This is a genomic window from Microbacterium sp. WHRI 7836 (assembly GCF_040223885.2).
Lineage (GTDB): Bacteria > Actinomycetota > Actinomycetes > Actinomycetales > Microbacteriaceae > Microbacterium > Microbacterium oxydans.
The window spans coordinates 1,183,067-1,634,062 of the sequence record NZ_CP168171.1 but is presented as its reverse complement, the minus strand read 5'-3'; the positions used below and the strand labels follow the sequence as shown (position 1 = coordinate 1,634,062).

At 68.0% G+C, this 450,996-nt stretch carries 429 protein-coding genes, 7 tRNA genes, 3 rRNA genes, 1 pseudogene and 1 riboswitch (2 of these 441 only partly in view); of the genes and pseudogenes, 146 read left to right on the top strand and 294 right to left on the bottom strand.

What is annotated here, in order from left to right:
- Both ABRP18_RS07790 and ABRP18_RS07785 read left to right on the top strand, forming a co-directional pair.
- Nucleotides 1-144, top strand: the end of a protein-coding gene (locus ABRP18_RS07790; RefSeq protein ID WP_349884447.1) for a COX15/CtaA family protein. The gene continues 963 nt to the left of window position 1, outside the view; 144 of the gene's 1,107 nt are visible here — the last part of the coding sequence; its start codon lies beyond the left edge, outside the window; the stop codon is at nucleotides 142-144.
- Between the two features lie 67 nt (nucleotides 145-211).
- The gene (locus ABRP18_RS07785) at nucleotides 212-676 is read left to right on the top strand and encodes a hypothetical protein (protein ID WP_046749148.1); all 465 of its coding nucleotides are present in this window, start codon (nucleotides 212-214) and stop codon (nucleotides 674-676) included.
- Nucleotides 677-780: 104 nt separating this feature from the next.
- On the opposite strand, the gene ABRP18_RS07780 is transcribed toward ABRP18_RS07785, so the two are convergent.
- The gene (locus ABRP18_RS07780) at nucleotides 781-1,686 is read right to left on the bottom strand and encodes a heme o synthase (protein WP_046749149.1); all 906 of its coding nucleotides are present in this window, start codon (nucleotides 1,684-1,686) and stop codon (nucleotides 781-783) included.
- A 218-nt stretch (nucleotides 1,687-1,904) separates the two neighbouring features.
- On the opposite strand from ABRP18_RS07780, the gene tkt reads away from it, so the two are divergent.
- From tkt to pgl, 6 genes are read left to right on the top strand one after another with little or no spacing between them, the layout of a single operon-like run.
- Nucleotides 1,905-4,016 (top strand): transketolase, encoded by a 2,112-nt coding sequence (gene tkt, locus ABRP18_RS07775; protein WP_193762020.1) that lies wholly within the window; start codon nucleotides 1,905-1,907, stop codon nucleotides 4,014-4,016.
- Nucleotides 4,013-5,125 (top strand): transaldolase, encoded by a 1,113-nt coding sequence (gene tal / locus ABRP18_RS07770; RefSeq protein WP_113681601.1) that lies wholly within the window; start codon nucleotides 4,013-4,015, stop codon nucleotides 5,123-5,125. The genes tkt and tal overlap by 4 nt, the downstream gene beginning before the upstream one ends.
- The gene (locus ABRP18_RS07765) at nucleotides 5,122-6,729 is read left to right on the top strand and encodes a glucose-6-phosphate isomerase (protein ID WP_046749151.1); all 1,608 of its coding nucleotides are present in this window, start codon (nucleotides 5,122-5,124) and stop codon (nucleotides 6,727-6,729) included. The genes tal and ABRP18_RS07765 overlap by 4 nt, the downstream gene beginning before the upstream one ends.
- Nucleotides 6,730-6,750: 21 nt before the next feature.
- Nucleotides 6,751-8,301 (top strand): glucose-6-phosphate dehydrogenase, encoded by a 1,551-nt coding sequence (gene zwf / locus ABRP18_RS07760; protein ID WP_046749152.1) that lies wholly within the window; start codon nucleotides 6,751-6,753, stop codon nucleotides 8,299-8,301.
- Nucleotides 8,298-9,233, top strand: a complete 936-nt coding sequence (locus ABRP18_RS07755) for a glucose-6-phosphate dehydrogenase assembly protein OpcA (protein WP_046749153.1) — start codon at nucleotides 8,298-8,300, stop codon at nucleotides 9,231-9,233. The genes zwf and ABRP18_RS07755 overlap by 4 nt, the downstream gene beginning before the upstream one ends.
- Before the next feature lie 5 nt (nucleotides 9,234-9,238).
- On the top strand, nucleotides 9,239-10,018 hold the full coding sequence (gene pgl / locus ABRP18_RS07750; protein ID WP_058633218.1) for a 6-phosphogluconolactonase: 780 nt from the start codon (nucleotides 9,239-9,241) through the stop codon (nucleotides 10,016-10,018).
- Between the two features lie 33 nt (nucleotides 10,019-10,051).
- On the opposite strand, the gene ABRP18_RS07745 is transcribed toward pgl, so the two are convergent.
- Nucleotides 10,052-11,143, bottom strand: coding sequence for a DMT family transporter (locus ABRP18_RS07745; protein WP_058633217.1), 1,092 nt, complete (start codon nucleotides 11,141-11,143; stop codon nucleotides 10,052-10,054).
- 61 nt (nucleotides 11,144-11,204) lie between these two features.
- On the opposite strand from ABRP18_RS07745, the gene def (ABRP18_RS07740) reads away from it, so the two are divergent.
- Both def (ABRP18_RS07740) and ABRP18_RS07735 read left to right on the top strand, forming a co-directional pair.
- Entirely contained in the window at nucleotides 11,205-11,771 is a 567-nt protein-coding gene (def, locus tag ABRP18_RS07740) for a peptide deformylase (protein ID WP_082682753.1), read from the top strand.
- A gap of 120 nt (nucleotides 11,772-11,891) precedes the next feature.
- Complete coding sequence (locus ABRP18_RS07735; protein WP_061015334.1) at nucleotides 11,892-12,407, top strand: hypothetical protein; 516 nt, start codon at nucleotides 11,892-11,894, stop codon at nucleotides 12,405-12,407.
- A 61-nt stretch (nucleotides 12,408-12,468) separates the two neighbouring features.
- On the opposite strand, the gene ABRP18_RS07730 is transcribed toward ABRP18_RS07735, so the two are convergent.
- Complete coding sequence (locus ABRP18_RS07730; protein WP_058633212.1) at nucleotides 12,469-13,887, bottom strand: CdaR family transcriptional regulator; 1,419 nt, start codon at nucleotides 13,885-13,887, stop codon at nucleotides 12,469-12,471.
- A 113-nt stretch (nucleotides 13,888-14,000) separates the two neighbouring features.
- On the opposite strand from ABRP18_RS07730, the gene ABRP18_RS07725 reads away from it, so the two are divergent.
- A complete protein-coding gene (locus ABRP18_RS07725; RefSeq protein ID WP_058633211.1) occupies nucleotides 14,001-15,098 on the top strand; it encodes an alcohol dehydrogenase catalytic domain-containing protein in 1,098 nt (365 codons plus the stop codon).
- Nucleotides 15,099-15,159: 61 nt separating this feature from the next.
- Nucleotides 15,160-16,596, top strand: coding sequence for an APC family permease (locus ABRP18_RS07720; RefSeq protein WP_061015336.1), 1,437 nt, complete (start codon nucleotides 15,160-15,162; stop codon nucleotides 16,594-16,596).
- Nucleotides 16,597-16,724: 128 nt separating this feature from the next.
- On the opposite strand, the gene ABRP18_RS07715 is transcribed toward ABRP18_RS07720, so the two are convergent.
- The 5 genes from ABRP18_RS07715 to dusB all read right to left on the bottom strand — a co-directional run bounded on the left by ABRP18_RS07715 (nucleotide 16,725) and on the right by dusB (nucleotide 22,096).
- Nucleotides 16,725-16,800: transfer RNA gene (locus tag ABRP18_RS07715), tRNA-Asn, on the bottom strand.
- Between the two features lie 97 nt (nucleotides 16,801-16,897).
- Complete coding sequence (locus ABRP18_RS07710) at nucleotides 16,898-17,671, bottom strand: ATP-binding cassette domain-containing protein (protein WP_141369407.1); 774 nt, start codon at nucleotides 17,669-17,671, stop codon at nucleotides 16,898-16,900.
- 36 nt (nucleotides 17,672-17,707) lie between these two features.
- Nucleotides 17,708-19,567 (bottom strand): DNA primase, encoded by a 1,860-nt coding sequence (gene dnaG, locus ABRP18_RS07705; protein WP_193761892.1) that lies wholly within the window; start codon nucleotides 19,565-19,567, stop codon nucleotides 17,708-17,710.
- A complete protein-coding gene (locus tag ABRP18_RS07700) occupies nucleotides 19,567-20,952 on the bottom strand; it encodes a deoxyguanosinetriphosphate triphosphohydrolase (protein ID WP_193761893.1) in 1,386 nt (461 codons plus the stop codon). The genes dnaG and ABRP18_RS07700 overlap by 1 nt, the downstream gene beginning before the upstream one ends.
- Nucleotides 20,942-22,096, bottom strand: a complete 1,155-nt coding sequence (gene dusB, locus ABRP18_RS07695; RefSeq protein WP_349884446.1) for a tRNA dihydrouridine synthase DusB — start codon at nucleotides 22,094-22,096, stop codon at nucleotides 20,942-20,944. Before dusB ends, ABRP18_RS07700 begins: the two co-directional genes overlap by 11 nt.
- A gap of 59 nt (nucleotides 22,097-22,155) precedes the next feature.
- On the opposite strand from dusB, the gene ABRP18_RS07690 reads away from it, so the two are divergent.
- Nucleotides 22,156-22,650: a glutathione peroxidase gene (locus tag ABRP18_RS07690; RefSeq protein WP_046749183.1), complete on the top strand. Its 495-nt coding sequence runs from the start codon at nucleotides 22,156-22,158 to the stop codon at nucleotides 22,648-22,650.
- A 14-nt stretch (nucleotides 22,651-22,664) separates the two neighbouring features.
- Here ABRP18_RS07690 and ABRP18_RS07685 read toward each other — a convergent pair whose 3' ends face one another.
- Entirely contained in the window at nucleotides 22,665-23,351 is a 687-nt protein-coding gene (locus tag ABRP18_RS07685) for a DsbA family oxidoreductase (protein WP_349884445.1), read from the bottom strand.
- A 69-nt stretch (nucleotides 23,352-23,420) separates the two neighbouring features.
- On the opposite strand from ABRP18_RS07685, the gene ABRP18_RS07680 reads away from it, so the two are divergent.
- Nucleotides 23,421-24,032 (top strand): AAA family ATPase, encoded by a 612-nt coding sequence (locus tag ABRP18_RS07680; RefSeq protein WP_349884444.1) that lies wholly within the window; start codon nucleotides 23,421-23,423, stop codon nucleotides 24,030-24,032.
- Here the strand turns inward: ABRP18_RS07680 and ABRP18_RS07675 are convergent.
- Nucleotides 23,972-24,775 (bottom strand): isoprenyl transferase, encoded by an 804-nt coding sequence (locus tag ABRP18_RS07675; RefSeq protein WP_349884443.1) that lies wholly within the window; start codon nucleotides 24,773-24,775, stop codon nucleotides 23,972-23,974. The two genes, ABRP18_RS07680 and ABRP18_RS07675, sit on opposite strands and share 61 nt — an antisense overlap.
- On the bottom strand, nucleotides 24,772-25,515 hold the full coding sequence (recO, locus tag ABRP18_RS07670; RefSeq protein WP_046749187.1) for a DNA repair protein RecO: 744 nt from the start codon (nucleotides 25,513-25,515) through the stop codon (nucleotides 24,772-24,774). Before recO ends, ABRP18_RS07675 begins: the two co-directional genes overlap by 4 nt.
- A gap of 34 nt (nucleotides 25,516-25,549) precedes the next feature.
- Here recO and ABRP18_RS07665 point away from each other — a divergent pair, with 34 nt between their 5' ends.
- A complete protein-coding gene (locus ABRP18_RS07665) occupies nucleotides 25,550-26,242 on the top strand; it encodes a trimeric intracellular cation channel family protein (RefSeq protein ID WP_046749188.1) in 693 nt (230 codons plus the stop codon).
- A gap of 5 nt (nucleotides 26,243-26,247) precedes the next feature.
- On the opposite strand, the gene ABRP18_RS07660 is transcribed toward ABRP18_RS07665, so the two are convergent.
- Nucleotides 26,248-26,991 carry a TetR/AcrR family transcriptional regulator C-terminal domain-containing protein gene (locus tag ABRP18_RS07660; protein WP_349884442.1) on the bottom strand — a complete coding sequence of 248 codons (744 nt, stop codon included), beginning with the start codon at nucleotides 26,989-26,991 and terminating at the stop codon, nucleotides 26,248-26,250.
- A 66-nt stretch (nucleotides 26,992-27,057) separates the two neighbouring features.
- Between ABRP18_RS07660 and ABRP18_RS07655 the strand changes: the two genes are divergently transcribed.
- On the top strand, nucleotides 27,058-27,438 hold the full coding sequence (locus ABRP18_RS07655) for a VOC family protein (RefSeq protein ID WP_046749190.1): 381 nt from the start codon (nucleotides 27,058-27,060) through the stop codon (nucleotides 27,436-27,438).
- A 72-nt stretch (nucleotides 27,439-27,510) separates the two neighbouring features.
- Here ABRP18_RS07655 and leuA read toward each other — a convergent pair whose 3' ends face one another.
- Nucleotides 27,511-29,265 (bottom strand): 2-isopropylmalate synthase, encoded by a 1,755-nt coding sequence (gene leuA, locus ABRP18_RS07650; protein ID WP_046749191.1) that lies wholly within the window; start codon nucleotides 29,263-29,265, stop codon nucleotides 27,511-27,513.
- 193 nt (nucleotides 29,266-29,458) lie between these two features.
- On the opposite strand from leuA, the gene ABRP18_RS07645 reads away from it, so the two are divergent.
- The gene (locus ABRP18_RS07645; RefSeq protein ID WP_113681132.1) at nucleotides 29,459-30,106 is read left to right on the top strand and encodes a hypothetical protein; all 648 of its coding nucleotides are present in this window, start codon (nucleotides 29,459-29,461) and stop codon (nucleotides 30,104-30,106) included.
- Between the two features lies 1 nt (nucleotide 30,107).
- On the opposite strand, the gene ABRP18_RS07640 is transcribed toward ABRP18_RS07645, so the two are convergent.
- The 12 genes from ABRP18_RS07640 to hrcA all read right to left on the bottom strand — a co-directional run bounded on the left by ABRP18_RS07640 (nucleotide 30,108) and on the right by hrcA (nucleotide 40,172).
- Nucleotides 30,108-31,061, bottom strand: a complete 954-nt coding sequence (locus ABRP18_RS07640) for an NADP-dependent oxidoreductase (RefSeq protein WP_113681133.1) — start codon at nucleotides 31,059-31,061, stop codon at nucleotides 30,108-30,110.
- A gap of 13 nt (nucleotides 31,062-31,074) precedes the next feature.
- Entirely contained in the window at nucleotides 31,075-31,548 is a 474-nt protein-coding gene (locus ABRP18_RS07635) for a hypothetical protein (RefSeq protein WP_046749193.1), read from the bottom strand.
- On the bottom strand, nucleotides 31,545-32,525 hold the full coding sequence (locus ABRP18_RS07630) for a hypothetical protein (protein WP_058631378.1): 981 nt from the start codon (nucleotides 32,523-32,525) through the stop codon (nucleotides 31,545-31,547). Before ABRP18_RS07630 ends, ABRP18_RS07635 begins: the two co-directional genes overlap by 4 nt.
- Entirely contained in the window at nucleotides 32,518-33,045 is a 528-nt protein-coding gene (locus tag ABRP18_RS07625; protein WP_113681134.1) for an RNA polymerase sigma factor, read from the bottom strand. Before ABRP18_RS07625 ends, ABRP18_RS07630 begins: the two co-directional genes overlap by 8 nt.
- Before the next feature lie 54 nt (nucleotides 33,046-33,099).
- Nucleotides 33,100-33,996, bottom strand: a complete 897-nt coding sequence (gene era / locus ABRP18_RS07620) for a GTPase Era (protein ID WP_349884441.1) — start codon at nucleotides 33,994-33,996, stop codon at nucleotides 33,100-33,102.
- A complete protein-coding gene (locus tag ABRP18_RS07615) occupies nucleotides 33,989-35,284 on the bottom strand; it encodes a hemolysin family protein (protein ID WP_046749196.1) in 1,296 nt (431 codons plus the stop codon). The genes era and ABRP18_RS07615 overlap by 8 nt, the downstream gene beginning before the upstream one ends.
- Nucleotides 35,281-35,739 carry an rRNA maturation RNase YbeY gene (gene ybeY / locus ABRP18_RS07610; RefSeq protein WP_017202321.1) on the bottom strand — a complete coding sequence of 153 codons (459 nt, stop codon included), beginning with the start codon at nucleotides 35,737-35,739 and terminating at the stop codon, nucleotides 35,281-35,283. Before ybeY ends, ABRP18_RS07615 begins: the two co-directional genes overlap by 4 nt.
- Nucleotides 35,736-36,761, bottom strand: a complete 1,026-nt coding sequence (locus ABRP18_RS07605; RefSeq protein WP_227751189.1) for a PhoH family protein — start codon at nucleotides 36,759-36,761, stop codon at nucleotides 35,736-35,738. The genes ybeY and ABRP18_RS07605 overlap by 4 nt, the downstream gene beginning before the upstream one ends.
- Nucleotides 36,762-36,840: 79 nt before the next feature.
- Entirely contained in the window at nucleotides 36,841-37,191 is a 351-nt protein-coding gene (locus ABRP18_RS07600; protein ID WP_349884440.1) for an HIT domain-containing protein, read from the bottom strand.
- A 66-nt stretch (nucleotides 37,192-37,257) separates the two neighbouring features.
- Nucleotides 37,258-37,986, bottom strand: coding sequence for a 16S rRNA (uracil(1498)-N(3))-methyltransferase (locus ABRP18_RS07595; protein ID WP_349884439.1), 729 nt, complete (start codon nucleotides 37,984-37,986; stop codon nucleotides 37,258-37,260).
- A 2-nt stretch (nucleotides 37,987-37,988) separates the two neighbouring features.
- Nucleotides 37,989-39,104 carry a molecular chaperone DnaJ gene (gene dnaJ / locus ABRP18_RS07590; protein ID WP_061018470.1) on the bottom strand — a complete coding sequence of 372 codons (1,116 nt, stop codon included), beginning with the start codon at nucleotides 39,102-39,104 and terminating at the stop codon, nucleotides 37,989-37,991.
- A gap of 36 nt (nucleotides 39,105-39,140) precedes the next feature.
- Nucleotides 39,141-40,172 carry a heat-inducible transcriptional repressor HrcA gene (hrcA, locus tag ABRP18_RS07585; RefSeq protein ID WP_113681136.1) on the bottom strand — a complete coding sequence of 344 codons (1,032 nt, stop codon included), beginning with the start codon at nucleotides 40,170-40,172 and terminating at the stop codon, nucleotides 39,141-39,143.
- A gap of 103 nt (nucleotides 40,173-40,275) precedes the next feature.
- On the opposite strand from hrcA, the gene ABRP18_RS07580 reads away from it, so the two are divergent.
- Entirely contained in the window at nucleotides 40,276-41,694 is a 1,419-nt protein-coding gene (locus ABRP18_RS07580; RefSeq protein WP_349884438.1) for a carboxylesterase family protein, read from the top strand.
- Nucleotides 41,695-41,709: 15 nt separating this feature from the next.
- On the opposite strand, the gene hemW is transcribed toward ABRP18_RS07580, so the two are convergent.
- Genes hemW through lepA form a run of 4 tightly spaced genes read right to left on the bottom strand, consistent with a single transcriptional unit; the run spans nucleotide 41,710 to nucleotide 45,993 of the window.
- The gene (hemW, locus tag ABRP18_RS07575) at nucleotides 41,710-42,927 is read right to left on the bottom strand and encodes a radical SAM family heme chaperone HemW (protein ID WP_141369388.1); all 1,218 of its coding nucleotides are present in this window, start codon (nucleotides 42,925-42,927) and stop codon (nucleotides 41,710-41,712) included.
- Nucleotides 42,927-43,580: a DUF1990 family protein gene (locus ABRP18_RS07570; protein WP_046749203.1), complete on the bottom strand. Its 654-nt coding sequence runs from the start codon at nucleotides 43,578-43,580 to the stop codon at nucleotides 42,927-42,929. The genes hemW and ABRP18_RS07570 overlap by 1 nt, the downstream gene beginning before the upstream one ends.
- A gap of 55 nt (nucleotides 43,581-43,635) precedes the next feature.
- Nucleotides 43,636-44,109 (bottom strand): DUF1990 family protein, encoded by a 474-nt coding sequence (locus tag ABRP18_RS07565; RefSeq protein ID WP_113681138.1) that lies wholly within the window; start codon nucleotides 44,107-44,109, stop codon nucleotides 43,636-43,638.
- A gap of 30 nt (nucleotides 44,110-44,139) precedes the next feature.
- Nucleotides 44,140-45,993, bottom strand: coding sequence for a translation elongation factor 4 (gene lepA, locus ABRP18_RS07560; protein WP_058631387.1), 1,854 nt, complete (start codon nucleotides 45,991-45,993; stop codon nucleotides 44,140-44,142).
- 241 nt (nucleotides 45,994-46,234) lie between these two features.
- Between lepA and ABRP18_RS07555 the strand changes: the two genes are divergently transcribed.
- The 5 genes from ABRP18_RS07555 to ABRP18_RS07535 all read left to right on the top strand — a co-directional run bounded on the left by ABRP18_RS07555 (nucleotide 46,235) and on the right by ABRP18_RS07535 (nucleotide 52,803).
- Nucleotides 46,235-47,218 carry an ABC transporter permease gene (locus ABRP18_RS07555; protein ID WP_058631388.1) on the top strand — a complete coding sequence of 328 codons (984 nt, stop codon included), beginning with the start codon at nucleotides 46,235-46,237 and terminating at the stop codon, nucleotides 47,216-47,218.
- Between the two features lie 2 nt (nucleotides 47,219-47,220).
- Complete coding sequence (locus ABRP18_RS07550; protein WP_058631389.1) at nucleotides 47,221-48,150, top strand: ABC transporter permease; 930 nt, start codon at nucleotides 47,221-47,223, stop codon at nucleotides 48,148-48,150.
- On the top strand, nucleotides 48,147-50,075 hold the full coding sequence (locus ABRP18_RS07545) for an ABC transporter ATP-binding protein (RefSeq protein ID WP_179516052.1): 1,929 nt from the start codon (nucleotides 48,147-48,149) through the stop codon (nucleotides 50,073-50,075). Before ABRP18_RS07550 ends, ABRP18_RS07545 begins: the two co-directional genes overlap by 4 nt.
- A gap of 115 nt (nucleotides 50,076-50,190) precedes the next feature.
- Nucleotides 50,191-51,900, top strand: a complete 1,710-nt coding sequence (locus ABRP18_RS07540; protein WP_058631391.1) for an ABC transporter family substrate-binding protein — start codon at nucleotides 50,191-50,193, stop codon at nucleotides 51,898-51,900.
- 75 nt (nucleotides 51,901-51,975) lie between these two features.
- Nucleotides 51,976-52,803: an alpha/beta fold hydrolase gene (locus tag ABRP18_RS07535; protein WP_193761900.1), complete on the top strand. Its 828-nt coding sequence runs from the start codon at nucleotides 51,976-51,978 to the stop codon at nucleotides 52,801-52,803.
- Here the strand turns inward: ABRP18_RS07535 and ABRP18_RS07530 are convergent.
- Together ABRP18_RS07530 and ABRP18_RS07525 are read right to left on the bottom strand one after the other, a co-directional pair.
- Nucleotides 52,747-53,985 (bottom strand): MFS transporter, encoded by a 1,239-nt coding sequence (locus ABRP18_RS07530; RefSeq protein WP_349884437.1) that lies wholly within the window; start codon nucleotides 53,983-53,985, stop codon nucleotides 52,747-52,749. The two genes, ABRP18_RS07535 and ABRP18_RS07530, sit on opposite strands and share 57 nt — an antisense overlap.
- Nucleotides 53,982-55,316, bottom strand: a pseudogene (locus ABRP18_RS07525) (glycoside hydrolase family 1 protein). Before ABRP18_RS07525 ends, ABRP18_RS07530 begins: the two are co-directional and overlap by 4 nt.
- A gap of 249 nt (nucleotides 55,317-55,565) precedes the next feature.
- Between ABRP18_RS07525 and rpsT the strand changes: the two are divergent.
- Entirely contained in the window at nucleotides 55,566-55,826 is a 261-nt protein-coding gene (gene rpsT, locus ABRP18_RS07520) for a 30S ribosomal protein S20 (protein WP_017830351.1), read from the top strand.
- Between the two features lie 80 nt (nucleotides 55,827-55,906).
- Here rpsT and holA read toward each other — a convergent pair whose 3' ends face one another.
- The 5 genes from holA to ABRP18_RS07495 form a co-directional block, all read right to left on the bottom strand.
- Complete coding sequence (holA, locus tag ABRP18_RS07515) at nucleotides 55,907-56,944, bottom strand: DNA polymerase III subunit delta (RefSeq protein ID WP_046749211.1); 1,038 nt, start codon at nucleotides 56,942-56,944, stop codon at nucleotides 55,907-55,909.
- A gap of 39 nt (nucleotides 56,945-56,983) precedes the next feature.
- Entirely contained in the window at nucleotides 56,984-59,281 is a 2,298-nt protein-coding gene (locus ABRP18_RS07510; protein WP_349884436.1) for a ComEC/Rec2 family competence protein, read from the bottom strand.
- A gap of 26 nt (nucleotides 59,282-59,307) precedes the next feature.
- Nucleotides 59,308-59,940 carry a ComEA family DNA-binding protein gene (locus ABRP18_RS07505; protein WP_058631395.1) on the bottom strand — a complete coding sequence of 211 codons (633 nt, stop codon included), beginning with the start codon at nucleotides 59,938-59,940 and terminating at the stop codon, nucleotides 59,308-59,310.
- Nucleotides 59,941-60,035: 95 nt separating this feature from the next.
- Nucleotides 60,036-62,612 carry a leucine--tRNA ligase gene (leuS, locus tag ABRP18_RS07500; protein WP_058631417.1) on the bottom strand — a complete coding sequence of 859 codons (2,577 nt, stop codon included), beginning with the start codon at nucleotides 62,610-62,612 and terminating at the stop codon, nucleotides 60,036-60,038.
- 34 nt (nucleotides 62,613-62,646) lie between these two features.
- A complete protein-coding gene (locus tag ABRP18_RS07495) occupies nucleotides 62,647-63,972 on the bottom strand; it encodes an anthranilate synthase component I family protein (RefSeq protein WP_349884435.1) in 1,326 nt (441 codons plus the stop codon).
- A 41-nt stretch (nucleotides 63,973-64,013) separates the two neighbouring features.
- On the opposite strand from ABRP18_RS07495, the gene ABRP18_RS07490 reads away from it, so the two are divergent.
- Genes ABRP18_RS07490 through ABRP18_RS07480 form a run of 3 tightly spaced genes read left to right on the top strand, consistent with a single transcriptional unit; the run spans nucleotide 64,014 to nucleotide 66,580 of the window.
- On the top strand, nucleotides 64,014-64,685 hold the full coding sequence (locus tag ABRP18_RS07490) for a DedA family protein (protein ID WP_046749215.1): 672 nt from the start codon (nucleotides 64,014-64,016) through the stop codon (nucleotides 64,683-64,685).
- 4 nt (nucleotides 64,686-64,689) lie between these two features.
- A complete protein-coding gene (locus tag ABRP18_RS07485) occupies nucleotides 64,690-65,715 on the top strand; it encodes an App1 family protein (RefSeq protein WP_061015441.1) in 1,026 nt (341 codons plus the stop codon).
- 1 nt (nucleotide 65,716) lies between these two features.
- Nucleotides 65,717-66,580, top strand: coding sequence for a 3-methyladenine DNA glycosylase (locus tag ABRP18_RS07480; protein WP_193761904.1), 864 nt, complete (start codon nucleotides 65,717-65,719; stop codon nucleotides 66,578-66,580).
- A 3-nt stretch (nucleotides 66,581-66,583) separates the two neighbouring features.
- Here the strand turns inward: ABRP18_RS07480 and ABRP18_RS07475 are convergent, their stop codons facing one another.
- The 4 genes from ABRP18_RS07475 to ABRP18_RS07460 are packed head-to-tail and all read right to left on the bottom strand — an operon-like array spanning nucleotide 66,584 to nucleotide 69,820.
- The gene (locus tag ABRP18_RS07475; protein WP_349884434.1) at nucleotides 66,584-67,795 is read right to left on the bottom strand and encodes a glycoside hydrolase family 3 N-terminal domain-containing protein; all 1,212 of its coding nucleotides are present in this window, start codon (nucleotides 67,793-67,795) and stop codon (nucleotides 66,584-66,586) included.
- Nucleotides 67,796-67,819: 24 nt separating this feature from the next.
- The gene (locus ABRP18_RS07470) at nucleotides 67,820-68,476 is read right to left on the bottom strand and encodes an SDR family oxidoreductase (RefSeq protein ID WP_046749219.1); all 657 of its coding nucleotides are present in this window, start codon (nucleotides 68,474-68,476) and stop codon (nucleotides 67,820-67,822) included.
- Between the two features lie 28 nt (nucleotides 68,477-68,504).
- A complete protein-coding gene (locus ABRP18_RS07465; protein ID WP_349884433.1) occupies nucleotides 68,505-69,032 on the bottom strand; it encodes a hypothetical protein in 528 nt (175 codons plus the stop codon).
- On the bottom strand, nucleotides 69,029-69,820 hold the full coding sequence (locus ABRP18_RS07460) for a hypothetical protein (RefSeq protein ID WP_349884432.1): 792 nt from the start codon (nucleotides 69,818-69,820) through the stop codon (nucleotides 69,029-69,031). Before ABRP18_RS07460 ends, ABRP18_RS07465 begins: the two co-directional genes overlap by 4 nt.
- Before the next feature lie 124 nt (nucleotides 69,821-69,944).
- Between ABRP18_RS07460 and ABRP18_RS07455 the strand changes: the two genes are divergently transcribed.
- Nucleotides 69,945-70,967, top strand: coding sequence for a DUF2804 domain-containing protein (locus tag ABRP18_RS07455; protein WP_349884431.1), 1,023 nt, complete (start codon nucleotides 69,945-69,947; stop codon nucleotides 70,965-70,967).
- Here ABRP18_RS07455 and ABRP18_RS07450 read toward each other — a convergent pair.
- Nucleotides 70,954-72,024 (bottom strand): NAD(P)-binding domain-containing protein, encoded by a 1,071-nt coding sequence (locus ABRP18_RS07450; RefSeq protein ID WP_349884430.1) that lies wholly within the window; start codon nucleotides 72,022-72,024, stop codon nucleotides 70,954-70,956. The genes ABRP18_RS07455 and ABRP18_RS07450 overlap by 14 nt on opposite strands.
- Nucleotides 72,025-72,184: 160 nt before the next feature.
- Here ABRP18_RS07450 and ABRP18_RS07445 point away from each other — a divergent pair.
- The 5 genes from ABRP18_RS07445 (at nucleotide 72,185) to ABRP18_RS07425 (ending at nucleotide 74,751) form a co-directional block, all read left to right on the top strand.
- Nucleotides 72,185-72,257, top strand: a tRNA-Ala gene (locus ABRP18_RS07445).
- Between the two features lie 323 nt (nucleotides 72,258-72,580).
- Nucleotides 72,581-72,769 carry a hypothetical protein gene (locus ABRP18_RS07440; RefSeq protein ID WP_193761909.1) on the top strand — a complete coding sequence of 63 codons (189 nt, stop codon included), beginning with the start codon at nucleotides 72,581-72,583 and terminating at the stop codon, nucleotides 72,767-72,769.
- A 61-nt stretch (nucleotides 72,770-72,830) separates the two neighbouring features.
- Nucleotides 72,831-73,310 (top strand): DUF6153 family protein, encoded by a 480-nt coding sequence (locus tag ABRP18_RS07435; protein WP_349884429.1) that lies wholly within the window; start codon nucleotides 72,831-72,833, stop codon nucleotides 73,308-73,310.
- A 102-nt stretch (nucleotides 73,311-73,412) separates the two neighbouring features.
- Nucleotides 73,413-74,006: a DUF305 domain-containing protein gene (locus ABRP18_RS07430; protein ID WP_349884428.1), complete on the top strand. Its 594-nt coding sequence runs from the start codon at nucleotides 73,413-73,415 to the stop codon at nucleotides 74,004-74,006.
- 70 nt (nucleotides 74,007-74,076) lie between these two features.
- On the top strand, nucleotides 74,077-74,751 hold the full coding sequence (locus ABRP18_RS07425) for a CueP family metal-binding protein (RefSeq protein WP_227750952.1): 675 nt from the start codon (nucleotides 74,077-74,079) through the stop codon (nucleotides 74,749-74,751).
- A gap of 103 nt (nucleotides 74,752-74,854) precedes the next feature.
- Here ABRP18_RS07425 and ABRP18_RS07420 read toward each other — a convergent pair whose 3' ends face one another.
- The 8 genes from ABRP18_RS07420 to ABRP18_RS07385 form a co-directional block, all read right to left on the bottom strand.
- Nucleotides 74,855-75,139: a hypothetical protein gene (locus ABRP18_RS07420; protein WP_046749229.1), complete on the bottom strand. Its 285-nt coding sequence runs from the start codon at nucleotides 75,137-75,139 to the stop codon at nucleotides 74,855-74,857.
- 99 nt (nucleotides 75,140-75,238) lie between these two features.
- On the bottom strand, nucleotides 75,239-76,273 hold the full coding sequence (locus ABRP18_RS07415; RefSeq protein WP_058631419.1) for an Lrp/AsnC family transcriptional regulator: 1,035 nt from the start codon (nucleotides 76,271-76,273) through the stop codon (nucleotides 75,239-75,241).
- Nucleotides 76,270-77,169 carry an alpha/beta fold hydrolase gene (locus tag ABRP18_RS07410; RefSeq protein WP_061015862.1) on the bottom strand — a complete coding sequence of 300 codons (900 nt, stop codon included), beginning with the start codon at nucleotides 77,167-77,169 and terminating at the stop codon, nucleotides 76,270-76,272. Before ABRP18_RS07410 ends, ABRP18_RS07415 begins: the two co-directional genes overlap by 4 nt.
- A 28-nt stretch (nucleotides 77,170-77,197) precedes the next feature.
- On the bottom strand, nucleotides 77,198-78,376 hold the full coding sequence (locus ABRP18_RS07405) for a Xaa-Pro peptidase family protein (protein ID WP_046749231.1): 1,179 nt from the start codon (nucleotides 78,374-78,376) through the stop codon (nucleotides 77,198-77,200).
- A 9-nt stretch (nucleotides 78,377-78,385) separates the two neighbouring features.
- A complete protein-coding gene (locus ABRP18_RS07400) occupies nucleotides 78,386-79,285 on the bottom strand; it encodes an ABC transporter permease (protein WP_349884427.1) in 900 nt (299 codons plus the stop codon).
- Nucleotides 79,282-80,244, bottom strand: coding sequence for an ABC transporter permease (locus ABRP18_RS07395; RefSeq protein WP_046749232.1), 963 nt, complete (start codon nucleotides 80,242-80,244; stop codon nucleotides 79,282-79,284). The genes ABRP18_RS07400 and ABRP18_RS07395 overlap by 4 nt, the downstream gene beginning before the upstream one ends.
- Nucleotides 80,245-80,276: 32 nt before the next feature.
- Nucleotides 80,277-81,896 (bottom strand): ABC transporter substrate-binding protein, encoded by a 1,620-nt coding sequence (locus tag ABRP18_RS07390; protein WP_061015860.1) that lies wholly within the window; start codon nucleotides 81,894-81,896, stop codon nucleotides 80,277-80,279.
- Nucleotides 81,896-83,101, bottom strand: a complete 1,206-nt coding sequence (locus ABRP18_RS07385) for a dipeptidase (protein ID WP_046749234.1) — start codon at nucleotides 83,099-83,101, stop codon at nucleotides 81,896-81,898. Before ABRP18_RS07385 ends, ABRP18_RS07390 begins: the two co-directional genes overlap by 1 nt.
- Before the next feature lie 169 nt (nucleotides 83,102-83,270).
- On the opposite strand from ABRP18_RS07385, the gene ABRP18_RS07380 reads away from it, so the two are divergent.
- Entirely contained in the window at nucleotides 83,271-84,926 is a 1,656-nt protein-coding gene (locus ABRP18_RS07380) for an ABC transporter ATP-binding protein (protein WP_349884426.1), read from the top strand.
- Between the two features lie 18 nt (nucleotides 84,927-84,944).
- Here the strand turns inward: ABRP18_RS07380 and ABRP18_RS07375 are convergent, their stop codons facing one another.
- From ABRP18_RS07375 to rplU, 10 genes are all read right to left on the bottom strand, one after another.
- Nucleotides 84,945-85,634, bottom strand: coding sequence for an SDR family oxidoreductase (locus ABRP18_RS07375; RefSeq protein ID WP_349884425.1), 690 nt, complete (start codon nucleotides 85,632-85,634; stop codon nucleotides 84,945-84,947).
- Nucleotide 85,635: 1 nt separating this feature from the next.
- Nucleotides 85,636-86,019, bottom strand: a complete 384-nt coding sequence (rsfS, locus tag ABRP18_RS07370) for a ribosome silencing factor (protein WP_046749236.1) — start codon at nucleotides 86,017-86,019, stop codon at nucleotides 85,636-85,638.
- Entirely contained in the window at nucleotides 86,019-87,179 is a 1,161-nt protein-coding gene (locus ABRP18_RS07365; RefSeq protein ID WP_349884424.1) for a hypothetical protein, read from the bottom strand. Before ABRP18_RS07365 ends, rsfS begins: the two co-directional genes overlap by 1 nt.
- The gene (gene nadD / locus ABRP18_RS07360) at nucleotides 87,176-87,781 is read right to left on the bottom strand and encodes a nicotinate-nucleotide adenylyltransferase (protein ID WP_021198523.1); all 606 of its coding nucleotides are present in this window, start codon (nucleotides 87,779-87,781) and stop codon (nucleotides 87,176-87,178) included. Before nadD ends, ABRP18_RS07365 begins: the two co-directional genes overlap by 4 nt.
- 6 nt (nucleotides 87,782-87,787) lie before the next feature.
- Nucleotides 87,788-88,012 (bottom strand): hypothetical protein, encoded by a 225-nt coding sequence (locus tag ABRP18_RS07355; RefSeq protein ID WP_021198522.1) that lies wholly within the window; start codon nucleotides 88,010-88,012, stop codon nucleotides 87,788-87,790.
- 65 nt (nucleotides 88,013-88,077) lie between these two features.
- A complete protein-coding gene (locus ABRP18_RS07350) occupies nucleotides 88,078-89,331 on the bottom strand; it encodes a glutamate-5-semialdehyde dehydrogenase (RefSeq protein ID WP_141369354.1) in 1,254 nt (417 codons plus the stop codon).
- A gap of 9 nt (nucleotides 89,332-89,340) precedes the next feature.
- The gene (gene proB, locus ABRP18_RS07345; protein WP_046749239.1) at nucleotides 89,341-90,126 is read right to left on the bottom strand and encodes a glutamate 5-kinase; all 786 of its coding nucleotides are present in this window, start codon (nucleotides 90,124-90,126) and stop codon (nucleotides 89,341-89,343) included.
- A complete protein-coding gene (gene obgE, locus ABRP18_RS07340) occupies nucleotides 90,123-91,622 on the bottom strand; it encodes a GTPase ObgE (RefSeq protein WP_046749240.1) in 1,500 nt (499 codons plus the stop codon). Before obgE ends, proB begins: the two co-directional genes overlap by 4 nt.
- Before the next feature lie 101 nt (nucleotides 91,623-91,723).
- Nucleotides 91,724-91,981: a 50S ribosomal protein L27 gene (rpmA, locus tag ABRP18_RS07335; RefSeq protein WP_028501603.1), complete on the bottom strand. Its 258-nt coding sequence runs from the start codon at nucleotides 91,979-91,981 to the stop codon at nucleotides 91,724-91,726.
- Between the two features lie 18 nt (nucleotides 91,982-91,999).
- A complete protein-coding gene (rplU, locus tag ABRP18_RS07330) occupies nucleotides 92,000-92,308 on the bottom strand; it encodes a 50S ribosomal protein L21 (protein ID WP_028501602.1) in 309 nt (102 codons plus the stop codon).
- Between the two features lie 246 nt (nucleotides 92,309-92,554).
- Here rplU and ABRP18_RS07325 point away from each other — a divergent pair, with 246 nt between their 5' ends.
- Nucleotides 92,555-92,821, top strand: coding sequence for a DUF4031 domain-containing protein (locus ABRP18_RS07325; RefSeq protein ID WP_113681811.1), 267 nt, complete (start codon nucleotides 92,555-92,557; stop codon nucleotides 92,819-92,821).
- On the opposite strand, the gene ABRP18_RS07320 is transcribed toward ABRP18_RS07325, so the two are convergent.
- A complete protein-coding gene (locus ABRP18_RS07320) occupies nucleotides 92,786-95,392 on the bottom strand; it encodes an Rne/Rng family ribonuclease (RefSeq protein ID WP_349884423.1) in 2,607 nt (868 codons plus the stop codon). The genes ABRP18_RS07325 and ABRP18_RS07320 overlap by 36 nt on opposite strands.
- Nucleotides 95,393-95,675: 283 nt before the next feature.
- Between ABRP18_RS07320 and ABRP18_RS07315 the strand changes: the two genes are divergently transcribed.
- Entirely contained in the window at nucleotides 95,676-96,293 is a 618-nt protein-coding gene (locus ABRP18_RS07315; RefSeq protein WP_046749244.1) for a vitamin K epoxide reductase family protein, read from the top strand.
- A gap of 67 nt (nucleotides 96,294-96,360) precedes the next feature.
- Here the strand turns inward: ABRP18_RS07315 and ndk are convergent, their stop codons facing one another.
- From ndk to ileS, 4 genes are read right to left on the bottom strand one after another with little or no spacing between them, the layout of a single operon-like run.
- Nucleotides 96,361-96,777, bottom strand: coding sequence for a nucleoside-diphosphate kinase (gene ndk / locus ABRP18_RS07310; protein ID WP_017830321.1), 417 nt, complete (start codon nucleotides 96,775-96,777; stop codon nucleotides 96,361-96,363).
- Between the two features lies 1 nt (nucleotide 96,778).
- Nucleotides 96,779-97,210: a DUF4233 domain-containing protein gene (locus ABRP18_RS07305; protein WP_349884422.1), complete on the bottom strand. Its 432-nt coding sequence runs from the start codon at nucleotides 97,208-97,210 to the stop codon at nucleotides 96,779-96,781.
- Nucleotides 97,207-98,559 (bottom strand): folylpolyglutamate synthase/dihydrofolate synthase family protein, encoded by a 1,353-nt coding sequence (locus tag ABRP18_RS07300; protein ID WP_349884421.1) that lies wholly within the window; start codon nucleotides 98,557-98,559, stop codon nucleotides 97,207-97,209. Before ABRP18_RS07300 ends, ABRP18_RS07305 begins: the two co-directional genes overlap by 4 nt.
- Nucleotides 98,556-101,945, bottom strand: a complete 3,390-nt coding sequence (gene ileS / locus ABRP18_RS07295) for an isoleucine--tRNA ligase (protein ID WP_349884420.1) — start codon at nucleotides 101,943-101,945, stop codon at nucleotides 98,556-98,558. Before ileS ends, ABRP18_RS07300 begins: the two co-directional genes overlap by 4 nt.
- A gap of 300 nt (nucleotides 101,946-102,245) precedes the next feature.
- On the opposite strand from ileS, the gene ABRP18_RS07290 reads away from it, so the two are divergent.
- A complete protein-coding gene (locus ABRP18_RS07290; RefSeq protein ID WP_349884419.1) occupies nucleotides 102,246-102,896 on the top strand; it encodes a pentapeptide repeat-containing protein in 651 nt (216 codons plus the stop codon).
- On the opposite strand, the gene ABRP18_RS07285 is transcribed toward ABRP18_RS07290, so the two are convergent.
- Genes ABRP18_RS07285 through ABRP18_RS07270 form a run of 4 tightly spaced genes read right to left on the bottom strand, consistent with a single transcriptional unit; the run spans nucleotide 102,886 to nucleotide 107,783 of the window.
- Entirely contained in the window at nucleotides 102,886-104,394 is a 1,509-nt protein-coding gene (locus ABRP18_RS07285) for an ABC transporter ATP-binding protein (protein ID WP_349884418.1), read from the bottom strand. The two genes, ABRP18_RS07290 and ABRP18_RS07285, sit on opposite strands and share 11 nt — an antisense overlap.
- The gene (locus tag ABRP18_RS07280; protein ID WP_046749250.1) at nucleotides 104,391-105,203 is read right to left on the bottom strand and encodes an ABC transporter permease; all 813 of its coding nucleotides are present in this window, start codon (nucleotides 105,201-105,203) and stop codon (nucleotides 104,391-104,393) included. Before ABRP18_RS07280 ends, ABRP18_RS07285 begins: the two co-directional genes overlap by 4 nt.
- Nucleotides 105,200-106,147: an ABC transporter permease gene (locus ABRP18_RS07275; RefSeq protein ID WP_127012100.1), complete on the bottom strand. Its 948-nt coding sequence runs from the start codon at nucleotides 106,145-106,147 to the stop codon at nucleotides 105,200-105,202. The genes ABRP18_RS07280 and ABRP18_RS07275 overlap by 4 nt, the downstream gene beginning before the upstream one ends.
- A gap of 25 nt (nucleotides 106,148-106,172) precedes the next feature.
- Complete coding sequence (locus ABRP18_RS07270; protein WP_349884417.1) at nucleotides 106,173-107,783, bottom strand: ABC transporter substrate-binding protein; 1,611 nt, start codon at nucleotides 107,781-107,783, stop codon at nucleotides 106,173-106,175.
- Between the two features lie 170 nt (nucleotides 107,784-107,953).
- Between ABRP18_RS07270 and valS the strand changes: the two genes are divergently transcribed.
- Both valS and ABRP18_RS07260 read left to right on the top strand, forming a co-directional pair.
- Complete coding sequence (gene valS / locus ABRP18_RS07265; RefSeq protein WP_349884416.1) at nucleotides 107,954-110,569, top strand: valine--tRNA ligase; 2,616 nt, start codon at nucleotides 107,954-107,956, stop codon at nucleotides 110,567-110,569.
- Nucleotides 110,569-110,784, top strand: a complete 216-nt coding sequence (locus ABRP18_RS07260) for a hypothetical protein (RefSeq protein WP_046749254.1) — start codon at nucleotides 110,569-110,571, stop codon at nucleotides 110,782-110,784. The genes valS and ABRP18_RS07260 overlap by 1 nt, the downstream gene beginning before the upstream one ends.
- A gap of 83 nt (nucleotides 110,785-110,867) precedes the next feature.
- Here ABRP18_RS07260 and ABRP18_RS07255 read toward each other — a convergent pair whose 3' ends face one another.
- From ABRP18_RS07255 to tdh, 4 genes are read right to left on the bottom strand one after another with little or no spacing between them, the layout of a single operon-like run.
- Nucleotides 110,868-111,086 carry a hypothetical protein gene (locus tag ABRP18_RS07255; RefSeq protein WP_058632262.1) on the bottom strand — a complete coding sequence of 73 codons (219 nt, stop codon included), beginning with the start codon at nucleotides 111,084-111,086 and terminating at the stop codon, nucleotides 110,868-110,870.
- Nucleotides 111,083-111,700, bottom strand: coding sequence for a transcriptional regulator (locus ABRP18_RS07250; protein WP_046749256.1), 618 nt, complete (start codon nucleotides 111,698-111,700; stop codon nucleotides 111,083-111,085). Before ABRP18_RS07250 ends, ABRP18_RS07255 begins: the two co-directional genes overlap by 4 nt.
- 54 nt (nucleotides 111,701-111,754) lie before the next feature.
- Nucleotides 111,755-112,933: a glycine C-acetyltransferase gene (locus ABRP18_RS07245; protein ID WP_349884415.1), complete on the bottom strand. Its 1,179-nt coding sequence runs from the start codon at nucleotides 112,931-112,933 to the stop codon at nucleotides 111,755-111,757.
- Nucleotides 112,933-113,976: an L-threonine 3-dehydrogenase gene (gene tdh / locus ABRP18_RS07240; protein WP_349884414.1), complete on the bottom strand. Its 1,044-nt coding sequence runs from the start codon at nucleotides 113,974-113,976 to the stop codon at nucleotides 112,933-112,935. Before tdh ends, ABRP18_RS07245 begins: the two co-directional genes overlap by 1 nt.
- 99 nt (nucleotides 113,977-114,075) lie before the next feature.
- On the opposite strand from tdh, the gene ABRP18_RS07235 reads away from it, so the two are divergent.
- The 3 genes from ABRP18_RS07235 to ABRP18_RS07225 are packed head-to-tail and all read left to right on the top strand — an operon-like array spanning nucleotide 114,076 to nucleotide 117,593.
- Nucleotides 114,076-114,993, top strand: coding sequence for a LysR family transcriptional regulator (locus ABRP18_RS07235; RefSeq protein WP_046749259.1), 918 nt, complete (start codon nucleotides 114,076-114,078; stop codon nucleotides 114,991-114,993).
- A gap of 31 nt (nucleotides 114,994-115,024) precedes the next feature.
- Nucleotides 115,025-117,076 (top strand): M3 family metallopeptidase, encoded by a 2,052-nt coding sequence (locus tag ABRP18_RS07230; RefSeq protein WP_349884413.1) that lies wholly within the window; start codon nucleotides 115,025-115,027, stop codon nucleotides 117,074-117,076.
- Between the two features lie 19 nt (nucleotides 117,077-117,095).
- Nucleotides 117,096-117,593, top strand: coding sequence for a GyrI-like domain-containing protein (locus tag ABRP18_RS07225; RefSeq protein ID WP_058632258.1), 498 nt, complete (start codon nucleotides 117,096-117,098; stop codon nucleotides 117,591-117,593).
- 33 nt (nucleotides 117,594-117,626) lie between these two features.
- Here the strand turns inward: ABRP18_RS07225 and ABRP18_RS07220 are convergent, their stop codons facing one another.
- The 11 genes from ABRP18_RS07220 to ABRP18_RS07170 all read right to left on the bottom strand — a co-directional run bounded on the left by ABRP18_RS07220 (nucleotide 117,627) and on the right by ABRP18_RS07170 (nucleotide 127,541).
- Nucleotides 117,627-118,163: an NUDIX hydrolase gene (locus ABRP18_RS07220; protein ID WP_349884412.1), complete on the bottom strand. Its 537-nt coding sequence runs from the start codon at nucleotides 118,161-118,163 to the stop codon at nucleotides 117,627-117,629.
- Nucleotides 118,160-119,428: an ATP-dependent Clp protease ATP-binding subunit ClpX gene (gene clpX, locus ABRP18_RS07215; RefSeq protein WP_046749262.1), complete on the bottom strand. Its 1,269-nt coding sequence runs from the start codon at nucleotides 119,426-119,428 to the stop codon at nucleotides 118,160-118,162. The genes ABRP18_RS07220 and clpX overlap by 4 nt, the downstream gene beginning before the upstream one ends.
- A 177-nt stretch (nucleotides 119,429-119,605) precedes the next feature.
- Nucleotides 119,606-120,457: an aldehyde dehydrogenase family protein gene (locus tag ABRP18_RS07210; RefSeq protein ID WP_349884411.1), complete on the bottom strand. Its 852-nt coding sequence runs from the start codon at nucleotides 120,455-120,457 to the stop codon at nucleotides 119,606-119,608.
- Complete coding sequence (locus ABRP18_RS07205) at nucleotides 120,454-121,896, bottom strand: aldehyde dehydrogenase family protein (protein WP_113680967.1); 1,443 nt, start codon at nucleotides 121,894-121,896, stop codon at nucleotides 120,454-120,456. Before ABRP18_RS07205 ends, ABRP18_RS07210 begins: the two co-directional genes overlap by 4 nt.
- Before the next feature lie 13 nt (nucleotides 121,897-121,909).
- The gene (gene deoC / locus ABRP18_RS07200) at nucleotides 121,910-122,911 is read right to left on the bottom strand and encodes a deoxyribose-phosphate aldolase (protein WP_141369326.1); all 1,002 of its coding nucleotides are present in this window, start codon (nucleotides 122,909-122,911) and stop codon (nucleotides 121,910-121,912) included.
- Nucleotides 122,908-123,843 carry a sugar-binding transcriptional regulator gene (locus tag ABRP18_RS07195; protein WP_231728769.1) on the bottom strand — a complete coding sequence of 312 codons (936 nt, stop codon included), beginning with the start codon at nucleotides 123,841-123,843 and terminating at the stop codon, nucleotides 122,908-122,910. The genes deoC and ABRP18_RS07195 overlap by 4 nt, the downstream gene beginning before the upstream one ends.
- 148 nt (nucleotides 123,844-123,991) lie before the next feature.
- Nucleotides 123,992-124,633: an ATP-dependent Clp protease proteolytic subunit gene (locus tag ABRP18_RS07190; RefSeq protein WP_046749265.1), complete on the bottom strand. Its 642-nt coding sequence runs from the start codon at nucleotides 124,631-124,633 to the stop codon at nucleotides 123,992-123,994.
- 20 nt (nucleotides 124,634-124,653) lie between these two features.
- Nucleotides 124,654-125,250: an ATP-dependent Clp protease proteolytic subunit gene (locus ABRP18_RS07185; protein ID WP_017830295.1), complete on the bottom strand. Its 597-nt coding sequence runs from the start codon at nucleotides 125,248-125,250 to the stop codon at nucleotides 124,654-124,656.
- Nucleotides 125,251-125,331: 81 nt separating this feature from the next.
- A complete protein-coding gene (locus tag ABRP18_RS07180) occupies nucleotides 125,332-125,826 on the bottom strand; it encodes a tetratricopeptide repeat protein (RefSeq protein ID WP_058632255.1) in 495 nt (164 codons plus the stop codon).
- A 72-nt stretch (nucleotides 125,827-125,898) separates the two neighbouring features.
- The gene (gene tig, locus ABRP18_RS07175; RefSeq protein ID WP_349884410.1) at nucleotides 125,899-127,404 is read right to left on the bottom strand and encodes a trigger factor; all 1,506 of its coding nucleotides are present in this window, start codon (nucleotides 127,402-127,404) and stop codon (nucleotides 125,899-125,901) included.
- Between the two features lie 63 nt (nucleotides 127,405-127,467).
- A tRNA-Pro gene (locus tag ABRP18_RS07170) sits at nucleotides 127,468-127,541 on the bottom strand.
- 109 nt (nucleotides 127,542-127,650) lie between these two features.
- Between ABRP18_RS07170 and ABRP18_RS07165 the strand changes: the two genes are divergently transcribed.
- Both ABRP18_RS07165 and ABRP18_RS07160 read left to right on the top strand, forming a co-directional pair.
- Nucleotides 127,651-127,724 (top strand) — tRNA-Gly (locus tag ABRP18_RS07165).
- Nucleotides 127,725-127,833: 109 nt separating this feature from the next.
- Complete coding sequence (locus tag ABRP18_RS07160; RefSeq protein WP_113680970.1) at nucleotides 127,834-129,036, top strand: hypothetical protein; 1,203 nt, start codon at nucleotides 127,834-127,836, stop codon at nucleotides 129,034-129,036.
- A 67-nt stretch (nucleotides 129,037-129,103) separates the two neighbouring features.
- On the opposite strand, the gene ABRP18_RS07155 is transcribed toward ABRP18_RS07160, so the two are convergent.
- The 16 genes from ABRP18_RS07155 to ABRP18_RS07080 form a co-directional block, all read right to left on the bottom strand.
- Nucleotides 129,104-129,457, bottom strand: a complete 354-nt coding sequence (locus ABRP18_RS07155; RefSeq protein WP_017830291.1) for an RNA polymerase-binding protein RbpA — start codon at nucleotides 129,455-129,457, stop codon at nucleotides 129,104-129,106.
- A complete protein-coding gene (gene secG / locus ABRP18_RS07150) occupies nucleotides 129,457-129,705 on the bottom strand; it encodes a preprotein translocase subunit SecG (RefSeq protein ID WP_017202783.1) in 249 nt (82 codons plus the stop codon). The genes ABRP18_RS07155 and secG overlap by 1 nt, the downstream gene beginning before the upstream one ends.
- Nucleotides 129,706-129,786: 81 nt before the next feature.
- Nucleotides 129,787-130,578 carry a triose-phosphate isomerase gene (gene tpiA / locus ABRP18_RS07145; RefSeq protein WP_046749268.1) on the bottom strand — a complete coding sequence of 264 codons (792 nt, stop codon included), beginning with the start codon at nucleotides 130,576-130,578 and terminating at the stop codon, nucleotides 129,787-129,789.
- Entirely contained in the window at nucleotides 130,569-131,783 is a 1,215-nt protein-coding gene (pgk, locus tag ABRP18_RS07140; RefSeq protein WP_113680972.1) for a phosphoglycerate kinase, read from the bottom strand. Before pgk ends, tpiA begins: the two co-directional genes overlap by 10 nt.
- Nucleotides 131,784-131,793: 10 nt before the next feature.
- Nucleotides 131,794-132,804 (bottom strand): type I glyceraldehyde-3-phosphate dehydrogenase, encoded by a 1,011-nt coding sequence (gene gap / locus ABRP18_RS07135; protein ID WP_113680973.1) that lies wholly within the window; start codon nucleotides 132,802-132,804, stop codon nucleotides 131,794-131,796.
- A gap of 115 nt (nucleotides 132,805-132,919) precedes the next feature.
- Nucleotides 132,920-133,546 (bottom strand): superoxide dismutase, encoded by a 627-nt coding sequence (locus ABRP18_RS07130; protein ID WP_025105027.1) that lies wholly within the window; start codon nucleotides 133,544-133,546, stop codon nucleotides 132,920-132,922.
- Between the two features lie 185 nt (nucleotides 133,547-133,731).
- Nucleotides 133,732-134,709 carry a DNA-binding protein WhiA gene (whiA, locus tag ABRP18_RS07125; RefSeq protein ID WP_017830285.1) on the bottom strand — a complete coding sequence of 326 codons (978 nt, stop codon included), beginning with the start codon at nucleotides 134,707-134,709 and terminating at the stop codon, nucleotides 133,732-133,734.
- 67 nt (nucleotides 134,710-134,776) lie between these two features.
- On the bottom strand, nucleotides 134,777-135,649 hold the full coding sequence (rapZ, locus tag ABRP18_RS07120; RefSeq protein ID WP_046749271.1) for an RNase adapter RapZ: 873 nt from the start codon (nucleotides 135,647-135,649) through the stop codon (nucleotides 134,777-134,779).
- A 34-nt stretch (nucleotides 135,650-135,683) separates the two neighbouring features.
- Nucleotides 135,684-137,588, bottom strand: coding sequence for an excinuclease ABC subunit UvrC (gene uvrC / locus ABRP18_RS07115; protein WP_113680974.1), 1,905 nt, complete (start codon nucleotides 137,586-137,588; stop codon nucleotides 135,684-135,686).
- Complete coding sequence (gene uvrA / locus ABRP18_RS07110; protein WP_349884409.1) at nucleotides 137,588-140,476, bottom strand: excinuclease ABC subunit UvrA; 2,889 nt, start codon at nucleotides 140,474-140,476, stop codon at nucleotides 137,588-137,590. Before uvrA ends, uvrC begins: the two co-directional genes overlap by 1 nt.
- A 9-nt stretch (nucleotides 140,477-140,485) precedes the next feature.
- Nucleotides 140,486-141,082, bottom strand: a complete 597-nt coding sequence (locus ABRP18_RS07105) for a hypothetical protein (RefSeq protein ID WP_141369316.1) — start codon at nucleotides 141,080-141,082, stop codon at nucleotides 140,486-140,488.
- Entirely contained in the window at nucleotides 141,079-142,392 is a 1,314-nt protein-coding gene (locus tag ABRP18_RS07100; protein ID WP_349884408.1) for a DUF58 domain-containing protein, read from the bottom strand. Before ABRP18_RS07100 ends, ABRP18_RS07105 begins: the two co-directional genes overlap by 4 nt.
- Nucleotides 142,389-143,360: a MoxR family ATPase gene (locus ABRP18_RS07095; RefSeq protein ID WP_193761924.1), complete on the bottom strand. Its 972-nt coding sequence runs from the start codon at nucleotides 143,358-143,360 to the stop codon at nucleotides 142,389-142,391. Before ABRP18_RS07095 ends, ABRP18_RS07100 begins: the two co-directional genes overlap by 4 nt.
- Nucleotides 143,357-143,830: a hypothetical protein gene (locus ABRP18_RS07090; protein ID WP_349884407.1), complete on the bottom strand. Its 474-nt coding sequence runs from the start codon at nucleotides 143,828-143,830 to the stop codon at nucleotides 143,357-143,359. The genes ABRP18_RS07095 and ABRP18_RS07090 overlap by 4 nt, the downstream gene beginning before the upstream one ends.
- The gene (locus ABRP18_RS07085; protein ID WP_349884406.1) at nucleotides 143,827-144,582 is read right to left on the bottom strand and encodes a DUF4129 domain-containing protein; all 756 of its coding nucleotides are present in this window, start codon (nucleotides 144,580-144,582) and stop codon (nucleotides 143,827-143,829) included. The genes ABRP18_RS07090 and ABRP18_RS07085 overlap by 4 nt, the downstream gene beginning before the upstream one ends.
- Before the next feature lie 71 nt (nucleotides 144,583-144,653).
- The gene (locus ABRP18_RS07080; protein WP_058632243.1) at nucleotides 144,654-145,097 is read right to left on the bottom strand and encodes a MarR family winged helix-turn-helix transcriptional regulator; all 444 of its coding nucleotides are present in this window, start codon (nucleotides 145,095-145,097) and stop codon (nucleotides 144,654-144,656) included.
- A gap of 45 nt (nucleotides 145,098-145,142) precedes the next feature.
- Here ABRP18_RS07080 and ABRP18_RS07075 point away from each other — a divergent pair, with 45 nt between their 5' ends.
- The gene (locus ABRP18_RS07075; RefSeq protein ID WP_105724504.1) at nucleotides 145,143-145,385 is read left to right on the top strand and encodes a hypothetical protein; all 243 of its coding nucleotides are present in this window, start codon (nucleotides 145,143-145,145) and stop codon (nucleotides 145,383-145,385) included.
- Between the two features lie 55 nt (nucleotides 145,386-145,440).
- Here ABRP18_RS07075 and ABRP18_RS07070 read toward each other — a convergent pair whose 3' ends face one another.
- From ABRP18_RS07070 to rpsA, 12 genes are all read right to left on the bottom strand, one after another.
- On the bottom strand, nucleotides 145,441-145,791 hold the full coding sequence (locus ABRP18_RS07070; RefSeq protein ID WP_218867902.1) for a TfoX/Sxy family protein: 351 nt from the start codon (nucleotides 145,789-145,791) through the stop codon (nucleotides 145,441-145,443).
- A gap of 13 nt (nucleotides 145,792-145,804) precedes the next feature.
- Nucleotides 145,805-147,877 (bottom strand): excinuclease ABC subunit UvrB, encoded by a 2,073-nt coding sequence (gene uvrB / locus ABRP18_RS07065; RefSeq protein ID WP_046749425.1) that lies wholly within the window; start codon nucleotides 147,875-147,877, stop codon nucleotides 145,805-145,807.
- A 47-nt stretch (nucleotides 147,878-147,924) separates the two neighbouring features.
- Nucleotides 147,925-148,716 (bottom strand): GNAT family N-acetyltransferase, encoded by a 792-nt coding sequence (locus ABRP18_RS07060; RefSeq protein ID WP_349884405.1) that lies wholly within the window; start codon nucleotides 148,714-148,716, stop codon nucleotides 147,925-147,927.
- 12 nt (nucleotides 148,717-148,728) lie between these two features.
- The gene (locus ABRP18_RS07055; RefSeq protein WP_113680214.1) at nucleotides 148,729-149,946 is read right to left on the bottom strand and encodes an MFS transporter; all 1,218 of its coding nucleotides are present in this window, start codon (nucleotides 149,944-149,946) and stop codon (nucleotides 148,729-148,731) included.
- The gene (coaE, locus tag ABRP18_RS07050; RefSeq protein WP_349884404.1) at nucleotides 149,943-150,542 is read right to left on the bottom strand and encodes a dephospho-CoA kinase; all 600 of its coding nucleotides are present in this window, start codon (nucleotides 150,540-150,542) and stop codon (nucleotides 149,943-149,945) included. The genes ABRP18_RS07055 and coaE overlap by 4 nt, the downstream gene beginning before the upstream one ends.
- A 31-nt stretch (nucleotides 150,543-150,573) precedes the next feature.
- Nucleotides 150,574-151,161, bottom strand: a complete 588-nt coding sequence (locus tag ABRP18_RS07045; protein WP_141369304.1) for a CoA-binding protein — start codon at nucleotides 151,159-151,161, stop codon at nucleotides 150,574-150,576.
- Nucleotides 151,158-152,462, bottom strand: coding sequence for an O-acetylhomoserine aminocarboxypropyltransferase/cysteine synthase family protein (locus ABRP18_RS07040; RefSeq protein ID WP_058632239.1), 1,305 nt, complete (start codon nucleotides 152,460-152,462; stop codon nucleotides 151,158-151,160). The genes ABRP18_RS07045 and ABRP18_RS07040 overlap by 4 nt, the downstream gene beginning before the upstream one ends.
- A 25-nt stretch (nucleotides 152,463-152,487) precedes the next feature.
- Nucleotides 152,488-154,494, bottom strand: a complete 2,007-nt coding sequence (gene acs / locus ABRP18_RS07035; RefSeq protein WP_374168971.1) for an acetate--CoA ligase — start codon at nucleotides 154,492-154,494, stop codon at nucleotides 152,488-152,490.
- The gene (locus ABRP18_RS07030; protein ID WP_058632237.1) at nucleotides 154,485-155,345 is read right to left on the bottom strand and encodes an ABC transporter permease; all 861 of its coding nucleotides are present in this window, start codon (nucleotides 155,343-155,345) and stop codon (nucleotides 154,485-154,487) included. The genes acs and ABRP18_RS07030 overlap by 10 nt, the downstream gene beginning before the upstream one ends.
- A complete protein-coding gene (locus tag ABRP18_RS07025) occupies nucleotides 155,342-156,382 on the bottom strand; it encodes an aliphatic sulfonate ABC transporter substrate-binding protein (protein ID WP_141369298.1) in 1,041 nt (346 codons plus the stop codon). The genes ABRP18_RS07030 and ABRP18_RS07025 overlap by 4 nt, the downstream gene beginning before the upstream one ends.
- Entirely contained in the window at nucleotides 156,379-157,227 is an 849-nt protein-coding gene (locus ABRP18_RS07020) for an ABC transporter ATP-binding protein (RefSeq protein ID WP_046749288.1), read from the bottom strand. The genes ABRP18_RS07025 and ABRP18_RS07020 overlap by 4 nt, the downstream gene beginning before the upstream one ends.
- Nucleotides 157,228-157,369: 142 nt before the next feature.
- Entirely contained in the window at nucleotides 157,370-158,824 is a 1,455-nt protein-coding gene (gene rpsA, locus ABRP18_RS07015) for a 30S ribosomal protein S1 (RefSeq protein WP_046749289.1), read from the bottom strand.
- Between the two features lie 239 nt (nucleotides 158,825-159,063).
- On the opposite strand from rpsA, the gene ABRP18_RS07010 reads away from it, so the two are divergent.
- Together ABRP18_RS07010 and ABRP18_RS07005 are read left to right on the top strand one after the other, a co-directional pair.
- Nucleotides 159,064-159,621 carry a hypothetical protein gene (locus tag ABRP18_RS07010; protein ID WP_349884402.1) on the top strand — a complete coding sequence of 186 codons (558 nt, stop codon included), beginning with the start codon at nucleotides 159,064-159,066 and terminating at the stop codon, nucleotides 159,619-159,621.
- Nucleotides 159,622-159,818: 197 nt separating this feature from the next.
- Entirely contained in the window at nucleotides 159,819-160,418 is a 600-nt protein-coding gene (locus ABRP18_RS07005; protein ID WP_227750956.1) for a hypothetical protein, read from the top strand.
- An 18-nt stretch (nucleotides 160,419-160,436) separates the two neighbouring features.
- Here the strand turns inward: ABRP18_RS07005 and ABRP18_RS07000 are convergent, their stop codons facing one another.
- Nucleotides 160,437-161,162, bottom strand: a complete 726-nt coding sequence (locus tag ABRP18_RS07000; RefSeq protein ID WP_058632816.1) for a hypothetical protein — start codon at nucleotides 161,160-161,162, stop codon at nucleotides 160,437-160,439.
- Nucleotides 161,163-161,268: 106 nt separating this feature from the next.
- Here ABRP18_RS07000 and ABRP18_RS06995 point away from each other — a divergent pair, with 106 nt between their 5' ends.
- On the top strand, nucleotides 161,269-162,204 hold the full coding sequence (locus ABRP18_RS06995; RefSeq protein WP_058632820.1) for a 5'-3' exonuclease: 936 nt from the start codon (nucleotides 161,269-161,271) through the stop codon (nucleotides 162,202-162,204).
- Nucleotides 162,205-162,225: 21 nt separating this feature from the next.
- Here ABRP18_RS06995 and ABRP18_RS06990 read toward each other — a convergent pair whose 3' ends face one another.
- Both ABRP18_RS06990 and trpD read right to left on the bottom strand, forming a co-directional pair.
- Nucleotides 162,226-163,212, bottom strand: a complete 987-nt coding sequence (locus tag ABRP18_RS06990) for a PHP domain-containing protein (protein WP_349884401.1) — start codon at nucleotides 163,210-163,212, stop codon at nucleotides 162,226-162,228.
- A gap of 2 nt (nucleotides 163,213-163,214) precedes the next feature.
- Complete coding sequence (gene trpD / locus ABRP18_RS06985) at nucleotides 163,215-164,285, bottom strand: anthranilate phosphoribosyltransferase (protein WP_046749293.1); 1,071 nt, start codon at nucleotides 164,283-164,285, stop codon at nucleotides 163,215-163,217.
- A 288-nt stretch (nucleotides 164,286-164,573) separates the two neighbouring features.
- On the opposite strand from trpD, the gene ABRP18_RS06980 reads away from it, so the two are divergent.
- The 7 genes from ABRP18_RS06980 (at nucleotide 164,574) to ABRP18_RS06950 (ending at nucleotide 170,441) form a co-directional block, all read left to right on the top strand.
- Nucleotides 164,574-165,131, top strand: a complete 558-nt coding sequence (locus tag ABRP18_RS06980; protein WP_227751204.1) for a heme-copper oxidase subunit III — start codon at nucleotides 164,574-164,576, stop codon at nucleotides 165,129-165,131.
- A 20-nt stretch (nucleotides 165,132-165,151) separates the two neighbouring features.
- Nucleotides 165,152-165,955: a c-type cytochrome gene (locus tag ABRP18_RS06975; RefSeq protein WP_058632814.1), complete on the top strand. Its 804-nt coding sequence runs from the start codon at nucleotides 165,152-165,154 to the stop codon at nucleotides 165,953-165,955.
- A 36-nt stretch (nucleotides 165,956-165,991) separates the two neighbouring features.
- Entirely contained in the window at nucleotides 165,992-167,068 is a 1,077-nt protein-coding gene (locus tag ABRP18_RS06970; protein ID WP_046749295.1) for a ubiquinol-cytochrome c reductase iron-sulfur subunit, read from the top strand.
- Complete coding sequence (locus ABRP18_RS06965; protein ID WP_058632813.1) at nucleotides 167,065-168,876, top strand: cytochrome bc complex cytochrome b subunit; 1,812 nt, start codon at nucleotides 167,065-167,067, stop codon at nucleotides 168,874-168,876. The genes ABRP18_RS06970 and ABRP18_RS06965 overlap by 4 nt, the downstream gene beginning before the upstream one ends.
- Nucleotides 168,877-168,955: 79 nt before the next feature.
- Entirely contained in the window at nucleotides 168,956-169,360 is a 405-nt protein-coding gene (locus ABRP18_RS06960) for a RidA family protein (protein WP_046749297.1), read from the top strand.
- A 30-nt stretch (nucleotides 169,361-169,390) separates the two neighbouring features.
- Nucleotides 169,391-169,906 (top strand): GNAT family N-acetyltransferase, encoded by a 516-nt coding sequence (locus ABRP18_RS06955; protein WP_349885345.1) that lies wholly within the window; start codon nucleotides 169,391-169,393, stop codon nucleotides 169,904-169,906.
- A gap of 115 nt (nucleotides 169,907-170,021) precedes the next feature.
- A complete protein-coding gene (locus ABRP18_RS06950; protein ID WP_141369293.1) occupies nucleotides 170,022-170,441 on the top strand; it encodes a rhodanese-like domain-containing protein in 420 nt (139 codons plus the stop codon).
- 68 nt (nucleotides 170,442-170,509) lie between these two features.
- Here the strand turns inward: ABRP18_RS06950 and ABRP18_RS06945 are convergent, their stop codons facing one another.
- The 5 genes from ABRP18_RS06945 to ABRP18_RS06925 all read right to left on the bottom strand — a co-directional run bounded on the left by ABRP18_RS06945 (nucleotide 170,510) and on the right by ABRP18_RS06925 (nucleotide 175,563).
- Nucleotides 170,510-170,944: a cytochrome c oxidase subunit 4 gene (locus tag ABRP18_RS06945; protein WP_046749300.1), complete on the bottom strand. Its 435-nt coding sequence runs from the start codon at nucleotides 170,942-170,944 to the stop codon at nucleotides 170,510-170,512.
- A gap of 3 nt (nucleotides 170,945-170,947) precedes the next feature.
- Nucleotides 170,948-172,681 (bottom strand): cytochrome c oxidase subunit I, encoded by a 1,734-nt coding sequence (gene ctaD, locus ABRP18_RS06940; RefSeq protein WP_171011008.1) that lies wholly within the window; start codon nucleotides 172,679-172,681, stop codon nucleotides 170,948-170,950.
- 3 nt (nucleotides 172,682-172,684) lie between these two features.
- Nucleotides 172,685-173,587 (bottom strand): cytochrome c oxidase subunit II, encoded by a 903-nt coding sequence (gene coxB, locus ABRP18_RS06935; protein WP_046749301.1) that lies wholly within the window; start codon nucleotides 173,585-173,587, stop codon nucleotides 172,685-172,687.
- Between the two features lie 139 nt (nucleotides 173,588-173,726).
- Entirely contained in the window at nucleotides 173,727-174,089 is a 363-nt protein-coding gene (erpA, locus tag ABRP18_RS06930) for an iron-sulfur cluster insertion protein ErpA (protein WP_017830247.1), read from the bottom strand.
- A gap of 61 nt (nucleotides 174,090-174,150) precedes the next feature.
- A complete protein-coding gene (locus ABRP18_RS06925) occupies nucleotides 174,151-175,563 on the bottom strand; it encodes a dipeptidase (RefSeq protein ID WP_193761934.1) in 1,413 nt (470 codons plus the stop codon).
- 46 nt (nucleotides 175,564-175,609) lie between these two features.
- Here ABRP18_RS06925 and ABRP18_RS06920 point away from each other — a divergent pair, with 46 nt between their 5' ends.
- A complete protein-coding gene (locus ABRP18_RS06920; RefSeq protein ID WP_046749303.1) occupies nucleotides 175,610-176,182 on the top strand; it encodes a DUF3043 domain-containing protein in 573 nt (190 codons plus the stop codon).
- Here the strand turns inward: ABRP18_RS06920 and ABRP18_RS06915 are convergent.
- The 27 genes from ABRP18_RS06915 to ABRP18_RS06785 form a co-directional block, all read right to left on the bottom strand.
- Nucleotides 176,157-177,194: a quinone-dependent dihydroorotate dehydrogenase gene (locus tag ABRP18_RS06915; protein ID WP_127012075.1), complete on the bottom strand. Its 1,038-nt coding sequence runs from the start codon at nucleotides 177,192-177,194 to the stop codon at nucleotides 176,157-176,159. The two genes, ABRP18_RS06920 and ABRP18_RS06915, sit on opposite strands and share 26 nt — an antisense overlap.
- A 10-nt stretch (nucleotides 177,195-177,204) precedes the next feature.
- Complete coding sequence (nrdR, locus tag ABRP18_RS06910; RefSeq protein WP_046749305.1) at nucleotides 177,205-177,675, bottom strand: transcriptional regulator NrdR; 471 nt, start codon at nucleotides 177,673-177,675, stop codon at nucleotides 177,205-177,207.
- 10 nt (nucleotides 177,676-177,685) lie between these two features.
- A complete protein-coding gene (hisD, locus tag ABRP18_RS06905; protein WP_349884400.1) occupies nucleotides 177,686-178,990 on the bottom strand; it encodes a histidinol dehydrogenase in 1,305 nt (434 codons plus the stop codon).
- Between the two features lie 2 nt (nucleotides 178,991-178,992).
- Nucleotides 178,993-180,222 (bottom strand): hypothetical protein, encoded by a 1,230-nt coding sequence (locus tag ABRP18_RS06900; RefSeq protein ID WP_349884399.1) that lies wholly within the window; start codon nucleotides 180,220-180,222, stop codon nucleotides 178,993-178,995.
- 72 nt (nucleotides 180,223-180,294) lie between these two features.
- Complete coding sequence (gene dnaE / locus ABRP18_RS06895; RefSeq protein ID WP_058632806.1) at nucleotides 180,295-183,813, bottom strand: DNA polymerase III subunit alpha; 3,519 nt, start codon at nucleotides 183,811-183,813, stop codon at nucleotides 180,295-180,297.
- Nucleotides 183,814-183,876: 63 nt separating this feature from the next.
- The gene (locus ABRP18_RS06890; protein WP_058632805.1) at nucleotides 183,877-185,007 is read right to left on the bottom strand and encodes a hypothetical protein; all 1,131 of its coding nucleotides are present in this window, start codon (nucleotides 185,005-185,007) and stop codon (nucleotides 183,877-183,879) included.
- A complete protein-coding gene (locus ABRP18_RS06885; RefSeq protein WP_349884398.1) occupies nucleotides 185,000-185,587 on the bottom strand; it encodes a sigma-70 family RNA polymerase sigma factor in 588 nt (195 codons plus the stop codon). Before ABRP18_RS06885 ends, ABRP18_RS06890 begins: the two co-directional genes overlap by 8 nt.
- Nucleotides 185,588-185,618: 31 nt before the next feature.
- On the bottom strand, nucleotides 185,619-186,218 hold the full coding sequence (locus ABRP18_RS06880) for a GNAT family N-acetyltransferase (protein WP_349884397.1): 600 nt from the start codon (nucleotides 186,216-186,218) through the stop codon (nucleotides 185,619-185,621).
- A 50-nt stretch (nucleotides 186,219-186,268) separates the two neighbouring features.
- Nucleotides 186,269-187,189: an RluA family pseudouridine synthase gene (locus ABRP18_RS06875; protein WP_046749314.1), complete on the bottom strand. Its 921-nt coding sequence runs from the start codon at nucleotides 187,187-187,189 to the stop codon at nucleotides 186,269-186,271.
- Between the two features lie 2 nt (nucleotides 187,190-187,191).
- Complete coding sequence (gene lspA / locus ABRP18_RS06870) at nucleotides 187,192-187,866, bottom strand: signal peptidase II (RefSeq protein ID WP_082682713.1); 675 nt, start codon at nucleotides 187,864-187,866, stop codon at nucleotides 187,192-187,194.
- A 9-nt stretch (nucleotides 187,867-187,875) separates the two neighbouring features.
- Nucleotides 187,876-188,466 carry a DivIVA domain-containing protein gene (locus ABRP18_RS06865; protein WP_058632802.1) on the bottom strand — a complete coding sequence of 197 codons (591 nt, stop codon included), beginning with the start codon at nucleotides 188,464-188,466 and terminating at the stop codon, nucleotides 187,876-187,878.
- A gap of 181 nt (nucleotides 188,467-188,647) precedes the next feature.
- Nucleotides 188,648-188,947: a YggT family protein gene (locus ABRP18_RS06860; RefSeq protein WP_349884396.1), complete on the bottom strand. Its 300-nt coding sequence runs from the start codon at nucleotides 188,945-188,947 to the stop codon at nucleotides 188,648-188,650.
- A 3-nt stretch (nucleotides 188,948-188,950) separates the two neighbouring features.
- Nucleotides 188,951-189,424 (bottom strand): cell division protein SepF, encoded by a 474-nt coding sequence (locus tag ABRP18_RS06855; protein ID WP_046749318.1) that lies wholly within the window; start codon nucleotides 189,422-189,424, stop codon nucleotides 188,951-188,953.
- A 43-nt stretch (nucleotides 189,425-189,467) separates the two neighbouring features.
- A complete protein-coding gene (locus ABRP18_RS06850; RefSeq protein ID WP_193761940.1) occupies nucleotides 189,468-190,175 on the bottom strand; it encodes a YggS family pyridoxal phosphate-dependent enzyme in 708 nt (235 codons plus the stop codon).
- Nucleotides 190,172-191,314 (bottom strand): cell division protein FtsZ, encoded by a 1,143-nt coding sequence (gene ftsZ, locus ABRP18_RS06845; RefSeq protein ID WP_046749319.1) that lies wholly within the window; start codon nucleotides 191,312-191,314, stop codon nucleotides 190,172-190,174. Before ftsZ ends, ABRP18_RS06850 begins: the two co-directional genes overlap by 4 nt.
- Before the next feature lie 164 nt (nucleotides 191,315-191,478).
- Nucleotides 191,479-192,411 (bottom strand): FtsQ-type POTRA domain-containing protein, encoded by a 933-nt coding sequence (locus ABRP18_RS06840; RefSeq protein ID WP_349884395.1) that lies wholly within the window; start codon nucleotides 192,409-192,411, stop codon nucleotides 191,479-191,481.
- A 3-nt stretch (nucleotides 192,412-192,414) separates the two neighbouring features.
- The gene (gene murC / locus ABRP18_RS06835) at nucleotides 192,415-193,815 is read right to left on the bottom strand and encodes a UDP-N-acetylmuramate--L-alanine ligase (protein WP_058632800.1); all 1,401 of its coding nucleotides are present in this window, start codon (nucleotides 193,813-193,815) and stop codon (nucleotides 192,415-192,417) included.
- A gap of 39 nt (nucleotides 193,816-193,854) precedes the next feature.
- Nucleotides 193,855-194,931 carry a glycosyltransferase gene (locus ABRP18_RS06830; RefSeq protein WP_058632799.1) on the bottom strand — a complete coding sequence of 359 codons (1,077 nt, stop codon included), beginning with the start codon at nucleotides 194,929-194,931 and terminating at the stop codon, nucleotides 193,855-193,857.
- Entirely contained in the window at nucleotides 194,928-196,133 is a 1,206-nt protein-coding gene (gene ftsW / locus ABRP18_RS06825; RefSeq protein ID WP_046749429.1) for a putative lipid II flippase FtsW, read from the bottom strand. Before ftsW ends, ABRP18_RS06830 begins: the two co-directional genes overlap by 4 nt.
- A complete protein-coding gene (gene murD, locus ABRP18_RS06820; protein ID WP_193761942.1) occupies nucleotides 196,102-197,637 on the bottom strand; it encodes a UDP-N-acetylmuramoyl-L-alanine--D-glutamate ligase in 1,536 nt (511 codons plus the stop codon). The genes ftsW and murD overlap by 32 nt, the downstream gene beginning before the upstream one ends.
- On the bottom strand, nucleotides 197,627-198,733 hold the full coding sequence (mraY, locus tag ABRP18_RS06815) for a phospho-N-acetylmuramoyl-pentapeptide-transferase (protein WP_046749324.1): 1,107 nt from the start codon (nucleotides 198,731-198,733) through the stop codon (nucleotides 197,627-197,629). The genes murD and mraY overlap by 11 nt, the downstream gene beginning before the upstream one ends.
- Nucleotides 198,730-200,142: a UDP-N-acetylmuramoyl-tripeptide--D-alanyl-D-alanine ligase gene (murF, locus tag ABRP18_RS06810; protein ID WP_349884394.1), complete on the bottom strand. Its 1,413-nt coding sequence runs from the start codon at nucleotides 200,140-200,142 to the stop codon at nucleotides 198,730-198,732. Before murF ends, mraY begins: the two co-directional genes overlap by 4 nt.
- Nucleotides 200,143-200,169: 27 nt before the next feature.
- A complete protein-coding gene (locus ABRP18_RS06805) occupies nucleotides 200,170-201,939 on the bottom strand; it encodes a penicillin-binding protein 2 (protein WP_058632795.1) in 1,770 nt (589 codons plus the stop codon).
- 25 nt (nucleotides 201,940-201,964) lie between these two features.
- Nucleotides 201,965-202,531, bottom strand: a complete 567-nt coding sequence (locus ABRP18_RS06800; protein ID WP_046749327.1) for a hypothetical protein — start codon at nucleotides 202,529-202,531, stop codon at nucleotides 201,965-201,967.
- Nucleotides 202,528-203,466: a 16S rRNA (cytosine(1402)-N(4))-methyltransferase RsmH gene (rsmH, locus tag ABRP18_RS06795; RefSeq protein WP_349884393.1), complete on the bottom strand. Its 939-nt coding sequence runs from the start codon at nucleotides 203,464-203,466 to the stop codon at nucleotides 202,528-202,530. The genes ABRP18_RS06800 and rsmH overlap by 4 nt, the downstream gene beginning before the upstream one ends.
- Before the next feature lie 102 nt (nucleotides 203,467-203,568).
- Nucleotides 203,569-204,000, bottom strand: a complete 432-nt coding sequence (gene mraZ / locus ABRP18_RS06790) for a division/cell wall cluster transcriptional repressor MraZ (RefSeq protein WP_017830220.1) — start codon at nucleotides 203,998-204,000, stop codon at nucleotides 203,569-203,571.
- A gap of 265 nt (nucleotides 204,001-204,265) precedes the next feature.
- A complete protein-coding gene (locus tag ABRP18_RS06785; RefSeq protein ID WP_046749329.1) occupies nucleotides 204,266-204,640 on the bottom strand; it encodes a DUF3040 domain-containing protein in 375 nt (124 codons plus the stop codon).
- A 97-nt stretch (nucleotides 204,641-204,737) separates the two neighbouring features.
- Here ABRP18_RS06785 and ABRP18_RS06780 point away from each other — a divergent pair, with 97 nt between their 5' ends.
- Nucleotides 204,738-205,826, top strand: coding sequence for a polyprenyl synthetase family protein (locus tag ABRP18_RS06780; protein WP_349884392.1), 1,089 nt, complete (start codon nucleotides 204,738-204,740; stop codon nucleotides 205,824-205,826).
- Nucleotides 205,827-205,830: 4 nt separating this feature from the next.
- Here ABRP18_RS06780 and ABRP18_RS06775 read toward each other — a convergent pair whose 3' ends face one another.
- Nucleotides 205,831-206,193: an Rv2175c family DNA-binding protein gene (locus tag ABRP18_RS06775; protein ID WP_371861849.1), complete on the bottom strand. Its 363-nt coding sequence runs from the start codon at nucleotides 206,191-206,193 to the stop codon at nucleotides 205,831-205,833.
- A gap of 122 nt (nucleotides 206,194-206,315) precedes the next feature.
- Here ABRP18_RS06775 and ABRP18_RS06770 point away from each other — a divergent pair, with 122 nt between their 5' ends.
- Together ABRP18_RS06770 and pknB are read left to right on the top strand one after the other, a co-directional pair.
- Nucleotides 206,316-207,542, top strand: coding sequence for a LysM peptidoglycan-binding domain-containing protein (locus ABRP18_RS06770; protein ID WP_349884391.1), 1,227 nt, complete (start codon nucleotides 206,316-206,318; stop codon nucleotides 207,540-207,542).
- Nucleotides 207,543-207,620: 78 nt separating this feature from the next.
- Nucleotides 207,621-209,567 carry a Stk1 family PASTA domain-containing Ser/Thr kinase gene (gene pknB, locus ABRP18_RS06765; RefSeq protein ID WP_349884390.1) on the top strand — a complete coding sequence of 649 codons (1,947 nt, stop codon included), beginning with the start codon at nucleotides 207,621-207,623 and terminating at the stop codon, nucleotides 209,565-209,567.
- Between the two features lie 110 nt (nucleotides 209,568-209,677).
- Here pknB and ABRP18_RS06760 read toward each other — a convergent pair whose 3' ends face one another.
- Together ABRP18_RS06760 and ABRP18_RS06755 are read right to left on the bottom strand one after the other, a co-directional pair.
- Nucleotides 209,678-211,018 carry a class II 3-deoxy-7-phosphoheptulonate synthase gene (locus ABRP18_RS06760; protein ID WP_046749332.1) on the bottom strand — a complete coding sequence of 447 codons (1,341 nt, stop codon included), beginning with the start codon at nucleotides 211,016-211,018 and terminating at the stop codon, nucleotides 209,678-209,680.
- Nucleotides 211,019-211,065: 47 nt separating this feature from the next.
- On the bottom strand, nucleotides 211,066-211,755 hold the full coding sequence (locus ABRP18_RS06755; RefSeq protein WP_046749333.1) for a 1-acyl-sn-glycerol-3-phosphate acyltransferase: 690 nt from the start codon (nucleotides 211,753-211,755) through the stop codon (nucleotides 211,066-211,068).
- A gap of 151 nt (nucleotides 211,756-211,906) precedes the next feature.
- Here ABRP18_RS06755 and ABRP18_RS06750 point away from each other — a divergent pair, with 151 nt between their 5' ends.
- Entirely contained in the window at nucleotides 211,907-213,739 is a 1,833-nt protein-coding gene (locus tag ABRP18_RS06750) for a long-chain fatty acid--CoA ligase (RefSeq protein WP_349884389.1), read from the top strand.
- 54 nt (nucleotides 213,740-213,793) lie between these two features.
- Here ABRP18_RS06750 and def (ABRP18_RS06745) read toward each other — a convergent pair whose 3' ends face one another.
- The 3 genes from def (ABRP18_RS06745) to ABRP18_RS06735 form a co-directional block, all read right to left on the bottom strand.
- Complete coding sequence (def, locus tag ABRP18_RS06745; RefSeq protein ID WP_046749335.1) at nucleotides 213,794-214,285, bottom strand: peptide deformylase; 492 nt, start codon at nucleotides 214,283-214,285, stop codon at nucleotides 213,794-213,796.
- Nucleotides 214,285-215,961 (bottom strand): MinD/ParA family protein, encoded by a 1,677-nt coding sequence (locus ABRP18_RS06740; protein WP_193761945.1) that lies wholly within the window; start codon nucleotides 215,959-215,961, stop codon nucleotides 214,285-214,287. The genes def (ABRP18_RS06745) and ABRP18_RS06740 overlap by 1 nt, the downstream gene beginning before the upstream one ends.
- A gap of 65 nt (nucleotides 215,962-216,026) precedes the next feature.
- A complete protein-coding gene (locus tag ABRP18_RS06735; protein ID WP_349884388.1) occupies nucleotides 216,027-219,434 on the bottom strand; it encodes a pyruvate carboxylase in 3,408 nt (1,135 codons plus the stop codon).
- 93 nt (nucleotides 219,435-219,527) lie between these two features.
- Here ABRP18_RS06735 and ABRP18_RS06730 point away from each other — a divergent pair, with 93 nt between their 5' ends.
- Nucleotides 219,528-220,340 carry a ParA family protein gene (locus tag ABRP18_RS06730; RefSeq protein ID WP_046749338.1) on the top strand — a complete coding sequence of 271 codons (813 nt, stop codon included), beginning with the start codon at nucleotides 219,528-219,530 and terminating at the stop codon, nucleotides 220,338-220,340.
- Nucleotides 220,341-220,415: 75 nt separating this feature from the next.
- Here ABRP18_RS06730 and ABRP18_RS06725 read toward each other — a convergent pair whose 3' ends face one another.
- From ABRP18_RS06725 to ABRP18_RS06715, 3 genes are all read right to left on the bottom strand, one after another.
- The gene (locus ABRP18_RS06725; RefSeq protein ID WP_046749339.1) at nucleotides 220,416-220,961 is read right to left on the bottom strand and encodes a MerR family transcriptional regulator; all 546 of its coding nucleotides are present in this window, start codon (nucleotides 220,959-220,961) and stop codon (nucleotides 220,416-220,418) included.
- Between the two features lie 99 nt (nucleotides 220,962-221,060).
- Nucleotides 221,061-221,747, bottom strand: a complete 687-nt coding sequence (locus ABRP18_RS06720; RefSeq protein ID WP_046749340.1) for a MerR family transcriptional regulator — start codon at nucleotides 221,745-221,747, stop codon at nucleotides 221,061-221,063.
- Nucleotides 221,747-222,232, bottom strand: a complete 486-nt coding sequence (locus tag ABRP18_RS06715) for an FHA domain-containing protein (RefSeq protein ID WP_046749341.1) — start codon at nucleotides 222,230-222,232, stop codon at nucleotides 221,747-221,749. The genes ABRP18_RS06720 and ABRP18_RS06715 overlap by 1 nt, the downstream gene beginning before the upstream one ends.
- 100 nt (nucleotides 222,233-222,332) lie before the next feature.
- On the opposite strand from ABRP18_RS06715, the gene ABRP18_RS06710 reads away from it, so the two are divergent.
- Both ABRP18_RS06710 and lpdA read left to right on the top strand, forming a co-directional pair.
- Complete coding sequence (locus ABRP18_RS06710) at nucleotides 222,333-222,983, top strand: copper resistance CopC family protein (protein WP_349884387.1); 651 nt, start codon at nucleotides 222,333-222,335, stop codon at nucleotides 222,981-222,983.
- Between the two features lie 9 nt (nucleotides 222,984-222,992).
- Nucleotides 222,993-224,390 (top strand): dihydrolipoyl dehydrogenase, encoded by a 1,398-nt coding sequence (gene lpdA, locus ABRP18_RS06705; RefSeq protein WP_046749343.1) that lies wholly within the window; start codon nucleotides 222,993-222,995, stop codon nucleotides 224,388-224,390.
- Between the two features lie 66 nt (nucleotides 224,391-224,456).
- On the opposite strand, the gene ABRP18_RS06700 is transcribed toward lpdA, so the two are convergent.
- The 6 genes from ABRP18_RS06700 to ABRP18_RS06675 all read right to left on the bottom strand — a co-directional run bounded on the left by ABRP18_RS06700 (nucleotide 224,457) and on the right by ABRP18_RS06675 (nucleotide 228,858).
- A complete protein-coding gene (locus ABRP18_RS06700) occupies nucleotides 224,457-225,575 on the bottom strand; it encodes an NAD(P)/FAD-dependent oxidoreductase (RefSeq protein WP_113680239.1) in 1,119 nt (372 codons plus the stop codon).
- The gene (locus ABRP18_RS06695) at nucleotides 225,562-226,299 is read right to left on the bottom strand and encodes a methyltransferase domain-containing protein (protein ID WP_113680240.1); all 738 of its coding nucleotides are present in this window, start codon (nucleotides 226,297-226,299) and stop codon (nucleotides 225,562-225,564) included. The genes ABRP18_RS06700 and ABRP18_RS06695 overlap by 14 nt, the downstream gene beginning before the upstream one ends.
- Nucleotides 226,296-227,456 carry a type III polyketide synthase gene (locus tag ABRP18_RS06690; protein WP_046749346.1) on the bottom strand — a complete coding sequence of 387 codons (1,161 nt, stop codon included), beginning with the start codon at nucleotides 227,454-227,456 and terminating at the stop codon, nucleotides 226,296-226,298. The genes ABRP18_RS06695 and ABRP18_RS06690 overlap by 4 nt, the downstream gene beginning before the upstream one ends.
- 62 nt (nucleotides 227,457-227,518) lie before the next feature.
- Entirely contained in the window at nucleotides 227,519-228,133 is a 615-nt protein-coding gene (locus ABRP18_RS06685) for a CYTH domain-containing protein (protein ID WP_113680241.1), read from the bottom strand.
- Entirely contained in the window at nucleotides 228,126-228,338 is a 213-nt protein-coding gene (locus tag ABRP18_RS06680) for a hypothetical protein (protein ID WP_046749348.1), read from the bottom strand. The genes ABRP18_RS06685 and ABRP18_RS06680 overlap by 8 nt, the downstream gene beginning before the upstream one ends.
- Before the next feature lie 49 nt (nucleotides 228,339-228,387).
- Nucleotides 228,388-228,858: an A24 family peptidase gene (locus tag ABRP18_RS06675; protein WP_127012057.1), complete on the bottom strand. Its 471-nt coding sequence runs from the start codon at nucleotides 228,856-228,858 to the stop codon at nucleotides 228,388-228,390.
- 127 nt (nucleotides 228,859-228,985) lie between these two features.
- Between ABRP18_RS06675 and ABRP18_RS06670 the strand changes: the two genes are divergently transcribed.
- From ABRP18_RS06670 to ABRP18_RS06660, 3 genes are read left to right on the top strand one after another with little or no spacing between them, the layout of a single operon-like run.
- Entirely contained in the window at nucleotides 228,986-229,774 is a 789-nt protein-coding gene (locus ABRP18_RS06670) for a hypothetical protein (RefSeq protein WP_113680243.1), read from the top strand.
- Nucleotides 229,771-231,309 carry a DNA polymerase Y family protein gene (locus ABRP18_RS06665; protein WP_179516384.1) on the top strand — a complete coding sequence of 513 codons (1,539 nt, stop codon included), beginning with the start codon at nucleotides 229,771-229,773 and terminating at the stop codon, nucleotides 231,307-231,309. The genes ABRP18_RS06670 and ABRP18_RS06665 overlap by 4 nt, the downstream gene beginning before the upstream one ends.
- Nucleotides 231,309-234,767 (top strand): error-prone DNA polymerase, encoded by a 3,459-nt coding sequence (locus tag ABRP18_RS06660; protein ID WP_349884386.1) that lies wholly within the window; start codon nucleotides 231,309-231,311, stop codon nucleotides 234,765-234,767. The genes ABRP18_RS06665 and ABRP18_RS06660 overlap by 1 nt, the downstream gene beginning before the upstream one ends.
- Before the next feature lie 15 nt (nucleotides 234,768-234,782).
- Here the strand turns inward: ABRP18_RS06660 and ABRP18_RS06655 are convergent, their stop codons facing one another.
- Together ABRP18_RS06655 and ABRP18_RS06650 are read right to left on the bottom strand one after the other, a co-directional pair.
- Nucleotides 234,783-235,166 carry a hypothetical protein gene (locus ABRP18_RS06655; RefSeq protein ID WP_046749353.1) on the bottom strand — a complete coding sequence of 128 codons (384 nt, stop codon included), beginning with the start codon at nucleotides 235,164-235,166 and terminating at the stop codon, nucleotides 234,783-234,785.
- Nucleotides 235,167-235,500: 334 nt separating this feature from the next.
- Nucleotides 235,501-236,103, bottom strand: a complete 603-nt coding sequence (locus ABRP18_RS06650) for a TetR/AcrR family transcriptional regulator C-terminal domain-containing protein (RefSeq protein ID WP_061017096.1) — start codon at nucleotides 236,101-236,103, stop codon at nucleotides 235,501-235,503.
- 188 nt (nucleotides 236,104-236,291) lie between these two features.
- Between ABRP18_RS06650 and ABRP18_RS06645 the strand changes: the two genes are divergently transcribed.
- The 3 genes from ABRP18_RS06645 (at nucleotide 236,292) to helR (ending at nucleotide 241,383) form a co-directional block, all read left to right on the top strand.
- Complete coding sequence (locus ABRP18_RS06645) at nucleotides 236,292-237,527, top strand: MFS transporter (protein ID WP_349884385.1); 1,236 nt, start codon at nucleotides 236,292-236,294, stop codon at nucleotides 237,525-237,527.
- A complete protein-coding gene (locus ABRP18_RS06640) occupies nucleotides 237,524-239,113 on the top strand; it encodes an amidohydrolase (protein WP_061017094.1) in 1,590 nt (529 codons plus the stop codon). Before ABRP18_RS06645 ends, ABRP18_RS06640 begins: the two co-directional genes overlap by 4 nt.
- A gap of 125 nt (nucleotides 239,114-239,238) precedes the next feature.
- The gene (gene helR, locus ABRP18_RS06635) at nucleotides 239,239-241,383 is read left to right on the top strand and encodes an RNA polymerase recycling motor ATPase HelR (RefSeq protein WP_349884384.1); all 2,145 of its coding nucleotides are present in this window, start codon (nucleotides 239,239-239,241) and stop codon (nucleotides 241,381-241,383) included.
- 16 nt (nucleotides 241,384-241,399) lie between these two features.
- Here the strand turns inward: helR and ABRP18_RS06630 are convergent, their stop codons facing one another.
- Together ABRP18_RS06630 and ABRP18_RS06625 are read right to left on the bottom strand one after the other, a co-directional pair.
- A complete protein-coding gene (locus ABRP18_RS06630; RefSeq protein ID WP_061017089.1) occupies nucleotides 241,400-242,224 on the bottom strand; it encodes an ABC transporter ATP-binding protein in 825 nt (274 codons plus the stop codon).
- Nucleotides 242,224-242,892, bottom strand: coding sequence for a FadR/GntR family transcriptional regulator (locus ABRP18_RS06625; protein WP_058633197.1), 669 nt, complete (start codon nucleotides 242,890-242,892; stop codon nucleotides 242,224-242,226). The genes ABRP18_RS06630 and ABRP18_RS06625 overlap by 1 nt, the downstream gene beginning before the upstream one ends.
- Nucleotides 242,893-243,059: 167 nt before the next feature.
- Between ABRP18_RS06625 and ABRP18_RS06620 the strand changes: the two genes are divergently transcribed.
- Entirely contained in the window at nucleotides 243,060-244,832 is a 1,773-nt protein-coding gene (locus ABRP18_RS06620) for a 2-isopropylmalate synthase (RefSeq protein ID WP_374168970.1), read from the top strand.
- Between the two features lie 15 nt (nucleotides 244,833-244,847).
- Here the strand turns inward: ABRP18_RS06620 and ABRP18_RS06615 are convergent, their stop codons facing one another.
- The gene (locus ABRP18_RS06615) at nucleotides 244,848-245,432 is read right to left on the bottom strand and encodes an NADPH-dependent FMN reductase (protein WP_061017084.1); all 585 of its coding nucleotides are present in this window, start codon (nucleotides 245,430-245,432) and stop codon (nucleotides 244,848-244,850) included.
- A 213-nt stretch (nucleotides 245,433-245,645) separates the two neighbouring features.
- On the opposite strand from ABRP18_RS06615, the gene ABRP18_RS06610 reads away from it, so the two are divergent.
- The 3 genes from ABRP18_RS06610 to ABRP18_RS06600 all read left to right on the top strand — a co-directional run bounded on the left by ABRP18_RS06610 (nucleotide 245,646) and on the right by ABRP18_RS06600 (nucleotide 248,123).
- A complete protein-coding gene (locus ABRP18_RS06610; RefSeq protein ID WP_170224183.1) occupies nucleotides 245,646-246,140 on the top strand; it encodes a hypothetical protein in 495 nt (164 codons plus the stop codon).
- Nucleotides 246,141-246,244: 104 nt separating this feature from the next.
- On the top strand, nucleotides 246,245-247,153 hold the full coding sequence (locus ABRP18_RS06605; RefSeq protein ID WP_170224181.1) for a M23 family metallopeptidase: 909 nt from the start codon (nucleotides 246,245-246,247) through the stop codon (nucleotides 247,151-247,153).
- 232 nt (nucleotides 247,154-247,385) lie between these two features.
- Entirely contained in the window at nucleotides 247,386-248,123 is a 738-nt protein-coding gene (locus ABRP18_RS06600; RefSeq protein WP_349884383.1) for a M23 family metallopeptidase, read from the top strand.
- 122 nt (nucleotides 248,124-248,245) lie between these two features.
- On the opposite strand, the gene ABRP18_RS06595 is transcribed toward ABRP18_RS06600, so the two are convergent.
- Nucleotides 248,246-248,322 (bottom strand) — tRNA-Pro (locus tag ABRP18_RS06595).
- Between the two features lie 105 nt (nucleotides 248,323-248,427).
- Between ABRP18_RS06595 and ABRP18_RS06590 the strand changes: the two genes are divergently transcribed.
- From ABRP18_RS06590 to ABRP18_RS06570, 5 genes are all read left to right on the top strand, one after another.
- The gene (locus ABRP18_RS06590; RefSeq protein WP_349884382.1) at nucleotides 248,428-249,018 is read left to right on the top strand and encodes a GNAT family N-acetyltransferase; all 591 of its coding nucleotides are present in this window, start codon (nucleotides 248,428-248,430) and stop codon (nucleotides 249,016-249,018) included.
- Between the two features lie 33 nt (nucleotides 249,019-249,051).
- Nucleotides 249,052-249,507 carry a hypothetical protein gene (locus ABRP18_RS06585; RefSeq protein WP_058633023.1) on the top strand — a complete coding sequence of 152 codons (456 nt, stop codon included), beginning with the start codon at nucleotides 249,052-249,054 and terminating at the stop codon, nucleotides 249,505-249,507.
- A complete protein-coding gene (locus ABRP18_RS06580; RefSeq protein WP_349884381.1) occupies nucleotides 249,504-250,229 on the top strand; it encodes a lysoplasmalogenase in 726 nt (241 codons plus the stop codon). Before ABRP18_RS06585 ends, ABRP18_RS06580 begins: the two co-directional genes overlap by 4 nt.
- A complete protein-coding gene (locus tag ABRP18_RS06575; RefSeq protein ID WP_171011041.1) occupies nucleotides 250,229-250,600 on the top strand; it encodes an RNA-binding S4 domain-containing protein in 372 nt (123 codons plus the stop codon). The genes ABRP18_RS06580 and ABRP18_RS06575 overlap by 1 nt, the downstream gene beginning before the upstream one ends.
- A gap of 62 nt (nucleotides 250,601-250,662) precedes the next feature.
- Nucleotides 250,663-252,090: a DUF222 domain-containing protein gene (locus ABRP18_RS06570; RefSeq protein WP_349884380.1), complete on the top strand. Its 1,428-nt coding sequence runs from the start codon at nucleotides 250,663-250,665 to the stop codon at nucleotides 252,088-252,090.
- Nucleotides 252,091-252,141: 51 nt separating this feature from the next.
- Here ABRP18_RS06570 and ABRP18_RS06565 read toward each other — a convergent pair whose 3' ends face one another.
- The 17 genes from ABRP18_RS06565 to ABRP18_RS06485 form a co-directional block, all read right to left on the bottom strand.
- Nucleotides 252,142-253,047: an NUDIX hydrolase gene (locus ABRP18_RS06565; protein ID WP_349884379.1), complete on the bottom strand. Its 906-nt coding sequence runs from the start codon at nucleotides 253,045-253,047 to the stop codon at nucleotides 252,142-252,144.
- A gap of 61 nt (nucleotides 253,048-253,108) precedes the next feature.
- Nucleotides 253,109-254,581, bottom strand: a complete 1,473-nt coding sequence (gene der / locus ABRP18_RS06560; RefSeq protein WP_218867908.1) for a ribosome biogenesis GTPase Der — start codon at nucleotides 254,579-254,581, stop codon at nucleotides 253,109-253,111.
- A gap of 40 nt (nucleotides 254,582-254,621) precedes the next feature.
- A complete protein-coding gene (gene cmk, locus ABRP18_RS06555; protein ID WP_156172672.1) occupies nucleotides 254,622-255,341 on the bottom strand; it encodes a (d)CMP kinase in 720 nt (239 codons plus the stop codon).
- A complete protein-coding gene (locus ABRP18_RS06550) occupies nucleotides 255,334-256,470 on the bottom strand; it encodes a prephenate dehydrogenase (protein WP_349884378.1) in 1,137 nt (378 codons plus the stop codon). The genes cmk and ABRP18_RS06550 overlap by 8 nt, the downstream gene beginning before the upstream one ends.
- Nucleotides 256,467-257,279, bottom strand: a complete 813-nt coding sequence (locus tag ABRP18_RS06545; RefSeq protein WP_157543593.1) for a pseudouridine synthase — start codon at nucleotides 257,277-257,279, stop codon at nucleotides 256,467-256,469. The genes ABRP18_RS06550 and ABRP18_RS06545 overlap by 4 nt, the downstream gene beginning before the upstream one ends.
- Before the next feature lie 14 nt (nucleotides 257,280-257,293).
- Complete coding sequence (gene scpB / locus ABRP18_RS06540) at nucleotides 257,294-257,902, bottom strand: SMC-Scp complex subunit ScpB (protein WP_046749372.1); 609 nt, start codon at nucleotides 257,900-257,902, stop codon at nucleotides 257,294-257,296.
- Nucleotides 257,892-258,749: a ScpA family protein gene (locus ABRP18_RS06535; RefSeq protein WP_046749373.1), complete on the bottom strand. Its 858-nt coding sequence runs from the start codon at nucleotides 258,747-258,749 to the stop codon at nucleotides 257,892-257,894. The genes scpB and ABRP18_RS06535 overlap by 11 nt, the downstream gene beginning before the upstream one ends.
- The gene (locus tag ABRP18_RS06530) at nucleotides 258,733-259,566 is read right to left on the bottom strand and encodes a ParA family protein (RefSeq protein WP_168441067.1); all 834 of its coding nucleotides are present in this window, start codon (nucleotides 259,564-259,566) and stop codon (nucleotides 258,733-258,735) included. The genes ABRP18_RS06535 and ABRP18_RS06530 overlap by 17 nt, the downstream gene beginning before the upstream one ends.
- Before the next feature lie 194 nt (nucleotides 259,567-259,760).
- Nucleotides 259,761-260,663 (bottom strand): site-specific tyrosine recombinase XerD, encoded by a 903-nt coding sequence (xerD, locus tag ABRP18_RS06525; protein ID WP_179516379.1) that lies wholly within the window; start codon nucleotides 260,661-260,663, stop codon nucleotides 259,761-259,763.
- A gap of 2 nt (nucleotides 260,664-260,665) precedes the next feature.
- Nucleotides 260,666-261,247: an NUDIX hydrolase gene (locus ABRP18_RS06520; RefSeq protein WP_046749375.1), complete on the bottom strand. Its 582-nt coding sequence runs from the start codon at nucleotides 261,245-261,247 to the stop codon at nucleotides 260,666-260,668.
- Nucleotides 261,240-262,934: a CTP synthase gene (locus tag ABRP18_RS06515; RefSeq protein ID WP_349884377.1), complete on the bottom strand. Its 1,695-nt coding sequence runs from the start codon at nucleotides 262,932-262,934 to the stop codon at nucleotides 261,240-261,242. Before ABRP18_RS06515 ends, ABRP18_RS06520 begins: the two co-directional genes overlap by 8 nt.
- A gap of 17 nt (nucleotides 262,935-262,951) precedes the next feature.
- A complete protein-coding gene (gene recN / locus ABRP18_RS06510) occupies nucleotides 262,952-264,643 on the bottom strand; it encodes a DNA repair protein RecN (protein ID WP_058633031.1) in 1,692 nt (563 codons plus the stop codon).
- A gap of 13 nt (nucleotides 264,644-264,656) precedes the next feature.
- The gene (locus tag ABRP18_RS06505) at nucleotides 264,657-265,577 is read right to left on the bottom strand and encodes an NAD kinase (RefSeq protein WP_046749378.1); all 921 of its coding nucleotides are present in this window, start codon (nucleotides 265,575-265,577) and stop codon (nucleotides 264,657-264,659) included.
- On the bottom strand, nucleotides 265,574-266,371 hold the full coding sequence (locus ABRP18_RS06500; RefSeq protein ID WP_349884376.1) for a TlyA family RNA methyltransferase: 798 nt from the start codon (nucleotides 266,369-266,371) through the stop codon (nucleotides 265,574-265,576). Before ABRP18_RS06500 ends, ABRP18_RS06505 begins: the two co-directional genes overlap by 4 nt.
- Entirely contained in the window at nucleotides 266,368-266,544 is a 177-nt protein-coding gene (locus tag ABRP18_RS06495; protein WP_349884375.1) for a hypothetical protein, read from the bottom strand. The genes ABRP18_RS06500 and ABRP18_RS06495 overlap by 4 nt, the downstream gene beginning before the upstream one ends.
- 51 nt (nucleotides 266,545-266,595) lie before the next feature.
- Nucleotides 266,596-267,633 carry an HAD-IIA family hydrolase gene (locus ABRP18_RS06490; protein ID WP_193761965.1) on the bottom strand — a complete coding sequence of 346 codons (1,038 nt, stop codon included), beginning with the start codon at nucleotides 267,631-267,633 and terminating at the stop codon, nucleotides 266,596-266,598.
- Nucleotides 267,633-268,424: a hypothetical protein gene (locus ABRP18_RS06485; protein WP_193762034.1), complete on the bottom strand. Its 792-nt coding sequence runs from the start codon at nucleotides 268,422-268,424 to the stop codon at nucleotides 267,633-267,635. Before ABRP18_RS06485 ends, ABRP18_RS06490 begins: the two co-directional genes overlap by 1 nt.
- 102 nt (nucleotides 268,425-268,526) lie before the next feature.
- Between ABRP18_RS06485 and ABRP18_RS06480 the strand changes: the two genes are divergently transcribed.
- The gene (locus ABRP18_RS06480; RefSeq protein ID WP_374168969.1) at nucleotides 268,527-269,600 is read left to right on the top strand and encodes a hypothetical protein; all 1,074 of its coding nucleotides are present in this window, start codon (nucleotides 268,527-268,529) and stop codon (nucleotides 269,598-269,600) included.
- A gap of 9 nt (nucleotides 269,601-269,609) precedes the next feature.
- On the opposite strand, the gene rrf is transcribed toward ABRP18_RS06480, so the two are convergent.
- From rrf to ABRP18_RS06465, 3 genes are all read right to left on the bottom strand, one after another.
- Nucleotides 269,610-269,726 (bottom strand): 5S ribosomal RNA (gene rrf / locus ABRP18_RS06475).
- A 108-nt stretch (nucleotides 269,727-269,834) separates the two neighbouring features.
- A 23S ribosomal RNA gene (locus ABRP18_RS06470) occupies nucleotides 269,835-272,939 on the bottom strand.
- A 427-nt stretch (nucleotides 272,940-273,366) separates the two neighbouring features.
- A 16S ribosomal RNA gene (locus ABRP18_RS06465) occupies nucleotides 273,367-274,890 on the bottom strand.
- Together the 16S, 23S and 5S rRNA genes form the textbook arrangement of a ribosomal RNA operon.
- A 594-nt stretch (nucleotides 274,891-275,484) precedes the next feature.
- Between ABRP18_RS06465 and ABRP18_RS06460 the strand changes: the two genes are divergently transcribed.
- Complete coding sequence (locus tag ABRP18_RS06460; protein ID WP_349885747.1) at nucleotides 275,485-276,873, top strand: CoA transferase; 1,389 nt, start codon at nucleotides 275,485-275,487, stop codon at nucleotides 276,871-276,873.
- On the opposite strand, the gene ABRP18_RS06455 is transcribed toward ABRP18_RS06460, so the two are convergent.
- Genes ABRP18_RS06455 through ABRP18_RS06445 form a run of 3 tightly spaced genes read right to left on the bottom strand, consistent with a single transcriptional unit; the run spans nucleotide 276,858 to nucleotide 279,959 of the window.
- Nucleotides 276,858-277,652 (bottom strand): DUF4184 family protein, encoded by a 795-nt coding sequence (locus tag ABRP18_RS06455; protein ID WP_349885746.1) that lies wholly within the window; start codon nucleotides 277,650-277,652, stop codon nucleotides 276,858-276,860. The two genes, ABRP18_RS06460 and ABRP18_RS06455, sit on opposite strands and share 16 nt — an antisense overlap.
- 11 nt (nucleotides 277,653-277,663) lie before the next feature.
- Entirely contained in the window at nucleotides 277,664-278,965 is a 1,302-nt protein-coding gene (gene tyrS, locus ABRP18_RS06450; protein WP_174799785.1) for a tyrosine--tRNA ligase, read from the bottom strand.
- 40 nt (nucleotides 278,966-279,005) lie between these two features.
- Nucleotides 279,006-279,959, bottom strand: coding sequence for an aldo/keto reductase (locus tag ABRP18_RS06445; protein WP_349885745.1), 954 nt, complete (start codon nucleotides 279,957-279,959; stop codon nucleotides 279,006-279,008).
- A 53-nt stretch (nucleotides 279,960-280,012) separates the two neighbouring features.
- Between ABRP18_RS06445 and ABRP18_RS06440 the strand changes: the two genes are divergently transcribed.
- Nucleotides 280,013-280,369, top strand: coding sequence for a MerR family transcriptional regulator (locus tag ABRP18_RS06440; RefSeq protein ID WP_058632227.1), 357 nt, complete (start codon nucleotides 280,013-280,015; stop codon nucleotides 280,367-280,369).
- Between the two features lie 6 nt (nucleotides 280,370-280,375).
- Here the strand turns inward: ABRP18_RS06440 and ABRP18_RS06435 are convergent, their stop codons facing one another.
- The gene (locus ABRP18_RS06435; protein ID WP_349885744.1) at nucleotides 280,376-281,203 is read right to left on the bottom strand and encodes a hypothetical protein; all 828 of its coding nucleotides are present in this window, start codon (nucleotides 281,201-281,203) and stop codon (nucleotides 280,376-280,378) included.
- The gene (locus ABRP18_RS06430) at nucleotides 281,200-281,844 is read right to left on the bottom strand and encodes a SatD family protein (RefSeq protein WP_046749038.1); all 645 of its coding nucleotides are present in this window, start codon (nucleotides 281,842-281,844) and stop codon (nucleotides 281,200-281,202) included. Before ABRP18_RS06430 ends, ABRP18_RS06435 begins: the two co-directional genes overlap by 4 nt.
- 60 nt (nucleotides 281,845-281,904) lie before the next feature.
- On the opposite strand from ABRP18_RS06430, the gene ABRP18_RS06425 reads away from it, so the two are divergent.
- Complete coding sequence (locus tag ABRP18_RS06425; RefSeq protein WP_061016148.1) at nucleotides 281,905-282,501, top strand: DUF1349 domain-containing protein; 597 nt, start codon at nucleotides 281,905-281,907, stop codon at nucleotides 282,499-282,501.
- Nucleotides 282,502-282,548: 47 nt separating this feature from the next.
- Here the strand turns inward: ABRP18_RS06425 and argH are convergent, their stop codons facing one another.
- The 20 genes from argH to ABRP18_RS06325 form a co-directional block, all read right to left on the bottom strand.
- On the bottom strand, nucleotides 282,549-283,979 hold the full coding sequence (gene argH / locus ABRP18_RS06420) for an argininosuccinate lyase (protein WP_046749036.1): 1,431 nt from the start codon (nucleotides 283,977-283,979) through the stop codon (nucleotides 282,549-282,551).
- Entirely contained in the window at nucleotides 283,979-284,908 is a 930-nt protein-coding gene (argF, locus tag ABRP18_RS06415; protein WP_058632223.1) for an ornithine carbamoyltransferase, read from the bottom strand. The genes argH and argF overlap by 1 nt, the downstream gene beginning before the upstream one ends.
- Nucleotides 284,905-286,110 carry an acetylornithine transaminase gene (locus ABRP18_RS06410; protein ID WP_349885743.1) on the bottom strand — a complete coding sequence of 402 codons (1,206 nt, stop codon included), beginning with the start codon at nucleotides 286,108-286,110 and terminating at the stop codon, nucleotides 284,905-284,907. Before ABRP18_RS06410 ends, argF begins: the two co-directional genes overlap by 4 nt.
- Entirely contained in the window at nucleotides 286,107-287,024 is a 918-nt protein-coding gene (gene argB / locus ABRP18_RS06405) for an acetylglutamate kinase (RefSeq protein WP_045263191.1), read from the bottom strand. The genes ABRP18_RS06410 and argB overlap by 4 nt, the downstream gene beginning before the upstream one ends.
- On the bottom strand, nucleotides 287,021-288,178 hold the full coding sequence (gene argJ, locus ABRP18_RS06400; RefSeq protein ID WP_113681465.1) for a bifunctional glutamate N-acetyltransferase/amino-acid acetyltransferase ArgJ: 1,158 nt from the start codon (nucleotides 288,176-288,178) through the stop codon (nucleotides 287,021-287,023). The genes argB and argJ overlap by 4 nt, the downstream gene beginning before the upstream one ends.
- On the bottom strand, nucleotides 288,175-289,227 hold the full coding sequence (argC, locus tag ABRP18_RS06395) for an N-acetyl-gamma-glutamyl-phosphate reductase (RefSeq protein ID WP_058632221.1): 1,053 nt from the start codon (nucleotides 289,225-289,227) through the stop codon (nucleotides 288,175-288,177). Before argC ends, argJ begins: the two co-directional genes overlap by 4 nt.
- Before the next feature lie 239 nt (nucleotides 289,228-289,466).
- Nucleotides 289,467-291,617, bottom strand: coding sequence for a bifunctional hydroxymethylpyrimidine kinase/phosphomethylpyrimidine kinase (locus ABRP18_RS06390; RefSeq protein ID WP_349885742.1), 2,151 nt, complete (start codon nucleotides 291,615-291,617; stop codon nucleotides 289,467-289,469).
- The gene (gene thiM, locus ABRP18_RS06385) at nucleotides 291,614-292,462 is read right to left on the bottom strand and encodes a hydroxyethylthiazole kinase (protein ID WP_349885741.1); all 849 of its coding nucleotides are present in this window, start codon (nucleotides 292,460-292,462) and stop codon (nucleotides 291,614-291,616) included. The genes ABRP18_RS06390 and thiM overlap by 4 nt, the downstream gene beginning before the upstream one ends.
- A riboswitch (TPP riboswitch) is annotated at nucleotides 292,453-292,547 on the bottom strand. Its footprint overlaps the gene before it by 10 nt.
- A 6-nt stretch (nucleotides 292,548-292,553) precedes the next feature.
- Nucleotides 292,554-293,516 (bottom strand): NAD-dependent epimerase/dehydratase family protein, encoded by a 963-nt coding sequence (locus ABRP18_RS06380; RefSeq protein ID WP_349885740.1) that lies wholly within the window; start codon nucleotides 293,514-293,516, stop codon nucleotides 292,554-292,556.
- Entirely contained in the window at nucleotides 293,513-294,235 is a 723-nt protein-coding gene (locus tag ABRP18_RS06375) for a DUF402 domain-containing protein (RefSeq protein ID WP_349885739.1), read from the bottom strand. The genes ABRP18_RS06380 and ABRP18_RS06375 overlap by 4 nt, the downstream gene beginning before the upstream one ends.
- Before the next feature lie 75 nt (nucleotides 294,236-294,310).
- Nucleotides 294,311-296,830 carry a phenylalanine--tRNA ligase subunit beta gene (gene pheT, locus ABRP18_RS06370; protein WP_349885738.1) on the bottom strand — a complete coding sequence of 840 codons (2,520 nt, stop codon included), beginning with the start codon at nucleotides 296,828-296,830 and terminating at the stop codon, nucleotides 294,311-294,313.
- Nucleotides 296,830-297,870, bottom strand: a complete 1,041-nt coding sequence (gene pheS / locus ABRP18_RS06365) for a phenylalanine--tRNA ligase subunit alpha (protein WP_046749026.1) — start codon at nucleotides 297,868-297,870, stop codon at nucleotides 296,830-296,832. Before pheS ends, pheT begins: the two co-directional genes overlap by 1 nt.
- 42 nt (nucleotides 297,871-297,912) lie before the next feature.
- Entirely contained in the window at nucleotides 297,913-298,815 is a 903-nt protein-coding gene (locus tag ABRP18_RS06360; protein ID WP_113681500.1) for an amino acid ABC transporter permease, read from the bottom strand.
- Entirely contained in the window at nucleotides 298,812-299,459 is a 648-nt protein-coding gene (locus ABRP18_RS06355; RefSeq protein ID WP_046749025.1) for an amino acid ABC transporter permease, read from the bottom strand. The genes ABRP18_RS06360 and ABRP18_RS06355 overlap by 4 nt, the downstream gene beginning before the upstream one ends.
- 79 nt (nucleotides 299,460-299,538) lie before the next feature.
- Complete coding sequence (locus ABRP18_RS06350) at nucleotides 299,539-300,456, bottom strand: glutamate ABC transporter substrate-binding protein (RefSeq protein WP_046749024.1); 918 nt, start codon at nucleotides 300,454-300,456, stop codon at nucleotides 299,539-299,541.
- Nucleotides 300,457-300,520: 64 nt separating this feature from the next.
- A complete protein-coding gene (locus ABRP18_RS06345) occupies nucleotides 300,521-301,270 on the bottom strand; it encodes an amino acid ABC transporter ATP-binding protein (protein WP_082108708.1) in 750 nt (249 codons plus the stop codon).
- 251 nt (nucleotides 301,271-301,521) lie between these two features.
- Nucleotides 301,522-302,484 (bottom strand): TAXI family TRAP transporter solute-binding subunit, encoded by a 963-nt coding sequence (locus tag ABRP18_RS06340; protein WP_046749023.1) that lies wholly within the window; start codon nucleotides 302,482-302,484, stop codon nucleotides 301,522-301,524.
- On the bottom strand, nucleotides 302,481-303,857 hold the full coding sequence (locus ABRP18_RS06335) for a HAMP domain-containing sensor histidine kinase (RefSeq protein WP_349885736.1): 1,377 nt from the start codon (nucleotides 303,855-303,857) through the stop codon (nucleotides 302,481-302,483). The genes ABRP18_RS06340 and ABRP18_RS06335 overlap by 4 nt, the downstream gene beginning before the upstream one ends.
- 3 nt (nucleotides 303,858-303,860) lie before the next feature.
- Entirely contained in the window at nucleotides 303,861-304,532 is a 672-nt protein-coding gene (locus tag ABRP18_RS06330; protein ID WP_046749021.1) for a response regulator transcription factor, read from the bottom strand.
- Between the two features lie 36 nt (nucleotides 304,533-304,568).
- Complete coding sequence (locus ABRP18_RS06325) at nucleotides 304,569-305,381, bottom strand: RNA methyltransferase (RefSeq protein WP_349885735.1); 813 nt, start codon at nucleotides 305,379-305,381, stop codon at nucleotides 304,569-304,571.
- Nucleotides 305,382-305,438: 57 nt separating this feature from the next.
- Between ABRP18_RS06325 and ABRP18_RS06320 the strand changes: the two genes are divergently transcribed.
- Nucleotides 305,439-305,891: a DUF2809 domain-containing protein gene (locus tag ABRP18_RS06320; RefSeq protein WP_349885734.1), complete on the top strand. Its 453-nt coding sequence runs from the start codon at nucleotides 305,439-305,441 to the stop codon at nucleotides 305,889-305,891.
- Between the two features lie 8 nt (nucleotides 305,892-305,899).
- Here ABRP18_RS06320 and rplT read toward each other — a convergent pair whose 3' ends face one another.
- The 3 genes from rplT to infC all read right to left on the bottom strand — a co-directional run bounded on the left by rplT (nucleotide 305,900) and on the right by infC (nucleotide 307,229).
- Nucleotides 305,900-306,286: a 50S ribosomal protein L20 gene (gene rplT / locus ABRP18_RS06315; protein WP_017202428.1), complete on the bottom strand. Its 387-nt coding sequence runs from the start codon at nucleotides 306,284-306,286 to the stop codon at nucleotides 305,900-305,902.
- A gap of 34 nt (nucleotides 306,287-306,320) precedes the next feature.
- Nucleotides 306,321-306,515 carry a 50S ribosomal protein L35 gene (gene rpmI / locus ABRP18_RS06310; protein ID WP_017828564.1) on the bottom strand — a complete coding sequence of 65 codons (195 nt, stop codon included), beginning with the start codon at nucleotides 306,513-306,515 and terminating at the stop codon, nucleotides 306,321-306,323.
- 72 nt (nucleotides 306,516-306,587) lie between these two features.
- On the bottom strand, nucleotides 306,588-307,229 hold the full coding sequence (gene infC / locus ABRP18_RS06305) for a translation initiation factor IF-3 (RefSeq protein WP_082108707.1): 642 nt from the start codon (nucleotides 307,227-307,229) through the stop codon (nucleotides 306,588-306,590).
- Between the two features lie 231 nt (nucleotides 307,230-307,460).
- Here infC and ABRP18_RS06300 point away from each other — a divergent pair, with 231 nt between their 5' ends.
- A complete protein-coding gene (locus ABRP18_RS06300; protein ID WP_046749018.1) occupies nucleotides 307,461-307,859 on the top strand; it encodes a DUF1844 domain-containing protein in 399 nt (132 codons plus the stop codon).
- Here the strand turns inward: ABRP18_RS06300 and ABRP18_RS06295 are convergent.
- The 7 genes from ABRP18_RS06295 to ABRP18_RS06265 all read right to left on the bottom strand — a co-directional run bounded on the left by ABRP18_RS06295 (nucleotide 307,852) and on the right by ABRP18_RS06265 (nucleotide 312,716).
- Complete coding sequence (locus ABRP18_RS06295) at nucleotides 307,852-308,280, bottom strand: hypothetical protein (protein WP_058632210.1); 429 nt, start codon at nucleotides 308,278-308,280, stop codon at nucleotides 307,852-307,854. The two genes, ABRP18_RS06300 and ABRP18_RS06295, sit on opposite strands and share 8 nt — an antisense overlap.
- Nucleotides 308,281-308,303: 23 nt before the next feature.
- Nucleotides 308,304-309,101: an SseB family protein gene (locus ABRP18_RS06290; protein WP_349885733.1), complete on the bottom strand. Its 798-nt coding sequence runs from the start codon at nucleotides 309,099-309,101 to the stop codon at nucleotides 308,304-308,306.
- Nucleotides 309,085-309,831 (bottom strand): bifunctional 1-(5-phosphoribosyl)-5-((5-phosphoribosylamino)methylideneamino)imidazole-4-carboxamide isomerase/phosphoribosylanthranilate isomerase PriA, encoded by a 747-nt coding sequence (gene priA, locus ABRP18_RS06285; protein WP_046749015.1) that lies wholly within the window; start codon nucleotides 309,829-309,831, stop codon nucleotides 309,085-309,087. The genes ABRP18_RS06290 and priA overlap by 17 nt, the downstream gene beginning before the upstream one ends.
- A gap of 103 nt (nucleotides 309,832-309,934) precedes the next feature.
- Nucleotides 309,935-310,570 carry an imidazole glycerol phosphate synthase subunit HisH gene (hisH, locus tag ABRP18_RS06280; protein ID WP_349885732.1) on the bottom strand — a complete coding sequence of 212 codons (636 nt, stop codon included), beginning with the start codon at nucleotides 310,568-310,570 and terminating at the stop codon, nucleotides 309,935-309,937.
- Nucleotides 310,567-311,184, bottom strand: a complete 618-nt coding sequence (hisB, locus tag ABRP18_RS06275) for an imidazoleglycerol-phosphate dehydratase HisB (RefSeq protein WP_349885731.1) — start codon at nucleotides 311,182-311,184, stop codon at nucleotides 310,567-310,569. The genes hisH and hisB overlap by 4 nt, the downstream gene beginning before the upstream one ends.
- A complete protein-coding gene (locus ABRP18_RS06270; RefSeq protein ID WP_349885730.1) occupies nucleotides 311,181-312,266 on the bottom strand; it encodes a histidinol-phosphate transaminase in 1,086 nt (361 codons plus the stop codon). Before ABRP18_RS06270 ends, hisB begins: the two co-directional genes overlap by 4 nt.
- 81 nt (nucleotides 312,267-312,347) lie before the next feature.
- The gene (locus tag ABRP18_RS06265) at nucleotides 312,348-312,716 is read right to left on the bottom strand and encodes a LysM peptidoglycan-binding domain-containing protein (RefSeq protein WP_193762523.1); all 369 of its coding nucleotides are present in this window, start codon (nucleotides 312,714-312,716) and stop codon (nucleotides 312,348-312,350) included.
- Between the two features lie 290 nt (nucleotides 312,717-313,006).
- Between ABRP18_RS06265 and lexA the strand changes: the two genes are divergently transcribed.
- Together lexA and ABRP18_RS06255 are read left to right on the top strand one after the other, a co-directional pair.
- Complete coding sequence (gene lexA / locus ABRP18_RS06260) at nucleotides 313,007-313,693, top strand: transcriptional repressor LexA (protein ID WP_046749010.1); 687 nt, start codon at nucleotides 313,007-313,009, stop codon at nucleotides 313,691-313,693.
- 81 nt (nucleotides 313,694-313,774) lie between these two features.
- Nucleotides 313,775-315,655, top strand: a complete 1,881-nt coding sequence (locus tag ABRP18_RS06255) for a prolyl oligopeptidase family serine peptidase (protein WP_349885729.1) — start codon at nucleotides 313,775-313,777, stop codon at nucleotides 315,653-315,655.
- A 21-nt stretch (nucleotides 315,656-315,676) separates the two neighbouring features.
- Here the strand turns inward: ABRP18_RS06255 and smpB are convergent, their stop codons facing one another.
- The 3 genes from smpB to ftsE all read right to left on the bottom strand — a co-directional run bounded on the left by smpB (nucleotide 315,677) and on the right by ftsE (nucleotide 318,276).
- Nucleotides 315,677-316,153: an SsrA-binding protein SmpB gene (gene smpB / locus ABRP18_RS06250; RefSeq protein WP_046749008.1), complete on the bottom strand. Its 477-nt coding sequence runs from the start codon at nucleotides 316,151-316,153 to the stop codon at nucleotides 315,677-315,679.
- Between the two features lie 63 nt (nucleotides 316,154-316,216).
- Nucleotides 316,217-317,131: a permease-like cell division protein FtsX gene (ftsX, locus tag ABRP18_RS06245; RefSeq protein WP_046749007.1), complete on the bottom strand. Its 915-nt coding sequence runs from the start codon at nucleotides 317,129-317,131 to the stop codon at nucleotides 316,217-316,219.
- A complete protein-coding gene (gene ftsE, locus ABRP18_RS06240) occupies nucleotides 317,128-318,276 on the bottom strand; it encodes a cell division ATP-binding protein FtsE (protein ID WP_046749006.1) in 1,149 nt (382 codons plus the stop codon). Before ftsE ends, ftsX begins: the two co-directional genes overlap by 4 nt.
- A gap of 184 nt (nucleotides 318,277-318,460) precedes the next feature.
- Here ftsE and ABRP18_RS06235 point away from each other — a divergent pair, with 184 nt between their 5' ends.
- Together ABRP18_RS06235 and ABRP18_RS06230 are read left to right on the top strand one after the other, a co-directional pair.
- Nucleotides 318,461-319,522: a DUF2510 domain-containing protein gene (locus ABRP18_RS06235; protein WP_193762526.1), complete on the top strand. Its 1,062-nt coding sequence runs from the start codon at nucleotides 318,461-318,463 to the stop codon at nucleotides 319,520-319,522.
- 198 nt (nucleotides 319,523-319,720) lie between these two features.
- The gene (locus ABRP18_RS06230; RefSeq protein ID WP_193762527.1) at nucleotides 319,721-320,815 is read left to right on the top strand and encodes a DUF2510 domain-containing protein; all 1,095 of its coding nucleotides are present in this window, start codon (nucleotides 319,721-319,723) and stop codon (nucleotides 320,813-320,815) included.
- 52 nt (nucleotides 320,816-320,867) lie between these two features.
- On the opposite strand, the gene prfB is transcribed toward ABRP18_RS06230, so the two are convergent.
- Nucleotides 320,868-321,977: a peptide chain release factor 2 gene (gene prfB / locus ABRP18_RS06225; protein ID WP_046749003.1), complete on the bottom strand. Its 1,110-nt coding sequence runs from the start codon at nucleotides 321,975-321,977 to the stop codon at nucleotides 320,868-320,870.
- Between the two features lie 121 nt (nucleotides 321,978-322,098).
- Here prfB and ABRP18_RS06220 point away from each other — a divergent pair, with 121 nt between their 5' ends.
- Together ABRP18_RS06220 and ABRP18_RS06215 are read left to right on the top strand one after the other, a co-directional pair.
- Entirely contained in the window at nucleotides 322,099-323,358 is a 1,260-nt protein-coding gene (locus ABRP18_RS06220) for an MFS transporter (protein WP_349885754.1), read from the top strand.
- Nucleotides 323,355-323,915 (top strand): NUDIX domain-containing protein, encoded by a 561-nt coding sequence (locus ABRP18_RS06215; protein ID WP_349885728.1) that lies wholly within the window; start codon nucleotides 323,355-323,357, stop codon nucleotides 323,913-323,915. Before ABRP18_RS06220 ends, ABRP18_RS06215 begins: the two co-directional genes overlap by 4 nt.
- Before the next feature lie 9 nt (nucleotides 323,916-323,924).
- Here ABRP18_RS06215 and ABRP18_RS06210 read toward each other — a convergent pair whose 3' ends face one another.
- The 7 genes from ABRP18_RS06210 to ABRP18_RS06180 are packed head-to-tail and all read right to left on the bottom strand — an operon-like array spanning nucleotide 323,925 to nucleotide 328,403.
- On the bottom strand, nucleotides 323,925-324,308 hold the full coding sequence (locus tag ABRP18_RS06210; protein WP_349885727.1) for a hypothetical protein: 384 nt from the start codon (nucleotides 324,306-324,308) through the stop codon (nucleotides 323,925-323,927).
- A 50-nt stretch (nucleotides 324,309-324,358) separates the two neighbouring features.
- Nucleotides 324,359-324,817 carry a TadE family protein gene (locus ABRP18_RS06205; protein WP_349885726.1) on the bottom strand — a complete coding sequence of 153 codons (459 nt, stop codon included), beginning with the start codon at nucleotides 324,815-324,817 and terminating at the stop codon, nucleotides 324,359-324,361.
- On the bottom strand, nucleotides 324,786-325,187 hold the full coding sequence (locus ABRP18_RS06200; protein ID WP_046748999.1) for a TadE/TadG family type IV pilus assembly protein: 402 nt from the start codon (nucleotides 325,185-325,187) through the stop codon (nucleotides 324,786-324,788). Before ABRP18_RS06200 ends, ABRP18_RS06205 begins: the two co-directional genes overlap by 32 nt.
- Nucleotide 325,188: 1 nt before the next feature.
- On the bottom strand, nucleotides 325,189-325,401 hold the full coding sequence (locus ABRP18_RS06195) for a hypothetical protein (protein ID WP_193762529.1): 213 nt from the start codon (nucleotides 325,399-325,401) through the stop codon (nucleotides 325,189-325,191).
- Between the two features lie 22 nt (nucleotides 325,402-325,423).
- Nucleotides 325,424-326,362 (bottom strand): type II secretion system F family protein, encoded by a 939-nt coding sequence (locus ABRP18_RS06190; RefSeq protein ID WP_349885725.1) that lies wholly within the window; start codon nucleotides 326,360-326,362, stop codon nucleotides 325,424-325,426.
- The gene (locus tag ABRP18_RS06185; protein WP_058631823.1) at nucleotides 326,359-327,216 is read right to left on the bottom strand and encodes a type II secretion system F family protein; all 858 of its coding nucleotides are present in this window, start codon (nucleotides 327,214-327,216) and stop codon (nucleotides 326,359-326,361) included. The genes ABRP18_RS06190 and ABRP18_RS06185 overlap by 4 nt, the downstream gene beginning before the upstream one ends.
- On the bottom strand, nucleotides 327,213-328,403 hold the full coding sequence (locus ABRP18_RS06180; RefSeq protein ID WP_046748978.1) for a CpaF family protein: 1,191 nt from the start codon (nucleotides 328,401-328,403) through the stop codon (nucleotides 327,213-327,215). Before ABRP18_RS06180 ends, ABRP18_RS06185 begins: the two co-directional genes overlap by 4 nt.
- Nucleotides 328,404-328,556: 153 nt before the next feature.
- Between ABRP18_RS06180 and ABRP18_RS06175 the strand changes: the two genes are divergently transcribed.
- Both ABRP18_RS06175 and ABRP18_RS06170 read left to right on the top strand, forming a co-directional pair.
- Nucleotides 328,557-328,638 (top strand) — tRNA-Leu (locus ABRP18_RS06175).
- A 96-nt stretch (nucleotides 328,639-328,734) separates the two neighbouring features.
- Nucleotides 328,735-329,514 (top strand): DedA family protein, encoded by a 780-nt coding sequence (locus ABRP18_RS06170; protein WP_058631818.1) that lies wholly within the window; start codon nucleotides 328,735-328,737, stop codon nucleotides 329,512-329,514.
- Nucleotides 329,515-329,524: 10 nt separating this feature from the next.
- On the opposite strand, the gene ABRP18_RS06165 is transcribed toward ABRP18_RS06170, so the two are convergent.
- Entirely contained in the window at nucleotides 329,525-330,334 is an 810-nt protein-coding gene (locus tag ABRP18_RS06165; RefSeq protein WP_046748976.1) for a Ku protein, read from the bottom strand.
- A 57-nt stretch (nucleotides 330,335-330,391) separates the two neighbouring features.
- Between ABRP18_RS06165 and ligD the strand changes: the two genes are divergently transcribed.
- Complete coding sequence (gene ligD, locus ABRP18_RS06160) at nucleotides 330,392-332,410, top strand: non-homologous end-joining DNA ligase (RefSeq protein WP_349885724.1); 2,019 nt, start codon at nucleotides 330,392-330,394, stop codon at nucleotides 332,408-332,410.
- Nucleotides 332,411-332,430: 20 nt separating this feature from the next.
- Here ligD and ABRP18_RS06155 read toward each other — a convergent pair whose 3' ends face one another.
- The 4 genes from ABRP18_RS06155 to murI form a co-directional block, all read right to left on the bottom strand.
- The gene (locus ABRP18_RS06155) at nucleotides 332,431-333,351 is read right to left on the bottom strand and encodes a cation diffusion facilitator family transporter (RefSeq protein ID WP_046748974.1); all 921 of its coding nucleotides are present in this window, start codon (nucleotides 333,349-333,351) and stop codon (nucleotides 332,431-332,433) included.
- A gap of 102 nt (nucleotides 333,352-333,453) precedes the next feature.
- Nucleotides 333,454-334,047, bottom strand: a complete 594-nt coding sequence (rdgB, locus tag ABRP18_RS06150; protein WP_349885723.1) for an RdgB/HAM1 family non-canonical purine NTP pyrophosphatase — start codon at nucleotides 334,045-334,047, stop codon at nucleotides 333,454-333,456.
- 2 nt (nucleotides 334,048-334,049) lie between these two features.
- Nucleotides 334,050-334,787: a ribonuclease PH gene (gene rph, locus ABRP18_RS06145; protein ID WP_046748972.1), complete on the bottom strand. Its 738-nt coding sequence runs from the start codon at nucleotides 334,785-334,787 to the stop codon at nucleotides 334,050-334,052.
- A 52-nt stretch (nucleotides 334,788-334,839) separates the two neighbouring features.
- Complete coding sequence (gene murI, locus ABRP18_RS06140) at nucleotides 334,840-335,670, bottom strand: glutamate racemase (protein ID WP_046748971.1); 831 nt, start codon at nucleotides 335,668-335,670, stop codon at nucleotides 334,840-334,842.
- A gap of 63 nt (nucleotides 335,671-335,733) precedes the next feature.
- On the opposite strand from murI, the gene ABRP18_RS06135 reads away from it, so the two are divergent.
- Entirely contained in the window at nucleotides 335,734-337,059 is a 1,326-nt protein-coding gene (locus ABRP18_RS06135; protein ID WP_061018238.1) for a nicotinate phosphoribosyltransferase, read from the top strand.
- A 2-nt stretch (nucleotides 337,060-337,061) separates the two neighbouring features.
- Here the strand turns inward: ABRP18_RS06135 and ABRP18_RS06130 are convergent, their stop codons facing one another.
- From ABRP18_RS06130 to ABRP18_RS06120, 3 genes are read right to left on the bottom strand one after another with little or no spacing between them, the layout of a single operon-like run.
- Nucleotides 337,062-337,328 carry a DUF3039 domain-containing protein gene (locus ABRP18_RS06130; protein WP_026049764.1) on the bottom strand — a complete coding sequence of 89 codons (267 nt, stop codon included), beginning with the start codon at nucleotides 337,326-337,328 and terminating at the stop codon, nucleotides 337,062-337,064.
- A gap of 40 nt (nucleotides 337,329-337,368) precedes the next feature.
- A complete protein-coding gene (locus tag ABRP18_RS06125) occupies nucleotides 337,369-338,934 on the bottom strand; it encodes a hypothetical protein (RefSeq protein ID WP_113681220.1) in 1,566 nt (521 codons plus the stop codon).
- Nucleotides 338,910-339,983 carry an ATP-binding cassette domain-containing protein gene (locus ABRP18_RS06120; protein WP_349885722.1) on the bottom strand — a complete coding sequence of 358 codons (1,074 nt, stop codon included), beginning with the start codon at nucleotides 339,981-339,983 and terminating at the stop codon, nucleotides 338,910-338,912. The genes ABRP18_RS06125 and ABRP18_RS06120 overlap by 25 nt, the downstream gene beginning before the upstream one ends.
- Here ABRP18_RS06120 and ABRP18_RS06115 point away from each other — a divergent pair.
- From ABRP18_RS06115 to ABRP18_RS06095, 5 genes are all read left to right on the top strand, one after another.
- On the top strand, nucleotides 339,973-340,932 hold the full coding sequence (locus tag ABRP18_RS06115) for a hypothetical protein (protein ID WP_349885721.1): 960 nt from the start codon (nucleotides 339,973-339,975) through the stop codon (nucleotides 340,930-340,932). The two genes, ABRP18_RS06120 and ABRP18_RS06115, sit on opposite strands and share 11 nt — an antisense overlap.
- Before the next feature lie 179 nt (nucleotides 340,933-341,111).
- A complete protein-coding gene (locus ABRP18_RS06110; protein ID WP_046748968.1) occupies nucleotides 341,112-341,804 on the top strand; it encodes an NTP transferase domain-containing protein in 693 nt (230 codons plus the stop codon).
- A gap of 80 nt (nucleotides 341,805-341,884) precedes the next feature.
- Complete coding sequence (locus ABRP18_RS06105; RefSeq protein ID WP_113681218.1) at nucleotides 341,885-342,868, top strand: hypothetical protein; 984 nt, start codon at nucleotides 341,885-341,887, stop codon at nucleotides 342,866-342,868.
- Nucleotides 342,869-342,949: 81 nt separating this feature from the next.
- Nucleotides 342,950-344,539 carry an acyl-CoA carboxylase subunit beta gene (locus ABRP18_RS06100; protein ID WP_374168968.1) on the top strand — a complete coding sequence of 530 codons (1,590 nt, stop codon included), beginning with the start codon at nucleotides 342,950-342,952 and terminating at the stop codon, nucleotides 344,537-344,539.
- Entirely contained in the window at nucleotides 344,536-344,775 is a 240-nt protein-coding gene (locus ABRP18_RS06095) for an acyl-CoA carboxylase subunit epsilon (RefSeq protein ID WP_349885720.1), read from the top strand. Before ABRP18_RS06100 ends, ABRP18_RS06095 begins: the two co-directional genes overlap by 4 nt.
- A 313-nt stretch (nucleotides 344,776-345,088) precedes the next feature.
- Here ABRP18_RS06095 and ABRP18_RS06090 read toward each other — a convergent pair whose 3' ends face one another.
- The 5 genes from ABRP18_RS06090 to ABRP18_RS06070 all read right to left on the bottom strand — a co-directional run bounded on the left by ABRP18_RS06090 (nucleotide 345,089) and on the right by ABRP18_RS06070 (nucleotide 350,789).
- Nucleotides 345,089-346,288: an ROK family transcriptional regulator gene (locus ABRP18_RS06090; protein ID WP_061018229.1), complete on the bottom strand. Its 1,200-nt coding sequence runs from the start codon at nucleotides 346,286-346,288 to the stop codon at nucleotides 345,089-345,091.
- Between the two features lie 338 nt (nucleotides 346,289-346,626).
- On the bottom strand, nucleotides 346,627-347,619 hold the full coding sequence (locus ABRP18_RS06085; RefSeq protein WP_230977937.1) for a hypothetical protein: 993 nt from the start codon (nucleotides 347,617-347,619) through the stop codon (nucleotides 346,627-346,629).
- The gene (locus ABRP18_RS06080; RefSeq protein WP_058631808.1) at nucleotides 347,616-348,851 is read right to left on the bottom strand and encodes an ATP-binding protein; all 1,236 of its coding nucleotides are present in this window, start codon (nucleotides 348,849-348,851) and stop codon (nucleotides 347,616-347,618) included. Before ABRP18_RS06080 ends, ABRP18_RS06085 begins: the two co-directional genes overlap by 4 nt.
- Nucleotides 348,841-349,500: a response regulator transcription factor gene (locus tag ABRP18_RS06075; protein ID WP_046748963.1), complete on the bottom strand. Its 660-nt coding sequence runs from the start codon at nucleotides 349,498-349,500 to the stop codon at nucleotides 348,841-348,843. The genes ABRP18_RS06080 and ABRP18_RS06075 overlap by 11 nt, the downstream gene beginning before the upstream one ends.
- A gap of 41 nt (nucleotides 349,501-349,541) precedes the next feature.
- Entirely contained in the window at nucleotides 349,542-350,789 is a 1,248-nt protein-coding gene (locus tag ABRP18_RS06070) for a class I SAM-dependent RNA methyltransferase (RefSeq protein ID WP_141370134.1), read from the bottom strand.
- A 23-nt stretch (nucleotides 350,790-350,812) separates the two neighbouring features.
- Between ABRP18_RS06070 and ABRP18_RS06065 the strand changes: the two genes are divergently transcribed.
- Nucleotides 350,813-351,451: a nucleoside triphosphate pyrophosphatase gene (locus tag ABRP18_RS06065; protein ID WP_193762595.1), complete on the top strand. Its 639-nt coding sequence runs from the start codon at nucleotides 350,813-350,815 to the stop codon at nucleotides 351,449-351,451.
- Between the two features lie 78 nt (nucleotides 351,452-351,529).
- Nucleotides 351,530-353,296: a biotin carboxylase N-terminal domain-containing protein gene (locus ABRP18_RS06060; RefSeq protein ID WP_046748961.1), complete on the top strand. Its 1,767-nt coding sequence runs from the start codon at nucleotides 351,530-351,532 to the stop codon at nucleotides 353,294-353,296.
- A gap of 64 nt (nucleotides 353,297-353,360) precedes the next feature.
- On the opposite strand, the gene ABRP18_RS06055 is transcribed toward ABRP18_RS06060, so the two are convergent.
- On the bottom strand, nucleotides 353,361-354,809 hold the full coding sequence (locus ABRP18_RS06055) for an NAD(P)H-quinone dehydrogenase (RefSeq protein WP_046748960.1): 1,449 nt from the start codon (nucleotides 354,807-354,809) through the stop codon (nucleotides 353,361-353,363).
- A gap of 48 nt (nucleotides 354,810-354,857) precedes the next feature.
- Between ABRP18_RS06055 and ABRP18_RS06050 the strand changes: the two genes are divergently transcribed.
- From ABRP18_RS06050 to ABRP18_RS06040, 3 genes are read left to right on the top strand one after another with little or no spacing between them, the layout of a single operon-like run.
- Nucleotides 354,858-355,691 (top strand): purine-nucleoside phosphorylase, encoded by an 834-nt coding sequence (locus tag ABRP18_RS06050; protein ID WP_046748959.1) that lies wholly within the window; start codon nucleotides 354,858-354,860, stop codon nucleotides 355,689-355,691.
- The gene (locus ABRP18_RS06045) at nucleotides 355,688-357,373 is read left to right on the top strand and encodes a phospho-sugar mutase (RefSeq protein ID WP_061018811.1); all 1,686 of its coding nucleotides are present in this window, start codon (nucleotides 355,688-355,690) and stop codon (nucleotides 357,371-357,373) included. Before ABRP18_RS06050 ends, ABRP18_RS06045 begins: the two co-directional genes overlap by 4 nt.
- 2 nt (nucleotides 357,374-357,375) lie before the next feature.
- Nucleotides 357,376-357,639, top strand: coding sequence for an HPr family phosphocarrier protein (locus tag ABRP18_RS06040; protein ID WP_046748957.1), 264 nt, complete (start codon nucleotides 357,376-357,378; stop codon nucleotides 357,637-357,639).
- A gap of 9 nt (nucleotides 357,640-357,648) precedes the next feature.
- On the opposite strand, the gene ABRP18_RS06035 is transcribed toward ABRP18_RS06040, so the two are convergent.
- Nucleotides 357,649-359,571 carry a PRD domain-containing protein gene (locus tag ABRP18_RS06035; RefSeq protein WP_349885719.1) on the bottom strand — a complete coding sequence of 641 codons (1,923 nt, stop codon included), beginning with the start codon at nucleotides 359,569-359,571 and terminating at the stop codon, nucleotides 357,649-357,651.
- Nucleotides 359,572-359,739: 168 nt separating this feature from the next.
- Here ABRP18_RS06035 and ABRP18_RS06030 point away from each other — a divergent pair, with 168 nt between their 5' ends.
- The 8 genes from ABRP18_RS06030 (at nucleotide 359,740) to ABRP18_RS05995 (ending at nucleotide 367,443) form a co-directional block, all read left to right on the top strand.
- Nucleotides 359,740-360,054, top strand: coding sequence for a PTS sugar transporter subunit IIB (locus ABRP18_RS06030; RefSeq protein WP_061016628.1), 315 nt, complete (start codon nucleotides 359,740-359,742; stop codon nucleotides 360,052-360,054).
- On the top strand, nucleotides 360,051-360,332 hold the full coding sequence (locus ABRP18_RS06025) for an HPr family phosphocarrier protein (RefSeq protein WP_046748954.1): 282 nt from the start codon (nucleotides 360,051-360,053) through the stop codon (nucleotides 360,330-360,332). Before ABRP18_RS06030 ends, ABRP18_RS06025 begins: the two co-directional genes overlap by 4 nt.
- Nucleotides 360,329-362,014, top strand: a complete 1,686-nt coding sequence (gene ptsP / locus ABRP18_RS06020; RefSeq protein WP_349885718.1) for a phosphoenolpyruvate--protein phosphotransferase — start codon at nucleotides 360,329-360,331, stop codon at nucleotides 362,012-362,014. The genes ABRP18_RS06025 and ptsP overlap by 4 nt, the downstream gene beginning before the upstream one ends.
- Nucleotides 362,011-363,642: a PTS mannitol transporter subunit IICB gene (locus ABRP18_RS06015; RefSeq protein ID WP_349885717.1), complete on the top strand. Its 1,632-nt coding sequence runs from the start codon at nucleotides 362,011-362,013 to the stop codon at nucleotides 363,640-363,642. The genes ptsP and ABRP18_RS06015 overlap by 4 nt, the downstream gene beginning before the upstream one ends.
- Nucleotides 363,639-364,073 (top strand): PTS sugar transporter subunit IIA, encoded by a 435-nt coding sequence (locus ABRP18_RS06010; protein ID WP_046748951.1) that lies wholly within the window; start codon nucleotides 363,639-363,641, stop codon nucleotides 364,071-364,073. Before ABRP18_RS06015 ends, ABRP18_RS06010 begins: the two co-directional genes overlap by 4 nt.
- On the top strand, nucleotides 364,070-365,227 hold the full coding sequence (locus tag ABRP18_RS06005; protein ID WP_349885716.1) for a mannitol-1-phosphate 5-dehydrogenase: 1,158 nt from the start codon (nucleotides 364,070-364,072) through the stop codon (nucleotides 365,225-365,227). Before ABRP18_RS06010 ends, ABRP18_RS06005 begins: the two co-directional genes overlap by 4 nt.
- Nucleotides 365,228-365,327: 100 nt before the next feature.
- Nucleotides 365,328-366,620: an NAD(P)/FAD-dependent oxidoreductase gene (locus ABRP18_RS06000; protein ID WP_349885715.1), complete on the top strand. Its 1,293-nt coding sequence runs from the start codon at nucleotides 365,328-365,330 to the stop codon at nucleotides 366,618-366,620.
- 79 nt (nucleotides 366,621-366,699) lie between these two features.
- A complete protein-coding gene (locus tag ABRP18_RS05995) occupies nucleotides 366,700-367,443 on the top strand; it encodes an alpha/beta hydrolase (RefSeq protein WP_046748948.1) in 744 nt (247 codons plus the stop codon).
- A 3-nt stretch (nucleotides 367,444-367,446) separates the two neighbouring features.
- Here ABRP18_RS05995 and ABRP18_RS05990 read toward each other — a convergent pair whose 3' ends face one another.
- The 10 genes from ABRP18_RS05990 to ABRP18_RS05945 form a co-directional block, all read right to left on the bottom strand.
- Nucleotides 367,447-368,340 (bottom strand): PfkB family carbohydrate kinase, encoded by an 894-nt coding sequence (locus tag ABRP18_RS05990; RefSeq protein WP_349885714.1) that lies wholly within the window; start codon nucleotides 368,338-368,340, stop codon nucleotides 367,447-367,449.
- Nucleotides 368,341-368,367: 27 nt separating this feature from the next.
- On the bottom strand, nucleotides 368,368-369,477 hold the full coding sequence (locus tag ABRP18_RS05985) for a polysaccharide deacetylase family protein (RefSeq protein WP_193762539.1): 1,110 nt from the start codon (nucleotides 369,475-369,477) through the stop codon (nucleotides 368,368-368,370).
- Nucleotides 369,478-369,479: 2 nt separating this feature from the next.
- Nucleotides 369,480-370,595 (bottom strand): adenosine deaminase, encoded by a 1,116-nt coding sequence (locus tag ABRP18_RS05980; protein WP_046748945.1) that lies wholly within the window; start codon nucleotides 370,593-370,595, stop codon nucleotides 369,480-369,482.
- Nucleotides 370,596-370,645: 50 nt separating this feature from the next.
- On the bottom strand, nucleotides 370,646-371,959 hold the full coding sequence (locus tag ABRP18_RS05975; protein ID WP_046748944.1) for a thymidine phosphorylase: 1,314 nt from the start codon (nucleotides 371,957-371,959) through the stop codon (nucleotides 370,646-370,648).
- A complete protein-coding gene (locus ABRP18_RS05970) occupies nucleotides 371,956-372,354 on the bottom strand; it encodes a cytidine deaminase (protein ID WP_349885713.1) in 399 nt (132 codons plus the stop codon). Before ABRP18_RS05970 ends, ABRP18_RS05975 begins: the two co-directional genes overlap by 4 nt.
- Nucleotides 372,355-372,381: 27 nt before the next feature.
- A complete protein-coding gene (locus tag ABRP18_RS05965; protein WP_371861866.1) occupies nucleotides 372,382-373,665 on the bottom strand; it encodes an ABC transporter permease in 1,284 nt (427 codons plus the stop codon).
- The gene (locus tag ABRP18_RS05960) at nucleotides 373,665-374,984 is read right to left on the bottom strand and encodes an ABC transporter permease (RefSeq protein WP_046748942.1); all 1,320 of its coding nucleotides are present in this window, start codon (nucleotides 374,982-374,984) and stop codon (nucleotides 373,665-373,667) included. Before ABRP18_RS05960 ends, ABRP18_RS05965 begins: the two co-directional genes overlap by 1 nt.
- Nucleotides 374,981-376,495, bottom strand: coding sequence for an ABC transporter ATP-binding protein (locus ABRP18_RS05955; protein WP_046748941.1), 1,515 nt, complete (start codon nucleotides 376,493-376,495; stop codon nucleotides 374,981-374,983). Before ABRP18_RS05955 ends, ABRP18_RS05960 begins: the two co-directional genes overlap by 4 nt.
- 131 nt (nucleotides 376,496-376,626) lie before the next feature.
- Nucleotides 376,627-377,748 carry a BMP family protein gene (locus ABRP18_RS05950; RefSeq protein ID WP_058631796.1) on the bottom strand — a complete coding sequence of 374 codons (1,122 nt, stop codon included), beginning with the start codon at nucleotides 377,746-377,748 and terminating at the stop codon, nucleotides 376,627-376,629.
- A gap of 160 nt (nucleotides 377,749-377,908) precedes the next feature.
- Nucleotides 377,909-379,024, bottom strand: coding sequence for a mannose-1-phosphate guanylyltransferase (locus tag ABRP18_RS05945; RefSeq protein WP_113681701.1), 1,116 nt, complete (start codon nucleotides 379,022-379,024; stop codon nucleotides 377,909-377,911).
- Nucleotides 379,025-379,175: 151 nt separating this feature from the next.
- On the opposite strand from ABRP18_RS05945, the gene sdhC reads away from it, so the two are divergent.
- The 6 genes from sdhC (at nucleotide 379,176) to ABRP18_RS05915 (ending at nucleotide 384,883) form a co-directional block, all read left to right on the top strand.
- Nucleotides 379,176-379,610 (top strand): succinate dehydrogenase, cytochrome b556 subunit, encoded by a 435-nt coding sequence (gene sdhC / locus ABRP18_RS05940; protein WP_072591539.1) that lies wholly within the window; start codon nucleotides 379,176-379,178, stop codon nucleotides 379,608-379,610.
- Entirely contained in the window at nucleotides 379,610-380,059 is a 450-nt protein-coding gene (locus tag ABRP18_RS05935) for a succinate dehydrogenase hydrophobic membrane anchor subunit (RefSeq protein WP_046748938.1), read from the top strand. Before sdhC ends, ABRP18_RS05935 begins: the two co-directional genes overlap by 1 nt.
- Nucleotides 380,060-380,076: 17 nt before the next feature.
- Entirely contained in the window at nucleotides 380,077-381,903 is a 1,827-nt protein-coding gene (gene sdhA / locus ABRP18_RS05930; protein WP_046748937.1) for a succinate dehydrogenase flavoprotein subunit, read from the top strand.
- A 2-nt stretch (nucleotides 381,904-381,905) separates the two neighbouring features.
- Nucleotides 381,906-382,673 (top strand): succinate dehydrogenase iron-sulfur subunit, encoded by a 768-nt coding sequence (locus tag ABRP18_RS05925; protein WP_058631793.1) that lies wholly within the window; start codon nucleotides 381,906-381,908, stop codon nucleotides 382,671-382,673.
- A gap of 151 nt (nucleotides 382,674-382,824) precedes the next feature.
- The gene (locus tag ABRP18_RS05920; protein WP_058631792.1) at nucleotides 382,825-384,033 is read left to right on the top strand and encodes a YihY/virulence factor BrkB family protein; all 1,209 of its coding nucleotides are present in this window, start codon (nucleotides 382,825-382,827) and stop codon (nucleotides 384,031-384,033) included.
- A gap of 10 nt (nucleotides 384,034-384,043) precedes the next feature.
- Nucleotides 384,044-384,883, top strand: a complete 840-nt coding sequence (locus ABRP18_RS05915; protein WP_179516118.1) for an exodeoxyribonuclease III — start codon at nucleotides 384,044-384,046, stop codon at nucleotides 384,881-384,883.
- Here the strand turns inward: ABRP18_RS05915 and ABRP18_RS05910 are convergent.
- From ABRP18_RS05910 to ABRP18_RS05900, 3 genes are read right to left on the bottom strand one after another with little or no spacing between them, the layout of a single operon-like run.
- Entirely contained in the window at nucleotides 384,877-385,560 is a 684-nt protein-coding gene (locus tag ABRP18_RS05910) for a DUF4166 domain-containing protein (RefSeq protein WP_113681700.1), read from the bottom strand. The genes ABRP18_RS05915 and ABRP18_RS05910 overlap by 7 nt on opposite strands.
- Complete coding sequence (locus ABRP18_RS05905; RefSeq protein ID WP_113681699.1) at nucleotides 385,557-386,240, bottom strand: DUF4166 domain-containing protein; 684 nt, start codon at nucleotides 386,238-386,240, stop codon at nucleotides 385,557-385,559. The genes ABRP18_RS05910 and ABRP18_RS05905 overlap by 4 nt, the downstream gene beginning before the upstream one ends.
- The gene (locus ABRP18_RS05900) at nucleotides 386,237-386,881 is read right to left on the bottom strand and encodes an SRPBCC family protein (protein WP_141370146.1); all 645 of its coding nucleotides are present in this window, start codon (nucleotides 386,879-386,881) and stop codon (nucleotides 386,237-386,239) included. Before ABRP18_RS05900 ends, ABRP18_RS05905 begins: the two co-directional genes overlap by 4 nt.
- A 45-nt stretch (nucleotides 386,882-386,926) precedes the next feature.
- Here ABRP18_RS05900 and trpS point away from each other — a divergent pair, with 45 nt between their 5' ends.
- Both trpS and ABRP18_RS05890 read left to right on the top strand, forming a co-directional pair.
- Nucleotides 386,927-387,931: a tryptophan--tRNA ligase gene (gene trpS / locus ABRP18_RS05895; protein ID WP_082108702.1), complete on the top strand. Its 1,005-nt coding sequence runs from the start codon at nucleotides 386,927-386,929 to the stop codon at nucleotides 387,929-387,931.
- A 22-nt stretch (nucleotides 387,932-387,953) separates the two neighbouring features.
- Nucleotides 387,954-388,646: a hypothetical protein gene (locus ABRP18_RS05890; RefSeq protein ID WP_218867767.1), complete on the top strand. Its 693-nt coding sequence runs from the start codon at nucleotides 387,954-387,956 to the stop codon at nucleotides 388,644-388,646.
- A gap of 27 nt (nucleotides 388,647-388,673) precedes the next feature.
- On the opposite strand, the gene pth is transcribed toward ABRP18_RS05890, so the two are convergent.
- Together pth and ABRP18_RS05880 are read right to left on the bottom strand one after the other, a co-directional pair.
- The gene (pth, locus tag ABRP18_RS05885) at nucleotides 388,674-389,255 is read right to left on the bottom strand and encodes an aminoacyl-tRNA hydrolase (protein ID WP_046748930.1); all 582 of its coding nucleotides are present in this window, start codon (nucleotides 389,253-389,255) and stop codon (nucleotides 388,674-388,676) included.
- A 101-nt stretch (nucleotides 389,256-389,356) separates the two neighbouring features.
- Nucleotides 389,357-389,971: a 50S ribosomal protein L25/general stress protein Ctc gene (locus ABRP18_RS05880; protein ID WP_046748929.1), complete on the bottom strand. Its 615-nt coding sequence runs from the start codon at nucleotides 389,969-389,971 to the stop codon at nucleotides 389,357-389,359.
- A gap of 222 nt (nucleotides 389,972-390,193) precedes the next feature.
- Here ABRP18_RS05880 and ABRP18_RS05875 point away from each other — a divergent pair, with 222 nt between their 5' ends.
- Nucleotides 390,194-390,319, top strand: a complete 126-nt coding sequence (locus ABRP18_RS05875) for a hypothetical protein (RefSeq protein WP_349885712.1) — start codon at nucleotides 390,194-390,196, stop codon at nucleotides 390,317-390,319.
- A gap of 15 nt (nucleotides 390,320-390,334) precedes the next feature.
- Here the strand turns inward: ABRP18_RS05875 and ABRP18_RS05870 are convergent, their stop codons facing one another.
- The 7 genes from ABRP18_RS05870 to ABRP18_RS05840 all read right to left on the bottom strand — a co-directional run bounded on the left by ABRP18_RS05870 (nucleotide 390,335) and on the right by ABRP18_RS05840 (nucleotide 396,854).
- Complete coding sequence (locus ABRP18_RS05870; protein WP_046748928.1) at nucleotides 390,335-390,826, bottom strand: gluconokinase; 492 nt, start codon at nucleotides 390,824-390,826, stop codon at nucleotides 390,335-390,337.
- On the bottom strand, nucleotides 390,823-391,860 hold the full coding sequence (locus tag ABRP18_RS05865; protein WP_349885711.1) for an alcohol dehydrogenase catalytic domain-containing protein: 1,038 nt from the start codon (nucleotides 391,858-391,860) through the stop codon (nucleotides 390,823-390,825). The genes ABRP18_RS05870 and ABRP18_RS05865 overlap by 4 nt, the downstream gene beginning before the upstream one ends.
- A 16-nt stretch (nucleotides 391,861-391,876) precedes the next feature.
- Nucleotides 391,877-392,608: a fumarylacetoacetate hydrolase family protein gene (locus tag ABRP18_RS05860; RefSeq protein WP_349885710.1), complete on the bottom strand. Its 732-nt coding sequence runs from the start codon at nucleotides 392,606-392,608 to the stop codon at nucleotides 391,877-391,879.
- Entirely contained in the window at nucleotides 392,608-393,393 is a 786-nt protein-coding gene (locus tag ABRP18_RS05855) for an SDR family oxidoreductase (RefSeq protein WP_046748925.1), read from the bottom strand. The genes ABRP18_RS05860 and ABRP18_RS05855 overlap by 1 nt, the downstream gene beginning before the upstream one ends.
- The gene (locus tag ABRP18_RS05850; protein WP_349885709.1) at nucleotides 393,390-394,808 is read right to left on the bottom strand and encodes an MFS transporter; all 1,419 of its coding nucleotides are present in this window, start codon (nucleotides 394,806-394,808) and stop codon (nucleotides 393,390-393,392) included. Before ABRP18_RS05850 ends, ABRP18_RS05855 begins: the two co-directional genes overlap by 4 nt.
- Nucleotides 394,809-394,953: 145 nt before the next feature.
- The gene (locus ABRP18_RS05845; RefSeq protein ID WP_046748923.1) at nucleotides 394,954-395,742 is read right to left on the bottom strand and encodes an IclR family transcriptional regulator; all 789 of its coding nucleotides are present in this window, start codon (nucleotides 395,740-395,742) and stop codon (nucleotides 394,954-394,956) included.
- Between the two features lie 53 nt (nucleotides 395,743-395,795).
- Complete coding sequence (locus tag ABRP18_RS05840; RefSeq protein WP_058632435.1) at nucleotides 395,796-396,854, bottom strand: D-2-hydroxyacid dehydrogenase; 1,059 nt, start codon at nucleotides 396,852-396,854, stop codon at nucleotides 395,796-395,798.
- 98 nt (nucleotides 396,855-396,952) lie between these two features.
- Between ABRP18_RS05840 and ABRP18_RS05835 the strand changes: the two genes are divergently transcribed.
- Both ABRP18_RS05835 and gndA read left to right on the top strand, forming a co-directional pair.
- On the top strand, nucleotides 396,953-397,873 hold the full coding sequence (locus ABRP18_RS05835; protein ID WP_349885708.1) for an NAD(P)-dependent oxidoreductase: 921 nt from the start codon (nucleotides 396,953-396,955) through the stop codon (nucleotides 397,871-397,873).
- Between the two features lie 58 nt (nucleotides 397,874-397,931).
- Nucleotides 397,932-399,386 carry an NADP-dependent phosphogluconate dehydrogenase gene (gndA, locus tag ABRP18_RS05830; protein ID WP_349885706.1) on the top strand — a complete coding sequence of 485 codons (1,455 nt, stop codon included), beginning with the start codon at nucleotides 397,932-397,934 and terminating at the stop codon, nucleotides 399,384-399,386.
- Between the two features lie 84 nt (nucleotides 399,387-399,470).
- Here gndA and ABRP18_RS05825 read toward each other — a convergent pair whose 3' ends face one another.
- From ABRP18_RS05825 to ABRP18_RS05810, 4 genes are all read right to left on the bottom strand, one after another.
- Complete coding sequence (locus tag ABRP18_RS05825) at nucleotides 399,471-400,217, bottom strand: ABC transporter ATP-binding protein (RefSeq protein ID WP_349885705.1); 747 nt, start codon at nucleotides 400,215-400,217, stop codon at nucleotides 399,471-399,473.
- A 74-nt stretch (nucleotides 400,218-400,291) separates the two neighbouring features.
- A complete protein-coding gene (locus ABRP18_RS05820; RefSeq protein WP_349885704.1) occupies nucleotides 400,292-401,749 on the bottom strand; it encodes an ABC transporter permease in 1,458 nt (485 codons plus the stop codon).
- A 101-nt stretch (nucleotides 401,750-401,850) separates the two neighbouring features.
- Complete coding sequence (locus tag ABRP18_RS05815; RefSeq protein ID WP_206549501.1) at nucleotides 401,851-402,495, bottom strand: bifunctional 4-hydroxy-2-oxoglutarate aldolase/2-dehydro-3-deoxy-phosphogluconate aldolase; 645 nt, start codon at nucleotides 402,493-402,495, stop codon at nucleotides 401,851-401,853.
- A complete protein-coding gene (locus ABRP18_RS05810) occupies nucleotides 402,492-403,400 on the bottom strand; it encodes an SMP-30/gluconolactonase/LRE family protein (protein WP_141370160.1) in 909 nt (302 codons plus the stop codon). The genes ABRP18_RS05815 and ABRP18_RS05810 overlap by 4 nt, the downstream gene beginning before the upstream one ends.
- A 137-nt stretch (nucleotides 403,401-403,537) precedes the next feature.
- Between ABRP18_RS05810 and ABRP18_RS05805 the strand changes: the two genes are divergently transcribed.
- Together ABRP18_RS05805 and ABRP18_RS05800 are read left to right on the top strand one after the other, a co-directional pair.
- The gene (locus ABRP18_RS05805; protein WP_257022130.1) at nucleotides 403,538-404,431 is read left to right on the top strand and encodes a dihydrodipicolinate synthase family protein; all 894 of its coding nucleotides are present in this window, start codon (nucleotides 403,538-403,540) and stop codon (nucleotides 404,429-404,431) included.
- Entirely contained in the window at nucleotides 404,428-405,147 is a 720-nt protein-coding gene (locus ABRP18_RS05800) for an SDR family NAD(P)-dependent oxidoreductase (protein WP_113681405.1), read from the top strand. The genes ABRP18_RS05805 and ABRP18_RS05800 overlap by 4 nt, the downstream gene beginning before the upstream one ends.
- Nucleotides 405,148-405,222: 75 nt before the next feature.
- Here ABRP18_RS05800 and ABRP18_RS05795 read toward each other — a convergent pair whose 3' ends face one another.
- From ABRP18_RS05795 to ABRP18_RS05785, 3 genes are read right to left on the bottom strand one after another with little or no spacing between them, the layout of a single operon-like run.
- Entirely contained in the window at nucleotides 405,223-406,536 is a 1,314-nt protein-coding gene (locus ABRP18_RS05795; RefSeq protein ID WP_061015229.1) for an extracellular solute-binding protein, read from the bottom strand.
- Between the two features lie 51 nt (nucleotides 406,537-406,587).
- Complete coding sequence (locus ABRP18_RS05790) at nucleotides 406,588-407,445, bottom strand: carbohydrate ABC transporter permease (protein ID WP_052674532.1); 858 nt, start codon at nucleotides 407,443-407,445, stop codon at nucleotides 406,588-406,590.
- A complete protein-coding gene (locus ABRP18_RS05785; RefSeq protein WP_045262209.1) occupies nucleotides 407,445-408,383 on the bottom strand; it encodes a carbohydrate ABC transporter permease in 939 nt (312 codons plus the stop codon). The genes ABRP18_RS05790 and ABRP18_RS05785 overlap by 1 nt, the downstream gene beginning before the upstream one ends.
- 228 nt (nucleotides 408,384-408,611) lie before the next feature.
- Between ABRP18_RS05785 and ABRP18_RS05780 the strand changes: the two genes are divergently transcribed.
- Nucleotides 408,612-409,415: an IclR family transcriptional regulator gene (locus tag ABRP18_RS05780; protein WP_046748916.1), complete on the top strand. Its 804-nt coding sequence runs from the start codon at nucleotides 408,612-408,614 to the stop codon at nucleotides 409,413-409,415.
- 80 nt (nucleotides 409,416-409,495) lie between these two features.
- Entirely contained in the window at nucleotides 409,496-410,656 is a 1,161-nt protein-coding gene (locus ABRP18_RS05775; protein ID WP_046748915.1) for a mandelate racemase/muconate lactonizing enzyme family protein, read from the top strand.
- Nucleotides 410,657-410,737: 81 nt separating this feature from the next.
- Here the strand turns inward: ABRP18_RS05775 and ABRP18_RS05770 are convergent, their stop codons facing one another.
- On the bottom strand, nucleotides 410,738-414,748 hold the full coding sequence (locus ABRP18_RS05770; protein WP_349885703.1) for a hypothetical protein: 4,011 nt from the start codon (nucleotides 414,746-414,748) through the stop codon (nucleotides 410,738-410,740).
- A gap of 124 nt (nucleotides 414,749-414,872) precedes the next feature.
- Here ABRP18_RS05770 and ABRP18_RS05765 point away from each other — a divergent pair, with 124 nt between their 5' ends.
- The 3 genes from ABRP18_RS05765 (at nucleotide 414,873) to ABRP18_RS05755 (ending at nucleotide 418,187) form a co-directional block, all read left to right on the top strand.
- A complete protein-coding gene (locus ABRP18_RS05765) occupies nucleotides 414,873-415,850 on the top strand; it encodes an acetylxylan esterase (protein ID WP_349885701.1) in 978 nt (325 codons plus the stop codon).
- 79 nt (nucleotides 415,851-415,929) lie between these two features.
- Nucleotides 415,930-416,658 (top strand): response regulator transcription factor, encoded by a 729-nt coding sequence (locus ABRP18_RS05760; RefSeq protein WP_045262204.1) that lies wholly within the window; start codon nucleotides 415,930-415,932, stop codon nucleotides 416,656-416,658.
- Nucleotides 416,659-416,684: 26 nt separating this feature from the next.
- Nucleotides 416,685-418,187, top strand: a complete 1,503-nt coding sequence (locus ABRP18_RS05755) for a cell wall metabolism sensor histidine kinase WalK (RefSeq protein WP_113681294.1) — start codon at nucleotides 416,685-416,687, stop codon at nucleotides 418,185-418,187.
- A 132-nt stretch (nucleotides 418,188-418,319) separates the two neighbouring features.
- Here the strand turns inward: ABRP18_RS05755 and ABRP18_RS05750 are convergent, their stop codons facing one another.
- The 6 genes from ABRP18_RS05750 to ABRP18_RS05725 all read right to left on the bottom strand — a co-directional run bounded on the left by ABRP18_RS05750 (nucleotide 418,320) and on the right by ABRP18_RS05725 (nucleotide 423,891).
- Nucleotides 418,320-419,894, bottom strand: coding sequence for a flavodoxin reductase (locus ABRP18_RS05750; protein ID WP_061017227.1), 1,575 nt, complete (start codon nucleotides 419,892-419,894; stop codon nucleotides 418,320-418,322).
- Entirely contained in the window at nucleotides 419,891-420,769 is an 879-nt protein-coding gene (locus tag ABRP18_RS05745) for an FAD:protein FMN transferase (protein ID WP_349885700.1), read from the bottom strand. The genes ABRP18_RS05750 and ABRP18_RS05745 overlap by 4 nt, the downstream gene beginning before the upstream one ends.
- A 15-nt stretch (nucleotides 420,770-420,784) precedes the next feature.
- Complete coding sequence (locus ABRP18_RS05740; RefSeq protein WP_046748909.1) at nucleotides 420,785-421,258, bottom strand: FMN-binding protein; 474 nt, start codon at nucleotides 421,256-421,258, stop codon at nucleotides 420,785-420,787.
- 88 nt (nucleotides 421,259-421,346) lie between these two features.
- The gene (locus ABRP18_RS05735; RefSeq protein WP_046748908.1) at nucleotides 421,347-422,381 is read right to left on the bottom strand and encodes a ribose-phosphate diphosphokinase; all 1,035 of its coding nucleotides are present in this window, start codon (nucleotides 422,379-422,381) and stop codon (nucleotides 421,347-421,349) included.
- 6 nt (nucleotides 422,382-422,387) lie between these two features.
- Nucleotides 422,388-423,818, bottom strand: a complete 1,431-nt coding sequence (gene glmU / locus ABRP18_RS05730; RefSeq protein ID WP_046748907.1) for a bifunctional UDP-N-acetylglucosamine diphosphorylase/glucosamine-1-phosphate N-acetyltransferase GlmU — start codon at nucleotides 423,816-423,818, stop codon at nucleotides 422,388-422,390.
- Nucleotide 423,819: 1 nt separating this feature from the next.
- Nucleotides 423,820-423,891 (bottom strand) — tRNA-Gln (locus ABRP18_RS05725).
- A 112-nt stretch (nucleotides 423,892-424,003) separates the two neighbouring features.
- On the opposite strand from ABRP18_RS05725, the gene ABRP18_RS05720 reads away from it, so the two are divergent.
- The 3 genes from ABRP18_RS05720 to ABRP18_RS05710 are packed head-to-tail and all read left to right on the top strand — an operon-like array spanning nucleotide 424,004 to nucleotide 425,969.
- Entirely contained in the window at nucleotides 424,004-424,477 is a 474-nt protein-coding gene (locus ABRP18_RS05720; protein ID WP_058632447.1) for a GNAT family N-acetyltransferase, read from the top strand.
- 30 nt (nucleotides 424,478-424,507) lie between these two features.
- Nucleotides 424,508-425,002, top strand: a complete 495-nt coding sequence (locus ABRP18_RS05715) for a MarR family winged helix-turn-helix transcriptional regulator (protein WP_029260528.1) — start codon at nucleotides 424,508-424,510, stop codon at nucleotides 425,000-425,002.
- Between the two features lie 19 nt (nucleotides 425,003-425,021).
- Nucleotides 425,022-425,969, top strand: a complete 948-nt coding sequence (locus ABRP18_RS05710; RefSeq protein ID WP_349885699.1) for a pseudouridine synthase — start codon at nucleotides 425,022-425,024, stop codon at nucleotides 425,967-425,969.
- On the opposite strand, the gene ABRP18_RS05705 is transcribed toward ABRP18_RS05710, so the two are convergent.
- The 6 genes from ABRP18_RS05705 to ABRP18_RS05680 form a co-directional block, all read right to left on the bottom strand.
- A complete protein-coding gene (locus ABRP18_RS05705; RefSeq protein ID WP_046748904.1) occupies nucleotides 425,956-426,615 on the bottom strand; it encodes a methionine ABC transporter permease in 660 nt (219 codons plus the stop codon). The genes ABRP18_RS05710 and ABRP18_RS05705 overlap by 14 nt on opposite strands.
- Entirely contained in the window at nucleotides 426,615-427,658 is a 1,044-nt protein-coding gene (locus ABRP18_RS05700; RefSeq protein WP_127011937.1) for a methionine ABC transporter ATP-binding protein, read from the bottom strand. The genes ABRP18_RS05705 and ABRP18_RS05700 overlap by 1 nt, the downstream gene beginning before the upstream one ends.
- 95 nt (nucleotides 427,659-427,753) lie before the next feature.
- Nucleotides 427,754-428,665, bottom strand: coding sequence for a MetQ/NlpA family ABC transporter substrate-binding protein (locus ABRP18_RS05695; protein WP_046748902.1), 912 nt, complete (start codon nucleotides 428,663-428,665; stop codon nucleotides 427,754-427,756).
- A 96-nt stretch (nucleotides 428,666-428,761) separates the two neighbouring features.
- Nucleotides 428,762-429,727 (bottom strand): NADP-dependent oxidoreductase, encoded by a 966-nt coding sequence (locus ABRP18_RS05690; protein ID WP_349885698.1) that lies wholly within the window; start codon nucleotides 429,725-429,727, stop codon nucleotides 428,762-428,764.
- Between the two features lie 49 nt (nucleotides 429,728-429,776).
- Nucleotides 429,777-431,543 carry a Na+/H+ antiporter gene (locus tag ABRP18_RS05685; RefSeq protein WP_061017218.1) on the bottom strand — a complete coding sequence of 589 codons (1,767 nt, stop codon included), beginning with the start codon at nucleotides 431,541-431,543 and terminating at the stop codon, nucleotides 429,777-429,779.
- 40 nt (nucleotides 431,544-431,583) lie between these two features.
- Nucleotides 431,584-433,407 carry an ABC-F family ATP-binding cassette domain-containing protein gene (locus ABRP18_RS05680; protein WP_127011935.1) on the bottom strand — a complete coding sequence of 608 codons (1,824 nt, stop codon included), beginning with the start codon at nucleotides 433,405-433,407 and terminating at the stop codon, nucleotides 431,584-431,586.
- Nucleotides 433,408-433,514: 107 nt separating this feature from the next.
- Here ABRP18_RS05680 and ABRP18_RS05675 point away from each other — a divergent pair, with 107 nt between their 5' ends.
- Nucleotides 433,515-434,441 carry a spermine synthase gene (locus tag ABRP18_RS05675; RefSeq protein WP_349885697.1) on the top strand — a complete coding sequence of 309 codons (927 nt, stop codon included), beginning with the start codon at nucleotides 433,515-433,517 and terminating at the stop codon, nucleotides 434,439-434,441.
- Nucleotides 434,442-434,506: 65 nt separating this feature from the next.
- On the opposite strand, the gene ABRP18_RS05670 is transcribed toward ABRP18_RS05675, so the two are convergent.
- Nucleotides 434,507-435,628 carry a DUF998 domain-containing protein gene (locus ABRP18_RS05670; RefSeq protein WP_113681151.1) on the bottom strand — a complete coding sequence of 374 codons (1,122 nt, stop codon included), beginning with the start codon at nucleotides 435,626-435,628 and terminating at the stop codon, nucleotides 434,507-434,509.
- A 115-nt stretch (nucleotides 435,629-435,743) separates the two neighbouring features.
- Here ABRP18_RS05670 and ABRP18_RS05665 point away from each other — a divergent pair, with 115 nt between their 5' ends.
- The 8 genes from ABRP18_RS05665 (at nucleotide 435,744) to ABRP18_RS05630 (ending at nucleotide 443,470) form a co-directional block, all read left to right on the top strand.
- Nucleotides 435,744-436,700 carry a helix-turn-helix domain-containing protein gene (locus tag ABRP18_RS05665; RefSeq protein WP_046748897.1) on the top strand — a complete coding sequence of 319 codons (957 nt, stop codon included), beginning with the start codon at nucleotides 435,744-435,746 and terminating at the stop codon, nucleotides 436,698-436,700.
- Between the two features lie 220 nt (nucleotides 436,701-436,920).
- Nucleotides 436,921-437,709, top strand: coding sequence for a MoaF C-terminal domain-containing protein (locus ABRP18_RS05660; protein WP_349885696.1), 789 nt, complete (start codon nucleotides 436,921-436,923; stop codon nucleotides 437,707-437,709).
- A gap of 24 nt (nucleotides 437,710-437,733) precedes the next feature.
- Complete coding sequence (locus tag ABRP18_RS05655) at nucleotides 437,734-438,123, top strand: nuclear transport factor 2 family protein (RefSeq protein ID WP_058632455.1); 390 nt, start codon at nucleotides 437,734-437,736, stop codon at nucleotides 438,121-438,123.
- A gap of 73 nt (nucleotides 438,124-438,196) precedes the next feature.
- Complete coding sequence (locus tag ABRP18_RS05650; protein ID WP_046748894.1) at nucleotides 438,197-439,369, top strand: ABC transporter substrate-binding protein; 1,173 nt, start codon at nucleotides 438,197-438,199, stop codon at nucleotides 439,367-439,369.
- Between the two features lie 79 nt (nucleotides 439,370-439,448).
- Nucleotides 439,449-440,309, top strand: a complete 861-nt coding sequence (locus ABRP18_RS05645) for a branched-chain amino acid ABC transporter permease (protein ID WP_046748893.1) — start codon at nucleotides 439,449-439,451, stop codon at nucleotides 440,307-440,309.
- Nucleotides 440,296-442,068: an ATP-binding cassette domain-containing protein gene (locus ABRP18_RS05640; RefSeq protein WP_046748892.1), complete on the top strand. Its 1,773-nt coding sequence runs from the start codon at nucleotides 440,296-440,298 to the stop codon at nucleotides 442,066-442,068. The genes ABRP18_RS05645 and ABRP18_RS05640 overlap by 14 nt, the downstream gene beginning before the upstream one ends.
- A complete protein-coding gene (locus ABRP18_RS05635; RefSeq protein ID WP_061017206.1) occupies nucleotides 442,065-442,757 on the top strand; it encodes an ABC transporter ATP-binding protein in 693 nt (230 codons plus the stop codon). Before ABRP18_RS05640 ends, ABRP18_RS05635 begins: the two co-directional genes overlap by 4 nt.
- Nucleotides 442,758-442,819: 62 nt before the next feature.
- Nucleotides 442,820-443,470 (top strand): HAD-IA family hydrolase, encoded by a 651-nt coding sequence (locus tag ABRP18_RS05630; RefSeq protein WP_349885695.1) that lies wholly within the window; start codon nucleotides 442,820-442,822, stop codon nucleotides 443,468-443,470.
- 26 nt (nucleotides 443,471-443,496) lie between these two features.
- Here the strand turns inward: ABRP18_RS05630 and ABRP18_RS05625 are convergent, their stop codons facing one another.
- A complete protein-coding gene (locus ABRP18_RS05625; protein ID WP_349885694.1) occupies nucleotides 443,497-444,531 on the bottom strand; it encodes an aldo/keto reductase in 1,035 nt (344 codons plus the stop codon).
- A 118-nt stretch (nucleotides 444,532-444,649) separates the two neighbouring features.
- On the opposite strand from ABRP18_RS05625, the gene ABRP18_RS05620 reads away from it, so the two are divergent.
- A complete protein-coding gene (locus ABRP18_RS05620) occupies nucleotides 444,650-445,207 on the top strand; it encodes a TetR/AcrR family transcriptional regulator (protein WP_127011930.1) in 558 nt (185 codons plus the stop codon).
- Nucleotides 445,208-445,222: 15 nt separating this feature from the next.
- On the opposite strand, the gene ABRP18_RS05615 is transcribed toward ABRP18_RS05620, so the two are convergent.
- Nucleotides 445,223-446,038 carry an SDR family NAD(P)-dependent oxidoreductase gene (locus ABRP18_RS05615; protein ID WP_045262180.1) on the bottom strand — a complete coding sequence of 272 codons (816 nt, stop codon included), beginning with the start codon at nucleotides 446,036-446,038 and terminating at the stop codon, nucleotides 445,223-445,225.
- Between the two features lie 65 nt (nucleotides 446,039-446,103).
- On the bottom strand, nucleotides 446,104-446,997 hold the full coding sequence (locus ABRP18_RS05610; protein ID WP_349885693.1) for an SDR family oxidoreductase: 894 nt from the start codon (nucleotides 446,995-446,997) through the stop codon (nucleotides 446,104-446,106).
- A gap of 117 nt (nucleotides 446,998-447,114) precedes the next feature.
- On the opposite strand from ABRP18_RS05610, the gene ABRP18_RS05605 reads away from it, so the two are divergent.
- The 3 genes in view from ABRP18_RS05605 to ABRP18_RS05595 are tightly spaced (at most 31 nt apart) and all read left to right on the top strand, a layout consistent with a single transcriptional unit that may run on beyond the window.
- Nucleotides 447,115-448,569 (top strand): APC family permease, encoded by a 1,455-nt coding sequence (locus ABRP18_RS05605; protein WP_046748886.1) that lies wholly within the window; start codon nucleotides 447,115-447,117, stop codon nucleotides 448,567-448,569.
- Nucleotides 448,570-448,600: 31 nt separating this feature from the next.
- On the top strand, nucleotides 448,601-449,440 hold the full coding sequence (locus ABRP18_RS05600) for a molybdenum cofactor biosynthesis F family protein (protein ID WP_058632463.1): 840 nt from the start codon (nucleotides 448,601-448,603) through the stop codon (nucleotides 449,438-449,440).
- A gap of 1 nt (nucleotide 449,441) precedes the next feature.
- Nucleotides 449,442-450,996 carry the 5' portion of an amidohydrolase gene (locus tag ABRP18_RS05595; RefSeq protein WP_141370193.1) on the top strand. It continues 89 nt past the right edge of the window, so 1,555 of the gene's 1,644 nt are visible here — the first part of the coding sequence; its start codon is at nucleotides 449,442-449,444; its stop codon lies off the right edge, out of view.

Sequence of the window (450,996 nt, the reverse complement as noted above, 5' to 3'; positions counted from 1 at the left end):
CAGGTCGGTGTGGGCGTGTGGCAGGCACGAGAGGGCCTCCCCCCGCTCCTCGTCGGGATCCACATGGTGCTGGCCTCGCTCTCGGCAGCCACCTACACGGTCGTCGTGCTGCATCTGAAGCGCATGGCCGCCGTCGAGGACTGATCTCCGCACAGTCGACTCATAGCTCCCGCATCGCGGGCTCATCAGCGCATCCGCAAGGGTGGGTGTCATGAACAAGTCACTCACTCGAAGCATCGGATTCTGGCTGCTCCTGGTCGTCTCCCTCGCCACGACGGCCGTCGGCGCCTGGCTGATCTCCGGTCAGATCGCCACGATGACGACCACGCTGCTGGATGGCACCGCCACCGGCGTCGAGGTCTACGTCGGACAGTCGCTCGTCGTCGTGGGTGCCGGAGTGCTCGCCGCAGGGATCGTCGGCATCCTGCTCACGCTCGGACTCGTCGCCGCCCGCGCACTCGTCGCGTCCCCCGCTCCTGCAGTCGTCGAGGCGATCGACTGGACCGCCGCCCCCGACGAGACGCACGCTCCTGTCACGGACACCGCTTCGCCCGTCACGGACACTGCGGCGGACGCCGACGCGGGATCCGACGCCGCTGCGGCGCCGGCGGCCGCGCTCGATGACGCGCCGGCGAAGGACGCGAACTCAGACGACTCCCCGTCGATCACCCGCTGAGCGCCTGTGCGCAGGTGATCCCTGAGCACAGAACGACGGAGCGGCGCCGAGGACATCCTCGGCGCCGCTCCGTCGTTCTGGGAGACCAGCCTCCCTGCGTCAGGTCAGAAAGGAAGCAGCGGGTCGACCGCGACCGCGACGAAGATCAGCGTCAGGTATGTGATGGACGCGTGGAACACGCGCATCGGACGCGGCTCGGTCCCGTGGACGGCGCGGTTGTAGAGACGGTGCGATTCGTAGATGAACCATCCACCGAACACGGCGGCTGACACCGTGTACACGAGTCCCATGCCGGCGATCGGCACCAGGAGGAGCGAGCAGGCGACGGTGGCCCACGCGTAGAGGATCACCTGGAGGCCGACCTGGGAGGCGTTGCGCGTGACACCCAGCATGGGGACGTCGACGTCTTCGTAGTCGTCCTTGTACTTCATCGACAGCGGCCAGTAGTGCGGCGGCGTCCACAGGAAGACCAGGAGGAACAGGATGAAGGCGGGCCAGTCGAGCGAGCCGGTGACCGCCGACCACCCGATCAGCACGGGGAAGCAGCCGGCGATACCGCCCCAGATGATGTTCTGCTCGGTACGGCGCTTGAGGATCATCGTGTAGATCACGACGTAGAAGAAGATGGCCGTCGCCGACAGCGCAGCGGTGAGCCAGTTGGTCGTCAGCAGGAGCCAGCCCGTGGAGGCGACCGCCAGCGTCCAGGAGAAGATCAGCGCGCCACGCGGGCTGACCTCGCCCGTGACGAGCGGACGGTTCTCGGTGCGATGCATGTGCGCGTCGATGTCGCGATCGAGGTACATGTTGAAGGACGCCGCCGAACCGGCGCTCATCGAGCCGCCGATGACGGTGGCCAGCACGAGCCACAGGTTCGGCATTCCTCCCTGCGCAAGGAACATCACCGGCACGGTGGACACGAGCAGGAGCTCGAGGACACGCGGCTTGGTGAGGGTGATATAGGCCTTCACCGTGCGACCGACGGACGACTTCCTCACGGTCTGATCAGACATCGTCGAGATCTCGATCGCCTCCTCCGCACGTGTGACCGGACAACCTCTCCAGTGTATGACACGGGATGACGTGTTCCGGCTCCCGGTCCCGCGTAGTGCGACTCACGTCACCGCTATGCTGAAACCACTCGCGCGCCCGGCGATGTGCACCTCACCGTGAAGTCGCGGACCTGCCAGGGAATACGGGCGCCCTCGAAACTGTCGGAAAGGGCATGAACGTGTCGGAATTGCAGTGGGATGAGATCGATCGACGCGCGGTGGACACCGCACGGATCCTGGCGGCCGATGCCGTCGAGAAGGTCGGCAACGGTCACCCCGGCACCGCGATGAGCCTCGCTCCCGCCGCGTATCTCCTGTACCAGCGCGTTCTGCGCCACGACCCGACCGATGTCGACTGGCTGGGGCGCGACCGCTTCATCCTGTCGGCCGGCCACTCGTCGCTCACCCAGTACGTCGAGCTCTACCTCGGCGGCTTCGGGCTCGAGCTCGACGACCTCAAGGCCCTCCGTACGTGGGGTTCCCTCACGCCGGGCCACCCGGAGTACGGCCACACCAAGGGCGTCGAGATCACGACCGGTCCTCTCGGGCAGGGCCTGGCCTCCGCCGTGGGCTTCGCCTACGCCGCACGCTACGAGCGCGGCCTGTTCGATCCCGAGGCCGCTGCGGGCACGAGCCCGTTCGACCACTTCGTGTACGTGATCGCCGGCGACGGCGACCTGCAGGAGGGCGTGACCAGCGAGGCCTCGTCGCTCGCGGGCCACCAGCAGCTCGGCAACCTGATCGCGATCTACGACTCCAACCAGATCTCCATCGAGGACGACACGAACGTCGCCTTCACCGAGGACGTCGCCGCTCGCTACGAGGCCTACGGCTGGCAGGTGCAGGTCGTCGACTGGAAGAAGTCCGGCGAGTACGTCGAGGACGTCGCCGAGCTGTACGCGGCGATCGAGGCTGCGAAGGGTGAGACGTCGAAGCCGTCGCTGATCATCCTCAAGACGATCATCGGCTGGCCGTCGCCCGGCAAGCAGAACTCCGGGAAGATCCACGGTTCCGCGCTCGGTGCGGATGAGCTCGCCGCGACCAAGAAGGTCCTGGGCTTCGACCCCGAGGAGCACTTCGCGGTCGCCGACGACGTGATCGAGCGCACTCGCGGGCTCGCCGCCCGTGCGGCCGAGGTGCGTGCGTCCTGGCAGGAGTCGTTCGACGCGTGGGCCGCCGCCAACCCGGAGAAGAAGGCCCTTCTCGACCGCCTCGAAGCACGCGAACTGCCCACCGACATCGCTGCCGCGCTCCCCGTGTTCGAGGCCGGCAAGGAGGTCTCGACCCGCGCCGCGTCCGGTCAGGTCATCAACGCCCTCGCTGCGGAGCTTCCGGAGCTGTGGGGCGGTTCCGCCGACCTCGCCGAGTCGAACCTCACCACGATCAAGGGCGCCCCGTCGTTCATCCCCGCTGAGTGGTCGACGCATGAGTGGTCAGGAAACCCCTACGGTCGCGTGCTGCACTTCGGCATCCGTGAGCACGCTATGGGCGCGATCATCAACGGCATCGTCCTGCACGGCCCGACCCGGGCGTTCGGTGGTACGTTCCTGATCTTCAGCGACTACATGCGTCCGCCCGTCCGTCTGGCCGCCCTCATGAACGTGCCCAGCATCTTCGTCTGGACCCACGACTCCGTCGCCCTCGGCGAGGATGGCCCGACGCATCAGCCGATCGAGCAGCTCGCCACGCTTCGTGCGATCCCGAACTTCACGGTCGTGCGCCCGGCTGACGCGAACGAGACCGCTGCGACCTGGTTGGAGATCCTCCGTCGTCACGAAGGCCCCGCCGGCATCGCACTGACGCGTCAGAACATCCCGGTGTTCGAGCGCGGCGATGGTGCTGCCGAAGGCGACACCTTCGCCTCCGCCGACAACGCCGCAAAGGGCGCCTACGTTCTCGCCGAGGCGCCGAACGGCACGCCGGACGTCATCATCGTCGCCACCGGGTCCGAGGTGCAGCTGGCGGTCAACGCCCGTGAGGCTCTCGCCGCCGAGGGCGTGAACGTGCGCGTGGTCTCCGCTCCGTCGCTGGAGTGGTTCGACGAGCAGGACGCCGAGTACCGCGAGAGCGTGCTCCCGGCAGCAGTCACCGCCCGCGTGTCGGTCGAAGCGGGCTCCGTGCTCAGCTGGCGCGGCATCGTGGGCGACCGCGGCCGCTCGGTCGGCATCGACCACTTCGGCGCCTCCGCCGACTACAAGACCCTCTTCGAGAAGTTCGGCATCACCACCGAGGCCGTCATCGCGGCCGCCCGCGAGACCATCGCGGCCAACAGCACCAAGGAGAACGCATGAGCACCCCTACCGCGCAGCTCGCCGCCGCAGGCGTCAGCATCTGGCTCGACGACCTCTCCCGCACCCGCATCTCCTCCGGCAACCTGCAGAACCTCATCGACACGAAGAATGTCGTCGGCGTCACCACGAACCCGACGATCTTCGCCAACGCGATCACCGACAAGAACGACACGTCGTACGACGCGCAGGTCACTGAGCTCGCCGGCTCCGGTGCCACCGCGGAGGAAGCGGTCTTCGCTGCCACCACGCAGGACGTCGCCGCAGCCCTCGACGTGTTCCGCCCCGTGTGGGAGGCCTCCGACCACGTCGACGGCCGCGTCTCGATCGAGGTCTCCCCCGACCTCGCGCATGACACCGCGGGTACCGTCGCGCAGGCCAAGGAGCTGTGGGCCAAGATCGACCGCCCCAACCTGCTCGTCAAGATCCCCGCGACCAAGGCGGGGCTTCCGGCCATCGCCGAGGCCATCGGCGCCGGCATCAGCGTCAACGTGACGCTGATCTTCAGCCTGGAGCGCTACGCCGAGGTCATCGACGCATACCTGACAGGGCTCGAGACCGCGAAGGCGGCGGGCATCGACCTGTCGACCATCCACTCGGTCGCCTCGTTCTTCGTGTCGCGCGTCGACACCGAGACCGACAAGCGCCTCACCGCGATCGGCACTCCCGAGGCGGAAGCACTCAAGAGCAAGGCAGGCCTCGCCAACGCCCGCCTCGCGTACGAGCTGTTCGAGAAGACGTTCGCCGGAGATCGCGCCACGGCGCTGCTCGGCGCGGGGGCGAATCTGCAGCGCCCGCTGTGGGCGTCGACCGGCGTCAAGGACCCGGCTCTTCCCGACACCCTCTACGTCACCGAGCTCGTCGCCCAGGGCGTCGTCAACACCATGCCGGAGAAGACGCTCGACGCCACCTTCGACCACGGCGTCGTCACCGGTGACACCATCACCGGCGGCTACGACGACGCCCGCGCCGTGTTCGCGGGGATCGCCGAGCTCGGCATCGACTTCACCGACATCACACAGGTGCTCGAGGACGAGGGGGTCGCGAAGTTCATCGACTCCTGGCACGATCTGCTCGCGCAGGTCACCGAGGCTCTGGAGTCGCAGCGATGACCTTCTCGATCCACACGTCCGGCGCCGCGCGCGCCGCGATCGACGAGACGGTTCCCGCCCTCGTCCACGACCTCGTCGCCTCCCGCATCACCAGTGGCGACGCGACGCTCTGGGGTCCTGCGGCGGAGGCGGAAGCGTCTGTGCGACTCGGATGGGTGGAGGCCGTCTCCGTCTCGCGTCCCCTCGTCGCCGAGATCGTCGCGCTCCGCGCCGACCTCAACGCCAAGGGCGTCACCCGGGTCGTGCTGGCCGGCATGGGAGGCTCCTCGCTCGCGCCCGAGGTCATCGCGCAGACGGCCGGCGTGCCGCTGACGATCCTCGACTCGACCGCTCCCGGCCAGGTGCTCGCCGCCCTCGATGAAGGGCTCGCCGACACGGTGCTGGTCGTGTCGTCGAAGTCGGGCTCCACCGTCGAGACCGACTCCCAGCGCCGCACGTTCGAAGCCGCGTTCCGCGATCTCGGGATCGACCCCGTCGAGCGCATCGTGGTCGTCACCGATCCCGGCTCACCGCTCGACGCCTCCGCCCGCGAGGCCGGATACCGCGTCTTCAACGCGGACCCGAACGTCGGCGGCCGCTACTCGGCGCTCACCGCCTTCGGGCTGGTGCCGTCGGGACTCGCCGGCGTCGACATCGACGAGCTTCTGAACGAGGCCGAGGCTTCGCTGCTCGAGGTCGCCGTCGACTCGGCCGAGAACCCCGCTCTGCGACTGGGGGCGGCGATCGCGGCCACGAACCCGCGACGCGACAAGCTCGGTCTGATCACCGATGGCACGCACATCAAGGGCCTGCCGGACTGGATCGAGCAGCTCATCGCCGAGTCCACCGGCAAGGAGGGCACGGGGATCCTCCCGGTCGTGCTGCTCCCCGTCTCCCCCGAGCTCGATCCGGTCCCGGCCGACCTCCAGATCGTGCGACTGGTAGACGACGCCAACGAGTTCCACCTCCACGAGCGTCATGAGGGCGAGATCCTCGTCAGCGGGACGCTGGGCGCCCAGCTCATCGTGTGGGAGTACGCCACCGCGATCGCCGGACACCTGCTGCACATCAACCCGTTCGATCAGCCCGACGTCGAGTCGGCGAAGGTCGCCGCCCGCGGACTGCTCGACGCTCGCCCCGAGCCCACGGCACCGGCGTTCGTCGAGAACGGTGTGGAGGTCCGGGTGTCCGACCCCGCCCTCGCCGCCTCCGGCACGGTCGAAGGCGTGCTCGACGCCCTCTGGGCCCAGCTCCCCGCCGACGGCTACGTATCCATCCAGGCTTACGTCAACCGTCTCGAGGTTCCGCAGCTCCAGGGCCTGCGTGAGCTCGTCGCAGCAGACTCCGGGCGGCCGACCACGTTCGGGTGGGGACCCCGGTTCCTGCACTCGACCGGCCAGTACCACAAGGGCGGCCCCGCGCAGGGAGTGTTCCTGCAGATCCTGGAGCGCACCGAGGTCGACCTCGAGATCCCCGACCGGCCCTTCACCTTCGGGCAGCTCATCCAGGCGCAGGCCGCCGGTGATGCCGCCGTGCTCGCCGAGCACGGGCGTCCCGTCGTCACCCTGACGATCACCGAGTCCTCGGACGACGTGCTCGCCCTCTTCGAAGCCGCACAGAAGTAACAGCAGGAGAATCCCCCACCGATGTCTGTTCCCATCTCGCGCGGGCACAACCCGCTGCGTGACCCCGATGACCGCCGTCTCAACAGGATCGCGGGCCCCAGCGCCCTCGTGATCTTCGGCGTCACCGGAGATCTCTCACGCAAGAAGCTGATGCCAGCGGTCTACGACCTCGCGAACCGCGGTCTGCTCCCTCCCGGGTTCGCCCTGGTGGGATTCGCCCGACGCGACTGGGAGGACCAGGACTTCGCCCAGGTCGTCTACGACGCCGTGAAGGAGCACGCCCGCACGCCGTTCCGCGAAGAGACGTGGACCCAGCTGCTGCAGGGCATCCGCTTCGTCTCGGGTGAGTTCGACAACCCGGACTCCTTCCGCAAGCTGCGCGACACCATCGAGAAGCTCGACGTCGAACGGGGGACGATGGGCAACCACGCGTTCTACCTGTCGATCCCGCCGAAGGACTTCCCGCTGGTCGCGAAGCAGCTCAAGGAATCCGGTCTCGTCGGCGAGAACAGCGACGATGACGAGCGCTGGCGTCGTGTCGTGATCGAGAAGCCCTTCGGACACGATCTCGAGTCCGCGCGGGCTCTGAACGCCGCTCTCGAGGTGGCCTTCCCCGCGGACTCGATCTTCCGCATCGACCACTACCTCGGCAAGGAGACGGTTCAGAACATCCTGGCCCTGCGCTTCGCCAACGAGCTGTACGAGCCGATCTGGAACCGCAACTACGTCGACCACGTGCAGATCACGATGGCCGAGGACATCGGCGTCGGCGGGCGTGCCGGGTACTACGACGGTATCGGTGCCGCACGAGACGTGATCCAGAACCACCTGCTGCAGCTGCTGGCGCTGACAGCGATGGAGGAGCCGATCAGTCTCTCGGCCGAGCACCTGCGCGCCGAGAAGGAGAAGGTCCTCGCGGCCGTGCATGTGCCCGACGACCTGTCGCTCGCGACCGCCCGCGGGCAGTACGCGGGCGGATGGCAGGGTGGCGAGAAGGTCACCGGCTTCCTGGAAGAGGAGGGGATGAACCCCGAGTCGACCACGGAGACGTACGCCGCGATCAAGCTCGAGATCGACACCCGTCGCTGGGCGGATGTGCCCTTCTACCTGCGGACGGGGAAGCGTCTGGGCCGTCGTGTGACCGAGATCGCCGTGGTCTTCAAGCGCGCGCCTCAGCACCTGTTCGGCCGCGGCAACGCGTCCGAGCTCGGACAGAACGCGCTCGTCATCCGCGTGCAGCCGGACGAGGGCGTCACGATCCGCTTCGGCTCGAAGGTGCCTGGCAGTGGCTCCAACGTCCGCGACGTGACGATGGACTTCGGCTACGGCCACGCCTTCACGGAGGCGAGCCCTGAGGCGTACGAGCGTCTGATCCTCGATGTCCTGCTGGGCGATCCGCCGCTGTTCCCGCGGCACGAGGAGGTCGAGCTCTCCTGGAAGATCCTCGACCCGGTCGAGAAGTACTGGGCCGCCCAGGGCGGTCCGGTGGAGCAGTATGCGCCCGGCTCGTGGGGACCGGCATCCGCCGACGACCTGCTGGCCCGCGATGGACGAGTCTGGAGACGCCCGTGATCATCGACCTTCCCGACACGACCGTCAGCCAGGTCGCGAAGCAGCTGGTCAAGGTGCGCGAGGAGGGCGGAGCTGTCGCCCTCGGCCGCGTGCTGACCCTCGTCATCGCTGCCCGCAACGGAGTGGCGGAGGCGGCGATCGATGCCGCCAACGACGCTTCGCGGGAGCACCCGATGCGTGTGATCGTGATCACCACAGGTGAAGGCGAGTCCCGTCTCGACGCGCAGATCCGCGTCGGCGGCGACGCCGGCGCCAGCGAGGTCGTCGTCCTGCGCGCCTTCGGGGATGCCGCGAGCAACGAGGAGAGCCTCATCACGGGCCTCCTGCTGCCCGACGCCCCCGTGGTCGCCTGGTGGCCGGAGTCCGCGCCCGTCGCACCGGCGCAGTCCCCGCTCGGCAAGATCGCTCAGCGCCGCATCACCGACGCCGCGACGGCGCACGATGTCCGCGACCGGCTCGCGCTCCTCGGTGAGACTCATGCCCCCGGCGACACCGACCTGGCCTGGACGCGCCTGACCCACTGGCGCGAGCAGCTCGCGGCCGTGCTCGACCAGCCGCCGTACGAGCCGATCACCGGGGTCGAGGTGCGCGGAGCATCGGCATCCCCGTCCACCGCGCTGCTGGCCGCGTGGCTGCAGATGGCTCTCGATGTGCCGGTGCAGTGGTCGTACGAAGACCCCGACCAATGGGCTGAGGGCATCAAGTCGGTGCGCCTGACGCGTGATTCGGGAGACATCCTCCTCGAGCGCCCGACGCCGGGCGTCGCCGTGCTCACGCAGCCGGGCCAGCCGAACCACGACCTGCACCTTCCCCGACGCACACTTCGCGAATGCCTCGCAGAGGAGCTGCGTCGACTGGACCCCGACGTCCTGTACGGTCGGGTGATCACCGAGGGCTGGGAGAAGCTGGGTCCGCCCGAGACTGGAGAGTGACGTCGATGACGACATCGTCCGCAGAGAAGCGCGTGGTGGTGGAAGCCACCCCCGCTGCCCTCGCCACCCGTGTGGCCGACCGATTCCTGACGCGGGTGCGTGCGCGCACCCGCAACGGTCGGCTCGCACACATCGCCCTCACGGGAGGATCGATGGGTGGAGCGGTGCTGCGTGCCGCGTCCGAACACCCTCGTGCCGCCGAGATCGACTGGTCTCTGGTGCACTTCTGGTGGGGCGACGAACGCTTCGTCCCGCGCGACGATGTCGACCGCAACTCTCTGCAGTCGCGACAGGCGCTGCTCGACCACATCGCCGTGCCCGCGGAGAACGTGCATGAGGTCGCCGGCCCCGACAGCGGCCTGACCCTGGACGAATCCGCCGCGGCTTACGCCGAAGAGCTCGCACGGTTCGGCACCGACGAGCACCCGTGGCCCTCGTTCGCCGTGTGCTTCCTCGGTGTCGGCCCCGACGGCCACGTCGCCTCGCTCTTCCCTGATCGCGAGGAGGTCACGGTGACGGATGCCGCCGTTCTCGCCGTGCGGGACTCCCCCAAGCCTCCGCCGGAGCGCGTCACTCTGACCCGCCCCGTGCTCAACTCGTCCAAGCGCGTATGGCTCGTACTGACGGGGGCGGACAAGGCCTCCGCGCTGGGCCTCGCTCTTGCGGGCGCCAGCTACACGAGTGTCCCTGCAGCCGGGGCGAAGGGCCGCAAGCGGACGGTCTTCTTCGTGGACGAAGCTGCCGCCTCCGAGGTCTCCGCCGACCTCATCGACCAGGCCTACTGAGTCCTGCGAGCACAGCCCCTCCCGGGGACTGCGTCACGGGTGTTCCGAGGATCCATCGCCCCGCTGCGGCGCATCCGGCCCGACGGTGCCGTCGGCGCGCTCGGGAGCGCCCATCGCCGAGGGCGATGCCGTGGAGTCCTCCTGCCCGCTCCGCCCGGGGGCGCCCGGCGCACTGCCGCGCGGTATCCCCAGCTCCTGGCTGTCGCTGAGCACCTGGGGATGGTACCGGGCGAGCCCGACGACACCCCATACGGCGATCCCGCCGGCCACGGCGAAGATCACGAGCACCCACCACGGCGCGGCGGCTGCTTCGCCCAGCACGACCATTCCGATGAGCACCGCCACGAGCGGGTCGACGACGGTGAGTCCGGCGATCACGAGGTCGGGCGGACCCGAGCTGTACGCCGTCTGCACGAAGTAGGCACCGACAGCCGCAGCCGAGATGAGGGCGAGCACGCAGATGGCGGTGATCCACTCGAACTGGCCCGCCTCGATGCGCTTGATGACGACCTTGGCGAGCGTGGCCACGAATCCGTAGAGGATGCCGGCGCCGATCACGTAGAACAGCGCACGCATGCGGCGACGCAGGATCAGCCAGCATGCGCCGAGGACGATGATGACGGCGAGCAGGAGCGCCAGGATGGTGAAGAGCTCGCGGTCGGTCACCTCTTGCTCTGTCGCGTAGATCGCGGCGAAGAACACGAAGAGGAAGATCCCGCCGACGCAGCAGATGATGGCGGTCAACGATTGTCGTGTCGGCGAGTGGCCGGAGATCCGCGCATTGAGCAGCGTCGTGATCACGAGCGCGATCGCTCCGAGCGGCTGAACCACGATCAGCGGCGCCTGCACGAGCGCGGCGAGCTGACAGATGACGGCGAGCCCGAGCATGAGCGTGCCGATGAGCCACGACGGGCGGGTCAGGAGCCGCTTGAGCTGATCGAAGCTCAGTCCCGACGCACCGGTGGCACCGCTGAGACGCTCGACCTTCTCGACGCCGCGGTGCTGGTATTGCGCGCCGAGGGACATGAAGACGGCGCCGGCGAGGGCGAGCGGGATGCCGAGCAGCAGACCGGGGTTCTGGAACGCGCCGACGAGCTGATCGCCGACGTCCTCGACCGCATTCATCCACACCCCAGCACTCACAGTACGACCCTACCTGGCGCGCACCGCCGACTAGGGTTGTGACGTGGCTGTACTTCCGATTCGCATCATGGGCGATCCCGTCCTGCACTCCCCCGCCTCCCCCGTCGACGAGATCACCGACGACATCCGAAGCCTCGTCGCGGACATGTTCGAGACGATGGATGCCGCACCGGGAGTCGGCTTGGCCGCCCCGCAGGTCGGCGTGCCCCTGCGGATCTACACCTACGCATATGTCGATGACGACGACCAGCCGTGGCGTGGTGTCCTCATCAACCCCGAGCTCTGGATGGTTCCGCTCGAACCGGGCGAGCCCGATCCGGACCTCGAGTCAGAGGGCTGCCTCTCGTTCCCGGGCGAGCGATTCCCCCTGCGCCGGTCGGAGCGCGTGCACGTGACCGCGACGGACCTGGAGGGGCAGCCGGTCTCGATCGACGTGGACGGCTGGCGTGCCCGCATCATGCAGCACGAGTTCGATCACCTCGACGGCATCCTGTACGTCGACCGTCTCTCCGACGGGGACTGGAAGACCGTGCAGAAGATCGCCCGCAAGCGCGGCTGGGGGCGGCCAGGCGCGAGCTGGATGCCCGGCGTCGACGACCTCGAGGGGTGAGCCGCTCCCAGCAGAACCACAGCCTCCTCCGAGTTGCATCACAGACTCGGTGACGGCTAACGTGTTCGCGGCGGGGGCTTTCATCGTGCCTCCACATCACGCTTCGGAGGGGAAACAATCATGATGAAGATGCGCGATCGACGGGCTCTGATGCTCGCAGGATCGGCAGTGGCGCTCTCGGTCGCCCTGACCGGTTGCAGCGCCCTCAACGGTATTCTCGGCAGCGGTTCCGGCGACGCCAACCGCGATGAGGAGACCGGCCAGGTCACCGAGAGCTCGAACGTCGGCGTCTTCTCGGTGAAGCTGGGCGACTGCATGCTCGACACCGGAACCGGCATGCTCACGGATGCCAACGTCCTCCCCTGCACCGACCCGCACGACCAGGAGGTGTACTACGAGATCACGATGCCGGACGGCGAGTTCTCCGACACCGACATCGACGCGGCGACGCAGGAGTGCGTCGGAGACGCGTACACCTCGTTCGTCGGCGTCGCCTACGACGACTCCGCTCTCAACGTCACCACGCTCGTTCCCACCAAGGACTCCTGGGAGAAGAACAACGACCGCGTGATCCAGTGCATCATCTTCGACCCGGCCGGGCAGACCACCGGCTCGCTGGCCGGCGCCGCACGCTGACCCGCAGTCGCAGAGAAGGGCTCCGCCTCGTGGCGGGGCCCTTCTTCGTACCCGCGATGGTTCAGTCGTCCGAGGCGCGCAGAGCCAACCAGGCAGCCACGCGGTCGTCGGGGTCGGCCATGGACAGTCCCAGCAGATCCTCGATGCGTCGGATCCGCGCCGCCAGCGTCTGCCGATGGATTCGCAGTCGCGTCGCGCTCTCGCCCCAGGCGCTGTTCGTGGCGAGGAAGACACGCAGGGTCTCGATCAGCTCCGGGTGCTGTTCAGCACCCCTCAGCGGGTCGAGGAGCCTCCCGATGCGCTGCGTCTGATCCGGTCCCAGGTGCCCGAGCACCAGGGATACCGTGGGGATGGACTCGTACCTGACGACGCGCTCACCACCCGCCCGCGCGGTCTCGCTCGCCTGGCGGGCTTCGTCGACGCTGCGCGCGAGCGCGTCCGTCGCACTCGGACGACCGAGACCGAGGTAGAGCGTCGAGGCGAAGGTCCGCACACGATGCGCGATCTCCTCCGCGTGTTCCTCCCGGACGACACCGCGGATCAGTCCGCGCTGAGCGGCGAACACATGCTCGGCCCCGAGCTCGTCGAGCCACAGCGCGAGCAGATGCTCGGTATCGACGCCGCTCGTGCGCGAGACGAGGGCGAATCCCATGAGACTTCTCTCGTGCACACCCCAGCGGCGGAGGAGCCGGGCGGCCTCCTCCCCACCCTCGAGCACGGTCTCCAGCATCATCGAACGTCCGAGACGCTCGAGGTGGCTGCTGTCGCGCGTGCGCATCAGCAGGTCCAGCAGGGCCGCCGCTTGAGAGCTGAGCTCCCTTCCGCGCCCTGAGCTGTCGTTGCGCGGGGCGGTGACGAGCTGCGCGGTGATGTCTTGACCGGGGCCGACCGGATGCACCTGCAGGGCGCGATGGCGCACCCGGACGGGGCGACCGACGGCGACCGCGATCGCGTCGTCGATATGCAGGCTTCCCGCCCCGGCCGTCGTGATGACCTCGCCATGTCGGTCGAGAAGCACCGCCCAGCCGTCGATCCGGTGCGCGAGTTCGGCGATGACACCGGTGATCCCGCTTCGTCGAGCGGCGAGGGTCAGCACGCGCATCGCAGAGGTGATCGCCCTGGCTTCGGCTGCCTGGTCGACGGCGAGCAGCGCGGTCAGCGTCGGCGTCAACAGCTCGTCGGCGATACCCGCTCCGACGATCGACGTGATGCGTCGTTCCTCGAGCACCTGGTGCACCGCCGGCGTGTCCGCGGCGGTGACCACGACCGCGTCCTGGAGCAGTGCGAGCTTCTCCGGGTCGTCGACCAGTTCGCCGAGCTGAGCGACCTCGACGACGACCAGGGTGGTGAAGAGGTGCTCGGAAGGAGCACTGAAGGAGTCCAGACCGACGACGGAGTTCACGTGACGCGAGCTCGGCACCGCTCCGTCCAGAAGCCGTCCTTGGAGGTATCGCGCCACGGAGGCGACATCACGAGCCACCTGCCGATCATACAAAGTGTGACTCCCACGCAGTGAATCCACACATTCGTCGAATGCCTCCAGGTCGGCAGTCTCCTAGCATCGTCGGCATCCCCACTTACCCGAAGGATGTCATGAAAGCTGTTGTCTTCCGCGATCCGCAGTCTCCGATCGAGTTCGTCGACGTCGACCTCGCTCCGCCCCGCGCCGGCGAAGTGCGCGTCCGCATCGCCGCTGCGGGCGTCTGCCACTCCGACCTCCATGTGAAGCGCGGCGAGTGGGATGCTGCCGCGCCGCTGGTGATGGGGCACGAGGGCTCCGGTGTCGTGACCGAACTCGGCGAGGGCGTCACGACCCTGGCGGTCGGCGACCACGTGGTCCTGAGCTGGGTTCCGCCGTGCGGGGAATGTCGATACTGCCGCGCCGGCCATGAGGCGCGCTGCCAGAAGGTGGCGACGGTCGTCGCTCCCTTGGGCGTGCTCTTCGATGGCACATCGCGCCTGAGCCGCGATGGCGAGCAGCTCCACCACTACCTCGGCGTCTCCTCCTTCGCCGAAGAGGTCGTCGTGCCCGCGTCGGGTGCCGTCAAGGTCCGTGACGACGCCCCGCTCGATGTCGTCGCGGTCGTCGGTTGCGCCGTGGCCACCGGGGTGGGTGCGGTCCTCAACACGGCGGCGGTTGAACCGGGATCGACCGTGGTCGTGATCGGCTGTGGTGGCGTCGGCCTCAATGTGGTCCAGGGCGCGCGACTCGCCGGTGCGGAGCGCATCGTCGCGATCGACGTGCGTCCGGAGAAGACGCAGATGGCGTTGCAGTTCGGCGCCACGGACCGCATCGACGCCTCCCAGGGCGATGCCGTGGCGCAGCTGCGCGAACTCATCCCGGACGGTGTCGATTACGCGTTCGACGCGATCGGACGCACCTCCACCACCGAGCAGTCGATCCAGATGCTCGGCCTCGGTGGTGCGGCCGTGATCGTCGGGCTTCCCCCGACGGGCGCCCGCGCATCATTCGAGCCCCTCGTCCTCGCCGAGGCGGATCAGCGCATCCTCGGCTCGAACTACGGCTCGGTGCGCCCCTCCATCGATGTCCCGGCCCTCGTCGACCGCTACATGGACGGACAGCTCAAGATCGATCCGCTGATCTCGGGCCGCCGTCCTCTTGCCGAGGCCGCAGCAGCGCTCGACGACCTCGAGACCGGCTCGGCGCTGCGTACCCTGCTCATCCCCTGAGCACCCCATCCCCTGACCGCCCTTCACCCCCTCCACCCTGAAACCCGAATCCAGGAGAACCATGTCAGACACCGTCGTCGCCCCGCCTGGCGCACCCCGGGATGCCGGTCTTCGCACCGGCGTCATGAGCGGACCAGAGCTCGCCGCCCAGGCCATCGCCAACATCGCTCCCAGCGCCGTCATCGCCTTCACGGCGGCGGCCATCTTCCTCGGTGCGGGTAACGGCACCATCTACGCCTTCGCCCTCGCCACGATCGTGATCCTGTGCGTCGGGTACTGCGTGGTGGTGTTCGCCCGCAAGCACGCCTCCGCCGGGTCGCTGTACACCTACGTGTCCAAGGGCCTCGGCCCGTTCGGCGCGTTCCTCGCTGGTGTGACACTGCTGATCGGCTGCTTCGGCATCGCGGCGGCCTCCCTCAGCGGGTCCGTGAGCTACATGGCGCAGTTCCTCAGCATGCTGGGACTCCCCGCCCAGGGACTCGGCTGGGACATCGGCCTCGCGATCGTGCTCGGCGGCCTGGCGACGCTGTTCACCATCCGCGGCATCCGCCTGTCCGCGCGGGTGTCGCTCGTCCTCGAGCTCGTGTCCGTCGGCATCATCCTCGTGCTCCTGATCGCCGCGCTGGTCTGGGCCGGTCCCGCCGCCTGGGACCCCGCGCAGGTGCTCGCGACAGGATCGTCGTTCCAGGGAATCGCGTCCGGCATGGTGCTCGGCATCCTCGGCTTCGTGGGTTTCTCCTCCGCCGATGCCCTCGGGCGCGAGGCCAAGGAGCCGTACAAGGCGATCCCCCGCGCGATCATGTGGAGCGCTCTCGGCGTCGGCGTGCTCTACGTCTTCGCCGCCTACACGCAGATCACCGTGCTCGGTGACGATCTCGCCACCGCCTCCAGCCCGCTGGAGAGCATGTCGGCCCTGATCGGGATGCCCGGCTGGTTCGCCGCCGTGCTCACCTTCGGCGTCTCCGCGTCGTTCTTCGCCGTCGTGGTCGCACCCCTCAACGTGATCGGCCGCATCGTCTACGTGATGGGCAAGGAGGGCGTCGTCGCCGAGCGCTTCGGACGCACGCACGAGCAGCACCTCACACCCCACCGCGTCCTGATCATCGCCGGAGCGGCGGCCGTCGCAGTCGACATCGTGCTGCTGCTCTCGGGAGCGGCGACCGGCGAGATCCTCGTGTGGGTGAACACCTGGGGCACCTACGGCTACATGGTCGCCTACGCCCTCGTGGCGATCGCCTGCGTGGTCTACACGCAGCGGGCGAAGGTGCGCAACGGTCTCGTGAAGGTATGCGCGACCGTCGCGGTCGGCACCATGGGCTACGTCTTCTTCGCGAACGTGTGGCCGGTGCCGGCGTTCCCGTACAACGTGATCCCCTACGTGTTCCTGGTGACGGTCGCCCTGGCGCTCACCCGGTACGCCTATCTCGCCCGACGTCGTCCCGACGTCATCGCCCGCATCGGCAACACCGAGACGAGCGCGATGGAGGGCGTCGGCTGACCCGACACCGCCGATCGAAGGAGCCTCTCCCCACGGAGGGGCTCCTTCTGTCGAGTCTGGACTCGACAGGATCTCTCGGCCCGCCGGAGAACGAGAAAAGCCCCCTCCGTGGAGGGGGCTTTTCCGATTGGCTCCCCGGCTTGGACTCGAACCAAGAACCTGCCGGTTAACAGCCGGCTGCTCTGCCAATTGAGCTACCGAGGAATGTGCGCCGCTGAGCGGGCAACTCGTCAAGCTTAGCAAACTCCCGGAGGTGTTCACGACACGGCGGCACGGTTCCGGGATGCCGGGCGTGTCGGGGTCAGTGCCGTGAGTCCGACTCCGCGTTCGGCACCCAGAGCAGGTCCTTGCCGACTCCGCGGGCCACGACATGCCCGCTGCGGAGCATGAGGGTCTCGGCGTTCAGTTCGCGGATGAAGTCGGCGTCGTTGGTCACGAGGAGGGCCGCCATCGACTGCTCCCTGCGACGGCGGGTGATCGCGTCGAAGACCACCGGACGCACCTCGAGGTCGAGGTTCGCGAGCACCTCGTCGGCGATGAGCACCTTCGGCTCGAGCACGAACGACCGCGCGATGGCCACACGCTGGCGCATGCCGGCGCTGAGTTCGTAGGGGAACTTCGACGCGGTCCCGAGCGGCAGGTGCAGCTCGTCGAGCAGCATGGCCACGCGGATCGAGAGGGCCTTGGTGTTCACCCGGCGCTCCCGGATGAGGATCGGCTCCGCGATCACCTCGTTCACGGTGAGCCGAGGCGGCAGGTCTGCCCCGGCGCCCTGCGGAACGAAGCCGGTGCGATAGGTGAGGATGCGGTGTTTGCGACCGGGACGGCGCACATCGACGCCGCAGACCTGGGCGCTGCCTCCGACGACCTTGACCGAGGGGTCGGTGGAGCCGGCAAGGGCGGCGACCAACGTCGACTTTCCTGAGCCCGTGGGTCCGGCGACGCAGATGAGCCCACCGGGCGCCAGCGAGAACGTGACACCGTCGACCGCGCGCGTCGGCATCCCGTGGCCGATGCGGTCGATCACCAGATCGGAGCAGTCGATCGCGTTCGTTGATTCGGGCCTGCGGGACATGACTCCATCCTGCCGCCTGCCGGCCCCCGCTCCCCGTTACGACTCGGCGAAGCGCTGACGCTCTGCGTCGATGTCGCGCAGGCGCATCCGCAGCGCGCGACCACCATCGGAATCGGCAGGCACGCGTTGCACCGCACCGAGGAGCTCCTGCTTCTCGTGCTCGAGCTGCCGGAGCACGAGCCTGCGGGCGAGGTCGGCCACAGTGGCGACGGCCCGCTCCTCCGTCCGCTCGGGGAACGGCGTCATCAACAGCTCCCCCGCGAGGGAGCGGTAGGGTTCACGCACGCCGTTCACAGCCTCGGTCACCCAGCCGGCCCTGGTGCGGTCCGGAGCCGCCGCAACCGCCTCACGCACGGCGTCCAGCCCTGGAGTCCGGAAGGATGCCTCCAACGCCCGGTTGAGCAGCGCCTGATCGACCTGGTGTCCGTACTGGAGCGCACCCATCAGCGCGTCGCGTTCAACCGCGACGTCGGGGCTGCGCGGCAGACTCGCCAGCGTCACCGGGGCGACGAGGGGAGCCCCCGTGACCGAGTCGATCTGCGGGGCCTCCCGACGCGGCTGCTGCGGGGTCGAGGCTCCGCGAGCGGCGCGTTCGACCTCACTGCGCACTTCGGTGGGGTCCATCCCGAGCCGCCGCGCCAGTACGCGTTCGTACCCCGGGCGAAGAAGCTGATCGCGGATCTCCGCCACGATGGGAGCGGCCGCCCGCAGAGCACCGACGCGCCCTTCCACCGTGGAGAGGTCGAAGCCGCCGAGTTTGCGGTCGATCGCGAACTCGAACATCGGCTGCTTGGTGTCCATCAGCCCCCGAACCGCGGCATCTCCTCGCCGGAGTCGCAGGTCGCACGGATCCATACCGTCGGGCGCGACCGCGACGAAGGTCTGGGCGTTGAATCGGTCATCCTCCGTAAAGGCACGCAGGGCCGCCTTCTGACCGGCTTCATCACCGTCGAAGGTGAAGACCACCTCGCCTGAGGCGTTGTCGTCGCCCATCACGCGGCGCAGCACCTTGATGTGCTCGGTGCCGAACGCCGTACCGCATGTGGCGATCGCCGTCGTGAGTCCCGCGAGATGGCAGGCCATCACATCGGTGTAGCCCTCGACCACCACGACCCGGCGTGGGTCGCCTCTGGCGATGTCGCGCTTGGCGAGGTCGAGCCCGTACAACACCTGCGCCTTCTTGTAGATCGGCGTCTCCGGGGTGTTCAGGTACTTCGGCCCCTGGTCGTCGTCGAACAGCTTGCGGGCGCCGAAGCCGATCGTCTGCCCCGACACGTCCCTGATCGGCCACACGAGACGCCCGCGGAATCTGTCGTAGACACCGCGCTGTCCGGTCGAGACGAGGCCGGCATTGCTGAGCTCCTCGCGGGTGAACCCCTGCGCGGTGAGCGCCTTCAGCATGCCGTCCCAGCCACGCGGGGCGAAGCCGACTCCGAAATGCGCTGCAGCACCTGCATCGAACCCGCGCTCCCCGAGGAAGCGACGTCCTGCCTCGGCGTCCGGGGTGAGCAACTGCGCGCGGAAGAACTCCGCGGCTGCGGTGTTGGCTGCATACAGCCGACTCCGCCCGCTCGTCTCGGGGGCGGCTCCGCCGTCCTCGTAGTGCAGCGTGTACCCGATGCGGCCGGCGAGACGCTCCACCGCCTCCGTGAAGCTGACGTGGTCCATCTCCCGGAGGAAGGAGTACACGTCTCCGGACTCCCCGCATCCGAAGCAGTGGTAGTACCCCACCTGCTGCCGGACATGGAAACTCGGGCTCTTCTCGTCGTGGAACGGGCACAGGCCCTTGAGGGATCCGACTCCGGCGGGCTTCAGCGCCACGCGCTCGCCGATGATGTCGGCGATGTTCGTGCGCGCCTTCACCTCATCGACATCGGCCTGACGGATCCGCGGCATCAGTGCGCTCTTTCCGCGACGGGAACGCGCTCGGTGTGCGGCCGCGCACCGGGGCGGGCGTGACGGGGAGTCCAGATCCCCACCTCGGCCGGGTCGATCTCCCCGACGAGACGGTTGTGCCAGTCGATGGCGCTCTGATCGGTGAGGCTCGCGATCTGATCCACGACGACTCTGGCGCGCTGGGCGTCGGTCTCCGCCGCGATGAAGTCGGCGGCGAACGCGGGCTCGAGCACATCGGAACCCGCGGACCACAGCGCATCGGTCGACCAGAGGGCATCGGCGAGCCTCTTCAGCACGCGCCGCTGCTCCTTGTAGACGCCCTTGCGGGCTTCGATCGTGACGATGGCCTGGCCCATGATGCCCTTCAACACGGCGATCTCCACCTCGATCACCCGCGGGACGATGACATGGGCGTTGTACCGGACCAGCGCCTTCGTACCGTACACCTCCCTGGTGGCGGAGACCGAAGCACGGGCGAAACGTCCGATCAGGTCACTCGTGAGGTTCTTGAGCCGCGCGAGAGCCTGACGAGAACGATCGAACGAGGAGAGCCACATCGGCTGCGACGCCAGACGGTAGAGCGCGTCGGCGAGCTCGTCACGCGTGAAGTCGTACCCGACCCACTGCTGTATGCGCCCGACGAGTGCGTCGTGCTGAGCGGGGTCGGCGAGCTGGGCGACGTCGACGTAGCCGTTGACGATCGCATCCTCGAAGTCGTGGACGGAGTAGGCGATGTCGTCCGAGAGGTCCATGATCTCGGCCTCGATGCACCGGAGTCGACCAGGAGCGCCTTCGCGCATCCAACGGAACACGGCTTCATCCTCGGGGTACACGCCGAACTTCAGACGTCCACCGGGATCGGGGACCGGGCTGTCGACCGTCCACGGGTACTTGCACGTCGCGTCGAGGCTGGCGCGGGTCAGGTTCAGGCCGACCGAGCGGTCGCTGTCGTCGAGCACTTTCGCCTCGAGTCGGGACAGGATGCGCAGGGACTGGGCGTTCCCCTCGAACCCTCCGATGGGCTCTGCCCACTCGTTCAGTGCCCGCTCGCCGTTGTGACCGAAGGGAGGATGCCCCAGGTCGTGGCTGAGGCACGCGGTGTCGACGACATCGGCCGACACGTCCAGTGCGACAGCGAGCTCGCGCCCGACCTGAGCGACCTCGAGGGAATGAGTCAGACGGTTGCGGGCGAAATCCGCGGTACTGGCAGGGCTGAGCACCTGCGTCTTGGCGGCGAGTCGGCGCAGCGCCGCGGAGTGCAGGACGCGGGCACGATCACGAGCGAAGTCGTTGCGCTCGGATCGATGGGTCTCGGCGAAGAATCGTTCGGCATCTCGCGCGTCGTAGCCGTCGGCACGCAGGCCTGGCCGGGGGTCAACCGCCACTGTTCTCGATCTCCGCTCCACGCATCATCTCCGAGGTGTCGGATGCGATCTCCCGCGACTCCAACCACTTGTCCGGCAGGGCCGTGCGCTTCGGGTGTCCTGCCCGCCCGCGCTGCCCCTCGGCGTCCGCACCGGGATACGGTGCCGTGTGATCGAGCCGGCCGAGGAGGTCGTCGATCTCGGCGAGGCTGGACGCCGTGGCGAGTCCGGTGCGGATGTCGCCCCCGACCGGGTAGCCCTTGAAGTACCAGGAGACGTGCTTGCGGATGTCACGGCATCCGCGATCCTCATCCTCGAAGAACTCGACGAGGAGCTCGGCGTGGCGGCGGAAGGCGTCAGCGACGAAGCCGAGCGTCGCGTCGACCGTCTTCCCCTCCCCGCCGAACGCGGTCGCCAACTCGCCGAACAGCCAAGGGCGTCCGAGGCAGCCGCGCCCGACCACCACTCCGTCGCAGTCGGTCTGCGCCATCATGCGCACCGCATCGTCGGCCGACCAGATGTCGCCGTTCCCCAGCACCGGGATGCTCGTGACCGCCTGCTTCAGCTCGCCGATCGCGTTCCAGTCCGCGAACCCGGAGTAGTACTCGCCGGCAGTCCTGGCATGCAGCGCCACGGCGGCGGCCCCGGCGTCTTCGGCCGCACGCCCTGCATCGAGGAACGTGAGGTGATCCTTGTCGATGCCTTTGCGCATCTTCACGGTGAGAGGGATGTCGCCGGCGGCTTTCACCGCCTGGTCGACGATGTCGGCGAACAGCTTCGACTTCCACGGCAGCGCCGCTCCCCCGCCGCGACGGGTGACCTTCGGCACCGGGCACCCGAAGTTGAGGTCGATGTGGTCGGCGTGATCCTCGGCGACGATGATGCGCACGGCCTCCGCGATGGTCTTCGGGTCGACGCCGAAGAGCTGGATGGACCGCGGCGTCTCGGACTCGTGGTGCCGGATGAGTCGCATCGTGGTCTCGTTGCGTTCGACGAGCGCCCGCGAGGTGATCATCTCGCTCACGTAGAGCCCGGCGCCGTACTCGCGACACAGACGTCGGAAGGCGGTGTTGGTGATCCCCGCCATGGGTGCGAGGACGACCGGCACGTCGAGATCGATCGGGCCGATGCGAAGAGGGCGGGCGGGGGCGGTGGCGAGAGTCATGTCCTGTCCATTCTCCCAGACGCGGAGCCCGGAGGGATGCGGCGATCTAAGCTGTGCATATGACCGAATCCTCGCTCCGCACCATCCCGTTCACCGATGCGAAGGGCGAGGAGAAGACGCTCGACGATCTGGGCGCCGATGTGGTGCTCGTCGTAAACGTCGCGTCCAAGTGCGGGCTGACGCCGCAGTACGAGCAGCTGGAGGAACTGCAGCGTCTGTACGGCGATCGTGGGTTCACCGTCGTCGGCTTCCCCTGCAATCAGTTCTTCGGTCAGGAGCCCGGCTCTGTCGACGACATCCTCGAGTTCTGCTCGACGACCTACGGCGTCACCTTCCCCGTCAACGACAAGGTCAAGGTCAACGGCAAGAACGCCGCCGAGCTGTACAAGGCGCTCAAGGAGACTCCCGACGCCGGTGGCAAAGCCGGGCGCGTGGAATGGAACTTCGAGAAGTTCCTCGTGCTGCCGGACGGGGACGTCCTGCGCTTCCGGCCGAAGCAGAAGCCGGACGCCCCCGAGATCGTCAGTGCGATCGAAGCGGCGCTGACTCGCTAGAGCGCGCCGGCCCGTCAGACGGCCGCGGTCTCCGGCTCGGCCTCTCCGCGCTTGGACCAGAGGTCGCGGAGAACGTTCTCGAACGCCGCGGGCGGTTGCGCGCCGCTGATGCCGTACTGGCCGTCGACGACGAAGAACGGCACGCCCTGGATTCCGTAGGCGCGGGCCTGCGCCTGGTCCTGACGCACGGCGGGCAGGTACTGCTCGCTCTCGAGTGCTGCGCGGGCACGCTCTGCGTCGAGCCCGACCTCGACAGCCAGCTCGACGAGATCATCGATGCGACCGACGTGCTTGCCCTCGGTGAAGTAGGCGGACATGAGCCGCTCTTCCATCTCGTGCTGCAGCCCCTCTGCCTTGGCGAAGTGCAGCAGCTCGTGCGCCTTCACCGTGTTCGTGTGCTGCAGCAGATCGAACCGGTACTCGAGGCCGGCGTTCGCCGCCACACCCGTCACGTTCGAGAGCATCTGCTCGACCTGCTCGCGCGGCATGCCCTTGTGGCCTGCGAGGAAGTCGATCTCGTCACCGTCGAAGTCGACGGGGGTGTCGGGCGAGAGCTCGAACGAGTGGAAGGTGATGTTGACCTGCGGTGCGTCCTCGTCGGCCGCGACCGCTTCGAGACCCTTCTCGAGGTTGCGCTTGCCGATGTAGCACCAGGGGCAGGCGATGTCGGACCAGATGTCGATGGAGATGGGTTCAGTCACACTGCTATGCAACCGCATGCACCTACGGGCTATTCCGAACCCGATCCGAGCCGCGGATAGGATTCTCGGATGCTCTCCGCCGAAGACCCGCTGCCCTCCGTCCCCGAGCGCGTGCTCGTCGCCGGCGTCTCAGGGTCCGGCAAGACCACGCTCGCCCGACGGCTGGCCCGCCTGTGGAACCTGCGCCATGTGGAGATCGACGGCCTGTTCCACGGCCCCGAGTGGACGCCGCGCCCCGAGTTCCTCGACGACGTGCGGGCCTTCGCAGCGGAGGAGCACTGGATCACCGAGTGGCAGTACACGAGCAAGGGAACGGACGACATCCTCCCCCCGCGCGCACAGCTCGCGATCTGGCTCGACTACCCGTACCGCGTGGTGCGAGGCCGCCTGATCCGGCGCACGCTGGCTCGAGGCGTGCTGCGGCTCGAACTCTGGAACGGCAACCGCGAGAAGGGGCCGTGGACCATGTTCCGCCGTGATCCGGAGGAGAACATCCTCGCGTGGCAGGCAGCGACACTTCACAAGTGGACGGAGCGCTTCCCCGCGTTGCAGGAGCGCTTCCCGCACCTCACGATCGTCCGTCTCCGTCATCCGCGGGAGACGAGACAGTGGCTGCGTGCTCAGGCAGAGGCGTCGGGAACGTCGATCGCACCGCCGAACCGACGGTCGCGCGACAGGTAGATCCCGATCGCCCGCCACAGCTCCTCGCGCGAGAAATCGGGCCAGAGCGTGTCGAGGAAGACCATCTCGGCGTATGCCGACTGCCACAGCAGGAAGTTCGAGGTACGTTGTTCGCCCGAGCTGCGCAGGAACAGATCGACGTCCGGCATGTCGGGGACGTACAGATGGCGGCGGATCATCTTCTCGGTGATCGCATTGGGCTTCACGCGCCCTGCCGCGACATCGTCGGCGATCGCCCGCATGGCATCCACGAGTTCGACCCTGCCGCCGTAGTTGACGCACATCGTGAGCGTGAGCACGTCATTGTCGCGGGTCAGTCGCTCAGCGTGCTGCAACTCCTTGATGACGCTGCCCCACAGGCGCGGCTTGCGGCCGGCCCAGCGGATGCGCACACCCCATTCGTTGAGCTGATCGCGACGGCGGTGCAGGACGTCGCGGTTGTAACCCATGAGGAAGCGGACCTCTTCCGGCGAACGCGCCCAGTTCTCGGTCGAGAAGGCGTACACCGAGAGGTGCTTGACCCCCGCCTGGATCGCGCCGGCGACCACGTCGAGCAAGACCTCCTCCCCCGCCTTGTGCCCCTCGATGCGGTTGAGTCCCCGGCGGTTCGCCCACCGGCCGTTGCCGTCCATGACGATCGCCACGTGCTCGGGCACGGCTCGGAACGCGGGCGGGTACGAACCTGTCCAGTCCAGCGGTCGATAGGGGACGGCGTCCTTGTGCGTATAGGGCTTCGGGCTCACCGTGCTCCTTCTGAAGTGATGTCTGACACATGGGAGAGGGAGCGGATGCCGCGCTCCAGGTGCCATTGGGCGTACGCGGAGACAAGTCCCGAGGCTGCGGCGGTGTCGGCCGGCGCCGCTGCGTCGATCACGTCCCACTCCCCCGCGATGAGCGAACGGAGCAACGCCAGGGTCTTCTCTGCGACACGCGGGCTGCCTGCCGGGGCGCAGTTCTGGCAGACGAGCCCACCGAGCTGAGCGACGAATCGCGAGTGCGGCCCTGGGGTGCCGCAGCGGGCGCACTCGTCGAGCGATGGCGCCCAACCCGACAGCGACATCACCCGCAGCAGGTACGAGTCGAGGATGCTCCGTGCGACGTGCTCTCCCCGCGACAACGCCCGCAGCCCGCCGACGAGCAGCAGGTACTGATCGGGAGTGGCCTCCGCGTCGCTCAGACGGTCCGCCGTCTCCACCATGGCGTTGGCCGCGGTGAAGCGGTCGTAGTGTGCGGCGATGTCGGTGCCGTAAGAGCCGAGGGACTCGGCCTGCTGCACGATGTCGAGCGAGCGGCCCTGGTAAAGCTGCACGTCGGCGACCATGAACGGCTCGAGCCTGGCGCCGAACTTGGACGACGTCCGGCGCACTCCCTTCGCCACCGCGCGGACCTTGCCGTGCCGTCTCGACAGCATCGTGACGATGCGATCCGCCTCACCGAGTTTGTGGGTGCGCAGGATCACCGCTTCGTCTCGATAGGTGGGCACCCTTCGATTATCCTCCGTGCGCGAGAATGAACGGGTGACCGAACCGCTCTTCATCATTCCGCTCTGGGCGGACCTGCTCGGCGTCGGCCTCGGCGGAGTCCAGGGCGCGATGTTCGCATCGGGTTTCCAGGGTCAGAGACGGCTCGACTGGCTCGGGGTGGCCATCATCGGCATCATGATCGGGATGGGCGGTGGTCTGATCCGCGACATCCTGCTCGGGCAGACCCCCGCCACGCTGCAGAATCAGTGGTACCTGGTCACTGCGGCCGGCGCCGCGCTTCTGGGCATGCTGCTCGCCGGGCTCTTCACCCGCCTGAACACCGCCATCGTCGTCCTCGATGCCGTGGTGATCGGCATGTTCGGCGCCTTCGGCACGAGCAAGGCCCTCGCCTTCGGGATTCCCGAGGTGCCGGCGGTCTTCATCGGCGTCTGTGCCGCGGTCGGAGGAAGCGTGCTCCGCGACATGCTGATGGGCCTGCCGACCGCGATCATGCACGTCGGCTCGCTGTATGCGGTCGCTGCCGGAGCGGGGTGCACGTTCATCGTGATCGCCGTCGCACTCGGGATGCCGATTCCCCTCGCGGCGGTCATCGGCATCGTCGTGACGGCCGTGATCCGGATCCTCGCGGTGACGTTCGATGTCTCGCTCCCGGAGCAGCGCCGTCTCTACCGCCGTAAGGTCGCCGCGGAGACCGGCGCGATCGCGATCGTGAAGCCTCAGGACTGACCGGTTCAGGTGCCGCGGAGGCGGTCCGCGCCGCGTACCATGCCGGCGAGTCCGTCGATCACTCGCTCGAGACCGAAGTCCCACGCCGTTCGAGCGTCGTAGGGAACGCCCATGGCTTCCCCCGCAGACTGACCCACCGACCTGGCGAGGGGCATCTCCTCACCGAGGTAGGCCGCCAGACGCGGTGCGGCCTCTGCCCACGATGCCGCGAACGCCGCTGCGCGCTGCTCCTCGCGCATCCGAGCCGCCGCAGAGAGAGTGAAGTCCAGCACGAAGCTCAGCGCCGCGTCACGCTCCACGTCGCTGAGACCGAGGTCGTCGAAAGCATGGAGTTCCCAGTCGTACTTGGCGATGGTGCCAGGGCCGAATGCGACACGGGGATCGTGGATGTCGATGAGCCATGGATGAGCGCGGAGGAGGCGCAGGTTGTCCTCGGCGACCGCCCGGACCGCCGCACGCCAGCCCGAGGCCTCCGCGGGCTCACTGCGAAGACTGGCGTGCATCGCATCCGCCATCAGCACGAGCAAGTCGGCACGGCTGTTGACGTGCGTGTAGATCGACATCGGGGTGAGGTCGAGGGACTGCGCCAGCGAGCGGATCGTCACCGCGCCGAGGCCGTCGGCGTCAGCCAGTGCGACGGCACGATCCACGACGTCATCCGCCGAGTGACGTGCCTTCGGCCCGCGCTGGCGGGTCACGGGAGCCGCGGGGCTGTGCCGCCAGAGCAGATCGACGAGATTCTTGGCCATCGGGAATAGCCTAGACCGCTTCCGCCTTAACCTTGTACACTGTACAGACTTTTGGAATGGAGAACCGTGAACATCACTCAGACCGCCCTCTCGTTCAACGTCCCCGACGTGGCGGCCTCCGCCGCCTTCGCCACGACGCACTTCGGCTTCGAGGAGGCAATGTCCGCGGACGGCTTCGTCTCGTTGCAGCACCCGGGGCCCGTCCCGAACATGATCTTCCTCCAGACCGGGCTCTCGACGTTCCGCCCACAAGAGATCGCCGGCTCCGCCGGTCAGGGCACCCTGATCGTCTTCGTCGTCGACGATATCGACCGGGAGTTCACCCGCATCGCCGACGCAGGCGCTCGTGTGGTCACCCCTCCGGAGACTGAACCCTGGGGTGAGCGCTATGGTCAGTTCGCCGACCCCAACGGCCTCATCTGGCAGCTGGTGCAGTGGGTGGACTGACCTCTACCTCGAATCGCGCGATCGGTCCCCTCCTGTCGACGGACACGACCGATCGCGCGATTCGAACTGGGATCAGACGGTTGCCAGCTCCTGCTGACGCGTGCGGATCGAACGGTTCACACCCGAGACGATCGCCTTGAGCGATGCGGTGGAGATGTCTCCGTCGATGCCTACACCCCACAGGCGCTGGTCGCCGACCTGCAGCTCGACGTAGGCCGCGGCCTGCGCGTCTCCGCCGGCGCTGAGAGCGTGCTCGACGTAGTCGTAGACCGTGATGTCGAAGCCCTGTCCACGCAACACCTCGACGAACGCCGCGACCGGACCGTTGCCGTTGCCCGTGACGGACACTTGCTGATCGTCGTCGCGGAGCACCACGTCAAGTGCCACGTCGCCCGACATGTCGCTCCGGGTCTGGGTCGCGAGCAGTTCGAAGCGCCCCCACTTGGCTGCGGTGTCGGCGGCGGGGAGGTACTCGTCGTTGAAGATCGACCAGATCTGCTCGCTGGTGACCTCGCCGCCCTCGGCATCCGTCTTGGCCTGCACGACTCCGGAGAACTCGATCTGCAGCTTGCGGGGCAGATCGATCGCGTGGTCGGCCTTGAGCAGGTAGGCGACGCCACCCTTGCCGGACTGCGAGTTCACGCGGATCACGGCCTCATAGGAGCGACCGAGGTCCTTCGGGTCGATGGGCAGGTACGGCACCGCCCACTCGATCTCGTCCACCGTGACGCCCTGCGCCTCGGCCTTGGCCGCCATGGCCTCGAACCCCTTCTTGATCGCGTCCTGGTGGGAGCCGCTGAATGCCGTGAAGACGAGGTCACCCGCCCACGGGCTGCGCTCGGGCACCGGCAGCTGGTTGCAGTACTCGACCGTGCGCTTGACCTGGTCGATGTCGCTGAAGTCGATCTGCGGGTCGATGCCCTGCGTGAACATGTTGATCCCCAGCGCGACGAGGTCGACGTTGCCGGTGCGTTCACCGTTGCCGAACAGGCAGCCTTCGATACGGTCGGCTCCGGCCATGTATCCGAGCTCGGCGGCCGCGATCGCGGTGCCGCGGTCGTTGTGCGGGTGCAGCGACAGAATCACGTTCTCGCGGTGCGCGAGGTTGCGGCTCATCCACTCGATCGAGTCGGCATACACGTTCGGCGATGCCATCTCTACGGTCGCCGGGAGGTTGATGATGACCTTGCGGTCGGGCGTGGGCTCGAAGACCTCGATCACCTGGTTGCAGATGTCCACGGCGAACTCGAGCTCGGTCCCCGTGTAGCTCTCGGGCGAGTACTCGTAGTACACCTTCGTGTCGGGGATCGTCTTCTCGAACTCCCGGCACAGCCGGGCGCCCTCGAGTGCGATGTCGATGATGCCCTGCTTGTCGGTGCGGAAGACCACCTCGCGCTGCAGCACGCTCGTGGAGTTGTACAGGTGCACGATGGCCTGCTTCGCTCCCGCGATCGCCTCATAGGTGCGGGCGATCAGATGCTCGCGCGCCTGCGTCAGGACCTGGATCGTGACATCGTCGGGGATGAGGTTCTCCTCGATGAGCTGACGCACGAAGTCGAAGTCGGTCTGGCTCGCCGAGGGGAAGCCGACCTCGATCTCCTTGTACCCCATGCTGACGAGCAGCTCGAACATGACGCGCTTGCGCTCGGGCGACATCGGGTCGATGAGCGCCTGGTTGCCGTCGCGGAGGTCGACCGCGCACCAGCGGGGCGCCTCGGTGATGCGGGCATCGGGCCAGGTGCGGTCAGGCAGCTGGACGGTGATCTGCTCGTGGAACGGCCGGTACTTGTGGATCGGCATCGCGGACGGGCGCTGAGTGTTCTGCATGATGGGGCTTCTTCTCTTCGTCAGGGTAAACGGGCCAACACAAGCGCCGCGACGAGGAAGGCCCTAGCTTTAGGACTCGTCGCGGCAGCTAAGAAGAAGCAGACCGCCGAAAGGCATGTGGTCATGCTAGCAGGGTTGACTCCGCCGATTCGACGGGTGTGAGACGTTTCCTTCGCTGTCGACACTCCCCGATATGAGCACATCGCCGCGTCGCCTGACCCTCGCCGTCGCCTCCGTCTTCGGCCTCCTGCTCCTGAGCGCCTGCACCTCCGGGCCCGGAGGCTCCGCGGCGCCGACGAGCACGTCTGCACCATCAGGGCAGGGGCTCGAAGACGTCCGGCCTGACCTCCCGGAAGGGCGCGTGATCGGCGTGGGCACGGTGCTCGATGTGGCGGGCGAGGTACAGCTATGTCTGGGAGCGATCATGGAATCGCATCCGCCCCAGTGCAGCGGAGTGCCTCTCGCCGGCTGGTCCTGGGCCGGACTCGAGGGCAGCGAGTCCAGCGGAGAGACCACCTGGGGCGCGTACGCCGTCTACGCGACCTACGACGGTGAACGGCTCACCAACACCGATCCACCGATCATGCTCGCGTTGTTCGACCCGATCCCAACGGAGGATCCGACGGGCGGCGTCGACGGCACCACACCGGCCGACGAGCTCACGAGGATCCAGGACGACATCGCCACCCGTCTCGGTGGAGAGGCGCTCACCGTCAGCACGGACCGCGGCTACGTCCGGCTCAGCGTCACGTGGGATGACGGTGCCATCCAGGAGGCCGCTGACGCGGAGTACGGTGACGGCGTCGTGATCGTGACCTCAGCGCTTCGGGAGATCGACTGAGCTACGGGATCAACGCGAGCTTGCCTCCGGGGTGACCCGTGGCGAGAAGTCGGTGGGCCGCGCGTGCCTCGAAGAGCGGAAACGTGCGGGCCAGGGGAACGACGAGATCGCCGTTCTGCGCCAGAGCGATCAACTCGCTGCGGACCTCATCCCGGAAACGTGCGCTCTCGGGCATGGAGCCGGCGATGGCGAGGATGCCGTCGGCCGTCGCGCGGTCAGCCGCGGCGATAGTCACGATCCGCCGACGATCGCCTACCAGTTCGAGCGATGCATCCACCGCTTCGTGCGTCCCCACGGCGTCCAATGCCGCAGCGATCGGCCCGTCCGCCAGAGCGCGCACACGTGCGGCGAGCCCCGAGCCGTAGCGCACCGGGAGCCCTCCGAATCGTCGCACCTCGTCGAACCGGGACTCGCTCGCCGTTCCGATGACGCGTATGCCGCGCAGGCGTGCCTGCTGCAGCACGCTCGCACCGACAGCACCGGAGGCACCGTGGAGCAGGATCGTCTCCCCCGGCGCCGCACCGGTGACGGCGAGCATCTCCGCGGCAGTCGTACCCACGAGGAGCAGGTTCGCCGCCTCCGGATGCGTCAGGGTGGAGGGCTTCGCGAAGACCTTCTCAGCCGGGACGGTGACCGCGGTCGCATAGCCGCCTCGCACGCGGAAGGCGATGACCTCGTCGCCGATGTCGACAGCGCCCGAACCGATGCGGGTACCCTGGCCGATGGCCGCGACCTCTCCCGAGACCTCGTACCCGATCGGCACCGGCAGCTCGATGCCCGGTCGGGCAGCAGCGACATGTTTCGCATCAGCGGGGTTCACCCCGGCGGCGAGGACGCGAATGGTGACCATGCCGTGCTCCGGAGCCGGAATGTCGTGCTCGACGAACTCCCAGAGGTCGGGCGAACCCCACCCCGCGGCGACCCAGTGCCGCGCTCGAGAGACCACCGCCGTCATCGCTCGGACCTGCTCAGAGGACGCAGCGGAGGTTGTTGACCGTGCCTGCGAGGTTCGCCCAGCTTCCCGCGTTGACGGTGGTAACCGTGGTGCTGCCGTTTCGCGCCTGCACGTGGCCGGAGCTCCGCGCATTGGCGACCGACTTCGCGATGAACGTGGAGGGAATCGTGTTGACGCTGCACACGCTGAACGTGAGCTTGTTGCCGCCGAGCGACCCGGCGCTGTAGGCGCAGAACCGATCGGTCGCACAGCTCCCGACCGAACGCGCCGACCGGAGCGCGATGGTCCCGATCGCGAGTTCCATGCCGAGCGCGGGCCACGCCGCATGCGTCGAATCGATGATCACACCGCCGGGCACTTCCTCGAGCATCGCGATGATCTCGGGAGCGACAGCGTCGTCGCCCTCCAGAGCAGCCTGCGCCGGTGCCGCACTGAGAAGCAGTATTGCGCTCAGCATCGTCGCAGCGACGATAACCCTCGGCCTCATCTGATCTCCTCCTCATCGAGGTCCCACATCTGATACGAGATGATCGAACCGGCGGCGAAGACGTCGTCTGCGATCAACACGGTGCGTTCGACGCCCACGATCCTGCCGGTGTCACGGGAGACCAGGATCAGATCGCTGGCGGCGCCATCCGGCGATATGACCCTGACGCCGTTCACTTCCCGCCCCAGACGGTCCTTCGTCATCCCGAGCGCTTCCCCGCCCTGCGCCTCCTCGAGGAGCGCGAGCAGCTCGCGGTGCTGCGCGTTCGTCAGCGTCCACTGGTCGAGGACCGACGTGAAAGCCACCTCGACGTCGTACGCCGTCGGGTTCTCAGGCATGCCGAAGGCACGGAGGATGGCGATCATGTCCTGACGCGTCTCGCCCGGCACGTCCGTCCAGGGGGTGTAGAAATCGCCCGGCGCCATGACGAGGTCGGTGACGACCTCCCCACTGCTGGTCACCTCGGCGGCGTTGCTCGCCACCGCGTCCTCCGGATCGTAGGGGACGCCGGCGACGATCGTCATCCGGCCCGAGCCGTCCGGTTCCCACGTGAGCGTGGAGAGCTGCGGGACGACCTTGCTGACCTTCGCCTCGACCTCGACCGAGAACCCCCAGAAGGCGGTCCGCACGGCGCGCTCCGGCGCTGCGGGTCCGGTCGGACCGGCGAGAGCCGCGTCCGCGTCATCCACCGTCTGCGCGACCGTGGTCGAGCCTTCGAAGTCGAGAGGCGATGGCATCCCGGCCACCGCGGCGCCCTGGGGCGAGAAGACGGCGAAGGCCAGGGCGGTGGATGCGGCGACCGCCGTCAGCCCGGAGGCCCAGCCGATCGCCCGCCGACGTCTCCTGCGAGGCGCCGCACTCGTGCGGAGGATACGATCCCTGGTCGCGAGAGCCAGGGCATCCGGTGCCGCCTCACGCGGCGTCGGTGCGGGATCGGCGTCGATCAGCATCCGTTCGAGTACGGCATCGTCAATCATCACCCGTTATCAGCCCCTCCAGACCCAGCTCCGCACGCAGGCGTTCCCGCGCACGTCCCAGCGACTTCCGCACCCGGAACTCGGAAGTGCGCGACAACTCCGCGATCTCCCCCACCGTGAGTCCGTCCCAGTACGTGAGCATGATGATACGCCTCTGGCGGGGAGTGAGGACAGCCAAAGCCCGCATGACCGCCACCCTGCCGACAGGATCGGGTTCACCTTCCTCGCCGGAGACGCCGAGACGCACGGCATCGAACACACCGTGCGGTGCTGACGTACGACCGGAGCGGGCACCCAGTCGCCGATCAGCTGCCCGCAGAAGCCAGACCCGACTCGGCGGACGGGCAGGGCGCAGCTTCGTCCAGGCGAGCAGGAAGACCTCAGAGACGATCTCGGTGACCTCGGCCTCGGCGCCGACCACGCCCTCGATGTGGTGTCGAACGGCTGCCCAGTGTTCGTCGAACACCCGGCTGAAGACCTCGTCGCGCAGCGGATTCGGGTCTTCGCTGCGGCCGCTCATGTCGTCGGGGTCGGCGGCCTTCCCGCCGCCATCGACGTAGTGCCGGATGTCATCTCAGAACCCGAGTCTGCCGAGCTGTTTCGGGTCGCGCTGCCACTCCTTCGCGACCTTCACATGCAACCCGAGGAAGACGCGCGTCCCCAGCAGTTCCTCGATGCCCGCACGCGCTCGCGCGCCCACCTCGCTGAGACGCTTGCCCTTATGCCCGATGATGATCGCCTTCTGGCTGTCACGCTCCACGACGATGGATGCGTGCACGTCGGTGAGGTCGGTGCCCTCCCTCGGCGCGATGTCGTCGATGACGACGGCGATCGAATGCGGAAGCTCGTCGCGCACGCCCTCGAGAGCGGCCTCGCGGATCATCTCGGCGATCCGGTCCTCCTGCGACTCGTCGGTCGTGATGCCCTCCGGGTACAGCGCGGGCCCCTTCGGCATCAGCGTCAGGATCTCGTCCGACAGCACGTCGAGCTGCTCGCGGGTGAGGGCGGACAGCGGGACGACCGCGGCCCAGTCCTCGCGCAGCGAATCGACCTCCAGCAAACGCTCCGTGACCTCGTCACGGCCGGCCGCATCCATCTTGGTCACGATCGCGATCTTCTTCGCGCGCGGGTACCCGTCGAGGGCTGCCGCGATCCTCCTGTCCCCCGGGCCCACCTTCTCATTCGCAGGAACGCAGAATCCGATGACGTCGACGTCGCCCAGCACCTGCTCCACGAGGTCGTTCAGCCGCTCGCCGAGCAGCGTGCGCGGCTTGTGGATCCCCGGGGTGTCCACGATGACGAGCTGCCCCTCCGGGCGATTGACGATGCCGCGGATAGCGCGACGTGTCGTCTGCGGCTTCTCGCTCGTGATCGCGATCTTCTCGCCGACGAGGGCGTTCGTGAGCGTCGACTTCCCGACGTTGGGGCGGCCGACGAAGGTCACGAAACCGCTTCGGGTGTCGTCAGTCATCGTCTCGATCTCCTTCATCCTGCGAAGCGTCGGGTTCCCCCGCCGCACGTTCCACGAACACCGTCGCGATTCCTCGTCCACGCCCCCGCGATGCACCGCCGGTGAGCACCAGACCTTCCACGGTCGCCGTGGCGCCGGGCTGGGGAACCTGTCCCAGCGCCTTCCCGAGCAGACCGCCGATCGAATCCACGTCCTCGTCCTCGAGCTCGAGCCCGAACAGATCGCCGACGTCTTCGAGCGAGAGGCGAGCACTCACGCGATATCGTCCGTGACCGAGATCGACGAACTCCGCCGATACCTGATCGTACTCGTCGGAGATCTCGCCGACGAGTTCCTCGATGAGGTCCTCGAGAGTCACGAGACCCGAGATCCCGCCGTGCTCATCGATCACCAGACAGACGTGCACGGCATCGCGCTTCATCTGCTGCAGGAGGGTCTCCGCTCGCATCGATTCGGGGACGAAGGTCGCCGGCCTCGCGATCGGACGGATCGACGCCGCGCGCCACGCACTGTCGTCGCGGTAGGCGAACTGCACGAGATCCTTGAGGTACAGCACTCCCACCACGTCATCGGCCTCGTCGTCGACGACGGGCATCCGGGACACGCCGCGGTTCAGGAAGAGTGCCATCGCCTCGTCGGTGGTCGCCGTGGCATCGACCGTCACCATCTCGGTGCGCGGCACCATCACGGCGCGGACGAACTGGTCGGTGAAGTCGAAGACGGAGTGGATGAGGTCGCGGTCGTCCTCTTCGATGAGATCGTTCGACGCTGCCTCGTCGACCATGCTCAGCAGCTGATCCTCGCTGGTGAAGGAGCTGCGTCCCGTGCCGGGGGTGACCCGGTTTCCCAGCAGGACCAGGCCTTGCGCGAGGGGGCCGAGGATGATGCGGAGCCCGCGCACGATCGACGCGGTGCCGCGGATCATGCCCTCGGCGTGCTGACGCCCGAACGACCGCGGGCTCGCCCCCACGAGCACGAAGGTGATCGCCGTCATGAGCACCGCGGCGGCGAGCATCGCCCACCAGTTGTTCTCGATCAGGATGGTGAAGGCGACCGTCACGAGCACGGCTGCCGTCACCTCTGCGAGGACGCGGATGAACGCCACCGCGTTCACGTGGGCGTCGAGATCTGAGGCGATACGCTCCAGTGCCCTGGCCCTGCGGCCCTCGGTGGCCATGTCGGCGAGTCCGGCACGCGAGGTCACCCCGTACGCCGCATCGATCGCGGCCATGAGACCGCCGAACGCCACCAGCAGCACGGCGGCGATCAGGAGGAGAACAGCAGTCATCGTCGGCGTTCAGCAGCCGCGAAACCCTGGATCAGCTCCTTCTGCAGTCCGAACATCTCACGCTCCTCGTCGGGCTCGGCGTGATCGAAGCCGAGGAGGTGGAGCAGACCGTGGGTCGTGAGCAGGATGAGCTCATCCATCAGGGTGTGTCCTGCCGCCTGCGCCTGCGTCTCGGCCACCTGGGGGCAGAGCACGATGTCGCCGAGCAGGCCGGGGGCGGTCGGACGGTCCTCGGTACCGGGGCGCAGCTCATCCATCGGGAAGCTCAGTACGTCGGTGGGGCCGGGCTCGTCCATCCACTGCACGTGAAGCGCCTCCATGGCGCCCTCGTCGACGAGGACGATGGCCACCTCGGCGTCAGGGCTGACGTGCAGCTGCGCGAGGTTGAAATCGGTCAGTCGCTGCAGCACGGTCTCGTCGACGTCGATGGCCGACTCGTTGTTGATCTCGATCATGAGAGTCCTCGTTTCGGGGCGCGATCACGCGGTCCAGGTCGTTGTGCTCCCCGGCGATCGGCACGGTTGGCGAACTCCGCCGCCTGCTCGCGCTCGAATCGCGCTGCGGTGCGCTTCTCGTCGTACTCGCTGTACGCGTCGACGATGCGTCCGACCAGCGAGTGCCGTACCACGTCGTCGCTGGTGAGACGGGAGAAATGGATGTCGTCGATGCCGTCGAGCACTCGGGTCACCAGGCGGAGCCCCGACGACCCCTGCGGAAGGTCGACCTGCGTGATATCGCCCGTGACGACCATCCGCGTGCCGAAACCGAGACGCGTGAGGAACATCTTCATCTGTTCCGGCGTGGTGTTCTGAGCCTCGTCGAGGACGACGAACGAGTCGTTGAGGGTGCGCCCGCGCATGTAGGCGAGGGGTGCCACCTCGATCGTGCCGGTCGCCATCAGGCGAGGGACGATCTCGGGGTCCATCATCTCGTTGAGAGCGTCGTACAGCGGGCGGAGGTATGGATCGATCTTGTCGGTGAGCGTGCCGGGGAGGAAGCCGAGCCGCTCTCCCGCTTCGACCGCGGGGCGCGTGAGGATGATCCTGGTGACCTCCTTGCGCTGGAGCGCCTGGACGGCCTTGGCCATCGCGAGGTAGGTCTTGCCCGTACCGGCCGGACCGATGCCGAACACGATCGTGTTCTCCTCGATCGCGTCCACGTACTCCTTCTGCCCGAGGGTCTTCGGACGGATCACCTTGCCGCGCGTGGTCAGGATCGCCTCGCCGAGAACCTCGCTGGGGCGCGGTCCTCCTTCCTGGCGCAGCATCCGCGCGGAACTGGACACGTCGCTCGGTGCCAGGTCCTGCCCGGCCTTCGTCATGGCGAGCAGCTCCTCGACCAGCGCCCTCGCCTTCGCGACCGCATCGGTGCCACCGCTGAGTGTGATCTCGTTGCCACGGACGAGCACCTGCACATCGCGGTGCTCACGCTCCAGCATCCGCAGCAGCCGGTCCTGCGGTCCGAGCAGCTGCACCATGGCGACGCCGTCCGCGTAGATCTTCTCGACCGCCTCGGGAGGCCGGCCGCCCAGACTCCGCTCCTGGGGCTCGTGGTTCTCAGGCACCGACACTCTTCTCAGTCAATCCGCCGGCCAGCACGTGCGCGTGGACGTGGAAAACGGTCTGTCCGGCGTTCGCGCCGGTGTTGAAGACGAGGCGGAAGTCGCCGTCCTCCGTGTGCTCCGCCGCGAGCTCGCCCGCGAAAGCGACCATCTCGGCGAGCAGAGAGGGATCTGCGGCCGCGACCTCGACGACATCTCGATACTCTGCCGACTTCGGCACCACGAGCAGATGCACGGGCGCCTGCGGGGCGATGTCGCGCAGCGCGAACAGCCGGTGGGTCTCGCCGATGATGTCGGCAGGGATCTCCCCGTTCAGAATGCGCGTGAAGATCGAGGGTTCCGTCATACCGTCAAGTCTACTGACCGGAGCGTGACGACGACCTCGGGCCCGTCCCGTGCCGGTCGGGCGGGGTCACCATCGACCGAGTGCCACCGATAGCACGGCGATCGCGGCCGGGCCCGCCGTCGAGGTACGGAGCACCGTCTCGCCGAGGAGCACACGCTCTGCCCCCGCCTCCGTCAGGTGACGCAGCTCCTCGTCGGAGATCCCGCCTTCCGGTCCGACCACGATCACCACGTCGCGTCCGTCCGGCTCGATCTCCGACAGTCGCGTGGGCGCCGTCGGGTCGAGCAGCAGGAGGCGCTGCGAGGCCGCGCGCTCCCTGAGCTGAGCCGTCGAGACGGGTGATGCGACGGCGGGCACCCAGGCGCGGTGGGCTTGCTTGGCGGCCTCGCGGACGATCGTCGCCCAGCGCTCCCGTCCCTTCACCGCCTTCGGGCCCTCCCACCGCGAGACGCTACGACTCGCCTGCCAGGGGACGATCTCGTCGACGCCGAGTTCGCACGCCGCCTGCACGGCGAGCTCATCGCGGTCTCCTTTCGCGAGCGCCTGTACCAGAACGACCCGAGGCGTCGGAGCGGGGTGCTCGATGCGCTCCGCGACACGGACCTCCACTCGGGAGGGAGACACCTCCTCTGCCACACCGGTCAGCCACACGCCCGCGCCGTCGCCGACGGTGACAGCCTCGCCGACGCGAAGACGACGGACGACGGCCGCGTGCTTGGCTTCGGCTCCGGTCAACGACACCAGGTCGTCGACTCGGGCATCCGTCGACGATTCGACGAGGAAGTGCAGTGCCATGATCAGTGGCTGCGGAAGCGGTCGCGGAGCTTGGAGAAGAGTCCCTGCTGGAACTGGGCGAGCTGGGGCTCCGGGGACTTCGCCTTCTTCGCGAAGTCCTCGATCAGCGCACGCTGCGCGGAGTCCAGCCGAGTCGGGGTCAGCACCTGGACGCCGACCCGCAGATCGCCGCGCTGCGTGCCGCGGAGCGGGGTGATTCCCCGTCCCTTGATCGTGAGCACGTCACCGGACTGCACTCCGGGACGGATCTCGAGGTCGACCTCGCCGTCGAGTGCCTGGATCTTGGTCTCGGTACCGAGGATCGCGTCGGTCATCGACACCTCGAGGGTCGCGAGCAGGTCGTCTCCCTCGCGGCTGAACGCCGCGTGCGGGTTGACGGTCACCTCGACGTACAGGTCACCGTTCGGTCCGCCCGCCTTGCCGACCTCACCGGAACCGGGAAGCTGCAGGCGGAGCCCCGTCTCGACACCGGCGGGGATGTCGAGCGACACCGTTCTGCGCGAACGCACGCGACCCTGCCCCCCGCAGGTGCCGCAGGGATACGGGATGGTCGTGCCGTAGCCCTCGCAGGTGCCGCAGGGCTGAGAGGTGACCACGTTGCCGAGCAGGCTGCGCACCTGACGCTGCACGTGGCCGGAGCCGCCACAGATGTCGCACGTGACCGGCGAGGTGCCCTCCTGACAGCACGACCCCTGACACGTCTCGCACAGCACGGCGGTGTCGACCTCGATGTCCCGATGCGCCCCGAACACGACGTCGCCGAGGTCGAGCGTGACCCGGACGAGGGCGTCCTGGCCCCGCTCCCGACGCGACCGCGGACGCGCACCGCGCCCTCCCCCTTGAGAAGCACCGAAGAACGTCTCGAAGATGTCGCCGAAACCGCCGAAGCCGCCGAAGTTCCCCGCGGCGCCGTCTCCGCCGCCCATGTCGTAGCGCCGGCGTGACTCGTCGTCGCTGAGGACGTCGTACGCATGCGTGACGAGCTTGAACTTCTCCGCAGCGTCGTCCCCGGGGTTCACATCCGGGTGCAGCTGCCGGGCAAGGCGTCGGTACGCCTTCTTGATCTCATCGGTGGAAGCGTCCCGGGACACCCCGAGAACCTCATAGTGGTCCGCCACAATCGCCTTTCTGCGTGTGTTCTCGTGGCGACCGCGTCAGCGGCCGGCCTCGTCTTCGTCGAGCATCCGCGACAGGTAGCGGGCCACGGCCCGCGCTGCGGCGAGATTGCTCGGGTAGTCCATGCGCGTCGGCCCCATCACGCCGACTCGCGCCGTGCCGCTGGGGGCGGCGTAGTTGCTGGCCACGATCGACGCCTCACCGAGGCCGAAGGGGGCGTTCTCGGTGCCGATGCTGGCCGCGAGACCCTGCTCGTCGGTCACCATCTCGCTCATCAGTCGCAGCAGCGTCACCTGCTCCTCGATCGCCTCGAGAAGCGGATGGATGCTCCCGCGGAAGTCCTGTTCCCGACGCGCGAGGGTGGCCGCCCCCGCCATCACCAGACGTTCCTGACGGAAGCTGCCGAGCTCGTCGACGACGACGCCGGCGAGCGTGCGGAGCACCGCGTCCTGAGGCTTGTCCTCCGCCCCGAGCAGCAGCTGAAGACGGTCGGATGCCTCACCGATGCCCTGTCCGGTGATCAACGACGACAGGCGTGCACGCAGCACCGCGAGGTCGGACTCGTCGATGATCTCCGGCAGGGGGGCGATCCGCTGTGACACGCCGCCGGCATCGGTGACCAGCACGATCAGCAGCCGGTTCGGTGCCAGGGCCACCAGTTCGACATGCGTCACGTGCGCACGCGCGAACGACGGATACTGTGCGAGCGCGACCTGACCCGTCAGCTGCGTCAGCACCCGCACCGTGCGCACCATCAGGTCGTCGAGATCGGCCGGTTCGCCCAGGAACGACTCGATCGCCGAGCGCTGTGCCGAAGAGAGCGGGCGCAACTGGGCGAGATGATTCACGAAGACGCGGTAGCCCTTGTCTGTGGGAACCCTCCCCGACGAGGTGTGCGGAGCGGTGATCAGCTCTTCATCCTCGAGCAGCGCCATGTCGTTTCGGATCGTGGCGGCCGAGACGCCGAAGGAATGCCTGTCGACGATCGACCGGCTGCCGACGGGTTCGTGGGTCTCGACGTAGTCCTGCACGATCGCGCGGAGAACCTGCAGCCCTCGCTCTGTGACCATCGCCCTTCCCTTCCGCTGGCACTCGGACGTTCAGAGTGCCAATCCTACCCCGTGCAGCTGCGGGTTCTCCGTACCGCGGACCGACGACTCTAGGATGACGCTCATGACCTCCTCCCCGCATGCCACCCTGTCGACCGGCATCGTTCGTGGCGTCGAGGAGGCGGGGATCGTCCGCTACCTCGGCATCCCGTATGCCATGGCGCCGTTCGGCGAGCACAGGTTCCGCGAGCCGCAGCCTGTCGCGACCTGGGACGGCGTGCGCGACGCACTGGAGTTCGGCCCCACTCCGCCTCAGGTTCCGTATGCGGGCGCCATCGGCGAGCTGCTCGGCTCGGTGCGGATCGACGGAGACGACATCCTCACGGCGAACGTCTGGGCTCCGTCCGACGCCTCCGGCGCCCCCGTGCTGCTCTGGATCCACGGCGGCGCGCTCGAACGCGGCACGGCCGCTCTTCCGCTCTATGACGGCGCGGTCTTCGCGCAGGCGGGAGTCGTCTTCGTGTCGATCAACTACCGACTCGGCTCGGAGGGGTTCTCCGTCTTGGAGGGCGCCCCACGCAACCTCGGCCTGCGCGATGCGGCCGCGGCCCTCGAGTGGGTGCACCGTGAGGTCGCCGCTCTCGGCGGCGACCCGACACGGGTAACGGCGATGGGCGAGTCCGCCGGTGGAGCCATCGTCGCCGGACTCCTCGCTCGGGCGGATTCCCGCGCACTCATCAGTCGCGCCATCATCGAGTCCGGACCACTCCAGGCGCAGACTCCGAAGAAGGCCGGACGTGTGACGGCTCGACTCGCGAAGCGACTCGGAGTACGAGCCGACCGCGTCTCTTTCGCCGCTCTGACGCCCGAGAAGCTGTTGGACGCACGGAAAGCTCAATCCGCCGGATCGTCTCCCCTCGGCGGGGCTCCGGCGTTCCAGTTGGCGATCGACCCCGAGAGCCTTCCCCGGTCACCGCATGAGGTGCTTCGCGAGATCGACACGCCGCTACTCATCGGGAGCAACACCGACGAGTATCGGCTCTGGTTCCCACCGGAGGTGCTGGCAGGCATCGGAGAGTTCAAGCTGCAAGCCGCGCGACTGCTCTCCCGCGTCCCTCGACGTGCGGTGGCGGCCTATCGATCCGCGTTCCCCGACGCCGGCGCTGGAGAGATCCTGGGGCAGCTCGTCACGGACGTGATGCTGCGTGCTCCGTTGAGCCGGGTCGCAGCCGCGCGCCCGGGGAAGACGCACGTCTACGAGTTCGCCTGGCCGAGTCCCGTCCGCGATCTCCGCGCGGCACACGCGCTCGAGCTCGGGTTCGTGTTCGATCGCCTCGATGACGAGGAAGCCGCGCGTCTGGCAGGTCCCGACGCTCCGCGTGATCTCGCCGCCGAGATGAACGCGTCGTGGGTCGGGTTCGTGACGTCGGGCGATCCTGGCTGGCCGGCCTACGGTGACGATCGCCTCACGCGGGTGTTCGACGCCAGGAGCACGACGGTGCCCCAGAGGCGTGCGGCGGCGATGGATCTGCTCCCCGGGTGACGGACGCTTCAGCCTTCAGTCGGTCAGTTCGCGGACGACGGCATCGGCGAGCAGGCGACCGCGTAGCGTCAGCTGCACGCGCCCCTGAAGCGCTGCGAGTGGTTCGACGAGACCGTCGGCGATGAGTCCGGCGACCCTGCTCCTGTTCGCCCTCGGGACTTCGTCGATCGCGATCCCCTCGCGGATGCGGCTGAGCAGCAGGATCCGCTCGAGCGTGCGCGAGTCGTCGTCCGGACGCTCCGTGCCTGCTGCCGGCGACTCGGATGCGGCAAGGCGCTGGGCGTACGCCGCGGGGTGCTTCACGTTCCACCAGCGCAGACCGGCCACGTGGCTGTGCGCTCCGGGACCGAAGCCCCACCAGTCGTTCCCCCGCCAATACGCGAGGTTGTGTCGGGAGCGACGATCGGGCGTGCGCGCCCAGTTGCTCACCTCGTACCAGTCGAAGCCGCCGGCAGCGAGTCGGGCGTCGGCGAGCTCGTACATGTCGGCCTGGAGATCGTCGTCGGGGGTCGGCACCTCCCCGCGGCGGATCTGACGCGCGAGCTTGGTTCCGTCTTCGATGATGAGCGCGTAGGCCGAGATGTGGTCCGGCTCCAGCGCGAGTGCGGCATCGAGCGACGCCTGCCAGTCGGCGAGGGACTCCCCCGGTGCGCCGTAGATCAGGTCCACGCTCACGGCAAGGCCCGCATCCTTCGCGGCGGCGACGGCCGTGCGCACGTTCTCCGGGCGGTGCGTGCGATCGAGGGCGGCGAGCACGTGGGGAACGGCAGACTGCATGCCGACCGACATCCTCGTGACTCCTGCTCGTGCCAAGGTGTGCGCCACTTCGGGCGTCACCGTGTCGGGGTTCGCCTCGACCGTGACCTCCGCGCCCGCTGCCAGGCCGAACGCATCTGTCGCCGCTCCGAGCATGCGTGCGAGGTCGCCGGCGGGGAGAAGCGTGGGAGTACCGCCGCCGAAGAACACGGTGTCCATCGGCCGCAGCGCTCCCGCGTCATCCAGCACTCGACGAGCGAGGGCGATCTCCGCGATCAACGTCGACGCGTAGTCCTCCTGCTTCGCCCCGCGCAGCTCGGTCGAGGTGTACGTGTTGAAGTCGCAGTAGCCGCAGCGCACGGTGCAGAACGGGATGTGCAGGTAGGCGGAGAACGGCACATGCTCATCGATCCGAAGATCTGCGGGCAAGCGTCCGTCCGCCGGGGCGGGGTCTCCGAGAGGAAGTGGTCCCGCCATCAGACGGGAGTCGCGTACAGCGGGGAGATCGCCCGAAGATAGCGCGCGAAGAGCTCGCGGCGGCGACGCTTCACGAGAGCAGGGATCGTGCGGTAGAGCAGGCCGTTCGGCGCGTCGAAGGCGCGCACGGTGAACCACACCTCGTCGTTGTCTTCACGCCAGTCCACGTCGAACGACTCTTCTCCGCTGACCACCGATCCGCCGACGGTTCCGAGGACGAACCCGACACGACGGGTCTCCTCCGTGACGGAGATCACGCGGAGCTCGGAGTCGGCGCGCATGCCCGCGACGCGCCCGCGGAGGTGCAGGGTCATCCCCGCGCCGACGAACGGCATGCCCTCCGCGTCGTAGCGCTGCTCGACGTCGCGCTTGCTCGGAGCGATCGGGTTGCCCTCGGCGTCGAAGCTCACGCCCGCATAGGCAGGTCCCGGTGCGGGGCGCACGTCTTCGACCGTCAGGCCGGCAGCGCGCTGTGCCGTCCACGACAGAAGCGCTTCGCCGGCGGTCTGGAAGCGTTCGATCCCGCTGCCGATCCGCCAGGATTCCTCCGCCGGGATGCTGCGCTCCGGCGGGTACTGCATCAGATCCGGAGCATGGGTCGCACCCACGGCCGCATAGTCCACCGTGTCGTCTCGGAAAGTCCCGCGCCGCATGACTTCCACCCTACTTCGGGTTACCTGAGCGAACACCCCCACGCGCCGCGGAGCGTCACATCGTGGCTCGGCGCGAGACCGACGACGCCCCCGCCTCATCCTGAACGATGCGGACATACCGGTCGTGCGTGGCTCGCTGCAGCAGCAGGAGCGCCGGCGCCAGCAATCGCCAGAACCACGTCGAAGGACGCGAGACCGATCGCGCGACGAAAACGCCGTGCTCGTCGATCAGGAACGACTCCTCGCCGTAGATCGGATGCCCAGGACGGGTTTCGTAGCCGAAGCCGTTCTCATCCGCCCATACGACCCGTACGGGCTCCACGAATCGAATACCGAGCAGACGCTTCGCGAGCACGCCCTCGACGCCTGCGGCAGGCGCACCGACAGGGACTTCGAATCCCGCACGGCGCTTGAAATCCCACGAGCTCACCAGCGCGGCGACCGCAGTTCGCGCGGCAGGGCCGACGACCGTTGAACGCTCGGAGAGGCGCATCCCCTTCGGCACCGCGCGGATCGGGCCGCGCGTCATCCCCCGCTCATACGCCGGGAACGGCACCGGTTACTTCTTTTCCTTGCCTTCGACATCGCCGGAGAGCGCAGCGATGAACGCCTCCTGCGGCACCTCGACACGGCCCACCATCTTCATGCGCTTCTTGCCCTCCTTCTGCTTCTCGAGGAGCTTGCGCTTGCGGGTGATGTCACCGCCGTAGCACTTGGCCAGCACGTCCTTGCGGATCGCGCGGATCGTCTCGCGGGCGATGATGCGTGCGCCGATCGCGGCCTGGATCGGCACCTCGAACTGCTGGCGAGGGATGAGCTTGCGCAGCCGCTCCGCCATCATCGTGCCGTAGGCGTAGGCCTTGTCGCGGTGCACGATCGAACTGAAGGCATCGACCTTCTCCCCCTGCAGGAGGATGTCGACCTTCACCAGGTCGGCTTCCTGCTGCCCTGAGGGCTCGTAGTCGAGCGACGCATACCCCTGGGTCTTCGACTTCAGCTGATCGAAGAAGTCGAAGACGATCTCGCCGAGCGGCATGTTGTAGCGCAGCTCGACGCGCTCCTCGGAGAAGTACTCCATGCCGAGCAACGTGCCTCGACGCGACTGGCACAGCTCCATGACGGTGCCGACGTAGTCCTTGGGCAACAGGATGGCCGCCTTGACCATGGGCTCCGACACCGAGCCGATGCGCCCATCGGGGTACTCGCTCGGGTTCGTGACGGTGACGGTTTCGCCGGTGTCGCTCGTGAGCACCTCGTAGATCACGCTGGGCGCCGTGGTGATGAGATCGAGTCCGAACTCCCGCGCAAGACGCTCGGTCACGATCTCCAGGTGCAGGAGTCCGAGGAAGCCGCAGCGGAATCCGAACCCGAGGGCGACCGAGGTCTCCGGCTCGTACTGCAGGGAGGCATCGGAGAGCTTCAGCTTGTCCAGGGCCTCGCGGAGCTCCGCATAGTCGCTGCCGTCGATCGGGTAGATGCCCGAGAACACCATCGGTTTCGGGTCGGTGTATCCGGGGAGCGCTTCGGATGCGGGCTTGCGGGCGTTCGTGATCGTGTCGCCGACCTTGGAGAGACGGACGTCCTTCACGCCGGTGATGAGGTAGCCGACCTCACCGACCCCGAGCCCCTTGGTGGGAGTCGGTTCCGGGCTGGACACGCCGACCTCGAGAGCCTCGTGGTTCGCGCCTGTCGACATCATCTGGATGCGCTCGCGGGGTGACAGGCTGCCGTCGATCATGCGGACGTACGTGACGACGCCGCGGTACGCGTCATAGACCGAGTCGAAGATCATGGCGCGGGCCGGAGCATCCGCGTCACCCCTCGGCGCCGGGATCTCCTGGACGAGCCTGTCGAGCAGGTCCTCCACGCCGGCGCCGGTCTTACCGGAGACCCGCAGCACATCCTCCGGCTTCCCGCCGATGAGGGAGGCCAGCTCCTTCGCGTACTTCTCCGGGTCGGCCGCCGGGAGGTCGATCTTGTTCAGCACCGGGATGATGTGGAGATCGTTCTCGAGCGCGAGGTACAGGTTGGCGAGGGTCTGCGCTTCGATGCCCTGTGCGGCGTCGACGAGCAGGATCGCTCCCTCGCAGGCGGCGAGGGACCGGGACACCTCGTACGTGAAGTCGACGTGACCCGGGGTGTCGATCATGTTCAACGCGACGGTCTGCCCATCCAGCTCCCAGGGCATCCTGACCGCCTGGCTCTTGATGGTGATGCCGCGCTCACGCTCGATGTCCATACGGTCGAGGTACTGCGCGCGCATGTCGCGATCCGAGACGACGCCCGTGATCTGGAGCATGCGGTCGGCGAGCGTCGACTTGCCGTGGTCGATGTGGGCGATGATGCAGAAATTACGGATCTGCGCAGCCGGCGTCGCAGCAGGCTGAAGAGGAGTGAGAGCGCGTGGGGACATGTCCACTCGATTGTACGGTCAGGCGAGGCTAATCCCCGATTCGGCCATACCGGTGATAGTCTCCCGAAGTTGCCAGGGAAAATCCGTGACACCGGATCCCGCAAGCGATAAGACTCCGTCATACACCCCGTGATGGTCGTCGCGTCGCAGAGTTCGGTGGATGGCGATTGTGTATCCAACTGACTCAGCGTTGCGTCGGCAGATCCCGAGCGCGTCTGTAGAAGAGAAAGACTTACCCCCCTTGATCAAGTACCTCTTGCGCCGAGCACTCGGCTGGCTGCTCATGATCGTGGTCGCCACGAACCTCACGTTCTTCCTGGCGTGGGGCTTCCTCGATCCGCGCAGCAACTATGTCGGGCGCCGACCTCCGCTCACCCCGGAGCAGATCGACAACGTCCTGATCCCACGCAACCTCAGCGACAGCGTTCCGCTCATGGAGCGCTGGTGGAACTGGTTCAGCAGCATCCTGTTCCGGTGGGACTGGGGCCTGAGCCCCACGGGCCAGTCGGTCAACGAACAGGTGTCTTACCGCATGTGGGTCAGCGCCGAACTCGTGCTCGGTGCGACGATCATCGCCGCGCTGCTCGGTATCTGGCTCGGTGTCTACACGGCCTCACGCCAGTACAAGCTCGCCGACCGCATCGGGCAGGCGACATCGATCATCACGATGAACCTGAACATCATCGTGGCCGGTCTCGGCGTGGTCCTCCTCGCGATCTCGCTCAACGAGTGGACCGGGGTGCGGATCTTCTACGTCACCGGTTCATCGAGTCCCGGCGTGACCGGATTCTTCCCCGTCATCATCGACACCCTGCAGCACCTGACACTTCCCACGATCGCGCTCGTGATCGTCGGCTACGCCCAGTACCACTTCCTGCAGCGGTCGCTCCTGCTCGACAACATCAACGCCGACTACGTGCGCACCGCCCGCGCCAAGGGCCTCACGAAGGCGCAAGCCGTCCGCAAGCACGCGCTTCGCACCTCGCTCATCCCGGTCGCGACACAGGTCGCCTTCACGATCCCCACGATCTTCACCGGCGCGATCCTGACCGAGCAGATCTTCGCCTGGCAGGGCATGGGCCGGTACTTCCTCGACACCATCAACCAGAACGACATCAACGGCGTGGTGGCCGTCGCCGCCTTCGGCGCCGTGCTGACCGCGATCGGCGCAGTGCTCGCCGACATCGTCGTCGTCGTCCTCGACCCGCGAGTGAGGGTGAGCTGACCATGACCGCCGAAATGATCGATCCTCTCGTCGAGCCGCCAGCGGCCCCGCCGACCGCGGACCGCGCCACGGGGAAGTCGCTGTCCAAGTGGACGCTCTACACCCGACGCTTCATGCGCAACAAGGCCGCTGTGGGCGGTGTGGTCGTGCTCATCGTGCTGGTCCTCTTCTCGACACTGGGGCCTCTCCTGTCTCCGTACGCCGTCGACAGCATGGACTTCCTGGCGCTGAGCCAGCCGCCGTCCGCTGCGCACTGGTTCGGCACCAACGGCGCCGGCAACGACACATACACGCAGACGGCCGTGGGACTGCAGCGATCGCTCATGATCGCCATCACCGTGTCCGTCGGCACGACGGTGCTCTCCGCACTCGTGGGAACGGCGGCCGCCTACTTCGGTGGCTGGTTCGAGCGGTTCGCTCTGCTGTTCATCCACTTCATGATGGTGGTCCCCACCTTCCTGCTGCTGTCGATCATCTCGAACGACTCCGGTGGCGTGTGGTGGGTCATCGCGCTCGTGATGATCTTCGTCGGTTGGTTCTTCCCCGCCCGCATCATCTGGACCATGACGCTCTCGCTGCGTGAGCGCGAGTACGTGCAGGCGGCGCGCTACATGGGCGTGCGTGGCCTGCGCATCGTGACGCGTCACCTGATCCCGAACATCGGCTCGCTGCTGGTGATCAACTTCACCCTGGGCATCGTCGCCGCAGTGACGACCGAGACGGGCCTTTCGTTCATCGGGTTCGGCGTCAAGATCCCCGACGTCTCGCTCGGCTCCCTGATCGGCGAGGGAAGCACGACGATCACCAGCTCACCCTGGCTGTTCTACTTCCCCGCTCTGATCCTCACGTTGCTCACGGTCTCGATGGCGCTCATCGCCGACGGACTGCGCGACGCTCTCGATCCCACTTCGGCTGCAGGAGGCCGCGCATGAGCCCTGTACTCTCCGTCCGCGACCTCACGGTCAGCTTCGCCTCCGAGGCCGGCAGGGTCGACGCTGTCCGCGGCGTCTCGTTCGACCTCGAAGCCGGAAAGACCCTCGGGATCGTCGGCGAGTCGGGTTCTGGCAAGTCCGTCACCTCCCTCGCCGTGATGGGACTGCTCGACGAGAACGCCAAGGTCTCAGGGTCCATCGTGTTCGACGGTCAGGAACTCCTGGGAAAGACGGACTCGCAGCTCTCGGCCATCCGCGGCAACGGCATCGCCATGGTCTTCCAAGACCCGCTCACCTCGCTCACCCCCGTGTACACGATCGGCGCGCAGCTCATCGAAGCGCTGACGGTGCATCGCAGCCTCAGCATCAAGGAGGCGACAGCGCGTTCGATCGAGCTCCTGAAGCTCGTCGGGATCACCGAGCCCGAGAAGCGGATGAAGTCCTTCCCGCACGAGTTCTCCGGGGGCATGCGTCAGCGTGTCGTCATCGCCATCGCGATGGCCAACAACCCGAAGCTGATCATCGCCGACGAACCCACCACGGCTCTCGACGTCACGATCCAGGCGCAGATCCTCGACCTGATCGAGAAGGCCCAGGCCGAGACCGGCGCCGCCGTCATGATGATCACCCACGACATGGGCGTCGTCGCCCGCACCGCAGACGACGTGATGGTCATGTACGCAGGCAAGCCCGTCGAACAGGCACCGGTGCGCGAGCTCTTCCATCAGACGCGCATGCCCTATTCGATCGGCCTCCTCGGCGCGATCCCCCGCGTGGACAAGGCCGAGAAGGAGCCGCTCACTCCGATCAAGGGCAACCCGCCGCTGCTGATCAACCTCCCGGATGCGTGCCCGTTCGCCGACCGCTGCCCCATCGTGATGGACGCCTGCCGCACGCGTGAGCCCGAACTGCTGCCCGTGCTCACCGGCGGCGGTGAGGAGCACCGCGCCGCGTGCATCCGCGCGAACGAGATCGCCGATGGCGGCCTCCTCGGCGGCCTGCCGGTGTATCCGGTGCGCGAAGCGCCGGAGAGCGCGCTGACCCGCCTGCCCCGCGAGGAGCGACCCATCACGCTCGAGGTGAAGAACCTCACCAAGACCTTCCCCCTGCTCAAGGGCGCGTTCCTGAAGCGCAAGGTCGGCGAGGTGCACGCGATCAAGGGCATAAGCTTCGACGTGCGCGAAGGTGAGACCCTGGCCATCGTCGGCGAGTCCGGTTCCGGCAAGACGACGACACTGCTGCAGATCATGGACATGGTGAAGCAGACCGATGGCGACATCATCATCGCCGGAACGAGCGTCAACGACATCCACAGTCACAAGGTGGAGCGCGCGCTGCGTCGCGACATCCAGATCGTGTTCCAGGACCCGATGGGAGCGCTCGATCCCCGCATGACGGTTGCGGACATCATCTCGGAGCCGCTGTCAGCGATCGGCACGTCGAAGGTCGAGGCTCATCGACGGGTCAAGGAGCTGATGGATCTCGTCGGCCTTAACCCCGCACACAGCGACAGGTTCCCGCAGGCCTTCTCCGGCGGCCAGCGCCAGCGCATCGGCATCGCCAGGGCTCTGTCCACCAACCCGAAGATCCTCGTGCTCGACGAGCCGGTCTCCGCGCTCGACGTGTCCATCCAGGCCGGCGTGATCAACCTCCTTGACGACCTCAAGGTCGAACTCGGCATCTCGTATCTGTTCGTCGCGCACGATCTGTCCGTGGTCCGGCACATCGCCGACCGCGTCGCAGTCATGTACCTCGGCGACTTCGTCGAGCACGGCGACGTCGACGACGTCTTCGACAACCCCCAGCACCCGTATACGAAGGCGCTGCTGTCGGCGATCCCGGTTCCGGACCCCGATATCGAGCGCACGCGCGAGCGGATCGTGTTCGACCCGGCGACGGCGACGTCCCGCGCCGTCCCGTCCTGATCGGCCACGGTCACCGTCCGGTAACGGTTAGTCCGGATTCACTTGCCGCAGGCGCATTCGTGCACCCGGCGAACTATTCTCCCCTTATGACACGCCGCAAGGCGAAAGGAGCACCATGAAGCAGTACAAGCTGATGGGAGCGCTGGCACTCACCGGCGCTTTCGCACTCGCACTCAGCGGGTGCGCTGCCGGCAACACCGGCAGTGGCGACAAGAACGACGAGGGCGACGCCGCCGGGGTCGAGATGTCCAACTACAACCCGCAGCCGCGCGAGAACCTCAAGGAGGGCGGCGAGGTCAACTTCGCGCTCACCGAGATCCCCGCCCAGTTGAACGCCTTCAACAGCGATGCGAGCGCCAACACCACGCGCGTGGCCGCCTGGTACATGCCGCAGATCATCCTCATGAAGCCGGATGGCACGCAGTACAAGAACGACAACTACCTCTCCGAGTGGAAGAACGAGGTCAAGGACGGCAAGACCGTGCTGACCTTCACGTTCACCGACGAGGCGCACTGGAACGACGGCACCGACATGGACTGGACTGCCATCGACGCCACGTGGAAGGCCAACCGCTCGTACGACGAGGGCTTCAACCCCAACGCGACCGACGGCTACAAGGAGATCGAGTCCGTCGAGCAGGGCGACACCGCGAAGACTGCGATCGTCACGTTCAAGGGCGAGTTCGCCTGGCCGCAGATGCCGTTCAACGGCGGCGTCATCCACCCGGCCCTCGCCGACCCGACCGCGTTCAACGAGGCGATGAACGAGAACCCGCACCCTGAGTGGGGCGCAGGTCCGTACACGGTCGACGAGTACGACGCCACCAAGGGCTACATCTCGTTCAAGCCGAACCCCGAGTGGTGGGGCGACGCTCCGCTGCTCGACAAGGTCACGATGACGGGCATGGACTACCCCGCCGGCGTCAACGCCTTCAAGAACGGCGAGGTCGACATGACCGAGACCGGATCGCAGGAGCTCATCGATCAGGTGAAGGACGTCGATGGAGCCGTGATCTACCGCGCTCAGCAGACGGCCAACACCATCCTCCAGGTCGACTCGACCAAGCCGCAGTTCGAGGACGTCAAGGTCCGCGAGGCGTTCTTCAAGGCCATCAACATCGACCAGCAGAAGCAGATCGCCTGGAACGGCCTGGGCTACAAGGAGGACCCGGCCGGTTCGCTGACGCTGTTCTCGTTCCAGCCCGGCTACTCCGACTCCATGAAGGAGGCCGGTTGGAAGTTCGACGTCGAGGGCGCCAAGAAGCTCCTTGACGAGGCAGGCTGGGAGGAGGGCTCCGACGGCATCCGCGAAAAGGACGGCGTGAAGCTCTCCGTCGTCTACCCGATCTGGAGCGACTCCGCGACGCAGAAGGCTCTCGCGCAGTCGCTGCAGGCTCAGGAGAAGGCGGTCGGCATCGACGTCAAGGTCGAGGTTCGTCCTTCGAGCCAGTTCTCCGACGACTACACGTCGAAGAACTGGGACGTCTCGGGTCTCCGCTTCACGTCCTCCGACGCCTTCGGTGCTGCCTGGTTCTGCCAGCTGTACTGCTCGGACTCGGGTCTCAACCTGTCGGGTGTCGGTGACGCTGAGCTGGACGCCGAGATCAAGGACAAGGTCGAGTCGCAGAGCGACCCCGAGGCGCAGACCGCTGCCGCGATGAAGCTCGAGCCCGAGATCTACAAGCGCTGGGGCCTCATCCCGCTGTACAACGGACCGCAGATCTACACGGTCCGCGAGGGTCTCGCCAACCTGACGCCTGAGCCCTACCTGGGTCTGGATCTGTTCGGCATCAGCCCGGTCGAGAACGTCGGCTGGGAGAAGTAACACCCTCTGACACGAATCGTGTCGAAGCGGGGCCGGTGGTTCATCCACCGGCCCCGCTTTCCTTATGCTGAACCCGTGAGCGCACAGATCGTCTTCGTGCACGGCATCCGCACCTCGGCCACGATGTGGCGATCGCAGGCCGTCTATCTCGAGGAGCGGGGACACGCCTTCACCGCCGTCGACCTTCCCGGCCACGGATCACGGATGCAAGAGGATTTCACGCTGCACGAGGCGCTGCACACGATCGACGTCGCAGTGCGCGCGGCCGCTGACAAAGGACCCGTCGTCCTCGTCGGCCATTCCATGGGCGGACTGCTCTCGCTCGCCTACGCCGGCGGTGCCGAGGCTCCGCCGATCGCTGCCCTGGTCGCCGCCGCCTGCACGTCCCTGCCCCGCGGCACCGGTCTCGCCGCCTACCGCCTGTTCGCCCGCGCCGTCGACTCCCTCCCCGATCGCGGGATGTGGCTGACACGCCAGATGCTCGCCGCCACCATCCCTCTCGAGAACCGTTCGGACTTCGCCGCCGGCGGCTACGCGCTCGACACGCAGGACGCCGCACTGCGCAGCCTCGCCGCACTCGACATCGCCGCAGCCGTTCCCCGCATCACTGTTCCGCTGTGGTTCGTGAACGGGCAGTACGACCAGTTGCGGCTGAACGAGCCTCTGTTCCGGCAGCTCGCACCACATGCGGAGCTGATCGTCGTGCCGCGCACCACCCACCTGGTCACCGCGATGCGTCCGGAGATCTTCAACGCCGTGCTGCAGCTCGCCATCGCGACCGTCGAGCAGGCGGATGCAGCGCAGGCGGATGCAGAAGACGTGGACGTAGAGGAGCTCGCGGCGCGCTCACGCCGCCGTGGACGGCTGCCGAGCGAACGCCGTGAGGAGTCCGCCGACCAGTGACAGCACGGCGGCTGCGACGAACACGAGCCAGAACCCGCCCACGAGTGCGACCAGGCCGGCTCCCAGCACCGGACCGATGAGTTGTCCGAGGGCGGCCGTCACGTTGACGATTCCCAGATCCCTCGCGTGGTCCTGCGCATCCGGGAGGAGATCGGCGGCGAAAGCGAGGCCGACCGTCGAGAACGCCCCGTATCCGAGCCCCATGAGGGCCGCGGCCACCATGGTCATCTCGAACGTCGGGACGAGCGCGATCGCCACCCCGGACGCCGCTTGCACGACCGTCGCGGCGACCGTGAGCGTTCTCCTGTTCCCGGTGCGGTCGGACACGATGCCGGTGACCACCGAGGCGAGGACGACGAAGACCGTGTACACGACAATGAGCAGCAGCAGGTTGTCCTGGGCTGTCGCGCTGGGCTGCCCGAGGCCGTGCAACAGGAAGAACAGGAACAGCGCGGTGCCGAGGGCATTCCCCACGTTCGTCACCAGTCGACCGGAGAGCATCCACGCGAAGTCGCGGTCGCGGAGCGAGGCGAGCCGGCGCCCTCCGTTGCGCTTAGGCCGCAGCGCCTCCGTACTCGGCGGATCCGGCAGCAGGAGTGCGGTCGCCGTGCCGACGACCGCGATGATCCCGGCGAGCAGCCAGTACCCCTCGCGGATTCCGAGGCCGAGGAGTACCACGAGCCCCACTCCGACGACGATGCCGACGGCCTGGCTGGAACCGACCGCGGCAGATGCGGCACCTCGCTGCGTCGTCGGCAGCTGATCGGCGATGAGCGCGGTGAAGGCCGCCGATGACACGGCGACGCCGATCGACACGCCCACCCAACCTGCGCCCACGGTCCACGGACCGTCGGCGTAGCCCGTGAGCACGAGGCACACCGCCGTCAGCAGAACCCCGCCGACCGCCCAGGGGCGACGGCGGTGTCTGCCTGCAGCCGCACGGTCCGAGAGCGCACCGGCGGCGGGACCCGCGAGGATGCCTGCGAGCCCGCCGATGCCCAGAACCAAGCCCGAGGAGACGACCCCGCGAATCCAGTCGTCTTCCGGAGTGTCGAGCTGCAGCGGGAGGAGGAGCTGCACCGGAGTGAGCTGCACGGTCCAGATCGCCAGCCAGGCGAGCGTGCACAGCGACATCCATCGCGCGCCGGCTCGTATGGTGCGGGGGTGCTCGGAGGTGTTCATCGCTTTCCCCCCGCTGCACGCGAACTCCGGATGACCTCTCGGTACCAGTCGTACGAGGCTTTGGGCGTTCGCTCACCCGTCTCGAAGTCGACGTGGACGAGGCCGAATCGCTGGGTGTAGCCGTCGGCCCATTCCCAGTTGTCCAGCAATGACCACACCGTGTACTCCTCCACCGGCACTCCGGCCGAGATCGCATCGCCGACGGCCTGCAGATGCCCGGCGAGGTACGAGATGCGGTCGGTGTCCTCCACGCGGGTCGCGCGCTCGGGCTCGGGGAAGGAGGCGCCGTTCTCCCCGATGATCACGGGCGGCATGTCGGGATGGCGACCATGCAGGTCGATCAGCAGGTCGCGCAGCGCGCCGGGCATGATCGGCCATTCGGGACCGAATCCGGTGACCGGAACGCCGGGCGTCGGCACGATGTCGAAGGGGATCGGGCTTCCCTCTTCGGCGGTCGTGACCGTCGTCGGATTGTAGAAGTTGACGCCCTAGAAATCGATCGAGTGGCCGATGGCTTCGAGGTCGCCTTCCTGCACGGGCATCGAGGGCAGGCCGAGTGCTTCTAGGTCGGGGTAGGTGCCGGCGAGGAGCGGCTCGCTGAAGACCCTGTTGTGGATCAGGTCGTAGATCGCCGCGGCCTCATGGTCTTCGGCGGTGTCACCCAGCGGCAGGACCCAGGTGTGGTTGTTGACCAGACCCACCGCGACAGCACCGCGATCTCGGAGCACCGCCGCTGCGCGGGCGTGCGCCAGCAGTTGATGATGGGCGGTAGGCAGGGCACCGAACAGGAGTTGCTTGCCTGGCGCCAATGCGCCGACCGCATACCCCTGGAGGGTCGTCATCGCGGGTTCGTTGAGGGAGTACCAGTTCTGCACCCGATCGCCGAGGCGATCAGCCACAAGCGCCGCATAGTCGGCGAAGCGCTCGGCGGTGTCGCGCTCGAGCCACCCGCCGTCGGCTTCGACGCTGCTCGGCATCTCCCAGTGGTACAGGGTGGGGAACGGCTGGATCCCGGCGTCGAGAAGCATATCCACGACGCGCGAGTAGTGGTCGAGCGCTGTGGTGTCTCCCGGACCCAGGCCGTCGGGCTGGACGCGAGCCCAGGGGATGGAGAACCGGTATCGGTCGAGTCCGAGACCGGACGCGAGAGCGACGTCGCGTTCGGGGCGCCGGTAGCTGTCGCACGCGGGGTCGGCCATGGATCCGTCGAGGACGGCACCCGGCCTCTCGAGGAAGTCGTCCCAGATTGATCGCCCGGATGCACCGGTGGGCCGGGAGCCCTCGATCTGGAAGGCGGACGTCGCTGCGGACCAGCGGAGCCCGGAGGGCATGGGCGAACGGGAGGGCTCGAGGGTCATGTGGCTCCTAGACATCAGTGTCGGGATAATGATGATTCTGCACCCGGTACCGTCGAATCCGCGACTGAGTCTCGCGTTCTCGCCGCCGTTTCGCGTCAACGGCCCGTCTGCTGGTAGACTCGACTCTTGGCTTGCGTGTGGGTTCTTCCCTCACGACCGCTGTGCAGCAGCCCTCTTCTGCTGCCGGCAATCCGAACACTCCTGTACAGAAAGCGTCCACACGTGGCAAACATCAAGTCGCAGATCAAGCGCAACAAGACCAACGAGAAGGCTCGCGAGCGCAACAAGGCCGTGAAGAGCGAGCTCAAGACGGTCATCCGTACCACTCGTACGGCCGTCTCCGCCGGCGACAAGGCAGCCGCAGAGGCCGCCCTGAAGAAGGCCGCCGTCAAGCTCGACAAGGCCGTCAGCAAGGGTGTCCTGCACAAGAACCAGGCGTCGAACCGCAAGTCGGCTCTCGCCAAGCAGGTCGCTTCCCTCTGAACCGACGCTTCTGAGAAAGGCCCGTCCCGATATCGGGGCGGGCCTTCTTCGTGTTCGGGGTGAGCGCACCCGGCGATGAACTATTCGCCGAAAGGCTGTCGTGTGGCGATGACCGTCACCATGCGCTCCAAGGCGAAGATCGGATCGCGCGCGGCACCCTTCACCTCGCCGTCGGCTCTGGCCGTGGCCTGGATCGCCATCCCGAGCGAGCGCTCGTTCCAGCCCGCCAGATCGCGACGGGCACGGTCGACCTGCCAATCCTTCATCCCCAGGCGCTGCGCGAGTTGACGGCTCGGCTCGCGGTTGCCGGCCACGCGGGCCATGGTGCGCAGCTTCATCGCGAAGGCTGCGACCATCGGGACCGGGTCGGCCCCCGAGGAAAGTGCGTGGCGGAGGGCCATGAGCGCCTCGCCGTAGCGGCCGGCGATCGCGGTGTCGGCCACGACGAACGCCGAGACCTCGACTCGTCCGCCGTAGTACTTGGTGACGACCTCCTCGGTGATGTCGCCGTCGACATCGCCGATGAGCTGCTGGCAGGCTGCGGCCAGCTCTGTGAGGTCGTCGGCGAACGCCGAAACCAGGGCGCGCAAGGCCGGAGGAGCGATGCGCTTCTTCGCCGCGCGGAACTCACCGGCTGCGAAATCGACCCGATCGCCGTCGCGCTTGATCGCCGGGCAGGCGATCTCGATGCCGCCACCGGAACCACCGCGAAGAGCGTCGAGGAGCTTCTTGCCCCGCACGCTGGCTCCGGTGTGCCGGAGAATGACCGTCGCCCCCTCCTGCGGGTGGTCGAGGTACGACACCGCCTCCTGGATGAACGCATCCGAGCACTTCTCCACGCCGGAGACGCGCACCAGACGCGGTTCTCCGAACAGGGACGGCGACGTGAGCGACAGGAGCGTCCCTGGTGCGTAGTCGTCGGCGCGTACGTCACTGACTTCGAGCGCAGGGTCTTCGGCGCGGAGGTAGTCGCGCACACCGGCTATGGCCCGCTCGGCGCAGACCTCTTCCGGACCGGAGACCAGCACGACCGGGGCCGGGCGCGGCTCGCGCCAGGAGACCTGGGGGATCTTGGTGGGCTTCGCGCCGCCGCGGGAAGGGGTACGCGAAGCTGCCATGGAACCAGCCTACCGGCGGTCGCCGACATGGCTCCGCCGTCACGGTGGCGTCTTCTCGGTCCAGATCTGCAACTCCCCGTCATCGAGTGCGAGCAGGATGCGCCCGTGCACGTCGGTACGGAGCACGCGTGCACCGGCGTCGGTCAGAGCATCGATCGTCTCGGCGCGGGGGTGCCCGTAGTCGTTGTCCGCTCCGACGCTGAACAACGCCACGCGCGGCCGGATCCGCCCATACAGCTCTGGATCCTGATCCACGCTGCCGTGGTGAGCCACCTTCACGACCGCGTACGGAGCGAGTCCTCCTGTCCTCTGCAGCACGCGCTGTGGTGCGGCGGAGAGATCGCCGAGGTAGAGGGAGCGCGGCACACCTCCCCCGGCGACTTCCAGCACGACGCTCGCGTCGTTGCCGGAGGGGAACGCCGGTGACCGGGGTGGCGGCCAGAGCACGCGCCAGGCGGCATCGCCGAGCATGCCGCGCCGTCCCTCCGATGCCTGCTCGACCTCGGCTCCCTCATCGGCGAGGTCGTCGATGAGGCGTCGATCGGGCGGATCAGCCATCGGACCGTGAAGGACCGTCGACACCCGCGCCTGCACAGCTGCGGTCCCGCCGACGTGATCGAGGTCGAAGTGCGTGAGCACCAGAAGATCGATGTGCTCGATGCCGAGCGACCGCAGACAGGTGGACAGCAGATCCGGATCGGGCCCCGTGTCGATCAGCGCCACCCGGCCTGCCGAGCGCACGAGCACCGCGTCGCCCTGCCCGACGTCGCACACCGCGATCGCCCAGCCATCCGGAGCCGCCGCGGTCGCCAGCGGTCCATCGAGGAGTACACGTGATCCGGCGAGCGAGAGCACCACCACGAGCACCAGTGCCGCAACCCGCCTCAACCAGCGAGAGATCCGCCCGGCTGGAGTCGCCTCCGTCGAGCTCGGGGCGCGTATGAGGACTGCGGCGATGGCCGCGCTCAGCAGAGCCACCAGGAGCGCACTGCCGAGGCCCGCCGGCACGGTGACCTGCGCGCTCGGAAGCTCCGCCGTGGTGGTGGCGGTCGTCGCGATCCAGGCAGCGGGGAGCCACGCCGAGGCCGCAAGGAGATCGGCGATCATGGGCAGCGGTGCGGCCAGGCACGCGAGGAGTCCGATCACCGTCGCGACCGGCGCCGCGGGCGCGGCTATCAGATTCGCAGCGACTCCGACCAGGGACTGCTGCTCAGCGAACAGCGCGATGATGGGGCCGCACGCGAGCTGCGCGGCGAGCGGGACCGCCAGAGCCAACGCGACGGGTCCTGGCACGGCTCGTCTCAACCCGTGGGCGAGAGACGGGGCGAGCAGGATCAACGCCCCCGAGGCGACGGCCGACAGCGCGAATCCTGGCGTCGCCGCCAGCCACGGATCCGCGACGAGTATCCCCGTCGCGCACAGAGAGAGCACTCCCGCCCCGGCGCTCGGCCTCCCGCACAGGATGGTCAGCATCCCCGCCGCTGCCATCACCCCAGCCCGGACGACGCTCGGCTCCGGAGTCACCAGCACGACGAAACCCGCCAGGCCCGCAAGCGACAGCAGGGCGCGCAGCCAACGGCCGCCCCCGCAGAGGGCCGTGAGCCAGAAGATCGCGCCGACGACGATCGCGCAGTTCGCACCGCTGACGGCGGTGAGGTGGCTGAGCCCACTCGCGCGCATGTCGTCGTTCAAGGCCGTCGTCACCGCGCGGGTGTCGCCCACCGCAAGGCCGGGCAGGAGGCCTGCTCCGGGCTCCGGCAGGCGTAGCGCCCTCTCGACGAACGTGCTCTTGATCGCGGCTGCCGCGGCGAACACACCGGATGCGGGGTCGACGATCTCGGCCTCGCTCGCGAAGATCACGAGAGCCGAGCGCTCCCCGGCCTCCGTGATCGATGACTCGCCCACCACCCGTATCCGCGCACCGAGATCGAACCCGTCGGCGGGGTCCACTCCGACGCGGACCGGGACCGTGGAAGGGGCTGCCCGGCCAGGCGGCCCGAGTGTCGTAGCCGCCGCCTCGAACCACAGCCGCCCGTCCCGTCCGAGCGATGCCGAGGAGGTGACCTCGGCCGACGACTCGATGACGCGCCCGCCCCATGCGCGGGCCTCATCCCGCGCGGGAAGAGCGAACCCGACGGACACGGCCGCACCCGCCATCGCCGACAGCACGACGATCGTGACACCGGCCTCGGCGCGCTGAGTGTTCTTGGCTCGCAGCCCGGAGCGGCTGAACACCAGCACACCTGCCGCGGCTGCCGTACACGTGCCGGCACACACCCACGCGAGTTCAGGCAACAGCACGCACAGCAGCGCGGCACCCCATACGGCTGCCGCCACAGGGAGTAAGCGCAGATCGCGCGCTCTCACACCCTGACCCCGTCGCGCAGTCCCTCGAGGAGCTTCTCGCCGATGCCGGGCACGGCCAGAAGGTCGTCGATGGAGGCGAAGCGACCGTTCTCCTCTCGCCAGGCGACGATCCGCTCCGCCAGCGCGGGTCCGATACGCGGAAGCGTCTCGAGTGCAGTCTGATCCGCCGTGTTGAGATCTATCCGCGCGTCGCCCGGTGGCGCTGCCGCCCCGCCGGGTGCATCCGTCATCGCGCCTGTCGCCGGCACGACGATCTGCTCCCCGTCTTCGACCACCCGTGCGAGGTTTACGGCGCTCAGGTCCGCATCGGTGGTCGTTCCGCCGGCAGCGGCCACCGCATCGACGACTCGCGCGTCGAGATCGAGCACGTAGAGCCCCGGCCTCTCGACAGAGCCGAGCACGTGCACGTACAGCTCACCGGTCGACGAGGGCCCCGGGCTCGCACCTGCTCCGGCGCCGGTGTCCGTGCCGGTGTCCGTGAGTGACACGGTTTCGACAGGCGCAGACTGACCACGCAGAATGCCGACCCCGACGGCAGCCGACAGCACGACGAGTGCCAGCACCACCGCCGCTCCCACGCTCAGGCGCAGACGGCGCCGGTGCGGAAGAGGTGCCTGGGGAGAAGCCATCCGGCCACGCTAGGAGACAACGATCCCCCGGTGGTGCGCAGTAGACGCCCACAGTGGACAACCCGAGTGGATCCTCCTCAGTGGAGAAGAGACGATCAGCCCTTGACGACGAAGCTCACGATCTTCGGTGCGCGCACGACGACCTTGACGATCTCGCGGTCACCGATCGATCGGATCACACGCTCATCGGCCCGGGCCAAGGCCTCGAGCTCCGACTCGCCGATCCGAGCGGACACCTCGAGCTGCGCACGCACCTTGCCGCCCACCTGCACGACGGCGGTGATGGTGTCCTCGATCAGCAGTGCGGGATCGGCGGAGCGCCAGGTCACCAGCCCGACGGAAGGCTCATGGCCGAGGATCTCCCACATCTCCTCCGCGGTGTGCGGGGCGATGAGGTCGAGCATCACGGCGATCGTCTCCGCGGCCTCGCGCACGGCGGGGTCGCCGGCACCAGCGGCGCTGTCGATCGTCTTGCGCGTGACGTTCACCAGCTCCATCAGGCGCGCGACCAGCACGTTGAACTTCGTCTGCTCGACGAGCGCCGGCGCCTCGGAGAGGAGCTTGTGCGTCGCGCGGCGGAGAGCGGCGTCACCACCGTCGAAGACCACATCGACCGGGCTCGACACCTCCCCCGCGATGCGCATCGCACGCGCCAGGAACTTCTGGGCACCGGTCGTCGAGACGTCCGCCCAGTCCTTGTCGTCCTCCACAGGACCGGCGAAAGCGAGGCCGACACGCAGCGCGTCGGCACCGTGCGCGTCGAGCTCTTCCTGGAACAGCACCAGGTTGCCCTTGCTCTTGGACATCTTCTGTCCGTCGAGCAGGACCATGCCCTGGTTGATGAGATTCGAGAACGGCTCGGTGAAGTCGATCAGGCCCATGTCGAACAGGACCTTCGTGATGAAGCGCGCGTACAGCAGGTGCAGGATCGCGTGCTCCACGCCGCCGATGTACGAGTCGACCGGCGCCCAACGAGCCGCCTGAGCAGGGTCGAACGCGACGGTCTCGCTGTTCGGCGACAGGAAACGCAGGAAGTACCACGAGCTGTCGACGAACGTGTCCATCGTGTCGGGGTCGCGCAGCACGGGGTCGCCGGTCTCGGGATCGGTCGTGCGCACCCAGTTCTCCGCACCACCCAGCGGCGAGGTGCCCTTGGGCTTCAGGTCCAGCCCTTCGACACTCGGCAGCTTCACGGGGAGCTTGTCCTCGGGAACCGGGATGATCGTGCCGTCCTCGCCGTGCAGCATCGGGATCGGGGTACCCCAGAAACGCTGACGGGAGATGAGCCAATCACGCAGACGGTAGTTCTTCGCGGCACGACCGGTACCGGAAGCCTCCAGCTGCTCGATCGCACGCGCGATCGCATTGCGCTTGGAGAGCCCGTTCAGCGCACCGGAGTTGATCATCCGACCCTCACCCGTGAGCGCGATGCCGGTGGTGGCCGGACTCTGCTCCTCGAGCGCTGCACCGGTGTCGATCGGCACGCCCTCGTCATCGACCTCGATCACGGGCATCGCACCCGTGACAGGAGCCGTGGTGTCGACGACCACTTTGACCGGCAGGTCGAAGGCTCGGGCGAAATCGAGGTCACGCTGGTCGTGCGCCGGCACGGCCATGACCGCGCCATGGCCGTAGTCGGCCAGCACGTAGTCCGCCGCCCACACCGGCAACTTCTCGCCGTTGACGGGGTTGATCGCGTAGCGCTCCAGGAAGACACCCGTCTTCGGACGGTCCGTGGACTGCCGATCGATGTCGGTCTCCTTCTGCACCTGCTCCAGATACGTCTGGAAACGCTCACGCACCTCGTCAGGCGCTCCGGCCGCGAGCTCCGCCGCCAGGTCGGAATCCGGAGCGACCACGAAGAACGTGGCCCCGTGCAGGGTGTCGGGTCGCGTCGAGAACACCGTGACCGGCTCCTCGCGCCCCTCGATGAGGAAGTCGACATCGGCTCCCACCGAGCGACCGATCCAGTTGCGCTGCATCTGCAGCACCTTGTGCGGCCAGAAGCCCTCGAGCTGGTTCAGGTCGTCCAGCAGTCGATCCGCGTAATCCGTGATCCGGAAGTACCACTGCGTCAGCTTCTTCTTGACGACCTCGTAGCCGCAGCGCTCGCAGCGCCCGTCGACGACCTGCTCGTTCGCGAGCACCGTCTGATCGTTCGGGCACCAGTTGACGGGGCTCTTCTTGCGATACGCCAGGCCGCGCTCGTACAGCTTCAGGAACAGCCACTGGTTCCAGCGGTAGTACTCGGGGTCGGACGTGTGCAGTACGCGGCTCCAGTCGAACGAGACGCCGTACTGCTCGAATCCGACCTTCTGCTGCGCGATGTTCTGGTAGGTCCACTCACGCGGATCGGCACCCTGACGGATCGCCGCGTTCTCCGCCGGCAGACCGAAGGAGTCCCAGCCGATCGGGTTCAGCACGTTGTGTCCGCGGTGACGCCAGAACCGAGCCACGATGTCGGAGTAGAGGTAGTTCTCCGCGTGTCCCATGTGCAGGTCACCGGAGGGATACGGGAACATCGCGAGCACGTACCGACGCGGCCGGGTGTCGTCATCGCCACCCGTGAGGAACGTGCCGTTGTCCGCCCAGTACTTCTGCCACTTGTTCTGGATGGCGTGCGCCGACGGGGTCTCGTCGTCGGCAGGAGCGGTGGACAGGTTCTCAGACAACGAACGCACGACCAATCTGGTGGAAAAAGCGGGATCAGTTCAGGATATCGGAACGCCAGAGGGCAGGCATTCCGGCGCCGAGTGCGGCGAGCGGCGCCCGAGCCTTGGTCGCGACCTCGGCCACCTCGGATGTGGCGACGGACCCCCAGGTGATTCCTCCGCCGGCACCGACGACGGCCTGCTCCTCATCGATCAGGATGCTGCGGATCACCATCGCCAGGTCGAGGGCGCCGTCGACGCCGACGTATCCGAAGCACCCGGCGTACACGCCGCGTGGCCCGCCCTCCAGCTCGTGGAGGCGAGTCATCGCGGAGAGCTTCGGGGCTCCGGTCATGCTCCCCGCGGGGAAGGCCGCACCGAGCAGATCCCCGACTGTCGTCCCCTCGACCGCGACGCCGCTGACGGTGCTCACCAGCTGATGCACGGCGGGATAGCTCTCCACCACCCAGAGTCCCTCGACACGGATGCTCCCCGCCGCGCACACCTGTGAGAGGTCATTGCGCATCAGGTCGACGATCATCACGTTCTCGGCACGTTCCTTGGGATCTGTGGCCAGTTCTGCGGCGAGCGCGGCGTCTGCGACGGGCTCGGCGCCTCGGGGTCTGGTGCCCTTGATGGGTCTGGTGCGGATGATGCCGCCCGCTGCGTGGAGGAACTGCTCCGGGCTCGCACTCAAGAGGGTGCGTCCGCCGATCCGCACGAAGCCCCCGTGGTGCGCGGGGGTCGAGGTGCGGAGGCGGTCGTAGACCTCGACGGCATCATGCGTGCCGGACACAGTGAAGCGGGTGGTCAAGCACAGCTGGTAGGCGATGCCCTCGCGGATGAGCTCTCGGCAGCGTTCGATGAGTGCGATGTACTCGCGCGGGTCGTGCCGTGCTTCGGCGACGCGCGTCAGGGGCCCGGTCGCCGTGCGGAACCGATCCTGGTTCTGGCTCTCCCTCGTGTACGCGGTGACCGCCGCTTCCCAGCTCTCCAGTTCGCTCTCAGCGCTGAGCGCCCAGACCCGTCGGTGCGAATGGTCGAAGGCGATGAGTCGCTCGGCGCTCAGCCATGCCCCATCTGTCTCGTCGCCCGTAGGGGACACGGGTGCCCCCGCAGCCGCGGCGCCGCTCTCGTAGTCGAGCCAGCCCACCCAGCCCCCGGTGAACGGCGGCTGCCCCGGCGTCGGGGCTGCGACGTCGAGGCGGACGTCGCGCGGAAGCGTCGAACGCTCCCCTGTGCCGATGAAGCTCCATCCCGTCGTCGCATCCGCGCCCGCGTCGAGCCAGAAGACATCGGCGTTCCCCGTTTCGAGCATCGGGAACACCGACGACGGCTCCGTCCACTCGGGAAGGGGTCTGGCGCTCAGCAGTACAGGCACCTTGCCAGCCTAGGACCGGGCGGCTCCCGTATTCTCGTGGGGTGGACGACCTCCTGATCTGGCTCCTCGACACCGTGCAGTCGATCGACCCGGTCGCACGCACGCTCATCGCCGGGCTCGCCGTGATGCTGGAGACGAGCATCCTGATCGGTCTCATCGTCCCCGGTGACACGATCGTGATCATCGCCTCGATGGGTGTCGCCACTCCCCTGGAGGGCATCGCGATGGGCGTCGCCGTCGTGATCGGCGCCCTCATCGGCGAGAGCATCGGCTTCTGGCTGGGCCGCTGGCTCGGACCACGAATCCGCGTGTCCTGGTTGGGGCGCAAGATCGGCGAGCACAACTGGGTGCGCGCCGAGAACTACCTCGAGCGCCGAGGGGGCATCGCGATCTTCCTCTCCCGGTTCCTCCCCGTGCTGCACTCGCTCGTCCCCCTGACCGTCGGCATGAGCGAGTACCCGTACCGCAGGTTCCTGGCGTGGACGGCTCCCGCCTGCGCGCTCTGGGCAACCGCATACGTGAGCGTCACATCGCTCGCGGCCGGCAGCTTCCGCGAGCTCGTCGATCGCGTGCACTTCGCGGGCTACATCTTCGTCGGCGTCATCGCACTGTTCCTGCTCCTGGCGTTCCTCGGAAAGAAGCTGCTGCAGCGCCTCGAGGCCCGTCATCTGGAGGGGCCCGAAGCGGAGGCCGACGCCGACGTGAAAGACTGAGTCAATGGCATCGGCTCCCCCAGCCCCCCGGATCCACTGGTTCGCCCGACTCGAACACCGCCTCCATGTCTGGCGTGAAGGTCGTGCGCGCCGTCGTGGTCGTGTCGCGACGATCCTGCCCTTCCCCGGCTACGGCGGCCCCGGGTGGGTGCGCGTGGTCGGACGTGTGCTGATCGTGCCCCCGCAGCGCCGCACACGTCACGGCGAGCCGGCGAGTGTACGCGGGTGGCGCAGCTTCGTCGGCATCCCCGTGGGCTTCGCATCCGTCAGCGTGCATTTCGGTGACACCACCCATCAGGTGGCGGCCGACCGCGGTGGCGTGGTGGATGCCATGATCCGCGTCGACCTCGAACCCGGCTGGCAGACCTTCACCTTCTCCGTCGAGGGGCAAGCCCCCGTGGAGGCGAGAGCGTTCATCGTCGCCGAGGAGACCACGTTCGGTGTGGTCTCCGATGTCGACGACACCGTGATGGTGACGGCGCTGCCTCGTCCGTTCATCGCGTTCTGGAACTCCTTCGTACTCGACGAGCACGCCCGCCTCCCCGTACCCGGGATGGCCGTGCTCCTCGACCAGTTGCTGCGACAGCACCCCGGCGCCCCCATGGTGTATCTCTCCACCGGCGCCTGGAACGTCGCCCCCACGCTGTGGCGCTTCCTCGGTCGCCATCTCTTCCCCGCCGGCTCCATGCTCCTGACCGACTGGGGACCGACGCATGAACGCTGGTTCCGCAGCGGCCGCGAACACAAGCTGACCAACCTGCGGAGACTGGCGACCGAGTTCCCGCACGTGAAGTGGCTCCTGATCGGCGACGACGGGCAGCACGACGAGGCCATCTACAGTCAGTTCATGGACGAGTACCCCGACTCTGTCGCCGGTGTCGCCATCCGTCGCCTGCTTCCTGCCGAGGCCGTGCTCGCCGGTGGGCGCGCCGGACACGAGCCGCACTCCGAGGACACCGCCCCCTGGGTCAGCGCCGAGGACGGCGCGGGCCTCCGCGACCTGCTGGGCGAAGCCGGCATCCTGCACTGACATGCCCATCGCCCGCCAGGAGTGGCTCCTCCGCGAAGAGAAGCACCGTGAACGTGCCGACGAGCTCACCGCCGCGCACCGTGACAGGGCGACCAGGGCCGAGAAGCACCCGGTGTGGGACTTCCTCTTCACCTACTACTCGTACAAACCGGCTCAGCTGCGTCGCTGGCACCCCGGCGCCGGTGTCGAGCTCGCGGAGGCCGTCGAGCGACTCGAGTGGCGGTGGTACACGACAGGCAGCAGCGCGGACAGCGCAGTTCCCGATGCGGCGGCTTTCGGCACGGAGAAGGCAGAGCTGGCATCGCTCATCGAGAGGATGCTCCGCCGCACGGCGTCGCGTCCCGGACAGTTCGGGTGCTTCGGACTGCACGAGTGGGCCATGGTGTACCGCGCGGACGAGACCCGTCACTCGGTTCCGTTGCGCCTCGGGCGGGATGGAACCGACGCTGTGGTCGAGAACCACGACCTTCGCTGCACCCACTTCGACGCCTTCCGCTTCTTCACTCCCGAGGCCGTGCCCCGCAACCGCACCTCGTTGAGCAGGGACGAGCAGCCGCTGTTCGAGCAACCGGGCTGCCTGCACGCCGGCATGGATCTGTACAAGTGGGCCACCAAGCTGGGACCCCTCATCCCGGGTGAGCTGCTCCTCGATTCGTTCGAGCTGGCCCGAGACATCCGCCTCCTCGACATGGAGGCCGCGCCCTACGACCTCTCGCCCTGGGGCATCGTGCCCGTGCCCATCGAGACACCGGAGGGCAAGGCCGAGTACGTCCGCCGGCAGCGAGGATTCGCAGACCGTGGTGCGGCACTCCGGTCGGCCCTGCTGGATGCCTGGCTCGGCGAGGGAGCCCGCGAGGCGGCCTGAGCGTCAGCCGACGGGCTCGCAGTCGTCGCAGGTCGCCCATCGAGCCGTCGCGGCAGCCATCTGCATGCGCAGCGTCACCACCCGCGTCGCTGCTTCTTCGAGCCTCTCGGCCGGAAGCGCGCCCGCATCGACCGCCGCCCCGATGCCTGCCGCCATCGCCCCGGCAGTCTGCGCGTCGGAACCTGCGATCATCAGCACCAGGTCGTTCCCTGCGGCGATCGCCGCCACGCCGTTCGCGACCGGATCAGCATAGGCGGGGTCTCCCGACGACAGCAGCATCCCCAGGTCATCTGTCACCGCCACCCCCGTGAAGCCGAGCTCTTCTCTGGCGATGTCGTGCCAGACCGGCGAGAGCGACGCGGGAAGCGGGTCGATCTCGGTGTAGGCGAGGTGACCGTACATGAGCAGGGAGGCCCCGGCGTCGATGCCCGCCTCGAAAGGCACGGCTTCCGTGGCACGCCATTCCTCCCGACCCATCGTGGAACTCGGGATCGCCCGGTGCGAGTCGCCGGGCGCGGCGCCGTGGCCGGGGAAGTGCTTCAGCGTCGAGGCGACGAACTGCTCCTGTGCGGTGGTCGCCGCCGCGACGCGCTCGGCGGCGGACGCGGAGTCGATTCCGAGTGCCCGGCCGTGGATGAACGAAGCGGGATCGGACGTGTAGTCCGCCACCGTGCCGAAGTTCACCGTGATCCCGGCGCGTGCCACCAGGGCGCCCCGTGCGGAGAACGCCGCCGACGTCTCCGCGACCGGGAGCCCCTTCAGCGAGGTCGAAGCGGGGAAGCCGTCGCCGTGCAGTCGGGACACGAAGCCGCCTTCCTGGTCCACGGCGATGAGCGGCGGAAGGGCGGGATCGACGGTGAGCGCGGCCGTGAGAACCTGCAGCTCCGCTTCCGTCGCGGGGATGTTGGCGCCCATGAGGATGAATCCGCCCAGCCCCGATGCCATGTAGGCATGCAGGGCCGCCGGATCGGTTCCCGCGACGTGCCCCATGACCACCGTCGATGCCTGCTCCGCGACCGACATCTCCGCCACCCGCTCTTCAGCGCGTTCCACGAACTCCTCGGAGGAGACGCCAGACGAAGTCTCGGCCGCCGCCGCGCGTATTGGCGTGTCTGTGAAGGTGGAGGAGGCTGTGGCCGGCGTCGCTGCGCACAGCCCCGCCATCGCGGCGAGCGCCAGGGCACCCACCCCGTACCTGCTGACCCGAGACGTCATGCTCGTCGCGGTGATGCAGAGGCGTCAGCAGGACAGCGCATCGGCGATGGGGTCTGCCGAGTCGGCGTCGCCGTTGCCGAAGCGGATCGTCCGGCCGACCGTGCACGGTTCCTGCAGGGATGCCGCGATCACAGCTGCGACGTCGGCACGGGAAACGGCTCCCCGCCCCTCGGGATCGATCTGGATGCGTCCGGTCGGATCGTCGAACGTGAGAGTCCCCGGAGCGAGGATCGTGCCTTCGAGGCCGGTACCGCGCAGGTGCTCATCGGCAGCCCACTTGGCATCGGCGTAGGGGAAGAACGAGTCGTCCCGCGGGACACCGTGGTCGGCGGTGGAGCCGAGCCACGACACCATCACGTACCGCCGGACACCTGCGCGCTCCGCCGCGTCCATGGAGCGCTGCGCAGCGTCACGGTCGACGGCATAGGTGCGCTCGGGTGACCCCCCACCCGCGCCGGCCGACCAGACGACGGCATCGTGCCCGCGGATGATCTCGGCGAGCGCGTCGACGTCCATGCTCTCGACGTCGGCGACCAGGGCTCTCGCCCCACCGGCTTCGACCTCGGAGGAATGCTCCGGGTTCCGGATCACCCCCGTGACCTCGTCTCCCCGTGCGGCGAGGAGCGGCGCGAGCAGCAGGGCGATGCGGCCGTGGCCGCCGAAGACGATGATTCGCGACATACCTTCACCCTACGCGCCCTCTCCGACCTCAGCGCGGGGTCTGGTCGCTGTCGATGACGAATGCCTGCGGATGGTCGGGGAGGTAGCGCACCACGATCAGCTGGCCACCGGGGATGTAGGCGTCGCGGTCCGGGTACACGGCCGGGGTGAAGAAATTGCTCTCCAGCGTGTACTCGACGCCCTCGGCTGTCGTGAACGTCACCCAGTCGCCGTCGAGGGTCGCCGCCGTCGGCCGTCCGTTGTCGTAGATGTACGCGCGGGTCACCGGGACTCCGATGAGGCTGAGGATGCCGATCACCAGGCAGGCGAGCATGAGGAAAGCCAGGATCCGCGCCCCGATGCGTACGATCGCAGCCCCGGCCCGCCCGCGCGGACGCTGATCGGGGCGCAGTAGCCCTTCCCTCTGGCGGATCGCCCGCAACTCACCACCCGGCGTGGTTCCGCCGGCGGAGAGCGCGAACAGGCCGAGGATGGAGAAACCGGCGATGAACACCATCGCGTATCCGTGCGACGCCGGGAAGTTCACGAGCCAGATGAGGGTGTCCATCGGGTTCATCGTCCCGCCTCCTTCTCGATCGTCACCGCGACCGTATGCGGGTCCTCCCGCCGGTAGTACGCCCAGACCGGAGCGCCGACCTGCAGATGCGGGATGGCCTGCGGATACACGAACACGGTGGTGTCCGCCTCCCAGGTCGCCACGCCTTCCGGTGCCATCAGCACACGGAGCGCGAGCTCGCTCTGCCCTTCGCGACGTCGCCCCGTCGGACGGACCTCGAGCACGGAGGCCGTCACCGCGGTCCCGCTGGTGCGTGCGCGCACCTGTGACGGGTCGATCAGCCCCCGTTCGATCCTCCACTGGAGCATGGCGTCACGCACCGCGGGATCGGTGAGGTCTGCGAGCACCACGGTGTCCTGGTCGGTGAGGCTGTATCGCACCGGCACGGGAAGTCCGACCTGCAGGGCGGACATGTCTGAGGCGTCGACCAGCATCCGCATCTGGGCGACGAACTCTTCCCCGCTGTTCGGGGTCACGCGGATGAACAGGTCGTACTGCGGCACATCGTTGACGGTCAGACCGGTCCGGCTGACCTCGACGATCGTGCCGACACCGATCTGCGTCTCTCCGCGCACCGTCTTGCGACGCCCGAGGCCGGACAGCATGCCGCCGAAGGTCAGCAGCAGCCCCCAGGCGACGCCGATGAGGATCGGGGCGCCCAGGGAGTCCTCTCCGGCGAAGGGAAGGATCGAGTGTCGTTGATCGACTCCGAACAGGCCCTCGCCGACCCACACGACGAGCCAGGCGGAGAGCAGCAGCCAGACGACGAGGAACACGATGCGGAGCATGCTCTCAGCGTATCCAGAGTCCGATCCCCTCCCCGCCCGGAGGGTGTTCCTCGTGCGGAACACCGTCCTCTACACTCGGGGCAACGACACCGCCCCGAGGTGTCCTCCGGACAGCAGGACGAAGATGCCCACACCGCTGATCGAGCGCGAGATCACCGCGCCTGTGTCTCTCATCACCCCGGACGGGGAACTGAACCGGGATGCGGTGGGCTGGTCACGCACCCCTGTCCACGACACCTCCGGCATCCCCGGGCGCGGACATTGGGGCCGCAACAAGCGGTGGGAGTACTGGAACGTGATGACACCGTCCCACATCATCGCGTTCACGGTGTCGTGCGTCGACTACATGTCGCTCCACGAGGTGTGGGTGCTCGATCGCGCGACCGGGCATGACATCGGCGCCACGGTGATCTCACCCGGGAGCCGAAGTGCGACGCTGCCTGCGTCGATCGGCGATGGGCCCGCGAGGGCGCGCACCCGTCGGATCACGATAGACGTCGATGAGAGCTTCGACGGCACCCGCCTGCGCGGGAGTGCACCTCGCGTCTCGTTCGACCTGCTCGCCGGTCGTCCCGCCGGGCATGAGGCGCTGGGGGTCGTCGTGCCGTGGCGTCGGGGCGACGACATTCCCCGGTTCCAGTACACGGTGAAAGACGTCGCCCGTCCGGCCAGCGGCACGGTGACGGTGGACGGCATCGCGCACGACGTACCCACGGGAAGCTGGGCGGTGCTCGATCACGGTCGCGGACGCTGGCCGTACCGGGTGCAGTGGAACTGGGCAGCCGCGAGCGGGGTCGTCGACGGACGCGTGATCGGACTGCAACTCGGCGCGAAGTGGACCGACGGTTCCGGGGCGACCGAGAATGCGCTGCTCGTCGACGGGCGACTGTCGAAGATCAGCGAGGAACTCGTGTGGGACTACGACCCCGGACACTTCATGCGCCCGTGGCACGTGCACGGAGTGAAGGCCGATCTCACCTTCACACCGTTCTACGACAAGCGCTCTCGCACCAATGCCGTGGTGATCGCCAGCTCCACGGACCAGTTGTTCGGCGTCTGGTCGGGCTGGGTGCTCGACGACACCGCGACACGGGTGCGCGTGGACGGCATCGAGGGGTTCGCTGAAGAGGTGCTCAACCGCTGGTGACGCGCGATTCTGCGGACTTCAGCGCGCGCTGCACACCCTTCGCCGCGGAGCGACCGGCCCGATTCGCGCCGATCGTGCTCGCAGACGGCCCGTAGCCGACCAGCTGCACGCGAGGATCGCGGACGGCGGTCGTTCCGCGTCCGTTCCGGTCGAGCTGGATGCCTCCGGCAGCGCTGCGCAGATGCAATGGTGCCAGATGACCGATCGCGGGTCGGAAGCCGGTCGCCCACAGGATCACGTCGACCCGCTCGAAGCTGCCGTCGGACCAGCGCACACCGTCGGGTTCGATGCGCTCGAACAGCGGACGCCGGTCCGCGTAGGCGCCCAGACGCTCCGCTTCCCGCTCCTGCGCGCGGAGCATGAGTCCCGTGACGCTGACCACGCTCTGCGGAGGAAGCCCTGCGGCGACGCGCTGCTCGACGAGCGCAACCGCTGCGGCTCCCGCCTCCGGGGTGAAGTCGTCGTCGCGCCAGACCGGCTCACGGCGTGTGACCCACAGCGTCTCGGTGATCGGGGCCAGCGCGCCGAGGAACTGCACGGCTGAGGCGCCACCGCCCACGACCAGCACCCGCTTGCCGATGAAGTGCTCCGGTCCCGGATAGTCGACGGTGTGCAGCTGTTCTCCGACGAACGTCTCCATGCCGGGGAAATGCGGGAGGAACGGATGGGACCAGGTACCGGTCGCATTCACGATGGTGCGGGTCGTCCACTCCCCCTCCGCGGCTCGCACGGCCAGGAGACCGTCGCGGTCCTCCACCCGATCCACATGGACGGGGCGCAGCACGGGAAGTGCGTGCCTCCGCTCGTACGACGCGAAGTACGCCGGCACAGCCTCATTGGCGCGAGCACCGTCGCGGGCAGGAGGCGTGTCTCCCGGCAGCTCTGCAACGCCGTGCACGTCTCGCATCGTCAACGCGTCCCACCGATGCTGCCATGCGCCACCCGGGCGCTCGTCCGCATCGAGGACCACGTGCGAGATACCCAGCCGGGACAGGTGGAACGATGCCGAGAGACCGGCCTGTCCTGCGCCGATCACCAGACTGTCGAGGATGCTCACGCCGGATCCAACACGCGACGCCGCGTGCTTGTTCCTCCGCGCCTTCTCATCCGCGCCCTCATCCGTCGTGACGCGCCCGGGATGCCCCCACCGATTGGTGCTCCCGTCGATTCGTGTAGTACTCTTTTCAAGTTGCTCCGGCTGGTTCGGAACAGCGTCTGGGCCTGTGGCGCAGCTGGTAGCGCACCTGCATGGCATGCAGGGGGTCAGGGGTTCGAGTCCCCTCAGGTCCACAGAAAAAGCCCCCGGTTCTCCGGGGGCTTTCTTCGTCTCACGGGACGTGTACCGGGACGCCGACCCCGATCTGCCTGGCGCCGTTCTCAAGGGCCGAGGGGCGCGCCGCTCGGATCGTTCTGCGTCGCGGACAGGTCGTCAACGGCGACGGCGATTTCGCTGCGGCCGCTGTCGAGCGCCAGTCGGTCTATCACCCCGCCCCGACCGCTCGGTCGATGCAGAGCGCTGAGGCGCCTAGCGCGCCCCTTCCCGACCGTCAACCCGATGCAGCATCGTCGACGCGCGCCCTACCGTGAAGGCATCTCCACGAAAGGACGCGACCATGTCGAACCCCATCATTCCTCCCGTGCCTCCGATCCGCCCCGATGACGATGACGCCGCCGGTGTACCGACGCGAGATGTCGACGGCGAGCGTGTCCTCGATGCCGACGTCGACGATGCACTCGTCGACAGCGCCGAGGCCGACCGTATCGCCGCAGCAGCGGACGACGACGACACCCACGACGACTGAGCATTCGGAGGCATCCGCCCTGGACCCCGTCGACTCCCACCGCTCCGCCTAGACTTGCCTCATGGCACCGGTGGTGGCGACGTGGTCAGGAAGAGGCTCATCGAGCGTCTTCCGCGGTGTGCTGTCCGCCGTTCTCCTCGTAGCCGCGATCATCCTCGGACTCCTGGGGATGCACACCCTGAATCTGCACGGGACGCCATCCGCCGAGGCACCGGCAGCAGTCGCGATGCCGGTGAGCGACACCGCCACGACGCCCGCTCACCATGCGGCGGCTCCGCACGGCGCGGCGCAGGCTCACCCTTCCGGGAACTCGACGAACGCCGGCGACATGTCCTGTGCAGGTTGCGGCAGTGACGACCACGCCGGCATGGCGATGATGTGCGTACTCGCTCTGCTGCTCGCACTCGCGCTGGTCATCGCTCCCGGTGCGCTCCGGGCCTGGGCAACCACCGTCTTCCGGTCCTCTCCGACCGGGGCCCTCACCTCCCGCGCGCTCCCCCAAGCCCCTTCGCTTCACGTTCTCTGCATCAGTCGCACCTGAGCGGCCGTCGAGCCCGCACCCCTCGTGCCCGGCTCCACACCACTCACCTTGCGCGCGCCGTCATCGGCGTGCGCGCGACGACTATGCGTATTGGAGAACACCATGAAGAAGATTCGCGCTGCGGTCACGACCGCACTCGCCCTGTCCACGGTCCTGCTGCTGTCCGGCTGCGCGACCGGCGACACTGACGGCTCGATGCCGGGGATGGACCACGGCTCGTCGTCGGCACCCGCCGGCGTCGACGAGGCGGACATCATGTTCACCTCGATGATGATCGTCCACCACCAGCAGGCCATCGAGATGAGCGACATCGTGCTCGCGACTCCCGGGGTCGACCCGGCCGTCACCGCTCTCGCCCAGCGGATCAAGACCGCTCAGGGACCGGAGATCGAACAGCTCGAAGGCTGGCTCGACGAGTGGGGCGTCGGCCCCGACGATCGCGACGCGGGTGCGATGGATCACGGGAACGGGATGATGAGCGACGACGACCTCGCGGCGCTCCGCGAGGCCGACGGCGCCGAGGCCTCCCGACTGTTCCTCGAGCAGATGATCGCGCACCATGAGGGGGCCGTCGAGATGGCGCAGACCCAGGTCGACGAAGGAAGCGACCAGGAAGCGGTCGAGCTCGCCCAGACGATCATCGACGCGCAGACGGAGGAGATCCAGGAGATGAAGGACCTCCTCTCCTCTCTCTGACCCATCCCCGGGCCGGTGTCGGCGCCGCGCAGCGCGACACCGGCCCTTTTCCGCACGAAGGAACCACGCCATGAACCTCCCCACCATGCCCGCCGTCGTCCGCACGCTCCAGCGGCGTCGGCTGTCCGTCACGCTCGCCGCCCTCGCTGCCACAGGTATCGCCCTGACCGGATGCTCGGCCGGCGTGCAGACGACGCCCTCGCAGACCTCACCCTCGCAATCGGCCTCCACGCCATCGACGGACGCCGGCTCGGAGGCAGTGGCACAAGAGCTGCTCGCCGTACACGATCTGGCGGCGCTCGACGTCCGCGAGGTGATCGCGCGGCTCGAGGCGACGGCCCTCGTGGATCGTCCTGATGACCTCCTCGCCTCGGTGCAGCCCGACACGCTCGTGCTTCGAGACGCCAGGGGCAGAGAGGGCAGACTTCCCCTGCCCGACGACGCTGTCTACGTCTCGATCGCGCCGTTCCGCGATCAGACCCACGAGTGCCACTTCCACAGCCTCACGACGTGCGTGGGCGAGCTCGCCGACACGGAGGTCCGTGTCACCCTGACGACCGACGACGGGAGCATTGTCGTCGACGAGACCCGACGAACCCAGGACAACGGCTTCGTCGGCGTATGGGTGCCCCGCGGCCTCGAGGCGACGCTGACCGTCGAGAGCCAGGGGCTGATCGGCTCCGTGCCACTGTCGACGACCTCTCCCGACGACCGCACCTGCATCACGGATCTCCAGCTGCGGTGAGCCGATCGACGACGCTCTGAGCTCGTCCTGCCGCCGCGTGGCATGAAGAAGCGCACCCCTCCGTGTACGGAGGGGTGCGCTTCTGCTGTCGACGTGCGGCCTGCTAGGTCGCGAGCAGCGGCGGCACGTGCGAGATCGAGATCGGACGCGTGGCCCTGCTCGACCCGCGCATCCTCTCGACGTCCTCCAGCACTTCGAAGGCCGTACCGTATCGGGACGCGAGGGGAAGGTCGCGAAGCCACGTGACCTCGACCTCGGTCTCGGCCAGTTCGTACACGCACGCCACCACATGGCGCGGATCGTTCGGCGAGTAACGGAGGTCGTTGATCACCCACTCCGACGCCGTGATGCGATTCAGTATGAAACGTGGATCCGGAAGTTCAGACATGTGCGGGCCCTCCAGGACTCTCTCTTCCTCAAAGAGTGCGCCACGGTTCGGCTCGCGCAAAGCCCCTTGACACTGCTCGCGAAGGATGCCGCCGCGGGGTCAGGAGGCGTTGTCGGCGGCCTCGGCCGAGGCGACCTGCGCGCGCCACCAGGGTGTCTCGATGAATCCTCGCTTCATGAACACCAGTTCCATGGCTGCGTTCCATCCTCTGACTCCCTTGAGGTGCGCGATGGTCCCGGTGAGGAAGTCGTGGAGCGTCTCGGTGCTCGGCAGGATGATCTCGCAGTAGAGGGAGTTCTCCTCGAGCGCTGCGGCCAGGAAGCGCACCGAGACGTGCTGGGCGAGGGTGCGTGCCACCGAGGCGATCCGAGAGGGTTCCACCCGAAGGATGAGAAGTGTCTCGGCGCTCATGCCGAGTGCGGACGCCGGAACCATGGTCACGGTCGTCAAGCACCCGCCGTTGCGCATGCGTTCGTACCGGCGACGGACGCTGCTCTCGTTCATGTCCAGCTTGTCGCCGATCGACTGGAAGGAGGCACGACCGTTGTGTCGAAGCTCCTCGACGATCGCGCGGTCCGCGTCATCGAAGTGCGTGGGATCGCAGGTGTTCGGCGCGGGCATGTACGACTGCGGATCGCTCGCGGCTTCGGCGTGCGCGTCGTAGAGCTGCCTCCCCCAGTCGAAGCTCACCTTGTAGGTGTGCACGACCAGGTCGCTGCGCCAACGCTCGACACCCGGTATCGCCTGCAGGTCCGTGAGGACGTGCGCGTAGGTGGCGGAATCCCCCGGGATGACGACCTCGGCGAACACGTCGAACTTGCCGGTGACCAGCGTCACGAACCGCACGTAGGGCGAACCGATCAGAGCCTGCGCGACGCTCAGCTGGGAACCGGGCGTGCAGTTGATCCGGACGAAGAAGGTCTCTACATGGCCTTCACTGCCCAGCGTCGGAACGATCCCGACCCGCACCAGCCCCTCGGCGAGCAGCTGCTGTCCGCGTCGGGTGACCGTGGAGACGGCGGCTCCGGCGAACTCGGCGATCGACGTCCAACTCGCTCGGCCGTCCTGCTGCAGCGCGACGACGATCCGTCGGTCGAGGTCGCTCACTTCCCTCGTGAGATCGACGCTGCTCATCGGGTCGGCGGGTACACCCGGTGCAGGAACGTGCGCACGGTCTTCGTCCACGCCTCTGCCTCCTCGATCTGCGGGGAGTGCCCCGACTTCTCGAACACCACCATCTCGGAGTCCGGGATGAGATCGGCGATCGTCTGGCTACACGATACTGGCGTGATCCAGTCCGTCCGGCCCACGGTGATGAGTGTCGGCACACCGATCTCGGGCAGGCGCGGTTTGAGGTCGTAGTTCGGGAGGTTCACCGAGAAGGCGTAGTTGTGTGCGCGATAGCGGTACGGCGTCGCCTGCACCTTGCGCTCGGTCGCTTCCGGGTCGTACACGAAGTCGTACAGGGGCAGGATCTCGCGCCAGCAGTCCTTCAGGTCCTCGTCGTCGTGGACCTGTCCGACGTCGATGCGGTCGAACTTCTCCATGTCGATCGTGACACGGTCCGAGGCGAGGGCGTTCTCACGCGCCAGGTGAGCGTTGGAGTTGTCCGGAGAGGTGTCGCGCAGCACGATCGCCTGTACGTGCTCCGGGTATCGCAGTGCGTACTCCATGGCCATGAAACCGCCGTACGAACCACCGGCGATCACGATCCTCTCCGCACCGATCCACTCCCGCAGACCGTCGATGTCCGCCGCCCACTGCTCGTGGCTGTAGGTGCCGAGGCCCTCGCTCGCTCCGCTGCCGCGCGCATCGAACACCACGACGCGGTATTCGTCGGCGAGTCGACCGAAACTGGCTCGCGGTTCGGCGCGGGACCCGAGGCCGGGGGCTCCGTGATGGGTGATGATGACCGGAGCGCCCTCGGGACCGAGGACCTCGACGGCCAGGTGGTTCCCGTTGATCTCGACCCATTCGTGGTCACTGGTGGCTGCGGCGAACTCCGGGGATACCGGCGGGGTGGATGTCATGTTCTCTGCTTCTCTCGGATTCCGTGGGTCAGAGCGCGATCGTGCACTCGTCGAGGCTGCGCGGGAAGGTGGTCAGGGGTTCGGCGCCGGTGGCGGTCACGAGCATGCTGTCGCTGATCCGGTAGCCGGCGTGGCCCGGCACATAGATACCGGGTTCATTCGAGACGACCATTCCCGCCTCGAGCTGCGTGGCGTCTCCGTCTTCCAGCCATGGCGCCTCGTGCATGCCGAGACCGATGCCGTGCCCCTGCCGGTGCCGGATGTACTCTCCGAGTCCGGCGTCGCGGATCACATCGAGGCACAGGCGGTTGGCCTCACGGCACTCGAGCCCCGCACGGATGGTCTCGCGACCGCGCAGCTGTGCCGCGTGGATCGCGTCGTGGTACCGCCGCTGCTGCGCAGTGGGTTCGCCCAGCACGAAGGTGCGCTCCCCCTCGATGAACCGACCGCCGACCGCGCAGCCCAGGGAGAGCATGAAGGTGTCGCCGGCCTTGAGACGGTTCACCGAGGGGAGCCCGTGCGGGAAGGCGGAATTGGGCCCTGAATAGACCAGTCCCCCGGCCAGCAGTGACGCGACGACGACATTGCGGTGCTCGGCGTACATGATGCCGGTGCCGGTCGCGGTGACGTGTCGCTCGAGCTCGGCCTCGGTCGGAAGATCTCCCCCGGCCGCGACCGCCGCCTGCACCAGCTGCACGCCGGCGTCGAGCATCCGGTCGGTGACACGGGCCGCTTCACGGTGCAGCTCCACCTCCTCGGGGAACTTCACGTAGCGGGCGCGGGTGAGCAGCCCCGAGGCGACGAGATCGGCATCGGGCATCGCCTCCCTCGCCGCAGACAGGCGGGCGGACGGCATCGACGCCGCGAACCCGACCCGCCCGCGAGGTGAGACCGCACGGGCGAGCACTTCGAAGGGCGCGACGACGCCGGGATACTCGAAGAACGCGACCAGTTCCGCACGGGAAGACTGCGATTCGGCGTACTCGCGTTCCAGTTCGGGCAGCAGCATGACCACGCGGCCTCCCGCCTCGAGCCAGATCGCCACCGGACGCTCGGACGGGTGGTGGAAGAAACCGGTGAGGTACGCGATGTCCTCGGGGTGATCGGTGAGGAAGGCATCGAAACCCGCTTCGGCCATCCGCTCGCGCACCCTGGTCTGTACCCGGTCGAAGAACTCGGGCGCGAGACGCTGGTCGAACTCGGTCATCACGGACTCCTATCGGGCGAGGTGGCGCGGGTTGCGCGCGTCGTTGTAGGCGATCGAGAGCAGTGTCGCGGAGAGCACCAGGATGAGGATCGCGATCGAGGGGAAGAGCGTCAGCCACCAGGCGCTGACCATCGCACCGGCCTGCTGCGCCTCGTAGAGGATGCGCCCCCAGGACCAGGTCGTCGGGTCGCCGAGGCCGAGGAAGGCCAGTCCCGCGGCCGAGAGCACAGCCCGTGAGGCCGTCACCACCACGGAGACGACGACCACCGGGGTCACAGCGGGCAGCACGTGCTTGGTGATGATCCACACCGGAGACGTGGTCATCAGCCGCGACGCGTCGACGTAGGGCAGACCGACCACCGTGAGCGCTTGAGAACGCACGAGGCGGGTGACCTCCGGCCAGGAGAACGCGGCGACCACGAAGATGATGGTGGATGTGCTCGGCCCCACCAACGCGGCGATCAGGATCATGAGCGGCAGCACGGGGAGCGAGAGCGTCATGTCGACGATCACGCTGATGAAGCTGTCGAGCTTGCGGAAGTACGCTCCGAGGACCGCGATGATCGTGCCGAAGACGATCGCGATCAGCGAGGCCGCCACGGCCACCAGCACACTCTGCTGCGTGCCCCAGATCACCTCGGAGAACACGTCCCGCCCGAGAGCATCGGTGCCGAACCAGTGGTCACCGCTCGGCGGACGCAGTACGTCGGGTCCGTAGCTGGCCGGATACGGAGCGATCAGAGGCGCGGCGAGAGCCACGATCACGAGCAGGATCAGCAGTCCGAGGGAGATCAAGCCGAGCGGGTCACGGCGGAACGCACGCCAGGTGTGGGCGCTCGCCCGCTCGCTACCTGCAGCGGTCGGCTCACTCGGGGTCAGGGCCTCTGCGGAGGGCATCGGAGCGGTCATGAGGTCTTCACTCTCGGGTCCAGGTAGCCGTAGATGATGTCGGTGATGGTGTTCGCCACGACCACCGTGACGGCGAGCATGAGGAACGCACCCTGCAGGACGGGGAAGTCGAGCTGGGTGACTGCTTCGTAGATGCCACGGCCGATGCCGGGGTAGGCGAACACCGTCTCCGTGAGCACGGCGCCGCCGACCAGGAAGCCGAGCTGCAGTCCGATCAGGGTGGTGGTCGGGAGCAGGGCGTTGCGCAACGCATGCTTCCAGAGGATGCGGCTGCCGCGGATGCCGTTCGCCTTGGCGAGGAGGATGTAGTCCTCGCCGAGCGTCTCGATCAACGTCGATCGCATCGTCAGGACGTAGGAGCCCACCTGGATCAGCATGAGCGACACCGCCGGCAGGACGAGGTGCTGCGCGACGCTCAGATACCACTCGAAGCCGTAGGTGTTGTTGGTGTAGGCCCCACCGATCGGGAACCACCCCAGATTCAGACCGAACACGAACAGCAGCAGGATCGCGACGCTCGGCACGAACAGCGACTGCCCGGTGACTCCGAGCACCTGCACCGCCCTATCAACGAACCGTCCCTTGTGGGAAGCCGCGGCCACACCCAGCGGTACTCCGATGAGGATCGTGAGCACCAGCGCCGTGATGGTCAGCAGGAGCGTCCACGGCAACCGCTGCAGCAGGACGTCCGTGACCGGGATCGACTGTGTGAAAGAGATGCCGAGGTTCCCCTGCAGCAGCTGCCACATGTAGAGCCCGTACTGCACGATCAGGGGCTGGTCCAGACCGTACTGCTCGAGGATGGTCGCCCGGATGTCGTCCGTCATGTTCGGACTCGCCAGCGCCAGCGCCGGGTCACCGGGAAGCAGACGCAGCAGCAGGAACGTCACGGTCACGGCGAACCAGATCGTGAGCAGACCGCGACCGGCGCGACGGAGAATGAACGATGCTCGGGACACCCGGGCGACCTTCCTCGAGATTTCGGTGGTTGTTACTCGACCGGGTGCGCGCTCGCGAGCGAGAGCGGGTTCACGATCGAGAGCAGCTCGCTCGGCTTCGCGATGAAGCCAGCCCACTCGTCGCTGGCTGCGAAGAACAGGTTCTGCGTGTACATGATGTTGTCGTAGACCTGCTCATGGACGATCTTGTTCGCCTTGCGCATGATCGAGATCTTCTCGTCCTGGTCGAAGGTGACCATTCCCTCCTCGATCAGGGCGTTGAGGTCGGGATCGTCCACGTGCGTGTAGTTGATCGCCCCGCCGGGGAGATACGACAGCGAGAAGTTCGTCACCGGGTCGTCCATGATGGCGAAGTTGCCCGCATAGATGTCGTAGTCGCCCTCGCTTGTCATGGAGAGGTAGGTGTTGCGCTCGGTGCCCTGCAGCTCGATAGTGATGCCGGCTTCTGCCGCGCTGTCCTTCACCATCTGGGCCCACTGGCTGGTGACGCTGTCCTGCAGCGAGTAGATCAGCCGGAACGAGACCGGGAACTTCCCGCTCGCGTCCGCCGCGTAGCCGGCCTTCTCCATGAGCGAGCGCGACTTCTCGGGGTCGAACTCGTACTCCTTGACCGACTTGTCGTAGTACTTCGCGAGCACCGGCATCAGCGCACTGGAGCCCGTCGAGACGGCCTGCCCTTGCAGCACGACAGTGCGGATCGCGTCGTAGTCGACGGCATGGGCGAGTGCCTGACGGACCTCGGTCTTCGCGAGGTCCGGCCTGTCCATGTTGTAGACCAGGTGGGCGTAGCCGAGCCCCGGAGCCTCGATGACCTGCAGACCGTCGGTGTTGCCGAGCTGCTCGACCTGTGCCGGCGGCAGCGCGTTCGCGATCACATCGATCTCGCCGCTCTGCAGTGCCAGGATCTCGGTGTTCACGTCCGGATACACGCGATACACGACCTCGGCGGGTCCAGGGACGCCGCCCTTGACGAGCGGGTAGTCCTCGACGCGCTTCAGCGTGTAGTGCTGGCCCACCTGGAAGTCGCTCATGATGAACGGGCCCATGCCCACCCATCCCCCGTCGCTGCCGTCGTTCGCGAACTCGGCGATCGATCCCTTCGGCTCGAAGACGTGCTGCGGGACGACGACACCCCAGAACCCGATCTCCTCGACGATGGACGAGTCCGGCTGGGTGAGAGTGAGCTCGACACGGGTGTCCGACACGGCTGTCGCGGTGTCGAGGTTGCCGAGCTGTCCGTAGAACGTGCCGGGGGCCTGATCGCGCTTGACCGCGTTCAGGGTCCACGCCACGTCTTCGGCGGTGAGGGGCTCGCCGTCGCTCCAGGTGAGGTCGTCGCGGATCTCGTAGAAGCCCGTGGTGTCATCCACGTAGCCCCAGTCCGTGGCCACGTGGGCTTCCTTGCTGCCGTCATCGCTGATGCTCAGCAGGTGCGGATACATCAGGTTCGTGATCCACGAATCCGTTCTGCTGTTGCCGAGCACCGGGTTGAAGTTCACGACATCCGTCGTCGTGCCGATGCTGATCGTCTCGTCGCTCGGACCGGTGGAGCCGGACGACTCCCCCGGTTCCGGCGCGGACGGGGCGCACGCGGCGAGACCGACGGCGAGAGCCGCGGCCGCACCGAGGGCGAGGAACTTGCTGTACTTCATCAGACCCAGACCTCCTCGAGTACGCGCATGGTGTTCCCTCCGACGACGGCGCGAATCTCGTCGTCGGAGTAGTCGTGCTTCACAAGCCAGCCGATGATGTTGTAGAAGGCTTCGGCCGGGTTCTCGATGCCGTCGACGTACGGCTGCTTCTCGTAGTCGACGTTGGCGTGCGCCTGCCCCAGCGACAGGTTCGAGGAGAACGCGTCGTGAAGGCCGACATGGTCCCCGAACAGCGTGTCCGGTCCGAAGCTCACGTGCTCCAGGCCCACCAGGTCGACGCAGTACTGGAAGTGATCCATGACCGACTCCAGCGAGTGCTTCGGGTGCTGGGGCGAGATGGTGGTGTGCGGAGCCGCCTCGATGCCGATCACACCGCCGCGCTTGGCGCACTCGATGATCGTCTCGTCGGTCTTCATGCGGTTGGTCGGCCACAGCCCACGAGCACCGGCGTGCGTGATGAAGACCGGCTTCGTCGAGTGGGCGATCACATCGAGGCACGTCTGGTCCCCGGAGTGGGAGATGTCGATCGCGATGCCGAGCTTGTTCATCCGCTCGACCGCGCGCTCGCCGAAGTATGTCAGTCCGCCGTCGCCCCGCTCCTTCAGTCCGCCTCCGAGCATGTTGGCCTCGGAGTAGGCGATGCCCATCTGACGCACGCCGAAGCCGTACAGCACGTCGAGGCGGTCGACCTCGTTCTCGATCATGGTCGACGCCTCGAGCGCGAAGATGTGCGCGACTCGGCCGGTCTCCGCCGCGTGGCGGATGTCCTTGATCGACTCGGCCTTGATCACGAAGTCCTGGTGCGCGAGGTCGGCCATGCGAACACCGAGGTCGAACAGCACGTCCTGGTACTTCCACCCTGCGTCGCTCGAGATGCAGCAGGTGCCGTCCATACCGTTGTCGAACACGGCCGTGAGTCCGGAACGGGCGAGGCCCTGGTAGCCGGTGGGTTCGCGACCCTGGCGGATGTGGTCGCGCAGCTCGCCCATGTCCTCGGGGAAGACCTGCACGTGCTCGTGCAGGGAGATCACGGTCTCCTCGCGGAGCAGGCGCTCGGTGCGTTCGCGCTGCGCATCGCTCAGGCCGAGATCGTAAGCCGGGACGCGGCCGATCTGCTTGGCGTAGCGGAATTCGCGGTAGTCCTTGCCTGCTTCCAGATAGTCGTACGCGGTGTAGCCGGTGTACCGGCCAGCTTGTTCGAGCACGGATGCGCTCCTTCGGTTCGATGATGCGGGTGTCCCACTCGGTCACCAAGCGGGAGTTTCCTCGAATCTGGAGGATTTCGGCATAGATGTCAACTGCTGTGATTATTTCCAGACGAAATGTTTCCTGTTCGAAACAATTCAGAGGCTGGAAGCTGGCATGATGGCACCCATGGAGAACGCACCCGCCCCCCGGAACACCGTCGTCCTGGACGTCAAGGGACTCACCGTCACGCTCACCGGCGAAGGCCGGCGCAACCGCGTGGTCGATGGCATCGACATCACCGTGCGCCGGGGCGAGGTCTTCGCGCTGCTGGGCGGGTCCGGATCAGGAAAGTCCATGACCGCCCGCGCGATCATGGGCCTCATCGACAACGGGGATGTTGAGGCGGACACCCTGACGCTCAGCGGGACCGATCTCCTCTCCCTCTCCGCCGAACAGCACAGGCGCCTGCGGGGTGTGCACGTCAGCCTGGTCATGCAGGACGCCCTTTCCGCGTTGAATCCGGTCCTCAGCATCGGCGATCAGATCATCGATCTGATCCGTGCTCACCGCAGCATCGGCCGGAGCGCCGCCCAGGCGCGCGCGGTCGAGCTGCTGGCCCTCGTCGGTATCCCCTCCCCCGACAAGCGTGTGCACGATTACCCGCACCAGTTCTCCGGCGGCCAGCGCCAGCGCATCCTGATCGCCATGGCGATCGCGCTGGACCCTGATCTCATCATCGCGGATGAGCCGACGACCGCGCTCGATGTGACGGTGCAGGCCCAGATCCTCGATCTGCTGCTCTCCCTGCGTGATCGACTCGGAATGGGGATCCTGCTCATCACGCACGACCTCGGTGTCGTGATGGAGGTCGCGGATCAGGTCGCCGTCATGCGCACCGGTCGCATCGTCGAAACGGGATCCGCCGACGTCGTGCTCACCGAGCCGCAGCATCCGTACACGGTGCAGCTGCTGAACTCGATGCCGCGAGATGTGAGCCCGGCGGCGCAGGATGTCGACACCCCGCCGATCCTGGAGGGACGCGGCCTCGAGCGCACCTTCCGTTCGGGAAGCGGGCGCCGTGCGCACCGGGTCGCCGCGGTAGCCGACGTCGACCTCGACCTCCGCCAGGGCGAGATCCTGGCGATCGTCGGCGAGTCCGGAAGCGGCAAGTCGACTCTGGCGCGGATGCTGGTCGGGCTCGACTCCCCCGATGCGGGAACCCTGCGCTACCGCGACCAGGATGTGACGAGAGGGCGGCTCCGCGATCGGAAGATCCTGCGGCGTGGGGTGCAGATGGTGTTCCAGGACCCCTACATGTCACTCAACCCTCGGATGACCGTGCAGCAGATCATCGCCGAACCGCTCGCCGCGACGCACTCGGGAACGCCGTCGAGCAGACGCGAGCGCGTCGCCGAGCTGCTGGAACTCGTCGGCCTCACCGCCGAGATGGGTTCGCGTTTCCCGCACCAGTTCTCCGGCGGACAGCGTCAGCGCATCGGCATCGCTCGGGCACTCGCACTCGACCCGGACGTCCTGGTGTGCGACGAACCCGTCTCAGCGCTGGATGTGTCGATCCGCGCACAGATCATCGACCTGCTGTGCGAGCTGCGGGAGCGACTGGGAATGTCGATCGTCTTCATCGCGCACGATCTCTCCCTCGTGCGGCACATCGCCGACCGCGTCGCGGTCATGTACCTGGGCGAGATGGTCGAGATCGGTGAGACCGAAGACGTCTACCTTCGCGCAGAGCACCCCTACACCCGGTCGTTGCTCTCAGCCATTCCTCCCCAGACACGCGCCGACCGGGGCATGCTCGCGCGCCGCACCCGAATGAGCGCGTGAACGCGGAGCAGCGCGGAGTCAGCGCCCCGGTCGCACCGTGAGGTCGGTGATCTCCGCATCGCGTGGAAGATCGAGCGCCGTGAGGATGGTCGTGGCGACCGCGTCCGGCGTGATGAACCGCTCGGCGTCGTAGTCCTGGCCCTCCTGCTGGTGCACGCGCTCCTGCATGGGAGTGGCTGTGCGGCCGGGATAGATCGACGTCACCCGCACTCCGTGCACGGCCTCCTCGGCGCGCAGCGCATCGGCAAGCGCACGGAGACCGTGCTTCGACGCCGCATACGCCGACCACCCGGCGTTGGCGCGGAGGCCCGCTCCCGAGTTGACGAACACGATCTGCCCCTGTGACACGCGCAGGACGGGCAGAAGCAGGCGCGTGAGCTCGGCAGGGGCGATGAGATTCACGGCGAGCTGCTGCTCCCACAGCGCGGGAGCGAGATCAGCCACGTCGCCGAGGTCGACGACGCCGGCGACGTGGACGAGCGCATCGATCCGCTCGGGCAGCTGCTGCTTCGACAGCGCCCACGACAGTCGCCCCGGCTGGGAGAGGTCTCCGACGAGGACGGAAGCTCCGGGAAGCGTCTCCGCGATCTGTCTGGCACGCCCGGCATCGCGGGCGAGCGCCACGACGTCGTCGCCGCGATCCAGGAGCCGTCTAGCGAGAACAGCCCCTATGCCGGAACCCGCACCGGTGACGAGGTGCGTTGGCACGTCAGCCCTGGTCGGTGGCGGCAGGCACCGCCACGTCGATCGGAACGACGGGGCAGTCCTTCCACAGACGCTCCAGCCCGTAGTACACGCGCTCCTCCTGGTGGAACACGTGCACGATCAGGTCACCGAAATCGAGCAGCACCCAGCGAGCCTCCGCCCGACCCTCTCGGCGGACGCGCTTGTGCCCGGACTCGATCAGGCGGTCTTCGATCTCGTCGGCGATCGCGGCGACATTGCGCTCGCTGTTTCCGGTGACGAGCAGGAAGATGTCGACGAGCGGAAGCGGCTCGGAGACGTTGAGTGCGACGAGATCCTCTCCGCCCTTGTCGACGGCGGCCTGTGCTGCCAGACGCAGCATCTCTTCGGCGGTTTCAGGTGATTGCATCAGAACACATTCGTGGTGATGGCGATGATGACGACGACACCGACAGCGAGGGCAAGCCCTCCAGCGACGATCGCCAGGGTGATCATCAGCCGGTTGCCCTTCTCAGGCGCCGGCGGACGGATCACCTCGCCGGCGGGCTTGATGGTGCTGACCGCCGAGCTGGCGGCGATCGGCGTAGGCGACGACGCGGGGGGAAGCTCGCCGTCGATGAGAACGGCGTCGACATCCTTGCCGTCGGTGGTTCCGAGTGCGTGGCCCTGCGAACCCATGCCCTGCGGCAGTTCGTACGACCCCGTCACGAGGATCTCGCCGGTCGATGCGACGGGACCGGAGAGCGATCCCTCTCCGGGAGAGGGTGTGAAGATCAGCGCATTCGGCGCGGAGTGCTGGGAGCCGGTCGAGTCGCCGACCGTGAGCAGCTCATCGAAAGACGGGCGGAAGGGCGCGTGCGGGTCGAGAGCGTCTGCGAGCAGCCCCTCGCCGAAAGCGGAGTTGACGGTCGGGCGTGCGTCGCCGACGACCTCATCCCCGGCGTCGTCGACATCGGCGAGCACGTCGTCGGGATCCTGCTCGCCGGCGTCCTCTGCCTGGGCGGGAAGCCCGAGGGCCGCAGCCACATCGTCCTCATCGCTCGCGGACGCCGCCGTGGTCTCCAGCGGGACCTCGCCCACCGCGTCTGCGGCGACCGATGCCCGGACGGGCTCTACGGCGACGTCATCATCATCGTCGTCGTCGGCATCGCCCGGCTCTTCGTTGCGGGTGAAGTCAGGAACGCCCGACACGATCTCCGCGGGCGCGGCAGCGGCGTCTGAGGGGCCCGCTTCGGCGGGCTGCTCCGCTTCCCCGTCGCCGGCAGCAGCGACGCCGTCTTCCGAGGTGCCTTCCGGTGTGACCACCGGCACGGAGGCCGTGCGGACCTTCTCGAGCTCGCGCACCTGACGACGCGTGAGCGGTGCGTCACCGTTCGCGGCGTCGACGACCGGTGCCGGTGCGACCTCCATGGGGTCGGCGGCCCGAGGCAGCGGCGGCGCGGGGGGCGCGGCTTCCGCCGCGGCGGCGGCCTCCTCGCTGGTGATGACGGGGGTCGAACCCGTCAGACGGATCTCCCGCAGCTGCTTGCGCGTCAGCGGACCCTGCTCCTGGCGATCCGATGTACTCATGCCTTGCTCCGATACAGATGATGCTTCGCTATGTACTGAACGACCCCATCAGGGACCAGATACCAGACCGGCTGATCGTCGCGAACGCGTTCACGGCAGTCCGTCGATGAGATCGACAGCGCCGGCACTTCCAGTTGGCTGACGTTGTCGCTCGGGAGGCCGTCGGTGCTCAGGACATGTCCCGGGCGCGAGACCGCGACGAAGTGGGCCAACTCCCACAACTCATCATGGTCCCTCCAACTGAGAATTTGCGCCACGGCGTCGGCTCCGGTGATGAAGAAGAGGTCCGCATCCGGGCGATCACGCTTCAGATCGCGCAGCGTGTCGATCGTGTAGGTGGGCCCCTCACGGTCGATGTCGACCCGGCTCACGGTGAACTGCGGATTCGACGCGGTGGCGATCACCGTCATGAGGTAGCGATGCTCGCTCGGCGAGACGCCCGACTTCTGCCACGGGTGACCGGTGGGAACGAACACCACCTCGTCGAGGCCGAAGGAGTTCGCCACCTCGCTGGCTGCGACCAGGTGGCCATGGTGGATGGGGTCGAACGTGCCGCCCATCACACCTATGCGCGGGGGGCGCGTGGTCGCAGCGTCGTTCATGGGGGCCTAGTGGCCGTGTCCCGCCTCGTGGCCGTCCTTGCCGTGCTGTGCGGCCCAGGCCTCGGCCTTGGCCGAGTGGCGGTTGGCGACGTTCTTGTAGGAGAAGGTCACCAGTCCGAGGAAGGCGAACACGACCGCAGCGATGGCTCCGAAGATCACCGTTTCGAGCGCGACGTTGCCGTGGTGCTCTGTTTCGGCAGCGGCCATCGCGATCTGTGCGACGAGGTTCATCCTGACTCCGTTTCGTGGCGTGCTGTTCGGGATCCTGTGAGGTACAGCGTCCCCCAGTCTAGCCCTCAGCCGCGGGTCTGCCCCGACCCACGCGCGAGCCATTTCGTGCTGGTCAGCTCTGCGACGCCCATCGGCCCTCGAGCGTGCAGCTTCTGGGTCGAGATGCCGACCTCCGCGCCGAAGCCGAACTCGCCGCCGTCCGTGAAGCGGGTGGACGTGTTCACCATCACGACGGCGGAATCCACCTCGGCCAGGAAGCGCTCCGCATTGCGCGTGTCGGTCGTGATGATCGACTCCGTGTGACCCGTGCTGTAGCGGCGGATGTGGTCGAGCGCCTCGTCCAGGGACTCCACGACCTTGATCGCGATGTCGAGGCTGAGGTACTCGGTCTTCCAGTCCTCCTCCGTGGCGGGGATCACGTTCGACATGAGGCCGACGACCATGTCATCGCCGTGGATCGCGACGCCCTCGCTCTGCAGCGCGCTGGCCACCAGCGGGATCAGACGCGGTGCCGCCTGTCGATGCACGAGCACGGTCTCCACCGCATTGCACACGCTCGGCCGCTGCACCTTGGCGTTCACGACGATGTCGCTCGCCCAGTCGTCCGGGGCGGTCTCATCCAGGAAGATGTGAACGTTGCCTGCCCCGGTCTCGATCACAGGCACGGTCGATTCGGTGACGACGGTCTCGATGAGGCCGGCACTTCCCCGCGGCACCAGGACGTCGATGAACCCTCGCCCGTGCATGAGCGCCTTCGCGCCGTCCCGGCCGAAGTCGTCAACCGTCTGGATCGCCTCGGCTGTGAGCCCTGCACTCTCCACCGCCCGCCGCATCACGTCGACGAGCACGGTGTTCGACTCACGGGCGGCGCTCCCGCCACGCAGCACGACGGCGTTGCCCGACTGCAGCGCCAGAGCGGCGATGTCGACCGTCACGTTGGGGCGGGCTTCGTAGATCGCGCCGACGACGCCGAAAGGTACGCGCACCTGCTCGAGGGCGACACCGTTGGGCATCCGGTGGCCGCCGACGACGCGCCCGACCGGGTCACCGAGAGCGGCGACCTCACGCACGGCGGCCGCCAGTGCCGCGACACGCTTCTCGTCGAGACGCAACCGATCGATGAGTGACTCCCCGATGCCCTCCGCGCGTCCGCGGGCGATGTCACGACCGTTCGCCTCGATGATCTGCACAGCGGAATCGCTCAGCGCCACAGCGATCGCTTCGAGCACTCGCGCCTTCTCATCGCTCGTGAGCGCAGCCGTGGCGCGAGAGGCCTCTTTGGCGCGCTCCAGGCGCACCTGCGGGGTCTGGTCGGTCATCCGCCCAGTTTATGAGGTGGCCGGCTCGAACCAGGTCCCTATTTCGGCGCCGGCCAGGGCCTGCGCTACGAGGTCGGCGCTGGTGACCAGCACACCGATGCCAGACGCCGCGGCAAGACGGGCGGCGGAGACCTTGGTCGCCGCTCCCCCGGTGCCCACGCTGTTGACGACGGTCGCCCCGAACTCCAGGCCGGTGAGATCGGCGTTCGGCGCGACCACGTCGATCGGCTCGGCGCCGGGATCGGTCGGAGGCTTCGTGTACAGCGACTCGATGTCGCTGAGCAGGATGAGGGCGTCCGCCTCGATCAGCTGAGCGACCAGCGCACCGAGCCGGTCGTTGTCACCGAAGCGGATCTCCTGTGTCGCGACCGTGTCGTTCTCGTTGACGATCGGAAGCGTGCGCAGGCCGAGCAGGCGCTCCATCGCGCGACGGGCGTTAGAACGCGACGTCGGGTTCTCGAGGTCACCGGTCGTCAGGAGCACCTGGCCCGCGACGATGTCGAACGGACGCAGCGACTCCTGATAGCGGTACATCAGGATGTTCTGGCCGACGGCGGCCGCGGCCTGCTGGGTCGCGAGGTCGGTCGGACGAGCATCCAGCCGCAGGAAGGGGATGCCGGACGCGATGGCACCCGACGACACCAGCACGACCTCGATCCCCCGCGCGTGCGCCGCAGCCAGGGCTTCGACGATGACGGGGATCCGCCATGAGGAGTCCCCGCTGATCGAGGACGACCCGACCTTGACGACGATGCGGGACGCGGTGGCGAGGTCCGCGCGGGTGCGTGCTGTCACTCGCCGTCCTCGCGGTACGCGGCGAGACGCTGCGTCTCCACCTCGGCGCGGGCTTCGGCCTTCGCGTCCATGCGCTCGTAGTACTGCTCACGGCGCTCGGAGGTGGTCCGGCGTGCGTTCGGAGCCAGACGCGGGTCGGTTCCGCGCGGCGCGGCCATCGCCTCGGCGGCGGACGTCATGGTGGGCTCCCAGTCGAACACGATGCTGTCGCCCTCGCCGATCACGACGGTCGACCCCTGCACGGCGCCGAGTCGGAACAGCTCGTCCTCCACGCCGAGCTTCTCGAGTCGATCCGCGAGGTAGCCCACGGCCTCCTCGTTCTGGAAGTCGGTCTGCTGCACCCAGCGGACCGGCTTCTCGCCAAGGATGCGGTACACGTTGCCGTAGGTGCCGCCCTCGACCCGGATGGTGAAGTCCTTCTTGGAACCACGCGGGCGGATCACGACGCGCTCCGGCGGTGTCTCGAGCGCCGCTTCGGCGCGGGCCTTCTCCACCAGCTCACCCAGTGCGAAGGTGAGCGGGCGCAGCCCCTCGTGCGAGACGGTGGAGATCTCGAACACGCGGAACCCACGAGCCTCGAGATCGGGGCGGACGAGGTCGGCGAGGTCGCGCGCCTCCGGCACATCGATCTTGTTCAGCGCGATGAGCTGCGGGCGCTCCAGCAGCGGAGTCTGTCCCTCGGGGACCTCGTACGCGCCGAGCTCGGCGAGGATGACGTCGAGATCGGAGATCGGATCGCGTCCCGGCTCGAGAGTCGCGCAGTCGAGCACGTGCAGCAGTGCGGAGCAGCGCTCGACGTGGCGGAGGAACTCGAGACCGAGCCCGCGGCCCTCGCTGGCGCCCTCGATGAGACCGGGCACGTCCGCGACGGTGTAGCGGAAGTCGCCCTGCTGAACGACGCCGAGGTTCGGGTGCAGGGTCGTGAAGGGGTAGTCGGCGATCTTGGGCCGCGCGGCCGAGATCGCGCCGATCAGGCTCGACTTGCCGGCGGACGGGTAGCCGACGAGAGCGATATCGGCGACCGTCTTCAGTTCGAGGACCACGTCGCCCTCGTATCCGGGCGTGCCGAGCAGGGCGAAGCCCGGTGCTTTGCGCTTGGGGGTGGCGAGAGCGGCGTTACCGAGCCCGCCCATCCCGCCCTTCGCGACGACGAACCGCTCGCCGGGGATGATCATGTCGATGAGGACTTCACCCGCGGTGTTCTTCACCACGGTGCCGACCGGCACGGGGAGCTCGAGCGTCTCACCCAGGAAGCCGGAACGGTGATCGCCCATGCCGGGACCGCCGTTGCCGGAGGACCGGTGCGGCGAGTGATGGTACGACAGCAGCGTTCCGGTCTGCGGGTCCGCCACGAGGACGACGTCTCCGCCGTCGCCGCCGTTGCCTCCATCGGGACCACCCAGCGGCTTGAACTTCTCGCGGTGCACGGAAACGCAGCCGTTGCCGCCCTTACCCGCACGAAGGTGCAGTGTGACGGTGTCGACGAACGTGACCATGTGCGGATTCCCCTGTATGTGAGTGGTGTTTCGGTGTGCAGATACACGGACGGGGCGAGCCGAAGCCCGCCCCGAACCGGATAACTAGTGTCGCGCTGTGATCACTCAGCTGCGGCGACGATGTTGACGACCTTGCGGCCGCCCTTCGCGCCGAACTGGACCGCACCGGCGGCCAGAGCGAACAGCGTGTCGTCGCCGCCACGGCCGACGTTGACGCCGGGGTGAAAGTGCGTGCCGCGCTGGCGGACGATGATCTCGCCGGCGAGGACCTGCTGACCGCCGAAGCGCTTCACGCCGAGGCGCTGAGCGTTGGAGTCACGACCGTTACGGGTTGAGCTTGCGCCCTTTTTATGTGCCATGTCCTAGTCCCCTCTGGCTTACTTGATGCCGGTGATCTTGACGCGCGTGAGCTCCTGACGGTGGCCCTGGCGCTTCTTGTAGCCGGTCTTGTTCTTGTACTTCTGGATGATGATCTTCGGGCCGCGGAGGTTGCCGATGACCTCAGCCGTGACCTTGACCTTGGCCAGCGAGTCAGCGTCGGTGGTCACCGTGGCGCCGTCGACGAGCAGCACAGCGGCCAGCTCGATCTTCTCGCCCTGGGCAGCCTTGACACGGTCGAGCTGAACGATCGTGCCGACCTCGACCTTCTCCTGCCGCCCACCGGCGCGCACTACTGCGTAAACCACTTCATACCTGTTTCGTTGGGGAGCTCGCGGCTCCGAGATCTCACGGGAAGACTGTTGCTTGCATGCACCGTGGAACGGCGGGCGCGAACGCAAGGCTCTCCGCTTCGACCGACGAGGACGACGCGGCATACGCACCAAGGGACTACTTTACCGGATGCGGGTCGGTGTCGCAAAGCGAGGTGGGTCCGTACATCGCGGCTCGCTCCAGCAGCCCCTGCCCCACCGGCGCGGACCTAGGCTGAAAGGGTGACCGTACTCGTCGACGACCCGCTCTGGCCCGCCCACGGACGCCTGTGGGCGCACCTCGTGAGCGACGAGAGCCTCGACGAGCTGCACGCGTTCGCGCGCGAGAACGACGTCGCCGCACGCGCTTTCGATCTCGACCACTACGACGTGCCGGAGGAGACCATCCCCCGGCTCGTCGCCGCCGGCGCCCAGCACGTCACGGGCAAGGAGCTGGTGCGCCGACTGATCGCCTCAGGACTCCGAGTCCGCAGCCGCGACCGGCGCTGACGGCTCGTTGTTCACCGAGACGGGCGTGCCGGTGAGCGCCGCTGTGCTCACCCGACGACGTCCTCGCCCCTGACCCGGCGCCTTCGGCTCCGGGAGAGCGTCGAGGACGGAGTCGAGCAGCGCCTCGGCGGGAGACTTCGGGCCCTTGCGGTCGCCGCCCCGCTTCTTGCGAGCCTTCTTCGGACGATCGGCACCTGCGGGCGCTTCCGACGTGACGTCGGCCGCCTCGGCTTCCGGCGCCCCATCCGCCGCCGGAGCGATGGTGGAGGCGGCGATCTGCGCGAGGGCCGACTTCGCCCCCTCCGTGATGCTGTGGGTGACCGCGGAGGCAGCCGGAGCGCTCTGGTTCTGACCGTTCCCGTTGCCACCGCCGCCGCGCTGACGACGCCCGCTCTGCCCGTTGCCGCCGTTGCCGCCGCCGTTGTTGTTGCCGTTGGAGCGGTGCTTCACGACCGGGTCGTGGTGCACGATGACGCCGCGACCTGCGCAGACCTCGCAGGCCTCGCTGAAGGTCTCGAGCAGGCCGAGCCCCAGCTTCTTGCGCGTCATCTGCACGAGCCCGAGCGAGGTGACCTCGGCGACCTGGTGCTTGGTCCGGTCGCGGCTCAGGCATTCGATCAGGCGCCGCAGCACGAGATCGCGATTGGACTCCAGGACCATGTCGATGAAGTCGACGACGATGATGCCGCCGATGTCACGCAGGCGCAGCTGGCGGACGATCTCCTCCGCTGCCTCGAGGTTGTTCTTGGTGACCGTCTCCTCGAGGTTTCCGCCCGAGCCGACGAACTTGCCGGTGTTGACGTCGACGACCGTCATGGCCTCGGTGCGGTCGATCACGAGCGAGCCACCGGAGGGCAGCCACACCTTGCGATCGAGAGCCTTCTCGATCTGCTCCGTGATGCGGAACGCATCGAACGGATCGGTCTCGTCCTCATACGCCTCGACGCGCTCGAGCAGGTCGGGAGCCACGCTCTCCAGGTAGGCGCGGATGGTCTGCTGCGCATCCTCGCCCTGGATGAGCATCTTGGTGAAGTCCTCGTTGAAGACGTCGCGGACGATCTTCACGAGAAGGTCGGGCTCCGCGTGCAGGAGCGCGGGCGCCTGCTGGTTCTCGACCTGCTTCTGGATGTGCTCCCACTGCGAGGTGAGACGCTGCACGTCACGCGTGAGCTGGTCCTCGGTGGCACCCTCGGCTGCCGTGCGGACGATCACCCCGGAGGACTCCGGCAGCACCTCCTTGAGGATGCGCTTGAGGCGTGCCCGCTCGTTGTCGGGAAGCTTGCGGCTGATGCCGTTCATGGAACCGCCCGGCACGTAGACCAGGTAGCGGCCGGGCAGGGAGATCTGGCTGGTGAGACGAGCACCCTTGTGTCCGACCGGGTCCTTGGTGACCTGGACGAGCACGCGATCGCCGGGCTTGAGCGCCAGTTCGATGCGGCGCGGCTGGTTGCCCGTCTCGACGCCGTCCCAGTCGACCTCGCCGGAATACAGCACGGCGTTGCGTCCACGACCGATGTCGACGAACGCGGCCTCCATGCTGGGAAGCACGTTCTGCACGCGTCCGAGGTAGACGTTGCCGATCAACGACGCGTCCTGGTTCCGGGCGACGTAGTGCTCGACCAGCACGCCGTCTTCGAGGACACCGATCTGCGTGCGGCCGTTCTTGGAGCGCACGACCATCTTGCGGTCGACCGACTCGCGACGTGCGAGGAACTCGGCCTCGGTCACGACGGGGCGACGACGACCAGCGTCACGCCCGTCCCGGCGACGCTGCTTCTTCGCCTCGAGGCGGGTGGATCCCTTGATGGCCTTCGGCTCGGTGATGTACTCGACGACGCGCTGACGCTGACGCGGCTCTTCGCGCTGGTCGTCACCCTCGGAACCGCCACGGCGGCGACGGCCGCGGCCACGACCCGCGGGCTCGTCCTGCGACTGCTCGCGCTCGGCGATCCGGTCGAAGATGCGCTCGCGCCCCGGCTGCGCGGGGAGCGGCACGATCTCAGGCGCGTAGAAGTGCAGCTGTGTGGAGACCTGCGAGACGAACACCTCGGGAAGCAGACCGAGCGACACAGCAGTCACCGGACCCGGAGCTTCGGGAGCGGCCGGAGCTTCCTCCTCGGTGATGGTCGCCTCGACGGCGGTCGTCGACTGCGCGACCGACTCCTCTGCGGTGGCTTCCTCGACGACTCCGGCTTCCGAGGGCTTCTCCGCGACGGCGGACTCCCCCTCCGGCACCTCGAGCGCCTCAGCAGCAGCCTGGGCCTCGGCAGCCGCTTCCGCGTCAGCGGCAGCTTCGGCTTCCGCCTCAGCCACGGCATCAGCGACGGAATCGGCCGCAGCAGCGGCATCGTCGGCAGCAGCCGCGGCATCGTCCGCTGCGGCGTAGCCGGCGGCGACAGCATCGGCAGCGGCGTCCTCGGCCCGTTCAGCGGCGTCGGAGTTCTCGTCACCCTCGATCGACGCCTCTGCAGGGCCGTCGACATCCGGAGCGGTGGGCTCCGTCAGCTCTCCCGCGGCGTCAGCCGGGAAGTCGAGGGTGGGGGCGTTGTTGTCATTGTTCTCATCGGCCATCTCTGGCTTACTCCCTGCACGGGACACTAGGTGCCCCGTGAAATCTCATGCGGTACCCGCGGGTTCCGCGAACTCACTCGGTCTGCGACCGGCTCATGGCTCTGATCGCGTGGGGCATTGGACCCCGAAGTCTTCTCGACGCGTGTCGCGGCAAACGCCGTTCATCGCATCACAGGCCATTATCGCACCAAGTGGGTCGGTTCGCGGTATCCCGTCGTCCGCAGCGAGTTTTGTCCGGCCTGTTCTCGCCCCATCCATAGCAGGCGCTGGGATAATCCCCAGTATGAGCGAGCAGCGCACCCGCCCCGTCGTCTACGCCGTCTGGCTGATCATCGCGAGTGTGGTGGGCTGGTTCGCCGCATTCCAGCTGACGGTCGAGAAGTTCGTCCTCGCGGCCAATCCCGACGCCGTGCTGAGCTGCAACGTCAGCGTGATGATCCAGTGCGGGAAGAACCTCGAGTCGTGGCAGGGAGAGGTCTTCGGCTTCCCCAACCCGATCCTCGGTATCGCCGGGTGGATGGCACCCCTCTTCGTCGGCGTCGCACTGCTCGCCGGCTCACGGTTCCCCCGGTGGTTCTGGCTGACCTTCGGCGCCGGCGTGACCTTCGCCTTCGGCCTCGTCTGCTGGCTGATCTGGCAGAGCATCTACGCCCCCAACCTCGGTGTGCTCTGCCCGTGGTGCATGCTCACCTGGTCCGTCACCATCCCGACCTTCTTCGCCACCATGCTGCACCTGACACGAAACGGCAGCTTCACCGGCAACGAGAAGGTGCAGGAGCGCGCGAACCGGCTGATGGCCTGGGTCCCGCTCGCCACGATCCTCGCGTACGCCGTCGTGATCCTCCTCGCTCAGCTGCGCGGCCTCGACCTCCTCGGCGAGGTCATCGGCATGATCTTCTGAGGCTGCAGCACGGAAGAGCCCGTCCACCGAGATTGGGTGGACGGGCTCTTCGCATGTGGACGGGTTCTCAGTCGAACCAGATTCCCAGCTCGCGCGCGGCGGACTCGGGGCTGTCGGAGCCGTGCACCAGGTTCTGCTGCACCTTGAGGCCCCAGTCGCGACCGAAGTCGCCACGGATCGTGCCCGGTGCGGCGGTCGTGGGGTCGGTCGTGCCTGCGAGAGAGCGGAAGCCCTCGATCACGCGGTTGCCCGCGAGCCGGATCGCGACAGACGGGCCGGAGAGCATGAACTCGAGCAGCGGCTCGTAGAACGGCTTGCCCTCGTGCTCGGCATAGTGCTCGGCGAGCAGGTCACGGTCGGGCTCCACCAGGCGGATGTCGACGAGGGCGTAGCCCTTCGCCTCGATGCGGGCGAGGATCGCGCCGGTGAGGCCGCGAGCGACGCCATCGGGCTTGACGAGGACGAGGGTTTCTTCGGTGGCCATGTCATTCACTCTCTGTGTCTGAGATCTGCGTGGTCTGAGTCTCGGTCGAGGGCTCGACGGGGCGTCGTGCGTCCAGTCGGGCCCCTCCGATGGTCGCATACGCCCACATCCCGCCGAAAATCAGGACGACGAGCAGGATGGAGGGGACGAAAAACGCCGACAGCGCGACGAGAGCCTGGACGACCCACCCGGCGGTGAGTGCCCAGGGCTTCGTGATCATCCCCGCGATCACGATGCACGCGAGGGCGAGCACCGCCCCGGCGACGATCGCCCACCACTGCTCGACGCCATCGGGGAGCTGACGCAACCCGAAGATCGTGAGTCCGACGAGGAAGACCACGATCGCCTCGAACCCCAGCACGACGGGTGCGAGCTTCTGCACGAGGGTGCGCGGCGGGCGCGGACGACGCGCTGGTGCGGCATCGGCGCTCATGCGCGCCACCCCGCCTTCCAGTCCTCGTCCTGCGACAGCGCGATCGCCTCTCCGGCGAGCACCACCGAGCCCGCGATGATCACCGCGCGGCGGTCGGAGGAGGCGGCCCACTCGCGCGCGGCGTCGGCGGCGTCGGCGAGAGAGTGGTGCACGGTCGCCCGCTGGCCGCTCTGCTCCACGAGATCGGCGATCGCATCAGCATCGCTCGCTCGATCCGAATCCGGAGCGGTGGCGAAGACGTGTGCCGCCCTCGGGGCCAGCTCGGCGACGATGCCCGCGGCATCCTTGTCGGCGAGCACACCGAGCACCAGACCCCACTCGTCGAAGTCGAAGCTGTCGTCCAGTGCCTGCGCGAGCGCCTTGGCGCCGTGCGGGTTGTGCGCCGCGTCGACGATCACGGTCGGCGCGATGCCGAGCAGCTGCAGTCGGCCGGGAGAAGTGCTCTCCTGCAGGCCCGCGGTGACGATGTCGGCCGCGATGCGCTGCGTGGCGCCCCCGATCAGCGACTCCACCGCGGCGACAGCGAGGGCGGCGTTGTGCCCCTGATGCGCCCCGTACAGCGGGAGGTATTCCTCGGTGTAGTCCCCCGCCAGGCCACGGATCGTGAGCAGTTGCCCACCGACCGCGAGTTTCTGCTCGGCGAGACCGAACTCCTCGCCCTCGAAGACGATGGTGGCGTTGCGCTCCGCAGCCACCCGGCGCAGCACCTCGGCGGCCTCCGCGGGCTGCTGAGCGGACACCACGGCGGCGCCCTCCTTGATGATGCCCGCCTTGACCTCGGCGATCTCGGCGATCGTGCTGCCGAGGCGGTCGGCGTGGTCGATGTCGATCGGCGCGAACACCGCGACGTCGCCGTCTGCCGTGTTGGTGGAGTCCCATTCGCCGCCCATGCCCACCTCGAGCACGAGCACATCGATCGGAGCGTCGGCGACCGCGACGAATGCCAGCACGGTCAGCAGTTCGAAGAAGGTCAACGGAGCGTCACCGGCTGCCTCGAGCTCGGCGTCGACGATGTCCACGAACGGCTCGATCTCGTCCCACGCGTCCGCGACGGCCTCGTCGGCGATGGGCTCGCCGTCGATCAAGATGCGCTCGGTGAAGCGCTCCAGGTGTGGACTCGTGAACAGTCCGGTACGCAGATCGTGCGCACGCAGAAGGCTCTCGATCATCCGGGCCGTCGACGTCTTGCCGTTGGTGCCCGTGATGTGCACGACGCGGTAGGTGCGCTGCGGGTCGTCGAGGAAGGCCAGGATCCGGGCGGTGCGCTCCTTGCGCGGCTGCACCCAGCGCTCTCCCGCTCGGCTCAGCAGCGCCTCGTAGACGGCATCCGCCCTGTCAGCAGCACTCATGCTCCCGCTCCCATCCTGGTCACGTCGATCGTGAAGTCGCCGATGTTCGCATATGTCCCGGCGGAGATCACAGCGGAGAACTCCGGTGTCGCACTTCCTGCACCGGCGAGGACCGCACCATGACCGAAGATCGAGTCGCCCTGCGCATCGATCACGAAGTACTCCTCGGCGAGGGTCTCCGCAGCGATGCCTGCCAGCTCGAACGCCGAGACCACGGCTGCGGTGTCCGCATCGTCCTGGAATCGGAGCACCAGCCGGATGCGGTCGCTCACGTCGAAGTCGGCGTTCTTGCGCGTCTCCTGCACGGCGCGGATCACATCTCGGGCGAGCCCCTCCGCCTCGAGCTCGGGGGTCGTCCTGGTGTCCAGCAGCACGAAACCCCCGCTCGGCACGATGGCCAGAGCCTCCCCCTCCGGACGGCCGGTCGTCTCGAGCACGAGCTCGTACTCCGACGGCTCCAGCGCGATTCCGCCGGCTGTGATGACACCGGCCTCCTCGCTCCAGTCGCCAGAGCGTGCGGCCTGGATCGCCTTCTGCACGTCCTTGCCCAGACGCGGACCGGCCGCGCGGGCGTTGACGCTGAGGCGGTGCGCGATGCCGTATTCCGCTGCGGTGTCATCGGCGAGCGCGACGAGTTCGACCGACTTCACGTTGAGCTCCTCGCGGAGGATGTCCTCGAACTGCCCGAGCGACGCCGCGAGAGGCGAGACCACGGTGAAGCGGGCGAGTGGGAGACGCACACGCAGCTTCTCCTTCTTCCGCAGTGCGTTGCCCACGCTCGACAGCTCGCGCACGGCGTCCATGGCGTCGCGGATCTCGTCCGCTGCGGGGAACTGCGCCTCGTCCGGCCAGTCGGTCAGGTGCACGCTGCGCCCACCGGTCAGGCCCTGCCACACGCGCTCGCTGATGAGGGGGACGAGAGGCGCTGCGACGCGGGTGAGCGTCTCGAGCACGGTGTAGAGGGTGTCGAACGCCTCACGGCTCTTCAGGTCTTCCGTCACGCCTGTCCAGAAGCGATCGCGCGAACGTCGGATGTACCAGTTCGTCAGCACCTCGGCGAAGTCACGCAACCGCGCGGACGCCGTCGTGGAGTCGAGACCCTCCAGGTCGGCACGCACCTCGCGGACGAGGTCGCCGAGACGAGCGAGGATGTAGCGATCGAGCACATCGGTGGAATCGGTGCTCCACTGCGCCTCGTAGCCGGCGGCGCCCGATGCGTTCGCGTAGGTGGCGAAGAAGTACCACGAGTTCCACAGTGGCAGCAGGAACTCGCGGACCCCGGAGCGGATGCCCTCCTCGGTGACCGCGAGGTTGCCGCCGCGCAGCACCGAGCTCGACATCAGGAACCAGCGCATCGCATCGGAACCGTCGCGGTCGAGCACCTCGGACACGTCGGGGTAGTTCCGCAGCGACTTCGACATCTTGTAGCCGTCGCTGCCGAGGACGATGCCGTGGCAGCTGACGCCCGTGAACGCCGGGCGGTCGAAGAGCGCGGTCGAGAGCACGTGCATCACGTAGAACCAGCCGCGGGTCTGTCCGATGTACTCGACGATGAAGTCCGCCGGGGAGTGCGAGTCGAACCACTCCTGGTTCTCGAAGGGATAGTGCACCTGGGCGTAGGGCATCGAACCGGAGTCGAACCACACGTCGAAGACGTCCTCGATACGGCGCATCGTGCTCTTGCCGGTGGGATCGTCCGGGTTCGGACGCGTCAAGTCGTCGATGTACGGGCGGTGCAGGTCGACCTCGCCCTCAGGGTTGCGCGGAAGCGTGCCGAAGTCGCGCTCCAGGTCCTCCAACGAGCCGTAGGCGTCGACGCGCGGGTACTCGGGGTCGTCGCTCTTCCAGATCGGGATCGGCGAGCCCCAGTAGCGGTTGCGGCTGATCGACCAGTCGCGCGCGCCCTCGAGCCACTTGCCGAACTGTCCGTGCTTGACGTTCTCCGGCACCCACGTGATCTGCTCGTTGTTCGCGAGCATGTCGTCCTTGATGTCCGTCACGCGGATGAACCAGCTCGACACGGCCTTGTAGATCAGGGGGTTCCGGCAGCGCCAGCAGTGCGGGTACGAGTGCTCGTAGCTCTGCAGGCGGATCAGTCGGCCGTTCTCGCGGATCAGGCGCACCAGAGGGGTGTTCGCGTCCATCCACAGCTGGCCGGCGACGTCGGTGATGTTCGGGAGGAACTTGCCGCCGTCGTCGAGCGACAGGATCGTGGGGATGCCGGCGGCACCGGCCACCCGCTGGTCGTCCTCACCGTAGGCCGGAGCCTGGTGGACGATCCCGGTGCCGTCGCTGACCGTGACGTAGTCGTCGACGAGGATGCGCCAGGCGTTCTCGGTGCCGTAGGTCTCGGCGTCGGCGTAGTAGTCGAACAGCCGGTCGTAGGTCACGTCCTGCAGGTCGGCACCGCGCACCGTCGCGTCGATGGCGGCGAGCGCGTCATCGGCGCTCTCGTACCCGAGGTCCTTCGCGTATCCGCCGACGAGCTGACGGGCGAGCAGGTATCGGTGCGCCGAGGCCTCGATCGCGGCATCCGTCGTCCCTGCGGCCTGGTGCACGTCCGCTGCGCCGTTCGGGCCTGCCGGGAGTACCACGTAGTCGATGTCCGGCCCCACGGCGAGCGCGAGGTTGGTCGGGAGCGTCCAGGGGGTGGTCGTCCAGGCGAGGGCGCGCACGCCGGTGAGCCCGAGCGCCTCGGCCTTGGCTCCGGTCAGCGGGAAGGTCACCGTCACGGAGGGATCCTGACGCATCTGGTACACGTCGTCGTCCATACGCAGCTCGTGGGCGCTGAGCGGGGTCTCGTCACGCCAGCAGTACGGGAGCACCCGGTATCCCTCATAGGCGAGGCCCTTGTCGTACAGCGTCTTGAACGCCCAGAGCACGCTCTCCATGTAGCCCAGGTCGAGCGTCTTGTAGCCACGGTCGAAGTCGACCCAACGCGCCTGACGGGTGACGTAGTCCTGCCACTCGTGCGTGTAGGCCAGGACCGAGCTCTTCGCCTTCGCGTTGAAGACGTCGATGCCCATCTCCTCGATCTCGGCCTTCTCGGTGATGCCGAGCTGCTTCATCGCCTCGAGCTCGGCGGGAAGTCCGTGCGTGTCCCAGCCGAAGACGCGATCGACCTTGTGGCCGGTCATCGTCTGGAAGCGCGGGAACACGTCCTTCGCGTACCCCGTGAGCAGGTGGCCGTAGTGCGGAAGGCCGTTCGCGAAGGGCGGGCCGTCGTAGAACACCCACTCCGGCGACCCCTCGCGCTGCGCGATCGACGCGCGGAAGGTGTCATCCGCCTCCCAGAACGCGAGCACCTCCTCCTCGATCTGCGGGAAGCGAGGGCTGGGCGCGACGGAGTCGGCGGCGGGGCCGAAGGCGGAACGGGGGTAGGTCATCGTGGCTCGCAGTGGTCGTCGTGGCGGATGCTCATGCGAGGACGACCCTCACGGACCGCGGTACCACCTCGCGTGCCGCGCCCTGCGGCGCGACCACTCTCACTGCGGCTGTGACGGGCCTGCCCCGCTCGGTTCTACTGAGCGCGGCCCGAAGGTCACGCCGTTCTTCCGAGAGCTCCCCGGTGATGGCCGGATCGATGCTCGTCCCACCAGTGTACGCGTGCCCACTGCTCCCCGGCGCATGGTCCTTCCCGGATGGCGACCTCGCACGATGTCGTCGGCCCGCCCTACGCTCGGAACATGGCCCGCACCTCCGACTCCCCCGCGTCTCCCCGCGTCACGGCGCCCGATCTGCCGCCGGTGCTTGAACCGGCTCGGGCTGCCCGCAGTACCGACCTCGTCGCCGCTCGACTCGATCTGGCCGGTACCGTCGACCTCGCCTATTCGACGGTCGAGCAGTGCGTCGTGAGCGCAGACGCCGATGCCGTCGACCTCACCGGGGCATCGGTCGTCGACGTCGACATGTCGGGGGTTCGCATCGCCTCGCTGCGCATGCGCGACGCGGGTGTGCGGCGAGTGCGGATCAACGGCGGCCGCATCGGGACCCTCGACCTCAGTGAGGCGCATGTCTCGGAGCTCGACCTGCGCGATGTGCGCATCGACTACCTCAACCTCGGTGCGGCGAAGGTCACCGATCTCGAGATCACAGGGTGCGCCATCCGCACGATCGACATGCCGCGGGCCGAGCTCACGCGAGTGCGCTTCACGTCCACATCGAGTGACGAGGTGGACTCGCGGGGCATGCGGGCGAAAGACCTCGATCTGCGCGGGCTCGACGCTCTCGGCTACCTCGACGCCAACAGCCTGCGCGGTGCTACGCTCACCTCGTTCCAGGTGCAGCAGCTGGCACCCGTGCTCGCCGCGGGAATCGGCATCCTCGTCAAGGACTGACGGCGCCGCTCGCGTCGATCAGCTCTCTCGTGAACGGGTGCTGCGGTGCCGCGAACACCTCCGACGTCGGCCCCTGCTCCACGATCCGGCCGTCCTGCATCACCAGCACGTCATCCGCGACCGATCCCACGACATCCAGATCATGGGAGACGAGGATCATCGTCAGCCGGCGTTCGCGCTGCAGCCCGTCGAGCAGACGCAGCACCCGCTCCCGCACCGAGGGGTCGAGCGCGGAGACGGGTTCGTCGAGCACCAGCACGTCAGGATCTGCGGCGAGGGCACGGGCGATGGCCGCCCGCTGCCTCTGTCCGCCGGAAAGGGCACTCGGACGTCTGCCGGCCAGTGCGGGAGCGAGGCCGACCTCGGCGAGAAGCTCGATCACCCGAGCAGGGCGCGCGGTGCGGGGCACACCACCGGCCTCCAGCGCTTCCTGCAGCGATCTACCGATCGTCCAGCGCGGGTCGAAGGCGCCGAGGGGATTCTGATGCACCAACTGCACCCGTCGCGGTGCGTTCCACTCCACAGCGCCGCTGTCCGGGGCATCGACACCGACGATCATGCGGGCGAGAGTGGTCTTACCCGACCCCGACTCCCCCACGATGCCGAGCGTCCGCCCATCCCTCACGACGAACGAGGCATCGACGACCGCGGGCGCGGTGCCGAAGCTCCGTGACACGCCGTCGACTCTCAGCACCGATGCGGAATCCGTCGGCGTAGCGGTTCGGGGTTCGTGGATCGTCGCGGCGATGAGCTGCTTCGTGTACTCGTGTCGAGGGTTCTCGAGCACATCGGCCACCGGACCGGACTCCACGACCACGCCGCTCCGCATCACCAGGACACGATCGGCGATCCTCCGGACCGCTGCGAAGTCGTGGCTGATGAACACGAGGGCCGTCCCCTCGTCGGTGATCTCACGCAGCAGTCCGAGGATCCGCGCCTGCACGGTGGCGTCGAGCGCGGTGGTCGGCTCGTCCGCCACGAGGACGGCCGGGTTCGCGGCGAGTGCGGACGCGATGAGCGCACGCTGCCGCAGACCTCCGGAGAGTTCGTGCGGGTGCTGTCGCGCGCGGCGCTCCGGTTCGGGCATCCACACGCGCTCCAGCAGCTCCCGCACACGTGTCGCTCGCGGCGCCCGCCCCCGGACGACCCTGTGGAGGAGGAGCGGCTCGGCGATCTCCGCCTCGATGCGCCGCAGGGGATCGAGGGAGACCAGCGCGTCCTGGGAGATGAGCGCGATTCCCGATCCGCGCACGCCCCTCCACGCCCGATCGGAGAGACCGGCGACATCCCTCCCGTCCACCACGAGCCCGTCCAGGGTGACGTCAGCGGCTGCGGGAGTCAGCCCCAGCAGGGCACGCGCTGTGAGGGACTTGCCGGCGCCGGACTCCCCCACGATCGCGACGCACTCACCGCGGTCGACGGCGAAGGACACGTCATCCACGACCTGCTTCCCGTCGAACGAGATGCGGAGTCCTCGAACCTGCAGTGCAGCGTTCATCCTGTCCTCCCGTCTGCGCGAGCCCTAAGGATTCGCCCGATGACGGTGGCCGAGACCACGGTCAGCGTGATCGCGACGCCGGGGAAGAGGGAGATCCACCAGGCCTGGCCCAGCACGTTGCGGCCCCCGGCGAGCATCAATCCCCACTCGGGCGTCGGCTCTGAGGGACCCAAGCCCAGGAAGCTGAGTCCCGCGGCCGCGAGGATGCTCGAGCCGATGCCGATGGTGGCGAGCACGCTCAGCGCACCGAGCACGCCCGGCAGCACGTGCCTGCGGAAAGCGCGCCAGCGCGGGACGCCGAGGATGCGCGCGGCTTCGACGTGCTCGGTGACGCGGAGCGTCTGGGTCTGCACGCGCGCCAACCGGATGTACACCGGCAGGGCGGCCAGGGTCACCGCGATCGCGATGTTCACGGGTCCCGGTCCCAGCACGGCGACGACGACCAGCGCGACCAGGAACTCGGGGAACGCCATCAGCACGTCGTTCACCCGCATCACGGTGGTGTCGACGCCCCGCGGTGCGACCCCGGCGAGCGCGCCGATCATGAGCCCGAGGACCAGAGCCACCCCGGTGGCGAAGAGCCCGATGCCCAGCGATCTCCCCGCGCCGTGGACCACCCGCGAGTAGACGTCGCGCCCGCTCTGATCGGTGCCGAAGAAGTGCTCCGCGCCGGGCGGCAGCAGGGCGGAGCGGACATCGGTCTGCAGTGGATCGTGCGTGGCGAGGACCCCGGGCCAGAGCGCCGCGAACACGATCACGGCGCTCACCACGATGGCCGACCAGAGGAGCACAGTCTGCGCGCGCCTCATCGGGTGCTCCGGTCACGTGCTGCCCTGATACGCGGGTCGATCAGGGGGTGCACGATCTCGACCAGCAGGTTCACGGTGACGAACACCACGGCGCTCAGGAGGATGATCCCCGTGATGACCGGAAGATCGCGGTCGCTGATCGCCGCGAGCGTCACGCGTCCGAGACCGGGTCGGGCGAACACGGTCTCGACCAGCACCGCTCCGCCGAGGACGGAGCCGGTCAGATAGGCGGCGAGCGTGACGGCGGAGGCTGCGCCGTGACGCAGTCCGTGCCGGAGCGTGAACCACGAAGGACTCGCCCCACGCGCGCGCACCGTCTCAGCGAACGGCATGCGCTCGGCTTGCACGAGGCCGTCCCGAAGCACCTGACTGAGCAGCGCGGCCACCGGCAGCGCGAGCGTCACCGCCGGGAGGACGATCGTGGCGGGGTTGCGGGCTCCGGAGACCGGAAACCACCCCAGTCCGAAGGCGAAGACGCTGAGGAGGACCAGTCCGATCCAGAACACCGGAGACGAGAGCACCACCAGCTCCACCGCCGCGGCGGCCGTGCGTCCTGCATCGCCGCGTACGAGGACGGCGACCCCGACGGCGAGCACGACGGCGATCACCAGTGCGAGCGCGGAGAGCTGTACCGTCGCTCCCAGCTGGCGTCCGATCACCTCTGTGACCGGCATCCGCAGCTGGTACGACTCCCCCAGGTCCCCGCGGGCCAGCTGGCCGATGAAACCGAGGTACTGCTCCCACGGCGGCCGGTCCAGTCCCAGGTCGGCGCGGATGCCGTCCTTGACCGCCTCACTCACCTGTGCCTGAGGTCCCAGCATCACCGACACGGGATCTCCGGGGATCACTCGGAACGCGAGGAATGCGACGGTGGCGGCGCCCCACAGGACGATGACGACGGAGGCGATCAGGCCGGCGATGCGGACGAGAGCAGCCTTCACCACCCGTGCCCTCCGCTCAGCCGGCGGTTCAGCCGACGGTCACATCGTAGAACAGCGGACGGCCGTACAGGTCGTACTCGACGCCCTCGACGCGGTCGCCGACGGCCGTGATCGCCGACGGGCTGTACAGCGGCACGATGGCGGTGTGCGTGGCGTTCCACTCCTGCAGCTGGGTGTAAAGCCCGTTCCGCGTGTCCTGATCGCTCGTCGCGACGGCCTGTTCCAGCAGCGCATCGATCTCGGGGTCGCTGACCTGTGAGGCGTTCTGGAACCCGTCGGTGTGCAGGTGACTGCGCAGCAGGTCGGGGTCGACACCGGAGAAGCCCCAGTCGGTCAGGTCGAACGTCTTCGGCTCGTACTGCTCGTTGTAGGCGCCCGGTTCGAGCACCTCGCGCTCGACCTCGAAGCCGATCCCCTTGAGGTCGGACTGGATCGCGTTGGCCAGCGCGGCACGGTCGTCGGGAACCGGAGTCCAGGCGATCCAGCGCACCGAGAGGCGCTTGCCGTCCTTCATGCGGATCCCGTCGGTGTCGCGGGCCGTCCAGCCGGCCTCGTCGAGGAGCGTGTTCGCCGCATCCTGGTCGAACGGCCAGCTGCCCTCGAGGGACGCGTCGTAGCCCGGAGTCGTCGACCCGAGGATGCTCCACGCCCGCGGGAACTGCCCGAAGTAGATCTCCTCCACCGCGGCGTCGATGTCGATGCCACGGGCGAACGCCTGACGCACCTTCTCGTCGGCGAAGACTCCGTACTTCTCGTTCAGATACAGCGAGTACGGCAGACCCGGGTACTCGATCGAGTCGACCGTGATGCCGTCGCCGAGGTCCTTCGCGAGGTTCGGCGGGATGTTGCTGGCCAGGTCGGCTTCACCGCTTTCGACGACGCCCGCGCGCACAGACGCCTCCGGCTGGATCTCGACGCGCAGGGTCTCGAACTTCGGAGCCTCAGCGTCGTGCGGGCCCCAGGCGTAGTCGTCGTTGCGGGTGTAGACGATCTCCTGGTCGGGCGTGTACTCGGTGAGCTCGAACGGGCCGGTGCCGACGGTGATCCCGGGGCCGCCCGCTTTGAGCTTGTCGGCCGACTTCTCCAGCACGGCAGGCGAGTAGAAGCCGAGCTGCGGCGTGCTCGCCGCCTGCAGGAACGGCGCGTAGGGCTGCGTGAAGGTCACCTTGACCGTGCGATCGTCGACGACCTCGGTGCCGTCGTAGAAATCGGCGCCGAGCATGCTGGCTGCCTGGGCCGACGCGGTCTCGGGGTCGACGATGCGGTCGAAGTTCGCCTTGACGGCGGCAGCGTCGAACTTCTCGCCGTCGGTGAAGGTCACGTCGTCGCGGAGCGTGAAGGTGTACTCAGTGCTGTCCGGTGAGACGTCCCAGCTCTTCGCGAGCCACGGGCTGAACGATCCGTCGTCCTCCTGGAAGACCAGGGAGTCGAGCACCGCCCGCTGCACCATGCCGGAGACATCGAGCTGGCTGACCTGCGGATCCATGTGCCCTGCGGACAGATTCGCGCCCTCGATCGACCACACGAGCTCCCCGCCCTCCCCATCGGCGCCGGGCGCAGCACACGCACTGAGTACCAGCGCAGCGGCGGCGGTGAGCGCCGCGAAGGGCAGGAGACGGCGCACAGATCTTGCGGGCATGACGGTTCCTCTGGACGATCGGGTCGGGGTCCCTCCATCCTACGGCTGATTCTTGGACGGGGTCGATCTGCGCAGGCGACCCGTCACCGTGACGCTCGGTAGACTGTTCGGCACACCCCACACTCAGGCACGCTCACACAGTGCCGCATACATCGCTCGAGGAGACCTCCATGCCTGCTTCCGAAACGGCGCAGAACCCCATTCCCGACAAGCCAGCACTCGAAGGTCTCGAAGCGAAGTGGGACGCCGCCTGGGCTGAGCAGGGCACGTACCTGTTCGACCGTCTGCGCGCCGCCGAGCTCGGCCGTGAGGGCGTCTACTCGATCGACACCCCGCCGCCGACCGCCTCCGGCAGCCTCCACATCGGCCACGTGTTCTCCTACACGCACACCGACGTCAAGGCGCGGTACGAGCGCATGCGCGGCAAGACCGTGTTCTACCCGATGGGCTGGGATGACAACGGCCTGCCCACCGAGCGCCGCGTGCAGAACTACTACGGCGTGCGCTGCGACCCGTCTCTCCCCTACGACGCCGACTTCACCCCTCCCTTCGAGGGCGGCGACAACAAGTCGAGCCGGGCTGCCGACCAGCGGCCGATCAGCCGCCGCAACTTCATCGAGCTGTGCGAGCGCCTCACGATCGAGGACGAGAAGCAGTTCGAGGCCCTGTTCCGTCAGCTCGGGTTGAGCGTCGATTGGACGCAGACCTACCGCACCATCTCCGACGACACGATCCGGCAGAGCCAGCTCGCGTTCCTCCGCAACATCGAGCGCGGCGAGGCATACCAGGCCCTCGCGCCGACGCTGTGGGACATCGACTTCCGCTCCGCGATCGCGCAGGCCGAGCTCGAGGACCGCGACCAGCAGGCCGCGTATCACACGATCGAGTTCCCCTTCGCTGACGGCTCCGGCTCCATCGCGATCGACACCACGCGCCCGGAGCTCCTCCCGGCGTGCATCGCGATCGTGACCCACCCCGAGGGGCCGCACAAGCACCTCATCGGCACCAAGGTGCGCACGCCGTACTTCGGCGCCGAGATCGAGATCCACGGCCACCACCTCGCCCAGCCCGACAAGGGCACCGGTGCGGCGATGGTCTGCACCTTCGGCGATGTGACCGACATCATCTGGTGGCGCGAGCTGCGCACCACCGCCGGCGAGTCCCTGCCGAACATGACGGCGATCGGTCTCGACGGCCGCTTCCTCGCCGAGGCGCCGTCGATCGTCGCAGACCCCGACGCGCGTTCCTGGTACGTGGAGAACGTGGCGGGCAAGACCGTCTTCAGCGCCCGCAAGGCGATCGTGGAGAAGCTGCAGGAGACCGGCGACATGACCGCCGTCGGCAAGCCCTTCCAGCACGCCGTGAAGTTCTTCGAGAAGGGCGACCGCCCGCTCGAGATCGTCTCGACCCGGCAGTGGTACATCCGCAACGGCGCCCGCGACGGCGAGCTGCGCGACCAGCTCCTCGCGCACGGAACCGAGCTGGCGTGGCACCCCGACTTCATGCGGGTCCGCTACGAGAACTGGGTCGGCGGCCTCACCGGCGACTGGCTCGTGTCCCGGCAGCGGTTCTTCGGCGTGCCGATCCCGCTCTGGTACGCGTTGGACGAGAACGGCGAGCGCGACTACGACCGGGTGCTCACCCCGGATGCGGCCGCGCTGCCCATCGACCCGACCACGGATGTCCCGGCGGGCTACACCGAGCAGCAGCGCGGGGTGCCGGGCGGGTTCGATGCCGAGGCCGACATCCTCGACACCTGGGCGACGTCCTCCCTGACCCCGCAGCTCGCGGGCGGCTGGCAGCGCGACGAGGAGCTGTGGCAGCTCACTGCTCCGTTCGATCTGCGCCCGCAGGGACAGGACATCATCCGCACCTGGCTCTTCTCGACCATGCTGCGCTCCACGCTCGAAGACGGCCGCACCCCATGGAAGAACGCCGCCATCTCCGGCTTCATCGTCGACCCCGACCGCAAGAAGATGTCGAAGTCGAAGGGCAACGTCGTCACCCCGGCCGACGTGCTCGACACCCACGGCTCTGACGCGGTGCGGTACTGGGCGGCCTCGAGCCGACTCGGCATGGACGCGGCCTTCGACCCGCAGAACCCGACCCAGGTGAAGATCGGCAGGCGTCTCGCCATCAAGGTGCTCAACGCCGCGAAGTTCGTGCTGTCGTTCCCGGTGCCCGCGGGCGCGCAGGTGACGCACGCGCTCGACGCCTCGATGCTCACGGCGCTCGACGGGGTGGTGGCCGAGGCGACCGCTGCCTTCGACCGGTACGACGCGGCAAGGGCGCTGGAGTTGACCGAGGCGTTCTTCTGGACGTTCTGCGACGACTACCTGGAGCTCGTGAAGGAGCGCGCCTACAACCAGAACGACGTGGGCCAGGCCTCGGCCGCCCTCGCGCTGCGTCTGGCGCTGTCCACGCTTCTCCGCCTGCTCGCGCCGGTGCTCTCCTTCGCCACGGAGGAGGCCTGGTCGTGGTTCGAGGCGGGCTCCGTGCACACCGCAGCGTGGCCCGAGAAGCTCGGCATCGAGGGCGACCCGGCCGTGCTGGCCGCCGCGAGCGAGGCGCTCATCGGCATCCGGCGCGCGAAGACCGAGGCGAAGGCGTCGCAGAAGACCCCGGTCTCCCGTGCCGCCATCGCCGCTCCCGCAGCGAAGGTCGAGGCCCTGCGCGCCGCGGCGGACGACCTCCGCGCGGTCGGCCGCATCGCCGAGCTCGAGATCACCGAGGCGGAGGAGTTCGCGGTCACCGCGATCGAGCTCGCCCCGGTCGAGGCCTCCTGATGCAGCTCGGCACGCGCTGGGCCGCGGGTGCACAGCCGCCCGCCTCCGTCCCCGAAGCGCTGCGTCCCGCCATCGCCGAGGTCGAGTCCCAGGGCCTCACCGGCCACTGGACCCTCACCTGGCTGGAAGGGCGTGCGATCGCCGAGCTCGACGCCGGCTGGGAGGTCCTCCAGACCGCGTCCGGTGAGGTCGTCGCCCGCCCGTTCGCCGACTGAACCGGGCCCCGCCATCGGGACGAGACCCCCTGACACCCGTGCGGATATCAGGGGGTCTCGTCGCGCGGCCCCGGGCCACGACGTCAGCGGCGGGTCACTCCCCGTTGCGCGAGGGCATGGTCGACCGCACGGGGGTCCTGCCGGCGGGTCTGTTGTTCGCGCAGCAGATCGAGCGAGAGCTCACGCCGCTCCGCGCGATGTGAGATCCGATTCTCGACGTACGCCGTCAGCCGATCGGCCAGTCGGAGCAGCCGACGCTCGGTTCGCGTCGGTGCGACGAGATGGAGAGTTGCCGCGGTCATGATGCCTCCTCGTTGTCGACGGCGGGCGAGGTCGTGCGTGGGGTCGGCAGATCGAAGAGCTCGGCGCGGAGCGAAACCCGCCGCACGTCCGGCCCCTCCTGGCCCCGGTACCGCTCGATGGCGCTCTCGACGATGGCTTCGAGTTCCTCGCGAAGCGACATCGCCTGCTCCGGTGTCATGTCGAGGTGCGTGGTGATCGTGATCCCGACGTCTCGCCACGCTTCGGGGACCTCGGCCTGCGGTCGGTTCAGGTAGCTCATGAGGGTCTCGTGGCGGACGCGGAAGAACTCCGAGGTGACGATCTGCGCCGCGGCGCGGTTCGCCGGCGAGGTCATCTCATCGGGGCCGGGCACGTCGATGCGCCCCTTGGGCCGTTCCCACCATCGCTCCCTCGCCGTGCCTCGCCCCTCCACCTCTCGGATCAGGTCGTGAGCTGCAAGCGCACGCAGGTGATAGCTGGTGGATCCCGATGTCTCTCCCACGAGGGCCGCAAGGGAGCTGGCGGTCTGCGGACCTCGCGCCGCGAGGATGTCGAAGATCTTGACCCGCAGTGGGTGTGCCAGCGCCTTGAGCGCGCTGGCGTCGAGCGTCCTGACCTGCGTCTCGTTCGTCATGAATGCAAAGATACCCTTGCAAAGGGTTCTTTGCAAGCTTTTCTTTGCATGTGCTCAGTCGATTGCGTCGCGCGCGGCGACGAAGGCGCCGACGCAATACTCGATCTGCTCCGCCGTGTGCGCCGCCGACAGCTGCACGCGGATCCGTGCCAGGCCGCGCGGCACGACCGGGAAGCTGAACGCGGTCACGTAGACGCCACGCGCCTGCATCTCCTGAGCGATCCGCGCCGTCTTCGCCGCGTCCCCGAACATGACGGGGACGATGGGGTGTTCGCCCGGAAGCAGATCGAAGCCCTCCGCCGTCATGCGCTCGCGGAACAGCGACGCGTTCGCACGCAGCCGCGCCCGAAGGTCCGCGGACCCTTCGACGAGATCGAGGGCGGTCAGCGTGCCGGCGACGATCGCGGGGGCGAGAGTGTTCGAGAACAGGTAGGGACGAGAACGCTGGCGCAGCAGAGCCACGATCTCGGCGTGCGAGGCGACATACCCGCCCGATGCGCCCCCGAGTGCCTTGCCGAAGGTTCCGGTGTAGATGTCGACACGATCGGCTACTCCGCAGAGCTCCGGTGTGCCACGACCGTTCTCGCCGACGAAACCGACCGCATGGGAATCGTCGACGAAGACGAGGGCGTCGTAACGGTCGGCGAGATCGCAGATCTCGGCGAGGGGCGCGATGTAGCCGTCCATCGAGAACACGCCGTCCGTCACGATCACACGGAATCGGGCGTCCGTTGCCGCCTGCAGCTGCGCCTCGAGATCGGCCATGTCCCGGTTGCGGTAACGAAGCCGCCTCGCCTTCGAGAGTCGGATGCCGTCGATGATCGAGGCGTGGTTCAGCTCATCGGAGATGATGGCGTCCTCGGGTCCGAAGAGTGTCTCGAACACTCCCCCGTTCGCGTCGAAGCACGACGAGTACAGGATGGCCTCGTCCGTGCCGAGGAAGTCGGCGAGGCGGCGCTCCAACTCGAGGTGCTGCTCTTGCGTGCCGCAGATGAAGCGCACACTCGCGAGGCCGTAGCCCCACTCCTCCAGGGCCGTCGTCGCGGCCGAGAGGATGCGCGGATCGTCGGCGAGACCGAGGTAGTTGTTCGCGCAGAAGTTCAGCACGTCAGCGCCGTCAGCGGTGATCTCGGCGTTCTGCGGCCCGCGGATACCGCGCTCGCGCTTGGTCAGGCCGGCCTCCTCGATCGCCGCCAGCTCGTCCGACACATGCTTCTGAAAGGTCCCGTACATCACAACTCCGTCCAGTCGAGGATGATCTTGCCCGTTCCCGCCGATTCGGCGGCGGCGAATCCGCGTTCCCATTCACGAGCGGGGACGACTTCGGCGATCACTCGGCCGATGGCATCTCGCAGGGGCGCACTGGTCTGCAGCATCGCCCCCATGGCGTTCCACGTCTCGAACATCTCGCGTCCGTAGATCCCCTTGATCGTGAGCATGTGGGTGACGAGCTTGCCCCAGTCGATCCCGAACCCGGCACTCGGCAGACCCAGCATCGCGATACGCCCACCGTGGTTCATGTTGTCGATCATGGCGGGGAGGGCCGATGGCGCACCGCTCATCTCGAATCCGATGTCGAAACCCTCGCGCATTCCGAGCGCCTGCTGCGCCTCCCTGATATCGCGGACCGAGACGTCGACGACTTCGTCGGCGCCCATCCGACGAGCCATCTCCAGACGCGGTGCGCTGACATCCGTCGCGGTGATGAACCGCGCCCCGGCGTGCCTGGCGACGGCGATGGCCATGAGCCCGATCGGGCCGCAGCCGGTGACGAGCACGTCTTCTCCGACGAGCGGGTACGTGAGCGCCGTGTGGACCGCGTTGCCGAGCGGATCGAAGATCGCGCCGAGCTCGGGAGTCACCTCGGCGTGGTGCACCCACACGTTCGCCGCAGGAAGCGCGAGGTACTCCGCGAACGCACCGTCCCGCTGCAGACCGAGACCGATCGTCCGGATGCACATCTGCCGGCGCCCTGCCCGGCAGTTGCGACACGTCCCGCAGACGATGTGGCCTTCACCGGAGACGCGATCACCCACGGAGATGTCGTGCACGCCGGGTCCGACCTCCACCACTTCGCCGTAGAACTCGTGACCGGGGATCAGCGGGGCGGCGATCGCCGACGCCGCCCAGTCATCCCAGCGGAGGATGTGCAGATCGGTTCCGCAGATGCCGGTGCGCAGCACCCGGATGACGACCTCGTCGGCGCCGGCGTTCGGTTCGGGACGCTCGACCAGCTCGAGCCCCGCGCCAGGCGCGCCTTTGAACAGTGCTCTCATGCGGACAGTGCCTTCATGATCTCGATCACATCGCATCCACGGTTGTAGATCAATCGGCATCGTCTGCACCGTCCATGTAGCCGCCGCTAAACTGTTCTCGTGGAACTCCATCAGTTGCAGATCCTGAGAGAGCTCGGCGCCCTCGGCAGTGTGACCGCCGTGGCCGACGCGCTCCGAGTCACTCCTTCTGCCGTCTCCCAGCAGCTCGCAACCCTGCAGCGTGGTGTGCCGACACCGCTGACCCGCAGAGTCGGGCGCACGCTCGCCCTCACACCCGCCGGCGAAGTACTGGCGACTGCCGGCGCCGAGGCGATCGACGCCATGGCGGCGGCACGACACGCCCTGGACGACTTCGAGGGTTCTGCGACGGGAGTCGTGAGCATCAGCGGGTTCCACAGCGTCGGGCAGGCGCTGTTCGGGGCACTCGTGCGGGAGCTGTCGTCCGCAGCGAACGCGCCATCGGTGCAGCTCACGGACGAGGATGTCGCGCAGACGGATTTCCCTGCGCTCACAGCACGCTACGACCTCGTGCTCGCGCACCGCATGGAGCATTCCGAACCGTGGCCCGCGCAGGGTGTGCGCAGCCTCACCCTGATCCGCGAGCCCCTGGACGTGGCGGTAGCGGCCTCACATCCGCTCGCCGGTCGTGCCAGCCTCACACCGGCCGACGTCGCAGGAGAGCGATGGGTCACCAGTCGCATCGGCTACTCCCCCGACGACGTGCTCCGTGCCGTATCGGCGGTGGCCCATCGGCCCGTCGACATCCAACACCGCATCAACGACTACGGCGCGGTGTCGGCCGTCGTAGCCGCCGGAGGGGTGATCGGGATGCTACCGCGCTTCACCTCGCGCAGCGTCGACGACCGCGACCTCGTGCGCGTCCCTCTCGAAGGTGTGAGCACGCACCGGATGATCGACGTGCTCGCGCGGCCCGAGACACTTCGTCGTCGATCGGTCCGCGTGGTCGTGGAAGCCCTTCGCGGCGTGATGACGCGCCTGAGCGAGAGCGGGTCCTGAACACGCCCGGCGCGGTGGATAGGCTCGGAGGATGACCGACGCCACCAATCCGCTGCTGCAGCCGTCGACGCTTCCCTACGGGCTCCCCGACTACGCCGCGATTCGGCCGGAGCACTATCTCCCCGCTTTCCAGGCGGGTTTCGAGGAGCAGCTCCGCGAGATCGAGCGCATCACCGTGGTGCGCTCGATGCCCACGTTCGAGAACACCCTTGAGGCGCTGGAGCGATCCGGCGAGCTGCTGGATCGTGTCGCGCACACCTTCTACACGGTGAGTTCGGCCGATGCGACGCCCGAGATCCAGGAGATCGACGAGCAGCTCGCGCCGCTCATGGCAGCGCATGAGGATGCGATCACGCTCGACAGCCGGCTCTACTGGCGTGTGCAGCAGGTGTACGAGCAGCTCGACGCGCTGAACCTCGATCCGGAGCAGCGGTACCTCGTGGAGCGCCGTCATCGCGAGATGACCTTGGCCGGTGCGGGCCTCGACGACGAAGCGAAGGCGCGGCTGACCGCCATGAACCAGAAGCTGTCGAGCCTGACCAACACGTTCGAGCGCAACCTGCTGAACGACACCAACGACCTGGCCGTGGTGTTCGACACGGCCGACGAGCTCGACGGATTGAGCGCGGGAGAGCTCTCCGCTGCCGCACGTGCCGCCACGGACAGGGACTTGGACGGAAAGCTCCTGATCACTCTCCCGCTCTTCACAGGCCACCCTGCTCTGGCGCAGTTGCGCCCGCGGGAATCGAGACGTCGCATCATGGCGGCCTCGCTCGCACGCGGGTCTCGCGACAACGCGAACGACAACCGTCCGGTTCTTCTCGCGATCGTGCGTCTGCGGGCGGAGCGTGCACAGTTGCTCGGCTACGACTCGCACGCTGCCGCCGTGACCGCGGATGAGACGGCAGGAAGCCCGGAGGCGGTCGAGCGGATGCTCCGACGCCTCGCCGGACCATCCGCGCGCAACGCCCTGGCCGAACGCGCAGCTCTGCAGACGATCGTCGACGAGACCGAGCAGATCCCGTTCCCGGTCGAGGCGCACGACTGGGCCTTTTACACCGAGCGGGTGCGCACTGCACGATACGACATCGACTCCAGCGCGCTTCGGCCCTGGTTCGAAGCGGAGCGCGTGCTCCAGGATGGCGTCTTCTTCGCGGCGACGCAGCTCTACGGCGTCACGTTCTCCGAGCGCGATGACCTCGCCGCGTATCACCCCGGCGCGCGCGTCTTCGAGGTGCGCGACGCCGACGGCTCGCCGGTCGGTCTCTACGTGCTCGATCTGTACACGCGCGATTCCAAGCGCGGCGGCGCGTGGATGAATGCGATCGTCAGCCAGTCGCGACTCCGCGGCACCGCTCCGGTCGTGGTCAACAACCTGAACGTGCCGCTTCCCGGAGAAGGGGAGCCGACGCTCCTGACGCTCGACGAGGTGACCACGCTGTTCCACGAGTTCGGACACGCTCTGCACGGCCTCTTCGCGACTGTCACCTACCCACACTTCGCGGGGACGAACGTGTTCCGCGACTTCGTCGAGTTCCCGAGCCAGGTGAACGAGATGTGGATCCTGTGGCCGGAGGTCCTCGAGAACTACGCGCGTCACCACGAGACCGCCGCTCCACTCGATCCCTCGATCGTCGAGCGCCTGCGAGCGACCGAGACGTTCGATCAGGGGCACGCGACCAGCGAGTATCTGGCTGCCGCATGGTTGGACCAGGCCTGGCATCGTCTCGGCACGGATGCCGAGGTCGACGACGTCGCCGCTTTCGAGGCCGCCGCTCTGGCGGACATCGGTCTGAAAGACCCGACCGTGCCGACGCGGTACTCATCCACCTACTTCGCCCACGTGTTCTCCGGCGGCTACAGCGCGGGGTACTACTCGTACATCTGGAGCGAGGTGCTCGACGCCGACACGGTCGACTGGTTCCGAGAGAACGGTGGTCTCACCCGGGCGAACGGCGACAGATTCCGCGCACGACTCCTCGGCGTGGGAGGTTCCAAGGATCCTCTCGAGGCATACCGCGCCTTCCGGGGCCGCGATGCGGATATCGATCCGCTCCTGAAGAGGCGTGGACTGGGCGACTGAGGCGTGAGACGCTGAGCGCATGAACGCCTTTCGCGACGCCCCGTTCGGTCCTGCGGACCGCCTCGACCTCGAGTCCGTCCCCCTCGCCGTCATCCGCCACGAGGGCATCCGCCTCGCCGATCTCCCGGAGGCGTTCGACGCCGGCTACTCGGCGATCGCGCTCACCTTCGCCGGAGGCGTGCTCGTCCCGACCGGCCCGGCACTCGCGGTGTATCACGGCGATCCGATGGGCGTCTTCGACCTGGAACTCGGCTTCCCCGTGCAGACGGCACCGGCGAACCCCATCCCCACCGCGAGCGGCCGCGTCATCGTCGCTTCGACACTGCCCTCAGGACCCGCGGTCGCGACCACGCTGTTCGGCTCCTATGAGGAACTGGGTGGCGCATGGGCCGCCCTCGTCGAGCGCGCGTCGGCGCAGGGGCTTCGTCCCGGGGGGATCTGGATCGAGATCTACGTGTCCGACCCGAGCGCTCCGGCACCAGAACTGCGTACGGACCTGATCATGCCGATCGGCTGACGAAACCCGTCACGCGCAGAGCCTCGTTCGGAGTCACCGTCCGAGCTGGTCCATGGCTTTGTACCAGGTGAGCTGGTGGTAGCTCTGCGGGAGGAGGTCGCCGAGTCCATCGAGCGACAACACATGTACGACGATCGACTCGCTGTCGTCGAGAGACTGCTCCGCGACGCGCGCACACCCGCGCGCGAGGAAATGATGCACCCGGTTCGTGTGGTTGCCGAAGTTCGCCCAGGTCGATCCGAGATCGATGAGATCGTCGGCGGCATACCCGGTCTCCTCGAGCAGCTCACGGCGCGCCGCAGCCTCCGGCGACTCACCAGGCTCCACTCCCCCGCCGATGGTGCCGACGGCCACGACGCCTGCACCGTGCCGATACTCTTCGACGACGATGGCGTCATCGTTCCGGTCGAGGGCGAGGACGGAGATCCAGTCCCCGTACTCCAGCACGTAGTACGGGGCGATCGACACACCGCTGCCATTCACGCACTCGTCGGCGTGGAGGCGGATCCACCGGTCGGCGACGAGCGTCTCGCGCGCCACCGTCTTCCAGGGAGCCGGCTCCGCGCTCATGCGCTCTTGCGCTTGCGCTCCATCACGATGGTGGGCGGTGCGCCTTCGTCGACGGCAGCGCGGGTCACGATGACCTTCGCCACGTCCTCGGCGGAGGGGATCTCGAACATGATGGGTCCGAGCACGTCTTCCAGGATCGCCCGAAGACCGCGAGCACCGGTCTTGCGCTCGACGGCGAGGTCGGCGATGGAGCGCAGTGCCTCTTCTTCGAACTCGAGCTGCACGCCGTCGATCTCGAACATCCGCTGATACTGCTTCACCAGCGCGTTGCGCGGGCCCGTCAGGATGTCGATCAGCGCATCCTGGTCGAGCGGTGACACGTTGGTCACGACCGGCAGACGCCCGATGAACTCGGGGATCAGCCCGAACTTGTGCAGGTCTTCCGGAAGCACCTCGCTGAACAGGTCGAGGTCCTTGCCCTTGTCGTGCAGCGGAGCACCGAAGCCGATTCCATGCTTGCCGACGCGGGCCGACACGATGTCTTCGAGACCCGCGAAGGCTCCGGCGACGATGAACAGCACGTTGGACGTGTCGATCTGCAGGAACTCCTGGTGCGGGTGCTTGCGACCGCCCTGGGGCGGCACCGAGGCTACCGTGCCCTCGATGATCTTCAGGAGCGCCTGCTGGACGCCCTCGCCCGAGACGTCGCGCGTGATGGAGGGGTTCTCCGCCTTGCGGGCGATCTTGTCGACCTCGTCGATGTAGATGATGCCCTGCTCGGCGCGCTTGACGTCGTAGTCGGCGGCCTGGATGAGCTTGAGGAGGATGTTCTCGACGTCTTCGCCGACATAGCCGGCCTCGGTCAGAGCGGTGGCATCGGCAACGGCGAACGGGACGTTCAGCCGCTTCGCGAGCGTCTGTGCGAGGTACGTCTTCCCACAGCCGGTCGGGCCGATGAGCAGGATGTTGCTCTTGGCGATCTCGACCTCTTCGGCCTTCTGCTCAGCGGTCTGAAGAGTGCCGTGGGCGCGAACGCGCTTGTAGTGGTTGTAGACGGCGACGGAAAGAGCGCGCTTGGCCGGCTCCTGGCCGACGACGTACTCCTCAAGGAAGGAGAAGATCTCACGCGGCTTGGGAAGCTCGAACTCGGCGACCCCGTCGGCAGACGACTCGGCCATGCGCTCTTCGATGATCTCGTTGCACAGTTCGACGCACTCGTCGCAGATGTACACACCGGGGCCGGCGATGAGCTGCTGCACCTGCTTCTGGCTCTTTCCACAGAAAGAGCATTTGAACAGGTCAGCGCTTTCACCGATGCGGGCCATGCGCGTCCTCCTAGGGGGGGATCAGAGATCGTCCTTCGAGCCTAACCGCTGCTTACGACACCGGGCCGCATTGAGGGCACTCGACATCGCGCCCATTGGACGGCGAAGGGATCGACAGCCGTCTGGCGCCTTCTCCGGGCGATGGCTGCCGACCCCTTCACGAGATCGACTGTTCGGTCAGACCATGCTCTTCGTGTGCCAGACGGTCTTCACCTCGGTGAAGGCGCCGATCCGTTCCGGCGAGGCGACGACCTCACCGGGGGTAAGCACACGCTTGAGCGTCTCCGCTGCGGCGATCTGCATGTCCACCCAATCCAAGGCGCCGGCACCCGCGAGGTCGAGGGCGTTCACGTCCTGGTGGGATGCCAGCCATGGAGCCATCTCCGCCGGCGAACCCGTCAGCACGTTGACGACGCCACCGGGGACATCGCTGGTGACGAGGACCTCGGCGAGGCTGATGGCCGAGAGCGGGTGCTGCTCACTCGCGATGACGACCACCGCGTTCCCGGCGACCAGCGCGGGAGCCACGACCGACACCAGGCCGAGCAGCGCCGAGTCCTGCGGTGCGATGATCGCGACGACGCCCGTCGGCTCCGGCACGGAGATGTTGAAGTACGGCCCGGAGACGGGGTTCGCGTTGCCCGCCACCTGGGCGTACTTGTCGCACCAGCCGGCGTACCAGACCCAGAGATCGATCGCCTCATCGACCTGCGCGGCCGCAGCGGCGGACGACACGCCCTCCTGCGACGAGATCTCGTCGATGAACTGCGCACGGCGACCCTCGAGCACCTCTGCGACGCGGTACAACACCTGTCCGCGGTTGTAGGCGGTCGCCCCCGACCAGCCCTTCACCGCCGCGCGAGCGGCGACGACGGCGTCACGGGCATCCTTCCGAGAGCCCTTCGCGGCGTTCGCGAGGAAGGCCCCCTTGGAGGAGAGCACCTCGTACGTGCGGCCGGACTCGCTCCGCGGGAACGCTCCGCCGATCGCGAGCTTGTAGGTCTTCGGCACGGTCAGTCGCTTGCTCATGCTGCGGCTCCCTTGAGGTAGGCGGTGAGCCCCTGACGGCCGCCCTCGCGACCGTATCCGGACTCCTTGTAGCCGCCGAACGGGCTCGACGGGTCGAAGCGGTTGAAGGTGTTCGCCCAGATGACACCGGCACGCAGGCGATCGGCCACCGCGAGGATGCGCGATCCCTTGTCGGACCAGATCCCGGCCGAGAGGCCGTACGGCGTGTTGTTCGCCTTCGCGATCGCCTCGGCCGGTGTGCGGAAGGTGAGCACCGAGAGCACAGGCCCGAAGACCTCGTCGCGGGCGATGCGGTGCGAGGCCTCGACGCCGGTGAAGATCGTCGGCGCGAACCAGAAGCCCTGGTCCGGGATCGCGCAGTCCGCCGTCCAGCGCTCTGCGCCCTCGGCCTCGCCGATGTCGCTCAGCTCACGGATGCGGGCGAGCTGCGCTGCGGAGTTGATCGCGCCGATGTCGGTGTTCTTGTCGAGAGGGTCGCCGAGGCGGAGGGTCGACAGGCGCGACTTGAGCCGATCGACGACCTCGTCGTGGATCGACTCCTGCACGAGCAGTCGGCTTCCGGCGCAGCAGACGTGGCCCTGGTTGAAGAAGATGCCGTTCACGATGCCTTCGACCGCCTGATCGATGGGGGCGTCGTCGAACACGATGTTCGCGGCCTTGCCGCCCAGTTCGAGCGTCAGCTTCTTCGGAGTGCCGGCGACAGCCCGGGCGATGTCCCGTCCGACACCGGTCGAACCGGTGAAGGCCACCTTGTCGACGTCGGGGTGACGCACGAGCGCAGAGCCAGTCGCTCCGGCACCCGTCACGATGTTGACGACACCGGCCGGAAGGTCGGCCTGCTGCAGGATCTCGGCGAAGATCAGCGCTGTGAGGGGCGTCGTCTCGGCCGGCTTGAGCACCACCGTGTTGCCGGCGGCGAGAGCGGGAGCGATCTTCCACGCCAGCATCAGCAGCGGGAAGTTCCACGGGATGATCTGACCCGCGACGCCGAGAGCCCGCGGGTTCGCGCCCAGTCCCGCGTGATCGAGCTTGTCGGCCCAGCCCGCGTAGTAGAAGAACCAGGAGGCGACGAGCGGCACGTCCACGTCGCGGCTCTCCTTGATCGGCTTGCCGTTGTCGAGGCTCTCGGCGACGGCGAGCTCACGGGCGCGCTCCTGCACGAGGCGCGCGATGCGGAAGAGGTACTTCCCTCGGTCGCGACCGCTCATCTTCGACCAGGTCTTCTCGTAGGCGCGACGCGCGGCGGCGACCGCACGGTCGACGTCCTCATCACTCGCCGAAGCGATCTCGGCGATGTGCTTCTCGGTCGCCGGTGAGATGGTGTTGAACGGCGTGCCGGAGCCGTCGACGAACTCGCCGTCGATAAACAGCCCGTAGCTGTCCTTGAGGTTCAGGACCGCGGTGGACTCCGGTGCGGGAGCGTATTCCAGAAATGACATGTTCGTCTTCCCGTCAGTCGATCGTGACGTAGTCGGGGCCCGAGTAGTGGCCGGAGCTGAGCTTCTGTCGCTGCAGGAGCACGTCGTTGAGGAGGCTGGAGGCGCCGAAGCGGAAGAGGTGCGGCTGGAGCCACTCCTCGCCGACAGTCTCGGCGACGGTGACGAGATACTTCACCGCATCCTTCGACGAGCGGATGCCACCGGCCGGCTTCACACCGATCTTCTCTCCGGTGCCGCGGTACCAGTCGCGCACGGTCTCCAGCATGAGGAGCGTCGTCGGGAGGGTGGCTGCGGGCTGCACCTTGCCGGTCGAGGTCTTGATGAAGTCCCCTCCCGCCAGGATGCCCAGCCACGAGGCGCGCTTGATGTTGTCGTAGGTGTTCAGCTCGCCGGTCTCCAGGATCACCTTGAGCGAGGCGTACGAACCGTCCTCACGACGGCAGGCCTCCTTGACCTGGGCGATCTGGTCGAAGACCAGGCCATACCGGCCGGACAGGAACGCTCCACGATCGATCACCATGTCGATCTCATCGGCGCCCGCAGCCACCGCCTCGGCGGTGTCGGCGAGCTTGATCGCAAGCGAGGAGCGTCCGCTGGGGAATGCCGTGGCGACGGCCGCGACGGAGATCAGGCCGTCATCGGGGTCACCGTGCATCCCGCCGAGCGCGGTCACCGCGTCGCCGACCATGTCACCGTACACGCAGACCGCTGCGACCCGCGGGGTCGAAGGATCCGCGGCGTCCGGATTCTTCGCCTTGGCCACGAGAGAGCGCACCTTTCCGGGAGTGTCAGCTCCCTCGAGCGTCGTGAGGTCGATCAGCTTGATGATCGTGTCGAGCGCCCACGCCTTCGAGGTGGTCTTGATCGACCGGGTGCCGAGCCCGGCAGCGCGCTGCTCCAGACCGACGGCATCCACGCCGGGAAGTCCGTGCAGGAATCGCCGGAGCGTGGCGTCGTCGGGCTCGCCGCCCAGAACGTCCACCGCCGCCCTGCGACTGAGTTCTTTGGTCGTCACTGTTCCTCCAACAATGCTCGTGCTGTGGTCTCATCGGTCACCAGAACGCCGCACAGGCCGCTGGTGACCACGGTGCGTGCGATGTCGTGCTTGGCGGGTCCCGCCGTCACGAAGATCGCACGAGCGGCTCCGCGCAGACGGTCGAGAGAGACTCCGACGGTCCGTGCATCGAGCTGCGAGTCGACGATGTTGCCCTCCGCGTCGACGTAGCGCCCGAGGACGTCGCCGACGGCGCCGCGTCGTGCGAGCTCTTCGACATCCTCCGCACTGAGGTAGCCGTTCTCGACATGGGCGGACGAGGCATCGCAGGGTCCGGCGGTGAACAGGAAAGCCTGGGCCTCGGCTGCCTCTTCGAGGACGGCGGCGACGGTGCGGTCGGACTCGATCGCCTGCTTCGTCTCCACGCGCTCGAGGATGGCCGGGCTCGGCAGCAGGGAGACCTGCCCCGAAGCGCGCTGGGCGATCGTGACGGCGAGGCCTGCTGCGCCTCCGGAGCGTCGGTTCAGGCTCACTCCCCCGTTGAGCTGCACCACGGTCACGCCGTTCGCCCAGCCGTCCGGAAGCGCCTCGGCCACGGCACGGAGTGTACGGCCCCAGCTCACCCCGAGGGTGCGGGGAACGGGGCGCAGCGCGGTCAGGAAGTCGGCTGCGGCCTGAGCGACGCGTTCGAGGGTGCCGTCATCGCCTTCCGGAGCCGGCACGACCACGGCATCGGTGAGGCCGAAGCGTTCGACGAGAAGCCGCTCCAGGCCGAGTCGGCGGGCGCGCGGGTGCACGATCTCGATGCGGACGATGCCGCGTTCGCGGGCCTGGGTCAGCAGACGGCCGACCTTCCAGCGCGAGATCTTGAGGAGTCCGCCGATCTCGTCCTGGGTCTTGTCCTCGTCGTAGTACAGCTCGGCGACGCGGACCATGAGCAGATCTTCTTCCACGGCTTCCTCCTTCCTCCTCCAGAGTAGGCCCTCGTCAGCGTTCGCGCACCACAGTGCTCATATGCGCACTTTGTCGTCGGGTCGTGCACATCCGCCGGGCACGACGAAGGGCGCCCGTCGGATGACGGACGCCCTTCGATCGATCGGGTCAGACGCGCTTGCGCGTCGTGAGCACCTGGTCGACGATGCCGTACTCCAGCGCCTGTGCGGCGGAGAGGATGTTGTCACGATCGATGTCGCGGTTCACCTGCTCCGGGGTGCGGTTGGTATGTCCCGCGAGCGTCTCCTCCAGCCAGGTGCGCATGCGGAGGATCTCCGCGGCCTGGATCTCGATGTCGGACGCCTGGCCGTGGCCGGCCTCCCCCATCGCGGGCTGGTGGATGAGCACGCGGGCGTTCGGGAGCGCGAGACGCTTGCCCGGCGCACCGGCAGCGAGCAGCACGGCCGCAGCCGAAGCCGCCTGGCCGAGCACCACGGTCTGGATCTGCGGCGCGACGTACTGCATCGTGTCGTAGATCGCCGTCATCGCGGTGAACGAGCCACCAGGCGAGTTGATGTACATCGTGATGTCGCGCTCGGCGTCCTGGCTCTCCAGAACGAGGAGCTGTGCCATCACGTCGTCGGCCGAGGCGTCGTCGACCTGCACGCCGAGGAAGATCACGCGGTCTTCGAACAGCTTGTTGTACGGGTCCTGGCGCTTGAAGCCGTAGGCGGTGCGCTCTTCGAACTGCGGCAGCACGTAGCGGCTGGAAGGCAGGTCACCGGCTGAGCGGAAGGTGGGTGTGTACATGAGCGTCCTTTCGCTTTCCGTTACTCGGTGTCCTGGTCGGTTCCGCCGCCGCCGATGACGTCGGAGGCCGATTCGCGGATGTGATCGACGAAGCCGTACTCGAGCGCTTCCTCGGCCGTGAACCAGCGGTCGCGGTCACCATCGGCGTTGATCTGCTCGACCGACTTGCCGGTCTGGGCAGCGGTGATCTCGGCGAGGCGGTTCTTCATCGACATGATGAGCTGCGCCTGCGTCTGGATGTCGCTCGACGTTCCGCCGAACCCGCCGTGGGGCTGGTGCAGCAGCACGCGTGCGTTGGGCGTGATGTACCGCTTGCCCTTGGTGCCGGCCGTCAACAGCAGCTGCCCCATGGAGGCGGCCATTCCGATGCCGACCGTGACGATGTCGTTCGGCACGAACTGCATCGTGTCGTAGATCGCCATGCCCGCGGTGATCGATCCGCCGGGCGAATTCACGTAGAGGTAGATGTCTCGCTCGGAGTCTTCTGCGGCGAGGAGAAGGATCTTCGCGCAGATCTCGTTCGCGTTCTCGTCGCGCACCTCCGACCCCAGCCAGATGATGCGGTCCTTCAGCAACCGGTCGAAGACGCTCGTTGCGAGGAGGGGTTCTGCAGCCATGTGAGCTCCTGATTCCGTGTTTCAGTGATTCGAATCTACCGGCGACAACGCAGCGCCCAGGCCGTGTTCGCCGTCGGCATATCAGGTGTCGGCGTCCGCGATCTCGTGGGCATAGGCCGTCATCGAACGGTGGTAGCGCGGCAGATGCGGGACGAGGGCGAGCAGTGCCACGGAGAGACCCTCCGCCGGGCGCCCGGCGCTGGCCAGGATGAGGGCATGCACGCAGGCGACGGCGTCGCGATAGGGGCCGTCGGGCGCGAGCTCCTCCTCGGCACGGATCACGGCGAGTGCTTCGTCGTACTCGCCGAGATTCCGGAGCGAACTGGCCATCTGGATCACGCACTGCGGACGATGCTCACCATCCAACCCCAGAGCCAGCGCGCGTCGATACAGGGCGACAGCCTCCGCCGGCCGGCCAGCGGAATCCCGTGCACCGCCGCGCTCGAACTCCGCGCGAGCGTCGTCAGGGCCGCGCTCAGCGGCGAGGGCGTCGATGCGGCTGATCGTGTCGTCACCCACCGCTTCGCCCGTCGCGTCGTCCCACACCTCGTCGATGCGCTCATCCCACGTCTTCATCGCTGCCCTCTCCTCGGATGGAAAAGAGGGCGGATGCCGCAGCACCCGCCCTCTTCACTGGATCGTTTTCGATCACTCAGCCTTGTTGGCCGCCTTCTTGGCCGGAGCCTTCTTGGCAGCAGGCTTCTTGGCCGGAGTCTTCTCGGCCGGAGCCTTCTCAGCGGCGGGCTTCTCGGCGTCGTCGGCCTCGGCGGCCTTCTTGGCCGGAGCCTTCTTGGCGGCGGGCTTCTTGGCAGGAGCCTTCTTCGCCGGCTTCTCCTCGGCTTCCGCGGAGTCCGCGTCCGCAGACTCGGCCTCGTCGTCGGTGACGATGAAGTCGGACAGATCGACGGGCTTGCCGTTGCTGTCGACGACCTTCACCTTGCCGAGCGCGATCGCGAGCGCCTTGTTCCGGGCAACCTCGCCGACGAGCGCCGGGAGCTGGTTCGAGGACTGCAGCGCCTCGACGAACTCCTGCGGGGCCATGCCGTACTGGGCAGCCGACTGGATGAGGTACTGCGAGAGCTCCTCCTGCGAGACCTGCACGTCGGCCTGCTCGGCGATCGTGTCGAGAAGAACCTGCGTGCGGAACTGCTTCTCGCTGGCCTCGGTGACCTCGGCGCGGTGCACGTCGTCCTCGAGACGGCCTTCGCCCTCGAGGTGGTTGTGCACCTCGTCCTCGATGAGCTGCGGCGGAACCGGGATCTCGATCTGCTCGAGCAGCACCTCGACGAGCTTGTCGCGTGCGGCGGAGCCCTGCGTGAACACGCCCTGCTGAGCGACGCGCTCCGCGAGGCTCTCACGGAGCTCGGCGATCGTGTCGAACTCGCTCGCGATCTGCGCGAAGTCGTCGTCGGCCTCGGGAAGCTCGCGCTCCTTGACCGCCTTGACCGTCACGGAGACCTCGGCCTCGGACCCGGCGTGGTCGCCACCGACGAGAGCGGAGCGGAACGTGGTGTCCTCACCCGCGGTGAGCGACTCGATCGCGTCGTCGATGCCCTCGAGCAGCTCGCCCGAGCCGATCTCGTAGGAGACGCCCTCGGCGCGGTCGATCTCGGCGCCGTCGATCGTGGCGACGAGGTCGAGCTCGACGAAGTCACCCTTCGCGGCAGGCCGGTCGACCGGCACGAGCGTGCCGAAGCGGGCGCGCATGTTGTCGAGCTCGGCGTCGAGCGCAGCGTCATCGGCCTCGACAGCGTCGACGGTCACGGTGATGCCGTCGTAAGAGGGCAGCTCGATGTCGGGACGGACGTCGACCTCGATGTCCACGAGCAGGTCACCCGAGAAGTCCTTCTCGTTCGGCCACTGCGTGATGTCGGCCGCCGGGCGCCCCACGACGCGCAGCTTGTGCTCGTTGGTCGCCTCGCGGAAGAACTTGTCCAGGCCTTCGTTCACGGCGTGCTCGATGACCGCGCCGCGACCGATGCGCTGGTCGATGATCGGTGCCGGGACCTTGCCCTTGCGGAAGCCGGGGATCTGGACGTCCTGAGCGATGTGCTCGTACGCGTGAGCGATGCTGGGCTTGAGGTCGTCCGGGGTGACCGTGATGGTGAGCTTGACCCGGGTCGGGGTCAGCTTCTCGACGGTGCTGTTCGCCATGCTGGTGTGTTCTCCTTGTGATTTCCGCTTCGAATCGCGGCTGTAAGGTCCGTGGGGGCCGTGTCGGGGCGACAGGAGTTGAACCTGCGACCTCCCGCTCCCAAAGCGGGCGCTCTACCAAACTGAGCTACGCCCCGGGGAATCCGCATGCGGATTCAGCCCCACCGAGTCTAACGGACAGGAGCATGCGTCAGAGTCCGGTATAGTCGATGAGTCGGTAACCGAACCTTTCGAGGCTCGGATTCCGGGGCTGTAGCTTAGTGGTAAAGCCTTAGTCTTCCAAACTAATGATGCGGGTTCGATTCCCGTCAGCCCCTCCACTCGAGAGGGCCCCCGCCATACGGCGGGGGCCTTCCGCATTTCCGGTCGCCTCGTCGAATACGCTGACAGCATCGCTGCACGCAGGCTCCGACCGGAAGGCATCATCGAATGGGTCAGTCGCCCCGCGACGGCGGGCATCAGCTTCCCGTCGTCTTCTCTTCCGGGGCCTCGTCCTCCACGCCGACACGGTCGCGTCGGAGGAGACGGCCGGGGCTCGTCATCGGCCTGCTCGGCGGCGCCGCGCTGATCGCGGCCTTGGCCATCGTCCAGGTGAGCGCGAACCTCGGTTACGACGATGCGGCGTCCCGTTACGAGAGCGCAGCTCAGACGACATCGACCGCGAAGACGCAGCTCCGCGCCGACATCGCTGAACTGCGAACCGTCACCGACGCAGCGGGCCAGGTGGTTGCAGGGGGCGATCAGCCGATCTCCGTGCCCGACGAACTGCACGCGAGCTTGGCCTCTGCCGTCGAGGAGGGCACCGCTACCGCGTCAGACGCGGACGGCGTGGTCTCCGTGGCGATCGCTCCGCTGAGCGAGAAGCCCGACTGGTTCTGGGAACTGTTCGGTGCCACCTCGGAGCTCGAACAGCGACGTGACGAAGTGGAGGACCTGTCCGTCGACGTCGCCGGCGCGGCCGGCGACGTCTCGTCGGCGCACACGGCGATGACGGAGAGCGGCCTCGCGGTGATCACGACGGCCGGAGCGGCTGCGCCTGGATTCGAAGCGGCACATCTGTCGGCCCGCAACGACGCGGTGATCGCGCTACGCGACGCCGCCGCCGATGCCACTGCCGCGACGACGCTCGACGAAGGCACCGCAGCCGCCTACCTCGCCCTGCAGACCGCGGCGGCGCAGGTCGTCGCCACCGAGAGCGAAGAACTGGCGGAGAAGGCAGGCCCGCTCCTGAACTCCCGGCTCGAGATCGAAGCGTTCGCCCGCTCCCTCGCGCCCGGCGTGCTCCTGGACTTCGACTGGGCGCCGGTCGTCAGCGGCGCCGGTTACAACGGCAGCATGGGCGGCTACACGACCTGGTGGTGGGGCGAGTCGGGGCGGGCGACCATCGCGTTCTCGAACTCGGTCGCCGAGCAGTGGCCGGCCGTTCGCAGCAAGGCACTGATCGCGCACGAGGTGGGGCACGCGATCAGCGTGAGGTGCCAGAGCATGTACGACTCCTCCACGCAGGACAGCATCGAGAAGTGGGCGACGGCGTGGGCCATCAGCATGGGCTACACCGATGATGCGAACGGCGTCTGGGCGTATGGGTACCCGCCGCAGAGCTACATCGATGCGGCGGCGGGCTGCCGCTGACCGCCGCCTGATACGGAAGAAGCCGCCGCGATCGCTCGCGACGGCTTCTTCGATGTCAGCCTCGAGGTCACTGCCCCCGACGCTCGCGCAGCTGCGTGAGCGCGTCGTCGAGCAGCTGGACGGCTTCCTCGTCCGTACGGCGTTCCTTCACGTAAGCGAGGTGCGTCTTGTACGGCTCCGCCTTCGCGAGCGCAGGAGGATTCTCCTTGTCGCGACCGGCGGGGAGCCCGGACTGCGGGTGGTCGATCGTCTCCGGGATCTCCTCTTCGGGGAGACCAGCGGCGAAGTAGCGGACGGTCTCGTTGCCGAGACCATCCCAGTAGGAGACCGCGATGCGGTCGGCGTGATAGCCGTGGTCCTGCTCCCCCATGGGGCCGGAGCCCACGCGGGTGCCACGGATCGCGTTTCCACCGGTAGCCATCAGATGACCTCGAATTTCGTGATGAGGCCCAGCGCGACGATGGAGACGAACCATGTCAGAGCCAGGACGACGGTGAAGCGGTTGAGGTTCCGCTCCGCAAGCCCGGACGAGCCGACCGCAGAGGTCATGCCCCCGCCGAACATGTCGGAGAGGCCGCCACCGCGGCCCTTGTGCAGGAGGATGAGGAGGGTCAGCAGAACGCTGGTGATGCCCAGCACGACCTGCAGGACGAACTCGAGAATTGCCACGAGAAAGAGCCTTTCGCTGGGGCCGGAGCGCCCCCGTAACGGTCAAGTATACGGTGCGGCGGGGCCGAAGCCCCGCCGCACTCACACGCCGACGTGCTTCTCGAAGCGGATGATCGCGGCGAACTCGTCCACGACGAGGCTCGCCCCGCCGACGAGTGCGCCGTCGACATCGGGCTCGCGCATGAAGCTGGCGATGTTTCCCGACTTCACGGAACCTCCATAGAGGATCCGCGTGCGCGCTGCCGCCTCGTCGCCGAGCACCTTCGCGATGACGGCGCGCAGAGCGGCGCAGACGTCTTGCGCCTGCTGAGGCGTCGCCGCCTGACCGGAGCCGATCGCCCACACGGGCTCGTACGCCACGACGATGTCCGCCTTCGGCGAGACCCCCTCGAGCGCTGCCTCGAGCTGCGACACCGGAACCGCGCTGGCACCGAACTTCTCGAGGTCGCCGGCCGTCTCGCCCACGCAGATGACCGGTACCAGGCCGTGCTTGAGCGCTGCCTTGACCTTGGCGGCCACGACATCGTCACCTTCGGAGTGGTACTCACGACGCTCGGAGTGGCCGATGATCACGTACTTCGCATCGAGCTTCGCCAGGAACGCTCCCGACACCTCGCCGGTGTACGCGCCCGAGTCATGTGCCGACACATCCTGCGCTCCGAGCGCGAACGGGATCTTGTCCGCGTCGATGAGGGTCTGCACGCTGCGGATGTCGGTGAACGGCGGGAACACCGCGACCTCGACGGATCCGTCCTCGTGCTTCGCATCCTTCAACGTCCAGTGCAGCTTCTGCACGAACGCGACCGCCTGCAGGTGGTCCAGGTTCATCTTCCAGTTTCCCGCGATCAGCGGGGTACGAGAGTTCACACCCATCCGAGGACCTCCAGCCCAGGTAGTTTCTTGCCCTCGAGGAACTCGAGGCTCGCGCCGCCACCGGTCGAGATGTGACCGAACTGGTCGTCGCTGAAGCCGAGCTGGCGCACGGCTGCAGCGGAGTCTCCCCCGCCGACGACGCTGAGGCCGTCGACCTCGGTGAGCGCTTGCGCGACGGTCTTGGTGCCCGCTGCGAAGGCAGGGAACTCGAACACGCCCATGGGGCCGTTCCAGAACACGGTCTTCGACCCGCGGATGACCTCGGCGAAGCGTGCCGCCGTCTCCGGACCGATGTCGAGCCCGATGCCGGAGGCACCGAACGGCGTCGACTCGATCGCGTCGGCTGCGGCGACCTCGTGCGCGGCGTCGGCGCCGAAGGACGCGGCCACCACGACGTCGGTGGGGAGCACGAGCTCCACGCCGCGCTCAGCCGCTTCCGCGATGTACCCGCGCACCGTGTCGAGCTGATCCTCTTCCAGAAGGCTCGAGGCGACGGCGTGCCCCTGGGCCTTGAGGAAGGTGAAGAGCATTCCGCCACCCACCAGGATCTTGTCCACGCGCGGGAGCAGGTGCGAGATGACGCCGAGCTTGTCGCTGACCTTCGAGCCGCCGAGCACGACCGCATAGGGGCGCTCGGGGTTCTCGGTCAGGCGGTCCAGCACGTCGAGTTCCGCGGCGATCAGCAGACCGGCCGCCGACGGGAGCAGCTCGGCGAGCTCGTAGACGCTGGCCTGCTTGCGGTGCACGACGCCGAACCCGTCGGAGACGAACACGTCCCCGAGTTCTGCGAGCTCGGCCGCGAAGGCAGCACGCTCGGCGGCGTCCTTCGAGGTCTCCCCCGGGTTGAACCGCAGGTTCTCGATCACGACGACCCCGCCGTCCTCGAGCGATGCCACGGCCTCCTTGGCGGATTCGCCGACCGTGTCGCGCGCGAACGCGACCGGGGCGCCGAGCAGCTCGGAGAGCCGCTGAGCCACCGGCCCGAGGCTGTACTGCGGGTCGGGCGCACCGTCGGGTCGGCCGAGGTGCGAGCACACCACAACACGGGCGCCCGCGTTGATGAGTGCATTGAGGGTCGGCAACGAGGCGCGGACACGGCCATCGTCCGTGATGATCCCATCCCGCAGGGGGACGTTGAGATCACAACGGACGATGACGCGCTTGCCCTCGAGCGACCCCAGGGTGTCCAGGGTGCGCAGAGTCATGTGTCTGAGCTTAGAGGCGCTCGGCCACGTACTCGGTCAGGTCGACGAGACGGTTGGAGTAGCCCCACTCGTTGTCGTACCAGCTGGACACCTTGATCAGGTTGCCGCTCACGTTGGTGAGCGTCGAGTCGAAGATCGACGAGTGCGGGTTGTGCACGATGTCGCTCGAGACGATCGGGTCCTCGTTGTACTGGAGGTAGCCCGCGAGACGGCCCTCGGCAGCAGCCTTCTTGTAGGCCTCGTTGACCTCGTCGACCGTCAGGTTCTCACGGTCGGTGATGAGGGTGAGGTCGACGATCGAGCCGGTGGGAACCGGAACACGGTACGACGAACCGCTCAGCTTGCCCTGGAGCTCAGGGAGCACCTCGCCGATGGCCTTGGCCGCACCGGTCGAGGCCGGGGTGATGTTGATCGCAGCGGCACGGGCACGACGGAGGTCGCTGTGCGGGCCGTCCTGCAGGTTCTGGTCTGCGGTGTACGCGTGCGCGGTCATCATGAAACCGCGGTCGATGCCGAACGCGTCGTTGAAGACCTGAGCCAGCGGCGCGAGGCAGTTCGTGGTGCAGGACGCGTTGGAGATGATGTGGTCGGTCTCCGGGTTGTACGTGTCCTCGTTCACGCCCATGACGAACGTGCCGTCGACGCCCGTACCGGGAGCCGAGATGAGGACCTTGTTCGCGCCGGCCTCGATGTGCTTCTTGGCGAGCTCGGCCTTGGTGAAGAAGCCGGTCGACTCGATCACGATGTCGACGCCCAGCTCGCCCCACGGGAGGCCTGCGGGGTCGCGCTCGGCGAACGCCTTGATGGTCTTGCCGTTGACGGTGATGCTCTCGTCGTCGTAGCTGATCTCGGCGTCGAGGACGCCGCCCACCGAGTCGTACTTCAGCAGGTGCGCCAGGGTCTTGTTGTCGGTGAGGTCGTTGACGGCGACGATCTCAAGGTCTGCTCCCTGCGCGAGAGCCGCGCGGAAGTAGTTGCGTCCGATGCGGCCGAAGCCGTTGATACCGATCTTGACAGACACTCAGGTCTCCCTGTTTCTCGTGCATCGCACGCGGCTTTCCAGCGAGCGTGAGGTGCGGGGTTTTTTGGCTGAGAGGGCGTCCCGACGAGCCGTGGCCCGTCGGGACGCGACCCGATTACGACAGTACCAGCAGGCCGTTCGTCTGCTGACGGGCGACCTCGAGGCGCTGGGCGACGTTCTCCCAGTTGGCGATGTTCCACGCGGCCTTGACGTAGTCGGCCTTCACGTTGAGGTAGTCGAGGTAGAAGGCGTGCTCCCACATGTCGAGCTGGAACAGCGGGATGGTGCCCTGCGCCGTGTTCGACTGCTGGTCGAAGAGCTGCTGGATGATGAGGCGCGAGCCGATCGAGTCCCAGCTGAGCACCGCCCAGCCGGAGCCCTGGATTCCGGTGGCCGCGGCGGTGAAGTGCGCCTGGAACTTCTCGAACGAGCCGAAGTACTCATCGATCGCGGCCTTCAGCTCGCCCTCGGGCTGACCTCCGCCATTCGGCGACAGGTTGGTCCAGAAGATCGAGTGGTTGACGTGACCGCCGAGGTTGAAGGCGAGGTCCTTCTCGAGCTTGTTCACGTTCGCGAGGTTGCCGCTCTCGCGAGCCTCGGCGAGCTGCTCGAGAGCGGTGTTCGCGCCGGCGACGTAGGTCGCGTGGTGCTTGTCATGGTGCAGCTCCATGATCTTGCCGCTGATGTGCGGCTCGAGGGCTGCGAAGTCGTAGGGAAGGTCGGGGAGCGTGTAGGTCGCCATATCGCTTTCATCCAATCCGCGCCGCGCCGCGGCGCTTGCCGATCCTCCGCGCCGCCGATGTGCGGCGTAGAGCGGACGTGATTCATCCTACTGACGACAACGCGGCCACGGCCCCGATCCTTCCGCCGTATGACGAAGACCCGCCGTCCGGATGCCGGACGACGGGCCTTGGTCGAGGATGCGGATCAGACGTCGAGTCCGACGGGGACGGCGGCTTCCGTTCCGGGAATGCCCTCCTGCTGCGCGCGCTTGTCCGCCATCGCCAGCAGGCGACGGATGCGACCGGCGACGGCGTCCTTCGTCAGTGGCGGGTCGGCATGGTGTCCCAGCTCGTCGAGGCTGGCATCACGGTGCGCGAGACGAAGCTCGCCCGCCACCTTCAGATGATCGGGGACCTCGTCGGCCAGGATCTCGAGGGCACGCTCGACACGCGCGCACGCGGCAACGGCGGCCTGTGCGGAACGGCGCAGGTTCGCGTCGTCGAAGTTCACCAGACGGTTGACGCCGGCCCTGACCTCGCGGCGCTGGCGGAGCTCCTCCCAGGCGATCGCGGTCTTCTGCGCTCCCATCTCGTTCAGGATGGTGCGGATGGCCTCGCCTTCGCGCACGACCACGCGCGGCATACCGCGCACCTCACGGGCCTTCGCGGCCACCCCGAGTCGATGCGCGGCGCCGACGAGAGCCATGGCCGCCTCCGAGGACGGGCAGACGACCTCGAGCATGGCGGAGCGTCCTGGCTCGCTCAGGCTGCCGGCCGCGAGGAACGCGCCGCGCCACAAGCCGGCGACCTCGGCCCGGGAACCGGTGGTGAGCCGGTTGGGAAGCCCACGGACGGGCCGTCGACGCTGATCGAGCAGACCCGTCTGACGGGCCAGGGTCTCCCCCTGCGCGATCACCCGCACAGCCCAGCGTGCACCGTCGTTCGCGGTGCTCGACTGCACCTGGGCGATCTCCGGGCGCACGCCGTAGATCTCAGCGAGGTCGCGGGCGACGCGTCGTGCGAGAGTCTCGGCATCCACCTCGGCCTCCACGGCCACACGGCCGGCGATCGAATGCAGACCACCGGCGAACCGGAGTATGGCGGTCACTTCCGCGACTCGCACCGTCGGGGGTGCGTTGCGGATGCTGACCAGCTCGGCCTTGACGTCGGTGGTTAGTGCCACGACACTCCTTCACGTTCACGCGCCGGATCGCGACGCAAACGTCCAGCTTACTCGGCCGGACGGCCCGCTACTCTCGGCCCAGGTCCCGGTGACGGACGTTCACGGCCACTCCGGGGATCGCAGCGAGGCGGCGCGCCAGCTCTTCCGACATCGCCACGGAACGGTGCTTCCCGCCGGTGCAGCCGATAGCGATCGTCGAGTGGCTCTTGTTCTCGCGCTGGTATCCCTCGAGCACGGGCACCAGCGCCTTCGAATAGGAGTCCAGGAACTCCATCGCGCCTTCGCGGGAGAGGACGTACTCGCGCACGGGCTCGTCCTGTCCCGTCTGACCGCGCAGCTCCTCGTTCCAGAACGGGTTCGGCAGGAATCGCATGTCTGCCACGATGTCGACGTCGGTCGGAAGCCCGTACTTGAATCCGAAGCTCAGCAACGTGACCCGATGCCGCGCCTCGCCCTCTGCCGAGAAGATGTCGGAGACGTGCGTGGCGAGCTGGTGGATGTTGAGCATCGAGGTGTCGATCACCAGGTCCGCGCCTTCGCGGATCGGGGCGAGGCGCTCACGCTCGGTACGGATGCCGTCGAGCAGAGTCCCCTCCCCCTGCAACGGATGCGGTCTGCGCACGGACTCGAATCGACGCACCAGCACGTCGTCCGACGCGTCGAGGAACAGCACGCGGACGGAGCCACGGGAACGCAGCGCACGCGCCACACCGGGGAAGTCGTCGAAGAGGTTGCGTCCACGGACGTCCACGACGGCGGCGACCTTGGGCAGCGCCGTGCCACCCATGTCGGTCAGATCGAGCAGAGGACGCAGGATCTGCGGGGGCAGATTGTCGACCACGTACCAGCCGAGGTCCTCGAGTGCGTTCGCCACCGTCGTCCGACCCGCGCCGGACATTCCCGTGACGATGAGGAACTCGCCCTTTTCCCCGTCAGACATCGCTCAGTGCTCCCTCTCCCCCTCGACCTCCAGCCTAGCGAGTGGAGAGGTGCGTGTGGATGTTCTGGGCGAGCACGGGACCGATCCCCTGGACCTCTTCGATCTGCCCCGGTTCTGCCGCGCGAAGAGCGGTGACCGAGCCGAAGTGCTTGAGCAGCACCTTGATGCGCGCGGCACCCAGCCCGGGAACCTCGGCGAGGACGGAGCCGATGTCGTTCCGCCGTTTCTTGCGCTGATGCGTGATCGCGAACCGGTGTGCCTCGTCGCGAAGCCGCTGCAACAGGTAGAGGGCTTCGCTCGTGCGCGGCAGGATCACCGGGAAGTCCTCGCCGGGAAGCCAGACTTCTTCGAGTCGCTTCGCTATGCCGCACACCGCGATCTCGGTGTGTCCCGCATCACGGAGCGCCCTGGCCGCCGCTTCGACCTGAGGCTGTCCGCCGTCGACGAGAAGCAGCTGCGGTGGATACGCGAAGCGGGGCTTCCGACGTGCTGTCGCCTCGCCGACGTCTTCCCCGACGACCTCGTCTGTCGTCGGGTCGATGGCCTCCGGCTCTTCGGGTCGGTCGAGGTAGGCCAAGCGACGACGGAGCACCTGATACATCGAGTCGGTGTCATCCGTGGTCTCGGCGATGTTGAACGAGCGGTACTGGTCCTTGCGGGGAAGGCCGTCCTCGAACACCACCATCGAGGCGACGACATTCGTGCCGCCGAGGTGCGAGATGTCGAAGCACTCGATCCGCAGCGGCGCTTCGTCCATCCCGAGCGCCTCCTGCAGGTCAGTGAGAGCCTGCGTGCGGGCGACGTAGTCGGTCGTGCGCCGTGTCTTGTGACGGATCAACGCCTGCTGTGCGTTCAAGGTCGCCGTGCGCATGAGATCTGCGCGTTGGCCGCGTTGCGCCACCGCGATCTCGACCTTCTTACCGCGGCGTTCACGCAGCCACAGCTCGAGCTCCGCGGCGTCGTCGGGCAGCGTGGGCACCAGGATACGCCGCGGCACGTCCTGCGCTTCGCCGTAGGCCTGCTGGAGAACCTGCTCGACGAGTTCGCCGCTGGAGATGTCGATCTCCTTCTCGATCGTCAGAGCACGCACACCACGGACCCTGCCGCCGCGGATGACGAAGTGCTGCACCGCCGCCGCCAACTCGTCCTCGGCGATGCCGAACAGGTCGGCGTCCTCATCACTGGGGAGCACGAGTGCACTCTTGCCCAGCACAGCTTCGATGGCCGAGAGCTTGTCCCGATACTTGGCTGCGGCCTCGTAGTCCATCGCCGCCGACGCGGCCAGCATCCGCTTCGTGAGCTCGCGCGTGAAGCGCTCATCACCACCGGCCATGAAGGCGACGAAGTCGTCGACCATGGCACGGTGCTCCTCGATGCTCACCGTCATCGAGCACGGACCACCGCACTTGCCGATCTGGCCGGGGAAGCACGGCCTGCCCGTCTGCATGGCGCGACGGTAGCTGGAGTCACTGCAGGTGCGGATCGGGAACGCCTTGATCATCAGGTCGATCGTCTCGTGCACGGCCCACACCTTCGGGAAAGGGCCGAAGTAGCGAGCGCCGGGGATCTTCCGGTTGCGCGTAACGATCACACGCGGTGCTTCGTCTGCGAGCGTGACAGCCATGAAGGGATAGGACTTGTCGTCCTTGTACCGCACGTTGAAGGGCGGATCGAACTCCTTGATCCACATGTACTCGAGCTGGAGCGAGTCGACATCGGTCGGGACCACCGTCCACTCGACGGACGACGCCGTCGTGACCATGCGTCGGGTCCGCTCGTGCAGGGTCCGCAGCGGCGCGAAGTAGTTCGACAGCCGCTGCCGGAGGTTCTTCGCCTTCCCCACGTAGAGCACGCGACCGGCCGAGTCGCGGAACCGGTACACGCCGGGGTCGGTGGGTATCTCTCCGGCCCGCGGCTTGTACGGCAACACGTCGGCCATCAGCTGGCCTTCCGCGCGGAGCGCCCCTCACCCAGGATCTCGGCGAGGAAGAGACCGGTGTGGCTCTCCTCGACGCGCGCGATCTGCTCCGGGGTACCCGTGGCGACGATCTGTCCGCCGCCCGAACCGCCCTCAGGGCCGAGATCGATCACCCAGTCCGCGGACTTGATCACGTCGAGGTTGTGCTCGATCACGATGACCGTGTTGCCCTTGTCGACCAGTCCGTTGAGCACTTCGAGGAGCTTGCGGACGTCTTCGAAGTGCAGACCCGTCGTCGGCTCGTCGAGCACGTAGATGCTGCGTCCATTGCTGCGTCGCTGGAGCTCGGTCGCGAGCTTGACGCGCTGCGCCTCACCACCGGACAGGGTCGTCGCCGACTGGCCGAGTCGCACGTACCCGAGCCCGACGTCGACGAGCGTCTTCATGTAGCGGTGGATCGCCTGGATCGGCTCGAAGAACTCGGCTGCCTCCTCGATCGGCATCTCGAGCACCTCGGCGATGTTCTTGCCCTTGTAGTGCACGGCGAGCGTGTCGCGGTTGTAGCGCTTGCCGTGGCAGACCTCGCAGTCGACGTACACGTCGGGCAGGAAGTTCATCTCGATCTTGATCGTGCCGTCGCCTGAGCAGGCCTCGCACCGGCCGCCCTTGACGTTGAAGCTGAAGCGTCCGGGCTGGTAACCGCGGACCTTCGCTTCGGGCGTCTCGCTGAACAGGGTGCGGATGCGGTCGAACACTCCCGTGTACGTGGCCGGGTTCGACCTCGGGGTGCGACCGATCGGGGCCTGATCGACGTGCACGACCTTGTCGAGGTTGTCGAGTCCGGTGACCCGCGTGTGCTTGCCGGGGACGGTTCTCGCACCGTTCAGCCGCGACGCCAGCACCTGGTACAGGATGTCGTTGACGAGAGACGACTTCCCGGAGCCGCTGACCCCGGTGACTGCGGTGAGGACGCCGAGCGGGAAGTCTGCGGTGACATTGCGGAGGTTGTTCGCCCGAGCGCCCACGACGCTCAGCATCCGCTTCTTGTCGATCTTCCTGCGCTTCTTCGGCATGGGGATCTCACGACGGCCGGACAGGTACTCCCCGGTCATGGATTCCGTGTCGGCGAGCAGGGCGGAGTACGGTCCGGAGTGGACCACCGCACCGCCGTTGACGCCCGCGCCGGGGCCGATGTCGACGACCCAGTCCGCTGCTTCGATCGTCTCTTCGTCGTGCTCCACCACGATCAGCGTGTTGCCGAGGTCGCGCAGCGTGAGCAGCGTCTCGATCAGACGGCGGTTGTCGCGCTGATGCAGACCGATCGACGGCTCGTCCAGGACATAGAGGACTCCGGTCAGTCCGGAGCCGATCTGCGTCGCGAGACGGATGCGCTGCGCCTCACCACCGGACAGCGACCCCGCCGAGCGGCTGAGGTTGAGGTAGGACAGACCCACCTGCAGCAGGAAATCGAGACGAAGGCGGATCTCACGCAGCACCTGAGCCGCGATCTTGGCTTCACGCTCGGTGAGTGTGAGCGTCTCCATGAAGGCACGCGCGTCGGCCAGGCTCAGGTGCGAGACCTCGGCGATCGAGTGCCCGTGCACCTGCACCGCGAGGACCTCGGGCTTGAGCCTGTCGCCGTCGCACACGGGGCACGGCACCTCGCGGAGGTACTCGCCCCAGCGGTTGCGCTGGTTGTCCGATTCGGCCTGCAGGTACTGGCGCTCGATGTAGGGCACCACACCCTCGAAGCCCGAGGTGTAGCGCATCTCGCGACCGTAGCGGTTCTTCCACTTCACGGAGACCTTGTAGTTCTCGCCACGCAGCACAGCGTTCTGCACATCGGAATGCAGTTCACGCCACGGAGTGTCCAACGAGAAGTCGAGGTCGTTCGACAGTCCCTCGAGCAGCCGCTCGTAGTACTGGAACAGCCCCTTGCCCTGCGTGGTCCACGGGATGATGACGCCCTCGCGGATCGACAGGTCTTCGTCACCGAGCATCAGGTCGACGTCGACGGACATGCGCGTGCCGAGGCCGGAGCATGCGGGGCAGGCTCCGAACGGCGCGTTGAACGAGAACGTGCGCGGTTCGATCTCGGTGAGCGTGAGAGCGTGGCCGTTCGGACAGGCGAGCTTCTCGGAGAAGGTCTGCCAGGCGTCGTCGCCCTCGCCGTCGACGTAGTTGATCCGCACCACACCGCCGGCGAGTCCCAGCGCAGTCTCGACCGAGTCGGTCACGCGTCCGAGGATGTCGTCGGATGCGACCAGGCGGTCGACCACCACGGCGATGTCGTGCTTGTAGCTCTTCTTGAGCGTGGGAGGCTCGGCCAGCTGGATGAGGTCGCCGTCGACGATCGCGCGTGAGTACCCCTTCGCGCCCAGTTCCCGGAAAAGGTCGACGAACTCGCCCTTCTTCTGCGAGACGATCGGCGCGACCACCTGATACCGCGTGCGCTCGGGGAGCTCCATGAGCTGATCCGCGATCTGCTGCACCGTCTGACGCTGGATCCGCTCGCCGCACTCAGGGCAGTGCGGGATGCCGATGCGCGCCCAGAGCAGTCGCATGTAGTCGTAGATCTCGGTGATCGTGCCGACCGTGGACCGCGGGTTGCGGTTGGTCGACTTCTGGTCGATCGAGACGGCGGGGCTCAGCCCTTCGATGAAATCGACGTCGGGCCGATCGACCTGACCGAGGAACTGGCGCGCGTACGCGCTCAGCGATTCGACATAGCGGCGCTGCCCCTCGGCGAAGATCGTGTCGAACGCGAGGCTGGACTTTCCCGATCCGGACAGACCGGTGAACACGACGAGCGAGTCGCGGGGAATGTCGATGTCGACGTTCTTGAGATTGTGGACGCGGGCACCGCGGACACTGAGTTTTCCGGGGGAGGCAACGGGGACGATGGGCACCGGACAAGTCTACGAGGGGCCACGGACATTGGCTCCGTCGTGCCGCACCGCGATGCTCTCCCCCTCCACCCGTTCGGACTCTCGGGGGTGAGCGTCCGCTCTCCGGGCGGCGTGCAGGGCCAGCAGAACTCCGACGGCGAGCGCCGCGGCGGCGAGCGGTGCGAGCGGGGTGAGGCCGTGCACGACATCCGAAGGCGCGAGCAGCCACACGCCGAACACGACGGGCTGCGCCAGCAGCTGGATGACGAGGAGACGCGCGAGACTCGACCCCAGAACGGGAAGCGCGACACGCGAGGAGATCGGGATCACCAGGCTCAACGATCCGAGCACGTGGATCGCATGCACGAGCAGCACTGCCAGAGCGGTGCGCCCCGGATCCGGGTCCGTCAGGAGAATGCCGAACACGAGGCATGCGGCTGCCAGCCAGGCGGCCAGGGAACGTGGGAGCACGACGGCGAGCGCTGCGGCGATCACGGCGACGCCCTGCCACAACGGGAAGGGGACGAGCACGAGCGCCCCTCCCCACGCGATACCCACCACCAGCAGTCGGACGACGACCCCCGGAACGGCCGCCCGCACCCGGAACGATCGGAGTCGGCGCTTCACCTCCGTACCATCCGCATCCGTTGCTGGCGAAGAGCCGCGAGCCTCATCGCGACGTCGGCATCGGAATCCGTCCAACTGACGACCTCGACGCCGGCGTGCTCGAGCTCGACGAGGATGTCGGAGCGCTCCGCCAGCAGGGTGCGCAACGCGATGCGCTGTTCACGCGTGAGTCGGCTCTCCTCCGGTGCAGGGAGGACGTCGACGGCCACCACGGCGTGGCCTGACGCCCGCCAGCGAGTGACCAGCTGAGCGGCGGCGCCGTCGAAGAACGTCGAGAGCACGAAGATGATGGAACCCGGCGGCACGACCGGCGACCGGCGATACCGGGGGTCGCCCTCACTCTGACCCGTCGCCGCGATCACGTCGCGAAGGCGGGCGAGGTGACGCGGGCCGCCGCCGGCGGGAAGGCTCCGGCCGCCGGGCGACAGTGCGTGGTACGACACGCGATCGCCGACGCCGATCGCAGCGGTCGCGATCGACAGCGCGGCTTCGCGGGCGTGGTCCAGGGAGGTGACACCCGATCGGTCGGCGTCGTCCGTTCCCCAGGATGCGACGACCGTTCCCAGGTCCTCTGCGGTGTCGATCGCGATCACCACCGATGAGTCGCTGAGGGCGGCGGTGCGTCGCACGAGCAGGTCGCCGGGTCGACTGGCGGCGCGCGCGGTCGCCCGCCAGTCGACACGACGCAGCTCGTCACCGGGGGCGAACGGATGGATGTCTCGGAAATCGCCGCCCTGTCCGGGCCGAGACCCCTCGTGGGCGCCGTGCAGGCCCGTGAGCCGTGGCGCGACCGGCAGCTGCCCGATGCGCTCCTGCCTCGGTGGCGTGTGCCACTCCAGCGCGACGCGGGGTGCCGGCTCCGACACCCAGGCGCCGTCGAGAGCCACTCCTCGGGCCGTCACGCCGAGGAGCTCGACAGGACCAGAGTGCTGCAGCCGGTTGCGCGATGTCAGGATGGAGCGCCCCGGCAACACGTCGGCGACCCCGGACCGCCGTTCCTCCTGGTCGACCGCGACCTGGAGCCAGCCGGTGTCGAGGTCGGCGCCCACCGCCCCCACCACATCCGACGAAGGGGCGGAACCCTCCGGCCGTGCCCGCAGCTCGATCGACAGCACGCCGTCGCGGGGACGGCGCAGCAGTACCCACACCGTCGCCAGTGCGAGAGGGAGACCGATACCGACCACATCGGGCCGAGAGAACACGAGGCCGGCGGCTGCGACGATCGCGGAACCCGCGAGTCCTATCGCGATCACAGGCGTCCGACTCCAGCGCACATGCGAGCGCGCCGTGACGCGGACCGACTCTGTCACCGTACCGCAGCCACTGTCGGAGGAACCGGAGTCACCTCGACCACCGTCGCGACGACCGAACGAGGATCCACTCCCTGTGCCCAGGCCTGCGGCGTCAGCGTGAGTCGGTGAGCGAGGACGGACCCCGCGATGCGCTTGATGTCGTCCGGTCGGACGTAGTCGCGATCATCCAGGGCGGCGAGTGCTCGGCCGAGCAGGACGAGAGCCTGTGATCCCCGAGGAGAGGCGCCGACGGCGACGTGCGCCGCGTCCCGGGTGGCCCTCGTCAGCTCGACGCAGTATCTCGCGACATCGGCATCGACGTGGATCCGTTCGACCGCCGCCTGGATCGCGAGGAGCCCTGCTCCGTCGACGACGGGCTCGACGGAGGCATCCGGGCTCTGCCGTCTCACGCGGTCGAGGATGATGCGGGTCTCGTCCTCCGGCACGGGGTAGCCGACCGCGAGCCGCACCATGAAGCGGTCGAGCTGCGCCTCGGGAAGCGCGTACGTTCCCTCGTACTCGATGGGATTCGACGTGGCGATCACATGGAAGGGACGCGGCAGGGCGAAGCTGTTGCCCTCGACCGTCACCTGACGCTCCGCCATCGCCTCCAGCATCGCCGACTGCGTCTTCGGCGTGGTGCGGTTCACCTCGTCGGCAAGGAGCAATCCGGTGAAGATCGGCCCCGGCCGGAACACGAACTCGCCGGTGGCCGGTGCGTAGACGTAGGAGCCCGTGACATCCCCGGGAAGCATGTCAGGGGTGCACTGCAGACGTCGGAAGTCGAGGCCGAGCGCCGAAGCCAGGCTCCGCGCGGCGAGTGTCTTGCCGAGGCCGGGGACGTCTTCGAACAGCACATGGCCGCCAGCGAGGATCGCGGCGAGGGCGATCGTGAGAGGCTCGTCCATCCCGACCACGGCTCCACGGACGCTGTCGAGCACCCTACGCCCGGTCTCGGCGATCTGCGTGGTCTCCTGGCTGGTCATCCGGGCTCCTCCGTGTCGTTGGGGATTCTGTCGATCGCATCGAGCACCATCTCGATGTCGGTGCGCTGCACTTCGCGACGGTGCAGGACGTCCCGCACCCCCTCGCCGAGGAGTGCGTCGATGCGTGCGTGCTGTGCGGGGTCGTCGAGGTCGAGACCGTGCAGGGCGAGGCGTCTTCGCAGCACCGCCTGCACGCGACGCACGACGACGTGTCCGGCGACTCCCGTGCGGGTGTTGATCGCCCATGCCATGCGGGAGACCTCAGAGCCGTGCGAACTGCGGCTCGGCGCTTCCGGAGGCCACTCGGGTCCGACCTCGATGAACTCCTGACGACAGGCGAAGACCACCGCGAGGGCGAGGATCATCCAGGCGAGCACGAACGGCTCGGGGAACCCCAGCTGTCCGAGCAGGAGGAGGACGCCCGCGGCGCCGATGACACCGACGCTCACGACGAGGACCCGTCTCTTCATCGCCACCCCTCCTGGATGCCGCGAAGACACTCGGCAGCTCGGGCACGATCGTCTTCGTCGGCATCGTGACCGCCGAAGCGGACGCGTTCGTAGAGGCCCAGCAGGGTGACGACGTCGTCGGTGATCCCGGCGCGTCTGCCGATGATGCGCACGGTGAACTCTGAGGGCGTCTCGTTGACACCGCGCCCCGCACCGGCATCCGCCGCGGATTCCTCCAGCCCCACCCACGCCGCGATGATGCTGTCGCCGGGTCGGGACCGGTCATCGACCGTCCGCAGCGCCTCCGCGATGCCGCGCCGGATCGTCGCCTCGTCCGGGTCGCCCCCGGCTGCAGGCACTGCGACGACGTGTGCATCCAAGGCCGACGCCGTTCGGCGCGCGAGAGGACGGTCGCGCCAGAGGCCGACGAGGTAGCGGATCAGGAGGCGGGCGCCGAAGAACACCATCGCGAGCACGGCGGCGAGGACGAGCGCGGCGAGGACGTATCCGATGATCGCGAGCAGCGGAGAGTCCTCCGGTGGATCCATCGGAGGGGGTGCGGTCTCCGCCGGCGCCGTCGGCCCCGTACCCTCCCCGGCCCGTGGCTCGGCATCGGCGAGCCATCCCCCGAACTGCGGAAGCCCCTGCGCCGCTGCAGCGAACATGATCGTCGCGAAGAAGCCGGCGATCGCGACGAGCGGAAGCAGCAGCATCCGTGGGCGATTCGACCTGGCAGTCTCATGCACCGGGACCGAGGGCTCGGAGCGGGACATGCCCCCACCCTAGGGGCTGCGTCTCCCCCGGACCGCCATCACCTCTGGCAGAGCCGGACGCCGACGACAGGTCAGCCGAGGTCGGGACGGCGCCCGGCGAACGGGCCCAGACCGTCGCGGAGCGCCGCGATCTCGTCGATTCCCATACCGACCGCGGCCATCACCTGGTGCGGAACCTCCACCGCGCGCTCGCGCAGCGCAGCGCCCGCCGACGTCAGAGTGATCTCGAGTCGCCGCTCGTCCTCGGTGCTTCGCTGACGCGCGACCAGCCCGTCCGCCTCGAGCCTCTTCACCAGCGGGGATGCGGTCGCGGGCTCCATGGCCAGGTCGACGGCCAGGTCATTCAGCGTGCGAGGAGCTCGTTCCCAGAGCGCCAGCATGACGAGGTACTGCGGGTGCGTCAGGCCGAGTGGCTCGAGGATCGGTCGATACAGGGCGACGACGTTGCGCGCCGCTGTCACCAGGGCGAAGCAGAGCTGGTTCTCGAGCCGGAGCAGGTCGTCGGTGGGGGTCACAAGGGAGACTATACATCTGCACTAATAGTTAGTACACTAATCAACATGGCACAGGACTCCGACCGCCCGCCCCTCCGCACTCGCATCCGCGAAGCAGGAGGACTTTACTCCTGGGTGAACACGAACCTCATCCGGTTCGCAGGACCCGCCTCCGTCGGCCCGTACGAGAAGACGCCCCCACCCAGCGCGGCCGAGCGTGCCGAACGCGCCTGCCCTCTCTGCGGGGCTCCGATGACGCAGCACGAGATCGACCGCTCCGGACCCAAAACGCTGGTGCACTGCCCCTAGGGCGAGCGGCCGTCCGCGCCCTGGCACGCGATCGTTGAGAGCGCGGGGATCCGTGTCAGCCCTGCTCCGAGCTCTCCGCCCTCGAAACGGCGGACTCTCGAGCGACATCCAGCCAGAACATGAGCGCCGTGTCGTCTTCGATCGCCGTCTGCGAAACGTCGAGCCACCCCGAACTCATGGTGCGCGCCCCCATCACTGCGCGTGCCGCGCCTGGCTCGGTGAGCAGCGCGGCGCCGTCCTCATCCGCCACACGGACCAGCAGCACTCCCCCAGGACGCGCGCCCACCAGGATGTGCCCGTCGTCGAGGAACGCTCTCGTGCCGAACATGCGCCGCTCTTCGATCTCCGTGTCTGCTCCGAGCAACGCGCGCACACGATCCGCCAGCTCGTTCCCCGCAGCGTCCATCGTTCGTCCCCGCTTACGCGTGTCCGGCGCGCTCCATGGCGCGGAGTTCCTTCTTGAGATCCTGCACCTCGTCGCGCAGACGCCCGGCGAGCTCGAACTTGAGCTCCGCCGCAGCCGCGAGCATCTGGTCGGACAGATCCTGGATGGTGGCCTCGAGCTGCTGCGCACCCTCGGCGGCGATCCCGGTACGACGCAGGTTGGGCGTCGGCGATTTGCCCTTGCCCGTCGCGCGGCCACGACCCGACAGCATCTCCGCCGTGTCGGCACCTTCACGGGCCAGCACCTCGGTGATGTCAGCGATGCGCTTGCGGAGCGGCTGCGGATCGATGCCGTTCTCCTTGTTGTACGCGACCTGCTTCTCCCGACGTCGGTCGGTCTCCTCGATCGCCTTCGTCATGGAGTCGGTCATCTTGTCGGCATACATGTGCACTTCACCGGACACGTTTCGTGCCGCACGGCCGATGGTCTGGATCAGAGACGTACCCGAGCGCAGGAACCCCTCCTTGTCGGCGTCGAGAATCGCCACAAGGGAGACCTCTGGAAGGTCGAGGCCCTCGCGCAGGAGGTTGATACCCACGAGAACGTCGTACACGCCAGCGCGCAGCTCACTGAGCAGCTCGACGCGGCGCAGCGTGTCGACATCGGAATGCAGGTAGCGGACACGCACACCGTGCTCGCCGAGGAAGTCGGTGAGCTCCTCGGCCATCTTCTTGGTGAGAGTCGTGACAAGCACACGCTCGTCGCGCTCGACCCGCACGCGGATCTCCTCGAGCAGGTCGTCGATCTGCCCCTTCGACGGCTTCACCACGATCTCCGGGTCAACGAGGCCGGTCGGGCGGATGATCTGCTCGACGACGCCGTCGGCGATCCCCATCTCGTACTTCCCGGGAGTGGCCGAGAGGTACACCGTCTGTCCGATGCGGTTCTTGAACTCGTCCCAGCGCAGCGGACGGTTGTCCATCGCGCTCGGAAGACGGAACCCGTGGTCGACCAGCGTGCGCTTGCGGGATGCGTCGCCCTCGTACATCGCGCCGATCTGCGGCACCGTCACGTGCGACTCGTCGATCACGAGCAGGAAGTCGTCGGGGAAGAAGTCGAGCAGCGTGTGCGGAGGCTCGCCCGGCATGCGACCGTCCATGTGACGCGAGTAGTTCTCGATGCCGGAGCAGAAGCCCAGCTGCTGGAGCATCTCCAGGTCGAAGGTCGTGCGCATGCGCAGACGCTGCGCCTCGAGCAGCTTGCCCTGACGTTCGAACTCGGCGAGGCGCTCTTCCAACTCGTGCTCGATCGTGCCGATGGAGCGCTGGATGACGTCGGTACCGGCCACATAGTGCGATGCCGGGAAGATCGGCACGGCGTCGAGCTTCTCGATGACCTCGCCGGTCAGCGGATGCAGCGAGTACAGCGCCTCGATCTCGTCACCGAACAGCTCGATCCGGATCGCGTGCTCTTCGTAGACGGGGATGATCTCGATGGTGTCTCCGCGCACACGGAAGTTGCCCCGCGAGAAGTCGACATCGTTGCGGTTGTACTGCATGGCGATGAACTGACGGATGAGCGCATCGCGGTCATAGCGCTCCCCCACCTGGAGGGCGACCATGGCCCGCAGATACTCTTCCGGCGCCCCGAGTCCGTAGATGCAGGACACTGTGGACACCACGATGACATCGCGTCGGCTCAACAGCGAGTTGGTCGTCGAATGCCGCAGTCGCTCGACTTCGGAGTTGATCGAGGAGTCCTTCTCGATGAAGGTGTCGGTCTGCGGTACGTACGCCTCCGGCTGGTAGTAGTCGTAGTACGAGACGAAGTACTCGACCGCGTTGTTGGGCATGAGCTCGCGGAACTCGTTCGCGAGCTGGGCGGCGAGGGTCTTGTTGTGAGCGAGCACGAGCGTGGGACGCTGGACCTGTTCGACCAACCAGGCCGTCGTGGCGGACTTGCCGGTACCCGTCGCGCCGAGAAGCACCACGTCTGTCTCACCGGCATTGATGCGCGCCGCCAGATCGGCGATGGCCTTCGGCTGGTCTCCGGCCGGCTCATACTCGCTGATGACCTCGAAGGGGCGGACACTGCGCGTGGGTTGCATACCTCCAGCGTATGCCGCCCCTCCGACATCGAGGCCGTCGCGCAGGATCAGCCTCGCACGGGAGTCCACACGTACGGCGTTGTCGTCGACACCTTCACCAGTCCCGACCGCTCCAGGATCGGGCGCGAGAACTCAGTGGAATCGGAGTGGAGGTAGCGGACCCCACGCGCGATAGCCGAGCGCGCCCGCTCCGCCGTGAGAGCGCGGTAGATGCCGCGGCCTCGCCACTCCGGGAGCGTCGCACCGCCCCAGAGACCGGCGAACTCGGTGCCGGCCACCGGCTCGAGCCTCCCGGCGCTGATCACCTCGTCGTCCACGACAGCGATCCACAGCTCCGCCGAAGGGTCTTCGCGCAGGTGCACGACGAGCTCCTCCGACCTCGAACGCCAGTCGGGGTCATCGAAGACGCGGCCCTGCATCTCACCCGCCGCGAACACGTCGGCATCACTACGGCTCCGCCTGATCCTGACGTGCTCAGGAACGTCGACGTGCCGCGCGAGCGGGCGTGCCTCACCGATCATGATGGATTCCGGCTCCTCCGGCACGAAGTCGCGAGCGACAAGAGCGTCGTGCAGGCCGGGGGCACGATCGTGACCGCGGGTCTTCCACTCGACCGACCTCACCTCCGGACGCCCCGCGAAGTGGTCGGCCGCCGCGTCGACCAACAGCGCGACGCCGTCCGCATCCACGTCGCCGAGCTCGGCATACGTGACGAAGCCGCGTCCGCCGGGGAACGTCGCCATCAGGAGCGGTCCGTGCGCCGCCGCGTTCGATGCCCCCGCGATCTCGGGATGTGTGCGGAGCTGACGGTCGTACGCTTCCAGGAACTGCAGCTGCATGATGAGATCCTCTCAGACGGCGGGGCGGCCGCTCTCGGCACCACGGAGAGCGGCGACCGCCGCGAGCGCGGCAGCACCGCACATCGCGACGATGACGGCGACGAACCAGCCCCAGGTCGTCGAACCGAACACGAGACCGAGCAGCCACCCGAACACACTCGACCCGGCGTAGTAGGCGAAGTAGTACAGCGAGGATGCCTGTGCCCTGCTGGCGGGGTCGGCCGCGACGGGCGTCCACCCCGAGGCGATGGCGTGCGCGCCGAAGAACCCGGCGGTGAACAGCACGAGCCCGGCCAGGACGACGCCGGCCACCGGAAGCAGCAGCAGTGCGGCACCCACGGCCATCACTCCGATCGAGGAGAGCAGGACCAGGAATCGCCCGGCCCGCGAGGCGAGCGTCCCGGCCCACGGCGACGACACCGTGCCGGCCAGGTATGCCAGGAACAGCAGGGTGACCAGCCAGGCGGGAAGGAGGAACGGTGCGGCCGAGAGATGGAACCCGAGGTAGTTGTACACCGCGACGAAGGCACCCATCAGCAGGAATCCCTGCGCGTACAGGGCCCACTGCAGAGGTGAACGCAGAGGCGCCATGAGCTTCGCCAGGATGCCGGGCCCTCGATCGGTGCGCAGACGACCGGGGACGAATCCCCTGGCGCGGGGTGTGAGCCAGAGGAACAGAACGGCGGCGAGCGCGCACATTACCGCGACCGAGAGGATGCCGGTCCGCCAGCCTCCCACTTCCCCGACGATCCCCGAGACGATGCGCCCGAGCAGTCCACCGACCGTGGTCCCGGCGATGTAGCTCCCCGCGGCAGCGGCGGTATGACGTACTTCGACCTCTTCGCTGAGATAGGCCAGTGCCACTGCGGGTACGGCCCCCAGCGCCATCCCCTCCGCGAATCGCAGGACCAGCAGCGCGGCGATCTCTCCGCTCAGCGGGGCGACGAGGCCGAGTCCCGTGGCGGTGAGCACCCCGGTGGCCATGGCAGGCACGCGACCGATGCGATCGGCCACCATCGACCAGGGGATGACGGCCAGCGCCAAGCCGAGCGTGGCAGCCGACACACTCAGCGCAGCCGTCGCCGGCGTGACCGAGAGCTCGGCCGAGATCTGCGGCAGCACGGCCTGTGCCGAATACAGCTGGGCGAAAGTCGCGACCCCGGCGAAGAACAGACCGACGAGGAGCCGGCGGTACTCGCGTGATCCCGGGGTGTGACCCGCGAACGTCACCGTGAACTGATCCGCTGCCAGAGGGCGTCGGCCTGCTCGATCGTGCTCTCCACGGTGCCCGACGTATCGATCACGACGTCGGCGATCGCGAGACGGCGGTCGTCGGATACTTGGGCGTCGATACGCTCCTGCGCTGCACCCTCACCCATGCCGCGCAACTCGACGAGACGCTCGCGGCGCACGTCAGCCGGCGCGTGCGCGACGACGATGAGATCCCAGGGATCGTCTACCCTCGCCTCGACCAGGAGCGGCACGTCGTAGACGACCACGGCATCCGCGTCGCCGCGGACGGCCGCATCGAAGCGCCGCTGGGATTCCTCACGGACTGCGGGGTGGACGATCGCGTTGAGCTGCGCGAGGAGACCCGCATCGCCGAACACCTTCGCACCGAGCGCCGCCCTGTCGAGGGAGCCGTCCGAGGAGATGACGTCGTCGCCGAAGGTCTCGGCGATCCTGACGAGCACCGGCGAACCGGGAGACTGCACATCGCGAACGATCTGATCGGCGTCGACGATGACGGCACCGTACTCGGCCAGGCGGCGGGCGATGGTCGACTTCCCGGAAGCGATACCGCCGGTGAGTGCGATGAGAGGCATGCGGTCAGTCTAGGCTTCGCCCCGACGCGACTCATCTCGCGCGCAACTGGCGACGGGAGCTGATCACACCGGTATCGAAGCCGGCCAGGTGGAGTCCGCCATGGAACCGCGCGTGCTCGATCTTGATGCAACGGTCCATCACCACGGACAGCCCCGCGCCCTCGGCGATCGCCGCGGCATCCTCGTTCCACGAGCCCAGCTGCAGCCACAGCGTCTGCGCGCCCGCGTCGATGGCCTCCTGTGCCACGCCGGGGAGGTCGTCGTGGCGTCGGAACACGTCGACGATGTCGGGGACGACGGGCAGATCGCTCAGGGTCGCGTAGACGGGCTGCCCGAGGATCTCGGTCTCCCGCGGGTTCACCAGGTAGACGTCGTAGTTCGTGCTGGAGAGCAGGTAGGTCGCGACGAAGTAGGACGCGCGGGCGGGGTTGTTCGACGCCCCGACGATCGCGATCGACCTCGCGCGTCGCAGCAGGCCGAATCGCTCCTGCTGGTTCGGTCCGCTCCAGGTGCGCCCCGGCACCGCGACCGCGACGGGAGTCCCACCGGGCAGTGCACACGTCGCCGCATCGGTCACAGCCGGCAGCGCGCAGGCATCGCCCGAACTCGTCGTGCTCATCGGTTCGCTCCCGTCGCCGTGGTGAGGGCCTGGTCGAGGTCCCAGATGATGTCGTCGGCGTCTTCCAGACCGACTGAGATGCGGATGAGGTCGGGACGCACGCCCGCGGCGACCAGCTGATCCTCTGTGAGCTGCCGGTGCGTCGTCGAGGCCGGATGGATCACGAGCGTGCGCGCGTCGCCGATGTTCGCGAGGTGCGAGGCCAGTTGCAGATTCTCGATCAGGGTCTCCCCCGCCGCGCGACCGTCCGGCGCCGCGACCCCGAACGCGAACACCGAGCCGGGACCGAGAGGCAGGTACTTGGCTGCGCGTGCGTGGTGCGGGTGTCCTTCGAGCCCGGCCCAGGTGACGTAGGCCACACGAGGGTCCGAGGCGAGCCAGTCCGCGACGACGCGGGCGTTCGCGAGGTGGGCGTCTATGCGCTGTGGAAGGGTCTCGATCCCCTGGAGCAGGTTGAACGCCGACTGCGGGCTGAGCGCGGGGCCGATGTCCCGCAGTTGCTCGGAACGGAGCTTGGTGAGGAAGCCGTACTCGCCGAAGTTGTCCCACCACTTGATGCCGCCGTACGACTCGACGGGTTCGGTCATCTGCGGGAACTTGCCGTTGCCCCAGTCGAAAGCGCCCTTCTCGATGACGACGCCGCCGAGGGTGGTGCCGTGTCCTCCGAGGAACTTCGTCACGGAGTGGATGACGATGTCGGCGCCGTGCTCGAGCGGACGGGCGAGGTAGGGCGTGGCGAGCGTCGCGTCGACCACGAGCGGGACACCGGCCGCGTGGGCGATCTCGGCGAGTCCTTCGATGTCGGCGATCTCCCCGGAGGGGTTGCCGATCATCTCGACGTAGACCACCTTCGTCTCCGGACGGATCGCGGCGGCGAAGTCCTCGGGATCGGTCGAGGCGACGAACGTGGTCTCGACCCCGAAGCGACGCAGCGTGACGTCGAGCTGCGTGACCGTGCCACCGTAGAGCTGGGCGGCGGCGACGACATGATCGCCTGCTCCGACCAGGGCCGCGAACGTGATGAACTCCGCGCTCATCCCGGAAGCCGTCGCGACGGCGCCGATTCCACCCTCCAGCGATGCGAGGCGCTCTTCGAGAGCCGCGACCGTCGGGTTTCCGATACGCGAGTAGATGTTGCCGTACTTCTGCAGGGCGAACAGGTTGCCGGCATCCGCGGCGTCGTCGAAGACGAACGAGGTGGTCTGGTAGATCGGCACCGCCCTGGCCCCGGTGGCGGCATCCGGCGTTCCCCCCGCATGGAGGGCTCTGGTGCGGAATCCGAAGCGGTGTTCTTCGGTCATGATGTCCTCGATTCAGAAGCGGAGTTCAAGAGCGCAGTTCCGCTGTGGAGAGCACGTCGGCGATGTCCGCGACGGCCCAGGGATTCTGCAACGACGTCGTGTCACCGAGCGGCAGGGCCTCGCGACCCTGCCTTCGTGCCTGCTCGGCCTCCCAGAGCTGCGCCAGGAGCCGGCGCATGATCTTGCCCGACCGGGTCTTGGGCAGGTCGGGGACCACGACGATGTGCTTCGGCTTGGCGACGGGGCCGATCGACCGCGCGACCTGAGCGCGGAGGTCGGCCGGCGTCACCTCGGCCCGGCCCGAAGCCGTCACGAACGCGACGACGGCCTGGCCGGTGACGGGATCGGAGACCCCGGCTGAACCGGCTTCGCCGACGGTGTCGTGAGCGACGAGGGCCGACTCGATCTCGATGGTGGAGAGTCGGTGACCCGAGACGTTGACGACGTCATCGAGTCGCCCGAGGATCCAGATGTACCCGTCGATGTCGACGGTCGCCCCGTCGCCGGCGACGTAGAAGCCGCCGAACTCTCCCCGACCGGCGTAGGCCGACCAGTACGAGTCGCGATAGCGCTCCGGATCACCCCAGACGGTGCGGGCCATGCCCGGCCAGGGTCGGCGCACGACGAGCGTCCCCGAACGTCCCGGTTCGACCGGATGCCCCTCGGCATCGACCACCGCGGCATCGATCCCCGGGAGCGGCACCGAGGCCGAGCCCGGCTTGAGGCGCGTGACGCCCGGCAGCGGGGCGATCATCGCGGCACCGGTCTCGGACTGCCACCAGGTGTCGATCACCGGCAGCGCATCCCGGCCGAAGTTCTTCCGGAACCATACCCACGCCTCGGGATTGATCGCCTCGCCCACCGTACCGAGCAGACGGAGCGTCGAGAGGTCGTGGCCCCCAGGGAGATCGGCGCCGAACCAGGTCATGAAGGTACGGATCAGCGTGGGCGCCGTGTAGTAGACGGTCACGCCGTAGCGCTCGATGATCTCGAGGTGCCGCTCCCGGTGCGGCGAGTCCGGCGTGCCTTCGTAGATGACCTGGGTCAGCCCGTTCGACAGCGGACCGTAGATCTCGTAGGTGTGCGCGGTCACCCAGGCCAGATCGGCCGTGCACCAGTGCACGTCGTCGGGCTTCGCGTCGAAATGCGCCCAGTGCGCCCAGCTCGCCTGCGTGAGGTATCCGCCCGACGTGTGGACGAGTCCCTTCGGCTTCCCGGTGGTGCCGGACGTGTAGATGATGAAGAGAGGATGCTCGGCATCGAACGCCGGGGCGTCGTGCGCCGGCGATGCCGTGTCGACCGCCTCGTGCCACCAGACGTCCCGACCTTCGGTCCACGGCACCTGCTGGCCCGTGCGTCGGAGCACGAGCACATGCTCGAGGTCGGGGAGGTCCGCGGCCGCCGCATCGGCCGTCGACTTCACCTCGGTGGCGGTGCCGCGTCGGAACTGTCCGTCGCTCGTCACCAGCAGCTTCGCTCCGGTGTCCTCGAGGCGGAAGCGCACGGCCTCCGCGGAGAATCCCCCGAATACCAGGGAGTGCACGGCTCCGATCCGGGCACAGGCGAGCGTGATGACGATCGTCTCCACGAGCACAGGCAGGTAGATCACCACACGATCACCCGGCTCGATGCCGAGCGCCACGAGAGCATTCGCGGCGCGTGCGACCCGCTGCTGCAGATCGGAGTACGTCACCGCGATGCGGTCGCCCGCCTCCCCTTCGAAGTACAGCGCCACCTTGGCTCCCCGACCGGCATCGACGTGCCGGTCCACGCAGTTGACGGCCACGTTGATCCGCCCTCCGACGAACCAGCGCGCGGCGGGAACCGCATCTCCGATCGGAGGCTCCCACTCGTGCGCGGTGTCCCACGGCTTCGCCCAGTCGAGGCGTCGAGCGGCGTCCTCCCAGAATGCGACGGGATCCGCTGCCGCGCGCGCATAGGCCTCACCGGAGACGTTCGCCTCCGGGAAGTCGTTCGACGGCGCGTAGACGCGTGTCTCCTGCAGCCGGGCCTCGGTCACGCTCACACCCACCGTCGCAGCAGGTACTTCTCTGCCAGGGCGAGGACTCCGTTGGTCACCGTACCGAGCAGTGCCAGCAGCACGATCGAGAGCAGGATCCGATCGACACGGCCACTGTTCTGGGAGTCGGTCAGCAGGAAGCCGAGGCCCATCGAGGAAGCGATGAGCTCTGCGGCCACCAGAAACAGCCACGCCTGTGCGAGCGCGAGGCGGAGCCCGGACACGACGGACGGTACGACCGCGGGCAGCTGCACGATGCGGAACAGTGACCATCCGCGCAGGCTGAACGAGCGCCCGGCCTCGACGAGCTGCGGATCCACGTGTCGGAGCGCCGAGGCGACGGTCGTGTAGACGGGGAAGAACGCTCCGATCGCGATCAGCGTGACCTTCGACTCCTCACCGATCTGCATCCAGAGGATGAGCAGCGGCACCCAGGCCAACGAGGGCACAGCCCTCACGGCGGCGAGCGTCGGGCTCAGCAGCACGTCCCCGAGCCGTGACAGGCCCACCACACCGGCCGCGGCGAGTCCGATCACCGAGCCGATCGCGAATCCGAGCAGTACGCGCTGCACCGAGATGGCGATGTGCGTCCAGAGCTGCCCGGTCTCGGCCAGCTCGATGCCTGCCTGGAGGACCGAGACGGGTGTGGGCAGACGGTAGGGCGGGACGAGTCCGTTCGTCGTCACCACCTGCCAGACGATCAGGATGATCGCCGGGAGCAGCAGCCCTGCCACGATCCGCACGACGGGGCGGTCCCAGGATCGTCGTGCGCTGCGGTTCGGACGTCGGAGCTCGCCCTTGGCGAAGTCGAGCGCGTCCCGCGAGTCCGCGGGCACGAGCACGCGCTGGTCGAGTTCGCTCACTCGCCGCCGACCGCCTTCTCGGCGAACGTCGCGTTCACGATCGAGGACAGCGCCTTGTCCACCGACTCCTTGCCGCCCTGCACGTCGCCGGACTCGACGAGCACGGGCGCGATCTTCTCCAGGACGCCGATCTGATCGTCACCCGGGATGCCGCTCACGTCGAGGTTCGAACGCTCCTGGATCACGGTGGTGGCGACGCCGATGTCGATGCCTGCCACCTCGGCGAGGAGCGCTGCCGTCTCGTCGGGGTTCGCCAGCGCCCACTCTCGTGCCTTCTCGTACGCATCCACGACCGCTTGCGCGAGGTCGGGGTGGTTCGTGATGAAGTCCTCGGTCGCGTTCAGGAACCCGTACGTGTTGAAGTCGACGTTGCGGTAGACGAGCTTGTCGCCCGACTCCGCCTCGGCGGCTGCCATGATCGGGTCGAGGCCGGACCACGCATCGACCGAACCGCCGTCGAGGGCGGCACGACCGTCCGCGTGCTGAAGGTTCTGCACCTCGACGTCCGACAGCGACAGGCCCCCTTCTTCGAGCGCCTGGAGCAGGAAGAAGTACGGGTCGGTCCCCTTGGTCGCGGCGACGGACTTGCCCGTGAGGTCTTCGATCGACGTGATGTCGCTGTCCGGTCCGACGACGATCGCCGCCCACTCGGGCTGCGAGAAGATGTCGATGACCTGGATGGGCGAGCCGTTCGCTCGGGCCAGGAGCGCTGCGGAGCCGGCCGTCGAGCCGACGTCGACCGAACCGGACCGCAGCAGTTCGTTCGCCTTGTTCGAGCCGGCGGACTGCACCCACTCCACGGTGACGTCATCTCCGAGGATGTCCTCCAGGATGCCCTGGTCGCGGATCACCAGGCTCAACGGGTTGTATGTCGCGAAATCGATCGACAGCGTGTCGGACGACCATTCGGTCGTGCCGGATGTGGGCTTCGCGTCGGTGGCAGCAGCGTTCTCTCCGGCGACGCAGCCGGTGGCGACGAGCATCATCGTCCCCGCGATGGCGATCGCAGGGATGATTCGGCGGGTGGTGATGCTCATCGGGTCTCCTCGGCGGTGCGGTGGTGGGTGTCTACGCCGAGGCCCTCGAGGAGCTCGGCGCGCAGGTCGGCGAGACCACGATCGGCGCGGTCACGGGGACGGGCGCCTGGCACGGTGATCGTGCGGGCGATGGATGACTCGTCAGGCCGGGTCGCGCTCAGCGTGCGCAGGAGCAGGACGCGATCGGCGAGATAGAGCGCTTCCTCGACATCGTGCGTCACAAGGAGCACGGTGGTCGGCTCTGCGGCGTGGATCTTCAGCAGCAGATCGTGCATCCGCAGGCGCGTGAGCGCGTCGAGCGCCCCGAAAGGCTCATCGAGCAGCAGGACACCGGGGTTCCTGGCAAGGGCTCTGGCGAGGGATGCACGCTGCGCCATCCCGCCGGATACCTCCCGCGGTCGCTGATCGGCGGCATCGTCGAGGCCGACCAGGTGCAGAAGTTCTCGTACACGATCGCGTCCCGCGCGGCGCGCGGTGCCCCGCGGCAGGCCCAGTTCGACGTTCTGGGCGATCGTGCGCCACGGGAGCAGTCGTGGCTCCTGGAAGGCGACGGCGGTGCGGTCGTCGACCGCCGCTACGGGTGTGTCCTCGAGGCGGATGGCACCCCGTGTCGGGGAGTCCAGACCGCCGACCAGACGGAGGAGCGTCGACTTTCCGCAGCCGGAAGGCCCGACGACGGCGACGATCTCTCCGGCGGAGACCTCGAGGTCCACGCCGCGCAGGACGTCGCGGCGTCCCCGCGCGAGAGGGAAGGACCGTTCTACACCTTCGAGCCGCACTTCCTGCGCTGCACCGGCCGCCGCAGAGGCATCGGTCGTATGCGGCGCCGGCAGCAGGGTGGTCATATGCCCATGCTGGCCGAGCGCGTGTTCTGTTACGAATGCGGTCGTAACGCTGCGTCACGGGCGGGCAGCCGCGGTCCGCACATGCGAAACGGGCCGCCACACCCGCCCGAAGGCGAGGTGACGACCCGTTTCAGAATGCTGTTTAAGCGTTGCCGCCCGAGAGCTTCTCGCGCAGAGCGGCGAGAGCCTCGTCGTCGGCGAGGGTGCCGGCGCCGGCAGCCTCGCTCGTGAAGGACTGGCCGCCGAAGTCTTCGCCGGCCGCAGCCTCGGCCTCGGCCGCCTTGACGACCTGAGCCTTGTGCGCCTCCCAGCGAGCCTGGGCTGCAGCGTACTCCTGCTCCCATGCCTCGCGCTGGGCGTCGAAGCCTTCCTTCCATGCACCGGTCTCGGCGTCGAAGCCCTCCGGGTACTTGTACTCGCCGTTCTCGTCGTACTCGGCGAGCATGCCGTACAGAGCCGGGTCGAACTCGGTGCCGTTGGGGTCGACCGACTCGTTGGCCTGCTTCAGCGACAGCGAGATGCGACGACGCTCGAGGTCGATGTCGATGACCTTGACGAAGACCTCTTCGCCGACGGAGACGACCTGCTCAGCCAGCTCGACGTGCTTGCTGGAGAGCTCGGAGATGTGGACGAGGCCCTCGATGCCGTCTGCGACGCGGACGAACGCACCGAACGGAACGAGCTTGGTGACCTTACCCGGCGTGACCTGACCGATCGCGTGGGTACGGGCGAAGACCTGCCACGGGTCCTCCTGCGTCGCCTTCAGCGACAGGGAGACGCGCTCGCGGTCGAGGTCGACCTCGAGGATCTCGACGGTGACCTCCTGGCCCACCTCGACGACCTCGGAGGCGTGCTCGATGTGCTTCCAGGACAGCTCGGAGACGTGCACGAGGCCGTCCACGCCACCCAGGTCGACGAACGCACCGAAGTTGACGATCGACGAGACGACACCCTTGCGGACCTGACCCTTGTGCAGGTTGTTCAGGAACGTGGTGCGCGACTCCGACTGCGTCTGCTCGAGCAGCGCGCGGCGGCTCAGGACGACGTTGTTGCGGTTCTTGTCGAGCTCGAGGATCTTGGCCTCGATCTCCTGGCCGAGGTACGGCGTGAGGTCGCGGACGCGGCGCAGCTCGATGAGCGACGCCGGCAGGAAGCCACGGAGGCCGATGTCGACGATGAGTCCACCCTTGACGACCTCGATGACCGTACCGGTGACGACGCCGTCGTTCTCCTTGATCTTCTCGACGTCTCCCCAGGCACGCTCGTACTGTGCGCGCTTCTTGGAGAGGATCAGACGGCCTTCCTTGTCCTCCTTCTGGAGAACGAGGGCCTCGACCAGATCGCCGACAGCGACGACCTCGTTGGGGTCGACGTCGTGCTTGATCGAGAGCTCACGCGAGGGGATGACACCCTCGGTCTTGTAGCCGACATCGAGGAGGACCTCATCGCGGTCGATCTTGACGATCGTGCCTTCGATGATGTCGCCGTCGTTGAAGAACTTCAGGGTCTTCTCGACCGCGGCCAGGAAGTCCTCAGCAGATCCGATGTCGTTGATGGCGACCTGCTTGGTGGCCGGGGCGGTCGTTGCGGTAGTCATGTAGTGGGTTGTCCTTGTTGAATGGAGACTCGGGCTGAGAGGCAAAGACCGCGCACGGCCGACAGCATGCTTCACAGCAGTTGGATTTTGGTTTTCTCGCCACGAGGGCATGCGCATGCACGCCACGAGTGACGGTTAAGGCTATCAGAAGTTCTGATACAGCAGGAGTCGGATTCGGCGGACCGACCGACTGTGGATAACTCCCGCGGGCTCGTGGCGCTTCCGACTACCGTGACGGGGTGATCTCGCCGACTCCCGCTCCCGCCACGTCCCGCCCCTTCGGCGCCTTCGCGATGGTTCTCGGCGTCATGGTCCTCGCCGGATGCACGCCGTCGCCAGCCCCGACGCCCACCCCGACTGCAGCGTTCGCCTCGGAAGAAGAAGCCTTTGCCGCCGCCGAGGAGACGTTCACCGAGTATGTCCTCGCTCTCAACGAGATCGACACTTCAGACCCGACAACGTTTGAGAGGCTTTTTGAACTTTCGAGCGGGAGTGTCGAGAGAGCAGATCGCGAGAATTTTTCGGCGATGCATGCAGAAGGACAAGTCGTTAGAGGCGACACGCGAGTGCTCTCCTTCAGCGGGGCGCACAGCGATGAACCGTTGACAGAGGTAACCGCCTCGGTCTGCTTAGACGTGAGCGCAGTTGAGATTGTTCGCCCTGACGGATCCTCAGCAGTCAGACCAGATCGTCCCGACGTGTACGGGCTTAGCGTCACTTTCTTAACCGCCGACTCAGGCGCACTGCTAGTCGATTCGGCCGTCTCAGACGAAGAAGTTCAGTGTCCCGCGTCGTAGCCGTGATTGGCCTCGTTGTCGCTCTCTTTCAGTTGAGCGAGACCGACAAACCTCCGGGTTTCTCGGACTTTATTGCTGGAACCGACGGCACCCACGTAACGACCACTGGCACCCAGACGCAACCCTCCTCCGGTGCACCCCACAGCGGCTCGCCCCGAGGAGACTCTCCACCCTCCCCCTCCGGTCCCGGATTCCCCGTGCACGAGTTCGACTTCGATTCCTGCCTCGACGACTGGAACAGTTCCCGAGGGTGCTTCCGCGCGGTGTCCGATGAGGAGCCGCCGACCGATCCCGCGCAGGACGCGACTGCCGCCCCGACCATCACCATCAACGACCTCGCACAGTTCGCGCCCGATCCCGTGGCGAATGTGGGAGAGCCCGACAACCTCGGCGTCGCCGGCATGCCGACGAACTTCGTCGCTGCAGCAGCGGTGCACACCCGCTCAGGATCGCTGTTCGGCACGGTTCTCACCGTGCGGTTCACGCCTGTCGGGTATGAGTTCGTGCACGGCGACGGCACCTCCGCGACCTCGAGCACTGGCGGACAGACCTGGTCAGCGCTCGGCCAGGCACCGTTCACACCCACCACGACGAGCCATACCTATGACGAGCGCGGCACCTACCGGGCCCACGTCACCGTGCGCTACACCGCAGAGGTCGATCTCGGCGGGGGCTGGTTCCCGGTGACCGGGCAGCTCACGATTCCTGGTCCGGCTCGGGAGATACGCATCTTCGAAGCGCACACCGCCCTCGTGGCCCACACCTGCGAGCAGAGACCGACAGCACCGGGGTGCTGAGCCGGACCGACAGGCGCGCTATCGCACGGCAGTCACGACCGCCGCGGCACCGTCGGCATCGACGAAGCCCTCGAGGGTCAGGACGGCGTCGTCCTCGATGCCTTCCGCAGGCACGAAGGTGATCTGCGGGACCAGGTCCATCGTGCACACCTCGTTCGCACTCGGCTCCAGTCGGATGATCCCTTCCTTCGCATTCACGGTTTCCAGCGTTCCCGAGGCCGGCACGCAGGTGGACGAGCCCCATGTGAGGATCGCGAGCTCATGCGCGTCGATCCACGCCGCCGCCGGGGTCTGCGGCGACATCCGATCGGCCGGGATGATCTCCCCCGTTGCGAGTGCCGGCAGGGTGAGCTCGGCCTTCTCTCCCCCGACCTCGGTCACGGTCAGCTCGACAGGGCGGGAGGAGTCGAACCCGGCAGGGAGGCCGAGGTACAGGCCGTGCGCCGTCTGCACAGCGGCGCACGCCTGGTCCGGCCCGGCGACGAGCACGATCTCCAGCGACTGCTCCCCCGCCACGAGGTCGCCGATCTGCGGTGCGCATGCGTCGCCCCACGTCTTCAGCACGAACGACGTCGCATCGAGCCACGCCGCCCGCGGCGCGTACGAGGCATCGGATGCGTCGGGGTCGGATGTCGACTCCGGAGCCGGGGAGGTGCCCGCAGATGCCGCACAGCCGGCCAGGACTCCGGCGAGCACCACCCCGCCCAGGATCACAGCGGACAGCGTTCGAGGGAGAGCATTCATACTCCTGTGTGTCACGACACCCAGGATCGTCTCATCCACGGCTGGTGGGCCACGCCGCCGACGCGGGGGCCGGTGCCGGGTCGGAGACCCGTGTCAGACTGTGCTCGTGACCGATCGCCTCATGCTGCTCGACACCGCCAGCCTCTACTTCCGTGCGTTCTACGGCGTCCCCGACAAGGTGACCGCGCCGGACGGCTCTCCGATCAACGCGGCGCGGGGTCTGCTCGACATCGTCGCCAAGCTCGTCACGCTCTACGAGCCCACGCACGTCATCGCCTGCTGGGACGACGACTGGCGGCCGCAGTGGCGCGTGGATCTCATCCCGAGCTACAAGACGCACCGCGTCGTCGAGGTCATCGCGAATGGGCCCGATGTCGAAGAGGTACCCGACCCGCTCGAAGCGCAGATCCCCCTCATCCGCGAGACGCTCGCTGCGATCGGCATCCCCATCATCGGTGTCGCCGACCATGAGGCCGACGACGTCATCGGGACCCTGGCCACCGACGCCACGATGCCGGTAGACATCGTCACGGGCGACCGCGACCTCTTCCAGCTCGTCGACGATGCCCGCGATGTGCGTGTGATCTACACCGCGCGTGGCATGAGCAATCTCGAAGTCGTGACCGACGCGACGGTCGTCGCGAAGTACGGGGTACTCCCCTCCCAGTACGCCGACTTCGCCACGATGCGCGGCGATTCCTCCGACGGCCTCCCCGGCGTCCCCGGTGTCGGAGACAAGACCGCCGCGACGCTCCTGCAGGCGCACTCCGACCTCGAGGGCATCCGCGCCGCTGCCGAGACGGGAGAAGGCATGAGCGCCGGGGTACGCGCGAAGATCCTCGCAGCGACCGCCTACCTCGACGTGGCTCCGACGGTGGTCGCGGTGGCCAGGTCCCTCCCCATCACTGCGCCGGACGTTCCACTCCACGTGCTCGACCCCTCAGAGGTCGACGCGGCGAACACCCTGGCCGAGAAGTGGAATCTCGGCGGCTCCATGACGCGCGCGGTCGCCGCTGTGTCGAAGGCCGCCCTCGCGTCCTGATCGTTCTCGGGGCCGCTGCGTCTACTCCGCCCAGGCGAGCAGTCGGGAAAGCCCCCACGTCGTGACGATCCGCGAGGCGGGAACGCCTGCACGCTCTGCGCGCTCGGCGCCGTGATCGAGCAGAGAGAGCTGTCCTGGTGCGTGCGCATCCGAGTCGATGGAGAACAGGCATCCCGCCTCGAGGGCGATCGCGATCAGTTCGTCCGGTGGATCCTGCCGCTCGGGGCGGGAGTTGATCTCGACGGCGACGCCGTTCTCGGCGCACGCGGCGAAGACCGCAGTCGCATCGAACACCGACTGCGGGCGGGTCCCCCGCTCTCCTTGCACCAATCGCCCGGTGCAGTGGCCGAGCACGTTCACCCGCGGATGCGACACCGCGGCGATCATCCGCGCGGTCATCGGTCGTGCGTCCATGCGCAGCTTGGAATGCACGGACGCCACGACGATGTCGAGCTCGCCGAGCAAAGAGTCCTCCTGGTCCAGAGTGCCGTCTTCGAGGATGTCCACCTCGATACCGGCCAGAAGCGTGAAGCCCTCACCGGACTCCTTGCGCACCAAGGGAATCTGCTCCCGCAGCCGTTCGGCGGAAAGCCCGCGTGCCACGCGAAGTCGCGGCGAGTGATCGGTGATCGCCTGATACTCGTGCCCGAGCGCACGCGCTGCCGCGGCCATCACCGCGATGGGCGTGGTGCCGTCGGACCAGTCAGTGTGCGCATGGAGATCACCGCGCAGCTTCGATCGGAGCACGGATACCCGCTCCGGCTCGACATCGCCGCGCAGTTCGACCAGGTACTCCGGCACCTCCCCGGCCTGAGCCTGCCGGATCACCGCGAACGTCGACTCCCCGATCCCCTTCGCCGCGCGCAGCCGCGTGGGGTCGGCGCGGACGTCCTCGGGAAGGTCCTGCAGCGTCGCCGCCGCCTGCCGGAACGCCTTCGCCCGATACCGGGAGGCCCGCTCGCGCTCGAGCAGAGATGCGATCTCCAGCAGCGCGTCGACGGGATCCACGGTCACTCCTTCGGTGCAGCCAGCTCGCGACTCACCGAGATCCACTGGTCGAGCTTGGCCAGCGCGCGGCCGTCGTCCACCGCAGCCGCTGCCTTGTCGTATCCCTCACGAAGGCGTTCGAGGATCGGTCGCTGCACCTGTGTGGCGTCCTGGGAGAGCTCGAAGGCGACGATGCCCGCGGCGGCGTTGAGGAGCACGATGTCCCGCACCGCGCCCGTCTCGCCCGCGAGGGTTCGCCTGAGCACCTCTGCATTGTGCTGCGGTGACCCTCCGATCAGGTCCGCGAGGTCGGCGATCGGGATGCCTAGATCACGCGGGTCGAGATCGTGCTCATGGATGTCTCCGCGCGTGACCTCCCAGATGCGACTGTGCCCCGTGGTGGTCAGCTCGTCGAGCCCGTCATCCCCTCGGAAGACGAGCGCCGTCGCGCCACGCGTTCGGAACACACCGGTGATGAGGGGAACGCGCTCGATCTGTGCGACGCCCACCGCATTGGCCTCCGCGCGGGCCGGGTTGCAGAGCGGTCCGAGCATGTTGAAGACCGTGGGAACGCCGAGCTCGGCGCGGACGGAACCGGCGTGCCTGAACCCGGGATGGAAGGCCCCCGCCCAGGCGAACGTGATCCCGGTGCGATCGAGGATGGAGGAGACCGACGACGGATCGAGCGACAGCTCGAGACCGAGAGCTCCGAGCACGTCGGAGGAGCCGGACGCCGAGCTCGCGGCACGGTTGCCGTGCTTGACCACCGGCACTCCGGTGGCGCCGATGATGATCGCCGCGGTGGTCGAGACGTTCACCGTACCGACGCGATCGCCGCCGGTACCGACGATGTCCAGCACGTCAGGAGAGACGGGAAGAGGCACCGCGGCCTCGAGGATCGCGTCACGGAATCCGACGATCTCGTCGATCGTCTCCCCCTTCGCCCGAAGTGCGACCAGGAAGCCGGCGAGCTGAGCCTCGGTGACACTCCCTTGCATGATCTGGCGCATCGCCCACGTCGACTCCCACACACTGAGATCGCGGCGCTCCAACAGAGAGGTGAGCACGTCGGACCAGGTCAGGGAATCAGCCATGTGTGCGATCCTATCGGCGCGGAGAAAACATGCAGATGCTTCCGGGCGGACGTGCGATCAGCGCCCATCCCTTGTTTCCCGCGGATTCACCGGCTATTCGCAGTGTTTTCTTAGGGTCGCCTAAGTCGAACTCAGGCAATCCTGGGCCCGCAGGTGCAAGAATCACGCCCGCGGATCGGCCATAATGGAGGGGTGACGACCTCAGCGACGTATGCCCAGGCGGCGAGAACGATTAAGCGGCCCAACCCGGTAGCTGTCGGCACCATTGTGTGGCTCGGCAGCGAGGTGATGTTCTTCGCGGGACTCTTCGCGATCTACTTCACCCTCCGCAGCACCTCTCCGGAGCTGTGGGCGGACCGGACCGAGCTGCTGAACGTCCCGTTCGCCGCAGTGAACACTGCGATCCTGGTGCTCTCCTCGTTCACGTGCCAGATGGGCGTGTTCGCGGCAGAAGACCTGCAGCCCTACAAGATCGGCAAGGGACAGAAGAACGGCGCCGGCCGCCGTCGTCTGTTCGGCTGGGGAATGGTCGAGTGGTTCTTCCTCACCTTCGCCCTCGGCGCCATCTTCGTCTCCGGCCAGGTCTGGGAGTACGCGCAGCTGGTGGCTGAAGGCATGCCGATCAGCGCCGACTCGTACGCCTCCGCGTTCTACCTGACCACGGGCTTCCACGCCCTGCACGTCACGGGTGGCCTGGTCGCGTTCCTGCTCGTCATCGGCCGCGCCTACGCGGTCAAGAACTTCCGGCACAAGGAGGCGACCTCCTCGATCGTGGTGTCCTACTACTGGCACTTCGTCGACGTCGTCTGGATCGTGCTGTTCCTCGTTATCTACTTCCTGAAATAAGAGCGGAGCTGATCCCCGAGATGGCACGAGAGAAGAAGCGCCGTTCCAGCGGTCGTCGCAGCCCTTTGGCGGCGGCCGCGCTCATCGGAGCAGGCCTCATGATCACCGGCGCTGTGTACGCCGGAGCGACCGCCGCGTTCGCCGCGACCGACACCCAGTCGGCTGCGACCTCGCAGCTGACGGTGGAAGACGGCAAGAAGCTGTTCACCGCCAACTGCGCCACCTGCCACGGTCTCGACCTGCAGGGAACCGCCAACGGCCCCAGCCTGTACGGCGTGGGTGAGCTGGCCACCGAATTCCAGCTGTCGACCGGCCGCATGCCGCTGCAGATGCAGGGCCCGCAGGCTCCGCAGAAGGCACCGCAGTTCACCGAGGACCAGATCCTCGCCATGGCCGCCTTCGTCCAGTCCGAGGCTCCTGGCCCGACGTTCCCGTCGGACCACATCCTCGACGGCAAGGGCGATGTCTCCAACGGTGCGGAGCTCTTCCGCGTCAACTGCGCGATGTGCCACAACGTGGCCGCAGCCGGTGGAGCGCTCACCGAGGGCAAGTACGCTCCCGGTCTCGGCGAGACCAGCGCACTGCACATGTACGCGGCAATGGTCACCGGCCCGCAGAACATGCCGGTCTTCGGCGACATGAACCTGTCCGACGAGGACAAGCGCGACATCATCTCGGCACTGCTCTTCCAGCAGCAGTCCGTGCAGATCGGTGGATTCTCGCTCGGCTCGCTCGGACCGGTCTCCGAGGGCCTGTTCGTGTGGATCTTCGGTATCGGCGCGCTCGTCGCCGTCACCGTGTGGATCACGGCGAAGTCCAACTGACGCTTAATCATCGAAGAGGAACGTACGAGGAGCACCATGGCACACGACGACGACTCGCAGGCTCTTGACAGGGCCTACCAGCCCTCTCCAGGGCTGGGTGTCGCAGTCAGCGATCCCGTGCAGAACCCCGGGCTTCCGCCGCACCGCGAGCGGATGACCGACAAGGACCCGCGCGCAGAGAAGGCCGCTGTCCGCACTGTCTACACGCTGTTCTACCTCTCGCTCGCCGGGAGCATCTGGGCGGTCGCCGCCTACATGCTGTTCCCGATCGAGAGCGGCGCGCTCATCGACATCCGTCAGAACAACCTCTTCATCGGTCTCGGCATCGCTCTCGCGCTGCTGGCCCTCGGCATCGGTGCGATCCACTGGTCCAAGGCGCTCATGTCCGACAAGGAGTTCATCGAGCACCGCCACCCGACCCGCGGCAAGGACTCCACGCGTGAGGCGGCCATCAAGGCCTTCTCGGACGCGAACGAGGAGTCCGGTTTCGGCCGTCGCACCATGATCCGCAACTCGCTGTTCGCCGCGATCGTCGCCTCGATCATCCCTGGCGTGACGCTCTTCCGCGGACTGGCTCCGCACTCCACACCGGATGACCCCACTGCGGGAGATCCGGTCGTGCTTCTCAAGCACACCATGTGGGAAGAGGGAGCACGCCTGGTGCGCGACCCCGACGGCACACCGATCCGCGCGGCCGACGTCACGCTCGGCTCCGCTTTCCACGTGATCCCGGAAGAGCTCGCCACCCTCAGCCACAGCGACGGTTACCTCGAGGAGAAGGCCAAAGCCATCGTGCTGATGATGCGCCTGCGTCCCGAGCAGCTGATCGAGGCCGAGGACCGCAAGGACTGGTCGTACGACGGCATCGTCGCCTACTCCAAGGTCTGCACGCACGTCGGCTGCCCTGTGGCACTGTACGAGCAGCAGACACATCACCTGCTGTGCCCGTGCCACCAGTCGCAGTTCGACGTCACGGACCACGCAAAGGTCATCTTCGGCCCGGCGGCACGTCCGCTGCCGCAGCTGCCCATCACCGTCGATGACGAGGGCTACCTGGTCGCACGCAGCGACTTCACGGAACCCGTCGGCCCGAGCTTCTGGGAGCGCCATTGAGCACCGCAACGCTGTCCAAAGAGGACAAGGACACCAAGGCGCCCCTCGGCGGTCGCTTCGTCGGTGCCGCGTCGAACTACATCGATGAGCGCACCAGCCTCTCCGGCTTCGTCAAGGAGCTGGGTCGCAAGATCTTCCCCGACCACTGGTCGTTCATGCTCGGCGAGATCGCCCTGTGGAGCTTCGTCGTCGTGTTCCTCTCCGGAACCTTCCTGACGTTCTTCTTCCAGGCGTCGATGGTCGAGACCCACTACACCGGCGCCTACGCGCCGATGCGTGGAATCGAGATGTCCGCGGCTCTCGAGTCGTCCCTGCACATCTCCTTCGACCTGCGCGGTGGCCTTCTGGTCCGCCAGATCCACCACTGGGCGGCTCTGGTGTTCATCGCCGGCATCGGCGTGCACATGCTCCGCGTGTTCTTCACCGGTGCGTTCCGCAAGCCGCGCGAGCTGAACTGGGTGATCGGTTTCATCCTCTTCATCCTCGCGATGGCCGAGGGCTTCACCGGCTACTCGCTGCCCGACGACCTGCTCTCGGGTAACGGTCTCCGCATCATCGACGGAATGATCAAGGGCCTCCCCCTGATCGGCACGTGGACCTCCTTCCTCCTGTTCGGCGGAGAGTTCCCGGGCACCGACATCGTCGGCCGCCTCTACACGCTGCACATCCTGCTGCTGCCGATGCTGGTGATCGCGCTGATCGTGGTGCACCTGATGCTGATGATCATCAACAAGCACACGCAGTTCGCCGGCCCCGGCCGCACGAACGACAACGTCGTGGGCTACCCGATGATGCCGGTCTACATGTCCAAGATGGGCGGCTACCTGTTCATCGTCTTCGGCACCATCGTGTTGATCGCGACCTTCTTCCAGATCAACCCGATCTGGAACTACGGCCCGTACGACCCCTCCCCCGTCTCCGCCGGCACGCAGCCGGACTGGTACATCGGCTTCGCGGATGGCGCCCTGCGTCTCGCTCCGTCGAACTGGGACATCGTCTTCCTGAACCACACCTGGTCCTTCGGAATCATCGCGCCGGTTCTGGTCCTCGGTCTGTTCATCGTGGCCGTGGCGATCTACCCCTTCATCGAGGCGTGGGTGACCGGCGACAAGCGCGAGCATCACATCGCGCAGCGTCCGCGCAACGCCGCGACCCGCACCGCGATCGGCGTCGCCGGCGTGGTCTTCTACGCCGTGCTGTGGGCCGCTGCATCGTCCGACCTCATCGCGACGCACTTCATGCTCACGATGGAAGGCGTCATCCACACGCTGCAGGCGCTGCTCTTCCTCGGACCGATCCTCGGCTACTTCATCACCAAGCGCATCTGCATCGCGCTGCAGAAGAAGGACCGCGAGATCGTCCTGCACGGTTACGAGTCGGGCCGCATCGTCCGCCTCCCCGGCGGCGAGTTCATCGAGGTCCACCAGCCTGTCGACAAGTACGACCGCTGGAAGCTCATCGACGTCGACACCTACGAGCCGCTCGTGGTGCGTCCGAACGCGAAGGGTCGCATCCCGTGGACGGAGAACCTCCGTTCTTCGATCTCGCGCTGGTTCTTCGAGGACCGTCTGGCGCCGCTCACCCAGGCGGAGGTCGAGGCCGCGGATGCTCACCAGCACCACGTCACGGCTCAGAACGACGAGACCGAGGCTGCGGAGATCCAGGGCGCGCATGAGCGTGCAGGATTCCCCGACGCCCCGCTCACGGTCGACGAGACGCACGTCGACGAGACGCCCAACACCCCCAGCACGGTCATCGCGACCGAGCCGGTGAAGAAGCCCCGCAAGAAGTCGGAGGACGGCGAGTAGTCGCCGCTCCCCCACTGATGAAGGCCTCGTCCACGCGGACGGGGCCTTCATCGTTGTTGCCGAATGAGAGGATCGAACCATGTCTTCCGCCGTCCAACTGATCCGAGCCACTTCCCTCGCCGATGCTCCCTATGCCTACGCCGCGACAGCCCCGTCCGGATCACGTCTCATCTTCCTTGCGGGCGCGTGTCCGCTCAACGACGACGGCTCGACCGCCGCGCCCGGCGATTACGCGGCACAAGCAGCCAGGTGCGTGGAGACCCTCGAGGAAGCGCTCGACGTCGCCGGCGCGTCCCTCACCGATGTCATCAGCACACGAGTACTGGTAGCTTCCTCGTCCCAGGCCGACCTCGTCACCGCCTGGGATGTGGTCCACGCCGCCTTCGGCGCGCACGACGTCCCCAGCACCCTCCTCGGCGTCACGGTGCTCGGATACGACCACCAGCTCGTGGAGATCGAGGCCATCGCCGCCGTGGCCGACTGACCTCGGCCAACTGATCCTGGCTGCTTGAACATGGACATCGTCATCCGTCCGGCCACCCCTGACGACGACGCCGCCACCGAACGCATCGAGATCGCCGCGGATGCGCTGCTGGTCGACCGTTTCGGCGCGGTCGACTGGCCTCCCCCTACGCCCGCGGTCGAACGCGCGTCGTCGCCGGGGTTCGTGCTGGTCGCCGAGCACACCGACGACGCAGCAGTCGAGCCCCCTGTCGTCGGGTTCGCCCACGTGCTGGAGATCGATGGCCATGCGCACCTCGAACAGCTTTCCGTGCATCCGTCATACGGGCGCCGGGGAATCGGTCGTGAGCTCGTCGAGGCTGCTCTCACGGAGGCACGGAACCGCGGGTACGCAGAGATCACGCTCCGCACGTATGTGGATGTGCCCTGGAATGCCCCCTTCTACAGCTCCTGTGGTTTCGTCGCGAGCGATCCGGACACTCCGCTGCTCCGGAAGCTCGTCGAGGTCGAATCCGCGCTCGGTCTCTTCGAGTATGGTCCGCGCGTGCAGATGACTGCATCACTCTGAATTGCGGGAGCGGAACAGGCCTCCTGCGATTCGTGGGCAGGATGTGACCGCATTCGCACGTCACGAGACGGGATTCCGCTGTCGACGTCTCGCATCGGCTCCTTAGGCTGAGGGAATGATCGATCGCACCGACTTCTATGAGGCCAAACTGACCTACGAGACCGACTCCAGCGACGTCCATGCCGCAATCAAGGCCGGTGAGAACCTGGTGGTGATCGACGTCCGTTCGGACGAGGCATGGGCTCAGGGGCGCGTCGCCGGCGCCGTACACATGCATTACAGCGAGATCGCCTCCCGTGCCCCGAGGGAGATCCCTGCGGACACCGATGTCGTGGTCTACTGCTGGAGCCCTGGGTGCAATGCGGGTGCGAAGGGTGCGCTCGAGTTCGCACGCCTCGGCTATCGGGTGCGCGAGATGATCGGCGGCTTCGAGTACTGGGTCAGGGAAGGGTACGCGGTGGAGGACGCCGATGGCGTGCATCATCGCCCGGTGGATCCGCTCACCGGAATCGCTCGGATCCGCACCCGCGCCTGAACACGGCTGTCGCTACACAGGAAGAAGGCCCCCGGACGGATCCGAGGGCCTTCTTTCGATACGCGGTATCAGCGGGCGAAGTTGCCGCGGTAGTACTCGTATACCCAACCGACGATCGCGACGACGAAGATCGCCAGCCCGATCGGGAGGAGGAAGTGGCCGACTGCCAGGCCCACCACGAAGACACCGGCTGATGCGGCCAGGACGATGGGCCACCACGACCACGGGCTGAACTCGCCGAGCTCCGGGTCACCGTCGTCGATGTCCGACGTCAGGATGTCCTCCGGCAGCTCGCCGCGCTGGGCCTTGTGGGTGCGGTCGAGGTAGAACGCGATCATCGCGGCCATGAAAGCGGCGAAGAACAGGGCGACCGTGCCGACCCACTCGACCCGCATGGCGAAGTCGTCGTTAGGCGTGGCGAGGATGTGCCAGCCGGTGTAGACGACTCCGACGAGGGCGAAGAACGCCGTCAGGATCCACCAGAGAATGACGTTGTCGCGCATGACTTAGTGGGCCTCTCGCTCGCCGGGAGCCGTCGTGGCGAACTCCGCAGCTTCCGGGTGATTCAGGTCGAACGCAGGACGCTCGCTGCGAATGCGCGGGATCGACGTGAAGTTGTGTCGCGGCGGCGGGCAGGACGTCGCCCACTCGAGCGATCCGCCGTAGCCCCACGGGTCGTTGACCGTGACCTTCGGAGCCTTGCGTGCCGTGATCCAGACGTTCAGGAAGAACGGCAGCATCGAGGCACCGAGGATGATGGCACCGATCGTCGACACCTGGTTCTGCCAGGTCCAGCCGTCGGCCTCCGAGTAGTCGGCGTAACGACGCACCATGCCGTCGACACCCAGCCAGTGCTGGATGAGGAACGTCATGTGGAAGCCGATGAACAGCAGCCAGAAGTGCACGTAGCCGAGACGCTCGTTCAGCATGCGTCCTGTCCACTTGGGCCACCAGAAGTAGAAGCCGGCGAACATGGCGAACACCACGGTTCCGAACACCACGTAGTGGAAGTGGGCGACGACGAAGTACGAGTCGGAAAGGGCGAAGTCCAGCGGCGGAGCCGCGAGGATGACACCCGTCAGACCACCGAAGACGAACGAGACGAGGAAGCCGAGCGCGAAGACCATCGGCGTCTCGAAGGTCACCGAACCTCGCCAGAGCGTGCCGATCCAGTTGAAGATCTTCACACCCGTCGGCACAGCGATGAGCATGGTCATCAGAGCGAAGAACGGCAGCAGAACCGAGCCCGTCACGTACATGTGGTGAGCCCACACGGCGACGGACAGCGCCGCGATGGCGATCGTCGCGTAGACGAGGGTCTTGTATCCGAAGATCGGCTTGCGGCTGAACACCGGGAAGATCTCGGAGACGATGCCGAAGAACGGCAGCGCGATGATGTAGACCTCAGGGTGTCCGAAGAACCAGAACAGGTGCTGCCAGAGCAGGACTCCGCCGTTGGCCGGGTCGTAGATGTGCGCACCGAGGATACGGTCTGCAGCAGCAGCGAAGATGGCCGCGGCCAGCACCGGGAACGCCATCAGGATGAGCAGGCTCGTGATGAGCGTGTTCCACGAGAAGATCGGCATGCGCCACATGGTCATACCGGGCGCACGCATCGTGATGATCGTGGTGATGAAGTTGACGGCACCGAGGATGGTACCGAAACCGGAGATGCCGAGACCGACCATCCAGAGGTTTCCACCTGCGCCAGGCGAGAACGACGCTCCCGCCAGCGGCTGGTACGCGAACCATCCGAAGGAGGCCGCGCCCTGCGGGGTCAGGAAGCCGGCGACGGCGATCGTGGAGCCGAAGAGGAAGAGCCAGAAGGCGAAGGCGTTCAGACGCGGGAAGGCGACGTCAGGGGCACCGATCTGCAGCGGCAGGATGGCGTTGGCGAACCCGGCGAACAGCGGCGTCGCGAACATCAGCAGCATGATCGTGCCGTGCATCGTGAAGAGCTGGTTGTACTGCTCCTTCGTCGGGATGATCTGCATGCCCGGCGCGAACAGCTCTGCGCGGATGACGAGAGCCATCACACCGCCGAGGAGGAAGAACATCACCGACGCGATCAGGTACATGTACCCGATCGTCTTGTGGTCGGTGGAGGTGATCCACTTGACGACGATGTTGCCCTTCTGCTCGACGCGCGAGGAGCTCATGAGAGCGGCCTGGCGTGCGGGCAGAGTGCTGGGACGCGAGCGGGGGGACTCGTCGGTACGGGGAGCTTCTGTGGTCGACATGGCTTACTCCCCTCCTTCCTCGGTGTCGGTCTTCGGGGTGGTCCCCGGCAGGTTCGCGAGACGGTCGTACGCACCGGTGATGTCGCCGGTGTTGCCCTTCTCCTCGAGCGATGCCACGTAGGCGTCGTAGTCGCTCTGGGAGACCACCTTCACGTTGAAGAGCATCATGGAGTGGTACTCACCGCAGAGCTCGGCGCACTTGCCGGCGTACTCGCCCTCTCGAGTCGGGATGAACGACCAGGAGTTGTCCTTCCCGATGAACATGTCCTTCTTGTACAGGAAGTCGATGATCCAGAAGGAGTGGATGACGTCGCGCGACTGAAGGTTGATCGTGACCTTCTTGTCGACGGGCAGCACCAGGGTCGGCAGCTGTGCCTGGTCGATGTTGCCGTCCTTATCGGGCTGCGCCTGGACGCCCATCGTCCAGACGGCGTCGGAGTTGTCCTCCTCCTCGCCGTCGTACTGGAAGTCCCAGGCCCACTGCTTCGCGATCGCGGTGATCTCGACGTCGGGGTCGTCCCACTTCGCCTCGATCTCGGACTGGTCGCGAGCCGTGAAGAAGAACATGCCCAGCACGAGGATGAGCGGCACGATCGTGTAGAAGATCTCGATCGGCATGTTGTAGCGCATCTGCACCGGGAGGCCGGTCTGGCCCTTGCGGCGGCGGTAGGCGATCGCAGCCCAGGCCATCAGGCCCCAGGTGATGATGCCGACCGCGAGGAGCACGATCCAGGAGTTGACCCAGAGCGACGAGACGCGCTCGGTCTGGTTGGTGGCTGCGGGACCACCCTCCACGAAGCCCGGAAGAAAGCCGTTCAGCTCGGTGGGAGAGCATCCCGCCAGGGCCAAGGCTGCCGCAACTCCCACAGGGAGGGCGGCCCAACGAAGGCTGCGTTTCGAGGGCACGATGCACCTTTCAGATCGCGAACAGAGCACACCCAAGTCTAGGGCAACCTCACACCTGATTCATGCCATCCACGCAGGTAGTGAAACCAGAACGGCCGCCGTCACCAGCGGTGACGGCGGCCGTGTGCACGGCGCGGGATCAGTGGAAGCTGTCGCCGCAGGCGCAGCTTCCCGCCGCGTTGGGGTTGTCGATCGTGAAGCCCTGCTCGGAGATCGTGTCCTTGAAGTCGATCGCCGCACCGTCGAGGTACGGGACGCTCATGTTGTCGATGATGACCTCCACGCCGTCGAAGTCGACGGTCTCGTCACCCTCGAGGTAGCGCTCGTCGAAGTACAGCTGGTAGATCAGGCCCGAGCATCCGCCCGGCTGCACGGCAACGCGCAGCCGAAGATCGTCGCGGCCCTCCTGCTCCAGGAGGTTCTTCACCTTGGTGGCAGCAGCGTCGGTCAGGGTGACGCCGTGTGCGCGGGTGGTCTCTGGGGAGAGTGTGGTGTCGCTCATGTCGCTCCTTGTGACGGGCCGCGGGTGCACGGCTTCTCGGACGATTCTACCGCCGCTGATCTCAGACGGCTCCGCGTTCTTCGTCATTCATGCGGGCGAGCAGCAACGCCTCGGTCGCGATCGCATGGCGGAAGGTGTCGAGATGCAGCGACTCGTTGGGGCTGTGTGCGCGCGAGTGCGGGTCCTCGACACCGGTGACCAGGATCTGCGCGTCGGGGAACTCCCGCACGAGGTCCGCGATGAACGGGATCGAGCCGCCCACTCCGAGGTCTACGGGAGGCACCCCGTAGCCGTCGCGCATGGCGTCGCGGGTGAGGGCGACAGCCCAGCCGCTGGTGTCGACGAGGAAGCCGTCACCGAGGTCGATGTCGGAGAAGGTGAGGTCTGCTCCGAACGGCGCGTGCGCGCGGAGATGACTCTCGAGAGCGTCGTAGGCCTCCCTGCCGGTCTGGCCCGGTGCCACCCGCGCGCTGATGACCACCGTCACCTCGGGGAGCAGGGTGTTGGAGGCCGCCGCCACACTGGTGGCATCGATCCCGATGACCGTCACCGAGGGCTTGTTCCAGATCCGGCTGAGGATGGTGCCGCCGCCGATCGGCGAGGTGCCGGGCAGCAGACCCGCCTCGTCTCGCAGCGTCGCCTCGGTGTATTCAGGAGTGGGAGCGTTCCGCTCGGTCATGCCCTCGACCGCGACCGAACCGTCGGCGTTCCACAGTGTGGAGAGCAGTGTGACAGTCGCCATCATCGCATCGGGCACGGCGCCGCCGAACATGCCGGAGTGCGAAGCGTGGTCGAGGGTGCGCACACGCATCGTGAAGCGCGCATTGCCACGGAGCGAGACCGTGAGCCCCGGGGTCACGGAGTCCCAGTTCCCGGAGTCCGCGACGACGATCGCGTCCGCGCGGAGCGCGTCCTTGTTGTCGGAGAGGAACTGCGCGAACGAGCGGGAGCCGTACTCCTCCTCCCCCTCGATGAACATCGCGATGCCGAGGTCGAGATCATCGCCCAGCACCTCGCTGACCGCACGGATCGAGGCGATGTGCGACATGATGCCGGCCTTGTCGTCCGCCGCCCCACGGCCGTAGAGACGCCCGTCACGCACCGTCGGCTCGAACGGCGGAGTCTCCCACAGGGCATCATCCCCCGGAGGCTGCACGTCGTGGTGGGCGTAGAGCAGGATCGTCGGCTTGCCGTTGCGCGCGGCACGCGTGGCGAGCACAGCCGGCTGTCCCTGCTCGTCTGTCCCGGGGATCGCGGCGCGGAGCACGCGCACCTCGTCGAACACACCGGTGCCGGATGCCAGCGCGGCGACAGCCTCTGCGCTGCGTTCCAGCTGCGTCTGATCGAACGCCGGCCAGGCCATGCCGGGGATGCGCACCAGGTGGCCGAGATCCGACAGCGCAGAGGGGATCCCGGTCGCCACCGCCTCGAGGACGGCGGCGTCGGACTCACGGGGAGGAACAGGAGAGGTCATGCGAGTAATCTTAAGGTGATCCCCCACCGGCGAACCGAGGAACTCCGTGTCCACTACCCCTACCTCCCCTTCCACGAACGACGACGCACCCGAGACGACCTCCGTCGGCAAGGGGCGCGCGACGCCGAGCCGTGCGGAGCAGGAGGCAGCTCGTCGCCGGCCCCTCGTCGCCAACACCAAAGAGGCGAAGGCGGCGGCCAAGGCGGAGCTCAATGAGCGCCGTGCCCGCGCGCAGGCAGGCATGGCCGCCGGTGAGGAGAAGTACCTCCCGGTTCGCGACAAGGGCCCGCAGCGCCGCTGGGTCCGCGACTACGTGGACGCGGGGTGGCACCCGGCCGAGTTCGTGATGGGTGTGATGGTGCTGGTCATCCTCGCCTCGCTGGTGCCGGCGAACACAGCCATCTCCTTCTACGCCTACATCGTGATGATGGGCTACCTCGTGATCGCGATCGGCGGCATGATCCTGCTCGGCATGCGGGTCAAGCGCAAGGCGGCGGCGAAGTTCGGCAAGGACCGACTCGAGCGCGGCCTCGGCTGGTACGCCGCGATGCGCGCGCTGCAGATGCGCTTCATGCGTCTGCCGAAGCCGCAGGTCAAGCGCGGCCAGTACCCCGCCTGAGCAGTCCCCTGTTGATCTCGCGACCCCAGAACGGGCCGCGGTAGAGGAACGCCGTATAGCCCTGCACGAGCGTCGCACCTGCGTCGATGCGCTCCTGCACGTCCGAAGCGGTCTCCACTCCCCCGACCGCGATGACGCAGAAATCTGCGGGAACCGCGTCGCGCACGACGCGCAGCACTTCGAGGGACCGCTTCTTCAGCGGCGCCCCGGAGAGCCCACCCGCTCCCGCGGCCTCGACGGTCGCCGCATCCGTACGCAGCCCGTCTCGACTGATCGTCGTGTTGTGGGCGATGATCCCCGCCAGCCCCTCGGCGACGGCCAACTGTGCGATCGCCGTGATCTCATCATCCGGGAGGTCAGGCGCGATCTTCACGAGAAGTGGCGTGCTGCCGGAGGCTTCCCTGACCGCGCGAAGAAGCGGCGCGAGCGTCTCGACAGCCTGCAGGCCGCGCAGCCCCGGCGTGTTCGGTGACGACACGTTGACGGCCAGATAGTCGGCGAGCGGAGCGAGGCGCGTCGCCGAAGCCACATAGTCGGCGGTCGCGTCTTCGACGTCGACGACACGGCTCTTGCCGATGTTGACGCCGATGATCGTGTCGGGCGCGCCACGCCGCAGGCGCGCGAGTCGACGAGCGGCGGCATCCGCTCCCGCGTTGTTGAAGCCCATCCGATTGATCACGGCCCGGTCTTCGACGAGACGGAACAGCCGCGGCTTGGGGTTTCCCTCCTGAGGGATCGCCGTCACGGTGCCCACTTCCACGTGCCCGAACCCCAGCGCGGCGAGTCCCCGCACGCCCACCGCGTTCTTGTCGAACCCCGCAGCGACACCGAACGGCGAGGGGAAGGTGAGACCGAGGGCTTCGACCTGAAGCGACGGATCCGGTCGAGTGAGAGCCCGCGTCGCCCAGGAGAACGGAGGCGCCCCGAGCACACGGATCACCGCCATGCCGGCGTGGTGGGCGAACTCGGGGTCGAAGCGCGACAGGACAGCGCGAAAGAGCAGCGGATACATCCCTGCCAGATTACCGCTCCGCGGACTCCCGCTTCGTGTGGTCGGCGCGCAGGTCGGTGATGGCGGACTCGAAGTCCTCGAGCGAATCGAACGCCTGATAGACGCTGGCGAACCGCAGGAACGCGACCTCGTCAAGCTCGCGCAACGGTCCCAGGATGGCCAGACCGATCTCGTTCGTGTCGAGCTGCGAGACGCCGGTCTGCCGCACGGCCTCTTCCACGCGTTGAGCGAGCACCGCGAGGTCTCCCTCGGTGACCGGACGTCCCTGGCACGCCTTGCGCACGCCCGTGATGACCTTCTCCCGACTGAACGGCTCCATCACCCCGGAACGCTTGATGACGTTGAGGCTCGCCGTCTCCGTCGTGGTGAACCTGCCACCGCACTCCGGGCACTGTCTACGACGCCTGATCGAGAGTCCGTCGTCGCTGGTGCGTGAATCAATGACGCGGGAATCAGGGTGTCGACAGAAGGGGCAGTGCATCTGACCGATCCTACGCGGTGAAACGCGCCTCGATCGCTTCGCCGTGGGCAGGAAGCACCTCGGTTTCGGCCAGGGCGACGACTCCAGCCCGCACAGCCGCCAGGGCAGCTCTGTCGTAGGAGATCACCTGCTGCGGGCGAAGGAAGGTGTACGAGCCGAGACCCGGGGCATAGCGCGCCTGCCCTCCAGTCGGCAGGACGTGATTGCTGCCTGCCATGTAGTCCCCGAGGCTGACGGGGGTCTGGTCGCCGACGAACACGGCCCCGGCGCTGGTGAAGGCCGCGGCAGCCTGCTCGGCGTCGACGAGGTGGAGTTCGAGGTGCTCCGGTGCGTAGGCGTTGCTGAAGGCGGTGGCCATGTCGCGATCGTCGACGAGGACGATCGCCGACTGCGGCCCCGACAGCGCGGCCGCGACACGTTCGCTGTGGCGCGTGCCGGCGGCGAGGCGCTCCACTTCGGCGGCCACCTTCTCGGCCAGATCCGCCGCGTCAGTCACGAGCACCGCCGATGCCTGCTCGTCGTGCTCCGCCTGGCTGACGAGGTCTGCGGCGATGAGCCGAGGATCCGCGTGGGCGTCGGCGACGACGAGGATCTCCGTGGCCCCGGCTTCCGAGTCCGTTCCGACGACGCCGGCGACGGCGCGCTTGGCGGAAGCGACGTAATTGTTCCCCGGACCCGAGACGACGTCGACAGGGTCGAGGTCGAGCGACGGCACTCCGTGGGCCAGCGCGCCGATCGCGCCGGCGCCACCCATCGCGTACACCTCGGTCACGCCCAGCAACGCGGCCGCCGCGAGGATCGTCGGGTGGATTCGTCCGCCCTGGTCCGACTGCGGCGGCGATGCCAGGGCGATCTCCTGGACACCGGCGACCTGTGCCGGCACGACGTTCATGATCACGCTCGACGGATACACGGCTTTGCCGCCGGGGATGTAGACCCCCACGCGGTGCACCGGCTGCCAGCGCTGCGTGACGACGGCCCCTTCCCCGATGCGCGTCACCTGCGTCGCGGGAACCTGGGCTGCCGACGCGAGGCGCACGCGACGGATCGCCTCCTCGAGCGCACTCCGCACCTCCGGCGCGAGCTCTTCCAACGCCGTGATGAGGTGATCGGCGGGCACGCGCACTGCGTGTTCCGTGACTCCGTCGAATCGTTCGGCCTGCTCCCGAAGAGCCGCCTCACCGCGCTCGCGCACGTCGTCGACGATGCGCGCTGCGGTGTCCAGCGCTTCGGCTCTGGCCTGCGTTGCCCTGGGGACGGCGGCGAGCATGCCCGCGGGCGAGAGCTCGCGCCCTCGCAGATCGATCGTGCGCATTGTCAACCCTTCGTGATGTCGGAGATGTCGTGGAGGTAGCCGATCCGTCCGTCGTCATGTCGGACGACGAACGCACCCCCACGGTCCTCGATCACGAGAGCCCACGCGCTCGGGCCGATGCGGAAGAGCGGCTCTCCACGCTCGTCGTGGACGTCGCGCTCGGACGGCGCGAGGATCCAGAACGGCTGGGCTGCGGGCGCCGTCGCTCGGGGATTCGTCGCCTCGAGGTCGGCGTCCGTGACGCCCTCCAGGATCAGCGGCTCCGGCTCTTCCTCGGGCGTGCTCGTCTCATACGTCGCCGCTGTCTCGAGCAGCGACTCGATGCTCCCGGTATCCGAGACGATCTCCGGCTCCTGGTTGCGGGAGCGACGTGAGTACGAGGGAACGTAGTCCTCGTCGGACTCCTCCGGCGTGGTGCCGATCCCGCCACCGGACGCGTGTGCCGTGAGCGGCACCTGCTCGGCGAGGTCGAAGCGAGCGATCTCGTCCGTGGCGTGGTGGCCCGACAGCTCGACATCGCGGTCGATGACGAGAGGAAGAGCCGAGCTGTCGACGATGACGTCGGTCTGCGTCTCGGACTCCTCAGACACCTCGAGCTCGTCGGAGGTCGCAGGTACGCGCGACGGCTCTTCGACCGTGTCGGTGATCGCGGGCTCGGGACGCGGTCGCGCGATCACGGGACGAACGGGGTTCGCATTGCGGTGTGCGAGCGTCACGAGACGCCCGTGGAAGTCTTCCTTGAGACCCGGGATGATCGGGGCGAACACCGTGAGGACGACGAGCGCCACAGAGGTGATGGCCAGGGCGACTCCGTTCCACGGAAGGGTCCAGACGCCACCGGAGACGAGCGCGGAGATCGCAAGCCACAGGCTGCCGATCCAGACCACGGCGGACACGGAGAACGCGACAGAGGCGAACTGATCGATGCCGAGTGAGCCGACCCGGCGGATGCCGTCGGGCGAGAATCGGCGGAGCACCAGAAGGAACACGGCGACGGTGGGCAGCGCGATCGGAAGCACCCACTGGATTCCGACGCCCCAGAGCGAGAGGTCGCCGATGAGCGGGAAGAACGAGAACACGAACGAAAGCAGCCACACGCCCACGATCAGCAGCTCGCGCAGCGTGAACCCGAGGATTCCGAACTCCGGCGTGACCTCTTCGTCGTAGAGGACACCGTCGTCGTCGCTGAAGACCTCGTCCTCAGGATCCGTTTCGGGGAGATCCGTGCTCATGCGTGGTCCTTTCGTCACGGGGCTCGACGGGTGGTTTCGTCGTGCTGCCGACGGCTCACGATCCTACCCCGCTCACCCCAGACAGGTGGGCCCGAGCAGCGACTTGAGGTCACCGAACAGATCCGCGGACACCTTGACGGGCATCGGCACCTCGAAGACCTTCGCCGTGCCGCCCCGGTGCACGCGGAGCACCACCTCGGTGTCTCCGTTGTGGCGCCGGAGCACCTCCGCGAGTTCCATCATCACCCGCTCGGTCGCCCGCTGCTCGGCGAGGACGAGTGCCAGCGGACCGGCCGCGTCGAAAGAGCCCACGTCGGGAGCGAACGCCGACTGCGCGTGCAGGTTGAGCCCGTCGTCGCGCCTGGACACGCGCCCGCGCACGGCGAGGATCGCGTCCTGCTGCAGCGTGTGCTGGAACTCGGTGTACGTCTTTCCCATGAACATCACGGTGACCTCACCGTTGAAGTCCTCTACGGTGATCATGCCGTACGGGTTTCCGCTCGCCTTGGCCACGCGGTGCTGCACGCTGGTCACGAGTCCGGCCACCGTCACCTGGTCGCCGTCCTGCAGGTCTTCGGAGTTGTTCAGATCGTTGATCGAGATCGACGCATGCTTCGCGAGCGGTACCTCGAGTCCGGCGAGAGGGTGGTCCGACACGTAGAGCCCGAGCATCTCCCGCTCGAACGCGAGCTTGTCCTTCTTGACCCACTCGGGTCTGGCCGGGACCTTGGCCGGCGCGACCTCTTCGGTCCCGTCGTACAGGCTGTCGAAGTCGAAGCCGATCGCCCCCTGGGCCTCGTTCCGCTTGCGGTCGACCGCCGCCTCGACCGCGTCTTCGTGCACCTCGTACAGCGCGCGACGGGTGTCTCCCATGGAGTCGAACGCGCCCGCCTTGATCAGGGACTCGACGGTGCGCTTGTTCGAGACGTGCAGAGGAACCTTCTCGAGAAAGTGATGGAACGAAGTGAAGCGCTCGTCCTTGCGGGCCTTGACGATGCCCTCGACGACGTTGCTGCCGACGTTGCGCACGGCTCCGAGGCCGAAGCGGATGTCGTCGCCCACGGCGGCGAAGAAGTTGATCGAGTCGGAGACGTCGGGCGGGAGCACCTTGATGCCCATCCGACGGCACTCGTTCAGGTACAGCGCCATCTTGTCCTTGGAGTCGCCGACGCTGGTGAGCAGCGCCGCCATGTACTCGGCGGGATAGTGCGCCTTGAGGTATGCGGTCCAGTACGACACCAGGCCGTACGCGGCGGAGTGCGCTTTGTTGAACGCGTAGTCCGAGAAGGGCAGCAGGATGTCCCACAGGGCCTTGATCGCCGCCTCGCCGAAGCCGCGTTCCTTCATACCGCCGGCGAAACCCTCGTACTGCTTGTCCAGCTCAGACTTCTTCTTCTTGCCCATGGCACGACGGAGGATGTCTGCCTGTCCGAGGCTGAAGCCGGCGACCGCCTGAGCGATGGCCATGACCTGCTCCTGGTAGATGATGAGCCCGTAGGACTCCTGCAGGATCTCGGCGAGAGGCGCTTCCAGTTCGGGATGGATCGGAGTGATCTCCTGCAGGCCGTTCTTGCGCAGGGCGTAGTTCGTGTGCGAGTTGGCGCCCATGGGCCCCGGACGATACAGGGCGATGAGTGCCGAGATGTCGCCGAAGTTGTCGGGCTTCATCAGCCGCATCAAGGAACGCAGGGGCGGACTGTCGAGCTGGAACACACCGAGGGTGTCTCCGCGGGCGAGCAGCTGGTACACGCCCGGGTCGTCGAGGCCGAGGTGCTCGAGGTCGAGTTCCTCACCTCGGTTGGTGCGGATGTTGTCGAGCGCGTCGGAGATGATCGTGAGGTTGCGGAGCCCCAGGAAGTCCATCTTGATCAGACCGAGCGACTCGCACGACGGGTAGTCGAACTGCGTGACGATCTGGCCGTCCTGCTCACGGCGCATGATCGGGATGATGTCGAGCAACGGGTCGGACGACATGATCACACCGGCGGCGTGCACGCCCCACTGACGCTTCAGGCCCTCGAGACCCAGCGCACGGTCGAAGACGGTCTTCGCCTCCGGATCGGTCTCGATCAAGGTGCGGAACTCGCTCGCCTCCTTGTACCGCGGGTGCGCCGAGTCGAACATGCCGTCGAGGGGCATGTCCTTGCCCATCACGGGCGGGGGCATCGCCTTGGTGAGACGCTCTCCCATGCTGAACGGGAACCCGAGCACGCGCCCGGCGTCCTTCAGCGCCTGCTTGGACTTGATGGTGCCGTACGTGACGATCTGCGCGACGCGCTCGGAGCCGTACTTCTCGGTCACGTAGTCGATGACCTCGCCACGGCGCCGGTCATCGAAGTCGACGTCGAAGTCGGGCATCGATACACGGTCGGGGTTGAGGAATCGCTCGAAGATCAGTCCGTGCTCGAGCGGATCGAGGTCGGTGATCCTCATCGCGTACGCGACCATCGATCCGGCACCGGAGCCACGGCCGGGACCGACCCGGATGCCGTTGTCCTTCGCCCAGTTGATGAAGTCGGCGACGACCAGGAAGTACCCGGGGAACCCCATCTGCAGGATGATGCCGGTCTCGTACTCGGCCTGCTTGCGCACCTTGTCGGGGATGCCACCCGGGTAGCGGTAGTGGAGCCCCGCCTCGACCTCTTTGATGAGCCAGCTGTCCTCGGTCTCGCCGTCCGGCACCGGGAATCGCGGCATGTAGTTCGCGGAGGTGTTGAACTCCACCTCGCACCGCTCGGCGATCAGCAGCGTGTTGTCGCATGCTTCCGGGTGGTCTCGGAAGAGCTGCCGCATCTCGGCCGCTGTCTTGATGTAGTAGCCGTCGCCGTCGAACTTGAACCGGTTGGGGTCGTCCATCGTCGACCCAGACTGCACGCAGAGGAGAGCCTCGTGTGCGTCGGCCTCGTGCTGGTGCGTGTAGTGCGAGTCGTTGGTGGCGACCAGGGGGATGTTCAGGTCCTTCGACAGACGGAGCAGGTCGGTCATGACACGCCGCTCGATCGACAGGCCGTGGTCCATGATCTCGGCGAAGTAGTTCTCCTTGCCGAAGATGTCCTGGAACTCGGCCGCCGCCGCGCGTGCCGCGTCGTACTGTCCGAGTCGCAGACGTGTCTGGATCTCCCCCGAAGGGCAGCCTGTCGTGGCGATGAGTCCCTTGCCGTAGGTCTGGAGCAGCTCGCGGTCCATACGCGGCTTGAAGTAGTACCCCTCCATGCTCGATCTCGAGCTGATGCGGAAGAGGTTGTGCATGCCCTCGGTGCTCTGGCTCCACATCGTCATGTGGGTGTACGCGCCGGAACCCGAGACGTCATCGCTCTTCTGGTCGGGCGAGCCCCACTGCACGCGAGTCTTGTCGCTGCGGTGGGTACCGGGGGTCATGTACGCCTCGAGCCCGATGATGGGCTTGATGCCGGCGTTTCGTGCGGCGTTGTAGAACTCGAAGGCCGCGAAGGTGTTGCCGTGATCGGTGACGGCGATCGCGGGCATGCCGTATTCGGCAGCCGCCTGGGTCATCGCATTGATCTTCGCCGCACCGTCGAGCATCGAGTATTCGCTGTGCACGTGCAGGTGGACGAAAGAGTCGGATGCCATGCCTTCGAGTCTACGGCGGGGCCCCGACACCGGAGGTCGGTGGCGGGGCCCCGTCGAGACTCGTCACGGCAAGGTATCGACCACACTCGTCTCGAAGGTCATCCGGACATCCGGCACGTCACTCGGGATCACCCCTTCGCCGACCGAACTTGTGTCGGTGATCTCGGTGACGAGCCCCGTCGCCATCTCGATCGTCACCGTGTAGCGCCTCAGCGATGTCTCCGCAGTCTCGGACGAGCCGAGCTGCGAGTCGAACGTGACCACCCGTTCGCCGTTGAGTTCGGCACCCACCGTCGACCCGGGAAGCAAGCTGAGTGCGCGGTACATCGACGCCCGCAGCTCCGGGTCCCCGACGTTGTGCGAGAGCAGTCCGATGATAAGCCACCCGACCTTTCCATCGGCCCAGCCCTGCTCGTCCGGGCCCAGGTAGTCGCGGATCCAGCCGATCATGGCGTCGGGGTCGCGTGGCATCGACTCGAAGAACCACAGGACGTCTTCGACGCCGCCCTCGGACAACCGGGGGGCGGCCGAGGCGAACAACGAGACGGCCGGCCCGTAGCCCTGCATCGCCGCACTCTGCTCCGCATGCCCCTGCGTCTGATCGCCGTAGACGCTGCCTGCGACCGGAGCGCCCCACTCTCCGTACCACTGCGAACGCAGATCTGCAGGCGAGTAGTCGGCGCCACTGCGACTGATCACCCAGCCACTCGACGCCGCAGCTCGCGAGACACTGTAGCCAGGTTGCCCGGCTGTATCGAGATCGGCGTCGAACACGCCCAACGACTCCGTCGTCCAAGCACGGCGCTGATACTGCCCGGGAGCAAGCTGGGGCGGCGCGAATCCCGCCGCGGAGTTCGCAGCTCCCAGCAGCGCCTCAGGCCCTGTCATCGGAGTGGCTGTGGGGGTCGGCACCCGGCTCGGCACGAGCTCGGGACCAGGCGCACGTGTCGGCACCGCTTCCACCGTCGGTGCGGGGGCTGGCGCGGCGATGCCGCTCATCACGAGCACCCCGGTGGTGACCGCAGCCACCGCGCCGAGCGAGGCTGCGGCTATCAGCCACGACCTTCGCGCTCCTCGAGCACGTGCCGGCCTGCGCTCACCTTCGATCGCGGTCAGGAGAACGGCTCGCGCGGCCGCGATGTTCTCCTCAGCGCCGTCGATGTCGGGCCTGGTCTGCTGGGCCTTCTCAAACATGTCCAAGGGTCTCCCCCTTCTGCTGCTGCTCGAATGCCTGGATCCTTCGGGTGGAGTCCAACCGTGTGCGGACCCTGTTCAGGCGCGATCGCACCGTTCCCACCGGTACGGCGAGTGCGACGGCGATCTCCTCGTATGTCAGCCCCTGCCACGCGTAGAGCAGGAGCGTCTCCCTGTCCTTTGGGGCGAGTGCCGCGATCCGCGTTTTCAAGGATTGGACTTCGCGCTCGGCGTCGACCCGCGACATCGCGTCGTCCAGACCTCCGAGCGACGAATGATCCTGCTGAGAGACGGACGCTGCGAAAGACCTCCAGTGTTTCGCTTCCACCGCACGATGGCGGCGGATCAGGCGCGAGGCTATGCCGAGGAGCCACGGCGCCGCCGACTCGACGTCCGTGTCGAAATCCGCTCGGCGGCGGAATGCGACGAGGAATGTCTCGCTCAGGACGTCTTCCGCCGCGTGCCGGCCGATGCGATACGTGGCGAAGGCGTTGACGGCGCGCGCGTGTCTGTCGAAGAGCTCGGCGAACACCGCCGGATGCTGAAGAGATCGCTGGATGATCTCGCTGTCTGTGGTCACGCTATGTATTGGCCGTGCGCCGCAGAGCGGTTCACGGTTTCTTCGACGACGTCGACGATGCTCCGAGTTCGAGCCGCATCACGACTCGGGGGATCCCGTCCAGCACGGACCGGGTGTCGGCGGCCCTCTCGAACCCCGCGCTCTCGAACAGCGACCGAGTGCCGACGTATGCCATCGTCAAGTTCACCTTCTCGTCGCCGTTGTCGACGGGGTACCCCTCGATCGCCGGGGCTCCGCGCTCCCTCGCGTAGGCGACTGCGCCCTCGACGAGTGCATGCGTGATCCCCTGCTTCCGGTACCCAGGGCGAACCCGGAAGCACCACAGCGACCAGACGTCGAGGTCGTCGACGTGCGGGATCAGCCGGTTTCGGGCGAAGCTCGTCTCCCGACGCGGCTGGAGGGCTGCCCATCCGACCGGTTCCCCGTCCAGGTACGCGATCACTCCGGGAGGAGGATCCTGATGGCAGAGTTCACGCACGCGATCGGCACGAGCCTGACCCCTCAGCGCAGCGTTCTCCTTGCTTCCGATGCGATAGCTCAGGCAGAAGCACACGTTCGACGTCGGCTTCCTCGGCCCGACGAGTGTGGCGACGTCGTCGAAATCGGTCGCGGGACGAACCTCGATGGTCATGGGCCCAGTGTCGCGCACCTCACGGACACACGTCCGGCGAGACACGGGGATCATTCCCCGCGCAGCACATCCAGAGCGTGCTCGAAATCCGCGGGATAGGGAGACTCGAACTGCACCCAGTCACCCGTCGTCGGGTGCGCGAAGGCGAGCTGATGCGCATGCAGCCACTGGCGGGTGAGCCCCAGCCGCGCCGACAGCGTCGGGTCGGCGCCGTACAGGGGGTCGCCGACGCACGGGTGCCGGTGCGCAGCCATGTGCACGCGGATCTGATGCGTGCGGCCGGTCTCGAGGTGGATCTCGAGCAGCGATGCGCCGGGAAAAGCCTCGAGGGTCTCGTAGTGCGTGACGGACGGCTTCCCATCCGGGACGACGGCGAACTTCCAGGAGTGATTGGGGTGGCGCCCGATCGGAGCGTCGATCGTGCCGGCGAGCGGGTCCGGGTGCCCTTGGACGACGGCGTGATAGATCTTCTCGACCGTACGGTCCTTGAACGCCTGCTTCAGCACCGTGTAGGCGTGCTCCGACTTCGCCACGACCATCAGGCCGCTCGTGCCCACGTCCAGCCGGTGCACCACGCCCTGGCGCTCCGGCGCTCCGCTGGTCGAGACACGGAAGCCCGCCGCGGCGAGGGCACCGACGACGGTGGGCCCCTCCCAGCCGAGGGAAGGATGAGCGGCGACGCCCGTCGGCTTGTCGACGACGACGATGTCGTCATCGTCGTAGACGATGCCGAGCTCCGGCACCGCGATCGGGACGATCTTCGGCGCCTCCTTCGGCTGCCATTCGATGTCGAGCCAGCCGCCTCCTCGCAAGCGATCGGACTTGTCGAGCGTGACGCCGTCGAGACGCACTCCCCCGGCGGCGGCGACGTCAGCAGCGAAGGTGCGGGAGAAACCCATCAGCTTCGCCAGGGCCGCATCGACACGCGAGCCGTCGAGACCGTCGGGTACAGGCAGCGACCGCGACTCCACGGTCAACGTCCCTCCGCCGCGGGTGCCGCGCCCTCCGAAGGCGTGTCGTCATCGACCTTTCGCAGGGGCGCCGCGTCGGCTGCGTCGACCATGTCGTCATCGGTGTCGGTCGCCTCGACCGCCGCTGCAGCCTCGGCCTCGGCCTCGGTCTGCACGAGCTGGTGATCGCGTTCCCGCGTCCCGTCGAAGCGCAGGCCGACCACGACGAGCAGCGCCACGGAGATCATCCCCGTCACGATGAAGACGTCCGCGACGTTGAAGATCGCCGGCATCATCCACGGCATCGAGATCATGTCGACGACATGTCCCATAGGGAAGCCGGGCTCGCGGAAAAGACGGTCGCTGAGATTGCCGAGCACTCCGCCGAGAAGGCAACCGAGAACGACAGCCCACAGCCGGGACTTCAGACCGAATGCCTTCCAGACGATCACGCCTGCCACGACCGCGAGGGCGATGGTGAAGATCCACGTGACTTCGGACCCGAGCGAGAAAGCAGCTCCGGGATTGCGCACGTAATACAGCTGAAGGAACTCGCCGAGCACGGGGACCGGCTCCTGATAGGGCAGGTTCTCGATGGTGAGGTACTTCACAAACTGATCGGCGGCCAGCACGAGCGCTGCGAGAATCGCAACGATCGCGCCGGCCGCCGACCGAGGAAGGGGACGGCGTCCTGACAAGAGGGCGCCTTACAGACCGATCGCGGAGACGGGGGTCGAGTCCGTGGAGGTCGACTTCTCGTCGAGCTCGCGGAGCTGGCCCTCGATGTAGCCGCGCAGCTGCGAGCGGTAGTCGCGCTCGAAGTTGCGGAGCTCGGTGATCCGAGCCTCAAGCGTGTTGCGCTCGCGCTCGAGACGTGCGGTCTCTTCGCGCTGCTTGGCCTCGGCCTCGGTGCGGATGCGAGCCACCTCGGTCTCAGCCTCGGAGATGAGCTGGTTGCGCTTGGCCTCGCCCTCGGCCACGTGCTCGTCGTGCAGACGCTGCGCGAGCTCGATGATGCCGGCGGTGGCGGTCGCGGATCCGGTCGGAGCCGGCTCTGCCGGAGCCTCGGCGACAGGAGCGGCGGCGGGGGCCTCGGCAGCGGGAGCGGCGGCCTCAGGGGCAGCACCGGACTCGTACGCGGCCAGCTTGGCCTTCAGCTCGACGTTCTCCTCGAGAGCCTTGCGCCACTCGATGACGATCTCGTCGAGGAAGTCGTCCACCTCGTCCGGGTCGAAGCCGTCCTTGAAGCGGACGTGCTGGAACTGCTTGGTGACGACGTCATCCGGGGTAAGTGCCATGGGTGGCTCCTCTTTCGATGAGTTCGATTGCCAGTATCGATGTATGGCGTGGTCGTGATGTGGCGCGAACCCGGGGCGCGCACCTGGGTGCCAGCATAGCCCCCGCGCATCGGTGCCGCGATGTCACGACACTCAGAGAGCGGGAACTCACCGCAGCCGGAACACGGGACACGCCGGTGATTCAGCGGACGAACAGTCGGACGATGTTCATCAGAATCAGGACGATCAGCAGTGTGAGTGCGAACCCGAAGTCGAGCGACAGCGAGCCGATCCGCAGCGGCGGGATGATCCGTCGGAAGAACCGGATGGGGGGATCGGTGAGCGTGTAGACCGCCTCGGCGGCGACGAGGCCGAAGCCCTTGGGCCTCCATTCCCGATTGAACATCGGGATGTAGTCCAGGATCAGGCGCGCGAAGAGCACGATGACGTACAGGAGGAGCACCAGATGAACGATGGTCGCGAGGACCGAGACCAGCTGCACGGGCTACGACTGGTCGAAGCTCGCAGACTCGGCGTCTGCGTGTGCGATGCCCCCGTGACCCGAGACCGCGATGTTCTCCGGCGACAGCAGGAACACCTTCGAGGTCACGCGCTCGATCCGGCCGTAGAGGCCGAGCGAGAGCCCACTCGCGAAGTCGATGAGGCGACGCGCATCGGCATCGCTCATCTGCGAGAGGTTGATGATGACCGGGACACCCTCGCGGAAGCTCTCCGCGATCAACTGGGCGTCACGGTACTGCTTCGGGTGGACGGTGAGGATCTCGTTCACGGCTCCTGCAGACGGCTGGCGGACGGCGACGGGGCGGCGAAGCGGCGTGACGGGGGCCGGTGCCGGCTCCTCGCGGTCACGATCGCGTTCGCGGTGAGCGCGGGCGGGCGCCTGCGCTTCTTCTTCGTAGACCTCTTCCTCGTCGGCGAGGCCGAGATACACCATGGTCTTCTTCAGTGGGTTACCCATCGTGTCCTCCGGTTCGAACGTGTCGGGCTGGTCTGTTCACAGGTTAACCCCGGTCAGGCCGGGGGCCGGTGATTGCGGAACCGATCCGCAGGTGTGTCGCGCCGGCGGCGATCGCCTCGACGAAGTCCCCCGTCATCCCGGCAGAGATCCACGATGCCGAAGGGTCGATCGCACGGACGCTCTCCGCGATGCCGTGCAATCGTGCGAAGGCGGAGGCAGGCTCCTCGTCGAGCGGCGCCACCGCCATCACGCCGCGCAGGCGCAACGACGGCAGCGAGAGGACGTGCTCCGCGAGAGCGACCGCCTGCGCCGGTGCCGCTCCCCCGCGGCCGGGATCGTCGGTGAGGTTGATCTGCACCAGCACATCGAGCTGATCGTCATCATCGGCCGCGCGGTGCAGGGCGTCGGCGAAGCGGTCGCGATCGACCGAATGCACGACTGACGCGCTCCGTCGGATCGCACTCGCCTTGTTGGTCTGGCCCTGGCCGATGAAATGCCATCGCAGATCCAGCTCGGTGAGCTCGCCCTCCTTCGCCGACAGCTCCTGCTGACGGTTCTCGCCGACGTCGCGCACTCCGAGCTCGTGCAGATCACGCACCAGCGACGCCGGATGGAACTTCGTCACCACGATCCTGGTGATCTCGTCGTGATTGCGTCCCACGGCTTGCGCGGCTGCGGCGATCCTGTCATCGATCGCCGACAGCCGCGCAGCCAGAGGCGCGAGCCCAGGGCCGTCGACCGGAGAGGTCACTTCAGGAATTCAGGGATGTCGATGTCGTCGTCCGCGAAAGCCGGCTCGATGCTGGTGGTCGGAACGCGCTGCTGGATCGGCTCGGGCTTGACCGGCTCAGGCTTGTTGTCCGTCTCCTCGTCGAGCGCCACCTCGGGGAGCGGAGTCGTCGAGGGCCGGGAGACGACCATCGGGTCCAGCCGCAGCGAGGGCTCACCGCCGTCGAAGCCTGCTGCGATCACGGTCACGCGCACCTCGTCGCCGAGCGTGTCGTCGATGACCGTACCGAAGATGATGTTTGCCTCGGGGTGAGCGGCTTCCTTGACGAGGTCTGCTGCGTCATGGATCTCGAAGATACCGAGGTTGGAACCACCCTGGATCGACAGCAGAACGCCGTGCGCACCCTCGATGCTCGCTTCGAGGAGCGGGGACTCCACAGCCAGCTCTGCGGCCTTGATCGCGCGATCTGCACCGCGAGCGGAGCCGATGCCCATGAGCGCGGAGCCTGCTCCCTGCATCACGGACTTGACGTCGGCGAAGTCGAGGTTGATGAGACCGGGGGTCGTGATGAGATCCGTGATGCCCTGCACACCGGCGAGGAGTACCTGGTCGGCCGTGGCGAACGCCTCGATCATCGAGATACCGCGGTCGCTGATCTCGAGGAGACGGTCGTTCGGCACCACGATGAGGGTGTCGACCTCTTCCTTGAGCTTGGAGACGCCGGCCTCAGCCTGGCTCTGGCGACGGCGACCCTCGAAGGAGAACGGCTTGGTCACGACGCCGATGGTGAGGGCGCCGATGGACTTCGCGATGCGTGCCACGACGGGCGCCCCGCCGGTTCCGGTACCGCCACCCTCTCCCGCCGTCACGAAGACCATGTCGGCCCCGGTCAGCGCCTGCTCGATCTCCTCGGCGTGGTCCTCGGCGGCACGACGCCCCACCTCGGGATCGGCACCTGCACCGAGACCGCGGGTGAGTTCACGACCGACGTCGAGCTTGACGTCGGCGTCGCTCATGAGCAGCGCCTGCGCATCGGTGTTCACGGCGATGAACTCGACTCCGCGGAGGCCGAGATCGATCATGCGGTTCACGGCGTTGACGCCGCCACCGCCGACGCCGACGACCTTGATCACGGCGAGGTAGTTCTGGTTCTGGCTCATGGCCGGCCTCCGATTATTCGAGCCTGGAAGTGGGTGAACCTTAAACCTCAACTAGAGGTGTAAAGTATTTCCCGGTATTGCGTTCTCTTTGATCGAAGGTAAGCGCCGCCCGGCCGTGCACGCGCGAAGACACGGGCGTGTCGCCCCATTCCCGACGAAAGCGCTCAGCCGACGACGGCGACTTCGGGAGACGTCACGTCGATCGAGCCCGCCGCCGGATTCGCCGCCATCGTCTTCGAGAGCACGACGGCCTTCAGCGCCGACTCCTCCGCACTCCCCCAGACCACCGTCAACCCGCCGTTGAGGGTGAGGGTCACGTCGTCCGCCGTCGTCGCGCGGACACCGATCAGAGCGGCGCGGACGTCCGCGGGCAGGGTGCGCACGACGAGGCCAGCGCTCCGGAACGCCGCCGATTCGACACCCCCGACGACGTCGAGCACCGGTTGCCCTGCCGGCTGATCGGAGGTGGTCGAAAGGACCACGCCGGCGGCGTCCACCAGTGTGTAACCGGCGTCGGAGCGGAGCACGCCGACGGGAGTGCGCTCGACTATCCTCACGGTGAGGTCATGCGGCGGGCGCGCTTCGAGGGCGTAGGTCTCGATGAGAGGGAAGCCCAGCAACGCGGCCTTCACCTTGCTGGAGTCGACCAGTGCGAGTGGAGTGCCGAGCTGATCCCCCAGTGCCGCCTCGATCGCGGCGGGATCGAGACTCGTGGCACCTTCGACGGTGATCTTCTGCACGGCGAACAGCGGACTGTACGCTGCGGCGACGCTGCCCCCGACCAGCAGCAGTGCGGCGCCGATGCTGCTCAACCAGACGATCCTCCGCCGCCGCGACCTCTGCGTGAAACGCCGGATCTCCGCACGAAGAGCCTTCCGACGCGCACGTGCCGCGCGCCAGACATCCATCGTCGACGTCGGCTGCGGGTCGCCGACCGAGGTGCTGTCCGGCTCCTCGCCGGGCGCCGGGTCAGGAGTCGACGGAGTGTCCTGACCGGCTCCGGGATCGCGTCGCCGCCGACGGGACCTCTCCTCCGGCGCGGCGTCCTTCTCGTCCGGAGACTCCGGGCTGGTCGGAAGCGGTGCGGGCCGGCGCATCGGCTACTCCTCGTCGGTCCGGCGCAGAGAGTCCAGGACCTGCGGGATGATCTGGTAGACGTTGCCGCACCCGAGCGTGACGACGAAGTCGCCGTCTCGCGCGACCGAGGCGGTGTAGTCGGCGGCCTGCTGCCAGTCTGCGACATAGTGGACGTGCGACGGGTCACGGAAGGCACCGCTGACGAGCTCGCCCGTGACACCGGGCACGGGGTCTTCCCTGGCCCCGTAGACGTCGAGCATCACGGTGTGATCGGCGAACTGCTCCAGGACGTCGGCGAACTCCTGGTACATGTGCTGCGTGCGCGAGTAGGTGTGAGGCTGCTGGATCGCGATGATCCGACCGGACCCGGCGATGCTGCGCATGGCTTCGAGCGCTGCTCGCACCTCCGTGGGGTGGTGCGAGTAGTCGTCGTACACGGTGACCCCACGCTCGACGCCGTGCTGCTCGAGGCGACGCACCGTACCGGCGAAGCCCTCCACCGCACGAACGGCGTCGGCTAGCGGATAGCCGAGGGCGCGGAGAACGGCGACGGCGCCGGCCGCATTGATCGCGTTGTGGATGCCGGGGACGGCGAGCTGCATGCGGGCGTGCTCGTCGCCGTGCGTCAGCGTGGCGGCGACCGGCCCCGCAGCCACGATGTCGGTGACGCGCACATCCGCGCCGTCTGCCTGCCCGAAGGTGAGCACGTTCGGGTGCGACAGGCCCGCACCGACGCGCAGTGCGCCGGCGTCGTCGCTCGAGATCACCACGGCCTCGGTCGCGGCGTCCGCGAACTGCACGAACGCCTGATGGAAGGCTTCGTCAGAGCCGTAGTGGTCGAGGTGGTCGGGGTCGACGTTCGTGATGAGCGCCACAGCCGTGTCGTACAGGAGGAAGGTGCCATCGGACTCGTCTGCCTCGATGACGAAGAGGTCGCCGCTCCCGGTGGCGCTGGACACGCCGAGCTGCTCGATCACGCCGCCGTTGACGAAGTGCGGGTCGGCGTCGAGGTCGCGCAACGCCGTGACGATCATGCCCGTCGAAGTGGTCTTGCCGTGCGCACCCGCCACCGAGACGAGGCGCCGCGTGCCGATCAGCCAGTGCAGAGCCTGGGACCGGTGGATGACGTGGAGGCCCCGCTCCTTGGCGGTGACGAACTCGGGGTTCTCCGGCCAGATGGCGCCGGTGTGCACGACCGTGTCGGCATCACCGAGGTGGGCGGCATCATGACCGACGTGGACCGTCGCCCCCGCGGCGGCCAGCGCCCGCAGGTTGTCGCTGTCTGCGCGGTCGCTGCCGGACACGCGGATGCCCGCGTCGAGGAACATCTTGGCGAGTCCGCTCATCCCGGATCCACCGATGCCGATGAAGTGCGCGGAGGTGATCGTCTCGGGAATGGGGAGGGAGAGGTCGGGTCTGATCATGTCCGCTTCAGTCTACTTTTCTTCCGCTTCGTGGACGCGTCAGGCAGCCGCGAGTGCACGGTCGATGAGGGTGATGACGTTCTCGGTTCCTGCGCGGGTTCCGGCCGTCTGGGCAGCGGCAGCCATCTCCGCGATCCGCGCCCGGTCTTCGAGCAGCGGCACCACGATGCGCCGCACGGCATCGCCGTCGAAGGTCGCATCGTCGAGCAGCTCGGCGGCCCCGGCAGCGACGGCCGATGCGGCGTTCAGACGCTGCTCGCCGTTTCCCACGGAATACGGGACGTAGAGCGCGGGTATCCCCAGTGCGCTCACCTCGCTCACGGTCGCCGCACCGGAACGGGAGACGATCAGATCCGCGACGGCGAAGGCAAGATCCATGCGGTCGACGTAGCGGCGCAGCACGTAGCCGTCCGTACCGGGATCTGCCAGATCACTGCGCTCACCGGTCACGTGCAGCAGTTGCCATCCGGCGTCGAGGACGTCTCGCCATGAATCAGCGAGCGCCTCATTGAGTCGCTGCGCGCCCAGCGAGCCGCCGAAGACCAGGAGGACGGGCCGTTCGGGGTCGAGACCGAAGTAGTCCGCCGCTTCAGCGCGCGACGCCGCGCGGTCCAGAGCGATGACCTCTTGGCGCAGAGGCATGCCGACGACCTCGCCACCACGAAGCGGGGTCCCCTCGAACGCGACGCCGACGGCAGCTGCCCGCCGTGCACCGAGCACGTTCGCCAACCCCGGCTTGGCATTGGCCTCGTGCACGACGAACGGCACGCGCTCACGGCGAGCGGCGACATAGGCAGGCGCGGAAGCGTATCCCCCGAAGCCGACGACCACGTCGATGCCGTGCTGACGGATATGGGCGCGCACCTGGGAGACGGCGCGACGGAACCGTGCGGGGAACGACATCGCCTGCTTGTTCGGTCGGCGCGGGAACGGCACCTTGTCGACGATGAGGAGCTCGTAGCCGCGTGCAGGGACCAGACGGGATTCGAGCCCCTCGGCAGTGCCGAGCACGAGAACGGTGGCCTCGGGATCGCGGGCGCGGAGGCCATCGGCGACCGCGAGCAGGGGATTGACGTGACCGGCGGTGCCACCGCCGGCGAGGAGATACGAAGTCACCTGGTGACCCTACCCCGCTCAGCTGGTCGCTTCTCGGTCACAGGGATCGTGCGCGCGAATGCGAGCAGCACACCGCACGCGATCAGCACGGCGAGCAGAGCGGTACCGCCCTGCGACATGAATGGGAGCGGGACACCCATGACGGGGAAGACGCCGATGACGACGCCGACGTTCATGACGGCCTGGCCGACGATCCACACGGTGATGCCGCCGGCCGCCACCCGGATGAAGGGGTCGGAGGTCTTGCGGATGATGTGGAACGCGCCGATCGTGAAGAACGTGAAGAGGGCGAGAACGACGATGCACCCGATCAGTCCCAGCTCCTCGCCGACGATGGCGAAGATGAAGTCGTTGCCCGCCGCAGGGAGCCACCCGTACTTCTCCTGCGAGTTGCCGAGACCGAGACCGAAGATGCCACCGGTCGCCATCCCCCAGATCCCGTGGATCGACTGGTAGCAATCGGTGTAGTAGAGCGCCATGTTGTCGCACGTCGCGGTGATGCGCCGCATGCGATCCTCGCTGGACAGCGCATAGGCGAGCACGGCGACGACGCCGAGGATCAGCGGGATGATGAACAGCCGGAGCTTGACGCCCGAGAAGAACAGACAGCCGAGCAGGATGAGCACCAGGACCATCGCCGTGCCGAGGTCCTTACCCGCGAGGACGGTGCCGATCGCCAGTGCCCCGACCGGGATCACCGGGATGAAGACGTGATGCCAGGTGCCGAGCATCGCGCGCTTGCGCAGCAGCACGGCCGCGATCCACAGGGCGAGAGCGAGCTTGAGGAACTCGGACGGCTGGAGCGTGAAGCCGGCGATCCGGATCCAGTTCCGGTTTCCGCCGTCTTCGATCCCGAGCGGGGTGAACACCAGCATCTGCAGGGCCACGGCGCCGAAGAGTGCCGGCCACGCCATCCGCTTGAGGAACTCGATCGGCAGGCGGCTGATCAGGAACATCAGCGGGATGCCGAGGAGTGCGAAAACCCCTTGACGAAGCACACCGTCCAGCGGATTGACGCCCTTGGACACGGCGGTGGCGCTGGTCGCCGACAACACCATCACGAGGCCGAACAGAGTGAGCAGCAGTGCGGTGGACGCGATCAGCAGGAACTCGGTCGACACCGGGGTGAACCGGCGTCCCAGCGAGACCCTGGCAGCGAGACCGCCGGCTTCAGAGCGCGGAGGGCGGGATACCTGTGTCATCGGCACTCCCCCGGTCGATCCAGTCCCGCACCGCCTCGGCGAAGCGATGGCCCCGTTCCGCGTAGCCGGAGAACTGATCGAAGGATGCCGCCGCCGGGGCCAGCAGGACTGTTCCCTCGTCGTCGACGATTCCCGCGGCGATCTCCACGACACGGTTCATGACCTGTCCAGTGTCACCAGCATCGACCTCGAACACCGGCACCCCGGGCGCGTGTCGCCGGAATGCCGTGACCACGGCAGAGCGCTCGACGCCGATCACGACGGCCGCCCGGGCTGTCGTCCCGACGTCGGCGACGAGGTCGGAGATGTCGACCCCCTTCAGATCCCCGCCGAGCACCCATACGGCTCCCGGGTACGCGCGCAATGATGACGCGGCCGCATGCGGGTTGGTGGCCTTGGAGTCGTCGATCCACGTGATGCCGCGATGCCGCGCGATCACCTGGATGCGGTGAGGATCGAGGCGGAAGGACTGCAGGGCCGCGTGGATGGCCTCGGGCTCGACGCCGAGCGACCGCGCCAAGGCGCTCGCTGCGAGGATGTTCTGCACGATATGGGGAGCGGCGAGACCCGCAGCCTCGAGGTCGGCGACGGTCGTCAGCTCGAGAGCGCTGCGAGACCGGTCGTCGAGGAAGGCCCTGTCGACGAGAAGGCCCTCCACCACGCCGAGGTCGCTCGGACCGGGGATCCCCAGGTCGAAGCCGATCGCCCTGGCGCCTTCGACGACCTCCGCCTCCTCGACCATCTGCCGTGTGGCCTCGTCCGCCTTGTTGTAGACGCACGCGATCCGGGTGTTGCGGTAGACCACGGCCTTCGCGTCGCGGTAGGCCCGAGCGCTCCCGTGCCAGACGAGATGATCGTCGGCGAGGTTGAGGCACACGGACGCGTAGGGGAAGAGCTCCCCCTCGGCCCGCGACTGCCCCAGGTACCAGAGCTGATGGCTGGAGAGTTCGACCACGAGGACGTCGAACCCTGCGGGGTCGCGTACCGCGTCGAGCACCGGCACACCGATGTTGCCGCACGGAGCCGCACGCAGTCCTCCCTCGACGAGGAGGGTGGCTGTCAGCTGGGTCGTCGTGGTCTTGCCGTTCGTGCCCGTGATGAGCACCCAGTCCGCCGGTGTGCCGTCGGAGCGCAGGACCTTGTCACGGACGCGCCAGGCGAGTTCGACGTCTCCCCAGATCGTGACATCCGAATCCTGCGCCCATCGGATGACCGGGTGCGACGGCGAGAACCCCGGCGAGGCGACGATGACCTCGGGGGCGAACTCGACCAGCACGGCAGGGACTTCTGCAAGCGGACCCAGCTCGAGCCGGGCGCCGATGACAGGAAGCAGACGCTCGTACTCCTCTTCGGCGGCTTCGCTCAGCACGAGCACGTCCGCGCCGAGTTCGGCCAGCGTGTCGGCGACCGAGAACCCGGTCATGGAGAGGCCGAGCACGGCGACCCGCAGGCCGCTCCAGTCGGCGTTCCAGCTGGTGAGGCCTGCCAGCCGATCAGTCGACACGGGTCAGCCATTCGACGTAGAACAGACCGACGGCAGAGACGGCGAGCAGCCCGGCGATGATCCACATGCGGACCACGATCGTGACCTCGGACCAGCCGCGCATCTCGAGGTGGTGGTGGAACGGGCTCATCAGGAACAGTCGCTTGCCGCGCGTGATCTTGAAGTATGCGCGCTGCAGGATGACCGAACCGGAGGACAGGACGAAGACACCGGCGATCACGAGCAGGAGCAGCTCGGTCCGGGTCAGGATGGCCATCGCGGTGATGACACCACCGATCGCCATGGATCCGACGTCGCCCATGAAGACCTTCGCCTTGGGGGCGTTCCACCACAGGAATCCGATCAGGCTGGCGGCGAAGGACGCGGCGATGATCGCCAGGTTGAACGGGTCGCGCACTTCGTAGCATCCGCCCAGGGCATCGGGGTCTCCGCCGATGCAGGGCTGCTTGAACTGCCAGAAGGCGATGAGGCTGTACGCGCCGACGACGATGACGCCGGCTCCGGCCGCGAGACCGTCGAGACCGTCGGTCAGGTTCACGCTGTTCGAGGTGGCGACCCCGATGATCGAGATCCACACGAGATAGAGGATCCACCCGAGGATCACGCCGAAGGCGAAGAGGTTGAGCCAGGTGATGTCGCGGAACAGGGAGATCGCGGAACTCGCCGGCGTCTGGCCCCATTTGTTCGGGAAATTCAGCGCGACGATGCCGAAGGGGATCATGACCAGCAGCTGACCGATCACCTTGCGCCAGCCCGACAGTCCGAGACTGCGCTGGCTGCGCACCTTCATGTAGTCGTCGATGAACCCGACGGCACCGAAACCGACCATCAGCCAGATCACGAGCAGCGCCGAGAGCGCCGGCACCTCTCCGCTGACCAGAACACCGGTGAAGTAGCCCACCATCGAGCCGACGATGAAGATGACGCCGCCCATCGTCGGCGTTCCGCGTTTCGCTTCGTGGCTCGGGTTGTGGACGGACTCCGGGGTGCGGATCACCTGCCCCCAGCCCCACTTCCGGAAGAGCCGGAGGAAGACGGGGGTCAGGAACAGGGTGAAGGCGAGCGAGATCGCCGCCGACATGATGAGAGACCTCACGAGAACAATTCTCCCAGACGATCGCCGAGATGCCGGAGGCCCACGGAGTTGGATGACTTCACGAGCACGCGATCACCGTCGCGGAGCTCGGTGCGCAGATACTCGAACGCCGCGTCCTGGTCGGGCAGATGCACAGCCTCGCTGTCCCACGAGCCCTCTCCGACCGCGGCGAGATACAGCCGTCGCGCCTCAGCGCCGACGACCACGATCCGCTGGATGTTCAGTCGCACGGCGAGCAGCCCGATCCGGTCGTGCTCCTCCCCCGCGCTCTCCCCGAGCTCGCTCATGGCACCGAGGACGGCGACCGTGCGCTCTTCGGGGCCGGTGATCTGCGCGAGAGTGCGCAAGGCAGCGGCCATGGAATCCGGGCTGGCGTTGTAGGCGTCGTTGATGATCCGCACGCGGTCGTTGCCCAGGGGCTGCATCCGCCACCGTTCGGCGATCTCGACGGTCTCCAGACGAGCCACGGCATCGACGGGCGCGACGCCGAGGACCAGCGCCGAAGCGATCGCTGCCAGAGCGTTGGAGATGTGGTGAGCCCCGAGGACCCGGAGCCGCAGGGGCAGGCTCTGCCCGCCGACCTCGACGATGCAGGAGGTGCCGGAGGCCGACACCTCGATGTCGCGGGCCCGCACATCGGCCGTCGGGCCCTGGCCGAAGCCGACCGTGCGCAGCCCGCGGGACTCCGCGAGCTGTCGCATCGCCGCGACTCTGGGGTCGTCGACGTTCAGGACGGCAGTCCCCGGCACCCGGGCCGCCGCGACGAGCTCGGCCTTGGCCTTCGCCGTCGCTTCGATTCCGCCGAAGCCGCCGGCGTGCGCCATGCCGACCATCAGCACCACGGCGATGTCGGGCTCCACGAGACCGGCGAGGTGGGCGATGCTCCCCGGAGCCGCCGCTCCGAACTCGCTCACGAGGTACCGCGTGCTCTCCGTGACACGAAGCATGGTGACGGGAGCGCCGACTTCGTTGTTGAACGACTTCACGGGCGCGACGGTCTCGCCCTCGTCCTCGAGGATGCGTGCGAGGAAGTTCTTGGTGGTGGTCTTGCCGTTGGATCCCGTGATGCCGATGATGCGGAGCTGACCTGCGGCTCGGACCCGCGCGACGACATCTCTGGCGAGTGCGCCGAGTGCGGTGACGGCATCCGCGACGATGATCTGGCTCACCGCGATGTCGACGGGATGCTCGACGATGGCCAGCACGGCGCCCGCCTCGACGGCGGATCCGACGAATCGGTGGCCGTCGGTCTCGGCTCCGGGTTTGGCCACGAAGATCGAGCCGGGGCCCATCATCCGCGAATCCGTGTCGACCAGGCCATCGACCACGGTCTCGGGTGTGTCTGGTGCGACCACGCGAAGATCACCGCCGACTGCGGCGGCGATCTCAGCGAGCGTCAGGGCGATCATGTCATCTCCATGCGCGGCTCTCGCCGACTATCCGAACTTGGGGAGGAGCTCGTCCATCGGGACAGAGGACGGCATCACGCGATAGGTTTTCATCACCTGCGTCATCGCCTTCTGGAAGGCGGATGCGGTGGCCGCGGACGATACAACCTTAGTCGGCTCGTCGAGGGTGACCACGACGACGTACTGCGGATCGTCGACCGGCGCGAAGCCCACCATGCTGGTGTAGTACACCCCGGACTTGTATCCACCGTTGCCGTCGGAGACCTGGGCAGTACCCGTCTTGCTGGTCACGCGGTAGCCCGGCACCTGGATGCGCTCCGCATTGCCGCCCTGCACCGCGACGTTCTCCAGCATCCGGGTGAGCTCGCCTGCCGTCTGCTCCTTGATGATCTGCTCGTGCTTCGGATCTGCCGGTGTGGTGACCTTGCCGTCGGATCCCGTGCACGACTCGACGAGCGAGAGATCGATCTTCTCTCCTCCGTTGGCGATCGCCTGGTAGGCGCCGGCGAGCTGGGCTGCCGTCACCGTGAAGTACTGACCGAACGTGGTCGTGTACAGCGACTGGCTGTCCCAGTCCTTGACGGGGTGCAGGATGCCGCCGACCTCGGACGGGAAGTCGAGCGTCTTGTCGCCGACCCCGAACCGCTCGAGGTAGTCGTAGCGGACCTCGGGACTCACCATGGTGCCGAACTTCGACAGTGCGACGTTCGACGAGTCGATGAGTCCGCCGGCGAGGGTGTAGTTGTAGGCGGGGTGGGTGAAGGCGTCGTTGACGACGGCGCCGTTCGGGAACTTCTCGCGAGAGGCCGCGCTGACGGTGCTGTAGGGGGTGAGGCCGGCGCCCTCGATGGCTGCAGCCGCGGTGATCGCCTTGAACGTCGAGCCCGGCTCGAAGTCCCTGTGGAAGATCTGGCTGGCCCTCGTCGCCGGTGTCGAAGCATCGAGATCGTTGGGGTCAAGCGCGGGCCATTCGGCCGCCGCCCTGATCTTGCCGGTCTTCACCTCGACCACCGTGACCGTGCCGCCCTTGGCGCCCTGGGTCTGCGCCTCCTCGGCGATCATCTGCTGCAGGTACCAGTTGAGGTCGCTGTTGATGGTCAACTGCACGGAGCCGCCGTTCACGGCGTCGACCGTGCGCTCGCTCCCGGGGATCACGACCCCGTCCTTGCCGATGCGATAGCTCTCCTCGCCGTCGACGGGCGCGAGGCAGGAGTCGTCCAGCTGCTCCACGCCGGCCTGCGCCTCGCCGGAGCTGTCGAGGTAGCCGAGGAGGTTCCCGGCGACCGCGCCGTTCGGGTAGACCCGGGTCTCGCGCGCCTTGAGTGCGAGATAGGAGCCGACTCCCAAGTCCCTCAGCTTCATGTACTGCTCGGTGTTCAGCCCCTTCTTGAGGGGTGCGTACTGGCTGTTCGGGTTCTCGGCGAGGGCGTTCGACACCAGCGCACGCACTTCCTCCCCGGTCTGCCCGGTGATGGCCGCGATCTTCTCGGAAGCCTCGGCCCACGGCAGCTTGGGGTCGTTCTCCTCCATGAGCATGATGACCTGGGGGCTGAGCTGAGCGTCGTAGACCATCACGCTGGAGGCGAGCACTGTCCCGGAGGAGTCGACGATCGATCCGCGCTGTCCGGAGATGGCTGAACTCGCCCCGATGTGCTCGAGAGAGTCGGAGACATGCTCGTCGGCGCTGACCACCTGGATGTCGACCAGCCGCACGACGAAGGCGCACAGCACCGAGAGGATGACGGCGAGGGCGACGACTGTGCGTCGCCGCGGTCCGCGGGTGGCTCGTGTCGTCATGGGATCTCTCCGTCGATCGTGGGTGTCAGTGCGTCGTGGGGCTCGGCAGGCCGTCGGTGATCGACGGCGGAAGCTCTTGTGTCGGCTGCTCGGTCGTCGCTGCGCCGTCCGTCTCCTGTGCAGGAGGGGGCGGCGGTTCCACGATGAGCGAGTTGCTCACGGCTCCGACGCCGTCAGGGTTGACCGTAGAGGTCCAATCGGCGCCGTCGCCGGTACCGAAGACGGCTCCATCGCTGAGGCGCAGATACGACGGCGATCCGGCGACCACCATTCCGAGTCCGGCCGCGCTGCTCGCGAGCACCTGCGGGGAGCTGACCCCGGTCAGTTCCTCCTGGAGAGCGTGCGTCTTGAGGTTGAGTTCGCGCTGCTGCGACGAGAGACTGGCGAGGGTGAACGAGTCCTGGGTGATCGCGAGCGAGAGCGCGATCTGCGCGGCGCCGATCGCGAGCGCTCCCCCCAGCGCGACGAGCGCATAGGCGAGCTTGGGCTTGCGGCGGGCGGCGGGATGCGTGACCGGCTGCAGCTTCCGCTGCGGAGTCTTCTCCGGCGCGACCGGCTGTACCGGCTTCCGGACGACGGCGTTCAGGCTCATGCGCTCTCCCGCAGCTTCTCGGCGGCGCGCAGACGCACCGGGATCGCCCGCGGGTTGCGCGCGCGCTCATCATCGTCGGCGAGTTCTGCGCCCTTGGTCAGGATGCGGAATCGCGGGGCGTGTTCGGGGAGTTCGACCGGAAGACCGGCAGGTGCGGATGAGGCGGCCGCGGCGGCGAACGCCTGCTTCACGAGGCGGTCTTCGAGCGACTGATACGACATCACGACGATGCGTCCTCCGACGCTGAGCGCATCCATGGCCGAGGGGATCGCGTCGGCCAGCACATTGAGTTCCGTGTTGACCTCGATGCGCAGCGCCTGGAAGACGCGCTTGGCGGGGTGGCCCGCTCGTTGCGCGGCAGCGGGAGTAGCCGCGATGAGGATGTCGACGAGCTCGCCCGACCGCGTGATGGGCTGCTTCTGACGTGCCTCGATGATGAAGCGGGCGTAGCGGCCGGCGAGCTTCTCCTCGCCGTACCGCTCGAAGATGCGACGGAGGTTGCCTTCGCTGTACTTGGCGATGACATCGGCGGCGGTGACGCCCTTGGTCTGGTCCATCCGCATGTCGAGCGGAGCGTCCTTGGAGTACGCAAAGCCGCGCTCGGCCTCGTCGAGCTGCAGGGAGGACACCCCGAGATCGAACAGGATGCCGGACGCGCCCTGCGCATGCAGGCCGATCTCGTCGTACACCGTGTGTACGAGAGTCACACGGTCGCGGAATCGTGCCAGCCGCTCCCCCGCGATGCGCAGCGCATCGGTGTCTCGGTCGAGCCCGACCAGACGGATGTTCGGGAAGCGTTCGAGCAGCGCCTCCGAGTGGCCGCCCATGCCGAGGGTGGCGTCGACGAGGACCGCACCGTCCGCGTGAAGGGAAGGAGCGAGCAGCTCGACACAGCGGTCGAGCAGGACGGGGGTGTGGATGTCTCGGAGGTTCATGATCTTTCTCGGGGTGACCTTCGGCTCTGATCCCCCTCCGCTTCTCGACCCGGCACCGGGGAAGTGTGTCGGGGCGGGAGCGGCGGGGCATCACAGCCGTGGTCAGAAGAGTCCCGGAATCACCTCCTGCTCGAGGTCGGAGTAGGTCTCCTCGCCGGCGGCGAGGTAGGCGTTCCAGCTCTCCGCGTCCCAGATCTCGGCGTGGGCGCCGACTCCGGTGACGATGAGTTCCTTCTGCAGACCTGCGTACTGACGCAGGTGCGCCGGGATGGTGATGCGGTTCTGGCTGTCTGGCATCTCCGCGCTGGCTCCGGAGAGGAACAGGCGCATGAAGTCACGCGCCTGCTTGTTGGCGAGCGGTGCCTGCCGGATCCGCTCGTGCATCGCCTCGAACTCGGCCGTGCTGAACACGTAGAGGCACCGTTCCTGCCCTCGGGTGACGACGATGCCGCCGCCGAGGTCTTCGCGGAACTTCGCAGGAAGGATGACCCGTCCTTTGTCGTCCAGCTTCGGAGAGTGCGTACCCAGCAACATCGGCCACCACCCCCTCTGCGTCCGGCCAACTCGAGGTGCGCCCCACTTTACTCCACTTTCCTCCACATACCTACGACCAATCCGCAGACGATCGCGGTCAGCGCGAGCGGGCACGCCAAAAAACCGCGAAATTCCGCGGTGGAGGAAGGTGGAGGATGAGTGGAGGGATCTCCCGGGTCAGCGGCCGACCCTCCCCCGCCCGGCGTTAACGACCGAAGCCCGGATGCTGAGCATCCGGGCTTCGGTGGTGAAGATGTGAGAGAGGTCAGTGACCGTCTTGGCGTCGATCCCATCGATCGTTCATACGATCCATGAACGACGCGGATTCCTGTCGCTTCGGTGCGGAGTGCTCTCGCGGTGCCGTCGCGGTCGTCCGCCGAACGGGCGTCACGGCCACCATGACTCCGGCGAGCATCGCCGCGAAACCGACGACGCCGACGACGATTCCCCAGACACCGCCGAGGATGACTCCGGCGACCAGACCACCGACACCGGCGAGCAGCAGGAGCGCACCGTAGACGAGATTTCGGTAGCTCAGAGCTCGGTCACCGGACGGCGCGGTCACGACGTCGGCATCATTGTGAAGGAGATGGCGTTCCATCTCGTCGAGCAGACGCTGCTCCTGTTCGGAGAGTGGCATTTCGTCCCCCTCGGGTATCGTGCCTTCCATTCTACGCGCGCGAAGGCGTCCGGGGCTAGCAGTTCGACCCACCCTTGCTTTACGTATGCTGGGAGTCGTGCCGTCCTCCTCCCCCGTCCCCGACGCCGTCGCCGCACACCTCGACCGCTTCCTCTCGCGGATGCGGGATGAAGCGACGGACTACGGTCCGGACGCGGCGGCGTTCCTCGACGCGGCCGCCGGCACCCTCGACGGCGGCAAACGCCTGCGTGCGCGCTTCTGCCATGCGGGTTGGCGTGCCGTCTCGGCCTTCGGAGACCGTGACGCGACAGAGCCCGACGCGCTGTGGGACATCTGCACCGCGCTGGAGATCTTCCAGTCCGCGGCGCTCGTCCACGATGACCTGATCGACAACTCGGACACACGCCGTGGCCGTCCGGCCGCGCACCGTGCCCTCGAGGCCTCCCACCGCGCCGCGGGATGGGCGGGCGACGCAGACGCCTTCGGCCGCGCCTCAGCGATCCTCCTCGGCGATCTCCTCGTCGCCTGGAGCGATGACCTGCTGGAATCGGCCCTCGACGGGCAGCCGCACGCACGCGCCGTGCGTTCCGAGTACGCGAGGATGCGGAGGGATGTCACGACCGGTCAGTTCCTCGACATCGCCGAGGAATCGGCGTGGAGCGTGAACGACGGGAGCCTGCACGCGGAACGGGCGTTGCGCGTGGCATCGCTCAAGTCCGCGAGGTACAGCATCGAGCAACCTCTGGTTCTCGGCGGCGCGTTCGCCGGGGCCGAGCCTGATCAGACGGAGGCGCTGCGCCGCTTCGGACATCCCGTCGGCATGGCCTTCCAGCTGCGCGACGATGTGCTCGGAGTGTTCGGCGACCCGTCCGTCACGGGCAAGCCGACCGGGGACGACCTCCGGGAGGGCAAGCGAACCGTCCTGATCGCTCTCACCAGGCAGACGCTGGACGCGTCCGCGCGGAACCTGCTGGACGAGATGCTGGGCGACCCGGAGCTCACGCCGCAGCAGGTGACGTTCCTCCAGGCCACCATCCGCGACTCGGGGGCCGTGGATCAGCTGGAGGCGATGATCACCGGCTATGCCCGCGACGCCGATCGCTCCCTGTCAGGCGCCCGACTGGACAACGCCGCCGTCGGTGAGCTGCGTGATCTCGCACGAGCGGCGACGGTGCGCTCGGCCTGACGGATCAGGCGAGCGTGCGCGCCAAGCGCCGCACGGAACTCTTGTGCCCGGCCAGCAGGGCGTCGATCGGGGAACGCCCCAGGCTCTCCTCCTCCGCGAGGAGCCAGTCGATCAGCTCGTCGTCGGTGAACCCGGCGTCCTGAAGCACGATCACGGTGCCACGCAGTGAGCTCAGCGGGTGTCCGTCGACGATGAAGACGGACGGCACCGCGAATGCTCCGTTGCGACGAGAGCCGACGAGATAGTGCTCATCGATCAGACGGCGCACACGGCCGAGGGGTTCGTCGAGCACCTCGACGAGGTCGGGCATCGTCAGCCACTCGACGGCGGCAGGGGTTCCGGCAACGTTCTCAGACACGTCGCCCACTATCTCACCTCCGGATGATCTGCGCATGTCGGCACTCCAGCCACACTGTTCACTTGCGTCACTTCTGTTGACTTCTGTTTACATCCGTGTCAGCGTGAAAAGCTCGAAAAAGGGGGCAGACCTTGACTCTGAAGACCGCCACACGGCGAACGCGACACCTGCAGATCGGAGTGCCTGCAGCGGTGCTCGGAGCACTGGCGACCACTCTCACCGCTGCGCCGGCCGGAGCGACTGTGCACGCGGACACGACTGCCGTCGAGCGGCCTCGCCTTCTTCCGGCACGCGTCGCACCCGCCGAGGCCGCACCATCGACCTACCGCGTCCAGCCCGGCGACACGGTTTCGGCGATCGCCTCGCGCTTCGGATTGCGCACGGTCGATGTCCTGACCTGGAACGGACTCTCCTGGCGCTCGGTGATCCACCCCGGCCAGACACTCACGCTCGCGCCCTCGCCCGCGCCGGCAGCCCCTGCGACGCCCCAAGCCCCTGCTCCCGCGGCCGCCGCGACGCATCAGGTCGTCTCCGGCGACACCGTGTACGCCATCGCCCGGAAGTACGGGACCTCCGTCGATGCCGTCCTCGCGGCGAACGGGCTCACACGCGCCTCGGTGATCTACCCCGGCCAGAACCTCGTCATCAGCGGCTCGGTCGGCGCGCCGACTGCTGCCGCTCCCATAGCGGCCGCGGCGCCGACCCCGGCTCCGGCCCCGGCTCCGGCCCCGGCGTCCGCCGCGTCCCATACCGTCGTCGCAGGCGACACCCTGTTCGGCATCGCGCAGAAGTACGGCACCACCACGCAGGCGCTGTACGCCGCGAACGGTCTCGGGCCGTCGTCGATCATTTACCCGGGCCAGGCCCTCTCCCTCCAGGGCACTCCGCCGACAGCGCCTGCACCGGCCCCGTCGGCGACCCCCTCGGCGGCGAGTGGCCCGCAGACAGCGGTGCTGACGGCCGAGCAGGCCTCGAACGCCGCGCTCATCATCCGCGTCGGCCGCGAGATCGGGGTGTCCGATCGGGCGATCGCGATCGCTCTCGCCACCGGCATGGTCGAGTCGGGTCTGCGAAACCTCGACTGGGGCGACCGCGACTCACTCGGCATCTTCCAGCAGCGTCCGAGCACCGGCTGGGGAACGCCGGCCCAGATCATGGACGCCGATCGGAGCACTCGCGTGTTCTACGGAGGGCAGAGCGACCCCAACGGCCAGGTGACCCGCGGGCTTCTCGACATCCCCGGCTGGGAGAACATGGCCCTCACCGACGCTGCTCAGGCGGTCCAGATCTCGGCCTATCCCGAGAGGTACGGACAGTGGGAGGCGCAAGCATATGCCTGGCTCGCGCTCCACGGTTGACGACATCCGGGAAAACCCGCAGGTGCGAGGGGTGAGCCGCTCCCCTGTCTTTCAGGCAGTTCTCCATAGAATTCTGACGTGACGACCAATCAGCAGGCCGACCCCCTCATCGGGCGGCTTGTCGACGGCCGGTACCGCGTCCGCGCTCGCATCGCTCGGGGCGGCATGGCGACGGTGTACGTCGCGACCGACCTCCGCCTCGAACGACGCATCGCTCTCAAGGTGATGCACGCGCACCTCAGCGACGACTCCGCTTTCCAGAGCCGCTTCATCCAGGAGGCGAGAGCCGCTGCCCGCCTGGCCGACCCCCATGTCGTGAATGTGTTCGACCAGGGGCAGGATGGCGAACTCGCCTATCTCGTGATGGAGTACCTCCCCGGCATCACGCTGCGTGAGCTCCTCCGCGAGCAGAAACGTCTGACGATCCCGCAGACCATCACGATCATGGACGCGATCCTGGCGGGCCTCTCTGCGGCGCACCGCGCGGGGATCGTGCATCGCGATGTGAAGCCGGAGAACGTCCTCCTCGCGGAAGACGGTCGCATCAAGATCGGCGACTTCGGATTGGCACGGGCGACCACCGCGAACACCGCGACCGGACAGCAGCTGCTCGGGACGATCGCCTACCTCGCCCCAGAACTCGTCACGCGCGGCACCGCCGATGCCCGCAGCGACATCTACGCCCTCGGCATCATGCTCTACGAGATGCTGGTCGGCGAACAGCCGTACAAGGGCGAGCAGCCGATGCAGATCGCGTTCCAGCACGCCACGGAATCGGTACCGCGTCCCAGCGTGCGCAATCCTGCCGTGCCGGAGCAGCTCGACGAGCTCGTGCTCTGGGCCACCGAGAAGTCACCGGACGATCGACCGGACGATGCCCAGCAGATGCTCGAGCGCCTGCGGGAGATCGAGCGCGACCTCGGCATCGCCCCGACCGCGGCCAGAGCCACCGCCCCGCAGCACAGCCACGGTGATTCCGGAGACCTCACCAAGGTGATGCCGGGCACCATGCCCCTCGCCGACTCCACGGCTCCCGTCCCTGCGACACTGGACAACGCGACGCTCCTGCGCAGACGCGCATCCAAACGTCGCGCCCGCGGTGCCTTCCTGCTCGCTCTCGTCCTGCTGCTCGCGGTGCTCGCCGGCGGGGTCGGCTGGTGGTTCGGTTCCGGCCCTGGTTCGCTCATCGCCGTACCAGCCGTCGCCGGCGGCACGTACGACGCGGCCGCAGCGACCCTGACCGAAGCCGGGTTCGTCCCCACGCAGAAGGACGAGTTCTCCATCGACATCCCCGCCGGAACGGTGATCGAGACCGATCCGGCCGAGGGCGTGCGCCTCGACAAGGGCGCCTCGGTCTCCGTGATCGTCTCCGCAGGACCGGCGTCCCACACCCTCGATCCGCTGAACGGACGCGCCGAGCAGGATGCGCGCGACTACCTGGCCGGACTCAACGTCAATGTCACGGACACCTCGCTGCTGCTCTTCTCCGACGCCGACGCCGGCATCGTCATCAACGCCTCCGTCACGCCCAGGGCGGGCGGGGAGTCATACATCTGCGGCGACGGGTGCGAGATCTTCGAGGACGACACCGTCGAGCTGTTCGTCTCGGCCGGCGAGTTCCCCGACGTCGCCGGCATGTCGGTCGACAAGGCGACGTCCACCCTCACGGACAAGGGACTCACCGTCACCGCCGACCCGCAGTACGTCTTCAGCGACAGCGTGTCCAAGGATGTGGTGATCGGTGTCGCCGATCGCGCAGAAGAGGGCAACTGGCGGCCGGGAGACAGCGTGCAGCTGATCGTCTCGAAGGGCCCGGAGCTCTTCCCCGTGCCCGATGTCTCGGGCAAGACTCTGAACGAGGCGAAGAAGATCCTCTCGGACAAGGGTTTCAAGTCGACCTACGCCGCCTGGGGAGACCTGCCCGGTTTCGCCGAGATGGCCAAGGTCACCGGCCAGGATCCGGGCTCGGACAAGTCCCTCCCGCGTGGCGGCACCGTGAACCTCTCGATTCAGCTCAGCGGCTGAGAGGCCCTACCCGTTCGGTCGAGCGCTCGCATGTGCGACGAAGAACGAAAAGGAGCCGCCCTCCCCGATGGTCTCGGGGAGGGCGGCTCCTTTTCGTCCCGTGTGGGAGGTCAGCGCTTCTCGAGCTCCTCCGCCACCAGGAAGGCGAGCTCGAGCGACTGCATGTGATTCAGACGCGGGTCGCACAGGCTCTCGTAGCGAGTGGCCAGGGCCGCCTCGTCGATCTGCTCGGACCCACCGAGGCACTCGGTGACGTCGTCGCCGGTCAGCTCGACGTGGATGCCGCCGGGGAACGTGCCGACCGCGCGGTGCGCTTCGAAGAAGCCCCGCACCTCGTCGACGACGTCGTCGAAGCGACGCGTCTTGTAGCCGGTCGGCGTGGTGATGCCGTTGCCGTGCATCGGGTCGGTGACCCACAACGGCTGGGCGCCGGAGTCACGGACCGCTTCGAGCAGCGGCGGCAGGGCATCACGGATCTTGCCCGCTCCCATGCGCGTGATGAAGGTCAGGCGCCCGGGCTCGCGCTCGGGGTCGAGCTTGTCGATCAGCGCGAGGGCGGTCTCGGGCGACGTGGTCGGTCCGAGCTTCACTCCGATGGGATTGCGGATCTTGGAGAAGTAGTCAACGTGCGCACCGTCGAGCTCACGCGTGCGCTCTCCGATCCAGAGGAAGTGGGCGGAGGTGTTGTACGGCGTGTCCGTGCGCGAGTCGATGCGCGTCATCGGACGCTCGTAGTCCATCAGCAGACCCTCGTGCCCCGTGAAGAACTCGACGCGCTTGAGTTCGTCGAAGTCGGCTCCCGCCGCTTCCATGAACTTGATCGCGCGGTCGATCTCCGCCGCCATGCGCTCGTACCGCTGGTTGGCCGGGTTCTGCGCGAAGCCCTTGTTCCAGGAGTGCACCTCGCGGAGATCGGCGAACCCGCCCTGCGTGAAGGCACGGATCAGGTTCAGCGTCGATGCCGCCGTGTGGTAGCCCTGCAGCAGCCGACCGGGATCGGCCGTGCGGGAGCCCTCGGTGAAGTCGTAGCCGTTCACGATGTCGCCGCGGTACGCGGGCAGCGTGACGTCGCCACGGGTCTCGGAGTCGCTCGAGCGCGGCTTCGCGAACTGCCCCGCCATGCGGCCCATCTTGACGATGGGCATCGAGGCGCCGTACGTGAGCACGACCGCCATCTGCAGCACCGTCTTGATGCGGTTGCGGATCTGCTCGGCAGTCGCTCCGGCGAAGGTCTCGGCGCAGTCGCCGCCCTGGAGCAGGAACGCCTGGCCGGACGCCGCGCGCGCGAGCCGGTCGCGAAGGTTGTCGACCTCGCCGGCGAAGACCAGCGGCGGGAGGGTCGCGATCTGCTGGGAGACGTCGGCGACGCGGTCCGCGTCGGGCCACTGCGGCTGCTGCTTGATGGGAAGCGAGCGCCATGCATCAAGGGCTTCGATGTGGTGCGGGAGCATGCGTTCCAGCCTAGTGGTCGCCGGTACCACCGAGATCCGCGTCGGGCCTATGTGACGCGGGTCGGGATCCGGTCCTTGACCGTCGACGCGTAGACGTCTTCGTACTTCTGCTCACCGAGACGCTGCAGCGCCACCATGATCTCGTCCGTGACCGAGCGGAGGATGTACCGATCGTTCTCCATGCCGGCGTATCGGGAGAAGTCGAGCGGCTCCCCGATCACGATTCCGACCCGCACGATGCGGGGCAGTCGCCTTCCGATGGGCATCGCTGTGTCGGTGTCGACCATGATCACCGGCACGACGGGGACCTTCGCCTCGAGCGCCATCCTGGCGATGCCGGTCCGGCCCCGGTACAGCTTGCCGTCGGGGCTACGCGTCCCCTCGGGGTAGATCCCGAGCAGATCGCCCCCGCCCAGCACCTGGAGCCCCGTGTTGAGTGACGCCTCGGAAGCCTTGCCACCCGATCGGTCGATGGGGATCTGCCCGGTGGCCTTCATGAAGAACTTCGTCGCCCACCCTTTGAGGCCCCGACCGGTGAAGTAGTCGCTCTTGGCGAGGAAGGACATCGACCGGTCGATGACCAGTGGAAGGAAGATGGAGTCTGCGAACGAGAGATGATTGCTCGCCAGGATCGCCGCCCCGTTCGCGGGCACGTTGTTCCTCCCCACGATCCACGGGCGGAACACCGCCTTGACCACGGGGCCGATCACCACGTACTTCATCAGCCAGTAGAACATCGTGGTGAAGTCTAGCGCCGCGCCCGGGCTCCGACCGAGCGGTCTCTTCGGCTCTCCCGCTTCCGCGACCCAGTTCCACCTGGAGAGCGACTGGGTTCCATGCCCTAGACTCGATGGAAGTCCGTGCCCGACCGGTACCGAAGGAGCTGCCGTGGTCCAGTTTGAAGTCCCCGCGATCGTCCCCGCCGATCCCGACGCGAACGTCGCCGACCTCCTGGTGAAGCGCGTGGAGGCGACGCCGGATCGGGCGTTGTTCTCCGTCCCGGAGGGAGACGGGTGGCGCGACATCTCCGCCGCCGACTTCCAGACCGCGGTGATCGCGCTCGCGAAGGGCTTCGCCGCAGCAGGCATCCAGCCCGGAGAGAAGGTCGGCTTCCTGGCGCGCACCACATACGAGTGGACCCTCGTCGACTTCGCGTTGTTCTACACCGGCGCCGTGATGGTGCCGATCTATGAGACCAGCTCCCCCTCGCAGATCCAGTGGATCCTCGAAGACTCCGGTGCGATCGCGCTCATCGTGGAGTCGCCGGAGCATTTCGCCCGCGTCGACGAGGTGCGCGGCGACCTGCCGCTGCTCCGCGAAGTCTGGCAGCTGCACCTCGGAGCGATCGACACTCTGACAGCCCAGGGCGCGTCGGTGAGCGACTCCGAGATCGAGCGCCGGCGAAACCTCGCTGTCGGTTCCGATATCGCGACGCTCATCTACACCTCGGGGTCCACAGGCCGCCCGAAGGGATGCGTCCTCACGCACGGCAACTTCGTCGAGCTGTCGCGCAACTCGGCGAAGGCACTGGACGAAGTCGTCCAGACGCCCGGCGCATCCACACTCCTCTTCATCACCACCGCGCACGTGTTCGCGCGATTCATCTCGATCCTCGATGTCCACGCCGGAGTGCGCACCGGGCACCAGCCCGACACGCGCCAGCTCCTGCCTGCGCTCGGGTCGTTCAAGCCGACCTTCCTCCTCGCCGTGCCGCGCGTCTTCGAGAAGGTCTACAACTCGGCGGAGCAGAAGGCGGAAGCCGGGGGCAAGGGGAAGATCTTCCGCGCCGCCGCCGAGGTCGCGGTCGAGCACTCGAAGCTGCTCGAGGAGGGCAAGCCGATCCCGTTCGGCATGAAGCTCAAGTTCGCGCTGTTCAACAAGCTCGTCTACAGCAAGCTCCGTGAGGCCATGGGCGGCAACGTCGTCTACGCGGTGTCCGGCTCCGCTCCCCTGGGCTCACGACTCGGACACTTCTTCCACAGCCTCGGTGTGGTGATCCTCGAGGGCTACGGCCTGACGGAGACGACGGCCCCCGCAACGGTGAACCTGGCGGACAAGTCGAAGATCGGCACCGTCGGTCCCGCTCTCCCCGGCGTCGGTGTGCGTCTCGCCGACGACGGCGAGATCGAGGTCCGCGGCATCAACGTGTTCAAGGAGTACTGGAACAACCCGGAGGCGACGGCCGACGCCTTCAGCGAAGGCGGCTGGTTCCACACGGGCGACATCGGCAGCTTCGACTCCGAGGGATTCCTGACGATCACCGGCCGCAAGAAGGAGATCATCGTCACCGCCGGCGGCAAGAACGTCGCACCCGCCGCGCTCGAGGACCCGATCCGCGCGAACCCGATCATCGGGCAGGTCGTCGTGGTCGGCGACCAGCGTCCGTTCATCTCGGCCCTGGTGACGCTCGACCCCGAAATGCTCCCGACATGGCTCGCGAACAACGGACTCGAGGGCACGATGTCGCTCGCCGATGCTTCGAAGAGCGCGGCGGTGCGCGCGGAGGTGCAGCGTGCGGTCGATGCCGCGAACGGCCGTGTCTCGCGCGCGGAGTCGATCCGCAAGTTCACGATCCTCGACTCCGAGTGGACGGAAGCCTCCGGTCACCTGACGCCGAAGCTCTCGATCAAGCGCAACATCATCATGAACGACTTCGCCGACGAGATCGCCGCGATCTATGACGAGCCCGTCGCCACCACGAACGTGCCGATCGGCGGCTGACCCTGAGGACACGAAGAAGGGCCCCGCAGGTGCGGGCCCTTCTTCGTGTGCTCATCAGAACCAGGAACTCTCCCGCACCTCCCGCATCGCGATCTTGCGCGTTTCCGGGTCGAGGCGAGTCAGGAAGAGCTTGCCGTCCAGGTGATCGGTCTCGTGCTGCAAAGCCTGGGCGAGGAGGCCCTCGCCTTCGAGGACCACCGGGTTGCCGTCGAGGTCGATTCCCTCCACGCGTGCCCATGGATGGCGCTGCGCGTCGTGCCACAGGCCGGGAACCGAGAGGCAGCCCTCCCCCGTCGGCTCGGGCTCGCCGCGGACTTCGGTCAGCACGGGGTTGAGGACATATCCGATGTCACCGTCGATGTTGTAGCTGAACGCGCGCAGGGCGACGCCGATCTGAGGCGCGGCCACGCCTGCGCGCCCGGGGAGCTCGACGGTATCGACCAGGTCTGCGACGAGGGCGCGCACTCCGTCGTCGATCTCCTCGATCGGGGCGCAGACCGTGCGCAGGACGGGGTCGCCGAAGATGCGGATCTCGCGGACGGCCATCAGGCGGCCTTCGCCCGGAGGCCCTCGACGAGCAACGCGGCGAGTTCGCGGGCGGCGATCCGTGTCTCCGGCAGGAGGTTGGCGAACACTATCGCCCCTCCCCCGGCGATCTGCGGGTCGTACGGCACGCGGACGACACTCCGGGCCCGCGTGGCGAAGTGCGCCTGCAGTTCGTTCAGACGCACGAGCGGAGCGCCCGGCGTGGACTGATTGAGGACGACGATCGCTTCCCTCGCCTGCTCCGCGTACCCGTTGGTCTCGAGCCACGTGAGCGTCTCGGATGCGAGTCTCGCCTCGTCCACGCTGAGCCCCGAGACAATGACGATCTGATCCGCCAGGTCGAGGGTCGCCGACATCACCGAGTGGACGATCCCCGTCCCCGTGTCGGTGAGGACGAGCGAGTAGTAGTGAGCGGCGACGTCCGCGACGTCGCGGTAGTCGCTGTCGCTGAAGGCCTCAGCGATGCGCGGGTCGGCATCGGAGGCCAGGACGTCGAGGCGTGTCGCGTCACGCGCAACGATCGCGGAGATGTCGTGGTAACCCCTGACGTCGTCGTGGATCCGGACGAGGTCGCGCACCGACTTGCTGTGGTTCGGTCGCACGATCCGCTCCGCGAGCGTGCCACGGTCGGGGTTCGCGTCGACCGCGATCACCCGGTCCTCACGCGCATCGGCCAGGGCCATGCCCAGGAGCGCGGTGATCGTGGTCTTGCCCACCCCTCCCTTGCGGGAGAGCACCGGCACGAAGCGCGCTCCGCCCGCGATCGGCGCCGCGATCCGCGCGGAGAGGGCTTTGCGCTCCCGCGCGCGGCGCCCGTCGCCGATGTTGATCCGCCGGCCGGAGACCGCGTACAGCAGATGACTCCACGCTCCCTCAGGCTCGGGCTTGGTGATCTGATGCGGATCGAGCAGTCGGTCTGCCGTCAGCAGATCAGCGGATTCGCGTGAGGATTCGCCCAGCTCATCCAGGCGCTTCGACGTGAGTGTCACGTCCGCACGACCCGCCGGGCGTGCCGGCTGGGCCACGACGGGCCTCTCTTCGGGGATGGACACGGTGGTCTCCTTCTCAGCGGGTGTCCGCACGGCGGGTGCCGGTGCAGATGCCGTCGTCTCGGTCCGGGCCTGAGCGAGGAAACGCGCCGCAGCCGCTTCCTCGGCAGCCTCTTCTGCGGCAGCCGCTTCCTCGGCAGCACGCGCACGAACGGCGTCGGGGTCGTCGGCGATCGAGTCGCCGGGCTCCTCGTCATCGACGATCACGGCATCGATGACGGCGTCCGCATGCGGACGCGAACCGATCGCTGTCGCATCGATCGCGATCGGCTCGATCACGGGCGAATCGATCACACCGGTGACGACATCGGGCTCTGCGGGCGGCTCCTCCGCCGACGCCGCATCGATCGAGGGTACCTCGGGCAACGGCTTCGTCTTCGTCTTCGTCTTCGCCGGAAACGCCGTCTCCTGTTCGACGGCAGGCACCGGATCGATCACGAGGTCTCCGATGACCTCGCCGTCGATCACCTCGTCGTCGGCGAGATCGTCGTCCTCGTTCATGGGCAGGGTCACACGGACCTGGGCCGTCCCGCCGAGGATGCCGATACCGGCCGTGTCGAGAGACGCGGCTTCGTCGAGCACCCCCAGCGAGTCGTCCTCGGGGTCGGTGGTGTTCTTCGGTGTCACGATGTCGCTCCAAGCCTGCGCGAGCCCCGGGTGCGCACGGATGCGCGGCCCTCGCCCGCACAAGATTAGTGCGCCGGGCGGATCACGACCAAAAGATCTCCGGCGTCCACCTGCTGCGTCTCGGCGATGGCGTGCCGCTCGATGACACCGTCGACGGGTGCGGTGATGGCCGCCTCCATCTTCATCGCCTCGATGGATGCGACGGGTTCACCGGCGTGCACGGTGGCCCCCACCTCGGCCTTCAACGTGACGACACCGGAGAACGGTGCGGCGACCTGGCCGGGAACCGAGGTGTCCGCCTTCTCCACCTCGATCGCATCGACCTTGACCGCGCGATCACGGACGAACACCGGACGAAGCTGCCCGTTGAGGGTGGTCATGACCGTGCGCATGCCCTTGTCATCCGCGTCGCCGATGGCCTCGAGTCCCACGTAGAGCCGCACGCCCCGGTCGATCTCGACCTGATGCTCCTGGCCGGCGACGAGGCCATAGAGGTAGTCGCTGGTGTCGAGCACCGAGAGGTCGCCGAACAGTTCACGGCGCTCGGCGAACTCCGCACTCGGCGCAGGGAACAGCAGGGTGTTGAGCCGCGCTCTGCGCTCAGAGCTGGTGCCACCGAGCGCTGCTTCATCGTCCGCGGTGATCGCCGTGATCCCGGTGCGCACCGACCGTCCTGCGAGGACCTTGGTACGGAACGGCTCTGGCCATCCGCCGGGAAGGTCGCCGAGTTCACCAGCCATGAATCCGACGACCGAGTCCGGCACGTCGTACTTCTCGGGGTTGGCCTCGAAGTCGGCCGGATCGGCTTTCACCGCCGCGAGATGGAGCGCGAGGTCTCCGACGACCTTCGACGACGGCGTGACCTTGGGCACCCGCCCGAGGATGCGGTCCGCGGCGGCGTACATGTCCTCGATGAGTTCGAAGTCGTCGGCCAGACCGAGTGCCTTCGCCTGCTGCCGGAGGTTGGAGAGCTGGCCGCCGGGGATCTCGTGGTGGTAGACACGGCCCGTGGGTCCGGGCAGTCCCGACTCGAAAGGCGCATACTGGCGACGGACCGCCTCCCAGTACGGCTCCAGGTCGGAGACCGCTCCCAGGGAGATGCCGCTGTCGCGCTCCGTGTGGGCGAGCGCAGCCACCAGGGACGACAGCGAGGGCTGGCTCGTGCTCCCCGAAAGGGGTGCCGATGCGGCGTCCACCGCGTCGACGCCGGCCGCGCTGGCGGCGAGAAGCGTGGCGAGCTGGCCTCCGGGGGTGTCGTGCGTGTGCAGATGCACGGGCAGGTCGAAGCGCTCGCGCAGCGCCGTCACCAGCTTGGCCGCCGCCGCGGGTCGCAGCAGACCAGCCATGTCCTTGATGGCGATGATGTGCGCGCCAGCTTCGACGATCTGATCCGCCAGGCCCAGGTAGTAGTCGAGCGTGTAGAGGTCTTCTGCCGGATCGAGCAGGTCACCGGTGTAGCAGAGCGCGACCTCGGCGACGGCGGTCCCCGTGTTGCGGACGGCCTCGATCGCCGGACGCATCTGCTCGACGTCGTTGAGGGCGTCGAAGATGCGGAAGATGTCCACCCCGCTGGCGGCCGCCTCGGCGACGAACGCCTCGGTCACCGCGGTGGGGTACGGGGTGTATCCGACCGTGTTGCGCCCGCGCAGCAGCATCTGGATCGCCACGTTCGGGAGCGCGGCCCTGAGCTTGTCGAGTCTCTCCCAGGGGTCTTCGCCGAGGAAGCGCAGCGCGACGTCGTATGTCGCCCCTCCCCACGCCTCGACCGACAGCAACTCGGGAGTCAGCCGTGCGAGATAAGGAGCCGCGGCGACGAGGTCCTTCGTGCGCACACGCGTGGCGAGGAGGGACTGATGCGCGTCACGGAAGGTGGTGTCGGTGATCGCCAGCGCCGTCTGCGCACGGAGACCGCGGGCGAAACCCTCCGGTCCCCGTTCGAGAAGCCTCTGGCGAGAGCCCGGAGCCGGCTCGGTCGTCAGATCGACGGAAGGAAGCTTGGCGACCGGATCGATGACGCCGGGGTGTGCACCGTGCGGCTTGTTCACCGTGACGTCGACCAGCCAGTTGAGCAGCTTCGTTCCACGGTCCTTCGAAACCCGGCCACGCAGCAGCTCTGGACGCTCATCGATGAAGGACGTGCTGACGTCACCAGCGATGAACGCGTCATCTTCCAGGAGAGCCTGGAGGAAGGGGATGTTGGTGGAGACACCCCGGATGCGGAACTCCGCGAGCGCTCGACGTGCGCGGGCGACCGCCGCAGGGAAGTCACGACCGCGGCACGTGAGCTTCGCGAGCATCGAGTCGAAGTGAGGGCTGATCTGTGCGCCCTGGTGCACCGTGCCGCCGTCGAGACGGATGCCGGCGCCTCCCGGCGAGCGGTAGGTGGTGATCTTGCCGGTGTCAGGACGGAATCCCTGAGTGGGATCCTCCGTCGTGATCCGGCATTGGAGCGCCGCTCCGCGCAGGTGCAGATTCTGCTGCTGCAGACCGAGGTCGGCGAGGGTCTGGCCGGAGGCGATGCGCATCTGGCTCTGCACGAGGTCGACGTCGGTGACCTCCTCTGTGACCGTGTGCTCGACCTGGATGCGCGGATTCATCTCGATGAAGACGACCTCGCCCGTGCGCTCCCCCGCGGTCTCCAGCAGGAACTCGACGGTTCCCGCGTTCTCGTAGCCGATCGACCGGGCGAAGGCCACGGCGTAGCCGTGCAGCGCCGTCCGCACGCTGTCGTCGAGGTTCGGCGCCGGAGCGATCTCCACGACCTTCTGGTGGCGCCGCTGCACCGAGCAGTCGCGCTCGAACAGGTGGACCGTCTCACCCGTCTTGTCGGCGAGGATCTGCACCTCGATGTGCCGAGGGCGCACGACCGCCTGCTCGAGGAACATCCGGGCGTCGCCGAACGCGCTCGCAGCTTCCCGCATCGCCTCCGCGAGAGCGGGTGCGAGATCACCTGCCGTCTCGACACGACGCATCCCGCGGCCTCCACCACCGGCCACGGCCTTGGCGAACAGCGGGAAGCCGATCTCCGCCGACTGGGCGACGAGTGCATCGACGTCGTCGGAGGCTTCTGTGGATCGCAGCACCGGCACTCCGGCCTCGACCGCGTGCCGCTTCGCCTCGACCTTGTTCCCCGCCATCTCGAGCACATTCGAGGGTGGGCCGATGAACACGATGCCGTTCGCTGCGGCCTTCTCGGCGAGCTCCGGGTTCTCGGAGAGGAACCCGTACCCGGGGTAGATCGCATCGGCGCCGGACTCCAGCGCGACCCGGATGATCTCGTCGACGTCGAGGTAGGCGCGGACGGGATGACCGCGTTCGCCGATCTCATAGGCCTCATCGGCCTTCAGCCGATGCACGGAGCCGCGATCTTCGTACGGGAACACCGCGACGGTGCGCGCTCCCACTTCGACTGCCGCACGGAAGGCGCGGATCGCGATCTCGCCGCGATTCGCCACAAGGATCTTCTGGAACATGCACACCTCTGGAAGCTCGATGCGCAGCTTTTTCGATGCGCATGGGGCGGGGCTGAGTGTTCCCCCAGCCTAGGGGAAGGTAACGTTGTCTCCGTGCACGTACTCAGCGTCAGCTCTCTCAAGGGAGGCGTCGGCAAGACGACCGTGACACTCGGGCTGGCCTCAGCGGCTTTCGCCCGAGGAGTCCGGACGCTCGTCGTCGACCTCGACCCGCAGTCCGACGTCTCCACCGGGATGGACATCCAGGTGGCCGGACGACTCAACATCGCCGATGTCCTGGCGAACCCGAAGGAGAAGGTCGTCCGTCAGGCGATCACGTCCAGCGGGTGGGCGAAGGTGCACCCCGGGACGATCGATGTCCTCATCGGCAGTCCCTCCGCGATCAATTTCGACGGCCCGCACCCGAGCGTGCGCGACGTGTGGAAGCTGGAGGAGGCTCTCGCATCCGTCGAGTCCGAGTACGACCTCGTGCTCGTCGACTGCGCACCGTCGCTGAATGCCCTGACCCGCACGGCGTGGGCGGCGAGCGACCGCGTCATGGTCGTCACCGAGCCCGGCCTCTTCTCCGTCGCCGCAGCCGACCGTGCCCTCCGCGCGATCGAGGAGATCCGCCGCGGTCTCTCGCCGCGACTCCAGCCGCTCGGCATCGTGGTGAACCGCGTGCGTCCGCAGTCCATCGAGCACCAGTTCCGCATCAAGGAGCTCCGCGACATGTTCGGCCCTCTCGTGCTCTCCCCCCAGCTTCCGGAACGCACGTCTCTGCAGCAGGCGCAGGGCGCCGCCAAGCCCCTGCACATCTGGCCGGGCGACTCCGCGCAGGAACTCGCCGCCGACTTCGACCAGCTGCTCGACCGCATCATCCGCACCGGACGCATCGCCGTGCCCGAGAGCGGTCAGCAGAGCTGACACGTCCGACGCATACAGCGAAACGGCCGCCCTCTTCGAGGACGGCCGTTTTCTGTCTGTGGGTGAGGCGCTGTATCACGCCGAGCGCTTGGTCCGGCGCGCCGACAGCTCGTCGACCGGGTCGGGCGCCGTCGCGTCGAAGGAGACGAGCGTCGACTCCACCTCGCGGAGGACCTTGCCGACGGCGATGCCGAACACACCCTGCCCGCGGCTGACGAGGTCGATGACCTCGTCGTTCGACGTGCAGAGGTAGACCGAGGCTCCGTCGCTCATGAGCGTGGTTCCGGCCAGGTCGCGGATACCGGCACGCCGGAGCTCTTCGACGGCCGTGCGGATCTGCTGCAGCGAGATGCCGGTGTCGAGAAGGCTCTTCACCAGCTTGAGGACGAGGATGTCACGGAAGCCGTAGAGACGCTGCGAGCCGGAGCCGTTCGCGCCGCGCACGGTGGGCTCGACCAGCTCGGTGCGCGCCCAGTAGTCGAGCTGACGGTAGGTGATACCGGCGGCACGCGCTGCGACCGCACCACGGTAGCCGACCTCGTCATCCATGGCCGGGAGTCCGTCGGTGAAGAGGAGTTCGGGTACGAACCGCGGGTCGCCTGCGAGCTCATCCGCATTCATCTGAAATCCTCTCTGGAACGGTTTCTTCCACGGTAGAGCAGTGCCAGGGCACCGGCAATCACATCCGTGTGGCCGCGAAGGTGTGTCGCAATCAGTTCGTTACGAAAGCACGCGCGAGAGCGCATCCTTGACGAAGAGCGATCGCACCTCGTCGATGCGCGAGGCCAGTTCGGGGGCGAGTTCGCTGGCCTTCGCCCGTGACGCGGCGTCGGTCCGGCGCAGCAGCGCGGACATGGCGGATTCGATCAGGGCGACCTCACGTTCGGCGCCCTGACGCAGAGAGCGCAGGTGCCGTGGCTCGATGCCGTGGCGGTCGAGCGCGACCAGGCCGCGCAGCAGCGTCACGGTCGCCTCGGGATAGCTCTCCTGCGCGGTGATGACCCCTGTGCTGATCGCGTCGTTGAGAAGCTGCGGTCCCGCTCCCGCCGCGGCGAGGAGTTCGTCTCGGCGATAGCGACGGGGCGACGGGGCGATGGACGGCGGTGGCAGCAGCGGGGTCGAGTCCCCGGCGGCATCGGCCTCGTCGAGTTGCTCGCGGATCACGCTCAACGGAAGGTAGTGATCGCGCTGCAGGGTGAGCCCGAGACGGAGACGCTCGATGTCGGACGCCGAGAACTTCCGGTAGCCGGAGTCCGTGCGAGAAGGACTGACGATGCCCTGCACCTCGAGGAACCGCAGTTTGCTGGAGGTCAGGTCGGGAAACTCCGGGGTGAGCCTCGCGAGCACCTGACCGATACTCAGCAGGCCCGCGGACGCAGAGCGTTCGCGGGCGGGAGAGGCCGCCATCAGGCGTTCGCCGCCTGGCGGTCCTGCGGGGAGGCGAAGAAGTTCAGACGGAACTTGCCGACGCGGAGTTCGGAGCCGTCAGCCAGAGTGCTGCGGTCGACGCGCTCACCGTTGACATAGGTGCCGTTGAGCGAGCGCTGGTCGATGATCTCGAACGTCGATCCCGTGCGGGTGATCTCCGCATGCCGACGGGAGACGGTCACATCGTCGAAGAAGATGTCGGCCTCGGGGTGGCGACCCACGGTCGTCACATCGGTGTCGAGGAGGTACCGTGCCCCGGCGAGAGCGCCGGAACGGACCAGCAGAAGAGCCGATCCTGCAGGCAGCGCGGCGATGGCCGTCTGCTCGACGTCGGTGAGCTCCACACCGAACGGCACGAAGGACAGATCGGAATCGTGTCCGAACGTCTGCGTCACGTCGTGTCTCTGCTCACCGGAACGGTGGATCGCGGCTTCTCCGGCCGGTCGGCTGTCGCTGTCAGTCACTGTGCCCTCCTGGTTGTCCAGACTAACGGATGCCGAGGGGCTCGCGGGAGGGCGCATCCACACTCAGCCGTCCCATACCGAGGATTCATAGGCTGTACTCGTGAAGACCAAAGCTCTGAGCCGCTCGGCCGCACCGATCGCCCTCGCCGCGACCCTGCTCGCCGCCTTCCTCGTGTTCCTCTCCCCGCTGTCGGCCTCGGCGCACGACGCGCTCGTCTCGTCGTCACCGGCAGCCGACGAGTCGGTCGAGACGGTCCCCGACACGCTGACCCTCACCTTCAGCGCGAAGCTGATCGGTGGCGAGGGCGCGACCGAGGTCGTCGTGACCGACCCCGCGGGGAACCCGATCACGGATGGGCCGGCGACGGTCGACGGTGCGATCGTCACGCAGCCCCTGCAGGGCGCGGGACCGGCCGGTGCCTATCACGTGATCTGGAAGGTCGTGTCGAGCGACGGGCACCCCACCTCCGGCGAGTACTCCTTCACCGTGACCGTGGGGGACGAAGGAGCCGCCACGGAGGAGCCCAGCGCCACACCGACGACGGCCGCGCCGACCGCGGAGCAGACGGCATCCCCCGAGGTGACGAGCACGCCGACCGCGAACGCGGATGACGAGGCGGGTGGATCGGCGGCGATCTGGATCGTCGCGATCCTCGCTGTGCTCGTGGTCGCCGGCGTGGTCGTCTGGATCGTCATGAGCCGCCGCCGAGGCGCGGCCGCGACCGATTCCGACACCCCCTCGGAGCGATAGGCTTAAGGCATGCCACACTACGACGTCGTCATCCTTGGTGCAGGTCCTGGCGGATACGTCGCTGCGGTTCGCAGCGCGCAGCTCGGTCTCTCCACCGCCATCATCGAGGAGAAGTACTGGGGTGGTGTCTGCCTCAACGTCGGCTGCATCCCCTCCAAGGCGCTCCTGAAGAACGCGGAGCTCGCGCACACCCTGAACCACAAGGCCGACTTCTTCGGGATCTCCGGCGAGTTCACGATCGACTTCGGCAAGGCGTTCGACCGCAGCCGCGAGGTCGCGGAGGGTCGCGTCAAGGGCATCCACTTCCTGATGAAGAAGAACAAGGTGACCGAGTACAACGGTCGCGGCACCTTCACCGGCCCCAAGGCGATCTCGGTCGCCAAGGCCGACGGCTCCACCGAAGAGGTCACGTTCGACAACGTGATCATCGCCACCGGCTCCAAGGTGCGTCTGCTCCCCGGCGTCACGCTCAGCGAGAACGTCGTCACCTACGAAGAGCAGATCATGACCCGGGACCTGCCCGAGTCGATCGTCATCGTCGGCGCCGGCGCCATCGGCATGGAGTTCGCCTACGTCCTGACGAACTACGGCGTCAAGGTGACCATCATCGAGTTCCTCGACCGCGCACTCCCCAACGAGGATGCGGACGTGTCGAAGGAGATCACGAAGCAGTACAAGAACTACGGCGTCGACATCCTCACCTCGACCAAGGTCGAGTCGGTCGTCGACAACGGCTCGTCCGTCACCGTCACCTACACCGGCAAGGACGGACAGCAGTCGTCGATCGAGGCCGGCAAGGTTCTCATGTCGGTCGGGTTCGCCCCGAACATCGAGGGCTTCGGCCTGGAGAAGACCGGCGTGAAGCTGACCGAGCGCGGCGCGATCGACATCGACGACCACATGCGCACCAATGTGGAGGGCATCTACGCGATCGGCGATGTGACCGCCAAGCTGCAGCTCGCCCACGTGGCCGAGGCCCAGGGTGTGGTCGCGGCCGAGACCATCGGCGGCGCCGAGACCCAGACGCTGGGCGACTACCGCATGATGCCGCGTGCGACGTTCTGCTCCCCGCAGGTCGCCTCGTTCGGCCTCACCGAGCAGCAGGCCAAGGACGAGGGACGCGAGATCAAGGTCGCGACCTTCCCGTTCATGGCGAACGGCAAGGCACACGGCCTCGGCGAGCCGGTCGGCTTCGTCAAGCTGATCGCCGACGCCGAGCACCTCGAGCTCATCGGCGCGCACATGATCGGCCCCGATGTGTCGGAGCTCCTCCCCGAGCTGACGCTCGCACAGAAGTGGGACCTCACGGCTCTCGAGCTGGCCCGCAACGTGCACACGCACCCGACGCTGTCGGAGGCGCTGCAGGAGGGCTTCCACGGCCTCGCAGGCCACATGATCAACTTCTGATCGAGACTCCGCAGAAGGCCCGGTCCGCGCACAGCGGACCGGGCCTTCTGCATCCCGGAGCCGGCGTCAGATCCCGCGCATCGTGAGCAGACCCGTCGTCCAGCCCCGCAACGGCGCCGAACCGAGGGCGCGCATCACCAGCTCCCTGCCCTGCACGACCGCAGCCGGCGCCGGCGCGCCCATCGACATGTAGAACCTCGAGCGTCGTCCGGCCATGGCGGCAGCCCGGCGCACGCGATGGTCGTAGGCGGCGAGGTCGGGAACCCGTGTCGGGAGGGAACGGACGAGCTGCTCGGCGAGGCGCACGGCGTCGGCCCACCCCAGGTTCATCCCCTGCCCTCCGATCGGGCTGACCTCGTGCGCGGCATCGCCCAGGAGCACGGCCCTCCCCCGATGCACCCGTGTGGCCATGTGCTGCGCGGCGACGAACGACGCCGGTTGCGCGCCCACCGGGAGCTCGAGGTCGATCCCGGTGCGCTGCCGGACGGCCGTGCGGAAGCCCGCTGCGGAACCGACCCCCTCGTCCCCCTCCCTCACCACCCATCGGCGCCGCCCACCCGGCAGCGGGAAGCACTCGACGAGTCCATCCGGCTCGCAGTGCAGGATCGCGCGGTCATCCGGAGTCTCGTCGTGCACGTCGAGCATCGAATACGACCCGCGCCCCGGCCGAGGACGCCAGCCGATCCGCAGGTCACCGCGCAGTCGGCTCCGCACCCCGTCGGCGACCACCACCATCGATGCGGTGACCTCGCGTGATCCTTCGATCGTCTCCGTCGCGACGACGACCTCGTCATTGGTCTGGCGCACCTCGCGCACCTCGCAGCCGACGACCAGAGCGTCGGGAGCGAGCGCGCGCAGACGGGCGCGCAGCACCGCATCCGTGTGAGGTTGCGGAAGCACCAGGACCGGGCGGTCGCGGTCGAAGGTCAGCGTCGCCAGAGTCCGCCGACGGCTACGCACCTCGCCGCCCGCGAGTCGCAGCGCCTCCGCCCGCACCTCGCCGCCGACCCCTGCCGCGTCTAGGGCATCCAGGCCGGGACGGTGGATGCCGATGGCTCTGGTCCGGTCGTCGGTCCCCGTCCGCCGCTCGCAGATCGTCACCCGCAGCCCCTCCTGCGCCAACAGACAGGCCAGCAGCAGACCGACAGGACCCGCACCGACGATCAGGACGTCATGTTCGGGCATGCGCTCCCACCCACCGCAGCTCCAGTCGAGAGGGCACGCCGCCGCGGACGACCCATCCGGGAGGAGCGATCGCCCTGAGCTCGGCCGTCGTGTACGAGCGGCGGATGCTGATGAGACCGTCCTCACGGATGAACGAGTCCGCGAGGAGGGTGCTCGAGATCGTCCAGGTGGCCGCGGAGAACAGCGCATGAGCGGTGCGGCTCCGGGCGATGTCACGGTGCGAGACCATCCCGCCGGGAGCGACGAGCCGCACGGAGTCGTCGAGCACCGTCCGCAGCTCGGCATCGTCGAGATGATGCAGCACGTGATTGGACAGCACCATGTCGTAGATCTCTCCCGCAGCCACCAGCTCGGTCGTGAGGGCACGACGGTAGCGGATGCCCGCGCCGCGATCGTGCGCCGATGCCCAGCGGATCGCCCGCACGTCGGCGTCGAGCGCGGTGACCTCTGCATCGAAGCCGTCCCGACGCAGTCTCCAGGCGAGCAGCCGACAGAGATCTCCCCCACCCGCACCGACGTCGAGGATACGCAAGGCGCGCGACTGCTCCCTGGCGTGCGCGGCCCGTGGCCGGACGTCACGCCGGTAGAGGCTACCCGGGCGGGAGACCAGAGCGTTCACGAACCCGAACCGCCCATAGGTCCGGGCCAGCATCCGTGCATCGGCGTCCGGGTCGTCCATCAACTCGCGGGTGTCGACGTCCCGCGTCGTGAGAGGCCGGGTCATGAACGAGGCGGTGCCACGACGGTCATCAGCGCGCTCTCGGCGGTCAGCCCCGGCCCGAAAGCCATCGCGGAGACGCGGTCACCGGCACGGGCACCCTCCTCCTCGAGGATCCGTTTCAGGATGAACAGCACGGTCGCGCTGGACATGTTGCCGTTGTTCCGCAGCACCTCCCTGGCCGGGTGCAGTTGAGCGTCGCTGAGGTTCAGCCGCTCCTGCACCTTGTCGAGGATGCTGCGTCCGCCCGGATGGATGGCCCAATGCTGCACGGCTTCCCCCACGCCGCCGCCTTCGAAGGCCTGACCGAGGTCCTCTTCCGGACTGTACAGCGGCCGGAGCGCACCGATGATGGTCTCGCCGATGATCTGCGGGACGGCCGTGGAGAGGATCATCTCGAAACCGGTGTCTCCGATCGTCCAGGCCATGTCCTTCTCGCCCTCCGGCGCGATCGCGGTGTGGAAGCGATCCAGGCGCAGTGCGGGAACCGGGGAGGGAAGGTCGCGTGCCGTGACGATTCCGGCGGCCGCACCGTCGGCGAACAGCGAAGACGCGACGATCGTGTCGGGGTTCTCCGAGGTGCGAAGGTGAAGGGTGCACAGTTCGACGCTCACGACCAGGACGACCGCGTTCTCGTCCGCGGCGCAGAACTGACTCGCGGCCCGGAGCGCCGGCATCGACGCATAGCAGCCCATGAATCCGAAGTGGAAGCGCTGCACGGCATCGGAGAGGCCGAGCGCGCGCACGATCTCGTACTCGGGACCAGGGGCGTGGAACCCGGTGCAGGAGACCGTGATGACGTGTGTCACATCGGCGGGGCGGAGGTCGGGGTCGGCGTCGATCGCCCGCCGCGCGGCCTCGACGAAGAGCACGGTGGCCTCACGGGTGTAGAAGTCGTTGCGCGCTTTCGTGCCCGGAGCGAGCAGCATGCCCGTTCGGCGGTCGAAGAAGACGGGGTCGGTGACGTCCGAATCGGGTGACAGCTCATCGATCACCGTGTGGCGGGTGTCGATGCCCGAGACGTTGAACGAGGTCGTGACGATCCGTTGCGCGAGTCTTCCCAGGTCGGGCTGCTGTGCGAAGACGTCACGCACCTGCTCCTGCACGAGAACGGTGTCGGGGACGATCGTCTGCAGCGATCGAAGCACAGGCGTTCGGCTCATGGTGTCACTCAAGCACTGCGCACCGCTCGGGGGGAAGGGGTTGCGCCCGAGCGCTGTCCGCCCTAGACGCCGAGAGCTCTGGCGAGCTTCGACCCCGACGCCGACTCCGTGCCTCCGGCAGCAGCCACCGCCTGCTCCACCGCGTCGAAGAACGCGGTGCGTCCCGCCTCATCGGTGGGCGCGGCTGGACCGAGTTCCATCTCCCATTCACGCCATTCGCGCGTCACGTTCCCGCGCAGATCGGTCGCTCGCACCCGATCGTCGACGAACTCGGCGACCACCCCGTGCGGGCCGCTGAGCAGATAGGCGGTGCGGTCGTTCTCGATCCGGGCGAGCGGGGTGAGCGGAGCTGTCGTCCATTCGGAGATGGTCTCGGCCACGGCGGGAGGGAGCGTGTCGCCCTCTCCCAGCGGCCAGCCGAGTTCGAGTCGACCGTCTCCCTGTCGCGGGCCCTTCACGTGCCAGCCCTCGTCGGGGCCGCCGGTGCGACGACGCAGCGCCACTCCGGCACGCGAGAGAGTGCCGTCAGCGGTGTCGAAGTACCGGGCGTCCAGGGCGCGGACCTCTCCGGTGCTGACCGCCTCGACGCCGGGGATCCTCTCCCACCGGGGCAACGGGGTCTCGAGGTCGACGTCGTACTTGCGCTCGACCTCGACCGTGCGGGACGGCTCAGTCATCCTCGAGGGTGAGGTCCTCGAGCGACTCCTCGAACCAGTAGTCGACCTCGGTGGGACCGTCGCCCTCTCCGGTGTTCTGCGGTTCGCCGCGGCGGTTGTACACCACCTGCGTCTCGCTGTAGGGGACGATCAGCTTGTCGTCCGCGTCGCCGAGGGGGATGATCTGCCCGTCGAGCGGGCCGCCGTGAAGTCGTGCGAGTGCCATGTGCTCAGGGTAGCCCCGTCGTCGCGGAATGCGGGCGAGGCGTGCGGGTTCAGCCGAAGGCGACTCCGAGCAGGGCGCCGGCGATCATCCAGGGCCCGAAGGCGATGCGGGTCGCTCCGTCGGCTCTGCGCAGCAGGATGAGCACCAGCGCATAGAGCGCGCCCAGCACGAATGCCGAGGCCGCCCCGATCATCAGCGCCTGCCAGCCGTGCCATCCCAGCACCAGGCCGATGACGGCGGCGAGCTTCACGTCTCCCCCGCCCATCCCCGCGCGGCTGACCATCCGCAGCACGGCATAGAAACCACCGAGGACCACAAGGCCGATAGCGGCGCGCACGGACGACGCCCACTGCCCTGCGGCGAGAGCATCGATCGACACGAGCACCAGGAGGACACCGAGCGTCGGCAGCACGATCCGATCGGGGAGACGGTGAGTGCGGGCGTCGATCACGATGAGCCAGCCTCCGACACCGATCAAGGCAGCATGCACGAGCGCGATGAGCGTGAGCCGGATGTCCATCCCGGCAGGTTAGGAGATCGAGGGAGCACTCTCCGACAGCCTGTGGACAACCCCCTGGCGAATGTCCGATGTACGAACTATCGTCGATCAGACGACTTGTTATATTAGAATATATCTTCGAGAAAGGATGCAGGTGATCGGGCTCGACGCAATCGCCTCGCTCTCCCCCACGGGCGACTCCCGTGCGGGAGAAGTGCTGCGGCTGCGTCGCGAGATCAGCCGGATGCAACGACGGCGCAGCGAACAGGCGCTGCTGCCCCTCGACCCTGCTTTCGCCTCACTCCTTCCGGAAGGGGGACTGCAGACCGGCACCTCCTACTCCGTGTCCCCTTCACCCAGCCTCGTCCTCGCGCTGCTCGGCGCCGCGTCGCAGAAGGGGCTGTGGTGCGCCGTGGTCGGCATGCCGACCCTCGGCGTGGAAGCCGCAGCCGCATTCGGCATCGACCTCGCCCGCCTGATCCTCGTACCGACGCCGGGAGATCGCTGGCTCGCCGCGACATCCGCTCTGGCCGAGGTCGTGCCCCTGATCGTCGTCTCCCCCGGCTCACGCGCACGAGACGCCGATGTCGCCCGGTTGAGCGCTCGTCTGCGCGATCGCGGTTGCACACTCCTCGTCACCGAGACACCGGGGGCGGAGCGCTGGCCACAGAGCGAAGGAACCATACGCCTGCATGACCCGCACTGGCACGGACTCGGCGCCGGATGGGGACTGCTCTCGGACTGCACGGTCACGGTGACCGCCCGGACACGGCACAGCCCTCGTCCGTCGAGCGTGCGCGTGCAGCTGCCAGGAGGACATGGTGCGGTCGAGACCGTCGGAGCCGAGCTCACCGCGCTGCCGGCGCTCGCTCCGGAGACCGCCATATCGAGCGGATCCCCGCCACCTGAGCTCCTGCGATGGGCGGAAGCCGGATGAAAAGCCCGCTCCGTGTGCTGGTGCTGTGGTTCCCCGATTGGCCGATGCGGGCGGCGCTCGGCATCGCTCCCCCGCACCCGCCCACCGCCCTGGTGCAGGCGAACACGATCGTCGCCTGCACCGCGTCCGCCAGGGAGCACGGTGTGCGCACCGGTCAGCGCCGCAGGATCGCGCAGGGGCACCTCGCCTCTTTGCGCGTGCTCTCCCACGACCCCGACCGCGACGAGCGGGCCTTCCTGCCGGTGCTGCACCTGATCGAGAAGCATGCGCCAGGGGTCACGCTGCTGCGACCGGGACTCGCGATCCTCCGCGCCAGAGGCATCTCCCGCTATCACGGAGGAGAGGCGGAAGCCGCCGAAGCCCTCACCGCCGTCCTGGCCGATGCAGGGTTCCCCGAGGTGCGGGTCGGCGTCGCCGACGGCCCGTTCACGGCTGAGATCGCGGCGCGCGGCACCGCACCCTGCACTGTGGTGCCGCAGGGGGCGTCCGGAGAGTTCCTGGCACCGTATCCCGTCCAGGTGCTGCGCGACGAGCAGATCGCCGGACTCCTCGTCAGGCTCGGCGTGCGCACGCTCGGTGAATTCGCATCCCTCACCGCGCTCGACGTGCGCGACCGTTTCGGCGAGCACGGCGCCCGCTTGCACGCCCTCGCCGCCGGTGCCGACTCCCGTCCGCTGACGCCGCGCCCGCCCGATCCGGAGCTGGTGCGGGCCATCGAGTTCGACTCCCCGCTGGGGGGAACGGACCAGGTGGCCTTCGCGGTGCGTCAGACGGCGGACGCGGTGATGCTCGCTCTGGGCGACGCCTCCCTCGTCTGCACGGAGGTGCGGATCGATCTGACCGACGACAACGGCGCCGTCTTCTCCCGGTCCTGGCTGCATCCGACCTGTTTCGACGCCTCCGACCTCGTCGACCGGGTGCGCTGGCAGCTGGAATCCCTGGCCGCGCAGTCCGCGAAGGAGCCGGTCGACGAGGCGCGGGCGTTCGGCGGCATCGTGGCGGTGCGGATCGTCCCCGCGGCCGTGGACGATGCCGCGCACCACCAGCCGGGGCTCTTCGGCTCCGGCACGGATGAACGTCTGCACCATGCGGTCTCGCGCGTGCAGACCATGCTGGGCCATCAGGGCGTGGTCACCGCCGCCGTCGCCGGTGGTCGCTGGCTCGCGGATCGCCAGGTGCTCACCCCGTGGGGAGAGCGCACCGTCCCGCCCCGCGACCCCGGCTCCCCGTGGCCGGGGAGCCTTCCCGACCCCCTGCCGGCCGAGGTCTTCCGACCGCCGAGACCCATCGGCGTGGTCGCTGCGGACGAGAGCACCATCAGCGTCGATGAGCGGGGTTCGCTCTCGAACGACCCCGCCCGCATCGACGGATCCGCCGTGCAGGCCTGGGCAGGACCCTGGCCCGTGCACGAACGACGCTGGGCGCCAGGGGGCGGGAAGCGGGGACACCGGCTCCAGATCGTCGACGACGACGACCGTGCGTGGTTGGTGTTCTGCACCGGCGAGCGCTGGTGGGCCGAGGGGAGGTACCGCTGATGGGCTGGCACAATCCGCCGCTGTCCTGGAACGATCTGGAGCGCACCCTCAGCGGCGAGGAGTCGCGCCCCCCGGTCGCCGAGCCCCGAGGGCAGCGGAGGGATCCGGGACCGGTGAGCCGCCGACGCAAGCGCACTCCCCCCGTCGCCGTCCCCCGCCCCGCGGACGCGGTCCCCTACGCCGAGCTGCACGCTCATTCGTCGTACTCGTTCCTCGACGGGGCGTCGTCCCCCGAAGACCTCCTCGCCGAGGCCGAGCGACTCGGCCTGACCGCTCTCGCCCTCACCGACCACGACGGCTTCTACGGAGCCGCGCGCTTCGCCGAGGTGGCCGATCTCATGGAGAGCCCGCTGCAGACGGTGTTCGGGGCAGAGCTGTCGCTCGACCTGCCGGCGCCGCAACGGGGTTCCGCGGATCCCGCAGGCGAGCACCTGCTGGTCCTCGCCCGAGGCATGGAGGGATACCACCGACTCTCGGGGGCGATCACTTCTGCGCAGCTGCGGGGAGGTGAGAAGGGGCGCCCGGTCTACGACCTGGACGATCTCGTGGCACGCGCGGACGGGCACTGGACGATCCTGACCGGATGTCGGAAGGGCGCCGTGCGTCGCGGACTCGAAGCGGGGGACGCGGGCACGCCGCTGGGGTCGCTCGTCGACCTGTTCGGAAGCGACAACGTCGTCGTCGAGCTCTTCGATCACGGCGACCCCCTCGACACTCGACGCAACGACGCTCTCGCCGACCTGGCGCGTCGGATGCGGCTGCCGGTGGTCGCGACCAACAACGTGCACTACGCCACACCGGCACAGGCGCCGCTCGCCGAGGCCGTGGCCGCGGTCCGCGCGGTGCGCAGCATGGACGAGCTCGACGGCTGGCTGCCCGCGCACGGAGGGGCGCATCTGCGCAGCGGTGCGGAGATGGCGGCGCGCTTCCAGCGGCACCCCGGGGCGATCTCGTACGGGCTCGAGCTGGCCGCGACCTCGGCCTTCCCGCTTCGCCTGGCTCGACCGGCCCTGCCGCAGCAGAAGGTTCCGGAGGGGCACACTCCGATGACCTGGCTGCGTCACCTGGTGTGGGAGGCCGTGCCGTCGAAGTATCCACGACTGGACGATGACGGCCGGCACCGGATCGCCCGCGAGCTCGACGTGATCGAGGAGAAGGACTTCCCGGGGTACTTCCTGATCGTGCACGGCATCGTCGCGGAGGCCCGGAGGCGCGGCATCCTCTGCCAGGGCAGGGGGTCGGCTGCGGCGAGCGCGGTCTGCTACCTGCTGGGCATCACCGCGGTCGATCCGATCCTCTACCGTCTGCCCTTCGAGCGGTTCCTCGCGACCACGCGGACGGAGGAGCCGGACATCGACGTCGACTTCGACTCCGACCGCCGTGAGGAGATCATCCAGTGGGTGTACGCGGAGTACGGGAGGGAGCGGGCTGCCCAGGTGGCGAACGTCATCCAGTACCGCCCCAAGAATGCGGTGCGCGACATGGCCAGGGCTCTCGGCCACTCCCCGGGCCAGCAGGATGCCTGGTCCCGCCAGGTCGACGGCTGGGGAGCGGGACTGGAACCCGCAGAGGGGCACGACATCCCCGAGAACGTGCTCGCCTACGCCGGAGAGCTGCTGAAGGCGCCTCGACATCTCGGCATCCATTCCGGGGGCATGGTGCTCACCGCGCGCCCCGTCGGAGAGGTCGTTCCTGTGGAGCACGCCCGCATGGAGAACCGCACGGTCATCCAGTGGGACAAGGACGATGCCGCCTTCATGGGGTTGGTGAAGTTCGATCTGCTGGGACTCGGGATGCTCGCCGCCCTCCAGCACTGCTTCGACCTGATCCGGGAGACCACGGGTGAGGAGTGGACGCTCGAGACGATCCCGAAGGAGGAGGCCGGCGTCTACGACATGCTCTGCCGCGCGGACTCGATCGGCGTCTTCCAGGTGGAGTCCCGTGCTCAGATAGGGCTGCTCCCCCGCCTGCAACCGCGGAGCTTCTACGACCTCGCCATCCAGATCGCCCTCATCCGGCCCGGCCCCATTCAGGGCGGGGCCGTGCACCCGTTCGTCCGGCGCAAGATGGCGAAGGACCGCGTCGACGAGGAGAACCGGGAACGGGTGTCTCGGGGAGAACCGCCGGTGGAGTTCACCATCCCCTACCCGCACAGCGATCTGGAGGACATCCTGAAGCGCACGCTGGGCATCCCGATCTTCCAGGAACAGCTCATCCAGATGGCCACCGCCGTGGGCGACTGCACAGCGGACGAAGCCGATCTGCTGCGCCGGGCCATGGGCTCCAAACGGGGCCTCGAGAGGATCGAGAAGGTCAGGGACAAGCTTTATGCGGGGATGGCGAGGCGCGGGCTCGTCGACGAGGCGGCGGATCGTATCTATGCGCAGATCCAGGCGTTCTCCAACTTCGGTTTCGCCGAATCGCACTCGCTGTCGTTCGCACTCCTCGTCTATGCCAGCTCCTGGTTGAAGCTGCACTACCCCGCCGCGTTCCTCGCGGGACTCCTGCGCTCGCAGCCCATGGGCTTCTACTCCGCCGCGACCCTGACCGCGGATGCCCGACGGCACGGAGTGGAGGTGCGCCGCCCCGATCTGCATCTCTCCGGTGCGATGGAGCTGCTGGAGCCGCTCTCCTCGGACACCCTGAGAGGGCCGACCGGCCAGGATCCGTGCCTGAGCGTCCCTCAGCCGCCGGTGCTGCGCTTCGACAGGTCTGCCGCGGATAAATCCGCCGCGCACCGCAGAGACGGCGGGTCCGCTGTGCGGCTGGGACTCGGCGGCATTCGTGGGATCGGCATGGCGATGGCCGAGAAGATCGTCGCCGAGCGCGAAGCGAACGGCCTCTATCGGGACCTGAACGACCTGGTCAGACGCACGGATGCCACAGCCGCCCAGCTGGAGGCGCTCGCCACCGCCGGGGCCTTCGACTGTCTGGGCCTGGAACGCCGGGAGGCCATCTGGATGGCGGGAGCCGCCGCCGAGGATCGCTCCCGTTTCCTCCCCGGGACCACGGTCGCGGTGCAGCCGCCCCTGTTCGCCGATCAGAGCAGCTATGAGCGGCTCTCCGCCGACCTGTGGGCGACCGGGGTGTCGACCGACGACCATCCCCTGACGCACTTCCGGGAGGCTCTGCGCGCTCGCGGCGTACTGACAGCGGTCGACCTGCAGAGGCACGAGGCGGGTCGACGCATCGAGGTCGCCGGGCTCGTCACCCATCGTCAACGACCGGCCACGGCTTCCGGGATCACCTTCGTGAACCTCGAGGACGAGAGCGGGCTGGTGAACGTCGTCTGCTCGGCCGGGGTCTGGAACCGCTACCGCCGCGTGGCCCGAGACTCACCGGCGCTCATCATCCGCGGCATCCTGGAACGATCGGCCGAGGGCGTGGTCAATGTGCTGGCCGATGGGTTCGAGGATCTGCGCACCGGTCTCACCCATCGCTCCAGAGACTTCCGGTGACGATGCGTGCCGGGTTCACCAGAAGCGCTCCGGCTCCTCTGCCGGCGGGCGATCGGCTCCGCCCCACCGGTCCGCCTCGGCCTTGGCGGCATCGGCAGCGGCATCGGCTTCGTGGAGAGCCACCTTGGCACCGGTGTACCCGGGACCGAGGGGATCGACGAGCAGAGTGGTGTGGGCTCCTGCGCCCCCGATGGTCACCGTGCACCTCAGCACCCGCCCGATCCAGCGGGAGAAGTCCCCACTCGGGTCCTCTTCGCGTCGGTAGCGGATGCCGGTGTCGAGGTCGACGATGGCCAGGACCACCGGCTCATCGGTGAGCGGATCGACCTGCTCCGTCACGTCGATGCGATGGCCGTGGGGGATGGCGACCTGAGCGGTGAGCACGAGCAGTCTGTCCATGAGTCCACCCTAGAGAAGCACCAGAGGAAGACAACAGCGAGTCCCCGCTACCCGAATTCGAAAATTTCTTTGTCCCCCAAATGGCGGACAAGCCGATTAAGCGATATTCTGCTCTCGTAGCGGGGGCTACGAGGCTGATGACCTGGGGAAATCAGCCGTGAGCGCAGCGAGATCTTCGCCGCCTCCCCTACCGTCCGGGAAGGGCGGTGAGCCCTCTCGGCGGCACCGTCTGGGGCGGGTCATCGAGAGGGCAAATCTCCCCACCGCACTACACTGCGCTGGACTCGATCCACGGCTCCTTCGCATCGCCTCGGCGATCGTGCACCTCCGGCGATCAGCGCGCAAGTCGTGTGCGCAGGGATTCCAGGAGAAGGTCGGCCCCGAGCTCGAAGGTGCGATCAGAGCGGGCGCTCCCCCGCTCGGCCCCGTCGATGAGGCGTCCGAGCGTGCGGGTCGGCTCCCCCGGCTGCCAGATCTCGTCAGGCGACGCGAGATCGAGACCGAAGCCGATCGCGAAGGCGTCGATGACGGCGATCACCGAGAGCACCTCGTCCTCGGGGAAACCGCCGTCGACGAGCGCCGAGGCGAGGTCGTCGTATGCGGCGATGACGGCCGGATGCGTGATCGTCTTCCCCACGAGCAATGGAACGAGCTGCGGATGGTCGGCATACATTCGGCGCTGGGTTCGCAGCACCGCGAGCACGAAGACATCCCAGGGCTCGCCGTCCCACTGCACGAGGTATCCCTGCACGAGCTGCCCGCGGATGAGTTCGAGTATCCCGTCCATGCCGTCGACATGGTTGTACAGCGAGGAGGGGCGCACGCCGAGCTCGCGGGCTATGGCATTGACCCCGAAGGGCCGGCCGCCTCTCGCGAGAGCGAGGCCCGCGGCGCCGATGATCTCCGGAGACAGGAGCGGTGTGGAGGGCCTCGGCATCGGGGGCTCGCTTTCTTCGGCGGACCGGTCGTGAGTTCGGGGGTTCCGCAAGAACCCCCTCCTGTGCATAATAATGAACACCATTCGTTTACGAACACCATTCGTTTATGATCTCGTGCCCCATCCGACGCACACCCGTTGTCTCCCCTCCCCGCGCACAATGCCGTGCCGACTCCCCTTGGAGCTCCATGACCACGCTCGATCTCCGCACCAGAATCCCTCTCCGCTTCCCGACAGCGGCCGCGACCTTCGCGATCGGCATCGCCGGGTATCTGGGCGTCAACCTGTCGCCGTACATGATCACGGCCGCCCAGACCGGCCTCGGCCTCGACGTGCTCGCCGCCAGCTGGCTCGTGACCGCGACACTCCTGCTCACCGCCGTGACCGGACTGGCGATCGCTCCGCTGTGCGCCGGCAGGCATCGCCGAACCGTGGCCCGCGCGGGACTAGGTCTCGCCGTCGTCGGCTTCGCGACCGCCGCACTCGCACCCGCCGCCATGCTCCCCGGCCTCCTCCTCGGCGGCGCCGGAGCGGGCGGAGCGGTCGCCGCATCGGGCGCAGCGCTCGCCGCGTTCCGCAACCCGGACCGGGTCGCCGGCTTCAACGGACTCGCGAACCGGGGCGTCATCACCGTGGTGCTCGCCGTCATCCCCCTGATCGGCCTCGCGCCGATCGATGTGTTCGGCGCGCTCGCCCTGTTCTCCCTGATCGGGCTCGTCGCCACCGCCTGGCTGCCCGCCGCCCCCGTCGTCGCCCCGCAGGCCGGAGCAGCCGTCGCCGAGGCGATGCCGATCGAGGTGCCGCCGACCGGGACAGTCAGGACGTCCCCCACCCGCACACGGACCGTCACCGCGGCCGGCGTCGGCCTCCTGCTGGTGTTCGCGCTGTGGGCGGCCAGCGAGGACTCGCTGTGGGCCATGGCGGGCGTGATGGGCGCGGAACAGGCCGGATTGACGCCGGAGGGACTCGGCATCGCGCTGAGCGGCGCGACGGCCGGCGGACTGCTCGGTTCGCTGCTCCTCATGATCGTGGGGGCACGTCTCGGGCGCGCGGTACCGCTCGTGATCCTGCTCGTCGCCGGCGGCGCGCTCAAGATCGTGGAGGGCTTCGTGACCGATCCCACCACGTTCATCGTGATCTTCATCGCCTGGAACTCGGTGTACGCGATCGCCTTCATGTACTTCGTGTCGACATCGGCGGCCCTGGATGCCGACGGCCGCTGGTCGGGCCCCCTGCTCGCGGTGTACCTCGTCGGGTCGGCCCTCACCCCCGTTATCGGCGCAGCCCTCGTCGGCGTTCTCGGCTATCAGGGATTCGCGGTCGCCCTCGGCATCGCGAGCTTCGTCCTCGCCGTACCCGCCGGGGCGATCGCCCTCCTATCGACGCGTCTGGAACGCATGACCTCTCAGGAGACCACCGCATGACCCGCACCCTCTATCGCAACGCCCGGATCTTCACGGGAGACGAGTCCCGCTGGGCGGAGGCCATCGTCGTCGACGGCGAGGAGTTCATCCACGTGGGCTCCGAGGCGGAAGCCCCGCACGCCGACGCGGAGGTCGATCTCGGAGGACGCGTCGTCCTTCCGGGGTTCACCGACGCGCACACCCACCTGCTCATGATGGGCGAGGCGCTCGGACAGGTCGGACTCACCGACGCCGCATCGCTCGAGGAGATCCAACGCCGGTTGGACGAGGCCCGCCGCACCACGTCGGGAGTACTGCGCGGACGCGGCTGGCTGTTCGACGCGATCCCCGACGGGGAGCCGACCGCGACGATGATCGATGCCGTCGTCGCCGATATCCCCGTCTACCTCGATGCCAACGACTACCACTCCTGTTGGGTGAACACGGCGGCGCTGCGCGAGCTGGGGATCACGCGGGACACCCCCGACCCGCTCGGCGGACGCATCGCCCGCGACGCGTCCGGTGAGCCGACGGGGATGCTCTATGAGACCGCCGCACAGCAGTACGCGTGGGCGCAGCGCGACGCCTCCACGACGGACGCTCAGCGGGATGCGGCAGTCGCACGGGTCGTGTCCGCCTACCTCTCCGCCGGCGTGACGGGGGCCGTCGACATGGCGTTCGACGAGCTCGGACTCGCTGCGCTCGAAAGGGCAGCCGAACGCGGCGAGCTGCCCCTGCGCGTCGCCGCGCACTGGTTCGTCGCGAACAGCGGAGACGATGCGGCGAACCTCGCGCAGGTCGCTCAGGCGTCGGTGCACGCATCGGCGTCGACCGCGGGTGTTCGCGTCGTCGGGATAAAGCTCGTGCTCGACGGCACGATCGACGCGTGCACTGCCGCCATGGGAGCTGCCTACGCCGACGGCTCGAACGCCGAGCCGATCTGGCCGGCCGCGCGGCTGCTGCCGGTGGTCGCGGCGGCGGACGCGGCGGGACTTCAGATCGCGATGCACGCGATCGGCGACGCCGCGAGCGCACTCGCCCTCGATGCGATCGAGCACGCCGTCGCGGTGAACGGCGACCGCCCGCGTCGGCACCGCATCGAGCACCTCGAGTACGCCGCGCCGGGAACCGCCGGGCGGATGGCGCGGCTCGGGGTGACGGCCTCCATGCAGCCCGTGCACGCCGACCCCGCGATCTTCGCGAACTGGGCGGCGCAGATCGGCGACGATCGCGTCGCCCGCGCGTTCGCGTGGTCGGAGTACGACGAAGCAGGAGCACTCCTCGCCTTCTCGACCGATGCGCCGACCGCCCCCTACGAGGCGCTCGCGAACATGTACGTCGCCGCCACACGTGCCTCGGCGCTGGTTCCGGGTGTGCCGGCCGTCGACCCGACTCAGGCACTTCCGCTGGAACGGGCCATCGCGCACGCCACCAGGGACGCCGCGGCATCGATCGGCGACGGCAGCTGGCGCGGCCGCATCGCGGTCGGATACGCCGCTGACTTCGTGGTGCTCGACGCCGACCCGTTCGCGGGCGATCCGGCCCTTCTGCTGGGGACACGCATATCGCAGACCGTGATCGCCGGACGCACCGTGTACGAGAGCTAGCGCGAAGAGCACCTCTCCTGCGCATTTCCAGGATATCGCCGAGGTGGGGGCTTGCCGCAAGGCCCCCACCCTGGGGCAGAATCGACCCTCGCTCGTGCGAATGACGCCCGGCGTGAAGGAGATCCATGCCTTTCGACCCGTTCCACCTCGCGGATGATCTGCGCGCGAAAGCCGCTCCGGAACTGATCGCCGATGACCGCGAGCATCTCCGGAGGATCGCCGACGCTCTCGAGCTGCAGCGCGCAGATGTGATCTCGCGACTGACGCAGGCACGCCGCCGGGAAGCGGACCTCGGAGATGCCGTCGTCGACCGGGACCTGGAGATCCGCCGACTGAGCGGACGCCTTCGCGTGCTCGAGCGCTTCGGCCTCGACATCTGCCTCGGCCGGATGACCCTCGACGATGGCGAACATCGGTACATCGGCCGCACCGGCCTCGCGGACGCGGACGGGTCCCGGCTCCTCATCGACTGGCGTACTCCTGCCGCAGAGCCGTACTTCGCGGCGACCCTTGAGCATCCGCGCGGTGTGATCTCCCGACGTCGCTACCGCTGGACCGACGGACGCATCCGTGACTACTGGGATGAGGCGCTGAGCGACGCGGCGTTCGACGGCGCGGCCTCCCTCGACGATCAATCCGCGTTCATCGCCAGCCTCGGAACTCATCGCACGGCCAGGATGCGCGACGTGCTCGCGACCATCCAGGCCGACCAGGATGCGATCATCCGCACCTCGTCCAGGGGAGCTCTCGTCGTCGACGGCGGCCCGGGCACGGGCAAGACCGTCGTGGCACTGCACCGCGCCGCCCAACTCCTCTACGCGGAGCCGCGCCTCACGCAGAGTGCGGGCGGCATGCTGCTGATCGGCCCTCATGCGCACTATCTCGCATACGTCGAGGACGTGCTTCCCAGCCTCGGCGAGGACACGGTGCGACTGGCGACCATCCGCGACCTCGTCCCGGAGGGAGCCTCGGCCTCCGACGAGCGGAGCACCGAACACGACGCCCGAGTGGCGCGGCTGAAGGGCACGCTCGACCCCGTCTCGCTGCTCGACGCTGCCGCGAGGTGGTTCGAGCGCCCGCCGCATCACGCCATGCGTCTGGAATCGCCGTGGGCCGACCTGTGGCTGAGTCGCGACGAATGGGCTGAACTGTTCTCGAACGCCGACCCTGCCATCTCGCACAACGAGGCACGCGACGAGGTGTGGGAGGAGATCCTCGAGCTGCTGACGGACCAGGTGGACGACGAGGATGCGCCGCCCCATATGGTGCGGAGGTGGCTGCGTCAGGACGAGGAACTCACCGGGACGTTCATGCGCGCCTGGCCGATGCTGTCCCCGACATCGGTCGTCGCACGACTGTGGAGCTCACCCGAATTCCTGCGGCACTGTGCGCCGGGGCTCTCACCGGAGGAGATCGCACTCCTGCAGCGGGACGGGTCGACGGCATGGACCGTGTCGGACATCCCGTTCCTGGACGCCGCGCGCCGCCGCATCGGCGACCCCGATACCGTCCGCGACGAGCACCGACGCCAGGCCGTGATCGCTTCCGCCCAGGAGCAGATCTCCCATGTGGTCGACCACCTCATCGAGGACGACGACAGCGAGATGAAGGTGATGTCGATCCTGCGGGGCCAGGACGCACGGAATGTGCTGCTCGGTGTCGACGCTCCCCCCGCGCTGCGACCCGACGAGCTGTCCGGACCGTTCGGACACATCGTCGTCGACGAGGCACAGGAGCTCACCGACGCGGAGTGGCGGATGCTCATCGCCCGCTGCCCTTCGAGGAGCTTCACGATCGTGGGAGACCGCGCGCAGGCACGTCACGGATTCACCGAGAGCTGGGAGGCCCGACTCGCCCGCGTCGGACTCCGCGACGTCAGGATCTCTCATCTGGGGGTGAACTACCGGACGCCGACGGAGGTGATGGAGGCCGCTGCTCCAGAGATCCTCGCGGCGATCCCCGATGCGAACGTCCCGTCCTCGGTGCGCGAGAGCGGAATGCCGGTGCGTCATGACGTCGTCGCCGCACTCCCGCGCCTGCTGGAGGCTTGGGTCGACGCGCATCCGGACGGCGTGGCGTGCGTGATCGGCGCCCCCGACTTCGCCCCGACCGCGCGCGTGCGATCCCTGACGCCCGAGGGTGCGAAGGGCCTGGAGTTCGACCTGGTCGTGCTGGTCCATCCCGATCAGTTCGGACATGACGTGACCGGCGCCGTGGACCGCTACGTGTCCATGACCCGATCCACCAGCGAGCTCATCGTGCTCCGGTGAAGCGACGCTCGCGACGTCACCCGACGAGGACGCGACCGGTGAGGGCCTGCCAGCGCTCCTCGCGCCGCTCGATCCGTATGGGGTATGCGAACGCCGCCGTCACCAGGGGTGTCGTGAGCACGGCGTCGGCCTGCCCCTTGGCAACGATCTCCCCCTTCGCGATCAGTGCCGCATGCGTGGTCGACCGGGGCAGCTCCTCCAGGTGATGCGTCACGAGGACGGTGGCGAGTTCGGGCTGCGTGCTGTGCAGCAGATCGAGCGTCTCGAGGAACTGCTCCCTCGCCGCGACGTCCAGACCCGTCGAGGGCTCGTCGAGGAGAAGGAGCGCGGGGTCGGGCAGCAACGCGCGAGCGATGAGGGCTCTTCCGCGCTCTCCCTGGGACATGGTGGGCCACGTTGCGGCCTCGATCGCCTCGAGACCCAGCAGCGCCATGAGGTGCTCGACGCGCGCCAGGATCGCCGGGGAGGGCTCCCATCTGTTCATCATCTCCGTGGTCCCCGTCGCTCCGGTGAGCACGACCTCTCGCACCGTCAGCGGCGAGCGCAGTGGGTGACGCGGATTCACGTGACCGATGGACTCCCGCAGCTGTCGGATCTCGACGCGTCCGAGCTGCTGTCCGAGCACGTGGACAGAGCCTCTGGTCGGGTGCGCCTGCGCACCGCACATGCTCAGGATCGTGCTCTTGCCCGCTCCGTTCGGCCCGATGACGGCCCAGTGCTCGCCCTGCCTGACGGTGAGGTCGATGCCGGTCAGGATCTGCCGCGCGTTGCGGACGACGTCGACGCCCCTCAGCGCGAGGACGTCGCGGGGGACGGAGCCGTCGAGACCCTTCGCCGACATCACGACAGCGCCTCGCGAAGGGTGAGGAGATGAGCCCGACTGCGTTCGGCTGCGGCAGCTTCGTCGTGGTCGGCGATGGCTTCCACCTGCTCGGCGTGCGCGTCCTGGTCGGTGTCGTCCCCGAACGACCGCCGAATGCGGAGCATCTCGACCATGGCTTCACGCAACCGCGGGGTGAAGCTGTCGAACAGGTCGAGGAGCACCGGGTTGTGCGCGGCGGCCACGATCGTCCGATGAAAGGCGGTGTCGGCGTCGACGTGTGCCTCGATATGGGAGCGGTGCGCGGCGCGATCGGCGAGAGCACGGCGGATGCTGCGCAGATCCGCGGGAGTGCGTCTCGCGGCGGCGAGCGCGGCGGCCTCCGTCTCGATCGCGATGCGTGCCTCGATCACCGCGACGATGTCGGCCTTGCGCAGGACGGCATCCCAGTCCTCCGGGGCTTCGAGCGCGGTCACATAGACTCCAGCCCCCTGCCGCGAAGCCAGCACTCCGCGCCCGGCGAGCTGCCGGATCGCCTCGCGCACGGTGGATCGACCGACACCGAGCTGCAGGGCGAGCGTCGTCTCGCCGGGGAGCTTCTCCCCCAGCGCCCATTCCCCGGCCGTGATGCGTTGCCACAGCAGCTCGGCCGCCTGGTCCGCCAGCGGCGCCCGTCTCACCTGTGCCATTCGCGCGGCCTCTCGTCTACTTGTCTGAGGAGTTCTGCTACAGTCTAGCCATGTTCTCGTCAGAGCACCTCCTTCTTCGCCGCCACGGCGGGGCGTAGCCGGACCGGCACCCCGCCGTGGGGTCGAGCGTGCCGGTCTCCCCTCTCCGAGAAGGACGCCGCATCACCATGACCACGACATCGCCCATCCATGACTCCGCCGCCGGCATCGACGGCGCTCCCGCCTGGAACCGGCAGAAGAACTCGCCGATGCCCTCGCACCGCTACCGCGACGTCTACTCACGCGTCGAGGTGCCGCTTACCGAGCGGGACTGGCCCGCCCATCGACTCACGGCCGCCCCGCTGTGGGTGCCGGTCGACCTGCGCGATGGCAACCAGGCTCTCGCCGAACCGATGGATCCAGCCCGCAAGCGCCAGTTCTTCGAGCTGATGGTGCGGATGGGGTACAAGGAGATCGAAGTGGGATACCCGTCGGCGTCACAGACCGACTACGACTTCGTGCGGCTGATCGCGGACAGCGACATCGCACCGGAGGACGTGACGATCGTGGTGTTCACCCCCGCGCGCCGCGATCTCATCGAGCGGACGGTGGAGTCCGTCCGCGGCATCGCCAACCAGGTCGTGATCCACATGTACACCGCGACAGCCCCCGCGTGGCGCAGCCTGGTGCTGGGGCACGAGCCCGAGGAGCTGAAGCAGCTCATCCTCTCCGGCGGCCGCGACGTGTGGGAGCTCGCCGGGCATCTGCCGAACGTGCGCTTCGAGTTCTCCCCCGAGGTGTTCAACCTGACCGAACCCGACTACGTGATCGACATCTGCGATGCGATGACCGAGCTGTGGCAGGCCGCCCCCGAGCGGCCGGTGATCCTCAATCTGCCGGCGACGGTCGAGATCGCCACCCCGAACGTGTACGCGGATCAGATCGAGTACATGCACAAGAACCTCGCACGCCGTGACTCCGTGGTCCTCTCCGTGCATCCCCACAACGACCGCGGGACGGGTATCGCCTGCGCCGAGCTCGCGGTGCTGGCCGGAGCGCAGCGGGTGGAGGGCTGCATCTTCGGAAACGGCGAGCGCACGGGCAACGTCGACATCGCGACGCTCGCGCTGAACCTCCACGCGCAGGGCGTGGATCCCATGATCGACTTCTCCGACATCGACGAGATCCGCCGCACCGTCGAGCACTGCAACCGGATCGAGGTGCACGCCCGCCACCCCTACGTCGGCGATCTGGTGCACACGGCGTTCAGCGGCACGCACCAGGATGCGATCAAGAAGGGCTTCGCCGAGCACCGCGCCCGCGCCGCCGCGGAGGATCGCGATGAGAGGGAGATCGAGTGGCGGGTCCCCTATCTGCCGATCGACCCCGCGGACATCGGTCGCGACTACGACGCCGTGATCCGCGTCAACTCGCAGTCGGGCAAGGGAGGTATCGCATATCTGCTGGAGAGCGAGTACGGGGTCGAACTGCCTCGGCGCCTGCAGATCGACTTCGCCCGGCACGTGCAGCGGCACACCGACGCGACCGGAGCCGAGGTCACGGCGGCAGAGCTGTGGGACGTCTTCGAAGCGGTCTATCTCCGCCCCGTTTCGGGCAGTGATTCCGGGACCCGTCTGGTCTCCTACGACTCCGCCGACGGCGAGGGGAACCCACGCACGCGCATCACACTCCAGGTCGAGGGCCGCGAGTACACGACGGTCCACCGTGAAGGGGGCCCTATCGAGGCTCTCTCTGCGGCACTCTCCGCCCATGGCGTGCGCGTGGACATCGTCGGGCTCCACCAGACGAGCGTCGGATCGGGGGCGGAGAGCGATGCTCTGACGCTCCTCGAACACCGCACCGCGGCGGGGAGCTCGTGGTCGGCCGGCCGCGGACGATCCGTACTCTCCGCGAGTCTGTCCGCATTCATGGCGGCGGCGGTCGCCCGCTCTGGAAGCTGACTCCCGCCTAGAAGTTCAGTCCTGGTCGCCGACGTGCCCGGGTGCCGTGAGGGAGAGCACGCGTTCGACGAAGGCGGCGTACTCCTCCATGTAGTGCTCGAGGAACTTCTTCGTGCCGGCATCCTCGACCGTGCCGTCGGGGCCGAACATCTCAGGACGGTAGGTCAGATACGCCTCGGGGGCGTTCAGCTGAGGGGCGTTGAGGAAGCTCAGCACACTGCGCATCGAGGACTGCATCACCGCGGTGCCGATGGCGCCGGTGGAGGCTCCGATGATGCCGGTGGGCTTGCGGGCGAACGAGTTGTGACCCCACGGCCGCGACCCCCAGTCGATCGCGTTCTTCAGGGCGCCGGGGATCGAGCGGTTGTACTCCGGCGACACGATCAGGAGGCCTTCGGCGCGCTCGACCGCGTGCTTGAACGTGGTCACGGCGGCGACCGGATCGAGCTCGTCGTCACGGTTGTACAGCGGCAGATCGCGGATCGGGATCTCGACCATCTCCAGGCTGGGCGGGGCCAGCTTCACGAGCGCGGTCGCGACGACGCGGTTGATCGAGTCATGGGCGAGGCTTCCGATGAGGTAGCCGATCCGGTGTGCCATGCGGATACTCCCTTGCTTGTTCGGATGTGCTTGTCGGACGTGTTCGCGTTCAGGCTAGCCCCGTGTCCCGGCATAGCAAGCCCCTTCCATTGCCTCGCCGCCCGTGCACCGAGGCTTGAGCACGCGGAACAGAGCCCGCGATTCTTCGCCCGGATTCGCCTCAGGCCGTCGAGGCACCCCGGCACCGCGCGATGCCGCTGCTATTTTCGGACCATGAGATCTCCCCGCCTCGAACGCTTCGCCCTGGGAGCCGCGTTGGCTCTCGGAGCAGTCACCCTCGCTGGATGTGCCTCCGGCTCAGCCCCCACGTCCAGCGCTGTCCCCACCTCCACCCCCGCTCCCGCCGTCAGCCCGAGCACGACATCGGAGCCTGCCCCCACTCCGACCCCCAGCTCCAGCTCCGGAGACTTCGGGGACTTCACCGCCACCCAGCTGGTCGAGATCTGCGTCGACTCGACGCGATCGGGTTTCGCCGGCGACGTGCAGTTCGACTCGGCCGCCAGCCGCATCGAGCACCGCAGCGTGACCCCGGAGTGGCTCGTGATCGTCCCGGCGCAGACCTCCGGCTTCCAAGGAGAGGCGCAGTGCACGATCGGTGGTTCTCCGTCGAATCCGGACATCGGGCTGTCGTCCGCGTCGATCGAGCGCCTCCCCGAGGATCAGATCCAGAAGTTGATCGACGGGAAGAACGAGGGCGGCGACCGCTGATGTGCGGCTCAGAACCGACGGTGGAGTCGTCGAGCCCGCCGGCGCCTCCCCTTCTCTCTCGAAGATCGGCCCTGATCGCCTCCGGAGTCGCAGGTGGCGCCGCGATGTTCGGGCTGAACGTCGTGGCCCCCGGAGAAAGAGCGGCTGCAGCCGGGACGTACATCCGGCCGTGTGGCTACGCACCGATCTCCGACTCCTGGCAGGGGCACCGCAACCGCAACTCCGCGGAGCCGGGCACCGACTACTCCGTGCCGAGGGGCATGCCCGTCATGGCCGTGACGAATGGCCTCATCGTCGATCGCAAGGACACCACCTCCACGGCGACGGGCCGCTACCTGGCGCTCCGCGGGGACGACGGCAACTACATCCGTTATCTGCACCTCGACTCGAGTGTGGTCCGAGTGGGCACGCGCGTGACGCAGGGAACGGTCATCGCCTACTCGGGAGCGTCCGGTTTCGACAGCGAGACCGGCTACGGAGCACACGTCCACGTCTCACTCTGGATCGGCGGCTCACCGAACCAGCTCGGATTCAGGAACACCGTCGACTTCGAGAACTACGTCATCGACAACTCACCCAGTCAACCCCCCGCCTCGGAGGATCCCGTGCCCACCCATCAGTCCACCACCTACGCATGGAACACCGTCATCCCTGCGAACTCCTGGATGCCCGTGCGCGTCGGGGCAACCGAGTTCTATCTCGCGGTACTCGCCGCCGGACGGCGTGAGACCGGAGACGTCGTCGTCAACCTGCGGGCATCCGGCGTCGCTTCCGCCCTCCAGCTCCGTGTGGTCGCGGAAGCTCTGAACTCCGCTGGCGCCGTCGCACAGTCGTTCGTGCAGCCCACCGTCGAGATCCCGAAGACCGTCTCCAGTGACGGGATCACCCACGCGCAGTACGTGATGCCGTACACCCTGGTCGGTCCGGTCCGGCTCTACGCGCATGTGCGGTCGGTCGGCGGCACCGCGAAGATCGAAGAGGTCACGGTCAAGAAGAACTACTGGCCGGCGTGACGCCGCCCCTGCTGTTGCGGTTCCGCCTCTAGACGCGATGACCGTCAGATCGTCCGGCCCCGCCTTCGGGGGGGCCGGGCGATCTGCATGTGCCGTGCAGCGGTCTACCTCGCCCGAGCGTCTATCGGACCACGGCACGGTGATCTGGGGACAGCCCGCTACTGTCATCGACATGCACCCCAACGAACCGAAACCCCCATCAGTGCTGCCCGGAGTAGGTCGCAGAACGTTCATGACGGCCGCTGCGATCACGGCGGCGGTCACTGCTGCCGACGTGGGCGCGGTCGGTCGCCCGCAATCAGCGGCCGCTGCCGTGACCTGGGGTTACCCGTTCACGTTCCGTTCCGGGCGCTCGCGCGGCTTCGTCGGACAGTACCCGGCGCACGCCGGAATCGACTACACCCCTGGTTTGGGGACGCCGATCCACGCAGTCGCCGATGGGACGATCGTCATCAGCAGTATCACCGGGAACAAGGGCGCCTACGGCGAGAGCATTCACATTCAGCACGCCGACGGCTATCGCACCGTCTATGCGCACATGCTCGAGGGCACGCGCATCGGCACAGGGCCGGTTTCGCGAGGGCAGTTCATCGGCAAAGTCGGTGACACCGGCCAGTCCACCGGTCCGCACCTGCACATCGAAGTCCAGCGCAACGGCGTGGCACTCAACCCCGATCCCTACATCGACGACGCGCCGCTCGCAGGGAGCGGACCGACGACACCTCAACAGGAGACAGCAATGGAAGCAATCGTGAAGGTCCCGACCGGAGCCGTGGTTCACCTCAGGTACGGCGGGAAGACCGACTTCGCCAGCCAGCAGCAGTACAACGACTTCCGCATGCAGGTCGACACCCTGCGCAGCCTCGGAGCAACCGATCTCATGCCTCTGCCCGAGCTCTCGAAGGTGCCCGGAGTTTCCTGGGACACCTTCACCTTCCTCGCCGGCTATATCGGGGCGCCGACGGCGTAGTCGCGAGCGCGTGACGGAAGGCTCCCACCATGCCGAGTGCTCGGTGGGAGCCCTCCGCACGGCGCCGGAGACGGAAAAAGCCCCGGAGTTCCGCGTTTTTCAGCGGTTCTCCGGGGCTTTTATGGTCGGGCTGACAGGATTTGAACCTGCGACCCCTTGACCCCCAGTCAAGTGCGCTACCAAGCTGCGCCACAGCCCGTTGTTCTGTGCTCTCGCGCAGGCAACTCCCCTATCTTAGCCGTATCAGCACCCCTCCGCGAACCGAGGCGTTGCGAGTGTCGGATGCCCCGCGTAGCGTCGCGTCATGGCGACGATCACGACCGAGCTGGCGACGATGGCGCGCTGGGACGATGTCCAGCACGCGCTCACGGGTGGCGGAGACGGCGCCAGTTGCCAATGCATCTGGCCCGTGCTGAGCAATAAGGACTGGAGCGCGACCACGACGCCGCAGCGCACCGAGATGTTCCGCACCGAGATCGACGAGGGGCCACCTCCGGGGATCGTCGCCTACGTCGACGGCGAGGCTGCCGGTTGGATCCGTATCGGCCCCCGCACGCGCCAAGCCCGGGTTCCTCGCACGCGTATCATCGCTGCGGCGAGCACCGAGCCGTTCGAAGACGAGTCGGTCTGGGCGGTGACGTGCTTCGTGGTGCGCCGAGAGCACCGTGGCAGCGGGCTCAACCTCGAGCTCTTGCGCGCGGCCGTGGAGTACGCCCGAGAATCCGGGGCGCGCCTCATCGAGGGGTATCCCGTCGACACCCGCGGTGAGAAGCAGCGCTCCAACGACCTCTTCCACGGCACTCTCGGAACATTCCTCGCGGCCGGCTTCATGGAACGGGCCGAGCTCAAGCCGGGCCGCACGCTCGTGGCACTCTCCTTCGATGACGACGGATGATCGCAACCGATGAGAAGCCGCTAGCGTGAAGTCATGAGCAACGAGACTCCGACCATCGACGATCCCGAGCTCGGCACGTTCACGCGCGCACGCTCGGAGCTCACCGATGGGACGGTGCTGACACACGATTGGTTCGTCGGCTCGATCTCGGTCCACGGCACCGACCTCGAGCTGATGATGGAAGGCTCGGCCCCTGACGAGGTCGAACCTCTGCTCCCCCGACTGCGGGACACGGTGAAGCGACTCGACATCGTGCGACGCATCGCCACGGATGCCGTCGTCACGAAGTTCAGCGCGGGCGAACCGGGAAGTCTCGAGCTCGACGAGGCCAGCACAGACCTCGCCGTCGAGGCCATCGAAGCGGCCGCCGACGGCACGGTCGTTCTCCATCTGACCGACGGCTGCGGCGAGCACTTCCCCGAGGGATACTGGCCGGCTGTGCATCTCGGTGTCGACGACAGCGTCGTCGAGGTCACCGTCGAATCGTGAACAGCAGCGCCATGAGGGACGGGTCGCAGGCCCCGTCGGTGCCGCGACACGACGATGAGCTCCAGCGGCGCCGCGTGCTCTTCGCCTCCACGTTCCTCCCCTACACCGTCGTGTCTCTCCTCCACGTCGTCCTGCTGGCGGTCGACAGCCCGCTCGCCGCGCCCACCAAACTGCTCCTGATGCCGCTGCTGGCTGTTCCGGTCGTGGTCTCTGCGCGACGCCTCGTTCCGCGCTCCGCGCTGATCCTGCTGCTCGCTGCCGTGTTCTGCTCCTGGCTCGGCGACGGAGCCGGGACATTCTTCCCCGGCGGCCCCGAACTGCCCCTGATGCTGCTGTTCTTCGGCATCGCCCACGTGGCCTACATCCTGCTCTTCGCATGTCACCTGTCGACCCGGCGCATGCCCTGGTGGGCTCTCGTGTACGCCGGCTGGTGGGTCGCCATGATCGCCGTGCTCGGTCCGCACACCGGTGGCCTTCTCGTCGCCGTCGCACTCTACGGACTGGTGCTCGCGGGGACCGCCGCCTTCTCCGCGCGCTGCCATCCCGTCATCGCCGTCGGAGGGTCGTTCTTCCTCGCGAGCGACACGATCCTCGCTTTCCGACTCTTCCTCCCCGATTCCCTGCCGCCCTGGAGCAGCCCCGCCGTGATGCTCACCTACACGATCGGGCAGGGACTGATCGTCGCCGGCGCTCTCGTGGCACTGAGGAAGAGCAGTTCCTGATGGATGCCGCACGCATCGACAGCTGGCTCTGGGCGATCCGTGTCTACAAGACGCGCTCGGCGGCGACGACGGCATGCCGCGCGGGGCATGTACGCGTGAACGGAGACAGGGTGAAGGCCGCGCAGCAGATCCGGGTGGGCGACGAGGTCCGCATCAGGATCGCCGGGTTCGATCGAATCCTCTTCGTCCGCCAGCTGCTCGTCAAGCGTGTCGGCGCTCCCGTCGCCGCTCTCGCCTACGACGACCGGACGCCCGAACGAGAGCCTCAGGCAGCACTGGGCGTGCGCGACCGCGGAGCGGGGCGACCGACCAAACGCGAACGACGCGACATCGATCGGTTGCGCGGCCGCAACGACGATCTCCCGAGCTGATATCTCGGCATGCATCGTAGCCGCACCTTCTCGCTTTCGAAGCTTTGTTCTAAACTGAGTGCATGGCGAACGATAAGAAACCCGACCTCGACCTCGATCTCGAGGAACGTCGTCGAGTTCTCGACGCCTGGGTCGCGACCCGTCGCCGCATCGCCGCACTCGAGGCCGAGGCAGCCGAGTTGCTCACGGAGCAGATCGCCATCCACGATGCCGATGTCGCCTCGAGCCCGTTCCACCGCGATGCGATCTACCGGTCGATGGTCGCGGAGTTCTCGGCTGCCGGCCGTCTGCCGAAGGGGTCCATGGAGTTCGCCTTCGCAGACGCCCAGGCCCTGGTCGGTCATCTCCCCGCGACCCGCGCTTCGTTCTCGCGCGGCACTGTCAGCGCTGGACACGTTCGCGAGATCGCCAGGGCCAGCGCCATCGTGGCCGAGGCCATCCGCAACCGCAAGATCGATCCGGCAGTCATGGAGCTGTTCGAGACGGCGGTGCTGGTGGTCGCCGAGCAGGACACCGCAGCGCGCACCAAGGCGCACGCTCGACAGGTCGTCGCCGCCCTCGTCGGCGAGACGCTCGTCGACAGACACCGACGTGCGGCCGAGGAACGGTGCGTGACGGTGAAGTCGCTCGACGACGGGCTCGCGCTGCTCACCGCCGTGCTGCCCGAGTGGATCGCCACCGCCATCGCCGACCGACTGAATCAGATGACACGAGCGGTCGTACGCGCCCGCGATGACCGCGATGTCGTTCCTCCGCCCTGGTGGTTCGACGACGGGCGTGAGGGCATCAGCCCCGAGGACATCTCCCTCGACGATCCGGTGTTCGACCTCCTCGATGACCGTGTGATCCGTGGCATCGACGAGAGCACGTTCACGACCGACCCCGACGTCGTGCGCTTCCCGGCGGACACCCGTACGTGGGCACAGACCCAGGCCGACCTCTTCGCTGATCTGCTCCTCACGGCAGACCCGAGCGCCGCACACGGGGACGGCCTCGACGGCATCCAGGCCCGCGTGCAGGTGACGATCGCGGCCAGCACCCTCACCGGCGCTGACGACGACCCGGCGGAGCTCGACGGGCACGGAGCGCTGCACCCCGACGTCGCGCGCGAGCTCGCAGCGCGCAACACGGGCTGGAGCCGCCTGTTCCTCGACCCGTCCGGCATGGTCGTGGAGACCGACACCTATACGCCGACCGAGGGCATGCGGCGTTTCCTCCGCGCGCGCGACCGACACTGCCGGTTCCCGGGATGCCGGATGCCGGTGCACCGCTGCGAGATCGACCACAACCACGATCATGCGAAGGGCGGCACGACCGCGCTCGACAATCTCGCGCACTTCTGTCGGAATCACCACACGCTCAAGCACCCGGACATTCCGGAGGCGCATCGGTGGACCGCTCAGCAGGAGAGAGACGGCAGCGTCACCTGGCACAGCCCACTGGGCCGGGACTACGCCGATTCGCCCCCTCGAAGGGTGATGTTCGTCTGACGCCGGGCTTCCGGGCCGACGGTGACCGGACCGCGACGCAGGGACTCGACGTCAGCCCTGCGCGTCGAGCAACTCGAGCAGCCATCCCGCCGACCTGATGTGCGCGGCGCCCGCGTGATCGGCCCGTTCCCGAAGGCCGCGGTCGCTGGTGACGGCGACGACGGATTCCTCGCCCGCGACCCGACGCTCGATCTCAGCGACGATCGTGTCGTCGCCCTCCGCCTCGGCACGTACCAGGCGGACGGGTCCCGGTTCATCGGGGATGCCTCGCGCCTGTCCCTCGACCACCAGCGAGACCTCGGGGAACCACACATCTCCCCCGAGCTCCAGCTCCTCGGCGGGAACAGCCAAGCGTTCGAGACGGCCGCGAAGTCGAGCCGCCGCTCCGGCACGGTCCTTCCACCAGCCGTCCGGGACCGAACCGACGACGTTCGCCGCATCCACCACGATCGCAGGACGCGTCCCGAGCAGCGCCCGCAGCGCAGGCCACGACGCCCCGAACCCCGGGTGCAAAGGGCGGGCGTCGACCTCATCCACCGGCACCCATTCCAGGGCGACGCTCTCGGGGTCGCTGATCACCGGCTCGAACGGCACCTGCACGTCGGCGATGACGGTCGTGTACGACCAGATCCCGAGGTCGAGCACGCTCGTGAACCGGGCGCGCACAGCACCGTCGGGCACGCCGGCCTCTTCCTGGGCTTCGCGGACGGCTCCGTCGATCGCGCTCTCCCCCTCGTGCAGCGCGCCGCCGGGAAGCCCCCACGTCCCCCCGAAGTGGCTCCAGGAGACGCGGTGCTGCAGCAGGATCCCGCGCGCGGGATCGTAGGCGAGAAGACCGGCGGCGCCGAAGCGCCCCCAGTACTTCTCCCCCGACTCCGCGATCACCCAGGCATCGCCGGGATTCCGCGGCCCCTCGGGGCGACGCGGCTCACCGGAAGCAGGAGGTACGACAGTCACACACTCAGCCTTTCACAGCATCGGGGCGACGGCACCACGGCGCGACATGCGCCGGAACAGATCAGCGCTGGCGCTTCTCGCGCACGCGCATGTTGATCACGATCGGCGTGCCCTCGAACGAGTAGAGCTCGCGCAGACGCCGCTGGATGAACCGGCGGTACCCGGGGTCGAGGAAACCGGTCGTGAACAGCACGAACGTCGGCGGGCGCGTCGATGCCTGCGTACCGAACAGGATGCGCGGCTGCTTGCCTCCACGCAGCGGGTGCGGGTGCTCCGCCACGAGTTCCGCGAGGAACGCGTTGAACTTGCCCGTCGGAATACGACGGTCCCAGTTCTCAAGTGCGGTCTCCAAGGCGGGAACGAGCTTGTCGAGGTGACGCCCGGTCTTCGCGGAGATGTTCACGCGCGGGGCCCAGGCGACGTGTGCGAGGTCCTGCTCGATCTCCCGCTCGAGGTAGCGACGGCGATCGGCGTTCTCGAGGTCGTCGTCGTTGAGGCGGTCCCACTTGTTGAACGCGAGGACCAGTGCACGACCCGACTCCAGCACCAGGTCGATGATGCGCACGTCCTGCTCGCTGATCGACTCGGAGACGTCGAGCACGACGACAGCGACCTCCGCCTTCTCCAGCGCAGCGGAGGTGCGCAGCGACGCGTAGAAGTCCGCGCCCTGCGCCATGTGCACGCGACGACGGATGCCGGCGGTGTCGACCAGACGCCACATCTTGCCGCCCAGCTCCACGACCTCGTCGACCGGATCGCGCGTGGTGCCGGCGAGATCGTTGACGACCACGCGCTCCTCGCCTGCCGCCTTGTTCAGCAGCGACGACTTGCCGACGTTCGGGCGACCGAGGATGGCGACCCGGCGGGGTCCGCCGATCTCCTGCTTGGCGACCGCCGAGACCTCGGGAAGCTTCTTCATCACGGCGTCGAGCAGATCGGCGACACCGCGTCCGTGGATGGCGGACACCGGGTGCGGTTCGCCCAGACCGAGGCTCCACAGAGCTGCGGTCTCCGGCTCCTGCCGGGCGTCATCGATCTTGTTGGCGACCAGGAACACGGGCTTGCCGCTCTTGCGCAGCAGCTTCACCACGTGCTCATCGGTGGAGGTCGCACCCACCATGGCGTCGACGACGAACAGCACCAGGTCGGCGAGGTCGATCGCCACCTCCGCCTGCATCGCGACAGAGCGGTCGATGCCGCGGGCGTCCGGCTCCCACCCGCCTGTGTCGACGAGCGAGAAGCGACGGTCTCCCCACTCCGCCTTGTACGTCACGCGGTCGCGGGTCACACCGGGGGTGTCCTCCACGACGGCCTCACGGCGACCGAGGATGCGGTTCACGAGCGCGGACTTGCCCACGTTCGGCCGTCCGACGATCGCCACCACGGGAAGTGCGGGACTGTAGTGGATGCCGTCCTCGCCGAGCGTGATGCCCGCGAGGAGCTCCGCGTCCTCGTCGTCGAGCTCGTAGTCGGAGAGGCCGGCGCGGAGGGTCTCCGCACGCTGCTCGGCGAGATGCTCGTCGAGCTGGTCCATCTTCTCGGCGAGCTGGTCGGGGCCGCCTTCGTATTCGTCGTCAGCCACGGGGTGCTCCTTGGATTCGTTCGATCACCGTGAGGACGGCGTCGATGGTCTGGGGGAAATCGAGCTCCGTCGAATCGACGACCTCGACGCCTTCTGCAGCGTTCAGGAAGTCGACGACGGCACTGTCTGAGGCATCGCGCTTGTGCAATGCCGCGGCGACAGCAGCCGCATTCTCGCCGGCGAGTTCACCGGCACGTCGCGCAGCCCGCACTTCGGGGGCTGCGGTGAGAAGGATCCGTACAGGGGCGTCCGGTGCCACCACGGTCGTGATGTCACGTCCCTCCACCACGACGGCGGGATACGACGACTCGGCTACCAGCCGGCGGAAGAGCTCGTTGACCTGTGCTCGCACCTCGGGCACGCGCGCCACGCCGCTCACCGCTCCGGAGACTCGCGGGTCGCGGATGGCCTCGGTGACCTCCACGTCTCCGACGAGCACCGTGCGGTCGTCGGGGTCGAGGCCCAGTCGCACGGGGAAGTCGGTCGCCGCAGCGAGGACGGCCTCGGAGTCGTCCGTGTCGGCCCCGCGGTCGAGCACATGCCAAGCGAGCGCACGGTAGGCGGACCCGGTGTCGAGGTACCCGAAGCCGAGCTTGCGCGCCACAGCCTTGGAAACGCTGGACTTGCCGGAGCCGGCGGGGCCGTCGATCGCGATGAACTTGTGTGCGTCGGTCACGTGCGCCTCCGCGGCGGAGAATGAGATGTCAGTCATTGGTGCTCCCCGCGATACGCCAGCCGCGTTCCTGGAGCCCGGTGATCGCGCCGTGCAGAGCCGCCGGGTCGACGCTGATCTCGGCGAGGCCGAACTGCGCTCCCGGCGAATGCTCGAGGCGCAGGTCCTCGACGTTGACTCCGAGTTCACCCAGCTCGCCGAAGAGCCGCCCGAGTTGCCCGGCGGTGTCGTCGATCATGACGACGAGGGTGTCGAAGCGCTGGTTCTGTCCATGCTTGCCGGGAAGACGCTCGACCCCGTCGTTGCCCTGGCGGATGGTCTCGGCTACCGTGCGGCGGGCGCCGGGGGCGGCCGGATCGCGCAGGGCGTCGGAGATCTCACCGAGGTCGGAAGCGAGGGCATCGAGGATCTCGACCACCGGTTCGGCGTTCGCCCCGAGGATCTGCACCCAGAGTTCCGGCGCGGACGCAGCGATGCGCGTCGTGTCGCGGACGCCCTGGCCCGCGAGACGGAGCGCCCCTTCCTCGGCCTCTGCGAGGCGACCGGCGAGCAGACTCGCCACCACCTGCGGCACATGCGAGATCAGCGCGACAGAACGGTCGTGCTCCTCCGGGGTCATCTCGAGCGGCGTCGCTCCCACATCGAGGGCGAGGGCCTCGACGAGCGCGAGATCGGAAGCTTTCGTCTCCGCGTCTCGGCACACGACCCAGGGGCGTCCGATGAAGAGGTCAGCGCGAGCAGAGATCGCCCCACCGCGCTCACGGCCGGCGAGGGGATGCGAGCCGATGTAGCGGGCGAGGTCCACGCCGCGCGTCTGAAGAGTGCGGAACGGCTCGAGCTTCACACTGGCGACATCGGTGACCACCGCCTGCGGGAACCGCTCGAGCTCGGCCTGGATCACGTCTGCCGTGACATCGGGCGGAACGGCGACCACCACGAGAGAGGGGGCGTCGTCCTCCGCCGCGATCCGGCCGGCGCCGTAGTCGACCGCGAGGCGCAGTTGGGCCGGCGAGGCGTCGGACAGCACCACGTCGACGCCCTTCGCACGGAGGGCATGACCGATGCTCGCGCCGAGGAGGCCCGCGCCGACGATGCGGACGGTCCCGGAGAGACGCGGCGCGACGAAGCCCGCTCCCCGCCCCGCGGGCGCACTCGTCGTATCGGTCATTCGCTCTCCTGCTCGCCTGGCGCCTCGGCGACACCGGAATCACGGCGCGACAGGGTCAAAAGCGCGCCGAGTTCGATTTTACTCAGTTCCCGCGTCTTTCCGGCCGGGAGGGTTCCCAGGTGGAGCGGACCGAACTGTCGACGGACCAGTTCCGTGACCGGGTGGCCGACGGCCGCGAGCATCCGACGGACGATGCGGTTGCGACCGGAGTGCAGTGTCAACTCCACCAGGCTCGACCCTCGTGAGGTGTCCAGGAGCCGCGCCTTGTCGGCGGCGATCGGTCCGTCCTCCAGTTCGATGCCCTTGGTGAGCTTCGAGATCGTCTGTGGCAGCACCGTTCCCTCGACCTTCGCGATGTACACCTTGGTCACGCCGAACGACGGGTGCGCCAGCACATGAGCGAGCGCGCCGTCGTTGGTCAGGATGAGCAGACCGCTCGTCTCGGCATCCAGCCGTCCGACGTTGTACAGCCGCTCCTCGTAGTCGGCGGTGAACCGGCGCAGATCGGGGCGGCCATTCTCGTCCTTCATGCTGCTCACGACACCGGTGGGCTTGTTGAGCATGACGTAGCGCTTCGAGACGTCGAGCTGCACGGCGGTGCCGTCAACGTCGACGAGGTCGTTCTCCGGGTCGATCCGTCTCCCGAGTTCGGAGACCACGATGCCGTTGACGCGGATGCGGCCTTCGGTGATGTACTGCTCGACCACGCGGCGTGAAGCGACTCCTGCAGCGGCGAGCACCTTCTGCAGGCGCACGCCTTCGGGTGCAGCCCCGGAATCGTTCGAGGCTGCGTTCGAGGCGTCGTTCATGGCGTCGTGGCCGGTCATCGGATGGTCCCTTCGTCGAATCCGTCTGCGCCATCGTCGAGCAGCGGGGAGATCGGGGGCAGCTCGTCGAGGGAGTTGATGCCCAGATGCTGGAGGAGCGCGTCGGTGGTGCCGTAGTTGATCGCACCGGTCTCGGAGTCTGCGAACAATTCGGTGATCAGTCCACGAGCGACGAGCGTACGGACGACGGAGTCCACGTTCACCGCGCGGATGGAGGCGACCTGGCTGCGCGTGACCGGCTGCTTGTAGGCGATGACGGCAAGGGTCTCCAGGGCGGCCTGCGAGAGACGTGCGGGAGCCTGACCGCCGATGAATGCCGCCACCACGTCGTCGAGCTCTTCCCTGACGTAGAGACGCCACCCGCCGCCGACCTCCCGAAGCTCGAAGCCGCGTCGCGGTCCCTTCCCGCGCCCGTCGTAGTCCTCGACCAGCATCTCCAGGGTCTGGCGCACGGCAGGAACCGGCGAGCCGACCGCGGCGGCCAGGGCGACGAGACCGATCGGCTCATCCACGATGAAGAGGATCGCCTCGATCCGCTCGGTCAGAGGAATCTCCTCGGCACCGGCCAGGTCGGCGTTCGTCTCGTCCGTCACATCATCGGTCATAGTCGGCTCCCAGGGTCGCCAGCGTCTCATCCGACCAGGAGTCGGCTGCCCAGCGCAGCGTCAGCTCGCCGAGCGGTTCCAGTTGTTCGAACGACAGCGCCGCGTGCCGGTAGAGCTCCAGCACCGAGATGAACCGTGCCACGACGATGCCCGGCTCGGTCACGCCGGCCACGAGTTCACGGAAACTCACCGACTCGGTGCCGCGCAGCAGCGTCACCACGATCGCCGCCTGCTCGCGGATGCTGACCAGGGGCGCGTGCAGGTGATCGAGCCCGACGTGCGGGATCTCCTTCGGGGCGAAGGCCAGGAGGGCGAGAGCGGCGAAGTCGTCGACACTCAAGGACCACACGAGCTCCGGCGTCTGACGTCGGTGCTTCTCCTCCAGACGGACAGCGCGCACGTGACGACGGTCTTCGCGCTGCAGACAGCGGGCGAACCAGGTCGAGACCTCCTTGAAGGCCCGATACTGCAGCAGGCGTGCGAACAACAGGTCGCGCGCCTCGAGCAGAGCCACCGCCTCGGCATCGACCAGCTCGCCCTGAGGGAGAAGACCGGCGACCTTCATGTCGAGCAGGGTCGCGGCCACGACCAGGAACTCGGACGCCTGATCGAGGTCCTCGTCGTCGTCAAGTTGGCCGAGGTACGCGATGAACTCGTTGGTGACCGCGCTCAGCGATACCTCGGTGATGTCCATCTCGTGCTTCGAGATGAGGTTCAGCAACAGGTCGAAGGGGCCGTCGAAGTTCGACAGCGAGACCGTGAAGCCGCTGGCTTCGGCGGACGCTCCTTCGTCTGCGCTCTCCTGGAGCGACGGGTCGACGGGTGCTTCGTCAGGCGACGGCGCCACGGGCGACCAGCTCCCGCGCCAGCCGCAGATACGCCTGAGCGGCGGCATGCTCGGGGGCGAACTCGGTGATCGGCACGCCCGACACGGAGGCGTCAGGGAACTTCACGGTGCGGCCGATCACGGTTTCCAGCACATCGTCGCCGAATGCCTCGACCACACGCTCGAGCACCTCACGGGAGTGCAGCGTGCGCGGGTCGTACATCGTCGCCAGCAGGCCGTCCATCGTGATCGAAGGGTTGAGCCGGTCGCGGACCTTGTCGATCGTCTCGATCAGCAGCGCGACCCCGCGCAAGGCGAAGAACTCGCACTCGAGCGGGATGATCACGCCGTGGGCCGCCGTCAGCGCGTTCACGGTGAGGATGCCGAGCGAAGGCTGGCAGTCGATCAGGATGACGTCGTACTCCCCCGCCACCTGGCGCAGGACGCGGGCGAGGATCGTCTCTCGCGCGACCTCGTTGACGAGGTGCACCTCGGCAGCGGAGAGATCGATGTTCGCCGGCATGACATCGAGGCCCTCGACACTCGAGTGCACGATCGCATCGTGGGCGTCGCGCTTGGTGTCCAACAGCAGGTCGTAGATCGTCGGCACGTCGTGGGTGGGGATACCGAGGCCCGCAGAGAGCGCACCCTGGGGATCGAAGTCGACCGCCAGCACCTTCCGGCCGTATTCGGCCAGCGACGCGGCGAGGTTGATCGACGTGGTCGTCTTTCCGACGCCGCCCTTCTGGTTGCACAGCGCGATGATGCGTGCAGGGCCGTGGGACTTCAGCGGCTCGGGGATCGGGAAGCCGTGATACGGACGGCCGGTGGGTCCCATGGGGGTCTCGTCGGCCTTCTGCGCCTTCGCCCTGGACTTCGCCACTTTCTCAGCCACCCGTTCTCCTGCTCCGTCGTGCTTGGTCGATTGTACCGGCCATGCGGTTCTCCGGCCGCCTCGGCACGCGGCAGAGCGATCGGCGCGCGGCAGCGCCACCGACACGCGGCAGGCGACCCGAGCGGGCGCGGCAACTCTTATCGGGCGCGCGGGTGCGACGTCGCGTAGATGTCGCGGAGCGCGTCGACGGAGACGTGGGTGTAGATCTGCGTCGTCGCGACCGACGAATGCCCGAGGAGCTCCTGGACCACGCGCACATCCGCCCCGCCCTGCAGGAGGTGCGTCGCGAACGAGTGCCGCAGGGTGTGCGGGGAGACGTCGACCGTGATCTCCGCTCTCTCGGCGGCAGCGCGGATGACGAGCCAGGCGCTCTGGCGTGAGAGCGGGGCGCCCCGAGCGCCGAGGAACAGTCGGGCAGAGGCACGTCCCTTGGCCGCCAGTCCCGGACGCACGCGCGTCAGGTACGCGTCCACGGCGGCGCGCGCGTAGGAGCCCACCGGCACGATGCGCTCCTTGGCCCCCTTCCCCCGCAGTCGCAGCACGTCGCCGTGCGCCAGGTCGTCCACGTCGAGGTCGATGGCCTCCGACACCCGGGCTCCGGTCGCATACAGGAGTTCGAGCAGCGCGCGATCGCGGATGCCGAGCGGGTCCTCGGGCGATGGCGCGGCGAGAAGGCGCTCGACCTGCTCGATGGTCAGGGCCTTGGGGAGCCGTCGCGGCGCCTTGGGCGGGCGGAGCCGGCCGCTGGGGTCGTCAGCCTCGATGCCCTCGCGTGCCAGGAAACGGTGCCAGCCCCGGACCGACGACTGCAGGCGCGCGAGGCTCGTCGAGGCGGGCGGCGGCTGGGCAGATGCCCGCTCCGCGATGAACCGGTCGATCACGGCAGGGGTCACTTCAGCCGTGCCGGCGATCCCTTCTGCGACCAACCACTCCTGATAGACGCCGAGGTCACGCCGGTACGCCGCGACCGTGTGGGCACTCAGGCCCCGCTCGACCGTGACATGACGCAGGTAGGCGTCCAGGGCGCGCTCGAGCTGCATCGTCAGTCCCGGTCGCGCAGCCTCTGCGATGCCGCGAGCACCCCGATGGCGAGGATGCCGTTGCGCATCCGCCCCTCGAGCACCGCCGAGACGGCGTCCGAAAGCGGCACCCACGCCACCCGGATGTCCGCCTCCTCGTCCTCCCGGTCGTGTGCCGCGTCAGCCGAGGAGACCCCGGTCGCGAGGAACACGTGGATGATCTCGTCGTTCCCGCCCGGAGTCGTCCAGGAGGAGACCAGGGGTTCCCAGCGCTCGGCGACGAGGTCGGCCTCTTCGGCGAGCTCCCGCCGGGCTGCGGCAAGAGGCTCCTCCCCCTCCACATCCAGCAGTCCTGCAGGGAGCTCCCAATCCCGATGCCGAATCGGGTGACGGTACTGCTGGATCAGCAGGACGCGCCCCTCATCGTCCAGGGCGACGATCGCCACCGCGCCGGTGTGATCGACGTACTGTCGGACGATCTCACCGTCTCCGTAGCGCACACGGTCGGAGCGGACGTCCCAGACCCTGCCGCGGTATACGAGATCGCTGTGAAGGACCTCCGGTTCGAACGGCTCGTCGCGGAGGTCCTGCGGCGACTCAGTCATCCGCGCTGACGTCGAACAGCTCGCTCGCGCGGTTCCGCTCGATCGCTGCGCCGACCAGTCCGCGGAACAGCGGGTGCGGAGCGGTCGGACGCGAGCGCAGCTCGGGGTGCGCCTGAGTGGCGATGTAGTACGGGTGCACGTCGCGGGGAAGCTCGACGTACTCGACGAGGTCGAGCTCCGGGTTGAGACCGGAGAACACCAGTCCGGCCTCCGAGAGACGGTCACGATAGGCGTTGTTCACCTCGTAGCGGTGACGGTGGCGCTCGGAGGCTTCGGGCGCACCGTACAGTTCACGGGCGAGCGATCCTTCGGCGAGGGCGGCCTGGTACAGACCGAGGCGCATGGTGCCCCCGAGGTCGCCTCCGTCCAGGATGTCGACCTGCTCGGCCATCGTGGCGATGACGGGCTCCGCCGTCTCCGGGTCGAACTCGCTCGAGGACGCGCCTTCGATGCCGGCGACGTCGCGTGCGTACTCGATGACCATGCACTGCAGGCCGAGGCACAGGCCGAGCGTCGGGATGCCCTGCTCACGCGCGAACCTCAGCGCGCCGAGCTTGCCCTCGATGCCGCGGATGCCGAAGCCTCCCGGCACGCAGATGCCGTCGAGCTGGGCCAGCTGCTCCCTGGCGCCCTCCGGGGTCTCGCAGAGGTCGGAGGGGATCCAGCGGATGTTGACCTTGGTCTCCTGTGCGAAGCCTCCGGCCTTGAGAGCCTCGGTCACCGAGAGATAGGCATCGGGGAGGTCGATGTACTTGCCCACCAGGCCGATCGTCACCTCGTGCTTGGGGTTGTGCACCGCGTGCAGCACCTTGTTCCAGCGTGTCCAGTCGACGTCGGCCGCCTTCTGGTCGAGGCCGAGGCGGCGCACGATGTACGAGTCGAGTCCCTGCTCGTTCAGCGTCGAGGGGATGTCGTAGATGCTCGGCAGGTCGACGGTGTTGATGACGCCCTCGACATCGACGTCGCACATCAGCGCGATCTTGTTGCGGTTGCTCGCGCTGACCGGGCGGTCGCTGCGGAGCACCAGGGCGTCCGGCTGGATGCCGACCTGGCGCAGGGCCGCCACGGAATGCTGCGTCGGCTTGGTCTTCTGCTCCCCCGAGGCGCCCATGAAGGGCACGAGCGACACGTGCACGAAGAACACGCTGTCGCGGCCGAGCTCGTGACGCAGCTGGCGCGCGGACTCGAGGAACGGCTGCGACTCGATGTCGCCGACGGTGCCGCCGACCTCGGTGATGATCACGTCGGGACGCGGGTCTTCCGACGCCTGCAGGCGCATCCGGCGCTTGATCTCGTCCGTGATGTGCGGAATGACCTGCACCGTGTCGCCGAGGTACTCGCCGCGACGCTCGCGGGCGATCACCTGCGAGTAGATCTGGCCAGTGGTGACGTTGGCCGCCTCCGACAGGTTGATGTCGAGGAAGCGCTCGTAGTGGCCGATGTCGAGATCGGTCTCGGCGCCGTCGTCCGTCACGAACACCTCGCCATGCTGGAACGGGTTCATCGTGCCCGGATCGACGTTCAGGTACGGGTCGAGCTTCTGCATCACGACGCGCAGGCCGCGGGCCGTGAGGAGGTTTCCGAGGCTGGCCGCCGTCAGTCCCTTGCCCAAAGACGAAACGACACCACCAGTCACGAAGATGTGCTTGGTCGTGTCGTTCTTGGGTCCCGCAGAAGAAGAGTTCATCACGGGCTTCGATCCTATCAGGCGGTGGGCACTCGGAGGCTGAGAAGTTCACGCGCGTGGGTCAGAGCGGCGTCGGAATCGGTGAGCCCCGACAGCAGACGTGCCATCTCGGCTTCGCGCTCCTCCCCCTCCAGACGCCGCACGCTGGAGGCCGTGACCGCGCCGTCATTGGCCTTCACGACTGACAGGTGGTTGTTGGCGAAAGCTGCGACCTGTGCGAGATGTGTGACCGCGATGACCTGCGACTTCTCGGCGAGTCGGGCGAGTCGGCGTCCGACCTCGATGGCCGCAGCGCCACCGATGCCCGCGTCGACCTCGTCGAACACGAACGTCGGAACCGGGTCGGTCGCGGCGATCACGACCTCGATGGCCAGCATCACACGGGAGAGCTCGCCGCCAGAGGCTCCCTTCGAGACCGATCGCGGCTCGGCGCCGGGGTGGGGCGCGAGGAGGATCGCGACATCGTCTCGGCCGTGGGCGCTCTCGGTGCCCTCGGAGACCGCGACTTCGAGGCGGGCGTCCGGCATCGCGAGAGCGTGGAGCTCCTCCGTCACAGCGGCGCCCAGACGAGAAGCCGCCTCGGTGCGCACCGCAGTCAGTGCATCGGCGTGCGCGTCGAGCTCGACCCTGGCCGCATCACGCTCGGCGATCAGCCTTTCGATGCGGTCACCGTCGTCGTCGAGCTCGGCCAGCCGCGCGGATCCGGTCTGCCAGAGAGTCAGAGCCTCATCGAGCGAGCCGTGGGCACGGATCAGGGTCCCGAGCGCCGCACGCCGCTCTTCGACCGCCGCGAGCTCATGCGGACCGGTCTCGTCGAGGTCGGCGAGATAGGCGGAGAGGAGCCCCGCCGTGTCGGCGATCCGGTAGCCGATGTCGGCGAGGTTCTCCCCGATCTCGGTCAACTTGGCATCAGAGGCTCGTTCGAGCACGCGACGTGCCTCCGCGACGAGCGCCGCGGCATCGGGCTCGCCGTCTTCGCTCGACAGCGCGGCGTGGGCGAGAGATGCTGCGAGACGCAGCTCCTCGGCGTTGGCGAGACGCTCGGAGCGCTCGGTGAGCTCCTGGTCCTCCCCCGGCTCCGGCGCGGTCGCCTCGATCAGTGCGATGGCCTCCCGCAGTCGCGTGGCTTCTTCGGCCCGCCGATCCCGGTTCTCGGTGATCTCCGAGATCTCGGCGTCGAGCGCACGCCAACGAGCGAAAGCGGCCGCATAGGTGTTCACGGCTTCCGCGATCGGAGCACCACCGAAACGATCGAGCGCATCGCGCTGGGCGGTCGCTGATCGCAGCCGCAGCTGCTCGGACTGGCCGTGGACCACGACAAGCTCTTCCGCGAGCGAAGAGAGTACTCCCGCCGGAGCGGCGCGGCCACCCACACTCGCGCGGGAGCGCCCTTCCGCGCTCAGCGTGCGCGACACGTAGAGTTCGGCGCTGCCGCCACCCGCGGGCTCCAGCTCTCCGCCGGCGTCGGCGACGATCTCTGCGACGCTGCCCTCTTCGGGGACGATCCACACGCCGGCGACCGATGCCTGCGACGCACCGGCGCGCACCGCCCCGGAATCGGCGCGCTGGCCGAGGAGCAGCCCGAGTCCGGTGACGACCATGGTCTTGCCCGCACCGGTCTCACCCGTGACCGCGGTGAAGCCGGGGCCCAGCGGCAGAACGGCATCGGCGATGACGCCGAGCCCCTGCATCCGCATCTCCTCGATCATGACGACCTCTCGCTCACGACGTCGCTTCCGTCGCCTGGCCACGCCACCCGGCGACGGGCAGCTGGAACTTGCGCACGAGACGGTCCGTGAAGGCCGTGGGGTGCAGGCGCGCGAGCCGCACGGGACGTGAAGAACGACGCACCACCACACGAGCGCCCGGCGGCAGTTCGTGCGAACGGCGTCCGTCGCACCACAGGATGCCGGAGCCGTCCGTGCGCTCGAGCATCTCGATCGCGACCGACGCGTCCGGGCTGACCACCAACGGCTTGGCGAACAGCGCGTGCGCAGACAGCGGCACCACGGCGATCGCCTCCACACTGGGCCAGATCACGGGGCCTCCCGCCGAGAAGTTGTAGGCGGTCGATCCGGTCGGAGTGGACACGACCATGCCATCGCAGCCGAAGCTCGACAGGGGGCGTCCATCGATCTCCAGCACGATCTCGATCATCCGCTCACGGCTGGCCTTCTCGACCGTCGCCTCGTTGAGCGCCCAGGTCTCGTAGACGACCGTGCCATCGACATCTTTGACCCGCACCGACAGCGCGAGCCGTTCTTCGACCTCGTAGTCGCGATCGATCACACGGCGCACCGCTTTGTCCATGTCATCGCGGTCGATCTCCGCGAGGAAGCCCACATGCCCCATGTTGATGCCGAGCACGGGTGCGCCGCTGTCCCGCACCAGTTCCGCGGCTCGCAGGATCGTCCCGTCCCCGCCCAGCACGATCGCCAGCTCGAGGTCGGCCGGGTCGACGGAACGCCCGAGCACGTCGGTGTCGACGAAGAACGGGTCGACGGCCGCGAGGTCCTCGTGATCGTCGACGGCCAGAACGGGTCGCGCTCCGGCCTCTCGAAGAGCGTCGATCACCCGACGGGCGGCCTCGACGGTGTCGACACGGCCCGCGTGAGCGACGACCAGGATGCAGCGCTCGTTCATCGTCCTCCTGCCAGTCGGTTGATGGTGTCCAGCCATTCTGTCGGATTGCTGCCCCGCCCCGGGGCGAGGTGCACGAGATACTCCGCGTTCCCGTGCGTACCGAGAATCGGGGAGGGAAGGATCCCGAGCATGCCGAGTCCCAGATCCCACGCGCTCCACACCGTTCTGGCGACGGCGTCGGCGCGCGTTGCGGGGTCGGTGACCAGACCGCCGCGGACGGCTGTGCGCCCGACTTCGAACTGGGGTTTCACGAGCAGGAGGATGTCCGACTCCGGCACTGCCACGGCGGCGACGGCCGGAAGCACGAGTTCGAGGGAGATGAACGAGAGGTCGCCGACGATGAGATCGGGTGCCGCCGTCTCGCCGGTCGCCGCGGTGAGGTTCTCGCGTGTCATGTGACGGACGTTGTAGCCCTCGACGGCGATGACGCCGGGGTCGGCGGCGATGGACGGAGCGAGTTGCCCGTGCCCGACGTCGACAGCGAGGACCGTGCGCGCGCCGCGTTCGCGCAGCACCTGCGTGAATCCGCCGGTGGATGCGCCCATGTCGAGCGCGAGACGCCCCTGCGCCGGGACGGCGAAGCCGTCGAGACCCGCGATGAGCTTGTGCGCGGCCCTGCCGACGTAGTGGTCGGCTCCGGCGATCGTGATCTCGGCCCCCTCGCCGACCGACGTCGACGCCTTCACGACCGGTCGGCCATCGACACTGACGAGCCCCTCTGAGATGAGGGTCGCCGCGTGGGTGCGCGAACGGGCGAGTCCTCGGGAGGCGAGGGCGGCGTCGAGTCGCGTCATCGGGATCCCGACGTCTCCCGCTGCTCGACCTTCGCACCGGTCTCGAGGCGACGGGAGAGCTCGTCGCGCAGCGCAGAATACGCGTCGGCACGGGCAGGAAGCGGCTGACCCTCGATCAGGCGCAGCCGACTCCACAGACCATCGGTCGGTGCGCTCGTCGTCTCATCGCTCACGGTTCTACTGTACGCGGCCCCTCCGACGCAGGAGGGCGCCACGCGACGGCGTCAGGGGCGGTGGAACGGATCCTCGTAGAGACGCTCGGGAACCCGCAGCACGAACACGGGCGTTCCCGAGGCCCAGATGGCGGCAGCGCCCGCTCGCAGGAGATCGATCTGCTCTGCGGACTCCGCCACGATCTCGACATCGGCACCGGTGACACGCACGGCGGCGCCGTTGACACGGAAGATGCCGTCCTGCTGAGTCACTTCAGGGTACGGAAGATGCAGCTCGCGCAGGTCGCCGAGGATGTACGTAGGACGCGACCCCTCCGGTGCCGCCAGCACATGCTTCGGCCGATCGATGCCCGTGAGCACCAGAGCGGAGTCGATGCCCGCCCGGCTGGCGCCCATGATGTCGGTGTCCAGACGGTCACCGATGAAGAGCGCCTTCGTCGCACCGAAGCGTGCGAGCGCCTCCTGGAAGATCGGCTCCTCCGGCTTCCCCGCGACGGTCGCGAGCCGGCCGATCGCGGTGTGGACAGCGGAGACGAGCGTTCCGTTCCCCGGCGCGACGCCACGCTCCCGAGGAATCGTCCAGTCCGTATTGGTGGCGATCCACGGGATCCCGCCCTCGTCCTCCGGGAGCTTCAATGCGAAGGCCGCCTCAGCGAGATCGGTCCAGGCGACCTCGGGCGCGAAGCCCTGCACCACGGCGCTGGGTGCATCGTCCGCGCTGCGGGTGACCGTGTAACCCGCCTTCTGCACCTCGTCGACGAGCCCGTCACCGCCGATGACCAGGATCGTCGCCGGTGCGGGCACGATCTGGGCCATCAGACGCATCGCGGCCTGCGGGCTGGTGACGACATCCGTCGCCTCGACGTGGAGCCCGAGGCTGCTCAAGTGCTCAGCCACGGACGCGTCGGTCCGCGCAGCGTTGTTGGTGATGTATCCGAGCCGAGCGGACTTCGCCGCCTCGTTGAGACTCTCGACCGCGAACGGCAGTGCCCTGGGACCGGCATAGACCACCCCGTCGAGGTCGGCGAGGACAGTGTCGACACCGTCCAGCGGAGTAGGTGCCGACCGCTTCCGAGAGAACAGCGCCACTACGCCTCCGGCTCCGACTCGTCGTCCTCGTCTGCGTCCTGATCTTCGTCCTGATCCTCGCCGAGCAGCTCGCGCACCTCGTCTTCGACCGAGGGCTCTTCCTCGTCTGATGCGTCGGACTCAGATGAACCGGACTCAGCCGCATCGGACTCAGCTGCATCGGAGTCAGCTGCATCGGCGTCCGCCTGGGAGGGCGCGGCCGAGGCGTCGTCCTCGTCGGGGAACTCGCCCTCGATGAGGCTGTCCTCGATGAAGATCTCTTCGTCGCCCGCTTCGTCGATCCCGAGTGCTTCCGCGGCGACCTCGGCACGGTGCGCCCAGAACTCCGCCTCGTCGGTGCGCCCGAGGTCTTCGAGCACGGCGGCACGGGCAGCGAACAGAGCGGGGCTCCATTCGAACGCGCGATCGGGGTCGAGCTCGGGGATCTCCAGCTCACCGAGCGCGAGCTCGAGATCGCCCTGATCCAGCCGGGCTCCCGACATGGCGATGGCGAGTGCGACGCGGACAGGCGTTTCGAGGGCAGAGCGATCCACTGCACGACCGGTCTCGAGCGCCCGGTCAGAGCGACCGATACCCCGCTCACTGTCAACCATCAGAGCGATCTGATCGTCCTTACCGGAGATGCGACGGTAGGTGCGCAGTTCGCGCAGCGCGAGAGCGAAGTCCTCCGTGGCGTACGCGGTGATGCCGAGGGTCTCCCGGACGATCGCGATGCGACCGGCGCGTCGGGAGGCGGCCAGTGCGTGCTGGTGGGCGAGCGCAGGATCCTCATCGATGAGCCGTGACGCCATCGCGAGGTGACGGGCGACGTGCTCGGCATTCTCCTTGCTCAGCGTCTTGAGTTCGTTGCGCGCCGCCCCGTTGAGGTCACGCGCGGTGACATCGTCGGGGATGTGGGGCTCATCGAACCGCGGACGCTCGTTGGCGGCCTGCGCCGGCCGCTCCCGACCCGCGCCCCCGCGCTGCGGGAAGGAACGCCCAGCGGAGCGGTCGCCGCCCTCGCGGTTGTAGCCGCCTTCACGACGGGGCGCACCACCGTCACGGTTGTAGCCGCCTTCACGACGGGGCGCACCACCGTCACGGTTGTAGCCGCCTTCACGACGCGGGGCCCCACCGTCACGGTTGTAGCCGCCTTCACGACGCGGGGCACCACCATCACGACGAGGCGCACCACCGTCACGGTTGTAGCCACCTTCACGACGCGGGGCCCCACCGTCACGGTTGTAGCCGCCTTCACGACGCGGGGCACCACCATCACGACGAGGCGCACCACCGTCACGGTTGTAGCCACCTTCACGACGCGGGGCCCCACCGTCACGGTTGTAGCCGCCCTCACGACGCGGGGCACCACCGTCACGACGAGGCGCACCACCGTCACGGTTGTAGCCACCTTCACGACGCGGGGCCCCACCGTCACGGTTGTAGCCGCCCTCACGACGCGGGGCACCACCATCACGACGAGGCGCACCACCGTCACGGTTGTAGCCACCTTCACGACGCGGGGCCCCACCGTCACGGTTGTAGCCGCCCTCACGACGCGGGGCACCACCGTCACGACGAGGCGCACCACCGTCACGGTTGTAGTCACCCTCACGACGAGGCGCACCACCATCACGGTTGTACCCACCCTCACGACGAGGCGCACCACCATCACGGTTGTACCCACCCTCACGACGAGGCGCACCACCATCACGGTTGTACCCACCCTCACGACGAGGCGCACCACCATCACGGTTGTACCCACCCTCACGACGAGGCGCACCACCATCACGGTTGTACCCACCCTCACGACGAGGCGCACCACCATCGCGGCTGCTGTAGTTGGGGCGTCCGCCAGAAGCGCGGTTCCCGCGCGGTCCGTTGTCGTCGTTGCGACGCGGACGGCGCTGTTCCTCTTCTGGCATGATGCTCCCTGTTCTCTTCGTGTAAACGCAAAATGGCCACCCAACGATGGGTGGCCATTTTGACTAAAAGGAGTCCGGCGGTGTCCTACTCTCCCACAGGGTCCCCCCTGCAGTACCATCGGCGCTGTGAGGCTTAGCTTCCGGGTTCGGAATGTAACCGGGCGTTTCCCTCACGCTATGGCCGCCGAAACACTATTGATGTTTCAATCAAACACATAACAAAGTCATTGTTGTTATGCGGTTCTCGACCGTACATCGAGAACCACTCAGTGGACGCGTAGCACCAACAAACGGTGTGTTATCAAGTCATCGGCTTATTAGTACCAGTCAGCTGCATGCATTACTGCACTTCCACATCTGGCCTATCAACCCAGTAGTCTGGCTGGGAGCCTCTCACCCGAAGGTATGGAAATCTCATCTTGAGGCCGGCTTCCCGCTTAGATGCTTTCAGCGGTTATCCATCCCGAACGTAGCTAATCAGCGGTGCTCCTGGCGGAACAACTGACACACCAGAGGTTCGTCCAACCCGGTCCTCTCGTACTAGGGTCAGATCCTCTCAAATTTCCTACGCGCGCAGCGGATAGGGACCGAACTGTCTCACGACGTTCTAAACCCAGCTCGCGTACCGCTTTAATGGGCGAACAGCCCAACCCTTGGGACCTACTCCAGCCCCAGGATGCGACGAGCCGACATCGAGGTGCCAAACCATGCCGTCGATATGGACTCTTGGGCAAGATCAGCCTGTTATCCCCGAGGTACCTTTTATCCGTTGAGCGACAGCGCTTCCACAAGCCACTGCCGGATCACTAGTCCCGACTTTCGTCCCTGCTCGACCTGTCAGTCTCACAGTCAAGCTCCCTTGTGCACTTACACTCGACACCTGATTGCCAACCAGGTTGAGGGAACCTTTGGGCGCCTCCGTTACTTTTTGGGAGGCAACCGCCCCAGTTAAACTACCCACCAGGCACTGTCCCTGAACCGGATTACGGTTCGAAGTTAGATATCCAGAGTGACCAGAGTGGTATTTCAACAATGACTCCACACGAACTAGCGTCCATGCTTCAAAGTCTCCCACCTATCCTACACAAGCCACACCGAACACCAATACCAAGCTGTAGTAAAGGTCACGGGGTCTTTCCGTCCTGCTGCGCGTAACGAGCATCTTTACTCGTAATGCAATTTCGCCGAGTTCGCGGTTGAGACAGTTGGGAAGTCGTTACGCCATTCGTGCAGGTCGGAACTTACCCGACAAGGAATTTCGCTACCTTAGGATGGTTATAGTTACCACCGCCGTTTACTGGGGCTTAAATTCTCAGCTTCGCCTTGCGGCTAACCGGTCCTCTTAACCTTCCAGCACCGGGCAGGCGTCAGTCCGTATACATCGTCTTGCGACTTGGCACGGACCTGTGTTTTTAGTAAACAGTCGCTACCCACTAGTCTCTGCGGCCACCACACCCTTTTCGGAGTAAATCCGTATAAGTGGATGGCCCCCCTTCTCCCGAAGTTACGGGGGCATTTTGCCGAGTTCCTTAACCACGATTCTCTCGATCTCCTTGGTATTCTCTACCTGACCACCTGAGTCGGTTTGGGGTACGGGCGGCTAGAACCTCGCGTCGATGCTTTTCTTGGCAGCATAGGATCACCCACTTTTTATCCGCATCGTGTCTCAGCCTATGTGAATCGCGGATTTGCCTACGACTCGGCCTACGCACTTGCACCAGGACAACCATCGCCTGGCTTGGGCTACCTTCCTGCGTCACACCTGTTAATACGCTAACCGCACCAGAATGGGGTCGTGCGCTAGGCCCAGAGCGTCACCCCGAAGGGATCAGTCACTGGGATTCAGACACTTAGCACTACTGGATTAGCTTGGGCGGTTCTTCGCCGGTACGGGAATATCAACCCGTTGTCCATCGACTACGCCTGTCGGCCTCGCCTTAGGTCCCGACTTACCCAGGGAAGATTAGCTTGACCCTGGAACCCTTGGTCTTTCGGAGGACGTGTTTCTCACACGTCATTCGCTACTCATGCCTGCATTCTCACTCGTGTAGCCTCCACGGCTGGTTTACACCGCCGCTTCGCTGGCCACACGACGCTCTCCTACCCATCAACACGGCTGGACCACGAAGGCCTACCAATAATGTCAATGCCACAACTTCGGTGGCGTGCTTGAGCCCCGTTACATTGTCGGCGCGGAATCACTTGACCAGTGAGCTATTACGCACTCTTTCAAGGGTGGCTGCTTCTAAGCCAACCTCCTGGTTGTCACAGCAACTCCACATCCTTTCCCACTTAGCACGCGCTTTGGGACCTTAGTTGGTGGTCTGGGTTGTTTCCCTCTCGACTATGAAGCTTATCCCCCACAGTCTCACTGCTGCGCTCTCACTTACCGGCATTCGGAGTTTGGCTGACGTCAGTAACCTTGTAGGGCCCATCGGCCATCCAGTAGCTCTACCTCCGGCAAGAAACACGCAACGCTGCACCTAAATGCATTTCGGAGAGAACCAGCTATCACGAAGTTTGATTGGCCTTTCACCCCTATCCACAGCTCATCCCCTCAGTTTTCAACCTAAGTGGGTTCGGTCCTCCACACGCTCTTACACGTGCTTCAACCTGGCCATGGATAGATCACTTCGCTTCGGGTCTAGGACATGCGACTGAATCGCCCTATTCAGACTCGCTTTCGCTACGGCTACCCCACACGGGTTAACCTCGCCACATATCGCTAACTCGCAGGCTCATTCTTCAAAAGGCACGCTGTCACCCCTACTAAGGAGGCTCCAACGGTTTGTAAGCAAACGGTTTCAGGTACTATTTCACTCCCCTCCCGGGGTACTTTTCACCTTTCCCTCACGGTACTTGTCCGCTATCGGTCATCTGGGAGTATTTAGGCTTATCAGGTGGTCCTGACAGATTCACACGGGATTTCACGGGCCCCGTGCTACTTGGGATACTCTTCGCGCCAAGAGAGGCATTTCGACTACGGGGTTGGCACCCTCTATGACCGGCCTTTCAAGACCGTTCGTCTATACCTTCTTGTAACGCCGCCACCTCGGCAGAGATGACTGAAAAGTCCCACAACCCCCAACGTGCAACGCCTGCCGGCTATCACACACGCTAGGTTTAGCCTGATCCGGTTTCGCTCGCCACTACTAACGGAATCGCGGTTGCTTTCTCTTCCTGTGGGTACTGAGATGTTTCACTTCCCCACGTTCCCTCTACCCGCCCTATATATTCAGGCGGGAGTCACTAGGTCGGCACGCCGCCCAGCGGGGTTTCCCCATTCGGACACCCTCGGATCAAAACTTGCTTATCAGTTCCCCGAGGCTTATCGCAGATTGCTACGTCCTTCTTCGGCTCCAGATGCCAAGGCATCCACCGTTTGCTCTTAAAGACTTGAAATCACATGAGTTTGAATCAAAAACTCGACCCCACCCGAAGGCGGGATCTGAAATTGACTAATGATCTTTAAGATCATCTTGTGCAACAACCCGAAGGCTGTTGCAAGATGCTCGCGTCCACTGTGTAGTTCTCAAAGTACGGGCGGTACCCCAATCCACAACCCCACAAACACGGGGGAAACAGAAAGAGGCCCAGAGTAACCAAATGCTTCCAACCCCGAAAGGTCAAAGCGCATCCGGTCCCTCAGGACCCAACAGCGTGCAGGTGCGACATCCGTCACCCTCCCCGTTCCAACCACCGAAGCGGCGTACTGGAGAAGAACAACATCCTTCGCACCATGTCAAATGTTCCACCCATGAGCTCCCAGCGAAGAACGTATGCCTTCGATCTGGGTTCTGGACACCCGAAAGTGTCAGATGCTCCTTAGAAAGGAGGTGATCCAGCCGCACCTTCCGGTACGGCTACCTTGTTACGACTTAGTCCTAATTACCGATCCCACCTTCGACGGCTCCCTCCACAAGGGTTAGGCCACCGGCTTCAGGTGTTACCGACTTTCATGACTTGACGGGCGGTGTGTACAAGACCCGGGAACGTATTCACCGCAGCGTTGCTGATCTGCGATTACTAGCGACTCCGACTTCATGAGGTCGAGTTGCAGACCTCAATCCGAACTGGGACCGGCTTTTTGGGATTCGCTCCACCTCGCGGTATTGCAGCCCTTTGTACCGGCCATTGTAGCATGCGTGAAGCCCAAGACATAAGGGGCATGATGATTTGACGTCATCCCCACCTTCCTCCGAGTTGACCCCGGCAGTATCCCATGAGTTCCCACCATTACGTGCTGGCAACATAGAACGAGGGTTGCGCTCGTTGCGGGACTTAACCCAACATCTCACGACACGAGCTGACGACAACCATGCACCACCTGTTTACGAGTGTCCAAAGAGTTGACCATTTCTGGCCCGTTCTCGTATATGTCAAGCCTTGGTAAGGTTCTTCGCGTTGCATCGAATTAATCCGCATGCTCCGCCGCTTGTGCGGGTCCCCGTCAATTCCTTTGAGTTTTAGCCTTGCGGCCGTACTCCCCAGGCGGGGAACTTAATGCGTTAGCTGCGTCACGGAATCCGTGGAATGGACCCCACAACTAGTTCCCAACGTTTACGGGGTGGACTACCAGGGTATCTAAGCCTGTTTGCTCCCCACCCTTTCGCTCCTCAGCGTCAGTTACGGCCCAGAGATCTGCCTTCGCCATCGGTGTTCCTCCTGATATCTGCGCATTCCACCGCTACACCAGGAATTCCAATCTCCCCTACCGCACTCTAGTCTGCCCGTACCCACTGCAGGCCGGAGGTTGAGCCTCCGGATTTCACAGCAGACGCGACAAACCGCCTACGAGCTCTTTACGCCCAATAATTCCGGATAACGCTTGCGCCCTACGTATTACCGCGGCTGCTGGCACGTAGTTAGCCGGCGCTTTTTCTGCAGGTACCGTCACTTTCGCTTCTTCCCTGCTAAAAGAGGTTTACAACCCGAAGGCCGTCGTCCCTCACGCGGCGTTGCTGCATCAGGCTTGCGCCCATTGTGCAATATTCCCCACTGCTGCCTCCCGTAGGAGTCTGGGCCGTGTCTCAGTCCCAGTGTGGCCGGTCACCCTCTCAGGCCGGCTACCCGTCGACGCCTTGGTGAGCCATTACCTCACCAACAAGCTGATAGGCCGCGAGCCCATCCCCAACCGAAATTCTTTCCAGACGCAGACCATGCGGTCACGTCACATATCCAGTATTAGACGCCGTTTCCAGCGCTTATCCCAGAGTCAGGGGCAGGTTGCTCACGTGTTACTCACCCGTTCGCCACTGATCCCACAGAGCAAGCTCCGTGTTCACCGTTCGACTTGCATGTGTTAAGCACGCCGCCAGCGTTCATCCTGAGCCAGGATCAAACTCTCCGTAAAAAAGAAATGCATACCCCACCGGGAAAACGGTGACGCAGCGAGTTTGATGCTGACCAAAGAGACAAATTCATTGCTGACTTCATCCATTGCCAACCCCACAAGGAGGTTGGTCTTTGATCCAAAGGAATTCTCAACTAGCCGAAGCTAGACGAGGATAATTTGGCATTTGACAAGTGCACGCTGTTGAGTTCTCAAGGATCGGATGCTCCCACGACCCAGCCATCACAGCCAGGCCCGCAGGGCAACTTCTCTATCTTACCCACCTTGTCCCGCTTGTCAAATCGGCGCGCTGTGCGAATCAGAGATCCGCAGCGCAGCTGTTGACAGCCGCAGAAGAGGTGGAGTCCCTATCCTAGACGCAAGCGCCTGTTCTCTCAAGTGAGAGTGGATCGGGAGTGGTTCTCCGCTTGAGGGGGGTGAAGCTCTTGGCTCCTCCGCTTCCCTGTGGGGCGAACAAGTAATAAGTTACGCGGGTCCCGGGGATCTGGCAAATCGGGCCACCCCACCCGGGCGTGTCGCCTTGACTCGTCGAGTGATTTCCTGCGGGTCAGGGGCAGTTTCGGTGGCGATGCGCACCCGCAGTACGATCACGCCATGCCGGATTCAGCTGATCGCCTCCCCACCCCAGGCCTGTTCTCGATCGACGCCGACGGCGGCGCACATGAGGGGCGGGCGGCAGCTCAGCTGCTCGCGCGCATCAGGCGGGAGCTCGGCCTCGGTGACGCCGACGACGCTGTCCGACCGCTCCGTGCGGTCCCACTTCCCTCGCGACTGGCCACCGCTGACCTCGCCTGGGCGAGCGTGAGCGCAGCCATGCTTGCTGCCGGCGGGGTCCCGGCTTCGCTCGATCCGGATCGGATCGCGGTCGCGTTCCGCAGTGACCGTGTTCTGACGATCGATGGCGTCGCTCCCCCGGTCTGGTCCGAGTGCTCAGGGTTCTGGCGGACGGCAGACGGATGGATCCGCACCCACGGGAACTATCCCCATCACGCGGCGGCGCTGCGTGCGGGACTCGGTCTGCGAGACGGTGCGTGCGGCGATCTCGTCGGGGGTACCCTCGCCGAACGGGACTCTCACGATGCCGTCCGCGAGATCACGGCTGCCGGCGGGCTCGCTGTCGTCGTCGCTGCGGAGGATCCCGCCCTCGATCGTGCCGCCAGAGAGCGTCCGCTCCTGGAGATCAGCCGACCGGACGGGATGTCCGATGCGCTCGACCAACCCGCCGCTGGACGTTCCGTGCGTGCGGGCCGTCGACCACTTCAGGGCATGCGCGTCCTCGACCTGACAAGGGTCATCGCCGGCCCGGTGTGCACGAGGACACTCGCCCTGCTCGGTGCCGATGTGCTGCGCATCGATCCGCCGACGCTGCCAGAGCCGGAGTGGCAGCACCTCGATACGGGCCATGGCAAACGGTCGGCCGTGCTGGACGCGCGGAGCGCTCGCTTCCATGATCTGCTCGCGCGCGCCGATGCCGTCGTGCTCGGATACCGTCCGGCGTCACTCGACCGGCTGGGGTTGGACCCCGACCTGCTCGTGCGCCGATACCCGGGCCTGGTGGTCGCGCAACTGAGCGCCTGGGGCACGGAGGAACCGGAGCGAGCCGGTTTCGACAGCCTCGTGCAGGCGGAATCCGGCATCGCGCTCATCGAATCGGTCGACGGTGATCGTCCCGGCGCACTTCCCGCGCAGGCTCTCGACCACAGCGCGGGCTATCTGCTCGCTGCCGCTGTGACCTCTCTGCTCCGGGGGCACCGCCGAGAGGAGCGTTCGTGCGTGGTCCGCACATCGCTTCGTCGCATCGCGGCGGAACTGCTCGGGATGCCGCGTCGCAGGATGGCCGGAGCCGAGGTCGAGTTCGACGTGCGGCCGCATGTCGCCCGGTTCGGTGTCGACGGGAGCGCAGTGGTGACCGCTCGACCCGCGCTGACGGGACTCGAGTTCGCGGCCCCGCACGCTTGGGGGTCCGATCAGCCCGTCTGGTGACGGCGTCCTCGCATCGACAGCGCGATGCAGAGCGCCACGGTGAGCGCACCCCAGAGGGCACAGGCCGGAGGGAGCACCCGATACGCGAGGTGCTGAACGGTGAACTCCGCATCGAGGGGGCCGAAGACGACGAGACCCCCGACCCACGCGATGACGAGGAACCCGGGGAGCGAGATCCACCACGCCACGCGCACCCACGGCGGCGATGACTGCGTGACGCCCTGACGCGGTGTCTGTCGACGGAGCCGGAGCAGAGCCCAGATGCCGATGACCCCGAGGCCGATCAGGCTCGAACCGTGTTGGAGCCACTTGAACCCTGGCAGCGGTCCCCACATGTCGTCGAGGCCGGGGATCAGGTGCACGCCCCACCGTCCCTCATGCGTGAAGAGGTCCCACACGATGTGCGAGAGAACACCGATCACGAACGACGCCGCGAGCAGGAACGGATACGCGCGCGTGCGCCCCACACCGACTGCAGCTCCTGCCGCCGTGAGACCCCTGTCATTCCATTCCTCAGGCAACCGCCGAGCCAGCCAGAGCGGAGCGAGTTCGGGAACAGCCGGACGGAGCACGACCCGCCAGATCAGGAACAGCACGAACGCGAGAAGCCCTGTCCACACGACATTGCCGAACGTGTGCGTGAACGAGTAGTTCAGTCCTACGCCACGCACGAACAACGGCAGGTCCGGGGTCATCGCGCCGATCGCGATCGCAGCCGGCACGAGCGGCGTGCGGATGAACGGCAGTGCTACCAGGGCGTGGCTGGGCGTGAACGGCATCGAGCTCGGGCTCAGCCGACGAAGAGGCCGGCGAGGGTCTTCTTGCCACGGCGGAGCACGGAGACCCCGCCGGGAAGCGAGCCCTGGACCGTCGCCGTCTCGTCGTCGACGCGTTCGCCGTCGAGCGTGACGCCGCCCTGCGTGATCGCGCGCCTCGCCTCGGACAGGCTCGACACGAGCCCCGTCGACACCAGGGCCTCGACCACCGGGGTGCCGGCGCCGACGGTCGCATTCGGCAGCTCCTCCAGAGCAGTGCGGAGCGTCTCGGCATCGAGCGTGGTCAGGTCTCCCTGGCCGAAGAGAGCCTCGGAAGCTGCGATCACGGCAGCTGTCGCCTCCACACCGTGCACGGTCGCCACAACTTCGAGCGCCAGCCTCTTCTGAGCGGCTCGGCGGAACGGCTCCGCGGCCACGAGCTCGGCGTACTCCTCGATCTCCGACCTGGTGAGGAATGTGAAGACCTTCAGACGTTCGATCACGTCGGAGTCCGCGGTGCTCAGCCAGAACTGGTACATCCGGTACGGGCTGCACATGTCGGCGTCGAGCCAGATGGCGTTGCCCTCGCTCTTGCCGAACTTCGTGCCGTCGCTGTTCGTGATGAGGGGTGTGCCGATGGCATGCACCGACGCCCCCTCGGCACGGCGGATGAGCTCGGTGCCGCTGGTGAGGTTGCCCCACTGATCCGAGCCGCCGGTCTGCAGCACGCAGTCGTACTGCCGGTACAGCTCGAGGAAGTCCATGCCCTGCAGGATCTGGTAGCTGAACTCGGTGTAGCTGATGCCCTCATCGGAGTTGAGTCGCGCCGCGACCGCATCCTTCTTGAGCATCGTGCCCACACGGAAGTACTTGCCGATCTCGCGCAGGAAGTCGATCGCGCTCAGCGGCGCCGTCCAGTCGAGGTTGTTCACGATGCGGGCGGCGTTCTCACCCTCGAAGCTGAGGTAGCGCTCGACCTGGGCACGCAGGCGTCCGACCCAGTCCTCGACCGTCTCCCGCGTGTTCAGCGTGCGCTCGGCCGTCGGACGAGGGTCGCCGATCAGACCGGTCGAGCCGCCGACGAGACCGAGCGGCTTGTGACCGGCGAGCTGGATGCGACGCAGCGTGAGCAGCTGCACGAGGTTTCCGAGGTGCAGACTCGCCGCCGTCGGATCGAAACCGCAGTAGTACGTGATCGGGTCTCCCGCAAGCAGGGCGCGCAGCGCCTCCTGGTCGGTGGACACATGGACCAGGCCACGCCACACGAGTTCGTCCCACACGTTCTCGAACGCGGGATCGATCGCCTGGGGTGCGGTCGTCAGATCGGGAGTTGACACGCGCTCCAGGCTATCAGCGCGGTACAGCCTCGAATTCCGCTCAGACAGGCGTGTCAAGACGGTCGAACTCCTGCGCCGTCAGCGAGATCGATGCCGCATCCATGGCGGCGTCCAACTGCTCCACTCTGCTTCCCCCGATGATGGGGCGGATCCCCCGTGCGAGCTGCCAGGCCAGCACGATCTGCCCTCTGCCGACTCCGCGAGCGGCGGCGATCTCCTCCAGCACCGCGAGCCGCCGCGTGGTCCCCGGGTGGTCATACACCTCGGGTACCGGTTTGGCCTGGTTGTCATACGCCCCCGAGAGCAACGGCGTGTACGCCCACACCTCGATGCCGTTGTCTCGGGCGAAGTCCCGCTGCTCATCGCTGAGCACGCCGAAGGGATGCGCCACACCGGGTGGGAGGGTGCCCGGTCGGGTGCGCAGGTAGGTGCTGTTCAGCTGGAAGGCATCGATGAGGACGCTGCCGATCGACTTGGCGTGAGCGCGGGCGCGTTCGATGCGCCAGGCAGGATGGTTGGAGGCGCCGACACGGGTCACCGTGCCGGCGGACGTGAGCGCGGCCAGAGCGTCGACGGTGTCCTCGATCGCGACGGCGCGGTCCTCCTGGTGCAACCAGAGCAGGTCGATCCTGTCGACGCCGAGGCGATCGAGAATCCCCTCGACGGCGGCACCGATCGCGCGTGGCGAGAGCCCGGTCCGGTGTTCGGGCCAGGAGCCGGGCCACAGCGGCTCCGCTCCCACCTTGGTGGAGATGCGCACCTGCTGCCGGGCGCCTGGTCGTGCCGCGAGCCAGCGTCCGATGACTTCCTCCGACGCTCCCCCGTGTCCGCTCTCGCTCGCCCAGAAGCTGTAGCAGTCTGCCGTGTCGATCCAGGTGCCGCCCCGCTCGACGAAACGGTCGAGCAGCGCGAAGGAGGTGTCCTCGTCGACGAGCGTGCCGAAGGACATCGCGCCGAGGACGAGCGGGGATGCGGGTGTGTTCCGAGTGGTCATGACCTCACTGTGCAACCTGGAGCGCACTCCAGGTCAAGACCTATGCTCAGGAGATGACGACGTACACCCCGGCGGAGACCGCAGCGCGTTCCGGCTTCAGCATCGACACGCTCAGGTACTACGAACGGGAAGGCATCCTGCCCACGGTCACCCGCACCGCCGGCGGGCATCGCGCCTACACCGACGCCGACCTCGGGCTGCTCGACTTCCTCAAGTGCCTTCGCGAGACGGGCATGCCGGTCGAACGACTGCGCCGCTACGGACAGCTCTGTCGGAGCGAGGAGACGATCCCCGAACGGATCGCACTCCTCGAAGAGCATGCGGCGACGGTCGAACAGCAGCTCGCCGAGGTCCTCGCGCAGCAGCGACGCCTCGCGGAGAAGCTGGACTGGTATCGATCACTGAGTTGAGGTCGCTCAGCTGTGCGCCGCCCACCACACCAGGAAAGCGGCACCCAGCGCGATCACCCAGCTCACCAGACTGCCGACGAGGAAGTACTCGGCGCGGGCGCCGGTCTCGCCATCGCGGGAGATCTCGGGGAATCGGACGATGCCCTTCGCCGCGAGCATCGCGGCGAGGATCGGATACGCCGCGGCGAGCGTGAGGATGAGGACGAGGATGCGCTCCAGCGGTCCGATCAGTCGACCGCCTTTGAAGCCGCTGCGCGGATCGCGGGGTGCGGGTGCCGTCTCGGCACCCTCCTCCTGGACGGTGTCTGCCTGGACGGTGTCTGCTTCGGTGGTTCCTGTTTCCACGGTTCCGGCCACGACAGGCGCTGCCTCCGCGGTCGGCATCGCCGGGTCACGGGGAAGCCACGTGTGCTCGCCATCGAGTGCCGCACGCACCACGAGGTTCGACGACTCGAGGAGGAAGACCCCGGCACCGAGCGCGAGCATGGCGAGATCGAACGGAATCTCCCCGAACGGCGACCGGAGGTGCCAGATCGCACCGATGAGACCGGAGTCGGAACGGGCGCCGAGCCAGACGACGGCACCGACGCTCAGAACTGCGAGCAGGACGGCCGGCCAGAACCCCAGGGGCGCCGGACGCTCCGTCGGCATGCACCACACCCAGAGCGCGCCGACGACGAGGGCGAGCACCATGGGAAGAAGGGCATCGCCGACGCTGCCGAGCAGGAGCAGGATGACGGCGATCACGAGATAGCCGACCCAGCGGCGGGGCGCGAACTGACGCACCAGATCGGCGGCGCCGACCGCCAGGAGGAGGAACCCCGCGACGATCATGCGCGCGCCCCTCGAAGCGCGGCTACGCCCTCGATGAGCGCAGCCGTTCCCGCACTGCGCAGCGACTTGGAGACGCTGGGCTGGGTGATGCCCTCTTCCGCAGCGAGTTCCTGCTGGGATCGACCGAGCAGACGACCGTAGGCGAGCCGTCGTTCCCGCTCGCTCATCGCCCCCACCAGCTCATCGCGGACGAGGAGGTAGGCGTTCGATGCCGCGATCGTGCTCTCCATGACCTCATCCTGCCCGGATGACCCGACAATCCACGACCGCGTGCGCGGCACGGCGCGACTCTCTCGCGCGTGCACGGTCTCGATCGCCGCTCTGGCCGCGTACCAGCCCGGTCCGTCGGCGAGTTCACCGTGCACGGACTCGACAGGGCGCACCTCCCCCACCCCGATGCCGAAGCGGAAGGCGACACCGTCCGGCAGCCGCAGCTGGATCATCAGGAGCGACACCATGGCGTCGGCCAGATCGAGATAGACACCCTGCTGCTCGTCGCCGACGGTGGGCGTGAGCGGCTGCGCCGCCAACGGGAGGTCTGCTTCGACGTCGGCTATGGTGTCGTCGAGCACGCGTTGCGCGGCTGTGCGATCGTCGAGACGACGAGAACCCACGATGTCTGCGAGTACCGCGATGACCATGGCATAACCATATCACGAATAACCCTCGACTTATGCGTCAATTGGTTATATCTTGAGATCATGCCTGAATCGCACATGATCCCCTGGTCCGACGGAACCTGGACCAACGCTCCGACCTCCCCCGCCGCGCTACCCGCCGGAACGACTCCGCTCGATGTCACCGCGGTGGAGAGCAGCGATGCCTGGCGGCACACCGCTTACGGCTTCGTGCACGACACCGAGCACGCCCTGCTCGCCCCGCTCGGGGTCGGCGAGGCCATGGAGGTCTCCTTCCGCGCACCGTGGGACGGCCAGTTCGACCAGGCAGGCGTCTTCGTGCGCATCGACGAGGAGCACTGGGTGAAGACGGGTCTCGAGTACGCCGACGGCCATCTGGGACTCGGCGCCGTGGTCACAGCCGGTGTCTCCGACTGGTCCGTCGGCCACGTCGACGAGTGGCTCGAGAACGAGATCACCGTGCGCGTCAGCCGCTGGGCGGATTCCCTGATCGTTCGCGCCCGCGCCGACGACGGCCCCTGGCGACTCGTCAGGGTCGCCCCATTCGACGGACAGGCAGCCGCGGCAGCCGGTCCGTTCCTCGCGGCACCGACCCGCGCCGGCCTCACCGTGCGCTTCACGCGCTGGGAACGGTCGGAGGCCGACGCCGACCTGCACTGAGCAGGCAGCGACGGCGGCCGCCTGCGCCTCCGGTCAGAAGCCTCCGGTCAGATGCCGAGGGCGTGGGCTGCCGCCTGTGCGCGCGCGACGAGTTCCGCGCGCTGCTCGGCGACCCGTTCCGGTGCGGTGCCGCCGATCCCGGTCCGCGACCCGACGGAGCCCTCGATCGTGAGGACCTCGCGCACCTCGGGCACGAGATGCGGCGACACCGAGAGCAGCAGCTCATCGGAAGCATCCTCCAGCCCGATCCCCCGCTCCTCGCACGCCCGCACGAGCGCACCGGAGATCTCGTGCGCATCCCGGAACGGCACGCGGCGCTTCACGAGCCACTCGGCGACATCGGTCGCAAGGGAGAACCCCTGAGGCGCGAGCGCCGCCATCCGTTCGGTGTCGAAACGCAGCGTCGCGATCATCCCGGCGAACGCGGGAAGCACCACCTCGAGGGTCTGCACCGAGTCGAAGACCGGCTCCTTGTCCTCCTGCAGGTCGCGGTTGTACGCGAGCGGGAGGCCCTTGAGGGTGGCGAGCAGGCCGGAGAGGTTTCCGATCAGACGCCCCGACTTGCCCCGAGCGAGCTCGGCGATGTCGGGGTTCTTCTTCTGCGGCATGATGCTCGAGCCCGTCGAGTAGCCGTCGTCGAGGGTGACGAAGCCGAACTCGCGGGTGTTCCAGAGGATGATCTCCTCGGACAGGCGCGAGATGTCGACGCCGGTCATCGCCGTGATGAAGGCGAACTCCGCCACGACATCTCGAGCCGCCGTGCCGTCGAGCGAGTTCTCCGCGGGGCGGTCGAGGCCCAGCTCGGTCGCCACGAGTGCCGGATCGAGCCCGAGGGTGGAACCGGCCAGCGCTCCGCCGCCGTACGGCGAGACACCGGCGCGACGACGCCAGTCCACGAGACGTTCGAGCTCACGCACCAGCGGCCACCCGTGCGCCTGCAGGTGGTGGGCGAGCAGCACCGGCTGTGCGTGCTGCAGATGCGTGCGGCCGGGAAGGATCGCCGTCGGATGAGCCTCGGCCTGAGCGACCAGGGCATCGATCACCCGGAGGATGTCGCGGGCGATCACTCGCGCATGGTCGATCAGGTACATGCGCACGAGCGTGGCGATCTGGTCGTTGCGGCTGCGACCGGCACGCAGCCGCCCGCCGAGCTCCGGCCCGAGCTCGACGATCAGCGCCTGCTCCAGCGCGCCGTGGACGTCCTCATCGGTCGGCACGGGGCGCAGAGTGCCGTCGGCGACCTTGCGCGCGACCGCGTCCAGCCCCTCGTGCATCCGCCGCGCCTCGTCCGGTTCCAGGTACCCGGCCGCTTCGAGCGCGGTGGCGTGCGCGTGGGAGCCCGCGATGTCGTACGGAGCGAGGATCCAGTCGAAGTGGGTGGAACGGCTCAGCTCCACCAGTTCAGGCGAGGGCCCTGTGGCGAAGCGGGCGCCCCAGAGCGCGCCTTCGTTGGTGCCTTCGTGCGTCGCGTCGCTCATCACGCGTCCTTCTTGCCGAGGAGCCAGACCAGCAGCGCCTTCTGCGCGTGCAGGCGGTTCTCGGCCTCGTCCCAGACCACGCTCTGCGGACCGTCGATCACGCTGGAATCGACCTCGTAGCCGCGGTCGGCAGGGAGGCAGTGGATGAAGATCGCCTCAGGATCGGCCAGGGTCATCGTCTCCGGAGTGACCTTGTAGCCGCCGAGGTCGCGGATGCGTGCGAGCTTCTCCTCCTCCTTGCCCATCGACACCCAGGTGTCGGTCACGACGACGTCGGCACCGGCAGAGGCCTCGACCGGGTCGGTGAAGAGGGTGATCGACCCGCCGGTCTCGGCGGCGCGTCGATCGGCGGCCTCGATGACATCCGCACGAGGAGCGTAGTCCTCGGGCGACGCGATGCGCACGTGCATGCCCGCAGTCACACCGGCGAGCGCGTAGGAGTGCGCCATGTTGCTCTGCCCGTCTCCGAAGAACGTCAGCGTGAGCCCCTTCAGGTCGCCCTTGTGCTCGCGGATCGTGAGCAGGTCGGCGAGCAGCTGACACGGGTGGAAGTCATCCGACAGCGCATTGATGACCGGCACACGCGTACCTTCCGCCATCTCCTCGAGACCCGACTGCGCATACGTGCGCCACACGATGGCCGCGACCTGGCGCTCCAGGACGCGAGCGGTGTCGGACGGGGTCTCCTTGCCGCCGAGCTGGCTGCTCGCTGTCGAGATGATCAGCGGCGAACCGCCGAGGTCGGCGATCCCCACCGCGAACGAGACGCGGGTGCGCGTGGAGGACTTGTCGAAGATGACCGCGACGGTCTGGGGGCCGGCCAGGCTCTTGTCGGCCCACCGGTCCTTCTTCAGCTCGATCGCGAGATCGAGGATCTCGGCCTGCTCGGCGGGGGTCAGATCGTCGTCACGCAGCAGGTGGCGGGTCATGCGGATACCTTTCCGGCAGCAGCGGCCTGGACGTCGGCGAGCGAAGCCGTGAACAGCTCGCGGAACTCGGCGAGCTCGGCGTCGCCGATCGTGAGAGCCGGTGCGATGCGAACCGTCTCGGGGTTGGCGGCGTTGACGATGAGACCGCGCGCCTGGGCGGCCGCGACGACCTCACCGGCGACGGGCGCGGTCAGCGCCACGCCGATGAGCAGACCACGTCCGCGCACACCGTCGATCAGCGGCGAGTCGATGCCGAGCAGGATCTCGCGCAGCTCGGCACCACGACGGGCGGCGTTCTCGACCAGGCCGCCACTCTCGATCTCGGCCAGGACCGCATCCGCGACCGCGGTCGCGAGCGGGTTGCCGCCGAAGGTGGAACCGTGGGATCCCGGGGTGAAGAGCGCACTGGCGCTGCCGAAGGTGACCAGCGCGCCGATCGGGAAGCCGCCGCCGATGCCCTTGGCGAGGGTGATCGCATCGGGGGTGATGCCCTCGTGGCTGAACCCGAACCATTCACCGGTACGACCGGCACCGGTCTGGATCTCGTCGACGATCAGCAGGGCGCCGTGAGCGAGGGTCAGCGAGCGCGCAGCGGCGAGATAGCCCTCCGGCAGCTCGACCACTCCGGCCTCGCCCTGGATGGGCTCGACGATGATCGCGGCGACGCGGTCATCCATCGCGGCCTCGAGAGCCTCGATCGTGGCGGGGATGTGCTCGACCCCGGCGGGCATCGGCTCGAACGGCGCGCGCATCGAGACCTTGGCGGTGAGCGCGAGCGAGCCCATCGTACGACCGTGGAAGCCGTTCTCGAGAGCGAGGATGCGCGGCCGCTCGGAGCCGCCGTGCAGACGCGCGAGCTTGAACGCGGCCTCGTTGGCCTCGGCACCCGAGTTCGAGAAGAACACGCGACCGTCGATGCCGGCACCGGCCAGACGCTTCAGGCGTGCCGCGAGCGCGAGCTGGGGCGGGGTGGCGAAGTAGTTCGACACGTGCGCGAGCGTGGCCGCCTGCGTCGAGACCGCCTCGACGAAGGCCGGATGCGCGTGCCCGAGCGAGGTCACCGCGATGCCCGCGAGGAAGTCGAGGTGGCGTCGTCCGTCGGCGTCCCACAGGTACGAGCCCTCACCGCGGACCAGCAGCGCGAGCCGCTCCCCCGCGTTGAGCACGAGATCGCGTGCCGCATCGTCCTGCCAGACGGTCATGCCGTCACCTCGTTCTTTCCCAGGACCACTTCGGTCCCGATTCCCTTGCTGGTGAAGAGTTCGACGAGCACCGAGTGCGGCACCCGCCCATCGATGATCGCCGCCGCGTCGACGCCGCCCTCGACCGCATCGAGACAGGCCCGCATCTTCGGGATCATCCCCGACTCGAGCGTCGGAAGCATCTGGATGAGCGCATCCGACGTCAGATGGGAGACGAGCGAGTCGCGGTTGGGCCAGTCGGCATACAGCCCCGGCACGTCGGTCAGGATGACGAGCTTTCGCGCGTGCAACGAGACCGCGAGAGCGGCTGCCGCGGCATCCGCGTTGACGTTGAGCGACTGCCCGGGGTGATCGAGATCGGGCGCGATGCTCGACACCACCGGGATGCGCCCTGCGGCGAGGTGGTCGAGCACGGGCGTCGGATCGACCTCGACGACGTCGCCGACCCGACCGAGGTCGACTTCTTCGCCGTCGATCACGACACCACGACGGCGCCCTCCGAAGAGTCCGGCGTCCTCCCCGCTGAGGCCGGTCGCGATCGGGCCGTGCGAGTTGATCTTCGACACGAGCTGCGGGTTGACCTGACCGGTGAGCACCATGCGCACGACGCTGATCGCCTCGGTGTTGGTGACGCGGTAGCCGCCCTTGAACTCGCTCGGGATCTCGAGCCGCTGCAGCATGTTGGAGATCTGCGGCCCTCCACCATGCACCACGACCGGAAGCACCCCGACGTAGCGGAGGTAGGCGATGTCCTGGGCGAAGGCGTCCTGCAGCTCCTCCGACACCATGGCGTTGCCGCCGTACTTGATGACGACGATCTGGTCGCGGAACTTCTTCAGCCACGGCAGCGACTCGATGAGCGTCGTGGCCTTCTGCGCGGCGACGTCCGGCGTGGTGTCCTGGATGTCGGTCATGAGGCGTAGGCGCTGTTCTCGTGCACGTAGTCGTGGGTCAGGTCGTTCGTGAGCACCGTGGCCGTCGACTCCCCGACCTTGAGGTCGATAACGAGGTGCGTGGCGCGCGGGGTGAGGTCGACCTCTTCGCGGGGGCGGTCCGGACCACCCTGGCTGCAGACGCGCACGCCGTTCATCCAGACGTCGACGTCGTAGGGGTCGAACTGCGCATTCGTCGTTCCGATCGCCGCGAGCACCCGCCCCCAGTTCGGATCGTTGCCGAAGATCGCTGCCTTGAAGAGGTTGTTGCGCGCGACCGACCGGCCGACCTCGACGGCGTCCTGCTCGGTCACCGCATGCTGCACCTCGATCGTGATGTCGTGGCTCGCGCCCTCGGCATCACCCTGCAGCTTGACCGCGAGCTCCTGGGAGAGCTCGATGAGCGCGGCGGTGAAGTCGTCGAGGTCCGGCACGACCTCGGATGCCCCGTTGGCGAGGAGCGTGACTTGGTCGTTCGTCGACATGCAGCCGTCGGAATCGAGACGGTCGAACGTCTGCCCTGTCGCACGGCGCAGCGCCTCATCGGCCTGAAGCGGCTCGAGGACGGCATCGGTGGTGATCACCACGAGCATCGTGGCGAGTCCCGGCGCGAGCATGCCGGCGCCCTTCGCCATACCGCCGATCGTCCAGCCATCACGGCTGATCACGGCGGTCTTCGCAACGGTGTCGGTGGTCATGATGGCCTGTGCCGCGCTCTCCCCGCCGTCGGCGCTGAGCTCGGCGATCGCCTGCTCGGTGCCGGCCAGCACACGCGAGCGGAACGTCTCGTCCCCGGTGCCGATAAGACCGGTGGAGCAGATCAGCACATCCCCGGCGCTGACGCCGAGCAGTTCGGCCGCCTTCTCCGCCGTCTGGTGGGTGGTCTGGAACCCGAACGCGCCGGTGAAGCAGTTCGCACCGCCGGAGTTGAGCACCACGGCCTCGACGACCCGGTCGGCCACTGCCTGCTGCGACCAGATGATCGGGTTCGCCTTGGCGCGGTTGCTGGTGAAGACCGCGGCACCCACCTTGCGAGGTCCGCGGTTGACGACGACGGCGACATCGGGCTTCCCGGTCGACTTCAGCCCGGCGGCGACACCGGCCGCTTCGAATCCTGCGGGGGCGGTGACGCTCACGGCGCTACTCCGTTCACTGAGAGGGCGCGGGCTTCGGGAAGACCCAGCGCGATGTTCATGGATTGGACGGCAGCGCCGGCGGTGCCCTTGACGAGGTTGTCGACCGCGGTGACGACCGTGACCCGGTTCGCGGCCCGGTCGATCGCGAGGCCGATCAGCGCGGTGTTGGCTCCGAGCACGTCGGCCGTGCGGGGGAAGCGTCCCTCGGGCAGCAGCTGCACGAAGGTCTCGTCGCCATAGGCGCTCTGCCAGGCGTCACGGATCTGCGCATCCGTCGCACCGTCGACGATGGGTGCGGTGGACGTGGCGAGGATCCCGCGCGACATGGGCACCAGCACCGGCGTGAACGAGATCCGGATGCCGTCGGACTCCACCCCGGACGCCGCGGCGAGCGCCTGACGGATCTCGGGGATGTGTCTGTGGGTGCCGCCGACCGCATAGGGGTTGGCGGTGCCCAGGATCTCGCTGCCGAGCAGGTTCGTCTTGAGGCTCTTCCCCGCGCCGGACGGTCCGACGGCGAGCACGGAGACGATGTCGGAGGGGTCGATCACCCCGGAGGCCACACCGGGCGCGAGGCTGAGACTCACGGTGGAGGCATTGCATCCCGGCGCCGCGATGCGCGTGGCTCCACGGAGGTGCTCACGCTGCTTGACCCCGTCGATGAGGAGCTCGGGCACACCGTAGGTCCACGGCTCGTGGAAGTCGCCGCCGTAGAACGCATCCCACGCCGAGGCGGACGTGAGTCGGTGGTCGGCGCCGGCATCGATCACGAGCGGGACATCGCCCAGCGCATCGGTGTACTGCCCCGACTGCCCGTGCGGCAAGGCGAGGAACACGATGTCGTGGCCGGCGAGGATCTCCGGTGTCGTGTCCTGCAGCGTGAGGTGTGCGAGTGAGCGCAGGTGCGGCTGGTGGTCGACGAGAGGCTGCCCGGCGTTCGAATGCGCCGTGACGGTGCGGATCTCCATGTCGGGATGGGCGGCCAGCAGGCGCAGAATCTCGCCGCCTGCGTAGCCGGATGCGCCGGAGACGGCGACGGAATACGTCATGCTTCTACCTTAACGGTCAGGCCCTCGAGGAAATCGGGACCGTGGACGGGGCCGGAGGCGGCGACACCGGCACTCGACCGCCGTGCGCGCACGGGCAGAAGGGCGGGGTCGCCTACAGTCGGCGGCCGCGGCGTCGGCGCACAGCGATGACGCTCGGAGCGAGCGTCGGAGAAGCAGTGGCGGCCGAAGGCATGTCGCGACAGTAGCGCGGCCTCGGCTGCCACCGCAAATCCGGTTCGTCATCTGCGGGGTGAGGGCTCCAGCGGTGTGGCGAAGAAGGCGAGTTCGTGGCCACTCGAGACCTCGAAGACGTGGCGCATCCTGGCGCGGGTCGCGGCATCAGCCGTTGCCGCCGCTTCGGAGGCGTAGGCGATCGCCGTCTCGGTCGCCTCTTCGAACGCGGGATCGGCGTAGGTCGCCAGCCACGAGGCGTAGGGGTGCTGGGGATCCTGCGCGTACTGACCGAAGGCCCCGGCGTGCAGGCGTCGGCCGAGGTCGGTGTAGAGCCAGAAGCACGGGAGGACGGCCGCGACGATCTCGGCGTAGTCCCCACCGAACGCGACAGAGCGCAGGTGATCGAGGTAGGCGGTGGTGGCCGCCCCCGGCTCGGCGGAGAACGTGTCCGCGCTCACCCCCTGCGTCGGAGTCAACCACGACGCGTGCAGCTCGAGCTCGCCCACGATCGAACCGCGGGCCGACTCCGCCCAGAACGCCTGCTCATCGGATGTCGGCGCGAGCCGGGACGCTTCCGCGAGCACACGGGCGTACTCGCGCAGGTACAGCGCGTCCTGGGCGAGATAGGACAGGAACGGTCCGCGCTCCAGCGTCCCGTCGGCGAGCGCGCGGATGAAGGGCAGCTCGTCGATCGCGGTGCGGATCTCCCTGATGTCGTGCCACCAGTCCGCCGCGATGTCGTCCGCGACCGGACGGGCCTCTGTTCCCGCCCGTTCCCAGAGTCCGGAGAAGTGGTTGATCGGCCCGTGCCCACCGCCGACGCGCAACGCGTCCCCCGCCCGCAGGGCTTCGCGAAGCCAGATGCGCGCGGCGCCGACGGCCGCTTCTGCGTCGTGCCCCCGCGCGAGCAGGGTCGCGAGCGCGGACGACAGCGAGCAGCCGGTGCCATGGGTGTTTCCGGTCGTGATCCGTCGTCCTGGAAAGTCTCTGCGCAGACCGCGCGCCGCGTCGACCAACGCATCGGGGGCCTCATCCCCGACGAGATGGCCGCCCTTGACCAGGACGGCCGCATCGATCCGGGCGGACAGCTCGTGCGCCGCGGAGATGGCATCCTCCCAGTCGGCGATCTCCCGACCGGCGAGCACCGCGAGTTCGGCGAGATTCGGAGTGACCAGAGTCGCCCGCGCGAGGAGTCCGTGCAGTGCTCGCTCCGCCTCCGGATCCAGCAGCCGGTCGCCGGAGGTCGCGACCATGACGGGATCGAGCACCACGACAGGCGGGCGCACGCGGTCGAGCCACGCCCCCACTGCGCGGATGACCTCGGCGTCGGCGAGCATCCCGATCTTCACGGCGTCGATCACGATGTCGTCCGACACGGCATCGAGCTGCGCGCGGAGGAAGTCGACCGGCGGCACGTGCACAGCGCGCACGCCCTGCGTGTTCTGCGCGGTCAGCGCCGTGAGCACAGCCATCCCGTACCCGCCGTTCGCGGCGATGGACTTGAGGTCGGCCTGGATGCCCGCACCTCCGGACGGGTCGCTCCCGGCGATGCTGAGCACTCGCGGTACACCCCCGGAGCGCCAGCGCCGCAGGAACCGCGTCGCTACGGCGGCCGGATCGTCGGCGGCACACAGCGCCGAGACCACGGCCACCCCCGCCGCACCGGCATCGCGAAGGGCCTCGGTGTCGTCGATGTGGACACCGCCGATCGCCACGCACGGGAGTGCGCTGCGCCTGGCGAAGTCGCGAAATCCCTCCACGCCCAGCGGGACGGGGTGATCCGGCTTCGTGAGGGTGGGACGGATGACGCCGACCCCGAGGTAGTCGATCGTCCCGGCCGGGAGGGCCCGCACCGCGTCGAGGTGCGCGGCGGTGTTGGCGGTGAGGCCGATCAACGCGTCGGGTCCGAGTGCCTCACGGGCGCGCAGCACCGAGGCGTCGCCCTGACCGAGGTGCACGCCATCGACCCTGGCTCCACGCTCACGAGCAGCCACGGCCGCGCCCAGCCGATCGTTCACCACGAGCAGCGCCCGCCCGTCGATCGCCTGCGACAGCGCGACCAGCTGTTCGACCGTCTCCTCGTCGGTCGCCTCTTTGTCGCGCAGCTGCACGATGCGCACCCCGCCTTCCACCGCGTGCCGGACGGTCTCGACGACGCCCCGGTCTCCGCACAGCTCCGCATCCGTGACGAGGTAGAGCGAGAGGTCGGCGTTCACAGGGCACCGCCTTCGGCGCGGGCACGGACCCTGATGTCAGCGGAATCCACCGCGGCGAGGGCATCCAGCAGCGCGACGGCGAAGCTCCCCGGCCCGGTGGACCGCTCCGCTGCCTGCTCCGCCGCGATCGTGTACACGAGGCTCGCCGACGCGACCGCCGTGAGCGCGTCGTGCCCTGTCGCCCGCGCGGCGCCGAGGAAGGCCGCCATCACCGCGCCCAGAGCACAACCGCCGCCCGTGACCCTCGTGAGCAGCTCGTGCCCGTTGGACAACCGCAGCACGCGTTCGCCGTCGGTGAGCAGATCGATCGGGCCGGACACGGCCACCACACCGCGTGTCGTCCGAGCCAGCGCCGATGCGGCCTCGGCCGCGGACTCGGTGCTGTCGGTGGAATCCACACCCCGCCCACCGGCGCTGAGCCCCGCGAGAGCCAGCACCTCCGAGGCGTTGCCGCGGATCGCGGTCGGACGCTGCTCGACGAGTTGACGCGCGAGTGCGGTGCGCACCGGGAGCGCACCGACCGCGACGGGGTCGAGCACCCAGGGCGTACCGGCTGCCCTCGCACCGGTGACGGCTTCCAGAGTCGCCGCGCGCTGCTCCGGGGTGGGCGTCCCCAGGTTGACCAGCATCCCCGAGGCGACACCGGCGAACATGCCGGCCTCCCCGACGATGTCGACCATGGCGGGAGCAGCCCCGAGCGCCAGCAGCACGTTGGCGGTGAAGCCGGTGACCACGGCATTGGTGATGCAGTGCGTCAGCGGTGGCGCCTCACGCAACACCCCCAGCAGCACCGCAGCCTTTTCGGCGAGATCGTGGGTGGAATCAGGACGCAGAAGATCGCTCATCGCGACATCCCTTCGCTAGTACGAACTAGATCAGGTTCGACGGGTCTGTTCTCAGCCGCGGATCGCGGCACCCCGTGTCACTGTCCGCAGTCTATCGATCGGCCAGCAGCGCCCGCTCCTGCGCCCGCGTGAGCCCGGCACGTCGTTCGCGGTCGAGTCCGCGCTCCCGTTCGTCGGCGAGCACGCGCTCGATCGTGTCGACGAGCGGACGGAGCGTCCCACCGGTCTCATGGAATGCCGCGTTCGAGCGGGTCATGAATCCCGTCATCTCGGGCGGGAGCCACAGCGGCAGGGAGTGCGGGCCGGCCCAGTGGTCCACGTCATGCGCGATGAGCCACTCCTCGTCCGCGACGATGGTCGCCCCGGTGTGCCCGGATGCAGCGCGGACCATCCGCAGCACATCCGCGAGAGGCCTCTCGTCGCCGACGGCGTTGACGGCTCCGCTGCCTCGCGCGGTGACGATGTACTCCGCCAGATCGTCGACGTCGATCAACTGAGCGCTCCGCCCGTCCAGCGGGGGCAGCAGCACGGCGTCAGCGTCGGCACGAGCGAACGCGGCACTCCAGTAGCCGAAGCGGTCGCTCGGGTCTCCGCCGCCCACGATCAGGCCGGGACGCACCACGAGTGCCCGCTCCCCCAATCGGGCGACGGAGTCCTCGGCGGCGACCTTCTGCGCCGCGTACTCGTACTCGTCGCCGAGAACCGCCGCCGGGTGTCGTGGAGCCGATTCGTCCGCACCGACCGTCTCGTCATCGGAGTACACCGACACGGATGACACGTACGTCCATCGTGCCGCTCGATCGCCCAGCATCTCGACTGCCCGATCGACATGCGCCGCCTGGGAGGAGATGTCGACGACGTGGTCCCACTCCCGTCGTGCGAGGTCGGCGTAGGTCGAAGCCTCCTCGCGATCGCCACGCACCAGGACCGTTCCCTCCGGCGCGGGCCGTGTGCCTCGAGCGAGGCAGGTGACCGTGGCTCCGTGGTCGCGCCAGTGACCGGCGATGCGCCCGGAGAGCCACCCGGTGCCGCCCAGGATCAGAACATCCGTCATGGTGTGCCTGCACCCAACCGGTCAAGGCCTGCCAGCACCGGAACCGTCCAGGCGGGGTCGGGCCGCCAGCGGGTCCACGCGGAGTCGAACGGCCAGTCGTCGGCCTCGAACGACGCGATGGCCGCGTCCGCGTGCCGCTCGATCTGCGCGGCCTGCTCGGAGCTGAGCCGTCCCTGGGCGATCGCGGCGACGAGCTCATCCTCGTCCTTGAGGTGGATGCCGCCCGCCGGATCGATCTCGACGTCCAGGATATGGTCGGACGAGAAGGTGTCCCGGTCTGTCCGCAGATGCGCGTTCTCGAGATTCACGTACCACCCGGAGAACGCCCAGTCCGGCCCGGTGGTGTCGCTCCAGAACAGCCAGATCGACCACGGCATCCCCGCAGGGGCGATGCACAGCACCCCGTTGCCCCGCCAGCGCTCCACGATGCGCGTCCGCGGCTCGAGCCAGCGCCGGGCGAGAGGCACTTCCCGCACGCGCTGACCGTCGCTGGACCCCGGCGCCTCCTGGAGGGTCCCCGGAGCGAGCCAGGCCACGAGACCGCGCTCATCATCGCGTACCACCCGCATCGGCGAGATCCTGGACGGCTCTCGCGGCTGCCACCCCGGTTTCCGATAATGCCAGTCGATCTGTGCGCCGGGCTCGAGGAACGGCCCCTCGCCGAGCGGTCGCGCCCCGTCGGGGACGGCTGCCGGAGTGCCCTGGGGGAGGATTCTCATCCCGCCACGGTACTCCGGCGACGGCCCGGATCGTCCGAGCGACGACACGGTCCGCCTCACACCGCGGATCGATCCTCAGTCGCGCAGCGTCGCTCCGAAGCGCTGCGCAGCGACCTCGACCCCGGCGAGCTTGGCCTCCGTGGCCTCCGCCGCGGTGAGGGTGCGGTCATCCGCCCGGAACCTCAGCGCGAAGGTCAGACTCTTGGAACCCTCCGGAACGCCCTCTCCGCGGTAGTCGTCGACGAGGCGCACCGACTCCAGCAGCGTGCCCGCACCTTCGGCGAGAGCGGCCTGCACATCCGCGGCGGGGACCCCGGCCGGAACCAGGAGCGACACGTCCTGCGTAGCGGCGGGGAACGTCGACAGCGAAGCGGCGACGACCCGTCCGCCGGCAAGCGACAGGATGCGGTCGAGGTCGAGCTCGAACACGGTCGCGCGCCCGGGAAGATCGGCCCCCTCGGCGACAGCGGGGTGCAGCTCGCCGACGTATCCGACCTCTTCGCCTGCCACCAGGAGCGACCCGGTGCGCCCCGGGTGGAGGGCGGCGCGTTCGGCCTGGAGCACGTCGATGTCGACCCCGGCGGCTGCCGCGATCACACGGACCGCGTCCAGAGCCTCCACGAGGCCGGCGGCCTCGGCGGGGCGACCGGGCTGGCGCGGTGCGACATGGCCGGTGAGGAGTCCGGAGACGAACCGGTGCTGTGGCGGGATCGAGGCGTTCAGCTCCGCGAGCGTCTCGTCGGACGGACGCTCCCCCAGCGGCGGCACCTCATCGGTGCCGTACTGCACACCCGGCTCGGGCAGGAAGACCACCCCGGTCTCGAAGATCGCGAGGTCGGTGAGCCCGCGGGAGATGTTCCGGTGCGCGGTCTGCAGCAGACCGGGGATCAGCGACCGGCGCAGGTACGGCGCCTGCCCGTCGAGCGGATTCGCCAGACGGATGCTCGGCAGGCGCTCGCCCGACGCGGAGCCGTGCAGATCGTTCTGCGCCTCCGTGGTGAACGGGAACGACGGCGTCTCGACCAGCCCCGCAGCAGCCAGAGCATCGGCCACGCGGCGGCGGCCCTGCTGGTGCGCGGTGAGGCCGCGCCCGGAGGGAGGCGTCGGCAGCACCGAGGGGATGCGGTCGAGCCCGTGGATGCGGGCGACTTCCTCGGCGAGCGTCCACTTGTCGGTGAGGTCGGGGCGCCAGGTCGGCGGGATGACCGTCCACCCGCCCTGGGTCCCTGAGCCGGTCGAAGGGCTGACCTCCGCGCCGATCGTCGTCAGCGCACCGGTGATCTCTTCATCGGTGTAGTCGACGCCGATGAGCCCCTGCACGAAGCCGGCGGGCAGCTCGATCTCCGCGACGAAGACCTCGGCGAACAGCGCGCCGCCCTCCTCCGTGAGCGTGCCCCCGGCGAACTCGACCATGAGGTCGGCCGCGCGCCGGGCCGCGACGAAGGGGATCAGCGGGTCGACGCCGCGCTCGAAACGCTTGGACGCCTCGCTGGGCAGCTTGTGACGACGAGCCGAACGGGCGATCGTGGTCGGGTCGAAGCTCGCCGCCTCGATCATCACGTTCCGGGTGGAGTCGCTCATCTCCGTCGTGCCGCCGCCCATGACGCCGGCCAGGCCGATCGGACCCGACTCGTCTGTGATGAGCAGGTCTTCGGTGTGCAGCGCGCGCTCGACGCCGTCGAGGGTGGTCATCTTCTCGCCCTCGTGCGCGCGGCGAACCGTGATCCCCCCGGTGAGCTTGTCGAGGTCGTAGCCATGCAGCGGCTGTCCGAGCTCGAGCATCACGTAGTTGGTGATGTCGATGAGCACGCCCAGCGACCGCATGCCGGCGAGGCTGAGCCGCGCCACCATCCACGGAGGAGTCGGACGTGAGGGATCGACGTCGCGGACGACACGGGTCACGAACTCGCTCGCTCCGACGTTCCCGCGCACAGGTGCGACGTCGTCGACGATGGTCGTGTGGCCGGTGCCCGGCTGGAGTTCGGCGAAATCGCGCTCCGCCGGGTCGCGGAAGGTCGCTCCGGTCGCGTGCGCGTACTCACGAGCCACCCCGCGCAGGGAGAAGGCGTAACCGCGGTCGGGCGTGACGTTGATCTCCACCGCGACGTCGTCGAGGCCGAGCAGGGCGATCGCGTCGGTGCCGACGGGCGCATCGATGCCGAGGTCGGACAGCACGACGATGCCGTTGTGCTCGTCACCGAGTCCCAGCTCGCGCGCAGAGGCGATCATGCCGTCCGACACATGACCGTAGGTCTTGCGGGCGGCGATCGGGAACGGACCGGGCAGCACCGCACCGGGCAGGGTCACGACGACCTTGTCCCCGACGACGAAGTTGTGCGCGCCGCAGACGATGCCACGGATGCCGCCGTTCGCCTCGCCGACGTCGACCTGGCACCAGTTGATGGTCTTGCCGTTGGACTGGGGCTCCGGCTCGAGCGAGACGACCTGGCCGACCACCACGGGGCCCGTGATGTCGAAGCGGTGCACGTCCTCCTCTTCGAAGCCGACGGTCACCAGGGCCGCGAGGACATCCTCGGGCGTGGCGTCCGCTGCCAGATCGACGTACTCACGCAACCACGAAAGCGGGACGCGCATCACACCACCATCCCGTACTGCTCGCTGAATCGGACATCGCCCTCGGCCATGTCGCGCATGTCCTGGACGTCGCTGCGGAACATCAGGCCCCGCTCGATGCCCATGCCGAACGCGAAGCCGCTGTATTCCTCCGGGTCGATCCCTGCCGCGCGCAGCACGTTCGGGTTGACCATGCCGCAGCCGCCCCACTCGATCCAGCGCGCACCGCCCTTGAAGGTGGGGTGCCACAGATCGAGCTCGGCGGACGGCTCGGTGAAGGGGAAGTAGTTGGTGCGGAAGCGCGTCTTGGCCTCGGGGCCGAAGAGCAGCTTCGCGAAGTGGTCGAGCGTGCCCTTGAGGTGCGCCATCGTGATGCCCTTGTCGATCACGAGTCCCTCGAACTGCGTGAACACCGGCAGGTGCGTGGCGTCGAACTCGTCGGTGCGATACACCCGGCCGGGGCACAGCACGTAGATGGGCACCTCGCGGTCGAGCATCGAGCGCACCTGCACCGGGCTCGTGTGCGTGCGCATCACGAGGTGACGCGAGGGCGGGTCCACGTAGAACGTGTCCTGCTCCTGGCGTGCGGGGTGGTCCACATCGAAGTTCAGTGCGTCGAAGTTGAACCACTCGTGCTCGAGCTCCGGTCCCTCCGCGATCTCCCAGCCCATGCCGACGAAGATGTCGCACACCTGGTCCTGCAGGAGCGTGAGCGGGTGTCGGGCGCCGACACGCGTGCGCGAGGGCACAGCGGTGATGTCCACCCGCTCGGACTCGAGGCGCGCGGCGACCTCGGCCTCGGCGAGCTCGGCCTCCTTCGCGGCCAGCGCCTGGGTCACCTGCCCTCTCCCCTGGCCCACGAGCTTGCCGAATGCGGCCTTGTTCTCGGGAGCGACCTGGCGCATCGAGGCGTTCAGTACCGCGAGCGGCGATCCGTCGGCGACGTGTGCGGCGCGGGCTGCTTTCAGCTCGGCGGTATCGGCGGCTGCGGCGATCGCCGCGAGGGCATCGGCAACAGCGGACTCGACCGCTTCCGGGGTGATTTCAGGAGACTCTGACACGAGAATCGAGTCTACCGGGGGCGTGCGGGTCCCTTTCGCGGATCAGCGCGCCTTCTCGGACCCATCTCCCTGCAGCACGATGAGCGAGGTGTTGGTCTCGCCTCCGTGCTGGCGGGGATCCGGCACCGCAGGCCCTGCCTTCGGCGAGCGCTTGGCACGCTTCTGCAGGCGGTAGGCGATGTAGGAGAGCAGGAGACACACGGCCACGTACATCGATCCGCCGACGATCGCCGCCGGGATCAGCGGGGAGCCGTAGGGTGCCTGGTTGCCGATCTGGTTGATGACGTAGAGGAGCTCCTGGTACGTGATGATGAAGCCGAGCGCGGTGTCCTTGAGCGCCACGACGAGCTGCGCGATGATCACCGGCATCATGGCCCGGACGGCCTGCGGGATCAGGATGAAGTACATCACCCCGGTCTTCCGCAGTCCGATCGCGTAGCCGGCCTCCTTCTGCCCGCGCGGCAGCGACTCGATCCCGGCACGGAGCACCTCGGCGAGCACGGAGCCGTTGTAGACGATGAGGGCGATCACGACGGCCCAGTACGGCGGCATCTTCACGCCGATCACCGGAAGGCCGTAGTACAGCAGCATCATCAGGATGAGCACGGGCACCGCTCGCAGCACCTCGATGATCCACCGGACCGGCTCACGCACCCAGGCGTGCTCCGAGAGGCGGCCGATGCCGAGCAGGAAACCGAGGACGATGGATCCGACGCCGGCGACCGCGAACGCGGCCAGCGTGGCCAGCAGGCCTTCGCCGAAGCGGACCCAGACCGCGGAGAACGTGAAGATGTTCCACTTCTCTGCGGAGAACTGCCCGGTGGCGAACAGCCTCCACACCACCCAGCCGAGCACCGCGAGGACCACGAGCACCGTGGCGACTCCGATGAGCCTGTTGCGGGCGACGGCACGGGGGCCGGGGACGTCGAAAAGGACGGAACTCATCGCGCGATCCTCCACTTGTTCTCGAGAACGCGCTGCACCCAGGCGAGCAGCAGCACCAGCACCACGAACAGGACCATGACCCACAGGAGCACGACGAGCGCGTTCTCACCGCGTTCGCTGAGCGCCGCGCGGATGGTGCCGAGGTTGACGACCGAGAACCCTGCGGCCACCGTGGTGTTCTTCATGAGGGCGATGAGCACGCTCATCATGGGCGGGACGACGGAGCGCGTCGCCTGCGGCAGCACCACGTAGCGCATGACCTGGCCGAAGTTCAGGCCGATCGCCCGTGCGGCTTCCGCCTGGCCGACCGGCACGGTGTTGATGCCGGCTCGCAGCGCCTCCGCCACATAGGTCGCGGTGTAGATGCCGAGCGCGATCACGGCCAGCAGCAGGGAGTTCACCCGCTCCCCCAGCAGGATCGGAAGGCAGAAGGCGAAGAAGAACATGACCAGGGTCAGCGGTGTGTTGCGGATCCAGTTCACGTACACGCCACCGACGGCGCGGGCGATCGGAACCGGCGAGACACGTGCGGCCCCGACGATGAGTCCGAGGACCAGCGCGATGATGCCGCCGCCGAGGAACAGCACGATGGTTCCCCACAGTGCCTCTCCCCAGAGGTCGAGGTGGTCGGAGATGACTCCCACTGCTGCTCCTGTCGATTCGGGTTCTCGAAAGTGTCCTGCATGAGCGGGGCGGCCGACCATGCCGACCGCCCCGCGGAGATCAACCGACCGGGTCGACCTCGGGCTGCGTCGCCTTGACGCCGGAGGCACCGAGGTTGTTGTCGAAGATCTGCTGCCAGATCTCGCCACCATCGGTCAGCTGCGTGTTGAAGTACTCCACGAGGGCGTCGTCACCCTTGGCGACGCCGATGCCGTAGCGCTCCTCGCTGAAGGGCTCACCGACGACCTTGAGGTTGTCCGGGTCCTGAGCCGCGTAGCCGATGAGGATCGCCTCATCGGTGGTGACCGCGTCCACCTGGCCGTTCTTCAGGTCCTCGACGCACTTCGAGTACGTGTCGTACTCCTTGGTGGGCACGTCGGGGTAGTTCGTCTTGATGTTCTGGATCGGCGTCGAGCCGGTCGCCGAGCAGACGGTCGTCGAGGAGTCGAGGTCGTCGACGCTCTTGATGTCGCTGTCAGCTGCCACGAGGAGGCCCTGACCGGTGACGAAGTACGGACCGGCGAAGGAGATCTGCTCCTTGCGCTTGTCGGTGATGGAGTAGGTGCCGACGTAGTAGTCGATGTCGCCGTTCACGATGGCCTGCTCGCGGTTCGCGGAGGCGATCGCCTGGAACTCGATCTTCTCCGGGTCGACACCGAGCGATGCCGCCATCCAGCGGGCGATGTCGACGTCGAATCCGGTGCGGTCACCGGTCACGGGGTCGAGGTAGCCGAGACCGGGCTGGTCCTCCTTGACGCCGACCTTGATCTTTCCGGACGACTCGATCCGGTCGAACGTCGGGCTGCCGTCGATGCTGACGTCGGTCAGGACGGTCCAGGGCGTGCTGCTGGAGGAGTCACCTTCGTCGCCGCCTTCCGGGGCCCCCGTGCTGGACGGGGTTCCGCTGTTGCAGGCGGTGAGCGTCAGCAGCGCGGCTGCCGCGATTCCGATGCCTGCCAGTGTCCGTGTGCGTCGCATGTGCGTCTCCTTCGTGTGCTGTGTGTGCAGGGTCTGTGTGTGAGTGTGTGAGTGTGCGGGCGCGTCAGTGCGTGAGGAGCTTCGAGAGGAAGTCCTTGGCGCGATCGCTCTTCGGGTGCGTGAAGAACTCCTCGGGAGTCGCCTCCTCCACAATCCGTCCGTCCGCCATGAACACGACGCGGTCGGCGGCCTTGCGCGCGAAGCCCATCTCGTGCGTGACGACGATCATCGTCATCCCGTCCTGGGCGAGTTCGACCATGACGTCGAGCACCTCGTTGATCATCTCGGGGTCGAGCGCACTGGTGGGCTCGTCGAACAGCATCACCTTGGGCTGCATCGCGAGAGCGCGGGCGATGGCCACGCGCTGCTGCTGACCACCGGAGAGCTGGGCAGGGAGCTTCGAGGCCTGCTGGGCCACGCCGACGCGCTCGAGCAGCATCATCGCCTCCTTCTCGGCGTCGGCCTTCTTGATGCCGCGCACCTTGATCGGTCCGAGAGTCACGTTCTCGAGGATCGTGAGGTGGGCGAAGAGGTTGAACGACTGGAAGACCATGCCGACGTCGGCGCGCAGATGAGCCAGGCCCTTGCCCTCGGCCGGGAGCTCCTTGCCGTCGATGCGGATGCTCCCGCTGGTGATCGTCTCCAAGCGGTTGATCGTGCGGCACAGTGTCGACTTCCCAGAGCCGGACGGGCCGATCACGACGACGACCTCCCCCGAGTTCACGGTCAGATCGATGTCGGTGAGCGCCTGGAAGTCGCCGTAGTGCTTCTGGACGTTCTCGACCACGACGAGCGGGGTATCAGAGGTCATCATTTCTCCAAACTAGCCACGTCGGGCGCGGGTCTCCAGGCACCTCGGTGAGATTTACACGTTCGTAATCACCTGATCGCGGCACCAATGCTGCTGTGCATGGGTACCCCGCGGCCCGCCCCCACGGGCCGCGGAATCGTCCTGCTGCGATGCCCCAACGACAGTTGTGCAGCAGGCGACGATCGTGCGCGATCGACCTCACAATGGCAGAGCGCCGGCCCCGCTGTCAGACTTCTTGAGGATTTCTTGAGCAGTCAACCGCGCAGGTCGCGGTAGTAGTCGATCGCACCATCGTGGAGAGGGACCGGACCGGTGAAGATCGCCGAGCGCCGATCCAGCAGCGCCGCGGTCGGCACCTCCCCCGCGATGCGCAGTCGCGCGTCGAAGAGCCCGGCCAGGACATCGTGCACGACGGCATCCGGCGTGGATGCGGCGGTGACGAGATAGTTGGGAACGGCCATCGTCGGTGCGGAGTCCGGCAGGCCGTATGTCCCCGCGGGGACATCGGCCTGCCGATAGGCATGCGAGTACCGTTCGTTCACGGCATTGACCCACTCGGGCTCGATCGGGAGCAGACGCACCGGAGCCCGCGAGGACAGTTCGGCCACGCCGGGAGTGGGCAGGCCCCCCACCCAGAAGAAGCCGTCGATCTCACCACGCTCCATCGCACCGATCGACGCGCTGAGGTCGAGCTGGGGGTCGCGGACGGAATCGAGCGCGACGCCTGCCGCGTCGAGCACTCGGCCGGCGATCACGTTGACGCCGGAGTTCTCGGCGCCGAGGGAGATGGTGCGGCCGGCAAGATCGCCGATGTCGTCGATGTCCGAATCCCCCCGCACCACGACCTGAACGTACTCGTCGTACAGGCGGGCGAGAGCCTCCACCTCCAACGGCCGCTCGAAGGCGCCGGTGCCCGACACCGCGTCGGCGGCGGCATCCCCCTGCGCGAATCCGAGCAGGGCCTCGCCCGAACTCACCCGCAGCAGGTTGTCGACCGATCCCGCGGTCTCCTGCGCGACCATCCGGAGGTCGAGCCGGTCCGACAGTTCTTCCGCCAGGTGGCTGCCGTAGTCGTAGTACACACCGGTCGAGCCCCCGCTGGCGATCGCGTACTCGACGTCGCTCCACTCGTCGGAGCGAGGGACGCACGCGGTCAACCCGGTCAGCAGCACGAACGCGAGTCCTCCCGCGAGAAGTCCCCTGGCGGCCGACCTCATGGCGTGGACCCGTCGTGCAGGACGAGCGCGACCTCGAGTCCGCCACCCCGTGCCGTAGAGACCGCCAGCTCTCCCCCGATCGTCTCCAGCAGATCGCTCGCGATCGCCAGCCCGAGTCCTGACCCCGGTGTGTCCCCGGTGTCGGCGTTGCGCCAGAACCGGTCGGTCGCCGCAGCTGCCTGCTCGTCGGTGAGGCCCGGGCCGTGATCGCGGACCGTGATCCGACAGACGCTTCCTTCCCGTCTCGCCCCGATCTCGATGTGCGCCCCCTCGGGCGAGAACTTCACGGCATTGTCGATCACGGCATCCAGCGCGCTCTCCACGATCGTGCGGTCGGTCACGCTCATCACCGATGACACACCGGTGGAGCGCAGCCCGACTCCGCGCTGAGCCGCGACATCGCGCCATGCTTCCCGGCGACGAGCGGCCAGAGTCGCCAGATCCACAGCGGAGACGGTCGAGTCGCCACGGCCGCCGCGTGCGAGGCCGAGAAGTGTCTCGAGGATGCGGGTCATCCGGCGCCCCTCCTCCCTCGTCTCCTCGACGTCGCCCTGCCACTCGTCGCCGAGTCCCGTCGCCAGATGCTCCACTCTCAGGAGCAGAGCGTTGAGGGGGTTGCGCAGTTCGTGTGAGGCGTTGAGCGCGAACTCCTGCTGCCTCGTCATCACCCGTTCGATCTCGTCGGCCATGCCGTTGAACACCTGCGCCATGCGGCGGAGCTCCGGCGGACCGTCGTCCGCAGCAACGCGCGCGTCCATCTCGCCGCGCTCGATCGCGACCATGGCCTCGTCGAGTCGGCGCACCGGCGAGAGCACCCAACGCGCGAGCCGGAAAACCAGGAGCACGCCGAGCGCGATGAGCACGCCCGCGATCGCCGAGATGAGCAGGAGCTGGTGCAGGATCGCGGCGCGCGGAGTCGCCACATCTCCGGCGACGAGCACGGCGCCTATCACGTCACCGTCATCGAACACCGGCTCGGCCAATGCGGAATCCGAGACGCTCCACGGGAACACCACCGTCGGCTGCTCGGCTCGTCGACCGGAGAGCGCCAGCTTGACGCGCTCGGCATCGTCTTCGCGAAGCACCGCCGGGTCCTGATCCGCTGCGGCCCACACGCCGCCCCCGAGATCGAACACGGTCACCTCGATCCCGTAGACCTCGCGGAACCGCTCCACCTCCGCCTCGATCACGGCAGCACTGCCGGAGCGCAGAGCCTGGCGCGCGCTCGTGACGAAGTAGCCGAGGTCGCCGATCTGCTGCGCATAGAAGGCCTGCTGCACGCTCTGGGCGGCGCTCCACCCCGCGGCACCGCCGAGTCCGGCCAGGATCGCGACGAGCGGTATCAGGAACACGAGGATGAGGCGACGACGCACGACTCAGGACCCTGCCAGCCGATAGCCGACCCCGCGGACCGTCTCGATGACCCCGCGGACCCCGGTCTTCTTCCTGATCGCCCCGACGTGCACCTCCAGAGAATGGCCGAATCCTCGCCAGTCGGTGTTCCACACCTCGCGGATCAGCCGGTCCTTCGGCACCGCCACTCCCGGGTAGCGGGCCAGGACGGCGATGATGTCGAACTCCTTGCGCGTGAGGTCGATGGCCGCGCCGTCGACCAGCACCTGGCGAGCGATCAGATCGACCTGCACGCCGCCTCCGTGGAGCAGGACGCGCGCATCCGCCTCGGGCCTCATCGGCCTGGATCGCCGTGTCACCGCCTCGATCCGCGCCAGGAGCTCGTGCACATCGTAGGGCTTCACCACGAAGTCATCGGCTCCGGCGCGGAGCCCTTTGATGCGCTCCGCGACCTGGCTGCGGGCGGTCACGATCACGATCGGGACCTCGGAGCGGCCCCTGATCCGGCGACACAGGTCGACCCCGTCGACGTCGGGCAGGCCGAGATCGAGCAGCACCACCTCGGTGTCCGCTCCGAGAAGACCCAGCGCAGACGCTCCATCCGCCGCGCGGACGGTCGCGTACCCGGACCGGGCGAGAAACGCCTCCAGTGCGCCTGCGACCCGGTCGTCGTCTTCGACGATCAGAATCCTCATCGACTCCGCTTCCCGCTTCCCCCGGCGTCCGTCACCTCAGTCGACGGACGTCGCCCGCTGAGCGAATGCGCTTTCATACAGGCAGACGCTGGCGGCCGTCGCCAGATTGAGCGACTCGGCTCGGCCGAAGATCGGAAGCTTGAGCACGCGGTCCGCGAGATCCAGCGCCTCGTCTTCGAGTCCGCGCGCCTCGTTGCCGAAGAGCCATCCCGTCGGCCCGGCCAGCACGCCCTCCGCGCGCGCTTCCAACAGGTCATCGCCCTTCACGTCCGCCGCGAGGATGCGCAGACCTGCGGCGTGAGCACGCTTCACGACTTCGGCGAGGTCGCCCCCGACCGAGACGGGAAGGTGGAACAGGGACCCTGTGGTCGCGCGCACCACCTTCGGGTTGTACGGATCGACGGTGCGACCGGTCAGGACGACGGCATCCGCACCCGCGGCATCTGCTGCCCGGATGATCGTGCCGAGGTTCCCTGGATCCCGCACCTCCTCGCAGATCGCCACCAGTCGCGGCGAGGCGTCGAAGATGTCGCGCACCGACGTCGGCGTCTGCTGCACGACGGCGACGAGGCCTTGCGGTGTGACGGTGTCGGCCATGGCGTTGAGCACGTACTCGGTGACGTACTCGACCTCGATGTCCGCCTCTGCGGCCTTCGCGCGGATGTCGGGGTGCCGCTCCCAGCCGTTCGGCGTCGCGAAGAGCTCGACGATCGCCTCGGGACGGTAGGTGAGCGCCTCGCGCACCGACTGCGGGCCCTCCAGAAGGAACAGGCCTGTCTCAGTCCTCGCGCTGCGTTTGGTCAGCTTCGCGACAGCACGGACTCGGGGCGAACGGGGGTTCTCCAGCACGATCACAGTCTAGGGAACGCACGGCCCTCTCCCGCACCATCCGGGTAGGGTGCCTGCATGACGATCGATGCCGCGGTGAGGAGCTCCCGTCGGCGGATCGTCCTCGCAGTGCTCGCCGTCGCGACGGTCGCGATCGGGCTCGTCATCCATCGCAGTGGGGGCGGGGTCGTGGGCGACGTCATCGGCGATGCGCTGTACGCCGTGCTCATCTATCTGCTCGTCGCCCTGATCGCCGCGCGGTGCCGCCCCCTCGCGCCGGCCCTCGTCTCCTTCGTGTTCTGCGCCGGCGTCGAACTGTTCCAGCTCACCGGTATCCCTCGCGAGTGGGGATCGGCACTCCCCCCGATCCGCCTCGTCCTCGGCTCCGGATTCGATGGACGCGACATCCTCGTCTACGCGGGTGCCGTCGCCATGGCCGCTCTCGTCGACCTCGCGGTCAGCCGCGCGGCAGTCCTCGCCACGCCGGGAAACACCACAGGGCGCCCTCCCGAAGGAGAGCGCCCTGTGTGAAGAGGTGCTTACGCAGCCGACTTCGGCGCGTTGACGTCGGAGGGAAGAGCCTTCTTCGCCGTCTCGACCAGCGTCGTGAACGTGGCAGCGTCGTTGACCGCGAGGTCGGCGAGCATGCGACGGTCGACCGTGACACCCGCGAGGCCGAGGCCCTGGATGAAGCGGTTGTACGTCATGCCGTTCTGGCGGGCCGCAGCGTTGATGCGCTGGATCCACAGACGACGGAAGTCACCCTTGCGCTTGCGACGGTCACGGTACGAGTAGACCAGCGAGTGGATGACCTGCTCTTTGGCCTTGCGGTAGAGGCGCGAACGCTGTCCGCGGTAACCGGAGGCGCGCTCGAGGATGACCCGGCGCTTCTTGTGGGCGTTTACTGCCCGCTTGACTCTTGCCATTTTCCTGTGTTCCTATTCGTGCGTTCGGCGCGCGTCAGCGACCGAGAAGCTTCTTCGCGACCTTGGTGTCAGCCTTCGACAGGACCTGGTCCTGGTTCAGACGACGCGTGCGACGGCTCGACTTGTGCTCGAGGTTGTGGCGCATCCCGGCCTGCTGCTTCTTCAGCTTTCCGCTGCCGGTGATCTTGAAGCGCTTCTTAGCACCCGAGTGGGTCTTCTGCTTCGGCATCTTCTCTTCCTTCGTATGGCGCCTTCTCAGGCGACGGTGTCAACCCGCGGTGCGGGAGTTCTGGGGCGGGTACTACTCCGCAGTGGTGGCGGCGGCCTCGTTCTTCGCCTCGCGCGCAGCCTGCTTCTTGTCCGCGCGCTGAGCATCGCGCACGGCGTTCTGCTCCTGCTTCGCCTCGGACTTGCTCTTGAGCGGAGCCACGACCATCACCATGTTGCGACCGTCGATGGTCGGGTTCGACTCGACGGTGCCGAACTCGGCGACATCCTCGGCGAACTTGCGCAGCAGACGCACACCCTGCTCGGGACGCGACTGCTCGCGACCGCGGAACAGGATCATGGCCTTGACCTTGTCGCCGGCCTTGAGGAAGCCCTCGGCACGCTTGAGCTTGGTCGTGTAGTCGTGAGCCTCGATCTTCAGACGGAAGCGCACTTCCTTGAGGATCGTGTTCGCCTGGTTGCGGCGAGCTTCCTTTTCCTTCTGGGCGGCCTCGTACTTGAACTTGCCGTAGTCCATGATCTTGACGACGGGCGGCTTCGAGTTCGGGGCGACCTCGACGAGGTCGAGATCGGCTTCCTGCGCGAGGCGCAGTGCGGCTTCGATGCGGACGACGCCGATCTGCTCACCCGCGGGGCCGACGAGGCGGACCTCGGGGACGCGGATGCGCTCATTGGTACGGGGATCGCTGATGCGGAACTCCTTAGACGATGTGATTCGGCCACCGCGACGCTGTCTGCATCACGGGCGAAATCGGAATCGTCCCCACCCACCGGCATTCAGACGCCGGCTCCGCACCCTGTCTACCGGCTCCTTCTTTCGAACGGAGCCGGTGGAGTGCAAGACCCGGTAGCCTTGAACGGCAAGCGCGGGTGGGAAGTGAATCCTCTTTCGTTCCGGAGCATGACGCTCCGGAGCCCGCCAAAGTCTAACAGAAAGCAAGGCGAAGTGACGAACCAGGCACCGGACGAGGCGGCACGCGAGCGCGAAGAGCGTTGGGCACGTCAGGAGGAGGCCGCATCGTCGGCCACCCGCGACATCGCCGATGTACCCGCAGTCGAGGTGATCACCACCGCCGCCGTGCACCTCATGAGCGCGGCAGCCGTCAAGCTCGGGCTCGCCGACGATCCGGACGCCGCAGCGCAGCTCGACCTCGACGAGGCGCGCAAGCTCATCAACTCCCTCGCCGGGCTCATCACCGCCGGCGCTCCGGAGATCAGCGACATGCACGCGCGGTCCCTGCGCGACGGTCTCCGCTCACTCCAGCTCGCCTTCCGCGAGGCGTCCACGATCCCCGATCCGATCGGCAAGGGACCGGGCGAGAAGTGGACCGGCCCGGTCAACTAGCTGCCGCGGGCTCGACGACCAGAGGGTCGGCCGAGGCCGGGCCGGGGCACTGCCCTTCGGTGCGAGTCCAGGAGATCTCCTGTTCCGACTCATGGATGACGGCACCTTGCGCATCGAACAACCGGATGTCAACCAGGTCGGGCGTGGACATGTCGAAGGACATGCTCCACGTGCCGTCGGCCGACGGAGACGCCGAGAACAGGTTCGCGGACGAACTCGCATCCTCCCCCGGCCCCGGTGAGCACTGCCCGTCCGCGCAGAACTGGAGGTCGGTCGCCGCCGGGAAGGCGCTCACGTCGACGACGACCGTGCTGATGTAGGCGATCGCCGGGCACGCGTTGACCACGCAGCCGGAAGTGCCGGCGACGGCGCCTCCGAGCAGCACGACGGCGGCGAGAGCTCGCAACAGAGTCCGGGGCATGTCCCCGAGCGTAGCGAAGCGGTTCAGGCGCTGCGGCGGAGCTTCACGGTGAGGGAGTCGACGAGCACGGCGATCCGGTCGTCCGATGCCCAGCGAGACGCGAGACGCGAGAGCACGGCGTCGAGCACCTCGCGTTCGAGTCCGTCGACCAGCTCGAGGACCACGATGAGCTCGGGCCCGCGCAGACGGGCGTCGGGGTCCCCGGAATCCACAGCCACGTCGATGACGGCCAGTTCGTGGGCCACGCTCTCCTGCAGCGCCGTGAACACCTCGGTCGACAGGAAGCTCGGCTCCCAGCGCTGCTCCTGAGCGATCGCCCACACGGCAGGGCGCCGGATGACGAACTCGGTGTCGGACGTCGGGTCGAGCACGATCAGGTCGGTGTCCTCCGACGAGGCGGCCAGCGCCGCGCGGATAGCTTCGACGGGGATGGGTCGCGCCGTCGGGTCCCACGCCTGCATCGCCTGGACCGACGAGAACACCGGCTGCACGCGCCGACCATCCGGAGCCGCGACCGTGACGATGGAGAGCTCCTGCGTCTTGTCAACGGTGAGGCCGTTGGGGGCGATCCCCTCCTCCCCCTTCTCCGCGATGAGGGGCACCAGCACACGGGCGGCACGGAAGGCGTCGACGACCTCGGACTGGCTACCCTCGCCGGCGCGGAAGCGCAGCAGCGCCGCCAGCAGCGCGGGGTCGGCGGAACCGTCGTCCGCGGCGTGCGGATTCGACTCGAAGCTGCGCCCCTCCCACGGGACGCCTGCTGAATCGCCGTAGTTGTGCGGCTCGGGGCCGCACGCGTGCGCGTCAGTCTCCTGCGACATCCAGTGCCTCAGCCAGCGTGAAGGCGCCGGCGTAGAGTGCCTTGCCGACGATCGCGCCCTCGACGCCCAACGGCACGAGGTCGCGGAGCGCGGCGATGTCGTCCAGGCTCGAGATGCCGCCTGACGCGACCACGGGCTTCGGGGTGCGGGAGGTGACCTCACGGAGAAGGTCGAGGTTCGGACCGCGGAGGGTTCCGTCCTTCGTGACGTCGGTGACCACGTAGCGGCTGCAGCCGGCGTCTTCGAGGCGGTCGAGCACCTCCCAGAGGTCCCCGCCCTCCTTGGTCCATCCGCGGGCGGCGAGCGTCGTTCCGCGCACATCGAGACCGACGGCGATCGCCTCGCCGTAACGGCCGATCACGTCGGCAGCCCACTCCGGATTCTCCAGCGCCGCCGTGCCCAGGTTGATCCGCGTCGCGCCGCTCTCCAGAGCCGCCTCCAGCGTCGCGTCGTCGCGGATACCACCCGAAAGCTCGATGTTCACGCCCTTGAACTGCTTGATGACCTTGCGCAGGATCGGCGCGTTGCTGCCCCGACCGAAGGCCGCGTCGAGGTCGACCAGGTGGATCCAGGAGGCGCCCTGCGACACCCACTCCCCTGCGGCGTCCAACGGGTCGCCATAGCTGGTCTCGGTTCCGGCCTCGCCCTGAGTCAGTCGGACGGCCTTGCCCCCGGCGACATCGACCGCGGGAAGGAGCGTGAGCGAGGGGGACTGCGCGAAGTCGTTCATGGGGTCCTTGGATCGGGAAGCTCTTCGGCCCGGTGCGGGCACGAGAACCGAGGGTAGTCCGCCGGGCGGCGGGGAACAAAACGGGTGACGTCGGCGGGCGTCGTCAGAGACTCTCGACCCAGTTGCGCAGCAGCTGGATACCTGCTTCGCCGGACTTCTCCGGGTGGAACTGCGTCGCCGACAGCGGGCCGTTCTCCACGGCGGCGAGGAAGGGATCGCCGTAGGTCGTCCAGGTCAGGACGGGTTCCGGGAACGGCGGAATGACATCGAGCTGCCAGGACTGGGCGGCGTAGGAGTGCACGAAGTAGAAGCGCTCCTGCTCGATGCCGCGGAAGAGCATGCTGTCGGAACCGGGCGCGACGGTGTTCCAGCCCATGTGCGGAAGCACCGGCGCGTTGAGCTCGGTGACGGCTCCGGGCCACTCTCCGAGCCCTGCGGTGTCACGCCCACGCTCGACGCCGTGCTCGAACAGCACCTGCATCCCGACGCAGATGCCGAGGACGGGACGGCCACCGGCCAGACGGCGGTCGATGATCTCGTCGCCTCCGTGCGCACGCAGGGCATCGCGAACCGCCTGGAACGCGCCGACGCCGGGAACGACCAGGCCGTCCGCCTCGAGGGCGGTGGTGCGGTCACGGGTCAGCACGGCGTCGGCACCGGCAGCCACGAGAGCCTTGACGGCCGAGTGGACGTTGCCCGACTCGTAGTCGAACACCGCGACGCGAGGAGCCGAGGTCACAGCGCGCCTTTGGTGGACGGAATGCCGTCGACGAGCGGATCCAGCGCCTTGGCCTGACGGAACGCACGCGCGAACGCCTTGTACTCCGCTTCCGCGATGTGGTGCGGGTCTCGGCCGCCGAGCACACGCACGTGCACCGTGAGAGCGGCATTGAACGTGATGGCTTCGAAGGAGTGGCGGACGAGCGCCCCTGTGAAGTGTCCGCCGATCAGGTGGTGCTCGAACCCCTCGGGCTCCCCCGTGTGCACGAGGTACGGGCGGCCCGAGATGTCGACCACGGCCTGCGCGAGCGCCTCGTCGAGGGGGACGAGGGCGTCTCCGTACCGGGAGATGCCGGACTTGTCGCCGAGGGCTTCGAGGATCGCCTGTCCGAGCACGATCGAGACGTCTTCCACGGTGTGGTGTGCGTCGATGTGGGTGTCACCGGAAGCGCGCACGGTGAGGTCGGTCAGCGAGTGCTTCGCGAACGCCGTGAGCATGTGGTCGAAGAAGGGCACCGAGGTGTCGATGTGGCTCACGCCGGTCCCGTCGAGGTTCAGCTCGAGCTCGACGGTGGACTCCGACGTGCGGCGCACACGGCTCGCGGTGCGCGGGGTCGGTGCGGAAGTGCTCATGAAGCCGATCCTATCGAGGCAAGAGCATCAAGGAACCCGGTGGTCTCGGCCTCGGTGCCCGCGCTCACCCTCAGGTGTCCTGGGATGCCGACATCGCGTACCAGCACCCCCTGGTCGTACAGCTGCTGCCAGGTGGCCTTCGGGTCGGAGACTCCACCGAACAGCACGAAGTTCGACCAGGATTCGTGCGGCTGGTAACCCAGCGCCTCGAGAGTCGCCGTGATGCGGTCGCGCTGCTCGACGATCTCCTCGACCATGCCGAGCATGACGTCGGCATTGCGCAGCGCCGCGATGGCCGCCGCCTGGGTGAGTGCGCTCAGGTGGTACGGCAGACGCACCAACCGCAGCGCGTCGATGAACGCCGGGTCGGCCGCGAGATACCCGACACGGGCTCCGGCGAACGCGAAGGCCTTGCTCATCGTGCGCGAGACGGCCAGACGCGGCCGCCCCTCGAGCAGCGTCAGTGCGGAGACCGCGTCATGCGGCGCGAACTCCTGGTAGGCCTCGTCGACGATCACTATGCCCCTGGCAGCCTCATACACCGCTTCGATGACGTCGAGTCCGAGCGGCGTGCCGGTGGGGTTGTTGGGAGAGCAGAGGATGACCACGTCCGGCTCGGCGGCCCGCACCTGCTCGGCCGCCTCCTCCGGAGTGATGGTGTAGTCGGGCTGACGCGTACCGGCGATCCACCGCGCACCGGTGCCCTGCGCGATGAGCGGGTACATCGAATAGGTCGGCGCGAACCCGAAAGCCGTGCGACGAGGGCCTCCGAAGGCCTGCAGGATGTGCTGGAGCACCTCATTGGACCCGTTGCCCGCCCAGATCTGCTCGGGGACGAGACCGTGGCCCAGGTACTCCGCGAAAGACTCGCGAAGCGTGGTGAACTCACGATCCGGGTAGCGGTTGACATCACGGATCGCGACGGCGATGTCATCGAGGATGTCGCTCGCCACCGCATCGGGGATCGGATGCGTGTTCTCATTCACGTTGAGCGCGATGGGAAGCGGCGCCTGTGGAGCACCGTATGGCTTCAATCCGCGGAGATCGTCACGTAGCGGGAGATCGTTGAGGGAGAGGGTCACCCTTCCCATGCTAGGCGGCGCTTGAGGTTGATGACGCAAAGTCGCCGCCCCAGGAACTCCTCGTCTGAGCCCTCCGCCGGATCAGCGCGCGTACTGAGCCGGGATCGCCAGAGTCTGCCCGATCTGCAGCTCCCCGCCGCGCAACAGGTTCATCCGGCTGATGTCGCCGATCACATCGCGCGGGTCGGCGTCGGGCGCGACGCCGGTGGCGATGGACCAGAGCGTGTCACCGGGCATGACGGTGACGGTCTCGACGCCGGCGGGTGCGGTGTCGGCACCCGACGCGACCGCGCTGCCGCCGCTGAGCGCCGCGAACGCGATGCCGGCGGCGAGGGGCACCGACGCCAGGGCGAGCAGTACAGCGCGACCACGCGTCGTCAGCCGGAGTCTCGTCGAAGGACGGGGCGATGCCGGGATGACTGCTGCGGTGCTGAAGCCGATGCTGCTCATGTGGTGCTCCTTAGCCTGTCCCGGAGCGGTGAGGCTGCCGGGGAAGTTGGCGTAGCGTTCGCATTCACGACTCGGCCGGGAGCCGGGAATGCGAAGCTACGTACCGAAGATATCTTCGAGTTCGAACATTTGTCAAGTATTCTTCGAAACCACACCGGGGAAAGAGGCCGACACGCTCGAACAGATCTTCCAGATCGGCCCGATTCTCGGATACGGTTTCGATAAGGACACCCCACCACGGGCCTCCGACATTCGAAGAGGGACGTCGGATCACGCACTGAAGGAGCACCATGAGCGAGAACTCTGCCGCCGAGTCGGAGGCACCGCGCACGCGCCGCCGGAAGAGCCTCAGCCCGAAGCAGATGGCGATCCTCGAGGTCATCCAGAACTCGATCGCGAACCACGGCTATCCGCCGAGCATGCGCGAGATCGGAGACGCCGTCGGTCTCAAGTCCCTCTCCAGCGTCACCCATCAACTCGGACAGCTCGAGCTGAGTGGCTACCTGCGCCGCGACCCGGGGAAGACCAGGGCGATGGAGGTGCTCATCGATCTGCCGGGCGCCAGCACCGAGAACCCGGCCGACGTCGCGACTCCCGTAGGCGACGCCGCGCTCGTCCCCCTGGTGGGACGGATCGCCGCCGGCGTGCCGATCACCGCGGATCAGCAGGTCGAGGAGATCTTCCCGCTCCCCCGTCAGTTGGTGGGCAAGGGCGACCTGTTCATGCTCAAGGTCTCCGGCGAGTCGATGATCGACGCCGCCATCTGCGACGGCGACTGGGTCGTGGTCCGCTCCCAGAACAGCGCGGAGAACGGCGAGATCGTCGCGGCGATGCTCGATGGCGAGGCGACGGTCAAGGTGCTGCGCCGCCGGGACGGCCACACCTGGCTCCTCCCCCGCAACTCGGCATTCGAACCCATCCTCGGCGACGAGTCCGTCGTCCTCGGCAAGGTCGTGGCGGTGCTCCGCGCCGTCTGACCCTCGATCCGGTCAGCGCGGACAGTGGTCGGGCCCACGGCGTGGCCGCACACGCGGTGCGACGCCGCATAGGCTCGAGACATGTCGTCGTCCCCTTACGGTTCCTGGTCATCCCCGTTCTCCGCCGCCTCGGTCGCCGCGTCTTCACCGCGCATCGACGGCGCCCGTTTCGTCGGCTCGGAGATCTGGTGGGGCGAGTCGGTGCCGGCCCAGAAGGGCCGCGTGACGGTGCGGAGCTCCTCCGGAGCCGAGATCCTCCCCTCCCCCTGGAGCGCACGCTCACGTGTGCACGAGTACGGCGGGGGTGCGTGGACGGCGGACGAGCACGGCACGCTCTACTTCGTCGACGCGAACGACCAGCGGGTTCGTCGTCTGAGCGTGGGAGGCGAGCCCGTTGCTCTCACCCCTCCCGGACCCTCCCACGGCGGCCTGCGTGTGCAGTCCGGTCGACTGCTGGCCGTGCGCGAAGACCTCTCCCGCACGCCGCATCTCCGAGCGATCGTCGAGATCCCGCTCGACGGCTCCGCAGCCGAGGATGCGTCCGCGATCACGGTGATCGTGCAGGGCGATGGCTTCTTCGCCCACCCCGCGCTCTCCCCAGACGGCACCCGCGCCGCGTGGGTCGCGTGGGACAGCGGCCGCATGCCGTGGGAGGACGCGCACGTGCAGGTCGCCGAGGTCGGTGAGGATACTCCGCGCACGATCCCCTCACGGGCGGCGCTGCAGCCGGAGTGGCTGAGCGACTCGGAGCTGCTCTTCGCCGATGATCCGGGTGGGCGCTGGGCCCTGCAGCGCATCTCCCTGGACGGTGTGGTCCCGGTCGGCACCGCACGGCAGGTCTCACCCTCGGACGCCGACACGGGCTATGGACTCTGGGTCCTCGGCAACCGCTGGTATCAGCTGCTCGACGACGGCCGTGTCGTCGCCGTCCGGACGAACGGGCGCGACGAGGTCGTGGTGATCGATACCGATGATGCTGCCGACGACCGCGTCGACGTCATCTCGTTCCCCGGAGACGGCCATGTGAGCGTCGACGATGTCGACGGCACCCGCGTGCTCCTCTCCGGCAACGGTTCGCGTGCGAACGCCGGGCTGTGGTGCGTCGACGTCGTATCGGGTGCCACCGTGGCGGTGCGCGGCGGCGAACCGGTCGATCCGCAGTGGATGCCCGCTGCGATGCCGATCGAGATCCAGGGCCCGCACGGAGAGGTGCACGCGTTCGCGTACCCGCCGGCGAACCCGCACGCGACGGCTCCCGATCGCGAGCTCCCGCCCTACATCGTCCTGGTGCACGGGGGGCCGACGGCGCACGTCACCGGGGCGGCGTCCGAGGCGATCGCGTTCTACACGAGCCGCGGCATCGGCGTGCTCGACGTGAACTACGGAGGATCCACGGGGTACGGCCGCTCATACCGTGAACGTCTCGACGGCCAGTGGGGCATCGTCGATGTCGACGACGTGATCGCCGCGGCCCGCGGTCTGGCGGACGCGGGCCTGGCCGACCCCGACCGGATCGCGATCCGCGGCGGGTCGGCCGGCGGCTGGACCGTGCTGTCGGCGCTGGTGCGGGGCGGAGCCTTCGCTGCCGGGATCAGCCGCTACGGGGTCGCCGATCTGCGCATGCTCGTCGCGGAGACCCACGATTTCGAGGCGTCGTACATCGACGGTCTGGTCGGTCCCCTCCCCGAGCACGAGCACCTGTACGTGGAGCGTTCACCGCTCACGCACGCCGACCGGATCGACGCGCCCGTGCTGCTGCTGCAGGGCGGCGAGGATCGCGTGGTTCCGCCCTCGCAGTCCGAGGCGATCCGAGACGCGCTCGCGGCACGCGGAGTCGACCACGAGTATGTGCTGTACCCCGCCGAGGGGCACGGATTCCGCAGCGCCGACACGATCGTCGACGCCCTCGAGCGCGAGCTGACGTTCCTCGGCCGTGTGTTCGGCTTCGAGCCGCGTCTGTGAGGACGACTTCCCCCGCGAGGGTCACTCCCCCACGCGGTTGCGCAGACGCATGGCGCGGTCGGCTTCGCGGGTGTCCTGACGCTCACGCAGGGTCTGTCGCTTGTCGTACTCGCGCTTACCTTTGGCGAGGGCGATCTCGACCTTGGCGCGACCGTCGGAGAAGTACAGCTTCAGCGGGATGAGGGTGTATCCCCCTGCCGAGACGGCGTGGGCGATCTTCGCGATCTCCTCACGGTGCAGCAGCAGCTTGCGGATGCGCTTGGCCGAATGGTTCGTCCAATGCCCCTGCGAGTACTCCGGGATGTGCACTGAGTCGAGGAAGACCTCGTTCCCCTTGACGAACGCGTAGCCGTCGCTGAGGTTGGCTCGTCCCTGACGCAGCGACTTGACCTCGGTGCCGGTGAGCACCATCCCCGCCTCGTACGACTTCTCGATGGCGTAGTCGTGACGTGCGCGACGATTGGTCGCGACGACCTTCTCTCCGCGTTCCCTGGGCATGATGCTCTCCTGTTGCCGTGATGAGCCCGATCGATCGATCGGACCGAGCAGCCTTTCAGGCTATCAGGTGCGCAGCCAGCGTCGGATCGCGAAGCCCGCGGACAGGGCGGCGAGGATCACTCCGATGCCGATCAGCACCGGGACGACCAGTGCCGCGTCCTGCATCGTGACCCACGTCGTGATGAACGGCACCCTTCCCCGCAGATAGCCGTTGACGCCGAAGTGCACGCCTGCGACGACCGCAGCGCTGGCCAGGGCCGACCCCAGGAAGGCCGCGAACACGCCCTCCAGCACGAACGGGGTCTGGATGAAGCGGTTGGACGCTCCGACGAGGCGCATGATGCCGATCTCCTTGCGCCTCGCATACGCGGACAGGCGGATCGTCGTGCCGATCAGGAGAGTCGCGGCGATGAGCATGAGCACGGCGATCCCGACCGCGATGTACGTCGCGACGGTCAAAGCGGAGAACAGGGGCTCCAGGTACTGCAGCTGATCCTTCACCTGCTCGACCCCAGCCTGTCCGCTGAAGGCTTCGGCGAGCACCTGGGACTGGCCGGGATCCTTCATGGTCACGAAGAACACTTCGAAGGCCTGGTCGGGAGTGAGCACGCTCGCCTGGTCCGCGCCGAGCTGGTCGACGAGTTTGGCGTAGGTCTCTTCCTTGGTGTCGAAGGTCATCGAGCTGATGAGCGGTTTGAGCGCGTCGCCCTCGAGCTGCGCACGCACGGCTGCGACCTGCTCCTCGCTCGCCGCACCGTCGAGACACGTCTCGGATTCCGACACGGCCGAGCACATGTACACAGCCACCTGGGCGCGCTCGGCCCAGTAGCCGCGCATGACGCCGATCTGCCCCTGCATGAGGATCGCGGCGCCCACGAAGGTCAGGGACACGAAGGTGACCAGCACGACGGAGATCACCATCGAGATGTTCCGCCGGAGTCCGACGAGGGCTTCGGTCAGGATGAGTCCGATTCTCATGAGGTCGGGCCCACTTCCTCGTCGTCCTCGTCGGAGAGACCGAGGCGATCCGCGACACCGAGTTCGGCGACGTCGACCGTCGGCAGGACGATCGGATGCGTTCGCGGGCGTGCCGCCGGAGCGGGTTCGACGGCCGAAGGCGGCTCGACCACCGCGGGAGGTTCGACGGCAGCGGGAGGCTCGACCACGGCGGGGGGCTCGACGACGTTCGCAGCTGCGCCCTCCTGCACCGCGGGCTGCGGCTCCGGCGCTTCGACCGTGCGCGGGGCGGGCGGAACCACCGTCTCCCCGTCGCGATCGACTGCTGCCGCAGCCTGACGCTGACTGGCGAGCTCTTCTGCGAGTGCGGCACGCACCACCGAGAGATCGGCGGTCTGGCGCTGCACCTCCTGGACGGCGGTCAGTGCGGCAGCGGCTGCCGCACCACGCACTTCCTCTGGCACGAGGCGCGGGATGTTGGACGTGTCGCCGTATCCGCCATGCACCTCATCGCGGACCATCTCGCCGTCGCGCAGCTCGATCACGCGGCGCTGCATCTGATCGACGAAACCGGCCTCGTGGGTGGCCATCAGTACCGTGGTGCCCCCCGCGTTGATGCGGGCGAGCAGCTGCATGATGTCGACCGAGGTCGCAGGGTCGAGGTTTCCGGTCGGCTCATCGGCGAGCAGAACCTGGGGCCGATTGACGAGAGCGCGCGCGATGGCGACGCGCTGCTGCTCACCGCCCGACAGTTCGTGGGGCATCCGCTTCTGCTTGCCGTCGAGGCCCACCAGAGCGAGCGCCTCAGGCACCGCCTGTTGGATGAAGCCGCGGGAGGCACCGGTCACCTGGAGCGTGAACGCGACGTTCTGATGGACGGTCTTCGACGGGAGGAGCCGGAAGTCCTGGAACACCGACCCGATATGGCGGCGGAAGTACGGCACCTTGCGGTTCGCGAGGGCTCGCAGGTCCCTCCCGAGCACCGCGACCCGTCCCGAGGTGGGGACGTCCTCGCGCAGGATGAGGCGCAGGCAGGACGACTTGCCGGAACCCGAGGCCCCGACGAGGAAGACGAACTCCCCGCGTTGCACTTCGAAGTCGACACCGGAGAGGGCGGGCTTCGACGTCCCGCGGTAGCGTTTCGTGACGTTCTCGAACCGAATCATGGCGCTACGAGCCTAAGCGCGGGCTCTTCCCTGACGGCGAGCGACACCCCGCAGAGGCACGTCCGCCCTCCACCCGGATGGGGATTGCTCCCCATGCACACGCCACCGCCGCGTCACCTGCCACTGCTATACATGAAGATGCCGACCGCACGAAGCGGTCGCCGAATTCTTTCGAGGGGGAGCCATGACGACACCTGCAGGTTGGTACGACGACGGATCCGGACGGCAGCGCTGGTGGGACGGCCAGCAGTGGACGGAACACTTCGCCCCTGAGGCGACGGATGCGGGGTCGGCCTCTGAGGAGCCGAACGTCTCCGAGACCACGCCGATCGAGGACACGGTCATCGAGGAGACGGTGATCGGAGACACGGTGATCGAAGACACGGTGATCCGTCCGTCCGAGGAGACGGTGATCATTCCCGAGGAGCACGGCTCGTCGGCCCCCGCGGACCAGGGCGATGTCGATGCTGCGGGTGCGACCGCCGCGACGACCCCGCTCGGCGACGACCTCGGCGCCTACTCCGCGCCGGCGGCCCCTCCCGCATACCCGGCAGCCGCCCCCGGACAGTCCACGGACGCCTACCCCGGCGTCGCGCCCGCCTACCCCGGCACCACGACGGGCTACCCCGCCGCCGCCCCCTACGGGCAGCCGGTCTCCGAGGAGCCGAAGAAGCTCTCGGTCCTGGGGCTCGTCGGTCTCGGTGTCGCTGCGCTCGGCACGATCCTGGTCTTCATCCCGGTCGTCGGATTCATCGGCTTCGTGCTGCTCGCGGCCGCCTTCGTCGTCTCGCTGATCTCGCTCTTCCTGAAGGGCAAGAAGTGGCCGGGCATCGCGGGCCTCGTCCTCGCGGTCGTCGGCACCATCATCGGGATCATCATGTCGTTCGTCTACCTCTTCGCCTTCGCACAGGGCGTGAGCGAGGAGATCGACAAGCTGCCCACCTCCTCCCCCTCGATCGAGGCATCGGCACCGCCGGAGAGCGAGGGGCCCGACGCCGGTGTGCGTCCGACCTCGCCGGAAGTGGCGCAGGGACTGACCGCCATCCTCGCCTCGTCGGGCGCTGAGGGGTACACGGAGCCCCAGGTGTCCTGCCTCGCCGATCTGCTCGTGGCCTCGGATCTCGACAACGCGACGTTGCGCACGATCGCGGACAGCGACGGCAACCTCACCGACACGGACGCTCTGTACGGTGTCGCCGAGGTGCTCAGCGATACCGAGGCGATCACGGCCTGCCTCGTTCCCTGAGCGAGGTCAGCTCAATTCGAGAAGGCCTCGAGGGCAATGCTCTCGAGGCCTTCTTCGTGTGATCGAACCGGTATTCGACACAGGGGCGTCCCCGGCGCTACCGTCATCTTTGACGGCCGCCCCTCGCAGAACGGCCGGCGTCGCGAGGACGACCTCACCACGCAATCGCCGACCGAGAAAGACGCACGGGAACGCCTGATGACAACACCTGCCGGCTGGTACGACGACGGCTCCGGGAACCGACGGTGGTGGGATGGGCTGAGCTGGACGGAGCATGTCGTCACCGGGCACCCCGCTGCCGTCACGGAATCGGAGGTCACGACCTCGACTGCCGAGGACGCGCACGTCGCTGCTGACCCGACGGCGCCCGCAGCGGCGACGGACCCCGGGGTCCCGACGACCGCCGCCACGGGTCAGCCCCTCGGGACCGTGGCCGACCTCGAACCCGCGCCCTTCGCCCCGCCGTACACGCTCGCGCACCAGATGCCTGCCTCCCCCGCCGGGACGGTGCCCTCGAACGGTGCGATCTCCGCTCCATACGGCGGGTATCCGGCAGCCTCGTGGCCCACGCCTTCCACCCCGCAAGCCCGCCCCGGCGTCCCTGTCGTGGGCATCATCGGCCTGGCAGCCGTGGTCATCGGCGTCGTCTGCGCGTGCATCCCCGTGATCGCGATCGCCGGGTGGGCGCTCCTCGCCGTCGGGTTCGTGATGTCGCTCGTCTCCCTGTTCCTGCGCGGGCGGAAGTGGCCGGGCATCACCGGTCTCGCCCTCGCTGTGATCGGTGCCGTGCTCGCGGCTGCCGTGTCGCTGCTGCTGCTCGCCGCGACATCGTCGGACGGTGCTTCGTCCGCGATCCCGAGCGAACGGCCGACGGATGGAGGCACGTCCACGGAACGTCCGGACCCGTCCGCGATCGAGGGCGCCGAGATGACGACCTTCGCCGATCTCGAGGTCGGTGACTGTCTGCCCCTGGTCGTGTACGACGAGGACGAGCTCGTCTTCGAGCTGCCCGTCGTGCCCTGCGAGCAGCCGCACACCGACGAGGTCTTCTTCATCTACGACGTGGAAGACGGTGAGTTCCCGGGCGACGACGCCCTCACCGAGACCTCGTGGAACGGCTGCTACGAGGCGTTCCAGGCGTACGTCGGCACCTCGTACGAGGCCTCGGAGCTCGACTTCTACAACTACCAGCCGACGAAGGGCACGTGGATCCGGGAGGGGGACCGCACCGTGCAGTGCATCCTCTTCAGCTATGACGATGTGACCGGCACCCTGCGGGACTCCGGTCGCTGACCACAACGATACGAAGAAGGCCCCGGATCGCTCCGGGGCCTTCTTCGTGGACTCAGTCCTCGGTCTTGCGCTTGCGCCAGCGGATACCCGCCGAGATGAAGTCGTCGAGGTCGCCGTCGAAGACCGCAGCCGGATTGCCGGATTCCTGGCCGGTGCGGAGGTCCTTGACCAGCTGCTGGCCGTAGAGGAAGTACGAGCGCATCTGATCGCCCCAGCTCGCGGTGATGTTGCCCGCGAGTTCCTTCTTCTTCGCAGCCTCCTGCTCCTTCTGCAGCAGCAGGAGTCGCGTCTGCAGCACGCGCATGGCGGCGGCACGGTTCTGGATCTGCGACTTCTCGTTCTGCATCGACACGACGATGCCGGTCGGGAGGTGCGTGAGGCGCACGGCGGAGTCTGTCGTGTTGACCGACTGCCCACCCGGGCCGGAGGAGCGGAACACGTCGACGCGGATGTCGCTCTCCGGGATGTCGACCTCTGTGGCCTCTTCCATCAGCGGGATGACCTCGACGGCGGCGAACGACGTCTGCCGCTTGTCGGCGGAGCCGAACGGACTGATGCGGGCGAGACGATGCGTTCCGGCCTCGACCGAGATGGTGCCGAAGGCGTAGGGAGCGTCGATCTCGAAGGTCGCGGACTTGATGCCGGCGCCCTCCGCGTAAGACGTGTCCATGACCTTGACGGGGTACTTGTGCCGCTCGGCCCAGCGCAGGTACATGCGCATCAGCATCTCGGCGAAGTCCGTGGCGTCATCGCCGCCGGCCCCGGAGCGGATCGTGATGATCGCGGAGCGCTCGTCGTATTCGCCGTCGAGGAGCGTCTGCACCTCGAGCTGGTTGATCAGATCGGTCAGCGCAGCGAGCTCCGTGCGGGCCTCCTGCGCTGAGTCCTCGTCGCCCATCTCGTTCGCGAGACCGACCAGCACTTCCAGGTCGTCGAGACGCTGGGCGATGCCGGTGATGCGGGCGAGCTCCGACTGGCGGTGGCTGAGGGCGCTGGTCACCTTCTGCGCGTTCTCGGTGTCGTCCCAGAGGTCGGGAGCGCCGGCCTCCTCGCTGAGACGCGCGATGTCGTCGCGGAGACGGGAGACATCGACGACCTCGCTGATGTCGCCGAAGGTGTGCCTGAGCGCCTGGATTTCGGCGGAGAGATCTAGTTCGAGCATGACACCTCAGCCTAACGTGCCGCCTGCCCGCACGGGGACGCCATCGTCCGGGAGCTCCGGGCAACGGGAGTAGCGTGAAGTCGTGAGCAGCGCATCGACGGTCCTTCGGCAGTTCGGACCGATGGTGTATCTGCCGACGATCCTGTTCTCGCTCGGCGAGGGTGCGGTGATCCCGCTCATCCCGGTGCTCGCCGTCTCCATGGGAGCGGACGTGGCGTTCGCCGCCCTCGTCGCCTCCTGCCTCGTCATCGGCCAGCTGTGCGGGAACCTCCCCGCCGGATGGGCGGTCGGCAGGATCGGCGAGCGCTACACCATGGTGATCGCCGGGGTGATCTCGATCGTCGCCGGCATCGGAATGGTGTTCGCGCCGTCGCTCGGTGTGCTGGCGGCTTCGGTGTTCCTGCTGGGCATCTGCGCGGCGGCCTTCGGCCTCGCCCGGCATGCGTTCATGACCACGCGGGTTCCTGTCGCCTTCCGCGCGCGGTCGCTCTCGCTGCTCGGCGGGAGCTTCCGCCTCGGCATCTTCGTCGGTCCGTTCATCGCGGCAGGACTGCTTCAGCTCTTCGGCAGCGAGAGCGCAGCGATCTGGTTCTTCCTCGGCTGCCTCGTGGTGATGGTCGCGCTGGTCCTCTTCGGGCCCGATCCGGAGAAGATGGTCCCGCCGGTCACGACGGCCACGCGCGAGCGCTATGCGGAGGACTCCGGCGAGGCCGTGAGCGGTTCGATCCCCACGGTCGAGCGCCTCGGCATCTTCCAGACGATGTGGCGCCAGCGTGCGGTGCTCGGACGCCTCGGCCTCGCCGCCGCTTCGCTCTCCGCCGTCCGGTCGGCCCGCCAGGTCGTGCTCCCCCTGTGGGGGCTGTCCCTGGGGTTGGACGCCTCGACCATCTCCCTCGTCGTCGGCGTCTCCGGGGCCATCGACTTCGCGCTCTTCTATGCGAGCGGCCAGGTGATGGACCGCTTCGGCCGGCTGTGGGCGGCGATGCCGGCGATGGTGCTCATGGGAGCGGGTTTCCTGGCGCTGTCGTTCACGCACGACGGGGATGCGGCTGTGCTGTGGTTCGGCATGTTCGCCGCTGTCCTGGGCGTCGGCAACGGACTGTCCAGCGGCATCGTGCTGACTCTGGGTGCAGATGTCGCGCCGAAGCGGGATCCCGCCGCCTTCCTCGGTTCGTGGCGCACGCTCACCGATGCCGGCGGCGCGATCGCCCCGCTGCTCGTCTCGGGGATCACGGCCGTGGCTTCGCTCCCGTTCGCCGCGGCCGCCATGGGCGTCATCGGCCTGGTGGGTGCTCTCGGGTTCCTGCGCTGGATCCCACAGTTCGTCCCTCGAGCACGACCCGAGTCCGGCGAAGAGCCACCGGAAGGAGACCCGGAATGATCCCGAACCTCGAGGCGGATGCTCATCGCCTCGTCTCGACCTTCGTCCCCCGGTCCGCACGAGACCGCGCAGCGCAGGCGGACTTCGCCTCGTTCTTCGATGCCGACGGCGGGCCTGTGCACCGTGAGGCAGGCCCTGACCACCTCACGGCATCATGTGTGGTGTTCGATGACACGTTCCAGCACACGCTGCTGGTGTTCCACCGCAAGGGGCAGTTCTGGGTGCAACCGGGAGGCCACGTCGAGGACGGCGACGCATCGGTCATGGTCGGCGCGCTGCGGGAGCTGCGTGAGGAGACCGGGATCGTGGTGGACCCGGTGGACCCGCCGCTCGCCTATGACCTCGACCACCACGGCCTGTCTTCGCGCTTCGGCGCATGCGCCTCGCACCTCGACATCGGGATCGCCGTCGTGGTCGACCGAGAGTCGGCGCTCACCGTGAGCGAGGAGTCGGAGGACCTACGCTGGTGGCCCGTCGATGCCCTGCCAGCGGAGGTGCCACCCCAGCTCGTGCCCCGTCTCACCGGACTGCTCACGCAGCTGCAGAGCCCCCGCTGAGCGGGGTTCTCACCGCAGCGCCGTGCGGCTGGTGGCCGTCGACTCGAGCGGGACTCCGTCAGGCACGAACAGGGACACCAACGGCGGATGCCATTGTGCGGCGACGGTGACACGCGCCGTGACGCCGTCGGGCGTTCCGACAGCGGTGAGCGAAGCATCGCCCGGCATTGCTACCACGAGCGACGCGGCCTGTTCTTCGACACCGGCGTCGGTCAGCTCGGCTCGCGCGCCGCCTTCGCGAACCACCAGCGTGAATCCGTCAGCCCCGGCGAGCGCAGCGGAATCGGCGAGCGCATCCAACCGTTTCTGGGCGATGTAGAGGTCGGTGGCGCAGACACACACGAAGATCACGGCCAGCGCGAGCAGCACATACCCGAGCGTGAGGAGAAGCACACTCCCCTCGTCATGCTCGATCCCGGCGCCGAGGGTGCGACGGCCCGGCGTCACCGTTCGGTACCCCACTGCCTGGACATCTTCTGCACGGCCTCGGCCTGAACGGCGACGGCGGTTGACCTGTCGAGACCGATCACCTCCGGCATCAGGGGCAGCCGTACCCGCGTGGAGACGGAGACGACGATCGTCGCGCCAGCCGCCGGGCACTCGAGAGACTGCGGTGTGCAGGAGAGCGTCAGGTCGACCGTGTCCTCGTCCAGACCGTACTCCTCGACGATGCCGGCGAGCACAGCGTCGCTCCGTTCCGCGGCCATCGTCGCGTCCGGAGCACGGGCGATCACACGGGCGATGTGCCGCGCTGCCGCCTCCGCTCCGAAGGTCTGCTCCTGGATGGTGCCGAGCGCGATCACGAGGTAGATGAGCGGGACCAGCAGGATCACCCCGGCTGCGATGAACTCGAGGGCAGCCGATCCCTCGTCATTCCTCCCCGAACGTCTCGGCAGGTGCATGCGCCTCCACCTCCATCGCGAGGGGAATGCCGATCAACCCCAGCAGGGGGAACGTCGTACGGACTCGGACGTCGACCGTCTCGTGCGGTGCGATACCGGAGACTCCGATGCGGACGTCATCGGCGTACTCCGACCCGACCGCGCGCGAGATGACCTCCCGGGTGACATCCACGCCCTCTTGCGGCGTCGTGTCGGCGAGTGCAGCGTGGTAGGCCCCCTCGACGGCGGCATCGTGGACCACGTTGCGCACGTACACCGCGAATGCGAGCTGCAGCACCGCGAGCGTGAGCGCGGTCAGGAGGGTGCCCACGAGCACGAACTCCACCGGAGCCGACCCGCGATCATCCGCGCACACACGCCGGTCGTCCATCTCAGAGTCCCGACACCCGCTGGATCGCCTGCTCGAACAGCGACGTGAGCGCGGGGCCCGCGACGGCCCAGATGAGCACCACCAACCCGGCGGTCATCAACGTGACGAGGACCCAGCCGGGGACGTCCCCGGTTTCATCCGCGAAGAATGCGCGGAGCCGAGCAGTGGTTCCCGTCGATGGGAGTCGCCCGGGGTCACAGGTGGGTGTCGTCATGGTGGATCCTTTCGTTGAGGGGTCAGCCGATGCCGAGACGGAGGATGAAGAGCCCGGGGTAGACGGCGAAGAGCACGGAGAGCGGAAGTATCAGGAAGACGAGCGGGAGGAGCATCAGGATCTCCTTGCGCCCCGCCTGCTCGATCAGCACACGCTTCGCGTCTTCCCGTGCATCCGACGCCTGGGCATGCAGCACTGCGGCGAGCGGTGCACCGTGCTCGAGTGCGGCGATCACCTGATCCACGACACGTGACAGGCCGGGAAGCTGCAGACGTCGCGCCATCTCGTTCAGCGCGTCGGCCAGCGGCGACCCGGTGCCCACGGCGAGCACCACGTGACGCAGTTCGGCGGTCAGTTCACCGGAGCCCACCTCGGACACCCGGCGCAGCGAATCGAGGAACCCCTCTCCCGCGGAAAGACAGAGGGCCAGGAACTCGAGTGTCGTCGGCAGTTCATCCGTGAGCCGCGCCCGTCGCGCCTTGGCCCGCGCGGAGAGCTGCAGGTCGTAGGCGGCGGCCGCCGCCGCCCCGCACAGCAGAGGCATCACCCCTGTCGGCACGGAGAGGCGGCCCGTGAGTGCGAGCACGGTGACCCCGATCGCCCCCACCCCTATCCCGGCGAGGCCCCACCCGAGCTGCCTGCCGCGGAACGCCGCAGGGTCGGTCCGCACGCCGGCTTGTGCCAGACGCCGGCGGAGGGGCTCTCCCCCGCCGAGCAGACTATCGAACGCATTTCGTGCGCGTTCCCACAGCGTCCGCGAACTCGCGGGCAGCGCGCCCGCGGCCGGGAGGACACCTCGTGGCAGACGATCATCGGCGACGACGTCGCGCACGTAAGGACCGATCCTTACGGCCAGCGATGCCGCCCTCCACCGTGGAAGCGCGGAAAGCGCGCTCAGCACCCCGGCGGCGAAGCCGCACCCGATCAGAACGGCGCTCGCGAGCGCCGTCATCCCGCTCATCCGAACCACCGCCGAGGCTCGGGGAGTCGACCGATGCGGACCATGATGTGGAAGGCGACCACAGAGACGGCCGCGCCCAGACAGATCACGAGCACACCTTCGGGAGTGCCGTACGCCGCTGCCCCTTCCGGTCGGAGCACGAGCAGGCCGAGGATCACCCACGGGGCGACAGCCCCGAGGACGGCGGCACCGCGGATCCAGGATTGCCGCGCCTCGACCTCCCCACGGAGAGCCGCGTCCGCCCGCACCGAGCTGGAGAGTGCCCGCAATACGCTGATGAGCTCGGTGCCGCCCACCTGACGCGCCATCCGCAGCGTCTCGGCGATGCGGTCGCCGATGGGGTCGGACAGCGTCGTCTTGAGTCGATCGAGGCTGGTCTCGAACCTGCCGCTCGCCCGCAGGTCCCGCGCGAACACGATGAACGCCGGCCGCAGCATCTTCGGCGCGGACTCCGCCAGACCGGCCACCGCGTCGGGAAGCGACAAGCCAACGCGGATCGACGCGATCAGCAGATCGCACACGTCCGGCCAGAGCTGGCGGCGCAACCGTCGCAGGCGCATCCGTCGCCCTCGCAGGAACACGATCGGCGCAGTTGCGCCTGCGAGACCGGCCAGCACGGAGAGCACGGGGATCCCCGTCAGCAGCCATGCACCCGATGCCGTCATCAGTCCGGTTGCGACGACGATGGCGAGGAGTCCACGTTGCGACAGCCCCTCCATGCCCGCTTCCTCGATCAGACGGGCGAGTCGCCCCTGCCTCATCGTCATCACGGCATCGTCGGAAGGCGGCCACATCCACGGGGAGACGCACAGCAGCACCCCCGCCGCGAGGAGGGCACCGACGAAGACCGTCACGATGAGGCTCCGACCCGGCGAGCGGCGATGCGCTCCACGACGACATCCCTGCGGTCTGCCACCCGGTACACCTGCTCGGTCCGGACTCTGCCTTCGTCGACGTCACCGGTCGGTGCGATGACCTCTTGGACGTATCGCCGACCTGCCCGGTCTCGAACGCAGTGCACGACCAGGTCGATCGACGCGGCGAGCGCGGGCGCGATGAACGCGCGGTCGATGTTGCGCCCGGCCAGGAGCGGGAGGATCGTCAGCTTCTCGATCGCCTCCGCCGCGGAGTTCGCATGCACGGTGCAGGCGCCGGGAACCCCCGTGTTGAGGGCGAGCACGAGGTCCAGGGCTTCCGCGTCCCGGACCTCGCCGACGACGAGACGGTCCGGTCGCATACGCAGCGCCTCCTTCACCAGTCGCCGCAACGTGATCTCCCCCGTACCCTCCAGGCTCGCCTGGCGTCCCTGGAGTGAGACGAGATCGGGTCCGTGAACGGCCAGCTCGAACGTCTCCTCGACTGTCACGATGCGCTGGGTGTCGGCGCAGGAAGCCAGCAGCGCGGCGAGCATCGTCGTCTTGCCTGCGTGCGTCGCTCCGGAGACGATCACGCTGCGCCCGGCGTCCATCGCCACGCGCAGCTGATCCGCGACACCGCGAGGCATCATGCCCTGATCCGTCAGCGATGCGAGGGATCGGTACTTCGGGAGGAACTTGCGGATGTTGACAGCCCACGAACCGCGCACTACATCGGCGATGGCCACGTGCAGACGGGACCCGTCCGGCAGCGAAGCGTCGACGAACGGCTGGCTGATGTCGACGCGCCGCCCCGTTGACTGGAGCATCCTCTCGACGAGGTCGCGCACCGACACCTCATCGAGCACGACGTCGGTCCGCTCGGCCGTGCCCTCGCGCGCGACGTGCACGTGCCCTGCGCCGTTCAGCCAGATCTCCTCGACCTGTGGATCGTCGAGCAGCGGCTGCAGCGCGCCGAATCCGCTCAAGGTCGCCAGGACCTCCCGCACGCATGCGGCCTCATCGTCGATCAACGCCTCACCGCGGGCGAGGGCGAGATCGTCGTGTCGGCGGACCTCGGCGTGGGCGATGCGCCAGGCCCCGTCCGGATCGATCGACGGGTCGATGCCCTCGGCGCGCAGACGCGAACGCACACGCTCGGCGACGAGGGCGGACGGACGAATCACTCAAGCATCCTCGCAACATTCGACGCGCGGCCTCCGAAGTTATCCACAAGCCGACCTGGAGTCCCATCCCCTTCGCAGAGTCCCGGCCCGGCTCGGACTGCGGGCGGATCCCCAGATACCCGGTTTCGGCGATCAGTAGACTTATCCCACCGCGCGGGAGTGGTGGAATTGGCAGACACGCAGGATTTAGGTTCCTGTGCCCCAGGGCGTGTGGGTTCAAGTCCCACCTTCCGCACGAGAGACGACGGCAGCCTTCTCCGGTCGCCATGACATCGCTCTGCTACACCGCCGACCAATAACGACCGACGGGACTCTCCCAGTGCTCGAAACCATGCTGCACGCACCGACCGCTCTCATCCCCTGGCTGGACCCCGCCACGATCATCGGGACCGCCGGGCCGTGGGCGCTCCTCGTGGTGTGCTTCATCGTCTTCGCGGAGACCGGTCTGCTCGTCGGTTTCCTGCTTCCCGGCGACACGCTGCTCGTGATCGCGGGCCTTCTCTCGCACCCGATCGCGGGTTCCGAGCACGGTGTCTTCGGCATCAACGTCTGGTGGGTCGCCCTGCTCATCGGCCTCGCGGCCTTCGTCGGCGGCGAGGTCGGCTATGTGATCGGGCACAAGGGCGGACCGGCCGTGTTCGAGCGCAAGGAGTCGGGACTCTTCAGCAAGAAGAACGTCGAGCGCACGAACGCGTTCTTCGAGCGCTTCGGAGGCATCACCGTGATCCTCGCGCGCTTCGTGCCGATCGTGCGCACGTTCGCCCCGGTCGCCGCCGGTGTCGGTCACATGCCGTGGCGCAAGTACACGCTCTACAACCTGATCGGTGCGATCCTGTGGGGCTTCGGGCTCACCATGTTCGGCTACCTCATCGGGTTCATCCCGCCGGTCGCGACGTTCGTGGAGAACTACATCGACCTCATCCTGCTCGCGGCCGTCGGCGGCACGGCGCTGGTGACGCTGTGGCACTACCTGTCGGAGCGCCACAAGGCGAAGAAGGCTGCCGCGGCAGGGGAAGACGTCGTCACCGACGCCGAGGAGGCGCAGGAGCTCGTGCTCGACGCCGACGTGTTCGACCGCGCTCCCGACCTGGACGGCGACGGCAAGCACTGACCGCGGTCGGTCAGCCCGCGTTCTTGGCGCGCTCCTCCTTCGAGCGGGCGACACTCGCACGCAGAGCCTCCATGAGATCGATGACCTCGCCGCCCTCGGCCGCCTTCTCGGCTTCGCCGAAGGTCTCCGCGACGTCGAACGTCTCGCCTGCCTCGATCTTCGCGTCGATCAGCGTGCGGAGCTCCTTCTGGTACTCGTCGACGAACTCCTCGGGATCGAAATCCGCCGAGTAGCTGTCCACGAGCGACGCCGAGAGCTCCAACTCCTTCTTCGAAATCCGCACATCCTCGTCCAGCGCGGGGAACGCGGCTTCGCGCACCTCGTCGGCCCAGAGCAGCGTCTGCAGCACGAGCACCTTCCCCCGCACGCGCAGCGCGGCGAGCCTCGTCTTCTGCCGCAGGGTGAACCGCACGATCGCCGTGCGGTCGGTCTGCTCGAGCGTCTTGCGCAGGAGGACGTACGCCTTCGGTGACTTGGAATCGGGTTCGAGGTAGTACGGCTTGTCGAGCGTGAGCAGATCGACCTGGTCGGAAGGCACGAACTCCACGACGTCGATCTCCCTGCTCTTCTCGGCGGGGAGCGCGGCGAGGTCGTCCTTCGTGAGGACGACGGTCTGGCCCTCCTCGACGTACGCGCGGTCGATGTCGGCGTAGGCGACGGTCTCTCCGCAGACCTCGCAGGTGCGCTGGTAGCGGATGCGACCGCCGTCTTTCTCATGCACCTGATGCAGCGGCACGTCGTGGTCCTCGGTCGCGGAGTACACCTTGACCGGGACGTTCACGAGCCCGAACGTCAGTGCGCCCTTCCAGATCGTCCTCATCACACCAGTAGACACCAGCCACAGCCGTCACGACCAGCCCTTGACTACGCTGGCTCCATGGTGGGAGATGCGCAGATCGTCCAGGTCGACGGCCGCCGCCTGCGCGTGACGAACCTCGACAAGGTCGTCTACCCCGAGCCCGGCACCACCAAGGGCGAGGTCATCGCGTACTACACGGCCATCGCACCTCTGCTGCTCCCCCTCCTCGACGGCCGCCCCGTCACCCGCAAGCGATGGGTGGAAGGTGTCGGAACAGCGCAGGCGCCGGCTGACGCGTTCTTCACGAAGCAGCTCGAACCGGGGGCACCGTCGTGGATCCCGCGGCAGGCGATCCAGCACTCGGACGGGCCCAAGGAGTATCCGCTCGTCGAAGACGTCCCCACCCTCGTCTGGCTCGCGCAGGTCGCCGCGATCGAGCTGCATGTGCCGCAGTGGCGGTTCTCCTCCGAAGGCCTTCCCGGAAACCCTGATCGGCTCGTCCTCGACCTCGACCCCGGTGAGGGAGTCGGACTGCCGCAGTGCGCCGAGGTCGCCCGCATCGCCCGTGGAATCCTGTCGGACATAGGTCTCGATCCACTGCCGGTCACCAGTGGCAGCAAGGGCATCCACCTCTATGCCTCACTCCCCGGCGAGCAGACGAGCGACGAGGTCTCCGCCGTCGTGAAAGAACTCGCCCGCATGATCGAGAACGACCACCCCGATCTTGCGACCAGCGTCATGGCGAAGGCGGTCAGGGGTGGCAAGGTCTTCCTCGACTGGAGTCAGAACAACGGCAAGAAGACCACCATCTCCCCCTACTCGCTCCGCGGCCGTGCGCGGCCGTGGGTCGCCGCTCCTCGCACCTGGGACGAGCTCGCCGATCCGCATCTCGCCCAGCTCGACCTCGACGAGGTGCTCGAGCGCGCCGCCGCGGGAGTCGATCCGCTCGCCACGCTCCGCCCGTCCATGACGGCTCCGCTGCCGCAACCCGCGAAGACGCGGAGCTCCCACCGATATCCCCGGAGCTCAGCCGCACCCGCCGCCCCGCCATCCGCGGCATCCGTGGCATCCGTGGCATCCGTGGCATCCGTGGCATCGGTGGCGCCGATGCTCGCCGAGAACGGCACCCCCGGAACCGCGCGCGCGCTGAGCGATCCCTCCTGGGTCGAGGTCAAGTGGGACGGCATCCGCGCGGTGGGCACGTGGGTGGACGGACGGATGCTCCTGCACGCGCGTCGAGGCACCGACATCACCGCCCGCTACCCCGAGCTCACCGCCGACGGCGCCCCCTTCCTCCCGGTGAAGGACGCGGTGGTCGATGGGGAGATCGTGGCGTTCGACGCCAACAGCCGACCGAGCTTCTCGCTCCTCCAGAACCGGATGCACCTCACCCGCCCCCGCGAGATCGAGCGCGAGGTGATCCGCACCCCCATCGTCTACATGCTGTTCGACCTGCTCCGCCTCGATGGGCACGACCTCACGGGCCTGCCGCTCCGGGAGAGACGGACACTTCTCGAGGATGTGATCGCCGGCCTCGACGCTCCCGTGCAGATCCCTCCCGTGTTCGACGACGTCGACGCGGCACTCATCGCGAGCCGGGAGTTCGGTCTCGAGGGCGTCGTCGTCAAGGACCCGCGATCGCGCTACCGTCCGGGGCAGCGCTCACCCTCGTGGTTGAAGCTCAAGCACACCCGGATGCAGGAAGCCGTGATCGTGGGTATCCGACCGGGCAAAGGCGACAGGGAGAGCACGCTCGGATCGCTGCTTCTCGCCGTTCCGGACACCTCATCGGGACGGCGACGGCTCCGCTACGTCGGCCGTGTGGGTACCGGATTCACCGATCGGATCCTGCGCGACCTCCTCGCACGGCTCACCCCTCTTCGCGTGGACGATGCCCCCCTCGACGGCGTCCCCGCCCCTGATGCCTCCGACGCGCTCTGGGTGCGCCCCGAAGTCGTCGGCGAGGTCGAGTTCGCGAACTGGACGCCCGACGGAGTGCTCCGCCATGCCCGTTGGCGAGGCCTCCGCCCGGACAAGAACCCTCTGGAGATCACCGTCGAGAACCTCGTCGAGGTTCCGCCGACTCCTGAACCCTGAGCCGGGATCACGCCGACGGATCAGGCGTGGTGCGGTTCGCAGTCCGACTGCTCGGCGGGCTCGATCTGGAAGGTCGAATGCTCGACGTCGAAGTGGTCGGCGAGACACGCCTGCATCTCGGTCAGCAGTTGCGACGAGCGTCCGTCGGCGAAGAGCGCCGGCTCCACGCTGACGTGGGCGGTGAACACGGGCGCTCCGCGAGTCAGCTGCCACACGTGCACATCGTGCACACCGACGACGCCGTCGTATCCGAGCAGGTGCGTACGGATCTCGCTCACCGCCGTGCCCTTCGGGGCCGACTCTGCGAGCACGGAGAACACCTCCCGAAGCAGCGCTATGGCCCGGGGGATGATCATCGCCGCGATGAAGAGGGACGCGATCGCATCCGCGGGCATCCAGCCGGTGAGGAGGATGACGACAGCGGCCACGATCACGGCAGCCGACCCGATCAGATCGCCCATCACCTCCAGGTAGGCTCCTCGCACGTTGATGCTGGTGCGCTGCGCGCGGCTCAGCAGCCACATCGAGACGGCGTTCGCCAGGAGACCGACGACCGCGACGACCAGCATGAGTCCGCCGGCGACCTCGACCTCCCCCGGATTCATCAGACGCCCTACGCCCTCGATCGCGACCCACGTCGCCAGGGCGATGAGGATGATCGCGTTGATCAGCGCACCGAAGACCTCGGCACGCTGATACCCGAAGGTGCGCCGGTCATCCGCCGGGCGCGCTGCCACTGTCGCGGCGATCAAGGCGATGACGAGGCCGGATGCATCCGTGAACATGTGCGCGGCGTCTGCGAGCAGCGCGAGCGACCCGGAGAGCAGCGCGCCCACGACCTGCACGACCATCACCGTCGCCGTGAGGGAAAGAGAGATCGCGAGCAGGCGTCTGCTGCTGGCCGAACGGATGCCGCCGGGCGCGGGTGCGTGATCGTGCATGCCACCAGGCTAGACCGGGAAACAGCCTGGGAAGGCGTCTTGCGGCTAGTCGGGAAGGGTAACGATTCTCAGCTTCAGCTGCACTTTTCCGCGGCCGACGCGTCAGAGTGCTGCGAGGAGCGGAACGAGCTCGGCGAAGGCGCGTGCACGATGCGACTGCTCCTGCTTCTCCGCGGAGGAGAAGTCGCCCACCGAGCGCTCCTTCCCTGCAGGCTGGCCATCCGGCACGAAGATCGGGTCGTAGCCGAAGCCGCCCGTTCCCGACGCCGCGTGCGCCAGGCGACCCGGCCACCGCCCCTCCACGACCTGCTCGCGGCCGTCCGGCAGCACGAGGGCGATGGTGGAGGTGAAGTGCGCGGCGCGGTGCGGGTCGGCGATGTCGCGCAGCTGGTCCAGCAGCAGTTCGAGGTTCGCGGTCGCATCCTTCTTCTGCCCGGCCCAGTACGCGGAGAAGACCCCCGGAGAGCCGCCGAGGACGTCGACGCAGATGCCGGAGTCGTCGGCGAGGGCCGCAAGCCCCGTGTGCGCTGCGGCCGCCCGCGCCTTGATCAGCGCATTCTCAGCGAATGTCACGCCGTCTTCGACGGGTTCAGGGCCGTCGTAACCGATGATCTCGAGATCAGGACGTGTCCGCTCCACGATCTGCTGGAACTCCGCGACCTTGTGCGGATTGTGCGTCGCGAGCACGACCTGCATCGTCACTCCCCCGCCAGTGCGGCCAGCTGCGCGTCCTTCAGATCGGCACATCCGCCCAGCCCCAGCTCGAGGAGCGCGTCGAGTTCACGCTTGTCGAACGGCGCTCCCTCCGCAGTCCCCTGCACCTCCACGAAGAGTCCACGGCCGGTGACCACGACGTTCATGTCGGTCTCCGCGCGCACATCCTCGACATATGCCAGATCGAGCATGGGCTCGCCATCGATGATGCCCACGGACACCGCGGCGACCGAGTCGAGCAGCGGGGTGGAGTTCTTGCCGATGAACTTCTTCTCCCGACCCCATTCGATCGCGTCCGCGAGCGCCACGTAGGCACCGGTGATGGCTGCCGTACGGGTGCCGCCATCCGCCTGGAGCACATCGCAGTCGATGACGATGGTGTTCTCGCCGAGGGCCTTCGTGTCGACGACCGCGCGGAGCGCGCGGCCGATCAGTCGGGAGATCTCGTGCGTGCGTCCGCCGATGCGACCCTTGACGCTCTCGCGGTCGTTCCTGCTGTTCGTGGCGCGCGGCAGCATGGAGTACTCGGCGGTGACCCATCCCTTGCCCTTGCCGGTCAGCCACCGCGGCACGCCGTTGGTGAAGGACGCGGTGCACAGCACCTTGGTGCCGCCGAAGCTGATCAATGCCGATCCCTCGGCGTGAGCACTCCAGCCGCGCTCGATGGTGATCTCGCGCAGCTGATCGGTGGAGCGGCCGTCGACGCGGACGATTTCGGACATGTGCTTCTCTCAGGTCGGGATGGCTGATCGCGTCGGAGCGAGACGATCGGGATTACTCGAAGGCGGTGTCGGGGAGGGTGATGACGCCGGTCTGCACGAGCTGCACATCGCGCACCTCGTGCCCCATCAGTCGGTTGGCCAGCGCGGTGAAGTCGTCGGTCGCGGCCCCCGTGGCCTCGTACACGTAGCTTGCGGTCGCATCCGGTGAGGCGAGCAGGTCACCGCGGACGAGCTGACGGTAGACGTCGCCGGCGGTCTCATCGTCGCTGGAGACGAGCGTGACGCCCTCACCCATGACGTAGCTGATGGCACCACGGAGGAAGGGATAGTGCGTGCAGCCCAGCACGAGTGTGTCGACGTCTGCATCGCGGAGGGGGGCGAGGTACTCCTCGGCCACCGCGAGCACCTCGGGCGTGCCGGTGATACCGGCTTCGACGAACTCGACGAAGCGCGGGCATGCGGCGGTGAAGACCTGCAGCCGCTCGTTCACCTCGAGCATGTCCTGGTAGGCGCGCGAGCCGATCGTGCCGACCGTGCCGATCACGCCGACGCGACCGTTGCGGGTCGTCGACACGGCACGGCGCACCGCGGGACCGATCACTTCGACCACGGGGATGTCGTAGCGCTCCCGAGCATCGCGCAGCATGGCCGCGGAGGCGGTGTTGCACGCGATCACCAGCATCTTCACGCCCTGGTCGACGAGCGTGTCGAGCACTTCGAGCGAGTAGCGGCGCACATCGGCTATGGGCTTCGGCCCGTACGGCGAGTGCGCGGTGTCGCCGATGTAGACGAACGACTCTCGGGGCAGCTGGGCGCGGATGGCCCGCGCCACCGTGAGCCCGCCGACACCGGAGTCGAAGATCCCGATCGGCGCGTCGTTCATGACTCCCCAGCCTACCTGCGCGTGGCCCGCCGCGCGCATCGGGGCGCTCACTAAACTGAGCGCATGACCACGTCGACGGCGCTGCTCACCGACCGCTATGAGCTGACGATGCTCGCCGCCTCCCTTCGGGACGGCACTGCTTTCCGCCCCAGCGTGTTCGAGCTGTTCTCCCGACGCCTCTCCGGTGGCCGCCGTTTCGGTGTGGTCGCCGGTACTGGCCGGCTTCTCGGCCTCCTCCGCGACTTCCGCTTCGGCGAGGACGAGCTGCGCTTCCTGCGCGACGAGGCGGTCGTCGACCCGGCGTCGCTGAAGCACCTCGAGGATTACCGGTTCACGGGCTCGATCCGGGGCTATCGCGAGGGCGAGCTGTACTTCCCGGGCTCCCCCATCCTCACCGTGGAGGGAACGTTCGCGGACGCGGTCGTGCTCGAGACGCTCGCGCTGAGCGTGCTCAACCACGACTCCGCCGTCGCCACTGCCGCGTCGCGCATGAGCATCGCCGCCGGCGAGCGTCCACTGGCCGAGATGGGCTCCCGTCGGGCCGCCGAGCGTTCCGCGGTCGCGGCGGCGCGCGCTGCGTACATCGCGGGCTTCGGCGCCACGAGCAATCTCGAGGCGGGACGAAGCTGGGGCATCCCCACCATGGGCACGGCCGCGCACTCCTGGACGCTGCTGCACGACACCGAGGAGGAGGCGTTCCGGTCCCAGGTCGAGAGTCTGGGCTCCGGCACGACCCTGCTCGTCGACACGTATGACATCCGCACCGGCGTCGAGACCGCCATCCGCGTCGCCGGAACGGAGCTCGGTGGTGTGCGGATCGACTCGGGCGACCTCCCGATCGTCGCCGCCGATGTCCGGGCGCAGCTGGACGAGCTCGGTGCCACATCGACGCGCATCACGGTGACCAGCGATCTCGACGAGTACGCGATCGCCGCTCTCGCCGCTTCGCCGGTCGATGCGTACGGGGTGGGCACATCGGTCGTGACCGGCTCCGGATACCCGACAGCGAGCATGGTCTACAAGCTCGTGGCGCGCCAGGATGCCGCCGGGTCGTGGGTCGGCGTCGCCAAGGCATCGGCGGACAAGGCGTCACACGGCGGACGCAAGTCGGCGTTCCGCACCCTTGCGGACGGAGTCGCCACGGCGGAGACGGTCGTTGTCTCGGACGGCTTCGAGCAGCTCGACACGGCAGCCGACCACCCCGACGGCCGACCGCTGCAGGTCACCTTCGTCGAGGCCGGCGACATCGATACGTCGTACGAGGGGGTCGCGGGTACCGCGGCCGCTCGCGCTCATCACCTTCGGGTGCGCGAAGAACTGCCGGTGCGGGCTCTCGCGCTGAGCAAATCCGACCCTGCGATCCCCACCGTGTACGTCGAAGCCGACTGAGGTCAGCCGATCATCGACTCGTAGATCTCCTTGCACGTGGGGCAGATCGGGAACTTCTCCGGGTCGCGCCCCGGGGTCCACTTCTTGCCGCACAGCGCGCGCACCGGCTTGCCGGTGATCGCGGATTCGAGGATCTTGTCCTTCTTCACATAATGCGAGAAGCGCTCATGGTCGCCCGGTTCGAGGTTCTCCTCGCGGAGGAGCTCTTCCAGTTCGCGATCAAGCGTTGCCACGCCGCCCTGATCGGGGCTGTCCAGCGGAGTACTCATCCCGAGAGTCTAGCCGCGTCGAAAGCCTCGCGGGTGGTCGTCATGCCGTCTCGACGAACTCCATGAGACGCTCTCCGCTGCGCTCGAAGATGCGGCCGCCGATGACGGCGCCCAGCACCAGCACCCCGAGGCCGACGAGGAGCCCGACCCAGAAGGTGGCCGGCGCATACGCCGACCCCTCGAGGATCGTGGCAGCGAACAGCCAGATGGTGGGCGCGCTCAGCACGATCGCCCCGAGGAACGTCGCGGCCGGTCCGTAGATCCCGCGGGATGTCGGCCGTTGCGGCTGCTGGAACGGGCTGTCTCCGGGCCGTGAGACCGCGTAGGGCGCAACGACGGAGACGATGCTCGAGATGCCGAGTGCACTGAAGAGGAGGCTGGCGGCCACACCGCCCATGGGCAGCAGGAGACTCCAGTTCCCCACCAGGAGGAGGCTCAGCGGCACAGCGATCGCGAGCACCGGAATGGCGACGAGCAGCACGGGCACGAGGCGACCGAGACGATCGGGCAGCCCCCGGACGCCACTCGCCACGTGCGTCCACAGGGCCGTCGAATCGTAGGCGACGTCGTTGTGCGGCAACCACCCGAAGAACAGTGCCATCACCGGAACGGGGACCAGCGCGGCGATCTCCACCGGGACACCGGCGACGATGAGCGGCAGCACCGTGAGCACACCGGCGACCGGGACCACGATGATGTTCATGATGTAGCGACGGTCGCGGAGCCAGTACACGAGGCTTCGCGAGGCGATCGCCCCGAAGGCGTTCGACGGCAGCAGCCCGAACCAGCCGAGCCCGGTGCGCTCCCGCGAGGCGACCGGGCGCTCGGTCGTCGTGAGGAGTCGCCGGACGAGCCATGCCCACGCGATCCCGAGGAGCACGACGGTGAGGACCGCGATGATCCCGGTGACCCACGCCGAAGCAGTCGCCCCTGCCGCGGAGTCGAAGAGGAATGCCGGCGCTGCCGCGAACGGACTGAAGCCGAAGACGCTGGAAAGGGTCGCCAGCGAGGGGGGCACCAGGCCGTCCCAGCGAAGGGATCCGAAGAACACAGCCACGGGGAACGCGATCACGATCAGGGCGAGCGCGAACAGCGCGGTGAGCTCTCGTGATCGACGCTCGGGAAGGAGCAGGGCGTTGAGCGCCATTCCGATCCGCGAGACCAGCATCGTCGTGACGACGCCGACGACCGTCATCAGGATCGCGAGAGGCCATGGCGTCCCGGCATCGATCGCGACGATGCAGACGCTGATGTAGACGGCGAGGAGCGCGAGGCTGGGCACGCTCACGAACGCGGCCAGCGTGAGTACCCACGGCATCTGCCGCTCATCGACGCCGAAGACCGCGAAGCGGCGAGGATCGAGTTGGTCGACTGCCCCGACGAGGAGCGGTCCGACGAGGAAACCGACGAGAAGGGCAGCGCCACCGAGGACGGTGACCGCACGGGCGACCGGCACCGGAGCGGACGACAGGCTGAAGACCGCGATGCACACCACGGACGTGATCGCGACGACAGCGACGAACGAGATGATCGAACGGACCCGACGGTCGCCGCGCAGAGTTCCGATCAGAAGCGCGAGCCTCAGTCGGAGAACGTGTGCAGCCACTCGAGCCCCTCCACCTCTCCGCTGGAGCCGGCGAGCTCGACGAAGCGCGCCTCGAGCGTCTGCCCTGCGCGCACGTCGTCGACGGTCCCCTCGGCCAGCACTTCCCCTCCGACGATGATGGCCACGCGGGAGCAGACGCGCTCCACCAGATCCATGCCGTGACTGGAGAGGATCACCGTGCCACCGTGCGACACATACGCACGGAGGATGTCGAGGATCACCGCCGAGGAGACGGGATCGACCGATTCGAACGGCTCATCGAGCACGAGCACGCGCGGGGAATGGATCATCGCCCCTGCCAGCATGATCTTCTTCGTCATGCCCGCCGAGTAGTCCGAGACGACGCGGCTGAGCGCATCGCCGAGGTCGAACGCCCGAGCGAGATCTGCCGCGCGCTTCTCGATCACATCAGCCGCAAGGCCGCGCAGCAGCCCGTAGTAGTACAGCAGCTGACGACCGGTGAGGCGGTCGAACGTGCGCAACCTGTCCGGCAGCACGCCCATCAGCTTCTTCGCGGCCAGCGGCTGCTTCGCCTGGTCGATGCCACAGATCACGACGCTGCCCTCGTCTGCGCGCAGGAGCCCGGCGACGATCGAGAGAGTCGTGGTCTTTCCCGCCCCGTTGGGGCCGACCACCCCGTAGAAGGATCCAGCCGGCACGGTCAGGTCTATGCCGCCGACGGCGCGGTTGTCTCCGAACTGCTTGACGAGGCCGCGGATGGTGATCGCTTCGCCCCCGGAGAGTCCGTCCACGGGATCCACGACCTCGGAAGCCGCGTCGTCCGAACCCCCTTCAGCCTCGACGACCTCGACCGACGCGGACGTTCCCGACTCGATCGGCTCCTCGACGATCGGCTCGGCCTCGACCGGTTCGGCGCCGGCGACCTCCGCCGCGAGGGCGGGTGCAATGACGGGCTCGGCAACCGGCTCGGGTTCGGGTCCGGGTTCGGCGATCGCATCATGCTCCGGAGCAGGCTCAGCCACGGGCTCCGGCGCCGAGGTGACTTCGACCGGCAGCACCGACACTGCGGCTGTCTCGGTGGCACGCATCGGGTCCACCGGAGCCGCTTCGAGGCTCGGAGACTCCGGGGCGTTCTTCGCCGCGTCCGCCGCCGCCTTCTCCGCCTCATCGGCGGCCTTCTTCGCTGCAGCATTCTTCGCTGCCGCGGCCTTCGCCGCCGCTGTCTTCGCCGCCGTGGACTTGGCTGCGGCCGCGCGAGCAGTGGACTTCGTCGCTGCAGCCTTGGAGGCGGCCGCTTTCGCCGCGACCGTCTTCGCCGCCGAAGCTTTCGCGGCCGTGGACTTCGCAGCAGTCGACTTCGCAGCAGTCGACTTCGCAGCCGTCGCCTTCGCGGCAGCTGTCTTCGCGGCAGCTGTCTTCGCGGCAGCTGTCTTCGCGGCCGTGGTCTTCGCGGCCGTGGTCTTCGCCGCCGTCGCCTTGGCCGTCGCCGTCTTGGCAGCCGTCTTCGTCGTCGACTTCGCTGCCGTGTTCTTCGCGGCGGTGGTCTTCGCTGCGGTGCTGCGACTGGCTGCGCCGCTGCGCGCGGCAGCGGCGGGCGTTCCGTTCTGGTCGGGCAACGCCTTGACCAAAGGCTCCACGACGATGTCGGCAGTCGGTGCGGCTTTCTCCGCCGCAGCCTTCGCGGTCGATGTCTTCGCGGTCGATGTCTTCGCGGCAGTCGTGGTTCCGCTCGTGGTCGGACGCTTCGCGGCGGGCTTCTTCGCGGCCGGCTTCTTCGCGGCCGGCTTCTTCACGGCCGGCTTCTTCACGGCCGGCTTCTTCACTGCAGGTCGCTTAGCCGTCGTCCCGGCCGCCGATGCCTCGTCGGAACTCGATTTCTTCACCGGCGGGCGCTTCGCCGACGTCTTCTCTTGCGCGGTCTCGGTCAGGTCCACCTGGGCGGTGCGGTCGTCAGGGGAGGCAGTCACCGTCCTACGGTATCAACGGGCGGCTGTGCGCCAAGGCCGCCGCGCAATAAACTGCCCTCGGATGCTGTGACTTCACAGCGATTGCAGGATGGTCGCAAGCCTGTGCATCACGTGTGTAGTCGATCACGAAATGACAACGGGGCCCTCCAGGCCCTGAGGTTCCCAGGCGGAATCGATACCATGAACGCGGCACGACGAAGTGTCTGGTCGGTTAATCGACCGTGAACACAACTTCCTTTAGGAGCACTCGTGACTCTTCAGACCGTCATCCTCGCCGCCGGAATGGGCTCGCGCCTCGGCCGCGCGCTGCCGAAGCCGCTCACCGAACTGAGCGACGGCCGCACGATCATGGGCCAGCAGCACGACAACATCCGGGCCGCATTCGGCTCCGACGCCCGAATCACGACCGTGGTGGGCTACCGCGCCGAGACCATCATCGATGCCTTCCCGCACGTGAACTACGTCCACAACGAGCGCTACGACGAGACCAACACGTCCAAGAGCCTGCTGCGCGCCCTCGGTGCCACCGGTCGCGGCGGTGTGCTGTGGATGAACGGCGATGTCGTCTTCGACCCGATGATCCTCGGCCGTGCTCTCGAATACATCGAGCGCGACCAGTCCTTCGTCACGGTGAACACCTCCAAGGTCAGCGACGAAGAGGTGAAGTACACGGTCACCGCCGAGGGCTTCATCAACGAACTGTCCAAGACCGTCAAGGGCGGACTGGGCGAGGCTGTGGGCATCAACTACATCTCCTCCGCGCAGAAGAAGGCCTTCATGCGCCAGCTGCAGCGGGTGGAGGACCAGGACTACTTCGAGCGCGGCCTCGAACTCGCGATCGCCGAGGACGGCCTGCTGCTCGAGCCGATGGACGTCTCCGACCTGTACGCGGTCGAGGTCGACTTCGCCGAAGACCTGGAGCGCGCGAACCTCTTCGTCTGATCGAACGACACGAAAGCCCGGTTCCCCTCGCGGGACCGGGCTTTCGGCGTTTTCGCGGGCTGTCTCCATAGGATCTCTGCATGGCCCCCAAGGTGCACAAGATCCATTCGCTCCCGGACGACGCTCCGTGGGACAAGGGCGTTCCCCCCGCCGGCTCGGCGGAGCACCCGATGATGGTGCGTGGTCTCGATCGCGTGCTGGCGATCCAGCGCCCACTCGTCCTCGCGCACATCCGCAGCATCCGGCTGCGCAATCCCCAGGCTTCACCCGCGGAACTCATCCGCATCCTCGAGCGGCGCTACCTCGCGGCCGTGACGACCGGAGGTGCGGCGGTGGGAGCGACCGCCGTCGTGCCGGGCATCGGCACCGGTGTCACCCTCGCCCTCTCCGGGGTCGAGACTGTAGGTTTCGTGGAGTCCACCGCCCTGTTCGCCCAGTCGGTCGCCGAGGTGCACGGGATCGCCGTGGCGAACCCGGATCGCGCCCGCGCCCTGGTGATGACGCTGATGCTCGGCAAGGAGGGCGTCGACCTCGTCGGACAGCTCGCCGGCCAGGTCGCTGGGCGCGGCGGCAGCAGGTCCTCGTACTGGGGTGAGCTCGTCACGAAATCCCTCCCCCGTGCCGCAGTCGGCCCCCTCGTCGACCAGCTCAAGAGCATGTTCGTGAAGCAGTTCGCGGCGAAGGGAGGCGCGTCGGTCATCGGCAAGGCTCTCCCGTTCGGCATCGGCGCCGCGATCGGAGGCGCGGGGAACAACATCCTCGGCCGCCGCGTGCTGACCACTTCGCACAAGGCCTTCGGCTCTGCGCCGATCGACCTGCCGCTCGAGCTGGAGCCTGTCCCCGGGGCCGAGAAGCTCGAGCTGCGGATGCTCCGGGGCGCCCGCTACGCCGGGAACGCGGTGGTGGGTGCCGCCGGCACCGTGGCACGAGGCGCGGAGTGGGTCGGGCACCGTGTCGGCGGACGTGCAGGTCGCCGACGAGAGAGCCCGTCCGAAGAGCTCGAGGCCGGCACCGGCGACCACTCCCTGCCCTCGAACCCCGGCGACGAGCGCGAAGAGCGCTGAGCGCAGGTCGCCAAAGGATCCGCTGAGCCGTTGTGGCGAGCATCCAACAGCGGGGGGCGAGCCGACGATAGGGTGGAATCCGTGACGGACAAGCCCGACCTCTTTACCACCGCCGGCAAGATCGCGGACCTGCGCGCTCGCTACACGGAAGCCGTCGTCGACGCGGAAGCGAAGGCGAAGGAGAAGCAGCACGCGAAGGGCAAGATGACCGCCCGCGAGCGCGTCGAGCTGCTCGTGGATCCGGGAAGCTTCGTCGAGTTCGACGAGTATGTACGCCACCGCACCACGGCCTTCGGCATGGATCGCTCCCGCCCCTACGGCGACTCCGTCGTCACCGGCGTCGGCACCATCAACGGGCGCACCGTCGCGGTGTACTCGCAGGACTTCTCCACCTTCGGCGGCTCGCTCGGCGAGGTCGCCGGCGAGAAGATCGTGAAGATCATGGAGTTCGCCCTCGCCGGAGGGATGCCCTGCATCGGCATCCTCGACTCCGGCGGCGCGCGCATCCAGGAGGGCGTCGTCGCGCTCGGCAAGTACGGTGAGATCTTCCGCCTGAACACCCGCGCTTCCGGTGTCATCCCGCAGATCTCCATCATCATGGGCCCGGCCGCGGGTGGTGCGGTGTACTCCCCCGCTCTGACCGACTTCGTCATCATGGTCGACAAGACCAGCCAGATGTTCGTCACGGGTCCCGATGTGATCAAGACCGTGACCGGCGAAGACGTGGGGATGGAGGAGTTGGGCGGCGCCTACACCCACAACACCCGATCCGGTGTCGCGCACTACCTCGCGGAAGACGAGGACGACGCCATCGATTACGCGCGCACGCTCCTGAGCTTCCTCCCGGACAACAACATGGCGGAACTCCCGTCGTACGAGAGCGCGTTCGAGTTCGAGACGACAGACGCCGATCGCGTGCTCAACACGATCGTCCCCGACTCGACCAACCAGCCCTACGACATCCACACGGTGATCGAGCACGTCGTCGACGAGGGCGATTTCCTCGAGGTGCAGCCGCTGTTCGCGCCCAACATCGTGATCGGCTTCGGTCGTGTCGAAGGTCGCTCGGTCGGCATCATCGCCAACCAGCCGTCGCAGATGGCCGGCACCCTGAACATCGAGGCAGGCGAGAAGGCCAGCCGCTTCGTGCGATTCTGCGATGCCTTCTCGATCCCGATCGTCACGCTGGTCGACGTGCCCGGCTACCTTCCCGGCACGGACCAGGAGTGGACCGGCGTCATCCGCCGCGGTGCGAAGCTGCTCTACGCCTACGCGGAGGCCACCGTGCCCCTCGTCACCGTCATCCTGCGCAAGGCCTACGGGGGTGCGTACATCGTGATGGGCTCGAAGCAGCTCGGCGCGGATGTGAACCTCGCGTGGCCGACCGCCGAGATCGCGGTCATGGGCGGTCAGGGGGCGGTCAACATCCTGTATCGCGGTGAGATCAAGAAGGCGGAGGAGGCCGGCGAGGACGTCGCCGCCGTGCGTACCCGGCTCGCGAACGAGTACACCTACAACGTGGCGTCTCCTTTCCTGGCAGCTGAGCGCGGGGAGCTCGACGGCATCATCGAACCGGCCAACACCCGCGTCTCGATCGCGAAGGCCCTGCGCGCCCTGCGCGGAAAGCGCGCGGAGCTGCCCCCGAAGAAGCACGGGAACATCCCCCTGTGACCGAGCACAACCCGCAGGGCGGCGCCTCCTCGGACGCGCCGCTGCTCGACATCACCCGGGGCGCGGCCACCGAGGAGGAGCTCGCCGCTCTCATCGCGGTGATCAGCGAGGCGTACGCGACCGAGGAGGCCGCAGCCGTGGCCGACGAGCCCGCCGTCTCCGCCTGGGCCAGGACGCAGCGTCCGTTGCGTCGCCCGCTCCGTCGCGACATACCGTGGGGCCGTTTCTCCGGCTGACGCCGCTCGGAACACGGAAAGAACGCCGTCGGCGTGGTCCGCGAACCCTCCGCTTCACGAACCACGTCGACGATCGTCGCAGGACCCCCAGCGCCCTGCGCGGCCGCGTCCCCGTCGCCGCCTCGTCCGCCCCTCTTCGAGAGCCGGACGGATCCCCCCTCGTGAAGACCTGCGTGCTCCGCGGCGTGCGACGGTGCCGTGCGCACAGCAGAAGGCGGACTCCGCTGATCTGTCCGAAGGACGAAACTCAAATACTATATCGATTCGACTTATGCTCGCAAAGGTGACCCGCGAGCACTCAGCTGTCGAGCACTCAGCTGTCGAGCAGGAGGTCGGAGGCACGCGGGCTCAGGACCGAGTCGAGGACGACGCACGCCGCTCCCACCGCACCGACATCGTCGCCCACCACCGTGCCGTCGACGGGGAGGGTGCGTATCGCCCTGGTGGCGCTGGCCCGATCGAGCAGGTCGGGGATCTCTGCCAGGTACACATCAGCGAGCCGCGACCAGAACGGCCCACCGAAGACGACGCGGTCGACGTCGAGCATGTTCGTGAGCACCGCCGTCAGCACCGTGATGTGGGCGGCGGAGCGCCGAAGCACCTCCCCCGCGGCTTCGTCCCCGGCAGCCGCTCGCTCGCACAGCTGCCCGAATCGCTGGTCGACTGCGGCGGCGTCGCTCGTCTGATGCTCGTCGTCGAATACCCCTGCCCTCTCCGCCTGCTCGATGATCGCCTGCGGGGTGCACACCACCTCGACGCATCCGCGGGCCCCGCACGCGCAGGACGGTCCGTCGGGGTCGACGATGATGTGGCCGATCTCGCCGATGTTGCGTGTGCTCCCCCGGACCGCCTCTCCATCACGTGCGATGGCCGCGCCGATACCGATCCCCAGATAGACGAAGACGAAGGAGTCGTCCGCCGATTCCCGCCTCGTCCAGAGCTCGCCCACCGCAGCCGAGGTCGTGTCCTTCTCCACGACCACGGGCAACCCCGTCGCCTCCGCGAGCACTGCCCGCAACGGCACACGGTGCCAGCCTGCGAGCTTAGGCGGGTCGATCACCGTCCCCAGCTCCGCGTCGAGCGGGCCGGGAGCCGCGACCCCCACCCCGGCGATCCGGGAGCGGTCGACGCCCGAACCGACGATCAACGCATCGATCGTCGACGCCATGGCCTCGACGATGCGGTGGGGATCCTCGGCAGGGGTTCGCACGCTCAGACGACGGACGACCGCGCCGGCCAGATCCAACAGCACGAAAGTCATCAGCGCGGGATCCAGATGGACCCCCACGGCGAAGCGGCTGTCCGCGACGAGCCGCAGGGTGACCCGCGGCTTGCCTGGTCCGTTGATCGTTCGACCCGCTTCCCTGATGAAGCCGTCATCGAGGAGTCTGCGGGTGATGTTCGTGACCGTCTGCGCCGACAGGCGCGTCGCCGTCGACAGCTCGATCCTGCTGAGCCCTTCGCCGGACTGCCGGATGGCCTCCAGGATCACGGACTGATTGAAGTCGCCCATGCGCGGAAGGTTGGTGCCACGACGCGTTGCCATCGTCCAATGATGGCCTATCGGGGGTGAAATCGTGTCCCCCAAAATACCTACAGACAATGTTCGCGCGAACCATCAGACTGAGGGGGACGCTTCGCGTTCGGCTGGTCTCTCTGTCCCAGGGTAGACAGACGCTGATCGGCCACCAGCGGACGGTTTTCGGGTAACTGTCCGCACGGAGAGGGGCAGGCGGATTCGCCGCCCCTCTCCCACTCTCACCATCCTCGACTCCGGTCATCTCCCCAGGCCGGAGCCGAGGACGCATGCGCTCGTCCGCTGTCCCCGCCTGCCAGCCCTGTGCCCGCCTGTCAGCGCGGAATCTCGTGCCAGAGGTCGACGGCGTCATCGTCGCCGGACGCCCGTGAGCCGGCGCGGCCGACCACCGTGACGGCGACACGGGGATCACGCGCCGAGCGGATGATCAGACGAGCGGTCTGCGCGCGACTGAGCACGACGGCCAGCTCGTCCCTGATCAGTTCTCGCCGTGTCTCGTCGATCCCGTCGAAACCGCCCTCATCGAAGACCGTGACGACCACCCCCCTGCGTCGTGCCGCCTCGATCGCGTTGCGCACGGCGTCGTTGAGGAGATCGGCTCCGCGCAACTCGTCGCGCAGCCTGCCCTCGGCGAGGCGGGCGTCCATCCGCTCCTGCTCGTCCAGCACACCCCGCGCGGCCACCACTCTGCTGAGGACGGGACCGGCGACGGCCAGCGCGAACTGCGTGCGCAGGCGCCGCTCCCGCTGACGCACCCGCTGCGTCGCATGCCACGCGGACACGGCCTGCTGGATCTCGGCGAGGCGCTCCGTGTCACGCACGGCGCGGTCCCAGAACATCACCAGGAGCCCAGCGACCACCACCCACATGATGGAGCCGACGAGTCCGAGGTTGAGGGCGACGACGAATCCCAGATAGGCCGACGCGGTGACGACGAGCACCCCGAGAACGAGAACACCGATCAGAGCGCGCCTCCGGACGACGCAGACGACGCCGAGCAGTCCGAGCGCCCCGATGTACCACGTGGCGAAGGGAGCCGTCCGATCCGCCGGGTCGAGCGACGAGGTGACGAGGATGGGGATGAGCGCACTCGCCACCAGCGCCAGGATCGCCGACCACATCGGCATCCTGACGACGGCGCCGTGTCCGAGGATCGCGACGTTCACGACCACGAGGTACAACCCGATCGCGAGCACCATCACCAGCGGTGCGGTCGGCTGCTCGATCCACCAGATCCCCCTGGCGACGAAGTACAGGGCGAAGCCGACGGCGAGGGAGGTGGCGACACTCCGGACGGTGCGGTTCACGAGCGCTCCCACCCCAGGACGACAGTGGTCCCGTGCCCGTCGGAGAGGATGTCGGCGGTGCCGGCCACCCCCGCCATGCGCGCGAAGATCGACGCACGGATCCCGAGTCGGTCGACGCCGATCGACTCGACGTCGAATCCGGGTCCGGTGTCGGAGATGGTCACGCCGATGCCCTCGTCCCCGTGCCCTTCGACGATGATGTGGAGTCCGCGCCCGCCGGCATGCGAGACCGCGTTGCCGATCGCCTGTCGTGCCGCGAGCACCAGCGCGCGGGCAGCACGTCCGGGGATGAGTCCGATGCCTCCGCGCTCCTCCACGATCGCATCGGCGCCGAGCTCGGACAGCGCCCGACGCAGCTCGACAACGATCTGCACCGTTCCGACCGGTTCGTCGCTCCCCTCCTGTGCGACGGCGGCCTCGGTGTTCGCGAGGCGCGTGAGAGCCTCTCGCGCCATCGCCACGGCCAGCTCCCTGGCGCGTTCGCCCTCGGCACGCTCCGCGGCGATCAGAGCGGCCAGCACACTGTCGTGCATCAGGGCGGACATCGCCGCCCTCTCCTCCTCGGCCGCCGCCGCTGCCGCAGCAGTGGAGTACGACGCGACCGCCTGTCCCCTGGCCTCGTCCACCCCGGCGGCGACCGAGCGGAACATCCAGCCGAGTGAGACGATCACCACGCCGAGGATGAGGGTGAACGAGACGTCGAAGGCGGTCGTCACCCAGAAATCGCGCGAGAACTCGCCCTGGACGAGACGGACATAGCCGTACACGAACGGCACTCCCGCCGCCCAGACGAACTGCAACGCCAGGGGGAAGGCGAGCATGGCCGCGACGACACCGACGTTGACGAGGAAGAAGATCCACGGCTGCTCTCCGGCCCCCTTGTCGGAGGGGTCGACGATCGTCGGCCACGCGGCGAGCACCAGCACGTACACCACGGCGAAGATGCCGGAGAAGGTGCGCACCCCGCGTCCGATCAGGCACGCCACCAGCATCGCGAGCAGGGGCACGAACACCACACACAACGCGACCACATGCGCGGGGTCCGCGTCCGACAGGGATGCCATCGCGGAGACCAGCGCCTGGGCGCCGAGCACAGCCGAGCCGATCGCGACCACGATGGCGAGGATCCGCTCCATGCGCTTGCCGGTGAAGCGCTCGTATGCTGTCTCCGTGCTGCCCGGAGACGGAATCTTGCTCCAGGCGTCGCGGATGCTCAGCGGCTCAGCGGCCACCGAGTGCCTCGTCGGCTGTGACGATCCCGTCTTCCATCGCTCGCCGGAGCAGGTCGACCTTCGTGGGCGCCGGGCGCCCGACCTCGACGTACTTCACGCGGATGCGGGTGATGTTCTCCTTGGCGGTCGAGTACGCGACGCCCAGCTTCTCGGCCACGGCCTTCAACGGCAGACCCGTCGCGTACAGGCGCAGGACCTCCCGTTCGCGGGTGGCGAGCTGCGCGTCGGCGAACGCGCGGTCTCCGTCGACAGCGCTCGCCCACTCCACGTTGTTGAGTGCCTCGCCCTGTGCGACCGTGCGGATCGCGTCCAGCACGTCGTCGAGTGCTGACGACTTGCTCACCACTCCCGCCGCACCGGCGGAGAGGGCTTCCCGCACGGCTGCAGGACGATCCGCCACACTGTGGATCACCACGCTGGCGCCGTCGTTCACGAGTGCGGTCACGTTCTCAGTAACGGTCGTGCCGTCTCCCAGCGTGAGGTCGAGCACGACCACATCGGCCGGCGCGGCCCCCGTCGCCTTCCGCCAGTCGATGTACGACACCACGGTGCTCCCGGAGAAGACCACGGTCTGCGAATCCCGCTCGCACGCGGCCTCGAGACCGAGGCGAACGGACTCGTGATCGTCGATGAGTGCGACCGTGCTCATCCCCTCAGCCTACTGAGTCCCCTCGGAAGGCCGTGGATCGCTCATCGTGTGAGCAGTGCCACGACCTCGAAGTGGTGGGAGTGCGGGAACAGATCGAAGCCGCGAAGACGGTCGACATTCCATCCGAGCGTGCGGAACGTGCCGAGATCGCGTGCGAGCGCCACCGGGTCGCAGGCGACGTAGGCGATGGCGTCGGGGGCGAGCCCGTGGATCGCCTCGACCACCTGACGCCCCGCTCCGGCCCGCGGCGGATCGAGCACGACGGCCCCGGCCCGACCACCGCCCTTGCGCGTGGCGAGGAACCGATCGACTCGGGCTGTCACCGCGTCGATCTCGAGAGGGGCGAGGTTCGCCGCAGCATGCTGAGTGGCACGTGCACTCGACTCGACCGTCACGATGTCCGTGCCCCCGAGGTCGGCCAGGGTCGCCGCGAACAGCCCGACCCCGCCGTACAGGTCGAAATGGGTCTTCTCCTCGTCGACGTGACCGTCGAGGATGCCGTAGACCGCGGCATCGAGCACCGAGGCGGCGCGCGGATGCACCTGCCAGAAGCCCGTGGAGTCGACGTCGAAGCGGCGGTCGTTGACCATCTCCTGGATCACCTCGGGCGCCGGGCGCTTGCGGAAGCCCCTCTGCACGCGCGGGGCGCGCTCGGTCTCCTCACGACGGATCACGCGCACGGTGCCGTCGGCGGGCTCCACGAGCTCGATGCGACCGGGAGCCTCCCCCTGCAGCGCGAGCGCTGCCGCGGCGATCGCCGGCCGCGCCAGCGGGTACGACGTCACCGGCACGACACGGTGACTGCGTGAGGCATACGGCCCCACCACTCCCGCGTCGTCGACGTGCAGCGTCACCCTCGTGCGCCATCCTCGACCGTCTCCGGACTCCACGGCCTCGATCTCGGGCGCGACGAGACCCTTCCCCGCGAAGCGGTCGAGGGCCTCGGTCAGCACGCGCCTCTTGAGCTCACGCTGGTGATCGAGATCGATGTGCCCGAGATCAGCTCCTCCTGGACGATCAGCGGGATCGCGCGACACGTCGGCCTCCGCCCAGATGTGGGGACGGCGGTGCTCCGACGCTTCCAACACCTCGATCGTCTCGGCCCGCCAGAAACTGCGGGTGTCGGCATCGGCCCCCTCCTGCGGAGCGATCAGTCGGGCACGGACGCGCTCACCGGGGATCGCGTCGGACACGAACACCACTCGTCCCTCGTGCCGCGCGATGAACGTGCCCCCGTGAGCGATGCCGGTGATGTCGAGTTCGAGCACGTCGGCTGGGGAGGAAGTCATCCTTCGAGGATACGGTGGTGGACATGCGCGTCTGCCTCGCCTCGACCTCTCCCGCCCGACTCATGCTGCTGCGTCAGGCGGGCATCGAGCCGCTCACGGTGTCACCGGACGTCGACGAGGACGCCGTCGCCGCCGCTGCGGAGGCGGAAAGGGGCGAGCCCCTGGCGCCCGAGGAGTTGGTGCTGCTGCTCGCCCGCGCGAAGGCCTCCGCCGTGGCACACAGCCTCGTCGAGCACGGCGGGTTCGACGGCCTGGTCATCGGCGGTGACTCGATGTTCGCGCTGGACGGGCGCGTCTACGGCAAGCCGTACACTCCGGAGGAAGCGACCAGGCGCTGGCGAGAGATGCGCGGAGCCACGGGCATCCTGCACTCCGGCCACTCCGTCTTCCGGGTCGCCCCCGGTGCCGAGCCCACGGAAGCCACCGCCGTCGCCGAAGCCGCTGTGACGTTCGCCTCCGACGTGACCGACGCCGAGATCGCCGCGTACGTCGCCTCAGGCGAACCGCTGCTCGTGGCGGGGGCCTTCACCGTGGACAGCCTGGGGGGAGCCTTCATCACCCGCGTGGAGGGCGACCCGTCCACGGTCGTCGGCATGTCCCTTTCCACCGTCCGCCGTCTCGCCGCGGAGCTCGGCGTTCGCTGGACCGACCTCTGGTCGTAGACTCCCATCCACGTTTTCCCGACTTTCTTGTGGGGAGTCGTCAAAGGGATCGCGGTCGTTCTCGCTAGGCTGGCAAGCATGCCTGCTATCGCCAAGGTGCTCATCGCCAACCGCGGCGAGATCGCCGTCCGCATCATCCGCGCCGCCCGTGACTCCGGGATCGCCTCCGTCGCCGTCTACGCCGACCAGGATCGTGATGCCCTGCACACCCGCCTCGCAGACGAGGCCTACGCGCTCGGCGGCTCGACGAGCGCCGAGACCTACCTCCAGATCGAGAAGATCCTCTCGATCGCCCGCCGTGCCGGCGCCGACGCCGTGCACCCCGGCTACGGCTTCCTCGCCGAGAACGCCGAGTTCGCCCGCGCCATCATCGACGCGGGGATGACCTGGATCGGCCCCTCCCCCGAAGCCATCGAGGCCCTCGGCGACAAGGTGACCGCGCGTCACGTGGCCGAGAAGGTCGGCGCGCCCCTCGCCCCCGGAACGCCGGGACCGGTCGAGGGCGCAGACGAGGTCATCGCCTTCGCGAAGGAGTTCGGCCTCCCGATCGCCATCAAGGCCGCCTACGGCGGCGGCGGACGCGGCCTCAAGGTCGCGCGTGAGCTCGACGAGGTGGCCGAGCTCTTCGAGTCCGCCACGCGCGAGGCCGTCGCCGCCTTCGGCCGCGGCGAGTGCTTCGTCGAGAAGTACCTCGACAAGCCGCGTCACGTCGAGACCCAGTGCCTGGCCGATGCCGAAGGCAACGTCGTCGTGATCTCGACGCGTGACTGCTCGCTGCAGCGCCGCCATCAGAAGCTCGTCGAGGAGGCGCCGGCTCCATTCCTCACGCAGGAGCAGAACGACCTCCTCTACGCCGCCTCCAAGGCCATCCTCAAGGAGGTCGGCTACGTCGGCGCCGGTACCTGCGAGTTCCTCATCGGAGCCGACGGAACCGTCTCCTTCCTCGAGGTGAACACACGTCTGCAGGTCGAGCACCCGGTCTCCGAGGAGGTCACCGGCATCGACCTGGTACGAGAGCAGTTCCGTATCGCGGCCGGCGGCACCATCGACTACGACGACCCGAAGCCGCAGGGCCACTCGATCGAGTTCCGCATCAACGGCGAGGACCCCGGTCGCGGATTCCTGCCCCAGCCGGGCCCGATCCACGTCTTCAAGACCTTCGGAGGCCCCGGCATCCGTCTGGATTCCGGTGTCACTGCGGGCGACTCGGTCTCCGGTGCCTTCGACTCGCTGCTCGCCAAGATCATCGTGACCGGCAAGGACAGGGCAGAGGCCCTCGAGCGCTCGCGCCGTGCCCTCGACGAGTTCGAGGTCGCCGGCCTTCCCACCGTCATCCCGTTCCACCGCAAGGTCGTGCGCGATCCTGCGTTCACAGCGGAGAGCGGCGAGTTCGGCATCTTCACGCGCTGGATCGAGACCGAGTTCGTCAACGACATCCCGGCCTGGGACGGAGAGCTCGAGGCGCCGGCTGCCTCCGAAGCCCGGCACACGGTCGTCGTCGAGGTCTCCGGCAAGCGACTCGAGGTGAGCCTGCCGGACCGCGTCGCCGTCGCCGCAGGCACCGCTGGGCGCCCCGCCGCGGTTCCGCCGTCGCGCCGCAGCCATGCCACAACGGCCAACGCCGGAGCCTCGGGGGATGCCGTCAAGTCCCCCATGCAGGCCACGGTCGTGAAGATCGCGGTCGCCGACGGACAGCAGGTCGTCAAGGGCGATCTGGTCGTCGTGCTCGAGGCCATGAAGATGGAGCAGCCGCTGCAGGCGCACAAGGACGGCGTCGTCGGCAACATCAACGCCGATGCCGGCGCCACGGTCTCCGCGGGACACCAGCTGCTCACCATCAGCTGATCCTCCCGCTGACACGCGAAAGGCGCCCCACCGAAGTGGGGCGCCTTTGCTGTGCCTACGGGCGTCAGGAGATGTTCACGAGGTGCATCGCCCTGCTCGCGTCGGTGATGCTGCTGGACAGCGACGGGTAGGCGGCGAAGACCCGCGAGACCTGATCGACCGTGAGGCGGCGCTCGACGGCGACCGCGATCGGGTAGATCAGCTCCGAGGCCTTCGGAGCGACGATCACACCGCCGATCACCGTACCGGAGCCCTTCCGCGCGATGAGCTTCACGAAGCCGTCCTTGATGCCCATCATCTTCGCGCGCGGGTTCGCCGCGAGAGGCAGCTTGTAGACCATGCCGTCCGCGACGCCATCCTCGACGTCTTTGACGCCGTAGCCGACCGTGGCGATCTCTGGCGCGGTGAAGATGTTGGAGGTGATCTTGATCAGCTCCAACGGGATCACGATGTCGCCGAGGGCGTGGAACACCGCGGTGCGCCCCTGCATCGACGCGACGGAGGCCAACGGGAAGAAGTTCGTGCAGTCGCCGACGGCGTACACGTTGGGGACCGAGGTACGAGCGACCTTGTTCACCCGGACGTGCCCGGATTCGTCGAGCTCGACGCCGGCTTCCTCGAGACCGATGCCTGCGGTGTTCGGGATGGACCCGACGGCCATGAGGCAGTGGCTGCCCTCGACCGTGCGCCCATCGGACAGCGTGACGGTGACGCCGTCGTCCGTGACCTCCACCTTGTCGGCGCGCGACTTGGAGAGCACCTGCATTCCCCCGCGCTTGAAGACCTTCTCCAGCACCGCAGCCGCGTCCTTGTCCTCGCCGGGGAGCACCTGCTCACGGCTGGAGATCAGGGTCACCTTGGCGCCCAGGTTCATGTACGCGGAGGCGAACTCCGCTCCGGTGACACCGGATCCGACCACGATGAGGTGCTCGGGGAGCGCCTTCATGTCGTACAGCTGCGTCCACGTCAGGATGCGCTTGCCGTCGGGCTTCGCGGAGTCCAGCTCGCGCGGCGAGGCGCCGACGGCCACGACGATGGTGTCGGCCTCGACCCGGTCGAAGTCGGTGCCGCCCTGGCCGGTCGAGACGATGATCGCCGTGGGCCCTTCGAGGCGTCCGTGGCCGGACAGGATGCGCACACCGGCCTCGAGGAGCGTCGCGCGCATGTCCTCGGACTGCTGGCCGGCGAGCGCGAGGAGGCGCTTGTTCACGGCGGCGAGGTTGATCGCGATCTCGGGCTTGAGGGGGCGGGAGTGGTCGCCCTTGGCATAGAAGTTCACGCCGAGGTCGCTGGCCTCGGAGATGGCGACGGCCGCATCGGCGGTGGCGATCAGGCTCTTCGAAGGCACGACGTCGGTGAGCACGGCTGATCCGCCGACTCCCACCCGTTCGACCAGGGTGACCTCGGCACCCAACTGGGCGGCCGCGAGAGCCGCCTCGTAGCCGCCGGGACCGCCGCCGAGCACGGCGACGCGCTGAGTGCGCTCGAAAGTGGTGGAAGACATGGAATCCATTCTCGCGCAATCCTGGCACCCGAGCCTGCACCTTCCTAGAGTGGATCCATGCCCGAAACGCACAGCAACCCCCTCGACGACCCGACCGCGAACCCGTTCGAGGTGGCCGCGCAGGCCGCAGCCGACATCGCCCGTCTGACCGGCGTCGAGAACCACGACATCGCCCTCACCCTCGGCAGCGGCTGGGGCAAGGCGGCCGACATCATCGGCGAGACCGTCGCCACGATCCCCGCGACCGAGGTCACCGGCTTCTCGAAGCCCGCGCTCGAAGGCCACGTCGGCACACTGCGCAGCATCCGCACCCCCGGCGGCAAGAACGTCCTCGTCATCGGCGCGCGCACCCACTACTACGAGGCCCACGGCGTACGCCGCGTCGTGCACAGCGTCCGCACGGCAGCCGCGACGGGCGCCAAGATCATGGTGCTGACCAACGGAGCCGGCGGCATCCGCGAGACCTGGACCCCTGGCCAGCCCGTGCTGATCAGCGATCACATCAACCTCACGGCCGATTCGCCGCTCGAGGGGGCCACGTTCGTCGACCTCACCGATCTGTACTCGAAACGTCTTCGGGACGTCGCCCGCTCGATCGACCCCTCACTCGACGAAGGCGTCTACACGCAGTTCCGCGGCCCGCACTATGAGACCCCGGCAGAGGTGCAGATGGCCAAGCACATCGGCGGCCACATCGTCGGCATGTCGACTGCGCTCGAGGCGATCGCCGCGCGCGAGGCCGGCATGGAGATCCTCGGGTTCTCCCTGATCACCAACCTCGCCGCGGGAATCCAGCAGACCCCGCTCAGCCATGCCGAGGTGATCGAGGCCGGACGGGAGGCGGAGCCCGTGATCTCCGCGCTTCTGGCCAGGGTGGTCGAGGCCCTGTGAGCGAGGAGCGGCTCGCGCAGGCCCGCGCCTGGTTGCGCCAGGACCCCGACCACGAGACCCGCGACGAACTGGCCGGTGTGATCACCCGGGCCGCCGCCGGGGATGCGGACGCGATCGCCGACCTCGACGACCGTTTCCGCACGCGTCTCGCCTTCGGCACCGCCGGTCTGCGCGGCGAGCTCGGCGCCGGGAGCAACCGGATGAACCGGGTGCTGGTCGCGCAGGCCGCGGCGGGATTCGCCGCCTACCTGCGCGAGAAGTCGAACGGTCAGAAGTCGAACGGCCAGACGCCGACGGTGGTGATCGGATACGACGGGCGTCGCAACTCCCGCGTGTTCGCGACCGACTCCGCCGAGCTGTTCGCCGGAGCCGGACTGCGGGCGGTCCTGCTCCCCCGTCTGCTCCCCACCCCCGTCCTCGCGTTCGCCGTGCGCCACCTGGGAGCCGATGCCGGCGTGATGGTGACCGCGAGCCACAACCCGCCGAACGACAACGGGTACAAGGTGTACCTGGGCGGCGCGGATCAGGGGTCGCAGATCGTCGCTCCGGCCGATGCGGAGATCGCCGCGCACATCCAGCGGATGGCGGACGCCGGACCGGTGACGGCACTGCCGCGCTCCACGGAATACGAGGTCGCAGGCGAGGACGTCGTCGAGGCCTACATCGCAGCGACCGCCGCCGTCGCCCCCGCCCCCGCCGGCACCACCGGGATGCGCTGGGTGTACACGGCGATGCACGGCGTGGGCTGGGAGACGCTGTCCCGCATCGTCAAGGACGCCGGATACCCGCAGCCGTTCGTCGTCGACGAGCAGCTCACGCCCGACGCCACCTTCCGCACCGTGTCCTTCCCGAACCCGGAGGAGCCCGGTGCCATGGATCTCGCTTTCGCGAGGGCTCGGCGCGTCAAGGCGGACTTCATCCTCGCCAACGACCCCGACGCCGACCGCCTGGCCGTCGCGATCCCCGACGACTCGGCAGCGGACGGCTGGCGTCGCCTCACCGGCAACGAGGTCGGACTCCTGCTCGGCGCGAGGGCGGCACGTGCTGCGGCGGGCACGCCAGGGGCATCACTCGCCTGCTCACTCGTCTCCTCCCCCGGCCTCGGCGCCGTCGCGACCCACCACGGACTCGACTTCCACGAGACGCTCACGGGCTTCAAATGGATCTCACGCGCCCCTGGCATCGTCTTCGGTTTCGAAGAGGCTCTGGGTTACCTCGTGAACCCGGAGACCGTGCGCGACAAGGACGGCGTGTCGGCCGCCGTCGCGGTCCTCGGCCTCGCGGCAGAGGCGCGCGACCGTGGAGCGACGCTCAGCGACCTGCTGGACGAACTCGGCGAGACCTACGGGCACTTCGCCAGCGGTCAGGTGTCGGTGCGCGTCGAAGACCTCTCGATCATCGGTACCGTGATGCTCGCCCTGCGCACGCTTCCGCCGACACACATCGCCGGTCGGTCGATCGCCTCGGCCGAGGATCTGCTGCAGGCGGGCCAGGGGCAGCCGTCCGGTGACGTGCTCCGCTACCGGCTGACGGACGGATCCCGCGTGATCGTGCGTCCCAGCGGCACCGAGCCGAAGCTGAAGGTCTACATCGACGCGAAGGCGGACTCCGCCGAGCGCGCGCGAGAGGCCGTCGCCGAACTCGAAGCCGGGGTGCGCACCCTGCTCGACGAACGCTCCTGAGCATGCCGATCCGACGCATCATCGTCAGCGCGCACAACGGCGTGCACGCTCGTCCGGTGGCCGAGCTCGTGCGACTCGCGCAGTCGCACGGGTCTCCGGTCACCCTCCGCACGGCCGACGGCACCACCGTCGACCTGAGCAGCGTGCTGGCCGTGATGGACCTCGGGATCGCGACAGGAGATCCGGTCGAGATCGAGACCGCACCGTCTCCGACGTCCGAGGCCGTCCTCGATCAGCTCGCGGAGGTTCTCGCTCCCCGCGGCTGACCGCGACCCTCACCCGTCGATCACGGCGACGAGCTCGTCGAGGAACGCCTCGAAAGTCGTCCCCTTCCGGACGATCCGCTGCACGCTCTCGCGCTCGCTGAACACCTCGACGAGCTGCTCGAACACGGTCTGGAAAGCCGCACGGTCGCTCTCGCTGAACGCCGCGAGGGCTACGACCTGCACTCGCCCTCCGCCCCAGACCGCTGAGCCGTCCGCGACGCCGATGGCGATGGCCGTGCGAGTGGCGGTCATCTGGAGCGCGTGCGGCACGGCGAGCGCATCCGTGAAGGCGGTCGACGACATCCGCTCCCGCACGATGGTGTTCTCGATGTAGTCCTCGCCGATCAGGCCTGCCTGCACCAGAAGACCGCCCAGACGCCGGATGATCGCCTCCTCCCCCTCATCCGGCAGGGGGAACACGTAGGCGTCCGCGAGGAAGTAGCGGGCGAGCTCACCGCGGAGGCGGGTGAGACGCCGTCCCCGCCGCACCCGCGCCGCCGCCTGCTGGATGCGGTCGACGTCGGCATCGGTCAGGAACGGCTGGATGCGTACGAAGCGGTCGCCGGAGGATCCCGGTTCGATGGTGCTGAGGACCAGATCGGTATCGAACGACGACCAGTCCGGATCGACATTGGTGACGACGGTGGTGACCTCGATGGCCGTCCCGAGGGAACGGTCGACGCTGGAGCGGAGCAGTTCGTGCAGCTCGTGATACCCCGGGCACACGATCGTGGCGGTGAGTATGGATTCCGCCTTGCGGCTGCGTTCGAGACGGCCGCCCACGTGCATGGCGATGTAGGCGATCTCGTCGTCGTGGATCGGCGTGCCCACGCGGTCGTGCAGGCCGCTCGCGATCGACACGGCCACCTCGAAGATCATCGGGTACGTCGCCTTCAACGACCGGGTGAGCGGGTTCCGCGTGAGGGCGCTCTCCTCCGCCCGCCGCAGCAGATTCTGCACGTGCAGGGCGAGACGCAGGACGAAGGTCTCATCGACGAGGTCGACCTCGAAGTCCTCGGCCGCACGCGTGATCTCCGCACGGACGGCGGCTTCGACCATCGGGTCGACGCCGCTGCGGGCGACCTCGCGTGTCGTCGCCTCCCCCGGCGCGACGATGCGCGTCAGCACGAGGGAGGCGAGGTGGCCGCTGTCGCCATCGCCGAGGACCACCGAGAAGTGCTCGAAGGCCAGGCGGGCGATGACCGCCCCCACGCGCGGGATCTCCTCGCGCGTGCCCGCCGGTGCAGATTCGAGCGTGTGTCCCGCAGCGACCCGCTCCGCGGCGATCGCGATGTGCAGCAGCACGTCGGAGATCGCGAGCTCGTTCACGTAGTAGCCGAGCTCACCCAACTCGCGCACCAGGGCCGATTTGAAGGGACCGACCGCGCCGGCGTCCACCGCCGATCCGGACAGCGCGCGCCGGAACGTCTCGGGATGGAAGGAGGCATCATCCATCTCGTCGTGGGCGAGCCTGCTGAGCAGACGGCGCTGCGCTGTCTCATTGCCGCGCAGACGCACGATCTCGCGCTCGCGCTCGAGCGTCAGGTCGGTGTCGTCGAGCAGGCCGCGCACGCGCACCAGATCCGCTTCGAGCGTCGCCTCGCTGACGTGCAGATCCTCCGCGGTGTCGAAGACATCGATGCCGGCCGGCTCATCGAGCAGGAGTCGCACCAGGGTGTGCAGGCGATCGCGAGGGGCCGATTCCCCGCCCTGACGCATGCGCATCGCACCTCGTGCACCGGATCCGGCGCGATACCCCGCGGGACCAGACTCGATCACGGCGGCTCCGGGCGTGCGAGCGTTCAGCGCCGCGACGTAGGAACGGATGCTGCGCGGGGTGACCCCCATGAGGTCGGCGAGGCTCGCGGCCGTAGCCCAGCCCTCCTGACGCAGCAGCGCGGCGAGGAGCTGGTCCTGACGCTGGCGCGACATGATCCTCCCCTCCCGCGTGCTGACTGCACCGTCTCGACGTGCTCTCCATGATGTCAGGTGGCCGGCGCCTCGGGGCGGAAGGCGCCGTTCCGCGGGGGCGGAAAGGATCCTGTTGGCGCGCACCCCTTCCTGGTTCCCAGACTGTTCTCAGGAAGTAGGTGGGCATCGATGAGGATCCTCGTGGTGTGCGGTGCGGGAGCATCGAGCACGTTCGTCGCACAACGGCTCCGCCGTGCCGCGGAGACGGCCGGTCTGGCCTGGGACGCATCCGCCGGGACCGAGGGCTCCGCCTCGGATTCCGACCACGACCTGATCCTGGTCGGCCCGCACCTGGCCGACCGCCTCGACGCCATCCGCGAGAACTCGAACGCGCCGGTCGCCATCCTCCCGGACGACGTCTTCTCCGATCTCGACGGCTCGCGCACGCTCGTCCTCGCCCGTTCGCTCCTCGCCGCCGGCGAAACCCCGAAAGGAACATCATGACCGCCACCCGCACCGTCCGGATCGGCTCCTCCCATGGACTCCATGCCCGTCCAGCCAAGCTGTTCGCGCAGGCGGCGAAGGACTCCGGCATCGCCGTGACGATCGCCAAGGATTCCGGAAAACCCGTCAACGCGGCGAGCATCCTCGGCGTCATCGCCCTCGCGATCGAGCACGGCGACTACGTCACGCTCACGGCGGACGGCGACGGCGCGGAGAACGTGCTCGACACCCTCACCGAGCTCCTCACCACCGACCACGACCAGGACGCCGCCGGATGAGCGAGCTGCGCGGAGTGGGCATCGGTCTCGGGGTCGCCCAGGGGCCGATCGTCCGCATGGCCGAGGCGATGCCGGCCCCGGAGAACACGCCGAGCACCGCGGGGGCTGACGCCGAACGAGCCAGGGTCCGCGACGCCGTCTCGGTCGTGGCGAAGGAACTGAACGAGCGCGGCGAGGCAGCCGGAGGATCCGCGCAGGAGGTCCTCGAGGCGCAGGCCATGATCGCCGAGGACCCGACGCTCCAGGACGAGGTCGACACACGGATCGACGCGGGGGCGACGGCCGAGTGGGCCGTGCACGACGCATTCGCCGGGTTCCGCGCCACGCTCGAGGCGGTCGGCGGCTACCTGGGCGAGCGCGCCGCGGACCTGGACGACATCGCGCAGCGAGTGCTCGCGCATCTTCGCGGCGTCGACGCCCCGGGTGTCCCGAACCCGGGACACCCGTTCGTGCTGGTCGCCCGCGACCTCGCACCGGCGGACACCGCACTCCTCGATCTGGATCAGGTCCTGGCACTGATCACCACCGACGGCGGCCCGACCTCGCACACGGCGATCCTCGCCAGGGAGAAGGGCATCGTCGCGATCGTGGGCGTCGCCGACGGCGAGATGCTGACCACCGGCGAGACCGTGATCGTCGATGCGGCCAGCGGCGTGGTCACGCGCGAACCGACGGAGGACGAGAAGGCTCGCGCCGCCGAGCGCGCTGCCGCTCGGCGGTCGGCCGACGCGGCCCCACTCACTCCCGGCGCTCTCGCCGACGGCACGCCTGTCGCGCTGCTCGCGAATCTGGGGAAGCCTGCAGATGCGGCCGACGCGGTCGCTCGGGGGGCCGAGGGCGTCGGGCTGTTCCGTACCGAGTTCCTGTTCCTCTCCTCCGCCCAGGCGCCCACCATCGCTCAGCAGCGCGAGTCGTACCGCGAGCTGCTCGCGGCCTTCCCCGGCCGGAAGGTCGTGGTGCGGATGCTCGATGCCGGCGCTGACAAACCTCTGGCCTTCCTCAACGATGCACACGAGGAGAACCCGGCGCTCGGGCTCAGGGGTCTGCGGGCGCTGCGCGCCAGCGAGGACATCCTGCGGGAGCAGCTCACCGCACTCGCCGAGGCCGCCGCCGTGACCGAGGCCGATCTCTGGGTGATGGCTCCCATGGTCGCAACGGTCGAGGAGACCGTCTACTTCACGGGACTCGCACGCGAGTACGGGCTGAAGACCGCGGGAGTGATGGTCGAGATCCCGGCGAGCGCTCTGCTTGCCGATCGCGTGCTCGCGCACGCCGACTTCGCCTCGATCGGCACCAACGACCTCACGCAGTACACGATGGCTGCCGACCGGATGCTCGGCTCGGTCGCCGGGTTCCAGGACCCCTGGCACCCTGCCGTCCTCCGCCTCGTCCGCGAGGTCGGCGATGCAGGTGCCCGACTCGGCAAACCCGTCGGGATCTGCGGCGAAGCCGCCGCCGATCCGCTGCTCGCTGTGGTGCTGGTCGGTCTCGGCGCGACGAGCCTGTCGATGGCGCCTTCCGCCCTGGCCGATGTCCGTCATGCGCTGTCCGAGCGCACCCCGTCCGAGGCGCGGAGTCTCGCCAAGGCCGCCCTGGCCGCCGACGATGCCTCCTCCGCCCGAAACGCCGTGGCAGCCCTCGCCGCGGAACTCCCCCTCCACAAGAAAGAGACGACATCATGACGACGACGTCACCTGCCGCCACCAGACCCGGCGGCCTGCGCGTAGGAGTGCAGCGCTTCGGCACATTCCTCTCGGGCATGATCATGCCCAACATCGCCGCCTTCATCGCCTGGGGCTTCATCACGATGCTGTTCATCCCGAAGGGGTTCTTCGGCGCGGAGAGCCCGTTCGGCTGGCACTGGGCAGGCGTGTCCGAGATCCTCGGCGGTGGCGGCGACTCCGTCATCATCGGCTGGCAGGGCGCGATGACCGCCGTGGCCGAAGGCGCGGACGGCAACATCCTCGCCTACGTCGGACTGGTCGGCCCGATGGTGACGTACCTGCTGCCGCTGCTGATCGCGAACACCGCCGGCCGCATGGTCTACGGCGAGCGCGGAGGCGTCGTCGCCTCGATCGCCACCGTCGGCGTGATCGTCGGCACGAACATCCCGATGTTCCTCGGTGCCATGATCATGGGCCCCCTCGCCGCCTGGGTCATGAAGCAGGTCGACCGGCTGTGGGACGGCAAGATCAAGCCCGGCTTCGAGATGCTGGTCAACAACTTCTCCGCCGGTATCCTCGGCATGCTGCTCGCGATCTTCGGCTTCTTCGCCTTCGGCCCCGTGATGCTCGGCATCAGCGCCGCGCTCGGCACGGCCGTCGACTGGCTGGTCTCGCTGCAGCTGCTTCCGCTCGTATCTATCATCGTCGAGCCCGCGAAGGTGCTGTTCCTGAACAACGCCATCAACCACGGCGTGTTCACCCCGCTCGGCATCGAGCAGGCGACCGAGACCGGCAAGTCGATCCTGTTCCTCATCGAGGCGAACCCCGGGCCCGGCCTCGGTCTGCTCCTCGCCTTCACCTTCTTCGGGGTCGGTGCGGCGAAGGCATCCGCTCCCGGCGCGGCGATCATCCAGTTCTTCGGTGGCATCCACGAGATCTACTTCCCCTACGCCCTCAGCAAGCCGACCACGATCCTCGCCCTCATCGCGGGTGGTGCAGCCGGGGTCACCACGAACATGGTCCTCGGCGGGGGTCTCGCCTTCCCTGCAGCACCGGGAAGCATCATCGCCGTGACGGCTGCGGCCATCGGCCCGGGAGTCGGCAACCTCCTGGTCGTCTACCTCTCGGTCATCGTCGCAGCGACCGTGACCTTCCTCATCACCGGCGTGATACTGCGGGCCTCCCGCAAGCGCGACCTCGAGGCCGAGGGCGACACCTTCGGCGCCGCGATCGCACAGACCGAGGCCAACAAGGGCAAGTCGTCCGCCGCGATGGACGCGCTGCGCACGTCGACGGCATCCGCGGCTCCGGAAGCCACGGCCGCCACGAGCGCGACCGTGATCTCCGCACCGATCGAGCGGATCGTGTTCGCCTGCGACGCCGGGATGGGCTCGTCCGCCATGGGCGCGAGCGTGCTGCGCAACAAGCTCAAGAAGGCCGGCATCGAGGACATCACGGTCACCAACCAGGCGATCGCGAACCTCGACGGAACGGCTGACGTCGTCATCACCCAGCAGCAGCTCACCGAGCGCGCCGAGGCGAAGTCGCCGAACTCCGTCCACGTCTCCGTGGACAACTTCATGAACTCGCCCCGCTACGAAGAAGTCGTCGAGATGGTGCGCGAGCAGCGAAAGGAAACAGAATGAGCGTCCTCACCCAGGATCAGGTCCGCATCCACCCCGGTGGTGCGACACGAGACGAGGCTCTGCAGGAGGCGACGGACATCCTCGTCGCCGCCGGTGCGGTCACCCCGGCCTACGTCGACGCGATGCGGCAGCGTGAGGAGACGGTGTCGACCTTCATGGGCAACGGCCTCGCCATACCGCACGGCACGAACGAGGCGAAGGACACGATCCTCGCCTCCGCGCTGTCGGTCGTCCGCTATGACGGGGGCGTCGACTGGTCCGGCGAGCCCGCGACCTTCGTGATCGGCATCGCCGGCGTCGGGGACGAGCACCTGGAGATCCTCTCCCGCATCGCCATCCTGTTCTCCGAGGAGGACGATGTCGCCAGGCTGTCGGCGGCACAGACCGCCGAGGAGCTCTACGCCCTCCTCTCGGAGGTGAACGAAGGATGAAGGCGGTCCACTTCGGGGCGGGCAACATCGGGCGCGGGTTCGTCGGTCTGCTGCTGAGCGACGGCGGGTACGAGGTGGTCTTCTCGGACGTCGCCGATGCGCTCGTCGACGCGATCAACGAGGTCGACTCGTACACGGTGCACGAGGCCGGCCCCGGAGGGACCGATCACGTCGTGACCGGGTTCCGCGCGGTCAACAGCAGGACGCATCCGGCCGCTGTGGCCGAGGAGGTCGCCACCGCGGATGTCGTCACGACCGCGGTGGGCCCGACGGTGCTGCGGTTCGTGGCGCCGTCGATCGTCGCCGGACTCGCCCTGCGCAGTCCGGACTCCGCGCCGCTGCAGGTGATGGCGTGCGAGAACGCGATCGGGGCAACGGAGCTGCTGCGGCGGGAGATCGTCGCCGCAGCGGGCGCGGATGCAGAGACGCTGCTCGCGCGCGCGGTCTTCGCCAACACGGCCGTCGACCGCATCGTCCCGGCGCAGCCGGAGGGATCGGGGGTCGACGTGACGGTCGAGCCCTACTTCGAGTGGGCCATCGAGTCGGGACCCTTCGAGGGCGCGCTGCCGAACATCCCCGGCGCGCACTTCGTCGACGACCTGGCGCCGTACATCGAACGCAAGCTGTTCACGGTGAACACCGGCCATGCGGCGACCGCGTACTTCGGGGCGCGTGCGGGCATCGAGCGCATCTCGGACGCCCTCGCCGACTCGGACATCGCCGCCAGCGTCTCGGCGGCGCTCGAGGAGACATCGGCCGTCCTGGTCGCCGAGCACGGGCTCGACCCGGCAGACCTCGCCGACTACCGCGCGACGATCCTGGAGCGCTTCCGCAACCCCGCGCTCGTCGACACCGTGCAGCGCGTCGGACGTCAGCCGCTGCGGAAGATCTCACGGCATGAGCGCTTCGTTGGCCCGGCGGCCATGGCCGCAGAGCGGGGGTTGCCCACCGACGCCTTGGTCGCCGCCGTGTCCGCAGCGCTCGAGTTCGACGATCCCGCCGACGAGCAGTCTGTCGAGCTGCAGCAGCTGCTCCGTGCCGAGGACCCTGCCGCGTTCACCACCACCACGACAGGCCTCGACCCGGAGCACCCGCTGTTCCCGCTGATCCGGGACGCCGTCGCGGCCAGGCAACAGCGTCTGGGAGCTGTCTGACCCCTCGCTCAGAGACGCCCCCGTCTGCCGATACCATCGGTGGGCGGGGGCGTTTCTCGACACGACGGCGTGCGGGAGGACAGCGAGGTGCGGGAGCCACATGAACGGGTATGCCGTGATCGGTGCGGGACCATCGGGCCTCGCCGCCGCACGAGCGCTGCAGAAGCGCGGGATCGGCGTGGACGGCTATGAGGCCTCGCACGGCGTCGGCGGCCTGTGGGACATCGACAATCCCCGCAGCACGATGTACGAGTCGGCTCACCTCATCTCCTCGCGGACCACGACGGAGTTCACCGAGTTCCCCATGCGCTCCTCGGTCGACTACCCGGGTCACCGCGTTCTCAAGGAGTACTTCGAGGACTACGCCGCCCACTTCGACCTCACCGCTCTGTTCCGGTTCGACACGCGCGTGACGCGGCTCGAACCGCGCGATGGCGGATGGGATCTCACGAGCACCGGCCCCGACGGCGTCGAGACCCGGTGGTACACGGGTGTCGTGCTGGCGAACGGAACGCTCGCCCGGCCGAACGTTCCCTCCTTCTCCGGCGAGTTCACGGGCGAACTGCTGCACACGAGCGCTTACAAGTCGCCGGAGCAGCTGAAGTCCAGACGGGTGCTGCTGATCGGCGCGGGCAACTCCGGCTGCGACATCGCGGTGGACGCCGTGCATCATGCGGTGTCCGTCGACATGAGCGTGCGGCGCGGCTACTACTTCGTGCCGCGCTACCTGTTCGGAAGACCCAGCGACACCCTGAACCAGGGCCGCCCGCTGCCCGCCAGGATCAAGCAGGCGCTCGACAGCCGCGTGCTGCGCGCCTTCACGGGCGACCCCGTGCGCTTCGGATTCCCGAAGCCCGACTACCGCATCTACGAGTCGCACCCGATCGTGAACACCCTGATCCTGAACCACCTCGGGCAGGGCGATCTGCGGATCCGCGCCGACGTCGACCGGTTCGACGGGCCGACCGTGCACTTCCGCGACGGCGGCGCCGACGACTACGACCTCGTGCTGCTGGCCACCGGGTACACGCTCGACTATCCGTTCGTCGACAGGGAGCACCTGCACTGGCGAGGCGCTTCGCCGCGACTGTTCCTGAACGTGTTCCCGTCGTCGTTCAACGGTCTCTACGTGATGGGCATGATCGAAGCCTCCGGCATCGGCTGGCAGGGCCGCTACGAGCAGGCCGAGCTGCTGGCGGCCTATCTGAGCGCCGCCGAGGAGGAGCCGACGAGCGCCGCACGCTTCCGCCGACGCGTGACCGAGACCCCGTGGCCGGATGTCACCGGCGGCTACCACTACCTGGGCCTCGACCGGATGGCCTACTACGTGAACAAGGACGCCTACCGCACGGCCGTGCGACGGGAGAAGGGCGCACTCGAGGTGCCGGCCTGAGCGCAGCCGCCGTCGCGGGTCGCCGTCGCGAGAGCGCCGTCGTGCATCACCGGGTCACCGCGCGGAGTAGCGTTGTCCCGTGAAGAAGAAGTCCCACCGGATCCTGAGGCGCGTGCTGTGGAGCATCGCCATCGTGCTCGTGCTCGCCGTCGGCGGTGTACTCGCCTGGAGCCAGATCGGCGTCATGTCCGCGGAGCCGGAACCGCTCGCGGCCGTGCGCGAGAACCCGGCGATCACGGTGACCGACGCCGACCAGGGCATCGTGCTCGCTCCCGCGGACGGAGACTCGGACCTCGGCCTCGTGTTCATCCCCGGAGCCAAGGTCGACCCGTGGGCATACGCGGCCATCCTGCAGGGCCTGGCCGAGGACGGGGTCACCGTCGTGATCACGCGCCCATGGCTCAACCTGGCATTCTTCGACCCGCGCGGTCTCGACGCGTTCACCTCCGCGGCCCCCGGAATCGACGTGTGGAGCGTCGGCGGCCACTCACTGGGCGGGGTGCGCGCCTGTCAGCTCGCGTCCGATGCCGACGCGCTGGTGCTGTTCGCGTCCTACTGCGCGAACGACCTCTCCGGAAGCGACCTGCCCGTTCTGAGCCTCGCGGGGAGCGAGGACGGGCTGTCCACGCCCCAGAAGATCGCGGATGCCCGGCCCGAGCTGCCCGGCGATGCCGACCTGGTCGAGATCGAGGGTGCATCTCACGCCTCCTTCGGCGACTACGGTCCGCAGGACGGCGACGGCACCCCGACCATCTCGAGCGACGACATGCATGCGGAGGTCACGCGTCTCGCCGGAGACTTCCTCGCCCCGCTCGCCCCCTGAGCCTCACTCCCCCACAGGCTCGAACCCGAGGTCGAGCACGGAGTCGAGCAACGGATGCAGGTGTCGCGTTCGCAGCGCCGTCGCCGCTGACCGGGCTCCCGCCCGGAGGGCGGTAGGGACGTCGGCTCCGTCGAGCCGCGCATCGAGCACCCCAGCCAGGAAGGCATCTCCCGCCCCGTTCGTGTCGACGACATCGACGGATTCTGCAGGAACCCGGTGGACGGTGCCGTCTTCGTCGACCGCGACGGCACCGTCCGCGCCCAGGGTGCAGACGGCCAGACGGGTTCTCTCCGCGATGAGTGATCGGAGGAACCCGATCGGGTCGTCGAGTCTGTCGGCGTTGCAGAACACCGCGTCGACGGCGTCGAGGAAAGGCCGATGGTAGTCCGCCGACCCGTCGTAGTCATGCACGTCGACCCAGATCGGCGTACCGGTCGACCGGGCCAGGGGCAGCAGGCGCAGGGGTTCGGCCGCAAGGTCGAGCACGACGGCGTCGGCTGCCGCCATCTCCCCGTGCGCACGCCGGTCGTGTTCACCCGTCGTCTCCCCCGGCGTGGCCAGGTAGAGCGAGACCCGCTCACCCGCGCGCGTCATCAGATTGAGATGCCGCTCCGTGACACCGTCATGCCACTCCACCGGCACCCCCGCGGCACGTAGGGCCTCTCGGACGTGTACGCCCTCCCTGTCCACCCCGGCGGTGGCGTGGAGCCGGACAGACCTGCCCAGCGCGGTCAGGCTGAGCGCCTTGCCCGCGCTCGTGCCTCCGACCGTCTCCCAGGCGCTCTCGGCGAACTGCATGTGCGGTACCGGCTCCGGCAGCCGGTCGAGCACGACGATCGTGTTCCACGACACCGGCCCGACGATGACGACGGAGGCGGACTCTGAGGAGGAGGGCATGGCACCATCCTGCCGCGTGCTCCGCCCTCAGCCGATGCGCGAGACCAGCGCGTCGAGCCCCATGCCGTAGTCGATGCGCACGACGGGGAGAGCGAGCTTGTCGGTGCCGATCGTCACGTATCCGGGTTCGATGGTGCGCCCCATCTCGAATCCGGCCTGGGCGACTCCCTGCTTGGTGGTGTCGTTGTAGTGCCCGAACGGATACGCGACGACCTGCCCCACGCCGAGCACGCCGGCCGACGTGGTGAGGTCGGCCGCGATCTGATCGGCCGTCCAGTTGACCATCCGGCCCTTGCCGTTGTCTCCGGCCTGGTGCATGTCGTGCGTGTGCGAGCGACGCTGCACGTAGATCGAGGGCGCGGGATCCTGCCGGTAGGCCGTGATCATGAACGACGTGCTGAGCAGCTTGTACCTGTCGACGACCGGCACCGCAAGATCGAACCACGACTGGTCGGCGTCGTCATCGGTGATGATCACGCTCTTGGCGGGAAGCGAGAGCCGACCGTCGATGAAGGCGCTGAGCTCGTCCCACGTCGGCAGGTAGAACCCCGTCGTCGCGATGTGGTTCATCTGCGCGTCGAAGTCGCCGATGTAGGCGTAGTTGCCCCGCAACCAGCCCTTCTCCCCCTCCGGGTTCGCCGTGAACTGGTGGTACATCAGGATGGGCACTCGCACGTTCTCCGCCGCGTTGTCCTCCGGCGTCCTCCATGCCGCGAAGAGCTCGACCTGTTGATCGGCGCACACCACGGGGTCTGCGCCGTTCACACGCGCGGCGACGGTGAGCGCCCCGGCGTCCGCAGCGCTCGAGTACCAGCCGGCGAACACCCTGCCGTCGAGCTGCGGGATCGGCAGTCCCTGGTAGAGGTCGTCCTGGAACTGCAGCATCGGATCGGTGGGCGCACCCTCGCCCGAGAACGTGACAGCGCAGGCGCGCGGGTCGTCCGCATCGGCGACGATCTGCTCCGCGGGAGTCAGCGGATGCTCGATCGTCGTGGACTGCGCCTTCGGAACGGTGTTCTCCGGCGTGCGGTTCATCCAGGCGAAGGCGGCGATGCCTCCTCCGACCACGACGGCCGCCGCGATGGTGCCGACGATGACGGCGGTTCGTGCGGCCCGTTTCTTCCCCCCGGAAGCCATGATCAGGCGTCGAAGCCTTCGGCGATCATCTCCACGAGCTCCTCGCGCTCCTCGACGGGCAGGAACGCCGCAGCAGCCGCATTGAACTGGAACGTCTCGAGGTCGTCGAGGTCGTACTCGAACGTCTCGACCAGCCGGGCGAGTTCCCGTGTGAGAGACGTGGCACTCATGGTGCGGTTGTCGACGTTCACGGTCACCGCGAACCCGAGCTGGTAGAGCAGGTCGAACGGGTGATCCACCATCGTGTCGCCCCACGCGGCGATCGCCCCGGTCTGCAGGTTCGACGACGGCGAGAGCTCGAGCGGGATCTCACGGTCGCGCACCCAGCGAGCGAGGTCGCCGAACTGCACCTGCACCTCGTCGCCCTCCTGCGTGATGACCTGGAGGTCCTCCGCGATGCGCACGCCGTGGCCGAGGCGCAGGGCGCGCCCGTCCAGCAGCGCCGAGCGGATCGAGGCCAGGCCGGCCGCCTCGCCCGCATGCACGGTGACGGGGAAGAAGTTCTCGGCGAGGTAGTCGAACGCCTTGCGGTGGTTCGACGGCGGGAATCCGTCCTCCGGTCCCGCGATGTCGAAGCCCACCGCACCGCGACCGCGGAAGTCGACCGCGAGCTCGGCGATCTCGAGGGCGCGGTCGGTGTGGCGCATCGCGGTGATGAGCTGCCCGACCCGGATGCTGCGTCCGGAGCGGTCGGCGAGGTCTTCTCCCTCTTCGATGCCCTGCTGCACGGCTTCCACGGTCTGCTCGAGCGTGAGACCGCGAGCCAGATGCTGCTCTGGTGCCCAGCGCACCTCGCCGTAGATCACTCCGTCGGCGGCGAGATCCTGCACGAACTCGCGCGCGACGCGGGTGAGCCCCTCCTGGGTCTGCATCACGGCGGTGGTGAGGTCGAACGTCTTGAGGTACTCGACCAGAGAACCCGAGTCGCTCTGCTTCGCGAACCACGAACCCAGAGCAGCAGGCTTCGACTCGGGAACGTCCAGTCCGATCTCATCCGCGAGCTCGATGATCGTGGCGGGCCGTACCGCACCGTCGAGGTGGTCGTGCAGCGACACCTTGGGCAGGCTCCGCAGGGAGACGCCCTGAAGCGTGACGTCGCCGTTCGCATCGATCGACATGGTGATCCTCTCGGTCGCGGATGTGCTCAGATCAGGCTAGCGGTCCGACGTCACGCGGTGATGCGCTCGCGGACGATGGGACCGGTGACCGGCGCCTCGTCCCCGATCTCCCACGAGCCATCGAGCGCGTCGAGCGCCCGGCCGAAACGAGCATCGTCTGCGGCGGAGAGGGTGAACAGCGGCTGACCGGCGACGACGCGATCGCCGGGCTTCGCGTGCAGATCGATTCCCGCTTCGAAGATCACGGGATCCTGCGCCCTGGCGCGACCCGCGCCGAGACGCCAGGCGGCGACGCCGAACGGAAGGGCGTCCATGCGCGTGACGACGCCGTCGGCCGGTGCCAGCACCTGGTGCGTCTCCCGTGCCGTCGGCAGCTCGGCATCCGGATCGCCGTCCTGCGCGCGGATCATCGCCTTCCAGGTGTCCATGGCACGCCCGTCGTCGAGCGCGGCCTCCACGTCGGCGTCCGGCTGTCCGGCGAGGGCCAGCATCTCGCGCGCCAGGGCGATGGTCAGCTCCCGCACGTCGGAGGGTCCGCCACCGGCGAGGATCTCCACCGACTCCCGCACCTCGTTCGCGTTTCCGATCGCGAGGCCGAGCGGGACGTTCATGTCGGTCAGCAGGGCGGTCGTCGCGACGCCGGAGTCGGTGCCGAGGGCGACCATCGTGCGCGCCAGCTCGCGAGCGCGGTCGATGTCCTGCATGAACGCACCGGATCCGAACTTCACGTCGAGCACGAGGGCATCCGTCCCCTCCGCGATCTTCTTCGACATGATGCTGGAGGCGATCAGCGGGATCGCCTCCACGGTGCCGGTGACGTCGCGGAGCGCGTAGAGCTTCTTGTCGGCGGGAGCGAGCCCGGAGCCGGCGGCGCAGATGACAGCGCCCACGTCGCCCTGCATCTGCGCGAACATCTCCTCGTTGCTGAGAGCCGCGCGCCAGCCGGGGATCGACTCGAGCTTGTCGAGCGTGCCGCCGGTGTGTCCGAGACCGCGACCGCTCAGCTGCGGCACCGCCACACCGAAGGATGCCACCAGAGGCGCGAGCGGCAGCGTGATCTTGTCACCGACACCACCGGTGGAGTGCTTGTCGACGGTGCGCTTGCCGAGCGAGGCGAAGCTCATCCGCTCCCCCGACGCGATCATCGCATCCGTCAGCACCCGGATCTCGTCGCGCTCCATGCCGCGCTGGAAGATCGCCATCGCGAACGATGCCATCTGCGCGTCCGACACGTAGCCCCGCGTGTAGGCGTCGACCATCCAGCGCAGCGCGGGCTCGGGCACCGCACCGCCGTCGCGCTTGGCGCGGATCACATCGATCGCATCGAACGGTTCGATGGCTCCCTGAGCCTGTCCAGCGGTCATCGTGCTTCCTCCAGGTCGCGCGGCCCGAACGCATCGGGCAGCACCTCGTCGATCGTGCGGATGCCGGAGACGGTCTCCAGCAGCATCCCGGGCATCGCATGCTCGAACAGCAGCTGGCGACAGCGCCCGCACGGCATGATCGTCTGCCCCTCGTTGTTCACGCACACGAAGGCGACGAGCTGACCGCCGCCCGACATGTGCAGGTCGCCCACCAGAGCGCACTCCGCGCACAGCGTCACACCGTAGGAGGCGTTCTCGACGTTGCAGCCGGCCACGATCCGACCGTCGCCCACGAGGGCCGCAGCCCCCACGCGATAGCGCGAGTAGGGCGCGTAGGCCTTGGTCATGGCTTCGGTCGCGACCTGGCGCAGTTCATCCCAGTCGATGTCCGTCATTGCGATGCTTCTCTCTTCCCGGCAGGGCTACGACTTGATGTAGGGCTTGCCGTCGGCGGCAGGCGCCTTGATCTGGCCGGCGAACCCGGCGACCGCGAGCAGCGTCACGACGTACGGCAGCATCAGCATGAACTCGCCGGGGATCGGCGTCTTCAGGATCGACAGCAGGTTCTGCAGGTTGGTGGCGAAGCCGAACAGCAGGGCGGCGAGGGTCGCACGGATCGGATCCCAGCGGCCGAAGATCACCGCGGCGAGGGCGATGAAGCCGAGTCCCGCCGTCATGTCCTTGCCGAACTGCGGTACCGAGACGAGTGTGAAGTACGCACCACCCATGCCCGCGATCGCGCCGGCCAGCAGCACGTTCCAGAATCGCGTCGGGTTGACCTTGATGCCCACCGTGTCGGCCGCCTGCGGGTGCTCGCCGACGGCACGCAGCCGCAGACCCCAGCGCGTGCGGTACAGGCCCCATGCCACCACCGCGACGGTGATGAACATCAGGTACCCGATGAACGTCTGGTTGAAGAGCACGGGGCCGATGATGGGGATGTCGCTGAGCAGCGGGATCTCGAAGCGCGGGAACCGCACCGGGGCGTTCAGCGTCGCCTCGTTCGGGGCCAGCAGGGCGCCGTAGAGGAACCCGGTGAGGCCGGTGACGAGCACGTTGAGCACGACACCGACGATGACCTGCTCGACGAGGTACTTGATCGCGAACGCGGCGAGGACGCTCGCCACGAGGACGCCGCCGATCATCGCGCCGACAAGGCCGACGAACGGGTTGCCGGTGATGCTGGAGAGCAGCGCGGCGGAGAAGGCGCCCAGCAGCAGCTGGCCCTCGATCGCGACGTTGACCACACCGGCACGCTCGCCGATGACACCACCCAGCGCGCCGAACACCAGCGGCACCGAGAGCGACACCGCGCCGAACAGCAGGCTGGTGACGGGGACGAGCCCGCCTGCCGCAGCCCAGACCAGGAAGGCGAACACGGCGAGCACGCCGTAGGCCACCACGAGCCACAGCGACGGCTTGCGATAGGTCCAGGCGCGGAGGAACGCTCCGACGGTCAGGACCACCAGGATGCCGAAGACGACCCAGAAGGTCGAGGCGGTCGGCAGGGCGACGTCGGGCAGGGCGAGTGCCGACGACTGGTCGGAGAGCCGGAACGTGCTGATGCCGTCGCGCGGCACGAGCAGGAACAGCAGCGCCAGGAGCACGGTGGCTCCGGCGAGCACGATCGGCGCCTTGAGGTGCCGTTCCTTGACGGTCGCGAGCTGCACTGTGCCGTCCGCGGCCTGGGTCTGCACGAGGGACATCATGCCGCCACCGCCTTCTTCGCGGCCTTGGCTCTGAGCCTCGCCGCCTTCTCGATGTCGGTCTTCGGGAGGAAGAACACCGTGCGCAGCAGCGGCGGCGCGGCGATGAAGAGCACCACGAGCGACTGCACGACGAGCACGATGTCGACCGGGATGTTCTGCGCCTGCATCGAGAACGAACCCGCCTTGAGCGCACCGAACAGGATGCCGGCCGCGAACGTGCCCCAGGCGCGGCTGCGTCCGAGGAGCGCGACCGTGATCGCGTCGAAGCCGATGCCGGCGTCGATGGTCTCCGTCACACCCGTGGTGACGGCGCCCTGGATCTGGTTCATGCCGGCGAGGCCGGCCAGACCGCCGGCGAAGAGCATCGCGTAGACGTAGATGCGCTGCACGCTGATGCCCGCCGCACGAGCCGCATGCGGGTTCTCACCCACTGCGCGCATGCGCATGCCGAGGGACGAGCGCTCGATGAGCCACCACACGAACAGCGTGGCGACGATCACGATCACGAAACCGAGGTCGAGCAGCGGGAACTGCGGACCGAGCAGGGTCGGGAACTGCGCGCTCTCCGGAGTCGCGGAACCCAGGGCCTGGTTGGTCCCCGGCTTCTGGAGGAGTCCGGGGGTGCGGATCATCCACAGCAGGAGGTAGTAGGCGATGTAGTTGAGCATGATGGTGAGGATCACCTCGTGCGCACCGGTGCGCGCCTTGATGAGCCCCGCGATCGCACCCCAGAGTGCACCGCCCGCGATTCCCGCGATGAGCGTGACCGGGATGTGCAGCCAGATCGGCAGGTCGAGCGAGAACGTCAGCAGGGCCGCGACGGCGACACCGATGAGCATCTGGCCGCGGGCACCGATGTTGAACAGACCGACGCGGAACGCGAGTGCGACGCCGAGACCGGCCGCGATGAGCGGTGCCGCGAAGCCGAGCGTGTTCGTCAGGGGACGGATCTGCGCGGCGAAGTCGGCTCCGCGGGCGTTGAAGATCGCCCCGCGGAACAGCGCCTCGTACCCGTTGTACACCGCGTTCCAGGCGGCGACGAAGGTGTCGCCGGGCTGCGCGAAGAAGTAGACGGAGGCCGCCTGCACGTCTTCGTTCGTCAGGGCGATCAGGATGCCGCCGACGATGAGGGCCAGGACGATCGCGAGGATCGTCGTGACGGCACTCCCCCGGAGGATCTCCTTGAGGATCACGTTTCCGCGCGGAGGCGGGGGGACATCGCTGGGGTCGCGCGGAACCGTGCCGGTGCTCGTGGCGAGCTCCTGCGGCGGGATCCCCTTGGTCACGTCTCCTGCGCCGGGTGTCGCTCCGCTCACGCGGCCACCTCCCCTTCGGCCGCTCCGGCCATCATGAGTCCGAGCGTCTCCCGAGGCGTGTCGCCGGGGACGATGCCGACGATCGTGCCGCGGTACATGACCGCGATCCGGTCGGCGAGAGCTGCGACCTCGTCGAGCTCCGTGGAGACGACGATCACCGGCACACCGGCGTCTCGCGTCTCGATGATGCGCTTGTGGATGAACTCGATCGAGCCGACGTCGACACCACGGGTGGGCTGTGCCGCGACGAGAAGACGAAGCTCTCGGCTCATCTCCCTGGCGATCACGACCTTCTGCTGGTTTCCGCCGGACAGCGTGCCCGCCGGCGTCTCCGGCCCCTGGGTACGGATGTCGTACTCCTTGATGCGCGCGCGGGCGAACTCGTCGAGCACCCCGCGGCGCAGGGTCCCGGCCCGGCTGAACGCGGGGTCGTCCGAACGATCGAGGATCAGGTTCTCCGCGACCGAGAACCCGGCGACCAGGCCGTCCTCGGTGCGGTCCTCCGGCACGAAGCCGACACCGGCATCGAGGATCGCCCGCACGCTCTTGCCGACAAGCTCGTTGCCATCCAGTTCGATGCTGCCCTCGACGCGGGCGGCGAGACCGACGATCGCCTCGACGAGCTCGGTCTGCCCGTTGCCCTGGACGCCGGCGATCGCGAGCACCTCCCCTGGGCGGACGGCGAAGTCGACACCGTCGACGACGATCGCGCCCGCGGGAGTCAGCACGCGGAGGTTCTTGACCTCGAAACCGCCCTCGCCCAGGCGGGGCGGTTCCTTGTGCACGGTGAGCTCGACGGCTCGTCCCACCATGAGAGAGGCGAGCTCGGCGTTGGTCGCCGTCGGCGAAGCCTCGCCGACGACGCGGCCGAGGCGGACGATGGTGATCTTGTCCGCGACCTCGCGGACCTCACGAAGCTTGTGGGTGATGAAGACGATCGCCGTGCCCTCGTCACGCAGCTGACGCATGATGCCCATCAGCTCGTCGGTCTCCTGTGGGGTGAGCACGGCCGTCGGCTCGTCGAACACCAGCACCTTGGCATCGCGGGAGAGCGCCTTGATGATCTCGACACGCTGCTGCACGCCCACGGGGAGGTCGCCGACGAGGGCGTCCGGGTCGATGTCGAAGCCGAAGCGGGCGGCGACCGAGCGCACGTGCTCTCGCGCCTTCGCGATGTCGAGCCTGCCGAGGGCCTTGGTCTGCTCGTGACCGAGCATCACGTTCTCCGCCACCGTGAACACGGGGACGAGCATGAAGTGCTGGTGGACCATGCCGATCCCCGCAGCCATCGCGTCTCCGGGACCGCGGAAGCGCTGCACCTCATCGTTGAGGAGGATCTCGCCCTCGTCGGCCTGGTACAGGCCGTAGAGCACATTCATGAGGGTGGACTTGCCTGCGCCGTTCTCACCGAGCAGCGCATGGATCTCCCCCGGTTCGACAACGAGATCGATGTGATCGTTGGCGACGAGGGTGCCGAAGCGCTTGGTGATGCCGCGAAGTTCGAGCTTCATATCTGCACCTTATCCAGAAGAGTATCCAGAAGATTATCCAGAGGAGTCGTGGACGGATTCGTCGTCCGCCCACGGCACGGGGCGAGTGGCGTACTGCTCACCACTCGCCCCGTGCGGGAACTGCGACGGATCTACTTGGCCGTCGGGGAGTTCGGGGACTCCACCTTGATGTCACCCGAGACGATCTGCTCCTGCAGGGTCTTGAGCTCGTCCATCAGGCCGTCGGGAAGCTGCGACTCGAAGTCGCCGAAGCCGGAGAGCTTCACGCCCTCGTTCTCGAGCGTGCCCACGTAGGGAGCCGGGTCGAACTCGCCCTTCGCAGCGGCGAGGGTCGCGTCCTTCACAGCCACGTCGATCGCCTTCATGATCGAGACGAGCGTGATGTCGGCGACCTGCGGGTCGGCGACGGCGAGGTCGCTGTCGACACCGAGCATCAGGGTGTCCTTGCCGCTGTCCGCGATCGCGGCCGCGGCGCTCTGGTACACGGGACCGCCGACGGGGAGGATCACGTCGACGCCCTGGTCGAGCACGCCCTGCGCGGTCTGCTTGGCGGTGTCGTTCGCGTCGAAGCCACCGGTGAAGGAGCCCTTCTGCGTGGCCTCGTCCCAACCGAAGACCTCGACAGCGGCCGACTTGTCCTCGTTGTACTTCTCGACGCCGAGCTGGTAGCCGTCCATGAACACGGCGACCGACGGGATCTGCATTCCGCCGAAGGTGCCGACCTTGTTCACACCGCTCTGCGCGGACCATGCCGCGGCGGCGTAGCCACCGAGGTAGGCGGCCTGAGCCGTGTCGAAGACCAGCGGCTTGATGTTCGGAGCGTCGACGTTGCCGTCGAAGTCGTTGTCGGCCCAGTCGTCGATGATCGCGTAGTCGATCTCGGGGTTCGCGAGCGCGGACTCGACCGTTGCGGCCGACAGCTTGAAGCCGACGGAGACGATCAGCGAGCAGCCCTCGGAGACGGCGGTCTCCAGGTTCGGCGCGTAGTCGTTGTCATTGGCCGACTCGAATTCGAGCGGCTTGATGTCCAGCTCCTCGGCGGCGCTGTCCATGCCCTCCTTGGCGGACTGGTTGAACGACTTGTCGTTCCAGCCGCCGGCGTCGGAGACGAGGCAGGGCAGGAAGTCCGAGGCAACCGGCTCGCCGGAGCCGGCGGGCTTGTCGGTCGGTGCCTGGCCGCAACCGGCGAGTGCGAAGACGACGCCAGCGGCGACGGTGACGCCGAGCAGCTTCTTGGTGGTGGAGATGGTCAACTGATGCCTCCCTCAACGAAACCGCGGCCATCGCGGATCGATCAAAGTTACCTAGTGTTTCGGTTTTTGTGCACACCGGCGCCGCACGTGCTCGCCAATGGTTACCAAGCTGAAATCAAGACAGCCGATGAGCGTGAGCACCTGCTCATCGGAGCACGTGTCAGAGCACGTCACCGCGTCCCGTGAGCTTGAGCGACTCGACGACGCCCTTGACCCGCTGCGCGTGCTGCACCGTGGTGACGAGCAGGGCGTCAGGGGTGTCGACCACGACGATGTCCTGCACCCCGACCAGGCTGATGACGCGTGTCGTCTGACTGACCAGGATCCCGCTCGCGCCGTCTGCGAGCACGCGCGCCTTGGGCCCGAGCACCGCGAGGTCGTTCTTGCGGCCGTTGGTGATGAGCTTGGTGAGCGAGGCGAAGTCACCCACATCGTCCCAGTCGAAGTGACCGGGGACGACGGCGAGGCGTCCACGTCGCGCGGCGGGCTCGGCGACCGCGTAGTCGATGGCGATCTTCTTCAGGCGCGGCCAGATCCGATCGACAGCCGGCCCTCGACGTTCGCGATCGTCCCAGGCCTCGGCGAGCTCGAGCAGACCGGCGTGCAGCTCCGGTTCGTTCGCAGCGAGCTCGTCCAGCAGCACGCTGGCCTTGGCGATGAACATGCCGGCGTTCCAGAGGTAGCCGCGATCGGCGATGTACTCCTTCGCCGTCTCGAGGTCGGGCTTCTCGACGAAGCTCGCCACCAGAGCGGCCTCCCGTGCACCGTCGACCACGAGCTCCGGGCCCATCTTGATGTATCCGAACCCGATCGCCGGCTCCGTCGGGGTGATGCCGATCGTGCAGATGTACCCCTCCCGCGCGACCTCGACGGCGTCGCGGACGGCGAACTCGAACACGCGCGTTCCCCGGATCACATGGTCCGCACTGAACGAGCCGATCACCACGTCGGGATTCCGGCGGTGCAGGATCGCCGCGGCGAGTCCGATCGCAGCCGCGGACTCTCGCGGCTCCGACTCCAGGAAGACGTTCAGATCCGGGATGCCGGGCAATTCGGCCTCGACGGCGGCACGGTGCGCACGCCCGGTGACCACCGCGATCCGATCCTCCCCCGCGAGCGGGATGAGCCGATCCCAGGTGTCGCGCAGCAGCGAATGCCCCGAGCCGGTCAGATCGTGCAGGAACTTCGGAGCGTCGGCTCGGGACAACGGCCAGAGCCTGCTGCCGATGCCGCCTGCGGGAATCACTGCGTAGAAATCCTTGATTGGTGCGCTCACCCTGCCCAGGGTAGCCCCACGGAACATCTCGACATCGAGACACTTAGGCTCCCCTTCGTCGCTCCCAGTGATCTGACAGGAATAGGATGGACACCGATCGGGCGTGCCTGAGCGCACGCGACCGGTTCACATCGATCCAGGGAGGACGACCGTGTCCACAAGCGCCCGCTTGACACCGTCGATTTCGGAAACCACGTCAAAGACCCCCCGCGGCACCCTCTATCGGGGTCGCGAAGGCATGTGGTCGTGGGTGCTTCACCGCATCACCGGAGTCGCCATCTTCTTCTTCCTGTTGGTGCACGTGCTCGACACGGCGCTGATCAGGGTGTCGCCGGAGGCGTACAACGCCGTCATCGGCACGTACAAGAACCCCATCATGGCCCTCGGCGAGGTCGTGCTCGTGGCCGGCATCGTGTTCCACGCGATGAACGGTCTGCGTATCATCGCCGTCGACTTCTGGTCGAAGGGCGCCAAGTACCAGCGTCAGCTGTTCTGGGGCGTCCTGCTGGTGTGGGGCATCATCATGGCCGGGTTCGTGCCCCGCCACCTGATGCTCGCGTTCGCCGGATTCGGAGGGGGACACTGATGTCCGCACAGACCGTCGCCGCCGCTCCGGCCCGCCGCCGCCGCGGGGTCAACCTCGAGAAGTGGGGCTGGATCTTCATGCGCGTCTCGGGCGTCGTGCTCGTCGTGCTGATCTTCGGCCACCTGTTCGTCAACCTCATGGTCGGCGAAGGCATCCACGCACTGGACTTCGCGTTCATCGCGGGCAAGTTCGCCACGCCGTTCTGGCAGTGGTGGGACGTGCTCATGCTGTGGCTCGCCCTCATCCACGGCGCCAACGGCATGCGCACGATCGTCAACGACTACGTGACGAACAGCACGGCGCGCAAGTCGCTGGTCTGGGCGCTCGGGCTGGCCGCCGGCCTGCTCATCATCCTCGGCACGCTCGTGGTCTTCACGTTCGACCCGTGCCTGGGTGTGACCGAGGACAGCGTCCTCTGGTCCGAATGCGCCGCGATCGTCGGGAACTAGAAGAAGGCATACGAGAAGTGACTACCGAGACGCAGGATTCCGTCGTCCGAGACGGCGTGCACTACCACCAGTTCGACATCGTGATCGTGGGAGCCGGTGGGGCGGGCATGCGCGCCGCCATCGAGGCCGGCCCCGGCGCGAAGACCGCCGTGATCTCCAAGCTCTACCCGACGCGATCGCACACCGGTGCGGCGCAGGGCGGCATGGCGGCGGCCCTCGCGAACGTCGAGGAGGACTCCTGGGAGTGGCACACCTTCGACACCGTCAAGGGCGGCGACTACCTCGTCGACCAGGACGCAGCCGAGATCCTCGCGAAGGAGGCCATCGACGCGGTCATCGACCTCGAGAACATGGGCCTCCCCTTCAACCGCACCCCCGAGGGCAAGATCGACCAGCGCCGTTTCGGCGGTCATACGGCCGAGCACGGCAAGACCCCGGTCCGCCGCGCGTGCTACGCCGCCGACCGCACCGGCCACATGATCCTGCAGACGCTGTTCCAGAACTGCGTGAAGCTCGGCATTAACTTCTTCAACGAGTTCTACGTGCTCGACCTCCTCACGGTGAAGGACGCCGACGGCAAGACGCAGGTCTCCGGTGTCGTCGCCTACGACCTCGCCACGGGCGAGCTGCACGTCTTCCAGGCCAAGGCCGTGATCTTCGCGACCGGCGGCTTCGGCAAGATCTTCAAGACCACCTCGAACGCGCACACCCTCACGGGCGACGGCGTCGGCATCGTATGGCGCAAGGGCCTCCCGCTCGAGGACCTGGAGTTCTTCCAGTTCCATCCGACCGGCCTCGCCGGACTCGGCATCCTCCTCACCGAGGGAGCGCGAGGAGAAGGCGCCATCCTCCGCAACGCCTCGGGCGAGCGCTTCATGGAGCGCTACGCCCCGACGATCAAGGACCTCGCCCCACGTGACATCGTCGCGCGCTGCATGGTCCAGGAGGTCGCGGAGGGCCGCGGCGCCGGTCCCCACAAGGACTACGTGCTGCTGGACTGCACGCACCTCGGTGCCGAGGTGCTCGAGACCAAGCTGCCGGACATCACCGAGTTCGCCCGCACCTACCTGGGCGTCGACCCCGTCGTCGAGCCGGTCCCCGTGATGCCGACCGCGCACTACGCGATGGGCGGCATCCCGACGAACAACGACGCCGAAGTACTCGCCGACAACGACACCGTCGTGCCCGGCCTGTACGCCGCCGGCGAATGTGCCTGCGTCTCGGTGCACGGCGCCAACCGCCTCGGCACCAACTCGCTGCTCGACATCAATGTGTTCGGCAAGCGCGCGGGTCGCAAGGCCGTCGAGTATGTGAAGACCGCCGAGTTCGTGCCGCTGCCGGAGGACCCGGCCGGTTTCGTGTCCGGCATGATCGAGGGTCTGCGCAACAACCAGGGCACCGAACGCATCGCGGTGCTGCGCAAGACGCTGCAGGACGAGATGGACAAGGGCGCGCAGGTGTTCCGCACGCACGAGTCGCTCGAGCACGTGCTCGGCGTCATCAAGGAACTGCGCGATCGCTACCTCAACGTCCACGTCGACGACAAGGGCAAGCGGTTCAACACCGATCTGCTCGAGGCCGTCGAGCTGGGCTTCCTGCTCGACATCGCCGAGGTCGTGGTCTACGCCGCGCAGAACCGCCAGGAGAGCCGCGGCGGACACATGCGCGACGACTTCCCGACGCGCGACGACGAGAAGTACATGAAGCACACCATGGCCTACCTGACCGGCGACCCGCACTCGTCCACGCCGAGCGATCACATCAAGCTCGACTGGAAGCCCGTCGTCTTCACGAAGAACGAGCAGGGCGAGTTCAACTACCCGCCGATGGAGAGGAAGTACTGAGCATGTCGACCGCCATCGCAGAGGCACCTGCCGACACCACCGAAGAGACCGGCATCCAGTCCTTCATCGTCACCTTCAACATCCGCCGGTTCAACCCCGAGGTCGACTCCGAGCCGCACTGGGTCGACTACGACGTGGAGCTCTACTCCACCGACCGCGTGCTGGACGCCCTGCACAAGATCAAGTGGGAGGTCGACGGCTCGCTGACCTTCCGCCGCTCCTGTGCCCACGGCATCTGCGGCTCCGACGCCATGCGCATCAACGGACGCAACCGTCTGGCCTGCAAGACGCTGATCAAGGACCTCGACATCTCGAAGCCGATCTACGTCGAGGCCATCAAGGGTCTGCCGCTGGAGAAGGACCTCGTCGTCGACATGGAGCCGTTCTTCGCCTCGTACCGCGAGGTGCAGCCGTTCCTCGTCGCGAACTCCGTTCCGGAGAAGGGCAAGGAGCGCACGCAGTCCATCGCCGACCGCGAGATCTTCGACGACACCACCAAGTGCATCCTGTGCGCCGCGTGCACCTCGTCGTGCCCCGTGTTCTGGACCGACGGGCAGTACTTCGGCCCGGCGGCGATCGTCAACGCACACCGCTTCATCTTCGACTCGCGCGACGACAACGCCGCCGTGCGTCTCGACATCCTCAACGACAAGGAAGGCGTCTGGCGCTGCCGCACGACCTTCAACTGCTCCGAGGCGTGCCCCCGCGGCATCGAGGTCACCAAGGCCATCGCCGAGGTCAAGCAGGCTGTCCTGCGCGGCCGCCCCTGACCGGGCTTCGCCTGCACGAGCCGTATCAGGCGATCACGCGAGGACAGGCGGTTCCGTTCCGGAGCCGCCTGTTCTCGCGTTTCTGCCTGAGACGGCGCATGTGGAGATGGCGGAGGCGGGGATGAACACGACGCTTGGATAAGGTGGGACCGTGGCTGATCCCGATGGCTCCACGACCGAGTCCGGTCGTCTCGATGCCGCTGTCGAACGCGCCTCAGCGCTCACTCAGCGCACTCTCGGGCTGTTCCCCGTTCGCGTGTGGCGGCACTTCCTCCAGCACAACGGGTTCCTCCTCGCCGCGGGCGTGAGCTACCAGGCGCTGTTCGCGATCTTCGCGGCCATCTACCTCGCCTTCGCGATCGCTGGTCTCTGGCTCGGTGGCAGTGAAGACGCGGTGAACGGTCTGATCGCGATGATCAACAGCTACATACCGAACCTCATCCAGCCCGAGGGCGGGGTGATCACACCGGAGCAGGTGCAGGAGATCGCCTCGAGCACGACCGGTGTGCTGAGCATCACCGGTCTGATCGCCCTGGGCACCGTGATCTGGACGGCGATCGGCTGGGTCACCTTCTCGCGGCGCGCGACCAGAGACATCTTCGGTCTGCCGCCCGATCGCCGCAGCTACGTGATCCTGAAGGCGCGCGATCTCCTCGCCGCCGTGATCTTCGGTGCCTCGCTGGTGGCCGGATCGATCCTCAGCTCCGCGAGCGCCGCCGTCCTGAGCTGGCTCCTCGGCCTCCTGGGCTGGGACTCCGGTTCCAACGGCGTCATCCTGATCCGCATCGGCGCGGTCATCGTGTCATTCGCGCTGATGTCGGGCGCGCTGGCGGCGATGGTCCGCTTCCTCACCGGCACCTCCCTGCACTGGGGGACGATCTGGCCCGGCGCTCTCCTGGGCGGTGGAGCGATGACGATCCTGCAGTTCGGTGCCGGCTTCCTCCTCAGCTACACGCCCTCCAACCCGCTGCTCGCCACGTTCGCCATCTTCATCGGTCTCCTGCTCTGGTTCCGCATCAACGGCGTGGTCATGCTGGTCGCCTCGTCCTGGATCGCGGTCGCCGCACAGGATCGCGATCAACCCCTCCTGGAGCAGACCGAAGCGGAACGCCGCGTGGCCGAGTACCAGACCCTCCTGACCGCCGCCCGCATCCGCGTACGTGACGCCCGTGCGGCCCGACTCGACGCGCCCTGGTATCGGGCGTGGGCCGCGGGACGGGCATTGCGCGATGCGGAGGATGAACTTCACGACCTCGAGGCCTCCCCTCCCCCGCCGGCGGACATGAGCACACCGCTCGCTCGACGCCTGCTGGCCGAGTTGAACCACCGCTCCGGACGGGATGTCGGCGACCCTCGTTAGGCTGGGGACCATGCCTCATCTGCGTATCGCCTCGGTCAATGTCAACGGAATCCGAGCGGCGGCTCGCAACGGGATGAGCTCGTGGTTGGACGAGGCGGGCGTCGACATCCTCACGCTCCAGGAGGTCCGCGGGCAGGACGAGCATCTGGAGGCCGCGCTTCCCGGGTGGTCGTTCGTGCACGACGAGGCCACCGCGAAGGGACGGGCAGGCGTCGCCATCGCCAGCCGCACGCCCGCGCTCGCCTCGCGCACCGATTTCGGCCCCGACGACTTCGACTCCAAGGGCCGCTGGATCGAGGCCGACTACCTGATCGGCGACCGCCCCCTCACCGTCGTGAGCGCGTACGTGCACTCCGGAGAGGCCGACACGCCCAAGCAGGATGAGAAGTGGAAGTTCCTCGACGCCTTCGGCACCCGTCTCGGCGAACTCAACACCGAAGGTGCGCTGGCGCTCGTCACCGGTGACCTCAACGTCGGCCACCGTGAGCTCGACATCAAGAACTGGCGCGGCAATCGCAAGAAGGCGGGCTTCCTGCCACGCGAGCGCGCCTACTTCGACCGGTTCCTCGGAGAGGCGGGTACGGAGGTCTCGGGTGTCGACGGCACCGTCGGCACCGGCCTCGGCTGGATCGACGTCGGCCGGGCATTCCACGGGGAGGTCGACGGCCCCTACACCTGGTGGTCGATGCGTGGGCAGGCGTTCGACAACGATTCCGGGTGGCGTATCGACTACCACTTGGCGACGCCCGCTCTTGCGGAGCGCGTGGAGACCTATCACGTCGCGCGCGCCGCCGCCTACGACCAGCGCTGGAGCGACCACGCGCCGGTGGTCGTCGACTACCGCTACTGATCGGAGCCGGCCACGCCGTCGCCATCCGTGACGGCGTGGCCGTTGCCGGGCGCGTAGCGGTACCAGCCGCGATACTCCAGCACTGTTCCCACCAGGGGGCTCACTGCCTGCATGTCGATCGTGCGACGACCGTGGACCTCGTCCCAGCCGTCGACGAGATCGACGTCGACGCGAAGAGGTCCACGCAGCGGGATGCGCAACCGCCCGAACCGCAGGCGGACGGCACGAGTGCGCATCCGCAGCGCGCCGTCGGACGTCACCGAACAATGCTCGAGCATCTCGACCCGGCCTCGATCGCCCAGTGCGTTCTGGACCAGCCCAGGATGCCCCGTCGCGAAGAGCCGATCCCTGACATACTGCGTCGCACCGGGGAAGCGGAACTCGCGGACGGTGGCGAGCACGCCCCGGCCCGAGGATGTGCGTGCCGATGCGGTCTCGATCCGGAACGGCACATGCCTCGCGAGCCGGGTGACGAGCAGACCGGGCCCGACGACGGGGCGAGCGAGAACGGAGAGCCGGCCGAACCTGCTGCCGGCGACGGTGAACACGCCGTCGGCGCTGTCGAGGTCCGGTCGCCCCGGATCCGCGTGGACACGCATCTGCGCGAGGATCTCGGGGTGGAGCCGCTCGGCTTCCTCGCCCAGCGCCTCCAGGAAGGCCGCACCGCGAGCGGTCACTCCCTCACCTCCTCGCGGTAGGGCTTCACGGTCGCCGGTGCCGGCCCCTCGACGAACTCGCACGTGAAGGCGCCTCGGTAGCCGAACAGGAACCCGAAGACGTCGTTGTGGATCTCCAGGTCGATGAGGTACCGCTTCTGCTCATCGTCGTAGCGCTCGAGGAGTCTGGCGCGACCGCTGAACAGCATCGGGAACCGGAAGGCGAACCGCCCCTCGTAGAAGCGCTGTGCGCCCGAGGTGAGCAGGAGTGCGCCGTCGTCGGTCACCTCCAGGTCGAGGTCGACGGCGAGGTGCTGATGGGTGCCCAGGTAGTCGACGACCCTCCGGCGGGCGTCGCTGTAGATCATGGTCGCGTCGAACCGGCGGCGTCGCCCCGGCCGCACATCCATGGTCCGCACGAAGGTCACGGTCTCGCGCCCGAAGTCGTCGATATACGCGTGGTTGTCGATACGGAAGGGCACCTCGCTCCCGCGCTCGGGGAACAGGATGTTGCGGAAGGTGCCGACCAGCAGGAAAGGCAACGTCCACCACGGTCCGCGACGCACCTCTGACATCACGCCGCGTCCGATGCAGCCGTATCCCGCATCCACCCCGACCCCGAATCGTCGCTGCAGCTGGGGGTGGAGCCGGGCGAAATCGTCTCCCAGCGCACGCTCGAAGATCCCCCGCCCCGCGCTCATCCGATGGCCTCGAGCGACTCGGGCGCGTCCTGCATGATGGTGCGTCCGCCATGTCGGGGCGGGCGCGAGAGGCAATTGCGGGCACGGGGACGTCGGCCTCGGCGCAACGACCTCCATCCACTCGTCTGCTCGGGCGGGATCCCCGCCTCTGCCCACAGCCGGAGACGGTCGAAGCTCCTCGCGGTCAGCCACCAGACGAAGCGTCGGGTGATGAGCGGATCGAGCGCTCGTCCGATCCAGCCCCATCCTGGGGCGTAGTCGTAGCCCGTGAGGAACCGCACGCCGTCCTCTGTCGGCACGTACCGCCAGTATCCGCGCCCTGTGCCCAGGGGCGAGAACGCGTCTTCGGTATCGAAAAGCAACGCGGAGGTGCGCTCCCCCGCAGCGCTCTCCTTCGTCGCCAGCGAGATGCCGGTCCCGCGGATGGTGTGCAGCCGGAGATCGAGCTCGTATCGGAACTCCTGTGCTCCGTCCGCCCTGGTGCGCTGCGGCGCGATGTCCGTGAAACGCGCATCCCATCGCACGTGCGAAGCCGGGTCCTGGGTGAGCCGCCACACCTCGTCCAGGGGAGCCCGGATCAGCACCTCGACGTAGAGGGCCCGATCCTTCCGCGACCGTTGACGGGGAGATGCGGAGGCCATGCGCCCATCGTAGGGGCACCGCACGAACCGCATAGGATTGATCCCGTGACGAGACCTCGCCTTTACTCCGGAATGCAGCCCTCCGCCGACTCCCTCCAGATCGGCAACTACATCGGCGCGCTGCTCCAGTGGCGGGACCTGCAGACCTCCTACGACGCCTACTTCTCGGTCGTCGACCTGCACGCGATCACGGTGGCCCAGGACCCGGCAGAGCTCCGCGAGAAGACGCGCCGCACCGCTGCGCAGTACATCGCCGCGGGCATCGAGCCGTCGCTGTCGACCCTGTACGTGCAGTCCCATGTGCGCGCGCATGCCGAGCTGGCGTGGATCCTGAGCACCATCACCGGCTTCGGAGAGGCCGGGCGGATGACGCAGTTCAAGGACAAGTCGTCGCGCTACGGAGCCGACTCGACGAGCGTGGGACTGTTCACGTATCCGGTGCTCATGGCCGCCGACATCCTGCTCTACCAGACCGACGTCGTGCCGGTCGGCGATGACCAGAAGCAGCATGTGGAGCTCACGCGCGATCTCGCCGAGCGCTTCAACTCGCGGTTCGGAGAGACCTTCACCGTTCCGATGCCGGTCATCCAGAAGGAGACGGCGCGCATCTACGACCTGCAGAACCCGACGTCCAAGATGTCGAAGTCGGCCGAGAGCGACGCCGGCGTGCTGTGGATGCTCGACGACCCGGCGAAGTCGGCGAAGAAGGTCATGCGCGCGGTGACCGACAACGAGGGCTCGGTGCGCTTCGACCGCGAGAACAAGCCCGGTGTCTCGAATCTGCTGACCATCTACGCGGCGCTGACCGGACGCCAGATCCCGGCGATCGAGGACGAGTACGCCGGTCGTGGCTACGGCGATTTCAAGAAGGGTCTCGCCGAGGTCGTCGTGAACGAGTTCGAGCCGGTGCGCGCGCGCGCTCTGGAGCTGCTCGACGACCCCGCGGAGCTCGACCGCATCCTCGCCGAGAACGCCGCACGCGCCGACGCCGTCGCCGACGAGACGCTCTCGAACGTGTACGACCGGGTGGGTCTGCTCCGGCGCGTCTGACGCTCGCCTTAGGATGGGGGTCGTGACCGATCCGCAGCTGCCTCCCCCGTCCGGCGCCGTGCCCTCCGATCCGCCTGCGCCGCCCGCGGTGCCGGCGCCTCCGGCAACGGGCTTCCCGGCCGGCGCGTTCCCGCCGCCGGCCGCACCCGCATATCCTCCGGCGGCTTCGACGTATCCTCCCGCGGCTCCCGCGTATCCCCCGGCAGCACCGGCCGGCTACCCCGCGGCCCCGGCCCCCGGCTACCCCGCAGCCCCTCCCGGCGCCTACCAGGTGCCCGTCGGCGGCTACACGGCTCCCTCCGGCGCCTACCAGGTGCCCACCGCACCGGCTCCCTCGTCCTCGCGGCTCTTCGGGACGCTCGCCCTGGTCTTCGCTCTCGTCGCGGCGGTCGTGCCGGCGATCGTCGTCAGCGTCAGCGCGTTCGAGATCGGTCGGTATCTGCCCAACGGCGCATCGGTCACCGCCGATGACCTCCGGGTGCTGACCCCGGTCCGGGATCAGGTGCTCTGGGCGGAGCTCTCGTTCTGGCTCGGGACCCTCGTCGGCGTCGCCGCGATCGTCCTCGGCATCATCGCGATCGCCAAGAAGCGTGGCCGGGGTGCAGGAATCGCCGCTCTCGTGGTGGCGGTCCTGGCGTCGGTGATCTTCTTCATCGCACTGGTGGTGGCTCTCACGACCGGCGCCGCTGCGGGGATGTCGAACTTCTCGGCCTGACCGCACGGCCGGTAAGCAGCTGCCGCGTCAGCGCGGCGCGTGGTGTTTCTGCTGCGCCGCCAGGAGTCCTTCGTCGACCAGCAGCTCGACCGCATCGGCGGCATCCGAGACGAGGATCGGCAGGTTCGGCCGCTCTTCCTTGCCGAAGGGTGCCAGCACCCAGTCCGCAGGATCCTGACGCCCGATCGGACGACCGATGCCGACTCGCACGCGCGGGAAATCCGCCGTGCCCAGCGCTCTGGCGACGTCGCGCACACCGTTGTGCCCTCCGTGCCCGCCGCCCGTCTTGAGCTTGACGGTGTCGAACGGGATGTCGAGCTCGTCGTGCACGACGACCACCTGCTCGGTGGGGACCGAGTAGAACCGCGCCAGAGCCGCCACCGGCGTGCCCGAGACGTTCATGAACGTGTTGGGCTTGGCGAGCACCAGCTTGTCCGCGCCAGGGCGCAGCCAGGTCTCGACGACGCGCGCTCCCCCCTTGTGCTCGCGGAACGCCTCGGAACGCCGCGAGGCGAGCTCATCGACGACCATCTGTCCGATGTTGTGCCGAGTGCTCTCATACCGCGGGCCGGGGTTGCCGAGCCCCACCACGAGCCAGGTCGATGGCATGTCCTCGTCCTCTCCCTGTCCGGGGCTGCAGCATCCCGGTCAGGATACGACAGAGGGGACGCGATCGGATCGCGTCCCCTCTGTGATGAATCAGTCGGAGATCACTCCGCGGCGGCCTCTTCGGTCGCCTCATCGGCGGACTCGCCTTCGGTCTCCGCCTCGTCCTCTTCCGCGGGTGCGGCGGGCACGGAGATCGCGACGACGAGCACCTCGGGGTCGGAGAGCAGCGTGGAGCCCTTGGGGAGCTGCACGTCGGCGGCAGTGATGTGCGCGCCCTCTTCCAGGCCCTCGACCGAGACCTCGATGTTCTGGGGGATGTGCGTGGCCTCGGCCTCGATCGACACGGTGGTGGCGTCGAGGTTCGCGATCGTACCGGGAGCCGACTCGCCCGTGACGATGATCGGGACGTCGATGGCGACCTTCTCGCCCTTCTTCACGACGAGCAGGTCGATGTGCTCGATGATCTGGTGCACCGGGTCCTTCTGCACGTCCTTGACCAGAGCGAGCTGGGACTTGCCCTCGATGTCGAGCTCGAGCAGCGCGTTCGCGCGGCGCAGGATGAGCGAGACCTGGTGGCCGGGGAGTGCGACGTGCACCGGCTCCGTGCCGTGACCGTAGATGACGGCGGGGATCTTGCCGGCGGCGCGGAGGCGGCGGGCGAAGCCCTTGCCGAAGCTCTCGCGGAGCTCGGCCTGGACCTTGGTGTCTTCAGACATGGGTTCTCCTTCGGGGCACGCAGCGAAGGCGCCGCGCGGTGGTCTTGGAATTTTCGAACTCGCTGACGCAGGAGGAAAGCCACCGGGCTTGCTTCGCCGCGTCGATAACGGATGTTCGCGCACGCGCAGAAGCATCCCTCGCCGAGGTACAGCCTCAATGGTACCGGATGACCCGATAGGCTGAGGACACCGGTCCTTTTCTGCAGAACACGGAGAACCCCCATGCTCGACGGCGCCTTCCTCTCGCACGCACTCCTCTGGCTGATCGGCGCCATGACCGTGTGCGCGGCCGTCACCTCGTCCATCGCGCTGTTCGCGATGGGCCGCTCGGGTTACCGCAAGGACTGACGAGCGACAGCGGCGCTAGCGCTGCCCCACCGCCGCGGCGATCAGCGCGGACGCGGTCCGCACGTCCGCCGCCGCGTCGATGCTTATGCCCTCTTCGTCTGCATCGAGCGACTCGAGGGTCTGCAGCTGGGAATCCAGCAGTGCGGCCGGCATGAAGTGATCCACGCGCAGGCGCATCCGCTCCTCGAGGACGTCGCGACCGATCGCCAGTTCGGCGAAGAATGCCTCCGGCGCCTCGTCTCTGATGAGGTCGCGATAGACGCGTCGAAGGGCTGAGCACGCGACGACGACGCGCTCCTCCGCCTGGAGGGTCTTCCCGACGAGGCGGAGCCAGGGCTGTCGATCCGCATCGTCCAGCGGAACTCCAGCGGCCATCTTGCCGACGTTCTCCGGCGGATGCAGGTCATCGCCGTCGATGAACCGCGCTCCGAGAGAGTCGGCCAGGAACGCGCCCACCGTCGACTTGCCGGAGCCACTCGGACCCATCACCACGATGCGCACGCTCATGCGCCTCTTCCGAAGTCGATGAGCACCTTGCAGGAGCTCGCAGGGTCGGCGGCCCGTGCGAACGCCTCGAGCGCATCGTCGACCGGCAGCACGTGGCTGATGATACCGCGCACGTCGAGGCTGCCGTCAGCGAGAGCGGCGATGACCTCGTCGAACTCCGCCCCGAAGCGGAACGATCCGCGCAGGGTGATTTCGCGCGTGATCGCGGTGGCCATCGGCGCCGGCACGTCGCCCCCGCGCTGCAGCCCCAGCATCACCACCACGCCCCCGCGGACGGCGGCGGAGACGGCGGCCGCGAGACCGGGGACGGTGCCGCTGGATTCGATCACGACATCGGCGTGCAGCTCGGAGATCTCGCTCTCCGCCCTGGCGTCGATCGACCGGATGCCCCGCGCTTCGGCGATCTCCCGCGGCAGCTGCTGCAGATCGGTGACCGTCACGGACGTGGCCCCCTCCCGCTGGGCGACGGCCGCGACGAGTTGGCCGATGGGTCCGGCGCCGATGACCACGACGCTGCGACCTCGGACGTCGCCGGCTCGCCGCACACCGTGCCAGGCGACCGCGGCAGGTTCGGCCAACGCCGCCGTGCGCAGATCGAGGCCGGTGGGGAGAGCGTGCAGCATCCGCGCGGGGAGCGCCACGCGACGGGCGAAGGCCCCCTGAGTGTGAGGCAGGTGCATCGCCGACCCGAGATACGTCGATGCCGGTGCGAGGTTGGGATGCTCGGCCGGCCAGGGTGTGCGCCCGTCCCCGTGCGCGGTGAGCGGGTGGACGGCCACGGGCGTGCCGACTGCCGGCCCCGAGCCGTCGGCTGCGGCGACCGTCACGACACCGGACACCTCGTGCCCGAGGATCATCGGCTCCCGCAGCACGGAGGCCCCGGCGGCTCCGTGCCGCCAGTAGTGGAGGTCTGACCCGCAGACGCCCCCGAAGGCCACGTCGACCACGGCCTCGTCCGGTCGGGCCATCGGCGCACCGATGTCTTCGATCCGCAGATCGTCGGCGGCATGCGCCACCACAGCGAGGTTCTCCACCGCGCTCCTTCCCCGGTCACACGAAGGGCGTGACCAATCGGATGCCCGCCACATCGACGGTCACGGTCTGTCCTGGCGCCACGACCGCCTGGGAGTGCGGCGCGCCGGTCATGATGACGTCCCCGGGACCCAGCGGTGACCACGCGGCCACATACGCGAGGCATTCCCGGATCGACATCGGCAGCTGAGTGCTCCCGATGGCGGCGACGCGGCGACCGTCGATCGCCACCTCGAGCGTCACATCGTCGATGCCTGCGTCGGTGTCGATCCAGGGACCCAGCGGGGTGTAGCCCTCCCCCGACTTCGACTCGAAGTTGCGCGGGTCGACCTCGGCACGCTCGGGACTGGAGAGGTCGTTCACGGCGGTGACGCCGAGGACGTACTCCTGCGCGTTCTGCGCCGTCAGCCCTGCGGTCGGGCGTCCGATCACGACGGCGATCTCGCCCTCAGCCACCTGTGCACCGGCGTCGCGGCGCAGCGTCACCGTCACCCCGCTGCCGACCACGGTGCGCGGGCTCTTGAGCCACGCCTGCACCGGCGAAGCGTGGTCAGGGCCGTTCTGGGCGATGCCGATGATGACGACCGGATCCACCGGCGCGATGACGGTCCCCTCGACGGCCTCGCCGATGTCTCCCGGCTCGGTCCCGCCGGCGAAGGCCGCGAAGGGGTCGGTGATCGGCACCGGGCCGTGGATGCCGTCCCGCACCCACACGGGGCCACCGGGTGCGGCGACGCGACCGATGCGCATCAGACGACCGCCGTCATGCCGCCGTCGACGAACAGCGTCTGCCCGTTGACGAAGTCGCTCGCGGAGCTCGCAAGGAACAGCAGAGCGCCGACGAGATCCTCGGTGTCTCCCCACCGACCGGCGGGGGTCCGTCCGCGAACCCAGTCCGAGAACTGCTCGTCGGCGACGAGCGCCTTCGTGAGCTCGGTGGCGAAGTACCCGGGGGCGATCGCGTTGGCCTGGATGCCGTGCGGGGCGAGGTCGGCGCACAGGCCCTTCGTGAACATCACGATCGCGCCCTTGGTCGCCGCATACGCCGCTATCGAGGGACGGGCGAGCTGAGATTGGACACTGCCGATCTGGATGATCTTGCCCGAACCGCGCGCGATCATCCCGGCGGAGACCCGACGTGACAGGTGGAAGACGCTGGACAGGTTGGTCTGCACGAGTGCATCCCAGTCCTCGTCCGCGAACTCGGCGATGGGCGCGCGTCGTTGGACACCGGCGTTGTTGACGAGGATGTCAGGGGCGCCGACCAGCCGTTCGACCGCGTTCATGCCCTCGTCGACCGCTGCAGCATCGGTCACGTCGAAGACGACGCTGTGCACGTCGGCCCCGGTCGTGCGGGAGATCTCCCTCGCCGACGCGTGCGCCTTCGCCGCATCGCGCCCGTGCACGACGACGGTCGCTCCGGCTCCGGCCAGCCCCGCGGCGAGCGTCTTCCCGATGCCCTGGCTCGACCCGGTGACCAGCGCCGTCCGCCCCGTGAGATCGAAGGCGGCCAGTCCCGCAGGCAATGCCGTCATCGCCCCACGGCCTTGATCGAGACGGTGGTGGCGAACACGTCGTCGCCGGCCTCGGCGCGCGAGACCTTGATCGCGTCGTCGACGCGGGTGAGGTCGCGACGGAGGGTCTCGGGAGCGAGGAACGTCGATGCGGTCGTGATGAGAGCGAGCACCGCCATGTAGATGGCCAGCAGCACCCAGTTGCCGTCGCTGACCGCGATCAGGTACGCGCCGAGGACACCGGCGAGGCCGCCGGCGAGCACGGCGGAGATCTCGCGGGCCATGGCGACGCCGAGGTACCGGTGACGGTTCCCGAAGAGTTCGGGGAGCATGGCGCACTGCGGTCCGAGCATGCTGTTCACCGCCACGCCGATGCCGATCGCGATCACACTGATCGCGATGGCGTAGTTCCCGAGCGACAGGAGCCACCATGCGGGGAACGTGTAGACGAGCATGAAGACCGCACCGAACCGGTACACCGTGCGGCGGCCGAAGCGGTCGGACAGGTGCCCTGTGAACGGCACGGAGAAGACGCCGATCAGCGAGCCGAGGGTGACGCCCCAGGTGAGCAGGCTCTTGTCGGCGGTGTCGCCGACCACCGTCACGAAGAAGGCGAGGCCGAGCGTCTGGAACATGTACGAGCCGCCGTTCTCCGCCATGCGCAGCCCGACGCCCACGATCACGCCGGGGAGACCATGCGTGAAGATCTCCCGGATCGGACGATCGGCGATCTGCTCGTGCTTCTCGAGTTCGACGAACGTCGGCGTCTCCCGCAGCCGCATCCGGATGAACAGCGCCAGCAGGATCAGCGCGAAGGAGGCGAGGAACGGCACGCGCCATCCCCAGCTCAGCAGCTGGTCCTCGGGGAGCAGGGTGATCAGGCCGAAGACGACCGCGGCGAGCAGCGTGCCCGCCTGGATGCCGACGAACGGAAGAGCCGAGAAGAAGCCGCGGCGCTTCACCGGCGCGTACTCGGCCATCAGCACGGTCGCCCCTGCCTGCTCCGCACCGGCACCGAAGCCCTGCAGCAGTCGCATCAGCACCAGCAGGATCGGCGCCCACACGCCGATCGCGGCGTACGTGGGAAGCAACCCGATCGCCGTGGAGGCTCCACCCATCAGCACGATGGTCGCGACCAGCACCCACTTGCGTCCCAGCTTGTCGCCCAGGACACCGAAGAACAGTCCACCGAAGGGACGCGCCAGGAATCCGACGCCGAAGGTCGCGAACGCGGCGACCGTCGCCATGGCCGGGTCGTCCTGGGGGAAGAACAGGACGTTGAAGATCAGGGCGGTCGAGAGGCCGTAGAGCGCGAAGTCGAAGTACTCCAGCGCGCTGCCGATGCTCGACGCGAGCGTCGCGCGGCGCAGATTCGCCGCGTATTCCGGGTCGTCGGACGCTGCTCGGGCTGAGGTGCGGGGGTCTGTCACGGCCATCTCCTTCGATCGGCTTCGCCTGCGGCGTGATGACGACTGTACCAGCCTGTTGAATTCCGTTCAACCCTTTGGACGGGTTGTGGCCCGCTTTCTCGCGCACGAAGAATCGCCACCCCTCAGGAGGGCGGCGGCGCGTCCGGGGAGGTCAGCGTCGGACGGCAGCGCTGAACGGATTCGTGAGCGCGGCGGCGGCCTCCCGCAGTGCCTCGCCCACACGCTCGATCCGCTCGTAGTCGGCCTCGGCCGCACGGATCGCGACACCGAGCGCGAGCGGCGGATCGGTCGGCGCCCACCCCTCCAGGGGCACGGCCACGCCGACGATGCCGCGGAAGGATTCCTCCGCGTCCAGCGCCCAGCCTCTGCGGCGGGCTGTGGCGAGCACTTCGAGAAGCCCCGACATGGTGGTCGCGCTGCGCTCGGTGAGCTGCGGGAAGACGGCGTCAGCACCGAGGAGTTCGGTCACCTCGTCGTCGCTCATCGCGGCGAGGAGCGCGCGTCCGGTCGCCGACAGCGGGGCCGGGAGACGAGACCCGAGCGGGGTGCCGAGACGGAGCGAGCGCGAGCCCTCGTGACGGGCGAGGTACAACGCGTCCGTGCCGTCGAGCATGGCGACCTGCACCAGTTCGGAGGCGAGCTGCGGCGAGGCCTCGCACACGCTGTAGAACTCCCGCACCTGGTTGAACTGCGCGGCGAACGCGCCACCCAGTTCGGCGGTGCGCACGCCGAGGCGGTAACCCTGCGGCGTGCGGTCGACCATGCCGCCGGCCTCGAGCGCGAGACAGAGGTTCGCGGTCGACGACTTCGCCAGTCCCAGGTCCCCGGCCAGCTCGGTGAGCGTGCGCGGGCCACCGGCCTCGGCGAGGATCCCGAGCAGGCGGATGCTGCGGGTCACGGCGGGTGCGGGGTCGCGCCCCTCGCGGGTGTCGTCATCCATGGCCGCGCCTTTCGCGCTCGGGATCCCTCAGGCGGTGAAGACCTGCAGGTCGATCAGTAGAACTCGACCGTATCGACCACGGCGGCCAGCGGCTCGCCGTCCAGCAGGCGTGCCGCGTTCTCCGCGAAGCGTCGAGCGATCCGCTCCTCCTCCTTGGAGCTGAGGGCTGCGGTGTGCGGGCTCACCAGCACGTTCGGGTGCCCCCACAGCGGCGAGGCGGCATCGAGCGGCTCCTGCTCGAACACGTCGAGGGCGGCGAAGGCCACGCGACCATCGTCGAGCGCGCCGAGCAGCGCGACCTCGTCGATAACGGTGCCGCGGCCCACGTTGGCGATGATCGCACCGGGCTTGACGGCCTCGAGCACGTCGGCGCCGATCAGATGGTGCGTCTGCGCCGTGCCGGGAAGGGTGACGACGATCGCGTCGACACCGGCCACGGCCTCGGTCAGCTCGCCCAACGGCACGAGACGATCCACACCCGCCACCGGCTCACCCGAGCGCGTCGTGCCCCACACCCGCGCGCCGAGCGCATGGAAGCGCCGTGCGCATTCCGAGCCGATGCCGCCGAGACCGACGACCAGGACCGTCATCTCGTCGAGCTGACGCATCTCCCAGCGATCCGGCCAGGTGCGCGTTCCCTGGTCGGCGAGGAGGCGCGGGAGGTTCTTCGCACCGGCCATGACCCCGAACACCGCGAACTCCGCGAGCGGGCCGCCGTGCACGCCGGCGCTGGTGGTGAAGACCACACGGTCGAGCTGGGAACGGTCGAGGCCGGCAGCCTTGACCGAAGCTCCACCCCCGGCCGCGGTCGTCATGACCCAGCGCAGCCGCGGGTTCGCAGCCACCGTGCGAGCCAGAGCCCCCGCGTCGACATCGGGGATCCCGAAGAGCACGTCTGCGGAATCGACCAGCGCATCGAAGGCCTGCTGCTGCTCCGGCGTGCGCGTGTACTGAGGATCACCCGACCAGTCGGCAGGACCCCGCATCGGCGGCATCAGATCGTGGTCGCGGAGCACCTCGAGGCGCGGCTCGAGCTCCTCGATCAGTCGGCACAGCTCTTCCCGCAGCGGCACCGCCACGACGGCACGCAGCTTCTTCTCGGTCCCCGTCATCTTGGTCCCCTCCTCGGGAAGTCTGAATCACTCACCTTAGCCCAGTTCCATCCTGTTGGACACTGTTCTATCTGTTGGATTGTTGCTACGGTGTGCGCATGAGCAACACACCTGCCACCGTCGGCGTGGTCGGCCTCGGCGCGATGGGTCGCCCGATGGCGGACCATCTGCTCGCCGCGCACGGTCGGCTCGTCATCCATGCCCGCCGCCCTCAGCCGGAACTGCTGGCTGCCGGTGCCTCCTGGGCGGAGACGCCACGCGAACTCGCCTCCAGAGTAGACGTCCTTCTCATGATGCTGCCCGACCTCCCCCCTTTCGAAGCCATGCTCGACGGGCCGGACGGGTTGCTGGCCGACGCCGGCGACCTGCTCATCCTGATCGGGTCCACGTCGTCGGCGCCGGCCGTGCGTGCGCTCGCGGAGCGGGTGGGCGCACAGACGCAGGGACGGGTGCGAGTCGTCGACTGCCCTGTCTCCGGCGGTGAGGACGGTGCGATCGCCGGAACCCTCTCGATCATGCTCGGAGGGGACCAGGAGGACGCGGCGATCGCCGCCGAGGTGCTCGCCCCCTGCGGCAACCCTGTGCTGCTCGGCCCGCTGGGCGCGGGCGAGGTCGCCAAGGCCTGCAACCAGCTCGTGGTCTCCGCCACGATCATGGCGCTCGGTGAAGCCACGGTGCTCGCCGAGCGCTCGGGACTCGACCTCGATGCGCTCTGGTCGCTGCTCTCGGGCGGATACGCCGGATCGCGCCTGCTCGACAGTCGCCGCGAGAAGCTCGTCACCGGTGACGACTCCCCCAGCGGCATCGCGCAGTACATGGTGAAGGACCTCGGCTTCGCCGCCGACATCGCCGAGGCCACCGGCACCGCGCCCGTGCTGCTCCCCACCCTGCGTGCGGCTTTCGACGAACTCGTCGCCGCCGGGCTCGGAGACCGCGACATCGCGGTGTCGCGGCGCTTCATCGCCTCCCGCGACATCGCCTCTCACGACATCGCCTCCCAAGACACAGGTCGCCACTGACCTCCCGGACAGCGATACTCTGAAACCACCCCTTCTTCACGATCTCGAGGAGCCTTCTGTGCCCGAAGCATCAGCGAACATCGGAGTCGTCGGACTCGCCGTCATGGGCTCGAACCTCGCCCGCAACCTCGCCAGCCGCGAGGGCAACACGGTGGCGATCTTCAACCGCAGCTACGAGAAGACCCAGACGCTCCTCGACGAGCACCCCGAGGCCGGCTTCGTACCGGCCCGCACCTACCAGGAGTTCGCCGACTCGCTGCAGAAGCCGCGCACCGCGATCATCATGGTCAAGGCCGGGGGTCCGACCGATGCGGTGATCGACTCGCTGGTCGAGGTGTTCGAACCGGGCGACATCATCGTCGACGGCGGCAACGCCTATTTCCCCGACACCATCCGTCGCGAGAAGGCCGTCCGCGAGACCGGCATCAACTTCGTCGGCGCCGGCATCTCCGGCGGCGAGGAGGGCGCCCTCACCGGACCCTCGATCATGCCGGGCGGCTCGGACGAGTCGTGGGTCACCCTCGGGCCGATCCTCAAGTCCATCGCGGCGATCGCCGAAGGCGAGCCCTGCGTCACCCACGTCGGCCACGACGGCGCCGGTCATTTCGTCAAGATGGTGCACAACGGCATCGAGTACGCCGACATGCAGCTCATCGCCGAGGCCTACGACCTCATCCGCCGCGGCACCGGCAAGTCGCCCGCCGAGATCGCCGAGATCTTCGCCGAGTGGAACGGGGGCGAGCTCGAGTCGTACCTGATCGAGATCACGGCCGAGGTGCTCCGCCAGGTGGACGCCGAGACCGGCAAGCCGCTCGTCGACGTGATCCTCGACCAGGCGGGAGCCAAGGGCACCGGCGCCTGGACCGTGCAGACCGCGCTGTCGCTCGGCGTACCGGTGTCGGGCATCGCCGAGGCCACGTTCGCCCGCTCGCTGTCATCGCACCCCGAGCAGCGCGCCGTCGCCGGCGGCCTTCCCGGCCCCGACGAGGAGTTCACGGTCTCGGCCGAAGACACCGAGCAGTTCATCGAGGACGTGCGCCTGGCACTGTATGCGTCGAAGATCGTCGCCTACTCGCAGGGCTTCGACGAGATCCGCGCCGGCGCGGCCGAGTACGGCTGGAACATCGACCTCGGCGCGATCTCCAAGATCTGGCGCGGCGGCTGCATCATCCGTGCGCAGTTCCTCAACCGCATCGCCGATGCCTACGCGGCGACCCCCGACCTCCCCGTGCTGATGACCGCACCCTACTTCGCCGAGGCGTTCACCCGGGCGCAGTCGTCGTGGCGTCGCGTCGTGGTGACCGCAGCGCAGGCGGGCATCCCGGCTCCGGCGTTCTCGTCGTCGCTGTCGTACTACGACGGCATCCGCGCCGATCGCCTGCCTGCCGCTCTCGTGCAGGGACAGCGCGACTTCTTCGGCGCGCACACCTACAAGCGCATCGACAAGCCGGGCACCTTCCACACGCTGTGGTCGGGTGACCGCACCGAGATCGAGGCGGAAGACACGCACTGACGTCCCGTCGACGAAGGGCCGGGTACCGCGAGGTACCCGGCCCTTCGTGCATCATGACCCCCGCGGGTCACGACGGCTCGCCGCTCACGGCGCCGCAGCGAGCCCCTCCCTCGTGATGTCGCGCACCGTGCCCTTCGCGAGACGGAGACGCCGGGTCGCTCGCCGCGCCACCGCCGAGTCGTGGGTCACCACGATGACCGTGATCCCCGCGGCGCACAGCGATTCGAGCAGCGCCAGGATCTCGTCCCGCATGCTCTCATCGAGGTTGCCCGTCGGCTCGTCGGCGAGCAGCACTCGCGGCTTCTTGACGAGGGCACGCGCGATGGCGACCCGCTGCTGCTGCCCTCCGGAGAGCTCCGCCGGCAGATGGTCACCTCTGTCGTCGAGACCGACGTGGGCAAGAGCCTCCGCGACCCTGGCGCGTCGCTCGGCCCTGTCGACCCCCAGCGGCTCGAGCGCCATGTCGACGTTCTCGGTGGCGGTGAGAGTCGGGATCAGGTTGAACCCCTGGAACACGAAGCCGATCTCCTCCGCCCTGATCCGGGTGAGCTCGGCGCTCGAAGCGGACGCGAGTTCGCTGCCGTCCAGCAGAAGCGATCCGGTGGAGGGTGTGTCGAGGGCGCCGAGCAGTTGCAGCAGGGTCGACTTGCCCCCTCCGGTGGGGCCCTGGATCGTGACGAACTCGCCGGACATGATGTCGAGGTCCACGCCCGTCAGCACTTTCACGATGCGCCCCTTCTGCGTGTACGTCCGGGTGACGCCCGTGACACGGTAGAGCGGTTGCTCCCTCCCGTCTGTCGGCGCCGTCGGTGCGAGGTCTGCCGTGATCATGGTCTTCTCCTTCTCTGGGGTGTCTTTCTGCGGGGATGTCGGGTTCGGTCGCTTATCGTTCGCCCGGGACCTGGTCATGCGACCGAGCGCAGTGCCTCGGCGGGACGGAGACGGGCGGCCCTCCAGCCGCCAAACGCTCCGGCGACGACACCGCCGAGCACGGCGAGTCCGACGGCGGCCAGCAGCACCCCCGGCGTGAAAGGTGCCTGGAGCACGATGTCCGCCGTCTGCTGTCCCTGGAACACCGCCCCGCCTCCGGTCGGGCCACCGCCCATGCCGCCAGGACCTGCTTGGCTTCCCCCGCTCGCAGCGACGGTGGGACGCAGGACGTTGATGAGCACGATGCCGATGACACCCAGGACGAGGCCCGCGGCTCCCCCGATGAGTCCCTGCACCATCGACTCGCCCGCGACCTGGCGAACGACCCGCCCGTTCGACCAGCCGATCGCCTTGAGGGTTCCGAACTCCCTGGTGCGACGGCCCACGCCCGAGAGGGTGAGCAGCACGGAGAGCAGCAGAGCGACGGCGAGGACGATGACGGAGAGCCAGGTGCCGAGGTTCGTGATCAGCGCCGTGGCGCTGGAGAGGGAACCCGACACCGTCGAGGCGAGCTCGGACTGCGACGTGACGGTGGCGTCAGGGAGCTCTTCGGCGAGCGCGGACTGGACCGCATCGATCGAAGCGGCCGAATCGGCCTGGACGTACACGGTGGAGATCACGTCGTCGACTCCGGCGAGGGTCTGCGCTGTGCGCAGCGGCAGATACACGTTAGCCGCCGTGTCCGCACTGTCGGACGTGGATCCGAGGATCCCGATGACCTCCACATCGGAGCCGGCCACGTCGATGGTGTCTCCGACCGTGATCCCGTTCGTGGAGGCGTACGTGCTGTCGACCATGGCGACCAGTGCCTCGGCGTCATCGGCGTCGAGACCGCGACCGTCCGTGACCGTGGCCGAGGCCATCGGTCCCACGGCGGTGGCAGCTGGATCGATGCCGAGCACGGAGAAGGAGTCCACCCCGAAAGAGCCCCCGCCGCCCGCTGCGCCATCCGGTGGCGTCTGCCCTTCCTCGGGCGCGGCGGGCTGCTCGCCGTCCTGCGGCGCGAATCCACCGCTGGGCACCTCGCCGGAGAACGTGGAGTTCGTGAGGCTCAGCGCCCCGGATGCCGCCGAGACGCCGTCGGTCGCGGCGACGGTGTCGAGCACGGACGAGTCGAGGGTGCCGCGCAGGAAGTCGGTTCGCAGCGTGGACTGTGCGAGCGTGGTGGTCTCACCATCGCTCTCACCGGCATCCGCATCGAAGTCGAAGCGCGGCCCCTCCCCCTGGCCCGGCTCGGCGGCAGCGCCCGTGACCGTGAGGTCGGTGCCGACTCCGTAGACGGACGCGAGAGCCTGCGCCTGGGCGTCCCGCACCCCCGCGGTGAGGGCGTTGACCACGATCACCAGTGCGATCGCGATCGCCAGCCCGATCGCGACGATCAGGGTCTGCTTCCTGCGTCCGGCGAGTTCGCGCCGCAGATATGTTCTGTACATCTCTCTCCTTCCGCCGCGGCCATCGCGGGGCGAGATCGACGTTAGGAATCGCGCATAAGCGGAATCGAGGGTCCGGTGATGAGAACACTATGGAGCGCGGATCACACCGCCCGCACGGCCTCCACGAATGCCCTGGCGCGGACAGCGAGAGCGTCGAGGTCGCCGCCTGAGGTCGCCGCATCGCCGACCAGAGGTCCACCGACCCCGACGCCGAAGGCACCGGCCGCGAGAAAGTCGCCGACGGTGTCGACGCTCACACCTCCCACGGGGATGATCCGCGCGTGCGGGAACGGATCACGCACGGCGCGGATGAAGCCGGGACCGAGTGCCGACGCGGGGAACAGCTTCACCGCCGCGCTGCCGAGGTCGTGACCGCGCTGGACCTCCGTCGGCGTGTAGACACCGGGCAGGACGCCGATGCCGCAGCTGACGGCGTAGGGCACAGATGCGCTGAGCGTCGGGGTGACCATGAACTGCGCGCCGGCGGATACGGCGCGATCGACATCCGCCTCGTCGAGCACGGTGCCGGCGCCGATCAGCGCGTCGACCGGAGCGTCGTGCACCACCTGCGCGATCGCCTCCTCCGCGTCGGGGAGGGTGAGCGCGATCTCGAGCGTGCGCACGCCGGCTTCCAGGAGGGTCCGTGCCGCGGCGACCGTCGCATCGACGTCGGTTCCGCGGAGGATCGCGACGAGCCGCGTGCGGCGCAACCGTTCCCGCAGCTGGTCGTTGTCGACGGCGCTCACAGCGCGCCCTCCCCTGCGATGCGGGCCGTCGGCACCGCACCTCGCCACGGGTATGCGGGGACCCCTCCGACCTCGACCTGCACGCCGAGAAGCGCACCGTCGGCGTCAGCTGGTTCTGCCAGGCCGATGCTCGCGGTGGTGATCACGAGCAACCGGTCAACGAGGGCTACGGCGGTCGGACGCTTCGCCGGAAGGACGATGGTCTCCACGAGCTGACCGTCGGGAGAGTAGCGGCGCACCTCGGAGGCGTCCCAGACCGCGACCCAGAGCATGCCCTCGAGGTCGATCGCCATGCCGTCGGGGTTGCCGCCCTCGACCCGGCACACCGTGCGGCGATTCGACAGCTCCCCGTCCGGCGCCACGTCGAAGGCCTCGATGCTGCGGTCCGGCAGAGTGTCGATGTAGAACAGCGTGGATCCCGTGCTGTCGAAGGCGAGACCGTTGGACACCGTGACCCCTTCCAGGCGAGCAGTCGGCTCACCATCGGGGTCGATGCTCCACAGCGTGCAGTGCGGGTCGCGGGGCATCGACTGGCTGCCCACCCAGAAGCGACCGACCGGATCACCGCCGCCGTCGTTCATGTAGTCCCCCGGTGCGGCGATGTCATCCGTGAGTGGGCAGACGGCTCCGTCGTCGCTCACGTGCACGACGCGACGATCGACTCCGACCAGCCAGCCCTGCCCCGGCTGCGCGAGCGGGATCGGGGCACCGATCTGCGCGCCGACGACGACCGCGGACCCGGGGATCACTCGCCCGCCGTCGATACGCCCGCGGTGCAGCGAACCCGTGGCCATGTCGATCCAGGCGAGGCTGCCGTCGCGACCGTCCCACCGCGGAGACTCGGCCTGGACGTATCGGGCGTCGGAGAGGATCTCGACGGTTCGGGAGGGCAGGGTGTGCGACATCCGGGGGCGTCCTTCGCTGGTAGCTCGTAACCGTTATGTGGCAGACTATCTCACAATATGCATAACACTTGCGAGAAATGTGGACAGACGATGATGAAGGCGGGAAACAGCTGATGGCTCCGACACTCCATGGCTTGATGCCCATCCTGGCAACACCCTTCGACGAATCGGGCGCCCTCGACCGTGCCGGCCTGCGTCGGCTGGTCGAGTTCCAGCTCGCCTCCGGGGTCGACGGTGTCGCCGTCTTCGGCATGGCGAGCGAGGGCTTCGCACTGACGACGGAGGAACGTCGGACGATCCTGGACGATGTCGTCCGGGTGGTCGACGGCCGGATCCCGGTGATCGCCGGCGTCAACGGCACGTCCACCGCGACCTCGATCGAGCAGGCGCTCCTCGCGGAGGAAGGGGGCGCCGACGCGCTCATGGTGCTTCCGCCGTTCATGGTGAAGCCGCCGGCAGCGACGCTCGTCGACTTCTACGGCGACGTGGCCGCGGCCACCTCGCTCTCCGTCATGGTGCAGGACGCTCCCGGCGTCACCGGCGTGGTGATGGCTCCGGCTCTGATCGCCGAGATCGCCCGGCTCGACGGCGTCGACTCGGTCAAGGTGGAAGCTCCCCCGACGGCACCCAAGGTCGGGGCCGTGGTCTCGGCGATCGATGACCCCGACTTCGCCGTGCTCGGCGGACAGAACGCGCAGTTCTGCCTGGAGGAGTACGCCAGGGGCGCCGTCGGCACGATGCCCGCCTGCGAGTTCCCCGACCTGCTCGGCCCGGTGCTCGACAGGTTCCTGGAGGGGCGCGTCGACGAGGCCAGAGCCGAGTTCCGTCGTATGCTCCCTCTCGTGCTCATCGGTCTGCAGGGCGGCATCGCATGGGCGGTGCACAAGGAGGTTCTCGTCGCGCGCGGCATCATCGACCACGCGACGGTCCGCTACCCCGCGTCGCGCCTCGACTCCGGCAGCCGTGCGTCCGTGAAGCTCGTGATCGACGAGCTCGCCCTTCCCCCCGTCCCCACCACGGTGCGCGTGTGACCGGCCGCGGCGTGCTGCTGATCGGCGGCAGCTCCGACATCGGTCTCGCGATCGCCCGCGCCTTCGCCGACGGCGGGGACACCGTCGTCGGCGTGGGGATCGATGACAGCGACGACGCCGTCTTCGCGCGGTATCTCGTCGCGGACTGCAGTCGGCCGGAGGCCGCCGATCGCGCCGTCGCGGATGCGGAGCAGGCTCTCGGCCGACTCGATGTCGTCGTGCTCGCCGCCGGACGCATGCCGATCGCCCGCGCCGAGACCACGAGCGACGAAGACTGGCGCGGCGCCCTGGGGGCCACGCTCGACTCGGCGTTCTTCGTGGCGCGCGCGGCTCTTTCCCGTCTCTCCGCCGGATCGTCGATCGTCGCGGTGACCTCCGTGAACTCGTCGCTCGCCGCCCCGGCCTTGGCCGCCTACGCAGCCGCCAAGGCCGGAGTGGACGGCCTCGTACGGCAGCTGGCGCTGGACTACGGCCCCCGAGGCATCCGCGTGAACGCCGTGCAGCCGGGCAGCATCTCCGCGCAGGACACCGGCGAGAGCGAGGGCTACCCGCTCGGACGCATCGGCCGTCCGGAGGAGGTCGCGTCCGTCGTGGCGTTCCTCGCCTCCGATGCCGCGTCCTTCGTCACCGGCACGTCGATCGCGGTCGACGGCGGCCTGTCGATCTCCTCCCCCGCGGCCTGGCTCAAGCCGGTGCTGCGCGAACGCTGGCTCTGACCCGCTCACCTCTACGAAGAAGGCCGCGTCCCTTTCCGGGAACGCGGCCTTCTTCGTATCTCCCGCCGCTCTCGATCAGGAGTTGGCGTCGAGCAGCCCCTGGACTTCCTTCTTCAGCGCGTTGAGGCCGGCCTGCACCTCGACCTGCCCGGCGAGGATCGTCGCGACACCCGCGCCGATCGCGGCGTCGATCTGCGCGGTCACCGCGACGCGGTCCCACGCGGCACCGCGTGCATGCTCGGAGACCTCGGTGCGGAACGCGCCCTGGAACTTGTCCGCCGCGAGGGCGGGGATCTTGTCGGCGACGCTCTTGGCGGCAGGTGCCACCGCGGAGTTCTCGTAGAGCGCGGTCGCCGCTTCGACGTTCGTCGCGGCGTAGAGGATGAAGTCGCGGCTCGTGAGCTCGCCCTCCCCCGCGGTCGCGAAGACACCACTGCCCCAAGCCCGGTTGAACGAGTCCTTGCCACCGGCGGTCGGGCGCGAGATGGCCCCGATGTTGTCGATGATGTTCTGCGCCGCACCGTTCGTCTTGACGAAGGTCGACGCGAGCGGGGCATCGTCGTACAGGGCCGCCCGACCGCTCGCGAACAGGATGCGGGCATCGCTGCGCGCCACGTTCGTCTGCGTCAGACCGGCATCCTGCAGGGACTTGTACCAGGTGACGGCCTTGACGCTCTCGGCATCTCCCAGGGTGCACTTCAGGTCGTCGGTGACCACGTCGCTGCCGAAGCCCCACATCCACGGGACGGCGTCCTTCAGGTCGGGGTTCTTCGTGACGGCGGCGTAGGGGATCAGCGACGAGTCCTGCTTCTTGATCTTCTCGAGCGCCGTGGCGAACTGCTCCACGGTCATGCCCGACTTGATGCCGACGCTCTTCGCGATCTCGCCGTTGGTGATGATGCCGATACCGGCAGCCGTGAGCGGGAGCACGAGCAGCTTGCCGTCCATCGTGTAGGAGTCGAGCACACCCTGCGGGATGCCCAGCCCCTTCGCGAGGTCGGAGAGGTCGGCGAGCACGTTCATGGGGGTCAGCACCTGCCACCCGCCCGACTGCCCGACGCCCATGAGGTTGCCGGAGCGTCCGGTCAGAGCCAGCTGCGTGGCGGCCTGATCGTAGGGGTAGATGACCGGGGCGACCTTGACGCCCTCCTGCTTCGAGAAGCCGTCGAGGATGCCCTGCCACGCCGACTTCAGAGCCTCTTCGCCGAGCGAGTTGCCGTAGAAGTTGATGGTCTTGGCCTTGGTGGCTCCTGCGGCCGTGGCTCCGGCTCCGGTGCCGGGGGCGGCGGGGGTCGCACAGCCGGCGAGCGCGAGTGCGCCGAACGCCGCCAGGACGGTTCCGCCTCCGAGGAAGGCTCGGCGGCTCAGCTGCGAGTTCGAGATGTTCATGGAGACTGCTCCTTCGGGATGAGGGGTGACGAGCGGTGCTGCGGTGCGGCGCTATCCCTTGACCGCCCCGGCGGCGAGGCCGGAGACGAAGTAGCGCTGCAGGAGGATGAAGATGAGGACGAGTGGGAGGGAGGTGATCAGGGACGCCGCCATGAGCGCGGGCCAGTCCGCCGTGCCCTCGCGGATGAACGCCTGGGTGAGACCCGCCGGCAGCGTCTGCTTGTCGGGTCCTGCGAGCGTGAGGGCGAAGAGGAGATCGCTCCAGCCCCGCATGAAGGCGAACATCCCGGCGGTGATGAGTCCGGGGACCACGAGCGGGAACACGATGCGGAACATCGTCCCCGTGCGCGAGAGTCCGTCGACCTTGGCCGCCTCGATGATGTCGTCCGGCAGTGCGTCGATGATGCCCTTCAGCAGGAACACCGCGAGCGGCAGCGTGAACGTCGTGAACGAGATGATCAGTGCCGTATAGGTGTACAGCAGCCCTGCCGAGCTCAGCATCAGGTAGAGCGAGATGAGCAGCAGCGCACCGGGGATCAGCTGACCGATGAGGAACATGAACATCACGGCGTTGCGACCGCGGTAGCGGAACTTCGACAGGGAGTACGCCATCAGTCCGCCGACCAGGACGGCGAGCAGAGCGGTTCCGGTGGAGACGATGATGCTGTTGAGGAGGTTCTTCAGCAGCAGGTCGTTCTGGAAGAAGCCGATGAAGTTCTCGAAGGTCGGATCCACAGGGAAGAACGGACGGTCGAGGGAGAACACGTCCTCCTTCTTCGTGAAAGCGGTGGCCGTGAGCCAGTACACCGGGAGCAGGCCGAACAGCGCCAGCAGCAGGAGCAGGACACGTCCCGGGATGGACAGGTGGGGGCGGATGATCGACTCCCCCACATCGCGACTACGGCGCATCACTTCTCCAGCCGTCGGTTGAGGAACAGGTATCCGGTGGTGATGATGGCCAGCAGGACCAGCCAGAGCGTGCCCATGGCTGAGGCCTTGCCCAGCTCGTAGCTGCCGAAAGCGAGATCGTAGAGGCTGACCGCGAGCGTCGTGGTCGAGTTGCCCGGCCCTCCACCGGTCATGACGAAGATCGTGTCGAAGTTGCCGAAGTTGTAGATGAACTCCAGGACGGCGACGAGGGTCACGGGGCCTGCGATGTGCGGCAGGGAGATGTGGCGGAACCGCTGCGCGCGAGTCGCACCGTCGATGGTGGCGGCCTCGATCTGCTCGCTCGGAAGGGTCTGCAGCACCGCGAGGGCCACGACCATGATCCAGGGGAACGAGTGCCACGTCTTGGCGATGACCACGGCCGCCATGGCGCCGGTCGGGGTGCCCAGCATGCTGACCTCGGGAAGACCGAACACCGAGAGCACGTGGTTGACGACGCCGTAGCTGTCGTTGAAGATCCACGCCCAGAGGAAGGAGACGACCACACCGGGGAGCAGCCAGGGAAGCATGAGGGCCCCGCGCAGGATGTTCCGTCCGCGCATGCGGGCGTTCAGCAGCAGCGCCAGGGCCACGCCGAGCACGAGCGGGAAGATCGTGGAGAGCGACGCGAAGACGAGGGTCGTGCCGAGCCGCGCGAAGAACTCGTCCCAGACGGCCGCGTAGTTGTCGAGACCGACGAACGTGCGCTCCGGACGCAGGAGGGATTGATCGAACAGGCTCGTGAAGATGCTCGACACGAGAGGGAAGATCGCGATCACGAGGAACAGGAGGACCGCGGGAAGTGCGATCATGAAACCGAAGGTGCGATCCTTCGCGCCCAGCGTGGAGCGTCGCCCGGAGCGTGGCTCGACGGCCTTCTGCTCGCTCTCTGCGGGCCGCTCGAGTATGGCTTGTTGCATTGCAGTCACTTTCCAGTAGAGACGACCCCCGCGGGGCCCTGCGCGTCGTCGTCACAGTCGTCGACGTCGACGTGCGGCTAGTTAACCACAATGCGGATGCGAAATCCACAAAATGCATACGACACCCACATTTGTGTTGCTCGAAGCCATTTCTCTGAATAGGATGACTGGCAGCGGTGACCAGCCGCGACGTCGCCCACGCGGCGGCAGTACTGAGGAGGAGTGACCATGGCATCGGAATCGGTGGGCGGCACCCAGACCGTCGAACGGGCGATGTCGTTGCTCGCCTGCTTCACCGAGGAGTCGGGCGAACTGCGGGTCTCGGAGCTCTGCACCCTCACCGGGCTCGGCCAGTCCACGGTCTCGCGGATGATGTCGGCGCTGGACCGCATGAAGTTCGTGGTCCAGGACCCGCGCACCGGCCTGTACCGCCTGGGTCCGGCCGCCGTCTCGCTCGGCACGATCGCCCTCAACGGCTCCCCCATCTTCCGCGCAGCGCGGCAGATCGCGCAGAACCTCGCCCGCCGGATCGAGATCGGTGTGAACGTCGCCGAGCTCAGCGGCTTCACCTTCATGTACCTGTGCAACTTCGAGGGGGCGCTCGCACCGAAGTCGTTCGACATGGCGGGCCGCACGGGTCCCCTGCACGCCACCGGCATCGGCAAGGCACTGCTGTCCGGCATGACCGACGCGCAGGTGGACGAGTACTTCGCGCAGGCACCGCAGCGCTTCACCCCGCACACGATCGTCGACCGCGAGGCCATGCAGCTCGCGCTCGATGAGACGCGCAGCCGCGGCTACTCGACCGAGATCGAGGAACTCGCCTTCGGACGTGCCTGCATCGCCGCCCCGATCCGCAACCGTGCGGGCGAGATCGTGGCCGGCATCTCGGCGAGCGGCCCGCTGTCCGTGTTGGATCTGCACGCCCCGCATCAGGAGCTCGCGCTGCAGCTGATCGAAGCCGCCGACGAGATCTCCGTCGCCCTCGGATACAGCCCTTCCCGCACCGCATCCGCGTTCGCCGCGCTCTGACGCCCGGCCGCGACGCTCCCTACCCCTGACCGCGGCACCAGCCGCCGACCGCTCGCCCATCGATGTCTTTGGAGACCCCTGTGAGAATCACGCGCGTCCAGACCTTTCCCCTCTACCTCTCGAAGGAGGAGGCGAACAACTCCTACGCGGGCGACACCGCCGTCGACCACCGCGGCTATGTGATCCGCCCACCGTGGCGGAGCCTGTACTCCCCCGGTTACGAGACCCTGCTGGTGAAGATCGAGACCGACGAGGGGCTGATCGGGTGGGGCGAAGCGCTCGCTCCGGTCGCCCCGGTCGTGGTCGCGGCGATCGTGGACAACCTGCTGGCCCCGCTCATCCTCGGCGAGGACCCGCGTTCGGTGCGCACGCTCTGGCACCGGATGACCGAGTCGATGCGCGAGCGCGGGCACCTCACCGGCCATCAGGCCGACGCCATGGCAGCCGTCGACATCGCCCTGTGGGACCTCTGGGGTCACGCGACCGGGCTCTCGGTCTCGGAGCTCGCCGGCGGACGCTTCCACGAGGTGCTGCCCACGTACGTCTCGGGCATCCGCGGCGTAGACGACGTCGAGCGCGCGGAGAAGACGGCCGAGCTCGTCGAAGGGGGCGTGCGGCGCATCAAGCTGCACCTCGGCGTCGACATCCGCACCGACCTCGCCACCTACGATGCGGTCCGCGGCGTTCACCCCGACCTCGACGTCGCGCTCGACGCGCACTGGACCTACCGCCTCGGCGAGGCCCGTGCTCTCGGCCGGGAGCTCGACGACCGCAGGGCCTGGTTCTTCGAGGCGCCACTCGCTCCGGAAGACGTGGAGGGCCACCGAGACCTCGCTTCCGCGCTCGCGACGCCGATCGCGGTCGGCGAGGCGATGCGCAGCCGCTTCGAGTTCACTGACTGGCTCACCCGCCGCGCGGTCGGCCTCACGCAGCCCGACATCGGCCGTACCGGCATCACCGAGGGCCTCGCGATCTCGGCGGTCGCCGACGCCTTCCACGTGCAGGTCGCCCCTCACCACTCGGCAGCCTTCGGCATCGCGATGGCCGCCGGCGTTCACGTCGCGGCGAGCGCCGCCTCGCTCCTCGCGTTCGAGTACCAGCCGTTCACGCTCCCGGTCGCCAACCGTCTGCTCACGACGCCCCTCGAGGTGCGCGCCGACGGCGGCTTCGTCGTCCCGACCGGCCCGGGCCTCGGCGTCGCGGTCGACGAGGACGCGATCAAGGAGTACGTGCGCCACTGAGTCGTCAACTCTCCTCAGAATCGCGCAAATGGTCGCATCCGCCTGGCGGATGCGACCATTTGCGCGATTCGAACCGGGGAGTCAGTCGCCGATACGGACGAACTGCGCGGCGCTGACCCGGTGGATGCTGGTGTTGCGCACCTCGAGTCGCACCGTGCCCGTCGCACCGGCCGCGTAGCGGAACGAGCCCAGCGAGCGCCAGGCGGCTGCGCCCTGGGTCTGGTCCACGATCACCTCGGAGCTGCCGTTCTGATGCTCCACGACGTAGGCCGCCGACGTCGTGGTCGTGGGGTTCGTCGGGTACCAGACCGAGACACGGTAGAGCCCTGCCTGCGGGAGGTCGACGTTCCACGTCACAGTGCTGCCCACCGAGTCGGAATCGCTGTACCGCGTGCGGGTGCCGTTCCAGCCGGAGAGTCCGCTGGGGTACCAGTTCCCCGCCTCGAGGTACCCCGGCCACGGCGACTGCGTGTGGGCGATCACGCCCTCGTCGGCGACGCGCACGAGCACTCCCCTCCTGAGGCTCTGATCGAGGCGTGCCTCGAAGCGCGTCGACGATCCGGGTGCGACACCGGAGCCGGCCGTCACCGTCCAGGTATGGGTCAGATCCGATCGCGGTGGCACGGTGATCGTCGTGCTCTGCTGTCCGACGCTCCACCCCGTGAGCCCGTAGAGGGCGAGCGTGCCCTGCAGGGGCGTCACCCCGGTGTTGATGACGAGTGCGGTCAGCTTCGCGACGGCGCCCGGCCCGCTCACGATCTCGACATCGGAGGTGAGCGACACCAGTCGGCGCCGGTCGATCACCTCGATCGCGGCCGGTCTGAGCGTGATGGGGTCCTCTCCCGTGACCGTGAGCTTCGCCTTCACCTCGACCTCACCGAGCGGTGCGGTGGTGGCGATCACCGCGGCCGATTCCACGCGGGCTGAGCCCTGCGCCGGGACGGAGACGGCCGGGACCGCGCCGTCGAGCTGCCACCCGGACGGGAGTGTGATCGCGACCGTGCCGGTGATCGGGTCGTCCGTCGCGTTGCGCACTTCGATCGTCAGCGGCACACGGTCGCCGGCGGTGCCCGTCGCCTGCGCGATGACATCTCCCGCGAGACCCGGGTTCGCACCGCTGATCCGTGCGGGCAGCTTCAGCGTGACCTCGGGCGTGGTCACTCCTCCGGAGGTGATCGTGTACCGGAAGGTGTCGGTCAGGTCGTCGACCGGGATCGTCCATTCGAACGGGTACGCCTTCTGGGGCGCCTGCTGCACCGCGTTCCCGCCGATCCGGTACGACAGCGTCGCCTGCTGTTCCGTGTCGATCTGCACGTACGCGTCGTACCCCTGACCGTCGGGGCGCACCAGGAGCATCCCTCGCGCGACGCCGTACTCGGTCGCCGGGTCGGAGTCGACCTCGTGGAAGCTGTCCGGCCCGTGATCGACGATGTCGTCGAACGGCAGTTCGGGACGCTGCACGTCGACGTCGCGCACCACGAGGGCCACCAGCCCGCGCGCGGGGACCGTCACGGTGACCCGTCCGCTGCTCGCCGCTCCGGTCGATCGAGTGCCGTTCGCCGTCACCAGCTCCACGGGCGTCGAGGAGTTCCGGGGCACCCCGGTGAGGTCGCTCGAGAGGTCGACGACCACCTGCTGCGCGGTCCCGGCGGAGTTGGTCAGGCTGATGTACAGGGCGCCGTTGCCGACACCGCCGATCCAGTTGACCAGAGGGTTGTCGACCGCGATGAGCCCCGCGGGAAGGTACGGCCAGACCCCGTCTTCACCGAAGAACGTTCCCGGGGCATGGCCGTAGGCGAAGAACTTGAAGTACGCGAAATCGGCCTCGAACACGTGCGGGAACTCGATGGCCCCCGCGCTCCGATAGAAGCTCTCGCTGATCAGGTAGTCCATCGCGAGTCCGAGCTGGGCCGGTGCGTGGTGGAAGTAGTACCCCGTGATGCCCACCGGGCCGCTTGTCGCGAAGTCGGGTTTCATGTGCGCGACCTGGAACTGCCGCCCGTAGTAACCGGGGTACGTGGTGAAGCGACCGATCACCATGTTGTGCGCGATGTCGGCGAGCAGCTCGTCTCCGGTGTGGTGTGCCAGGCGCAGCAGTGCTCCGGCCCAGCACGGGTTGAACACGTAGCCGCCACCCGGGTTCGCCAGCGTGCTGACACCGAGCTTGAACGACGACAATGCCTCGAACGTCAGCCCCGACGGGGACACGTACCAGGCCGGCACCGTCTCGGTCGGCACGTCGGTGGTGGGATACGACGGGAGGGACGAGCGCGACTCCCAGTCGTACTGCTGCCTGATCACGGAACCGACCGGCACCGTGACCGTCGTGTCCGGCACCGGGCGCACGGCGGTCTGCGTGATGAAACGCTGCACCTCGCGGTAGGCCCCGTCGAGGAACTCGGACTCCCCCGTGGCCTCGAACATCTCCAGCAGGTCGACCCAGTACTTAGAGAAGCTGTAGGCGAAGCCGCCGGGCGGCTGACCGTTGCTGCGGTAGGGCGTCAGGATCTGCTCCTGCGAGTACCGCCGCGCGATCAAGGTGGCTTCCGCGAGATAGGCCGGATCCCCCGTGACCCGGTACGTCGCCAGCGCGTTCGAGAACGGGGCTCTGCTCTGCCCGACAACACCCGCTTTGGTCGCCTGCACCGCGAGCCGCTGGATGCCGGCGTTGCGCCCGTGGGTGAGCTGATAGAGCGACGCGAGGTTCACGGCGTCTGTGGGAATCCGACCGATCCGGTACTGCGTCTTGTCGTTGTAGACGGGACTGCCGATCATCGGCGTATGCCCGATGCCCTTGCGGGAGAGCTGATACTCGACGAGCGGCCTGGCACGGCGGTCGTAGAGGGTGCTGTCCGCGGTTCCCGTCAGGTAGTGCGCAGAGAGCACGACGCCGCTCGCCGCCGCGCGGACGGCATCCTCGTTCTCGACGTCGACGAACCCCTTGGCACGGTTCCACCATCCCGAGTACGACGGCACGTAGTCGATGGAGTCGTCGCCGCTGGGCTCTACGGCGATCAGCTCGGCCATGGCGTGCACGGCGTCGGTGAGCGACCGGTCGTAGACGTTGTGCCGGTACGCCGTGAGGCCGTACTCGTTGCGGCACAGCTGCGTGTAGGTGCCGTACAGCGTGTCGGCGCGCGCGGCGAGGCCGAAGGCGAACCCGCGCTGCTGACCGACCGTCATCGCCGTCCGCAGCCCCGGCTGGGGTGCGTACATGGACGGCACGATGTCGAGGCTGTCGTTGCGCAGACTCATGCCGTACGGCTGTCGGTCCGACATCAGCTGCCGTTCGTGCACGAACTCGGCAACCTCGGACGGCAGATAGACACCCGAGGTGACGGCGACGTCGCCGATCGCGTACTGCGTCAGCGCCATCGGTGCGAAGAGCTCCCACGCCCCCAGCGGCGCCGAGCCGTCGAGCACCGAGAGGGCGTGCTGATAGGACCCGCAGAGCACCTCGTCGAGGTCGTCGATCGACCGGGTGTCCTGGCTCTGGTAGCCGACGATGTAGTCGCCTGCGGTCTTGGCCGTGAGCACGTAGTGCGCCTCGGGCTGCGCGCCCTCCAGCCGCCAGCGGACCACGAGGTCGACGTCGTCTGTGCTGGTGGTCAGCTCGATCGCCTGCGGGCCGAGCACCTGGAACGAGGTGAACCCCAGCCAGCTCGGCGCGAGCGGGCCGTACAGCTCCGGAGCGCTCCCGGCCGGCAGCGTGCCCTCCAGCACGAGCCACTGCTCGTCGAAGCGGTGGGCGGGGTCGGTGATCTGCAGCCATCCGCCGTTGTGCTTGACCTCGAGGTCGCGCACGATCGTCGCGCCGCCCTCCCACGTCGCCTGCAGGAAGGTCATGCGATGGTTCTGTCCCACCAGCTGAGCGACCTGTGTGAAGGCGAGGTTCGGTTTGTCCAGTCGCCGCAGAGCATCGGCATACATCCCGCCGGCGGTGGTGAGTTCGGTGGCCGCCGCGGGGGCCATGCCGCCCGGCGAGCCGAGCACCGGGGGGAGCACGCCGGCGATCACGAGCATTCGCAGCACGGAGCGTCGGCTCCACATCAGGGGATTGTGTTCGGCACCGTCGCCAGGAGTTGCATCCATGATGCACATAATGCAATCCCTATGCGATGATGTCAATGCATGCGCCGCACCGATCACCCGAGCCCACATGCCCCGTCGACACCGGTAGCGTCGACGAGGCAGCCCACCCGAAAGGATGCACGCGGTGACGCACTCCCCGCCCGAGACCCCGCCTGAGGAGATGACGGAGTACTCGCTGAGCACGCTCCTGACCCCACTCGATCCCCCCGTGGAACCGTCGGATTTCGACGACTTCTGGAGGGCCTCCTTCGAGGAGTTGGGCACGGGCGCCGTGGCATGGGAGGTGACCCAGGAGCACCCTGAGACCCCGACGCATCGCATCGCCGAGATCCGCTTCCACTCCTCCGCCGATGAGGCGGCCGTCGCGTACGTGATGCTTCCGCACGCTGCCGACGTGACCCGCCGCGGCCTCGTCGTCGGCCACGGTTACGGCGGTCGCACCGGCCCCGACATCGAACGCGTCGCCTCCGACACCGCCGCGATCTTCCCGGTCGCCCCCGGAACCCATATCGGCACGAGCAGCCGGTTCCCCGCATCGCCCGACGAGCACGTGCTGGCAGGGATCGAACACCGCGACACCTACTCGCACTGCTTCAGCGCCGCCGACATCTGGCGAGCGGCGACCGTGCTCCTCGAGATGGCCCCATCCGCAGCGGGAGCGCTCGACTTCAGCGGCGGTAGCTTCGGCGGCGGCATCGGCGCGCTCGCCCTGCCGTGGGACGGGCGGTTCCGTCGCGCCGCGCTCGATGTCCCGAGCTTCGGCAACCATGACGTGCGCCTGTCACGGAGATGCACCGGGACTGGTGAGGCCGTGCGCCTGCACCTCCGCGAGCACCCGGAGGTCCGGACAGTGCTCGACTACTTCGACGCGGCGATCGCGGCGCGGCGGCTGCGGCTGCCCGTGCACGTGAGCGCGGCCGTGCTCGACCCCGCCGTCGATCCGCGCGGGCAGTTCGCGGTCTACCACGCCGTCTCCGGCCCGAAGCGCCTCGGCGTGCGGGCGGCGGGCCACCTCCCCGGAACGGTCGGCGAGCTGTCGGACCGACTCGCGCTGCAGGACGGCATCGACTTCCTCGCACTGCCCGACGACCGTCTGATCTGAACACCCCAACGGACCGCTTCTCAGAAAATGCATAGCGTTCTCCATAGAAATCGCATAGGAGATTCCGCAGAATAGGGACATGACCAGCGACCTGCCCGAACTGCGCCGCCCCGACGGCTCCCCCCTGCGCATCCTCGCCGTCGACGACGAGCAGATGCTGACCGACCTGCTCGCGATGGCCCTGCGCATGGAGGGCTGGGAGGTGCGCACCGCCTCCTCCGGCATGGAGGCCCTCCAGGTCGCGCGCGAGTTCGAACCCGATGCCCTCGTGCTCGACATCATGATGCCCGACCTCGACGGCATGTCGGTGCTCAAGCGGCTCCGGGATGCCGGCAACCTCGTCCCCGTGCTCTTCCTCACCGCCAAGGACGCCGTGGGCGACCGCGTCGCAGGACTCACCGCCGGCGGCGACGACTACGTCACCAAGCCCTTCAGCCTGGAAGAGGTGATCGCGCGCCTGCGGGCGATCATCCGCCGCACCGGCCACGCCACCGCTGACGACGGCCAGTCGATCCTGCGCGTCGCCGACCTCACCCTCAACGAGGACAGCCACGAGGTCGTGCGCGACGGCACCGAGATCGAGCTCACCGCGACCGAGTTCGAGCTGTTGCGCTACCTGATGCGCAACGAGCGCCGGGTGCTCTCGAAGGCGCAGATCCTCGACCGGGTGTGGAGCTACGACTTCGGCGGCAAGTCATCGGTCGTCGAGCTGTACATCTCGTACCTGCGCAAGAAGATCGACGCCGGACGCACGCCGCTGCTGCACACCGTCCGCGGCGTCGGCTACATGATCAAGGCCCCTCAGTGAGCTCGGCGACGACGATGAGACGGCCGATGAGCCTGCAGACACGGCTGATGACCGCCGTGATCGGGTTCGTCTCGCTGATCCTCATCATCGTCGCCATCATCACCAGCGCGACGCTGGGCAAGACCATGGAGGATCAGCTCGACCAGAAGCTCTCCAATAATGCGCACCAGCTCGTCCGGGTGACCGAGGCGTTCCCCCCGTCGTCCGCCACCGCGCAGAACGTGCTCGCGAACAGCTCCGCACCGCCGGTGGGTGTGCTCTTCGTGGTCTCGAGCCCCGTGACCGGCTTCAGCGGCGTCGTCGCCAAGACCACGGACGGCGACCCCCTCGCCGGGTCGCTGCAGACCCTCAGCGGGGCCCAGCTGGCGGAGATCGCCGGCGCGCTGAAGGACTCATCGGTCGCCTCAGTCTCCATCAGCGACGTGGGCTCGTACCGGGTGATGGCGCTGCCGACGAACAACGGGGTCATCGTGGTGACCGGCCTCCCCCGTGACGAGATCCAGAACCAGCTCACGCAGCTCCTCACGGTGATCGCGCTCGCCACGATCGGCGGCCTGATCCTGCTGGCCCTCACCACGGCGATCACGATCCGCGTGAGCCTGCGCCCGCTGCGCGCCGTCGCGACCACCGCGACCAGGGTCGCCAACCAGCAGCTCGATCGCGGCGAGGTGACCATCACGGAGCGCGTCCCCGCCTCCGAGGCCGATCCGCGCACCGAGACCGGGCTGGTCGGGGCGTCGTTGAACAAGCTCCTCGATCACGTGAACACCTCGCTCGCGTCCCGGCAGAAGAACGAGGAGCGGATGCGGCGGTTCGTCGCCGATGCCAGCCACGAGCTGCGCACACCGCTCGCCTCGATCCGCGGCTACTCCGAGCTCTCGCTGCGAGCTCTCCGCCAGACGAAGGAACCGTCCGAGCGACCGGAGGTCATCGAGAGCACCACCTCTTCGCTCGAGCGCATCCAGGCGCAGTCGCTGCGGATGACCAGGCTCGTCGAGGACCTGCTGCTGCTCGCCCGCCTCGACGAAGGCCGGGAGCTCGTCTACGGCACAGTCGACCTCACCCAGCTGGCGCTGGAAGGGCTGTCGGATGCGCGCCCCACGGCCGTGGACCACCACTGGAAGATCGACGTGCCCGACGAGCCCGTCACGATCCTGGGAGATGCGGGACGCATGCACCAGGTCGTGGCCAACCTGCTCGCGAACGCCCGCACGCACACGCCGGCCGGCACGACGGTGACACTGAGCGTCGCGCAGGAGGGCGATGAGGCGGTGCTGCGCGTGCACGACGACGGTCCGGGGATCGATCCGGCCATCCGAGACGAGCTGTTCGCCCGCTTCGCCCGCGGAGACAGCTCCCGTGCGCGCCAGACCGGCGGGACGGGGCTCGGCCTCGCGATCGTGAAGGCCATCGTCGAGGGCCACCACGGCTCCATCACGGTGGACAGCGAGCCAGGGAACACCACCTTCAGCGTCCGCATCCCGACGAATCCGGCGGCCTCCCCCGACACCGCCGCTACGGACGCCTGACCCGCAGCACAGCGCCCGCCACGAGCACAGCGCCCACCACCATACTGAGCCCGCCACGACACTGAGCCCGCCACGACACTGAGCCCGCCACGATGCTGAGCCGCGCGCGAGAGGATTCCTGCGCCGGCGGGATCAGTAGCCGGCGAAGGCGTCCGTGGTGAGGCTGCGGGCCTTCTGCAGTGCGGGCGCGAGATCGGCGATCAGGCGGGGTGGTCCCGAGATGAACGCGTGGCGCGCGGGCAGGTCGGGAACGGCACGCTCGAGGGTATCGGCGTCCAGACGCGCCCCCTGAGCCCAGGACCAGTGCGAGGGCAGGGCGGCCGGCTCGTCGCGGGTGAACACGACGGTGCGCACGCCCGTCGCCGCGAGCTCTTCGCGGAAGGCGAGCTCCGAGGCCTCGGATGCCACGTACACGAGCACCACGTCGCGCTGTTGCCCGGTCGCCTGCAGCTGCCGCAGCTGCGACACGAACGGCGTCACGCCGATACCTGCCGCGACCATGAGCACGGGCTGGTCACCGCGAGGGAGGATGAAGTCGCCCCAGGTCCCGGTCACGGCGAAGGTCGCCCCCGGCTCGGCGGCCGCGAGAGCCCGCTTGTAGCTGGAGGGGTGCTTCTGGTCGCCGTTCTTGTAGGCGATGCGCAGCGTGGGCAGGTCGGCCGGCGCCGACACGATGCTGAACTCCCGGCGGGTGCCGCGCGCGTCGGGGCGGTGGTGCGGCACGTCGAGCTCGAGATACTGACCAGGGAGGAAACGCACACGGCCCTTGGCGCGGAAGGTCAGCTCCTGCGCGGTCGGGGTGACGAACTCACGTCGTTCGAGCACGAGCCGCACCGACCCGCGCAGTGCGAAGGCGAACGCGACCAGGTTGCCGATGAGCAGCGCGCGCTCCTGTCCGAGGGTGAACAGGCCGGCCACGGAGAGGGGCCACCCCGCGAGCAGACCGACGACGACGGCCACCACGAGCTGCTGCCGACGCCGCGGCGGAAGAGTGAGCGGCTCCGAGAGCATGAAGGCCCCGAGGAAGAGGAACGGCGACTGCAGCACGGCGAACTGCAGGGCTGTCACGACGTCGAAGGCGACATCGAACTCCACGGCCTGGACTGCCTGCCGCACCACGGAGGTGGCGACCGCGACGATCAGGAACACCAGCACGACGCGGATCTTCTCGGTGCGCCACAGCACCAGGAGACCGAGCACCGCGACCGGGATCGTGAGCACGGGCGTGCCCACCCACCACGCCGACGAGGTGCCCAACCACTCGAAGGCCCCGAACGCCCCGAGGATCGAGACGACGGCGGCGCCGAACGCGGCCGGGTTGAAGATGTGCCGGCCCCGCCAGGCGATCAGATACTTCGACACGCTCGCGACGGCACCGGCGATCGCGAGGCCGACGAGTGCGCTCGGCTCCACGCCGGGGCGGAGCACGAACAACAGGATGAGGGCGGTCACGACCGAGGATTCGATGCGCCAGGGCAGCCGCAGGATGCGCTGCGCGACAGCGTCGACGACCGAGATGACGAGCGCGAGCACGAGGAAGGACGCCACGAGCTCGAGCGGGGTCGGCGAGACGATGACGCCGAACAGCGAGAGCACGAAGGCGATGACGGCGAGGGCGATCAGCGCGAACAGGACCAGACGGTACATCGACAGCGAGCCCAGCACGGCGAGGACCCGCTGACGCGCAGCGGTGAATGAGGTGATCACGATTCCACTCTTCCCTGGTTCTGGACGGTGAGGAACAGTTCGGCCGGAAATCCGGGGGAACGCTGCACCCGTCCGTCGGTGCTCATCCGCACCCACTCGGTTCCCCAGGCCGCAGCGATCTCAGGGCCGCCGTCGAAGAAGAGGGCGGTCGCCACAGCGTCGGCCCTCATAGCGTGGGGCGCCACGGCCCAGGTCGCCGCCCAGGTGCGCACCGGGGTGCCGGTGCGCGCATCCAGGACGTGGTGGAGCCCGCTCCCCCACGCCCGACGGTTGATGGCCGAGGCGCACAGGGCCTGGTCCTTCACCTCGATGACGCCGATCGCCTTCGTCGCGTCATAGGGGTGCTCGAGGGCGATGCGCACACCGGCCCCGCGCACCCGGATGTCGCCACCGGCATCGATCACGAGATCGCCGGGCATACGCTCCAGCACCGTGGACACGAGATCGACGAGGCGACCCTTCCCGAGGGCGCCGACGTCGAGCAGAGCCGGAGCCGAAGCCCTGACCTCGCCACCATCCCATGAGAGATGCCGATCCCACTCTTCCGGCGCCGGGAGCGGCTGCCCGGCGATCAGCGTGTAGGCCGCGTCATAGCCGAGCGCATCCAGGCTCGCGGCGACGAGGGGGTTCACCGCACCGGCGGTCGCCGCGGAGAGCTCGCGATACGCGTCGAGCATGGGGGCGGCGTCGGCGGAGGCGAGAACGCCACCGAGTCTCCCGAGGCGCACGACCTCGGAGTCTGCACGGAACCGGGACCATTCGCGGTCGAAGCGCTCGATCTCCGCCGTCACCGCCGCCTTCGCGGCAGCCGGGAGCGGGTCGGTCGTCTCGATCTCCCAGTGCGTTCCGATGGCCTCGAAGCTCCAGGTGGCCATGCGGCTTTCAGGCGCCTACGCGGCAGCCTGCTCCTTGATCGACTCGACGGCGTCGTTGAATCCGCCGCTGGTGAGCGACGAGCCCGCGACACGGGTGACGTTCAGCTCGTCGATCGGCTTGCCGTCGACCTCGGCGGCGATGCCGTCGATGAACTCGCCCTGGTAGCGCTTGCTCTCGGGCGCCTGCGGATCACCCGTGACCTCGACATCGGTGACGACGCCGTCGGCGAGCGTCAGCGTGACGGAGATCTTCTCCACCGTCTCGGGGGTCTGGTACGAGCCCTCGGCCGTGTAGGTGCCGTCGGTGTAGGTCGCCGTGGCGTCACCTCCCGAAGACGATGCGGAGGCACCCGTATCGGGAGTGCTGTCGGCTCCGGAAGAGCCCTCGGCATCGGCAGCGCCGGAGCATCCGGCGAGGACGAAGAGACCTGCGATCCCGAGGAGTGCGGATCCCTTGCGGACAGAGGTCGGTACGGTCGTGCGGATCATGGTGGTCCTCCCGGCTCGGTGTCGGTCGACGTGGTCGTCGACCCCCTCACGCTAGGCATCGCGCCTATGAACGGGCTGACGTAACGTGTTACGCGTCTCCGCCGAACATGCTGGTGACGGAGCCGTCCTCGAACACCTCATGGATCGCGCGGGCCAGGAGCGGGGCGATCGGGAGGATGGTGAGCTTGTCCCACTGGCGCGACTCGGTGAGCGGGATCGTGTCGGTGATGACGACCTCGTCGATGGACGAGTCCTGCAAACGATCCGACGCCGGGTCGCTGAAGATCGCGTGGGTCGCGGCGACGATCACGCGGTGCGCCCCGTTCGCCTTGAGAGCCTGCGCAGCCTTGACGATCGTGCCACCGGTGTCGATCATGTCGTCGACGAGGAGGCAGGTGCGTCCCTCGACGGCACCGACGATCTCGTGCACGGAGACCTGGTTGGCGACCTTCGGGTCGCGACGCTTGTGGATGATCGCGAGCGGAGCGCCGAGGCTGTCCGACCACGTGTCGGCCACGCGCACGCGGCCCATGTCGGGCGATACCACCGTGAGGATCTCGCGGTCCTCCGGCGAGAGGGTGCGCTCGAAGTAGTCGAGCAGCACGGGCTTGGCGAACAGGTGGTCGACGGGACCGTCGAAGAAGCCCTGGATCTGGGCTGCGTGCAGGTCGACGCTCATGACGCGGTCGGCACCGGCGGTCTTCAGCAGGTCGGCCACGAGACGGGCGCTGATCGGCTCGCGACCGCGACCCTTCTTGTCCTGACGCGAATACGGATAGTACGGAGCGACGACGGTGATGCGCTTCGCCGACGCGCGCTTGGCCGCGTCGATCATGATGAGAGTCTCCATGAGCCACTCGTTGACCGGCTCGCCGAACGTCTGGATCAGGAAGAGATCCACTCCACGGATGGAGACCTCGAAGCGCGCGTAGATCTCACCCGATGCGAACGTGCGGTGCTCGACCGGGGCGATCTCGGTGCCCAGCGCCTCGGCGACCGCCGCCGTGAGGGCAGGGTGCGAACGACCGCCGGCGACGACGAGCCGCTTCTTGGTCTTGGCGATGATCCCGGGGGCCACGCCGTTGTCGCGATCCAGATCGACCGTCTTCTTCTTGCGCGCCATGTCCGCCTATTCCGCCGAATTCTCCCGGGACGCAGCATCCGCCGCGCCCGTCCCTGCTCTGTTCTTCTCGACCCAGCCCTCGATGTTGCGCTGGGGGGCGACGCTCATGGCCAGAGCGCCGGCGGGGACGTCCTTGCGGACGACGGCGCCTGCACCGGTCTTCGCACCGGCTCCCAGCCTAACGGGCGCGACGAGCACCGTGTGCGACCCGGTGTGCACCTCGTCGCCGATCTCGGTGCGGTGCTTGTTCACGTCGTCGTAGTTGGCGGTGATCGTGCTCGCACCGAGGTTCACTCCGCGACCGATCGTCGCATCGCCCACGTACGACAGGTGCGGCACCTTGCTGCCCTCGCCGATCTCGGCGTTCTTGGTCTCGACGTACGCGCCGATCTTGCCCTTGGCGCCCAGCACAGTGCCGGGGCGGAGGAAGGAGAACGGACCGACCGTCGCCTCGGCGCCGATGACGGCCAGCGTCGCATCCGTGCGGCGGACGACCGCATCCTCACCGACCTCGCAGTCCACGAGCGTCGTATCGGGGCCGATGACAGCTCCGGAGGCGATGGCCGTTGCCCGCAGGATCTGCGTGTTCGGGAGGATCGTGACGTCGGGCGAGAGTGTCGCGTCGTCGTCGATCCACGTGGTGGCGGGGTCGATCACGGTGACGCCCTCGAGCTGCCACCGGCGCACGATCCGCTGGTTGAGCAGGCGCCCGACGAGCGCGAGCTGCGTGCGGTCGTTCACGCCGTAGGTGACCGTGACGTCCGACACGACCGACGCCGCGACGCGGTCGCCATCGCGGCGGAGCAGTCCAGGCACGTCGGTCAGGTACATCTCGCGCTGAGCGTTGTCGAGGCTCAGCTGCGGCAGGTAGGTACGCAGCGTCGCGGCGCGGAACACGTACATACCGGCGTTGATCTCACGGACGGCCGCCTCTTCCGGGCTCGCATCCTTCTGCTCCACGATGCGGTCGACCCCGCCATCGGCATCGCGCACCACGCGACCGTAGCCGGTGGGATCCTCCACCAGCGCGGTCATGAGTGTGGCAGGCGCCCCGGACGCCCGGTGCTCAGCGAGGAAGGCCGAGAGGGTGTCGGCATCGGCGAGGGGGCAGTCGCCGGAGAGTACGAGCACGTCGCCCTCGAAGTCGGCGGGCAACGCATCGACGGCCACCTGCACCGCACGACCCGTTCCGGGGATGTCGTCCTGGTCGACGAAGACCGCGTCGGGATAATCGGCGGCGAGGGCGGCCACCACCTGGTCCCGCTCATGCCGCACGACGACCTCGACGTGCGTCGCCTGCAACCGCTGCGCTGTGGTGAGCACGTGCCCGACGAGTGGACGTCCGCTGATCGGGTGCAGCACCTTCGGCAGACGCGACTTCATGCGAGTGCCCTGCCCTGCGGCGAGGACGATGATCGCGAGATTGTTCCCAGTCATGCTCCGCCGCCAGGACTCGAACCTAGACCTCACAGCTCCAAAGGCTGTCGTGCTGCCATTACACCACGGCGGACCGCGCCGCCCATGAAGGCACCGCGGGGACAAGTCTGCCATGCTCCGGCCCCGGTTCCGCTGACACCGCGGCCCGTCATCCGCGTGAAATACCGATCTGCAATGCTGGCGACATGAGCATCGTGATCGAACGGGTGCAGGCCGCGAGCCCCGCCCTGGCCGAGTTCCTGGTCGCCCACCATGCGGAGTTGGAGCACACCGCTCCTGCGGAGAGCCGCCACGCCCTGGTGTTCGAGCGGTTGCTGGCTCCGGGAGTGCGGCTCTTCGCCGCGCACCTCGACGATGCCCCCGTGGCCACCGGTGCCCTGGCGACTGTCGAGGAGGGACACGAGGAGATCAAGTCGATGCGCACGGACCCCGCCCTGCGCGGACAGGGCCTCGGCCGCGCCATGCTCGCGTTCCTCCTGGCGGACGCCGAGTCCAGGGGCATCAGCCGCCTCTCGCTCGAGACCGGGAGCGCGGACTTCTTCATCCCGGCACGTGCGCTGTACGCCGCGGCGGGATTCCGCGAGTGCGGCCCGTTCGGCGGCTACGCGCTCGATCCGTACAGCACGTTCATGACGGTCACGCTCCCGACCGCGTCCTGATCTCGTCGCCGCGCGCGCGATAATGGGCGGATGAGCGAGGTGGATGAGGTCGACCGGATCGTCGGCGCGTGGAACACCCAGCGTCCCGACCTCGACTTCTCCCCGCTCGAGGTCCTGTCGCGGATGGACCGGTTGTCGCGGCACCTCGATCGCGCCCGCCGCGATGTGTTCCGACGGAGCGATCTGGAGCACTGGGAGTGGGACGTGCTCTCCGCGCTGCGGAGAGCGGGGGCGCCGTTCCAACTCTCCCCCAAGCAACTGCTCCAGCAGACCCTGGTCTCGAGCGGCACCATGACCAACCGGATCGATCGCCTGGTCGGGCGTCGGTTCGTGCGGCGCGAGGCTGACCCCGGCGACGGTCGCAGCGTGCTGGTGACGCTCACCGATGACGGGCGCATCCGCGTGGACGCCGCCATCACGCGTCTGGTGGATGTGGAGGCCGATCTGCTGCAGGCGCTCTCCCGCTCCGACCGCGACCGCCTCGCGGGGCTGCTGCGCAAGCTGAGCCTGAGCTTCGACTCGTGACCGGCCGCAACTGATGGGCATGCCCTCTCCCCTGCCCGTGCGCGACGGCGTGGGAGCCACACGGCTGCACGTGCCCCTCACCGGCTCGTGGCCCACGGTCGCTGCCTACATGATCGAGAGGTTCTTCCACCTCGATCCCGAGCGGCTGCTCGAGCGGTTCGATCGCGGCGACATCGTTCGCGCCGACGGCTCTGCGGTCCCCCGTGATGCCCCGCTCGGGAGTGTCGAGTTCATCTGGTACTACCGCGAGCCCGCCATCGAGACGCGGATCCCGTTCGAGATCGAGATCCTGCACCAGGACGAGCATCTCGTCGTCGTGGACAAGCCGCACTTCCTGCCAACGACTCCCGGCGGCAAGTTCCTGCAGAACTCGGCACTGGTGCGGCTGCGCAACCTCCTCGACAACCCGGACCTGGCGCCCATCCACCGTCTGGACCGCGCGACCGCCGGACTGCTGATGTTCTCGACGCGACCCGCCACCCGCGGCGCCTACCAGCTGATGTTCGAGAACCGGCAGGTGCAGAAGGTCTACGAGGCGGTGTCCGCGCTGCCCGCGCACGGCGAACTCCCCTCGTTCCCGCTCGTCTACCGCAACCACATCGAGAAGCCGCGTGCCCAGGTGCGGGTGCAGGTCGACGACACCAGGGAGCCGAACGCCGAGACGCTGATCGAACTGATCGGCGCCGATGACCGTGTGGTGCACACCCTGCTCCGCCCGCACAGCGGGAAGATGCATCAGCTGCGCGTGCACCTCGCCGCCCTCGGCATGGGCATCCTCAACGACCGGTTCTACCCCGAGCTGCTCGACGATGTGCCGGACGACTTCGACCGCCCGCTGCAGCTGCTCGCACGCGAGCTGCGCTTCGTCGATCCGCTGAGCGGCGCGGAGCGGGTCTTCACCACGAGGCGGGCGCTGCAGCACGCGCCTCGTGGTGAGAATCCGTACGCTCGCGTCAGCGGCGCATGACCTTGCGGGCCAGGCGGGTTCCGAGCATCTGCACGAGATGCACGAACACGACGATGAGGACGATCGCCGCCCACATCACGAGCGGCTCGAACTGCCGGAAACCATAGATCTGGGCGAATGCGCCGAGGCCACCGCCACCGACGAGTCCTGCCATCGCCGTCATGTCGATGAGCGCGACCACGATGAACGTGTAGCCCAGGATGAGCGGTCCGAGCGACTCCGGGATCGCCACCGTGAACAGGATGCGCCAGGGCCCTGCACCCATCGCACGCGCCGCTTCGATCACGCCGGGCGAGACCGAGATCAGATGCTGTTCGACGATCCGTCCGATCGCGAAGGCCGCGGCGAGACCGATGATGAAGGCACCCGCCGTCGTGCCGATGCCGACACCGACCACGGCACGGGCCAGCGGCTGCGCGACCACGAGGAAGATGATGAACGGGATGGGGCGGAAGAAGTTCACCACGAGGTTCGCGAACAGCGAGACCGGCTTGTTCTGCGCGAGGCCGCCCGGCCGCGTCACGTACAGGATGATGCCGATAGCGAGACCGAGCACGCCACCCAGCACGAGCGCGAAGGAGGTCATGTAGAGCGTCTCGAGGGCAGCCGCCCAGAATTCCGGCCACAGTTCGTTCAGGCGTTCCATCAGCGTGCCTCCTCTCCGGCGATCTCGGTCACTTCGACACGTCGGGCGATGCTCGCGAGGGCGCGATCGATCGCCGCGGCGTCACCGCGGATCGCGAGTGTCAGATGCCCGAAGGCCCGTCCGCGGATGTCGTTGATGCCGCCGTAGACGAGCTCGAAGTCGAGGCCGGCACCGGCGAGATCGAGGAAGACCTGCGCCTGCGAGGAGTCGCCGTCGCGGAACGAGAACGTGACCAGGCGGCCCTGATGGCGCTCGCGGAGCACCGCCAGCTCTGCGGGTGACGGCACGCCCTTGACGACCGTTCCGACGAAACGCTGCGACGCCGGGTTCTGCGGCGCGGAGAAGACGTCGAAGACATCGCCGTGCTCGATCACACGACCGTTCTCCATCACCGCCACCTTGGTCGCGATGGTCTGGATCACATCCATCTCGTGCGTGATGACGACGATCGTGACACCCTGCTCGCGATTGACGCGCTTCAGCAGATCGAGCACCTCGTGGGTGGTCTGCGGGTCGAGGGCGCTGGTGGCCTCGTCGGCGAGGAGGATCGCGGGCCCGGTGGCGAGGGCACGGGCGATGCCTACGCGCTGCTTCTGGCCGCCGGAGAGCTGTTCGGGATAGGCCTTCGCCTTGTCGGAGAGACCGACGAACGAGAGCAGTTCCGCCACACGTGTCTCGATATCGGCTTTCGACCAGCCGGCGAGCTTGAGCGGATACGCGATGTTGGACCTGACGCTCCGCGAGGAGAACAGGTTGAACTGCTGGAAGATCATGCCGATCCCGCCGCGGACCTTGCGCAGCTCGCTCTCCTTCAGCGCGGTGATGTCCACGCCGTCCACCGTGATGGTGCCGCTGGTGGCCGGTTCCAGTGCGTTGATCAGGCGCACGAGGGTCGACTTGCCCGCCCCGGAATAGCCGATGATCCCGAAGACGTCGCCCTTCTCGATCGAGAGGGAGACGTCGTCGACGGCCACGACCTCCGCGCCGTCACGGGTGCGGGGCGGGTACGTCTTGGACACGTTCGTCAGGGTGACGATCGGCATGTGGTGCTCCGGTCTGCTTCGGGAACGAAGAATCGGGTGACGCGTTTTCGCGCCACCCGATTCTCCCTCATCGGACGGGGTGGATCTCCCGCGTCCTACTTCTTCGCGTCGGCGTCCTTCTGGACCTTCGCGAGCGAGGCGACCAGGTCATCCACCGGCGTCTGCAGCGCCACGGCGGTGCCGCCCGACGACTCGAGAAGGCCCTTCTGGACGGCCTCGTTCGTCTGGAAGATCTCGACGAGCTTGAGGTAGGTCTCGTTGTCGGCGTCCTCCGCACGAGCGGCGAAGATGTTCACGTACGGCAGCGCGCTGGGATCCTCGGGGTCGTCCTGGGCGATCGCGTCTTCGAACGTGAGGCCGGCGTCCTGCACGAAGTCGTTGTTGATGATCGCAGCGGCGACGTCGGGCAGCGAGGTCGGGATGAGCGCGGCCTCGAGCGCCTTGACCTCGACCTTGGACTTGTCGGTGTCGATGTCGGCGAGGTCGGAGTACGGCGTGCCGCCGCTCTTGAGCTCGACGAGGCCGGCCTGCTGCAGCACGTTCAGCGCACGCGCCTGGTTGGAGGCGTCATCGGGGACGGCGACGGTCTCGCCCTCGGGGATGCTGTCGACGTCGTCGTACTTCTTCGAGTACAGACCGAGCGGGTAGATCGCGGTCGAGCCGATCGGGGTGAGGTCGGAACCCGAGGCGTTGTTGTACTCGGCGAGGTACACGATGTGCTGGAACTGGTTGAGGTCGATCTCCCCCTCGGTGAGCGCGGGGTTCGGCTGCTCGTAGGAGCCGAAGTCGACCAGCTCGACCGTGATCCCCTCTTCGGCTGCGGCGTCGACGAAGGCCGGCCACTGCTCGTCGCCCTTGCCGACGACGCCGATCTTGACGACCTCGTTCTCGGAGGACCCCTCGCTGCCGGATCCGGCATCGGACGACCCCGTGGCGCACCCGGCGAGCGCGACGAAGAGCGGGACCGCGGCGAGCGCGGCCAGGATGGAAGTGGTGCGGCGTGACATGTGAAGGAGTTCCTCTCTTGGGGGACTCGAATACGTTAGGCAGGCCGCGCGGCGCACGCGGAATCGAGTGTCACACGGCGTCACAGCGAGGCGTGGTCAGGGCCGCGGCACCCTCAGGGCCAGCTTGCCCACGTAGTGCTCTCCGAGCGCCCGGTGCGCCGTCGCGATCTCATCGGCGTCGAAGACGCGGGACACATGCGGTGAGATGTGACTCGACTCGATGACCTCGTTGAGACGCTGCAGTGCGGCGCGGCTGCGATCGCCGTCGTAGAAGGACACCCGATCGACGAGCTGCGCTGACGGCGGCGGGTTCACGCCGTGCGCCCACGCGATGCGGCCGGTGGGTGCGACTGCGCTCAGTGCCTCCTCGGCCGCCGTTCCTCCCGCCGTGACCAGCGCCCCGTCGAGCCCGTCCGGTGCGAAGCGCGCGATGGCCGCCGGCACGTCGTCACTCCGACCGTCGACGACCGCGTCGGCTCCGAGTCTGCTCGCGAGCGCGACTCCGTCCTGTCCCGAGGCCACGGCGAGGACACGAAGCCCTCGATGCTTGGCGAGCTGCACCGCGAGATGGCCGATCCCTCCGCTCGCGCCGAAGATCATCACGGCATCACCGGGACTCGCATCGATGGTGTCGAGTCCGCTCGTGGCCGTGAGCGCGTCCCAGGCCAGCACTCCTGCCTGCTCGTCGGTCAGACGGGCGGGCACCGGAGCGACGTGTTCCTGGTCGACCACGGCGTACTCGGCGTAGAACCCGCCTCTCGGGACGGGGGTCGAGGCAGCGTACACCCGGTCGCCCGGGGCGAAGCGCGTCACCTCGGCCCCGACCGCCTCGACGGTCCCCGCCCCTTCCCACCCGAGGATGTAGGGGAAGGTCGACGGCACGCCGAATGCGCCTTCGTAGTGACCCTCGCGCTCCTCTCGGTCCCACGACCCTAGCCCTGCGACATGGATGCGGATGAGCACGTCGCTGTCCCCGACCGTGGGGACCGGAACCGAGTGTTCATGCAGTTCCGTCTCGTCCCCGAATCGATCGAGGATGAGGGCTTTCATCGTCGTGGGCATGGGACTCCTCGTTCTCATCGGTGGGTCCGGCTCTCGGACGCCCGGACGCTCAGTCGTAGTCCTCGATCCCCTGCAGGCGCACCTGCTCGAGGTCGAGGCGGGCGGAGATGCGACGCACCACGATGTCGTCGATGGTGCCGGCGCCGCGCAGTCCGAGCAGGACCTCGCGCTTGCGGTCGAGCAGGGCGAGCTTCAGGCGCGTGTGCTCCTCGTGTCGGACCAAGGGCGAACGCTGTGCCAGATCGACGTCGGCGGAGGTCGCGATGATCTGCAGTACGGTGCCGTCCGTGGCCTCTCCCTCCACGACCTGCGAGACGCCGCCTCCGGGCGCCGGGTCGCCACCGACGTCGGCGGTTCCCGCGCTGAGCGGGTCGGGCTCGCCGAGCATCTCGTCCAGCACGTCGGCCTCAGCGTCGACGAGGGCCTGCTCGCGGGCCAGCGACCGGGCGTTGGCGAACTCGAGCATCTGATACCCCTCCGATCGCACGCGATCCAGGACCTCCTGGCCCACACCGTGCTCGGCGGCCAGGTCGTCGAGGGCGGCGAGGGCGGCACCGGAGATCGCCCGCTCTGCGAGCTCGTACTCCTCGTCCTCGGCGTGGTCGACGGGGAACCGCGCCCATCGCACGATGGCGGGCAGCAGCGGACCCTGCACGAGCAGACTCAGCAGGATGACACCCGCCGTCACGAACACGATCTCGTCGCGACCGTTGATCGCGCCGCCCTGGGTGATGCTCGTCGGGACGGAGAGAGCGATGGCGAGGGAGACGGCGCCGCGCATGCCGGCGACGGTGGAGACGGCCCTGGCCCGTGCTCTCGCGCCGGGCGCCGGACGCGGACCGCTCTGCCGCTGGAACACCACGTTCAGCAGCTGGAACACATAGCGCACCACCAGCAGCGTCGCCCAGACGGCGAGAGTGATGAGCACCAGGCGCCCGATCGCGGCGGCCGAGATCTCATGCGCGACGTACTGCACCTCGAGACCGATCAGCACGAACAGCGCGCCGTTGAGCAGGAAGACACCGAACGGCCACGCCGCATCCGCCTGGCGTCGCGACGAGGCGGTGGTCACCCGCGGAGAGACGTACGCGACGATGAGCCCCGCCACCACGACCGCCAGAACTCCGGAGGCGTGCACCATCTCGGCGGCGAGGAATGCGGTGAACGGGATCAGCAGCAGCGTGACGTTGATCACGATCGTCGACGAGGTGCGCCGCAGCAGGAGGTAGCCGAGAGCCGCGATGACCACGCCGGCGGCGATTCCACCGACGTAGGAGATCAGCACGTCGAGCGTCACCGACAGCGGGGTGATCTGGCCGCCGAGCGCGAGCGACACCGCGATCGCGTACAGCACCAGGGCCGTGCCGTCGTTGGTCAGGCTCTCGGCCTTGAGCTTCATGAACATGCGGCGCGGCAGCAGTCGACCGAGGGCGGCGACGGCGGTGGCATCCGGTGGGGCGACCGCAGCGCCCAGGATGAGGGCGATCTCCCAGGGCATCCCGAACAGCACACCGATGCCCGCGACCGCGAACGCCGAGGCGACCACCAGCACCGTGCTCATGGGCAGGATGTAACGGAAGTCGCGGCGGATCGACCGCAGGGACGTGGTGAGGCTCTCCCAGAAGAGCATCACCGGGAGGAACAGCAGCAGCACCGTCTCCGGGGGCAGCTGCACTTCGCGAAGCTGCGGCACGAAGCCCAGCAGCAGTCCGAAGATGACGAGGACGAGGGGCAGCGCGAGACGCACGCGCGGGGCGATCAGGGTTCCGACGAGAATCGTGAGTCCGAGCAGGACTGTTACTTCGAGGCCTTCCATCCCTACCTCCCAACAGCGGTGAGAGAAGGATATTCCTCCGTCAGCCGATCTCCTCGGTGAGTTCGAACCAGCGCAGCTCGAGCTCTTCGATCTCGGCCTGCTGCTCGCTGATCTTCTTCATGCGATCGCCCAGCCCCGCATAGTCGGACTGGTCGTGATCGGCCAGCGCGGTCTTGGCGGCGTTCACCTGCTGGGTGAGCTTCTGGATGCGGCGCTCGAGCGCGGAGATCTCCTTCTGCGCCGCGCGCAGCGCCGCTCCGTCCAGACCCTTCGTCGCCGCGGCTGAGGTTGCCGTCGCTGCCGCCGTCGCGGTCTGCTTCGAGCCCGCGGACGACTGCAGTTCGCGCAGGCGGAGGTACTCGTCGACCCCGCCGGGGAGGTGGCGCAGATGGCCATCCAGGATCGCATACTGCTGATCGGTGACGCGCTCCAGGAAGTACCGGTCGTGGCTGACGACGAGGAGGGTGCCGGACCACGAGTCGAGGAGATCCTCGATCGCGGCGAGCATATCGGTGTCGAGGTCGTTGGTCGGCTCGTCGAGGATCAGCACGTTCGGCTGGTCGAGGAGCACGAGGAGCAGTTGCAGACGGCGCTGCTGTCCACCGGAGAGGTCCTTGACCGGGGTGGAGAGCTGAGCGGAGTCGAACCCGAGGCGCTCGAGGAGCTGCCCCGGCGTGAGGTCCTGCGCCTTCGAGCCCGCGCCCATCGTGTAGGAGGTGCGCAGGCCGGAGATGATCACGCGCACCGGGTCGTTCCAGTGCTGGGTGAGCTCGTCGAGCCGCTGCGTGAGGGTCTGCACCTTCACGGTCGTGCCGCGCTTGACCCGACCGACGGTGGGTTCGACGGTGCCGGAGATGAGGCCGAGCAGGGTCGACTTCCCCGCGCCGTTCACGCCGAGGATGCCGGTGCGCTCACCCGGCGCGATGCGCCATTCGATGTCGCGCAGCACGACCTTCTCGCCGCCGTCGGCCGTCGGGTAGGTCACCCCGACGTCGAGCAGATCGACCACGTCCTTGCCGAGGCGTGAGACCGCGAGCGACTGCAGCGACACCTTGTCGCGGATCTCGGGAACGTCGGCGATGAGCTCGTTGGCCGCATCGATGCGGAACTTCGGCTTCGCGGTGCGGGCCGGGGCGCCACGACGGAGCCAGGCGAGCTCCTTCTTGGCGAGGTTCTGGCGCTTCGCCTCGGTGGCGGCCGCCATGCGGTCGCGTTCGACACGCTGCAGGATGTAGGCCGCGTAGCCGCCCTCGAAGGGCTCGACGATGCGGTCGTGCACCTCCCAGGTCTCGGTGCAGACCTCGTCGAGGAACCATCGGTCGTGGGTCACGACCATGAGGGCGCCCGAGTTCGACGACCAGCGCCTCTTGAGGTGCCCGGCGAGCCACGTGATCGCCTCGACGTCGAGGTGGTTGGTCGGCTCGTCCAGCGCGATGACATCCCAGTCACCGGTCAGGAGCCTGGCGAGCGATACCCTGCGACGCTGTCCACCGCTGAGAGAGCCGATCTCGGCGTCCCACGGCAGATCGGTGAGCAGCCCCTCGATGACATCCCGCACCCGCGCGTCGCCCGCCCACTCGTACTCCGGGGTGTCGCCGACGACCGCGGCGCTGATCGTGAGGTCGTCCGGAAGATTGTCGGCCTGATCGAGCACCCCGATGCGCGTTCCGCCACGCACCGTGACGCGTCCGGAGTTCGGCTCCTTGATGCCGGCCAGCATGCCGAGGAGGCTCGACTTTCCGTCTCCGTTGCGGCCGACGATGCCGATGCGATCGCCCTCCTCGATGCCGAGGGTCACGGAGTCGAAGACGACCCTTGTCGGATATTCGAGGTGGAGGGCTTCAGCCCCGAGAAGATGTGCCATGTTCCCTCCAGGGTAGCCGCGCCCGGTGACGCCAGGACGACCACCGCCGTCGGACCGCGGCGGGTGGCCGGATCGTCGTTCGGCTCCGCCCGATCTAAAATCGACGGGTGCCAAGGAATCGCCGGGTGTTCTCGCTCATGCTCGACAACCGCAGGGCGAAGCTGATGGAGTCGAGAAGGCGCCCAGGGCACTACGAGCTCAGTGTCGACGGGATCGCGCAGTCGGTGGTCTCGATGACCGACCCGACCACACTCGAGTACGCGTACACGCAGCACATCGCGAGAGCGATCGATGCCGCGGCTGAGCCCGGTGCACCGCTGTTCACCGTGCACCTGGGAGCCGGAGCGCTCACGCTGGCACGCTATGTCGAGGCCACGCGCCCCGGATCCCCGCAGCTCGTGGTCGAGTTCGAACCCGCGCTCTATGCTGCCGTGCTCGATGCGCTGCCCCTCCCGCCAGGCGCCGATCTGCGAGTCGTCTTCGGCGACGCGCGGGCGGTCGCAGACGCGGAGCTCCCGGATGGAGGAAAGCCCGCGGGGCCGCCATCCTCCTCTCCCGCGCTCGGCATCGTCACGTCCGGTGGCAGCGCCGTCGACACCGATTGGGTGGATGCACGCTTCACCGTCGTCGACCTGTGGGACGCCGCGGTCATCCGACACCGTGTGGCCAGCCAGGAGTTCTACCGTCGGGTCGCCGCCCGCTCCGCAGCAGGCGCCGTCGTGGCGGTGAACCTCCTCGACGGGCACCCGTTCGAGTATTCGCGGCGACAGGCGGCGACGCTGCGGTCGGTGTTCCAGAATGTCGCCGTCGTCCTGGACGCCGAGCCGGAAGATGACGAGGGGCCTCTCGGCAACGTCGTCGTGTTCGCGAGCGATGAGCCGCTGAGCGTCGTGATGGACCCCGATCTCCTCGGCGCACCGCGACCGCACATGCTGCACGACGCGTCCCTGACCGCATGGATCGACGGAGCCCGCATCATGACCGACGCGGACGGCACGGACTCCCCCGACCCCGACGACCCGATCTGGGACTAGGAGTCGACCCGATCCGGGACGAGGCGTCGAGCCGATCCGGGACTAGGCGTCGAGCCGATCCGGGACTAGGCGTCGACCGGGGACCGGTCGGCCCGCGCATCGGGAGTGGGCGCTGAGACCGACCCGGCCGTGCGCAGGAAGACGATGATCCAGCTGAAGATCAGCACCGCGGCGATCAGCTCGACCGCGGTGAGGTTGTAGTAGCCGACCGCGAAGAAGGCGGCGAGCAGGATGATCACCAGAACGTAGATCCAGCCGAACGCCACGAACACGCGCGGGATGGTCGGCAGGAACCACGGCAGCCCGACGACGATGATCCCGAAGACGACCGTCATGCCCGTCGCGACCGTGTTGTGCAGGAGGAAGAACTCGTCGACGGGGAAGAGCCCGACGCACGCGAGGAAGATCCCCATCAGGATGAGCCCGCCGCGCACCATGAACCGGCCGCGACGCTCCTCTGGGGTCTCGGCCGGCAGGCCGGCTGTGGCGTACCGGGAGATGGTCGTGACCATGATCCCGGCGATGACCAGCGTCACGTTGAAGGCGACGGACGCGCTGTTGGTGCTCATCCCGAGCGCGGAGAGGTTGTCACGCCACCAGTGCACATCGCTCGAGGCGAGCATGCTGGCGAACGCTCCGACCACGAGGAACACGGCGAGCACCAGCGAGAGCACCATGGGGTTGAGAGCGACCGCGCTGAGGAAGCAGACGTATCCGGTCAGGGCGAAGGCCACGGCCACCAGGATCGCTCCGGGGAGCGGGAACACCGGGGCGTCCGTGAAGCTCCGCTCGAGGAGTTCGGCGATGCCGAGCCAGCCGAGGCAGGCGATCGCCGCGTGGGCGAACGCGATGGCGGTGAGGTCGTACCAGCGCAGCCGATCACCCGGCACGCTGAAGCCGTCGCGGACCGCCTGCGGGTCGGGCCGTTCCGGTCGCACCGCGAACCGGCCGAGCGTGAACGCGATCACCGCGGTGATGGCCCCGCCGCATGCGGCGAAGACGCCGATCGACCCGCTGCCGCTGATCGCCAGGTCGTGACCCCAGAACACCGGCAGGCCGATCGCGAACCCCGCGACGAAGAAGCCGGCACCGACGATGAGTGCCGTCGCCTCGAAGACCGCGGCGGACGTCTCCGGGCCGCGCACCTGTCTCAGCACCTGCACGACTCTGCTCGCCAGCGCGTTCATCCTCGTCCTTCCCGGTCCACATCATAGAAGGAGCGCAGATCCGGCGCGGCCGGTGGTACCATCACGGAACGGATCGTATACAACGTCGTCGTTCCACCACCCGAGGTGATCAGTCATGAACGGTGCACCCGCTGCCCCCGCCGAATCGGTATCGACTCTCGTCGCGCGCAACATCAGTGATTTCAGAGCCGCCGTCTCCGAGTCCTTCGTCCCGCTGCAGGTCTCCACGGCAGGGCCCGACCACTTCCGCGGCGTCATCCGTGGTGCGTCCGTCGACGAGGTCCACGTGACCGAAGTGCGCGCCACATCGCACATCGTCGAGCGCACCCCGGAGCTGATCGCCAGGAGCGACCGGTCCTACTTCAAGCTCAGCCTGATGCTCGCCGGCACCGGCCTGTTGATCCAGGACGATCGGGAGGCCGTGCTCCAGGCCGGGGATCTCGCGGTGTACGACACCGATCGGCCGTACTCGCTCGTCTTCGACGAGGGGTTCCGCACGATGGTCGTCATGTTCCCGAAGCACCTCCTGAGCCTTCCCCCCGACGTGGTCGGCCAGCTCACCGCCGTGCGCATCTCCGGGCAGGAGGGTCTGGGCGGCATGGTCGTGCCGTACCTCACCCAACTCGCCGGGAACCTCGACCAGCTCGCCGGTGCCACCGGGGCACGCCTCGCGCACAGCGCCCTCGACCTCGTCTCCACGGTCTTCACCCGCGAGCTCGGGCTCGACGGTGTCTCGGCGGATCCGCATCGCGCGCTCGTGCAGCGCATCCGCTCCCACATCGACCGGAACCTCGCGTCGACCGACCTCGGTCCCGCATCGATCGCCTCGGCACACTTCATCTCGACCCGTCACCTGCACGGCCTGTTCCAGGAGCAGGGTGTGACCGTGTCGACGTGGATCCGCACGCGCCGTCTCGAACAGTGCCGCCGCGATCTGCTCGACCCGATGCTCGCCGACAGACCCGTGGCCGCGATCGCCGCCCGCTGGGGCTTCGTCGACGCGGCGCACTTCAGTCGCGCATTCAAGTCGGCATTCGGGATCTCCCCCAGCGAGTACCGCGCCGCACACTGAGCGCGACCCGAGGACTCACCGTGCGGGACCGGTGATCGATGCGCGCGGAATCGCCGTCATGACCGCTTGCCCTGGACGGCACGCCGGTTGACTCTCGGCGCGCGATGGGCCTCGCGACCTTGAGCCCCTGAGGGCGTGGGACCGAGCATGAGGCAAGCGCATCGCGACGACGCGGTGCCCGGGGCGAAGAGGCCCTGCCGCGTGCGACGTCTGGACCCGCATGACCGACATCACGACCGACCCGGCACTGGATGAATGGCGAACCTACGATGAGTTCGCCGCCGGGATCGACACCTTCCGCCTGCCGAGCACGCTGCTCGCCGGAACCTCCGTGACGCTGACCCTCGACGACGGCGGCACGCTCTCGCTGCGCTTCGACGAGGAGACCGTCACCTGGGAGGGCTTCGGGGTCGGCGGCACGGACCCGTATGACGCCGTCCGTGTGCGCGAGGACGTCGTGTTCATCAACATCCCGTTCGAGAGCCGGGAGCGCGAGGCACTGACGGTCGTGGTCTCCTCCTCCACGCATCGGGCGACCGTCATCCGCTCACGCATCGCCGCCGAGGCCGTCGAGGGCACTCCGCAGGTCGGACAGGACTTCTGGGCGGCGACGACGGATGCGGGGCCGGCCACCGGCGAGGTCCCCGGCCCCAGCCGCGACCTGATCGGCAAGCGCAACATCTACCGTTACAGCCCGCACCACCTGTACGAGCACGTGTACGTGTCGAGCCAGCGGTACGCGTGGCAGTGCCTCGAGGGCGTGCAGCGCGGTCACGGCGACATGGACCTGTCGACCGTCTGGAAGTTCGCCGACGGCCTGTACCTGTTCTGCTTCCGCGAGTTCCGCATCGCCGTCGCGAGCGTCTGGCTGCACGACCTCGGCTACCAGCTGATGACGACCGGGATCTTCCTCGGGCTGAACGGCGATGGCGACTCCGAGCACTCCAGGGCCGGCGGGCACATCTACCCGCTCGGCTCGGTCGCCTATCCCGACGCGCAGCCCGTCTGATCGACAGCGAGAACAGGAGACACCATGGGCAATGCCGACATCATCCGCGAACACTACGCGGCGAGCGACCGCGGCGACCTCGACGGGATGCTCGCGCCGTTCGCACCCGATGTGCAGTGGACCGAGGCCGCCGGCTTCCCCTACGCGGGAACCTACATCGGCCCCGACGCGGTGGCCGCCAACGTGTTCCAGCGCATCCAGGAGGACTGGGACGACTACACCGTGGCCATCGACGAGGTCCTCGACGCCGGCGATGCGGTCGTGGGCATCGGCACCTACTCCGGCACCTATCGGCGCACCGGCCGCTTCTTCGCCGCACGGGTGGCCCATGTGTGGCGCCTGGCGGACGGCAAGGTCGTGGCCTTCGAGCAGTTCACCGACACCGAGCTCGTGTCCCGCGCACTGCGCGACTGAGCGACGCCACCCCATCACTGCACGACACGAACGGCACGCACAGCACGATCCGAACACGAGAGGCAGGAACCACATGAACAAGCGCGCATCAGGCGCCGCGGCACTCATCGCCGTGGCAGCCCTCGCCCTGGCCGGCTGCGCCGGAGGAGACGGCGGATCCGGTGGGGGCGACGGAGCCCCGATCGTGGTCGGGTCCATCAACACCATCAGCGGGCCGGCCACCTTCCCCGAGGCCTCCCAGGCGGCGGCCGCGGTCTTCGACGCCTTCAACGACGCCGGAGGACTGGACGGCCGCAAGATCGACTACAAGACCCTCGATGACAAGGGCGACCCCGCCACGGCGACCGCCTCGGCCAGGGAACTGGTCGGCAGCGACGGCGCCGTCGCGCTGGTCGGCTCCGCGAGCCTGATCGAGTGCGAGATCAACGCCAAGTACTACGAGCAGGAGAGCATCCTGTCGATGCCGGGAATCGGCGTCGACACCGGCTGCTTCGACAGCGAGAACATCTCGCCGGCGAACGTCGGCCCGTTCAACGACATGACCCTCACGCTGCAGTACGGATCCGAGGTGCTCGGGCTCGACGACATCTGCATCCTGCTGGAGATCGCCGGCTCCACCCGGCCGACCTACCAGGCCGCCATCGACAAGTGGTCGGAGATCACCGGCAAGGAGCCGAAGTACGTCGACGACACCGTCCCGTACGGCGCATCCGACTACACCCCGTACATCGTCAAGGCGCGCGAGGCCGGCTGCAAGGCCCTCGCGATCAACCCCGTCGAGCCGGACGCGATCGGTCAGGTCAAGGCCGCGAACGCCCAGGGCTGGGACGACGTCACCTGGCTGTACCTGACGAGCGTCTACAGCGAGAACTTCGCCGAGGCCGTGGACGATGCGGGAGCCGGCATCTACGTTCCCGCCGAGTTCTACCCGTTCACGGACGACAGCGAGATCAACGCCGACTGGCGCACCCTGATGGAGGACAACGACATCCCGCTGACGTCGTTCAGTCAGGGCGGCTACCTCGCGGCGACCTACTTCATCGAGGTGCTCAAGGGCATCGACGGCGACATCACCCGTGAGAGCGTCTCCGAGGCGCTGAAGAACATGGAGCCGATCGAGAACCCGATGGTCGGCACGCCCTACGCGTTCGGCACGCAGAACACCGCGGGCTGGCCGATCATCCTCAAGTCCGGCACCCACGCCTGGGAGCAGGTCGCCGACGACTGGCTCCGCATCGGCGAGTAGTCCACCAGACCGCCTGCCGCCGGGCGCATTACCGGCGGCAGGCACCTTCCCCCTCCCCCTCGGAACAGAAAGGACGCCCATGCTGCAAGGTGCCATCGCGGGGCTCGCCGCCGGCGGTCTCTACGCGGTTCTCGGCGTATGCCTGACGCTCATGTCCCGGCTCGTGCGGGTCGTGAACTTCGCCCAGGCCGCGACCGGCATGTTCGGCGGCTTCACAGCCGTGTGGTTCGTGCGCGAACTGGGGCTGCCCATCTGGGTCGGTTCCGTGCTCGGGGTGCTCGTGGCAGGGCTGCTGGCCGCGGCGATCGGCTTCATCGCTGCGACGTGGCTGTCCGAAGCGTCGACCACGACCCGCTCAGCGATGACCGTCGGCCCGCTGCTGCTGCTGATCTCGATGTCGTTCATCCTGTTCGGCAACAAACCGCAGCCGTTCGCGCCGATCATCGCCGGGCCCGCTTTCACGATCGGCGGCGTCGTCGTCAGCCAGGTCACGGTCGCAACCGTCGCGATGGCGATCGTGACAGCCATCGCCGTGCGCATCGTCCTGCGTCGCACCAGAGTCGGAACGCAGCTGCGCGCCCTCTCCGAGCGCCCCACGACGGCCGAGCTGCTCGGCATCCGCTCGCGGCCGCTCTCCATCGCGGTGTGGTTCGTCACGGGTGTGATCAGCGCGATCGCGATCATCATCGTGGCGCCGTCGCAGTCCAACGACGCGACGAGCCTGTCGATGCTCATCGTGCCCGCCGCCGCGGCCGCGCTCCTCGGCGGCTTCCGCCGTCTCGACCTCGCCGTCGCCGGCGGACTCATCCTCGGCGTGCTCGGCGGACTCGTCGCCCAGATCGACGAGGTCGCGCTGGTGCGCAACTTCCTCCCGTTCCTGTTCATCGTCGTCCTGCTGCTCTGGACGCAGCGCAAGGAGGTGTGGGATGCCGCTCGTTGACCGCCCCTGGTTCCGGGTCACCTGGCCGTTCGCCGTCGCCCTCGTCGGCATCGGGGTCGGTGCGATCCTCAGCTCGGCCCTGCCCGGGTACTTCGTCTTCCTCGCCATCAGCGCGGTCACCGCCGCCATCGCCATCCTCGGCCTCGGCATCGTGACCGGCTCCGCAGGGATGATCGCCCTGTGCCAGCTCACGTTCGCAGCCGTCGGCGCCTGGATCGTGTCGCTGCTCAACGTTGTGCAGGCGCCGGGAGGATTCCTCCTATGGCTGATCCTCGGCGGTGTCGCGGCGGGGCTCGTCGGCATCCTGGTCGGCCTTCCCGCCCTGCGGCTGCGGGGGGTGAACCTGGCGGTCGTGACCCTCGGCTTCGCCGCAGCGGCCGACGTCACGCTGGTGCAGATCCAGTTCCCCGGCTCGGCGGACGGCACGGCCATCGAACGACCGGAGATGTTCTCGAACGACCGCGAATTCTTCTTCCTGTCCATCGTCGTGCTCGCGGTCTGCGCTCTCGGAGTGTTCTTCCTGCAGCGGGGCCGCTGGGGGTCGAGCTGGAAGGCCGTGGCATTCTCCGAACGGGGAACCGCCGCCTCGGGGCAGAGCGTGCAGGCGGCCAAGCTGACCGCCTTCGCCGTCTCCGCGGCCCTCGGCGGCATCTCGGGTGGGCTGCTGGCCGGTCAGGTGCAGCTGCCGTTCGCGTCGAGCTTCACTCCGCTGCAGTCCCTCGCGCTCTACGTGCTGGCGATCATGTCCGGCGCCCACCTGATCGACATGGCGATCTTCGGCGGGCTGCTCTGGGTGCTCGTTCCCGAGCTGCTCAAGCGCTGGGGTGTGCCGCAGGACTGGGCTTTCGTCGTCTTCGGCGTGCTGGGCGTGCAGGCTCTCACCAGCGGGACCAACCTCGGCCAGGGCATCCGCAACCTGCTCTACCGCCGCGCGGACCGGCGAACCGCGAACGCGCAGCTCACCGCCCTGCCTGCCGATGCCGGAGCCGATGCCTCGGCCGTCACGACGACGACAACGGCCACGGTCGACGATGCGGACCTGCGTGGTGCGCCCGTGCTCACCGTGGAGGGTCTCACCGTGCAGTTCGGCGCACTCAAGGCACTGGACGATGTGTCGTTCCAGGTGCCGGCCGCATCGATCATGGGGCTGATCGGGCCCAACGGCGCAGGGAAGTCGACCTTCGTCGACGCGATCAGCGGCTTCCTGCCGAAGCACGGAGGACGTGTGCTGCTCGGCGACCGCGACCTGGCCGGCCTCTCCCCCACCCGTCGCGCGAGATTGGGGCTGCGGCGCACGTTCCAGCAGGATCGGGTCCCGCCCGCGCTCACGGTCGGCGCCTACGTGCGATTCGTAGCCAGACGCCGGCTCGCGAAGGCCGACATCGACGAGGTGCTGGAGTTCTTCGGCTGCCCTCCCTCCCGCGCGCGCCTGTCGAGCGTCGACGTCGGCACCCGGAGGCTCGTGGAGGTCGCCGCGAACGTCGCCGCCCGACCCCGTCTGCTGATCCTCGACGAACCCGCTGCCGGCCTGTCGCACGAGGAGCACCTGGCGCTCGCGGCACGTCTGCGAGACCTGCCGGCCCGCTACGGCGTCGCGCTGATCATCATCGAGCACGACCTCGACCTCGTGCGCTCCGTGTGCCCCACTCTGACCGTGCTCGACTTCGGTCGGGTGCTGGCGAGCGGGCCGCAGGCCGAGGTGCTCGCGAACCCCGACGTGGTGAAGGCCTACATGGGAGAGACGGAGCTGCTGACATGAGCGAACTCGTGCTGGACGCCGTGACGGTGAGTCGCGGAGCCGGACCCGTCATCTCCGACGTCTCGCTGCGGGTCGCCGGCGGCGAGGTGCTGGCCCTGGTCGGCCCCAACGGTGCGGGGAAGACGAGTCTGATCGAATCCGTCTCCGGTGTGACCCCTCACTCCGCGGGGACGATCACCCTGGACGGCGAACCCATCGACCGGCTCTCCCGCGTCACCAGGGCGCGCCGCGGCATCGTGCACATCGAGCAGGGCCGTGCCGTCTTCCCGTCGCTGACCGTGCGGGAGAACCTCTCGCTCACAGCGCGCACCCCTTCGGAGTTCGACGCCGTCCTGGCGCAGTTCCCCGAACTCGAGAAACGCATCGACGCCCCCACCGCCCTGCTGTCGGGTGGGGAGCAGCAGATGGTCGTGCTGGCCAGGGCATTCGCCGCGAAACCCCGCATCCTGCTGATCGACGAGATGTCGCTCGGCCTCGCCCCCGTCGTCTTCCTGAGGCTGATGCCGATCGTGCAGTCCATCGCCGAGTCCGGGGTCGGGGTGCTGCTGGTCGAGCAGTTCACCCAGCTCGCTCTCGGGTTGGCCGAGGAAGCGGTGGTCGTCGCCGGCGGGCGCGTCTCGTTCCAGGGCACGGCGCAGGCGCTGCAGGAGGACCCCGCGTTGCTGCACCGGGCCTACCTCGGCGGCTGAGCACGTGTCGGGGGTCGAGCGACCGTCGGCGATCACCGGGACGTGGGGATTAGCCTGAGAGGATGACCCAGACCATCCACGCCCGCGCTGCCCTCCTCGACATGGACGGCACCCTCGTCGACTCGACCGCCGTGGTGGAGCGGCTGTGGCTGGCCTGGGCGGAGCCGCACGGGATCGCCCCCGAGACGGTGCTGAGTGTGGTGCACGGACGTCAGGGTCACCAGAGCATGGCGATCATGCTGCCCGAGCGCGATCACGCGATCAACCTCCGCGAGAACGAGGTCATGCTCGCGAACGAGGCGTCCGACGTGGAAGGCGTCATCATGATCCCCGGCGCCGACGGTCTGCTCGATGCTCTGCAGCCCTTCGCCCACGCGATCGTGACCTCCGCCAACGTCGCCTTGATGACCGCGCGGATGCGTCAGGCCGAGCTGACCGTGCCCGCCTTCGCCGTGACGGCCGAGAACGTGTCCGCGTCGAAGCCCGACCCTGAGGGCTTCCTCCTCGCTGCGCGCACGCTGGGCGTCGACCCCGCGGACTGCCTCGTGTTCGAGGACTCCGGCGCCGGGATCCAGGCCGCCCACGCCGCGGGCATGCGAGTGATCGGAGTCGGCCCGCACGCCGCCGCCCACGCCCCGACCGCGCACGTGGACGACCTCACGCAGGTGTCGATCGCCGCCGTCGACGACGGCTTCGAGCTCCGGATCGGCTGAGCGGTCCGGAGCTCACACCCGGTCGCCTAGGCGGCGGAGCGGTGCGCCACCGGTCGCCGTCGCAGCGCGGGCTCGAGCACAGCGGGCGGGTTGTACTGCTGATCGAGGCGTCCGACATCGGTGCCGGGCGGGACGATCGCGTCGATCCGGTCCAGCACCTCGTCCGTGAGCACGATGTCTACTCCCGCAAGCAGGTCGTCCAGCTGCTCCATCGACCGCGGGCCGATCAGCGCGCTCGTGACATCGGGATGCGCGATCGCGAACGCCATCGCGAGGTGGGTCATCCGGATGCCGGTCTCCTCGGAGAGCGCGACGATCTGCTCCACGGCGTCGATCCGCCGCTCGTCCTGGTTGTGCCGGAACATGGTCGCGCGAGCGAGATCGGTCTGCTGTCCCCTCCGGAACCGTCCGGTCAGCATGCCGCCGGCGAGAGGACTCCAGACGAGGGCGCCCATGCCGTAGCGCTGCGCGACGGGCAGCACTTCCCGTTCGATGCCACGGTTCAGGATCGAGTAGGTCGGCTGCTCGGTGCGGAAGCGCTCGAGGCCCCGACGCTCGGAGGTCCACTGCGCCTCGACCTGCATCGAGGCGGGGAAGTCCGAGCTGCCGATCGCTCGCACCTTGCCGCTGCGGACCAGATCGGTCAGCGCGGAGAGCGTCTCCTCGAGGTCGACGGTGTCGTCAGGACGGTGCGCCTGATACAGGTCGATGTAGTCGGTCCCCAGCCGACGGAGCGAGTCCTCGACGGCGCGCATGATCCATCGGCGGGAGTTGCCGCGCCTGTTCGGGTCGGTGCCCATCGGTCCGTTGAACTTCGTGGCCAGGACCACGTCGTCGCGACGGCCGGCGAGCGCCTTGCCGATGAGCTCTTCGGAGCCGCCCTGCGAGTATCGGTCGGCCGTGTCGATGATGTTGATGCCCGCGTCGATGGCTCGATGCACGATGCGGATGGAGTCCCGCTCGTCGCCGTTCCCGATGCTGCCGTCCGTGCCGAGCATCATGGCCCCGAGGGCGAACGGGCTCACCTGGATCCCGGTCCTGCCGAGGGTGCGGTAGTGCATGTCGTGTTCCTTCCATCGATGGCGCTCTGCTGTCCGGTGCCCTATCGTTGACCGAAGTGGAACGCCTTTCCGGAAGCATACGGAACAGTGTTCCGTTTATGCAACCCCCGGAGGATCCATGCGCGCCGACGCCCGCCGCAATGCCGACGCACTGACCGATGCCGCGCGCGAGGTCTTCGCCACGGAGGGGGTCGACGCGCCCGCGAGGCTGATCGCCGAGCGCGCAGGCGTCGGAGTGGGCACCCTGTACCGCCGCTTCCCGCAGCGGTCGGACCTCGTGGTCGCCGTCTTCCGGCATGCCGTCGATGCCACCGCGGCGGCCGCGGACGAGCTCGCCGCCGCGCACTCCCCGGATGACGCGCTCGCCCTGTGGCTGCAGCGCTTCACGCAGTTCGTCGCCACGAAGCGCGGGCTCGCTGCCGCGCTGCACTCCGGAGATCCCGCCTTCGAGGCACTGCCGTCGTACTTCACCGCCGAACTCGGCGGAGCGCTCGAACGTCTTCTCGACGCCGCAGCCGAGGCGGGGACGATCCGCCGCGACGTCGACGCGACGCAACTCCTGTACGCCGCAGCGAACCTCTGCCACTCCGCGGGGTCGGAGGAGCAGAGTCAGGTCCTGGTCGGGCTGCTCGTGGACGGTCTCCGCTACCGCGCAACGGCCGGGACCCGCCCCTGACGCACCCTCGGTCGGTCACATCCCGGCGTGGTCGAAGGCGATGGTCGGCACGTCGACGACGTGCGAACCGCCGTCCGCGACGATCACGGCACCGGTGATGTAAGACGACTCCCCTGACCCGAGGAAGCGCACAACCGAGGCGATCTCGGAGGGGCGCGCCGGGCGACGCAGCGGCACGTCGGCCGTGACGGTCGCATACGCCTCCTCACGGGAACCGAGCCCCGCGTGCGAGGCGAACTCGTCCATCTCGTCGTCGGCCATGGGCGTCTGCACCCAGCCGGGGCAGATCGCGTTCACCCGCACGCCGTGCCGGCCGTAGTCACGTGCCAACGTGCGGGTCAGACCGATCAGCGCATGCTTGCCCACCGTGTACCCGGCCACCGACGGGCCGGCGAACAGACCGGCGAGCGAGGAGACGATCACGATCTGCCCCTTCGCCTCGATCAGCGCAGGAAGGGCCTCGCGCGCCATCGTGAACGCCGTCGTGAGGTTCGCGCGGATCGCCGCCTCCCAGCTCGCATCGTCGGTGTCGCCGACCGGGGAGAACCCGTGGCCGCCGGCATTCGCGACGAGCACATCGATGCGACCGAAGCGCGCCAGCACCTCGGCGACAGCGGCCTGGGCCGACGCGGTGTCCGCGGCATCCGCGATGACGGGCACCGCACCCACCGCCCGCTCCACCTCGTGCAGCGGCTCCGCTCGCCGACCCACCACCACGACGTGGGCCCCCTCTGCCGCGTAGCGCTCGGCGATGGCCGCGCCGATGCCCGTGCCGCCTCCGGTGATGACGACGACGCGCCCTGAGACGCTCGATCCGACCGTGATTCCCATGTCTTCTCCTGTGTGGTGTTCGCTCGATGCGCGTGCGCGCGGTGGTCTGGTCCGATGCGTCCGTATCAGGCGGGGAATCCCGAGCGGGCGGTGTAGCCGAAGTCGCTGATCAGCGTGGTGCCGTTCACCGCCGCGGCGTGAGGCGACAGCAGGTAGGCCACGTGGGCGGCCACCTCGTCCGCGGTCTGCACGGGGAACCCGGGATCGTCCAGAGCGGCCTCACCCAGATCGCCGCGACTCATCGGTGTGTCGACGATCGACGGGGCGATCGAGTTCACGCGGATCCCGGTGCCGAGGAGATCGACGGACAGGGCGCGGCCGAACTGGACGACCGCGGCCTTCGACGCGCAGTAGGGGACCATCCCTGGTGACGCGACGAGGGCCGAGTCGCTTGCGAGGAGGACGATGGATCCCCAATCCGCGATCCGCAGCGCGGGGAGCGCGTGCTTGAGCACCAGGAAGGGCCCTGTCACGTTGACGGCGAGCACGGTGTTCCACGCAGCGAGGTCGGTGTCCTCGATCGACGAGCCGACCGGGCCGGAGATGCCTGCGCAGCACACCACGTGATCCACCCCGCCGAGACCGTCGACCGCCCTGAGCACGCCGGCGCGCACCTGCTCTTCATCCGTCACGTCGGCGAGGACGAGAACCGCCTCCGCCGCTTCCGGAACCGCGTCCCGCACGAGCGCAGCGGTGCCCTCCAGAGCGGCGCTGTCGCGGTCGAGCAACGCCACCCGCATCCCCTCCTGCGCGAGCGCGCGGGCCGTGGCGCGCCCGATGCCGCTCCCGGCACCCGTGATCAGGGCCGTCCTGTCGTGCAGCTGCAGATCCATCTGTCCCTCGCAGGCCGTCCCTGCACCGGTGGTGCGGGAGAGGACGGCGGTGTCATCACGGTCATCCTGCTCCCCTGTTCCCGGCCGTTCGAAGGTTCGGGAGGAGGCTGTGCACGCTGACACCATCGTCTTTCCCTCAGGGTCAAGCGCGTCGTCGACAGCACGAGCAGACTCGCTCTATCGACGATTCCCCTCGTCGTCGATGCCGTGTCCGCACGGCCGTCACCCAGCAAAGGAGCCGACGTGGCAGACCCGACATCCGCGTCCACGACGCATACGCACACCTCTCTCCGACCCGGAGCCCTCGGCGTCGCCGGGATCGTCTTCCTCGTCCTCGCCGCCGTCGCCCCGCTCACGGGCATCGTGGTGGTGGCCTCGCTCGCCATCGCGCTGGGCAACGGCGGTGGCACGCCCATGTCGTTCTTCCTGGTCGCGGCGATCCTGCTGCTGTTCGCGATCGGCTACGCCCAGATGTCGAAGCAGCTCGTGAACGCCGGAGGCTTCTACGCGTTCGTGGTGAAGGGCCTCGGTCGCACCGGTGGCCTCATCGCGGGTCTGATCGCCACCCTCGGCTACAACTTCTTCGTCGTCGGAACGATCGGCACCAGCGGCTTCTTCATGCAGACGATCATCCGCGACCTCACCGGCCTCGACGTGCACTGGCTCGTCTGGGGTCTGCTGTCCATCGTCGTCTGCTTCGTGCTGGCCCGGGTGGGTGTCGACTTCAGCTCGAAGATCCTGGGGGTCTGCCTCGTGCTCGAGGTGCTGATGCTCGTGGTGTTCGACATCTCCGTGCTCGTGCAGACGGGCTACGACGTGGCGGCGTTCAGCCCCGAGGCCGTGTTCTCCGGGTCGCTGCCCATCGGCCTGCTGCTGGCGGCGACCGGCTTCCTCGGCTTCGAGGCGACGGCGCTGTTCAGCGAGGAGGCCAAGCAGCCGCTGCGCACCATCCCGCGGGCGACCTACACCTCGATCATCGCGATCGGCGTGATCCTCGGTGTCACCACCTGGGCCGTCGTGAGCGCGACCGGTGTGGCGCAGGCCCAGGCCACCGCGCTCGAGCACCTGCCAACGGGCGACCTCATCTTCTCGCTGTCGCAGCAGTACCTGGGCGGCCCGCTCACGACCGTGATGATGATCCTGCTCCTGGTGAGCCTGTTCGCCGCCATGCTCGCCTTCCACAACTCGGCGACGCGCTACCTGTACTCGCTGGGGCGGGCCAGGATCCTCCCGCAGGCCCTCGCCCGCACGCGTGCCAACGGCGCGCCGCAGCTGGCCGGGATCGTGCAGGCCGGCTTCGCCGCGGTCGTCGCGGTGATCTTCGCCATCGCGGGAGCGGACCCGATCGTCACGCTCGTCCCCGCCATGCTCGGCTTCGGCACCCTGAGCGTGCTGATCCTGCAGGGACTCGCCGCGATCTCGATCGTCGTCTACTTCCGCCGCCGCCAGGACCCGCGCTGGTGGAGCACGTTCATCGCCCCCGGCATCGGCTTCCTCGGCATCGCGGCCATCTCCGTCCTCGCCGTCGTGAACTTCAACATCGTCGCCGGGTCGGAGGAGCTCGCCATCCGGCTGATGCCGCTGCTGCTGGTGGTCGCCCTGATCGGCGGCATCGGCTACGGGGCCTACCTGAAGCGCGCCAGACCGGCCGTCTACGAAGGCCTCGCCACCGACCTGGAGCAGTTCAGCGACCGCTGACCCCCCCAGACCATCCATCGAAGGAGATCGCATGACCACTCTGAATCCCGCCGACACCTCGACCTGGCTGCCCCTGGAGGGACTGGCACCCGGCTTCGACGCCAACAAGGCCCCGCACTCGACCGCGCTGAGCGGCACCGAGGTCACCGTCGTCGACGGTCGCGGCACCCGCATCGTGCATCGCTTCGCCGACTCGACCGTCTCGTGGGAGTACCAGCCGGGAGCGGAGGACGACACCGAGGCCGCGGCGGACACCGACGACTACGAGGCCTTCGAGGTCGACGAACAGCTCTACTTCGTGCAGTTCCACCACCGCTACCTGCCGCACGAGGCCGTCTCGCTCATCCTCGACCTGCGACAGGGCCGCGCTCTGGCCGTGATCTCCGAGATCCTGCCGGCACCGGAGCAGGGCCGCACCCGCGTGCAGCACCATTTCGCCCCCGGGGTGATCGAGGGCATCGAGCAGAGCGGCGAGGAGGCCGCTCCCACGACGACCCTCATCGGTCGCAGGGTCGAGTGGGTGTACAGCGAAGAGCACGCGTACGAACACGTCTACCTGTCGTCGCACTGGTACTCGTGGCAGTGCCTCGCGGGACCGGAACGCGGCCTCGCCGACACGGATGAGAACAGCGTGTGGCAGATCCGCCCCGGCATCTACGTGTTCGCCTGGCGCGAGAAGGTCATCCCCTGCGCATCCGTGACGATCGCCGACCACCGCGACGTGAACGCGATCCGCTCCCACGGCGTGCTGTTCGGCCTCGACGAGAGCGGGGAGGTGCCGACGCACTTCACGTTCGGCGCCCACGGACGACTGCTCTCCACGACGCTGCACGCGCCGGAGCTCGAGCCCGCGACCTTCGGAGCCGTCTGACATGACCGACGTCGCCGACCTCATCGTCACCGGTTCCGCGATCCGCACGGCCGACCGCGCGAACCCGGTGGTCGAGGCCTTCGCCGTGCGCGACGGCAGGATCATCGCGGTCGGAGCGCGCTCGGACATCGAAGCGCTCCGGGGCCGCAGGACCCGTCTGCTCGAGGTCGGCGACGCGGCCGTGTACCCCGGTTTCGTCGATGTGCACAACCACCACGCGCTCGCCGGGCGCACGGACCTGTTCGAGTTGTCGCTCGCGCCGTCGCTGAGTCTCGATGAGGTGCTCGACCGCGTGCGGGAGAAGGCCGCGGAGCTGCCGCAGGACGCCTGGATCGTCGGCGGCGCGGTGGCGACCACCCTGCTGCCCTCCCTCGCGAACACCGCGAGCCGACGCCGCCTGGACGAGGCGAGCGGCGGGCGCCCGGTGATGCTCATGGAGGATTCCCGCCACAACCGCTGGGTGAGCAGTCGGGCGCTGGAGCTCGCGGGCATCACGGCGGAGCACGTCCCCGAGTCGGGGGTGACCCTGCTCGACCCTGACGACGGCACACCCTCCGGCGTCCTGCTCGAAGCCGCGGGGATCCCGGTGCAGGAGGCGTACGACCGCACGGGCGGGCTCACACCGCAGCAGCACGCCGCGGCCTCCCGACGAGGTGTCGAGATCCTCAACTCCTACGGCGTGACGGCGTTCCAGGATGCAGGGGTCTCGGTGGACATCCTCCGCGCGCTCTCCGACCTCGACCGCGCGGACGACCTGCGCGCCTGGGTCGTGTCATCGCTGCTGATCAACGACGAGATCTTCGGGTTCGACCCGATCGGCGCTCCCCTGCTCGACCGGGGCGAGGAGTTCCGCACCCCGCACCATCGGCCCGATTTCGTCAAGATCTTCCTCGACGGCGTTCCGCCGGCCCGGACCGCCGCCTTCCTCGACCCGTACCCCGCCGACCCGGTGCACGGCGCACACTTCCACGGCGAGACGACCATGACCCTCGACGAGCTCACGAGGTGGCTGCGCGCCGTGGCCGAGCGTGGCCTCGGCGCCAAGGTGCACTGCACGGGGGACGGCTCCGCCCGGCTGGTCCTCGACGCCGCGGAGCAGCTGCGCGCAGCAGGCTTCACCACGCCCGTGCAGATCGCGCACGGGCAGTTCCTCGCCGAGTCCGACGTCCCTCGGCTGGCGGAGCTGAACGTCTCGGCCGACATCTCCCCGTTCATCTGGTACCCCGGGGTGATCCCGCAGGCGCTGGCCGACGTGCTCGGTGATCGGGCGGAGCACTCGCAGCCCAACCGCTCTCTCCTCGATGCCGGGGCGCTCGTGGCCGGCGGATCCGACTGGCCGGTGAGCGACTCCCCGAACACGCTGGAGGGGCTGCAGGGCCTGGTGACCAGAGCCGATCCGCTCGGCCGCGCACCGGGACGTCTCTGGCCCGAACAGGCGATCACGGCGCAGGAGGCGCTGGAGGTCTTCACGATCAACGCGGCGACCGCGATGGGCCTCGGAAACGAGACCGGATCCCTCTCCCCCGGCAAATCGGCCGACTTCGTGGTGCTGGCAC

Excerpts from the sequence above, each read along its gene's own strand:
- ABRP18_RS05975 (WP_046748944.1), bottom strand. The coding sequence starts at position 371,959 with ATGACCGCTGGACAGGCTCAGGGAGCCATCGAACCGTTCGATGCGATC.
- ABRP18_RS06610 (WP_170224183.1), top strand. The coding sequence starts at position 245,646 with ATGAGATCTCCCCGCCTCGAACGCTTCGCCCTGGGAGCCGCGTTGGCT.
- ABRP18_RS07425 (WP_227750952.1), top strand. The coding sequence starts at position 74,077 with ATGAACCTCCCCACCATGCCCGCCGTCGTCCGCACGCTCCAGCGGCGT.
- xerD (WP_179516379.1), bottom strand. The coding sequence starts at position 260,663 with ATGCAGCTCGAGCGCGCCCTGGACGCCTACCTGCGTCATGTCACGGTC.
- ftsX (WP_046749007.1), bottom strand. The coding sequence starts at position 317,131 with ATGAGAATCGGACTCATCCTGACCGAAGCCCTCGTCGGACTCCGGCGG.
- dusB (WP_349884446.1), bottom strand. The coding sequence starts at position 22,096 with ATGACTCTCGCCACCGCCCCCGCCCGCCCTCTTCGCATCGGCCCGATC.
- murF (WP_349884394.1), bottom strand. The coding sequence starts at position 200,142 with ATGATCGCCCTGACGCTCGCTGAGATCGCCGCCGCAGTCGGCGGTGAT.
- ABRP18_RS07255 (WP_058632262.1), bottom strand. The coding sequence starts at position 111,086 with ATGACCGCGGCAACTCTCCATCTCGTCGCACCGACGCGAACCGAGCGT.
- ABRP18_RS07710 (WP_141369407.1), bottom strand. The coding sequence starts at position 17,671 with ATGTCCCGCAGGCCCGAATCAACGAACGCGATCGACTGCTCCGATCTG.
- ABRP18_RS06265 (WP_193762523.1), bottom strand. The coding sequence starts at position 312,716 with ATGAGCAGCATCGGCTTCAGCACCGCAGCAGTCATCCCGGCATCGCCC.
- pgk (WP_113680972.1), bottom strand. The coding sequence starts at position 131,783 with ATGACTCTGCGCACCCTGGACACCCTGGGGTCGCTCGAGGGCAAGCGC.
- ABRP18_RS07060 (WP_349884405.1), bottom strand. The coding sequence starts at position 148,716 with ATGCAGCTGCAGTTCCTGGAAGCGTACGACCGTCAGCTCCGCACACAT.
- ABRP18_RS07780 (WP_046749149.1), bottom strand. The coding sequence starts at position 1,686 with ATGTCTGATCAGACCGTGAGGAAGTCGTCCGTCGGTCGCACGGTGAAG.
- smpB (WP_046749008.1), bottom strand. The coding sequence starts at position 316,153 with ATGCCCAGGGAACGCGGAGAGAAGGTCGTCGCGACCAATCGTCGCGCA.
- ABRP18_RS05710 (WP_349885699.1), top strand. The coding sequence starts at position 425,022 with ATGCCCTCTCCCCTGCCCGTGCGCGACGGCGTGGGAGCCACACGGCTG.
- ABRP18_RS07285 (WP_349884418.1), bottom strand. The coding sequence starts at position 104,394 with ATGAACGCTGCACTGCAGGTTCGAGGACTCCGCATCTCGTTCGACGGG.
- ABRP18_RS07595 (WP_349884439.1), bottom strand. The coding sequence starts at position 37,986 with ATGGCACTGCACTTCCTCGTCGAATCGTCGACGGATGCCCGAGTCGAC.
- ABRP18_RS07025 (WP_141369298.1), bottom strand. The coding sequence starts at position 156,382 with ATGAGCATCACCACCCGCCGAATCATCCCTGCGATCGCCATCGCGGGG.
- ABRP18_RS07305 (WP_349884422.1), bottom strand. The coding sequence starts at position 97,210 with ATGAGCGCCGATGCCGCACCAGCGCGTCGTCCGCGCCCGCCGCGCACC.
- ABRP18_RS06585 (WP_058633023.1), top strand. The coding sequence starts at position 249,052 with ATGAGCAACGAGACTCCGACCATCGACGATCCCGAGCTCGGCACGTTC.
- ABRP18_RS06890 (WP_058632805.1), bottom strand. The coding sequence starts at position 185,007 with ATGTTTGAGAAGGCCCAGCAGACCAGGCCCGACATCGACGGCGCTGAG.
- ABRP18_RS06215 (WP_349885728.1), top strand. The coding sequence starts at position 323,355 with ATGATCCCGAACCTCGAGGCGGATGCTCATCGCCTCGTCTCGACCTTC.
- ABRP18_RS06925 (WP_193761934.1), bottom strand. The coding sequence starts at position 175,563 with ATGACCTCTCCTGTTCCTCCCCGTGAGTCCGACGCCGCCGTCCTCGAG.
- ABRP18_RS07205 (WP_113680967.1), bottom strand. The coding sequence starts at position 121,896 with ATGTCATTTCTGGAATACGCTCCCGCACCGGAGTCCACCGCGGTCCTG.
- ABRP18_RS07680 (WP_349884444.1), top strand. The coding sequence starts at position 23,421 with ATGCTCTCCGCCGAAGACCCGCTGCCCTCCGTCCCCGAGCGCGTGCTC.
- ABRP18_RS06235 (WP_193762526.1), top strand. The coding sequence starts at position 318,461 with ATGACGACACCTGCAGGTTGGTACGACGACGGATCCGGACGGCAGCGC.
- argF (WP_058632223.1), bottom strand. The coding sequence starts at position 284,908 with ATGACCCGCCACCTGCTGCGTGACGACGATCTGACCCCCGCCGAGCAG.
- ABRP18_RS06545 (WP_157543593.1), bottom strand. The coding sequence starts at position 257,279 with ATGAACGACGCCTCGAACGCAGCCTCGAACGATTCCGGGGCTGCACCC.
- ABRP18_RS07420 (WP_046749229.1), bottom strand. The coding sequence starts at position 75,139 with ATGTCTGAACTTCCGGATCCACGTTTCATACTGAATCGCATCACGGCG.
- ABRP18_RS06130 (WP_026049764.1), bottom strand. The coding sequence starts at position 337,328 with ATGAGTACTCCGCTGGACAGCCCCGATCAGGGCGGCGTGGCAACGCTT.
- ABRP18_RS07625 (WP_113681134.1), bottom strand. The coding sequence starts at position 33,045 with ATGAGCGGCCGCAGCGAAGACCCGAATCCGCTGCGCGACGAGGTCTTC.
- ABRP18_RS06855 (WP_046749318.1), bottom strand. The coding sequence starts at position 189,424 with ATGGGTAACCCACTGAAGAAGACCATGGTGTATCTCGGCCTCGCCGAC.
- scpB (WP_046749372.1), bottom strand. The coding sequence starts at position 257,902 with ATGACCGATGATGTGACGGACGAGACGAACGCCGACCTGGCCGGTGCC.
- ABRP18_RS05880 (WP_046748929.1), bottom strand. The coding sequence starts at position 389,971 with ATGTCTGAAGACACCAAGGTCCAGGCCGAGCTCCGCGAGAGCTTCGGC.
- ABRP18_RS07660 (WP_349884442.1), bottom strand. The coding sequence starts at position 26,991 with ATGGCCAAGAATCTCGTCGATCTGCTCTGGCGGCACAGCCCCGCGGCT.
- nadD (WP_021198523.1), bottom strand. The coding sequence starts at position 87,781 with ATGAACGACGCTGCGACCACGCGCCCCCCGCGCATAGGTGTGATGGGC.
- ABRP18_RS07720 (WP_061015336.1), top strand. The coding sequence starts at position 15,160 with ATGTCAGACACCGTCGTCGCCCCGCCTGGCGCACCCCGGGATGCCGGT.
- ABRP18_RS07355 (WP_021198522.1), bottom strand. The coding sequence starts at position 88,012 with ATGAACCTCGTCGCACAGATCGCGATGGCCGCTGCCGAAACAGAGCAC.
- ABRP18_RS07460 (WP_349884432.1), bottom strand. The coding sequence starts at position 69,820 with ATGCTCCGCATCGTGTTCCTCGTCGTCTGGCTGCTGCTCTCCGCCTGG.
- ABRP18_RS07260 (WP_046749254.1), top strand. The coding sequence starts at position 110,569 with ATGCAGCTCGGCACGCGCTGGGCCGCGGGTGCACAGCCGCCCGCCTCC.
- ABRP18_RS05690 (WP_349885698.1), bottom strand. The coding sequence starts at position 429,727 with ATGCCCACGACGATGAAAGCCCTCATCCTCGATCGATTCGGGGACGAG.
- ABRP18_RS06200 (WP_046748999.1), bottom strand. The coding sequence starts at position 325,187 with ATGGACGACCGGCGTGTGTGCGCGGATGATCGCGGGTCGGCTCCGGTG.
- ABRP18_RS06290 (WP_349885733.1), bottom strand. The coding sequence starts at position 309,101 with ATGTCGCAGGAGACTGACGCGCACGCGTGCGGCCCCGAGCCGCACAAC.
- prfB (WP_046749003.1), bottom strand. The coding sequence starts at position 321,977 with ATGCTCGAACTAGATCTCTCCGCCGAAATCCAGGCGCTCAGGCACACC.
- ABRP18_RS06785 (WP_046749329.1), bottom strand. The coding sequence starts at position 204,640 with ATGCCACTCTCCGAACAGGAGCAGCGTCTGCTCGACGAGATGGAACGC.
- ctaD (WP_171011008.1), bottom strand. The coding sequence starts at position 172,681 with ATGTCGACCACAGAAGCTCCCCGTACCGACGAGTCCCCCCGCTCGCGT.
- ABRP18_RS06015 (WP_349885717.1), top strand. The coding sequence starts at position 362,011 with ATGACGACGACGTCACCTGCCGCCACCAGACCCGGCGGCCTGCGCGTA.
- lexA (WP_046749010.1), top strand. The coding sequence starts at position 313,007 with ATGAGCGAGAACTCTGCCGCCGAGTCGGAGGCACCGCGCACGCGCCGC.
- ABRP18_RS05820 (WP_349885704.1), bottom strand. The coding sequence starts at position 401,749 with ATGTACAGAACATATCTGCGGCGCGAACTCGCCGGACGCAGGAAGCAG.
- ABRP18_RS05845 (WP_046748923.1), bottom strand. The coding sequence starts at position 395,742 with ATGGATGACGACACCCGCGAGGGGCGCGACCCCGCACCCGCCGTGACC.
- ABRP18_RS07400 (WP_349884427.1), bottom strand. The coding sequence starts at position 79,285 with ATGACCGCTCCGATGCCCTCCGCAGAGGCCCTGACCCCGAGTGAGCCG.
- ABRP18_RS05790 (WP_052674532.1), bottom strand. The coding sequence starts at position 407,445 with ATGCGCCGTAGTCGCGATGTGGGGGAGTCGATCATCCGCCCCCACCTG.
- ABRP18_RS06640 (WP_061017094.1), top strand. The coding sequence starts at position 237,524 with ATGACCCGCACCCTCTATCGCAACGCCCGGATCTTCACGGGAGACGAG.
- ABRP18_RS06550 (WP_349884378.1), bottom strand. The coding sequence starts at position 256,470 with ATGACCGATACGACGAGTGCGCCCGCGGGGCGGGGAGCGGGCTTCGTC.
- ABRP18_RS06040 (WP_046748957.1), top strand. The coding sequence starts at position 357,376 with ATGCCGATCCGACGCATCATCGTCAGCGCGCACAACGGCGTGCACGCT.
- ABRP18_RS07465 (WP_349884433.1), bottom strand. The coding sequence starts at position 69,032 with ATGAACCCGATGGACACCCTCATCTGGCTCGTGAACTTCCCGGCGTCG.
- argB (WP_045263191.1), bottom strand. The coding sequence starts at position 287,024 with ATGACCGACATCCAGGACACCACGCCGGACGTCGCCGCGCAGAAGGCC.
- hisD (WP_349884400.1), bottom strand. The coding sequence starts at position 178,990 with ATGCGCACGATCGATCTGCGAGGGCGCGAGCTCTCGCCCGCGGGCATG.
- priA (WP_046749015.1), bottom strand. The coding sequence starts at position 309,831 with ATGAACGACTTCGCGCAGTCCCCCTCGCTCACGCTCCTTCCCGCGGTC.
- ABRP18_RS05650 (WP_046748894.1), top strand. The coding sequence starts at position 438,197 with ATGAACAAGCGCGCATCAGGCGCCGCGGCACTCATCGCCGTGGCAGCC.
- ABRP18_RS05970 (WP_349885713.1), bottom strand. The coding sequence starts at position 372,354 with ATGACGGACATCGACTGGGATGAACTGCGCCAGGTCGCGACCGAAGCC.
- ABRP18_RS07040 (WP_058632239.1), bottom strand. The coding sequence starts at position 152,462 with ATGACCGAAGAACACCGCTTCGGATTCCGCACCAGAGCCCTCCATGCG.
- ABRP18_RS06055 (WP_046748960.1), bottom strand. The coding sequence starts at position 354,809 with ATGGATTCCATGTCTTCCACCACTTTCGAGCGCACTCAGCGCGTCGCC.
- ABRP18_RS06880 (WP_349884397.1), bottom strand. The coding sequence starts at position 186,218 with ATGACCATCGAGGTTCGTCCCGCGACCGATTTCGACGACGTCGCCACA.
- ABRP18_RS07565 (WP_113681138.1), bottom strand. The coding sequence starts at position 44,109 with ATGACGCGCGGCCCGATCCGCGCGGTGCCGAAGGGGATGCGCCTCTCC.
- ABRP18_RS06970 (WP_046749295.1), top strand. The coding sequence starts at position 165,992 with ATGGCACACGACGACGACTCGCAGGCTCTTGACAGGGCCTACCAGCCC.
- ftsZ (WP_046749319.1), bottom strand. The coding sequence starts at position 191,314 with ATGAGCCAGAACCAGAACTACCTCGCCGTGATCAAGGTCGTCGGCGTC.
- ABRP18_RS06505 (WP_046749378.1), bottom strand. The coding sequence starts at position 265,577 with ATGAACGAGCGCTGCATCCTGGTCGTCGCTCACGCGGGCCGTGTCGAC.
- ABRP18_RS07415 (WP_058631419.1), bottom strand. The coding sequence starts at position 76,273 with ATGAGCAGCGTCGATCTCACGAGGGAAGTGAGCGACCTCGACCGACGG.
- ABRP18_RS06720 (WP_046749340.1), bottom strand. The coding sequence starts at position 221,747 with ATGGCGGCCTCTCCCGCCCGCGAACGCTCTGCGTCCGCGGGCCTGCTG.
- ABRP18_RS06955 (WP_349885345.1), top strand. The coding sequence starts at position 169,391 with ATGGACATCGTCATCCGTCCGGCCACCCCTGACGACGACGCCGCCACC.
- ABRP18_RS06575 (WP_171011041.1), top strand. The coding sequence starts at position 250,229 with ATGGATGCCGCACGCATCGACAGCTGGCTCTGGGCGATCCGTGTCTAC.
- ABRP18_RS05645 (WP_046748893.1), top strand. The coding sequence starts at position 439,449 with ATGCTGCAAGGTGCCATCGCGGGGCTCGCCGCCGGCGGTCTCTACGCG.
- ABRP18_RS05740 (WP_046748909.1), bottom strand. The coding sequence starts at position 421,258 with ATGATCCGCACGACCGTACCGACCTCTGTCCGCAAGGGATCCGCACTC.
- ABRP18_RS06445 (WP_349885745.1), bottom strand. The coding sequence starts at position 279,959 with ATGACCACTCGGAACACACCCGCATCCCCGCTCGTCCTCGGCGCGATG.
- rpsA (WP_046749289.1), bottom strand. The coding sequence starts at position 158,824 with ATGACTACCGCAACGACCGCCCCGGCCACCAAGCAGGTCGCCATCAAC.
- ABRP18_RS06230 (WP_193762527.1), top strand. The coding sequence starts at position 319,721 with ATGACAACACCTGCCGGCTGGTACGACGACGGCTCCGGGAACCGACGG.
- ABRP18_RS07735 (WP_061015334.1), top strand. The coding sequence starts at position 11,892 with ATGATGAAGATGCGCGATCGACGGGCTCTGATGCTCGCAGGATCGGCA.
- ABRP18_RS07095 (WP_193761924.1), bottom strand. The coding sequence starts at position 143,360 with ATGACCAGCCAGGAGACCACGCAGATCGCCGAGACCGGGCGTAGGGTG.
- ABRP18_RS05955 (WP_046748941.1), bottom strand. The coding sequence starts at position 376,495 with ATGAAGCTCGAACTTCGCGGCATCACCAAGCGCTTCGGCACCCTCGTC.
- murC (WP_058632800.1), bottom strand. The coding sequence starts at position 193,815 with ATGATCAGACCCGACCTCTCCCTCCCCATTCCCGAGACGATCACCTCC.
- ABRP18_RS06600 (WP_349884383.1), top strand. The coding sequence starts at position 247,386 with ATGACGGCCGCTGCGATCACGGCGGCGGTCACTGCTGCCGACGTGGGC.
- clpX (WP_046749262.1), bottom strand. The coding sequence starts at position 119,428 with ATGGCCCGCATCGGTGAAAGCGCTGACCTGTTCAAATGCTCTTTCTGT.
- ABRP18_RS06065 (WP_193762595.1), top strand. The coding sequence starts at position 350,813 with ATGCGCGTCTGCCTCGCCTCGACCTCTCCCGCCCGACTCATGCTGCTG.
- ABRP18_RS07765 (WP_046749151.1), top strand. The coding sequence starts at position 5,122 with ATGACCTTCTCGATCCACACGTCCGGCGCCGCGCGCGCCGCGATCGAC.
- der (WP_218867908.1), bottom strand. The coding sequence starts at position 254,581 with ATGGACCAGCTCGACGAGCATCTCGCCGAGCAGCGTGCGGAGACCCTC.
- ABRP18_RS07220 (WP_349884412.1), bottom strand. The coding sequence starts at position 118,163 with ATGAGCGCGGAGCCGGCTCCCTGGAAGACGGTGGCGCGCGAGACGCTC.
- ABRP18_RS05695 (WP_046748902.1), bottom strand. The coding sequence starts at position 428,665 with ATGTCACGCCGCACCACTTCCATCCTGGCCGCGCTCGCCGCGGTCCCG.
- ABRP18_RS05840 (WP_058632435.1), bottom strand. The coding sequence starts at position 396,854 with ATGACGGGGACCGAGAAGAAGCTGCGTGCCGTCGTGGCGGTGCCGCTG.
- ABRP18_RS07645 (WP_113681132.1), top strand. The coding sequence starts at position 29,459 with ATGAGCACATCGCCGCGTCGCCTGACCCTCGCCGTCGCCTCCGTCTTC.
- ABRP18_RS05720 (WP_058632447.1), top strand. The coding sequence starts at position 424,004 with ATGAGCATCGTGATCGAACGGGTGCAGGCCGCGAGCCCCGCCCTGGCC.
- ABRP18_RS07245 (WP_349884415.1), bottom strand. The coding sequence starts at position 112,933 with ATGTACGGGACCTTTCAGAAGCATGTGTCGGACGAGCTGGCGGCGATC.
- ABRP18_RS06135 (WP_061018238.1), top strand. The coding sequence starts at position 335,734 with ATGACCACGTCGACGGCGCTGCTCACCGACCGCTATGAGCTGACGATG.
- ABRP18_RS07615 (WP_046749196.1), bottom strand. The coding sequence starts at position 35,284 with ATGACTGCTGTTCTCCTCCTGATCGCCGCCGTGCTGCTGGTGGCGTTC.
- coaE (WP_349884404.1), bottom strand. The coding sequence starts at position 150,542 with ATGCCTCTCATCGCACTCACCGGCGGTATCGCTTCCGGGAAGTCGACC.
- ABRP18_RS06625 (WP_058633197.1), bottom strand. The coding sequence starts at position 242,892 with ATGGCACAGGTGAGACGGGCGCCGCTGGCGGACCAGGCGGCCGAGCTG.
- ABRP18_RS07270 (WP_349884417.1), bottom strand. The coding sequence starts at position 107,783 with ATGCCCGCAAGATCTGTGCGCCGTCTCCTGCCCTTCGCGGCGCTCACC.
- ABRP18_RS06090 (WP_061018229.1), bottom strand. The coding sequence starts at position 346,288 with ATGGGCGACTTCAATCAGTCCGTGATCCTGGAGGCCATCCGGCAGTCC.
- ABRP18_RS05835 (WP_349885708.1), top strand. The coding sequence starts at position 396,953 with ATGAGCAACACACCTGCCACCGTCGGCGTGGTCGGCCTCGGCGCGATG.
- ABRP18_RS06190 (WP_349885725.1), bottom strand. The coding sequence starts at position 326,362 with ATGAGCGGGATGACGGCGCTCGCGAGCGCCGTTCTGATCGGGTGCGGC.
- ABRP18_RS07630 (WP_058631378.1), bottom strand. The coding sequence starts at position 32,525 with ATGATTGACGATGCCGTACTCGAACGGATGCTGATCGACGCCGATCCC.
- ABRP18_RS07155 (WP_017830291.1), bottom strand. The coding sequence starts at position 129,457 with ATGGCTACCGGTGGAAACGCGATCCGTGGCACCCGCGTGGGCTCCGGC.
- ABRP18_RS05635 (WP_061017206.1), top strand. The coding sequence starts at position 442,065 with ATGAGCGAACTCGTGCTGGACGCCGTGACGGTGAGTCGCGGAGCCGGA.
- ABRP18_RS05735 (WP_046748908.1), bottom strand. The coding sequence starts at position 422,381 with ATGGCGCGCAAGAAGAAGACGGTCGATCTGGATCGCGACAACGGCGTG.
- ABRP18_RS06950 (WP_141369293.1), top strand. The coding sequence starts at position 170,022 with ATGATCGATCGCACCGACTTCTATGAGGCCAAACTGACCTACGAGACC.
- ABRP18_RS06410 (WP_349885743.1), bottom strand. The coding sequence starts at position 286,110 with ATGACCGTCTGGCAGGACGATGCGGCACGCGATCTCGTGCTCAACGCG.
- ABRP18_RS06295 (WP_058632210.1), bottom strand. The coding sequence starts at position 308,280 with ATGCCCCGGACTCTGTTGCGAGCTCTCGCCGCCGTCGTGCTGCTCGGA.
- ABRP18_RS05825 (WP_349885705.1), bottom strand. The coding sequence starts at position 400,217 with ATGATCACGGCAGACCTCGCACCGACGGCGCCGACAGACGGGAGGGAG.
- ABRP18_RS07410 (WP_061015862.1), bottom strand. The coding sequence starts at position 77,169 with ATGACATCCACCCCGCCGGTATCCCCGGAGTTCGCCGCAGCCACCAGT.
- ABRP18_RS05655 (WP_058632455.1), top strand. The coding sequence starts at position 437,734 with ATGGGCAATGCCGACATCATCCGCGAACACTACGCGGCGAGCGACCGC.
- ABRP18_RS05700 (WP_127011937.1), bottom strand. The coding sequence starts at position 427,658 with ATGCCGATCGTCACCCTGACGAACGTGTCCAAGACGTACCCGCCCCGC.
- ABRP18_RS06460 (WP_349885747.1), top strand. The coding sequence starts at position 275,485 with ATGCCGGATTCAGCTGATCGCCTCCCCACCCCAGGCCTGTTCTCGATC.
- ABRP18_RS07075 (WP_105724504.1), top strand. The coding sequence starts at position 145,143 with ATGGCACAGGACTCCGACCGCCCGCCCCTCCGCACTCGCATCCGCGAA.
- ABRP18_RS05620 (WP_127011930.1), top strand. The coding sequence starts at position 444,650 with ATGCGCGCCGACGCCCGCCGCAATGCCGACGCACTGACCGATGCCGCG.
- ybeY (WP_017202321.1), bottom strand. The coding sequence starts at position 35,739 with ATGATCGAGATCAACAACGAGTCGGCCATCGACGTCGACGAGACCGTG.
- ABRP18_RS06975 (WP_058632814.1), top strand. The coding sequence starts at position 165,152 with ATGGCACGAGAGAAGAAGCGCCGTTCCAGCGGTCGTCGCAGCCCTTTG.
- lepA (WP_058631387.1), bottom strand. The coding sequence starts at position 45,993 with ATGTCCCCACGCGCTCTCACTCCTCTTCAGCCTGCTGCGACGCCGGCT.
- dnaG (WP_193761892.1), bottom strand. The coding sequence starts at position 19,567 with ATGCCGCGGATCCGTCAGGCCGATGTCGATGAGGTGAAGGCGCGCACG.
- ABRP18_RS06005 (WP_349885716.1), top strand. The coding sequence starts at position 364,070 with ATGAAGGCGGTCCACTTCGGGGCGGGCAACATCGGGCGCGGGTTCGTC.
- ABRP18_RS07745 (WP_058633217.1), bottom strand. The coding sequence starts at position 11,143 with ATGAATGCGGTCGAGGACGTCGGCGATCAGCTCGTCGGCGCGTTCCAG.
- ABRP18_RS05670 (WP_113681151.1), bottom strand. The coding sequence starts at position 435,628 with ATGAACGCGCTGGCGAGCAGAGTCGTGCAGGTGCTGAGACAGGTGCGC.
- uvrC (WP_113680974.1), bottom strand. The coding sequence starts at position 137,588 with ATGGCCGACGTGTTGCCGTACAAGCCGCGGGCCGGAGAGATACCCACC.
- recN (WP_058633031.1), bottom strand. The coding sequence starts at position 264,643 with ATGATCGAGGAGATGCGGATGCAGGGGCTCGGCGTCATCGCCGATGCC.
- argC (WP_058632221.1), bottom strand. The coding sequence starts at position 289,227 with ATGACGTATTCCGTCGCCGTCTCCGGCGCATCCGGCTACGCAGGCGGC.
- ABRP18_RS05980 (WP_046748945.1), bottom strand. The coding sequence starts at position 370,595 with ATGTCGATCGATGCGAACGGCGACGTCACGCTTCAGGGCGTCTCCCTG.
- ABRP18_RS07280 (WP_046749250.1), bottom strand. The coding sequence starts at position 105,203 with ATGAGGCGCGCGCAGACTGTGCTCCTCTGGTCGGCCATCGTGGTGAGC.
- ileS (WP_349884420.1), bottom strand. The coding sequence starts at position 101,945 with ATGACCTACCCCCGTTCCGCCTTCGGCCCCGCCGCCGACTCCGTCGCG.
- ABRP18_RS07380 (WP_349884426.1), top strand. The coding sequence starts at position 83,271 with ATGGAGAACGCACCCGCCCCCCGGAACACCGTCGTCCTGGACGTCAAG.
- rdgB (WP_349885723.1), bottom strand. The coding sequence starts at position 334,047 with ATGCAGGTCGTGCTCGCGACGCACAATCCGCACAAGGTCGCGGAGTTC.
- ABRP18_RS06425 (WP_061016148.1), top strand. The coding sequence starts at position 281,905 with ATGCCTGAATCGCACATGATCCCCTGGTCCGACGGAACCTGGACCAAC.
- ABRP18_RS05795 (WP_061015229.1), bottom strand. The coding sequence starts at position 406,536 with ATGAACATCTCGAACTCGCAGCTGAGCCGCCGAGCCTTCCTCGGAGGC.
- pheT (WP_349885738.1), bottom strand. The coding sequence starts at position 296,830 with ATGCGCGTCCCGCTTTCGTGGTTGCGTGAGTACGTCGATCTGGCAGCG.
- ABRP18_RS05850 (WP_349885709.1), bottom strand. The coding sequence starts at position 394,808 with ATGGCCGTGACAGACCCCCGCACCTCAGCCCGAGCAGCGTCCGACGAC.
- ABRP18_RS07180 (WP_058632255.1), bottom strand. The coding sequence starts at position 125,826 with ATGAAGACGTGGGATGAGCGCATCGACGAGGTGTGGGACGACGCGACG.
- ABRP18_RS07455 (WP_349884431.1), top strand. The coding sequence starts at position 69,945 with ATGCCCACACCGCTGATCGAGCGCGAGATCACCGCGCCTGTGTCTCTC.
- ABRP18_RS07690 (WP_046749183.1), top strand. The coding sequence starts at position 22,156 with ATGACCGAATCCTCGCTCCGCACCATCCCGTTCACCGATGCGAAGGGC.
- ABRP18_RS06000 (WP_349885715.1), top strand. The coding sequence starts at position 365,328 with ATGAACGGGTATGCCGTGATCGGTGCGGGACCATCGGGCCTCGCCGCC.
- ABRP18_RS07130 (WP_025105027.1), bottom strand. The coding sequence starts at position 133,546 with ATGGCGACCTACACGCTCCCCGACCTTCCCTACGACTTCGCAGCCCTC.
- hemW (WP_141369388.1), bottom strand. The coding sequence starts at position 42,927 with ATGGCGGGACCACTTCCTCTCGGAGACCCCGCCCCGGCGGACGGACGC.
- thiM (WP_349885741.1), bottom strand. The coding sequence starts at position 292,462 with ATGAGCGATCTTCTGCGTCCTGATTCCACCCACGATCTCGCCGAAAAG.
- lpdA (WP_046749343.1), top strand. The coding sequence starts at position 222,993 with ATGCCACACTACGACGTCGTCATCCTTGGTGCAGGTCCTGGCGGATAC.
- ABRP18_RS06050 (WP_046748959.1), top strand. The coding sequence starts at position 354,858 with ATGCCCGAAACGCACAGCAACCCCCTCGACGACCCGACCGCGAACCCG.
- ABRP18_RS05805 (WP_257022130.1), top strand. The coding sequence starts at position 403,538 with ATGCCCATCCTGGCAACACCCTTCGACGAATCGGGCGCCCTCGACCGT.
- rsfS (WP_046749236.1), bottom strand. The coding sequence starts at position 86,019 with ATGCAATCACCTGAAACCGCCGAAGAGATGCTGCGTCTGGCAGCACAG.
- ABRP18_RS05900 (WP_141370146.1), bottom strand. The coding sequence starts at position 386,881 with ATGGCCTCCGCATCTCCCCGTCAACGGTCGCGGAAGGATCGGGCCCTC.
- ABRP18_RS06945 (WP_046749300.1), bottom strand. The coding sequence starts at position 170,944 with ATGCGCGACAACGTCATTCTCTGGTGGATCCTGACGGCGTTCTTCGCC.
- murI (WP_046748971.1), bottom strand. The coding sequence starts at position 335,670 with ATGAACGACGCGCCGATCGGGATCTTCGACTCCGGTGTCGGCGGGCTC.
- pth (WP_046748930.1), bottom strand. The coding sequence starts at position 389,255 with ATGCCATCGACCTGGCTCGTGGTGGGGCTCGGCAACCCCGGCCCGCGG.
- ABRP18_RS07365 (WP_349884424.1), bottom strand. The coding sequence starts at position 87,179 with ATGAGTACATCGGATCGCCAGGAGCAGGGTCCGCTGACGCGCAAGCAG.
- ABRP18_RS06655 (WP_046749353.1), bottom strand. The coding sequence starts at position 235,166 with ATGGACAGACTGCTCGTGCTCACCGCTCAGGTCGCCATCCCCCACGGC.
- ABRP18_RS06380 (WP_349885740.1), bottom strand. The coding sequence starts at position 293,516 with ATGACGGATGTTCTGATCCTGGGCGGCACCGGGTGGCTCTCCGGGCGC.
- ABRP18_RS07185 (WP_017830295.1), bottom strand. The coding sequence starts at position 125,250 with ATGGCTGCAGAACCCCTCCTCGCAACGAGCGTCTTCGACCGGTTGCTG.
- ABRP18_RS07250 (WP_046749256.1), bottom strand. The coding sequence starts at position 111,700 with ATGACGAACGAGACGCAGGTCAGGACGCTCGACGCCAGCGCGCTCAAG.
- uvrB (WP_046749425.1), bottom strand. The coding sequence starts at position 147,877 with ATGCAACCCACGCGCAGTGTCCGCCCCTTCGAGGTCATCAGCGAGTAT.
- ABRP18_RS07190 (WP_046749265.1), bottom strand. The coding sequence starts at position 124,633 with ATGTACACACCCACCTTCCGCTCAGCCGGTGACCTGCCTTCCAGCCGC.
- ABRP18_RS06865 (WP_058632802.1), bottom strand. The coding sequence starts at position 188,466 with ATGGCACTTACCCCGGATGACGTCGTCACCAAGCAGTTCCAGCACGTC.
- ABRP18_RS07785 (WP_046749148.1), top strand. The coding sequence starts at position 212 with ATGAACAAGTCACTCACTCGAAGCATCGGATTCTGGCTGCTCCTGGTC.
- ABRP18_RS07090 (WP_349884407.1), bottom strand. The coding sequence starts at position 143,830 with ATGAAGAGACGGGTCCTCGTCGTGAGCGTCGGTGTCATCGGCGCCGCG.
- ABRP18_RS06630 (WP_061017089.1), bottom strand. The coding sequence starts at position 242,224 with ATGTCGGCGAAGGGTCTCGACGGCTCCGTCCCCCGCGACGTCCTCGCG.
- ABRP18_RS06060 (WP_046748961.1), top strand. The coding sequence starts at position 351,530 with ATGCCTGCTATCGCCAAGGTGCTCATCGCCAACCGCGGCGAGATCGCC.
- ABRP18_RS05600 (WP_058632463.1), top strand. The coding sequence starts at position 448,601 with ATGACCACTCTGAATCCCGCCGACACCTCGACCTGGCTGCCCCTGGAG.
- ABRP18_RS06620 (WP_374168970.1), top strand. The coding sequence starts at position 243,060 with ATGACCACGACATCGCCCATCCATGACTCCGCCGCCGGCATCGACGGC.
- ABRP18_RS05660 (WP_349885696.1), top strand. The coding sequence starts at position 436,921 with ATGACCGACATCACGACCGACCCGGCACTGGATGAATGGCGAACCTAC.
- ABRP18_RS06735 (WP_349884388.1), bottom strand. The coding sequence starts at position 219,434 with ATGTTCCAGAAGATCCTTGTGGCGAATCGCGGCGAGATCGCGATCCGC.
- ABRP18_RS07230 (WP_349884413.1), top strand. The coding sequence starts at position 115,025 with ATGACCGACGCCACCAATCCGCTGCTGCAGCCGTCGACGCTTCCCTAC.
- ABRP18_RS06220 (WP_349885754.1), top strand. The coding sequence starts at position 322,099 with ATGGTGTATCTGCCGACGATCCTGTTCTCGCTCGGCGAGGGTGCGGTG.
- ABRP18_RS07435 (WP_349884429.1), top strand. The coding sequence starts at position 72,831 with ATGGCACCGGTGGTGGCGACGTGGTCAGGAAGAGGCTCATCGAGCGTC.
- ABRP18_RS06320 (WP_349885734.1), top strand. The coding sequence starts at position 305,439 with ATGACGATCGATGCCGCGGTGAGGAGCTCCCGTCGGCGGATCGTCCTC.
- mraZ (WP_017830220.1), bottom strand. The coding sequence starts at position 204,000 with ATGTTGCTGGGTACGCACTCTCCGAAGCTGGACGACAAAGGACGGGTC.
- rph (WP_046748972.1), bottom strand. The coding sequence starts at position 334,787 with ATGTCCGAAATCGTCCGCGTCGACGGCCGCTCCACCGATCAGCTGCGC.
- ABRP18_RS05965 (WP_371861866.1), bottom strand. The coding sequence starts at position 373,665 with ATGTCCCTCGTGCAGACCCAGGCCGCGGACGGCACAGTGCAGCTCGCG.
- ABRP18_RS06105 (WP_113681218.1), top strand. The coding sequence starts at position 341,885 with ATGGCCCCCAAGGTGCACAAGATCCATTCGCTCCCGGACGACGCTCCG.
- ABRP18_RS06330 (WP_046749021.1), bottom strand. The coding sequence starts at position 304,532 with ATGAGGATTCTGATCGTCGAAGACGACGACCGGGTCGCAGGCGCACTG.
- ABRP18_RS06900 (WP_349884399.1), bottom strand. The coding sequence starts at position 180,222 with ATGAGCACGGATCTCCCCGAAACGGATCCTGAGGACGAGGTCTTCAGC.
- rsmH (WP_349884393.1), bottom strand. The coding sequence starts at position 203,466 with ATGAACCTCCGAGACATCCACACCCCCGTCCTGCTCGACCGCTGTGTC.
- ABRP18_RS06010 (WP_046748951.1), top strand. The coding sequence starts at position 363,639 with ATGAGCGTCCTCACCCAGGATCAGGTCCGCATCCACCCCGGTGGTGCG.
- ABRP18_RS06695 (WP_113680240.1), bottom strand. The coding sequence starts at position 226,299 with ATGACCCGGCCTCTCACGACGCGGGACGTCGACACCCGCGAGTTGATG.
- ABRP18_RS07545 (WP_179516052.1), top strand. The coding sequence starts at position 48,147 with ATGAGCCCTGTACTCTCCGTCCGCGACCTCACGGTCAGCTTCGCCTCC.
- ABRP18_RS06980 (WP_227751204.1), top strand. The coding sequence starts at position 164,574 with ATGTTCTTCGCGGGACTCTTCGCGATCTACTTCACCCTCCGCAGCACC.
- ABRP18_RS07085 (WP_349884406.1), bottom strand. The coding sequence starts at position 144,582 with ATGTCCCGCTCCGAGCCCTCGGTCCCGGTGCATGAGACTGCCAGGTCG.
- ABRP18_RS06960 (WP_046749297.1), top strand. The coding sequence starts at position 168,956 with ATGTCTTCCGCCGTCCAACTGATCCGAGCCACTTCCCTCGCCGATGCT.
- ABRP18_RS06030 (WP_061016628.1), top strand. The coding sequence starts at position 359,740 with ATGAGGATCCTCGTGGTGTGCGGTGCGGGAGCATCGAGCACGTTCGTC.
- ABRP18_RS05755 (WP_113681294.1), top strand. The coding sequence starts at position 416,685 with ATGAGCCTGCAGACACGGCTGATGACCGCCGTGATCGGGTTCGTCTCG.
- ABRP18_RS05870 (WP_046748928.1), bottom strand. The coding sequence starts at position 390,826 with ATGAGCGTGCGCATCGTGGTGATGGGTCCGAGTGGCTCCGGCAAGTCG.
- helR (WP_349884384.1), top strand. The coding sequence starts at position 239,239 with ATGCCTTTCGACCCGTTCCACCTCGCGGATGATCTGCGCGCGAAAGCC.
- ABRP18_RS05780 (WP_046748916.1), top strand. The coding sequence starts at position 408,612 with ATGGCATCGGAATCGGTGGGCGGCACCCAGACCGTCGAACGGGCGATG.
- ABRP18_RS07320 (WP_349884423.1), bottom strand. The coding sequence starts at position 95,392 with ATGGCCGATGAGAACAATGACAACAACGCCCCCACCCTCGACTTCCCG.
- ftsW (WP_046749429.1), bottom strand. The coding sequence starts at position 196,133 with ATGACACAGGTATCCCGCCCTCCGCGCTCTGAAGCCGGCGGTCTCGCT.
- ABRP18_RS06155 (WP_046748974.1), bottom strand. The coding sequence starts at position 333,351 with ATGCACGATCACGCACCCGCGCCCGGCGGCATCCGTTCGGCCAGCAGC.
- ABRP18_RS06660 (WP_349884386.1), top strand. The coding sequence starts at position 231,309 with ATGGGCTGGCACAATCCGCCGCTGTCCTGGAACGATCTGGAGCGCACC.
- ligD (WP_349885724.1), top strand. The coding sequence starts at position 330,392 with ATGGTGGGAGATGCGCAGATCGTCCAGGTCGACGGCCGCCGCCTGCGC.
- ABRP18_RS06570 (WP_349884380.1), top strand. The coding sequence starts at position 250,663 with ATGGCGAACGATAAGAAACCCGACCTCGACCTCGATCTCGAGGAACGT.
- ABRP18_RS05810 (WP_141370160.1), bottom strand. The coding sequence starts at position 403,400 with ATGTCGCACACCCTGCCCTCCCGAACCGTCGAGATCCTCTCCGACGCC.
- pgl (WP_058633218.1), top strand. The coding sequence starts at position 9,239 with ATGACGACATCGTCCGCAGAGAAGCGCGTGGTGGTGGAAGCCACCCCC.
- trpD (WP_046749293.1), bottom strand. The coding sequence starts at position 164,285 with ATGGCTGATTCCCTGACCTGGTCCGACGTGCTCACCTCTCTGTTGGAG.
- hisB (WP_349885731.1), bottom strand. The coding sequence starts at position 311,184 with ATGAGCACTTCCGCACCGACCCCGCGCACCGCGAGCCGTGTGCGCCGC.
- ABRP18_RS07600 (WP_349884440.1), bottom strand. The coding sequence starts at position 37,191 with ATGACGGAACCCTCGATCTTCACGCGCATTCTGAACGGGGAGATCCCT.
- ptsP (WP_349885718.1), top strand. The coding sequence starts at position 360,329 with ATGAGCGAGCTGCGCGGAGTGGGCATCGGTCTCGGGGTCGCCCAGGGG.
- nrdR (WP_046749305.1), bottom strand. The coding sequence starts at position 177,675 with ATGCACTGCCCCTTCTGTCGACACCCTGATTCCCGCGTCATTGATTCA.
- ABRP18_RS06205 (WP_349885726.1), bottom strand. The coding sequence starts at position 324,817 with ATGCACCTGCCGAGACGTTCGGGGAGGAATGACGAGGGATCGGCTGCC.
- rapZ (WP_046749271.1), bottom strand. The coding sequence starts at position 135,649 with ATGTCTGACGGGGAAAAGGGCGAGTTCCTCATCGTCACGGGAATGTCC.
- ABRP18_RS06345 (WP_082108708.1), bottom strand. The coding sequence starts at position 301,270 with ATGATGACCTCTGATACCCCGCTCGTCGTGGTCGAGAACGTCCAGAAG.
- tdh (WP_349884414.1), bottom strand. The coding sequence starts at position 113,976 with ATGAGAGCACTGTTCAAAGGCGCGCCTGGCGCGGGGCTCGAGCTGGTC.
- ABRP18_RS05665 (WP_046748897.1), top strand. The coding sequence starts at position 435,744 with ATGAACGGTGCACCCGCTGCCCCCGCCGAATCGGTATCGACTCTCGTC.
- ABRP18_RS05745 (WP_349885700.1), bottom strand. The coding sequence starts at position 420,769 with ATGGCCACCTGGAGCTTCGAGGCCATCGGAACGCACTGGGAGATCGAG.
- ABRP18_RS05855 (WP_046748925.1), bottom strand. The coding sequence starts at position 393,393 with ATGACGGCATTGCCTGCGGGACTGGCCGCCTTCGATCTCACGGGGCGG.
- dnaE (WP_058632806.1), bottom strand. The coding sequence starts at position 183,813 with ATGGCATCCGACTCTTTCGTCCACCTGCACGTGCACAGCGAATACTCG.
- ABRP18_RS07405 (WP_046749231.1), bottom strand. The coding sequence starts at position 78,376 with ATGACCGAGTTCGACCAGCGTCTCGCGCCCGAGTTCTTCGACCGGGTA.
- ABRP18_RS05685 (WP_061017218.1), bottom strand. The coding sequence starts at position 431,543 with ATGGAAGGCCTCGAAGTAACAGTCCTGCTCGGACTCACGATTCTCGTC.
- ABRP18_RS06590 (WP_349884382.1), top strand. The coding sequence starts at position 248,428 with ATGGCGACGATCACGACCGAGCTGGCGACGATGGCGCGCTGGGACGAT.
- ABRP18_RS07210 (WP_349884411.1), bottom strand. The coding sequence starts at position 120,457 with ATGAGCAAGCGACTGACCGTGCCGAAGACCTACAAGCTCGCGATCGGC.
- ABRP18_RS07290 (WP_349884419.1), top strand. The coding sequence starts at position 102,246 with ATGGCCCGCACCTCCGACTCCCCCGCGTCTCCCCGCGTCACGGCGCCC.
- ABRP18_RS06340 (WP_046749023.1), bottom strand. The coding sequence starts at position 302,484 with ATGAGGTCGGCCGCCAGGGGACTTCTCGCGGGAGGACTCGCGTTCGTG.
- ABRP18_RS05935 (WP_046748938.1), top strand. The coding sequence starts at position 379,610 with ATGTCCGCACAGACCGTCGCCGCCGCTCCGGCCCGCCGCCGCCGCGGG.
- ABRP18_RS06120 (WP_349885722.1), bottom strand. The coding sequence starts at position 339,983 with ATGCGTGCCACCGAGACAGCCGCAGTGTCGGTGCTGCCGGTCGAAGTC.
- ABRP18_RS07540 (WP_058631391.1), top strand. The coding sequence starts at position 50,191 with ATGAAGCAGTACAAGCTGATGGGAGCGCTGGCACTCACCGGCGCTTTC.
- ABRP18_RS05985 (WP_193762539.1), bottom strand. The coding sequence starts at position 369,477 with ATGGCTTCCGGGGGGAAGAAACGGGCCGCACGAACCGCCGTCATCGTC.
- ABRP18_RS06170 (WP_058631818.1), top strand. The coding sequence starts at position 328,735 with ATGCTGCACGCACCGACCGCTCTCATCCCCTGGCTGGACCCCGCCACG.
- ABRP18_RS05785 (WP_045262209.1), bottom strand. The coding sequence starts at position 408,383 with ATGCAACAAGCCATACTCGAGCGGCCCGCAGAGAGCGAGCAGAAGGCC.
- ABRP18_RS07430 (WP_349884428.1), top strand. The coding sequence starts at position 73,413 with ATGAAGAAGATTCGCGCTGCGGTCACGACCGCACTCGCCCTGTCCACG.
- ABRP18_RS05905 (WP_113681699.1), bottom strand. The coding sequence starts at position 386,240 with ATGAGCGCGGGGCGGGGGATCTTCGAGCGTGCGCTGGGAGACGATTTC.
- ABRP18_RS06645 (WP_349884385.1), top strand. The coding sequence starts at position 236,292 with ATGACCACGCTCGATCTCCGCACCAGAATCCCTCTCCGCTTCCCGACA.
- ABRP18_RS07635 (WP_046749193.1), bottom strand. The coding sequence starts at position 31,548 with ATGAGGCCGAGGGTTATCGTCGCTGCGACGATGCTGAGCGCAATACTG.
- ABRP18_RS05630 (WP_349885695.1), top strand. The coding sequence starts at position 442,820 with ATGACCCAGACCATCCACGCCCGCGCTGCCCTCCTCGACATGGACGGC.
- ABRP18_RS07350 (WP_141369354.1), bottom strand. The coding sequence starts at position 89,331 with ATGACCGACCAGACCCCGCAGGTGCGCCTGGAGCGCGCCAAAGAGGCC.
- holA (WP_046749211.1), bottom strand. The coding sequence starts at position 56,944 with ATGGCAGCTTCGCGTACCCCTTCCCGCGGCGGCGCGAAGCCCACCAAG.
- ABRP18_RS06075 (WP_046748963.1), bottom strand. The coding sequence starts at position 349,500 with ATGAGCACGGTCGCACTCATCGACGATCACGAGTCCGTTCGCCTCGGT.
- ABRP18_RS05640 (WP_046748892.1), top strand. The coding sequence starts at position 440,296 with ATGCCGCTCGTTGACCGCCCCTGGTTCCGGGTCACCTGGCCGTTCGCC.
- ABRP18_RS06725 (WP_046749339.1), bottom strand. The coding sequence starts at position 220,961 with ATGAATGCGGATGAGCTCGCAGGCGACCCGCGGTTCGTACCCGAACTC.
- ABRP18_RS06255 (WP_349885729.1), top strand. The coding sequence starts at position 313,775 with ATGTCGTCGTCCCCTTACGGTTCCTGGTCATCCCCGTTCTCCGCCGCC.
- ABRP18_RS07440 (WP_193761909.1), top strand. The coding sequence starts at position 72,581 with ATGTCGAACCCCATCATTCCTCCCGTGCCTCCGATCCGCCCCGATGAC.
- ABRP18_RS07000 (WP_058632816.1), bottom strand. The coding sequence starts at position 161,162 with ATGAATGCTCTCCCTCGAACGCTGTCCGCTGTGATCCTGGGCGGGGTG.
- ABRP18_RS06165 (WP_046748976.1), bottom strand. The coding sequence starts at position 330,334 with ATGAGGACGATCTGGAAGGGCGCACTGACGTTCGGGCTCGTGAACGTC.
- ABRP18_RS05625 (WP_349885694.1), bottom strand. The coding sequence starts at position 444,531 with ATGCACTACCGCACCCTCGGCAGGACCGGGATCCAGGTGAGCCCGTTC.
- ftsE (WP_046749006.1), bottom strand. The coding sequence starts at position 318,276 with ATGATTCGGTTCGAGAACGTCACGAAACGCTACCGCGGGACGTCGAAG.
- erpA (WP_017830247.1), bottom strand. The coding sequence starts at position 174,089 with ATGAGCGACACCACACTCTCCCCAGAGACCACCCGCGCACACGGCGTC.
- ABRP18_RS06670 (WP_113680243.1), top strand. The coding sequence starts at position 228,986 with ATGCAGGTGATCGGGCTCGACGCAATCGCCTCGCTCTCCCCCACGGGC.
- ABRP18_RS06800 (WP_046749327.1), bottom strand. The coding sequence starts at position 202,531 with ATGAGCCTGAACGCCGTCGTCCGGAAGCCGGTACAGCCGGTCGCGCCG.
- ABRP18_RS06350 (WP_046749024.1), bottom strand. The coding sequence starts at position 300,456 with ATGCGACGCACACGGACACTGGCAGGCATCGGAATCGCGGCAGCCGCG.
- ABRP18_RS05705 (WP_046748904.1), bottom strand. The coding sequence starts at position 426,615 with ATGGAACGCCTGAACGAACTGTGGCCGGAATTCTGGGCGGCTGCCCTC.
- ABRP18_RS06195 (WP_193762529.1), bottom strand. The coding sequence starts at position 325,401 with ATGACGACACCCACCTGTGACCCCGGGCGACTCCCATCGACGGGAACC.
- ABRP18_RS06440 (WP_058632227.1), top strand. The coding sequence starts at position 280,013 with ATGACGACGTACACCCCGGCGGAGACCGCAGCGCGTTCCGGCTTCAGC.
- argH (WP_046749036.1), bottom strand. The coding sequence starts at position 283,979 with ATGAGCGACGCGACGCACGAAGGCACCAACGAAGGCGCGCTCTGGGGC.
- ABRP18_RS06515 (WP_349884377.1), bottom strand. The coding sequence starts at position 262,934 with ATGAACTCTTCTTCTGCGGGACCCAAGAACGACACGACCAAGCACATC.
- ABRP18_RS07470 (WP_046749219.1), bottom strand. The coding sequence starts at position 68,476 with ATGTCGCGAATCATCGTCTTCGGCGGCCACGGCCGCATCGCCCTGCTG.
- ABRP18_RS05925 (WP_058631793.1), top strand. The coding sequence starts at position 381,906 with ATGTCGACCGCCATCGCAGAGGCACCTGCCGACACCACCGAAGAGACC.
- ABRP18_RS06455 (WP_349885746.1), bottom strand. The coding sequence starts at position 277,652 with ATGCCGTTCACGCCCAGCCACGCCCTGGTAGCACTGCCGTTCATCCGC.
- ABRP18_RS06530 (WP_168441067.1), bottom strand. The coding sequence starts at position 259,566 with ATGGGACCCACCGGCCGTCCGTATCACGGCTTCCCGATCCCCGAGCCG.
- ABRP18_RS07300 (WP_349884421.1), bottom strand. The coding sequence starts at position 98,559 with ATGAGTGCTGCTGACAGGGCGGATGCCGTCTACGAGGCGCTGCTGAGC.
- ABRP18_RS05770 (WP_349885703.1), bottom strand. The coding sequence starts at position 414,748 with ATGGATGCAACTCCTGGCGACGGTGCCGAACACAATCCCCTGATGTGG.
- ABRP18_RS07020 (WP_046749288.1), bottom strand. The coding sequence starts at position 157,227 with ATGACCACCCTGCTGCCGGCGCCGCATACGACCGATGCCTCTGCGGCG.
- ABRP18_RS06615 (WP_061017084.1), bottom strand. The coding sequence starts at position 245,432 with ATGGCACACCGGATCGGCTACCTCATCGGAAGCCTCGCCCATGACTCG.
- ABRP18_RS07160 (WP_113680970.1), top strand. The coding sequence starts at position 127,834 with ATGGGTCAGTCGCCCCGCGACGGCGGGCATCAGCTTCCCGTCGTCTTC.
- ABRP18_RS07480 (WP_193761904.1), top strand. The coding sequence starts at position 65,717 with ATGCCCATCGCCCGCCAGGAGTGGCTCCTCCGCGAAGAGAAGCACCGT.
- ABRP18_RS06680 (WP_046749348.1), bottom strand. The coding sequence starts at position 228,338 with ATGGCACTCGCACGACTTCACGGCGGCCCGCTCGACGGGCAGATCATC.
- ABRP18_RS06360 (WP_113681500.1), bottom strand. The coding sequence starts at position 298,815 with ATGAGTTCCGTCCTTTTCGACGTCCCCGGCCCCCGTGCCGTCGCCCGC.
- ABRP18_RS06070 (WP_141370134.1), bottom strand. The coding sequence starts at position 350,789 with ATGACTTCCTCCCCAGCCGACGTGCTCGAACTCGACATCACCGGCATC.
- rpmA (WP_028501603.1), bottom strand. The coding sequence starts at position 91,981 with ATGGCACATAAAAAGGGCGCAAGCTCAACCCGTAACGGTCGTGACTCC.
- tal (WP_113681601.1), top strand. The coding sequence starts at position 4,013 with ATGAGCACCCCTACCGCGCAGCTCGCCGCCGCAGGCGTCAGCATCTGG.
- tpiA (WP_046749268.1), bottom strand. The coding sequence starts at position 130,578 with ATGGGTGTGAACTCTCGTACCCCGCTGATCGCGGGAAACTGGAAGATG.
- glmU (WP_046748907.1), bottom strand. The coding sequence starts at position 423,818 with ATGACTGGGAACAATCTCGCGATCATCGTCCTCGCCGCAGGGCAGGGC.
- ABRP18_RS05610 (WP_349885693.1), bottom strand. The coding sequence starts at position 446,997 with ATGGTGTCAGCGTGCACAGCCTCCTCCCGAACCTTCGAACGGCCGGGA.
- ABRP18_RS06685 (WP_113680241.1), bottom strand. The coding sequence starts at position 228,133 with ATGACTGAGCCGTCCCGCACGGTCGAGGTCGAGCGCAAGTACGACGTC.
- ABRP18_RS07570 (WP_046749203.1), bottom strand. The coding sequence starts at position 43,580 with ATGCGGCGCGGGACTTTCCGAGACGACACGGTGGACTATGCGGCCGTG.
- ABRP18_RS07315 (WP_046749244.1), top strand. The coding sequence starts at position 95,676 with ATGAGCGAGCAGCGCACCCGCCCCGTCGTCTACGCCGTCTGGCTGATC.
- ABRP18_RS07725 (WP_058633211.1), top strand. The coding sequence starts at position 14,001 with ATGAAAGCTGTTGTCTTCCGCGATCCGCAGTCTCCGATCGAGTTCGTC.
- tig (WP_349884410.1), bottom strand. The coding sequence starts at position 127,404 with ATGGCGAACAGCACCGTCGAGAAGCTGACCCCGACCCGGGTCAAGCTC.
- ABRP18_RS06760 (WP_046749332.1), bottom strand. The coding sequence starts at position 211,018 with ATGCTCCCGCACCACATCGAAGCCCTTGATGCATGGCGCTCGCTTCCC.
- ABRP18_RS06805 (WP_058632795.1), bottom strand. The coding sequence starts at position 201,939 with ATGACGACACGAGCCACCCGCGGACCGCGGCGACGCACAGTCGTCGCC.
- ABRP18_RS07045 (WP_141369304.1), bottom strand. The coding sequence starts at position 151,161 with ATGAGCACGACGAGTTCGGGCGATGCCTGCGCGCTGCCGGCTGTGACC.
- ABRP18_RS05680 (WP_127011935.1), bottom strand. The coding sequence starts at position 433,407 with ATGGCACATCTTCTCGGGGCTGAAGCCCTCCACCTCGAATATCCGACA.
- ABRP18_RS05715 (WP_029260528.1), top strand. The coding sequence starts at position 424,508 with ATGAGCGAGGTGGATGAGGTCGACCGGATCGTCGGCGCGTGGAACACC.
- ABRP18_RS07640 (WP_113681133.1), bottom strand. The coding sequence starts at position 31,061 with ATGACGGCGGTGGTCTCTCGAGCGCGGCACTGGGTCGCCGCGGGGTGG.
- ABRP18_RS06375 (WP_349885739.1), bottom strand. The coding sequence starts at position 294,235 with ATGAGAATCCTCCCCCAGGGCACTCCGGCAGCCGTCCCCGACGGGGCG.
- ABRP18_RS06520 (WP_046749375.1), bottom strand. The coding sequence starts at position 261,247 with ATGACTGAGTCGCCGCAGGACCTCCGCGACGAGCCGTTCGAACCGGAG.
- valS (WP_349884416.1), top strand. The coding sequence starts at position 107,954 with ATGCCTGCTTCCGAAACGGCGCAGAACCCCATTCCCGACAAGCCAGCA.
- ABRP18_RS07390 (WP_061015860.1), bottom strand. The coding sequence starts at position 81,896 with ATGAAGTACAGCAAGTTCCTCGCCCTCGGTGCGGCCGCGGCTCTCGCC.
- hrcA (WP_113681136.1), bottom strand. The coding sequence starts at position 40,172 with ATGGTCACAGAGCGAGGGCTGCAGGTTCTCCGCGCGATCGTGCAGGAC.
- ABRP18_RS06665 (WP_179516384.1), top strand. The coding sequence starts at position 229,771 with ATGAAAAGCCCGCTCCGTGTGCTGGTGCTGTGGTTCCCCGATTGGCCG.
- ABRP18_RS07475 (WP_349884434.1), bottom strand. The coding sequence starts at position 67,795 with ATGACGTCTCGGGTCAGCAGGTACGGGGTGGGTGCCCTGGCGCTCGCC.
- ABRP18_RS07605 (WP_227751189.1), bottom strand. The coding sequence starts at position 36,761 with ATGGTGCAGCTGCTCGGACCGCAGGACCGGCTGCTGCGGATGCTGGAG.
- ABRP18_RS06690 (WP_046749346.1), bottom strand. The coding sequence starts at position 227,456 with ATGAGCCGAACGCCTGTGCTTCGATCGCTGCAGACGATCGTCCCCGAC.
- rpmI (WP_017828564.1), bottom strand. The coding sequence starts at position 306,515 with ATGCCGAAGCAGAAGACCCACTCGGGTGCTAAGAAGCGCTTCAAGATC.
- ABRP18_RS05760 (WP_045262204.1), top strand. The coding sequence starts at position 415,930 with ATGACCAGCGACCTGCCCGAACTGCGCCGCCCCGACGGCTCCCCCCTG.
- ABRP18_RS06675 (WP_127012057.1), bottom strand. The coding sequence starts at position 228,858 with ATGGACATCCGGCTCACGCTCATCGCGCTCGTGCATGCTGCCTTGATC.
- ABRP18_RS06605 (WP_170224181.1), top strand. The coding sequence starts at position 246,245 with ATGTTCGGGCTGAACGTCGTGGCCCCCGGAGAAAGAGCGGCTGCAGCC.
- ABRP18_RS06650 (WP_061017096.1), bottom strand. The coding sequence starts at position 236,103 with ATGCCGAGGCCCTCCACACCGCTCCTGTCTCCGGAGATCATCGGCGCC.
- def (WP_046749335.1), bottom strand. The coding sequence starts at position 214,285 with ATGGCCGTCCGCGAGATCCGCATCTTCGGCGACCCCGTCCTGCGCACG.
- ABRP18_RS05615 (WP_045262180.1), bottom strand. The coding sequence starts at position 446,038 with ATGGGAATCACGGTCGGATCGAGCGTCTCAGGGCGCGTCGTCGTCATC.
- ABRP18_RS07580 (WP_349884438.1), top strand. The coding sequence starts at position 40,276 with ATGACCTCCTCCCCGCATGCCACCCTGTCGACCGGCATCGTTCGTGGC.
- ABRP18_RS07530 (WP_349884437.1), bottom strand. The coding sequence starts at position 53,985 with ATGAACACCTCCGAGCACCCCCGCACCATACGAGCCGGCGCGCGATGG.
- ABRP18_RS06840 (WP_349884395.1), bottom strand. The coding sequence starts at position 192,411 with ATGCGCCGGCCCGCACCGCTTCCGACCAGCCCGGAGTCTCCGGACGAG.
- ABRP18_RS07070 (WP_218867902.1), bottom strand. The coding sequence starts at position 145,791 with ATGGACGCTGCGGGGAACGAGCTGGCGGATCGTGTGCGCGCGTTGCTC.
- rplT (WP_017202428.1), bottom strand. The coding sequence starts at position 306,286 with ATGGCAAGAGTCAAGCGGGCAGTAAACGCCCACAAGAAGCGCCGGGTC.
- obgE (WP_046749240.1), bottom strand. The coding sequence starts at position 91,622 with ATGGTCACGTTCGTCGACACCGTCACACTGCACCTTCGTGCGGGTAAG.
- leuA (WP_046749191.1), bottom strand. The coding sequence starts at position 29,265 with ATGCAGAACACTCAGCGCCCGTCCGCGATGCCGATCCACAAGTACCGG.
- cmk (WP_156172672.1), bottom strand. The coding sequence starts at position 255,341 with ATGACTGACATCTCATTCTCCGCCGCGGAGGCGCACGTGACCGACGCA.
- zwf (WP_046749152.1), top strand. The coding sequence starts at position 6,751 with ATGTCTGTTCCCATCTCGCGCGGGCACAACCCGCTGCGTGACCCCGAT.
- ABRP18_RS06500 (WP_349884376.1), bottom strand. The coding sequence starts at position 266,371 with ATGACGCGACTCGACGCCGCCCTCGCCTCCCGAGGACTCGCCCGTTCG.
- ABRP18_RS07505 (WP_058631395.1), bottom strand. The coding sequence starts at position 59,940 with ATGGCTTCTCCCCAGGCACCTCTTCCGCACCGGCGCCGTCTGCGCCTG.
- ABRP18_RS06430 (WP_046749038.1), bottom strand. The coding sequence starts at position 281,844 with ATGGTCATCGCGGTACTCGCAGACATCGTGGGTTCTCGTCGTCTCGAC.
- ABRP18_RS06700 (WP_113680239.1), bottom strand. The coding sequence starts at position 225,575 with ATGCCCGAACATGACGTCCTGATCGTCGGTGCGGGTCCTGTCGGTCTG.
- ABRP18_RS05990 (WP_349885714.1), bottom strand. The coding sequence starts at position 368,340 with ATGCCCTCCTCCTCAGAGTCCGCCTCCGTCGTCATCGTCGGGCCGGTG.
- ABRP18_RS05875 (WP_349885712.1), top strand. The coding sequence starts at position 390,194 with ATGCTCGACGGCGCCTTCCTCTCGCACGCACTCCTCTGGCTGATCGGC.
- ABRP18_RS07225 (WP_058632258.1), top strand. The coding sequence starts at position 117,096 with ATGAACGCCTTTCGCGACGCCCCGTTCGGTCCTGCGGACCGCCTCGAC.
- ABRP18_RS06485 (WP_193762034.1), bottom strand. The coding sequence starts at position 268,424 with ATGGCGTCACGGCTCATCGATGAGGATCCTGCGCTCGCCCACCAGCAC.
- ABRP18_RS05915 (WP_179516118.1), top strand. The coding sequence starts at position 384,044 with ATGCCTCATCTGCGTATCGCCTCGGTCAATGTCAACGGAATCCGAGCG.
- era (WP_349884441.1), bottom strand. The coding sequence starts at position 33,996 with ATGACTGACGACACCCGAAGCGGTTTCGTGACCTTCGTCGGCCGCCCC.
- ABRP18_RS06435 (WP_349885744.1), bottom strand. The coding sequence starts at position 281,203 with ATGATCGTCGCGGGGTTCCTCCTCCTGGCGGTCGGCGCCGCCGATCTG.
- ABRP18_RS07550 (WP_058631389.1), top strand. The coding sequence starts at position 47,221 with ATGACCGCCGAAATGATCGATCCTCTCGTCGAGCCGCCAGCGGCCCCG.
- ABRP18_RS07485 (WP_061015441.1), top strand. The coding sequence starts at position 64,690 with ATGGCATCGGCTCCCCCAGCCCCCCGGATCCACTGGTTCGCCCGACTC.
- ABRP18_RS06915 (WP_127012075.1), bottom strand. The coding sequence starts at position 177,194 with ATGTATCCGCTGCTCTTTCGCGCTGTCCTGTCGCGCTTCGACCCCGAG.
- ndk (WP_017830321.1), bottom strand. The coding sequence starts at position 96,777 with ATGGCCACCGAAGAAACCCTCGTCCTCGTCAAGCCCGATGGCGTCGCT.
- ABRP18_RS05860 (WP_349885710.1), bottom strand. The coding sequence starts at position 392,608 with ATGCGCATCGGTCGCGTCGCCGCACCCGGTGGCCCCGTGTGGGTGCGG.
- ABRP18_RS06035 (WP_349885719.1), bottom strand. The coding sequence starts at position 359,571 with ATGTCGCGCCAGCGTCAGGACCAGCTCCTCGCCGCGCTGCTGCGTCAG.
- ABRP18_RS06755 (WP_046749333.1), bottom strand. The coding sequence starts at position 211,755 with ATGTTCTACTGGCTGATGAAGTACGTGGTGATCGGCCCCGTGGTCAAG.
- ABRP18_RS06025 (WP_046748954.1), top strand. The coding sequence starts at position 360,051 with ATGACCGCCACCCGCACCGTCCGGATCGGCTCCTCCCATGGACTCCAT.